Genomic DNA, 461,373 nt, shown 5'->3' with positions numbered 1-461,373 from the left:
TCAGCAGCGCAGTCAGCGAACCCAGCATCAGCAGGGTCATGATCAGCACCGAGGACGGTGCGCTTCTGGCTGCCAGGGCTCCACCGGCCAGATTGCCTGCCACCGCCGCCAGACCGAAGGCGAACAGCAATGCACCCAGGGCCTGCCCCTGGATATGCGCGAACTCCTGCACGAAGGGCGCGAGGTAGGTGTAAGCCGCGAAGTGCCCGACATAGATCAACAGTGCAGCGGCAAACATGCGGCGAATGCGTTGCTCGCCAGCCAGCGACAGCATCTGACTAATGCCGGCAGAGCGCTCGCCCGGCAGCGCCGGTAAAAACATTGCAATCAACAGCCCTACCGCAACCGTGACCACTGCCGCCGTTTCAAATGCGGCTCGCCAGCCGAACGCTTCACCGATCAACGTGCCAGCCGGAATCCCGGCAACAGTTCCGATCGAGACGCCCGCCAGCACATACGCGGTGGCCTTTACGCCCTCCTTGCCGGGCCTCAAGCGAGGACCGAGCGAACCGGCAATCGTCCAGAAACCTCCCAGTGCGAAGCCAAGCAGGACCCTGCCGGCCAGGGTCAGCCAGAAGTGCGTCGACAGCGCCACGATCAGGTTGGACGCCAGCAATATCGACAGCAGCCCCAGCAACAGGCGCTTGCGATCTACATGACTGAACAGGGCAATACAGGAAGGTGCTGAAATGGCCGCGAGGATGCCGGGCACAGCCATCATCAAGCCCGCTTGGCTGATGCTGGTTCCCAGGTCACGAGCAATATCGGGCAACAGCCCGACAGGGAGAAATTCAGTGGTGACGGTAGCGAATGACCCAAGCGATACGCTACCAACGGCCCACCATGAAGCGGGTTTTGTTTCTACGTGTCCAGCGGTTTCAAAACGACTCACAGCGGTTCCAGAATTCGGGAATGTCAGCAACTGACCCGTCGGGCCAGCGCATGGATGCGGGTAACCCTAACGGGTAAAGCCTTGACGAAGCCACCTTGCGAGCGAAATTCCGTATCAACGACACGCGATAATTTCTGCGAAGACTGGCTGTCAGGCCGATGCTCTGCGTCGAGGTTGCATGGGTGACGCAGAGCGTCACGAACGGCATTCCCACGCGGAGCATGGGAACGATCACTGACTGAATATCGTGCCGACGCTCTGCGTCGGCACGCAGTTCTTGACGCTCCGCGTCGAGGCTTCTTGCCTGGCGCGGAGTGTCAAAGGCATTCCCATGCGATGCATGGGAATGATCACACAGGCAGTCGTGACCTACTTGTTGCGGGTCACTCTCCAGACGGTGTTGGCCAGGTCGTCGGCGATGATGAGTGCGCCTTTCGGATCAACTGTCACGCCCACTGGCCGGCCGCGAGTCTTGCCGTCAGCTCCGCGGAAACCGGTTGCGAAGTCCACAGGCTCGCCGGCAGGACGTCCATTGCTGAACGGCACGAAGATCACCTTGTAACCCACCGGGTTATCGCGGTTCCAGCTGCCATGCTCGCCAACGAAGACGCCGTCAGCGAACTTGTCGCCCATGGCCGGGATCGAGAACGACACGCCCAGTGCGGCGACGTGCGAACCCAGGCTGTAATCCGGCTTGATCGCCGCAGCGACCTTGGCCGGGTTCTGTGGCTGGGCCCGCGTGTCTACGTTCTGGCCCCAATAGCTATAAGGCCAGCCATAGAACGCGCCCTCCTTCACCGAGGTCAGGTAATCCGGAACCAGATCAGGGCCCAGCTCGTCACGCTCGTTGACCACCGTCCACAACTGCCCGGTGCCCGGTTGAATCGCCAATGCCGTCGGGTTGCGCAGACCGGTCGCATAAGGCTTGTGCGCACCAGTGGCGGCGTCGATCTGCCAGACCATTGCCCGATCGATCTCGACCTCCATGCCGCGCTCGGTCACGTTGCTGTTCGAGCCGATACCGACATACAGGTAGCGGCCATCAGGGCTTGCCGTCAGCGACTTGGTCCAGTGGTGGTTGATCGCCGCAGGCAAATCGGTGACCTTGGTCGGCTCACCGCTGGCCTTGGTCTGTCCTTCCTGATAATCGAAGCTGACCAGCGCATCCTGGTTGGCCACGTACAGCTTGCCGTTCGCGAAGGCCAGCCCATAGGGCGCATTCAGGTTCTCGGCAAAGACCGTTTTCAGCTCATACTTGCCGTCGCCGTCCGCGTCCCGCAACAGTGTCAGACGATTACCACTCTTGACCTTGGTGTTGCCCTGGGCCTTGATGACGCTGGCAATCACGTCTTTGGGTTTGAGCTTGGCAGCGCTGCCGCCGCGCCCTTCGGCAACGATGATGTCGCCATTGGGCAAAACGATGGACTGACGTGGAATATTCAGATCACTGGCAATCGCCGTGATACTGAAACCTTCAGGCACGGCAGGCTTCTGATCGCCCCAAGCCGTCGGTTCGGCAATCTTCATGCTCGGCAACAGGCCGCGTTGCGGGTCCGGCAACTTCGGGTCCGGTCCGCGCGCCTGAGTGCTGTCGGCTTCACCACCGCAGGCGCTCAGCAGCAGCGCCATGCTCAATGCAGTCAATGCGTGGATATTTCTCATTCTGCACCTCCGGAACGCAGGCTGGTGAGCCCGGTCCACGTCGCAACGCAGGCCAGAACAGTAACAATGACCGACAGGATCAAGCCAGACGGCATGACCGCCCAGGCGTCTTTCGCATGCTCGAAGGCATTGACCAGACCCAGCACCCAGGTAACCAGCAACAACAGGAAGTACACCACGGGACGACCGGCCTTGTGATCCGCACGCACTAGATTGACCAGTGCGAACAGCAACGCCAGCCCGCAGAACAGCAAGCCTCCGGCAATCAACCAGGCGGCAAAGTTGCTCCACTGAATCTGAAAGGTCTGGTAGTAGGCGATGTCGCTCAGCAATCCGCCAAGAAACAGAGGCACGGTTCCGGCGAGCAGGGTCGCGTGTAGCGGGCCCGGCGTATATCGGTAGTCGGGATGGGTGGTTACGGTCATGACGGCTCCTTTTCGTTCGGCGACCCTGGATCAATGCTCAGTGCGAATGCACTCGCCTGTCGGGGTCGCGCTGAATGCGCATAGAAAAGGATCATTCTGGCGAAGCGATAGTTCAGCACTTTTCATTTCGAAATATTTTGAAAGCGTTACTGGCTCGCCGATGGCTTGTTTCGACGACAGCGTTCAGAGCAGTAGCGCACCTCATCCCAGCAGCGTGCCCACTTCTTGCGCCAGGTAAACGGCAACCCGCAGACCACACAGGTTTTGACCGGCAGCTCAGTCTTTTTCAAAGCGCCTCTCCAGCATCGAGCCTGGCCAGCAACGCCTCGCCCCGCTCCCGCAACGCCTGCTGTTTGGGTTCAGCCATGCGATCAAGGTTCTTGTAAATAATGCCCATACGCTGATTGCGCCGCAAAAGATCGCCATGGCGCATCAGAAAGTGCCAGTAGAGCGCGTTGAACGGGCAGGCATCGTCAGTCGTGCTTTCAGTGACCTTGTAAGCGCAGCCACGGCAATAGTCAGACATGCGCTTGATGTACTGGCCGCTTGCGCAATAGGGCTTGGAACCCAGATAGCCACCATCGGCGTGCATGACCATGCCCAGCGTATTGGGCAGCTCGACCCAGTCGAAAGCGTCCATGTAAATCGCCAGATACCACTCGCAGATCTGGCTCGGCACGATACCGGCAAGCAGCGCAAAGTTGCCGGTCACCATCAGGCGCTGAATATGATGGGCATAGGCATGCTTGAGGCTCTGGCCGATCGCCTGACTCATGCAGTTCATCTTCGTTTCGCCGGTCCAGTAAAACTCCGGCAGCGGCCTGCTGTTACCGAACAGGTTGCCATCGGCATACTCGGGCATTTTCAGCCAGTAAACGCCACGCACATATTCCCGCCAGCCGATCAATTGGCGAATGAAACCTTCGGCGGCATTCAGCGCCACCCTGCCCGACCAGTACGCGGACTCAACGTCACTGCAGATCTGGCGCAGATCCAGCAGGCCGATGTTCAGCGCAGCGCTGATCCGCGCGTGAAACAGAAACGGCTCATCAGTGGCCATTGCGTCCTGATAATCGCCGAAACCCGCCAGCCCGAAATCGAGAAAGTAGTCCCACAGCGCCTGAGCATCGACATGCGTCACCGGGTAATCGAAATCATCCAGCGAACCGTAATGACTGGCAAAACGTTCAGCTACCAGTGTCAGCACGTCGCGAGTGATCCCGTCTGCCGAGAAGCGCATCGGGTAAGGCGCAGCGACGCCCTTGGGCAGCGCCTTGCGGTTTTCCGCATCAAAATTCCAGGCACCGCCAACCGGTGTGCCATCGCCGTTCAACAGCAGCCTGCTCTTGCGCCGCATCTCCCGATAGAAGAACTCCATGCGCAACTGCTTTTTACCCTGCGTCCACGACGAAAATTCTTCGCGGGAACAGAGAAAGCGCGTATCGGCATGCCATTGAATCGGCAACCCGCTGTCCTTGATCGACTGCTCCAGCCGCCAGTCACCGCACTCGGTGACGTGCAGCTCTTTGGCTTGCAGCAGGGCCTGCCAGCGCCGCAACTCACCCGGCACCGACCCGGTGTTCTGCGGGTCATCAAGCATGACGTACTGCACCCGAATGCCGCGCTCGCGCAGCGCCTCGGCAAAATGACGCATGGCGCTGAAGATCAGCACGATTTTCTGCGGATGATGCGGCACATGGCTTGCCTCCTCCATCACCTCGACCAACAGGACCGTATCGCGCTCTGGGTTCAGGTCTTTCAGGGACGCCAGGTCGAAAGACAGTTGATCACCGAGGACGAGGTGGAGATGGGGGGATTCGGTCAATGGAAAAGGCTCCGCATGGCGTCTGCAAGAATCTGAAAAGCTGTGGCGTCAGACGATTGACCTGTACCTCAGGGCCAGCTATCCAATACTCCGAAGCCGCAAAACTTGTACCAATGTAATTTCATGTACAAGATTTTCATAGCGTTTTTCGATGAGTTACCTGTCATGGTTGTTGCAGGTCTTGACTGGTCCGCGCAAAGCCAATTGTCAGAGATGAGAACACGTGTCAGCGCCATCGCTTTTAAAAGTGCATAAATCTTCTTGTGAATTGACCAGCGCCCTTGTTAGCCATCCCACATTATTAACTGCCGCATCAGGAGTGGCATCGTTGATGACATATCCCTGCAATTTCAAAGTGTAAGCCCGGCAAGAAATGTATAAACTCCTCAATCTCTATCTATACAGCACTCTCAACCGGCAAGAGGCGCTGACTCTATAACGGAGCAACAATGTTAAAGGATCTAACGGCGCTGTTTGCGCCACAAAACCGTCGTTTGATCAAGCTGACGACCGTTGCCCGTGACGAACAGGAACTCCTGCTGGAAAGTTTTTCCGGCACTGAAAGCCTGTCCGAGCTGTTCAGTTTCGAGTTGTCGATGATCAGCCGCGATGCCAGCCTGGAGCTCAAATCGCAGATCGGCCAGCCTGCACAACTGGCAATAGAACTCGCCACCGGCGAATCGCGCTTCATCAATGGCTATATCAGCACCTTCAGCCTGGAAGGCAGCGACGGCGGCCTGGCCCGCTACAGCGCCACGCTAAGCCCATGGCTGTGGATGCTCTCGCGACGCGTCGACTCGCGCATATTTCAGGAACAGACCATCGAAGCCGTTATCCGAACGGTATTTGCGGCCTACGGCGCATTGCCCGACTTCGAGTTTCAACTCAGCCAGCCACTCAAGACGCACAGTTACATCACCCAGTACCGTGAAAGCGATCTGACCTTTGTATTGAGGTTGCTGGAACACGAAGGCCTGTTCTTCTATTTCGATCACAATCAGGAAAAGCACACGCTGATCATTCTTGATCACTCGCGTGACCTCTCGCCCCTGCCGCAACAGCCAAGCATTCGTTATCACAGCGCATCCGTTACCGAGACAGCGGACTCGATTACCGAATGGCGCAGCCATCGACGTCTGCAATCGGGGCGCATGTCCATTCAGACATTCGACTACAAGCAGCCTCGTAATCAGCTGCCTGTCGGCATGCCGAGCCTCAATGAGCAGGGCAATGTCGACGCGTATGAAGTGTATGACGTGCTCGATCACTACAGCCATGGCACCTTCAAAGACGGTGAACGCCTGGTGCGTCAGCGCCTGGAAGCCATTGAAGTACAGGGCAAGACATTCACCGGCAACAGTACCTGCCGCGCCATGTACCCTGGCCACACCTTTGAGCTGACCCAGCATTTTGATCATGACCGCGGCTCTGCTGAAGATCGCAGTTTTCTGCTGATAACGGTCAAGCATGAGGGCAGCAATAATTACCTGTCGGACGAAAGCGCGGGCTACAAAAACGAGTTTGTGTGCATTCGCCACAAGATCCCCTATCGTCATCCGATCACCGTTGCGCGCCCGAGCATTAACGGCCCGCTGAGCGCCATCGTGGTCGGGCCGGAAGGTGAGGAAGTGTTCACTGACGAGCTGGCGCGGATACAGGTCAGGTTCCATTGGCAGCGTGGCGACAGCCTGCCGCAAGGCACCACCTGGTTAAGGGTGGCGATGCCCAGTGCTGGCAGCGGCTTCGGCCATCAGTTCATGCCACGCATCGGCCAGGAAGTGCTGGTGACATTTCTGGCAGGCGATATCGACCGGCCTCTGGTGACGTCGGTGCTCTACAACAACATTAATCTGCCGCCACGCTTCAGCAAGGCCTCGGGGCTGCCGGGCAACCGCACGCTGTCGGGGATCCGCACCCAGGAACATAAAGGCAGCGGCTTCAACGAATTGCTGTTCGATGACACGCCAGGCTCACTGCGCGCGCGCATGGGCACAACCCATCAGGCCACAGCCCTCAACCTGGGCAAACTGACCGACCCGCGTACTGACGGCACCGCCCAGCCGCGCGGCAACGGTGCAGAACTGCGCACCGATGCCGCCATCGCCCTGCGTGCCGCGCAGGGCATGTTACTCACCACCTATGCGCGTACCGACGCAAAAGGCTCGCAACTGGATCGCGAAGAGCTGCTCAAACTGCTGGCCGAGTGCGGCGAGTTGTTCAAATCCCTCGGCGAAACCGCTGCCGCGCGCGGCGGTCAGGCCGTGGATGTTCAAGGCATCGACGCCTTGCGTCAGTCGCTGAATCAATGGCCCGCGCCGGACAGCAACGGCCTGGGCGACCCGGTACTGGCCATGACCGCAGCAGCAGGTATTGCCAGCGCCACGCCGCGCTCGCAGGTTCACTATGCCGGTGAACATCACGACACCACCGCGCAGAACAACCTGCAATTGACCAGCGGCGCGGCCATGCACCTGCAAGCGGGCAAAGGGCTGTCAGCCTTCGCCCAGGACGCTGGCATCAGCGCCATCGCCAACCGCGGCAAAGTGCTGGTGCAGGCCCAGGAAGACGACATCGCCCTCAATGCCCAGAAAAACCTGCATGTCTCGGCCGTCGAAGGCGAAGTGGTCATCACCGCGCCGACCATTCGCCTGGTCGCCGATGACGGCAGTTACATCAAGATTGGCGGCGGCGTCGAGATCGGCTCGCAAGGCAAAGTCACCGTGCACGCCAGCGAACACGACTGGATCGGCCCCAAGACCGACAGCGCATCGATCCCCTCATTCGGCCGCGACCCCGCCGCCCAGCAGGTCACCTTCCACTACCCCGGCCACAGCGAACAAAGCCCGCGGGCAGCAGCGGACCACTCGTATGAAATCAAACTGGAAGATGGCAGCCTGGTGAAAGGAATGACGAACGCAGACGGACTGACAGAGCGCGTGCAACGCGAAATGATGCATCAGGCGCAAGTATCGGCACTACGCAGCGGCACACCGAAAGGAGGTGCCCAATGAACGGCGCCGATGAATACGCCGTTGCCCAAGGCAACACACGCCTGATCCCCAACCTAAATACCACCAGCAAAATGGAAGTTCCCGCCGACTTGCCCGGCGTAGTGATCTTTCTGCATGGTGTGAATGACCCGGGGGCTTCTTATGAGTCGGTGGAGACCGGGTTGTGTCAGGGGGTGAATGAGCGGCTGGATCGGCCGGATCTGGTGGCTGGGCGGTATGGGGCCAAGTACAAGGCAGCTGAAAAAACAGCGCCTGAAAAACGGAGCAGTGACCAGAAGGTAATAATCGATGATTCTGACACTTATCTTTATCGGCGCGACACCACTGACCCTAAAACCCACAGCCTTCTCATCCCTTTTTACTGGGGCTATCGAGCAGCACCTGAGGATATAAAACGCGATGATGCGGGCGACCCGCTCAGAATGCGCAATCAGTTTCAAGACATCAACGGCAACCGTCTGGATCGTCATTTTGCCAAGGGCGGTGGTTTTTTCGCCAACGCGACAAACAATTTACAAGAAATGTATGGAGAAGGCTTCGAGCCAAACTTCAAAACTCATTCAGTAGAATTCTTGAGTGCGGATAACTCTTTATACTTTGGAAAAGCGCCTTCAAGGCACTACTTTGTGCTGGCAGCGCATCGTTTGGCGATGCTGGTCCGCGAGATTCGCCGCCTATCGCCCGATGAAACCATCACCATCATGGGCCATAGCCAAGGCACGCTTATAACGTTATTGGCGCAAGCCTTGTTGGTCGATGAAGGCCAGCGTTGCGCGGACACTGTGATCATGGTTGACTCACCCTACAGTGTGCTGCCAGACGTAACACCCAAAGACCATGACACCCTCTCAACGCTGATCAATATCGTCAGCGCGGTTACAAAAAACCCTCACACACAGCCGCCATTGTCAGACCTGAGAAACCCCGCTACCTATGCAGGCAGAAGTGGGCCTAAATGGTCGCCCGCTCAAGGTACCCGAAAGAATAAGCTTGGTAACTTGACCGTCTTCCCCGAACGAGATAATCGCGGCAAAGTGTATCTCTACTTCTGTCCTGATGACACCACCGTGGCGCTGGACGATGTGCAGGGCATCGGCACGTATGGCGTACCTGACGCTTTGCCGGATGGGCGAATGGCTATGATGATCCTGCAGGCAAGACGCTTTTATCAGCGGATGTGGACAAAACGCCATCGCGACGGAGAGCCGGTTTTGGTAGGCAAGACACCTCAGCCCGAGTTTCTGCGTGCGGAAGGCGAGAGCCGTTACCCAGGCGGTTCTTTCTTTGTCGGGCTTGTCTCTCAGGCACCCGTATCAGAAGGGCAAGAACGCCTGATCAATGCAGAGGCATTGAATCCCCCTCACGAACCGCAGATGTTTGGCGGCGAAGCAATCAAAGGGACACCCACGACCGCTGGCAGAGATAGGCCTGACGATGTCGGGAAAAGCGTTGCACTCGGCAAAGACGCGGCCACGTTTCTCTGGATACAGATGCCTGGTGAGTATGACCCGTACAAGATTGATAAGGAGCAAGCTCTGGCACGTTATAACAGCCTGTCCAATGACCCCGAAGAACATACCAGATCGGTACGCATCTCCAACAATCGTCGAAGCTTTCAGCGAGAAGAAACACCGTTCGAAGTCCGTAAACGTATGGAACATGACAACAGTACATGGGGAGACAACTCCTATCACTCCGGTTTGCTACGGAGTCCGGAGAATCACCGTTGGGTTACTGCAATGGACATCGCGATTGGCCAATGCAAAAGCCTGGACGACCCCGCAATGTGTGAATTGCTGGTGGCTATTGGGGACTGGCGAATGGATGCAAAAAAATTTCTCAATTCAACCGAGTCCCCAGCGTGGGGGCGTCTCAGTCCACGTGCCCAGGCATTGGTAAAGGCCAGTCATCAGTACTATCAAAAAGGTATATTTCCACCCTATGGAGTGGTCCCTCTGTCCCCACCGGCCTTGGTCAAGAATGTCTTGAATAAAGGGGCAAAGCAGTGACGGACACCAAACAAAAATCTTCACTTCGCCCATCACTAAGACCCTACCTCTGGACGATCGGACTAACGCTGGTGCTGTGGCTCGGCTTTGTCATCATTGTTTATTTGAAAGCACAGGAAACCGACGTGGAACTTCGTGATATACATTCAGTGTTACGCTGGAGTATTACAGGGATTTTGGCTGCTGCACTATTGGCGTACAGCGGGCATTGGTGGGGCAACGCGGTCGCTCATGAAAAAGCTGAACTGGCCGCTTATAAATCCGAAGTGATCACTCAGAATGCAGAACAGGAGGCTGCTCGACAGCGAACCTATTCACTGGAGATAAGAGGTGCCGGAATTGGCATCTATGAAGATCATCAGTCTGAAATCTGGGATTTCATAAAAAAGAAAAACAATAATTTTGTCTCTATCTTTTCACGGGACCCCAAGGATTATGACCCCTCACTCGACGCTAAAGAGATCAGCGCAGATATAAAATTACAAGTCGCTTTCAAACATTCAGCGTCTGAATCCGTAGCCTATTGGCCGATTCCAGTCTTCGCGCTTGGCCCACCTAATCCATATGAAAAACCCTACAGAGCCGCAAACCTGATCAACGCCGGTCGCAATGCTGCTACTCTCGGCGTCACGCTATTCCTATGGCAGGACGATGAGAGCACGAGCAATGCTCAAGCCATGATTGAGCGACTTTTCAAGTTCTTCAACGATAATCCGCAGGTCCCACAAGCATTGATCGCAAGTCAGGACGGCGACGTCACACGAAACATTTATCGTAAACGTGGTACCCCCGGCCTGCCCAAAAATGCTCAGGTCGTACCGACCGTGTTCGAAAGCATGACAGGCCTACTTGTCACCCGTTCGGATCGTGTAGACCGGTATATTCGTCCTTATGCGATAAGCGAAAAAGAAGACAATCAAAACAAAAATACCGATCTGGGCAAACTTTGGGCTTTTTATTGGAGCCGTGATAAAGCATTTTCAGACTGGTACGAAAGCGCGGAGAGCGCCAAGGGGATTGAAAGCCCCTACGCTCCAGGCACCATGTCCACCGCCTACTGGCAAGCCCAGCTCCCTACCCTCTGGAAAACCATCAGCAATCGCGGCCCTGGCAACTTCGAGCCCTCCCCGTGGCTGCCCATCCGCTGGGGTCAGCATCAGGTCAAGGAGTTCGACGCTGCGCCGGTACTCGGCTATTTGCACCGCCCGATCAAGGCGCCCATGCAGGATGAAAACGGCAAGCGCTTGAAACCTGCTTTACAAGCCAAAGCCTTGCAAGCCGCATGGGTGCAGGCGCTGGACACGCTGCCCGACGGTCAGAAACCTGTACGGGTGTTCTACGACAGCACCAACAACCCGGAAGCGGAAATCGCCCTGAACAACGCCCTGCACGACCTGAACAAGGACGGCCACGGTCTTGAGTTGGGTAATGTCGAAGAGGGTTACGACATCGGTCGTCGTCTGGGCAATACCGGGGTTAGTGGTGCGCTGGTCGAGATCAATCTGGCAACCATCGCCAGCTACAAGGATGGTGGCGTCAGTGCGGTGGTCTACGCAGGCACCGATGGCAGCCTGACCGTACAAATGGTCCGCCCGCCCGATGAAGCCCGCAAAGTGAAGAACACTCAGAACCGCGGCGCAGACCCGTTTACCTTCGGCTCGCCAACCGGCGGGGCACCCGCAGAGTGAGTTATCCCGTCTGCCTGGGCGACGCCACCAGCAGTGGTGGCCGAGTGGTGTCCTGCCAATTGGCAGGCACCCACACACTCAACGGCAAGCCACCGGCCGTGCTGGGCGACAAAGCCACCTGCCCGCTTCATGCGGGTGAGTTCGCCTTTATCGAAGGCCACCCCACCCGAAAACTGAACGGTATCCCGGTGGTCCTGCACGGCCATCGACTGGCGTGCGGTTGCCAGGGCGTGGCCAGCCATGCCATGAATGTGCGAGTGGTCTAGGGATTTTATTTGCAATCAGGCCATGCAACGAGGGCACAGTAAAACGATATTGAATTTCGTGATTTTAAAGAGGTGGGTACAACCATGCTCTAAACGCAAAATCTGACCATCGCGCCTGTGCCCTATTCGTCTATGGGGTTTGAGAAAATCGGGAGTCGAGCCAGCTAGCGTGAACACAGGGCTATGAACTCCCCGACTAGATCGTCGGGCAGTTGATGATCCTCCTTGAAGCCTTAAGCAGCAGTAAATCACCGAGAAAAAGTAATCGTTCAGATCGCTCAGTACCGCCGAAAACTCATACTGCATACAACCTTCAGGAGGATGTTAAGCCCAGCGATCAAGATAGTCGAAGCTGCCCAATAGCCTGGAATTCGTGCCGCGCCCCGCCTGTTATGGCCTCATCAAATACCCCGCCAGCCCCTCCACCCGTTCAAGCCACCGCAAAACACTCGGGTACGCCCCCAACTCCACACCGCCTTCCGGTGCCAGCACCACATACGGATAAACCGCACACTCGGCAATCGTAGGTCGCCCCATTGCCAGCCAGTCATGCTGTGCAAGATGTTTGTCGAGCAGCCCCAACACAACAGAAGATTTCTGCAGGGCCTCGGCCTTGTTCAGCGCAGCGCCGAATTTCTGCACCAGCCGCGCCGCGCAAAGGCTGTGCTGGATTTCGTTGCCAGCGAACGAAAGCCATTGGGCGATTTCGGCCTGTCCCTGAGGGTGAGCGGGCCACCACGCCAGACCGCCATATTCGCCAGCGAGGTAAATCAGAATGGCCTGCGAGTCACGCAGGACGACCGGACCATCCTGTAGAACCGGCAATTCGCCCAGTGGATTCAGGTCGGACAGTGGTGGCTTTTTATGCTCGCCGTTCAGAAAATCCACGGCGACCACGTCAAGCTCGATATGGGCCAGGGCAGCGAACAGGCGTACTTTGTAGCAGTTGCCGGAGGCTTGCAGATCGTACAGTTTCATTGTGTGTCTCCATCGACGAGTTGATTGAATTCCAGAACGTTGCCATCAGGGTCGCGGATGAACAGTGCGATTCGTCGCGGGCCGATGGGGTGCGGCCCTTCAGTGACGACAATTCCCTGCGCGCCCAGCCAGCGCTCGAGTGCCTGCAGGTCATCGACGATAAACGCCGGGTGCGTCATGCCCGGCAGTTTCAGTGGGTCATCCAGCAACACGTTGTGAGCACGGGGCACGCGAACGCCATTGAAGATCAGGTTGATGCGCACGCCGTCCGGGCTGAGCATCTCGTTGGCTTCGTAACGTGGAAAACGCGCACTCTCGACAAAACCAAGCGCCTGGTAGAAAGCCAGTGCGCGGTTTTGGTCGCTGACGCGAATACCGATGTGGTCGTATGCGAGAATCCGGGCGGGGTTGGGTTGCAGGCTCATGAGGTTGAAACTCCGATTGGAAGCAGTTTCGCCAGTGTCGGCCACGGCAGTGGTTTCACCTATGCTGCGGACCTGACAAGACCTATGCACTAATCGCACAAATCAGAAGGTGGCAATGGACAGGCTCAAGGCAATGGCCAATTTCGTGCGGATCGTCGACAGCGGCAGTCTGAGTTCGGCGGCGGATGTCACCGGGCAATCGGTCGCGTCGCTAGTCCGCTCGCTGGCCGCTCTGGAAAGTCATCTGGGCGTACGCTTGTTGAACCGCAGCACGCGGCGCATGGCCCTGACCGATGAGGGCGAGGAGTATCTGCGCTGGACCCGGCGCATGCTCGCGGACTTCGATGACATGGAACAGCGCCTTGATGGCCGCGACGGCATCGTGCGGGGCCTGCTTCGGGTGACGGCACCTGTCGAGTTCGGGCAGCGTTATATCGCTCCGCTGGTAAACGCCTTTCTCAGCGAGTATCAGGACATCAACGTCGAGCTGAACCTCAATGACCAGATCGTGCCTTTGCTCGACGAGCGCCTTGATCTGGCGTTGCGCATCGGCCATCTCCCGGACTCGGCGATGGTCGCGCGCAGGATCGGGGCGACCCGGCTGGTGACCTGTGCAAGCCCGGGCTACCTGCGCACCGCCGCGCTTCTGGACACGCCGAAATCACTGCCTGAGCACGCGTGTATCACGCTGGCTTCGCACGGCCGGCAGTGGTACTTCCGGCATCAGGGTAAAGAGTTGATACAGGACATTACCCCCAGACTGGTCTGTAATCAGGTCCGCGCCGCCAGCCTGGCCTGCGTACAGGGTCTGGGCGTGACCCGGCTGATGCATTATCAGGTTGCAGATGAACTGGCTGACGGTCGCCTGATCAGGGTACTCAATGACTTCGAAACGGCAGATCTGCCGATTCAACTGGTTTATCCGCACGCCTTGCAGCTCTCACCCCGGGTCAAGGCATTCGTCGAATGGGCGATGCCACAGCTGGAAAAATGTCTGCCTGATCCCTCTCTTCAAGATCGATAGCACTGCCAAAAACTCAACTGATGCTCGCGCAGACGCGCACCTGAGCTCGCCGTGCAAATGTGAAAATTTTGTTAACTATTTGTTCGCAGTGTCTTTTTCTGACAGAAACAACCTGCCACAATAATGAGAACAGTTATCAACATTATTATCATCCAGCCACGGACGGCTTCAGGGAGTGTCGGGTTCATGCCGGGCCAGCAATCACAAAGCCGTTTTCTTTTTACCCCTGCCCTGCTGACAATGGGCATCTGGATCGCAACTTCTCAGGCTGCCTACGGCACTGAAACGCAGGCCACCGAAACGTCATCGACGACGACAATGGAGCTGGGCGCGACGCAAATCAGCAGCGATCAACTTGGCTCTACCACCGAAGACAGTCAGTCCTACACCACGGGCCCGATGCAGACGGCGACCAAATTGCCGCTTACCATTCGTGAAACCCCGCAGGCGGTGACCGTCGTCACTCGTCAGCGCATGGACGACCAGGCCATGACCAGCATCAACGACGTGGTGAAATACACCCCAGGTCTGTTTTTGGACCAGTCCAGCGGACCGGGCCGGCAAACCTATACCTCTCGCGGTTTCGACATCGACAACATCATGTACGACGGCCTGCCCGCCTCGTACTCGGGCTACACGGCAGGCGTTCAGCCCAACCTGGCCATGTTCGATCATGTCGAGGTGATCAGAGGCGCTACAGGCCTGGCTACAGGGTCTGGCAACCCTTCAGCAGCGATCAATATGGTGCGCAAACGCCCTACCGCCATTCCACAAGTCACCCTCACCGGCACGGTCGGAAGCTGGGACGACTACCGCGGCGTATTCGATGCCTCCGGACCACTGAATGACAGCCGCACGGTACGCGGCCGGATAGTCGGTTCCTACCAGGATGCCAACAGTTTCCGCGACAAGGAAAAAAGTGATCACAGCGTTTTCTACGGGGTGGTCGAGGCCGATCTGAACGATGCCACGACCGCCACTCTGGGCTTGTCTCGTCAGGAAGATCAGACCAATTACTTCTGGGGCGGCCTGCCACTCGGCACTGACGGCCATCACCTGAACCTGCCGCGTTCGACCTATTCCGGCTCGGATTGGGAAAACAAGAAAATCCGCATAGACACCGTGTTCGGTGAGCTGGAGCACCGTTTCGACAACGACTGGAAACTGCGCGTAGCAGGCTCGAGCTCGGCGCTGGACGGTCTGTTTTCAGGCACTTACCTGTCGCGCTACAACGGCCCGCTGGAAACGACGGCCTATCAGTCCAAGCCTGAGGAGCAGCAGACTGCGTTCGATGTCTACGCCAGCGGACCGGTCGAAGCGTTTGGGCGCACCCATGAAGTGGTGGTCGGGACCAGCAGGCGCGTGTACGACAAGACCAGCAAGGAGTACAGCCCTTATGACACAGGACTGCCGATTGGCGCGCCGAAGCCGGACTTCGTCCGCGATGGCAAGACGCATAGCATCGCCACCCAGGATGCGGTCTACCTCACTACACGTCTGAGCCTGGCCGACCCGCTGACCCTGATCCTCGGCGGGCGTCTGGACTGGTACAACTACGATGATCGCTCTGGTGATGAAGACTACAAGGTCACCCGCAACCTGACGCGCTACGCGGGGCTGATCTACAAGCTCGATGAACACCATTCCCTGTACACCAGCTACACCGATGTCTTCCAGCCACAGAGCGCGCAAAGCTTGTCTGGCAAGGTGCTAGACCCCGTCGTGGGCGAAAACTATGAAGTCGGCATCAAGGGCGAATATTTCAACGGCGCCCTCAATGCCAGCCTGGCAGTGTTCCGGATCGACCAGAAAAACCTCAAGACCGAGTCACCGACCCAGGCGGGCTGCGCGGTCCTGACCTGTTACGACGCAGCCGGTCTGGTACGCAGTCAGGGCATCGAGATGGAACTGCAAGGCGCGCTGACCGAGAACTGGCAAGTCGGCGCAGGCTACACCTATGCCCGCACCCACTATCTCAAGGACACCGATCCGACGAACAAGAACCAGCAATTCAACACCGACACACCGGAGCACCTGTTCAAGGTATCGACCGTCTACCGCCTGCAAGGCGCACTGGAAAAGATGCGCGTCGGCGGCAACGTCTACTGGCAGAGCCGCATGTACAACGACATCGCGCTCACCGATGGAAGCTATCGCCTGGAACAAGGCAGCTACGCCGTCGCAGACTTGATGGCGGGGTATCAGGTGAGCAAGAACCTCGACTTGCAACTGAACGCCAACAACATCTTTGACCGCACCTACTACACGGCGATTGGCGCAAGCTCGGTATGGGGCTCCACCGACGTCTACGGCAACCCACGCAGCTATGCGTTGACGGCCAAGTACAGCTTCTGAACCTGGGCCACTCCGCTACCGGGCATGCTTGGTAGCGGAGTGATTACCGGCGGATTAGGCAACACCTACACCCCAAACGCCTTCGCCATACCGCCCACCCCTTTGGCAGTCAGCTTCAGTGCTCTGGAGTCCAGATGGCGGCTTACCCAGCCGCGCGTGAGCATCAGCTCCAGCAGCGCCGCCCCCAGAGCGCCACCGATGTGCGGGGCGCGTTCGCTCCAGTCCAGACAGGCGTAGGCCAGACGTCTGCGTTGCTGACGTACTGCGTCCACGTCGATGCCCAGCGCGTTCAGTGATTCGACACCCCGTTCACTGATCACATAGTCCTTGCCCTGCTCATTTAACCAGCCGGCCTTCAGTAAGGCGTCGTGCAACTTGACGGCGACTTCACCGGCGCAGTGGTCGTAACAGGTTCGAGCCTGTCTCAAGGCAGAAGGCGTGTTGGGTTTGAAGGGCGCAGCGCTGTGCTGAGTCAGTAACAGCAAGGACTCCAGCGCTTGCGCCACCTGCGCATTGGCCAGTCGATAGTAACGATGCCGGCCCTGCACGAGCATTTCCACCAGCCCCTGCTCACGCAAACGCGCGAAATGCCCGCTGGCACTCGATGCGCCTATATCGGCCAGCGCCGCCAGCTCGGTCGCGGTTCGTGCGTGCCCGTCCAGTAGCGCACAAAGCATTTTGGATCGTGCAGGGTCAGCAATGGCACCCGCCACTGCCGCCAGCGAGAGGTCTGCCGCTTCAACATCCATAGTTCAGCCATCCCTGAAGTGTTCTGGTAGGCGGCCATCATACTGCTGCCAAACCACTTGAAGGGATTCACCCATGTATCAATCGAGTTTTTTTGGCAGAAAAGTCGTCGCAGCTACATTTCTGATGGCTGTGTTTGGCTGGGGCATCGGCTTTTACGGTCCACCGATATTCATGTATGCCGTCATTCAGAGAACCGGCTGGTCGACCGCGCTGTGCTCGGCTGCGGTCACGGTGCATTTTCTTGCAGGTACGTTAGTCGTGGTCAACCTGCCTGCGTTATACAAGAGGTATGGCCTCCCATGGATTACGGTTTCAGGGGCGGTAACCCTTGCTGTCGGCGTGTTCAGCTGGTCGATCGCCAATCAGCCCTGGCAATTGTTCATCGCCGCGGCGCTGAGCGGGTTCGGTTGGGTAACCATGGGCGCGGCGGCGGTCAACGCTACCATCTCGCCATGGTTTGTCAGCAAGCGCCCTGGCGCATTGGCGATGGCCTATAACGGCGCGAGCATCGGCGGTGTAGTCTTTTCATCGGGCTGGGTGTACCTGATCGACCGGTTCGGGTTCAGCCTCGCTGCGGTCGTGGTGGGTGTACTTTCAACAGGCGTGATTGCGCTCCTCGCTTTCGGTGTGTTCCGGTTCAGGCCTGAACATCTGGGTCAGCACCCCGATGACATTCGCCAGACAGCCACTGACCTGCCTCCATTCCACGAAACTGCGCCCTTAACGTTACGGAGTAACCGACCATTTCTTACGCTGGCGGCGGCCATGTCGCTCGGGCTGTTTGCGCAGATCGGCCTGATCAGCCAATTATTCCTGCTGCTGATTGATCACGTCACACAGCAGACCGCAGGTATGGCCATGGGTGTCGCTACCTGCAGCGCTATCTTCGGCAGATTTCTGTCCAGCAGGCTATTAGCGCCAGGCACCTGTCGACGCCACGTCGCCTGCCTGAGTTACGCCTGCCAGTGCCTGGGCTGTGTGGTGCTGATGTTTATAGGCACAAGCCCTGCCCTGTTATGTGCCGGCATGATTCTTTTCGGTGTGGGTATCGGCAATGCGACATCACTGCCTCCGCTAATTGCCCAAGCGGAATTTCCCAGGCATCAGGTTGCGCGCGTGGTGACGTTGATCGTCGCCATCGCTCAAGGCTGCTACGCCTTTGCGCCAGCACTCTTCGGTGGTGTCCGGACTTTATTCAACGGGCCTTACAGCGACCTGATAGCGCTGGCACTTGCTGCCAGTATTCAGGCGGCAGCGATACTTGTCCTCATCAGCACTCGGCCACATGGAAAACCGTAGCCAATGCCTAAAACAGAGTGACCACTCTGCTTTTAAAAAAGAATAATAATTTCTGTAAAATAATAAAAACCACTAATTTATTGCCATAAAAATGAATTTTGCGGAATTAAAGCAAAGCTAAATCCGCATAGTTGATACCTGAATTTACAAACAATCAACTATATAAAATTGCATTCGTGTATTTTACCGTTCAGCAATTTTCTGCTTGTCACGCACGTCTTGAAGAACCTGTCGGCCGCCCCGGCTGCCGACTTGCCTGTCTGCCTGTTTCATATTTCTATTTGGAGACTCTCCCGATGGCCAGCCCCCTGCTGCCTGTTGTTACCACGTTGCTGATATCCCTTTCCACCTTGGCCGTGTCTGCCGCTGACCGGCAGAACCCGCTGCCATCAACCTCGAGCGAGCGGCGTGCAGAAGTCGACGACCAGCGCGAACACATCACAGGTGCCGACCTTGCCGTGCAGAAAACACCTGGTGGAGCACAAACGGTTGTGGATGCCCCGATTGATACCGCAGACGCCCCTGGCAGCGATGCAGACCACTGATTTCCCCGCTGACACACAAACGATCAATCAATGAATGACGTAAGGAATAACTCCGTGTCCATGATCAAACAAGGCCTGGGCCTGAGCCTGTTGGCGCTCGGTATCGCCCAGGCAGGCAGCGTGTTCGCTGTGACGCCGATGACAGGCAACGAAGTCGAAGCGCGCGTAGGCGCAATGCTCGACAACATGACGCAATCGGAAAAAATCAATTTCTCGCGCGTTGACGACGGCCGGATGATTCCGAAGCTGGACAAGTTCAACCTGCAGGGTACGGTCGCCTATGATTCGGCGATGGGCGTGCTGGTCGGCGGCAAGACGTTCGGTGCGCAGTACCCTTCCCCGTCAGCACTCGCAGCCACTTGGAGCATCAACCGGGCCAAGGAATTCGGTCTGGCGATCGGCTACGAAACCCGCATAGCAGGTGGACAGCAAATGCTCTCGCCAGCCATCAACCTGTACCGTACGCCTTTCAACGGGCGAGCGGCTGAGTACATGAGCGGCGAAGACCCGTTTCTCGGTGCCGTACTGGCGCCTGCGGTGACCAACGGCATTCAGGTTCAGGGCGTCCAGGCGGCCGCCAAGCACTACCTGATGAACGAGCAGGAAGCGAACCGTCATTATCTGGATGTGAAGATTGACGAGCGAGCGATGCAAGAGCTGTATCTGCCTGGCTTCGAGTCACTGGTCAAGAACGCCAATATCGCCTCGATCATGTGCGGCTACAACAAGATCAACGGCGAATATGCGTGTGAAAACCACCACCTCATCACCGACATCCTGAAAGGCCAATGGGGTTTTCAAGGTAACGTCATGAGCGATTTCAACTCGGTTCAGGACGCCTTCAAGGGTGCGTGGGCGGGTACCGATATCGACATGCCCAGCGGACTCCAGTTTACTGAAGCCAAACTGCTGCCTTATGTCTGGAATGGTCAACTGCATCAGAACGTGATTGATGACAAGGTGCGCAGAAACCTGAGAGCACTGGTCAGCTATGGTTTTGATAAGGGAATCAACAAGGCGCAGCCACTGGAGCATCGTGAGTACGGGCAACTGGCCGCACTGAACGTGGCCAGAGAGTCGATAGTTCTGCTGCGCAACCAGCCGGTAGACGGAAACAAACCTCTACTGCCACTGCCCAGAAACGCAAAGATAGCCGTCATCGGTGATCTGGCCATGCAGCCGCCGACCGCGCCGTTTGGTACGGCTTATTCGGCACCCGCAAGCTATGTCACTGAACTGAGCGGGCTCAAGCAACTGGCGTCGAACACATCCAACGTGGAATACCTTTCACAGATGAGCCTGAACCCGAAGTCGTCGGTCTGGTATCAGCCCGCTAAAGACCAACAGGCCATCAGCAATACCGGTGTAAAAGCCGAGTATTACGCCAATACCTCGCTGTCCGGCGACCCGGTTGCAACCCGCGTCGAACCCGGCATCAATCTGGACTGGATTACCAACACCAACCAGACCGATAACGGCACCAGCACAGTCAACGGCTATACCCCGTCAGCAGGCTCGTTCTCGGCGCGTTTCACCGGCAAGATCAAACCGACGATCAGCGGCCCTCAGGTGTTCAAGGTACGGGCGGACGGTGCCTATAAACTCTGGATCAATGACGAGCTGGTGCTTGAGGATGAGGGCTCGCAAGTCTCGTTCGACCTGATTCCAGTGGTGCCGCGCACTGTCAAAACGGCCAGTCTCAAGGCCGGTACCGAGTACAACGTGCGCCTGGAATATCGCCGGCTTAAAGGCAACTTCACTCCGGTGCTGGGCGGCATGAACGGTGTGCAGATGAGCTGGGCATCGTTGCGTCCACCGAAGAACCTGGGAGATTACGACGCTGTCGTGGTAGCCGCCGGCAATAACTTCGAATACGAGGGTGAGTCGCTTGATCGGCCGTTCGAACTGCCGCAATTCCAGTCCGAGTTGATCAGCTTCATTCAGAAAGCCAACCCCAAAACCATCGTCGTACTGCATGGTGGCGGTGGTATGGATATGCAGCCCTGGGCTGACAAGGTAGCTGCATCTCTGCACGCATGGTATCCGGGGCAACAGGGTGGTCAGGCACTGGCCGAAATTCTGTATGGCAAGGTCAACCCGTCGGGCAAGCTTCCGATCACCCTGGACAAGAAGGCGCAGGACAACCCCAGCTATGCTTCTTACTCGAACCCGGTGCCGTACTATTTCAGCAGCGCCAACCCTCCAGTTGAAATGACCTACAGCGAAGGCCTGTACCTGGGCTATCGCGGTTACGACAAGAAGCACACCAAACCGCTCTATCCATTCGGTTTCGGGCTTTCCTATACCACGTACGAGTACAGTGATCTGAAACTGTCGAGCAACGTATTGGCTCCGGGCGCGACCATTCAGGCCTCTTTCAAGGTCACCAATACTGGCGACAAGGCAGGTTTTGAAGTTGCTCAGCTTTATGTGCAGCCATCCAGGCCTCAGGTTGATCGCCCGGAGAAAGAGTTGAAGGGCTTTACCAAGGTTTACCTGAAGCCAGGCGAAAGCAAAACCGTCACGATTGCACTGGACTCGCGTTCTTTCGCTTATTACTCACCCGATTCGGTGAGCTGGAACGTCGACCCTGGCAAGTTCAAGGTCCTGGTGGGCAAGGACTCGGAAAACCTGGCACTCGACCGCACGGTAGTAGCGCTTTATCCGGAGCAACTGACCACACGAGATTCAAACCCCCTTCCAGTCCCCCTGCGCAAGGCAGTACAAGTCAAGGCAGAGCAGGCCTACTAAGCAACAGCCATTCTGAGCGACAGTATCCCTGAGTAGCGGTAATCGGTGGTCGATGCGACCACCGATTACTCTCATGCGATTGATCGTTGATCATCGCCCTGCCAGTTCCTGCGCCAGTCGTTCGAGAAACCTGGCAAATGCGCTGTCTATCTGCACGTCTGCTGGCGATCGAAGCCACTGAATCTGCATGCCATCCATCATCGCAGCTATCTCGAGGCTGATTTGCCTGACATCAACGTCCTGGCGAATTTCACCTGCCTGAGCCAGCACATTCAGATGCGTCTGAAGATGACTGTGCACAATCTGGAAACGCTCACTGAACCAGCGGTGTGCAGGGTGCGTGACCGATAGACTTTCAGTGTTGATGATCATCAGCGCCTGGCTGACGGAGGCGTCTTCGATGCTGAAACTCATGACCTGCTTCAGAAAGGCCATGAACCCCTCCAGCGAAGCGACTTGCCCGGCGTCATGCAACCTGGCAGCAACGTACTGATCCCGATGTTCAAGAACAGCTTGCAACAACACCAGCTTGGTCGGGAAATGATGCAGCAATCCGACCTGAGAGAGACCTGCAACCTTGGCAATGTTAGACAACGAGGCCCCCGCATAGCCATCCCGGGCGAAGATGGTCATGGCTGCCTGAATGATCTCTGCCTTGCGCACCTCCCCTTTGGGAAGACGTCGCTTCACCGCAGGTTGCTTGACTGTGGCGGGTGTATCAGAACTGTTTGAATTCACGGACATACGAAGGGCACTGTTCGCACAACGAAAGGATAAATCGTAGCATGCGACCGGAAGAAACCCGGAAAAAAGGCCTGGGCACCGATATTGACGCCCTTTAAAGAAACCCGCACGCATGCCGATGCATACCGAAGCCCGACTGTATGTCGATAGCCATAGAGAGACATACCCAAAGTACGGCACCTGACACCCGGACGCTAGGGGCACTCGCAAGCGTCGACCTCGACAGTGAGATTGCAGTGCGAAAAGCAGCCACGGGCAGCTGCCCGACCATGCAGACAATTAACGTGTGAGCCGGAGGCGCTCTGAAATACCTGACAAGAGAAGAGCTGGAAGCACAGGTCGTGCACCTGCGCGCAGCACTTGAAGAAGCCGGTATCGACGCCGGGCCGGAAAACGGCGCAGCAGCACTGCCCAGCCGGGAGGCGCGCAAGCGTGCGGCTTTTGACAGCGCGCTGGACTTTGCCATGATCCTCACGGATCCAGACGGCATCATTACCGACTGGAATCCGGGTGCAGAACAGGTGTTAGGCTGGTCCGCTGCACAAATGGTCGGGCAGGATGCGGAGTGTTTCTTCACGCCGGAGGACCGCGCCTGCGGCCGGATCGAACATGAAATGCAACTCGCTCTGAGCGTCGGCCGAGCGTCGGACGAACGCTGGCACCTGCGCAAGGATGGTCAGCTGTTCTGGGCGTCTGGCGAAATGATGCCGCTGTATGACGAGGAAAATACTCACCTTGGCTTCGTCAAGATCCTGCGCGACCGCACCCGGGAGCATCTGGTGGCACGCGCAACCGAAGAAGCCCAGGAACGTTACCGGTTGGCCGCCAAGGCTACCAATGACGCAATATGGGATTGGGATTTTACCGCCAACCACGTGCTCTGGAATGACGCACTGGAACAGGCATACGGCCACCCCCTGGCGACACTGGACACCTCCGGTAACTGGTGGATAGCCCAGATCCATCCCGATGACCAGACACGCATTTACCACTCTATCCATGCATTGATTGACGGCAGCGGCACTGCCTGGACCGATGAATACCGTTTTCGCCGATTCGATGGTACTTATGCCAATGTTCTGGACCGTGGTCATGTGATACGCAACAACGAGGGCAAAGCCGTACGCATGATCGGCGCGATGCTCGACATGTCACAGATGCAACAGGCAGAAAACGCGCTGCGCCAGAGCGAAGAGCGCTCCAGAGCCATGCTGGAGACCATCGAAGCAGCGTTCGCCATCATTCAGGTCAAGTTCGATGCAGACGACAGCCCGGTAGACTACCGGTTCATCGAGGTCAATCCTGCCTTTGAACGTCAGGCCGGTGTCGATTTGCGTGGCAAGTGGGTGACCGAGTTTGCTCCAGACCTGGAGCGTTTCTGGTTTGAGGCTTATGGCCATGTCGCCAAAACCGGCGAACCTGCCAATTTCGAGAATTACGCCAAGGCGTTCGAGCGCTGGTTTGAAGTCAGAGCGGTGCGTGTCGGTGAACCGGCTGATCGACAGATTGCAGTCATCTTCAGTGACGTGACGGAAAGACGCAACGCCGAGGAGCGATTGCGCACCAGCGAAGCCGTCGCACGCGCGAACGTCGACCGCGTTCAGCTCGCCCTCGCCGCGGGTGCGATTATCGGTACCTGGCATTGGGACTTGACGGCCGACCGCTTTACCGTCGACGAAGCCTTCGCCAAGGCGTTTGGTCTTGACCCCGCTCTGGGCTTCGATGGTTTGAGTCTGGAACAGGTCATTGCCACTGTTCATCCCGAAGACAAGCAAGGCTTGATCGATGCGATCAACGCGGTCATCACCAGTGGGCGTGTTTATGCCCACCAGTATCGGGTCCGCCGTGCCGACGGCCTCTACTACTGGATCGAGGCGAACGGCCGCGTCGACCGTGCCGATGACGGCACTCCACTGAGCTTCCCGGGCGTGCTCATCAACGTCGATGAACGACGTGCTGTGGCGGCCGAGCGCGACCGGGCCACTGCAGCCCTGCGCTCGCTCAACGACACGCTTGAACAGCGCGTGGCAGCACGCACTGCGGAACTGATGCAGGCTGAAGAAAAGCTGCGTCAGTCGCAGAAAATGGAAGCTGTCGGGCAACTGACTGGCGGTCTCGCCCATGATTTCAACAACCTGCTGGCAGGCATTTCCGGTGCTCTGGAACTGATGAGTACCCGTATTGCGCAAGGGCGCTGGAACGATGTAGACAAATACATCGTCACCGCACAGGGCGCCGCCAAGCGCGCAGCGGCCTTGACCCACAGGCTGCTGGCCTTCTCTCGACGTCAGACGCTGGACCCGCAGCCGACCGACGTTAACAGGCTGATGAAAGGCATGACGGACCTGATCCAGCGTACGGTCGGCCCCAGCATCGTGGTCGAAACCATCGGGGCCATGGGGCTATGGGCAACGCTGGTCGATGCAAGCCAGCTGGAGAACGCGCTGCTGAATCTGTGTATCAACGCCCGCGACGCGATGCCGGACGGCGGCCGCATCACGATCGAGGCCAGCAACCAGTGGATAGAGGGTGAGGTGGCGCAGGGTCACGATATGCCTGAGGGTCACTATCTGTCGCTGTGCGTGACCGACACCGGCACAGGCATGACGCCCGATGTCATCGCCAAGGCATTCGACCCCTTCTTCACCACCAAGCCCATTGGTCAGGGCACCGGTCTTGGTCTGTCGATGATTTACGGGTTCGCCAACCAGTCCGGCGGCCGGGTGCGCATTCAGTCGCAGGTGGGCAAGGGAACATCGATATCCCTTTATCTGCCGCGTTACGACGGTAAGGCGACCAGAGACGAGAGCGATGTGCACCAGGCGCCGTTCGAAGTCACCCAGTCTGGAGAGACCATTCTGATCGTGGACGACGAACCGACGGTACGCATGTTGCTTACCGATGCGCTCGGCGATCTGGGTTATACCCTGATCGAGGCGGCCGACAGCCTGGCCGGCCTCAAACTGCTGCGCTCGGACGTGCATATCGATCTGCTCATCACCGACGTAGGATTGCCCGGTGGCATGAACGGGCGACAAATGGCCGACGCCGGACGCGAAGTACGTCCGCATCTGAAAACCCTGTTCATCACCGGTTATGCAGAAAACGCAGCCATTGGTGACGAGCAACTCGGACCCGGCATGCGGGTATTGACCAAGCCGTTTGCGATTGATGCTCTGGCTGCCCGAGTCCAGGAATTGATGAGTGCCTGATGCAACCGGCTCGTTGCAATCGTGCTTCGGGCCTTCGACATTGAGCGCTGCGCAAACCCGGTGCTAACATGCGCGACCGCCATGCAGGCAAGGGAATAACCGGGTCATGAGCAGTATCCGCGAGCGCAACAAAGAACTCATCCTGCGCGCTGCCAGCGAGGAATTCGCCGACAAGGGCTTCGCCGCCAGCAAGACCAGCGATATCGCGGCCAAGGCCGGTGTTCCCAAACCCAACGTCTATTACTACTTCAAATCCAAGGAAAACCTCTATCGCGAGGTGCTGGAAAGCATCATCGAGCCCATCCTGCAAGCGTCGACGCCGTTCAATCCTCAAGGTGTACCGGCCGATGTACTGAGCAGCTATATCCGCTCGAAGATCCAGATTTCCCGTGACCTGCCCTTTGCCTCGAAAGTGTTCGCCAGCGAGATCATGCACGGTGCCCCGCACCTTACGTCAGAGCAGATCGAACAGCTCAATGGGCAGGCGCGGCACAATATCGAATGCATTCAGGCCTGGATCGACAGCGGGCAGATCGCCCCGCTCGACCCCCATCACCTGATGTTCACCATCTGGGCCGCGACCCAGACCTACGCAGATTTCGACTGGCAGATCGCAACCGTCACCGGCAAGGCGAAACTGGAAGACGCCGATTACGAGGCCGCGACCCGGACCATTCTCAGGCTGGTGCTCAAGGGTTGCGAGCCGGATTGCTGAACCCCACCCTGCTTTCCTGCAGACGCAAAAAACCCGCCGAAGCGGGTGGTTTTGCAACATGACCATTCCGACATCCTGTCAGTAGCCTCCTGGCAATGGTCGATCTTCCCTGATCGCTGCGGCGTTCCTTCGCTGCAGCTGTTGAATTGGATCCTACATTCACTGAGGGTCCGTCGATAGAGCCAATCGCGTCTGTTGCTGTAAGCCTTTCGCCATAGCGATGTACGCCGTTAAAAAGTGTGACCGGCCGCTCATGTTTGGTCAGGATGCGCCGAGATGCTTAAAAAGCTCTGAATCGCGCGTTGCGCGGATCGGAGTCATCAGAAGAAAAAAAATAATGCATGGGATGCCAATCATGAGTATGCGCAGTTTGTCCATCAGTCGCCGTCTGTGGCTGATTCTTGTCGTTTCAGTGCTGATGCTCTTCGTCCTGTCGGCGACGCTGCTCAGGCAGCTGCATAACGACCTGTATCAGGCCAAGGCCGAGAAAACCATGCATGTGGTGCAGACTGCCAGCGGCATCCTCTCGTTTTATCAGGGGCTTGAAGCTGCAGGCGGCATGACACGCGAGGCTGCGCAACAGCAGGCCTTGAAAGAGATAAAGAGCCTGCGTTACAGCCAGAGCGACTACTTCTGGATCAATGACCTGCGCCCGGTGATGATCATGCACCCCACCAACCCCAAACTTGAAGGCCAGGACATATCGACCATCAAGGACCCGGACGGCTTTGCGGTGTTCAACGAAATGGTCACGCTGGTCAAAGCCCAGGGTGCCGGGATGGTGAATTACCGCTGGCCCAAGCCCGGTGCCAGCGAGCCGGTGAAAAAAACTTCTTACGTGCAGCTTTTTCAGCCCTGGGGCTGGATTCTGGGGTCGGGCGTATACGTCGATGACGTAGCGGCAGAGTTCAAGACACAGCTGTGGAACGCCGGGATGTTCATCGCCGGCATCGTGCTGGTCATGGTCCTGCTACTGGTCATGATTGTGCGCAGTATCGTGCGGCCGCTGAGAGCGGCGGTCGGTGCAATGGCCAACATCGCCAGTGGCGAAAGTGACCTGACCCGCACGCTGGAAACCCACGGCAAGGATGAAATCACCGAGCTGGGCGTGCACTTCAACGCCTTTGTCGCCAAGCTGCGCAATGTCGTCGGCCAGTTGCAGAATTCGGCCGTGGCGCTGGGCCAGGCCTCGACGGATCTGGGCAGCAATGCCGAGCAGGCGCAGAAACGCAGCGAGCAGCAGTCCCAACAAATGGACCTGGTTGCCACCGCGGTCAACGAAGTGACCTATGGCGTACAGGACGTGGCCAAGAACGCCGAGCATGCCGCCAACGAAATGCGTGATGCCGAGTCACAGGCACAGCAGGGTCAGGTCAACATCGATAACAGCCTGCGCCAGATCGGGCACCTGTCCGCCACCATCGGTCAGGCCGTTGAAGTAATGCAGAGTCTGGCCGGCGAGAGCACGCAGATCGGCAGCGTACTGGAAGTCATCAGTTCGATTGCCGAGCAGACCAACCTGCTGGCACTGAACGCCGCCATCGAAGCGGCACGCGCAGGTGAACAGGGTCGTGGCTTTGCCGTGGTGGCTGACGAGGTACGTCTGCTGGCCCAGCGCACCCAGAAGTCGACCGCAGAAATCCAGGCCATGATCGAACGCCTGCAAAAGCATTCCGACGCGGCAGTCAAGGTAATCGGCGACAGCAGCCGTTCCTCGCAACTGACCATCGAGCAGGCCAATCAGGCAGGCCAGAGCCTGACGTCCATCAGTCAGGCACTACGCAACCTCAACAGCCTGAACACCTCCATTGCCAGCGCGACTCTGCAGCAGACGCATGTGGTGGACGACATCAACCAGAACGTGACCCAGGCCGCGCAACTGTCCCAAAGCACCGCACTGGCCGCTGAACAATCGACTTCGGCCAGCCTGCACCTGCGCGACTTGAGCGAAGAACTGAACGGGCTGCTGAAGCAGTTCCGGGTTTAAATCTGCATTGCGATGGGGTGCACGGAACCTAGTGCGCCTCTTGTTGCCTGACACCTGCTTAATCAATCGCTCATTTAGCTGCTTATTTATTGCAGGGGGTCACATGCGCACACTGGAATTGGCAGGCAGAACTGTACCAGTGCTGGGTCAGGGCACCTGGCACATGGGTGAAAAAGGGCACCTGCGCTCGGCAGAAATTGCTGGCCTTTGCCTGGGTATCGAACAGGGCCTGACCCTGATTGACACCGCCGAGATGTACGCCGACGGCGCTGCCGAAGAGATCGTCGGGCAAGCCATCGCCGGGCAACGCGACAAGGTATTCGTGGTCAGCAAGGTCTATCCGCACAATGCCAGCCGTAGCGGCATCCCGGCTGCATGCGAAGCAAGCCTGCGCCGGATGAACACCGACTACATCGACCTTTATCTGCTGCACTGGCCGGGTCAGTACCCACTGACCGAAACCGTCGAAGCCTTCGAACGCCTGCAGGAATCCGGAAAAATCGGCGCCTGGGGCGTTTCCAACTTTGATGTCCCGGACATGATCGAGCTGAACAACCCGCGTTGCGCGACCAACCAGGTGTTGTACAACCCGGAACAACGCGGCATCGAGTTCGACCTGATGCTGTGGAGCGCAGACCGCCACTTACCGATGATGGCGTACTGCCCGATTGGCCAGGCCGGCGATCTGCTTTACCACCCTGCCCTGCACGAAATCGCCAAACGCCATGAAGCAACACCGGCGCAGATTTCCCTGGCGTGGGTGCTGCGTCAGGACAACATGATCGCCATTCCCAAGGCGACCAACCCGGAGCATATCCGTCTGAATATCGCTGCCGAGCAGATTCGCCTCACCGAGCGCGACCTGGCCGACATTGATCTGGCCTGGCCAGCGCCGACTCGCAAAGTACCGCTGGCAATGGTCTGACCGGTGTCGATGCAGTAGCAGCTGTCGATTGACTGAACGGCCGCCAATGCGGCCGTCTCTTCATGTGACAGATGACACACCCGGCAACAAGCTGTCACAAATATGAAATAACGCCTTGTCATCATGCGGCCTTCGCCTCCCTGCCCGGGCCAGGCCGCACGTGGACAGCCATGAACCACAGTATTGCTCACCACCATCAGGACTCCGACCTTTTCGGTCTGCTCTACGGCTTCCGTTTTCGCCACGCTGAAAGTGGCCAGGAGATCGGTTCGGCCGCCGCGCTGGATTACCTGCAAAACCCTCCCGAAGAGAACGACTTCATCTGGCTGCACCTGAACCTGTCGCACGCAGCCTGCGAGCGCTGGATGAAAACCCATCTGGACCTTCCGGAAGAGTTTTTCGAGGCCCTGCACGAGGGTTCGCGTTCTACCCGAATCGAGCACGTCGACGCCACGTTGCTGGCAGTAGTCAACGATGTGGTGTTCGATTTCAACAGGCTCTCGACCGACATCTCGACCTTGTGGGTCTGCGCCCGCCAGCGCTTGCTGATCACCGCCCGGCTGCAGCCACTGCGTTCGGTAGACAAGTTGCGCTCGGCGGTCAAACGCGGCGAACAGTTTGATTCACCGCTGGAACTGCTCGCGCACCTGCTGAGCGATCAGGGCGAAGTGCTGACCCAGTTTCTGCGCAAGACCAGCGTCAACGTCGACCGCATTGAGGACCAGTTGCTTTCGCAGCGACTGAGCAACAATCGCTCCGAACTCGGCGCCATGCGCCGGGTGCTGGTGCGGCTACAACGTCTGCTGGCGCTGGAACCGGGTTCGTTGATGCGGTTGTTGCACAAGCCTCCGCAATGGCTGCGCGAGCAGGATGTCCAGGCGCTACGTCAGTCCATCGAAGAGTCCTCGCTGGTGATCAACGACCTCACGGCACTGGGCGAGCGCATCAAACTGTTGCAGGAAGAGATTGCCGCCAACCTCAACGAACAGAGCAGCAGAACCCTGTTTACCCTGACCGTGGTAACGGTTCTGGCATTGCCGATCAACATTGTCGCGGGCTTTTTCGGCATGAACGTGGGGGGTGTGCCACTGGCGTCCGACCCTGAAGGCTTCTGGATTCTGGTGGCACTGGTCGCGACGTTTACGCTGGTCGCGGGACGCTGGGCGTTTCGCAAGCGTGGCGATTATTGACCCGGCCTGCCGGTTGTCAGAAATCTGGCGCAAAAGGCCACTGATTACTCGCATGTCGCATCTCTGTCACATTTTGCAATGACCATGTCAATATTCTTTCAATCAGGATTGCGAACATGGCTATAAACGCACTTTCTCCCGATGCGACGGGCCGGGCGGGCCTGTCGGCAACTCACTTCGGGCGCAAACCGGGTCGACTGACCATGGTCATCTTCTTCGCGATACTCATCGCCGGCCTGCTTTTCACTGGCTACAGCCTCAAGCAGGATGTCGACGACATGGGCACGGTGGTCACCACCTGGACCCCGTTCGTGCTGCTGGGCGTGGCGTTGCTGATTGCACTGGGGTTCGAATTCGTCAACGGTTTCCATGACACCGCCAACGCGGTCGCCACCGTGATCTATACCCATTCCCTGCCACCCGGCTTTGCGGTGGTCTGGTCAGGGTTCTTCAACTTTCTCGGCGTGATGCTCTCCAGTGGTGCGGTGGCGTTCGGCATCATCGCGCTGCTGCCAGTGGAACTGATTCTGCAAACCGGCTCATCGGCAGGCTTTGCGATGATCTTCGCGCTGTTGATCGCGGCGATCATCTGGAACCTCGGCACCTGGTGGCTGGGTCTGCCGGCGTCCTCGTCACACACGCTGATCGGCTCGATCATCGGGGTCGGTATCGCCAACGCCCTGATGCACGGACGAGACGGCACCAGTGGCGTGGACTGGTCTCAGGCGACCAAAATAGGCTACTCGCTGTTGCTGTCGCCGCTGGTGGGTTTCGGCTGTGCCGCCTTGCTGTTGCTGGCCATGCGCATGTTCATCAAGAACCGCGCGCTGTACAAGGCACCAGAAGGCAATGCGCCGCCACCGCTGTGGATTCGCGCCATGCTGATCGTGACCTGCACCGGCGTATCATTTGCTCATGGCTCCAACGACGGGCAGAAAGGCATGGGGCTGATCATGCTGATTCTGGTCGGTACGCTGCCGATGGCCTATGCGCTCAACCGCACTATGCCGGCCGATCAGGCCACTCAGTTCGGCGCGGTGGCAGAGGTCACCCAACAGGCACTGATGCGCAGTGTTCCCCTGCCTGCCCCGGCTGACTCGCGCCAGACCCTGTCGGATTATCTGGTCAGCAAACAGGCAGGTCCCGACCTGATCCCTGCGCTGGCGGTCATGACCGGCAAGATCGGCAATCAGGTCGCCAGCTACGGCTCGCTCTCGAAGGTGCCTGCGGAAGCGGTGACCAACGTTCGAAACGACATGTACCTGACCTCGGAAACCATCCGGGTGATGGATAAGAACAAGGTAGGCAATTTCGACGCCGATACGCAGACCAAGCTCGATGCGTTCAAAGGGCAGATCGACAGCGCGACGCGTTTTATTCCGACCTGGGTCAAGATTGTGGTCGCTATTGCTCTGGGGCTGGGCACGATGGTCGGCTGGAAGCGCATCGTCGTGACCGTAGGTGAGCGCATAGGCAAGACGCACATGACCTACGCACAAGGCGCGTCGGCAGAAGTCGTGGCGATGTTCACCATCGGCGCGGCGGACATGTACGGGCTGCCAGTTTCGACCACCCACGTGCTGTCATCCGGGGTCGCGGGGTCGATGGTCGCCAACGGTTCAGGTCTGCAAATGCGCACCTTGCGCAATCTGGCCACCGCCTGGGTGTTGACCCTGCCGGCTGCCATCCTGCTTTCGGGTTCGCTGTACTGGGTGTTCAGTAAGCTGTTCTGATGCCTGTTGCGTTTGGCCCCCCTTTGACTATGCCGACGCTCCGCGTCGGCACGCCTTTCGTGACGCTCCGCGTCAAACAGCGGTTCTGTGACATCAGGTGGATTAGAGTTCGGCTCACGTCACCTTTGCTATCCCAGACGCCGCTCGTTCCTCACGCTCCGCGTGGGAATGCAGTTCGTGACGCTCCGCGTCACAAAGCGGTTCTGTGGTTTCAGGTAGATTAGGGTTCGACTCAGGTGACCTTTTCGCCCCTCGGCGACCTACTTTGATGGGGCCAAAGCAGGCAAATCCCCTCGCTCCTGTTTCCGGCCCGACTTCGTCGGGCTCCTTCGCCCTGTCACTGATCCGGGGGTCGCCGCAACGGACCATCCATGGTCCGGTGCGGCTAGCCTGGCGTCCTGCCAGGCTACCACCGGATCAGCGCCAGGACTCAGCCGTCACTTACGTCGCACTCTGCGTCGTCTGTGCCATCGCGGTTGAAAAGCACTGCGTTGGCAGCTGCTGCGAGTAAGGCATGATGTTGTTTCGCATCAGAGGTGGATGACGCAGAGCGTCATGAACTGCATGCCGACGCGGAGCGTCGGCATGATAGTCAACGTGCATCGGATCGAATCCTGCCCGCGTCCAGCATCATCGATCATCCAGAGGTTCAGCGCACCGCCGGATCAGGCGGCACGTCTCCGTCCGCGCTGGTGTCGATACTCACCACCACCGACATTCCCGGCCGTAAATGCTCCAGCATTGGCTGATCGGCATCGACCACGATGCGCACCGGGATGCGCTGGGAAATCTTCACGAAGTTGCCGGTCGCGTTATCGGCGGGCAGCAGACTGAATTCAGAACCTGCGGCAGGCGAAATGCGTTGTACGTGGCCGTGCATCTGGTGGCCGTCCAGCGCATCAACGGTAAAGCTCACCGGCTGGCCAAGGCGCACATGGGCCATCTGGGTCTCTTTCATGTTGGCCACGATCCAGCGCTGCTCGGGTACCAGCGCCATCAATTGTGCGCCCGAGTTGACGTAGGCACCAAGGCGCACGCCGATCTGCCCCAACTGCCCGTCACGCGGGGCGACAATGCGAGTGTTGTCCAGGTCGATGCGCGCCAGCTCGATGGCTGCCTGCGCATTGGCCACTGAAGCTTCCAGCGAGCCGCGGTTTACGATCACCGTTTGCAGGTCCTCGCGGGCGATCTGCAATACCGCCTTGGCTTCAGCAACCGCAGCGTTTGCCTGCGCATCGGCAGCACGGGTCACATCAAGCTCGCTTTTCGATACCGAGCCATCGGTCACCAGTGCCTGATTGCGACGCAGATCGGCAGCGCTCTTGCGGCTCTGGGCGATGCTGTTCTGCAGTTCAGCCTGGCGCTGGCCAATGGTCGCTTCGGCACTGCGTCGCTGTTGCAGGTTATTGGCCAGCGAGGCTTTCTGTACCGCCAGTTGCGCAATAGCCTGATCCAGGCGCTGGCGATAAATACGGTCATCCAGGCGCACCAGCAAGTCGCCGGCCTTGACGAACTGGAAGTCCTGAACCGGCACTTCGTACACATACCCGCTCAACTGCGGCCCGATCAGCGTGGTCTGGCCCTTTACCTGGGCGTTCTCGGTGCTCTCTATCGGGCTGGCAAACGGCGGCAGTTGCCAGGCATACAGCACAACCATTACCCCGATCAGCGCGACGGCAGCGAAGATCACCGAAGACACGACTCGCTTGCGGGCCGAGCGCGGCTTGCTGGTCACCGGGGACGTCAACGGTGCCGGTGGCGGCGCGCTGCGGGTTGTTTCTGTATCTGAGGTCGTGGATTCGTTCATGAAGATTTAACGCCGGAATTGGATACGGAGGGCGAAGCGGCAGGTGCTACAGGCGCCAGCGCCAAAGGTTGAGTGGTCATTTTTAGCCACAGGACCCGGGCTGAAATCCAGATCATGGTCAGCACGGCAATCAGGGCGATCAGCATGAACACATCGTTATAGGCCAGCACGTTGGCTTCTCGGGTCGCAGCCGTAGCCATTGCGCGCATGCCTTGAGTGTTGCGCAGCGACGGGTCGGCAATAACCGAACTGTAACTGGCGCTGTAGCTCTGCAATCGCGCCTGAACCAGCGGGTCAATCAGGGTCAGGTGTTCAACGATATGACTGGAGTGAAACTTCTCGCGCACGATCTGGAAAGTGCCCAGTGCAGCAGACCCGATCAGGCCGCCAATGTTTTGTGTGATCCCGAACAACACCGAAAAACTCACCATGTTGCGCGGGTTGGCCAGTACCCCGCTGATCCCCAGCACCAGCGTCGGACCGAGAAAAAACGTACCGCCGAACGCCAGCAGGAATTGACTGAGGTACATGTTCGACTGACGGGTCAGATTGGTCGAATGGCTGTCCATCCAGGCACCGACGGCCATCATCGCCAGAGAAATCAGCAACGGCTTGATCAGGTGCGCGGGGTTGATGGTCAGCGCACTGACCGCCAACCCGGCGACACTGCCCAGCAACATCACCATATACAGCGTGTGCAGTTGCTGACTGCCCATGTTCAGCGCCTGAAGAAAACCTACCGCGCCCACCGACTGCTCGGACAGCACCACGCGAAACAGGATAACGGCCAGCCCGAGACGCAGAATAGCCCCGCTGCCGAGCCAACGCGTGATCAGCAACGGATTGCTGCGATTATGCTCAATGGCCAGTCCGGCGCAGATCAGCATAATGGAGGCTGCCGACGCCAGCCCTATCCACTGCGCTTCCAGCCACCATTCGATACGCCCCAGTGAGAGAACCGCACAGAGCAGCGCAAAACCGCCGGCCAGCAGGCCGAAGGTCAGAAAATCCAGTTTTTCGAACGCCTTGAAACGATCACCCGGTGGCAGCTTGAGCAGCAGTACGCAACCCAGCGAGAGTAGCGCCATACCCAGTTCAAACAGGTACAAACCGCGCCACTGGGCGATCTGCAACAAGTCTTCTGACACCAGCCGGGCCAGCGGCGTCGCCAGCTGGGCAGTGCCAAGCCCGAGCACCAGCGCCTTGAGCCGCCACTTCTGCGGAAACGCCTGAATCATGTAGTACAGCCCAAGGGTACTGAGCGCAGCACCGACCATGCCGTGCGCCGCACGCACGGCGATGGCCGAGTCAATATCGTTGACGAACAGGTGCGCCAGCGTCACCAGCGCATAAAGCACCAGAAACAGTTCGGTGAACGCGCGCAAACCGAACTGCTGACGAAACTTCACCAGCAGCAGATTCATTGACACATTGGTCATGATGTACGCAGCGGGCAACCAGGCGATGTCTTGCGACGTCGCACCCAGCGCACCCTGCAAATACGGCAGGTTGGCAACCACCAGCGCGTTACCGAGCCCGCCAGTCAGCGCGACGATCACCCCCACCAGCGCAAATGCCCAGCGCCGCGCATCGGAATGCAGCGGCGTCGAAGGCGAGCCGGGCATGGTCGGACGCTCATGGGCGGCCCACTCGCGCGGGGCATATTTATCGGTCATAAAGAACGGTCATGGAGGCTTTCATGGGTGCACCCGAGGAATTCCCTTTTGTGACACTAATGACAGTCATAATACTCATCAGCCAGGCAATGATTCACCTCAGCCAGCCCGGCGCAGTAAAGCTCAGTCCCCCGCAAACGCTCTAAATAGTGGCTTTGTAAAACTTCAGGCTATGCTTAAACGCAGTTTTGCTTTGCACATTTGCGCTGCTAGGATCTTCTGCGACGCTCCAACAAGACTCGAACAAGAAGAAAGCGCAACCGAACAAGGAGTTCAGAATGAGTTCACAGGTTTCATCGGCCCGCCCGGTTCGACAACCCACCAGCCGGGATTCGATCGTTGTCGAGGTGCGTAACCACATGGGTCACCTGACCCTCAATCGCCCGGAAGGCCTGAACGCAATCGATCTGGACATGGTCCGCACACTTCGCCAGCAGCTTGATCTCTGGGCTGACGACCCGTCTGTTCATGCCGTGGTTCTGCGCGGCGCAGGTAGCAAGGCATTCTGCGCAGGCGGCGATATCCGTTCACTGTACGAAAGCCATCAGAACGGCCAGGACCTGCACTACACGTTCTTTGCCGAAGAGTATGAGCTGGACCTGACCATTCACCGTTACCGCAAACCGATACTGGCCCTGATGGACGGTCTGGTGCTGGGCGGCGGCATGGGCCTGGTCCAGGGCGCAGACCTGCGCGTGGTGACCGAACGCAGCCGGCTGGGCATGCCGGAAGTCGCCATTGGCTACTTTCCGGATGTCGGCGGCAGTTATTTCCTGTCGCGTCTTCCTGGCGAGCTGGGCACCTGGCTGGGCGTGACCGGGTCACAGATCGGCGCTGCCGATGCCTTGTACTGCGGTCTTGCCAACTGGTCGATGAACAGCGAACTGCTGCCGCGCCTCGACCATATGCTCGACCACCTGAAATGGAAATCGACGCCACTCAAGGACCTGCAGGGTGCCCTCGCCAAGCTGGCGACCCAACGCCTGCCCTACCCGCCTCTGGAAACCCTGCGCCCGGCCATTGATCATTTTTTTGGTTTGCCGGATATCCCCAGCATGCTCGAGCAGTTGCAAGAGGTGGTCATCGGCGACACTCGTGAGTGGGCGCTGGATACCGTCGACCGCATGAAGCGTCACTCGCCGCTGGCGATGGCCGTGACCCTGGAAATGCTCCGGCGTGGCCGTCACTTGCCACTACAGGACTGCTTTGCCATGGAACTGCACCTGGACCGCCAATGGTTCGAGCGCGGCGACCTGATTGAGGGCATACGCGCCCTGATAATCGATAAAGACAAGAAGCCGCAATGGAAACACGCCAGCGCGCAGGACGTCAGCAGCGCGCATGTACAGAGTTTCTTCAGCGGTGTGGAGAATTAAGTCGTGCACGACCTTGAATTGACCGAAGAACAGGTAATGATTCGCGACATGGCGCGCGACTTTGCCCGCAACGAAATCGCCCCGCACGCCCAGGCCTGGGAAAAGGCTGGCTGGATCGATGATGCGCTGGTCGCCAAACTTGGCGAGCTGGGCCTTTTAGGCATGGTAGTGCCGGAGCAATGGGGCGGCACCTACATCGACTATGTCGCCTATGCATTGGCGGTTGAAGAAATCTCCGCCGCCGACGCAGCTACCGGCACGCTGATGAGCGTACACAGCTCAGTCGGCTGCGGGCCGGTGCTCAATTACGGGACTGATGAGCAGAAACACACCTGGCTGGAAAAGCTCGCCACCGGTCGGGCGATAGGCTGCTTTTGCCTGACCGAACCGCATGCGGGCTCCGAAGCCCATAACCTGCGCACTCGTGCCGAGTTGCAAGGTGATGAGTGGGTCATCAATGGTGCCAAACAGTTCGTCAGCAACGGCAAACGCGCACAACTGGCCATTGTGTTTGCCGTGACCGACCCGCAGCTTGGTAAAAAGGGCCTGTCAGCGTTTCTGGTACCCACCGAAAACTCCGGTTTCGTGGTTGACCGTAGCGAACACAAGATGGGCATCAGGGCGTCCGACACCTGCGCCGTCACGCTTAACAATTGCCGTATCCCGGCGGCCAATCTGCTGGGTGAGCGCGGCAAGGGGCTGTCCATTGCCCTCTCCAATCTGGAAGGTGGCCGTATCGGCATCGCGGCGCAGGCGCTGGGCATCGCCCGCGCCGCGTTTGAGGCCGCGCTGGCCTATGCGCGTGAACGCGTGCAGTTCGACAAGCCGATCATCGAGCACCAGAGCATCGCCAACCTGTTGGCCGATATGCACACCCGCATCAATGCCTCGCGGCTGTTGATTCTGCATGCCGCGCGCCTGCGCAGCGCCGGGCAGCCGTGCCTGTCCGAAGCCTCGCAAGCCAAGCTGTTCGCTTCGGAAATGGCCGAATGGGTGTGCTCCAAAGCCATCCAGATTCATGGTGGCTATGGCTACCTGGAGGATTACCCTGTCGAGCGTTTCTACCGGGACGCGCGAATCACCCAGATTTACGAAGGCTCCAGTGAGATCCAGCGCCTGCTGATTGCCCGCGAACTGCGTCATTATCTGGTCTGATAAACGCGATTGCCCCGGCGATGCCTGTCGCCGGGGCATGCTGTCAGCGCGGCATGAATCGCTCCCGCCCAAGCAGTGTCACCAGCAACGCGACCGAGTCGGCGTTTTTAAGCGTGATGTCGATACGCTTGCGAACATCGTCGTAAAACACGTCTCGAGCCTCATCTAGGGTCTTCTTACCCGCTATCCGCAGAATCGTCTGCTTACCATTACCGTCCGTTCGCCTCAAGTCGCGCCACGCGTCTTCATCCAGCTGCCTGAACAGTTTGTCGCGGTCAGTGTGGTAGGACAGGGTCTTCTGCTGTTGATAGGTCAGCTCGTTTCTGATGCGCAGTCGATACTCCGATGCATCATCCAGTAAATCAACAAACGGCGCCTGAGATTCGAGATAGGCAATGTCGTCAGTCTTGAGCACCAGGTGAGATAACTCATGAATCAGGATCGTGGCGCGATAATGCGGACCATGCTTGAATTCACCCGAGCGAATGACGTTGAGCTTGAAACGGTAGGTAGGCAAACGAAAGAACTGCTCAGTCAGAAAAACCCGCCTTAATGGGTCAGCTTCGAAGATAAACGCACTGGCGGACTCGTTGCCCACCCGGTTAATGCCGACCACGTAACGCTTGGAGTCGATAGGCGACATCGAAGGGCTCATCAACTCCTCGTAAATCTTGGTAACGGCCTTTTTGGTGACTTTATACACATGCTCATCCGGGACCTTCTGAGCAAAAAAATCAGCCAGTATCTTTTCCGTCCGTGGATCTGCCTTTCCGTCCGGCAATCGCCTGGTCAGGTTGGCCAGACAGTTTTCCAGATAGTGCTGAGCCTGAGCATATGCATCTTCGATGGCCTGGGCCATTTCTCGATAGGAATGTCGAATCTCGGACATACCTCGAGCATTGATGACTATGAGGTCGTCAACCAGATCATCAATGACGCTGCCTTCAATACGGGTAAGCGCACCACCGCCACCTCTTAGCCCGCCCTGAATATCGAGTTTCCATTGCTGATCGGCATCAAGACTGACCGAGGGGCCAATCTTCTTGCCCGCAATAATGAACCAACCGTCCTCATCGGCCTGCAATTCATAGGTCTTACCACCAATGGCTGCATACTTTCTACCGGTGGCCGGATCGCGGTAGACACTTAACAGCTCATCCCTTTGCAGCGTGTACAAGGCGATGTCATGAGCTTCGAATTCGCGCAGACGGTCTCGTATCTGCTGCGTCAGTGAGCTATTGCTCCAGGAAAACCCGGACTCATCGGGCTCATCTTCCAGTTGCAAAAGCGTGTCGGACAGAGCAGCGTCGTCTGGTAACGTGCTGGTCTCGTCAACCGCACGTGATGTGAATGCCGAAGAGTTCTGACCGGAAGAGATCATTACGCTCAAGGCAGCCATGAACTCCGACAGGGCCTTGCCCCAGTGCTGCCCCCCGGCCGAGATGACCGACAGATTCAATAGCGCCTGCCCCTGGATGATACCAACCAATGCACCCAGACGCCCCGGCATCAGTGCCATGACTTGCTCGGCCCCCAGAGCGAACAGGTACCGGGAAGCAGCGCGGCGCTGTTCGGCATTAGTGACGCTGTGCTGTTGCACTTGTAACTTCAGCGTATCCAGAGCGCCCTCGAACATCAGCAGCAGACAGTTACCGTTATAGGGATCGATTTGCACGGTCACCGGTGCAGGAGTATCAAAGGGCACGTCAAAAGAGGATTCTGCACTGAAAGGTAGATGCGGCTCCACGAAGCCACCTTTGTCATAGACTTTGCGCAAATGGGGATCAACACGATCCAGAATGTACGCTTGAAGATAGGTAGAGGTATGGATGTCCCTCAACAGCGCAGCCTGGTCCGGGTACTCCTTGAAAACAAATTCGTCGTGCAGTGGCGCGTAAAGCACCCACGGTCCCGATTGGCTTTCATGCGGCCCCATCAGATACGTATTGAGTACGAGGGTCGGCTCCCAGCCTTCCTTGGCAGGGAGCAACTGCAGGGGGCTGAACACCATCTTGCCGCCGTTGACAGGAAGGCGTGCAATGGCATCGGGCATATTAAGAACGTTTTCGATAACCGTATAAGCTTGCTCGGACAACTCATTCTTGAGCCTGAGGGCAAACGCTCGCAGTATATCCAGCGAAGGGATCTGATCGACGAACAGTTTGCGTCGCTTGAGGTAATCAGGAGCAGTCGCGGCAAGGATCGGGTCGAGCATGCTCCGGTAACCCGCAGCGATGTCCAGCGACCTCACCAGATCACGAACGTAAGCCGGAGTGAGCGACGCGTGCAGTGGCTTATCGTCCGCTGATGAGAGAAGGATGACCCCGTCCTGCCTGGACAGGAAACGGTCGATGGCGTATTGCACAAGGGTTTCGCTGACTGATTGTGTGGCCGCCGGTATCGACTGGGGTGTCTGCCCCGGTGCGGCCGGGACGGGAATGTAATGCGCCATTGTCACCCGGACGCTTTCAGGGTCAGGGCGAGGCTCGGTGAAATCGGTGTTGAACCTGCTTTTCAGGCGCTCGCAGGAGTAGTCATAGAGACTGGGTATATCAAACAAAAAATCTTTCTGGCCGACACAGGTCACATAGAACCGCTGCAGGGCATTCACCAGCGTAATCTGATCAGTCCCCGACGCTTCGCTGACCCATGAAGGGACGATGGCTTTGTAGATGATGAACTGGATGGCAACGCCCAGATAGCCAAGAGCCTGGCGATTTCGGTCATCGCGCTCTCCTGCACCCAGCAGGTTGACGAAAAGTTCTGACGGTACCCGCCAGGTCACGGCCTGCTGATAAAGATACGCCACAGTGCTTCGCTGACGTTCCACCTCGCCACGTTGTAACGTTTCGATGAAATGCTCTTCAATGCGTTGCAGTTTTACCTTGAGATCCAGCGTGCCAGTCTGGGTACGATGATCAAGCAGCCTCTGCCTGTCCGGCTCGGCAAGAACCCCCGACAAGTGCGAAACCAGTTCGAAACCTGTCAACCGCGCAGCAACATAGTCTTTCAGTGCCTGCAGGGTTTCGAAACTTACAAGTCCCTTGCTCAGTACCCACAGAGCGGGCGAGCTGTGAGCAAGCCTGTTATTGATCACGAATGCGTTGGGCACCTGGATTGCAGGTGATTCAGGATCGAACTGAACAGAAACGGTGAACGCATCGACCCGTGACTCACCCAGAGCCTCCCTGAGAGCAGGCAGTGGCCGGTCCAGTAATTGCTGAACGCTCTCGATGACCGACTCGGGAAGCAAACCTGTACGCTTTTCAACAAGCAATTCCAGGCGCAGTGCATACTCGCGGACCAGGCCGGATATCAAACCGGGGCGCTCGCTGCTATCCAGCTGACGAACCGTACGTGAATAGAATTGGCTGATTTGCTCTTCGAAACGGCGAGCAAACTCCTCCTGTACACAGACCAGTATTTGTTCGAGCAATGCCAACGGCAGACGTTGCAACGGCCGATTCAGAACCGGAGTTATCAGCCCTGCCACCACCACGCTGTCTGACAGGGGGTCCTGCGTGTAGCCGCAAACGCGGTCAAGCGCCAAAGAAAGCAGCCGCACAGGCACCGCATCCACGGCAGCCGGCAAGATCCAAAGGGCCCGGGCATCCAGAGGTGGTCCTCCAATTACAGCCAGATAACGGTTCAGCGCGTGGCGCATGCAGCCCTCTACACCGGCATGCAGAACATCAACGCGCTCAAGCAACACATCAAGCTTCTTCAGTTTGCCAATCCAGTTGTAAGAAGGCTCGGAAACAGTCTCCGGATGCTCCCCCACGCAAGCCTGGATCGAGGCTCCCCAGGTTTGGCCAAAGGGCAGCACTTCCGGACGCCAGCGCCCTGAGTCGTGGAGGTTTGATAGCCGGCCATCCAGAAGTCCGCGAATGTCCAGTGCATCATCAACCCGAACCGGATTTTTTTCGTATTGGATCGGTGGCAGGCCCAGGACATAACGCAGATTGCGCTTTTGCAGAGCGATCACAGAGTCAGCGAATTCACTGAAAAACACGTTGGCGAACGCATCCTGATACGACTCGACCTTACCCTTCTCTTTAATGGCAAGGTGATCGTTCAAGGATGAATAAAACAGCAGCTCGGCACGTGAGGGGTCGCTCAGTACGTGCGCTATTGCACGAGCCGGATCATCAAAGCGCAAGAAGCCCGACAGCGAGAAGTAGAGAAACGCACTCGACGGCTGTTCTGCGGGAAAATCAATCAGGAACACGCCCACCAGCTTGACAGGCTCCTGTCCCCCAACGGTGACTGACAGCCGTTGAACGCGTATCGACTGTGCATTCCCAGGTTGCGAGGGTAACAGGCTGAGCAAACAGCGATACTCTGCCTCAGTCATCGTGCCATGTGCCCGGCTCGATAAAAGATGCTGAAGAAAGCACTCAGCGAGCGCATGACCAATAAAGTCTCTTACTGTACGGCCGTCCTGTCGTTTTGACATCCAATAGTCAGACAGCAATTGCTCGTATGCATCGCGGACTCCCGAAACCACGTCAGCCAGCGCCAGCTCGAAAAGCTCGCTCTGCGCTTGCGGCAAGACAAGGCCCCGCGCATCCAGAAATTGCCGTATCAGACCCGTCGGAAGAACGTTCAGGGAAAATGCCTGCACAGCAGCATCAGCCAGATACTGAGTGCCCACTACCGATGACACCACCGGATTGGCTCCGGGGTCAGTGCCCAGAATCTGCACCACCTGACTGAAAACGTCGACGCTGTCTGCGACGCCTCTCTGCACTAACGCCGTCTGCAAGGCCTTGCCTGCCGCAGCTCGCAGGTCCGGCAGCTCCTGCAACTGGACCAACAGGCGTTCCAGATGCCCGGCCTGCTGGCGCATGATCGCCAGCGTACGCGCTTCGAAGAGCGAGCCCTCGACACGCTCTGCCTCGATAGTCGATATATCGCTGACGTCGCCAAACCGCTGCTGCAAGGCAATTAGCAGCGAAGTGCGGCTCTCGAATCGCTCAACCCCGAAGGTCAGGGTACTCAAAAAGACTGGCGCGACACCTGGCGTGGGGTCGCTGATTAACAAGGCACCCGCAAGTTCGGCGTTATCGGGCGAATTGTCGCCTATGATCAGCCGATCAGCTCTTGGACGGGGTGCATCGCTGTTGGGCTCGACACTTACTCCGACCAATAATTGCAGCCACTTGCCATCTTCACTGCTGATGCGTGAGCTGCCGACTGCGTCATGAATGTCCTGTGTGAATCGGCTGCGCAGAGAGTCGCTGAAAAAATAGGGAAGTACTGTTGGCATGTGCTGTTTCCTTTGAATAGCCCTCATCGCTCACTGCGCCGGGGCACGTGGCAGAGGAAAAGGAAACAGCTTATTGAGGTAGCACGACGCGCCTGCGTTACATAAAGCAATGGGTCCGCAGGCGCACGTCGCTCACATCAATTAACGGAAGGCTGGACGTTCTTTTCAACCCATGCAGCGAAGGCGTTGATGAACTTCTCCAGAAATGGCCGTGTCTTGTCGGACAGTGCGCCCGCTTCATCGAAAAAGCTTCCAGCGCCACCCAGGTATGCCTCAGGCTGCTGAAGGCACAGCACGTCCAGAAATACCAGAGACTGGCGCAGGTGGTGGTTGGCACCAAAGCCACCGACAGCACCCGGAGAAGCGCTTATGACCGCGCCGGGTTTGCCGCTGAAAGCGCTTTTGCCGTAAGGACGCGAGCCCACATCAATGGCATTTTTCAGGGCACCAGGCACCGAACGGTTGTATTCCGGTGTTACAAAAAGCACGCCGTCGGCAGCGCCCAACTGGTCGCGAAATGCACTGTAGGCTGGCGGCGGAGAAGCGCCATCAATGTCTTCGTTATACAGAGGCAAATCGCCAATTTCGACGATATTCAGTTTAAGGCTGGCAGGTGCCAGCTCCGCGAGGGCAAGCGCAATTTTTCGGTTGATGGAGTCTTTTCGCAGACTGCCGACCAATACGGCAATGGTATGAACCTGGCTCATGAAAATATCCGTCATCTGATTAATAGGGAAGATCAGGTATACAACAACAGCCGCCTTTAGACGACCATTGCCCTGGTCAATTCCCCGACGCGCCACAACCGCCCGGATTATTTTTTTCCTGCCGGCAAACTCACCTATAGATCAGTGGTCTACTAGCCTCGATGGATTCGTAAACCAGCAGTTATATTCAGTTTCAGAGGTTACAGAGCAAATGGCTTCAGTTCTCGTCGGACAATTTCATGCCAGAGATGCCGAAGGTCGCGTCTACCCGGTCCATGAATTCCAGGAATCGCAGCCGGGTGAGGTGCAGGGCGGGCAGCCGGTAATCACTTACAGACTGGCAATTGGTGACCGGGTCAAGCATCTGGGTGGTGAAGACTTTCAACTGGTGCAATCGGGCGTGAAAATCACCCGTACAACGCCGTAATACAAACAGAACTCCCGCTCGAGCTACCGCTGCCAGCGGGAAGTTGCTAGTCAGAAAAGATCAGATACCAGAAAATTGCCGTTTCACGTGTGTTGGGATCTATGCCTCGATAGCGCATATGATCCACCCCGCCTACCACGTATCCACAACGCTCATACAACCTGCAGGCACCCAGGTTATTGTTCTGGGTTTCCAGAACGATGCCGGGCAGATTGCGCTTGCGGCTCCAGAATTGAGCGACATCGAGCAATGAGCGCGCGACCCCATGACGACGCGCCGACTCGTCTACCGCCAATTCATCGATGTAGGCGAACCCGCTCCAGTGAGTGCTCATCACGATATGGCCAACCGGGCGGTCATCCAGCCAGGCTACCATCACCGAACTCGTGGCGGCATCGCGATGATCGGCAAACTCCTGAGAATCGATACCATAATTCTTGCTGTACGGCTCGACCAGCTCAACCTGCCATGAATCAACGCTTTCGCCGATACGCGGTTGGGCATAGCCAAGCACTGTAAACGTGAATTCGCTATTGAGAATGTAGTCCTCGAAGCATTCGTCTGCGATCCGAATGCTCAAGGCAGGGTTTGCCACGTTCATGTCACCACTCGCTGGTTGCTGTCAGGAGGACGTCTGCGCTGCGGCTTCCAGCATTTGTACCCACAAAGCAGGTGCACCGGATGCCTTGGCAATGGTGCTCATACGGACCTCATGCTCGGCCAGTTCACTTTCCGAAGCACGAATGATGCGGCAAGGTTTGCGATCGGCAGGCAAACGGCGGATTTCGCTGCCTCGGTTGCCAGAGCCTTCACCGGAGCCGTTGCCGTCAGAGGCATTACCAGCCAGCGACAGGCTGGTCTGCCCGCCGGTCATCGCCAGGTAGACGTCGGCCAGAATTTCAGAGTCGAGCAGTGCGCCGTGCAGCTCGCGGCCCGAGTTGTCGACGCCGTAGCGCTTGCACAGGGCATCCAGACTGTTGCGCTGCCCCGGATGGCGCTCGCGGGCCATCATCAGGGTGTCGAGGATCGAACAGTGCTGGGTGATATCAGCCCTGTCCTGCGAACCCATCAAGGCAAATTCGTTGTTGATGAAGCCAACATCGAACGCTGCGTTGTGAATGATCAGTTGCGCGCCTTTGATGAATTCGAAAAATTCATCGGCGACTTCGGCAAACCGGGGCTTGCCGACCAGAAATTCGTTGGTGATACCGTGAACACCAATCGCGCCTTCGTCACTTTCGCGATCAGGTTGCAGGTACACGTGAAAATGCCGACCGGTCAGGCGCCGGCCAATCAACTCGACACAACCGATCTCGATGATCCGGTGACCATCTGTCACCGGCATACCGGTGGTTTCGGTATCGAGAACGATCGATCTGTTATCCAGGTTTTGCAATGCCATTGACTGTCGCCTCATCTACAGGCCGCGATTCTAACACGCCATGGAAGCTGCGAGCCTGTCGGATCCATCCGCAATTGAAAGGGATAAACGTCAGCGGGCGCTGCCGGGATACAACGGATTCGGCGATTTTACCCGGAACTCGCACACCTCACGAGTTGCACCATGAGTTGCGATAAAGGCAACAGAGTTCCGAGTTTGCGATGATTGCTGACGCGTCTGTCGCGTGTCCATACTCGACCCATCGGCAACAGGAGATCGATATGAGCCCTCTTTGGCAGCGCCTTCGCGATCAAGCCCGGCAACTGACCGAGCGCAACCCGGTACTCGGCGATTACGCGACAAGCCACCTGCTGGCCTATTCGACTTTCGAGGATGCGCTCGCTGCGAACCTTGCCCGACAGATGCAGGCCCAAGCGAGTAACGTGGCGCTGGAAGACTGGTTCAAGGCGATCATAAAGGCCAGGCCGTCCATCGCTCAGGCAGCAGCTGCCGATATCAACCATCTGGAAACAGTCAATCCTGCCTGCCCGGATCACCTCACGGCCTTTCTGACCTTCCGTGGCATACAGGCCGTTCAGGCATACCGCATCGCCCATGCACTGTGGGCTGAGGGCGATGAGCAAAGCGCGGTGCTAGTACAGCACTGGGCGGCCAACACCTGGAACATCGATATTCACCCGGCGGCACGCCTCGGCAAATCCTTGTTTGTCGACCACGGCATCGGCCTTGTCATCGGGGAAACCGCAGTAGTCGAAGATGAAGTGAGCCTTTGGCACGGTGTCACGCTGGGCAGCACTCTCAACGAAGCAGGCGACCGACACCCGAAAATCCGCAGAGGCGCACTGATTTGCGCCGGAGCAACCGTTCTGGGGAACATCGAAGTAGGGGCCAATGCCATTGTGGCGGCCAACTCGGTCGTACTCAAAGCCGTGGCGGCTGAAACGGTCGTCGCCGGCACACCGGCAAAGGTGGTGGGTAATGCCCCTGCTTTTCTGGCGACCTTTACGACAAAATCCAAAGGCTAATCAGGAGCTATTACCATGACAGCCGTTGCTCAATTTGCGCAGGGTATCGATCATCCTCTTGTCACCGTGCGCAATCATGCCGAGGCTCTGGAGCTGTATCGCAGAATCGGCTTCGCACCTTCGCCGGTCAGCTACCACCCTTGGGGAACCGTCACCTCGTTGATGATGTTTCCCAGTAACTTCATCGAATTAATCGGCGTCGAAGATGCTTCGAAATTCGGCACCCACTCGGTAAACGGTTTCTGCTTCGGACGTCAGCTGGGTCAATTCCTCGACCGCGGCGAAGAAGGCGTTTCGCTGGTGGCGCTGCACAGTAAAGATGCCGACGATGACCACGCGCGTATGGCGGCTGCAGGGCTTGAAAGCCAGGGCCGTATTGATTTTCGCCGAAAAATGACGCTTCCCGATGGTCGCGACGATGAAGCTGTTGTTTCGTTGGCGCTCTTCATCGACCCGGAACTCCCGGACGCCTCCAATTTTATCTGCCATCAGCATCGTCCTGAACTGATCTGGGTGCGCGGCTGGCAGAACCACCCCAATGGCGCAGACGGGATTCTGGCAATCACTTATCTGGCAGACCCCAAACGGCTTGAACCCCGCTGGCGAGCTATCTACGGCAATGCGGTGACATACAACGGTGCCGCCCTGGAGCCTGGAGGCTGATACCCGATGCGGCTTATTGCGAGCGATTGACGCCGCTACAGCTGCCCTGGAATTTCCGGGCGTCGAACTACCTGCAATTACCAGGGAGCGCCCCCATGCGATTTCCATCCGGCTGCGCACTACGAGCCTCATCGATCTGCGCGCAATACTGGCGCGTAATGACGTGGCTCATCATGAAATACGGGGTCATGAAATACCGGACCGCGTCCTCGTGGCGCCGCACGCGGCAGGCAATGTCATCCTCGATTTCGTACAGAGTGTTTGACTGAACGTCGACTGACGAATATCAGCTTTTTATGCCACGCACTTCGTCAACACCACGGTTGGCGAGCTGGTCGGCACGCTCGTTGCCGGGATGGCCGATATGGCCTCGTACCCACTGCCATTTCACGTTATGCCGGCTGACCTGTTCATCGAGCAGCTGCCACAGATCGGCATTTTTGACCGGTTCCTTGGCCGCGGTTTTCCAGCCGCGTTTCTTCCAGTTGACCATCCACTCGGTAATGCCTTTCATCACGTACTGAGAGTCGGTCACCAGCGTCACTTCGCAGGGTCGCTTGAGCTCTTCGAGCCCGCGAATGGCACCCGTCAGCTCCATGCGGTTGTTGGTGGTGTTGGCCTCGCCACCCCACAGCTCTTTTTCGACACCCTTGCACACCAGCAGGGCACCCCACCCGCCCGGGCCAGGATTGCCCTTGCAGGCACCGTCGGTGAAGAGTTCAACGCTATCGCTCATTACGACCTTTCCAGAATGATGGGCTTCATGTGCAGCAGGGCATTGCTCAGGAATGATCCTGAGTGTTGCGACTGACCTTGGCCATCGGCATGGGAATCAGCTTGCCGATAGGGTCGCGGCGTACCTGACGTACAGGCCTCAGGCCTACCACCAGTTTACGCGCCACCAGAAGGTAGAAGCCGCCACCGGGGCTCTGACGTCCTTCGCCGAGGCTTTCGAGCCCAGCAAGGCGTGACTGCCATGCCGCTGAAGCAAGGGGCGGACGATAGCATCCGAAGCGCCGTTTCTCCAGCGCGAAGCCCAGCAGGTTCAGCCAGTCGGCGACCCGCGAGGATGAGATGCAGCGCGCCTTGCGCAGCGCATCCCGAGCGAACACGTGACGCATGCCCCAGGCGCTCCAGGGGTTGATGCCGATAATCAGCAAGTGCCCGCCCGGCCGAACACTGCTGGCCGCTTCACGCAGCAGCCCGTGGGGCGACAGACAGAAATCCAGACCGTGCTGCAGTACCACGACATCCGCCGCGTGCTCGCTCAATGGCCAGGCCTGCTCTTCGCAGACAATCTCGACGCCCGGCAATGGTGCTCCGAGCCGCACATTGCGTTGCACCTGCGGGGCAACCGGCGGCGCTTGCGCCGACGGGCCGTAATGCACCAGGTAGCCGCCGAAATACCGCCCCAGCTCTTCGTCGAGAATGCGCCGTTCCTCTTCGAGCAGAAGCTGCCCCAGCGGCCCGGAAAGCCATTCACGGGCAGCGCGGATCAATGCAAGCCACTCAGGATCAGCCTGAGCGAACGCTTCATCGGTCATGAGTTCTCCTCCAGAGGTGCTCGCGTACAGCGGCAACAGACTCTAAGATGCACCATTGTCCGCCGCTATGCGAACTGCGCCATGATACAGATCCACGCCCTTCCTGCTTTCAATGACAACTACATATGGTTGTTACAAGACCTTTCGAGCCAGCAATGCGCTGTGGTCGATCCTGGCGACGCGAAACCGGTGCTGGGCTGGCTGGCGGAGCATCCGGACTACCGGTTGACCGATATTCTCATCACCCACCACCACAATGATCATGTCGGCGGCGTGGCGGAACTCAAGCAGGCGACCCGGGCACGCGTACTCGGCCCTGCGGCAGAGACTATTCCGGCACGCGATATCGCACTGGTCGACCATGACCGACTGACAGTGCTCGGCCTCGAGTTTGTGGTGCATGCAGTTCCCGGCCACACGCTCGGTCATATCGCCTTCTACCATGAAGACGCTACAACGCCCTTGCTGTTCAGCGGCGACACGCTGTTCGCAGCAGGCTGTGGACGTCTGTTCGAGGGTACGCCAGAGCAGATGCATGACTCCCTCGAGCGTCTGGCCAAACTGCCGGACAGCACGCTGATTTATTGCGCCCACGAATACACGCTGAGTAATCTGCGCTTCGCCCAGGCCGTCGAGCCCGATAATCAGGATATTGCCCAACGCCTCGCCGAAGTCACCCGCTGGCGTAATGAAAATCGCATCAGCCTTCCTTCAAACCTGGCTCTGGAAAAACGCACCAACCCGTTCCTGCGAACCCGGGAAACATCTGTTAAAGAAAAAGCGGACGAACGGAGCGGCGGGCAAAACACCTCGCAGAGTGCGGTCTTTGCCAGCTTGAGGGCATGGAAAGATAAGTTCTGACCCGACCATAAAACCGCAATAAAATTCTGAAAGGTTGACCGACGGCAGGCTGCTTCCTAGAATCGCCCGACATTTTCGTCTGGATGTACCCCCCGAACAATGTCGTCATCTATCAGCAAGCCTTCACATTCGGACGCATTGACTCGGTTGGCTCAGGCCATGGCTGTCACCGCGAGTGCGCTTCTGGCCGGTTGCCAGAGCACTGCCAGCGTCGACCCGGTCAGCAGCCATCGCACGCCTAATCTGGCCGCCGGCATCAAGCAAAAACCGATTTTCCTGTCTCACAAGCCCGTCACTCCCCTCTCCCCGCCACAAGATGTGTGGGAGCGCATGCGTCAGGGCTTTCAACTGCAACAAGGCAACGATCAAAACCCCCGTATCGACCAGCAGCGCCTGTGGTTCGCCAACAACCCTTCCTTTCTGGAAAACGCTGGCGAGCGTGGCAGCCTGTACATGCATTACATCGTCGAGCGTCTTGAAGAACGCAACATGCCGCTGGAGCTGGCTCTGCTCCCTGTCATCGAAAGCGCCTACAACCCGATGGCCGTTTCACGCAGCCAGGCTGTAGGTCTATGGCAGTTCATCCCCTCGACCGGGCGTTATTTCAATCTGCGTCAGACCAGCTTTTACGACGGACGTCGTGATATCCAGGCCTCGACTGTTGCCGCACTGGATTACCTGACCCGCCTGCATGACATGTTCAACGGCGACTGGTTGCTGGCCCTGGCGGCCTACAACGCAGGCGAAGGCACAGTGAGCCGTGCCATCGAGCGCAATGACAAGCTCAACCTGCCGACCGACTACTGGAACCTGCCACTTCCGCAGGAAACACGGGACTATGTGCCCAAGCTGCTGGCCTTGTCCCAGGTAGTACTGTCGCCGGAAGCCTATGGCGTCAACCTCAATCCGATCGCCAACCAGCCCTATTTCGAAGTCGTCGAACTCAACAAGCGCGTCGATCTGTCCAAAGTGGCCAGCGCTGCCGATATTGACGAAGATGAGCTTATCCAGCTCAACCCTGCCTACAAGAAGCGCCTGACGGTCGATGGGCCTCAGCATCTGCTGGTGCCAACGTCCAAGGCGCAACTGCTGACTGCCAGCCTGCTGACCATGAAACAGGAAGAGCTGGTCGCCTGGCAGCCTTACCGCGTACGCAAGGGCGATACTCTGGAAAGCCTGGCGAGTCGCTATCAGGTCACGGTCAGCTCGCTCAAGGGCAATAACAAGCTGTCCGGCAACCGCCTGAAGGTCGGTCAATCACTGAGCATACCGGTCAAGCCGGGCATGCAGAATTCACAGCCCGTGTTCGAAGCGTTGGCCAGCAACGACAAGCCGTCACGTACCCGAAGTTACAAGGTGCGCAGCGGTGACAACCTGACCACCATCGCGCAAGCCAACAAGGTGGATGTCGAAGACCTGCAACGCTGGAACAAGCTGACCGGCAAGAAGCTCAAGGTCGGCCAGACGCTGGTCATGCAGGACACCAGCAAATCCAGCAGTAAAACGGTCGCCAGCGCCAAAGACGGCGAAAAGAAATCCATGCAGTACAAGATCCAGAAAGGCGACTCGATGTACCTGGTCGCCAAGCGCTTTAACGTCGAGATGCAACATCTCAAGCGCTGGAATCCACGTAGCGGGCAGGCCCTCAAACCCGGTCAGACCCTGACCGTTTACCTGCCGCACTGATGATCGCGGCCACTTGCCCTTCGATAACCTTGGGGCGGGTGGCCGATGCAGCCCCGGCGGCGCAGTCACCTGCAGTCTTTTTCCAGCTGGAACAAGCTGTTACTGTTAGCGACCCGAAAGCCCAAGTCGCCCGGATCGTGATACGTCCCTTCCTGCTAACCATCAGCCTGGCCTTGAGCTTCTGCGCCAACGCAGCCATCACAGAAAGTCATGGCTATGCGCAGTTTGGTGTTCTCAAGTACCCGGCCAGCTTTACTCATTTCGACTGGGTCAATCCCGAGGCGCCGAAAGGTGGCACCTTGAGAATGATGGCGTTTGGTACGTTCGACACGCTGAACCCTTACACATTCAAGGGCAGCAGCCCGGTCTCGACCGGAAACTTCCTGCAATACGGCGTCAATGAACTGAACGAGCCGTTGATGGTGGGCACAGGGCAGTACGACCCGTCCGGCGATGAACCGACCTCCAGCTACGGGCTGATCGCCCAGTCCGTGGAATACAGCGAGGACCGCAGCTGGGTGGTGTTCAACCTGCGCCCACAGGCGCGCTTTCACGATGGCAAGCCCATCACCGCCTACGACGTGGCGTTTTCCTACCGAACGCTGCTCAAGGACGGTCATCCTCAATACCGCACCGCCTTGCAGGAAGTGCAGCGCGTCGACATTCTCAATCGTCATCGCATCCGGTTTGTCTTCAAGCGCTCTGGCAATCCGTTGCTGATTCTGCGTCTTGGGGAACTGCCAGTGCTGCCCCAGCATTACTGGAAGAACAGAGACTTCAAGGCGACTACCTTCGAACCGCCGCTGGGCAGTGGCCCCTACCGCATCACCCGCGTGCAGCCCGGACGTCAGCTGGTGTTCGAGCGGGTCAAGGATTACTGGGGCAAGGACCTGCCGGTCAACCGCGGCAAATACAATTTCGACCGGGTGGAAGTCGAGTTCTACCGCGACAGCGATGTGGCGTTCGAAGCATTCAAGGCGGGCGAATTCGATATCTACATCGAGCATCAGGCCAAGAACTGGGCCAATGGCTATAACTTCCCGGCAGTGGCAAACGGTCAGGTAATCAAGGCGCAGATTCCGCACCGCATACCGACCCAGACCCAGGGCCTGTTCATGAACACGAGGCGCGCGGCCTTCGCCGATATCCGCGTACGCGAAGCACTGGGGCTGCTGTTCAATTTCGAATGGACCAACCGCACACTGTTCAGCGACGCTTATGAGCGTTCGACCAGCTATTACCCCAACAGCGAGTTTTCAGCGACGGGCCTGCCGAGCGGGGCTGAATGGTTATTGCTGGCGCCTTATCGCGATCAGTTGCCCGCCAGTCTGTTTACCCAGCCATTTGCCCCATCGAAAACCGATGGCGGCGGCATCCCGCGCGACACTCTGCGCAAGGCCTTGAAACTGCTTGCCGATGCTGGCTGGACGCTGTCGGACAAGGGCTTGCTCAACGCCGACAAGCAACCGCTGCGCTTCGAGATCCTGCTGGTCAACCCCAACCTCGAACGCATCCTGCAGCCCTACATTGAAGACCTGCGACGCCTGGGTATCGATGCAGGGCTGCGCACCGTCGATCGCGCCCAGTACAAACAACGCCTGGACCGTTTCGACTTCGACATGATTCTCATGACCCTGCAACAGACGCTGAGCCCTGGTCTTGAGCAGTGGCAATATTTTCATTCAAGCCAGGCCGCGATCAACGGCAGCAAGAACTACGCCGGCATTGCCAACCCGGTGGTCGACGCCCTGCTGAACAAACTGCTCGGCGCGCAAACCCGCGATGAACAGGTCGCGGCTGCGCGAGCGCTGGACCGCGTGCTGCTGGCTCAGCACTACAGCATTCCCAACTGGTATCTGAACAATCATCGGCTTGCCTATCGCAACCGATTCGCCATGGTCACCACCCCGCCCTACACCCTGGGGCTGCGTGCGTGGTGGCTCAAGACTCTGGAGAAGCCCCGATGAACCCATTGCATTCCCTGCGCGCGCAAGCGGCCGGCCTGCTGTTGGCCAGCCTCGCCTGCACGGTACAGGCTGCGCCTCAGCATGGCGTGACGCTGTACGACGAGCCGCCCAAGTACCCGGCCGACTTCAAGCACTTCGACTACGTGAACCCGGATGCGCCCAAGGGTGGCACGTTCCGCCAGGCAGGCTTCGGCGGTTTCGACAGCCTCAACCCGTTCATCAACAAGGGCGTGCCGGCAGATGACATCGGCCTGATCTACGACACCCTGGCCCGTGCAAGCCTGGATGAACCGTTCAGTGAGTACGGGCTGGTTGCCGGTAAAATCGAGAAAGCCCCGGACAACAGCTGGGTACGCTTCTACCTGCGCCCGGAAGCGCGCTTTCATGACGGCCACCCGATGCGTGCAGAAGACGTGGAGTTCAGCTTCAAGACACTGATGGAGCACGGGTCGCCCATGTACAAGGGTTACTACGCCGACGTCGATCAGGTGGTCGTCGAAGACCCGCTGCGTGTGCTGTTCAAATTCAAGCACAAGGGCAATCGGGAGATGCCGCTGATTCTTGGCCAGTTACCCGTGCTGCCCAAACATTTCTGGGCAGATCGCGACTTCAGCAAGGGCAACCTGGACTTCCCGCTGGGCAGCGGGCCGTACAAGGTCGCCGATGTAAAAGCCGGGCGCTCGGTGCGCTATGAACGGGTCAAGGATTACTGGGCCAAGGACCTGCCGATCAATAAGGGCTTCTACAACTTCGATGTGCTGACCACCGACTACTATCGCGACAACACCGTCGCGCTGGAAGCGGGCAAAGCCGGGCAGTTCGATTATTGGGTGGAAACCAGCGCCAAGAACTGGGCAACTGCATATGACACGCCAGCAGTCCGGGATGGCAGGCTGATCAAGGAAGAGCTGCCCAATGGCAATCCGACGGGCATGCAGGGTTTTGTCTTCAACCTGCGCAAGCCGGTGTTTCAAGACGTCAGGGTCCGTGAGGCGCTGACTCTGCTGCTGGACTTCGAGTGGACCAACAAACAGCTGTTCAACGGCTCGTACAGCCGCACCAAAAGCTATTTCGACAACTCGGAAATGGCCGCCAGCGGTCTGCCGTCTGCCGAAGAACTGAAAATCCTTGAACCGTTGCGCGGCAAGATCCCGGATAGAGTGTTCACCGAACCCTTCACGCTGCCGGTAACCGATGGCAGTGGCATGATTCGTCCACAGCAACGCCGGGCCTTCCAGCTGTTGCAGGAAGCGGGCTGGAAGATCGTCGACGACAAGATGGTCGATGCACAGGGCAACCCGGTGAAGCTGGAGTTTCTGATCGCCCAGACCGAGTTCGAGCGCATTCTGTTGCCTTACAAACGTAACCTGAGTGACCTGGGCATCGAGCTGGTGATTCGCCGCGCCGACGTGTCGCAATACATCAACCGCCTGCGCTCGCGGGACTACGACATGATCGTCACTGGCTATCCGCAGTCCAGCTCACCCGGTAACGAGCAGCGCGTGTATTTCGACTCATCCAGCGCCGACAACCCGGGCAGCCGCAACTTCATGGGCCTCAAGGACCCGGCGGTAGACACGCTGGTCAACGGGCTGATCAACGCCGACTCCCGGGAAAGCCTGATCACTTATACCAAAGCGCTGGACCGCGTATTACTGTGGGGTTTTTACGTTGTACCCAACTGGCACATCAAAACCTGGCGGGTGGCTTACTGGAATCACATCGACCATCCCAAGGCCAAGGCGCTTTCCGATATCGGCCTGATGACCTGGTGGGCGAAGCCGAATGTCAAACCCGCCACCGCGACCCCGTCAGCCACTGATCAGGCCAAGCCTGCGAACGCGGAGCAATAACATGCTGGCTTATATTCTGCGACGGCTACTGCTGATCATCCCTACCCTGCTCGGCATTCTGATCATCAACTTCGTCATCATTCAGGCCGCACCCGGTGGACCGGTCGAGCAGATGATCGCCAAGATCGAAGGCTTCGATGGCGCTACCAGCCGAATTGCGGGTGGCGGTGCCGAGGTCTCGGTGGCGGGCTCCAACTACCGTGGCGCGCAGGGCCTGGACCCGGCACTGATCAAAGAAATCGAACGCATGTACGGATTCGATAAATCGGCACCGGAACGCCTGTGGATCATGATCAAGAACTACGCCACGCTGGATTTCGGCGACAGCTTCTTTCGCGATGCCAAGGTGATCGACCTGATCGTCGAGAAGATGCCGGTCTCCATCTCTCTGGGGTTATGGAGCACGCTGATCATGTACCTGGTGTCGATCCCGCTTGGGATCGCCAAAGCCACTCGCCACGGCAGCCAGTTCGACGTGTGGACCAGCTCGGCGATCATCGTCGGCTACGCCATCCCGGCGTTTCTGTTCGCGATTCTGCTGATCGTGGTGTTTGCCGGTGGCAGCTACTTCAACTGGTTCCCGCTGCGCGGGCTGACTTCGAACAACTATGACGAACTGAGCACCCTGGGCAAGGTCTTCGACTACTTCTGGCATCTGGTGCTGCCGGTCACCGCGCTGGTGATCGGCAACTTCGCCACCATGACCCTGCTGACCAAGAACAGCTTTCTCGACGAAATCAGCAAGCAATATGTCACCACCGCCAAAGCCAAGGGCCTGAGCAACCACAAGGTGCTCTACGGCCATGTGTTTCGCAACGCGATGCTGCTAGTGATCGCCGGCTTCCCGTCGGCGTTCATCGGTATCTTCTTCACCGGCTCGCTGCTGGTGGAAGTGATCTTTTCGCTGGACGGCCTGGGCCTGATGAGTTTTGAAGCCGCTATCAACCGCGACTACCCGGTGGTGTTCGGCACCCTGTTCATCTTCACCCTGCTGGGGTTGGTGGTGAAGCTGATCGGCGACATCACCTACACCCTGGTAGACCCGCGCATCGACTTCGAAAGCAGGAAGCATTGATATGAAGCTGTCTCCTCTCAATCGCCGTCGCTTCGAACGCTTCAAAGCCAACCGGCGCGGCTGGTGGTCACTGTGGCTGTTCCTCATCCTGTTCGGCCTGAGCCTGGGCGCCGAACTGATCGCCAACGATAAACCGCTCGCCGTGCGCTACGACGGTCACTGGTACTTCCCGGTGCTGGAGCGTTACCCGGAGACCACCTTCGGCGGCGAATTCCCGCTGGAAGCCAATTACAAGAGCCCGTACATCAAGGAATTGCTCGCGGCGAAGGATGGCTGGACCCTGTGGGCGCCCATCCCGTTCAGTTACCAGAGCATCAACTACGACCTGAAAGTCCCCGCCCCTGCGCCACCGTCCCGGGAAAACCTGCTGGGCACCGACGATCAGGGCCGTGATGTGTTGGCACGAGTGATCTACGGCTTCAGGATTTCCGTGCTGTTCGCCCTGACCCTGACCATCCTCAGCTCGATCATCGGCGTCATCGCAGGTGCCCTGCAGGGTTTCTATGGCGGCTGGGTCGACCTGCTGGGCCAGCGTTTTCTGGAGGTGTGGTCGGGCCTGCCCGTGCTGTATCTATTGATCATTCTCGCCAGCTTCGTGCAACCCAACTTCTGGTGGCTGCTGGGCATCATGCTGCTGTTCTCCTGGATGAATCTGGTGGACGTAGTGCGTGCCGAGTTCCTGCGTGGCCGGAATCTGGAATATGTAAGAGCCGCGCGAGCGCTGGGCATGGAGAACGGCGCGATCATGTTCCGCCATATCCTGCCCAACGCCATGGTATCGACCATGACCTTCATGCCGTTCATCCTCACCGGGGCCATCGGCACCTTGACTGCACTGGACTTCCTGGGCTTCGGCCTGCCCGCCGGGTCGCCTTCGCTGGGCGAACTGGTGGCGCAGGGCAAATCCAACCTGCAGGCACCCTGGCTGGGCATCAGCGCGTTCGCTGTGCTGGCCATCATGCTGAGCCTGCTGGTGTTCATCGGCGAATCCGCCCGCGATGCTTTCGACCCAAGGAAATAAGATGAGCAATGACAATCTGATCGAAATCCGCGATCTGGCGGTCGAGTTCGTGACGGGCGACTCACGGCAACGGGTGGTCGAGAACATCAGCTTTGACATCCGTCGGGGTGAAACCCTCGCACTGGTCGGCGAAAGCGGCTCGGGCAAATCAGTTACAGCACACTCGATCCTGCGCCTGCTGCCCTACCCCATTGCCAGTCATCCGAGCGGCACTGTCCGCTACGCCGGTGAAGACCTGCTGAAGGTGGAAGAGAAAAAACTGCGCTCGATCCGTGGCAACCGTATCGCCATGATCTTCCAGGAACCGATGACCTCGCTGAACCCGCTGCACTCGGTCGAAAAACAAATCAACGAGGTACTTGGCCTGCATAAGGGTCTGAGCGGCAAGGACGCCACCAAACGCACGCTGGGGCTTCTTGAGCTGGTAGGCATCCCAGAGCCACACAAACGTCTCAAAGCCTTGCCACATGAGCTGTCAGGCGGCCAGCGCCAGCGTGTGATGATAGCGATGGCACTGGCCAACGAGCCGGAGCTGCTGATTGCCGACGAACCGACCACTGCACTGGATGTCACGGTACAGCTGAAAATTCTTGAATTGCTCAAGCAATTGCAGGCTCGCCTGGGCATGGCGTTGCTGCTTATCAGCCACGATTTGAACGTGGTCAGGCAAATAGCCAACCGAGTATGTGTCATGCAGCGCGGTTGCATCGTCGAACAGGCATCGTGCGAAGAATTGTTCCGTTCGCCGCAACATCCTTACACCAAAGTGTTGCTCAGCGCAGAGCCCAGCGGCGGTCCTTCGACCAACCCGGCCGGCGCCCCGCTGCTTGAAGTCGAGGACCTGAAAGTCTGGTTCCCGATCAAAAAGGGCCTGCTCAAGCGCACGGTCGACCACGTCAAGGCGGTGGACGGCATACGCTTCAGCCTGCCGCAAGGGCAAACACTGGGCATCGTGGGTGAAAGCGGGTCGGGCAAATCGACGCTGGGGCTGGCGATTCTTCGGCTGATCGGCAGCCAGGGCACCATACGTTTCAAGGGCAACGCGCTAGAATCTCTGTCGCAACAGCAGATCCGTCCGCTGCGCAGGCAGATGCAGGTGGTGTTCCAGGACCCGTTTGGCAGTTTGAGCCCGCGTATGTCAGTGGGTGAAATCGTTGGCGAAGGCTTGCGAATCCATGGCATGGGCACGGCCGCCGAGCAACAGACGGCGATCATCGAAGCACTCAGGGAGGTTGGCCTGGATCCGGATACCCGGCACCGCTACCCTCACGAGTTCTCCGGTGGCCAACGGCAGAGGATCGCCATTGCACGTGCGCTGGTATTGAAACCGGCGCTTATCTTGCTGGACGAGCCGACATCAGCCCTCGACCGGACCGTACAGCGTCAGGTCGTCGAGCTGCTTCGCTCGCTGCAAGCCAAGTACAATCTGACGTATTTGTTCATCAGCCATGACCTGGCTGTCGTCAAAGCGCTGAGCCACCAGTTGATGGTGGTCAAGCAAGGCCAAGTGGTCGAACAGGGTGCAGCGCAGGACATCTTCGCCGCACCGCAACATCCTTATACACAGCAGCTGCTGGAAGCCGCCTTTTTGGCACCGGTAGCTGTCGATTAACCTGAAGAGGAACAACACATGGGTTTTCTCGCCGGTAAGCGCGTCCTGATCGTCGGTGTCGCCAGTAAACTGTCCATCGCATCCGGCATTGCTGCCGCCATGCATCGTGAAGGTGCAGAGCTTGCTTTCACCTACCAGAACGACAAGCTCAAGGGCCGTGTCGAAGAGTTCGCCGCAGGCTGGGGCTCAGGTCCTGAGCTGTGCTTCCCTTGCGATGTGGCCAGCGACGAAGAGATCACCAAGGTCTTTGAAGAGCTGAGTAAGAAGTGGGACGGCCTGGACGTGATCGTTCACTCGGTCGGCTTTGCTCCGGGTGACCAGCTCGACGGCGACTTCACCGACGCTACTACTCGCGAAGGTTTCCGCATCGCTCACGACATCAGCGCCTACAGCTTCGTGGCCCTGGCCAAGGCTGGTCGCGAAATGATGAAGGGCCGCAATGGCAGCCTGCTGACCCTGTCGTACCTGGGCGCAGAGCGCACCATGCCCAACTACAACGTCATGGGCATGGCCAAGGCCAGCCTGGAAGCCGGCGTTCGTTACCTGGCCGGCAGCCTCGGCCCGGAAGGTACTCGCGTCAATGCTGTATCGGCCGGCCCGATCCGCACACTGGCGGCTTCGGGTATCAAGAACTTCCGCAAAATGCTGGCTGCCAACGAGGCGCAGACTCCTTTGCGCCGCAACGTGACCATCGACGAAGTCGGCAATGCCGGTGCGTTCCTGTGCTCTGACCTGGCGTCGGGCATCAGTGGTGAGATCATGTACGTCGACGGCGGTTTCAACACCACCGCGATGGGCAGCATGGAAGAGTAAGACGGCAAGCGCCGCTCCTCGCGAGCGGCATTTTTCCGGCAGGCAACTTTCTTGCACTCAAAAAGAAGGCCGCTCAGTGAGCGGCCTTCTTTTTTGTGCGGGTTTCGAGCTTAGAACTTCTCGATCTTCGCCTTGCTTTCCAGCTGTGCACGGTACGCAGCGAAATCCTGCTGACCCGCACGCGACGCGAGGAAGCGACGGTATTGCGCCTTTTCCGCGTCAGTCGGCGCAGCAGCCTGATTCACGCCATTGAGGCGCACAATCACGAAGCTGCCATCGGCTGCAGTAATGCTGGCGAATTCCGGCTTGCCCTTGCCATCAGGCTTGGGCATGCGGAACAGCGTCTGCAGTACTTGAGGATCAACGCCTTCCTGACTGCGAGTGACTGCTTCCATCGATTTCCAGTCACGTCCATCCTGCTTCGCAGCCAGCGGGATCTTGCCATCACGCAGCCCGGCCAGCAGAGCCTCGCCCTTGGCCTTGGCAGCGGCCGTGGCGTGCTCCTTGACCAGTTGAGTGCGAATCGAGCTGGCAACGCTCTCAAGCGGCAACTGCTGAGGTTGCAGATGCTCTTTGGAGCGCACCACCACGACGGTCTCCGGATCCAGCTCCAGCGTGTTGCTGTTGGAGCCTTCTTCCAGCACTTCCGGGCTGAACGCAGCCTGGATAACCGCACGGTTGGCTGTAATACCCTCACCGCCTTCACGACCGAATGGCGCAGTGGTCTGAACCTTCAGGCCCAGGTCCTGTGCCGGTTGAGACAGATCGGACGATTCAAACGCAGAATCTTCCAGCTGCTTGGTCACTTCGACAAATTTCTGCTCGACCAGCTGCGATTTCAAATCCGTGGTCAGTTTGTCTTTCAGACTGGCGAAGGTCGGCACCGATGGAGCCTCGACGCCCAGCAACTTGATCAGGTGCCAGCCGAAGTCGGTACGCACAGGCTGCGATACCTGGTCCTTGTTCAAGGCATACAATGTGTCTTCGAACGCAGGGTCATAGACACCCTTGCCTGCGTAACCAAGATCACCTCCCTTGCTGGACGAACCAGGGTCCTGCGAATATTCCTTGGCCAGCGCCGCAAAATCTTCACCCTTGGCCAGACGCTGTTGAATTTCTTCAATCTTCGCCTTGGCCTGCTCGTCGTTCAGTTTGTCGTTGACCTCGATCAGGATGTGCGCAGCACGACGCTGTTCGGACAGATTGGCGATTTCCTTCTGATAAGCCGCCTGCAAGTCCTCATCCTTGACCTGCACCTTGTCGAAGAAAGACGACTTCTTCAATTCGATGTAATCAAGCACAACCTGCTCAGGGCTCATGAACTCCTTGGCATGCTGGTCGTAGTGAGCCTTGACTTCGTCGTCCGTCACTTTGACCGCCGTGGTATCGGCGGGCAGGATCAGCGACGCGAAATCACGGGTCTGCTTTTCCAGACGGGCAAAAGCGTCAACCTGTGCATCGGTTACGAAAGCACTGCCGGCAACCCCCGCACGCACCTGACCGATGAGCATTTCCTGGCCAAGCATCTGGCGGAACTGCAGACGGCTGTAACCCAGCTGGCGAATGACCTGATCGAAACGGTCAGCACTGAACTTGCCATCGACCTGAAACTCAGGCGTCTGCAAAAGCTGCTGATCCAGTGCCGCGTCGGAAAACGAGAATTTCGCATCCGTTGCACCTTGCAGCAGCAGCTTGCGGTCGATCAGGCCTTTGAGGGCTGATTCACGCAACAGCTTTTCATCCAGCATCGCAGGATCGAAATCCTTGCCCAACTGCTGCGCGAGCTGCTGAGCCAACTGACGCCGCTGCATGTCGACGGCCTGGCTCAACTCATTCTGAGAGATGTCCTCGCCGTTCACTTCAGCCGCGTTCTGCTTATTGCTGGTAGCGGTAAACAACGCCTCGATGCCGGTGAAGGCCATCAAAGCGATGATGATTCCGATAATTGTCTTGGCAATCCAGCCTTGTGAATTGTCCCTGATGTTCTGCAGCATTGCGTCCCCCAAAACGGTTGAACTGACTAACCAACCGCGGAGCGTGGGTAGAAAGCGGATAGAAGAAAGGCGCATCCGAGGATGCGCCTTCTCGTAACTGACGGAGCGGTAGGGCTCGAACCCCTCGGTGTTGCAACCGAATGCACCACCGCTCCGCTACTGGATCAGGACAGACCCGACCCAGCGGGCAAAGGCATCGAGAGGCTTAGTTGACAGCTTCTTTGAGGGCTTTACCAGCTTTGAAACCTGGTTTTTTAGCAGCAGCGATTTCCAGCGTCTTACCAGTCTGAGGGTTGCGACCGATGCGAGCAGGACGATCAGTCACGGAGAACGTACCAAAGCCAACCAAAACAACCGAGTCGCCAGCCTTCAGAGCGCCAGTGACGGATTCGATCACTGCGTCCAGCGCACGGCCAGCAGCAGCTTTCGGGATATCAGCAGATGCAGCGATAGCATCAATCAGTTCCGACTTGTTCACTCTAAGTCCCCTTATCTCTATATTGAGTATGTTTCTAAGTTTTAGGTGTTAAGCAAAACGAGCGCTGGAAGGCTTGCTGGTGCTTGCTTTGAAGAGCCGCTTTATAACAAGGGCTCTAAAAAGCTGTCAAGGAAGCCTACCCAGTCTTAATGCGTGCTAATTCTGTCCTTAGAGTCAGACTCGCGTTTTTCTTCCTTTGCGACCAGATCTGTAGCCACGTCCGGCAACGGCTCCGGCGCGTATTGCAGCGCAATTTGCAGGACTTCGTCAATCCATTTAACGGGCTTGATTTGCAGATCCTGCTTGATATTGTCAGGAATCTCCTTCAAATCACGCACGTTTTCTTCCGGAATGATCACCGTCTTGATTCCGCCGCGATGCGCAGCCAGAAGTTTTTCCTTCAGACCACCAATCGCCAGCACCTGCCCGCGCAAGGTAATCTCGCCCGTCATTGCCACATCGGCACGTACCGGGATCTGTGTAAGCGCTGATACCAGAGCAGTACACATGCCTACGCCAGCGCTTGGTCCATCCTTGGGCGTCGCGCCTTCCGGCATGTGGATATGCGTGTCGTGTTTCTCGTGGAAATCGGCTGGAATGCCCAGACTACGGGCACGACTGCGCACCACGGTCTGCGCGGCTGTAATGGATTCGACCATGACATCACCCAGCGAACCGGTCTTGATCAACTGGCCCTTGCCCGATACAACCGCAGCCTCGATGGTCAGCAATTCACCGCCCACCTGAGTCCACGCCAGGCCTGTGACCTGACCGATCTGATCCTGTTGCTCGGCCAGTCCGTAGCGGAATTTGCGCACACCCAGGAAGTGTTCGAGCATCTCGGCAGTAACCTGCACGGAGAAGCGTTTTTCCATGGCGTGTTCTTTGACCGCCTTGCGGCAAACCTTGGCAATCTGGCGCTCTAGACCGCGTACGCCCGCTTCACGGGTGTAGTAGCGAATGATGTCGCGGATTGCTTCCTCGTCGAACTGGATCTCGCCTTTCTTCAAGCCATTGGCCTGAATCTGCTTGGGCGAGAGGTATTTGACGGCGATGTTGATCTTTTCGTCTTCGGTGTAACCCGGCAGGCGAATGACTTCCATCCGGTCCAGCAAGGCTGGCGGAATATTCATCGAGTTCGACGTGCACAGGAACATTACGTCGGAAAGATCGTAGTCGACTTCGAGGTAGTGATCATTGAAGTTATGGTTCTGCTCGGGGTCCAGGACCTCAAGCAATGCCGACGCCGGATCGCCGCGCATGTCACTGCCCATCTTGTCGATTTCATCAAGCAGGAACAGCGGGTTGCGGACGCCCACCTTTGTCATCTTTTGTATCAATCTTCCTGGCATCGAACCGATGTAAGTCCGGCGATGACCACGAATTTCAGCCTCGTCACGCACGCCACCGAGTGCCATACGCACGAATTTACGATTGGTTGCGTTGGCGATGGACTCGGCCAGGGAAGTTTTACCCACACCCGGTGGACCTACCAGACACAGCACAGGGCCACGAATCTTCTTCACGCGCTTTTGCACGGCGAGGTATTCGAGAATGCGTTCCTTGACCTCATCCAGACCATAATGGTCGGCATCGAGGATCGCTTCAGCGCGCGCAAGGTCCAGGCGCACCTTGCTCTGGGCCTTCCACGGCACCTGAACCAGCCAGTCGATGTAGGAGCGCACCACAGTCGCCTCGGCCGACATCGGCGACATCTGCTTGAGCTTGTTCAGCTCGGCAGTCGCCTTGGTCAGAGCGTCCTTGGGCAGCCCGGCAGCGTCGATGCGCTTTTTCAGCTCTTCAATTTCGTTATGGCCTTCGTCGCCATCGCCCAGTTCTTTCTGAATGGCCTTCATCTGCTCATTCAGGTAGTACTCGCGCTGGCTGCGCTCCATTTGTTTTTTCACACGACCGCGAATGCGCTTTTCAACCTGCAGCAGGTCGATTTCAGCATCCAGCAAGGCCAGCACGTGCTCGACACGGGCCGACAGGTCGATAATCTCGAGAATTTCCTGCTTCTGCTCGATCTTGAGCGCCATGTGCGCTGCCATGGTGTCAACCAGGCGACCGGGCTCATCGATGCTGTTGAGCGACGAGAGGACTTCTGCGGGGACTTTCTTGCCAAGCTGCACATACTGCTCGAACTGAGCCAGCAGGCTGCGCACAAATACTTCGGATTCGCGATCCGGGGCATCGACTTCGTCGATCAACGCGACGTCGGCGCGGTAATGGCCATCGACTTCGATGAAACGCTCTACCGAACCACGCTGCTCACCTTCGACCAGCACCTTGACGGTGCCATCAGGCAGCTTGAGCAACTGCAATACGGTGGCAATAGTGCCGACGTTGTACAACGCCTTTTCATCAGGATCGTCGTCAGCCGGGTTTCTTTGCGCGAGCAGCAGAATCTGCTTGTCGCCCGTCATTGCCGCTTCAAGGGCTTCGATAGACTTCTCGCGCCCCACGAACAGCGGGATAACCATGTGCGGATAAACCACGACATCACGCAATGGCAAGAGAGGCAATTCAATAGTGGTCTTCATGATTTCGCCTCTACGGCGGCCAATTGGCCGGGACAGATGGAATTAGCTTGAAGCCAAGATGGGGGTAGCGTCCAAAAAAAACAAGCTCTAGAGCCACGACCCGCCAAGATCAATTTCTTCATACAAAACGAATGAACGGCTGAAAAATGCAAAAGGGGGCCAAAAAGGCCCCCTTCCGTATTACTTCACACGCCCATACACCTGCGTGTGTTACGCGTCAGGGGCAACCTTGGCAGGCGGCTCACTGTTTTCGTAGATCAGCAGCGGCTTGGACGTACCATCGATAACGCTCTCATCGATCACCACCTTGCTCACGTCACTTTGCGACGGAATTTCGTACATGGTGTCGAGCAGCACGCCTTCGAGGATGGAACGCAAGCCACGGGCACCGGTCTTGCGCTCCAGCGCGCGACGGGCAACCGACTTCAACGCGTCGGTGCGGAACTCGAGGTCCACGCCTTCCATCTCGAACAGCTTGGCATACTGCTTGGTCAGCGCATTCTTCGGCTCGGTGAGGATCTGTATCAAAGCAGCCTCATCCAGCTCGTCCAGCGTTGCAAGCACTGGCAGACGGCCCACGAACTCGGGGATCAGACCGAACTTGACCAGATCGTCAGGCTCGACTTCACGCAGGGACTCGCCAACCTTCTTGCCCTCCTCCTTGCTGCGAACCTCGGCGTTGAAGCCGATGCCGCCACGGGTGGAACGGTTCTGAATGACCTTTTCCAGGCCCGAGAAGGCACCACCGCAGATAAAGAGGATGTTGCGTGTGTCCACTTGCAGGAATTCCTGCTGCGGATGCTTGCGACCACCTTGCGGAGGAACGGAAGCCACGGTGCCCTCGATCAGCTTCAGCAAGGCTTGCTGCACGCCTTCGCCGGAAACGTCACGAGTGATCGAAGGGTTGTCGGATTTGCGCGAAATCTTGTCGATTTCATCGATGTAGACAATGCCCATCTGGGCCTTCTCGACATCGTAATCACATTTCTGCAACAGCTTCTGGATAATGTTTTCAACGTCCTCACCCACATAACCGGCTTCGGTCAGGGTGGTGGCGTCAGCGATGGTGAACGGCACATTGAGCAGACGGGCCAGTGTTTCGGCCAGCAGCGTCTTGCCGGAGCCCGTAGGGCCGATCAGCAGGATGTTGCTCTTGCCCAGTTCAACGTCGTCGTTCTTTTTGTCGCGCTGGTTCAGACGCTTGTAGTGGTTGTACACCGCTACTGCGAGGACCTTTTTGGCACGTTCCTGACCGATTACATACTGGTCAAGGATGCCACTGATTTCTTTAGGCGAAGGCAATTTATGCGCGCTGCTTTCGGCCTGTGCTTCCTGCACCTCCTCGCGGATGATGTCGTTGCACAGGTCGACGCACTCGTCGCAGATAAAGACCGAGGGGCCGGCAATCAATTTGCGCACTTCATGCTGGCTTTTGCCACAGAAGGAGCAATAGAGCAATTTGCCGTTGTCCTCGCCGTTGCGGGTGTCAGTCATTCGATCGATCCAATCCGGTAGGCTTGCAACACAAGATGAAGGCTATTGCGGGCTTTTTCAAGTCCGCAGGCGGTCGGTTGTGCCGACCCCCTACATTTTGAGCCGCTTAGGCAGGCATTTGACGCTTGTTGATCACGGAGTCGATCAGGCCGTATTCAGCCGCACGCTCTGCGCTCATGAAGTTGTCACGCTCGGTGTCGCGCTCGATGGTTTCGAGGCTCTGGCCGGTGTGATGCGCCAGCAGCGAGTTGAGACGATGACGAATGTGCAGGATTTCCTTGGCATGGATGTCGATATCCGACGCCTGACCCTGGAAACCGCCCAGCGGCTGGTGAATCATCATCCGCGAGTTGGGCAGGCAATGACGCTTGCCTTCTGCACCACCGGCCAGCAGGAATGCACCCATGCTGCAAGCCTGACCGATACAGATAGTCGAAACGTCCGGCTTGATGAACTGCATGGTGTCGTAGATCGACATGCCTGCTGTCACCGAACCGCCCGGCGAGTTGATGTAGAGATGGATATCCTTGTCCGGGTTTTCCGCTTCAAGGAAGAGCAGTTGTGCCGCGATAAGGTTGGCCATGTAGTCCTCTACCGGACCAACCATAAAGATGACTCGCTCCTTGAGAAGGCGCGAATAGATGTCATAGGCGCGTTCGCCACGGGCGGACTGCTCGATAACCATCGGGACCAGGCCGCCAGCGGCCTGGATGTCAGAGTTCTGCTGAATATAAGAATTGCGGGACATGTCCTGCATTCACTCCCAAATAGTCGAGTCTTGAATACGCACAAGCCAGCGCGAAGGCTGGCTTGTGGGTGTTTTCGCACGAAAAGAGAAATCAGTCGGCTTTTGGAGCTTCCACCGGCTTGACAGCTTCTTCGTAGGAGACCGATTTGTCGGTCACGCTAGCTTTCTGCAAAACAGTATCTACAACTTGCTCTTCAAGCACAACAGAACGTACCTCGTTCATTTGCTGCTCGTTCTTGTAGTACCAGGCAACAACCTGCTCAGGCTCCTGATAGGCGGATGCCATTTCCTGAATCATTTCACGTACGCGAGCATCATCAGGCTTGAGGTCGAACTGCTTGACGACCTCGGCAACGATCAGACCCAGCTCGACGCGACGCTTGGCCTGCTCTTCGAACAGCTCAGCCGGCAACTGGTCTGGCTTGATGTTGCCGCCGAACTGTTGAACAGCCTGGACGCGCAGACGGTTGACTTCGTTTTCCAGCAGCGCTTTAGGCACTTCGATCGGGTTGGCAGCCAGCAGACCGTCCATGACCTGATTCTTGACCTTGGACTTGATCGCCTGACGCAGCTCGCGCTCCATGTTCTTGCGAACCTCGGTGCGGAAGCCTTCGATACCGGTTTCCTTGATACCGAACTGCTTGAAGAACTCTTCGTTCAGCTCAGGCAGCTTTGGCTCGGAAACGGTATTGACGGTCACGGTGAACTCGGCAGCCTTGCCGGCCAGCTCAAGGTTCTGATAGTCCTCGGGGAAGGTCACGTTCAGAACGCGCTCTTCGCCAGCCTTGGCGCCAACCAGACCGTCTTCGAAACCAGGAATCATGCGACCCGAACCCAGCACCAGCTGGGTAGCCGTGGCAGAACCGCCAGCGAACACTTCGCCGTCGACCTTGCCCACGAAATCGATGTTCAGCTGGTCTTCGTTCTGGGCAGCACGGTCGGCCACTTCAAAACGAACGTTCTGCTTGCGCAGCACTTCCAGCATGTTGTCCAGATCGCTGTCCGCCACGTCGGCAGACAGGCGCTCTACGGCGATGGTGTCGAAACCGGCAACGGTGAATTCCGGGAATACTTCGAAAGTAGCCACGTATTCCAGGTCTTTGCCTTTTTCGAAAGATTTCGGCTCTACAGCAGGAGCACCGGCCGGGTTCAGCTTCTGCTCAACCACAGCCTCGTAGAAAGTAGCCTGAATCAGATCGCCCAGTGCTTCCTGACGTGCGCCGTCTTCATAACGCTGACGGATCACGCTCATAGGCACCTTGCCTGGGCGGAAGCCCGGGATCTTGGCTTTACGTGCGGTCTGCTGCAGACGCTTGTTGACTTCAGTCTCGATGCGTTCGGCAGGCACGCCAATGGTCATGCGGCGCTCAAGAGCGGAAGTATTTTCAACAGAAACTTGCATGGATATTCCTCGTTGCACAGACGTTAGCCGGCCGTTTCCGACCCCAGAATCAAGGGCATGCATTCTAGTGGGTCAAACTCAAGAAGTCACCCTACTGAAAAAGGGCGGGTTAACAAGAAGGAATCGGACTACAGCCGGAGGAGAAAGGAAAACACCTCGCATCACTCGCGACGTGTCTGGCACGGCCCCTATATAAGGAAACCTCTGCGCCGGACGATGACCGAATCCATCTACATAGCACGCCCCACTCGACCGGCGGCAGTATGGCCGCCGGACCCGCGAGGCGATGGAACGAATACGCCAAAACAAAAAAAGCCGCACTAGGCGGCTTTCTTTTTGTAGCTTTTGCAACCGAAGCGTTAGCACTCGACTACAGTTATCCTGGTGCGGACGGAGAGACTCGAACTCTCACACCTTGCGGCGCTGGAACCTAAATCCAGTGTGTCTACCAATTCCACCACATCCGCATTTCAGACTTTTAAAGCAAAGGCGCCAGACTATGAATCTGGCGCCCTTCTTAATATGGGGTGGACGATGGGGTTCGAACCCACGACCGCAGGAGTCACAATCCTGTGCTCTACCAACTGAGCTACGCCCACCATATTGCGCGTGACGATACAACTTACTTGCTGTGCCAAAGCTGCCTTGAATGGCGCACCCGGCAGGACTCGAACCTGCGACCATCCGCTTAGAAGGCGGATGCTCTATCCAGCTGAGCTACGGGCACTTATATAATTTGTATTCTTGCGAGAACAAACTAAAAGGCTTTCAATCACACCGAGCTGATTTGCAACTCTGCCTGACCTAATCAACCAGTGCTAGCTTAACCAGTGCTGGGCTCTGCCCGGCAAGTGCGACGAATCTTATAGACGGCCCCTGGGGTCGTCAACCTTTTTTTGAAAAAAATTCAGCTAGATAAAGGAGTTAGCGGAATATCCACAGCATGCGCCTTTGCCCTCGCGCCATGTCATGCGAGAATGCGCGCTCATTTTATTTCCTCTCGATGGTTAATCACGCGTCATGACTGCAAAACTAATCGACGGCAAGGCGATCGCCGCCAGCCTGCGCCAGCAGATCGCCAAACGTGTCGCCGAACGTAGCCAGCAAGGTCTGCGCACGCCGGGCCTTGCGGTGATTCTGGTCGGCAGCGACCCTGCCTCTCAGGTCTATGTCTCTCACAAGCGCAAGGACTGCGAGGAAGTCGGCTTTATCTCCCAGGCCTACGACTTGCCCGCTGAGACCACTCAGACCGCACTGACCGATCTGATCGACCGCCTCAACGAGGATGCCGCTGTCGACGGCATCCTGCTGCAACTGCCCTTGCCTGCGCACCTCGATGCTTCGCTGCTGCTGGAGCGCATTCGCCCGGACAAGGACGTGGACGGTTTCCATCCTTATAACGTTGGGCGTCTGGCCCAGCGCATTCCCCTGCTGCGACCGTGCACACCCAAAGGGATCATTACCCTGCTGGAAAGCACCGGAGTCGATCTGTACGGTCTGGATGCTGTGGTGGTTGGCGCGTCGAACATTGTCGGCCGCCCCATGGCCATGGAATTGCTGCTGGCGGGCTGCACGGTCACCGTGACCCACCGTTTCACCAAGGATCTGGCAGGCCATGTAGGTCGTGCCGATCTGGTGGTGGTTGCCGCCGGCAAGCCAGGCCTTGTCAAAGGCGAATGGATCAAGCCAGGTGCCATCGTCATCGATGTCGGCATCAATCGCCAGGAAGACGGCAAGCTGGTAGGCGACGTGGTTTACGAGACCGCCCTGCCCCGCGCCGGCTGGATCACTCCGGTTCCGGGCGGCGTTGGCCCCATGACCCGCGCCTGCCTGCTGGAAAACACGCTGTACGCCGCAGAAACCCTGCACGGCTGATCAGCCTGCAGCAATAAAAAACGGCACCTTCAAGGTGCCGTTTTTTTTACCTCGACAAAACCTTACTTCTTGCCAGCCTCCCAGCTTTTCAGCAGGTCAGCGTAGGCGATGGTTTCACCCTTGGGTTTCTCGTTGGCCAGTTTGCGCTGTGGCGCGAGGAACTTGCCGTTGCTCTCTTCGGCCTTCTTGTACCAGGCTTCCGCAGTGGTTTCCGGATTCATCTTCGGCGCACACTTGCTGGCTTCCTGAACCTTGGAACGTTCGATGCGCGTCATGATGGCATCCTGGTCCTTGGCCAGACCGTTGAGGGCATCCTGCGCAGTCTTCTCGCCAGTGACCGCCTCGGCCACATGGCTCCACCACAGTTGTGCCAGCTTCGGATAGTCAGGCACGTTGGTGCCGGTAGGCGACCATTGAACGCGGGCCGGGCTGCGATAGAACTCCACCAGACCTCCCAGCTTGGGTGCCAGAGCGGTCATCTCCTTGGAATTGATGTCCGACTCGCGAATCGGCGTCAGACCGACAATGGTTTTCTTCAGCGAAACACTTTTCGAGGTCACGAACTGCGCATACAGCCAGGCCGCCAGGCGCTTCTTCTCGTCGGAAGACTTCAAGAAGGTCCATGAGCCCACGTCCTGGTAACCGAGCTTCATGCCTTCTTTCCAGTACGGCCCTTTGGGTGACGGGGCCATGCGCCATTTCGGCGTGCCATCGGCGTTCATGACCGACAGGCCCGGCTTGGTCATGTCGGCAGTAAAGGCGGTGTACCAGAAGATCTGTTGCGCGACGTTACCCTGCGACGGAACCGGACCGGACTCCGAAAAGGTCATACCCGCAGCTTCAGGCGGTGCGTAGGCTTTCAGCCAGTCGATGTATTTCTGAGTCGCGAACACCGCTGCCGGCCCGTTGGTGTCGCCACCGCGGGTAATGCTGGAGCCGACCGGGTGGCAATCCTCGACGCGGATGCCCCACTCGTCCACAGGCAGACCGTTAGGCAAGCCCTTGTCGCCGCTGCCAGCCATGGAGAACCAGGCATCGGTGAAGCGCCAGCCCAGCGACGGGTCCTTCTTGCCGTAATCCATGTGCCCGAAGACTTTCTTGCCGTCGATCTCCTTGACGTCTTCGCTGAAGAATTTGGCAATGTCTTCGTAGGCAGACCAGTTGACCGGGACGCCCAGCTCATAGCCGTACTTGTCCTTGAACTTCTTTTTCAGGTCGGGACGTTCGAACCAGTCGGCACGGAACCAGTACAGGTTGGCGAATTGCTGATCAGGCAGCTGGTAAAGCTTGCCGTCCGGCGCGGTGGTGAACGAGGTGCCGATGAAGTCTTTCAGGTCCAGAGTCGGCGAGGTGACCTTGCTGCCTTCCGGACTGGCCATCAGGTCGGTCAGCGACAGTGCCTTGCCGTAGCGGAAGTGTGTCCCGATCAGGTCCGAGTCGTTGACCCAGCCGTCGTAAATACTTTTGTCCGACTGCATGGCGGTTTGCAGTTTTTCGATCACATCACCCTCTTGCAGCAGGTCATGGGTGACTTTGATACCAGTGATTTCAGTGAAGGCCTTGGCCAGGGTTTTCGATTCGTACTCGTGGGTGGTCAGGGTTTCCGACACCACCTTGATGTCCATGCCACGGAACGGCTCGGCGGCCTTGATGAACCACTCCAGCTCTTTCAACTGTTCTGCATCGGAAAGCGTACTCGGCTTGAATTCACTGGCCGCCCACTTCTTCGCCGCATCTTCGTACTGATCTGCCCACGCCGAAACACTCAACCCGCTGAGCATCATCATGGTCGCCAGCGTCACGCTATGTTGCAGCTTGTTTTTCTTATTGAACATAGTCATCTCCAATGTTGCTTTTATGTAGTCCCGCTTTTCGAATATCGCCGACCGGATCACCCCGGCAATCGCGCCCGGCCGCCCTCTAACCCCAACGCATCACCACCAACAGCCACACCAGGGAGGCCCCTGAAGCGATCCAGACACTCCAGTCGGTCGCGCCTATCACCAGCAAATGCAGGTAAGCGCTACCCAGAAGCCCAATGAACAAACGGTCGCCACGCGTGGTGGCAATCGGCAGAAAACCACGGCGCTCGATACTTGCCGAGCGCAACTCCCATACGGTCATCCCCGCCAGAAGCAATGCGATGCTGATGAAAAAGGCCGCAGTGGGCAGTGTCCAGGACATCCACTCCATTTTTTCGACTCCTCAGACACGACCAAGAGCAAAGCCCTTGACCACATGGTTGCGAACGAACCAGATCACCAGCATACCCGGCAGGATAGTCAACACCCCCGCCGCCGCCAGCACTCCCCAATCGATACCCGACGCCGAGACCGTGCGAGTCATTACCGCAGCAATCGGTTTGGCATTGACCGATGTCAGGGTGCGCGCCAGCAGGAGCTCGACCCAGGAGAACATGAAGCAGAAAAACGCGGTAACACCGATACCCGAGCCAATCAGCGGAATGAAAATCTTCACGAAAAACTTCGGAAAGCTATAACCGTCGATGTAGGCCGTTTCATCGATTTCCTTGGGAACGCCGGACATGAAGCCCTCCAGAATCCATACCGCCAGCGGAACGTTGAACAAGCAATGCGCCAGTGCAACGGCGATGTGCGTGTCAAACAGGCCAATGGACGAGTAGAGCTGGAAAAACGGCAGCAGGAACACGGCCGGTGGTGCCATGCGATTGGTCAGCAGCCAGAAGAACAGGTGCTTGTCGCCGAGAAAACGATAGCGAGAGAACGCGTAGGCTGCCGGAAGCGCAACGCTCAGCGATATCACGGTATTGAGGCACACGTAGTACAGCGAGTTCAGATAACCGCTGTACCAGCTTTCGTCGGTGAAAATCACCTTGTAGTTGGCCAGGGTAAAGTCCTGCGGCCACAGGGTCAGGCCACCGAGGATCTCGGTATTGGTCTTGAACGACATGTTGATCAGCCAGTAGATCGGCACCAGCAGAAACAACAGGTAAATCCACAGCGGTATGATTTTGCGCAGACTCATGACCAGCCCCTCAATTCTTTTCGCTGTGAGTCATGGCGGTGTAGAACACCCATGACACCAACAGAATGATCAGGAAATACACCAGCGAGAACGCCGCCGCAGGCCCCAGGTCGAACTGCCCGAGCGCCATGGTGGTCAGGGTCTGACTGAGGAAAGTAGTGGAGTTGCCAGGACCGCCACCGGTGAGCACGAACGGCTCGGTGTAGATCATGAAGCTGTCCATGAAGCGCAGCATCACCGCGATCAATAGCACGCTTTTCATCTTCGGCAGCTGGATATGCCGGAAGATGGCCCAGCCGGAGGCACGATCAATCCGCGCCGCCTGATAGTAGACATCCGGGATGGCTCGCAGCCCTGAATAGCACAGCAAAGCCACCAGCGAAGTCCAGTGCCAGACGTCGATGACCAGCACTGTCACCCAGGCATCCGAAGCATTGGCGGCGTAGTTGTAGTTGATGCCAAGCACGTTGTTCAACGTGTAACCCAGCAAGCCGATATCGCCACGGCCGAAGATCTGCCAAATGGTACCGACCACGTTCCACGGAATCAGCAACGGAATGGTCATCACAATCAGGCACAGCGAAGACCAGCGGCCTTTGGTGGGCATGGTCAGGGCAATCGCGATACCCAGCGGGATCTCGATCAGCAGCACGCAACCCGAGTAAATGAACTGGCGCAGCAGCGAATCGTGCAGGCGCGGGTCCTGCAAGACCTGCCGGAACCAGTCAGTACCAACAAAATAGCGGCTGGACTGGTCGAAGATGTCCTGCACCGAGTAGTTGACCACAGTCATCATCGGGATAATCGCGCTGAATGCCACCAGCAAAAACACCGGCATCACCAGCCACCAGGCTTTGTTGTTTTGCACTTTACGCATGGGACACCTCACTGGCCGGGCCGGCTTCAAGCAGGTAATCGTCGGCATAGAGCATCAGCCATTGCCCTGGAAAGCTGATCCAGGCCTGACCGTGCGGCACCGGTTTGTCTTCCTGCAAACGAACCTTGAGCAGTTGCCCGGCCAGTTTCAGGGTAATGATCTTGTAGGTGCCAAGGTCTTCCACATAGGTCACGTCAGCGCACATCGCATCGTCGTAAGGCCCGTCCCAGACATGCACGAACTCTGGACGAATGCCCACTTTCAGGCTTTTCCACGGTGTACTGGCAAGCTTTTGCTGCAACGACTCAGGCAGCGGCAGATGAATGTCGGCAAAACCGACACCGCCCGGTTGAGGCGTAACGTCAATCAGGTTCATGCCAGGGCTGCCGATGAAATAGCCGACAAAGGTGTGCGAAGGCTTTTCAAACAGCTCCCGCGGCGTGCCGAACTGCACAATCTGTCCGCCATACATCACGGCGATCTTGTCGGCGAAAGTCGACGCCTCCAGTTGATCGTGGGTGACGTAAACCATGGTGATATTGAACTGCTCGTGGATCTGCTTGAGCTTGCGCCGCAGCTTCCACTTCAGGTGCGGGTCAATCACGGTCAGCGGTTCGTCGAAGAGGATCGCCGACACGTCATCGCGCACCAGCCCGCGACCCATGGAGACTTTCTGCTTTTCGTCCGCGCTGAGGTTGCGCGCTTTCTTTTTCAGCAGCGGCTGCAGGTCCAGGACATCGGCAATTTCATTGACCTTGATGAGAATCCGCGCCTCGTCCAGGCCCTGATTGCGCAACGGAAAGGCCAGGTTATCGAACACGGTCATGGTGTCGTAGATCACTGGAAACTGGAAAACCTGAGCGATGTTGCGACGCTCCGGGGGCAGTTCGTTGACCACTTTCGAGTCGAACAGCACTTGCCCTTGAGAGGGACTGAGCAGCCCTGAAATAATATTGAGCAACGTTGACTTGCCGCAGCCGGACGGCCCGAGCAGCGCGTAAGCCCCGCCCTGCTCCCAGATGTGGCTCATCTCGCGAATTGCATAATCGTCAGGACCAGGCTTTGCGCTGTAACTGTGCGCCAGGTTCTGCAAGCGGATCTCGGCCATCAGGCAACCCTCGCCATGCGCAGGCCCGGCGCCTGAATCAGGCCGCCCTGCTGATCGAATACAAATAATTTGTGAGTCGGGATGTACACCCGAATCGATGCGTCAACGTCGTAGGCATGCACGCCCGGCAGGTGCAAAACCAGTGAAAACAGCTCGTTGCGCACATGCAGAAAGGTTTCCGAGCCGCTGATTTCTGCCAGCTCGACGGTGACCGCCAGCTCCAGATCATCATCGTTGGAAGGCACAAGGCTCAAATGGCTGGGGCGCACACCAAAGCGGTACTCACCATCCCCGACGGCCCGCAGGTCGACGTTGAGCGGGAAATGCACAAAGTTGGCGAAGCTGACCTCATTACCGTCTATTCGACCCGGCATCAGGTTGATCGGCGGTTCAGAGAACAACTCGGCCGCCAATACCGTGCTCGGCCGGTGATAGACCTCGGGAGTCTTGCCGCTCTGCACCACCCGCCCTTCATGCAGAATGGTGGTGGTGCCACCCAGCGCCAGCGCTTCATTGGGCTCGGTAGTGGCATAGATTGCGATGGTATGGCGGGCTGCAAACAGCTCGCGCATTTCCTGACGCAGCTCTTCACGCAGCTTGTAATCGAGGTTGACCAGCGGTTCATCGAAGAGGATCAGTTCGGCGTCCTTGACCAGCGCTCTGGCCATAGCGGTGCGCTGCTGCTGCCCACCGGACAGTTCGAGGGGATGGCGTTGCAGGAATTTTTCGATGCGCAACATCTTCGCGGTTTCCTGCACCCGGCTGTGGATCACATCTTTGGACAGACCGGCCTGACGCAGCGGCGAGGCAATGTTTTCAAACACCGTCATGCTTGGGTAATTGATGAACTGCTGATAAACCATCGAGACGTTGCGCAGACGAACCGGTCGATTTGTAACATCGACCCCGTTCATCAGCACCCGCCCGCTGTCCGGCTTGTCCAGCCCGGCCATCAGGCGCATCAGGCTGGTTTTGCCGGACAGGGTTCGCCCCAGCAGAACGTTGAAAGATCCTGGCTCAAAGCTCAGGGAAGCGTCGTCGATCCAGACCTGACCATCGACCGCGCGACTGACGTGCTCCAGCGTGAGAGACATGGCGTGCCCTTTGTTGTTTTTTTCTTAAGGGTGAATGCGTGACTGTTTGCAGATAGCGACATTCGTGCCAGTTCGGCCAGATTGCTTGCGAGCCGCGAAACAGAGCCTTCCCCCGTATTCAGGGGGCGAAAGCCCTTTCACAGCTGAACAATAATGAACAGTAAACACTGAACACTTGAACAAAATGAACATTGACTTTGAACAAAACTGAACGACACTGGACGGACGTTGCGGGCAAGGATGGTCACGCCGACGGGACCTAAAAACAAAAACAACACGTCATATTCGCAGGCATCCTCATGTCTCAATCCAGCGCTTCGCTCGTTCACGACATCATCATTCAGGATTCATGGAGGCGCTGCCGGGATTTCGGTCTCAGCCATCAGACGCGTCCTTCATTCGGCCAACTGCCGGGCGCTGAGGTTTCCAGGCTGCTGGAGCGCCATCACGGGCTGGTGCAGACCACCCATCAGGAAGTCCTGCCGGTTTACGAAAACATTCTGAGCAACTCCAATTGCCTGATTCTGCTGGCCGACCCTCAAGGCCAGTTGCTCAAATCCTGGGGCGCGCAACGCTTCGTCGAGTCTTCCCAGGCACAAGGCTTCATGGCTGGTGCCAGCTGGAGCGAACGGGGCACCGGCACCAATGCCATCGGCACAGCACTGGCCTGTGAGCAGGCCATTCACATTGAACCGGACGAGCATTTCCTCAAGGCCAATCGCTTCATGACCGGTTCGGCTTCACCGATCTTCGATGCTGATCGACGCATCATTGCCGTGCTGGATGTGTCCAGTGACAGTTTCCTGCCCCCCTCGCATACGCTGGGTATGGTCAAAATGATGAGCCAGTCGGTGGAAAACCGACTGATCCTCGATCAGTTCCGCGACTCGCACTATCAGTTGATTTTCAATACGGGCCTGAACAATCTCGACAGCCAATGGGCAGGCCTGCTGATTTTTGATGAAAGCGGCCAGATCCTTTGCGCCAATCGACGCGCTGACAATTTATTGGGGACGCCGCCGTCCGGTGCCAGTATCGAAACGCTGTTCAAGTGCCCTATCCTGCAACTGCTCAGCGAGACAGAAGCGCGGCCGTTTGCACTGCACGCGTTTGGCAACAATCGCTTTCAATGTCTGCTCAAGCGTCCGACCCGCAAGCCGCTGAAGCTGCACAGCGTCCAGCCGGTTCAGGCACCTGTCGCGCCGCGGAGCCTGGACCTGGATGCGATCAGCCTGGGTGACGCAAAAATCGAGAAAGCCGTGAGTCAGGCGCAGCGGCTGCTGGAAAAAGACATTCCGCTGCTGATCCACGGGGAAACCGGGGTCGGTAAGGAAGTGTTTGTCAAAGCGCTGCATCAAGCCAGTAGCCGCGCCACTCAGCCGCTGATCGCTGTCAACTGCGCGGCGATCCCGGCCGAACTGGTCGAGGCCGAGCTATTTGGCTATGAAAGGGGGGCGTTCACCGGTGCCAGTCAAAAAGGCAGCATTGGCCTGATTCGCAAAGCCGACAAAGGCACGCTGTTTCTGGATGAAGTCGGTGACATGCCCCTGCCGGTACAGGCGCGGTTGCTGCGTGTGCTGCAAGAACGCTGCGTTCAGCCGTTGGGCAGCAGTGAATTATATCCGGTAGACATACGCCTGATTTCAGCCACCAATCGCAGCCTGCGCGATCAGGTTCAGACGGGGCGATTTCGCCAGGACCTTTATTACCGGATCAGCGGCTTGAGCATCGAACTCCCGGCACTGCGCGAGCGCACCGACAAACATGCACTCATCCAGCGTATCTGGGAGCGACATCGCGACGCTCATCAACGGGCGGGTTTTTCCAGAGAAGTGCTCGAACTATTCGAACATCACCCGTGGCCGGGCAACATTCGTCAGCTCAACAGCGTGATTCAGGTGGCGCTGGCTTTGGCAGATGAACAGCCGATCAGTACCGAGCACTTGCCGGAGGATTTTCTGCTGGATATGGGCATGGATGAGGACTGCCGAGAGCTGGTGAAGGCTCAGGAATCCACCGTGCGGCTTCACACGACAGAAGACCTGAGCCAACTGTTTCAAGCGGCTGGCGGAAATATTTCACAGCTGGCAAAACGCCTGGGCGTAAGCCGCAACACGCTGTACAAGCGGTTGCGGGAACAGCGGATTGTCTAGTTTTTGGCTTTCGGCAGACCGTACATCGAGGATCGGACGCGGAGCGTCCAGAACAGCATGCCCACGCGGAGCATGGGCACGATAGTCTTCCGGGTCATTATCGTTCACATGCTCCGCGTCACTAGCCGCCTTGCTTGATCAGTCCGCAAGGCGCCAGGTCGTGCCGCCCTTGCCGTCTTCCAGCAGTACGCCCATGGCGGTGATCTGGTCGCGAATCCGATCGGATTCGGCCCAGTCCTTCGCCGCGCGTGCAGCCAGACGTGCCTGAATCAGCGCTTCCACTTGCGCTGCATCGACCCGCCCTTCCGCGCCAGCGCGCAAAAAGTCGTCGGCTTCCAGTTGCAGGACACCCAGCACGCTGGCCAGTTGCTTCAAGCGCGCCGCCAGACCCGCCGCTGCGGCGACATCAGATTCACGCAGACGATTGATCTCACGGACCATCTCGAACAGTACAGCACACGCTTCCGGCGTACCGAAGTCGTCGTTCATGGCGGTGCTGAAACGCTCGACGAACGCTTCCCCACCCGCAGGCTCGGCGAGCGGCAGGCCCTTGAGCGCGTGATAGAAACGCTCCAGTGCCGCCTTCGACTCACGCAGGCTGTCTTCGGAATAGTTGATCGCGCTGCGGTAGTGGCTCGACACCAGCAGGTAACGCACCACTTCCGGATGGTATTTCTCCAGCACGTCACGAATGGTGAAGAAGTTGTTCAAGGACTTGGACATCTTCTCGCCATTGATGCGGATCATGCCGCAGTGCAACCAGGCGTTGGCGTAGGTCTTGCCAGTGGCCGCCTCGCTCTGGGCGATTTCGTTTTCATGGTGCGGAAACTCCAGATCGCTGCCGCCACCATGAATATCGAAGGTGTCACCCAGGCAGCAGGTCGACATGACCGAGCATTCGATGTGCCAGCCCGGACGCCCTGCGCCCCACGGCGACTCCCAGCTCGGCTCGCCGGGCTTGACGCCTTTCCAGAGCACGAAGTCCAGCGGGTCTTCCTTGGACTCGTCCACTTCGATCCGCGCACCAATGCGCAGGTCTTCGATCTTCTTGCGCGACAGCTTGCCGTAGCCCTGAAACTTGCCGACACGGTAATACACGTCGCCGTTACCCGGCGCGTAGGCATAGCCCTTGTCGATCAGGGTCTGGATCATGGCGTGCATGCCAGCGATGTGATCGGTGGCACGCGGCTCCATGTCCGGCTTGAGGATGTTGAGGCGCGCCTCGTCCTCGTGCATGGCGTCGATCATGCGCGCAGTCAGCGCGTCGAAAGCCTCACCGTTGTCACGTGCACGATTGATGATCTTGTCGTCAATGTCGGTGATGTTGCGCACATAAGTCAGCTCGTAACCGCTGAAGCGCAACCAGCGCGTCACCAGATCGAACGCCACCATGCTGCGGCCATGGCCCAGGTGGCAGTAGTCGTACACGGTCATCCCGCAGACGTACATGCGCACCTTGTTGCCATCCAGCGGCTTGAAAACTTCTTTGCTCTTGGTGAGCGTGTTGTAAATAGAAAGCACTATCTGCCCCTCGGACATCTCAGGTCCAGGAATCCCGCAACGTGACCGTGCGGTTGAAGACTGGTTGACCGGGTTTCGAGTCCTTGATGTCCGCGCAGAAATAACCTTCGCGTTCGAACTGGAAACGGTCTTCCGGTTGCGCGTGTCCCAATGATGGTTCAGCACGACAACCGGTCAGCACTTGCAGGGAATCGGGGTTGATATTGTCCAGAAAGCTCGCGCCGTCTTCGGCTTTTTCCGGGTTGGCGGAGCGGAACAGGCGGTCATACAGACGCACTTCGCATTCAACGCTCTCGGCCGCTGGCACCCAGTGCACAACGCCCTTGACCTTGCGGCCTTCAGGGTTCTTGCCCAGGGTGTCCGGATCGTAGGAGCAACGCAGTTCGACGATGTTGCCCTCTGCGTCCTTGATCGCTTCGTCGGCGCGAATCACATAGCTGCCACGCAAACGTACTTCACCATTGGGTTCAAGACGTTTGTAGCCTTTTGGCGGCTCTTCCATGTAATCGTCGCGATCGATGTAAATCTCCCGCGAAAACGGCAGCTCGCGCATGCCCAGGTCTTCTTTCGGATGGCGCGGCAGTTCCAGCTTCTCGACCTGACCTTCCGGGTAGTTGGTGATGACCACTTTCAGGGGGCGCAGCACACACATGGCGCGCGGCGCGCTGTGGTCCAGGTCGTCGCGAATGCTGAATTCGAGCATACCGAAATCGACCACCCCGTCAGAGCGGTTGGTGCCGACCATTTCGCAGAAATTGCGAATCGATTTCGGCGTGTAGCCACGACGACGAAAACCGGACAGCGTCGACATGCGCGGGTCATCCCAGCCACTGACGTGTTTCTCGTCAACCAGTTGCTTGAGCTTGCGCTTGCTGGTGATGGTGTAGTTCAGGTTCAGGCGCGAGAACTCATACTGACGCGGTTTGCACGGCACCGGCAGGTTGTCGAGGAACCAGTCGTACAGCGGACGATGGCTTTCGAACTCCAGGGTGCAGATCGAGTGGGTGATGCCTTCAAGGGCATCCGACTGACCGTGGGTGAAGTCATAGATCGGGTAGATGCACCACTTGTCGCCGGTCTGATGGTGATGCGCATGACGAATGCGGTAGATGATCGGGTCACGCAGGTTCATGTTCGGCGAGGCCATGTCGATTTTGGCACGCAGTACACGAGCGCCATCTTCGAATTCACCAGCCTTCATACGCGCGAACAGGTCGAGGTTGTCCTCGACGCTGCGCTCACGGAACGGACTGTTCTTGCCCGGCTCGGTCAGGGTGCCGCGGTATTCGCGCGCCTGCTCGGGGGTCAGATCGTCAACGTAAGCCTTGCCTTCCTTGATCAGCTCGACCGCCCAGTCGTGCAACTGGTCGAAATACTGCGAGGCGTAGCGCACTTCGCCCGCCCACTCGAAGCCCAGCCACTTGACGTCGCTCATGATGGCGTCGATGTATTCCTGGTCTTCCTTGGCCGGGTTGGTGTCATCGAAACGCAGGTGCGTATCGCCACCGAACTCCTTGGCCAGACCGAAGTTCACGCAGATCGACTTGGCGTGACCGATGTGCAGGTAACCGTTGGGCTCTGGCGGAAAGCGCGTGATGATTTTACTGTGCTTGCCCGAGTCCAGGTCTGCCTGCACGATTGGACGCAGGAAATTGGTCGGTACGGCTGGGCCTGCCTTGGAATGGGCAGCGGGTTCTGGAGTGGGCTTGCTCATAGGATCCTTGGACATACGTGCGCGGCCAGGGTAGGCCGACTAAATCAAAGCGCTTATCATAGCCGAAGCTGTCAAGTCCCTGACAACAGAGTGCACATTTGAGGGCATAAAAGCTGCAAAAGCGCTGAAAAATGTAACCTCGTCCGTAAACTGCGCGTCAGGGTCATAATGTGCCCATTCATGCATGACTATAGAGCGACTTTCCACATGTCCAAAGTAAAGCTGACCACCAACCACGGCGACATCGTTCTGCAACTGAACGCAGAAAAGGCGCCACTGACTGTAGCCAACTTCATCGAATACGTTAACGCTGGCCACTACGAAAACACGGTTTTCCACCGTGTAATCGGTAACTTCATGGTTCAGGGTGGCGGTTTCGAGCCTGGCATGAAAGAAAAGAAAGACAAGCGCCCAAGCATCCAGAACGAAGCCGACAACGGTCTGCCGAACAAGAAGTACAGCGTCGCCATGGCCCGCACCATGGAGCCGCATTCGGCCTCTGCGCAGTTCTTCATCAACGTGGCTGACAACGCCTTCCTGAACCACAGCGCCAAGACCGTTCAGGGCTGGGGTTACGCTGTATTCGGTGAAGTGATCGAAGGCACTGATGTCGTCGACAAGATCAAGGGCGTTGCGACTACCAGCAAAGCCGGTCATCAGGACGTGCCTGCAGAAGACGTGATCATCGAGAAAGCAGAGATCGTTGAGTGATACTGCTGATCTCCGATCTACACCTTGAACAGGAGCGCCCGGACATTACCCGGGCGTTTCTGGATCTGCTCGCGGGCCGCGCCCGCGAAGCCGAGGCGCTGTATATCCTCGGGGATTTCTTTGAAGTCTGGATCGGTGACGACGCCATGTCACCGTTTCAGCTTTCAATCTGCAAGGCCCTGCGCGCATTGAGTGACAGCGGCACACGAATTTTTCTGATGCACGGCAACCGCGACTTCATGATCGGCAAGGGTTTCTGCAAGGCAGCGGGTTGCACCCTGTTGAGCGATCCGAGCGTCGTGCAGTTGAACGGTGAGCGCGTGCTGTTGATGCATGGCGATAGCCTGTGCACCCGCGATGAAGGTTATATCCGGATGCGCCGTTATCTGCGCCATCCGCTGACGCTTTTCATTCTGCGCCATTTGCCGCTGGGCACCCGGCACAAGCTGGCGCGCAAGTTACGCAATGAAAGCCGTGCGCAAACCCGTATGAAGGCCAATGATATTGTCGATGTGACGCCAGACGAGGTGCCGCGGATCATGCAGCAGTTCGACGTGCGTACTCTGGTCCACGGCCACACTCATCGCCCCGCGATTCATAAGTTGCAGATTGGCGATCAGGCAGCCAGACGCATTGTGCTGGGCGACTGGGATCGTCAGGGCTGGGTGTTGCAGGTGGATGAGCAGGGTTTCAGTCTGAGCTCATTCGACTTTGTGCCCGAGACGACTGCGCTGTTGAATTGATGGCGCGGGAACGCGGCTGAGAGCACAGCGGTTCTGCGATGTCAGGTGGATTGGGGTTCGACTCAGGTCACCTTTTTCGCCCCTCGGAGAGTTACTTTGAGGGGCCATAGTAACCAAAGCCCCTCGCCCCTGTTTCCGGCCCGACTTCGTCGGATTCCTTCGCCCTGTCACTAAGGTCGCACTCTGCGTCGCCAGTGCCATCGCGGATGAAAAGCACTGCGTTAGCAGCTGCTACTTATATGGCATACCGATCTTGAAGCTCAGGCAATCGACCGCATCACCGGCTCATCGCCTGTAACAGGCACATCATGCAACGATATTTTCGAGGTTTCCGGCAAGGACAGGCCGCCAGCCATCGCCAATACGGCTACGGCGATGAGGTAGAACGCTGGCGACAGGTTGCTGCCCGTGACACCGATGAGCCAGGTCGCCACCAGCGGCGCGGTGCCGCCGAACAGGGTGTAGGCCATGTTGTAGGTGATTGCCGAGGCGGTATAGCGGGTGCGGGTCGGGAAGGTTTCCGATAACAGCGCTGCCGTCACTACACCGCACAGCACTGCGCCCACAGCAAGCAGCATGACCCCGACGATCGAGGCAATGAACGAGCCGGAGCTGGCCATCAGGAATGACGGAAACACCACGACCATCAGCAGAGTACAGGCGGTTGCCATAGTGACCCGACGGCCAACCCGATCCGAATAGGCACCGGCCAGCGGACAGAGAGCAGCCGCAAAGGCCAGTGCGATCAACGACACCAGCAACGCCGTCGCCCTCCTCAACCCGCCCGCCACTTGCAGGTAGGTCGCAAAGTAAGTGGTGAACATATAGAACGACAGCGCCGTTAACGACACGAACGCTCCAAGACAACACATGGCTACTGCATGATGGCGCAAGGTGTCCTTGAGTGGCGAGTGAGCCACGGCGTGCTCTTGCGTGACAGCCTGAAATGCCGGGGTTTCGTCGAGCTTCCAGCGCAGGTACAAACCGACAAGCCCCAATGGCGCTGCAATCAGAAACGGCAGGCGCCAGCCCCAACTACTCATGGCCTCGGTCGACAGTGACGACTCCAGCGCGTAAGCCACCACTGCTGCGGCAGCAAAGGCGGAAAACGTCGACACCGGCACGAAGCTGCCGTACCAGGCCCGCTGCGTGCGCGGCGCGTGCTCCATGAGGTAGGCGCAGGCCCCGGCATACTCGCCACCGGCCGAGAAACCCTGCGCACAGCGAATCACAGTCAGCAGAATCGGTGCCATCACGCCAATCGCCGCATACGTCGGTAACAAACCGATCAGCGTGGTCGCGCCTGCCATCAACAGGATGGTCATCGCCAGGGTCTTCTTGCGCCCGATGCGGTCACCCAGCATGCCAAAGAAAATCCCGCCCAATGGCCGGAATGCGAAGGCCACGGCAAACACGGCGAAGGTTTTCAACAACGCGGCGCTGCTGTCACCGCTGGGGAAAAATTGCAGCGCGATGGTGGTTGCCAGAAAGCCGTACACGGCGAAATCGAACCATTCGACGAAGTTGCCGATGGCCGCTGCGACGATGACCTTTTTCAGCGTGGCAGGATCGACTTGCTCTACGGCGGTAGTTGTCATGGCTGACCTCGGCGTATTGATCTGGAATGGACCAATTATCGAGACAGCGACCCGGATGCCTCACTCCAGAAGTGTCATCCACGTAGTCATGGCCGACGTCTCGCCACCGATCTGCGCAGAATTCATGCCAAGCGCTCTGCGACAAGGCTTACAGGCCCATCGCGCGCCGCCCCTGCAGGCCACCGGTATGGACGAGGACCAGACGGCTGCCTGACTTGAACCGACCGGCCAGCACCTCATCGTGCAGGGCCAGCAAAGCCTTGCCGGTGTACAAGGGCTCCAGAGGTACGCCGCTATGCGCCTCGCTGCTGGCGATGAAGTCGAGCAGCGCGGCATCGGTTCTGGCGAAACCGCCCCGGCTGGCCTCCAGCAGAACACAGGCATCGGGCAGGTTCGGCGAGGCGTTCACCTGCGACCCTGCGGCTTCTTTCAACACAGCCATGATGTTTTGAGCAACGCCATGATCATCCGGCACCGCCATCGCGCCATATACCGGATGGGCGCCGGCCTCGGCCAACAGCAAACCGGCAAGCGTTGTGCCGGTGCCGACTGCCAGCCACCAGCCGTGATAATCGTCCCAGCCAAGGTGCCCGAGCTGGCTATCGACCATCTCCCGCAACCTTGCGCAGCCCAGCGCACCGGCAAGCCCGCCACCGCCTTCGGCAATCGGATACAGCTCAGGATATTGCGCCTGCCAGGGCAGCCAGAAATCTGCAGCATGTCGTGCTCGATAACCCGCATAGCCCAGCCAGTGCAATTGCATGCCAAAAGCTTGCAGGTCCAGTACCGTCGGCGTCTGCTGGGCGTGACCACGCAACAGGCCCACCGTCGGGAAACCGAAGCGCTTGCCCGCTGCCGCCAGCGCATGGAGATGATTGGAGTGTGCGCCGCCCAGGCTGATCAATCCCTCTGCACCCGCATCGACAGCCTGGGTCAGGTGTTCGCTGAGCTTGAACCATTTGTTGCCGCTGATCAGCGAGTCAATAAGGTCCAGGCGCAGGATTGCCGCCTCCACCCCGGCATCTTGCAGCCAGGGCAGGTTCAAGCGTTGCAGCGCAGCAGTGGGCTGCCAGTCAAGGGCGTCAACAATCATCCGCGCAGTTTACAGACAAGCTGAATCAGAGCGCAGCGGCCAGACGCGAACCTTGATCGATAGCGCGTTTGGCATCCAGCTCGGCGGCAACGTCTGCACCGCCGATCAGATGCACGCTTTGCCCGGCGGAGACCAGATCGTCATACAGCTCGCGTAGCGGGTCCTGCCCGGCGCAAATCACAATGTTATCTACCGCCAGCAGCTTTTCCTCGCCGTCTTCACCAATACGAATATGCAAACCGGCATCGTCGATTTTCAGGTACTGGACACTGTTTAGCATCTGCACCTGCTTGTTTTTCAGCCCGGTGCGGTGAATCCAGCCGGTGGTCTTGCCCAGGCCGTCGCCCACCTTGGAGCTCTTGCGTTGCAGCAGGTACACCTGGCGTGCCGGGGCGTGCACATCAGGTTTGATCCCGGCCACGCCGCCGCGCGCTTCAAGCATGGTATCGATGCCCCACTCTTTCCAGAACGCCTCACGATCCAGGCTGGTGGCCACGCCCTGGTGTACGAGAAATTCCGACACATCGAAACCGATACCGCCTGCGCCGATCACTGCCACGCTGCGCCCGACCGGCTTGCGCTGCAAAATGACATCCAGATAGCTGAGCACTTTTTGGTTATCGATACCTGGGATGGCAGGAGTGCGCGGTGCGATGCCGGTTGCCAGAATCACCTCGTCAAAGCCGGCCCCTAGCAAGTCTTCGGCTTTTATGCGAGTGCCGAGGCGCAACTGCACGCCGGTTTCTTCCACCTTGTTGCGGAAGTAACGCAGCGTCTCGGAGAACTCTTCCTTGCCCGGCACGCGCTTGGCGATATTGAACTGGCCGCCGATTTCGCTGGCCGAATCGAACAACGTCACCTCATGTCCGCGCTGGGCAGCAACGGTTGCAGCAGCCAGACCGGCAGGACCGGCACCCACCACGGCAATTTTCTTCACCTGCCGGGTGGGCAGGTAGTTGAGTTCAGTCTCGTGACAGGCGCGCGGATTGACAAGGCAACTGGTGAGCTTGCCGCCGAAGGTGTGGTCAAGGCAGGCCTGATTACAGCCGATGCAGGTGTTGATCCGTTCGGCGTGCCCCGCCGCAGCCTTGTTGACGAATTCCGGGTCGGCCAGAAAAGGACGCGCCATCGAGACCATGTCGGCGTCGCCTTCGCTGAGGATGCGCTCGGCAACTTCCGGGGTATTGATCCGGTTGGTGGTGATCAGCGGCACCTTCACCGAACCACGCAGTTTGGCAGTAACCTTGCTGAACGCTGCGCGCGGCACCTTGGTGGCGATGGTTGGAATACGTGCCTCATGCCAGCCGATCCCGGTGTTGATCAGCGTCGCACCCGCCTGTTCGACCGCCTTGGCCAACTGGACGATCTCTTCCCAGGTGCTACCGCCCTCCACAAGGTCCAGCATCGACAGGCGAAAGATAATGATGAAATCCGCCCCGACCGCCTCACGCACCCGCGTAACGATCTCGACCGCCAGGCGCATACGGTTTTCATAGCTGCCGCCCCAGCGATCGGTGCGGTGGTTGGTATGGGCGGCGAGGAATTGATTGATGAAATAGCCTTCCGAACCCATGATTTCGACACCGTCATACCCGGCACTGCGGGCCAGCGTGGAACAGGTCACGAAATCAGCGATCTGCTTTTCGATGCCCTCTTCGTCCAGCTCACGCGGCGTGAACGGATTGATCGGTGCCTGGATAGCACTCGGCGCAACCTGCTTGCGGCTATAAGCGTAGCGACCGGCATGCAGGATCTGCAGGCAGATCTTGCCGCCAGCCTCGTGGACCGCACAGGTAACGATGCGATGCTGCTCCGCCTCTTCGGCATTGGTGAGTTTTGCCGCACCGTCGTAGACGCCACCCTCTTCGTTGGGCGCGATCCCGCCGGTCACCATCAACCCGACCCCGCCGCGTGCCCGCTCGGCAAAATAAGCCGCCATGCGCTCGAAACCACCCGGCCGCTCTTCAAGACCAGTGTGCATCGAGCCCATCAAGGTCCGGTTGCGCAAGGTTGTGAAGCCCAGGTCCAGCGGGGCCAGCAGGTGCGGGTAATGAGCAGCAGTCATGGCGAAGCTCCATCGAGTCAATCACGGGAAAACAAGGACCTCTGCGGGTCCTCTCATGGGCAACAGTAAAGACGCATCCAGCGCCACACTCAATGACCGAAAGTGACAAGTTATTGATCCAAACGCGCAGCGGCACTTGGCAAGCGCCTGACGTCGTCCTACCCTAGTCGACAATTCCCTGATGGCAGCCAGCCGGCCTTTTTATGCGCAAACTCTTCGCCATCTGCCTGATCCTGCTGAGCATAGCCAGCCTTGTCAGTTACGCAGTCTGGACCGGACAACGTCCGGCGGGCCACTACCTGTCCGATCTGCGCATTCGCCTGGCAATCAATGAAGGCGAGCCCAGTGAACGCGGAAACCTGCTGGGCATCGAGCCGGAGCTGTTCCCCACGGACTATCAGAACACTGACCGACTGCACCGCAAGCTGGCCGCCTATCTGCAACAGGCCCGCGATTACGGGCTGATCAACCACAGAACGGTGGTAGTACTCCCCGAGCATATCGGCACCTGGCTGTTCGCCAGTGGCGAGAAGGATGAGCTTTATCAAGCCGCAACGGTCGATGAAGCGATGGACTGGCTGTCCTGGAGCAATCCGCTGCAATTCATCATGGCGATGCTCAGTGCCGAAGGCCGAGACCGTGTAGATGACGCCCATCTGCGCCTCAAGGCAAGATCGATGGCACGTGACTACCAGGCACTGTTCGGCGGCCTGGCCAAAGAGTTCGGTGTAACACTGGTGGCAGGCTCGATTGTGCTGCCGGAACCGAGTGTCGAAAACGGTCAGTTGAAAGTCGGTAAAGGTGCCCTGTACAACAGCAGCCTGACATTCGGCAGCGATGGCCAGCCGCTCGGCCAGCCTCAGCGTCAGCTGTACCCGGACCGTTTTCAGAAACGCTACGTGCACACGACGAGCGACGCCCCATTGAATGTGCTCGACACGCCCGCAGGGCGTCTGGCGGTGCTGATCGGCGGCGACAGTTGGTACGCGGACAATTACGCACGCTTGAATCAGAGCGGCGCGCAGCTGATTGCGGTGCCTGCTTTTGTGATCGGCAAGGCCACCTGGTCCGAACCGTGGCGCAAGCCCCGGCACTCAGACATCGATATGGCAGCCGACAATCCAAGCGAGGGCGAAGCCTGGCATCGCCTGACCCTGATCAGCCGTCCTGCACAAAGCAGTGCACAGGCAGGGGTCAGCGTGTTCATGCGCGGGCAGTTCTGGAATCAGGGCGTTTCCGGGCAAAGTTTTGCCAGCCACGCAGGTCAGACAATAGCCGAACCGTCGTCTGACAATGGCCCCGCTGGCGGTGCCCGTCTGATCAACCTCTGGCTTTGACGATGTCGACCTTGACCCTGCGCCTTGGTGATCTGTCGGTGGGCTACATCCAGAGTCTGGCCGGTGCGGTCACTCGCTTGGGCAAGAATCCTGATCTGCTGCTCGAGCAGTACGGTCTGGACCCCGCCCGCCTGAGTCAGGCGGGTGCGCGACTGTCGATCCCGCGCTATATGCGCCTGGGACATGCTGCCATACAGCTTACCGGCCAGCCCGGGTTCGGCTTGTACATGGGCCAGCTCAGTCGTTTCGCGCATGCAGGTCTGGCGGGCGTGACCGCCGCGCAGGCCCCCACAGTGCGCGAGGCCGCCCGCACACTGATCCGTTTCGAGCCATTGTATGCGTCCAACTATCGAGGTCAGTCGAGCTTTCACGAGGATGCGCAAGGCGCCTGGATGCGCTTCTATTCAATCAGCCCCTATAACGCGTACAACCGCTTTGTTGTGGACTCGATCTTGGCGGGCTGGCTTGCTCAGCTCTCGACACTGGCGGGCACTGGGCTGCGTGCACAACGCGTCGAGATCGAATTCGAAGCGCCTGACTACGCCGCGCAATACGCCAGCCTGAGCGACAGCCCGGTGATATTTGCCGCCGCCACCAATCAATTGCGCCTGGATCAGAACTGCCTTGCATTACGCAACCCGGACCACTGCCCGAGTACCTGGCGGCATCTGCTGCAATTATGCGAAGCCGAGCTGGAGCAACAGACCCGTACCCGCAGCTTGCGTGAACGCATCATTCAACTGCTTGGGCCGCTATTGAACGGCGGCAGGGAACCGGATCTGGAAGAAGTGGCGGCAAGGCTCAAGCTGCCGACCTGGACACTACGACGCAAGCTGGCCGAGGAAGGCACATGCTTTCGCGCCGTGCTCAATGACACGCGGCGTGATCTGGCGATGACTTATATTCGCGACACTGAACTGGCGTTCGGGGAGATCGCCTACCTGCTGGGGTTCGCTTCTGCCGAAGCCTTTCAACGCGCCTTCAAACGCTGGAACGGACAGACTCCGGGAGAGTTCCGCCGCAGCCAGCGCCAAAGCGCATGAAGCCGTTCATAGCTCGGTCGCGTCGTCGGCAGGCTCTACCGGGTCCAGCTCCGATGCACGGTATTCAAGCAGTTCTTCCTGGTATTCGTCCATTTCTTCGCCCTCTTGGCTGATTGAGTATGGGTGATAATTAAAGCTGAAATAACTGACCGCAAGATCAACATTAAAGTGCCAATGTGAAATAAAAATGTTGATCCCTATCAAACAGACGAAAAAGATCGTCGCCGATTCAGCACGTGTCGCTATACGCTGCCAGCCAGGCACTATTGACTTGCAGGCCCGTGTCGACCTAACCTCAGGGCCATGAACCTCATCAAGCAAAACCTCGGCCAGATTATTATTACCGTCATTCCAGTCATGGCGGGTTAGCCGACGTTTGCAAAAACCCGCCCTGGAGGCGGGTTTCTTCTGTCTCCTGGGCAACATTATTGAACCAGGAGTCAGACATGATCGTTATCCCTCGCTCTATCGCCCTTCGTGCTTCACTGAACCTGATTATCGCTCTGCCATCTGTTGCGGCGCTGCGCATGTATGAGGGATCAACGCGATGAGCCAAGGCCAGCACGATCTGCTCAACCATTACGCCCGCAAGATCCTCACCTCCCGCGTTTATGACGTGGCTATCGAAACCCCGCTGCACGGCGCCCGCCAGCTGTCAGAGCGGCTGGGCAATCAGGTGCTGCTAAAACGCGAAGACCTGCAGCCGGTGTTCTCCTTCAAGATTCGCGGTGCGTACAACAAGCTGGCGCAATTGACCGCAGAAGAGGCCGCACGCGGCGTGGTCACGGCCTCGGCGGGTAATCACGCGCAGGGCCTGGCGCTGGCCGCGCGTGAACTGGGCATTCTGGCGACCATCGTCATGCCGCGCACCACCCCGGAAATCAAGGTCGAAGGCGTGCGCTCGCGGGGCGCCACGGTGGTGTTGCACGGCGATTCATTCCCGGAAGCGCTGGCCTACTCGCTGAAGCTGGTCGACGAACAGGGCTTCGTCTACATCCACCCGTATGACGACCCCGACACCATCGCCGGGCAAGGCACCGTGGCGATGGAGATTCTTCGCCAGCAGCCGGGGCAACTGGACGCTATCTTCGTACCGGTCGGTGGCGGCGGTCTGATCGCGGGTATCGCTGCGTACGTGAAATACCTGCGCCCGGAGATCAAGGTCATCGGTGTAGAGCCGGACGACTCCAACTGCCTGCAAGCGGCGATGGCCGCCGGGGAGCGCGTGGTGCTGAGCCAGGTCGGGCTGTTTGCCGATGGCGTGGCGGTCGCGCAGATCGGCCATCACACCTTTGAAGTGTGCCGCCATTATGTCGATGAAGTGATCACCGTCAGCACCGATGAAATATGTGCGGCGATCAAGGACATCTACGACGACACCCGTTCGATCACCGAGCCCTCCGGCGCGCTGGGCGTGGCCGGGATCAAGAAATACGTCGAGCAGCGCGGCGTCAGCGGCCAGACGCTGGTGGCGATTGATTCAGGGGCCAACGTCAACTTCGACCGTTTGCGTCACGTGGCAGAGCGCGCCGAGCTGGGCGAAGGCCGTGAAGCAATCATCGCCGTGACCATTCCCGAGCAGCCGGGCAGCTTCAAGGCATTCTGCGAAGCCATCGGCAAGCGCCAGATCACTGAATTCAACTACCGCTACCACACCGATCGCGAGGCGCACATCTTCGTCGGCGTGCAGACCCATCCCGAGAACGACCCGCGCAGCGCGCTGATCGCCAGCCTGACCGGGCAGGGTTTTCCGGTGCTGGACCTGACCGACAACGAACTGGCCAAACTGCACATCCGCCACATGGTCGGCGGGCATGCCGAACGCGTCGACGACGAGGTGGTGCTGCGTTTCGAATTCCCGGAACGACCGGGCGCGCTGTTCAACTTCCTCAACCGCCTGGGCGGACGCTGGACCATCTCGATGTTCCACTACCGCAACCACGGCGCAGCAGACGGCCGTGTGGTCGCTGGTCTGGTGGTGCCGGAGGAAGAGCGGCATCTGGTGGGCGCAGCGCTGGACGAGATTGGTTACCCGTATTGGGACGAGAGCGAGAACCCGGCGTACCGCTTGTTTCTGGGCTGAGGACGTAGATACCCCTCGTTCCTCATGCGGACCGGCATAGCTACGCGGAGCATGGGCGCGATAGAGGTTCTCTGGACACCTTGATTATCGTCCCCACGCTCTGCGTGGGGATGCAGTTCTGGACGCTCTGCGTCCGCCGTGCATGATCACGACAGCCGTTATTGAGCGGGCTCAGCCTCGGCTGGCTTGGCGCTGTCTGCTGGCTCGGCTGCCGGTGTGTCGACCGTTTCCGCCTTGAACGATGCAGGCTCGGCTGGCGCTGGCAATGGTTCGCTTGCCGCAGGCGGCGTGGCTGATTCGGCAGCGGGTTCGGCCTTGGCGGGCGACTCCGTTGCTGCTGGAGCCAGTTTGGCGGGTTCGGCCGCCTTGGCAGGCTCGGGTGCGGCAGGGGCTACATCAGGAACACCCAGATCTGCCTTGGGCTTCTCGACAATATGCGCAGCCTTTTTCACTTCCGGTGGCAGGAAGTTTTCCACCAGACCGAAAAAGCGCTCGTAGAACTTCGCCGATGACACGGTTTCACTGGCCACCTTGACCATCGAGTCATCAGTGGAGCCTATCGGCATCGAGACGGAACCCAGCACTCCGACCCCGAGGCTGGCCGAGTTGTTGGTCTTCTTCAGCGCATAGCGGTCCTGCAGAGCGTTGGCGAACATGGTGGAACTGCCGTCCTTCGCATCAGCGGCGCACACCAGATTGAAGCTGATTTCAATATGCGCATCGCCGGTCTGTTGAAAGCTCTTGCGACCGGCAATCATCTTCGGATCGCTGCTGGTGATGATATAGCCCTGGCTCAACAAGGCACGCCGCCCCGCTTCGCAATAAGCCAGGTCGGTGGCGGGATAACTACGGGAGAAGGTCCCGGCGTCATCGAAATGTTCGTGGTCATAAACCGCCTGCTTCGGCGATGAACAACCAGCTGCCATCAACACGGCAGAGATCCAGAATGCGGTACGAACGTTCAGTAGCTTAAACATCGAAAATCCTGAGGAAGGAAAAGACTGCCAGCAAGACTGCGAACTGGGAAATGGCGGTAAGTCTGCAACAAGGCCGACGCTGGATCAACGTACAGATCAAAAGGATTTGGATACAACACGTGTTCAGGCCAACCACCCTACTCGCCTACGGACAAAACGCAGACAACAAAAAAGCGACCCTAGGGTCGCTTTCGTGTTTGCTTCAAGGAGTTCAAGGGCCTTGAAGCGGTGTATGGCGCAGCGGACGGGACTCGAACCCGCGACCCCCGGCGTGACAGGCCGGTATTCTAACCGACTGAACTACCGCTGCGTATCGCTGTAAACCTGTTTGAAACAAACCTTAGGTAGTTTGCTTCCTGTACTCGTGACTGAAAGACCCTTGGGTTTTTCAATCGCAGACCCGGCGAACCCGATCTGTACAAATATGGCGCAGCGGACGGGACTCGAACCCGCGACCCCCGGCGTGACAGGCCGGTATTCTAACCGACTGAACTACCGCTGCGCATTGTGGACTTGCGTCCTTTTGATACTTTGAAAGCCCTCGTACTTCAGCTTTCAAACTCAACGATGGTGGGTGATGACGGGATCGAACCGCCGACCCGCTGCTTGTAAGGCAGCTGCTCTCCCAGCTGAGCTAATCACCCTTTGCTTCGTTGAGGCCGCGAAATTTACGCACCTAACGAACCTAAGTCAATAGCCTGATTGAAGTTTTTTAAAAAACAGGCTCAATCGCAAAACCGCTACCACACATCAAAAGCACAACAAAGAGTCAATGTTGGCAGACTGCACGAAACTATTCGGCGTAGACCATCTTGCGCGTCATGCCGCCGTCGACCACAAATTCCTGCCCGGTCACAAAACCGGCGTTTCTGGACAACAACCACGCAACCATCGCGGCCACATCTTCTACCGTCCCTACCCTGCCGGCAGGATGCTGGGCGTGATCGGTCTCGGACAACGGCTCGGCCTTGCGCAACGAGGGGTCGCGCGCATCAATCCAGCCGGGACTGACGGCGTTGACACGTATCTCCGGCCCCAGACTGATTGCCAGCGCGTGCGTCAGCGCCATCAGGCCGCCCTTGCTGGCCGCATAAGCTTCGGTATCGGCCTCGGACTGGCGGGAGCGAGTAGAGGTAAGGTTGACGATGCTGCCACAGTGCGCACGCAGGTAAGGCGCGCAATGCTTGGCGAGCAGCATCGGGCCACCAAGATTGACAGCCAGTACCCGATTCCAGTGCGACAGCTCAAGGCTTTCCAGCGTAGTGTTGTGAGGGTCGGCGATCGCTGCGTTGCACACCAGCGCATCGAGACGGCCAAACTGCCTGAGCACCTCGGCCACACCTGCCGCAACCTGCTCTTCACTGGCAACATCCATGGCAATGAACAGGGCATTTTCACCCAGCGCACCGGCCACTTTCGAACCACGCGCACGATCCAGATCGGTCAACACGACTTGCCAGCCTTCGGCAATCAGCCAAGCCGCGATGCCAAGCCCGATGCCGCGCGCGGCACCCGTCACCAGTGCGACACGGCCGTTGTGGGTGCTGGCAAATTTCAACGCCCACTCTTCGCCCGTCTCGCCACTGTTTTTGTTACCGGCCTTGTCGCTCACAACGCCGCCAGACCACGAGCCAGGTCGGCTTGCAGGTCAGCCACATCTTCCAGGCCCACAGCAACCCGTATCAGACTGTCGCGAATACCCGCTGCCTCACGCTCTTGAGGCGCCAAACGACCATGAGACGTGGTGCTCGGGTGGGTAATCGTGGTTTTGCTGTCGCCCAGGTTGGCTGTAATCGAGATCAGCCGCGTGGCATCGATGAAGCGCCATGCGCCATCCTTGCCACCCTTGACTTCGAAACTCACCACCGCGCCAAAACCCTTTTGCTGACGCTGCGCCAGTTCATGCTGCGGATGGCTCTTGAGCCCGGCGTAATGGACCTTTTCAATACCGTCCTGCTGCTCGAGCCACTCGGCCAGCGCCAGGGCATTGGCACAATGGGCGCGCATCCGCAGGTTCAGGGTTTCCAGCCCCTTGAGGAAGATCCACGCGTTGAACGGGCTGAGCGTCGGCCCGGCGGTACGCAGGAAACCGACCACTTCCTTCATCTGCTCGCTGCGGCCGGCAACCACGCCGCCCATGCAGCGACCCTGGCCGTCGATAAACTTGGTAGCCGAATGCACGACGATATCAGCACCCAGCAACAGCGGCTGCTGCAAGGCCGGCGTACAGAAACAGTTGTCGACGATCAGCATCGTACCTTTGGCGTGAGCGATTTCAGCCAATGCAGCGATGTCCACCAGCTCGGCCAATGGATTGGACGGCGACTCGACAAACAGCATTTTGGTGTTGGGCTTGATCGCCGCGTCCCAGCCGCTCAGCTCTGCAAGCGGAACGTAATCCACCTCGATGCCAAAGCGTTTGAAGTACTTGTCGAACAGGCTGATGGTCGAGCCGAAGACGCTGCGCGACACCAGCACATGGTCACCGGCACTGCACAGGCTCATCACGACCGCCAGGGTCGCCGCCATGCCGGTGGCCGTAGCGACGGCCTGTTCGGCGCCTTCCAGCGCGGCAATGCGCTCTTCAAAAGAGCGCACGGTCGGGTTGGTATAGCGCGAGTAGACGTTGCCGGGCACCTCGCCAGCGAAACGCGCGGCCGCATCGGCAGCCGTGCGAAAGACGTAGCTGGAGGTAAAGAACATGGGATCGCCATGCTCACCTTCCGGGGTGCGGTGTTGCCCGGCACGTACGGCAAGGGTATCGAAACCCACACCTTCAAGGTCGCTGTCCAACCGACCTGCATCCCATTCCTGAGTCATGCCGCCCACTCCTTGTCCAATTTAGTTGTTGTACAGATCGATGATCGCGCTCACGGCCTGAGTCTTGATCTTGGAGGCGTCGTTACGCGCGCTCTCGATCCTGTTCAGATAATGCTCGTCGATGTCACCGGTCACGTACTTGCCATCGAAAACCGAGCAGTCGAAGTTGTCGATCTTGATCTTCTTGCTGCCACTGACCGCTTCGATCAGGTCATTCAGATCCTGATAAACCAGCCAGTCGGCACCGATAAGGTCGGCAACGTCCTGAGTGGAACGGTTGTGGGCGATCAGCTCGTGAGCACTCGGCATGTCGATGCCGTAGACGTTGGGGTAGCGCACGGCCGGGGCCGCCGAACAGAAGTAGACATTCTTGGCACCGGCTTCACGGGCCATCTGGATGATCTGTTTGCAGGTCGTGCCACGCACGATGGAGTCATCCACCAGCATCACGTTCTTGCCGCGGAACTCCAGCTCGATTGCGTTGAGCTTCTGACGCACGGATTTCTTGCGTGCTGCCTGGCCCGGCATGATGAAGGTCCGGCCGATGTAGCGGTTCTTGACGAAACCTTCGCGGAACTTGACGCCCAGATGGTTGGCCAGCTCCAGCGCAGCGGTACGGCTGGTGTCCGGAATCGGGATGACCACATCGATATCGTGATCCGGACGCTCGCGCAGGATCTTGTCGGCCAGCTTCTCGCCCATGCGCAAACGCGCCTTGTAGACCGAAATGCCGTCGATGATCGAGTCAGGACGTGCCAGATAAACGTGTTCGAAGATGCACGGTGCATATTTGGGGTTGGCCGCACACTGACGGGTATGCAGCTTGCCGTCTTCAGTGATGTAGACCGCTTCGCCCGGAGCCAGGTCGCGAATCAGGGTAAAGCCGAGCACGTCCAGCGACACGCTTTCCGACGCGATCATGTATTCGACGCCTTCGTCGGTATGACGCTGGCCAAACACGATAGGACGAATGGCGTCCGGGTCACGGAAGCCGACAATGCCGTAGCCGGTGATCATTGCCACGACCGCATAGCCGCCACGGCAGCGATTGTGCACGTCGGTCACTGCGGCGAAGATATCCTCTTCGGTCGGCTGCAACTTGCCACGCACGGCCAGCTCATGGGCGAAAACGTTGAGCAGCACTTCCGAATCGGAATTGGTGTTCACATGGCGCAGGTCGGATTCGTAAATCTCCTTGGCCAGTTGTTCGACGTTGGTGAGGTTGCCGTTGTGCGCCAACGTGATGCCATAAGGCGAGTTGACGTAGAACGGCTGGGCCTCTGCAGACGTCGAGCTGCCCGCCGTTGGATAGCGCACATGACCAATGCCCATATGCCCGACCAGGCGCTGCATATGGCGTTGATGAAACACATCACGCACCAATCCGTTGTCCTTGCGCAGGAATAACCGGCCATCGTGGCTGGTTACGATACCGGCAGCGTCCTGGCCGCGGTGCTGGAGGACGGTAAGCGCGTCATACAGCGCCTGATTGACGTTCGACTTGCCGACGATACCGACGATGCCACACATGCGACACAACCCCTACTTAGTGGAACTGGATTTACCGAGCACATCCTGCGGCATTGTAGACGGCAGGATCTGTTCCTTGAACGGCAGATCAGCGGGTACGCTGATGCCGCTGGCGAGCCACTTGCTGGACATCCCTAGAATCAGGTTTTTCGACCAGTCAGCGACCATGAGAAATTGCGGCACCAGCCTGGACTGCTGCCACCATTGATCCTGTTGCACCGGCCCCAGGCTCAACAGCCCTACCGCCACAACGACAAGCAGGCCTCCGCGCGCTGCGCCGAAGACCATGCCGAGAAAACGATCGGTCCCGGAAAGCCCGGTGACGCGAATCAGCTCGCCTATCAGAAAGTTGACCATGGCGCCTACCAGCAAGGTGGCGACAAAAAGAATGGTGCAGCTCGCAATCACGCGGGCCGAGGGTGTTTCTATGTAATTGACCAGATACTGCGACAGCCCTGCGCCGAACATCCAGGCAACAACGCCTGCAATGATCCACGTCGTCAACGACAGTGCTTCTTTTACGAAGCCGCGCTTCAGACTGATCAGGGCGGAGATGGCGACAATTCCCAGAATTGCCCAGTCAACCGGAGTAAATGGCACGTTGCAGCCTGCAGACGGATAAGGCGGCGCATTTTAGCAGAGCGCCCGCCTGCCGGTAAGCAGCGATTACCGGCGCGAGGCATTTTCCTTTGATGCAAGGGCACAAGGTGCCGAACGGTCAGCCCCGCTCAGGCTGAAAGCGCACCACAATGCCTTTGAGCTTTTGCTGTTTGTCGAGCTGATCACGCAGACGATCAGCTTCGGCACGCTCGATAAGCGGGCCGACAAATACCCGATTAACGCCATCGGCAGTGCGAATGTAGGCATTGTAACCCTGAGTTCGCAGGGTCTTTTGCAGGTTGTCGGCGTTGGCACGGTTGGACATGCTTGCCAGTTGAACCGACCAACTGATCGACAGCCCGTTGGCATCGACGCCAGCAGGTGCTGCTGGCTTGGCGGGTGCCGCCGGGGCTGCCGCAGGCGCAGGTGCAGGTGCCGGCTTGGCAGCAGGCTTCGGCGCCGGGGCGCTGGCAACCGGGGGTGCAGCCGGAGTGCTTGGGGCAGGCGCGATCGGCATGGACGGCGGCTGGCTGCTGCTCATGTCATCGTCGTTGGGCACAGGCTCCTGAGGCAGGGCCTGAGGCTCCGGAACAGGCACCGGGTCGACACGGATCTGCGAAGCAGCAGGTGCCTGGGGTGCGGACGGTGCATCGACCCGCACCTGACGCGTTTCATCTTCACGTGTGAAGAGCATGGGCAAGAAGATCACCGCCACAGCAATCAGTACCAGTGCGCCAACCATTCGCTGCTTGAATACGTTATCCAGCAAAGCCATTTGCAGCGTCCTCATCGGTGTACCGGGCCAACCATTCCAGGGCCTCGGCAACACAGTAAAATGATCCGAACAGCAGAATCTCGTCATCGGGCGTGGCGTGCGCGCACTGAGCTTCCAGCGCCAACGCAACACTCTGATAGGACGTCACGCAGGCGCCAAGGTTCTGCAAGGCCGAATGCAACTCTTCTGCGGGTCGGCTGCGCGAGGTAGGAAGCGGTGCAACGGCCCACTCATCGATGACCGGGACCAGATGCGCGACTACACCTTCAAGGTCCTTGTCACTCAACAGGCCGAATACGGCGCGACGCTTGCCGGCAACCGGTTGGCGCGCGAGGCATTGCTCCAGAAATTGCGCCGCATGGGGGTTGTGACCCACATCCAGAAGCAGATTGAGCCGCTTGCCTTGCCAGCTGACAGTTCTGCGATCAAGACGACCGGCGAGCCGGGTCTGCGCCAGAACCTGCCCTGCTGCATCCGTTTGCAGCGGGTACCCCAGCAAGGCAAACGCCTGAAGTGCCAACGCTGCGTTCTGCATAGGCAGGTCCAGCAGTGGCAGACCGCGCAGTTCGACCTGTTCGCCGTGAGCAACACCACGCCAGTCCCAACTGTCCTTGCCTATCGAGAGGTCGAAATCACGACCACGCATCAGCAGCGGGCAACCCAACTCACGAGCCTTGGCCAGCAGCGGCTCGGGTGGTTCCGGATCGCCGCACAACGCTGGGCAACCGGCACGAAAGATTCCGGCCTTTTCGAAGGCGACCGACTCACGGGTGTTACCCAGGTACTCGGCGTGATCAACACCGATACTGGTGACCAGCGCGAAATCCGCATCAACAAGATTTACCGCATCCAGGCGACCACCCAGACCGACCTCCAGAACGACCGCATCCAGCCGGGCCTGTTCGAACAGCCAGAATGCCGCCAGCGTGCCCATTTCGAAATAAGTCAGGGTTACATCACCACGCGCCGCTTCAACCGCCGCGAACGCATCGCATAACTCCAGGTCGGTTGCCTCGACACCCTGCACTTTCACCCGCTCGTTATAGCGAATCAAATGTGGGGAGCTGTAGACACCGACTTTCAAGCCCTGAGCCTGCAACAAGGCAGCGACAAAGGCACAGGTTGACCCCTTGCCGTTGGTGCCCGTCACCGTGATCACCCTGGGGGCCGGACGCGTCAGCCCCAACTGCAGCGCTACCTGCCGGGAACGATCCAGCCCCATGTCGATGGCAGATGGATGCAGTTGTTCCAGGTAAGCGAGCCAGTCGCTCAGGGATGTAGAGGTCATATCGTGGTCGGTGCCGGTGGAACGACGATAGGCTCGATGACCGGCGCTACAAAACGAGGCGTCGGCAGGTTCATCATCTGCGCCAGCAGGTTGCCCAGACGCGGACGAAGCTCGCTACGCGAGATGATCATGTCGATAGCACCGTGATCAAGCAGGAATTCGCTACGCTGGAAGCCCTCAGGCAGCTTCTCGCGAACGGTTTGCTCGATAACACGAGGACCGGCGAAACCGATCAGCGCCTTGGGCTCGGCAACGATGACATCCCCCAGCATGGCCAGACTGGCGGAAACGCCGCCGTAGACCGGGTCGGTCAACACCGAGATAAAGGGCAGGCCTTCTTCACGAAGACGTGCCAGAACGGCCGAGGTCTTGGCCATCTGCATCAGCGAGATCAGTGCTTCCTGCATGCGTGCACCGCCGGAAGCGGCGAAGCAGATCATCGGGCAACGATTTTCCAGGGCGTAGTTGGCGGCGCGCACGAAACGCTCGCCGACAATGGCACCCATAGAACCGCCCATGAACGAGAACTCGAACGCTGAAGCCACCACCGGCATGCCCAGCAACGTGCCGCTCATGGAAATCAGCGCATCCATTTCACCGGTCTGTTTCTGCGCAGCGGTCAGGCGGTCCTTGTATTTCTTGCCGTCACGGAATTTCAGACGGTCGACCGGCTCAAGATCGGCACCCAGCTCTTCGCGGCCTTCGACATCCAGAAAAATGTTCAGGCGGGCACGCGCGCCGATACGCATGTGGTGGTTGCACTTGGGGCAGACGTCCAGGGTCTTTTCCAGCTCAGGGCGATACAGCACCGCCTCACAGGACGGGCATTTGTGCCAGAGGCCTTCGGGAACCGAGCTCTTCTTGACCTCGGAACGCATGATCGATGGGATCAGTTTGTCTACCAACCAGTTGCTCATGCTTTATATCTCCAGTACCGGTGTGGCTCGAACGACTGACAAATCAAACGCCAGTCGCATGCCCTCAGATAAATTCGTATATGGACGACGATGAAAGGATAGCGATCGACCCAAGGCCGGACCTGCACACCCCTCACCCCGATTTTTCACAACGACGGCGTTGCACCCTGGCACCACCGCTTACTTGATTCGACCCGCATGCCTTGTGGCAGGGACAGGCTTATGGACGGCGGCCGACCGGCAACCGTCACATCAGGTGCCATGCACTGCACTCATGAACGCAAGGATCTTTTCCCGATCCTTGATGCCCTTGCTCTTTTCGACACCGCCGCTGACATCCACGGCGTAGGGCCGGACCTGGGCAATGGCCTGTGCCACATTCGCCGACGTCAGCCCGCCCGCCAGAATGACCGGTTTATCCAGATCGTCCGGAATCAGCGCCCAATCAAAGGTTTCCCCGGTACCGCCAGGAACACCCTCTACATAGGTATCGAGCAGCACGCCTCGCGCATTGCGATAGGTACGGCAAACCTGAGCGATGTCATCCCCCGCCTTGACCCGCAAAGCCTTGATGTAGGGACGATGATAACCGTCGCACTCCTCCGGCGTTTCATCGCCATGAAACTGCAGCATGTCCAGCGCAACCGCATCCAGCGTCTCGTTGAGTTCGCAGCGGCTGGCGTTGACGAACAGGCCGACAGTGGTGATGAACGGCGGCAACGCGGCGATGATGGCGCGAGCCTGCAACACCGTTACCGCACGCGGGCTTTTCGGGTAGAACACCAGGCCAATTGCATCGGCTCCTGCCTCGGCTGCAGCCAGAGCATCCTCTATGCGGGTAATCCCGCAGATCTTGCTGCGAACGGCTGACATGTAGTGAGTAACCTCAGACCTTTCGGAAAGTCCCGGATGTTAGCAAATGCTGCTCGGGTCGTCAGCCGTCCAGTTCTGCAAAGCCCGTAAGAAAATGCGGACCTACAAAACGCTCGGGCAGCGGAAATTCATCACGGTACTCGACCTGCACGAGGTACAGACCATAAGGATGAGCCGTCACACCACCGGTACGCCGAACCCGGCTTTCCAGCACATCCCGCGCCCACTCGACCGGACGTTCGCCAGTGCCGATGGTCATCAGAACACCGGCGATGTTGCGCACCATATGATGCAGGAAGGCATTGGCGCGCACGTCGATCACGATCATCTTGCCGTGACGCGTCACGCGCAGGTGGTGCAACTGTTTGACTGGCGACTTGGCCTGACACTGGCCGGCGCGAAAAGCGCTGAAGTCGTGAGTACCGACCAGATACTCGGCTGCCAGTGCCATCCGCTCTACATCCAGCGGGCGGTGATTCCAGGTGATTTCCTGATTCAGGTGCGCCGGGCGAATCTGATCGTTATAGATCACGTAGCGATAACGACGGGCAATGGCCTTGAAGCGGGCATGAAACGTCGCGGGCATGACCCGGGCCCAGGTTACGCTGACGTCATGGGGCAGATTGATATTTGCGCCCATGACCCAGGCCTTCATGGTGCGCTCGGCCTGCGTATCGAAATGCACCACTTGCCCGCAGGCATGCACGCCGGCATCTGTGCGGCCGGCACACATCAGTGATACCGGTGATGCAGCCACTTTTGACAAAGCGTCTTCAAGAGTTTCCTGCACGGTCAGCACACCGGATGCCTGACGTTGCCAGCCGCAATAGCGCGAGCCCTTGTATTCAACGCCCAGCGCGATTCGGGAAAAGCCCTCGGCAGCCATTTCGGCTGCCGGGTTGTCTATGTTCGCCAAAGTGGTACAGCCTGTCGGTTCGCGAAAAGTCGGTCATTATACGGTCGCAAGAAAAACACGCTACCAAGCCGCACAATTGAAATGCAAACGGCCGCATAAGCGGCCGTTTGCAGGTTGCCTTAGTGGGATCAGGCCAGCCGCGAAAGCATCTCCCGCGCTTCGCTTTTCTGTCCGTCATCGCCCTCGGTGACCACTTCGTCAAGAATATCCCGGGCACCGTCTGCATCGCCCATGTCGATATAGGCCCGCGCCAGATCAAGCTTGGTCGCGGCTTCGTCAGTGCCGGCCATGAAGTCGAAGTCCGGTTCGTCATCCAGTGCCGCGGCATCTTCGGCCGTGAACCTTGGTTCATCGAGCGGCGGATGCTCGAGATTCTGCGAAAGCCGGTCCAGCTCGGCATTGACGTCGTCGATTTCGGTCGCGAATGCCTGACTGGCCTGATCGGTTTCAATCTCGTCCGCCAGCGAAAGATCAAAGTCTTCCGGAAGCTCGAGATCATCACTGACAGGCGGCACAGACGGCGTTTCACCCAGATCAAGCGGGTCACTGCCAAGGCCGAGCAGGAAGTCATCTTCGTTCTTGAGCGCAGGATCTTCCTCCGACAGGTCCAGATCGAAGTCGGCAAGGTCTTCCGGCGTTGTCGCTGCACGGGCCTCTTCCTGTTGCTGCATGATCGACTCGAAGCTCAGCTCCTCGTCATCCGCTGCTGCCGACACCTTCGGCTCATCCAGCATCAGGTCGTCAAGCTCGTTCACAGTGGTGACTTCAGGCGTGGGCGCTTCTTCGAACTCGTCCAGGCTCAAGTCAAAATCGTGATCGAACGGGTCCGCCTCTTCGGCAGGTTCAGCGGCCAGCGGCGTAACCACTTCAGGTTCGGGCTCGGGATCTGCTGTTACAGCGATTTCAGGCTCAGGCTCAACCTCTTGCTCTGCCGAATCATCGGCCAACAGCTCTTCAACATACTTGGCGTCAAGCTCTGCAACCAGCGCAGCAGCACTGGCAGCTGCTGCCGCCGCGGCCACTGCCGGAGCAGCCGACGCAGTGGCAGATTCAGAAACCGCTGGCGCAGCAACAGGCGCTACCGGTTTCAGGGTCGAGTTAAGTTCTTCCTGCTGCTCGACCTCAGCTTCACGCTTTCCCGCTGCCACCAGTTTGCGTTCGTGGGCTGCGTAGGCTTTGTTGTTACCCTGCTCGGCGTAGATTTCCATCAGCTTGAGGCGAATATCATCGCGCTTCGGATCTTCCTTCACCGCTTCCTCAAGCAGTTCGACAGCCTGATTCATGCGCCCGTAAGCAATATGAATCTCGGCCTGAAGCAACGGATCGGCAGGACGCTCGCGAGCCGCGGTGGCAGCGGCGGCGCCAGCAGCCCCCATGCGAACATTCGGTGGTGGCACGTCCAGGCCGTCGAAGCTGGCTGGCGGTGCATTCATGTCCATGTCTGAAACAAAATCCGACTCCTCAGCCAGAGCACGCGCCATGCGCTTGTGCTTCTCCGCTTCGGCCTTCGCAGCGCGACGACGCGCCAGGAACAACAGCAACAAGGCCAGAATCAACAATGCAGCACCGCCGATCAGGCCAAGCAGTACCGGATTGTTGAGGATCTTCTGCAGCGCGTCTTCATCTTCGGCTGCAGCCACCGGCTCCACAGCCAGCGGCTGATCGGTTGCCGGAGTCGCAACCTCGGCGGCACCTGCCGGCAATGCATCTTCAGGAGCAATCTCGCCAGCCGGTTTGACCGGAGCACCATTGGCATCGACCAGCGAAGCAGGCACTGCCGCATTGGCAGGTGTGGTTGCTTGCGGGGTGGCAGCAGCCGGAGGCACAGTTGCACCGGCGGCCTGCATTTTGGCCAACTGACCGTTTTTCAGCTCAATCAGTCGCTGTAGCTTGTCGAGCTGGCTTTGCAGGTCGTTCATGCGGCTTTTCAGCTCGGCATTATCACGACGCGTGGTGTCCAGCGCTTCCTGAGCCACCGCCAGCTTGTTGCCAAGATCACTGTCGCCCGCTGCACCTTTTGCCGCAGGCTTGCCGCTTGCCGAAACCAGGCTCAGGTTGTCGGAGGTATCGACCTTTGAAGGAGCAGCGCCAGCGCGATCACGGCGGGTGGCATCGACCTGGCGCGTGCCGGCAGGCAGGCGACGGCCTTCACGCCAGGCGCTGTACTGCCGGGAAACTTCTGCAACTGCCTGCGGTTGTGGCAACGCGGTGGTTTGCTGCGGAGTCGGAAGGCGCAGCACCTGCCCTTTCTTCAAGCGGTTGATGTTGCCACCGATGAACGCTTCCGGATTCAACGCCTGAATGGCCAGCATGGTTTGCTGGACAGTGCCGCCAGTACGTACCTTCGCGGCAATTTCCCACAAGGTATCGTTATTGGCGGTGACATATTGTGCCTGTTTGTCCGCGGCGGGCGGCGGCAATGCTGGCGCACTGGCGGCAGGTGCTGGAGCCTCGGGTGCCGCAGACTCTGCCGACGGCGCTACCGTCGCCAGTTGCGCGGGTGCGGCAGGAGCAGCAGCTGGTGCCGGGGCAGCGGCCGCAGCGGCGGCCTCTGGAGAAAACTTCGGAGGATCGAGCAGAAGGCTGTATTCACGCAGCAACCGGCCATTTGGCCAGAGCACCTGAACCAGGAACTTCACATAAGGCTCGCGCACCGGCTTGCTGGAAGTAATGCGCAGGACACTTTTACCGCTGGCGTTGATAACCGGGGTAAAAGTGAGATCGTTGAGAAATGCCTGACGGGTAACACCCGCCTGAGCGAAGTCGGCAGTGGTCGCCAGGCTCGGCACAACTTGCGTTGCGTTAAGCCCCTGCGCCTCGGTCAACTCGATTTCCGCTACCAAGGGCTGATTCAGGGTCGACTTGACCGACAATTCCCCGAGCCCCAGCGCCTGCGCCATACCCGATGACAGCGCTGAAGCCGCAGCGATTGCTAATACCAGTTTACGAACCTGAACCATAGCCCATCCCTTGTTTAAAGATTCCCCGAGATCCGGGGAGGTAGTCCTGCATTTGGGTGTAAGGCGTATCGCCGCTAAAACAATTATTCAAATTGTTGCCAAGTATCTTTTACACATAGTCTTTTATCAACAATTCGCCAACCTGCACAGCATTCAGCGCAGCACCTTTTCGCACATTATCTGATGTCAGCCACAGATTGAGCTGCTCGGGATCGTCGGTTCCCGCCCGAACGCGTCCCACATAAACCACGTCCTGCCCCACAGCATCACCCACCGGCGTAGGGTAATCACCCGCATCGACCAGTTCGATTCCGGCGGCAGAATCGAGTGCCGCATTGATCGCCGCAACATCGACCGAACCTGCGGTGCGCAGCGTTACGGTAAAGCTGTCGCCAAAGAACACCGGCACTTGAATGCAGGTGGCAGAGACTTTGAGCGATGGCAGCGTCAGCAGTTCGCGTAATTCATCAACCAGACGCCGTTCCAGCGGCAAATGCCCCGACTCGTCAGGCGTACCCACCTGGGCCAGTACGTTGAACGCCATCTGACGATCAAAAAAGCGGGTTTCCAGCGGACGGACATTCAACAGCTCGGTAGTCTGACGCGCCAGCTCGCTGACACCTTCGCGCCCGAGTGCTGAGACCGCGAGACAGGCCGTGACTGTCACGGACTGGATATCGATCAACCCGCGCAACGGCGCCAGAGCCAGTGCGACTGCAGTGGCAGAGGCGCTCGGGCTGGCCACCAGCGAGGCGACCGCGCCGCTGTGCAAAAGCGTAGCATTTATTTCCGGCACGATATTAGGTGCCTGCGAGGAAGGAAATGCACCGGACAAGTCAACGACCGAGCACCCCGCCGCCACGGCCTTTTCGGCGTAACTGCGGCTTACCGCCGAGCCGGCGGCGAAGAACGCCAGGCGCACCTTGCTGAAGTCGAACTCATCGACTTCCCGTACGCGCACATTCTTGCCCCGAAACGGCACCGAGTGACCCGCAGACTCGATACTTGCCAGCAGGTGCAGATTGCCGACCGGGAAGTTGCGCTCCTCCAGCACCTGGACAACGGTTTCGCCGACAGTACCGGTTGCGCCGACTACGGCGATATCAAAGGACTGGCTCATGCAAAAACCTCAGGGAAATCAGGGAGCGGCACTTTAACTGTCGCACTGGCGGCAGGCAATTCAAGCCGGCAAATAGCCGTGTTTTTCAAGGTTCGAGACCCACCTGAAAAAACACGCCGTGACTCCAGACACCCAGCCAGCGCTGTCCGTCGATCTCGCGGGAAACCGCCAGCTCGACCAGTTGATAGAAAACATTGCGGTGAATCAGCGCCTCAAGATTGCTCCGCACATGGATATAAGGCGCTGGCTCCTGAGTATCAGGGTCTGTCACAACCCGCAAAGGGTGCTCCGGCCCCGCTTCAGTCTGATCCTCGACATTGGTCAGGAAGCGCAGCACCTGCCCCTCGCCCTCTCCCAGCACCTCAAGGGTGACGGCGACAAAAGGCGCGTCATCGACCTTGATGCCGACTTTCTCGACAGGGGTGATCAGAAAATAGTCATCGCCGTCGCGACGCATGATGGTCGAGAACAACCTGACCATCGGTTTGCGGCCGATCGGCGTGCCCAGGTAATACCATGTCCCGTCTCGGGCGATACGCATGTCGATATCGCCACAGAAATCCGGATTCCACAAATGAACAGGCGGCAACCCCTTGGTTTTGGGGATCTGCGCAAACAGATCACCCGCCTTGTTTGAATCGGTCACTCCACTCTCCTGACGCTGGCCTAACGTTCGACGCCCAATAAGGTACGAGCGTAGTCCTCAAGAGGCGGACCCAGCAAATCTTCGGGGCTTTTGTCGTAAAGCGTCAGCAATCCGCCACGGCTGCGAATACGCGCGCTGTCGATAAGATAACGGGTGCTGGTTTCGATCAGCATCAGTTGAATGACACCGCTGTCGACACCCAGACGGTCCACGGCTTCCTGATCGGCCCACTGATCGCCGGTACCGATGCGATCATCGGCCTTGGCGAAACGGGTGTAGAGCAAATAGTGTGCACCTGCACTGCGCGCCTCGATCATGGCCTCATCCAGGCCCATTGGCCCACGGGCACGGCGGACCATCGGGAAGTACTCGATGAACCCCTTGAAGGCCTCTTCAGCCACCACATTGGGCCGTGGGTAGGCATTGCCTGGCGGCACGAAGGCACCTTGCGCGATGTAAATGAACGAGTCGGGCTGCACACGCCAGTTGGCAGTACGGCGAGTGTCACTGTGATCGAGCAGACCCGCATCGCTGAATTGCTCGCGAACCCCCTCGCCCATGTCACTGACTTTCATGCAGCCACTCAACGCCAGAAGCGCGAGCAGCATAACCAGGCTACGCATTATCCCCTCCCAAATGCCGGTGACGGAAAACCGGCGAATGGTCGTCGGATGCAGCTTCCGCGCCATCTCTGGCACAGCAGGCACCAAAGCCTTGAAGCAGATGCTCAAGACCTGGCCGGAGCGTTATTCCGTAGCAGGGTCAGGCTTGGGCTCGGCGATGACGTCGGCATCGCGCTTGCGCTTGTTGCCCATACGCACGCCGATGTCCATGAGGAAGTGAAAGAAGCCTTCCTGATCTTCCAGCACATTGCTCCAGAACGGCGAGTGGTACAGCGCAACGGCGCCATGCACCAGCGCCCAGGCGGCACAGTAGTGGTAGTAAGGCGGGACATCTTCAAGCTTGCCTTCGGTGATGCGGCCTTTGATCAGCAGCGTCAGGTGTTCGAAGTTGGAGGCGCGGATCTTGTGCAGCTCTTCGACCAGCTCGGGCACCTGATTGCCCTTGACCACTTTTTCCTCCAGGCGGTCGAACAGACGATAGCGCTGAGGATCACGCATACGGAATTCGAAGTAGGCACGTGAGAGCGCCTCCTTGTCCTTGTCGACATCAGCGGAGTGCAGCAGCTCGTTCAGGTCCCGCTCATAGTCGAGCATCAAGCGCAGGTAGATTTCTGCCTTGGACTTGAAGTGCTTGTAGATGGTGCCTTTGCCAATGCCGACGGCGTCCGCGATCATCTCGACGGTGACGCTGTCTTCGCCCTGCTCCAGGAACAGCTTTAGCGCGGTGTCGAGAATTTCCTGCTCACGGCGGCGAAATTCACGGACCTTACGAGGTTCTTTCTGCATAGAGAGGTCTGTCAGGATCGAAATCGAAGCCGGGTATTATGCCCAATCGGCGCTAAATTGCACGGATCATCCTTACTTGTCGACCTCTATGAACGAAACCGGCGAAAAATTCGAAGTCTGGCGTCCGCTTCGCAAACCGGATACACGACGGCATGCTACGACGCAGGCAGTACCGGAGATGCAGCGACAAACTCCAGGTAACCCGTGATCACTACATACAACGTGAAATAGGCAAAAATCAGCGCCGAGGCAATGTAGGACCAGCGCAACATCCGCTCCCCCATGAAGCGCCCTCCCTGATGTGCCAGCGCGCACAGCGAGATAGACCAGACCACGCCCGCCGCGACGAACCCGACAAGAAAGGTCGAGGCACTGGCAAGATCAGAGCCCTGTCGAGCAATCAGCGCACCGCCGACTGCAGCAAACCAGAGAATGGCGCTGGGTGATGACATCGCCAGAAAAATTCCGTGCAGGAACAACGCCACGCTGGATTTTTCCGATTGAACATCCTGATTATCGAGACCGGTGCTGACCGCGGTGGCGCTCATGACCATCCTGAAGCAGAACCAGGCTAACACCGCCGTACCGCCGAGCCAGAGCACGTAGCGTACGGCTTCATATTGCAGCAACACCGCCATGCCGAGCATGGCCAGGACCGCATAGGCCAGATCGCCGACACAGGTTCCCAACCCAAGCCACAGCCCCTTGGAAAAGCCGCGCTGCATGGACAGCGTAATCATGGCTATGTTTGCCAGGCCAATATCCAGGCATAACGACAGACTCAGTAGAAAACCGTTGGAAAACTCCACTCGAACACTCCGACCAGGCACTGAAAAACCTCGGCATGCCTGACCTGCTGGCGTACACGGGCAAATTTGATGCGATGGCCTTGTATCCCGTCCGGCAAAAAGTGCTCATCAAGGACTCAAGAATCGCTTTAGTATTCCAAAACTGTTTAAAAAACGATCGCAAGGCACTGGACGGTACGCCATGCTGGGCAATACTTAAGCCACTGACGGGTCATCATTCCCCAAATGACTCGCCAGTAAAGGTGCCTAAGGACTAGCGTGCCTTTGTTTTACTCCTAATGGTCTTAACCCGGCTTCACCCCCCCAGAATCCGGGTTTTTTTTGCCCGCGATTTGCCGCCGGTCGACCTGCACGCCACTCAGCGTTGAACATGCGCCAGCGGGAACAGGCGAGCGAAGTTAGCGGTGGTCTGCTCGGCGAAATGCTCGTAGGACTCGCCCCGTAGCATCGCCAGAAACTCGGCAACTTCGCGTACGTACTGCGGCAGATTCGGTTTGCCCCGATAAGGGATAGGCGCAAGGTACGGGGAATCGGTCTCGACCAGCAGCCGGTCAGCGGGGACTTGCCTTGCGACATCCCGCAGGGCGTCGGCGTTGCGAAAGGTCACGATGCCGGACAGCGAGATGTAGTACCCCATATCCAGCGCCGCCCTGGCCATCTCCCAGTCTTCGGTGAAGCAATGCAGAACGCCCGCCTGAGGCAGCGCCGCATCACGCAGAAGGCTCAATGTATCGGCGCGCGCGCCACGGGTATGGATGATCACCGGCTTGCCAGTGACACTGGCTGCCTCCAGGTGCAACCGAAAAGAAGCCTGCTGCAGCTCGGCAGCTTCGGGTTCGTAGTAATAGTCCAGACCGGTTTCACCTATCGCCACCACTCGCGGGTGATCCAGCTCCTTGAGCAACCAGTCCAGAGGCGGCATCTCACCGGGCTTCACGTCCAGCGGATGAATGCCTACCGAGCAGTCGACATCGGCGTAGCGCTCGGCCAGCGCCTTAACCGCGCCCGCGTTGTCGGCGCTGACACCGATGCAGAGAAAATGCCCGACTCCCCTGCCACGGGCGGCTTCAAGGGCTGCATCCAGCGAGCCGTCGTGCTGGGCAAGGTCAAGGCGATCAAGGTGACAATGGGAATCTACAAGCATGGGTTAAAACACAACTACATCGTATGGGTTGGACGATCGGACTTCAGAGCACCGACCAGATGAGTTTCGATCAGATTGCGCGCGGTATTGTCGCCATCATTGAATTGCACGCCGACACCGGCAGTCCGGTTGCCCTGCGCACCTTTTGGCGTAATCCAGGCGACGCGGCCAGCCACCGGAACCTTCTCCGGTTCGTCCATCAGATTGAGCAGCATGAACACTTCATCACCCAGCTTGTAGCTTTTGCTGGTGGGGATGAACAGCCCGCCGTTTCTGATGAATGGCATGTAGGCAGCGTAAAGCACGGATTTGTCCTTGATGGTCAGGGACAGAATGCCATTACGTGGACCTGTGTTCAGCGGCAGACTCATGACAACACCTCAACGGTTCCGGATAACGCAGAGTCTACGCCTGTCCCGGCAGGCCTGCCCACTGCACCAGCAATGCTTCAAGCAGCAAGACCCGGTTTAGATTGGCCTTGGACATGACTTTTTGCCTCTGTGCCAGAATCCAGTCCTGGATCTCCAGCACTTTTGCGCGAGAAGACTTCTGCGCCAGGTATTGAACGACCTTGCGCATGTCGCCCAGACCAAGGCCTTCCTCGTCCTGCGTCATCTGATAGCGCAGGATCAGGTGCGACCAGTCACAGAACCAGTCGAACAACAATAACAACGGGATATCCTTCCAGCCTTCGGCCAGTTGGGTAGCCGATTGCTGTTGCTTGAGTAGCTTCTTGACACCATCCACCACCAGCGCGCGTTGTTCGCGAACGCCTTGCGTTTGGAGTGCCACAGCAGCCAGCGGCGACCCCGCTGCCAGCGTCAGTAATTCGAACCGTTCTTCCTGCGTGCAATCAGGCAGGGCATCGCCCAGCCAGTCCAGGCTCATCTGTTCGCTGGGCAATGGGCAGGCTTGCTGCACACAGCGACTCTTGACCGTTGGCAGCAAGCGGCTGGGTTGATGGCTGACCAGCAACAGAACGGTATTGCCCGAAGGCTCCTCCAGACTCTTCAACAAGGCATTGGCAGCGTTGATGTTCATCGCTTCCACCGGCTCGACAAGCACCACCTTGCGACCGCCCATCTGGGCGGTCTGCACCACAAAGCTCACCAGGTCACGGACCTGATCAACCTTGATCGGCTTATCTGCTTCTTCCGGCTCCAGCACATAGTTGTCCGGATGACTGCCTGCCGCCAGCAGCAGGCAGGATTTGCAATGCCCGCAGGCCTCAAGCGCTTCGGGAGCCTTGCACAGCAGGCTGGCCATCAGGCGCTCGGCCAGTGCCCGCTTGCCGATACCGGCCGGACCGTGCAGCAGATAGGCATGAGCGTGCTGAGCACGACCGGCCATCTGCTGCCAGAGTGATGCCTGCCAGGGGTAGGCTTCAGCCACGTCGCAGCTCCAGCAACTGGGGCAGCAATGCATCAAGGGAAGCCTGAACGTCGGCCAGCGGCTGGGCCGCGTCCACCAGAAGATACCGAGCAGGATCAGCCTTCGCCCGCTGCAGATAAGTCGAGCGCACCGCGTCGAAGAAAGCCCGACCTTCCTGCTCGAAGCGATCCAGTCGGCCACGTGCTGCGGCGCGTGACAGACCGATTTCCACCGGCAGGTCAAACACCAGCGTCAGATCAGGCCGCAGATCGCCTTGAACAAATTCTTCCAGCACGGCAATACGCTGCTGAGACAGGCCGCGGCCCCCACCTTGATACGCGTAGGTTGCGTCGGTAAAGCGATCACAGAGCACCACCTCGCCACGCGCCAGAGCCGGGCGAATGACCTCGGCCAAATGCTGTGCACGCGCAGCAAACACCAGCAGCAGTTCGGTGTCGGCGCTCATGGCCTCGTCGCTGGGCGCCAGCAGCAGTTCGGTGTCGGCGCTCATGGCCTCGTCGCTGGGCGCCAGCAGCAGCTCGCGAATGCGCTCGGCCAGCGGAGTGCCGCCCGGCTCGCGGGTCAGCAATACCTGAACGCCCTGCGCGCGAAGCTGCGCCGCCAAGTATTCGCGATTGGTACTTTTGCCAGCACCTTCCGGGCCTTCAAGGGTGATAAACAAGCCAGTCACAGGTAATCCTTATTGTTTCCATCATTGCGCATTCGGCTCGGGCTGCGGGGCATCCGGTGCAGTCGCGGGCTCGGGCTCTGAAGAGGGAGAATCAGTTGATGGTGCCGGTGCAGCAGGTGCCGGGCTGGAGCGATAATCTGCGCGGCGCTTGAGCTGATAGTCACGCACCGCTGCGTTATGGGCATCCAGATCGTCCGAGAACACATGGCTGCCGTCCCCCTTGGCTACGAAATACAGGCTGCTGCCCGCTACCGGGTTGAGCGCGGCATGAATCGCCTCGCGCCCCACCAGCGAAATTGGTGTCGGCGGCATACCGGCTATCACGTAGGTATTGTAAGGCGTGGGCTCCTTGAGATTGGCCCGGGTCAACTTGCCGTTGTAGCGCTCGCCCATGCCATAGATCACGGTCGGATCAGTCTGCAACTGCATGCCCAGCTTCAAGCGACGCACGAACACACCCGCAATCTGGCCGCGCTCCTGAGGTACGCCGGTTTCCTTCTCGACCAGCGACGCCATGATCAGGGCCTGATAAGGATTGGAATACGGAGCCTCAGACGACCTGGCGTTCCATTCTTCATCCAGCACTTCTTCCAGACGACTGTAAGCCTGCCTGAGCAATTCAGCATCGGTCATGCCGCGCACATAGCGATAGGTGTCAGGAAAGAAACGCCCTTCAGGGAATACATCGGGATGGCCGATTTTTGCCATCAGCTCGCCGTCGGACAAGCCAGCCAGCGTCTGATCGAGCTTGGCCTGTTTGGCCAGCGCAGCCCGCACCTGACGGAAATTCCAGCCCTCGACCAGGGTCAGGCTGTATTGCACGACCTCCTTGCGCTTCCAGACGTCGAACAGCCCCTTGACGTTCATGCCCGGCACCATGCGGTATTCGCCGCTGTGCAGAGCCTGTCCGGAGAGATTGAAACGCCAGTAAAGGCGCAACCAGAAAGCGTCCTTGATCACTCCATCGGCCTGCAGTCGATTAAGTACGCCAGTCGGCGTTGAACCGGCCGGAACATCCAGCAGTTGCTCCTGAGCCACTTCGAGCGGCTGGTTCAGCGCCTGATATTGCTGCCAGAACGCAAAGCCGAGCAGAAGGCCTGCCAGAACGACAGCTGTTTCCAGCAACACCAATATTTTTCGGATCACAAATCAGATATCCAGAAGGGTGCGAGCAATACCTTGCAGTTTACGGGTGAGCGGCCCGACCGGCCAGCTCAAGACAGTAAAGCCGCGAACCGGCCAGACGCCGTAGACGCTATTGCATAGAAACACTTCGTCCGCCGATTCAAGGTCGGACAGGTGCAAATCACGGATATCGACAACCAGACCCAGGTTTCGTGCCTGATCCAGCAACTCGGCACGCATCACTCCAGCAACCCCGCAGCGGCTCAGATCGGCAGTCAGCAGGCGTCCCTGACTGACCAGAAACAGATTGCTGTAAACACCCTCGATCAATCGCCCAGAGGTATCGCGCATCAAGCCTTCGGCATGCTCGCTATCGCTCCATTCCGAGCGAGCCAGTACCTGCTCCAGACGATTGAGGTGCTTGAGTCCAGCCAGAAGCGGCTGTTCCGCCAGACGCGTCTGGCAGGCAAACAGGCGCACGCCCTGCTCGGCATGTGCACCGGGGTAGGCCGGTGCAGGACTGCCTTGCAGGATTCGGCGAGGTTGGGTATCGGGGGCCGGCGCATAGCCGCGCTGGCTATCGCCACGGGTGAGTATCAGCTTCATGACCCCGTCGCCGAGCTCAGCGGCGAAGCGGGTCATTTCTGCGCGAACCAGTGCATGATCGACTGCAATCGACAGGCGCTGACACCCGCTTTCAACACGCTGCAGGTGGCGCTCCAGGAGCAATGGCTGCCCGGCCCTCACCGCGATGGTTTCAAACAACCCATCGCCGTAGGCCAGCCCGCGATCCTTGAGGGGCAAGGCGTCTGCGGGGCAGCCATCGACCCAGCTTGGCATTACTCGGCGAACCGACGGAATACCAGCGAGCCATTGGTGCCACCGAAACCGAAGGAGTTCGACAGAACAACATCGATCGGCATGCGGCGCGCTTCGTGAGGCACGAAGTCCAGATCGCAGCCTTCGCTTGGCTCATCCAGGTTGATGGTCGGCGGAGCCACCTGATCAACCATTGCCAGCACGCTGAAGATCGCCTCGACAGCACCGGCGGCGCCCAGCAGGTGGCCGGTCATCGACTTGGTCGAACTGACAGCCAGCTTGTAGGCGTGATCACCAAACACCGACTTGATCGCAGAGGCCTCGGCCAGATCGCCCGCAGGCGTCGACGTACCGTGTGCGTTGATGTACTGCACCTGATCGGCATTGACCTTCGCATCACGCAACGCATTGACGATGCAGCGTGCAGCACCGGCACCGTCATCAGGTGGCGAGGTCATGTGATAAGCATCGCCGCTCATGCCAAACCCGACCAGTTCAGCGTAGATGGTCGCGCCGCGTGCTTTGGCGTGTTCAAGCTCTTCAAGCACCATCGCACCGGCACCGTCAGACAGGACGAAACCATCACGGCCTTTGTCCCAGGGACGGCTGGCACGCGTCGGGTCGTCGTTGCGAGTCGACAGCGCACGTGCGGCACCGAAACCACCCAGCCCCAGGCCACAGGCAGCCATTTCAGCACCACCGGCAATCATCACGTCCGCTTCGTCATAGGCGATGTTACGCGCCGCCATGCCGATGCAGTGGGTTGCCGTGGTGCAAGCCGTCGCAATGGAATAGTTAGGCCCCTGTGCACCCAGATGGATAGACAGGAAACCGGAAATCATGTTGATGATCGAGCCCGGCACGAAAAACGGTGAAATCCGTCCTGGGCCTTGCTCGTGCAGCAGACGACTGCTGTTTTCGATGTTGGTCAGACCACCGATACCCGAACCCATAGCGACGCCGATGCGCTCACGGTTTGCATCAGTGACTTCGAGGCCTGCATTACGCACCGCCTGAAAGCTGGCCGCGAGGCCATACTGAATGAAGAGATCGAGCCGGCGCGCTTCTTTGGGCGCGAGGTATTCTTCGACGTTGAAACCCTTGACCGAACCGCCGAAACGGGTGGTGAAGGCTGACAAGTCCGTGTGCTCGATAAGGCCAATGCCACTGCGGCCCGCCAGAATGCCCTGCCAACTGCTGGGCACGTCATTGCCCAGTGGCGAAAGCATGCCCATCCCGGTGACCACGACGCGTCTACGCGACACAGGACTCTCCTTCTCTCTTGTTTACGGAACAATCATTTACGAACAATCACAGCGTTTTCTAAAGAAAAAACCGCACGCCGGTTAAAGCAGTGCGGTTTTCCCGTGACAGCAGTCAGCGATTACAAATCTTAAGCCTGGTGGCTAGTGACGTAGTCGATTGCTGCTTGAACGGTAGTGATCTTTTCCGCTTCTTCGTCAGGGATTTCGGTCTCGAATTCCTCTTCCAGAGCCATTACCAGCTCGACAGTGTCCAGGGAGTCAGCGCCCAGGTCTTCAACGAAAGAAGCAGTGTTGACAACCTCTTCTGATTTGACGCCAAGTTGCTCTGCAACGATTTTCTTGACGCGCTCTTCGATGGTGCTCATACCTAGTTTTAACTCCTAGTGGAAATGTTCAGGCATCTGGCCAGTGGGTAAGTGTATAGAAGAGGTTTTGCGAATTTCAAGCTTAACGCTCTCCCCTTATGCCCAACCGTACCTTTGCCCACGCATAGATTGCAGCTTTATAACGGATTTTAGACAGCTCGTATGACATTTTTTTGAAACAGGTGGTCACATTAGCTCATGTACATGCCGCCGTTAACAGGGATTGTGGCCCCGGTAACGTACCCTGCGCCTTCGGAGGCAAGAAAAGCGACTACATGCGCAATCTCTTCGGCCTGCCCCAGGCGGCCCAGGGGTATCTGGGTAATCAGTGACTCACGCTGAGCCTCAGGCAGCTCACGCGTCATATCGGTGTCGATGAAACCAGGCGCAACCGAGTTCACGGTTACTGCCCGCGAGCCCACTTCACGGGCCAGAGCCCTGCTGAAACCTTCCAGCCCGGCCTTCGCGGAAGCATAGTTTACTTGACCGGCGTTGCCCATGGCACCCACAACCGAACCAATGCTGATAATACGGCCCCAACGCGCTTTGGTCATGCCGCGCAAAACACCCTTGGAAAGGCGGAAAAGGCTATTCAGATTGGTGTTGACGACGTCATACCATTCGTCATCTTTCATGCGCATCATCAGATTATCACGGGTGATGCCGGCATTATTGACCAGAATCAACGGTGCACCGACGCGCTCCTGAATGGTCGACAGGACCGAATTCACAGACTCGGCATCGCAGACATCGAGCATCAGGCCAAAGCCTTCGATGCCGTTTTCCTTGAACGTCGCACTGATGCGCTCGGCGCCGGACTCAGAGGTCGCGGTGCCCACAACGACAGCACCATTGCGACCCAATTCCAGGGCGATGGCTTGACCAATACCGCGACTCGCACCGGTTACCAGTGCAACTTTACCTTGAAGGCTCATACAGGCTTCTCCTAATCAGGCCAGTGCCGCGCGCGCGGCGGCAAAGGCGTCCGGGGTATCAAGGTTGTAAGTAATCACGCCTTCGGCGCAACGCTTGTTCAGACCGGCCAGGACTTTACCCGGCCCACACTCCACAAGCTGGGTCGCACCACGGCTCGCCAGGCATTGAATGGATTCAACCCAGCGAACCGGCTTGTACAGCTGTTCCAGCAAGTCACGCTTGAGCGTCACCAGGTCACTGACTGCGCTGGCACTGACGTTCTGTACCAATGCGATTTCAGGCGCCTGCCATTCAATGGCTTCAACAGCCTCGGCGAAACGCTCGGCGGCCGGACGCATCAGTTCGCAGTGCGACGGCACGCTGACCGGCAACGGCAATGCGCGCTTGGCACCCCGCGCCTTGCACAGCTCCATGGCGCGCTTGACGGCCTCGGCGGAACCGGCGATCACCACCTGGCCCGGCGAGTTGAAATTAACCGCACTGACAACTTCGCCCTGTGCTGCTTCGGCACAGGCAGCGATAACGTCGGCATCATCAAGACCCAGAATGGCGGCCATGCCGCCTTGACCGGCCGGCACCGCTTCCTGCATCAACTGACCGCGACGCTCAACGAGCTTCACCGCATCAGCCAGACTCAGGCTTTGCGCAGCTACCAGCGCACTGTATTCACCCAGACTGTGACCTGCGACGAACGCGGGAACGGCGCCGCCCTCGGCCAGCCACACATGCCACAAGGCTACGGAAGCGGTCAGAATGGCAGGCTGGGTCTTGTCGGTCTGATTGAGCAGCTCGGCAGGACCGTTCTGGGTCAACGCCCACAGGTCATAGCCAAGGGCTTCGGAAGCCTGCTCGAAAGTGTCGAGAATCAACGGATGTTGCGCGCCTTGCTCGGCGAGCATGCCGAGAGATTGCGATCCTTGACCCGGAAAGACGAATGCGAGGGATGCAGACATTTGACAAGCCTCTGAATTGTTGTCGCCAAAATGGGCGTCCGGACAGGCCGAACGCGGGTATTCAAATTTACATGACTGATCGGTTGGATGACTGACCAGTCTGATGCGTCACATTTTCAGGCTCGGCCGTTCTCAAGCAGCAATTCAAGCCGCCCCTTCAGGCGCTGCGGCAGGTTTTCACGGGATTCAACGATCGCTCGCTGAATCGCACTCTGGAACCCTGAAACACTGGCCGAACCGTGGCTTTTAACCACAACCCCCTGCAACCCGAGCAGGCTCGCGCCATTATGACGGGCAGGTGCCAGATCAGTCTGCAGTCGCCTGAGCAACGGCAACGCCAGCGCTCCGACCGCCCTGCTCAGCAGGTTGCGGTTGAACAGCGTATCGATTCTGGCGGCAATCATGGTCGCCAGCCCCTCGCTCGACTTGAGCAATACATTGCCGACAAAGCCATCACACACCACGACGTCAGCCTCACCCCGGTACAAGCCATCGCCTTCGATGTAGCCAATGTAGTTGAGCCCCTGAGCTGCCTGCAAAAGACCGGCGGCAAGCTTGACCTGCTGATTGCCCTTGATGTCTTCCGTGCCCACGTTAAGCAAGGCAACCCTGGGTTTTGTGACGCCCAGGGTCTCGGCAAGAACAGAGCCCATTACCGCAAACTGATAAAGCGCCTCGGCGCTGCAATCGACGTTCGCACCCAGGTCGAGCAACTGGCAATGGCCAGACCGGGTGGGAATGGCTGCGATCATCGCGGGACGGTCGATACCGGGCAAGGTCTTGAGCACAAACCGCGAAAGCGCCATCAACGCACCGGTATTACCAGCGCTGACACATGCCTGGGCCTGCCCGCTCGCAACAAGCTCAAGCGCAACGCGCATGGACGAGTCAGGCTTGCCACGCAGGGCCTGGGACGGGCGCTCGTCCATTGCAATGGCTTCATTGGCGTTTACGACACGCAGGCGCGAGCGATCCACAGCACCATGACGGGCAATGAGTTCTTCAATCAGGGAGGCTTGGCCGACGAGGACCAGATGAAGCGAGGGCGTAGCTGTCAGGCACGCGAGGCTTGCCTGAACAATGTTGCGGGGACCGAAGTCCCCGCCCATTGCGTCGATCGCGATGATCGGAGCGGACAAGAAATTACTCGTCAGCGCCCTTGTCGATCACTTTACGACCACGGTATACGCCTTCTGGCGATACGTGGTGACGCAGGTGAATTTCACCAGTGGTCTTTTCTACCGACAGAGTGCTTGCCTCAAGAGCGTCGTGCGAACGACGCATGTCACGGGCAGAGCGGGATTTTTTGTTCTGCTGAACAGCCATAATTGATTAACTCCTAAACGTTTGGGTCACGCTTTAACTGCGCCAATACACTGAACGGGTTGGACCGCGTTACCTCGTCCACGCTCGGTTCGGGCTCATCGAGACCCGCCGGTTGCTGGCATTCTTCAGGATGATGAGCAGGCACAATGGGCAAGGCGAGCAATAGCTCCTCCTCGATCAATGCCAGCAGATCCAAAGGATCTTCGCCCAGTTCCAGCACGTCATAACCTTTCGGTAACGACTGGGTATTCGCACCCTCCTTCACCACGGCGTAACTGCATTCGCTGTGGATCGGCAGGGTCACCAGCTCAAGACAACGCTGGCAAACCATCTTGACCGGGACGTCTATCGAACTGTGTATAACCACAGAACGGCGTTCGTCACGCTCAAAAACGAATTTCGCCTGCACCGTACCGACAGTATCGGCAAGCGGGTCGCAGAGTCTCTTCAAATCGCCCAGCAGCACTTCACCCTGAAGGGTAGTGCCGCGATCAGACAATTTGCGCGGGTCAACGTGAGATGGAATCGGGTCATTCAACATAGGCGCAGCATTCTAGGGATGCCCCCTTGGCATGTCAAAGGAAATTCAGGCCTGTTCGTCACTCCGGCCACTCTTTAGAATCGACGCTCAGCCTACGGAGATCCGCATGCCATCCCTGCTCCTTGCCTCCAGCTCTTCATACCGGCGCGAACTGCTCACTCGTCTGCGCCTGCCATTCACCTGCAAGTCCCCGGACATTGATGAAAGTCACCGACCGGACGAGACCGCACACGACCTCGTTCGGCGCCTTGCCTTAGAGAAAGCCGAGGCGCTGGCGGGCGAATATCCGGCCCACCTGATCATTGGCTCCGACCAGGTCGCCGTCCTGAACGGACAGATACTCGGCAAGCCCCACACCTTCGAGCGTGCACTTGAGCAACTGACGGCTGCCAGTGGCACCAGCGTGACCTTTCTGACCGGACTGGCCCTGCTTAATAGCTCGACAGGCAAGTACCAGGTCGATTGCGTACCCTTTACCGTGCACATGCGCGAACTCGATCAAGCCAGCATCGAACGCTATCTGCATGCAGAGCAACCTTATGACTGCGCCGGCAGCTTCAAGGCTGAAGGGTTGGGGGTCAGCCTGTTTCGCAGCACCGAAGGCAGCGACGCGACCAGCCTGATCGGCCTGCCACTGATACGCCTTGTGGACATGCTAATAAAGGAAGGGATCAGCGTACCCTGACGCTCAGACAAAGAACCCGGCCATTGGCCGGGTTCTTTGTTTCTACATCAAGCCGTCAGCGCAGGCTTGGACCGTTGAAGCCGACCAGCATGGCAATGCGCTCAGCGATACTGGTGCCCAGCTTTTTCGAAAAGCGATCAAAAGGCGACTCTTCGACGGTGTATTCAACGATATCCTTTTCCTTGATCACATCCCGCGCGACATAACTAGCGCTGCCCAGACCGTCCACCAGACCGAGCGCAACGGCCTGCTCACCGGTCCAGATCAGCCCCGAAAACAGCTCGGGATGATCCTTGTCCTTCAGACGATCGCCACGACCCTGCTTGACGCTGGCAATGAACTGACGATGCGTTGTGTCCAGCACACCTTGCCAGAACTGCGTCTCATCGGCCTTCTGCGGCTGGAACGGGTCAAGAAATGCCTTGTGCTCGCCCGACGTGTAGGTACGACGATCAACGCCGAGCTTGTCCATGGCACCGACAAACCCGAACCCGGCCGCCGTCACACCGATCGAACCCACCAGACTGGCCTTGTCGGCGTAGATCTGGTCGGCAGCGCTGGCGATGTAATAAGCACCCGAAGCACCCAGGTCGGTAATGACCGCATAAACCTTGATGTCCGGCTTTGCAGCACGCAGACGACGGATTTCGTCATAGACATAGCCCGACTGCACAGGACTGCCGCCCGGGCTGTTGATACGCAGAATCACGCCCTTGGTTTTCTCATCCTCGAACGCCTTCTGCAGCGCCGTGACGATATTCTCGGCACTGGCCGACTCCTTGTCGGCAATCACCCCCTGCACATCAATCAGCGCAGTGTGGCTGGAGCGGCGCGATGTACCACCTTCGAAATCCAGCATCGGAACAACCACTGCAACGAACAGAAACGCGAACGTCAGCAGCTTGAAGAAGATCCCCCAGCGACGCGCACGACGCTGCTCCTGAACGCTGGCCAGCAGCGTCTTTTCAAGAAGTTTCCAGCTTTTTGCTTCTTCCTTGCCATTGACGCCCTCGTCCGCACTTTGCGAGACGGGTGCCTTCCATTCGTCAGACATGTTCCAATCACTCCAACCCTAAAACTAGACGCCGCGCCCATTCAACCAGGTGCGCAGCTCGGAAAAATGCTCAATAGCCAATCGTGGCTGAAACTGGCGCAACGACTCCAGCGACTGAGCGCCATAACCCACCGCAACCGAATCCATACCTGCGTTGCGGGCCATCAGCAGATCGAATGACGCATCGCCAATCATCAACGAACGCTGCGGCGCAACATCACAATGCGCCATGATCTCGTTCAACATCAGCGGGTCCGGCTTGCTGGCGGTTTCGTCGGCAGCCCGGGTGGCATCGAAGTAATCGCCCCAGCCATTGGCTTGTAGCACCCGATCCAGCCCACGGCGCGCCTTGCCGGTAGCGACCGCCAGACGATAGCCGTCCTCGCGAAACGCCTGCATCGACTCCAAAACGCCCTCGAACAGCGGCGAAGGCACGTTATCCATTGCCATATAGCTGTCAGCATAGCGCTGCCGAAAGTCGATCACCTGATTGTCACTGATCTGCGGATAAAGGGTTCGAATCGCCTCGGGCAGACCCAGACCGATAATGCCCTTGATCGCCGGATCGTCACGAACCTCAAGATCAGTCTCGATAGCCGCGGTACGCATGGCCAGAACAATTCGCCCCACAGAGTCGGCCAGCGTGCCGTCCCAGTCAAAAATCAACAGATCGTAATCACGGCGCACTCAAACGCTCCACTGTCTTGGCCCACATTTCATCCACAGGCGCCTGCACATTCAGTTTGCTGCCATCGGGCATCGGCACCGTCAGCATGTAGGCGTGCAGAAACAGACGCTTGCCGCCCAGATCGCGAATTTCGCGACTGAAATTCTCGTCACCGTATTTGGTATCACCTGCAATGGCGTGCCCCGCATGCAGCGTGTGCACGCGGATCTGGTGCGTGCGCCCGGTCACCGGCTTGGCTTCGACCATGGTGGCAAAGTCACCGAAACGACGCAGCACCTTGAAAATCGTCAGGGCCTCCTTACCCTCTTCATTGACCTCGACCATGCGCTCGCCGGAACGCAGATTGCTTTTCATCAGTGGCGCACGCACCTGCTTTTGAGCCGTTGCCCAGTTACCGCGGACCAGCGCCATGTAGCGCTTGTCGACACCGTCACCGCGCAAGGCTTCGTGCAGGTGGCGCAGCATGCTGCGTTTCTTGGCAATCATCAGCAGGCCCGATGTATCGCGGTCCAGGCGGTGCACAAGTTCAAGCTCCTTGGCATCCGGACGCAACTGACGGAATGCTTCGATTACCCCGAAGCTCAGGCCGCTGCCGCCATGCACAGCGATACCCGCAGGCTTGTTGAGCACGATCAGCGCCTTGTCTTCGTAGACAATCGCAGCCTCGAGGCGCTGCAGCAGAGCCTGCGCAACCGGCACCGGCTCGTCGCGCTCAGGCACGCGTACAGGAGGAATGCGCACGATATCGCCTGCCTGCAACTTATACTCCGGCTTGATCCGCCCCTTGTTCACACGCACTTCGCCTTTGCGCAAAATGCGGTAAATCAAGGTTTTGGGCACACCCTTGAGATAAGTGATCAGAAAATTATCGATGCGTTGACCGGCAAGTTCCGGGGCAACCTCAACCAGCTGGACGCCGGGGGTTGGAGGGGCAATATTCGTCATGTCGCAAATGATAACAATTTTTTATGGATTTGAAGCACTTAATGATTGCTGCTATAGTCGCGAACGCCGCCAAAAGCGGCCGGACAGCGGACCAACGGTTGACAACCGGCCCTGACCAACGCAATTCACAAGGACGGGAGGCCGTCCTACGCAGTGTTCGGTGACAACGGAGCACGCTGAAAACGTAACGAGCGCAGGTGACATGAGGCCGGAAACACGCCTGACAGCAGAGCAGACAGCTCGCGGCCAGTGCGGACAGTTCATGGCCAGTTCACAAAGTGCAGTCGCTTTCAGACGCTACGAGCGAATGCTTCGGGAACAACGCCTCAAGCCATGATGCGCGACCTTCCCTATCGAAGATCGCGGTAAATGCCAACCCGCTGCGGATTCTGCGCGCGGCAGCACCCGAATTATCAGGGATACGTGTAGGGTGGAGACGCACAACCATCGGACTGTGTAGCACAAGGCTTGTTCTAGACGCTTCATCTCGTCCGCTACCGATGGTCGATTCCTCCTCCTGACAAAGCTTTTGCTGAAAAGGGTGTCTTATGCCACCACAGCAAGCAGGAAACGTCGTCGCGACCCTCCGCCCCCTCTGGGCGAGGACCTCGCTAGACACTGGAGTGTCCAACCACTCCTGACGTGCCCTGACACCGACCGTGAGAAGTCGTGTGTGCCGAACGCCGTTTCCGGCAGCCCGGAAACCGACGGTACTACATGAAAAGAATGCTGATTAACGCAACTCAACCCGAAGAGTTGCGTGTTGCACTGGTAGACGGCCAGCGCCTCTACGACCTGGACATCGAGTCAGGTGCACGCGAGCAGAAGAAGGCCAACATCTATAAAGGCCGAATCACTCGCATCGAACCCAGCCTTGAGGCTGCCTTTGTCGATTTCGGCTCTGAGCGCCACGGCTTTCTGCCCCTCAAGGAAATCTCCCGCGAGTACTTCAAGAAAGCCCCTGAAGGCCGCGTCAACATCAAGGACGTCCTGAGCGAAGGCCAGGAAGTCATCGTTCAGGTCGAGAAAGAAGAGCGTGGCAACAAGGGCGCAGCCCTGACCACCTTCATCAGCCTTGCAGGCCGTTATCTGGTCCTGATGCCGAACAACCCTCGCGCCGGTGGCATCTCGCGCCGTATCGAAGGCGAAGAGCGCAACGAACTGCGTGAAGCCCTCAACGGCCTGATCGCTCCAGCCGACATGGGTCTGATCGTTCGTACTGCCGGCCTGGGCCGCAGCAGCGAAGAAATGCAGTGGGACCTCGATTACCTGCTGCAACTGTGGACCGCCATCAAGGAAGCGTCCCTGGACCGTTCGGCCCCTTTCCTGATCTATCAGGAAAGCAACGTCATCATCCGCGCCATCCGTGACTACCTGCGTCAGGATATCGGCGAAGTCCTGATCGACAGCGTCGAAGCCCAGGAAGAAGCCCTGACCTTCATCCGCCAGGTGATGCCGCAGTACGCCAGCAAGATCAAACTGTACGAAGACAGCGTTCCACTGTTCAACCGCTTCCAGATCGAAAGCCAGATCGAAACCGCCTTCCAGCGCGTGGTCGAACTGCCTTCCGGCGGCTCCATCGTCATCGATCCGACCGAAGCCCTGGTGTCCATCGACATCAACTCGGCGCGCGCCACCAAAGGCAGCGACATCGAAGAAACCGCCCTGCAGACCAACCTTGAAGCGGCTGAGGAAATCGCCCGTCAATTGCGTCTGCGCGACATCGGCGGCCTGATCGTCATCGACTTCATCGACATGACACCGGCCAAGAACCAGCGCGCCGTGGAAGAAAAAGTCCGCGAAAGCCTGGAAGCCGACCGCGCCCGCGTGCAGATCGGTCGCATTTCACGCTTCGGCCTACTGGAAATGTCCCGTCAGCGCCTGCGTCCATCGCTGGGCGAAAGCAGCGGCATCGTCTGCCCTCGCTGCAACGGCACCGGCATCATCCGTGATGTTGAATCGCTGTCGCTGGCCATCCTGCGCCTGATCGAAGAAGAAGCCCTGAAAGACCGCACTGCCGAAGTGCGCGCTCAGGTGCCGATTCCGGTCGCGGCTTTCCTGCTCAACGAAAAACGCAATTCGATCACCAAGATCGAGCTGCGCACCCGTGCGCGCATCATCATCCTGCCGAACGACCAGCTGGAAACCCCGCACTTCGAAGTTCAGCGTCTGCGTGATGACAGCCCGGAAGCACACAACAGCCAGACCAGCTACGAAATCGCCGCGGCTGCAGCCGAAGTGGAAGAAATCGCCCCGCTGGCTGCCGCAACCCGCACTCTTGTTCGCCAGGAAGCAGCCGTCAAGACTGCACCTGCTCGTGCCAATGCGCCGGTTCCGGTAGAAGCCGTTGCGCCTGCCCCAACGCCTGCACCGGTCGCTCACGAGCCAAGCCTGTTCAAGGGCCTGGTGAAATCCCTGGTCAGCCTGTTTGCGACCAAGGAAGAGCCTGCCGCTCCGGTAGTGGTTGAAAAACCTGCTGCCGAACAGCGTCCGGCCCGTAACGAGGAACGCCGCAACGGTCGCCAACAGAGCCGTGGCCGCAACAACCGTCGTGACGAAGAGCGTAAGCCTCGTGAAGAACGCGCCCCCCGTGAAGAACGTGCCGAACGCGCGCCGCGCGAAGAGCGCGCCCCACGTGAGGAGCGTGCACCTCGTGAAGAACGCGCACCTCGTGAAGAGCGTACCGTTCGCGAACCGCGTGAAGCCCGCGAGGATTCAGCACCACGTGAAGAGCGTCCAGCCCGTACTTCCCGCGAGCGCAAGCCTCGTGAAGCACGCGAAGATCGTCCGGTCCGCGAACTGCGCGAGCCTCTGGATGCAGCCCCTGCCGTAAACCTTGCTCGTGAAGAGCGTCCTGAACGCGCACCACGCGAAGAACGCCAGCCGCGCGCGCCTCGCGAAGAACGTCAACCACGCGCCGAACAGGCCGCGGCTGCCGTGAGCGAAGAGGAAGTGCTGCTCAACGAAGAGCAGATCAATGACGAGAACCAGGAAGGCAACGACGGTAGCGAAGGCGACCGCCCTCGCCGCCGCTCCCGCGGTCAGCGTCGTCGCAGCAACCGTCGTGAGCGTCAACGTGATGCCAATGGCAACGTGATCGAAGGCTCTGAAGAAAACGGTTCCGAAGAAAACGGCTCGGCAGAAAATACTGAACAAGGCAGCAGCGCCACCGATCTGTCGGCTGGTCTGGGATTCACCGCAGCAGCTGCGGCTGGCGGCGTGATCAGCGCCACAGCAGAAGCCGATGCACACCAGCAGGCCGAGCGAGCCAACAGCACTGTAGACGCTCCAGCCGTAGAGCCTGCACAGCAAGCGCCTGTTGCCGAAGCCAATACTGCCAAGGCACCGGAAGCTGACGCACCGGCAATTGAAGCATCCACTCCAGAAACTCCGGCAGCAGCAGAACCGGTCGTTGAAGTGCCTGCTGTTGAAGCGCCGGTTGCAGACGATGCGCCAGTCGCCAAACCGGCTCCAGAAGTGGAGGTTCAGCCTGCTGCGGTCGAAGCACCTGCCATTGCTGCGCAGACTGAGCTGTTCGAAGCGCCGCATGCCGAGCGCGTCGTGCCGTTCACACCAACGCCAGAGCCAGCGCCACAAGCGCCTGTCGAAGCAGCGGCTCATGAAGAAGTGCCAGCCACTGAATCGTCCGAACTGCCAACGCCTGCTGCTACTGCTGCCGAGCCTGTCGTCGTGAAGGAGGAGCCTGCTCCTTACGTCGCGCCCAAGGCCGTCGAAGAAGCAGCGCCTGCACCTGCAGAGCAACAACCTGTGATCGTGGAAACACCGGTCGCACCGGTCAGCAGCACCGGCCGTGCACCGAACGATCCTCGTGAAGTTCGTCGTCGCAAGCGTGAAGAAGAAGCACGCCGTCAGCAGGAAGCCGCTGCGGCCAGCACTCCAGTCATCGCCGAAGCAGCACCTGTTGCCGCTGAAGCAGAATCGGTCCAGCCTTCTCAGGCTATCGAGGAAAAGACTGAAGAAGCGGCGACTGAGCAACCAGCAGTCAAACCGCAACATGAAGCCGATAAAGAAAACGAGCCTAAACCACTCGTTTAACTCCGGCCCATGAAAAAGCCCCGCCTGTGCAGACAGGCGGGGCTTTTTCATGTCCGCTGATTGAGGACTGCACTGTGTTCATCTTCAATACACAGCGCTTGATCTAATCCCTTCGCGAGCAAGCGAAGCGTCGCCCGGCTCGCTCCCACAAGAGACCATCCCCAGGCTGTCAGTAGAGGTTCGGCTCCATCTCCAGCTCAACGCCAAAACGCTCGACGATGTCACTCTGGATGCGGCGCGCCAGGCTCAATAGCTGCAAGCCACTGGCCTGCCCGTAATTGACCAGTACCAGTGACTGGAGCTTATGCACGCCAGCGTCGCCGTCACGATAGCCCTTCCAGCCAGCCTGTTCGATCAACCACCCCGCTGCCAGCTTCACCCGGCCATCGGCCTGCGGATAGCCCACGACGCCCGGATGCCCGCTTTTAAGCGTTGCGTACAGTTCAGCAGAAACCACCGGGTTCTTGAAAAAGCTGCCCGCATTGCCAAGTACCGCCGGATCAGGCAGCTTTTCACTGCGAATGGCGCAGATTGCCCGACTGACATCAAAAGGCGTCGGTTTATCGATACCCAACTCGTCGAGACGCTGACGAACCGGACCATATTCAAGGTGCAGATTGGCTACGCGGCTGAGCTTGAAGCGTACCCGCAGGATCAACCAGCGTGCCACCTGGTGCTTGAATACGCTGTCGCGGTAGCCGAACGCACAGTCCTCCAGCGAAAACTCGCGCAATTCACCCGTTTCACGATCCAGCGCAGTCAGGCTATGGAACACATCCTTGATCTCGACGCCATAAGCACCGATGTTCTGCATGGGTGCCGCCCCAACGGTGCCTGGAATCAGACTGAGGTTTTCCAGCCCCGCCAACCCCAGCTCCAGACAGGACTGCACGAACGGATGCCAGGACTCGCCAGCCTCTGCCTCGACAATCGACTCGAGACAGTCCTCATGTACGATGCGAATGCCGCGGCTGGCCATGCGCAGCACCAATGACTGCACATCACCGCTAAGCAGCAGGTTACTGCCACCACCGATGACCAGCAGCGGTACATCGTGCTCGGCCGAATACGCCAGGGCTTCGCGAACATCGTCATCGCTGTGCGCTTCGGCAAACAACCGGGCCTGAACATCCACGCCAAAGGTGTTGAAAGGTTTGAGGGAAATCGCGGATTGCACCTGCAAGGTCATGCCCCTGCCTTCCCGAGCCACTGGATAAACCGCATCAACCCTCCAGCAAGCGCCTTACGCGCTCAAGGTCTTCAGGTGTATCGACACCACCGGGTGGTGCTTCAAGCGCGTCGGCAACGTGAATTCGCACGCCATTCCACAACGCACGCAGCTGCTCCAGGCTTTCGGTGTTTTCCAGCCAGCACGGCCCCCAACTGACGAAGTCATGAAGGAAGCCCGCACGATAGGCGTAGATACCGATATGACGACGATAAGGCACGCCAGCAGGCAACTCGTCTCTGCTTGCGGCCAATGCGTCACGTGCCCACGGCAAGGGCGCCCGGCTGAACGTCAGCGCCAGGCCGTTGATGTCTGTTGCGACCTTGACGATGTTGGGGTTGAACAACGCCGCTACGTCGTCGATAGGCTCGGCCAGCGTAGACATGCCGGCTTCGGGGTGAGCCGCCAGATTGGACGCCACCTGATCGATCACCGCAGGCGGGATCATCGGCTCGTCGCCTTGCACATTGACCACAATCGCATCAGCAGCCAGCCCCAATTTCGCCGCCACCTCGGCCAGACGATCGGTGCCGGAATTGTGATCCTCGCGGGTCAGCAGCACTTCTGCACCAAAAGCCTGACAAGCCTCGACGATGCGCGCATCGTCGGTGGCAATCACCACACGCTCGGCGCTGCTTTTGCACGCCTGCTCCCAGACAAGCTGGACCATGGGCTTGCCAGCAATGGTTTTCAGTGGCTTGCCGGGGAAGCGGCTGGAGCCATAACGCGCAGGAATGACCACGGTGAACGCTGCTGTCATTTTTCCAGCCGCTCATCGGTGCTCAAGGTGCGCGCTTCGCTTTCGAGCATCACCGGGATGCCGTCGCGAACCGGGTAGGCAAGGCCTGCCCCTTTGCTGATCAGCTCGGTCTTGTCGGCGCTGAGCTTCAATGGTCCCTTGCAGACAGGGCAAGCGAGGATATCGAGTAGTTTGGTGTCCATAGGAGATCCTGAAGCAATCATGGAGAGAGACGTAGCAGTTGCTCATCGAACCAGTCGACAAAAGCATTGGACGGTACTGCATCCACTGCCAGATACCACCAGTCATCGGCTGCAAAGGCACGACATTTCACCGCATCCTTCTCGGTCATGACCAAGGGTAATGAAGGCGTGAATGTCAGCGCCTGGGCACTGTAGACCGCATGGTCGGCGAACGCGTGAGCCACCGGCCGCCAGTGTAATCCTTCGAGGGTATTGAAGAAACGTTGAGGATTGCCGATTCCGGCGACCGCATGCAGCGCCTGCCCGGCCGGGAAATAATCCACCGGCTGGCGTTCGTCACTGCGCAGATTGATCAGGGCTGACGGTTTGAGCATAAAGGCGTAGCCATCGTCTCGATCAGCCGTCGCGCCGTTGTAAAGCAAGGCGTCGACACTGCCTAGCCGCTCAACCGGCTCGCGCAGTGGCCCGGCAGGCAGACAACGACGATTGCCCAGCCCGCGGGCGGCATCGATCAGCACCAGCTCCAGATCGCGGGCCAGACGATAATGTTGCAAGCCATCGTCAGAAAGAATCAGATCCAGAGGCTCGGCAGCGAGCAAGGCCTGCACGGCGCGACTGCGATCCGGATCGATCATCAGCGGCACGCCACTGCGTTTGACGATGAGCAAAGGCTCGTCGCCCGCCTCGCTGGCACTCTGGTCGGCCTTGACGCGCCACGGCAGGCTGGGAGGTTTGGCACCGTAACCGCGACTGACCACACCAACGCGCAGGCCACGACGACGGCAGTGCTCGATCATCCATAGGATCAGTGGCGTCTTGCCAGTGCCGCCGATGGTGATATTACCCACCACAATAACCGGCACCGGAGCGCGGTAGATGCTGCCCTCACCCGCCAGAAAGCGCGCGCGTTTGCCATCGACGACACGCCGATAAAGGCATTCGAGCGGACGCAAAAGCGCCAGCGCAGGGTGGCCCTTGTACCAGGCATCAAGCAAACGGTCGGTAAATGCCATCAGTTAGCCGGCGTGGCCTCGACAGTGGTCATGCGCAAATGGCTGAAACCCAGTTTACCCGCCGCATCCATGGCCGTAATCACCGATTGGTGCGGGGTCTTGCCGTCGGCACTGATCGACAACGGCAGGCTGGTATCGCCCGCCGACTCGCGTTGCAGCGCTTCGATCAGGGTTGCCAGATCGTTCTTGGGCAACAGTTGGTTGTTCAGCGAGAAGATCCCGTCGGCGTTGATGGCGATGTCCAGATGCTTAGCGCTGGCGTCCACCTCCGGCGTACCGGTGACCGCCTGTGGCAGATCCACCCGCAGCTGGGTTTCACGGGTGAACGTGGTCGTCACGATGAAAAACAGCAGCAGGATGAACACCACATCAATCAGAGAGACCAGATTGATGTCGATGTTTTCCCGGGGTCTGCGACGGCGAAATTTCACTTCTTCTTGCCCCCGCCCGCTCTGGCCAGCGACTTGAGATCGATTTTGGCGTCGATCAGATCGACATCGCGGTCGCCCTGCACCACTTCAACCAGACGAATGGCCTGCTGCTCCATGCCGACCACCAGCTCATCGACGCGACTTTGCAGAAAGCGATGAAAGAAGATTGCCGGAATAGCCACGATAAGGCCCGACGCGGTACAGATCAGCGCCTTGGAGATACCACCGGCGAGCACACCGGCATTGGCCGTGGCCCCCGAACTGTTGAACGAGCCGAAAATATCGATCATGCCCAGCACCGTACCCAGCAAGCCAAGCAGCGGTGCCATGGCGGCAATCGAACCCAGCGCGCTCAGGTAGCGCTCCAGTTCATGGATAACCCGGGCGGCGGCTTCTTCGATGCATTCCTTCATGATCTCGCGACCGTGCCTGGAATTGGCCAGACCTGCGGCGAGAATTTCACCCAGAGGCGAGTCGGCGCGCAGTTGCTTGAGCTTTTCGCCGTCGAGCTTCTTTTCCTGAATCCACTGCCAGACCTGTCCGAGCAGATGCGGCGGCGTGATACGGCTGGCACGCAGCGTCCACAGACGCTCGATGATAATGCCGGCAGCGGCGATGGAGCTCAAAATAATCGGCAGCATCATCCAGCCGCCAGATTTGACCAGTTCCCACACAGTGATCACTCCCTCGAAAAATTGGCGCCACTCTATCATAGGGTCGCCAAGTGCCGAACGCCGAGATCGATATCCCTTCACTCAGTCACGCCAGAAACGCCGTTGCGCGCGCTCTGCCTGCGGCGTGCCGAACGTACCCAGACGCAGACTGACAGCGCCCAGCTCAGCGCTGTCATAACTGGCCATACCCAGCCATCGATAACGCGCCATGACCAACGGATGCGGGTGGCCGAAGGCGTTGTTACGGCCACGGGAGATCAGCACGCCAACCGCTCCGACGGCCTGAAGAAATACTTTGGATGACGAGGTCCGGCTGCCGTGATGCGGGGACTGCAACCAATGGGCACGAAGGTCGAAACCGCTGGCGATTGCCGCACGTTCCGCGTCGACGTCGATATCACCCGTCAGCAGCAGACGCTCGCCCCCGGCGTCGACACTCAACATGCAGGATGCGGGATTGCCATCAGGCCCCTGCTCCCAGCGCCAGGTGGAGAACACCACCCCATCCCACTCCCAGCGCGCATCGCTCTCACACAAGCGCGCGTCGAGTTGCGGCGCGAGCCTGGCCAGCTCACCGCCCAGTACACGGTCAACCGGAAATGCCTGATGAACCGCCGCTGCGCCCCCGGCATGATCGGAGTCGGCGTGACTGATCAACATCAGGTCCAGATGACGCACACCGGCCTTGCGCATGGCGGGCACGACCACGCGCTGACCGATATCGAACTCGCCGAAACGTGGACCTGCGTCGTACAAGAGCGTGTGATTTCGAGTGCGCAGGAGAATGGCCAGGCCCTGCCCCACGTCCAACTGCAATACTTCTACCTGGCCTGCAGGCACTGAGTCGAGCGGCGGAAAAACGCACAACAACAGCAATGGCCAACCCAGCGGACGCATCGGCACGCCTTTGGGCAGTAATAAAATGAAGGCCCCGAGCAGACTAAGCAGCCACGCCCAGCCCGGCATTGCACTGGGCAACCAGGCGGGCAAGACCGCGGCAACCCAGCCGAGAAACATAAACAGCCACTCCAGCGCTCCTCCGGCCAGCCAGAGCAAGCCTTCGCCCACAACAGGGACCGGCAGCAGCAGTGTTCCAAGCAACGCAGGCGGCAGGACGATCAAGCTGACCCAAGGCACAGCCAGCAAATTGGCAAACGGCCCGCTGAGGCTGATCGGCAGGTTCAGCGCCAGCAGAACAGGCAGCAAGCCAATTGCGATCAGCCACTGCGCACGCGTCCAGCTTTGCCACCAATTCCAGGCACCGAGACGTCCACTGAAAATCAGCACCAGAATGCCAACCGCCGCGAAAGACAGCCAGAACCCCGGCTGCAGTGTCACCAGCGGCTCGAAAATCAGCACCGCGTTGAATGACAGTAACAACGGCCAGACAACGCCCAGGTGCCGAAAGCGCAAACGCCACAGCAGCACCATCGCGACCATCACACAGGCACGCCGTACCGGCACCTCGAAACCGGCCAGCAGCCCGTAACCCAGCGCAGCGATGAACGCCAGCGCACAGGCACAAGGCAGCCAGGGTAAAGCCCGTGGCCACAGCCCCCAGCGTGCAAGGCCTGCGACCAGCGCGTAAATCACCCCGGCCAGCAAACCGATATGCTGGCCGGAAATCACCAGCAGATGCACCGTGCCGGTGTCCTGCAGCACCTGCCAATCGGTGCTCGACAACCCGGAGCCATCGCCCAGCACCAGCGCCGCCAAGCCGCCCTCTCTGCCCTGCGCATCGACCGCCAGCAAGCGCTGACGAATAAGGTCGCGCCACGCCCCGCGCGCAGGTGTCAGCAGTTGACCATCCACCACCGTACCGGTGGCACCGATGCGCTGCGCCAACAGCCAGGCTTCGTAATCAAAAGCATCAGGATTGACCAGCCCGGCCGGCCGCTTGAGTTTGACCGCCATGCGCCAGCGCTCACCGCTGTTGACCTGCGGACCGCCGTACCACGCCACCCGGATGCGTGCAGGCAATATGGCCCTGCGCGACCTTGCCCCTTCCAGTTCGAAACGCACCACGCCCTCGGCGACACTGGGCAAACCGACTACCTTGCCTTGCAGCCAAAGCGTCTGACCGTCCAGACGATGAACCAGACGGTCATTCAACGCCCACTGCGCAGAAACACACGCCCAAGTAAAACCGAGCAGGAACAGCGCCAGTGGATAGGTACGAAGCGGTAGCAGCATCAACGCCAGTATCGGCATCAGCAGCAACAGCCAGGTCGGCGGCAAAGCAGGCAGAAAGCGTAAGGCCACAAGCCCCGACGCGAGCGCGATCATCCCTGTGCGCATGGTGATTCCTTGAAGCGGAAAGCTTCAAGGATCAGCGCAATATCGAAATGTCGGAAGTGATGGTGTGTTGCAAAACCTGAACAGCCGTTCTCGGCAGACAGGCGACCCGCCAGGCTGGCGGGTCGCAAAGCATGTGTTACTGACGCATACCGCGCCCGCTCACCAGCAACCGTGCGCAGCCGAAGTACAGCACAAACGTTGCCACGATCATGAACGCCAGGGCGATGCTGATCTTGATGTCGGAGACGCCCAGAATGCCGTAGCGGAAGGCGTTGACCATGTGCAGGACCGGGTTGGCCAGCGACACGGTCTGCCAGAACGGCGGCAACAGGTTGATCGAATAGAACACGCCGCCCAGGTAAGTCAGCGGGGTCAGGACGAAGGTCGGGATGATCGAGATATCGTCGAAGTTGCGCGCGAACACTGCGTTGATGAAGCCCAGCAGCGAGAAGATGGTGGCGGTCAACACCACCACCAGAATGGTCACGCCCAAGTGGTGCACTTGCAGGTCGGTGAAAAACATCGACAGCATGGTGACGATGAAACCGACCATCAGACCACGCAACACACCGCCCAGGGTGTAACCGACCAGAATGGTGTGCGGGGAAACCGGCGAGACCATCAGTTCTTCGATGGAGTGCTGAAACTTGGCACCAAAGAAGCTGGATACCACGTTGCCGTAGGAGTTGGTGATCACCGACATCATGATCAGCCCCGGCACGATGTACTGCATGTAGGTAAAGCCGCCCATGTCGCCAATCTGGCGGCCGATCAGGTTACCGAAGATCACGAAGTACAGAACCATGGTGATCGCAGGCGGCAGCAGGGTCTGCGGCCAGATCCGCATGAAGCGATGGACCTCGCGGTAAACGATGGTCTTCAGGGCAATCAGGTTGGGGCGCAACTCGCCGCTCTGCACAGTCATAGCGCCACCTTCGCAAGGTTTTTTTCCACCAGGGACACAAACAACTCCTCAAGGCGATTGGATTTATTGCGCAGGCTCAAGACTTCGATGTTCTGGAAAGCGAGCTGGCTAAACAGCGCGGTGATGCCGACATTCTTGTCGACCTGAACTTCCAGGGTGTGGCTGTCGAGCAAACGGCAAGGGAAACCGGGCAGCTGCGGCGCGGTCTGCCAGGACGCCTTCAGATCCAGCACGAAGGTTTCGACAGTCAGGGTGCTGAGCAATTGCTTCATGCCGGTGTTCTGCACGATCACCCCGTGGTCGATAATGCCGATGTTGCGGCACAGCTGCTCGGCCTCTTCCAGGTAGTGCGTGGTGAGGATGATGGTGATGCCTTTTTGATTCAGTTCGGTCAGGAACGTCCACATCGAACGGCGCAACTCGATGTCCACACCAGCAGTGGGCTCATCGAGGATCAGCAGACGCGGCTCATGAATCAGCGCACGGGCGATCATCAAGCGCCGCTTCATGCCGCCTGACAGCGACCGTGAAGGCACGTCGCGCTTGTCCCACAGGCCCAGTTGAGTCAGGTACTGCTCGGCGCGCTCCTTGGCGATCTTTGCCGGGATGCCGTAGTAACCCGCCTGGGTGACGACGATGTCGAAGGTCTTCTCGAACTGGTTGAAGTTGAACTCCTGCGGCACCACGCCAATGGAACGCTTGAGCGCAGCGGGCTCGCGATCCAGATCGTGACCGAAGATGTTCACCGTTCCGCTGGTCTTGTTGACCAGCGTCGAGATGATACCGATGGTGGTGGACTTGCCTGCGCCATTAGGGCCAAGCAAAGCGAAGAAATCACCCTCGGCCACGTCCAGATCAATGCCACTCAAGGCCTGGAAACCGTTGCCGTAGGTTTTGGTTAGCTGCCGAATGGACAGAGCGGAAGACATATCGGAAAGAGTACTCATCAGGAAAAAGGAATGAAGCTGACCGGGAACACACGCCTGTCATGACGACCCAGGCGTGCAATGGTGCTCGGCTGGGTCATTCAAGTACAGACACATCTGTTAATAGTAAATATCAAGAGCCGGACATGAGCCCGATCAACTGTTTTAAATGCTCAGACTGCATGCTCAGGTCAGCGGACTCATGACGGCCTTGCGATACGCCGGACGCGTCTTGAGGCGTTCATACCAGGCTTGGAGGTGGGGCAGCGGCGGACGTTCAATCGGCATTTCGAACCAGCCGTAAGCGAAGCACCCCAGGGGAATGTCGCCCATGCCAAAAGCTTCGCCGGACAGGTAAGGCTGGCGAGACAGGGCCTCATCGGCGACCAGCAGCAGACTGTGCAGGGTCTTGATGCCTTGCTCGATGGCCGGCCAGTCCTGTTTCTCGGGCGGGGTGCGTACCACGCCCCAGAGTACCGGGCTGAACGGGGCCGCGATGGTCGAGGAGGTCCAGTCCATCCACTTGTCTGCGTTGGCGCGAGCCTGAAGGTCAGCGGGGTATAAGTCCGAGTCCGGGGCATGGCGGGCGGCCAGATAGCGTACGATCGCGTTCGACTCCCAAAGCACGAAATCGCCGTCTTCAATCATGGGAATCCGGCCATTGGGGTTTTTCGCGCGGTAAGCTGCTTCATTGACCAGCCCGAATGCCCCACCGGCGTCCTGCGTCTCGTAGGGCACGCCCACTTCTTCGGCAATCCAGAGTGCCTTGCGCACATTGCTGGAATTCTTCCGTCCCCATATCTTGAGCATTGCGTTCCCCTCGCAGTCGCTGATAAATAAAGGCTCACAGTCTACCCCGAAGCGGCGGCAACTTCCTCGTCAACCAGGGGTCACTATCGATGTCGCCTCACCACTGCCCGGCGACCAGTTCTTGATCGCTGCCACGGCGGCGGTCATCACGGAGGAATACCTATGCTGTTGTTGTGGATTGTAGTGCTGGTCGTCGGCATTGCCTGGCTGGCCCATCGGCGTACCGCCCCGCTCCCGGCGCTTGGCGTGGTAGCCGTCTACCTGCTGGCCATGGGCATTTTCAGCCACGCGCCAGGATGGCTGCTGACTGTTTTCTGGGTGCTGTGGCTGGCAGTGTTCGTACCTGTTGTGCTGCCCGACCTGCGCCGCAAGCACTTCACTGCGCCCATGTTCAGCTGGTTTCAGAAAGTGCTGCCGCCCATGTCGGAAACCGAGCGCGATGCGATTGACGCCGGTACCGTCTGGTGGGATGGCGAGCTGTTCAGCGGTCGCCCGGACTGGGACAAGCTGCTGGCCTATCCAAAAGTCCAGCTCACCGAAGAAGAACAGGCCTTTATCGACGGGCCGACCGAAGAACTCTGCGCGATGGTCAGCGACTGGGAAATCGGTCAGGCCATGGACCTGCCGCCTGAAGCCTGGGCGCACATGAAAGAGCACGGGTTCTTTGCCCTGATCATTCCGAAAGAATTCGGTGGCAAGGGCTTCTCGGCCTACGCCCACTCTCAGGTGGCCATGAAACTGGCCACCCGCAGCGGCGACCTGGCCTCCACCGTGATGGTGCCCAACTCCCTCGGCCCTGCTGAATTGCTGCTGCATTACGGCACCGACGAACAGCGCAACCATTACCTGCCACGTCTGGCACGTGGCGAAGATATCCCCTGCTTCGCGCTGACGGGTCCATTGGCAGGTTCCGATGCGGGCGCGATGCCCGACACCGGGATTATCTGCAAAGGTCAGTGGCAAGGCGAAGAAGTCATCGGCCTGCGCCTGACCTGGGAAAAGCGCTACATCACCCTTGGCCCGGTCGCCACCCTGCTCGGCCTGGCCTTCAAGGCTTACGACCCTGAGCACCTGCTAGGCGAAGAGGAAGACCTAGGCATCAGCCTGGCATTGATTCCGACCGACACACCAGGCGTTGAAATCGGACGGCGCCACTTGCCGCTGGGCGCGGCGTTCATGAACGGCCCGAATTCGGGCAAGGACGTCTTTGTCCCTTTGAGCTACCTGATCGGTGGCCAGCCAATGCTTGGCAAAGGCTGGATGATGCTGATGAACTGCCTGTCGGTGGGACGTTCGATTTCGCTGCCCGCGGTCGGCACCGGCGCTGCCAAGTACACCAGCCTGGTCACCGGCCAGTACGCCAAGGTGCGCGAGCAATTCAATGTGCCGCTGTCGGCGTTCGAAGGTATTCAGGAAGCGCTGGCGCGCATCGGCGGCAACGCCTGGTTGATGGACAGCGCGCGCATGCTGACCGCCAATGCGGTCGATCTGGGAGAAAAACCCTCGGTGCTCTCCGCGATCCTCAAATACCACCTGACCGAGCGTGGCCGCGAATGTATCGGTCACGCCATGGATGTGCATGGCGGCAAGGGCATCATCATGGGCCCGAACAACTACCTGGGCCGCAACTGGCAAGGCGCGCCGATTTTCATCACCGTTGAAGGGGCGAATATCCTTTCACGTAACCTGATGATCTTCGGCCAGGGTGCCATTCGCTGCCATCCATTCGTGCTCAAGGAAATGGCCTTGGCCGGTCGCGAAGACAAGCAGCAGGCGCTGCTCGAGTTTGACGCGCTCCTGCTCAAGCACATCGGTTTTGCGGTGAGCAACGCCGCCAGCACCCTGATTCTTAATCTGGGCTTTGGCCATTTTGAAAGAGCACCGGGCAACAGCCTGAGCCAAGGCTACTTCCGCGCGTTGAACCGTCAGGCAGCAGCTTTCGCGATGTTGGCGGACTTGAGCATGATGCTGCTGGGCGGCGAGTTGAAACGCCGCGAACGCCTGTCGGCGCGTCTGGGGGATGTGCTCAGTCATATGTATCTGGCTTCGGCGGCACTCAAGCGCTACCACGATCTTGGCTCGCCAGATCACATGAGCCCGCTGTTTCGCTGGGCCATGGAAGAAAGTCTGGGCCATTCGGAACGTGCCATGGACGAAATCCTCGGCAACTTCCCTAACCGTGTGCTGGGTGGGCTGTTGCGTGCAGTGGTGTTCCCGTTCGGTCGTCGCCACAAGGGCCCTTCGGACAAGCTGGACGCCGAAGTTGCACAGGTACTGGGCCGCGCCAAGGGCGATCCGACACTGGAAGAGTTGCTCGCAGGCTGCTATCGCCCGCAATCGGCAGAAGATCCGGTCGGCGCGCTGCAACATGCCATCGACTTGCTGACTACTGCATATCCGCTGCACAAGAAGCTGCAAGTGGCGCTCAAGAGTGGTCAGATCAAACCGGCCGCAGGCGAGCATGCCATCGACGCTGCGTTGCGCATCGGTGTATTGCAGGCAGAAGAGGCACAGACACTGCGTACAGCCGAAGCCGCCCGTCGCAAGGTGATCGACGTGGATGATTTCGACAAGGAAGAACTGACCCAGGCAGCGGGCAAGATTCGCTGACGTTCAAGGTCACACCACACAGCAGGCGCGTAGAGCTTTATACTCTCGCGCCTGTTTTTGCATTTGAGGATTACCCGATGGCCGACGCCACTCTCGATCACCAACTTGGCCTGCTGGCACACCTGCGCAGCATTCTGGTCGCGCTGGGCGAGGCCGAGCAGGTTCCGGAAGAAAGCCACGCGCTGTTCATGGAGCGCTTCGACGAACTGGTCGAGCAACTGCCGCAGGACCCGATAGAAAGCCAGTACCTGGGCCAGGACATCCTGTGTCAGGTCATCCAGCGCTACCCGCAAATCGCCCACCTGGTGCCTCGCGACCTGCTGTGGTTTTTTGCCGGTGACTGCCTGCATTTCATGCCGGATGATGAAATCGAGCTGTATCAGGCGCTGGAAGAGCGCCGTTACGAAGCCGAGCAGAACGATGAACCATTTGACTGGAACCAGGAAAAGCAACTGCTGGCCATGTCGACACAGGGCAGCAAACACTGATCACCCAGTGCTCTCAAGCCTGGCCCGGAGGCTATTCCGGGCAGGTTGCCTGTTACTCACGCCAATACGTATCAGCAGGCAACACATCGACAAATACGATCATTCCGTTCCGGGATTCGAATCAGTTTATCGAATAGACAGGCATACCATGACACTCCCTGGCGCCTGAAAAGGCCACCTGATAAGGAGTGCTCTCTTTCCATGACTCAATTTCGTAAAGTCCTGTCGATTCAGGCAGGCCAACCTGCCTCTGACGGCGCGGGAGTCAAACTGACACGCGTTTTCGGCGGACGGGGCGTGGAACAATTCGATCCATTCCTGATGCTGGACGAGTTCGGGTCGGACGTGCCTGATGACTATATCGCGGGCTTTCCACCTCATCCGCACCGTGGCTTCGAAACCGTGACCTACATGCTTGAAGGCCGCATGCGTCACGAAGACCATATGGGCAATGTGGGCCTGCTGCAGGGCGGCGGCGTACAGTGGATGACCGCCGCACGCGGGATCATTCACAGCGAAATGCCTGAACAGGAAGAAGGCACCATGCGAGGTTTTCAGCTATGGCTGAACCTGCCGGGCAAGAACAAGCTGAACGACGCCAGTTATCAGGACATCCAGCCGGAAAACGTTCCTCGCCTGACCACTGCAGCCGGTGTGCAGGTAGTGGTATTGGCCGGGCATTTCGACGATGGCCAGGTTCAACAGGCCGGTGCGGTACAGCGCCCGGATACCGAGCCCTTGTACTTTGACTTCGACATGCCTGCCGGCAGTCGTATCAGCCCGCGCATGCCCGAAGGGCATCTTGCATTGCTGTACGTTTACGAAGGCAGTATCGAAATAGAAGGCAGCGCACAGTCAGTGAGCAAGCGCCATCTTGCGCGCCTGTCTGACACCGGTGATTTGCAGATCAGCAGCACCAAGGGTGCACGCGTCTTGTTGATTGCCGGCAAGCCCTTGCGCGAGCCGATCGTGCAGTACGGGCCGTTCGTGATGAACACCCGCGAAGAGATTGACCAGGCGCTGCGTGATTTCCGGGAAGATCGTCTGACGGCGTGACAGGCTAAAGCCGCCGGCAGATATTCTCACGCAGGTAATCAAAAAACCGTGCACTTCGCTTGAAGTGCACGGTTTCCTGACCACGGCTTGGTAACAGAGAGACAGGCGCGACTCAGACCAGCACAGGGTCCTGCTTGTCTGGGTCGATCTTGTAGCGTTCGATGGCCTGAGCAACGACCTTACGCTCGACCTTGCCGTCATCGGCCAGCGCCTTGAGCGCAGCAACTGCCACGAAGTAACGGTCTACCTCAAAGAAATGACGCAGCGATTCACGGGTATCGGACTGACCAAAACCATCCGTACCCAGCGCCACGAAACGACGCAAAGGTACGAATGGACGGATCTGGTCAGCGAAGATCTTCATGTAATCCGTTGCTACTACGACCGGCCCTTCCCTGTCGGCGAGACAGCTTTCAACGTAGCTCAGGCGCGGCTCCTGCTCAGGGTGCAGCAGGTTCCAGCGCTCGACGTCCTGGCCTTCACGGCGCAGCTCGGTGAGGCTGGTAACACTCCAGACTTCACTGCTCACACCAAAGTCGTCCTCCAGCAATCTGGCGGCCGCGATGACTTCGAGAAGGATCGACCCGCAGCCCATCAATTGCACGTGTTTGCCGGAGTTGACCGACGCACTGGCCTGCAATGGGTACATCCCTTTGATAATGCCGGCTTCGGCGCCCTCGGGCAGATCAGGGTGCGGGTAGTTCTCGTTGAGCAAGGTGATGTAGTAATAAATGTCCTCATTTTCGGCAAACATGCGGCGCATGCCGTCCTGAATGATCACCGCCAGTTCGAAGGCAAACGTCGGGTCGTAAGATACACAGCACGGTATCGTCGACGACATCACGTGGCTGTGCCCGTCATCATGCTGCAGGCCTTCGCCCATCAGCGTGGTCCGGCCTGAGGTGGCCCCCAGCAGAAAGCCCCTGGCCCTGGCATCACCCGCCGCCCAGGCCAGATCGCCCACACGCTGGAAACCGAACATCGAATAGAAGATATAGAACGGCACGGTCATCACGCCATGGTTGGCGTAGGACGTACTGGCTGCAATCCATGAGGAAATGGCGCCGGACTCGTTCAGCCCTTCCTGCATGATCTGCCCGTCGGTGCTTTCCTTGTAGTAGCTCAGTTGCCCTGCATCCTGTGGCGTGTACAACTGACCGACATGGGAATGGATGCCGATCTGGCGGAACAGGTTCTCCATACCAAAGGTTCGCGACTCGTCCGGCACAATCGGCACAATCAACTTGCCGATGTTCGGGTCCTTGAGCAGCGTCGAAAGGATGCGCACAAAGGCCATGGTCGTCGATATACCGCGATCACCGGTGCTTTTCAGCTGGGTATCCAGCACCGAAAGCGGCGGAACCTGCAAGGTGGCCGCGTCACTGAAACGCGCCGGAATGTAACCGCCCAACTGAGCCCGGCGGGCCTTGAGGTACAGCGCTTCGGTACTGCCCTCGGCGGGTTTCAGATAAGGCATGTCGCCCAGTTGATCATCGGTGATGTCCAGAGAGAAACGGTCGCGGAAGGCCTTGATTGCCTCTGCCCCGAGTTTCTTCAACTGGTGATTGATGTTCTGCCCCTCGCCCGCCTCGCCCATGCCGAAACCTTTGACCGTCTTGGCCAGAATCACGGTCGGCCCGCCCTTGTGACGCATTGCGGCAGCGTAGGCGTTGTAGACTTTTTCCGGATCGTGCCCGCCCCGCGAGAGCTTCCAGATATCGTCGTCGCTCATGTCGCTGACCAGCTCCAGCAACTCCGGGTACTTGCCGAAGAAATGCTCACGCACGTAGGCGCCGTTCTGGGATTTGTAGTTCTGGTACTCGCCGTCCACGCATTCCATCATGCGCTGACGCAGCAGCCCGCTCTTGTCCTTCTCCAGCAGCGCATCCCAGCCACTGCCCCAGATGACCTTGATTACGTTCCAGCCAGCGGCGCGATACAGGCTTTCGAATTCCTGAATGACCTTGCTGTTGCCACGCACCGGGCCGTCGAGACGCTGCAGGTTGCAGTTGACCACGAAGATAATGTTGTCGAGCTTCTCGCGCCCGGCCAGCGCAATGGCCGCCTGAGACTCGGGCTGGTCCATTTCGCCATCGCCGAGAAATGCCCAGACCTTGCGGCCCTGATGCTCCTTGAGCCCGCGATTTTCCAGGTAACGCATGAAGCGCGCCTGATACGCCGCCGTAATTGGCCCAAGCCCCATGGAGACCGTAGGGAACTGCCAGAAGTCCGGCATCAGACGCGGATGTGGATAGGACGAAATGCCATCGCGATCCGTTTCGCGACGGAAGTTGTCCAGTTGCTCTTCGCTCAGGCGACCTTCCAGGTACGCCCTGCCGTAAATGCCCGGAGAAGAATGGCCCTGAATGTAAACCAGATCGCCAGCGAACTGCTCGGTACGGCCACGGAAGAAGTGATCAAACCCCACGTCATAGAGCACGGCGGCAGACGCGTAGGAGGCGATATGGCCGCCCACACCGGAATGCTTGCCGGCACGCAGTACCATCGCCAGGGCGTTCCAGCGGATGAACGCGTTGATACGCTTTTCAACCTGAAGGTCACCCGGATAAGGCTGCTGACGGTCGCTGGGAATAGTGTTGACGTAGGGCGTCGTGACCCGACCATAGAAATCGCCGTGTTGAGCGACATCGAAGTCCAGCAACTGATCGATCAGGTAGTGCGCGCGCGGGCGCCCTTCACTGTTGAGTACCGACTCAATCGATTCGAGCCATTCGCGGGTTTCTTGCGGATCCTCGTCAAGAAACCGGGGTTGCTGTGCCATCGTCGTCTCCTACTGTGATGCGGCAGTGGACGCCGGACAGGCGTCTGCCTTGAAAAATCTGATTGCAATTGCAATCACATGCCGGAATTTATCCCGTGCTCGGTTACTATTGCAACCCTCAAGAATTTCAGACAAAGGTGATTCATGTCGTCAGCCGAACCGGATACGTGGTTCAGATTCGTCAGGGCGCACCGCTGTCTTATTCGCGAGATCGAACGACGTCTGGCGGCGGCCGAGCTGCCCCCATACGCTTGGTATGACGCGCTCTGGGGTGTGGAAAGCGGGCCTCAGGGCATGCGCCGCATGCATGAACTGGCCGATGTCATGGCCATCGAACGCTACAACCTGACCCGCCTCATCGACCGCCTTGAAAGCGAAGGGCTGGTGGAGCGCCACAGGTCCGACAGCGACGGCCGAGGCGCTGTGGCAGCGATCACCGACAAGGGCCGGGCACTGCGCAAACAGATGTGGCAGATCTACGAAACGGCGGTTGACGAGCTGTTTCTGGCGCAATTCGACGCCCCGCAGCGCCGCGTGTTTGCTGATGCGCTGGAGCGTGCCGCACTGGCAGCCCGACAAAGTGGCAGTAAAAGCTGACATCAGACCAGCCGATAGCGTTGCAGGGCGAGTTTCAGCGGCTCGTAACTCAGTTGCCCGCCCTCCGCAAGCGCGGTCAGGGCCTGAACGACAATCCACTCGGGGCTGATTGCAGGCTTACCTTGCGGCGCAGCGGAATCGGCTCCCAAGGCAACAAACCGTCCGGGGACATGTTCACGCAGTTGCTCGGCCACGGCCTGCGGATAACCGGTAACCGCCACCACGGCGTCGTGCCCTTCGCCGAGGCAATCACGCAGGTGCCAGGACCGAGGGGTCTTCAAGGGATGGAAACGATTCCAGCGTCGGCCAGAGCCGGCATCGCGCGCCAGTCGGGTATAGCTGGGGCAGCTCCAGATTTCGCAATCGACATTCCAGTGCTCCTTGAGCAAGCTGGCCGCCTGACGGACCGAACGCAGGGCCAGGCCCGCGCCCAGCAGGCGCACACGACGGCCGTCATTGCCGGAAACGGCATCGCCAACCCGATACATACCTTGCACAGCCGCCGCAGCCTGCGTCTCGCTCAATGCACTGACCTGATCATTGGATTCGTCATGCAACGCCATGTAATAGAAACCGGCCCGGCCCTCAACATACAGGCTGTGCAAGGCGTGCAGCGTGATAGCCCGAGCCTCCGCGGCATCCGCAGGGTCATAAGGCTGACACTTGCGGTTTGAAAGGAGCCACAAAGGCAGCCACGGATGAGCGCCCTTGGGCCAGCGAGATGGCAGCGTCTCGATGTCGTTGCAGAAAATTCCACGTTGGGATGACTCCGATGCCAGCGCGCTCAGTTCGGCCGAGGTTTCGCTGCTGATCATGTAGATCAGAGGCAATTCGACCTTGCCGGCCTGAGCAGCAAATCGCAAAGGCCAGGCGCTGGCGAGCACGCCCTCCTGCTCGCAGACCATGTGCTTGCTGGCTCGCACTACCGATATGCGCCGCGAGGTAGACGGGTCTCGCGTCAGGCGCTCAACGATGTCGGCCATTGCAAACAGGGGTGAACAGCACCCGCGCAGTGCAAGCCCCGCAGCCGCTTGAATCTTTTCCATGCAAGCTAGCGCTGCGACCCGGGTTTGCGGCGCCAACTGGTGGCCATTTGCGCTGTTCATCTCTACTCCTTGCTGTCGGACAAGCGTCCTTGCACCATAATGGAACGAAGAATATGATTGCAATCGCAACAAAATCATAATTGGTGTGCGTGATCACAGTGCAGGGCCCAACGCCCGAACACGCGTGCACTCGCATGCGAATGCTTCGACGAGAGCACTTTTTTACAGCCTAAACCTGTGTTCAAAATCAAAAGACACAGGTAGTCCATGTTTTCATGTACTACTTAAATTACAAATGAGGATAATGAGTACAGCCAGGCCGAGAACAAAACAATAAACAAGGTATTACATGGAGGTTCGTACCGTGAAAGCCCAACTTGACTGCCCACCGTTGAAGATAAACGGGGCCCCCGCCCCGCTCCGTCAACTGATCGAAGACTTTGAAAACGATCTGCACCACATTGGCGATTTCACTTATGCCTACTTTTCCACGCCCAAGACGCGTAATGTCAAACCCGTCATTTTGTCCAATTACCCTGACTCCTGGCTGAAATCTTATGTAGCCTCAAACTATCACCTCATTGACCCTATCATCAAACATGCCTGGCATAGCATTACGCCATTCTTCTGGAGAGAGGCCCGCAATGCCGCTCAAGGCGTCGAGACCGACGATTTCCTGAAACGATCGGCCAAATATCAACTGTCCTCGGGGGCCACTTTCACCCTGCACGATGCCAGCGGGCTTTTTGCCGCACTGAGTCTTTGCAATGCCCGGCAGCAGAATGATTTCGATCAGCGAATCCGCGAAAAGGCCGCCGATATCCAGATGAGTCTCATCCGCTTCCATGACCGTTTGATCAAGACCCGAGCGCCCCATGAACTCTTTCCGCAGCCCACCCAGTGCAAGTTGTCCACCCGCGAAACAGGTGTGTTGAAATGGGTGGCCATGGGCAAGTCGTACAGCGAAATCGCTGAAATATTTTCCATCTCGGAACGCACCGTGAAGTTTCACATGTCCAACGTCTCCAGCAAGCTCGAAGTGCGCACTGCCAAGCAGGCAGTCTACAAAGCCATCAACATGGGCATGGTCTGACTCAGGCAGCGCTGTGCATGCAGGCTGGCGGTGCGGGGTCTGACACGCCAAGCGCTATCGGCCAACGCAGCAGGTCATCCGTTACAGGCTGTCTGAGGGCAATATTCCCGAGCAGCCGCTGATGGTTGTCGGCCGTCACCGGCATCTCCAGCAGCAGCACTGTCTCGCCTGGCGATGCTTCACCGGTCGACAGCACATGGTGCTCCCATCCGGACTTGCGCACGATCCGCGCCATTGCCTTGCTGACCACCGTGATGATCGATTGCAAACCGGACAACGCAGCATGGTTGTGCATGGAGAACAGCAGCATTTCGGTCAGTGGTGCGTGCAGAATACCCAACGAGCGTGCCCGAGCCGTGTCGACAAAGAACCGGCTCGACTCAGCCATGGCAGCATTTTTGGGCGCAGGGCAGTCAAAAAAACTGCGGAATGGGCCTTCCAGCATGTAGGGATCACAGGTGTTGATCAGCCTTAGTCCGGCCAGCGGAACCCCGTTCCAGCTTCCGACAAGGTAAGTGGTATTGGCATTGTCGTATTCATCAAATTCAAATGCATGACTCACACGAACTTTCCACTCAAGCCGATCTGAAAAAATCTTCTTGCGCATGGAATATAGCGTTTCCAGCAACGTAACGGGCATCGTCGTGTAACTGGCTAGCTGAAACTCAAACCCGCTCGACATATAAACTCCACCTTGCACAACCAGCGTGAAGCATCGCGTATTTCAAACTGTAAATCTACTGTACCTAAGAACAGGTCAATACCTTGAAATATAACATTCTGTTATTTGCACTTAGGTACAGTGTTATTTCAGCCAAAAATAAGGAAATCTGCTTCGGCGTTCTGGATATCCAGGACGGCCGCACCCCAAACAATAATGACTCCATAGGGATAATGGTATGAACAGTCTATATGCCGGTATCGACACCTTGAACGCGGTTCCTGTTCTGGACGATATTACCCAACACGAAATCTCTGCCCTCAAAACCCGTTTCAACCTGGCCGATGCGCACACTCATCAGGATCAGAGCGACACTCAGCGCATGATCGTCGCCAGCCTGCCCGAGCTATGGTATCAGGCGCAGAACCAGACCCAATACCAGAGTGAGCAGGCCTTCATTCATGCCTTTTTCACTTTCCATGGCCAGCACCATGCGCTGAAACGCCACGACGAAATCTATCTCGTCTACGCAGCGTCCATCGCCATGCACATTACCGCGACCTACCTGCGCAAACAGAACATGAGTGTCGGGCTGATCGAGCCTTGCTTCGACAACCTGCACGATCTCTTGAAACACATGGAAGTGCCCATGTCGGCACTTGATGAAAGCCTGTTCACCTCATCGACCGAGGTGTACGCAAACTTGCAGAAAGCGGCCATCGGGCTGGATGCGATCTTTCTGGTCGACCCCAATAACCCGACCGGTTCCAGCCTGTTTGCCGACGGACCGGATACGTTCGTCGAAGTGGCCAGATACTGCCGCGATTACAACAAACTGCTGATACTCGATTTCTGTTTCGCCTCGTTCTTCAAGGCGACCGGTCGGGAACGCGTGGACGCCTACGCGATTCTCGACGACATCGGCACGCAATACCTGGTCATGGAAGACACTGGCAAGACCTGGCCGCTACAAGACACCAAATGCGCCACCCTCATGGCCAGCCAGGACATCAACGCCGATATCTACAGCATCGTCACCAGCGTCCTTTTGAACGTCTCGCCGTTCATCCTCAATGTAGTGACCCGCTACATTGAGGACAGCAACGACGATGACTTCAACTCCGTGCGTTCGGTGCTGGACGTCAACCGCCGCATGGCCCGGGCGGGTCTTGAGGGCAGGGTTTTGCAGTATGTGGAACCGATGATCGACACCAGCGTGGCATGGTTCGAGATTCTGCCCGCAGGCATTAACGCCGATGAGTTGCAGGCTTATCTGCTGCAATGGGACGTGTACGTGCTGCCGGGCAAATATTTCTACTGGAGCCAGCCCGAAAAAGGCCAGCGTTACATACGTCTGGCACTGGCACGCAAACCGGACGAATTCGCGGCGGCGGTTCAGGTCATCGCCAAGGCACTGGAGAACTTCCATGTCTGACTTCGACCTGCCAATGATCGACGCAACAGTGTTCATGGGCATGCACCACGCCGATCCCGGTGTGCGTGACAAATCCCTGGGCTTCTTTTCCCGGTTCTACGAAAGCAGTGTGCAGATGAATTTCGCCCAGATAGGCATTTGCGACGCCATTATCTGGAAGAAAAGCCGTGCCTTGCAGGACGTGTACTACCCGTTCATGGATGTACTTCACACCGACATGGCCATCCAGCGCCAGGGCTGCAGCGACTACATACTCCAGCGCGCCGCGACGGACACGCTGCTAAAAAGCCTGCCCGTCGAAAAGAAACTGCTGGCGGCGCAGGTACTGGAGCAGGAAATCCCGTTTTATACCCACGATCCGGAGCTGCTGCGCCTGCACGTCCTGCAGCCTTTCCTGCAGCCGTTCGAAAGCCCCGTCAGACAGCCTGCGTTCCCGGAGATGTTGCAACGTCTCTATGACCAGTCGAGTGCCATGGTGATCCGCAACGAGGACTTTGAACATGTCTGGTAAAACCATTCTGGTGCCGCTGGTAACGCCTCTGAACGAACAGGCGCAGGTCTGCGAAACCAGTCTTGAACGTCTTTTGAGCAGCCTCGCAGCCCACGTCGACGGCTACATTCCATGCCTGACCTCCGGAGAAGGCTGGCGGCTGTCGCGCCAGCAGTGGCTACAGATGCTGGAGCTGACCCTACGCCACGCAGGCGACAAGCTGGTCATCGCCGGGATTGAGCGCAGTTCGACGCAGGAGGTACTGGACTTTGCCCTGATGGCTCAGGATGCCGGCGCGCAAGCGGTGATGTTCACCTCGCCGTTTACACCCGGTATCAGTCAGCAGGTGATCATCGACCATTACCAGACCATTCATGACGCGACCCGTCTGGATATCTTCATGTACAACGAGGCCGCCCTGTCAGGCAACGAAAAGACCTTCGCCACCCTCGAGGCCATCGCGCAGTTACCCAGAGTGATTGGCCTCAAGGACTCACCGTCCATGTCCCGCTCGCAGGATCAGGTGGATGCCATTCGGCAACAGGGCGTCGACTACTTTATCGGCTGGGAAATGCAGCTGGCTGGCGAACTGGAGTCCGACGGCAACGTGGTGTCCCTCGCCAACCTGGAACCGCTGCTCTGTCGGCAAGCGGCTGACCGCCAACAGCCAGCGCTCAGTCAGGAAATCGCGACGCTCAATGAACGGTATCTGCTGAGTGCGTCCGACTGGTACGCCCAGGTCAAGCGCGAGCTTAAAGCCCGTGGCGTGATCAACAGCGACCGGGTTATGACCGAGGAGGCTGCTTAATGGAAAACATGCAAAAGCAACTGTTTCTGGCCAATCGTGCGCTTATCGAAAAGCTCGTGCCTATCCCACAGGAGCTTCTGACATTCGAGCAGCGCTGGATCGACGACGCCATCGAACGCAGCATGACTGCGGATGTTCCAGGTGATCTCGCCGGTCTGCGCAGGATGCTGGCCGAACTGGTCGAACTGGAGAGCAGCGAAGTACCGCCCAGCGCGCACTATGTCGGCAGCGACATGACGCTCGACGAGTTCCGGATTCTGGTTCAGGAGTTTGCGCTGGATGGTCTGACCGAAGCGCAGGTTTTCTATCATCTGATGCCCAGGCTCAGCCTGCCCGCGCAAATGCCCATGCTGCGCATGATGATCGACGAGTTCGGCTCGGGAAACCTCAAGCGCTCGCATACCACGCTGTATCAGGACCTGCTGCGCGAACTGAACATGCCGCTGGACCTGCAATTCTACGTGGAGGCCAACTCCAGTGCCGGTTTCACCTTTCCCAACATGTTCTGCTGGCTGGCCATGCGCGCGGATGACCCATCATGGTTTGCCGGGGTCATTACCTACTTCGAGACCGTGGTACCGTTCTTTTTCGAGTGTTACACCCAACTCTGCGAGCGCTTGCAGATCCAGGCTCATACCTACTACTCAGAACACGTTCATATCGACGTTTTCCATGCCATCGAGGGGCAGCGCCTGCTCAAGGCCATGGACGTCAGCGGTGATCTGGACCCGGTGAAAGCGTGGCGCGGCATCTGCATGGGGCGCGAGATCACCAACCTGGCATTCGACCTGGCCGTAGAGAAAGCTCGTCGACTCAAGCACTTCAACAAGGAGGCCAACCTTGAACGAGCCTGCTGAGTTTCGTCGTCCCGACACGTTCACCGTGCATATCGGCCAGGAGCAATACCTGGTACCGAGTAGTTGCCCACATCGTGAGGGCTGGCTGGAGCATGGCGTGGTCAACGAGAAACGCCGGTCCATTACCTGCCCCCTGCACTTCTCGGTGTTCAGCCTCGAAACCGGAGAGCAATTGAGCGGCCCGCCTTGTGGCAACCTGCAGGTTCGGCGACTGAGGTAGAAGCGCGTCCCACGGCAGGATTGGCTCCTGCCGTGGAGGCGTCATGTGAGGCGCAGGAACCTTTTCAGTTCCGCACCCTGGGCAATCGCATCGTGTCGGCCCAATTCGATCAGTTCGCTGCAATAACCCGATTCAAACAACAGATAGCTCAGGACACTGGCGCCACTGCTTTTGGTCGCGCCCGGCCCGCGCAGGAACGTGCGCAATGCGGGCGGAAGTTCACGGCGGTGCCGGGCAGCGATTTCGTCCAGCGGGCGGCTTGGGGAAATCACCAGAACTTCCACCGGCTCCATACCCGGCTGCCTGATCTGATCGCAAGGCAGCAACGCGCTGGCCATGTTCAAGCGCTCCAGCAACTCGATATCGCTTTCCAGATTATCGATGAACGTGCTGTTGAGCATATGGCCGCTGATCTGCGCCAGACTTGGCTGTATGCCGATTGGCGCACGCGGTGCCGGCCTTTCGGCTTTCAGCCCGCGCGGATTGCCGCTCACGCCTACGACCAGAACACGATTGGCACCCAGGTGCAGCGCCGGACTGATCGGCGCCGACTGACGCACGGCACCGTCACCAAAGTATTCCTGATCCAGCATCACTGGGGCGAACAGCAAGGGAATGGCTGAACTGGCCAGCAAGTGATCCACGGTCAGTTGAGTCGGACGGCCGATACGCCGATGGCGCAGCCAGGGCTCGATGGTGCCGCGGCCTTGATAGAACGTGACTGCCTGCCCTGATTCATAGCCAAAAGCTGTTACCGCCACGGCGCGCAAGTGATGGGCATCAATGGCGGCTTCGATTCCGGACAGGTCCAGCCGCTCGTTGAGCAGTTCACGCAGAGGCGAGCTGTTGAGCAAGGCAACCGGGATATTTCGCCCGAAGCCCATCAGGCTGCGGCCGAAAAAACGGCTGGCCTGATGAATCACACCAGACCAGTCGCTGCGCAGCACCTGATGGCTGCGGAACGACTGCCAAAACTCGGTCAACTGGTGAATGGCAATGCGAAAGTGCAGCGCGCCGCTGGCCAGTTTCACCGCGTTGATCGCCCCGGCCGACGTACCGACAATGACCGGAAAGGGATTGGGAGAACCAGGCGGCAGCAAGTCGGCAATGCCTGCAAGTACGCCAACCTGATACGCAGCACGCGCACCGCCACCTGACAAAATAAGCCCGGTCACGGGCTCGACTTCGGTTACAGCCTGGGTCACTACTGCGGTATCTGGCATCTACAACTGGCCTCGATGGTCAACGACGCTTTTTTATCTACGTTTGTTATATAGCTTCGGTTCGCCAGCCGGTCGACTCTTGAAGCGCCGATGCGCCCAAAGATACTGTTCCGGGCATTCAGTGATAGCACTTTCTACCCATTGATTGATACGCAAGCAATCGGCTTCGTCGCTTTCACCCGGAAAATCCTGCAGCGGTGGGTGAATCACCAGCCTGTAACCGCTGCCGTCAGCCAGACGCTGCTGAGTGAACGGCACCACTTGAGCACGGCCCAGACGCGCAAATTTGCTGGTAGCGGTCACGGTCGCGGCCTGAATGCCGAACAGCGGCACAAAGATGCTCTGTTTAGCGCCATAGTCCTGATCCGGTGCATACCAGATGGCCCGGCCGGCACGCAGCAACTTGAGCATGCCGCGCACGTCATCGCGCTCGACAGCCAGCGAATCAAGGTTGTGCCGCTCGCGTCCGCGACGCTGGACGAAATCGAACAGTGGGCTCTTGTGTTCGCGGTACATGCCGTCGATGGTGTGTTGCTGGCCCAGCAGTGCCGCACCGATCTCCAGCGTGGTGAAGTGCAGCGCCATCAGAATCACGCCCTCGCCTTTCTCCTGAGCATTCTGCAGGTGCTCGAGCCCTTCGATATGGGCAAGTCTGGCCAGACGTTTTTTCGACCACCACCAGCTCATGGCCATCTCGAAGAAGGCGATCCCGGTGGAGGCGAAGTTTTCCTTGAGCAGACGCTTGCGCTCGGCGGCGGACAAATGAGGAAAACACAGCTCAAGATTGCGTGACGCGATATTTTTTCGATCAGTGGCCACTCGGTACATGACCGCACCCAATGCCCGACCGATGGCCAGCAGGGCGCGAAACGGCAACTGGACAACCAGCCATAAAAGCCCCAGCCCCAGCCACAACGGCCAGAAACGGGGGTGAAGGAAACTGGCTTTAAAGCGCGGGCGATCCATTTGGGCTTCCGTCAGAACAAAGGCCGCGCATTCTACAACGGTTCTACCTGCTTGCGGCTCGCGGGCGTTCTCGCTATAAGTCTCGGCACTTTTAGCGACAAGCTGTTGTGTATATCAACCATGAGCCAGATTGAATCGCAAAACCCGGAACCTGTATTTCAGCTCAAGGGCAGCATGCTCGCCATCACTGTGATGGAGCTGGCCCGGACCAACCTTGAAGCGCTCGACAGGCAACTGGCGGCGAAAGTGGCACAAGCCCCCAACTTCTTCAGCAATACGCCGTTGATCCTGGCTCTGGACAAACTCGCTCCGAACGAAGGCCCGGTGGATCTCCCCGGGCTGGTGCGTATCTGTCGCCAGCACGGTCTGCGCACCCTGGCGATCCGTGCCAACCGCATCGAAGACATCGCTGCAGCCATTGCCGTTGATCTTCCGGTGCTGCCGCCGTCCGGCGCACGTGAGCGCGTAATCGACCCGATTGAAGTCGAAGCGCCGAAAAAGATCCCGGAAAAACCACCCGAACCGCTCATCAAGCCGACCCGCGTGATAACCGCTCCGGTGCGCGGCGGTCAGCAGATTTATGCCCAGGGCGGCGATCTGGTTGTGGTTGCGCCGGTCAGTCCCGGTGCGGAACTTCTGGCCGATGGAAACATCCATGTGTACGGCCCAATGCGCGGCAGGGCACTGGCGGGAATAAAAGGCGACACGAAAGCACGAATCTTCTGTCAGCAGTTGAGTGCAGAGCTGATTTCGATTGCCGGGCAATACAAGGTTTCCGAGGACTTGCGCAGGGACCCTCTGTGGGGCTCGCCGGTCCAGGTCAGCCTGTCAGGTGATGTGTTGAACATCATTCGTCTTTAACGGATACTGCCGCAATTTTCAAAGTATCTCTGATTCGTCGCGAAACCGTCGTGAAGGCGGCAGGAAGTTCTGACAAGCACTGCTTTTCAGCGGGTATATGAGTTGAAAGTAATAGCTTAACGCTACCTTTCCGGAATCAGACCCCAGAATTGACACAATGCTTCGACGGGCGCGGCGCCAGGAGATGCTCTTCAGGGACTTAATGTCCTTTTCCTCTAGGGGTGATACACCTTGGCCAAGATTCTCGTTGTTACATCCGGCAAGGGTGGTGTGGGCAAGACCACCACCAGCGCCGCTATCGGTACCGGTCTCGCATTGCGTGGTCACAAGACAGTCATCGTCGACTTCGACGTCGGCCTGCGTAACCTCGACCTGATCATGGGTTGCGAGCGCCGTGTCGTGTATGACTTCGTCAACGTGGTCAATGGCGAAGCCAACCTGCAACAGGCGCTGATCAAGGACAAGAAGATCGAAGGCCTGTTCGTGCTGGCTGCCAGCCAGACCCGTGACAAGGAAGCACTGACCAAGGAGGGCGTTGAAAAAGTCCTCATGGAGCTGAAGGAATCGTTCGAATACATCGTCTGCGATTCGCCCGCCGGTATCGAGACCGGTGCTCACCTGGCCATGTATTTCGCCGATGAAGCGATCGTCGTGACCAACCCCGAAGTATCCTCTGTGCGTGACTCCGACCGTATGCTGGGCCTGCTGGCCAGCAAGTCACGTCGTGCCGAACGCGGCGAAGATCCGATCAAGGAGCACCTGCTGCTCACTCGCTACAACCCTGAGCGTGTCAGCAAGGGCGAAATGCTCGGTGTGGAAGACGTCAAGGAAATCCTTGCTGTTACCCTGCTCGGCGTGATCCCCGAATCCCAGGCTGTCCTGAAAGCCTCCAACCAGGGCGTACCGGTCATTCTCGATGACCAGAGCGACGCTGGCCAGGCCTACAGCGATGCCGTTGACCGCCTGCTGGGCAAAGACCGGGAACATCGCTTCCTGGATGTGCAGAAGAAAGGATTCTTTGAACGTCTGTTCGGGGGTAATTAATGAATATTTTTGACTTCTTTCGTGACCGCAAAAAAGAAAGCACGGCCTCGGTAGCGAAAGAGCGTCTGCAGATCATCGTTGCGCACGAACGCGGCCAGCGCAGTACCCCGGACTACCTTCCTGCACTGCAGAAAGAGCTGGTGGAAGTGATCCGTAAATACGTCAATATCGAGTCCGATCAAGTTCAGGTTGCGCTGGAAAGCCAGGGCAGCTGCTCGATTCTGGAACTCAATATCACCCTGCCAGATCGCTGATCAGGCAGTCGCTTGCGGCGGTATCGGCGCACTTCTCAGGAAGCTGCGCCCTTACCGCCGTTGGCGTTTCTAGCGTTTCGAGGCCGTTGCATGCCGTTGTCGAACATCCGCATCATTTATCAGGACGCAGCCGTTCTGGTAATCGATAAGCCTACCCTGCTGCTTTCCGTCCCCGGCCGCGCCGATGACAACAAGGATTGCCTGATTACCCGCCTGCAGGAAAACGGCTTCCCCGAAGCCCGCATCGTCCATCGTCTGGACTGGGAAACGTCGGGCATCATCCTGCTGGCCCGCGATGCCGACACGCACCGCGAGCTGTCGCGTCAGTTTCATGATCGCGAAACCGAAAAAGCCTACACCGCACTGTGCTGGGGCCAGCCGTCGCTGGACAGCGGCAGTATCGACCTGCCGCTACGCTACGACCCGCCTACCAAGCCCCGGCATGTGGTGGATCACGAGGGTGGCAAACACGCGCTGACATTCTGGAAAGTCGTCGAACGTCACGACACCTACTGTCGGGTCGAACTTACCCCTATTACCGGCCGCTCGCACCAACTGCGGGTGCACATGCTGTCGATCGGTCATCCGCTGCTGGGCGATGGTCTGTATGCCCATCCCGAAGCGCTGGCGGCGTACCCGCGCCTGTGCCTGCATGCCAGCATGCTGAGCTTTACCCATCCGGGCACCGGCGAGCGATTGACCTTCGAGTGCCCCGCGCCGTTCTGATCTGAATGACACGCTGGCTATCGTGCAGATGCTCCGCGTCATACAGCTGCTCTGACTATGACTATCGCTCCCTCGCTCCGCGTGGTAATGCCTTTCGTGACGCTCCGCGTCACACAGCGGTTCTGCGACTTCAGGTGAATTTAGGGTCGACTCAGGTCACCTTTTCGCCCCTCGGCGAGTTACTTTGATGGGGCCAAAGTAACCAAAGCCCCCCGCTCCTGTTTCCGGCCCGACTTCGTCGGGTTCCTTCGCCCTGTCACTGATCCGGGGGTCGCCGGATCAGCGCCAGGACTCAGCCGTCACTAACGTCGCACTCTGCGTCGTCAGTGCCACCGCGGTTGAAAAGCGTTTCTGTGGCAGCGGCAACGACTGAGCCAATGGGGTAAACTCGCGCCATTGCTGTCTGGAGCTATTTATGCGCGCAGAGTTGAACAACGGCCTCATCGATTTTCTGAAGGCTTCTCCCACCCCGTTCCACGCCACCGCCACCCTCGTGCAACACTTCGAAGCTGCGGGTTTTCAGCGGCTGGATGAACGTGATACCTGGGCAATAGAAACTGGAGGTCGTTACTTCGTCACCCGTAATGACTCCTCTATCGTCGCCTTCCGCATGGGCCGTCAGTCGCCACTCACCGGCGGGATTCGCATGGTTGGCGCACACACGGACAGCCCGTGCCTGCGGGTCAAACCGCAACCGGAACTGCAACGCCAGGGCTTCTGGCAACTGGGCGTCGAAGTCTACGGCGGCGCGCTGCTGGCACCGTGGTTTGACCGTGATCTGTCGCTGGCAGGTCGCGTCACCTTCCGCCGCGATGGCAAGGTTGAAAGTCAGTTGATCGACTTCAAGCTGCCGATTGCCGTGATCCCCAACCTGGCCATCCACTTGAACCGCACCGCCAATGAAGGCTGGGCGATCAATGCGCAAAACGAACTGCCGCCGATCCTCGCGCAAGTGGCTGGCGACGAACGCGCGGACTTCCGTGCGCTTCTGACTGATCAACTGGCCCGCGAACACGGGCTGAATGCGGACGTGGTGCTCGATTACGAGCTGAGTTTCTATGACACACAGAGTGCCGCCGTTGTCGGCCTCAATGGGGACTTCCTGGCAGGCGCACGCCTGGACAACCTGCTGTCGTGTTATGCCGGGATGCAAGCGCTGCTGAACAGCGAAAGTGACGAAACCGCTCTGCTGGTGTGCACCGATCATGAAGAAGTCGGTTCGTCGTCGACCTGTGGCGCAGACGGCGCAATGCTTGAACAGATCGTCCAGCGCCTGCTACCGAGCAGCGAAGACTATGTACGAACCATTCAGAAATCGCTGCTGATATCGGCTGACAACGCCCACGGCATACACCCCAACTACGCCGAAAAACATGACGCCAATCATGGTCCCAAGCTCAACGCCGGGCCGGTGATCAAGGTCAACAGCAACCAGCGCTACGCCACCAACAGTGAAACAGCCGGTTTCTTCCGCCACCTGTGCATGGCTGAAGAAGTACCGGTGCAGAGTTTCGTGGTGCGCAGCGACATGGCCTGCGGCTCGACTATCGGGCCAATCACCGCCAGCCATTTGGGTATCCGCACGGTAGACATCGGCCTGCCAACGTTCGCCATGCATTCGATTCGCGAACTGGCCGGCAGTCATGACTTGGCGCATCTGGTCAAAGTACTGAGCGCGTTCTATGCCAGCCACGAGCTGCCATAACATCTGCAATGATTGATCCTCGTGGGAGCGGCGTGCTGCTCCCGCGTAACAGTCCTGACGCCCGGTAAAACACCCTGATTGAAAAAAATAAAGTTTTGCGGCTTACCCATAAAAAACAACGCAGGCTTTATCGGTTTTATCCTCGGCACCTTTGGGCAGTACACCGTTGATTCGTTTATAAAGGGACTTCATGTCCCGAACCGCACCGACGTACCCTGTCGATGATTTAGTACGAATAACCCGGCTCCGTGACTCAGGTGTCGTCCTCGTCGGTTTTATTGACGATATCGTCATCGTCATTCACGTAATACGGAATGTCGGCTTCAACACCGTTCTCTCCCGTCCTGGCCACCAGTTGTCTGTACCGCTTGCCGTCCCAGAGTCTGAAAACAAGCGTGGAGTCTTCTCCTGCCGATAACGTGGAACCTTCACTGCCAATGAGTTTGCTACGAGCGCCTGCTGTCAACACACTGTTCTTTCCGGCGGTCAATCTGCTTTGGTCTCCCGCCATCAACGTGCAGTCGTGCCCGCCGGTCAACTTGCTTCTGTCGCCAGCGGTGAGGTAACTGTTGTTACCGGCCAGTAGTTTGCTGCGGTCCCCCGCGGTCTGATTACTGTCTGCACCGGCAATCAACCTGCTGCGATCACCCGCCAGTTGTACACTGCCCGCACCGGCAATCAGCGTGCTGCGAAAGCCTGCTGTCTGCGAGCTGCCCTTGCCGGCGATCAGCATGCTTTTATTTCCGGCCACCTGAATACTTTCATGGCCCGCAATCAACGAACTGCCATAACTTGCGATCTGGTTACTGCCGTAGCCCGCAGTCAATGTGCTGCGAATGCCTGATGTGAGACTGCTGCCATAACCGGCAATCAACACACTACGAAGCCCGGCGATCAGCGTACTGCCGTAACCTGCCGTCAGAAAACTTCGGATTCCGCTGGTCAGGGAACTGCCATAACCAGCGATCAATGAGCTGTCCTGCCCGGCTGTTGCCGTACTGCCATACCCCGCCGTCAGTGAACTTCCATGCTCGGCAGTCTGGGTACTGCCATAACCTGCCGTGAGCGTACTTTTATAGCCTGCCGTCTGCGTACTGCCATAGCCCGCGATCAGCGAACTCTCATAGCCGGCGGTAGAGGTACTTCCGTAGCCGGTGGTCAGCGAGCTTTTTTCCTGCGCGGTTTGCGTACTGCCATAACCGGCTGTCAACGTGCTCTCGTAACCTGCCGTCTGCGTGCTGCCGTAACCGGCGATCAGCGAGCTTGCATAACCTGCGGTGGAAGTGCTTCCGTAACCTGTAACCAGGTCACTGCGTTCCTGCGCCGTTTGCGTACTGCCATAACCCGCAGTCAACGTGCTCTCGTAACCTGCCGTCTGCGTACTGCCGTAACCCGCGATCAGCGAACTTCCATAGCCCGCAGTGGAAGTACTTCCGTAGCCGGTGGTCAGCGAGCTGCTGTCCTGTGCGGTTTGCGTACTTCCATAACCGGCTGTCAACGTGCTCTCGTAGCCTGCCGTCTGCGTACTGCCATAGCCAGCAATCAGGGAGCTTGAGTAACCCGCAGTCGACGTGCTTCCGTAGCCTGTCACCAGGTCACTGCGTTCCTGTGCCGTCTGGGTACTGCCATACCCGGCAGTCAATATGCTTTTGAAGCTGGCCGTTTGGGTGCTTCCATAGCCGGCGATAAGCGAACTGTTTGATCCTGCCGTTGAGGTGCTGCCATAACCTGCGACCAGGTCACTGTATTCTCTGGCCGTCTGAGTACTCCCATAACCGGCGGTCAGCATGCTTCTGTAACTCGCGGTCTGGGTGCTGCCATACCCTGCGATCAGCGAACTGCCCGAACCTGCGGTTCCCGTACTGCCATAGCCCGCAATCAGGTCACTACCGTCCCTGGCCGTTTGAGTACTGCCATAACCAGCGGTCAGGATACTTTTGTGGCCCGCAGTCTGCGTACTTCCATAACCCGCAATGATGAAACTCTCGTGACCCGCGGTACCTGTACTTCCATAGCCTGCGGTGAGGTTACTGGCAGCCCCGGCCGTTTGCGTACTGCCATAGCCCGATGTGAGTACGCTGCCCTGCTGTGCGGTCTGGGTACTGCCATAACCTGCCGTGAGCGAGCTTTCACTGCCCGAGGTTTGCGTGCTGCCATATCCGGCGATCAGCGAGCTGTCAGCGCCAGCTGTTCCAGTACTGCCATATCCGGCGGTCAGGGTGCTGCCTTCACGGGCAGTCTGGGTACTGCCATAGCCTGCGGTGAGCGAACTTTCGCTGCCTGACGTCTGCGTGCTGCCATATCCGGCGATCAACGAACTGTCGGCACCTGCCGTGCCAGTGCTACCGTAGCCCGCCGTCAGGTTGCTGCCTTCCTGGGCCGTCTGCGTACTGCCGTAACCCGCTGTCAGCGCACTGTCACTTCCCGAGGTCTGCGTGCTGCCGTATCCCGCGATCAGAGAGCTGTCGACACCTGCTGTACCCGTGCTGCCGTACCCCGCCGTCAGGTTGCTGCCCTCCTGGGCCGTCTGCGTACTGCCGTAACCCGCCGTGAGCGAGCTGTCACTGCCCGAGGTTTGCGTGCTGCCGTAACCGGCGATCAGCGAGCTGCTGGACCCTGCCGTGCCGGTGCTGCCGTACCCTGCGGTGAGATTGCTGCCTTCCTGAGCCGTTTGCGTGCTGCCGTAGCCTGCGGTCAGGGCGCTGTCACTTCCCGAGGTTTGCGTGCTGCCGTATCCCGCGATCAGAGAGCTGTCGACACCTGCTGTACCCGTGCTGCCGTACCCCGCCGTCAGATTGCTGCCCTCCTGGGCCGTCTGCGTACTGCCGTAGCCCGCGGTCAGCGAACTGTCGCCTCCCGAGGTTTGTGTACTGCCATAACCGGCGATCAACGAGCTGTCCGAGCCTGCGGTGCCGGTGCTGCCATACCCAGCGGTGAGATTGCTGCCTTCCTGCGCCGTTTGCGTGCTGCCGTAACCCGCCGTGAGCGAGCTGTCTTCTCCGGAAGTCTGGGTACTGCCGTAGCCGGCGATCAGCGAGCTGTCCGAACCTGCCGTGCCGGTGCTGCCATACCCGGCGGTGAGATTGCTGCCTTCCTGAGCCGTTTGCGTGCTGCCGTAACCCGCTGTGAGTGAGCTGTCCCCGCCCGAAGTCTGAGTACTGCCGTAACCGGCGATCAGCGAACTATCCGAGCCTGCCGTGCCGGTGCTGCCGTACCCTGCCGTCAGGTTGCTGCCTTCGCGGGCGGTCTGGGTGCTGCCGTAACCCGCTGTCAGCGCGCTGTCCCCACCGGCGGTCTGGGTGCTTCCATAGCCAGCGACCAGCGAGCTGTCGGAGCCGGCGGTGCCTGTACTTCCATAACCGGCAATTAGATCACTGTGGTTGCCAGCGGTCTCGTTACTGCCATAACCGGCAATCAGACGACTGTGATTGTCGCCACTCAACGTGCTGCCGTAAGTGGCGGTCTGCAAATTCTGCGGCGTCGTCACCGGTAGGGTGTTTACTGGGGGGGCAGCCGCGCTGACCAACGCGACATCGAACACTTCATGACGGGCCTGTTCGGCCACCGGTAACGTGACACTTGCTGCCGCAGGCATGGGCGTGGGTATGGCCGTAGGCGTTAACGTTGACGTTGACGCAGGGTCGGCCTGACGTGCCGAAATGAAGTGTGACGCGCTGATCCTGTCGCCGACATGAACCACCTCGGCCCGCGGAAACTTGACCATTCCCGGCTCTTCCAGACTGATGATGTCTGCAACGGCGACTTCACAGACAATCCATCGAGCATCGGCATGCACGCTTAGAAAAGCGCTGGTTCCAGCGCCCCACAGTAAACCGACCAGACCATTCTCATGCCGCCTGGTTGACTGCCAGTATCTGGATTCCACCGCGCCGGACGCGGGCCATATAAGGCCGCAGTGATCGGCCATGTTATTTGCACAGGTACGCAGTACCAACGCCTTGTCGAGATTCATTACAGCATCCTCATAGATCCTTTAAATAAAAGCAGCCGTACTTATCAAGCATTGCTTTATAGGACAACTGCCATGTCAGCCTTAATCCAAACGTGGAACGATCGTGCAAATAATACCAACTAACCAGTGCATATCTTTCCACACAAAAAACCTACCACACCCCATTAACAAACATTAATTAATATTAAGATTTTTCTTAAATTCGCTGAAAACCAGAATAATTACTCTGGAAAATTTCATCAAAAAAACCAACTAATTTAACGCCGCTCCGCCACCAGCAATAGAATAACGCTCATTAATTTTTTTTGTTAATCAAACGCATGCATTATACAAAACCTATTAAACAGGCTGTAAATTGCACACATTCTTATCAAAGAAATGAGTATTTATTTATAGAAAACAGCAAACTAACGGTGGTACAGACCGCGCTTGGGAAGTGGGTTTGCCACACCGGCATTCAGTCGCCGTGCACCTCTGCGCGCACATGAATAGCATCATGACGCCAGTATTCGAGGTCACAGTCGATCAACCGATCTTTCCAATCATAATTGACACGTGCAATGCGCAGGCCCGGGCTACCCAGTGAAACCTTCAGTGCAGCGGCTGCTTCGCTGTGCAGCGCCGTGGGGACCATGTCGAAGCGCACCCGACCGTAATGAATGTCATAGCGGCGGGCGTAGAGTTCACTGAGCGATTCGTTCAGGTCGTGTTCGAGAATGCCGGGGAACAACTCCGGTCTCAGGTAGTGCTCGACATACAGCACCAGACGCTGATCGATCCGTCGCGCGCGACAGATCTGGATCACGCTCGACAGCGCCGGCAGTTCCAGCATTTCGCAGATCATCGCTGAAGCAGGTTGCAGGCGTGCAGACAGAAGCCGGGTGTGCGGCACCCTTCCCTGGGCACAGACCATTGCGTGGAAATGGCTGCGCCTGATCAGGTCATAGGCCAGTCGTGGCGGGGAAATGAACCAGCCGCGACGCTCTTCACGGTAAATAAGCCCTTGCGCCTCCAGTTGCACGAGAGCCTCACGCAACGTGATACGGGTGGTAGCAAACACCTCGCTAAGCTTGCGCTCCGCAGGCAGCTTGCTGCCATGCGGCAACAAGCCATGTTCGATCTGCTCTTGCAGAGCACTGCAAATCGTTGTTACCGCCCGTGGCACATCTTCGCGCATTCCGGTATCCGTCTGGACTAGACCAGCTCTGTTGCGGGGCACACCTCAGTGCAACCGACGCCGTTAACTCCGTTGCTTCAAGCCTAGGCCGGGCACATGACCATTCTGTGACATGACAAAACACGATCCATGCCAACTGCTCTGAAAAAAGGTCTTTAACCGTTGAAAAGCAAGCATGTTCCCATGGTCTACGCTTAGCGCCAGGCACTGCCGAACCACGTTAAAAACAGATTCTGCCACTGAACACGACACGAAAATGTCATGCAAAAAGCCTAACTTGGCTCAGGTATTGCTGATCTAGACCAAACAATCCGCAACGAACACTTCTTGCAAGAAGTGCACTAGGAGCTCCGAATGAAACATCTTCTGTTGGCATCACTCCTCGGTTCAGCCATGGCAATGAGTTCGCTGGCCATGGCTGCGGACACGGACCTTAAAACGCTGGAGGCTGCGGCCAAGGCTGAAGGCGCGGTCAATAGTCTCGGCATGCCGGATGACTGGGCTAACTGGGGTGGCATCTGGAAAGACCTGGAAACCAAATACGGCCTCAAGCACATGGACACCGACATGAGTTCGGCCCAGGAGATCGCCAAATTCGATGCGGAGAAGGACAACGCCAGCGGTGACATCGGCGACGTGGGTGCCGCGTTCGGTCCTATCGCCGTTGCCAAAGGCGTGACCCAGCCTTACAAGCCAACCACTTGGGATCAGATTCCGGAATGGGCCAAGGACAAGGACGGCCATTGGGCGCTGGCCTACACCGGCACCATCGCCTTTATCGTCAACAAGAACCTGTTGCACGGCTCTGAAATACCAAAAAGCTGGGCCGACCTTAAAACAGGTAAATACAAGGTTTCCATTGGTGATGTGAGCACTGCTGCGCAAGCAACCAATGGCGTACTGGCCGCAGCCATTGCCATGAAAGGCGACGAAAGCAACATCGAGCCAGGCCTGGCACTGTTCACCGACCTGGCCAAGCAGAAGCGCCTGTCGCTGGCCAACCCGACCATTCAAACCATCGAAAAAGGCGAAATCGAAGTCGGCGTGGTCTGGGACTTTAACGGTCTCAACTACAAAGCCAAGATGGCCAAACCGGATGACTACGTGGTGCTGATCCCTTCGGACGGCTCGGTAGTTTCCGGCTACACCACCATCATCAACAAATACGCCAAGCACCCGAACGCTGCCAAACTGGCGCGTGAATACACCTTCAGCGATGCCGGTCAGATCAACCTGGCCAAAGGCAATGCGCGTCCGATTCGCATCGAACACATCAAGCTGCCAGACGACGTGAAAGCCCAGTTGCTGCCGCATGAACAATACCTCAATGCCAAGCCGATCAAAGACGCAGCTGCCTGGGAGAAAACCTCCAAAGCGCTGCCTCAGAAGTGGAACGAACAGGTCATCATCGAGATGAACTGATTCTCTCCTGCGGCTCAGGGATGAAGTCGTGTACATCGGGCGAGCCAGACTCGCCCGTTCTTTCAAAGCGAGTCGCCCATGAAACACAACGTCATCCTGATCGTGCTCGATGGCCTCAACTACGACGTGGCCCGCCACGCAATGGGCCATCTTCAAGCCTGGCATGATGCTGGCCGCGCCGCGCTCTACAAGCTGGAATGCGCGCTACCCGCCCTCTCCCGCCCCCTGTACGAATGCATATTGACCGGGGTCGCACCTATCGACAGCGGCATCGTGCACAACAACGTTTCACGCCTGTCTAACCAGCGCAGCGTCTTTCACTACGCTCGCGATGCCGGGCTGACCACTGCTGCGGCGGCCTATCACTGGTTCAGCGAGCTGTATAACCGCACGCCGTTCGACACGGCACGCGATCGTCATACCGAGGCAACGGAACTACCCATTCAGCACGGGCTGTTCTACTGGGCCGATCACTACCCGGACTCGCACCTGTTCGCCGACGCGGAAAGCCTGCGCCTTAAACATGCACCGAACTTTCTGCTGATTCACCCCATGAACATCGACGACGCCGGGCACAAGCACGGCCTCGACACTGCGCAATACCGCAACACCGCACGCAATGCCGACATCATTCTGGCTGACTACCTGCAACGCTGGCTGGACGCAGGCTATCAAGTGCTGGTGACCGCCGACCACGGCATGAACAACGACCGCTCGCACAACGGCCTGCTGCCGGAAGAACGCGAAGTGCCGCTGTTCGTGCTGGGTGATGCGTTCAGCCTGAATGTCGACGCTGCACCGCGCCAGATCGATCTGTGCGGCACCATCTGCGAGCTGCTCGGCGTACATCACGACAAACCGGTCTGCCGGGAGATTCTCAATTGACCCGATTTTCCCGAGGCAAGTGGCTGGGGCTATTGTGCCTGGTGCCCTTTGCCGTGTTCTTCATTGTGTTTCAGATTGCGCCGCTGCTCTGGGTGGCGATCCACAGCCTGCAAAGCGACGCCGGTTGGGGCTGGGAAAATTTCACCAAAGCGTTCAGCTCGAAGTTCTATCGGCAGGCGATCCAGTACAGCCTGGAGATCAGCTTCTGGTCGAGCCTGTTCGGCATCATCATCTCCGTACTGGGTGCCTATTCACTGCGCAAGGTAGACTCGCGGCTGCGGGATTTCGTCAATTCGTTCGCCAACATGACCAGCAACTTTGCCGGCGTTCCATTGGCGTTCGCGTTCATCATTCTGTTGGGTTTCAACGGCGCATTGACCCTGATCCTCAAGCAGACCGGGATCATCGATGACTTCAACCTGTACTCCAAAACCGGGTTGATCATCCTCTACACCTACTTCCAGATTCCGCTTGGCGTGCTGCTGCTCTACCCGGCATTTGATGCTGTACGCGAGGACTGGAACGAGTCGGCGGCACTATTGGGTGCCAGCGGTTATCAATTCTGGCGCTATATCGGCCTGCCGGTCCTGACCCCTGCGCTGCTCGGTACGTTCGTGATTCTGCTGGCCAACGCGCTGGGCGCGTATGCCACGGTGTACGCCCTGACCACCGGCAATTTCAACGTGCTGCCGATCCGCATTGCCGCGATGGTGGCAGGCGATATCACTCTGGACCCGAACATGGCCAGCGCTCTGGCGATGATTCTGGTCGGCCTCATGACTCTGGTCACAGTCGTCCATCAGTGGCTGTTGAAGAGGAGCTACCATGTCGCGCGCTGAACGAAGGCCCGCGGGCATTTACCACAAAACCGTGGTTTACCTGCTGTTCCTGATCCTGTTGCTGCCGCTGGCCGGGACCTTTCTGTACTCGATTTCCACCAGTTGGTCGGCGACCATTCTGCCCAGTGGCCTGACCTTCAAGTGGTACGTGGCGCTGTGGAGCGATCCGCGTTTTCTGGCGGCGTTCGGCCAGTCACTACTGGTATGCGTCGGCGCGTTGATACTCTCGGTGGTGCTGATTCTGCCGCTGCTGTTTGTCGTCCATTACTACTTCCCGCGCCTCGACGGGCTGATGAACATCCTGATCCTGCTGCCGTTCGCCGTGCCTCCCGTGGTCTCGTCGGTCGGCCTGCTGCAGCTGTATGGCTCAGGCCCCATGGCGATGGTCGGCACGCCGTGGATTCTGATCGGCTGTTACTTCACAGTCGCCCTGCCCTTCATGTACCGCGCCATCACCAACAACCTGCAGGCCATCAACCTCACGGACCTGATGGACGCCGCCCAATTGCTCGGCGCCAGCACCTGGCAAGCAGCGTTCATGGTCGTGCTGCCTAACCTGCGCAAGGGCTTGATGATTGCCCTGCTGCTGTCGTTCTCGTTCCTTTTCGGCGAATTTGTGTTCGCCAACCTGCTGGTCGGCACCCGCTATGAAACCCTGCAGGTCTACCTGAACAACATGCGCAACAGCAGCGGTCACTTCAACAGCGCGCTGGTGATTTCCTATTTCCTCTTCGTGCTGGTGCTGACCTGGGCCGCCAATCGACTGAACAAGGACAAAGACTGAAATGAGTTTTGTCAGCATTGAAAACCTGCAGAAAAGCTATGCCAGCACGTCAGTGTTCAGCGACATCAACTGCAGTATCACGAAAGGCGAGTTTGTCACCTTGCTCGGCCCATCCGGCTGCGGCAAGTCCACGTTATTGCGCTGCATTGCCGGGCTGACACCGGTCAATAGCGGGCGCATCCTGCTTGATGGCACTGACCTGGTGCCGCTCACACCACAAAAACGCAACATCGGCATGGTGTTCCAGAGCTACGCGCTGTTTCCCAACATGACCGTCGAGCAAAACGTCGCGTTTGGCCTGCGAATTCAGAAAGTCAGTGCGGCCGACAGCGAAAAGCGCGTTGCCGATATTCTGCGCATGGTCGAGCTGCACGACTTTGCCACGCGTTATCCGCATCAGTTATCCGGCGGGCAATGCCAGCGCGTGGCTCTGGCGCGCTCGCTGGTCACTCGCCCACGCCTGCTGTTGCTTGATGAGCCGCTGTCGGCACTGGATGCGCGAATTCGCAAAAACCTGCGTGAGCAGATTCGCGCCATTCAGCGCGAGCTGGGCCTTACCACGATCTTCGTGACCCACGATCAGGAGGAGGCGCTGACCATGTCCGACCGCATCTTCCTGATGAACGAAGGCCGGATCGTGCAGAGTGGTGACGCAGAAACCCTTTACACCGCTCCGGTTGACGTGTTCGCTGCGGGCTTCATCGGCAACTACAACCTGCTGGAAGCCGAAGACGCCACACGTCTGATGCAACGCCCGATCACCAGCCGCATTGCGATTCGCCCTGAATCGATCCAATTGAGCCTGACCGGCGAACTGGAAGGCGAAGTACGCAGTCACAGTCTGCTCGGCAACGTCATCCGCTACCGGATACAGGCCCGCGGCGTGGAACTGGTGGTCGACGTACTGAACCGCAGCGCCGACGACCTGCACCCGGATGGAAGGCGTGTAACACTGAACATCGAACCGTCGGCGCTCTGTGCTCTGAACTGACCGTGCTCTGAACTGAATTTGTTCTGCACGGATAACGCCACACGCTTGCCGATCAAGACGCCAGGCGTGAAGCTGACAGCTGATTCAACAGACTTTTAGGAGAAACGCACATGCCCTTGGCAATTTTTGACCTGGACGAGACCCTGATCGGTGGCGACTGTGCCACGCTCTGGAGCGAGCAGATGGGTCGCCTGGGCTGGGTCGACTCAACCTCGTTCATGCAGCGCAACGACGAACTGATGGCCGCCTACAGCGCAGGCGAGCTGGCGATGGAAGATTACATGGCGTTCAGCCTTGAACCCATGGCGGGTCGTACGCCTGAAGAAATCGATCACCTGGTCGGCCCGTGGGTCGAGGATGTGATCGAGCCGATTATCTACAGCGACGCTTGCAAATGTATTGCTCAGCATCGCGCCAAAGGCGACCGGATTCTGGTGATCTCGGCGTCAGGTGTGCACTTGGTAAAACCCATCGCAGAACGATTGGGGATCGACGAAGTGCTGGGCATCGAACTGGACGTGCAACATGGCGTGTACAGCGGTGCCACGGTCGGCGTGCTGACCTATCGGGAAGGCAAGATCACGCGCCTGATGGAGTGGCTGGACGCCGAAGGGGAAAACCTTGAGGGGGCGAGCTTCTACTCGGATTCGCGCAATGACCTGCCGCTGCTGCTCAAGGTTGACCACCCTAACGTGGTCAACCCCGATGCCGTGTTACTGGAACACGCGCAGAAAGCAGGCTGGCCGGTGCACGACTGGAGCTGAGCCCAGAGGCACCGACGGGTCAGACCAGGCTTTCGTCGATGACCAGCACGATCTTGCCGGACACCGTGTTGGTCGCCAGCTCTTCGAACGCAGCGTCGGCATCCTTGATCGCAAAGGATTTTGCCAGTTGCGGCTTGAGGCGGCCTTCAGTGAACAGCGGCCAGACGTGCTGGCCCAGGTCGCTGAGCAGGTCGGCCTTGAATGTGTCATCGCGACTGCGCAAGGTCGAACCCATCAGCTGGATACGTTTGCCCAGCACGTGCGCCAGATCCACCTGCGCCTCGCGCCCGCTCATGATACCGATCAGCACCCAGCGACCGTCCAGAGCCAGCAGTTTCACGTTGAGTTCGGCGTAGCTTGCGCCCACCGGGTCGAGGATGACGTTGAACGGTGCAAAATCGTTCAGGCCTTCAAGACTTTCGCTACGTACTACGCCCCCCTGTGCTCCCAGTTCGACGCAATAGGCCAGACGCTCGGTCGAACCGACGCTGACCCAGACCGGGTTGCCGAACGCTTTGCAAAGCTGAATACCGGCTGAACCAACCCCACTTGCGCCTGCGTGCAACAACACCTTTTCACCCGGCTTGAGGCCTGCCAGCTGAAACAGGTTGAGCCACGCGGTGGCATACACCTCAGGGATGGCGGCGGCCTCATGCAGCGACAGCCCCTCCGGGACCGGTAATACATGTCGCCCGTCGACCACCACTTCTTCGGCCATCGCCCCGCCCGCCAACAGCGCGCAGACGCGGTCTCCGACGACCCAGGACGTACCCGGACCGACTTCGGCGATCACGCCCGAGCACTCCAGACCCAGCGTCTGAGTGACGCCGGGCGGCGGCGGATACTTGCCTTCGCGCTGTAACAGATCGGCACGATTCAAACCTGCCGCAGCCACTTTGATACGTACCTGCCCCACATCGAGGGCCGGACTCGGCTCCTCGACCCATTCCACATGTCCTTCAACGCCTTGCAATGCCTTCACGGTGCCTCCATAGTGAGTCCAGACTGAGCCCGTGGCTGTTTTGCCCGGGCTTTTGCATTATGCGGCCGGGTCCAAAGGAACCGGCGACCTCAAAGACGGCCTAATATGCGTTATCAATTGTCCTCGCGTCGAATCAGCATGAAGCAATTATTCCCCAGCACTGCCCTCGCACTGTTTGTCGGCCTTAGCGTTTTGCCGATGTCAGCCAGTACCTTTGCCGCCAACAGCTGGGATAATCTTCAGCCGGACCGCGACGAAGTGATTGCCAGCCTCAACGTGGTTGAGCTGCTCAAACGACATCACTACAGCAAGCCGCCCCTGGACGACAAGCGTTCGGCGATTATTTACCAGAGCTACATCAAGCAACTGGACCCCTCGCGCAGCTATTTCATGGCCAGCGACATTGCCGAATTCGACAAATGGCAGTTCCAGTTCGACGACTTCCTCAAAAGTGGCGACCTGAATCCGGGGTTCACTATCTACAAGCGCTACCTGGACCGCATCAAGGCGCGTCTGGACTTCGCGCTGGCTGAATTGAGCAAGGGCGTCGACAAGCTCGACTTCAACACCAAGGAAACCCTGCTGGTGGACCGCAAGGACGCCGCATGGCCCAAGGACACTGCCGAACTCGACGAGCTGTGGCGCAAGCGCATCAAGGATGAAGTCCTGCGCCTGAAGATCGCAGGCAAGGACCCGGCGAAGATCCAGGAAACCCTGACCAAGCGTTACAAGAATCAGCAGGCCCGTCTGAACCAGACTCGCGCCGAAGATATCTTCCAGGCCTACATCAACACCTTCGCCATGTCTTACGACCCGCACACCAACTACCTGTCACCTGACAGCGCGGAAAACTTCGACATCAACATGAGCCTGTCGCTGGAAGGCATCGGCGCTGTGTTGCAGAGCGATAACGACAACGTGAAAATCGTGCGTCTGGTCCCGGCAGGCCCGGCGGCCAAGACCAAGCAGGTCGCGCCGGCCGACAAGATCGTGGCCGTTGCCCAGGGCGACAAGGAAATGGTCGACGTGATCGGCTGGCGTCTGGATGAAGTCGTCAAGCTGATCCGCGGTCCGAAAGGTTCCGTGGTCCGTCTGGAGATCATCCCGGCCAGCAATGCGCCGAATGACCAGACCAGCAAAATTGTCGCCATCACCCGTGAAGCGGTGAAGCTCGAAGAACAGGCGGCCAAGAAGTCGATCCTGCACCTCAAACAGGATGGCAAGGACTACAAACTCGGGGTCATCGACATCCCTGCGTTCTATCTGGACTTCAAGGCCTATCGTGCTGGCGATCCGGAATACAAGAGCACCACCCGTGACGTGAAGAAACTGCTTACCGAGCTGCAGGCCGAGAAGGTCGATGGCGTGGTACTGGATCTGCGTAACAATGGTGGCGGTTCGTTGCAGGAAGCGACCGAGCTGACCAGTCTGTTCATCGACAAAGGCCCGACCGTGCTGGTGCGCAACGCCGACGGCAAGGTCGATGTGCTGGAAGACGAAGCCAAAGGCGCGTTCTACAAAGGCCCTATGGCCTTGCTGGTCAACCGTCTGTCCGCTTCGGCGTCGGAGATTTTCGCTGGCGCGATGCAGGATTATCACCGCGCACTGGTGATCGGTGGCCAGACCTTCGGTAAAGGCACCGTGCAGACCATTCAGCCGCTCAATCATGGCGAACTGAAGCTGACCCTGGCCAAGTTCTACCGGGTTTCCGGTCAGAGCACCCAGCATCAGGGTGTAGTGCCGGACATCACTTACCCGTCGCTGATCGATACCAAGGAAATCGGCGAGAGCGCCCTGCCCGAGGCCATGCCATGGGACAGCATCAAACCGGCGATCAAACCTGCCATCGATCCGTTCAAGCCCTTCCTGGCCCAACTGCAGGCGCGACATGAAGCGCGTTCGGCGAAAGACGCCGAGTTCGTGTTCATTGAAGACCGCCTGGCGCTGGCCAAGAAGCTGATGAACGAAAAAACGGTCAGCCTCAATGAAGCCGACCGTCGTGCCGAGCATGCGTCCATCGAAAGCAAGCAGCTCGCGCTGGAAAACACCCGCCGCAAGGCCAAGGGTGAAGAGCCGCTGAAGGAGTTGAAGAAAGAAGACGAAGACGCGCTGCCAGTGGAAGACGAGAAAACCAAACCCGAGGACGATGCCTACCTGGCAGAGACCGGGCGTATTCTGATCGACTATCTGGGGCTAAGCGCCGCTGTGGCAAAAAAATAAGGCAGACTCATTGATGGCCATTTAGCTTCAACGTCATCAAACAGTCATGAAGCTGTCGTGAAATACGGGGCTGAACGCGCAAGCGCTCAGCCCTTTTTATTCTCTTCGAGACGACCATGACCCTAACCGAACAGTTGAGCACACTGAGTTCAATTCTGGCTCGTGGTGATTTGCACAGCTTGTTCCAGCCCATCGTTTCGCTATCGGAACGTCGAATTCTGGGTTATGAAGCCTTGACCCGCGGACCGTCCAACAGCGCGTTGCATTCGCCCCTGAACCTGTTTGCCATCGCTCGACAGGCAGGCCGCCTGAGTGAGCTGGAACTGAGTTGCCGTGACAGCGCCTGCCGGCGTTTCAGTCAGCAGAAGTTGCCGGGCAAGCTGTTTCTCAACGTCTCTCCCGAATCGCTGCTCGAAACGTCTCATCCTCCGGGGCGGACGCTGGAAATGCTGCGCCGATACCACATCGCGCCGAAGGACGTGGTCATCGAACTGACCGAGCAGATGCCTACCGACGACTTCGACCTGCTGTACAACGCGCTGCACCACTACCGCGACATGGGCTTCTCCATCGCGCTGGATGACCTGGGTGCTGGTTATTCAAGCCTGCGACTCTGGTCGGAGCTGCGTCCGGACTACGTGAAAATCGATCGGCACTTCATCGACGGAATTCATCAGGATGCGGTGAAGCGCGAATTCGTTGGCTCCATGCTGCAGATGGCCAAGGCTTCCAGAGCGACCGTGATTGCCGAAGGCATCGAATTACCCGAAGAGCTGGCAACGCTGAAGGACATGGGCGTAAACCTGGTTCAAGGCTATCTGCTTGCGCGCCCGCAAGAGCGCCCGCCGCGCGACACCCGCGCCATGCTGCCCAAGGCAGAGACCACCAGCGTGTCGCTGAACGAAGAAGCGGCAGACCTTTCTGCCCTGCTCAACCCGCAACCATCAGTCAGCCAGTCCACGCCCACCGCTGAAGTACTGGAAGCGTTTCGCAGGCAGGCCAATCTCAACTCGCTGGCCGTGCTGGACGACGAGGCCAGGCCCTGCGGCATCGTCCATCGGCACTCATTGTCCGAGGCACTGCTCAAGCCCTTCGGCACCGAACTGTTTGCCCGCAAGCCGATCAGCCGTCTGATGAGCGATGACTTTCTGGCCGTGGAAGTCAGCCAGTCACTGCAACAGGTCAGCCGACTGTTGACCAGCCGCGCCCGGCAGCGCATCGAAGAGGATTTCATCATCACCTCCAACGGTACCTATCTGGGCCTCGGACGGGTGATCGATGTTCTGAAATTGATTACCGAGATGAAAATCCAGCAGGCACGTTACGCCAACCCGCTGACCCTGCTGCCCGGCAATGTTCCGATCCAGCAATGCCTGACGCGTCTGCTGCAACAGGGCCGCGAATCGGTGATCTGCTATGTGGACATTGACAGCTTCAAGCCTTTCAACGACATCTACGGCTACGCCCGTGGTGATGAAGTGCTGCTGTGTCTCGCGCAGTGCCTGAACGACCGTATCGACCCGAGCAGGGACTTTGTCGGACACATCGGCGGGGATGATTTTCTGATGGTGCTGGGCGTCGAGGATTGGGAGCGGCGCCTGAAAACCCTGCTGGATGATTTCCAGAATCAATGCCGACGTTTCTACCGCGCGGAACATCTGGAAGCCGGTTGCTTCGTCGCCCTCAACCGACAGGGACAACGCCAGGAATTCCCGTTGTTATCACTGTCGATCGGCGTGGTGCACCTGCATGAAGAAAGCTGCACGTTGGTCGATGCCAGCCAACTGGCCGACCTCGCTTCACAGGCCAAGCACTTCGCCAAGGATGTCGCCGGCGCAAGCATTCACGTCATAGATTCAACGCGGCTGGATTTGTTGATGCAGGCGTGAGGGCCGGTGCCATTCCCCTACTGCGCTTCAACTTCCGGATAACTGTATTCAAACACCCGAACCACTTCCGAGGCATGCCATGAGGCTGCCGCGACGCCGTCCGACGGTCCGGAGAAACGGCCCAGGCGTTCAGCACACTCGAAAAAACCAGGACGCGGCAGGCGGCTTGCGCCCTGGCTGATGACCAGCGAACTGCGCAAGGGCTGTTCAGCGCGGGCATCCATGGCGGCGAGGTGCTCAAGAGCCGCCGTCAGGGTCTGCATGGCCGGACTGGGCAGTTGCAGGCGTTCCACCAGCGCGCGATAGGTCAGCAGATGCCGTTGGCGACGGGCCAGATCGAGCTCATTGAGCAGCCCGTCCCAATGCTGACGACTGATGCGCACGCTCACGACTCACCTCGCCAGCCCGGCACCCCAAGCTCCCACGCCAGGCTGCGCTTGATGGCGCCGTCCGGCTCACGAGTACCGTTCTCGATCAATTCCAGATAGGACGGGCTGATCCCGACGGTACGCGCCAGGCTCGCCGCTTCAAGGCCCTTGGCCTCGCGCAGTGCACGCAACTCATCGAACCCGGGAAGCTCACCGGCGGTAGTGCCGGAAGTCGATACAGCCGGCTCGCTGGAAGGTTTGCCGGCCAGTCCGGCAGCCTTCAGCAGCGCTTGATACTGCGCCCAGGGCAGCACTGCATATTCCGGCTCACCGTCACGGGATATCACTTGAAGATCCATAGAGTCACCTTGTACTACACGACCGCACACTGATCAGGCTTGATTCATAGGCTGGCATCTTAACAGCGTAACGCTACGGCTTGTGTTCCATCCGTGAGACTTACACCTTACCCCGCTCTTTCTCCAACAGCGCCTGAGTCTTGGGCAACTGCTCGACCACGATGAGCTTCTCGGGCGGTTGCTGCTCACGCCATGCGCGAAAAGCATCCAGTTCGTCGCTCAAGTGCTTGGTGACCCAGGCCAGCACTGCGATGTCATCGAACATTCCCAGGCCTGGAATCCAGTCAGGAATAGCGTCCAGCGGGCTGAGGAAATACATCAGGCCCGCGACAATGGACAAAATGGCTTTGGGGCTGATGCTTCGGTACTCACCGCGCCAGTAAGCCAGGCACAGGGCCTGGAGCAAACGCAGATCGTCCTTGAGCTTGCCCAGACGATTACCTTCACTGTTGCCCTTGCGCGCGACCGCAAACAACAACCCTGGCAGTCGCCCCGCTGCCAGCAGACGCCGGGCTCCGGGCAGATAACGGATAAAATTCCACGGTGCTTTCATACCCACTCCCGTTCAGCAAAATGTCTTTCGATAAAAGCAGATCCGGCGAACCTGCCTGGCCGGAGCTACAAGGTTATCCACAATAATTGTGGATAACCTTGTGAACAGTGGCTTTTTTCATGCCTGAACTCCCCGTTATCGGGGGGCCACAGTCAAATCGGGCGTTTTTTACTCACAAAAAAGCTACAAAGGTGTGAAACCGGTACCTTGCTCAAGCGAGTGCCGTTACCTTGCCGGACTGTCGGACAATGCTACTGCGCGCGTCCATGATAGTGGGACTGCCCGAATGGCCAAGCGTTCGGGAAATAAGCCGGACACAAAAACGCCCTGTCGAGACAGGGCGTTTTCTGTAGCCAGGTAGTGCGTTACTTCTTGGCCGGAGCCGAAGCGGCAGGAGCTGCCTCTTCTTCTTCGTCGGCATCAGCACCAGCAGTCGGTGCCGCTGCAGGGTCCTTGATACCCAACAGTTCAAGATCGAACACAAGTACCGAGTTGGCCGGGATAGCCGGGCTCGGGCTCTGCGCGCCGTACGCCAGATCACTAGGGATGAAGAGTTTGATCTTCTCGCCTACGTGCATCAGTTGCAGACCTTCGACCCAACCCGGAATAACGCCGCCTACAGGCAGGTCAATCGGGCTGCCGCGTTCAACGGAACTGTCGAAGACCTTGCCGTCAATCAGTTTGCCTTCGTAGTGAACAGTCACAACATCGGTAGGCTTGGGCTGAGCGCCATCCGCTTTCTTGATGATTTGATACTGCAAGCCGGAAGCAGTGGTGACCACGCCGTCCTTCTTGCCGTTCTCTTCGAGGAATTTCTTGCCGGCGGCCGAAGCCTCTTCGCTCATCTTGGCCAGACGCTCCTCGGAGCGCTTCTGCAGGGCTGAGAAGGCTTCAACCAGCTCTTCGTCTTTGAGTTTCTGATCTTTCTTGCCGACTGCGTCTTCGATACCCAGGGCTACAGCCTTGGAATCCAGATCATCCATACCTTCCTGAGCCAGGCTTTTGCCCATGTTCAGACCGATGCCATAAGACGCTTTTTGTGCCGGAGTTTTCAGCTCTACGGTGCTGGCTTGCTTGTCACAACCTGCGAGTACCAGACCGACCAGGGCAATCGCCGCTGCCAACCGATGCTGTTTCATGCTAATTCCTTGTTCATGCGCCAAAAGGGCAAACGAGTAAAGCCGCGAGCTTATCAGGCCGCCGCGATCAATGGCTACCGGCATGAGAGGGAGAAAACGCCGATAAGTTCAGGTATCCAAAGGTTTTCCCGGCGCGGCACTGGATTGTTCAGTTGCAGTTCAGTTTGCGATTCGCATGGGAAACGCGCGGGTTTGCAGCGAAGGGCTCAAGGCACGGGCCTGACCACCCCTGCATGAGGCCAGCGCTCACTGGTCTGCAGCACGCGCAGTTGCCCGGCTCGTGCCACTCTGCGAACAAAGTCCTGCATATTGATCGTACCTGCGGCGAGTTGCGCCTGGATGGACTCAGCCCCCGAGTACACGCGCGACACACTTCGCAAAAGCTGAAGCTCCTCGTCGGACCGGCTGGGTGTGTACGCGAGCAGTGCACCATCGGCTGCCGAGAAATAAACTGCCGACATCTCGAAGCCATAACGAATTGGCGAGCCTTTGGGTCGCTGTGCAGGCTTGTACCGATAACTGAACATGCGATGCAGATCGTCCGGGTCGAAGAAATCGCTCACTACTTCACGTCCGCCCTCGGCTACGAGGTTGGCAGACGAAAAATACATGCCGTCAACACGATAGCCATCAGGTAACGCGGGCCGGTAGTACGCATCGGGGTGAAACGCCGAACAGGGCGCGTAGACCGGGGCACCATCCTCAAGGATCGGCTCGGCGATCCGGTAGGCGCGCGTTACCGGGTTGAACAGTAGAAAACCGATGATCTGCGAATGAATGCGAGTGCCAATCTGGCCGTGCGCGTAACGTGCAGCCTCATCCGCACGGGTAAACGGCGCGCTGAGGCTCAGAGGCCTTGGTGGCCACTGCACGGCACAGCTTGCAGGCGGTGTTACAGGAGGCCTGCGAGTGGCGGTTTCGTCCGGATAAGGGTGCCAGTCAGTCGACACTTTCCCGACCCGCCCCCACAGACGACTGGGCACTATCACTTCCAGGTTCCCGGCACCTGCCAGCAACCGGACCACATCACTGGGCAGCATGGTGAGGTTCTGCAGCGCCTTGTGGATCTGACTGAGTTCACTCAGGTGCGGCATCTTTGGTGGTCCGGCAACACGCGCAAACAGTGTGTCTTCAGCGGCAGAACGGGACAAAGTGTATTTGATCAGCGAGCCGTCAGGCCCGGAAAGATAGGTCGCCGGGCAAATATCCTGATCATCGATCACTGCATAGATGTCGCCCGCCGAAAAGCTGTTCGGATAAGTAACCTTTTCACGCTCCGGCCATTCTTCAAGCCCGGCCTGAAGTGACGGGTGAGAATGGTAAATCGCATAGTCGTCATACCCTTGCGGGTAGAGCACATACCCCTCCTCATCGTTGCGCGGAAAGACTTCGTTGGGGTCAAAGCTGAACCGGCTGCCGTTCATGGGTTCGGTCGCGACGTACTTGCCATCCTTGGGAACCAGAATAAAGCCGCCGTATTCACGGTCACGCCGATTGCCGATTCGCTCATGGGCATAGCGCGCCGCATCATCTGGATGATCGAAAGGCACGCTGAACGCTGGCATGCCGGGATGGTGGTCAATGGACCGTTTTTCAATTCTTTTTCTGGGGTGCATCCGGGGCTCCTTGAAAGCCTGACTGATTGAGTCATTAGCGTAAGGAAACCAAGTGCCGCGGGTGACATAGATGAATATGACAAAAGCTAGACCGGGCGGCGCCCGGCAACATGAAACTAAAGATAATTTTTAACCGTTACCGGATGTGATTCGATCCGCTGCGTGGGCGAATCTGCCCAGCCCCTGTTTCGATCACCGCGACTGGCGATCAGGGCTTATGCAGTTTGTCGTGCTCAGGAACGTTTTATGCAATCGAACAATCGTTTTCGCCTGATGCGCTCGACGGCTTGCCAGTTGGCAGGCCTTGCAGCCATCACCGCAGCAGTCATGTTGCCGATCAGCACCGCCTATGCCACCAAGAAGCCACCTATTGTTGTAACCGAGGGCATCAAGGCATACAGGCTGTGCACAGGCCCCGACAATCTGTCACACGTCATCGAAGGCTCGATTGATCAAAAGGCAATGACCGATGTCAGCGCCCTGCACTTCAAGGAAACCCCGGCGCACTCGCAATACAACTGGCACGCCGCGCCAGAAGAGCAATACGTGATCACCCTTTCAGGCACGCTCGAGTTTTCCACCACCGGCGGAGAGAATTTCATACTGCGCCCAGGGGAAATATTGTTGGCACAGGACACTACCGGCCCAGGCCATCGCTGGAAACTGATCGACGACCAGCCGTGGCGACGCGCTTACGTCATTACCAAACCAGGAGACAAGGCTGCATTCATACCGAAGGAAGGGGCTGCTTCGAAGGGCTGCTGACGCCCGCAGCTCAATGCGGGTCTTGCAGCGGGACAACCCGATCCAGACTGGCAAAACGCTCCACCAGAAAATCGATCAGACAACGCACCCTGGCGGACAGATGCAACTGCTGCGGATAGACCGCGTAGACGTCCGCCCGAGTGGGTGTCTGGTCTTCAAGTACCAGACGCAAACGGCCACTGCGTACGTACCGGGCAATGTCCCATTCGGCGCGCAGCAAAATGCCGAACCCTTCCAGCGCCCAGTTCAGCGCGACCTCACCGTCGTTGCAGCCCAATGCGCCATGTACCTTGATGTTCTGCGTACGCCCCCCGTTGCTGAAGCTCCACACCCCGTAGGGTGTTTCGTTCTGACGCAGAAAAATACAATTGTGCTGCTGCAGTTCCGCCAGACGTGTCGGCGTACCGTGCTTTTCCAGGTACAGCGGTGATGCGCAGAGCAGACGTCGATTGGACGCGATCTTGCGCGCATGAAAGGCCGCATCCGGAAGACTGCCGAAACGAATGCCCAGATCAAAACCATGGGTGGCCAGATCCAGTGGGTGATCACTGATTTCCAGCTGGATCTGCACCTCGGGGTAACGGGCAAAAAAAGCCGCCAGTGCCGGGCCTATATGACGGCGACCGAAACCCAGTGAAGCGTTGACCCTGATTAGCCCTTTGGGGCTGGCAGAACTGCTGGTGATCAACTGCTCGACTTCATCAATCTGGGTCAGAATCCGCGCCGCATGGCTGAAATACAACTCGCCCTCGGCAGTCAGACTCATGGACCGCGTGGTGCGATTCACCAGGCGTGTGCCCAGCCGCGCTTCCAGAAGACTCAAGCGCTTGCTGATGGCAGGCGGCGTCACGCCCAGTTCGCGGGCTGTCGCGGCAAGGCTGCCCTGCTGAGCCAACAGATGGAAAAACGACAGGTCCTGTGTCTGGTTCATTAGTAACTCAAAGTTAATTATGTAGTGATTTCGAGTAACTCATACGTTCCGGCTCACTACATATACTCCGTCCACCCCCTGTCGAACAGAGCGTTCGCAGGCATAACAAAAAGCATCGGACAGTGGAGTGGACCATGAACAGTTACAACATTGCAGCAGTACCCGGCGACGGCATTGGCGTGGAAGTGATCGCCGCAGGTGTTGAAGTCCTGCAGGCGCTGTCGACAAAATCCGGCTTCGGCCTGACCTTCAAGCACTTTGACTGGAATTCGGATAACTACCTGAAGAACGGCCACTACATTCCTGAAGGCGGTCTGGCCGAACTCAAGACCTTCGATGCCATTTTCTTCGGCGCAGTGGGCGCCTTGAATGTACCCGACCATATTTCCCTGTGGGGTTTGCGCCTGCCGATCTGCCAGGGCTTTGACCAATACGCCAACGTACGTCCAGCGCGCGTTCTGCCCGGCGTAAAGAGCCCGCTGCACAACGGCCACGAGATCGACTGGGTCGTCGTTCGCGAAAACTCCGAGGGTGAGTACTCCGGCAATGGCGGGCGCGTGCACCGTGGCTTGCCGGAAGAAGTCGCAACCGAGGTTTCGGTGTTCACACGGGCCGGTGTAGAGCGCATTCATCGCTTCGCTTTCGAACTGGCGCGCACTCGCCCGCGCAAGCACCTGACCATGGTCACCAAGTCCAACGCGCAGCGCCATGGCATGGTGTTGTGGGACGAGATTTTCTACGAAGTGGCCAAGGACTTCCCGGACGTCAGGATCGACAAGGAGCTGGTCGATGCCGTGACCACGCGCATGGTGCTCAAACCATCATCGCTGGATGTCATCGTCGCCACCAACCTGCACGCCGACATCCTTTCCGATCTGGCTGCCGCCCTGTCCGGCAGCCTGGGCATCGCCCCTACCGCCAACCTCAACCCAGGCCGCAACTTCCCGTCGATGTTCGAACCGATTCACGGTTCGGCCTTCGATATAACCGGCAAAGGCGTCGCCAACCCGATTGCAACGTTCTGGACCGCTGCGATGATGCTTGAGCATCTGGGGGAATCGGCAGCGGCCAAGACCCTGATGTCGGCCATCGAGGCGGTTACCGAAAGCGGTCTGCATACCCCGGACCTCGGCGGCACAGCCACCACCCGGCAGGTCACCGACGCGGTACTGCAACTGATCAACCGCTGAGGCGCGTTCGCCAGATCAACGTCGTATCGAGGTACAACGCTACGGAGACCGGCCTGCCGAGTCTCCGGGCATTTCCTGACAACAATAAAAACTCAGGACCCGGTCATGAAAAGCATTCTAGGCAAACTGTACGTACAGGTTTTACTCGCGGTCATTCTTGGCGCCATCGTTGGCGTTGTGGCACCGGAAACCGGCGCAGCGCTCAAACCCATCGGCGACGCATTCATCAAGCTGATCAAGATGCTGCTCGCACCAGTGATTTTCCTGACAGTGGTGTCAGGCATCGCGCGCATGGAAAACATGAAGGAGCTGGGGCGCGTCGGGTTTCGGGCACTGGTCTATTTTGAAGTGGTGTCGACCCTGGCGCTGGTCATTGGTCTGGTCGTGGTGGATGTGTTCAAACCCGGTGCAGGGATGAACATCGACGTAGCAACGCTGGATTCTTCCAGCCTGAGCACCTACACCAGCGCGGCGAAGCATTCGTCGTTCATGGACTTTCTGATGGGCATCATCCCCGACACCATCATCGACGCGTTCGCCAAGGGCAATATTCTGCAAATCCTGCTGTTCTCGATCCTGCTCGGGATCGCTCTGGCGCAGGTAGGCCCGCGTGCCAAACCTTTTGTCGATGCGCTGGACAGCCTGATGCAGGGCATGTTCAGAATCGTCAACATGGTCATGCGCCTCGCACCGCTCGGCGCATTCGGCGCAATTGCCTTCACCATCGGCAAATATGGTTTCGGTTCGCTGTTTTCCCTGGGCAAACTGATGGCCTGCGTCTACCTGACCTGCGCAGTGTTCGTGGTCTTCGTGCTCGGGCCGATATGCCGCTACAGCGGTTTCAGCCTCTGGAAATTCCTGCGTTTCATCAAGGAAGAACTGTTCACGGTGCTGGGCACCAGTTCATCTGAATCAGTGCTGCCACAGATGATCTCGAAAATGGAGAAAGCCGGCGTATCAAAACCGGTTGCAGGAATGATCATTCCATCCGGCCTGACCTTCAACCCGGACGGACAGGCGATCTACTATACGATTGCCGCGATCTTCATCGCCCAGGCGACCAATACGCCACTGACCCTGACCGACCAGTTGATCGTGCTGGTGGTGCTGATGTTCACCTCCAAGGGTTCGGCGGGTGTCACGGGTTCAGGCTTCATCATTCTCGCCGCGACCCTCGCGTCCTTGGGCACCATACCGGTCGCGGGCATGGTGCTGTTACTGGGCGTGGACCGTTTCATGTCCGAAGCGCGGGCGATCACCAATACCATCGGCAACGGCGTCGGCACCATGGCCATCGCCAAATGGGTCGGCGCACTGGACAGCGAGAAGATGCATCGGGCGCTGAATGGCGAGGACGAGCCGACACAAGCCGAGCCTTCACCCCTGCCGAAAACCGGTCAGGTCAGACCTGCCGCTATCACGGAAGGGGTCAGTCCGTCGCCGACCTGAATCAGGCCAATTCGGAAATTTCGATCAGGTTCAGATCAGGATCGCGCACATACACAGAACGAATCGGCCCGGTGGCACCGGTACGCTCTACCGGACCTTCAACGATAGGCCAGTCCTGCTCTTGCAGGTGCGCGATGACCTGATCCAGCGGGATGCTGGCAATGAAACACAGGTCCAGCGCACCTGGCACAGGCAGATGGGCCTTGGGCTCGAACTCTTTGCCACGCTCATGGACATTGATTTTCTGATTGCCGAAGCGAAACGCCAGTCGGCCCTGGCGAAAGCGCTCTGGGGCCATACCCATCACACGTACGTAAAAGTCCTTGCAGGCGTCAACATCAGCAGTGGTCAATACAAGATGGTCCAGATGATCAATCACGGGATCAGCTCCGTTTGGAATAGAGTTTTGTTTACGGCAAAGGCCGCATTTCGGATCAGATGATGCCAAGCCGACGCCATTCAGCGCGAGTGGCTGCGTCTATACCGTGTGCTTCGAGAACGGCATCGGTGTGCTGACCCAGGGTCGGCGCAGGCGCTCTTACCTGGCCCGGCGTGTCTAGAAGTTTAGGCACGATCCCCGGGAGAGTGACGGGCGTGCCGTCATCCAGCGCGCTCTGCAACAACATGTCACGCGCCTGATAATGCGGGTCGCTGGCGATATCGGCAGCGTCGTAGATCTTGCCTGCCGGGATACGCGCCTCGTTGAGTGCAGCAAGAACTTCGTCCATCGAGCGCTCGGCGGTCCAGGTCGAAATGGCAGCATCAATGCGTGCCACATGCCTGACTCGCCCGTCGTTGTGCTCAAGCTCGGGGTCATTGGCCAGATCCAGGCGACCGATCTTTTCCATCAACCGACGGTAGATACTGTCGCCATTGCCTGCGATTAGCGCGTACTTGCCATCATTGCAGCGGTAGGCGTTGGTCGGTGCGATGCCTGGCATGCTGCTGCCTGCTGGCTCACGGACAGTATTGAATACCGAATACTCGGGAATCAGGCTTTCCATCACGTTGAACACTGACTCGTACAACGCGACATCTATCTGCTGACCGTCACCGCCATTCTGTTCGCGGTGCCGAAGCGCAAGCAGAATGCCGATAACGCCGTGCAGCGCCGACAGCGAGTCGCCGATCGACACACCGACACGCACCGGCGTACGCCCTGGCTCGCCCGACAAATGACGCAAACCGCCCATCGCCTCGCCTATTACGCCAAAACCCGGCCTGTCACGGTACGGGCCGGTCTGCCCATAGCCGGAGACGCGCAGCATGATCAGTTTCGGATTGAGGGCATGCAGCTCTTCCCAACTGAGCCCCCAACCCTCAAGCGTACCGGGGCGGAAATTCTCGACCAGCACATCGGCATCACGAATCAGCTGGCGGGCCATTTCCTGCGCCTGAGGCTGGCGCAGATCGAGGGTCACTGACTGCTTGTTGCGCGACTGCACCGCCCACCATACGGAGGTACCGTTGTGCAGCAAACGCCATTTGCGCAGAGGATCACCGGTCAGCGGCGGCTCGACCTTGATGACCTCGGCACCGAACTCGGCAAGGATCTTCGCCGCAAAAGGTCCGGCAATAAGCTGGCCCAGCTCCACCACCTTGATGCCCTGAAGAGGTAAATTCATGACACGTCCGTTCTTGTTGGGAATGGATAGATGATCTGCGCAAATGCGATGGATGGAAAGCCGCAGGTGTTTAACGAGGTTCTGCCCTCAAGCAAGCCCCGCACCCGGCGAGGCTCATTCAATCAGTTGCTGCACGCCAGCTGAAAGCTCATGGAAGCATCGCCCGAGGCACCGTCCTTGCCGACCATGAGACCTAACACATTGACTTCTTTTGTGGTGGCAGCCCCACCCAACTTGACGTGACCGTAGAACAGCCGTTCATAGTCACTGGTATCAATAGAAGATGCCGAGCAGAAACCAGGCGAGTGTTTGAAGTGGCCCTCATTGAAAATCACTTTATACGTTGCGAAATAGTCGTTCTTACTACTGTAACTTACGGACTTAATCCACGGAGACGACTGAGTAACGACAGTGCCGTGCTGATCGATAGTCGCGGTGTGCAGCGCAGGCAAGGCCAACGCGCTGACGGAGGCTGCCATGACAGAGGCAGCCATGAGCAGTTTAATACCAGTGTTCATATAATTTCCTTATTTAAATATAGAGCATTCAACCGCCTTGACAGGGCGACCTTACAGAATCAGATATAAGACAGTCGGTCAGCACACTGAAGTGCTCTAACCGACAAAACCAGCTAATACCAGCGAAGATGAGAAATCAAGGACCTGATCGCGTTAAATAAAGAGCGAGCCAGAAACTTCAATAAATAAGGAAATAACTTACATTGGCAAAGAGGAAGTCTTACCTGATGATGCGTGGAAGCACACGACATTGCATCACATGAAAACAGCGCTCCTCTGCAAAAATCAACCAGACCGTGCCATTAGAAACCAAGCGTCAAGGGTATTGAACTGCGATGGCTGCACTGAATATTGTTTTCACAACGCGCATCAAAATGGACTGCTGACCCTGGCCAACGTGGCCGATGCAGATGGCCCGCACATGGTCGAAAGCCTGGGCGGAAATAGCTTGGTCGTATGGTTACCAGGATGGCTCGGTAGCTGCCTGTCACACCCCGATGAATGAACGAGGACTTCATCGTTTCAGGAAAGCAGAAAGCAGAAAGCCCGCACAAGGCGGGCTTTCTGTTTGCTTCAAGGAGTTCAAGGGCCTTGAAGCTGAATATGGCGCAGCGGACGGGACTCGAACCCGCGACCCCCGGCGTGACAGGCCGGTATTCTAACCGACTGAACTACCGCTGCGCGTAACACTAAAAGCGAGTTTGGTGGGTGATGACGGGATCGAACCGCCGACCCGCTGCTTGTAAGGCAGCTGCTCTCCCAGCTGAGCTAATCACCCTTCACTCTCGGTGTGGCGCGCATTCTACGGAGCGACCTGCACTCTGGCAAGCACTTTTTTAAATAATTTTTATAATCCTTCCAAAGGCTTACAAACGCTCTGTGCAGGGTTGGCCGCAGCCGCCGAGGAGCGAATAATGCCCGCCTTTGTATAGAAAGAGAGACTCACCTCATGTGGTTCAAAAACCTGCTTGTCTATCGCCTGACCCAGGACGTGCCTTTCGATGCCGAAGCGCTGGAGACAGCACTGGCAACCAAACCGGCTCGTGCCTGCGCCAGCCAGGAGGTGGCCACCTATGGTTTCGTCGCTCCTTTCGGCAAGGGCGAGGACGCTCCATTGGTACACGTCAGCCAGGACTTCCTGCTGATTGCTGCACGCAAGGAAGAACGCATTCTGCCAGGCAGCGTTGTACGCGACGCGCTCAAGGAAAAAGTCGACGAGATCGAAGCCGAGCAGATGCGCAAGGTCTACAAGAAGGAACGCGATCAACTCAAGGATGAAATCATCCAGGCCTTTTTGCCGCGTGCGTTTATCCGCCGCTCCGCGACCTTCGCTGCCATCGCGCCAAAGCAGGGCCTGATTCTGGTCAACGCCTCCAGCCCGAAACGCGCCGAAGACCTGCTGTCGACCCTGCGTGAAGTGATCGGCTCGTTGCCGGTACGTCCGCTGACCGTCAAGGTTTCGCCAAGTGCGACCATGACCGACTGGGTCAAGACCCAGAAAGCGGCCGACAACTTCTTCGTGCTTGACGAATGCGAACTGCGCGACACCCACGAAGATGGCGGCATCGTACGTTGCAAGCGTCAGGACCTGACCAGCGACGAAATTCAGCTGCACTTGAACACCGGCAAGGTCGTTACCCAGCTGTCGCTGGCCTGGCAGGACAAGCTGTCGTTCGTGCTGGACGACAAACTGGTAGTCAAGCGCCTGAAGTTCGAAGACCTGCTGCAGGATCAGGCGGAACAGGACGGTAGCGATGAAGCACTGGGCCAGCTCGACGCCAGCTTCACACTGATGATGCTGACGTTCGGCGAGTTCCTGCCGGAGCTGTTCGACGCGCTGGGCGGCGAGGAAATCCCGCAGGGGATCTGATCACCGCCCGTCGCTGCCTGCAACACCGCGCCGTCCTGTGAGACGGCGCGTTCATTTCACACAGGTTTTTTTACAGGAGGGAACACGCCATGCGCGCGTTGGCAGCCTTGAGTCGGTTTGTCGGTAATACCTTTGCTTATTGGGTGCTGCTGTTCGCCATCCTGGCGTTTCTGTTCCCGCAGGCTTTTATCGGTCTGAAAAGCTGGATCGTACCGCTGCTGGGTCTGGTCATGTTCGGCATGGGTCTTACCTTGAAGCTGGAAGACTTCTCTGAGGTGGCGCGCAACCCGTGGCGCGTTGCGCTGGGTGTGGTCGCGCACTTTGTGATCATGCCCGGCGTGGCCTGGTTGCTGTGTCAGGTGTTTCAACTGCCGCCGGAAATCGCCGTGGGTGTGATTCTGGTCGGCTGCTGCCCGAGCGGTACGTCCTCCAACGTCATGGCCTGGCTGGCCAAAGGTGATCTGGCGCTGGCGGTGGCAATCGCAGCGGTGACCACCCTGCTCGCACCGCTGCTGACCCCGACGCTGATCTGGTTACTGGCGTCGGCGTGGCTGCCGGTGTCCTTCCTCGATATGTTCTGGTCGATCCTGCAACTGGTCATGCTGCCGATCGTGCTCGGTGTGGTTGCACAGCGTCTGCTGGGTGCGCGGGTCAGCTATGCCGTGGACGTGCTGCCTCTGGTCTCGGTGGTGAGCATCGTGATGATTGTCTGCGCCGTAGTCGCCGCCAGCCAGGCGAAAATCGCCGAATCGGGCTTGTTGATCATGGCCGTGGTGATCCTGCACAACACTTTCGGCTTTTTGCTGGGTTATTTCACCGGCAAGGCCTTCAAGCTGCCCTTGCCGCAACGCAAGTCACTGGCGCTGGAAGTCGGCATGCAGAACTCAGGGCTTGGCGCCGCATTGGCCAGCGCTCACTTTTCGCCACTGGCGGCGGTGCCAAGCGCGCTGTTCAGCGTCTGGCACAACATTTCCGGGGCGTTGCTATCGACGTATTTCAGGAAGATGCCGGAGGAAGAAACCAAGCCCGGCCTTTGATCCGCGGCGGCACCTGAAGGTGACGCAGAGCATCACTAAATGCATGCCTACGAGCATTGGCACGATAGTCATATCTTACCAATGCAGCGCGGAGCGCTTATTGCACCTTCCCTCTCAGCGCCTTCACCTCTTCGCGCACATCCACCGGCGTTGCAACATCTGCTGCAATGGGCGAACCGGCGACCAGCACCACGCGAGACCAGAGGCGACGGAACAGAGTCTTGCTCGGGTCACGGCTGAAAAAGCTGCCCCACAAGCCTTGTAGTGCGAGCGGAATGACCGGCACTGGCGTTTCCTGGATGATGCGGCTCATGCCGCTCTTGAAGCCGCTGATCTCGCCGTCGGTGGTCAGCTTGCCTTCCGGGAAGATACACACAAGCTCGCCTTCCGCGAGGTACTGAGCGATGCGCTTGAACGATTGCTCGTAGATATCCATGTCCTCGTTGCGCCCGGCAATCGGGATGGTCCCGGCCGTGCGGAAGATAAAGTTGAGGACCGGCAACTGGTAGATCTTGTAGTACATAACAAATCGGATCGGCCGCCGCACGGCACCGGCAATCAGCAACGCATCGACAAAGGACACATGGTTGCAGACCAGCAGCGCTGCGCCCTCATCTGGTATCCGGTTCAAATCGCGATGCTCGACGCGGTACATGGAATGGCCCAGCAGCCAGATCATGAAGCGCATGGTGAACTCGGGGACGATTTTGAAGATGTAGATATTGACGGCGATGTTCATCAGCGACACCGCCAGAAACAGCTGCGGAATCGACAGTTTGGCGAAGCTCAGCAGCAGGATCGAGACAATCGCCGAAACCACCATGAACAGCGCGTTGAGGATGTTGTTGGCAGCAATGACCCGTGAGCGCTCTTTCACCGGTGTTCGCGATTGGATCAGGGCGTACAACGGCACGATATAGAAGCCGCCGAACACGCCGATGCCCAGGATATCGAACAACACCAGCCAGCCCTGCCCGTAGGAAAGGACCGCCAGCCAGTCGTTGGCCTGCACGTTCTGCGGGAAACCACCGGAATGCCACCACAGCAACAGACCGAAAATCGTCAGCCCCATCGAGCCAAACGGCACCAGCCCGATCTCGACCTTATGCCCGGATAACCGCTCGCAAAGCAGCGACCCCAGCGCGATGCCAATGGAGAACACGGTCAGGATCAGCGTGACGACCGTTTCGTCGCCGTACATCCACTCTTTGGCGTAAGCGGGGATCTGCGTCAGGTAGATAGCACCGACAAACCAGAACCACGAGTTGCCGACAATCGAGCGCGAGACTGCGGGCGTCTGTCCAAGCCCCATGCGCAGGGTCGCCCATGACTGGGTGAAAATATTCCAGTTGAGTTTCATCTCGGGCGAGGCGGCAGTCGCGCGCGGAATACCGAAGCTGGCAACGAACCCCAGGCAGGCGACCAGCACGATAGCGGCCGCAACAACCCAGGCATAGTGCGCAGAAGACATCATCACGCCAGCACTGATGGTGCCGGCCAGAATCGCCAGAAAGGTGCCCATCTCGACCAGCGCGTTGCCACCGACCAGTTCGCTCTCGCGCAGGTGCTGGGGCAGGATCGAATATTTGACCGGCCCGAACAGCGCTGAATGCGTGCCCATGGCGAACAGCGCCGCCAGCATCAATTCAAGGTGATCGAACAGAAAGCCCGCAGCCCCGACCGCCATGATGACGATCTCGCCGAACTTGATAATGCGGATCAGCGTGTCCTTGGGGTACTTCTCGCCGAACTGCCCGGCCAGCGCCGAGAACAGGAAGAACGGCAGGATGAACAGCAAGGCACACAGATTGACGTAGATCGAACGATCCCCGTCGATGCTCAGCTTATAGAGGATAGCGAGGATCAATGACTGCTTGAAAATATTGTCATTGAACGCCCCGAGGGACTGCGTGATGAAAAACGGCAGGAAACGGCGTTTCCCGAGCAAGCTGAATTGTGACTGTTGGCTCATCGTCCGTGGTCCTGAGAGGCTGGGGTGAACTGACGTAGCCGCCAATCCGAGGCACATTGAAGACGTAACGCTACCGAATGTCGATAGGACATTTCTTTTTACAAAACACCCCGCACCTTTTTTCATCGTTACTAGCGTTTGCGTAACAGCTGCGACACCCCGCCACGCTCGACCTTGGTCGACAAAGACGAAGCGCGGCCATCGTGCGAGACTGCGCGCTATCGATACGGTGTGGAATTTCATATGTCGCTGTCCAGCGGGCTGATTGCGGCCGTTGCCTTGTCCTATATGGCCATCATGTTTGCTATCGCCTTTTACGGCGACCGCTACAGCGCATCGCTGCGCCCGACCATGCGCGCCTGGGTCTACAGCCTGTCGCTGGCAGTGTATTGCACCAGTTGGACGTTTTTCGGCGCGGTGGGTCAGGCGGCCGAACAGCTGTGGTCTTTCCTGCCGATTTATCTGGGGCCTATCGTGCTGATGGTGCTGGCGCCTTGGGTGCTGCAGAAGATGGTGCTGATCAGCAAGCAGGAAAACATCACCTCAATTGCCGACTTCATCGCAGCACGCTACGGCAAGTCCCAGTCACTGGCGGTCATGGTCGCGCTGATCTGTCTGATCGGCATGCTGCCGTATATCGCGCTGCAACTGAAAGGTATCGTGCTGGGCGTGAATATCCTGATTGGTGCTGTGGCTGATTCCACCGGCACCCGCGCTCAGGACACCGCGCTGGTGGTGTCGCTGATTCTGGCGTTGTTCACCATCGTCTTCGGCGCACGCAATCTGGATGTGACTGAACACCATCGCGGTATGGTGCTGGCTATTGCTTTCGAAGCGCTGGTCAAGCTGTTCGCGTTCATGGCAGTCGGCGTGTTTGTCACGTTCGGCCTGTACGACGGATTCGACGACCTGTTCAATCAGGCCAAACTTGCGCCACGCCTCGAGGAATACTGGCAAGACACGATCAACTGGCCGTCGATGTTCGTGCAGACCGGTGTGGCGATGATGGCGATTGTCTGCCTGCCGCGACAGTTTCACGTCACGGTGGTCGAAAACATCGAGCCTCAGGACCTGAATCTCGCCAAATGGGTGTTCCCGGCCTATCTGGCACTGGCTGCATTGTTCGTCGTGCCGATTGCGCTGGCCGGACAAATGCTGCTGCCCGCGTCCATGCTGCCCGACTCGTTCGTGATCAGTCTGCCACTGGCGCACGCTCACCCGTCACTCGCCCTGCTGGCCTTCATCGGCGGCGCATCGGCGGCAACCGGTATGGTGATCGTCGCCTGCGTGGCGCTGTCGACGATGATATCCAACGACATGCTGCTGCCCTGGCTGTTAAGGCGCAAAAACACCGAGCGGCCGTTCGAAGCGTTTCGTCACTGGATGCTCTCGGTAAGGCGCATCAGCATTGTGATGATTCTCCTGCTGGCCTATGTCAGCTACCGGATGCTGGGCTCAACGGCCAGCCTGGCGACTATCGGGCAGATTGCCTTCGCCGCGATCACCCAGTTGGCACCGGCCATGTTCGGTGCGCTGTACTGGAAGCAGGCTAACCGGCGTGGTGTCTTTGCAGGCCTGGCGGCGGGTATCTTCATCTGGTTCTACACCCTGGTGCTGCCGGTCGCGGCGCATGGCATGGGCTGGTCGCTGAGCAATTTCCCGCTACTGTCCTGGCTGCACAGCAACCCGTTCGACCTGCCGATCTCGCCGATGACTCAGGGCGTGGTGCTGTCGATGGCCGGCAACTGCACGCTGTTCGCCTGGGTGTCGATGTTGTCGAGAACCCGAGTGGCGGAGCACTGGCAGGCAGGTCGTTTCATTGGTCAGGAAACCCAGGGACGCGACTTCAGCCGACCGCTGCTTGCCGTCCAGATAGAAGACCTGCTCAGCCTCTCGGCGCGTTTTGTCGGTGAAGACCGGGCACGTCAGAGCTTCATTCGCTTCGCCTACAGACAAGGCAAGGGTTTCAACCCCAGTCTGAATGCCGATGGAGAGTGGATCGCGCATACCGAGCGGCTGCTGGCTGGCGTGCTCGGCACTTCCTCGACCCGCGCCGTGGTCAAGGCCGCTATCGAAGGGCGCGATATGCAGCTGGAAGACGTCGTACGCATCGCCGACGAAGCGTCCGAAGTCTTGCAGTTCAACCGCGCGCTGTTGCAGGGTGCCATCGAAAACATTACCCAGGGCATCAGTGTGGTGGATCAGTCCTTGAGGCTGGTGGCCTGGAATCGCCGCTACCTCGAACTGTTCAATTACCCCGAAGGCCTGATTGGCGTCGGCCGGCCGATTGCCGACATCATTCGCTACAACGCCGAACGTGGGCTGTGCGGGCCGGGTGAGGCCGAAGTGCATGTAGCGCGACGCCTGCACTGGATGCGTCAGGGCCGTGCGCACACCTCGGAGCGGCTGTTCCCCAACGGGCAGGTGATCGAGCTGATCGGCAATCCGATGCCCGGCGGCGGTTTCGTCATGAGTTTCACCGACATCACCGCGTTTCGTGCCGCCGAACAGGCCCTCAAAGGCGTCAATGAAAGCCTTGAGCAGCGTGTCGCCGCACGTACCCATGAGTTGTCGCAGCTCAATCAGGCGCTGACCGAGGCCAAGGGCACCGCCGAAGCCGCCAACGAATCGAAAACCCGCTTTCTGGCCGCCGTCAGCCATGACCTGATGCAGCCGCTGAATGCTGCAAGGCTGTTTTCTGCTGCGCTGTCGCATCAGCAGGACGGAATTTCCAGCGACGCCCAGCAATTGGTCCAGCATCTGGACAGCTCGTTGCGTTCTGCCGAAGACCTGATCAGCGACCTGCTGGACATCTCGCGCCTGGAAAACGGCAAGATCACCCCGGACCGCCAACCATTCCCGCTCAACGCGCTGTTTGACACCCTGGGCGCCGAATTCAAAGCGCTGGCCCAGGAGCAAGGTCTGGATTTTCGTGTCAGAGGCACTTCACTGCGCGTCGACAGCGACATCAAGCTATTGCGCCGGGTCCTGCAAAACTTCCTGACCAATGCTTTCCGCTATGCCAAAGGCCCTATTCTGCTGGGTGTCAGGCGTTACGGCGACAGCCTGAGCCTTGAGGTCTGGGACCGCGGGCCGGGCATCCCCGAAGACAAGCGCCAGGTGATCTTCGAAGAATTCAAACGCCTCGACAGCCACAAGACTCACGCAGCGAAGGGGCTGGGCCTGGGGCTGGCTATTGCCGATGGTTTGTGTCGCATTCTCGAGCACCCTTTGCAGGTGCGTTCGTGGCTTGGCAAAGGCAGCGTTTTCAGCGTGCGGGTGCCACTGGCAGCAGCCCCCGCGACAATGCCCGACACGCTGCCGGATGTCAGCCGACCCGCGCTGAACGGCACGCAGGTGCTGTGTGTCGACAATGAAGACAGCATCCTGATCGGCATGAACAGCCTGCTGTCACGCTGGGGTTGTCAGGTGTGGACCGCTCGCAGTCGTCAGGAATGCGAAGCACTGCTGAACAATGGCGTCAGGCCGCAGATTGCGTTGGTGGATTACCATCTGGATGAGGGCGAGACCGGCACTGAGCTGATGGCCTGGCTAAGAACACGCCTGGGGCAACCAGTGCCGGGCGTGCTGATCAGCGCCGATGGTCGTCCGGAGTTGATCGCTCAGGTGCACGCAGCAGGACTCGATTACCTGCCAAAACCGGTCAAGCCTGCAGCGCTGCGAGCGCTGCTGAGCCGGCATGTGAATCTGGACTGAGAAAGGGCTGACGGTTGTTCGCCGTGACCGCGGACAACCGGATCAAAGCTGTTGCTTAACCAAACAACCAGTAGCCCAGCAATGTCAGCACCACCACCGCCAGCACAGGCCGCAAAACGCGGTAAGCCTTGGGGTTGGCGCGCTTGAACTGCTTGACCTTGCCACTGAAGCCGTCGCTGAAGCGCTTGCTGAACGCATACGCCTGATTGATCCCGCCGACCCGCTCGTCGTCCAGATTCTGCGGCGCGGTTGCGCGGCCCAGAAACGCACTGACGCTGCGGTTCACACGCGTCATGAAGCGGTTGGTCAGCGGACGCTCGACGTCACAGAACAGAATCACCCGGGTCTGCGGCGTTTCATTCTTGACCCAGTGCACGTAGGTCTCGTCGAACATCACGTCCTGGCCGTCACGCCAGGCATATTCCTTGCCATCGACAAAGATCCGGCAGTCATCGGAGTTCGGCGTGGACAGCCCCAGATGATAACGCAGGGAACCGGCGAACGGATCGCGGTGCGGATTGAGGTGGCTGCCGCCCGGCAACAGCGCGAACATCGCGCCTTTGACGTTGGGAATGCTGTTGACCAGCTCAACGGTCTTCGGGCACAGCGCTTCGGCAGATGGCAGTGCCTTGTCATACCATTTCAGATAAAAACGCTTCCAGCCCTTCTTGAAGAACGAGCCGAAACCGGCGTCGTTATTCTTCTCGGCCGCACGAATGTAGCCTTCATCGAACAGGTGCATGGCTTCGTCGCGAATGGTTTCCCAGTTGTCCTTGAGGATATCCAGCTCAGGGAATTTGCTGCGGTCCAGATACGGTTCGGACGGCACACGGGAAAACAGGTACATCAGTGCGTTGTAAGGCGCGAACAATGCCGAATGGTTGACGAACTGCCGCAACAGGGGCAGCCGGGCCCGACCGCGCAAATGAACGTACAGCGTGCTGCCCAGAAACAGCATCAGGATCGATGCCTTGGCAACAAATGAAAGGGTCATGAAGCTCTCCTTGAAGCGGGCAGATAACGCCAAACGTCACGCGGGCAGTACTGATGCATGATTCTGAATGAAAGACCGCAAACACCGGAGGGACAGAGATAATCGTCCGGTGACGCGTAAGCTGGCCATCATAAACCCTTGCGTTGCCCGCATGAAGTGCACACTTGCGAAGATGTGTTACTGGGAAAGCTCCTGATCGGTAAACAGATCGCTGAACAGCATGCTGGACAGGTAACGTTCGCCAGAGTCAGGCAGGATCACCACGATAGTCTTGCCCTGCATCTCCGGTTTTTCAGCCAGACGGACGGCTGCCGCCATGGCTGCTCCGCACGAGATACCGCAAAGGATGCCCTCTTCCTGCATCAAGCGCCGCGCCATGGTCTTGGATTCTTCATCGGTGACACGCTCTACGCGGTCCACAATCGACAGATCGAGGTTTTTCGGAATGAAACCGGCACCGATGCCTTGAATCTTGTGCGGGCTGGGTTTGATCTCTTCACCGGCCATCGCCTGGGTGATAATCGGCGAACCGTCTGGCTCGACCGCAACCGACAGGATCGGCTTGCCTGCGGTGTGCTTGATATAGCGGGAAATACCGGTGATAGTCCCGCCAGTCCCGACGCCTGCCACCAGTACGTCGATAGCGCCGTCGGTGTCCGCCCAGATTTCAGGGCCGGTGGTCTTTTCATGGATGGCCGGGTTGGCCGGGTTCTCGAACTGTGCGGGCATGAAGTATTTTTCCGGATCGCCCGCCAGCAGCTCTTCTGCCTTGGCAATCGCGCCTTTCATCCCCTTTGCCGGTTCAGTCAACACCAGTTCGGCACCCAGCGCCTTGAGTACCTTGCGACGTTCTATGCTCATGGAAGCGGGCATGGTGAGCATCAATTTGTAACCACGGGCGGCGGCAACGAATGCCAGGCCAATCCCGGTATTGCCCGAGGTCGGTTCGACGATGGTCATGCCGGGCTTGAGTTTGCCGCTGCTTTCAGCGTCCCAGATCATGTTGGCGCCGATACGGCACTTGACGGAGTAGCCCGGATTACGCCCCTCGATCTTGGCCAGAATCGTGACACCGCGTGGCGCAATACGATTGATCTGCACCAGCGGCGTATTACCGATGGAATGGGCGTTATCAGCGTAGATACGGCTCATGAAAGTGTCCTTGTGCACATCGGTTAAAGACCCAAAGCCTATGCCGCCAGCCCTGGGGCGTCCAGTCTGACCGAACGGATGACCGCGTGCGTAGTCAATCCCTCATTGAAACAGGAGACTCATGTCATGAAACGTCGCTACAGCTGGCCGCTATGGACCCTGGCCGCTCTGGTAGTTCTGCTGATCGCGATCAATATCGCCTTGCCCTATCTGGTGCGCGACTATCTGAACGACAAACTGGCCGACATGGGCGACTACCGAGGTGAGATCACCGACGTAGACCTCGCGCTGTGGCGAGGGGCTTACCGGATCAAGGGACTGAAGATCGTAAAGACCGATGGCAAGGTCCCGGTGCCCTTTTTCGACGCACCGATGATCGAACTGGCTGTCAGCTGGCATTCACTCTGGTATGACCATGCAGTGGTCGCGAAAGCCCTCTTCACCGGACCGCAGATCAACTTCGTGGACGGCGGCAGCAAGCAGAACTCGCAGACCGGTCAGGGCACCGACTGGCGTACCCAGATGGACAAGCTGCTGCCCATCACCCTCAACGAATTGCGCATCGATAACGGGCGCATCACGTTCAATAACTTCAACTCCACGCCCAAAGTAAAAATCGAGGCGGATCAGGTCAATGCCAGCATCTATAACCTGACCAACGTGGTCGACGTGGAAGGCAACCGCGATGCCGAGTTCAAGGGCAAGGCACGCCTGCTGGACCATGCCGATCTGGAAAGCACCGCCAGATTCGATCCGTTCAGCAACTTTGAAGATTTCGACTTCAAACTGCGCGCCACCGGCATTCAGCTTAAGAAGCTCAACGACTTTTCGTCGGCGTATGGCAAGTTCGACTTTAACGCCGGTGACGGCGATCTTGTGATTGAAGCGCAAGCGGATAAAGGGCAGCTCAGCGGCTACATAAAGCCCCTGCTACGCAACGTGGACGTGTTCAACTGGCATCAGGACGTCGAGAACAAGGACAAGGGCGTTTTCCGCTCGATCTGGGAAGCGCTGGTCGGCACCAGCGAAACCGTGTTGAAAAACCAGCGGGAAAACCAGTTCGCCACCCGTGTCGACCTGAGCGGCAGCGTCCATCAGCAGGACATCAGCGGCTTCCAGGCGTTTCTGCAGATCCTGCGCAACGCCTTCGTACAGGCATTTAATGCGCGGTATGAGAGCAGCAAGGGGTCTTAGTGGTTTTTTTTATCCACGGAATAAACGCCCCGCTCCTCGGCGGCATGTGCCTGTTGCTGCAATGCATCCCAGCCCAGGCAAGCCAGCGCAAGGGTACGTGGCGTAGCTTCGCGAGAGTTGCTGTAGCGAGTGATACTGCGAGGGCTGACACCCAACGCCTGTGCGGCCTTAGCCAAGGGCAAACCCGTGCGGGCACGCCACCCGATGAAAATACGCGTGTTTTCGTCGGTGGCAGCTTGAGCCTGAGCGTCGAGATACAGGGTATCCGCACCGATCTGGATATCCAGTTCCGGCCATTCAACCGTCCAGCCATCATCGCCCACTTGGGCGTGGGCGAAAGCTTCAGCAGCAATCAAGGGTCGTAACCCCGGAAAAGCCTGCACATCAGCGCTCATGTCGAGGACGAATTGTTGATCGTCGATGAATGTCAGGGCCAGCCGGTATCCGGACTGCGCCTGAACATCCTTGAGCCGGGGTCGTTTCATGGATGCCATCGTTTCCACTCCTCCATCAGTTCGTCGCGGTGAATTCGTATCCATTCGAGAGCTTCCTTAAGCACAACAGTCGGGGCATGTCCGCGCATGGGCTCTACGAGCTCAAGGCAAATCAGTACATCCAGACCACCACCGGTCAGATGCACATGCGGCGGCAGGTGGTCTTTTTCCCTCAACTGAATCCTGTATTTATCCCTGAATCTGTATTTAGTCGACATGAAGTGTATGGTATAGCCAAATTAGCCATACAAAAAGCAGCGTTACAATTTCGACCCGGTCACTGCGTGACGCCCCATTCAAGAACTGAATGAGGCGTCTGCGTTCACAGCCGTCCGGCAGCCACGTTATAGTTCCGGCATTGCTTGCCCCTGTTACGGTGTGCGCGCTGACAGGCTGCGCCTACCCACGTGAAAAGGATTGATCATGAAGTTCGAAGGCACCCCGGCATACGTCGCCACTGACGATCTCAAGCTGGCGGTCAACGCGGCAATCACGCTGGAGCGTCCGCTGTTGGTCAAGGGCGAGCCCGGCACCGGCAAGACCATGCTGGCCGAGCAACTGGCCGAGTCCTTTGGCGCGAAGCTGATCACCTGGCATATCAAGTCCACTACCAAGGCGCATCAGGGCCTCTACGAATACGATGCCGTCAGCCGTCTGCGTGACTCTCAATTGGGCGTGGACAAAGTCCACGACGTACGTAACTACCTGAAAAAGGGCAAGCTCTGGGAAGCCTTCGAGTCCGATGAGCGGGTCATTTTGCTGATCGACGAGATCGACAAGGCCGACATCGAGTTCCCCAACGACCTGTTGCAGGAACTCGACAAGATGGAGTTCTACGTCTACGAAATCGATGAAACGATCAAGGCCAAAAAGCGCCCGATCATCATCATTACCTCCAACAACGAAAAGGAATTGCCGGACGCCTTCCTGCGTCGCTGCTTCTTCCACTACATCGCCTTCCCGGACCGTGCCACCCTGCAACGCATCGTCGACGTGCATTACCCGGACATCAAGAAAGACCTGGTGAGCGAAGCGCTGGACGTGTTTTTCGACGTGCGCAAAGTGCCGGGCCTGAAGAAGAAGCCCTCCACGTCCGAACTGGTGGACTGGCTGAAGCTGCTGATGGCCGACAACATCGGTGAAGCCGTACTGCGTGAGCGCGACCCGACCAAGGCTATCCCGCCGCTGGCCGGGGCGCTGGTCAAGAATGAACAGGATGTGCATTTGCTTGAGCGTCTGGCGTTCATGAGCCGCCGCGGCAACCGTTGAGCGCCTCCATCAACCCCGTTACGTAAAAGGGCGACAGCCATGCTGCTCAACCTGTTCAACGAAATGCGCGCGGCCAAAGTGCCGGTGTCTCTGCGTGAACTGCTGGACCTGATCAATGCGCTGAAACAGCGGGTTATCTTTGCCGATATCGATGAGTTCTACTTTCTTGCGCGCACGATTCTGGTCAAGGACGAGCGCCATTTCGACAAATTCGACCGGGCCTTCGGTGCGTATTTCAAAGGTTTGGAAAATCTTGACGATCATTTGCAGGCATTGATCCCCGAAGACTGGCTGCGCAAAGAGTTCGAGCGCTCGCTGAGTGACGAGGAACGCGCGCAAATTCAGTCCCTCGGCGGCCTCGACAAGCTGATCGAGGAATTCAAGAAGCGTCTGGAAGAGCAGAAGGAGCGTCATGCCGGTGGCAACAAATGGATCGGCACAGGCGGCACCAGCCCTTTCGGCTCGGGGGGCTATAACCCTGAAGGCATTCGTGTCGGCGACGCAGGGGAACGCAAGGGCAAGGCAGTCAAGGTCTGGGATCAGCGCGAATATAAAAACCTGGACGATCAGGTCGAACTGGGTACGCGCAATATCAAGGTGGCCCTGCGCCGTCTGCGCAAGTTTGCCCGCCAGGGCGCTGCGGATGAACTGGACATCGACGGCACCATTGATCACACAGCTCGCGATGCGGGCCTGCTGAACATTCAAATGCGTCCGGAACGGCGCAACACCATCAAGTTATTGCTGCTGTTCGACATCGGTGGCTCGATGGATTCACACATCAAGGTCTGTGAAGAGCTGTTCTCGGCCTGCAAGACCGAGTTCAAGCATATGGAATATTTCTACTTCCATAATTTCATCTACGAATCGGTGTGGAAGAACAACCTGCGCCGCGGTTCGGAGCGAACCGCCACGCAAGACCTGCTGCACAAGTACGGCGCAGACTACAAAGTGATTTTCATCGGCGACGCTTCGATGGCACCGTATGAAATCACCCAGCCCGGTGGCAGCGTCGAACACTGGAATGAAGAAGCAGGCTATGTATGGATGCAGCGCTTCATGGCCAAATTCAAGAAGATCATCTGGATCAATCCCTACCCCAAGGATGCCTGGGACTACACCACGTCCACGCATATCGTGCGCGACCTGATTGAAGGGCAAATGTACCCGCTAACCCTGCGCGGTCTGGAGGAAGGCATGCGTCATCTGGCGAAATAAGCATGACGGGCGCGTGCTGACTCTACGCAACGCCCGTTGTCGTTATTACCGTATCCAGCAATCAGCGCCAGTCCCGCTCAAGTTGCGGCTTGCGTCGTCCACCGTGGATCACCCAGCCGAGTAACAGCCCGACGCTTTCCACCACAAGAGCCAGCAGCAATGCACTGATGATGCCCCAGGCAATGACTTCGGGGGCCAGCAGGACTTGCCACGTATAACCGTTGAACGTTTCCCGTCGAATATCCGCATCGGCAGACGTGACGACGAACAGGGCTTTGGAATACCACGGCCCCTGGAGTCCGAGCCACTGACGCTCAAGGATATGGGTACGGCTCATCAACGTATCGATGTTGTCCGCATCGGCTCGGAAAACCGGGTCTTCGCTGCTGCGATAGTGTTGGATCAGCGCTTGTATATCGCCCTTGAAGAACTGCTGCGCAGTAGCGGTGTAGCCCTTGACGGCCTGTTGCGCCTCGATCAGATGCGCTTCGACACGCTTGCTGTAATCACTGATGAATCCGGGGATCTGTACCCCGAACAGCAGGCCTGTGGTGAACAGGACCAATCGCAGATAACTTCGCAGCATCAATATCCCTCTTCTTTTTTATCCAGTATGCCGGTGGAGGCGCTGTTACTGCACTGCTGTCTCGACCGAGCCTTGCGCCACGCACTCACCCTTGCGCCACAGGCTCCACTGGCCCGGTTCATAGCGGTTCCAGTTTTCGTTCTCGGTCAAGGGTTCGGTCGCGATGACCGTGACCACGTCGTGCGGCGTCGTTTCAGCCTGAAAATCGACAATCACGTCGACATCTTTCAACCTTGCCGGGCCGAACGGCGCGCGCCGGGTGATCTGGACCAGTTTGGTACTGCAAAAGCAAAACAGCCAGTCGCCATCGCTCAACAGGCAGTTAAACACGCCTTTACTACGGTATTCAGTGCAGGCCTGGATCAGCGAAGGCAGTAATTGCTCGACCTCAACCGGCTCGGGAAAGGCTTCGCGAACGCGATTGAGCAGGTCGCAGAATGCAGCTTCGCTGTCGGTATCGCCCACCGGCCTGTAAAAGGTGGCACCGGGGGTGAAATCGGCCAGCTGGCCATTGTGCGCAAAGCACCAGTTGCGGCCCCAGAGTTCACGCACGAAAGGATGTGTGTTGGACAGACAGACCTTGCCGACGTTGGCCTGACGAATATGGCCAATTACCACTTCGCTTTTGATCGGATAGCGCTGCACCAGTTGCGCAACTTCAGATTCACTGCTGGCTGCGGGGTCCTGGAACAAGCGCAGGCCGCGACCTTCGTAGAAGGCAATGCCCCAGCCATCGCGATGCGGACCAGTACGCCCGCCACGCTGCATCAGCCCGGTAAAGCTGAAGACTATGTCGGTCGGGACATTGGCGCTCATGCCCAGTAGTTCACACATGCTCAGGTTCTCGCTTCAAGACGTTTTGCAGCAGGTCATGCGCCGACAATGACGGCGCATGCCAACGAAGCGGGATCTACAACCGCGGTTCGACTCGCGCAGCCCTGGTCGGAGGAAGCGGCGCAGCGGATTTGCGAGGGTAATGATCGTCCTCGGCAAACGGTTCGTCAGCGGGGTCTGTGTCGGCAGGCTGAGCGGCGGGCCGGGGCTGGCGAGCCTTGCGGCTGCGCTCGATCGGCCAGCGGATAAGCACGAACAGCGCGTACGTAGCGAAGGCGAACATGCCATACATGGCCAGATCCGAGACAGCGGTCCAGACATTGCTGCCGACCTTGAACATCAGGTCGAGCGCGGTGATCGCCACGGCTGGCGCCATCGCATCCTTGGCAGGGTCGACCATGGTCGGCGTAAACAGCAGCACCGCGACTGCTACCAGCAACGGTTCCTTGAGATAACGCCACATCCAGCGGGTCATCAGGAACCATACCAGCAGGCAACCCAACGCGGCGAAGGCGTAGACGCTCCAGGCGATCAGATAGTCGTTTTCGGTCATGACGTCCGTGGTAAGGCAGGTAAAGAGGCGCTTATGATAACGGCTTTTGCCTGACGCGGCTTGCCTCGCTTCAGTAATCGGTTCAGCGTGTACCGAATTTCCATGATTGATGCCTAAACAGAGAGCCCAGCATGTCCTTCTCGAATGCAACCTCCAGCGCCCCGATTGCTCGCAAGGCCGACGGTTCCGATCCCTATGCCTGGCTACAGAACCGCGACACTGACGAGGTGCTCGACTACCTCAAAGCGGAAAACGCCTGGCAGGAGCAGCAACTGGCAGAGCAGACCGGGTTGCGCGAAAACCTGTTTCAGGAGATCAAGGGCCGTATCCTTGAAACCGATCTGTCACTGCCCTCCCCTTGGGGGCCGTACCTTTATTACACGCGCACCACACAAGGCGATGAATACGCCCGTCACTATCGCTGCCCGCGCCCGGCCGACGACTCCAATACCGTGGACGAAAGCCGTGAAGAACTGTTGCTGGACCCGAACGCCATGGCCGATGGCGGCTTCTTTTCGCTGGGCGCGTTCAGCATCAGCCCCGACCATCAGCGCCTGGCCTACAGCCTGGACACCAGTGGCGACGAGGTTTACCAGCTTTACGTCAAGGAGCTGAGCACCGGCCAGATCAGCAGCCTGCCGTTTGAGGACTGCGACGGAAGCATGACCTGGGCCAACGACAGCCAGACCCTGTTTTTCGGTGAGCTGGACGAGACCCATCGCCCCGGCAGGCTGCATCGCCACACATTGGGCAATGCATCGGCAGAGCTGGTGTTCGATGAGCCGGACGGTCGATTCTTCCTGCACTGCTTCCGTAGCAGTTCCGAACGCCAACTGATCATTCTGCTCAACAGCAAAACTACCAGCGAAGCCTGGGTGCTGGACGCCGATCATCCGCAGCAGGCCTTCACCTGCCTCGCGCCGCGCAGCGAAGGGCACGAGTATTACCCGGATCACGGCCTGCTCGATGGTGTGTGGAGCTGGTTCATCCGCAGCAATCAGAGCGGCATCAACTTCGCGCTGTATCACGCAGCGGAACACGCCAGTGGCGCCCCGGTTCGCGAAGACTGGCAGACCCTGGTTGCGCACGATGACAAGGTCATGCTCGAAGGCGTGAGCCTCAACACCAAGGCGATCAGTCTGAGCCTGCGCGAAGGCGGCTTGCCGATCATCGAAGTACGCCCGCAGGATCTGCCTGCCTATCGCGTGCAGTTGCCCGACGCCGCGTACAGCCTGTATGTGCAGGACACCCTGGAGTTCGACAGCGACAGAATTCGCCTGCGCTATCAGTCGTTGAACCGTCCGGCACAGGTGCGTCAGCTGACCCTGGCCAGCGGCGAGCAGGTAGTGCTCAAGGAAACGCCGGTGCTGGGCACTTTCAACGCCGACGCCTACGTCAGCCAGCGTTTGTGGGCCACCGCCAGTGATGGCACTCAGGTGCCGATCAGCCTGGTGGTCAAGCGCGAACTGGCCGGCAAGGCGACCCCGCTGTATTTGTACGGCTACGGTGCTTACGGCGAAAGCCTCGACCCGTGGTTTTCCCACGCGCGCCTTAGCCTGCTCGACCGTGGCGTGGCGTTTGCCATCGCCCATGTACGCGGCGGTGGCGAGCTGGGCGAGGCCTGGTACCGCAATGGCAAGCAGGAACATAAACAGAACACCTTCGGCGACTTCATTGCCTGCGCCGAACATCTTGTTGCTCAGGGCCTGACCAGCGCCGAACAGCTTGTGATCAGCGGCGGCAGCGCCGGTGGCCTGCTGATCGGTGCCGTGCTCAATCAGCGACCCGAGCTGTTCAAGGCAGCAATTGCCGAAGTGCCGTTCGTCGATGTGCTGAACACCATGCTCGATCCGGACCTGCCGTTGACCGTCACCGAATACGACGAATGGGGCAACCCGCAGGAGCCTGAGGTCTATGAGCGCATCAAGTCCTACGCGCCTTATGAGAACGTCAGCGCTCAGGCGTACCCGGCCATGCTGGTCATCGCCGGTTACAACGACAGCCGTGTGCAGTATTGGGAAGCCGCCAAATGGGTCGCGAAGTTACGCGCCCGCAAAACCGACGATAATCTGCTGCTGCTCAAGACCGAACTGGGTGCCGGACACGGCGGCATGAGCGGTCGCTATCAAGGGTTGCGTGACGTGGCGCTGGAGTACGCGTTTATCTTCAAGGTATTGCAGATCGCCGAATGAACTTGGCGTGAAACACCTGTCTTACTAGCATCGGGGGGCACGGAGCTGCCCCCTTCGTATCAGGATTGAAAGACCGAACCATGTCAGAACCATTGTCCAACCTGAACAACGCCATACGCGACATGCTGCTGGACTGCGGCCTGTTCGACACACTGCTGCCCGGCGACTTCGTGACCGTAGCCGGGTATTTCAGCATTACCGACATCGAAAAAGGCGAGACCATCTTTGCCGAGGGCGATGCAGGGACGTTCATGTGCATCATTCATCAAGGCACCGTGTCCGTGCAGAAACTTGCTGCAGACGGCCAACAGGTCGAGATTGCCGTTCTGCGTCGCGGGCGGGCATTCGGAGAAATGGCTGTACTGGATGGCGAACGTCGCTCGGCCAGCTGTATCGCGGCCACCCAATGCCAGTTATTGAACCTGGGACGCGACTCTCTGGACAAGATGCTCGACGAGGCGCCGAAAATCGCCGCCAAGATCATTCGCGCCCTGGCCATCTCATTGTCCAGGCGCCTGCGCATGGTCGACGGCCAATTACTGTCTCAGCAGGTGTGAGTTTGCCCATCTGGCGCTAAACTTGCCGATATTCCGCTTTCAATGCGCACACGCACAGGTGACACCATGAGCACGGCCAATCCTCCTTCCCATACTGCCAAGCTGGACCGCATTCTGGCCGACGCCCAGCGCGACCGCGAGATGGGCTACCGCGACAAGGCGTTGCGCATGTACCCGCACGTCTGCGGCCGTTGCGCCCGCGAGTTCGCTGGCAAACGCCTCAGCGAACTGACCGTGCACCACCGCGACCACAACCATGACAACAACCCGCAGGACGGTTCCAACTGGGAGCTGCTGTGCCTGTATTGCCACGACAACGAGCACTCGCGCTACACCGATCAGCAGTACTTCGCCGATGGCTCTCTGGGCAGTCCGAAAACCGCCAAGGCGACCCACAACCCGTTCGCTGCACTGGCCGGACTGATGAAAAAGGACGAGTGACCTCGGTACCTTTAACGCCCCGCGCTCCCCCGCCCTACCCGCACTTCTCCTGGCCTGCGGCCACCCGACCGACCGGATATTTCGCCATGCCCACCCGAACCTCAAGACGAACCTTTGTGAAAGGGCTGGCCGCCAGTGGCCTGCTCGGCGGCCTCGGGCTATGGCGCAGTCCGGCGTGGGCGGTGACCAATCCGGGTCAGCCCAACGGGTTGTCCGGCACTGAGTTCGATCTGTATATCGGCGAAACCCAGGTCAACATCACCGGCAGCGCCAGGACCGCGCAGACCATCAACGGCGGCATTCCTGGCCCGCTGCTGCGCTGGCGCGAAGGCGACACCGTGACCCTGAGGGTCAAGAACCGGCTCGACGAAACCACGTCCATCCACTGGCACGGCATTATCCTGCCGGCCAACATGGACGGCGTGCCAGGGTTGAGCTTTGACGGCATCGCGCCGGATGGCCTGTATGTCTACCGCTTCAAGGTCAGGCAGAACGGCACCTACTGGTATCACAGCCACTCCGGCTTCCAGGAACAGTCGGGGGTCTACGGGCCACTGGTGATCGACGCCAAAAAGCCAGAGCCATTCAAATACGACCGCGAACACGTAATCATGCTCAGCGACTGGACCGACGAAGAGCCGCTTCAACTGATGAAAACGCTCAAGAAGCAGTCCGATTATTACAACAATAACAAGCGTACTGTCGGCGACTTCATCAACGACGTCGGTGAGAAAGGCTGGAGCGAGACCGCTGGTGATCGCTGGATGTGGGCGAAAATGGGGATGGAGCCGACTGACCTGGCGGATGTCAGCGGCGCGACCTACACCTACCTGATGAACGGCCAGGCCCCGGACATGAACTGGACCGGCCTGTTCAAGCCTGGCGAGCGGATTCGACTGCGCTTGATCAACGGCTCGGCCATGACGTATTTCGACGTGCGTATCCCGGGCCTGAAAATGACCGTAGTCGCCAGCGATGGCTTGCACGTCAAGCCAGTAACGGTCGATGAATTGCGCATCGCAGTGGCAGAAACCTTCGACGTGATCGTCGAGCCTGCCGAAGGAGCCTACACGCTGTTCGCCCAGTCGATGGACCGCACCGGCTACGCCCGCGGCACCCTGGCCAGCAGGCCCGGCTTGCATGCCGTGGTCCCGCCTCTGGATCCACGCCCATTGCTGAGCATGGATGATGTGGGCATGGCGGGAATGGATCATGGCAGCATGAACCACGGCGCAGCCCCGGCGATGGACGACATGTCAGGCATGGACCATAGCAAGATGGGCCATGACTCGATGCCCGGCATGGACCACAGCAAGATGCCGATGAAAGAAACACCTGCCATGCAGTCACACCCGGACAGCGAACAAAACAATCCGCTGGTCGACATGCAGGCCATGAGCACCTCGCCCAAACTCGACGATCCGGGCATCGGCCTCAGGAACAACGGGCGCAGAGTCCTGACTTACGCAGACCTGCGCAGCACCTTCGAAGACCCCGATGGCCGTGAGCCCAGCCGCACGATCGAGCTGCACCTGACCGGGCACATGGAAAAATTCGCCTGGTCGTTCGACGGTGTGAAATTCTCGGACGCCAAACCGCTCATGCTCAAGTACGGCGAGCGAGTGCGTATCGTGCTGGTCAACGACACGATGATGACTCACCCCATACATCTGCACGGCATGTGGAGCGATCTGGAAGACGAAAACGGTCAGTTCATGGTGCGCAAACACACCATCGACATGCCTCCGGGTTCACGCCGCAGCTATCGCGTCACAGCTGACGCACTGGGCCGTTGGGCTTATCACTGTCACATGCTGTACCACATGGAAATGGGCATGTTCCGCGAAGTGCGGGTGGAAGAATGAGGATTTTACCGGTGAATGGATTGCGCAACTCGTCCTGCCTGCCAACCCTGCTGCTGACGGCAGGCCTGGCCATAACACCTTGGGCAACCACGCTGGCTGCGGGAATGGAAGGCATGGAAGGCATGGATCATGGCAGCCACTCGATGCCTATGGACGCCAGCGAGCACAGTGCCGCCCCCACGCAGAGCCGGACACCAATCCCGCCTGTCACCGACGCCGACCGGGCTGCGGTGTACACCAGCCATAGCGGGCATCAGGTCCACGACAGCGCCATCAACAGTTACTTTCTGGCCGACAAGCTGGAATGGCAGGACGCAAACGACGGCAGCGCGCTGGCCTGGGACCTGTCCGGCTGGATTGGCGGTGATGTCGACCGCTTGCTGTTTCGTTCAGAGGGCGAGCGCAGCAACGGCAAGACCGAGGAGGCGGAAGTCCAGGCGTTATGGGGTCATGCCGTCAGCTCATCGTGGGACGTAGTCGCCGGGGCACGCCAGGACTTCAAACCTGGCGCGCCACAAACCTGGGCGGCTTTCGGCCTGCAAGGGCAGGCGATTTCGGATCTTGATATCGAAGCCACGGCATTTATCGGTGAAGCCGGGCAGACCGCTGCGCGCCTGGAAGCCGACTACGACCTGTTGCTGACCAACAATCTTATTCTTCAGCCCACTGCCGAGCTGAATTTCTACGGCAAGAACGACCCGCAACGCGGCAATGGCTCGGGCCTGTCGACCAGTGAGTTCGGCCTTCGGCTGCGCTATGAAATCACCCCGCAATTCGCTCCTTACGTGGGTGTAACCTGGGATCGGTCCTACGGCAATACTGCCGATTACGCACGCGAAGACGGTGAGGACGTTGCCGACGCGCGGCTGGTCGTCGGTTTACGCATGTGGTTCTGAGCGTCGGAATTGAAAATGGCATTGCTCTGAAGCTGCCGTATAATCCGCGGTTTTCTTCAGAGCACCCTCCCCGTGGCCAATAAACGGTACGCCTGCATCGGTCTTTACAACCCCAAGTCCCCGGAAAATGTCGGCTCCGTCATGCGAGCGGCCGGCTGCTACGGCGTGGCGTCGGTGTTCTATACCGGTAAACGCTATGAGCGTGCGCGGGACTTCATCACCGACACCAAGAAAATCCATCAGGACATCCCGCTGATCGGCATCGAAGACCTCAAGAGCATTCTGCCGCTGGGTTGTATTCCGGTGGCCGTCGAACTGGTGGACGGTGCCCGTGCCCTGCCTGAATACACGCACCCTGACCGCGCGTTGTATATCTTCGGTCCGGAAGACGGCTCGCTCGATCAGGACATTCGCGACTGGTGTGAAGACGTGGTCTATATACCGACCGAGGGCTGCATGAATCTGGCCGCAACCGTCAACGTCGTGCTCTACGACCGCATGGCCAAAGGCATCAATACCCGCTCGGGGCCACAGTTCGGTCGCGAGAAAATCGATCCGGCCAGCGACCGCTGACGGAAAAGCATTGAACCTGTGTCGCGGGCGAACAGTCAGTTTCTCTGAACCGGGTTACTACCTACTTCCTGCGAATTACCGCCTCATGGAGAGCCATCATGCGCGACACCCCGATTATCGAACGCATCGACACACCTGAACTGCTGCAGCGCAACCCTGATCAGAACGTCCACGGCTGGGAGCGCATTGGCTCACTGGCTGGCGGTGTACTGATGATGGGCAAAGGTGTCCGTCGTGGCGGCTTTCTGGGCCTGATCCAACTGGCCATCGGCGGCGCAGTGCTGGCTCGTGGCATCAGCGGTCACTGCTCGGCCAAAAGCCTGGTGGAAAAAGGTCGCAGCGACCTGCACAGCGCCCGCTCGACCATCGAACGTGCCGGTGCCCAGTTGAACAACCTGAAAGACGACGCCGAAAACGCGGTGAAAAACGCTGCCGTCAAAGGCGTGGAAGCGCTGACCGAGCCAAAGCCGGTCGTGTAAACGCTCAACCTGCGCGAAAGATCAGGTAATCCTCCCAGTCGTCTTCGGCCACACTGTTCTCGCTGAGCATGCGGCCGGACTGGGAGATACGCTCGTGATGCACAGCCGTGCGATCACCACACACCAAATGATGCCAGAGCGGCAAATCCTTGCCCTCGCTGACCAGCCGGTAGCCGCAGGTCGGCGGTAGCCATTTGAATTCATCTGCCTGGCCAGGCGTCAGCTGAATACAGTCAGGCACCGACGCACGACGATTGGCGTAGTCGGAGCACTGGCAGGTCTTCAGGTCCAGCAGCTTGCAGGCGATCCGCGTGTAATAAACGCTGTTGTCTTCTTCGTCTTCCAGCTTCTGCAGGCAGCACAAGCCACAGCCATCGCACAACGATTCCCACTCTTCGGTGCTGAGCTGGTCAAGGGTCTTGCGAATCCAGAAGGGTTCAACTTTAGCGGCCATGGTTCGGACAACGGTATCGAAAATGAAAAGGCCGTCAGTCTAGAGGTACAAAGGGTGCGGGCCAAGCACTTGCGACTGCCGGTAGCCGGGACTTGTCAGCGACAGGGCAAAACAGTAGCGTTAACGGGTTTTCCAGTGCGCTCAAGCGATGCCTGCCGACCACGGCCCATCAAGCCACGCTCGTTTTCTACCTTCGCTATCAAGGACTTTCATGAGCACGAACCCTCGCATCGCCGATCACCCTATCGACCCGCAATTCACCGAACGCTGGTCGCCACGCGCGTTCAGCGGCGAAAGCATCGATCAGGAAACCCTGCTGAGCTTTTTCGAAGCCGCACGCTGGGCACCCTCAGCCTACAACACGCAGCCTTGGCGTTTTCTGTATGCACGTCGCGACACGCCTAACTGGGAGCGTTATCTGGGCCTGCTCAACGAGTTCAACCGCAACTGGGCGCAACATGCAGCAGCATTGGTGATCATCGTCTCCAAGACCACCTTCGTCGCACCAGGGGCAACCGAAGAAAGCCCGGCCTTGTGGCACACCTTCGATACCGGCTCGGCCTGGGGTTATCTTGCGCTGCAAGCGAGCCTGAGCGGCTGGCACACCCACGGCATGGCGGGCTTCGATCAGGACCTGACCCGCAAGGAGCTGAACATTCCCGAAGATTACGCACTGCACGCCGCGGTGGCCATTGGCAAGATCGGTGACAAGTCGACACTGCCGGAATACCTGCAAGGCCGCGAAGCACCTAGCCCGCGCAAGCCGCTGGCAGAACTGGCCGCTGAAGGTGATTTTTCGCTGTAACTGACTGTTCTCTGCAATCAATGCCAACGAGCCGACGCCTGAAATGTCGGCTCGTTTGGAACCGCTTCAATAACCTCGCGAAAAATCGACCTCTCCACGCAGTGCTTCTCCAGCCTGAAACGCCTTGAGGTTTTCAACGAAAAGCTCGGTCATGGCCACCGGCGATGTCGGGGCCGAACTATGACCGGTCAACAGCAGACCATAGGCCGTCCAGAATGGATGGCGCTGCGGCAAAGGCTCCTGACGGCACACGTCAATGACCGCACCGGCCAGATGGCCTTCCTTCAACGCCTCGACCAGATCTGCGTCCACAACCGCTACACCGCGCCCGACGTTGATGAACAACGCCGTTGGCTTGAAGCTGGCGAACAGCTTCGCGTCGTACAGGTCGTGTGTCTCAGGTGTATTGGGCAGCAGGTTGATGACGTAATCCATCTCGCCAAGCAGCCGCGTCATGTCTGACAGCGCTGTCACCTCGATGAACGGCGCCTGAGTGCGCGCACTGGAGGCCACGCCGTAGACCTGCACACCGAACGGCAAAAGAAACTCGGCGACACGCTGGCCGATATCACCGGCGCCCACGATCAGTACCTTGCGACCAGACAGGCTCTGGCCAGTACGATTGTCCCACTTGCGCTCGACCTGACTCATCAAACGCGCCAGCACCTCACGCTCGTGGCCGAGCATGTAGGTCAAAACAAATTCAGCCATGACCTGACCGAAAATCCCGACTGCACGCGTCAGGCGATATTCGCGCGACAGGCTGTCGGCCAGCAGTGGCGTGATGCCTGCCCAGGTGGATTGCAGCCACTGAGGCTTGTGCCCTTGACGCAGCAGGTTGGCCATCAGGTCCGGCTGTCCCAGCCAGACCGGGCAATCGCTGGCCATTCGCGACAGCTCGGCAGAGTCGCCCGTGCTGAAGACTTCCAGGTCAGGCGCAGCCTTGCGCAACAATTGGGTGTAAACGTGATAATCGTGCTCGGCAATCAGAACGCGCATGTTTCAAAAACCTTAAAAACAGGACAGGCAGCCCACGGCGATGTGGACTGCTTTACAACGTGAGCAACTATTACATCGGATCGTTGCGGCGCAGCAGCTCTTCCGGCAAATGCTCGATGTAGTCATCTTCGGCAGGGGGCATCTGCAGGTGATAACCCTGGCTGTCGAGATTCTCCAGCACAACATTGATGTCCTCGCGCGACAGCGCACGCTCGGGGCTCAGGACCAGGTCGAATGCATGAACAGGCTTGCCAAACGCGACCAGCAGTTCAGGCGGCACGCGTTTGAGGACATCGCTTTTCAAGACGTAAAGGTACATCTCGTTTCTTTTCGGGCTGCGATAAATCGAGCAGATACGCTTCAAGACTGTTCTCCGGGGGTGGCCAGGCTGTCCAGCAGCGCCTGCCCCATCAACTCGCGACGCCAGCCACGCAGCGAGTCGGGCAATTGGTAAGGACCGTCGGGGTAGCCGCTCTTGAGCAGCGCTTCGAGGGTCTTCTTGCGCAGCATCAACTCTGGAGCCATGTCCAGCTGCTCGGCGTATTGCTGACCGATTGCACGCAGACGCTTGATCGACCCGGCTGCATCAATGGGCAGTGGCTCAGGCAATGCAGGCGGCCACTCTTCTGGTGGAAGCGTGCCTGCGGTCTTTATCAGCTCAAGCAGAAACTCGCCGTCATGGCGAACGGTGCGCGGGTGCATGTCTTCGATACGCCCCAGTGCAGCGAGGTTGTCCGGCTGCGTCTTGGCCAATGGCCACAGCGAGTGCTCGCGCACAATACGGTTGCGCGGCAGGTTGCGGGCGCGCGCCTCGCGCTCACGCCAGGCACACAACTCACGCAGCACCGCCAACTGGGCACGGGACAGTTTCCAGGCCAGTTTGGCCTCACGGTACACCTCGTACGGGTCAACTTCGCGGCGCAGGTTGGCGACCAGTTCGGCACCGTCATCCAGCAGCCAGGCGTATTTGTCATCGGACAAACGCGGGCGCAGGATGGCGAACAGTTCGGCAAGGTGCACTGCATCTTCAGCGGCATAGCTGATCTGCGTTTCCGACAGCGGACGTTGCAGCCAGTCAGAACGGGTTTCGCCCTTGGGCAGGTCGATGTTGAGGACCTCCTGCACCAGACGCGAATAGCCCATGGAAAAACCGAGGTTCAGGTAAGCGGCTGCCAACTGGGTATCAAACAACGGCACCGGCAGGCTGCCAGTCAGACGCAGCAAAACTTCGAGGTCCTCGCTGCACGCGTGCACTACCTTGATGACGTCGGGGTTTTCGAGCAGCGCAGACAGCGGCTGCCAGTCGTTGATCAGCAAAGGATCAATAAGCCAGGCGCTTTGCCCGTCGCCAATCTGCAGCAACGCTGCTATCGGATAAAAAGTATCGACCCGCATAAACTCGGTGTCGAGCGCGACAAAAGGCAGCAACTGCCATTCTGCGCAATGCCGGGCGAGGCTGTCGTCGTCGCGAATCCAGTGAATATCGATGGCCACACGGCTCTCCCTTCAACAATGGCGCGCAGTATATATCGTGATGGGAGATTATCGCGCGTCTGTCGTCCGGGTCTGGCGTATCTTCACGCAAATGACAGACAGGAGGGGCTGTTGCCTGGCAAAAGGGCCAAGGATGATCGCCTCCACGCAGGCGTGGAAACGATCTCTATCCTGAGCAAGCACACATTTTACTGCTTGTCGGCGGCGGCCAGCTCAGTGCGGCACCCGGCAAACATATCCAGGCTTGGGTTGTAGACCTGGGTGTCGACTTTCAACAAGCCGAGCATTGAATGAAAGAGATTGTCCTGGCTCAACGGCGCATTACGCTGTTTGGCCAGGCACTCCGGGCTGACCGCAAAGGACTTCTGGTAGGTATCGGACAACCAGATAAGCATCGGTACATGCTTTTGCTGATCAGGAGCCAGCACATACGGTGTGCCGTGCAAGAACAAGTTGTACTCGCCAAGCGACTCGCCATGGTCCGACAGGTACACCATGGCAGTGTCGACCTTGTTTTGATTGCTGCGCAACAGATCAATCAACGTGGCCAGTACGTGATCGGTATACAACAGTGTGTTGTCGTAGGCATTGACGATGCTGTCCCGGCTGCAATTGTTCAAGGCATTGCTTTCACACACCGGCGTAAACTTTTCAAACTCTTTAGGGTAACGCTTGAAGTATTCAGGGCCATGGCTGCCCATCTGGTGCAGGACCAGAACAGTGTCCTTGTCGAGGCTATCGATAAACCCCTGCAGGTTTTGCAACAGTATCTCGTCGCGGCATTCGTGGCTGTTGCACAGCAGCGGGTCCTTGAGATTACTGACATCCTGGAAGGTCACTCGATCACAGGTCCCTTTGCAGCCCGCCTGATTATCACGCCATACCACTTCTATACCGGCACGTTTCAGGACATCCAGCAAACCTTCCTGATTACGGGCCTTGGTTGCGTTGTAGTTCTTGCGACCCATGTTGGAGAACATGCACGGCACCGACACTGCGGTTTCGGTGCCACACGAGTAAACATCGGTAAACGCCACCAACCCGCTCTCCTTGTTGAGGTTGGGCGTGGTATCGCGGCCATAGCCAAGAATCCCGAAGTTTTCGGCACGGGCACTTTCGCCCACCACCAGTACGGTCAACGACTTGCGGGCATGCGTGGCCCAGTCAGCCGACCGTTTGGCGTCCTCGCCAATCTTGACGAACGGGCGCTGTGCGGAGATCACCTGCTCGCTCAGGTAGCCAATCGAGGCACCGATGTAATTGCTTGGCACGACCATCAGGCGCAATTCGTGATGGTTGCGGAACAACGAGGACAAGCCTTGATAATTCGCCAGCGCAACGCCGCCTATTGCCACGCAACAGACCACACCTACCACCAGCTTGCTGAACAGTTCCAGGTGCCAGCGACGGTAGCTGATCGGCAGTTTCCACAGAATCAGCGAAGGCAGTACACCCAACAGAACGATATACAACGCCAGTTTAAAAGACAGTAGCCCCTGCACTTCCGTCACGTTGGTTTCGGCGAAGTTTCGGAACATCCCGGCGTCAATCATGACACCGTACTCGGTCATGAAATACACCACCCCGGCGCTGATCATAAACAGAGCGATCACCACGGGTTTAAACACACGACGAAATGCCAACAGCGTCAGAACGATATTGAATACGCAGAAAATCATCAGCCCGAACGCAAAGCGCATGGCCAGGCCTTTGGCATCGGAGCTGGTAATCGCGAAAAGATGCTGCCACAGATTTATATTGAAACCCAGTAACAGAAAGGCACTGGCAAGTAAGGTAACAACCTCTGGACGAACAGTTCTGGGTGTCGGCATCGTGGTCTGCTTATCGAATTAATATGCATCGGGCATTCAGGAGCCAGGTAACTCCCCGATGGCGCGCACTCTAGGCAGCGCTTCATCAATTTTATGTGAAAACGGTGAGAGGATCGGGTGAATGAAGCTTATTTCACCGTGAAGCAATACCCGCCCATGAACGTGCACTTACCCCGCCAACAAAGCGTCTGCGCAAGCAAGCTCGCGCAGACGCTGTCACTCTAGAAACGCTCGATCAGACCGAGCGACGGCGATAGGCACGATAGCCCGGCAACCAGAAATTACGTTCGATGGTTTCAAGCAGTGCCTCTTCGGAGGTTTCCAGTGCCAAGCCTTCAGCCTGGGCCTCTTTGGCAACAGCCAGGGCAATTTTACGGCTCACCTGCTGGATCTCCTTGAGCGGCGGCAACACCGCATCGCCCTGCCCCGTGACCATCGGCGAACACTCGGCCAGCGCATTGGATGCCGCCATCAGCATACGGTCGGTGATGCGCGACGCCTTGCAAGCCACCACGCCGAGGCCGATGCCCGGAAAGATATAGGAGTTGTTGCACTGAGCGATGTGCACGGTGCGACCGTTGATCTCCACCGGCGCGAACGGACTGCCGGTAGCAACCAGCGCATTGCCATCCGTCCAGCGCAGGATTTCTTCCGGCGTGGCTTCTACCTTGGAAGTCGGATTGGATAGCGGCATTACCAGTGGTTTGGCGCAATGTTTGTGCAGTTCGCGAATCACTTGCTCGGTGAACAGACCACGCTGCCCGGACACGCCGATCAACACCGTGGCCCCGGCGTTCGTCACCACGTCGAGCAACTGCGGGAAGGCTTCTGTGCCAGCAGTCCAGCCAGACACATCGGCGGTCTTCTGCGCCAGACGCTTCTGGAAATCGAGCAGGTTGTCCATACCCTCGGTCAGCAGGCCGAAGCGATCAACCATGAAGATTCGTTTGCGCGCTTCGCTTTCACTCAGGCCTTCAATTCGCATCGCTGCGATGATGTGCTCGGCGATCCCGCAGCCCGCCGAACCGGCACCGACAAACACCACCTTCTGCTGGCCGAGGGTTTCATTCTTGGCCTTGCAGGCCGCCAGCAACGTACCCACGGCAACCGACGCGGTGCCCTGGATGTCATCGTTGAAGCAGCACAGCTCGTCCCGATACTTTTCGAGCAGCGGCATGGCGTTGGACTGGGCAAAATCTTCAAACTGCAACAGCACGTCCGGCCAGCGACGCTGCACCGCGTCGATGAACAGCGCGATGAAGTCCTCGTATTCCTTGCCCGATACCCGCTCGTGACGCCAGCCCATGTACATCGGGTCATCCAGCAGCTCACGGTTGTTGGTGCCGACATCCAGCACGATCGGCAGCGTGTACGCCGGACTGATCCCGCCACAGGCGGTGTACAGCGACAGTTTGCCAATCGGAATGCCCATGCCGCCGATGCCCTGGTCGCCCAGACCGAGAATTCGCTCGCTGTCGGTCACGACAATGATTTTGATCCGGTCCTTGGTGGCGCTACGCAGAATGTCATCGATGCGGTCGCGCTCGGGATAGGAAATGAACAGGCCACGGTGCGTGCGGTAGATCTTGGAGAATTCCTGACACGCCTGACCCACCGTCGGGGTGTAAATGATCGGCAGCATCTCGTCCAGATGAGAGTCCAACAGGCGGAAAAACAGGGTTTCGTTGTTGTCCTGGATCGAACGCAGGTAGATATGCTTGTCCAGATCGCTCGCGCACTGCTTGTACTGGCTGTAGACCCGGGTGACTTGCTCTTCGATGGTCTCTACGTTCTGCGGCAGCAACCCGATCAGATTGAATTCGACCCGCTCTTGCGGGGTGAAGGCACTGCCTTTGTTCAGCAGGGGCATTTCCAGCAGTGCGGGTCCTGCGTAGGAAATGTACAAAGGTCGCGAAGTTTTGGTCATTTTCTCTAATCGCCTTTTTCGTCTACTCATTAATTCTTTACGTCGACCGGGGCGGGCAGCCTGGCTCGTTTCTTGTTATTTTTTCTTGTAGCCAGTTCTCTATCAGGCCATGCCGAAAACCATTCGGCGTGTAAGGTCAGGGCGAACATATTACCCGGCTAAAGGCCCATTGCGACATTTTGTCGCGCAAAGAATGGCTAAGTGACGCTACTACCGGCGCAGCTTTCCAGACCAGCGGGTGCACATAGCACGCTGGAGACCATCATCAGAATGGATGAGAACGCCCCGACGAAAGCCGGGGCCTGAAAAGGTCAGGACACGCCTGGTTTTTCAGCGATGAGCCCGATGGTGAAGCCGTCCACCGCCGAGATCCTGCCGCGCCACAGCACACCTGCGTCGCAAATCGGATTACCGTCAGTGGAATAGGTCCGGCAATCCTTCAAGTGAATGAAATGGAATGCTGGCGTGTCTTCGGAAGACTCTCCCGGCTTGAAGGACAGAATCATTTCTTTCATCGTCGCGTCAGTGCCATTGGCAAACGAACTGAACGGCGCCGAAATATCGTCTGCCAACTGCTCAAAATAGGTGTCGTGAGAAATCAGATGCCCGGAAACCAGATTCCCGCCCACCGACAGCGTCACGCCCAGCTCCACCTTGGTGTTTGCGACAAACTTGACCAGCCATTGCAGCAACCAGTCGATCTGCTTGCCCTGCCACTTGAACTGGGCAATCACGTCATCATGGCTCTGACTGGGAGAGGGTTGCGACTTTTGTACCTGATCTACGTCCGACATCTGATAGCTCCTCGCCTCACAAAACGTTGAACCCAAGGTATAGATCAGAAAGGGCTAAAGGGGAAACCGGGAGGAGTGAATAGTTTGGGGTTGGTGATGGGGGCTTGATCGTTCTGACTTTGTTCAGCCGTTAGGGGTGGCTGTCGATTTTCCAAAAATGAATAGCAACTCGGCGAAAAGCAGACAAATCTGTTGCATGATCAAGGTATCAAGTATACGTTCCAAGCCTCTGTATACATTGTTTACAACCACCATCCGTGGAGGCCGATATGGCATCGCCTGTTTTGTCATTCCGTGTTGAAGAAGGCTTGGTCGAAATGCTTGACCAGCTAGCGCTTGCCACGGACCGTGATCGTCAGTACCACCTGAAACGTGCTTTGTCTCGCTATGTCGAAGCAGAAGCCTGGCACCTGAAAGCCATTGACGAAGGCTTGGCCGACATTGATGCAGGAAAGACGATCAATCTGGAAACGGTTAAAGCCAAGTGGGTAGCACGTGCCGCAAATCGAGTTAAGTGAAAAAGCCGATAGCGATCTTGAAGCGATTCATGAGCATTATGCTGGGCTGATGGGCCATCAGAGAGCTGACGAAGTCGTAGCCACTATTCTTGAGTCCATTGAGCAGCTCGCAACGTTTACAGGGATGGGACGCCCTTCCCAAGCCCCTGACGTGCGCGAGCTGGTACTTACTCGCTACCCCTTTTTAGTGAGTTATGTGGTTCGCAGCCAGGTCGTATTCATCGTCCGCGTGCTGCACGAGCGGAACGAGCGCCTGAACACTCCAAAAATCCTGGACCAATTCAGCTAGTTCTGACCGGCCAGTTATCGTCGACTGCGGAAAAAGGGAGTCGGAGAAGGGGCAAATCGGGGAAAGGGAGAGGTAGTACAGCCCAAAAACAAAAAACCCCGTGAATCAAAGATTCACAGGGCTTTTCAAATAATGGCGGAGAGATAGGGATTCGAACCCTAGGTACCGGTGAAGGTACAACGGATTTCGAATCCGTCCCATTCGGCCACTCTGGCATCTCTCCAACGGCGCGCATCATAACAGCATCAACGCAGAAGGCGAAGCCCTTCTGCTGTTTTTTTTCGTGCTATCAAGCGCTTGCGTGTTTTTTCCGCTTACAGCGGCACGCCCAGACGGTTTGCGACTTCTTCGTAAGCTTCGATAACGTCGCCCAGACCCTGACGGAAGCGGTCCTTGTCCATTTTCTTGCGGGTATCCTTGTCCCAGAGGCGGCAGCCGTCCGGGCTGAATTCGTCGCCGAGGACGATTTCGCCGTGGAATACGCCGAATTCGAGCTTGAAGTCGACCAGCAGCAGGCCAGCGTCGTCGAACAGTTTGGTCAGGACTTCATTGACCTTGATCGACAGCTCTTTCATGCGAACCAGTTGTTCCGCAGTGCCCCAGCCGAATGCCACAACGTGGGATTCGTTGATGAACGGGTCGCCCTTGGCGTCGTCCTTGAGAAACAGTTCGAAGGTGTACGGATTGAGCTTGGTGCCCTCTTCGATGCCCAGGCGCTTGACCAGGCTGCCAGCGGCGTAGTTACGCACGACGCATTCGACCGGGATCATGTCCAGCTTCTTGACCAGGCACTCGTTGTCGCCCAGCAGCTTGTCGAATTGGGTCGGAATACCCGCTTCTTCAAGCTTCTGCATGATGAAGGCGTTGAACTTGTTGTTCACCATGCCTTTACGGTCCAGTTGTTCGATGCGCTTGCCGTCGAACGCCGAAGTGTCGTTACGGAACAGCAGGATCAAGCGGTCAGCGTCGTCGGTCTTGTAAACCGATTTGGCTTTGCCGCGGTAGAGTTCTTCACGTTTTTCCATGATGGGCTCCGCTTGCTAAGTAGTTGGGCTAGGCGATATGTCGCCAGTCGAGCCCTGAATCTTGATCGGCCAGTTGCAGCCAGTCCGGGTCGCACCCAAGGGTGTCGACAAAACATTGCCGGGCCAGATGCGGCAGGTTGTTCTTGCTGCTCAGATGCGCCAGCACCAGGTGCTGAAGGTCCTGCCATCCCAGCTCGCTCACCAGGCTGGCGGCCTGATGATTGTTCAAATGACCTGTTTCACAGCCAACGCGCTGCTTGAGAAAGACCGGATACTGGCCTCGGGCAAGCATGTCGCGACAGTGATTGGCCTCGATCATCAAGGCATCCAGGCCTTGATAACGCTGCAATACGTTGGAGCAGTAAGAGCCCAGGTCGGTCAGCAGACCGAAGCGGCGCTTGCCGTCATTGAAGACAAACTGCGTCGGTTCAAGCGCATCATGGACGACAGACACCACATCGATGCCCAGTGCGCCCACCTGCAAGCTCTCCCCGCCCGCCAGCAAACCGGCAACTTCAACCGGTTTGCGCATACCGCGCAAGGTGCCGCTGCTGAGGTAGACCGGCACATTGTAGCGCCGCGACAGCAAACCCACGCCATGCACATGATCGGCATGTTCGTGGGTTACCAGAATAGCGCTCAGCTGGCTTGCAGCGACGCCCAGACGAGCCAGGCGCCGCTCGGTTTCCCGCAGGGAGAAACCGCAATCGACCAGTACGTACGTATCGTTGCTTGCGACCAGCGTGCCGTTGCCACGACTGCCGCTGCCGAGAACCGCGAAACGCACTTAACCCAGGTTGTCTTGAATAACGCTCAACACCCGACGCGCGATATCCGCAGGCGCAACGGTGTTGATGTTCTTCTCGACGGTCACTTGAACGTTGTCACCCACCTTGCTCAGGCGAACCTGATAACGCTCGGCACGGGCATCGATCTCTTCCTTGCTCGACTTGCTGCCAAACAGGCGACCGAAGAAACCAGGCTCGTTTTCAGGCGTTTTGGCCTTTTCGGCCAAGTTGATGTAGTACAGACCCAGGCTGCGGTTGATGTCCTCGACGCGCCAGTCACCCTGATCCAGCGCGCGGCCGACACTCGACCACGCACGGTCGAGATCGGCACCGAGGTTCAATACCGGGTTGCCGCTACCGTCTTCGCTCAAGGCAACACGGCTCGGGGTGTCATAGTCACGCGCTGCCAGCAGGGAAATCGAACCGCCCTTTTCAGCGTTGCGGCCCATGCTGGCCAGCAGGTCGTCGGTCAGCGCGGCATCAAGGCCGAGATTGGTGGTACGGGTCGGGAACGCCACATCGGCCGTGCTGCCGGCAGGACGCTCGACGCTGACCACGTAGACTTCACTGGTATTGCGCTGCACGCCCGGCTCGATGCGAACACGTACACGGGTTTCCGAGTCGGCCGAGACGCCTGCAGCGCTCAGACGCTTGGCCACCGAAGCGGACAGCTCATCGAGGCGCTGCCACGAGGAGCTGAATTCGCCCGTCTGTGGACGCTCTTCGGCGATACGGAAACCGTTGTCTTCGAAATACTGGTGGGCCACCGGCCAGACTTCGGCCGGCTGACGCTGAGCCAGGATCCAGTGAGCATCACCACTCTTCTGCAGGCTGAAGTCGCTCGACTCGGAAGTCGTGCCCAGCGGCTGAGGACGCGGCACGGTGTACTCGCCGTCTTTCTGAGTGCTGTCAGCCACATTGCGCGGGATCGGCAGCAACGGGTCCAGGCGCTTGACGCCGGACACATCGGCAGGCACCTGCATGGGTGGGGTCTGGGTGGCCTGGAGGTAATCGCTACCGCGATCACGGAAGTAACCATCTTCGCCCCAGAGCCAACCGCAACCGCTGGTGCTGGAGATAATAAGAGCAAGTGCGGAAAGTCCGGCCAATCGCTTCATTGCGTGATACTTCCTCAATTAAACCAGGACGCCGGACTGGCGCAGGGCCTGACGCAGCGGTTCGTGACAGGCTTCGCTGAGCCAGGTAAGCGGCAGACGGATACCGGCTGGCATCTTACCCATTTCATGCAAGGCCCACTTCACGGGGATAGGGTTGGATTCGATAAACAGGGTGTTGTTGAGCGGCATGAGCTTTTCGTGAATCGCCCGCGCCGTCTCGGCATCGCCACGCATGGCCGCTTCGCACAGATCGCTCATGAGGCGCGGTGCAACGTTGGCAGTGACGGAAATATTGCCCTTGCCGCCCAGCAGCATCAATTCGACTGCCGTAGCGTCGTCACCGGAGTACACCAGAAAATCACTGCTGACGCTGGCCAGAATGTCCTTGGCGCGCTGCAGGTTGCCGGTGGCTTCCTTGATGCCGATGATGTTTTTTACCGCAGACAGACGCGCAACAGTCTCTGGCAGCATGTCGCAGGCCGTACGGCCCGGCACGTTGTAGAGGATCTGCGGGATGTCTACGGCATTGGCGATGTGGCTGAAATGCTGAAACAGGCCTTCTTGCGTCGGCTTGTTGTAATAAGGCGTTACCAGCAGGCACGCATCGGCGCCAGCGGTCTTGGCGTTGGTGGTCAGCTCGACGGCTTCGCGCGTCGAGTTGGCGCCTGTACCGGCGATGACCGGAATACGTCCTGCAACCTGGGCAACCACACGGCGGATGACCTCGATGTGTTCGCTCACATCCAGCGTCGCCGATTCACCGGTGGTGCCGACGGCAACAATGGCGTTGGTGCCCTCTTGCAAGTGGAAGTCAACCAGTTTGCTCAGGCTGTCCCAGTCCAGACGACCTTGTGCATCCATTGGTGTGACCAGTGCCACCATACTGCCCGCAATCATGCAACCGCTCCTGCCGGAAAAAGAGAGCCGTAATGGTACTGGCGCTATCAGCCTTGTACAAGCGAAGTACCGCGCTCTGAGCATTCCCCTGAGCGATGGTTTTCGCTACCCTTCGTCCTTTGATCGGTACTGGTCACCTGCGCACCTCGCTCAATCGGTCGAATTTGTCGCCAGAAGCCCTGCCCCAGTGCACTCCAGCCCCGTCATGGTACTTCCATGCAAGGCAGGCGCTCCGGGACCCGGGAAGGTATCTCGCGCCATCGATTGTCGAAACAGCCCCGCAAGTCCGAAAAAGTACCGACCGCTCATCGTCTAGGAATGCTGCATGTCGTCCACCCCCACAGTTCGCGAACAATTCCTTGTCATCAGTGCCCTTGGCGCCAACCCCATGGAGCTGACCAACGTCCTGTGCCGCGCCAGCCATGAAAACCGCTGCTCGGTCGTCACCTCGCGCCTCACTCGCCACGGTGAGTGCAGTGCGCTTATTCTTCAGGTGTCAGGCAGCTGGGACGCTCTGGCGCGCCTTGAAACCGGCCTGTCGAGCCTCTCCAAGAAGCATGCGTTCACCACCAGCGTGGTGCGCAGCGCTACCCTGGAGAATCGCCCGGAAGCCCTGCCCTACGTGGCTTACGTCAGCTCGGCGTACCGCCCGGACATCATCAATGAGCTGTGCCAGTTCTTCATTGACCATAACGTCGAGCTGGAAAATCTGATCTGTGACACGTATCAGGCTCCGCAGACCGGTGGCACCATGCTTAATGCCACGTTCACGGTGACACTGCCTGCAGGCACACAGATCAGCTGGCTGCGCGATCAATTCCTCGATTTCGCCGATGCGCTGAATCTCGACGCACTGATCGAACCCTGGCGCCCACAAGCCCCAATGTAAGGAGTTCCCATGACCGTCACAGTAGATCAACCGGTTCCCGACTTTCAGGCACCCGCGACCAGCGGACAGACCGTAGAGCTGTCTGCGCTCAAGGGTCAGCAGGTCGTGATTTATTTTTACCCGAAAGACAACACGCCCGGCTGCACCACGCAGGGTCAGGACTTTCGTGACCATATCGCGCAGTTTCAGGCGGCCAATACGGTTGTGCTCGGTGTTTCCCGAGACAGCCTGAAGACCCATGAAAACTTCAAGGCCAAGCAGTCTTTCCCGTTCGAGCTGATTTCGGACAAGGACGAAGCCGTCTGCCAGCTGTTCGATGTCATCAAGCTCAAAAAGCTGTACGGCAAGGAATACCTGGGCGTTGACCGCAGCACCTTTTTGATCGACAAGGAAGGCGTACTGCGTCAGGAATGGCGCGGCGTTAAAGTGCCGGGCCATGTGGCTGAAGTACTGGCGCAGGCCGAGGCCCTGAACAAAGGCTGATCTGCCGCTGAGCGTTGCGGCACGCAAGGTGCCGCAGCGATCCAGCCTTGCTGCTTAAAGCAGCGGTGCCACAGTGGGCTCATTACGCGGCCAGGCATCGAGCACGGCCTTGAACAGCGTGGCCAGCGGAATCGCAAAGAAGATCCCCCAGAACCCCCACAGCCCGCCAAACAGCAGTACGGCGCAGATGATTGCAACCGGGTGCAGATTGACAGCTTCGGAAAACAGCAACGGCACCAGAACGTTGCCATCCAGCGCCTGGATGATGCCGTGGGCAATCATCAGATAGATGAACTGATCACCCCAGCCCCACTGGAACAGTCCGATCAACGCCACCGGCACTGTGACCACTACCGCGCCGACATAAGGCACGACCACCGATATACCCACCAGCATCGCCAGCAACGCTGCGTAGTTGAGCCCGAGTGCGGCGAAAGCGATGTAGGTCACGCCACCACAGATGAAAATCTCGATGACCTTGCCGCGAATATAATTGGCAATCTGCCGCTTCATCTCCTCCGCCACCCGGTTGATCAATGCACGCTCGCGAGGCAGATAGCCGCGTGCCCAGCGGCCGATCATGTGCCGGTCCTTGAGGAAGAAGAACACCAGAATCGGCACCAGCACCAGGTAGATCATCAGGTTGACCAGCAATGGCAGGCTGGAGATCGAGAAGGTCAGCGCCAATTGACCGAGCTTGCCCACTTCACCACGGGCGACTTCGATCGCCAGCAACACTTGCTCGTCGGAAACCAAATGCGGGTAGCGTTCGGGCAGCAACAGCAGCACCGACTGCCACTTGGCAAGCATGCCCGGTGCCTCATTGAACAGCGTGATCAACTGGTGCCAGAGCAGCGGTACCAGCACCAGCAGGAACAGCAGCAGTACACCAATGAACAGCGTGAATACCAGGCCGACTGCGGCCATTTCCGGCATGCGCAGGCGCTCCAGAACGCTGACCAGCCCGTGCATCAGGAAGGCCAGCACCAGCCCCGCAATGACCGGCGCGAGCATTCCGCCCAGGGTCAGGACAAGGGTAAACGCCAGAAACAGCAAGACCGCCAGTACCACCGCCTCCTCATCGGAGAAGTAGCGTTGCACCCAATTGCGAAGCACATTGAACATCAAACATCCTTTTCAAAAAAAACGGCGGTGGCGGTTCAAGCCTTGCGTAGCCAGTAAAGATAAGTGCCGGCGTCGACCTCTTCATGCAGCAACTCATGCCCGGAAAGTCTGGCAAAGGTTCGAAAATCCCGCTGTGACCCGGCGTCAGTCGCGATCACCTTCAGCACCGCGCCGCTGGCCAGACGATTGAGCTCCATCTTGGCTTTCAGCAGAGGCAATGGACAGTTGAGACCACTGGCATCCAGCTCGGCGTCACACACCTCGGGGCGCACTACAGCGTCAGACATCGTTTCTCTCCAGGCGGACACATCGAATTACAAACCATGTCCGAAAAGGCATGGCGGATAAGGCGGCAAGAATACCTCACTCTGGTCAGCACGCCATTGAGCCAGCTACAGTACAGGTTCTTCTGACCAGAGCTTCGTGCATGAATTTTTTGCGTCCTACACTGCTCACCCTCGCTTGCCTGTTCGCTACACACGGCATGGCGGATGACCTGCCTTCACTTGGCGACGCCAGCTCCTCGATTGTCTCCCCCGAACAGGAACACCGTTTGGGTCGAGCATGGCTGGGGTTGCTGCGTGGCCAGGTCGCGCAACTGTCAGACCCGCAACTCAAGGACTACGTCGAGACCTCGGTGTATCGCCTTGCCGAGACCAGCCAGGTTCAGGACCGGCGCCTTGAATTCATCCTGATCAACAGCCCGCAACTCAACGCCTTTGCCGCACCCGGCGGAATCATCGGTGTCAACGGTGGCCTGTTCCTCAATGCCCAGACCGAGGGCGAATACGCGTCTGTACTGGCCCACGAACTGGCTCACTTGTCGCAACGCCACTTCGCCAGAGGCATGGAGGCCCAGCAACGCATGCAGGTGCCGGTAATGGCCGCGATGCTGGCGGGTATTGTCATGGCTGCCGCAGGTGCCGGTGATGCCGGTATCGCAACCATCGCCGGCTCACAGGCGGCTGCAATCCAGGAGCAACGTCGCTTTTCGCGCCAGAACGAGCAGGAGGCCGACCGTATCGGCATTCTCAATCTGGAGAAGGCTGGTTATGACCCGCGCAACATGCCGACCATGTTCGAGCGCCTCATGCGCCAATATCGATTCGACGCCAGACCTCCGGAGTTTCTGCTGACTCACCCGGTCAGCGAATCGCGGATCGCCGACACACGCAACCGTGCCGAACAGGCCAAACCGGGCGGTAAGGAAGACAGCGTGCTGTATCAACTGATGCGCGCCCGCGTTGCGTTGATATACGAAGAAACACCAGGTATCGCCGCCAAGCGCTTTCGTGCGCAGCTGGTTGAAAACCCGAAATCCGATCCAGCTCGCTATGGTCTGGCCATCGCACAGATCAAGGGTGGGCAACTGAACGAAGCCAGAGAAACCCTCAAGCCATTAATCGAAAAAGCGCCAAACGACATCACCTATAATCTGACGCAGATCGACCTGGACATCACCAATAACCGCTTGGCCGATGCCCAGCAACGGGTCGATCGCATGCTGACGCTGTACCCTGGCAGCTACCCGCTCAATGATGTGCGTATTGACGTGCTGCTCAAGCAGAACCGCACCGCCGAAGCCGAAAAAAGCCTTGAAGCGCTGCTCAAGACCCGGCCGGATGATCCGGACATCTGGTACGTCGTAGCGGAAACCCGTGGCCTGAATGGCAACACCATCGGCCTGCATCAGGCGCGTGCCGAATATTTCGCACTGGTCGGCGATTTCCGTCAGGCAATCCAGCAGCTGGACTTTGCCAAACGCCGCGCGGCCAACAACTTTCAGCTAGCGTCACGCATCGATGCACGGCAAAAGGATCTGATTGAACAAGAGCGGATGGTCAAGGACATGATGAACTGATGTCCGAATGAAAAAGCCCGACGCAAGAGCGTCGGGCTTTTTCATTACGCCTGTCAGGCATTGCCCGCTTGTCGCAAGCGCGCCGCCTGAGTGAAGTCCAGCATGCGCTGCAACGGGCGTACGGCGTTGGGGATCAGCGCCGGGTCAACGAATATCTCGTTGCTACCCTCGCGCAGGCACTGCAAGGTGCGCTCAAGCGTATTCATCGCCATCCACGGGCAATGTGCACAGCTTCGGCATGCAGCGCCGTTACCGGCCGTAGGCGCCTCGATGAAGATCTTGTCCGGGCACAACTGCTGCATCTTGTAAAAGATGCCCCGGTCGGTGGCCACGATGAACGTCTTGTTGGGCAAGCGCTGCGCGGCGGCAATCATCTGACTGGTGGAGCCGACCACATCAGCCAGCTCGATCACTGCTTCCGGCGATTCCGGGTGAACCAGAATCGCAGCCTCGGGATACAAGGCTTTCATGTCTTCAAGCTGCTTGGATTTGAATTCTTCGTGGACAATGCAGGCACCGTCCCACAACAACATATCGGCACCGGTTTCACGCTGGATGTAGCGGCCCAGATGCTTGTCTGGAGCCCAGATGATTTTCTCACCGTTGTCCATCAGGCTTTCGACGATCTCCAGCGCGCAGCCTGAGGTCACTACCCAGTCCGCACGGGCTTTGACCGCTGCCGAGGTGTTGGCATAAACCACCACGGTACGCTCCGGGTGCTGATCGCAGAATGCGGAAAACTCATCGACCGGGCACCCTACGTCAAGCGAACAGGTGGCTTCGAGCGTCGGCATGAACACGCGTTTTTCCGGGTTGAGAATCTTCGCGGTTTCGCCCATGAAACGCACACCCGCAACCAATACAGTGCTGGCAGCGTGGTTATTGCTGAAGCGGGCCATTTCCAGAGAGTCGGCCACGCAACCGCCGGTCTCCTCGGCCAGGGCCTGAATGACCGGGTCGCAATAATAGTGGGCGACCAGTACGGCGTCCTGCTTCTTGAGCTCGGCAGCGATGTCGGCTCGGTAACGCGCCTGCTCTGCAGGGCTCAATGCCTTGGGCTGCTTCGCATCGAGATGAGCCTGCACCAGGAAACGTTCGGAGATCTGTGTCATGTTTGCGGGACCTGAAGGCGCTAGAGCGCGAAAGGCAAGTTTACACCCGAAATACAGGCAATAAAAAAGCCGGAAACCCTTATCAACCAAGGCCCTCCAGCTTTACGCATACATCGCCTGACAAAGGCTGCGCCATGTGCAATCAAGCATATGGCTGATATTCAGTGAATATCGGCCCGACTTCTGAAGGCGCGCCGATTCTAACGCCAAAAAACCGATTTACCAGAAGTTTCTGGATTGGCTACCGCCGATGAGAACCGTTCTTGAAACCGTCTACGGATGCACTAATCGCGGAACATGACAAAGAAATAATTTGTAGCGCCTTTCTATTTGACACATCTCTAAAATATCTTGGCCGACCCAACATGGTTACTCACTATCACAGGTCTCATAGATGCCAGGTCCCCTACAATTCGCCATCAACACTTTTCGGCAGACCTCCTGGATGGCCGCTTCCGTGGCCATGTCACTGACTTTCACCCTGCCCGCGCAGGCGGCCAGCGAGGCAGCCGTGGTGACACCATGGGGCACCATAAGCGAGCCACCCAGCCCACCAGTCTGCAAGCAACTTCAAGCGCACCTGACTCCCAGAGACGGTTCGCTGGACAGCGCTGACACTTCGGCGCTCGACTCCAGGCCTGACCAGGAGAATATCCAGAGTGCAATCAATGGGTGTGCTGCCGGACAAGCCGTACAGCTTGTCAAAGGTGAAGGCGACAACTCGGCATTCCTCAGCGGGCCTCTGCAATTGAAATCCGGCGTCACGCTCTGGATAGACGAAGGCGTAACGCTGTTTGCGTCACGTAACCCCAAGGACTACGACAACGGCAAAGGCACTTGCGGCGTCACTACAATTGCCAATCAGGATGCCTGCAGCTCACTGATTTCGGCCAAAAACACCCACTCCAGCGGCGTCATAGGCAAAGGCGTTATCGATGGTCGCGGCGGCAGCCTGCTTACCGCCGGGGCGAATGCCAATCTGCGCAGCTGGTGGGACCTTGTTTACCAGAAGACCTTGTCCAACGTTTATCAACAAAAGCCGCGCCTTATACAGGTCAGTGGCGGAACGGACTTCGTTATCCAGGGGCTGACGCTGCAAAACGCTCCGGACTTCAACATTGTGACTGACGGCGTGACCGGGGTGACTGTCTGGGGGATCAAGATTCTGAATCCAAGCCGGGTCTACAGTGTAGAAGGCTACCACTGCCCGAGCGGCTCGACGCCCGACCAGAAGACCCCAGGGACCTGCTTTACCCCGGAAACCGTGAAGAACACCGATGGCTTCGACCCCGGTCAATCGAACAAAGTATTGCTGGCCTACTCCTACATCAGCACAGGTGATGACAACGTAGCGATAAAGTCCAGCCGGATCTCCGGGAGCCGGGACCTGATGTTCGCGCACAATCATTTTTATTATGGCCACGGCCTGTCCATCGGCAGTGAAACCAACGGCGGCGTACACAATGTCAGCGTTGTGGATTTGGCGGCAGATGGCGGAGACAGCCAGGACGGCATCGGGCTAAGAATAAAGACGAGCGCCAAGAACGGTGGAAAGGTAGACGGTATCCGTTACGAAAATGTATGCATGCGCAACGTCAAATTCCCGCTGGTGTTCGACACCAACTACGGCAGTGCCAGCGGAACCTCGTACCCCGATCTCAGCGACATCACAGTGAAGGGCTTCCACTACCTGAACAGTCCGCGATTCGGTGGCGGCAAGATGACCTTCGCCGGTTACAGTGACAATGGCCATAAACGGCCGATTCTGATCACGCTGGATAACGTTGTCTTTGACGGTACTCAACCAACCTTCACAGCGCTTACCGCCACCCACTTCACAATTGGCCCAGGGCCGGTAAGCTTCTTCAACAAACTGGTGCCTTCGATAAAAGACGACGTCACGGTGTCCGGCAGTCCAGGTGACGGCGCGCCGGTCGATTGCACGGCAGCGTTTTTACCGATGAAATCAGTGGTGCCTTGGGCTCCGTTTTAGCGGGCGCTTGTTGTCGGACAGCGCTGCGGGGAGTTTGGAGTTCCCCGCAGATGTCTGTTTGGTTGTGGATATCCTCACGGGAATAATAAAACACCATGAGCATATGAATGCTGGAAAGCTGAAATCAGCCACTGAACAGGCTGCTGGCGACTTCGGTCGGGACGATGGTGACGTCGCGGCTGGCCTGGATGGTCATGTCGCGGCCGCTTTCCAGCACGCTGCCTTTGTTGATGACGTCGCGGCCTGCCGAAATGCTCATGTCGTTGGCGGCTTCGATGCGCGCGGCACTGTCGGCGAACTCGTTATGTCGCTGACCGCGCGCGCTGTTGTCCATCGAGGTGATGCTGCGTTCGTTGATCACGTCGCCATTGATCGCGGTCAGTGAGACATCGCGGCCTTTGATGATGCCGCCAGCGGTGTTGATCAGGTCATTGCCCGCGAGCAGATCGAGCCGGTTGCCGGCTTCTATCAGACCGGTGTTGATCAGGTTGTTACCTGCGACCGCCGAGAGATTGTTGGCGGCGTGCAAGGTACCGACGTTGTCGAGGTTCTGGCCTGCGATCAGTGAGACGTCGTTACCCGCAATCAATGCCCCGGGCGGACCAAGGCGATTGTCGGCCTGAGCCAGATACAACACCGGCACCAGCACTTTCTCGCCATTCACTTCATGCTCTTCGAGCCAGACGATGTCGTGGGTCAGTGCAGCGACCTGTTGTAAACTCGGCGATTCAACTGCTGATTGCTGACGAGAGCGGCTACAAGGCTTAGTTAAAGGCTCTCCAAATAATAAAGGTTTATTTATGGAAAGAATATTTTGTAATGGAGCTAGCCACACCAGCATGAAGCCTAGAACTAAAAACTTTATTTCAGCATACCCAAAAGTTCTGGACTAGCAAAAAATTAGACCGAAAAAATACAAAATTTATTTAGAATAAATATAATATAACTAGAGCATAAAACCAAACAGAATCAACTAGGCATTACAAGAAAAAATTACAACACATCTCAATCTAACGCAAACCAATCTTACAAAAAGAATACAACTCAAATAAATCCCATCAAGATCATACAAATAGAAAAGCAGGCGAACCAAAAAATAATTCCTCAAAGCTTAATCCACATTTATAGGAGTCGCTCTCGCATCATAGCTCCACCAAAATCAGCTTAACACGTCTCACTTAGTTACAAAATCCTAAGAACTAACAACCCAACCTATCGCCTTTAACCGCCTCATTATCTTTCGCCCAACCGAACTCACTCGGAGCTGTGCATTTAAAATCACACAAAGTTTTATTTTTTTTCCTCAAAAGTGAAGCTACGAACCCAGAATCAAACTCCATAAGAAATTCAAGTGCGTCAACTATTTTCCAACGATGGATTTCAGGGTAATCAATCATTAATGAAACACAACTTTCAATGAGAGGCAAGTATTCAAAAAAACCTTCACACCTAACAAAGCTACAAATATCAACTATTTCAAACGGCGCGCTGGCCGCTAGACTTATTATTTTCGACAAAACAGAATAAATCTGTACTCTCGCCACTTCCCTTTCGCCCCTATCTGCCATATTAGCATAGTACATAATGATGGCCATACCGACATGACGAAAAGTATCATCATATCCGTGGAGTCTATGAACATAAATTTTTTCTATTGTACCAATCTCTTTCTCGACAATTCCTTCCAATACTTTTAATCCTTCAAAAACACCCCAACTGGTTAGTAGCTTTGCCGCTAAGAATCGCACAACTTTTTCATCTGACGTGTGAAGCAACCCGATCACGGATTCCATTCTTCCCTGCGGAATATCCTCCAAATCCAAATCACCTGCATCAGCAGCATAATCAGCACCTTCCGGAATATCATTAAGCAACATGCTCGTTTTCCGATCCATAAAGACACCTATTCATCTAAATATCAAAAAAGTTCTGTAACGCACCTAACCTTATATAGTTGCTGGTGAATTCTAGCCATATATCCTAAACACTCCCGACATCAGAACTGCTACTTTCAAATCCACCCAGAAATTTTCTCTGCACACACTTTAGGTCCGGATCATTAAAAGCAATTGTCAGCAGAGTTTAACATGCCGGTCTTATCACATTAAAAGCAAAAATTTTTTCAACAACGCTTTTTTCTCACAGATAGGAGAACTTTAATAGATCATTATCTATCCTCGCCAATTAAAATATTGCTTTTCCCGCAAAGCTCGCTATTTACCAACAGGCATACTTGCCCAGATTTTTTAACCAAACTGATTGGCTTACGTAAATCGCCACCATTGATTGAGATCTCAACAAACATATCCTGATTTTCGAAAGTCCGAAGTTCTGCTATCAATTCCTTAATGGTTTTCCCACGAGTGACCCATGATGGCTCTAGTTTACTATTTTTCATCTCAATCTCCGATACGTTTTAAATTAACATCAAAAGTTCCCTCACGGGTATCTCTACTACCAAGAGCTTTGACGGAGCTAGCCATTTTCCAAGCGCCACCATTGTGCCCGTCGAGATCTCTCGTGATAAAGTCGTTACCCCGTTTAAAAACTGCCTGGCCGTCATGGACGGTCTCGTTGATCTTCCTAAAACCCATTGCTTCAGCTGCTTGTTTAGCTTCTTTCGTCGTTTTATAAACAGGCTCAACAGTAGCTCGCAATGGCTTTACGCCAGCCATGCCAGCACGCGACCCGCCCAGCACCGCCATCCCTGCTGCAGCCATCAGGTCGGTAAGCAGAGTAGCACGCTCTTTTACATCTGTTATTGATCTCCCCTTCTGAGCATCGAGCCAGCTCGTGTCTTTGACCCACTGATCAAGCCCGGCCGTTTCCTCAGGTGTCAGCCATCCTTCCTTCACGTTTTTGGCGTAAGCCATCTGCTTATCAGAAACGAATAGCGCGCCCCAACCATCCACGCCTTGTGACGGAACAGCAACCGCCCCGGGATTGCCTGTAAGCAAACCAGCCATATCGTAAGAAACGCTGTGCTTCAAGAAGTTAAGCAAGTCTTTGGCGACAGGCTCTGTGAGCGAGACCGCGCTTCTCTGAATGTCCTCGACGCAGGATCGGCTTGTGCAAGCATTGATAGCCATTGAGCGTTCGCTCGATAGCTTCTCGTAGTCAGCAATGATTGAGCGGATGTTCTGCTCCGAGCAACCTTGCGAAGCCCGACAGCCTTGCAGCTCATCAAGCAACCGCTGGGCCGAAGGGTGGTCAAGATTGTTGTACTGCGTACTATTAGCCGTCACCGCCGCTGCTGCCGATGCGTCTCCTCCCGTTGCGGCAGCAGTCAGAGCACCGATCAACTGCGAGGCAGTCATCAGTTTGCTGACACCTGCCTGATAGGCTTGAGAATCTCTGTCAACGCCTTTTGGCAGAAGTCTCTCCGCCAGATAATCGACAACCATTTCATTCGCGCCAGCGGCCAAGGCACCCGTTCGGAAATCGCCGCCCATGGCCTCGGACATCAACCCGCCAAGCACGGCATGCATGCCAACTTTGGTGAGTTTGCCCTCATCGAACAGAGTGAAATCACCGATCTTGCGTGCGGCAATGGCGCCACCCATAGCGATTCCCGTACTGACGATCGAAGAGCCAAGATTATCCTTGAAGCTTCCGCCCATGATCGCGGTCTTGATCACCGATTCGGTGATCACCTTAGTCGCAACGGTCTGAAAACTCGCAAGGTCCAAGCCCAGATTTTTCGGGTTGATGGTCGGTACGAAACCTGCCATGACTCCCGCCATGGCGTATCCCTTGATGGCGTTGGAAGACGTCACGTCTTTGAAAACAGCGCCAAGATCACCCTTGTTGTTGATCGTGCTCGTCACCGCCGTAGTCGCAACGCTGGTTGCTACAGCGCCGCCAATACCAGCGCTTAAACCAAAGCCTGCTGGGCCCATCACCGCCGCCATCAGGATGGCGACAACAATCTGCGCAGCAGGCCCAAGGCCCGAGTTGTCGTACTTGAAGCTTTCATGGATTTCCTTGACCTGACGCCAGTCGATGTCACCTCGTTTCTCGGCATCCTTGATCCAGGCCAGTTGCGGATCGGCCTTGACCATTGCGTCGATGCTCTGGCTCACGCTTTGCTGATCGACCTGTTTCACATCAATGCGCAGACCGTTGACGGCCTGAATGGCAACTTCGCCTTTGGCCACCAGTTCGCTCTGGCGAAAGGTCTCGTCAGTTGTCCCTTTGCCTTTTGTCGAGAACCACGCTGCACTGCTTTTGTTCTTGGTGTGGCTTTCGTCGTGGAGGTCTTTCACGCCCTCGAAATCGATTGCGCCGCCACTGTTGATCAACAAATCATTGCCACTGTTCAGTTTGGCAACCTGATACCGCTGGTCGCCGCCACTTGCCAGCGTCAGGTTACCGCCTGTAGTGATTTCACTGCTGATATTGCGCGTGTCGGTCACTTCATCGCGCTTGAAGTTTTTCGCCCCAAAACTCCCCTTCTTCTTTTTGTCATACAGCGAATAATCACTGTCCTGCGCGGCCAGAATGTCCAGATTCTCACCGGCAACCAGATACGCCTCTTTACCGGCCGTAATACGGCTAGAAATCACGGCGAGGTTCTGTCCAGCCTGCAAGGCGACGCTGCCCCCGGCATCAAGATCGGAGGAAACCTGGCTGACGTGGTCTTCCTGACGGGTCAGTTTCTTGCTTTTGGACAGGGAGTGCTCTTCGTCCGCCGCAGAGCCGATGGTGAGGTTTTCGGTCGCCGCCATGGCGATGTCGCGTTTGGCGTCGATCTGGCTGGCGATGACGGAGATGTCGCGTCCGGCCTGAACGGTCAGGTCGCGTCCGGAACTGGCGGTGGAGCCCAGTTGGGTGATGTCGCTGCTGTTGTGTTTGCTGTCCGAGAACAGGCTGTTGGTGACTTCGGTCGGGGCGATGGTGACGTCACGTCCGGCCTGGATGCTCATGTCACGACCGCTTTCCAGCACGCTACCTTTGTTGATGACGTCGCGGCCTGCCGAAATGCTCATGTCGTTGGCAGCTTCGATGCGCGCGGCGCTGTCGGCGAACTCGTTGTGGCGCTGACCGCGTGCACTGTTGTCCATCGAGGTGACGCTGCGTTCGTTGATCACGTCGCCGTTGATCGCGGTCAGTGAAACATCGCGACCTTTGATGATGCCGCCAGCGGTGTTGATCAGGTCATTGCCCGCGAGCAGATCGAGCCGGTTGCCGGCTTCTATCAGGCCAGCGTTGACCAGATTGTTACCGGCAACCGCTGACAGGTTATTGGCCGCATGCAAGGTGCCAACGTTGTCGAGGTTTTGCCCAGCGATCAGTGAGACATCGTTACCGGCAATCAATGCGCCGGTCGGGCCAAGGCGATTGTCGGCCTGGGCCAGGTACAGCACCGGCACCAGCACTTTCTCGCCATTCACTTCGTGCTCTTCGAGCCAGACGATGTCGTGGGTCAGCGCTGCGACCTGTTGTGAACTCAGCGATACGCCGACAGCCAGGTTCAGTTGCTGTTTGCTGGCGATGGCGTTGTTCATCAGGTACTTGAACTGCGCCTCGTTGGAGGTCTGTCCATCGATGAAGGCCTGACCAGTGCGGGCCACGACTGCCTGCTGAACGAGGCGCTGTTCATACAAGCCGTCGCCCAAGCGCTTGGCGCTGACTTCCGGGTCGTAGCCCAGACCGGCCAACAGGTAGTCCGAGCTCATGAACTGCTTGAGTTCGGTGAGGACCGGGTTGGTTTCGATCAGGTATTTTTGCGGTTTGGAAACGAACGAACTGCTGGGCAGGCCCTGCACTCGGGTAACGGTTTGTGCTGCGGCAGCAGCGACCGGGCTACTAACCGTTGCAGTTACCGGGCGGCCCTGAGCATCGCTTACAACCTGACCGGCACTGTTGATACGCGTGCCCTGCACCATGCCGGCATTCTGGACCGCCGAACTACTGGATCCTGTGGCGGTTATAACCGGCAGACCCGTCGAACCTGCATTTTGCACAGGCAGCAAAGCACCACTTCCCTGATTGCCCGTCGCTATACCGGTGACGCTGTCGACGCTGGTTACACCTGTGGAATCAGACGTATGGCCTGGTAGTACAAATCCGCCAATAGGCGAGGCACTTGGCGCGCTGGCGTCGAAGGAGGATGCGTTGGCGCTCACACCAGCACCTTGTCGTATCACCGAAGCAAGCTGGCGGGTGGCGTTGGATATCTGGCCTACCGAGCCGATCTGGATGGTGCTTGCCTGCGCATCGGAAACGGTATGCTCGCGTTGCGCGACGGATACGGCCGCGCCGCCCATGGTCCAGCTTTGTGGCAGGCCGACGGGTTGGGCGACAGCGGCTGCGGTGCCGGTCTGGCCGCTCAGACGGAACAGTCCGTTCTGGCCGGTGGGCAGACTGAAACCTGGCAGGCTTAAAGGGTTAACTTGTTGCTGGGCCAGGTCGGGGGGGAGCTGGGCGTTAATTAACACTACCGTAGGTGAAGCACTTCCGCTGAGTTGCGTTACGCCTAAGCGGGCGGCACCTGTACCTAACGTAATACCTTCACGAACCACACTATTACTTAAATCCTGGGTAGCATTTATGCGAACAGTACCGCCTGCCTGCACTACCGCATTCTCAGAACTTGACGCATCATTTGCAACTACAACATTTTCAAAAAAACTAGCATTTTTCACTACATCAGGTGCTTCAGTTCTAACCCCATTACTATACGTCGGCAATGGAGGAGAAAAGGCATGCTCTCCGGTTTCAGAGGGAACCCAGATCCAGCCGAATGTAGTTACGTGGCTCGATTCCCGACCATTTCCGCTTGTTGCCTGAATAAACTCTGTCCCATCAGCAGTCCATAAATGTAAATTTGCCCTAGAAAACTTCCCACCTACATAATTATCAGAGCTCTCATAGCTTGGGTCATTAGCGGCATTATACGCCAGCACGCTGTACCAAAAAGGTAAACCATCACCAGCAGCAAATGAGCGGCGTATTGTATAATTGCCAGCTGTAGCGCCTTTATTGGTAAACTTCTGCACACCAATAGATAAATCTCTTACAGCATTAAGTGTTGACGCATTATTGACAAACTCACGCCCCACCCCCGTCAGATTACGCCCTGCGGTTATAGTTGATGACGAAGAATTCTTTGTAATTTTGGACGAATAGTTCTCGACCCAAACCATATGACTAGACTCAGCTTTCATGCGATAGGAAGAGCACGAATAGCATTGAACGCCAATAGCACCTGAAACCAAGCCTCCTACAGCCTCAAACACATCCTTACGGTTTTCAAGATAATCAGCGGCAAGTGATAAGTCCCCACCGCTCTCTATAGTCGCAGACACATTATTTATCGAAGAGCTCCAGCCATTATTATCATCACGAGCAATACTGAGATTGCCCAAGCTGTAAACATCTGCAAAGCGATTGGTAAAGTTACCAACGCGCAAGGCCATATCACCGCCACTGAACAACAATCCATTCTGATTACTCAATGAATCGGCATTGATTCGCAGATTACCGGTGCTGCCCAATGTACCTTGGTTAATCAATGAAAATGCATTGACTGTAAGATCGCCCATTGACGTCAGACGTCCAAGGTTGGTTAGGCTTGAACTGCTGGTAACTGTTCCACGTGAGCCTGCGGTGATTGCGGTAGCAGCATTTAGATCAATCTGCGCAGCGCTGAGCCCAAGAGTACCTACGCTGCTCATGCGACCACTACCGCGATAGCTGCCCAGATTGACGCTTACATCTCCATCACTCGCAATCAACCCATCATTCGTCCAGTTACCGCCACTCCCACTGAACGAATTCGACGCCAGCAATTGCCCGCCCGCCGTCTGATTCAAGGTTCCGACATTCACCGTCAATCGCCCGGCCTGAATCACGCTGCTGTTAGTCCAGTTGTCAGCCGTCAGCGTCAAACCACCGCGAGTAACAATGCTGCCGCCAGCATTGGTGACGTTGGCCGTAGAAATATTAAACGTGCCATTACCCGTATGCAGCAGCGAACCGCCGCCATTGAGGAAGTTGCCAGCGTTGAGAGTCAGGTCGCTGTTGGCGCTTTCCAGGGTGCCGTTGCGGTTGTCGAACAGGTTGCCGATCTGGAAGTTTGTGGTGCCGCCACCGCCCAGCGCACGCAGTTGTCCGGTCTGGTTGTCCAGACTGGCAGCGGTCACGGCCAGGGTGCTGTCGCTTTCGATGATGCCGAGGCGGTTGTTCAGTGCGCCGCTCAGGTTCAGCTCGACCTGGCCACCGGCGATCTGGCCGTCGTTGTCGCCACTGTTGTCGAAGTTGCCACCGTTGACCCGCACCAGGCCTTTGGCGTACAGGCCGCCGTTGCGGTTGTCGAAGCCGGGGGTAGTAATCAGCGCTTCGCCGGTGCGTGCGGAGACTCGCCCGCCGTAGTTGTCGAAGCCGCCCAGCGCGGTCAGGTTGAGGCGTTGCGCCTGGATGACACCGCCCTGGCGATTGGCGTCATAGCCATTTTTCAGCACGCCGGCCAGTTTCGCGGTGAACAGACCTTGCAGGCTGGACAGTACTCCGCCCTGACTGTAGAGGTTGGCACCGGTCAGGTTCAGGTCGCCGCCCTGGGCGATGATCCGGCCGTTCTGGTTGTCGACGGTATCAGCGACATCGACAACCAGTGCGCCGACGCTCTGGACCGCGCCACGAACGTTGGAGAGGCTCGCTGCATTCAAATGCGCATCGGCGTTCTGGCTATAGATCAAGCCATCAGCATCGTTGAGGACACTGCCACCCGCGACGACTTTCAGTGTGTTGTTGGCAGCAACGGTGCCACGGTTGCGGTTATCCAGTTGCCCGGATGTGTTGAGGGTCATCAGGCTCTGGCTGATCAGTTGCCCGGCCTGGTTGTTGATCGCCGCGCTGCGCCGCAACAGCAGGTTACCGCCGCTGGCCAGCTTGCCGCTGGTGTTGGTCAGGCTGCCCAGCAGGTCGAGTGTCATATCGGCCTTGCTGCTCAGGTTACCGGCGCTGTTGTCGAGGCTGCTGCCTTCGAAGCTGAAACCCTGCTGGGCCGTCAGGTTACCGGCCGCGTTGTTCAGGGCATTGGCTTTGATGGTCAGCCCGGCACCACCGTCGATCAGGCCGTTCTGGCTGTTGTTCAGCAGGCCCGCGACGGTCAGGGTCTGACCGGTTCCGCTGGAGAGGATGCCGCCGCTGTTGTCGAGGCTGTCAGCGGTTACGCTCAGTGTGTTCTGGCTGACCAACGCACCGTTGCCGCCGTTGAGCAATTCACCGGTCAGGGTTGTCACAAGGTTGCCGTTGCGGCTGGACAAGGTGCCGTTGGTACGGTTATCGAGGCGGTTGCCGGAAACGTTCAGGCCCTGCCAGCCGGATATCAGACCGTTCTGGTTGAGCAGGTTGGTCGCGTTGACTGTCAGCACGTTGCTGCTGATCAGCTTGCCGCTACTGTTATTGAGGGTGCGGCCATCGAACCTGAAACTCTGTGCGCTGGAGACCTCGCCAGACTGGTTATTCAGGTCGCGAATGCGGTTAAGGGTCAGCGAACCGTCTGCCGTGATCAAACCGCCGAGGTTGTTGAGGTCGTTGCCTTGCATGTCGATGGACAACCCGGCGTCGCCCATCACGCGTCCGCCGTTGAGCGACAGTGCATTGAGTACCAGGGTCATGTCACGCGTGGCCGACACTTCGCCGCCGTTGCCGGCATCCAGACTGCCCGCCGTCAGGTTCAGGGTGCCGGTGCTGTTGATCAGGCCTTTGGCGGTGTTGTTGATCGATGTAGCGTCGAGGATCAGGCTGGTGCCGCCCAGCACCTGGCCGTTCTGGTTATCGAGGCTGGCTTTGCCCACCTTGAGCGCCTGAGCAGCGTTGATCAGGCCTTTGTCACGGTTGGTGAGCAGACCGGTAACCGTCAGGTCCAGGTTGTTGCGGCTGGTCAGCGTGCCGCCTGTGTTATCGAGGGTATTGGCGGTGGCATCGACACCGGCTGCGGCGATCATGCCTTTGACGTTGGTCAGCGCACGGGCGATGCGCAGGGTCAGCAATTGGTTGCTGAGCAGTTTGCCGCCGCTGTTATCCAGTTGTTGAGCGTTGACGGTAAACGCCTGAGCGCTGGAGATTTCGCCGTTCTGGTTCAGAACCTCGTTGACGTTTTTCAGCAGCAGTGCGCCCGGCGCGTTGATCAAACCGCCCTGATTGTCCAGCTGGCCGTTGTTCAGGTCCAGGCTCAAGGACGTATTGCTGAACAGGGTACCGCCCTGCTGGCTCAGGCGGCTGACACTCGCGGTCAGTGCCTGGCTGCTGCCGATGCTGCCACCATCACTGTTGGTCAGTTGTGCGCTCGTCAGGTCCAGACGATCACTGCTGCTGACGCGACCGTTATGGCTGTTGTCGAAATTCCCGGTCTTGAGGGTCAGCAGGCCTTTGCCGCTGATATTACCTTTCTGGCTGTTGTCGAGGCTGGCACTTTTCAGGTCCAGCGCACCATCAGTCAACAGTTTGCCGCCCTGGTTGCTGATTGCTCCGGTGCTGTCGAGGGTCAGTTTTCCAGCGCTGGAGACGCTGCCTGCGGTATTGGTCAGACTGCTGGTCTTTACCGTCAGGACATCTTCGTTGCTGATCAGGCCTTGAGTGTTATCGAGTGCTGCAGACAGGTCGATACCCAAGGCTTTGAGGGCACTGAGCGCACCACCGGTGTTGTCCAGGGTGCTACCGACCAGCGTCAAGCCGCCTTGGCTGGAGAGCAGACCGTTCGTTCGGTTGGTGATCTGCGCAACGTTCAGATTCAAGGCTTTCTGCGCCAGCACCTGACCGCTGTCGCTGTTGTTCAGTTGCTGGCCGGTCAGGGTTATCTCATCCTGACTGGACAGTTCACCGCTACGGTTATCGATGTCGGTGACATTGATATCGAGGGCTTGGGTTGCGCCGATGAAACCGTTCTGACGGTTGTCCAGCGCGTCGCCGCGCAAGGTCAATGTGCCCTGGGCAAGCATCTGACCGCCCAGTTGCCGAAGGCTGCCGATCTGTGCGTTGAGGTTCTGTTTGCTGGCGATCTGGCCGAGGCCGTTGTCTGCTGTCGCGGCACTCAGCGTCACATCGCCGTCGCCAATCAGCGTGCCCTTGACGTTGGTCAGGGCGGTATTGACCGTCAGGTCCAGAGCTGCGCGGCTGCTGATCAAGCCTTCGGTGTTGTCCAGGCTGTCGCTACGAGTGTTCAACGCAGCGGCGGAAATCGTACCTTTGATGTTGCTCAGGGCCTTGTTCACGATCAGCGTCAGAGCCTGACTGCTGAGCAGTTTGCCGCCACTGTTATCGAGACTGTCGACGTTCAGGGTAAAGGCCTTTGCGCTGGAGATTTCGCCGTTCTGGTTGGCCACGCCGTTGAGATTCTTCAGCAGCAACACGCCGGGGGCGTTGATCAAACCGCCCTGGTTGTTCAACTGGCCGTTGTTCAGGTCGAGGCTCAGCGAGGTGTTGCTGAACAGCTCACCACCCTGCTGGTCGAGGCTGGTGACGTTGGCCGTCAATGCCAGCGCACTGGCAATACGTCCGGCGCTCTGGTTGATGACTTTACCGGCCGTCAACTGCAGGGTATCGCTGCTGGTCAGGCGACCACCCTGGCTGTTGTCGAACGTGCCGGTGGTGACCTGCGTGGCGCCCTTGCCAGCCAGTTTGCCCGCCTGACTGTTGTCCAGGCTGGCGCTGGTCAGCGTCAGCGTTGCGTCGGTGGTAACGGAGCCCGCCTGATTGTTCAAAGCCCCGGTGGTGGTGACGCTCAAGGCATCGGCACTGGAGAGGCTGCCCGAAGCGTTTTGCAGGGAAGCAGCGCTGACCGTCATGGCTGACTCACTGCTGAGCAGGCCGCCCGTGTTGTCCAGCGCGCCAGAAAGGCTGATGTTCAGGTCCTTCTGGCTCGCCAGCGTACCGCCTGCGTTATCCAGGCGGGTACCGTCGAGACGCAGGGTGTTGCCGAACAACAGGCCTTTATTCAGGTTGATCACGCGCGCCACGGTCAGCCCAAGTGCAGTGCCTGCCAGGACCTTGCCGCCGTTGCTGTTGTCGAGCGTCTGACCAATGATGTCCACACCGATCTGGCTGGACAGTTCACCGGCCTTGTTGTCGATATCGGTAACATCGATTTTCAGCGCTTTTGTGGAGCCCACCAGGCCGCCTGCCTGGTTGTCGAGGGTTTTGCCGGTCAGGGTCAGATTGCCCTGCGCAACAAGTTCGCCACCCTGCTGGGTCAGATTGGCGATATTGGCGACCATGTCGGCCTGACTGGCGATACGACCACTGCCGTTGAGAGCGCTGTCGACCTGCAACTGCATCAGGCCAGCGGCGTTGAGCAGACCGTTCTGGTTATCCAGATGCGTGCCGACCAGTTCAAGACCGGCATTGCTGTTGATCAGGCCCTTTTGACCGGCGCTCAGGCCGGTCTGGCTATTGTCGAGGGCATCGACGAACAGCTGCAGGCCTTTCTCGGCACGAATCGACCCGCCACGGTTGTCCACGCTGTCGCTATGCACGATCAGCAGGTTTTGCGCGGCAATACGGCCACCACGGTTATCCAGCGTCTTGCTCGACAGGTCCATCAAGCCCTTGGCTTGCAGGCTGCCACCCGCGCGATTGTCCAGCGCGCCGGTCAGTTTCAGAGTCAGTTGGCCATCTGTGACCAGTGCACCGGACTGGCGGTTGTCCAGACTCGCAGCACCGATGTCGATACCCTGCCCTGCGCCCAGCGTTCCGGCCTGATTGTCGATGGTTTCAGTGATCACCAGTTTCAGGAACCGGTCAGCCATGACCTGGCCAGCGGCATTATCGAGGCTCAACGCATTCAGGGTCGTGTTACCGGCGCTGGTCAGCTCGCCGCTGCGGCTCGACAGCTGGCCAGTGACGTTTACCAGCAGGTCGGCATCGCTGCTCAGGCTGCCACTGTTGTTATTCAGCTCATTGGCCGTCAGATCGATGCCGTTGCCAGACACCAGACCGCGCAGGTTGGTCAGCAACTGGTCGACACGCACGATCAGCGCTTTGTCGCTGAGCACCGAGCCTGCGGTGTTGTCCAGCGACGTCGCAGCCAGGGTAAAGCCGTTGGCGCTGGAAATTTCACCGCTGCGGTTGCTGACTGCATTGAGATTTTTCAGCAGCAACTGGCCCGGCGCGGTAATCAGACCGCCGTCGTTGTTCAGCACGCCATTGCTTAAATCGAGACTGACGTCACTGTTGCTGTACAGACGGCCATCGTTGGTCTGATTCAGACCGGTGACCACGGCCGTCAGGGCCATGGCGCTGGCAATGCGCCCGGCGTCACTGTTATTGACCAGCCCGGCATCGAGCTGAAGGGTTCCGGTACTGGTCAGGCGGCCGCCTTGCTGGTTGTCGAACGTACCGGTGGTGAGTGTCAGACCATTGCTGGCGATACGCCCGTTCTGGCTGTTGTCGAGACTGCCACTGGTGAGCACCAGCGTTGAATCGCCGAGAATCTGCCCGCCGCGGTTCACCACGGCACCATCGACCGTCAGGGACGAGGCCCCGGAGCTGGTGATACTACCGGCAGTATTGCCCAGAGAGGCGGCGCTCAACACCAGCGTGCCATCGCTGCGCAATGTCCCTTGATCGTTGTTGAGGACGCCGGTGACTTTCAGACCCAGCCTGTTTTTGGCGTAGACGCTGCCACCGCCCGTGTTGATCAGTTGCCCGACGTTCAACTGCACGCTCTGCTGGCCGGAAACGGCACCAGCGCTCTGGTTGTTCAGGCTGTCGGCATTGAGCAGCAACGCACCATTGGCCAGTAAACGGCCCTTGCCACTGTTATCGAACTGGCCGACGGTTGCGGTCAGCTCTCCAAGGCTGGAGAGCTCCGCGTTGCGGTTGTCCAGCGTCGCGGCACTCAGCTCGACACCGGTGGCGAAAATCAGGCCGCGCAGGTTGGTCAGCAACTGGGCGACACGCACGATCAAGGCTTTGTCGCTGATCACCGAACCTTCGGTGTTATCCAGCGTGGTCGCGGCCAGCGTGAAGCCATTGGCACTGGAGATTTCACCGCTCTGGTTGTTGACCACGTTCAGGTTTTTCAGCAGCAACTGGCCCGGCGCGTTGATCAGGCCGCCCTGGTTAGTCAGCAGGCCGTTGCTCAGGTCGAGGCTGACATCGCTGTTGCCATACAGACGACCGTCGTTGGTCTGATTCAGGCCGGTGACCACAGCGGTCAGCGCCATGGCGCTGGCAATGCGACCGGCATCGCTGTTGTTGACCAGCCCGGCATTCAGCTGGAGTGCGCCGGTACTGGTCAGGCGACCGTCCTGATGGTTATCGAAGGTACCGGTGGTGAGTGCCAGACCGTTACCGGTAATACGCCCGCTCTGGCTGTTATCCAGGCTGCCACTGGAAAACGTCAGGCCTGCATCGCTGATGATCTGCCCGCCCTGATTGACGACGGCAGCATCGACTTTCAACGTGGCAGCACCGGCGCTGGTGACCCGACCGCCGGTGTTGGCCAGAGAAGTTGCTTTCAGGTCCAGCGTGCCGTCACTGCTCAGTACGCCCTGATCGTTATTCAATGCACCGGTCAGCGTCAGACCCAGTGTGTTTTTCGCATAAACACTGCCAGCGCCGGAGTTGTTCAGCTGTCCCAGATTCAGCTGAACGCCCTGCTGTCCGGAAACCACGCCGTTCTGGTTATTCAGGTTATCGGCTGTCAGCAGCATTGTGCCGTTGGCCAGCAGACGCCCTTTCGCGCTGTTGTCGAACTGGCCGATGTTGGCAGTCAGGGTGCTCAGACTAGAAATTTCCGCACTGCGATTGTCCAGCGTTGCTGCACTCAGATTGACGCCATTGGCGGAAATCTTGCCGCGCAGGTTGGTCAGCAACTGATCGATGCGCACAACGAGAGCGTTGTCGCTGAGCAGCGAGCCGTCCGTGTTATCCAGCGAGTTGGCTGCCAGTGTAAAACCGTTGGCACTGGATATCTCACCGCCTTGGTTGTTGACCACGCTCAGGTTTTTCAGCAGCAACTGGCCCGGCGCATTGATCAGACCGCCCTGGTTAGTCAGCAGGCCGTTGCTCAGGTCGAGGCTGACATCACCGTTGCCGTACAATCGGCCATCGTTGGTCTGGTCCAGGCCGGTGACCACAGCGGTCAGCGCCATGGCGCTGGCAATACGACCGGCGTCGCTGTTGTTGACAAGCCCGGCATTCAGCTGGAGTGCGCCGGTACTGGTCAGGCGACCGTCCTGATGGTTATCGAAGGTACCGGTGGTGAGTGCCAGACCATTACCGGCAATACGCCCGCTCTGGCTGTTATCGAGACTGGCGCTGGTCAGCGTCAGGGTTGAATCGCTTAGGATCTGCCCGCCGCGGTTGACCACCGCACCGCTTGTGCTGACTGACGCCGTGCTGGCACTGGTGATGCTGCCAGTGTTGTTGCTCAGAGACGCCGCACGTACATCTAGGGTGCCGTCGCTGCGCAGTGTGCCCTGGTCATTGTTCAACGCGCCGCTGACGGCCAGGTTCAGACTGTTTTTGCCGTAAACGCTGCCGGTGCCGGTATTGGTCAGTTGCCCCAGATTCAGCTGTACGCCTTGCTGTCCGGCGACCGAGCCGTTCTGGTTGTTCAGGTGGTCAGAGGTCAGTTGCAGCGCGCCGTTGGCCAGCAGACGGCCTTTTTCGCGGTTGTCGAACTGGCTGACGGTCGAGGTCAGGCTGCCGAGACTGGAGATTTCCGCGCTGCGGTTGTCCACGCTTGCCGCGTTGAGTAGCAGATCGCCATTGGCGCTGATAAGCCCCAGCTGGTTGAGCAACGGCCCGGAAATACGAGCGGACAAAGCGCTGCTGCTGAACAGCTTGCCTTGCTGGCTGTTGTCCAGCGAAGCGGCGGTGATGATCATCGTGCCATTGCTGCTGATCAGCCCGCTCTGGCTGTTGAGCACCTGAGACGCGTTGATATCGACAGTGCCGCCCTGGCTCAAAATTCGGCCTGACTGACGATTGTCGACAGCTGTGGCCACGATGCGTGTGCTGGACTGCCCGTTCAGTGTGGCACCCTGGTTGTTCAGGGTCTGGGTAATGGTGGCCTGCAAGGCGCGACTGGCGGTGATGCTGCCGCTGTTGGTCAACCCGTTGGCAGACAGCGTTACATCACCCGAACCATTGCGGCTGTTGTCGGCATTGACGCCCGCCTCGATCACCGCCGAGTTGTTGAGCTGTCCGCCTGCGGAAAGGCTCAGCGCATCGCGTGCGGCAACGTTCTGCCGGGTAGTGAGATCGCCCGCGGTACTCATGGTCAATGACGACCCCGCATAGACCGGGCCGTTGACTTCGGCACTGCTGGCCCTGGCCGTGACAGCGCCGCTTGCCGCGGTCTGCGTCATGCTCAAATGGCCGTTGGCATCAATCTGGATATCGCCGCCACTGGCCGCCAGATCGCCAGCCAGCCTGACGCCCACACCCGCCTCGGTGCCCACCAGACGGATCGCGCCGGCATACATACCGCCCAGCGCCGAGCTGTCGACGGCCAGTTCCGGTTTGGCACTGCCGTCGTCAGGCAGGGCTGTGGGATTGAGGGTCTGCGCATCGACATCGTTACGACCGGCAATGATGTTGAGGCGCTTGGCGTGCAGCTCGGCATTGATCTTCGCGCTGCGCGTGATGATGTCGAACTGGTCGACGTTGTCTGCGTTCAGCCCCACGCCATCGATGGATATGCTGCCGCCCTGCACATTGAAACGCTGCAACTGCCCGTTGGCATCCAGCACCGGTTTACCGGTGGTCAGCGTGACCTGCGGGGTATTGATGAAACCGCAGCCGTTGCAACTGATGCCATACGGGTTGGCGACAATGACCCGCGCCGCCTGCCCGGCCACTTCCGTGTAGCCCCTGAGCTGGCTGGCGTTGGCCCCGACTACTTCGTTAAGAATGGTGGTAGCGGCCGTGCCGCGCAGGTTGGAGTTGCCAACGATGATGCCGCCCAGTTGGGTGCTCTGGGTCTGGCTCGTGGAGTTGTTGAGGATGACGCCCTGACTGTCGACGTTGTACTGCTGGAACTGGTTGTGCGACAGGCCGGTGGCATTGGGCGTGGCAATGTTGACGATAGGCACGCCATTGCCCGCCTGGCTCAGGCTGGTATTCGGCCCACTGACCACGATGCCTTCGGCCTGAACCAGCAGCGGCTGCCAGAACAGGGCATTGGCCAGAATCAGCGCGAGGCCGCGTTTGGGCATTCCCCAAAAGGACTGGCGCTCGATCAGCAAGGCAGAAGGCTGGCGAGCAAGCAGAGCCAGTTGGTGAACGTCCATGTAAACGACCTCAGAGCGGGAAGTTGAAAGCGGTCTGACTAAAGAAAGAAATCCATACGAAAATAGATCGGCGCTTCGCGCTCGGTCACATCAGGACGTTGCTGGGAGCACGCGAAGGTCATTTTCAAGATCTTTCAAGCAGGGCATATCACCCAGCGCAGTAGCCACAAGCAGAGAAATGGCCATGACGGCAACCGAAAGCATTGCAGTTCCGAGCTACTGAAATACACAGCACATCCCAGAAGTGGCAGATCGACATCAAAAAGGCAGGCAATACTAGAACGCCACCATTATGGCGTCAAATATTTGTATCGACCATGTATCCGGTTTATTGAACTTTATTTAAACCTGGATTTATCTGAGAGAACCGGCACTTGCCTTAACGCTATAGGCCGTCTTTGCCACTGTTGAAGCTGGCGTAAACACCAATACCTCACAGCCGATGGCGGTCCCGACTTCTCCACAAGCATCTTTTACGGAGGTGCTTTCAGTGGAGCTGCCTTCTACGCGGCCTTGATATTAAGGCCGCAGCAGGGATGGCAGTCATCTGCCACCGTCGGCACGGATCCGTGAGTGCGGAATTAACGGGATAAGGGTGTTGGCACCAACTGGCATGGATGCCTCTTCGCTGAGCGCACCTTTATTCGCCCAGGATTGCGGCGAGCCATAGCCGACAAAATGCTGGTGTGACTGGAGATCAGATGAATTGAAACAAAATTGTCGAGGGGACGCCTTGGAAAGGCTTTCCACCCTCCTTACAGATCACAGCACCAATCGAGCACAGGACGCTCAAAGCAGCAATCCAGGCACCACAATCTGCAATGCAAAAAAAAATCTGGAAATCCGCATTTTCATGGGCCTTCCAGATTTTCGAAATGGTGGGTCGTGTGGGATTCGAACCTACGACCAATTGGTTAAAAGCCAACTGCTCTACCAACTGAGCTAACGACCCTCTGTTGTGTGGCGCGTATATTACTGATTTTTATCAGTAATTCAACACCTTTTTCAAAAAACTTTAAAAATAACGTGTCGGGTCTGCCATACCTGCGGCTGTGAAGCCCTCGGCGCGCAGGCGACAGCTGTCGCATTTGCCACAGGCTCGGCCCTGGTCATCAGCCTGATAGCAGGAAACCGTCAGTGAGTAATCGACCCCCAAAGCAGCGCCTGCCTTGACGATGTCCGACTTGCTCAGGTTCTGCAGCGGCGCTCTGATTGTGAACCCCTGCCCTTCCACACCAGCCTTGGTCGCGAGATTGGCCATGCGCTCGAACGACTCGACAAACTCGGGACGGCAGTCGGGATAGCCCGAATAGTCCACGGCATTGACGCCGATGAAGATATCCCGTGCACCCAGCACCTCTGCCCAGCCCAGCGCCAGCGACAGGAACACCGTGTTGCGTGCCGGTACGTAGGTCACCGGAATGCCCTCAGAGGGCGACTCGGGCACGGCGATGGAGCTATCGGTCAATGCCGAGCCGCCAATGCCGTTGAGGTTCAGGCCAATGACCTTGTGCTCGACTGCACCCAGATCGCGGGCAACGCGCGCTGCCGCATCCAGTTCGGCGCGATGACGCTGGCCGTAGTCGAAGCTCATGGTGTAGCAGGCGTAGCCTTCTGCGCGGGCCATGGCGACCACGGTTGCGGAATCCAGGCCACCGGACAGGAGGATCACGGCTCTTTTTTCGGTATTGGTCAATTCACTCATGTCAGCGCCCCGGCTCGTCATCCCAAAGAATTTTATGCAACTGCATCTGCAAGCGTACCGGTAGATTGTCGGCAACGATCCAGTCCGCCAGATCACGGCCTTTAAGCTCGTGGTGACTGGCCGAGAACAGGACCTCGCCCGCACGACGTTCAAGACCGTACTGAATCAGCTTGGAGACAGCCCAGTCGTAATCCTCGCGCGAGCAAATCACGAATTTGACCTGGTCGTTGCCCGTCAGCAGCTCGATGTTCTCGTAACGGTTACGCGAGACTTCCCTTGACCCGGGAGTCTTGAGGTCTACAACGCGACTTACACGAGGATCGACTGCCGAGATATCCAGCGCGCCGCTGGTCTCCAGTGACACCTCATAGCCCGCATCGCAAAGACGCTTGAGCAACGGGATGGCATTAGGCTGAGCGAGCGGCTCACCGCCGGTCACACAGACATAGCGAGGACGATAGGCCGCCACTTGCCCAACGATGTCATCCAGCGTCTGGATAGTCCCACCGCTGAATGCGTAGGCGCTGTCACAATACTGGCAGCGCAATGGGCAACCGGTCAGGCGGACAAATACGGTAGGCAGGCCAGCCGTACGGGTTTCACCCTGCAAGGAGTGAAAGATTTCGGTGATGCGTAATGTCTCTTGCATATCAGCCACGGGCGTAACAGCTAAACAGGCCGTCCGCCTCCGTCAGGCACTTCAAAGGACCCTGCAATCGCAGAATCCGGAAAAGCGTAGGGTGTACCGGAATTTCGGGTGCGAGATTCTAACGAAAAAAGCCGCGACTAGCGCGGCTTTCTTGATCAGCGGGTCAGAACATCAAAGACGCTGAAGATCTCGTTGCGCCAATTGTGCAGCTGAGGTGCCAGGATACTGGGCGACCACCTGCTGCAATATGCCTTTTACCTTGTCGGTATGACCGAGACGACGCTCGACGTCGGCCAGCTTGTACAGGGAGTCAGGCACCTTGGCATGCTTCGGATACTGCTGACTGACCTTGGCGAACGCCTGACCTGCACCCTGAAGGTCGCCTTTGGCCAGATTCACTTCACCCAGCCAGTATTGGGCATTGCCCGCGTACGAGCTGTTCGGGTATTTGCGCAGGAAAGCGGTAAAGGCCTGACTGGCCTTGTCGAAGTCCTTTGCCTTGATCAAATCGAAGGCCGCTTCGTAATAAAGCTTTTCCTTCGCCGGGTCAGGAGGCTCGGTGCCTGCTGCCGGTGCCTGCTGAGCCGCTGAAGCCGAAGGCGTCCCACTAGCGTCGATAGCGCCACCAGCAGGTTGAGAATTATTGGTAGCCGGAGCGGCTGCGCCACTTGCGCCACTGGCTATGCGTTGATCGAGTTCCTGATAACGCTCCAGAGCTTCCTGCTTCATGCGCTGGATATCATTCTGCTGGACCTCGACAACACCGCGCAAACGCGCGATTTCGTCCTGCATTTGCTGCAATTGCATGAACAGCTGACCTTGTGCCGAGGCAGGGGCCGTAACCCCTCCCCCGGCATAGGCGCCGGACGTGCCATAACCCGCTGGCGGATAACTGCTGCTGCCAGAGCCAGAATTGTTATCGACCACAGGTGCCGCACCCAACGCTGAAAGCGGAAGGGCGAGGGCCAAAACGGTTAGAGCACGTCGGCACGTTCGCATGTCAAATTACTTACGCAGTTCGACGCGACGGTTTTGAGCCCAGGACTGCTCGTCGTTGCCGGTAGCAACTGGACGCTCTTCGCCGTAGGAAACCAGTTCCAGCTGAGCTGGGGAAACGCCTTGCAGAACCAGGTAGCGTTGAACGGCTTTCGCACGACGCTCGCCCAGTGCCATGTTGTACTCGCGAGTACCACGTTCGTCGGTGTTGCCTTCCAGAACAACGCGAGCGCCGTTAGCTTTCAGGTCTTTTGCGTGCACGTCCAGGGAGCGCATGGCTTCTGGCTTCAGGTCCGAACTGTCGTATTCGAAGTAGAAGGTAGTGATTGCGCGCAGAGCAGCTTCTTCGCTCAGGGAGCCGTCAACTGCACCAGTGTTGGCGCCGTAACCAGCGTTAGGGTCAACAGCACCGCCTGCACCGGCATTGTCGCCGCCTTTGGAAGAGCAACCTACAGCTACAGCCATGGCCAGAGCCAGCGCAGCAAATTTACCAAACTTCAGCATTTCCATCTTGAAACTCCTAATGAACCCCAGTGTGTTAAGCAAATCGTGTAGCGCCGCGTCAGTTCAGGTAAGGGGACCAGGAAGGTTCTCTGACTTCGCCTTGAGCGGTAGGAAGCGGGAGCCTTACGCGTCCATTAATGGACACGAGCATCAAGACTCCCCGGCCCTGCTGGCGGGTGGCGTAGATTACCATGGTGCCGTTGGGCGCAACAGTAGGCGACTCATCAAGGTTGCTATCTGTGAGGATTTTTACGCTACCGCGGGCCAAATCCTGCACTGCCACCTTGAAATTAGTGAAGCCGTCCTGCCGGTGAATCATTACCAGCGTCTTTTCATCCGCTGACAATTTCGGGTTGGCGTTGTAATTACCCACGAACGTTACACGTTCGGCACCGCCGCCATTAATGTTTGTCTTGTAGATCTGTGGCTTGCCGCCACGGTCCGACGTGAAGTATAGCGTAGACCCGTCCTTTCCGAAGAAAGGTTCAGTATCAATCGAAGAATCATTGGTAACGCGGCTCAATTGGCGCGAAGCCAGATTGATCACGTAGATCTCCGGGTTACCATCCTTGGACAGAACGAATGCCAGCTTGCTGCCATCCGGCGACCATGCAGGCGCGCCATTCAGGCCTTCAAAATTGGTGATCTGCTCACGGCGACCGGTATCGATGTGCTGAACAAAAATGCGCGGGCGCTTCTGTTCGAACGATACATAGGCAATACGCTTGCCGTCCGGCGCAAACCGTGGCGACAGGATTGGCTCACGCGATTGCAGCAGGGTTACTGCGCGAGCACCGTCGTAATCCGAACGCTGCAGGGTGTAACGCGTGTTGTTCTCGGAGAAACGTTCAGCGGTCACGTAGAGCATGCGGGTAGAAAACGCACCCTTGATACCGGTGAGCTTCTCGAACGACTGGTCGGCAATGTAATGCGCCATGTCCCGCAGTTGATCGTTGGTACCCGACACGTTACCGGTCAAAACCTGTTGCTCGGTGGCCACGTTGAACAGCGCGTACTGGATCTGCAAACGTCCGCCAGCAGGCGTGATGTTGCCGACCATGACGTACTGGGCACCCAGCGCTTTCCAGTCACGGAAAATGACTTCGCTGGCCTGGGTCGGCAAGCTGATCATGTTCTGCTTCGGGATCGGCGCGTAGTAGCCGGAATTGCGCAGATCGTTGCTGACGATTTCCGCCATGTCTTCCGGCAGTACGTTACCGCCCTGCCATCCGAATGGCACAACAGCAATCGGTGCTGCACGGTCACTGCCGCTGGTGACCAGAATGTTCTTTTCTTCTGCCGACACCATTGCGGATGCGAAACAGAGAACGACCAGCAGTCCTCGAAAAAGGTTGATCACAAGGCTAGATCTCCAGGTGTGAATGTCATCTTGAATGAACGATAGGGAGCGAAGTCAGCCGGCTTCAGACCCTGCATTTCTGTCAAACGTCCAATGTTCTTCACCGCAGCAACCGCAGAGCTGTCGAACGGCCCGTCACCACTGGACTTGGCAATCGATACTGAAGCAATCGTACCGTCCGGCAACATGCCGATCTGCAACGTTACCGACATGTTGTTACGTGCCGATGGTGGACGACTCCAGCCTTCGGACGCCCTGACACGAATCAGGTCATCGAAACTGCCAGCCGTTTCATCGCCCCGCTCGTCAGCCAAAGCCTGTTGCCGTTCCGGTTTATCGGACAGCAAATCGGCCAGTGCCTGCGCCTTCTTGTCTTCAGCGGATTTGCGAGCTGCTTCCTGCGCCTTCTTGGCGGAATCTGCAGCGGCTTTTTTCTTCGCGTCCTCGGCAGCCTTTTTCTTGGCGTCTTCTGCGGCCTTTTTCTTGGCCTCATCAGCAGCCTGTTTCTTGGCTTCCTCGGCAGCAGCTTTCTTGGCGTCTTCTTCGGCTTTTTTCTTCGCCTCTTCTTCGGCCTTTTTCTTGGCTATATCAGCCTGCTGCTTCTCTTCAAGCTTTTGGGCGTCGGCAACCTTCTTGGCTTCATCGGCTTTCTTGGCATCGTCAGCCTTTTTGGCCTCCTCTGCTTTCTGTTCGGCCTTTTTGGCTTCGTCGGCGGCTTTCTGCTCTTCGGCTTTTTGAGCCGACTCTTCTTTCTTTTGTTCCGCAGCTTTTACAGCTTCCTGTTTGAGCTGCTCGATCTTTTTCTGCTCCAGCTGTTCGACTTCAGTTTGTCGCGCAGCGGTTTTCTTCGCCTCACCGGCAATCTTCTGGTTGGTCTGGGTAGTGGCCTGGCTCTTGGACTTGAGCTGATAGAGCGTTGCCTGAACGATAGGCTTGGCTTCGGGCAAGTCCGGAGTCATGGCAAAACTGACGAACAGCATGCCGAAAATCAGAATATGCAATGCCACGGCCCAGACACTGGGCCAGAAGTAGCTTTCCGAGGCGGACGGCTCTCGAATCGGCTGCATCAGGGTGCCTCGGTAATCAAGCCAACATTCCCGACCCCAGCCTTCTGCAGCCCGCCCATCGTGCCCATGACCGAGCCGTAATCGACGGTCTTGTCACCACGAATGAAAACCTGCGTCTGCTTGCCTGCGTCACGCCCGGCAGCGACGATCTTGGTCACTGCGGCAGTCAGCTGCGGCAGGGTCATTGCCTTGTCCATCTGTTTGTCGGTATCGACTTCGCTGCCAAGGTTCCAGTAATAGGTCTTGTCAGCCTTGATCGAAATGGTCAGGACCTGATTGTTGTTGTCTTGCGGCAAAGCCTCGCTGGAGACCTTGGGCAAGTCGACTTTCACGCCCTGGTTGATCATGGGAGCCGTCACCATGAAAATCACGAGCAACACCAGCATCACGTCGATGTAGGGCACTACGTTCATTTCGGCGACCGGCTTGCGTTTTCTGCGACGATCTCGAGCGATTAAAGCCATGGGGAATTACCTGCTCACTCTTCGCTGGTGTGCACTTTACGGTGCAGGATGGCCTGGAACTCGTCAGCGAACGTGTAGTAACGGCTGATCAAGGTCTCACTGCGCGCGGCGAAACGGTTGTAGGCAATAACGGCCGGGATGGCTGCGAACAGGCCGATGGCCGTTGCAATCAGTGCCTCGGCAATACCCGGTGCCACGGTGGCCAGCGTTGCCTGCTGGGCAGTTGCCAGACCGCGGAAGGAGTTCATGATCCCCCAGACAGTACCGAACAGACCGACGTAAGGGCTGGTGGAACCCACGGTCGCCAGATATGGCAGACCTGCTTCGAGCTTTTCTTCCTCGCGGGAAATAGCCACACGCATGGCGCGCGCCACACCTTCCATGACCGCATCGGGATCGACACCGGACTGCTGACGCAGGCGGGAGAATTCCTTGAAACCGGCACGAAAGATCTGCTCTACGCCAGAGTCCGGATCGGGATTGCTGCCCGCCTGACGGTACAGTTTGGACAGATCGATACCCGACCAGAAACGCTCTTCAAAGCTGTCCAGTGCACGACGACCTGCGCGCAGCATATTGCTGCGCTGAAAAATCACGATCCACGAAGTGACCGAAGCAGCCACCAGAATCAGCATTACCAACTGAACAACAATGCTGGCATTGCTGACCAAACTCCACATGGAGGAATGGTCGACGACGTTAGCTTCCACGCTTTATCTCCTGCTCTGAATGTATGCCCGCGCCGCCCTGGTCGGCAAAGGCCGCTCGCAGAGCTTCGGGAATGGCCCGGGGTTTAAAACTATCGGCGCGTACACACGCCACCAGGAACTGCCCTTCACAGAGCAGCGTTGCATCCGACGCCCGCCTGATCTGCTGTTGAAAGCGCAGGCTGACACGGTTCAATTCGGTTACTTCTGCACTGACAAGCAACTCGTCATCCAGCCGCGCGGGCTTGTGATAACGCGCGTCACTGGAGTGCACGACAAATAAAAGGTTTTCCTGCGCCAGTTCGGATTGGGCAAAGCCCAATTCCCGCAGCCGCTCGGTACGAGCCCGCTCCATGAATTTCAGATAATTGACGTAGTAGACGATGCCGCCAGCATCGGTGTCCTCGTAATAAACGCGACAGCGATGTGCGAACGACTGAACCCCGTTTTGCGCGCGCATACTCTAGAGCTTACTCCTCAGGTTGCCAATCGGGTCAGGCAACTGTTTTTCAACGTTTTGCCACTTATTACCGGTATCGGCGGCAGGACTGGCAATGTGACCACGCCGACCGCAAATAAATTGCAAAGCATTGCTATAAATCCGCCGGATCATCGACCACATCGTCCGCCACCGGCATCTCCCCCATCCTGGAGGGGATATTCAGCCCGAAATGCAGATACGCATGACGGGTGACCACACGTCCGCGCGGCGTGCGCATGATATAGCCTTGCTGGATCAAATAGGGCTCGAGCACGTCCTCGATTGTGTGACGCTCCTCGCTGATGGCCGCCGCCAGGCTATCGACACCGACAGGCCCGCCATCGAACTTCTCGATCATGGTCAGCAGCAGACGCCGGTCCTGATGATCGAAGCCATGCTCGTCGACGTCCAGCAGGTTCAGGGCCTTGTCGGCGGTCTGCCGGGTGATCTGCCCATTGCCGCGCACCTCGGCGAAATCCCGTACCCGACGCAACAAACGGTTGGCGATCCGTGGCGTACCACGGGCGCGCCTGGCGATCTCGAAAGCGCCTTGCGGCTCGATGACCAGCCCCAGAATACCCGCCGAGCGCGATACGATCGTCGACAGGTCGGCAATATTATAAAACTCGAGTCGCTGAACGATACCGAAACGATCACGTAACGGATTGGTCAGCATGCCCGCGCGCGTAGTCGCACCGACCAGCGTGAACGGTGGCAGATCAAGTTTGATAGAGCGCGCGGCGGGCCCTTCACCGATCATGATGTCGAGCTGGAAATCTTCCATTGCCGGATACAGCACTTCTTCGACAATCGGCGACAAACGATGGATCTCATCGATGAACAACACATCGTTGGGTTCAAGGTTGGTCAGGATTGCGGCCAGATCACCGGGCCGCTCAAGCACCGGCCCGGAGGTACTCTTGATCGAGACACCCATTTCCTGAGCGATAATATTGGCCAGCGTGGTCTTGCCCAGACCGGGCGGCCCAAAGATCAATGTGTGATCCAGCGCCTCATTGCGGCCACGGGCAGCCTGGATGAACAGTTCCATCTGCTCGCGTACGGTCGGCTGGCCGATGTAGTCCGCAAGGCTCAGTGGCCGAATCGCACGGTCCATCTGTTCATCACGATCACGGCCGCCAGCGGCGGTTATCAGACGGTCGGCGTCTATCACTTAACCCATCCCCTTCAACGCACGGCGAATCAGATCCGCACTGCTCAAATCTTTTTCCTTGATGGCGGAGACAGCCTTGCTCGCCTCCTGCGGTTTGTAACCCAGTGAAATAAGCGCGCTGACTGCATCGGATTCGGCCGATGCCACAGGCTCGGCCTGATTCGGACCATTGGAAACCAGCGTAAAGGTGCCTGGCAAGGATTCCCAGGCCTTGAACCGATCCTTGAGCTCGACCAGCAGACGCTCGGCGGTTTTCTTGCCTACACCGGGAATACGAGTCAGCGCCGATGTGTCCTGCGCCTGAACGCAACGCACCAGCTCATCAACTTCCAGGCCGGACATCAACGCCAGCGCCAGCTTGGGGCCGACCCCGTTCAGCCGGATCAATTCACGAAACAGCTCGCGCTCGCGTTTTTCATAGAAGCCATACAGCAGATGCGCGTCCTCGCGGACCACCAGATGGGTGTGCAATGTCACTGTTTCGCCGACATGCGGCAACCGATACAGCGTCGTCATCGGCACTTCCAGCTCATAGCCGACACCATTGACATCCAACACCAGATGCGGAGGCTGTTTTTCGGCGAGAGAGCCGCGTAAACGTCCAATCACGTTTCAGATCCTTTCGTGTTGCCTGTCGCTTGCGCGAAGAAGAAATTGAACACAGTCATCGTAAAGACACAGGTCCTCGTGATTCAGTCACAGACGCAAACGGCCGCCGCGGCTGCGCGCGGTACTCAACCCGTGAGGAATCAGGCTGGAGCGCGTGTGCGCATGACACAGCGCGATAGCCAGGGCGTCGGAGGCGTCAATCTGAGGCTTCTGGGTCAGTTTGAGCAAATGCATGACCATCATCATCACCTGCTCTTTATTGGCACCGCCAGTCCCTGCCACTGCCTGCTTGACCTGAGTGGCAGTGTACTCGGCAATTTCCAGCGCCTCCTCGGCACCCGCCACAATGGCCGCGCCCCTGGCCTGCCCCAGCTTCAGGGCTGAATCGGCATTGCGCGCCATGAAAACCTTTTCGATGCCCATCGTCACCGGCCCGTAGGTCTTGATGACCTCCCGCACCCCGCGATAGACGATCTGCAAACGCTCGTGCAATTCACCACTCCCGGTACGAATGCACCCGGAAGCGACGTAGACACAACCACGCCCGGTGTCACGTACCACGCCATAGCCGGTAATTCGCGAACCGGGGTCGATACCAAGAATAAGAGTCATAACGCCTGCAGCTTGAGAAGGTGACGCAAAACAATAGGTGCAGCATAAAGGCAGAAGCCGGAGGCCGATAGCTGCGTGATGCTCACAGCTTCGCTCCCCCGGCTTCTGACTCGGTGTTACCTGTCGGCGATCAGCCCAGTTGCTCCATGACGTCGTCCGGAATTTCCGCGTTTGAATAGACGTTCTGCACGTCATCCAGGTCTTCAAGCATGTCGATCAGCTTGAGGACCTTCTCGGCGGTCTCCAGATCAAGCACTGCACTGGTTGTCGGCAACATGACGATTTCTGCGTCGGAAGCCTTGAAACCTGCGGCCTCAAGAGCGTTACGCACGGCATAGAACCCGGAGAACGACGTAAACACATCGATCGAGCCATCGTCGTTGGTCACGACATCATCGGCGTCAGCTTCCATGGCAGCCTCGATCAGGGCATCCTCATCGACGCCGGCAGCAAAGGAAATCTGACCCTTGCGATCGAACAGGTAAGCCACAGAGCCGTCAGTACCGAGGTTGCCGCCACACTTGGTGAACGCATGACGAACGGCAGCGGCGGTACGATTGCGGTTGTCAGTCATGGTTTCGACCATGATTGCCACACCGCCCGGGCCGTAGCCCTCGTAACCCAGCTCCTCGACATCATCACCGTCGGATGCGCCCACGCCTCGCGCAACCGCACGATCAATGGTGTCACGGGTCATGTTTGCACCAAGCGCCTTGTCCAGCGCCAGACGCAGACGCGGGTTGGAACCAGGATCGCCGCCGCCCTGACGCGCAGCAACGGTCAGCTCACGAATCCACTTGGTGAAAATCTTGCCTTTCTTGGCATCCTGACGCTCTTTGCGGTGCTTGATGTTCGCCCACTTAGAATGACCTGCCATTTTTCGCTCCAGATTCTTTTTGAAACACCTTCACCTTTCGCCCTGAACAACGAGGCAAAAAGCTTCACTCAATAAGGGCAGATACAGGGCGTATCGACGATACGCCCTGCCCGGCATCACTCGGCCTTTGGCTGCTCGCGCAGACGGATATGCAGCTCGCGCAACGCTTTGGCATCGACAACGCCAGGCGCCTGGGTCATGACGTCGGCGGCGCTCTGGGTTTTCGGGAACGCAATCACTTCACGAATCGATTGCGCGCCGGTCATCAGCATCACCAGACGGTCCAGACCAAACGCCAGACCACCGTGCGGCGGAGCGCCGTATTTCAAGGCGTCGAGCAGGAAGCCGAACTTCTCCTGCTGCTCGTCTTCGGCGATACCCAGCAGACGGAAGACCGCCTGTTGCATTTCCTTGCGGTGGATACGAATCGAACCGCCGCCCAGCTCGGTACCGTTAAGCACCATGTCGTAGGCACGCGACAGCGCCGTCGCCGGATTGGCTTCCAGCTCTTCGGGCGTGCACTTGGGTGCCGTGAAGGGATGGTGCAATGCGGTGAAGCTGCCGTCGTCGTTTTCTTCGAACATCGGGAAGTCGACGACCCACATCGGTGCCCACTCGCACGTGTGCAGCTTGAGGTCGTTACCGATCTTGATGCGCAGCGCGCCAAGAGCTTCGCTGACGATCTTGAACTTGTCCGCGCCGAAGAAAACGATATCGCCATCGACCGCACCCACGCGATCAAGGATGACGTTCAGGTTGTCTTCCGGGATGAACTTGACGATCGGCGACTGCAAGCCTTCCGGCCCCTTCGCGCGCTCGTTGACCTTGATGTAGGCCAGGCCCTTGGCACCATAGATGCTGACGAATTTGGTGTAGTCGTCGATCTGGCTGCGCGCCATGCTGGCAGCGCCCGGCACACGCAGTGCGGCAACACGCCCTTTGGGGTCGTTGGCCGGACCGCTGAACACCTTGAACTCGACGCCGGTGAGCTGATCGGCAACATCCACCAGTTCCAGCGGGTTACGCAGGTCTGGCTTGTCGGAGCCGTAGCGGCGCATGGCTTCTTCGAAGGTCATGTGCGGGAAATCACCGAACTCCAGGTCCAGGACTTCCTTGAACAGCTGACGAACCATCTTCTCGGTCAGACCGATGATGTCCTCTTCATTGAGGAAACTGGTCTCGATGTCGATCTGAGTGAATTCCGGCTGACGGTCGGCACGCAGGTCTTCGTCGCGGAAGCACTTGGCGATCTGATAGTAGCGGTCAAAGCCAGCCACCATCAGCAATTGCTTGAACAACTGAGGCGACTGCGGCAGGGCGAAAAAGCTGCCCGGGTGTGTGCGACTTGGAACCAGATAGTCGCGAGCACCTTCCGGTGTGGCGCGGGTCAGGATCGGCGTCTCGACGTCGAGAAAGCCGTTGTCATCCAGATAGCGGCGGATGCTGGTGGTGATGCGCGAACGCAGACGCAGCTTCTCGGCCATTTCCGGACGGCGCAGGTCGATAAAGCGATAACGCAGGCGTGTTTCTTCGCCGACGTCGGAGTATTCATTCAGTGGGAATGGCGGAGTCTCGGACTCATTCAGCACTTCGAGTTCGTAACCCAGAACCTCGATGGCACCCGAAGCCATGTTCGCGTTCACGGCACCTGCCGGACGAGCACGAACCTTGCCCACGACCTTGACCACGTACTCGCTACGCACGCGGTCAGCGGCGGCGAAGCTGTCGGCACGATCAGGGTCGAACACGACTTGAGCCATGCCTTCACGGTCGCGGATATCGAGGAAGATAACGCCTCCGTGGTCACGACGACGGTGGACCCATCCGCAAAGGGTAATTTCCTGGCCTTCCAGACTCTCGTTCAGTTGGCCGCAATAATGGCTGCGCATCATGATGGTGTTTTCACTTCTCGTAATTCGAATTCGGTGGCGCTTTCGCTCCTGGCTTGCGCTCAGTGGTACACGGCACCGGCACAAGACTAAAGCCAGCCCTGGCCCACGCAGAGTCACGCCCGCTAGCAAGACGGAGGATTATATAGAGTTAATTGGCACCGTGCAGCCGAACGAACCTATCACGGCCGGATAAGTTCGTGACCGCCCCCAGCACAGTCGCGCTACGGGGGAAACGCAGGCACGCCGAAGCGGGCCTGCAGGAATGAGGATAAAGACCACTCTAGACGTGGGCATTTTCCACGCGATCGTGCTTCAACAGATGCGCAACACAGACAACGCGAATCAGACCGCTGAAATTCTTTACGCCACCATGACGTAAGTGAACCTCTCGATCAATGTAGGACAATACCGCGTTAACAGAACACTCATTGGAACTTGCAATGCCTGACAGAATGTTCCAGTACACGTTCTCCAGTCGCAGGCAAGTAGCCAGACCATTGAGCCGAACGGATTTGGAATGAGGCTGCGCCAGCGTCATGTTGAAATCCTCGACAAAGGGGTCATGGCGTATTTCCACCTCCCGCTGTAACAACTTAAGCTCTCGCTCAGCATTTCGTAACATCATAACGACCACCTTCGAATCATAAACTTTAAACATTGAAAGAAATATTCAAAAACAAATAAATGCCCCGATGTATAAAACATGATTCGAGATTTTATATCCAGCCGCTCTAATACTTTATCACTGTAGGAGATGGCTACAGGAATCAGCGGAATATCGTATAACCCTGAAGGGATAATGAAGAAGTGCTAGGGAGATAGCTGGATGATAGGCGTGATAACAGGCGACAACCAAGCCTTCATCTGCCCGAACACTCCGGCAGCGGGGGCCAAAAAGGCAAGGGGCAGGCACCGCCTGCAAGGCAACACATGAAGAACAGGCGAGTGGCGCTGAGCGTCACTCGCCCAGGTCTTTATTTCGACTCGAGCATCGAGCGCAACATCCAGGCAGTTTTCTCATGAACCTGCATACGCTGCGTCAGCAGGTCAGCTGTCGGCTCATCGCTGACCTTGTCGAGAAGAGGAAAGATACTACGCGCAGTACGGACAACGGCCTCTTGACCCTGGACCAGACTTTTGATCATATCTTCAGCACTTGGCACGCCCTCTTCTTCTTTGATGGAAGACAGGCGAGCATACGTCGAATAAGTGCCAGGAGCAGGGAAGCCCAACGCACGAATACGCTCGGCAATAGAGTCAACCGCCAGTGCCAGTTCGTTATACTGCTCTTCAAACATCAAATGCAGCGTGCGAAACATCGGCCCGCTGACATTCCAGTGAAAGTTGTGAGTCTTGAGGTAAAGCACGTAAGTATCCGACAGCAGATGCGACAGACCGTCCACGATCGATTTGCGATCCTCTTCACTGATACCAATATCGATTGCCATGTTTCATGCCCTTTTAGTGAGGATTGAAAAGCAGTAAAGACCACTACTCTATCAAGAGAACCCGAATGGCGCAGCTTTCCGTTGGGTCGATGCCACAAGCCGGCAACGATTCATGGACATACCTGGGTGCTTTGTGACGCATCACAACAGGCGCCACGGACAGAAAATCCCTGCGCACCCTCAATGCTCATTAGCAAAACCAGCCTGAACGCTCTGCTTCAACCCCTGTAGCGGCACAGGCTATCCAGGCAGGGCAAGCAGGAGAGCCGTTATTGATTGCTGATTTGAGTAGCATCAGGCTTTGCTGTTAAATACACGTCGTGTCGCCAACGAGTTGCCATTCAGCGTTGGCGCATAGGCTGGCCCTGCGCCCGTGCATCACGCCTCATCTTGTTCAGAAGCGTACCGGGCGTTACCAGCTATTTCTTGTAATCCTTCTTGCATGTGAGCTTTTTAAAATGTTGAAAATCGTCCATCTGGTAACGGGAGCAGCAGCCCTGTTGCTCTCTTTCATACCTAGCCTGCGTAGTGAAGCGGTCTCTCTCTACCTGCAAAACCCTGACGCCATCTGCCTGGCATTCCTCGGGCTGCTTAACCTGATACTCGCTCCGGTAATCCCTTACTGGAATCGAGGCCCACGTCATAATCTGCAAAATCTGGTCAGTGCCCTGCTTGTCATTGCAGTAATCGTACAAACGCTGACCTTGCTTGTTCCTCTGCCCGGCATCGCAGGCCAACCGGCAATTCTGGTTAGCCTGAGCATTGCCATCGTGGCCGTCGCCTTGCACCTGGGCGTCAGCTTTTACAGGTCTTACACTCCATCCTCCGCACCTCAAAGCCACGACATGGGAAATCGTGATACTGGCACCGTAAAGTGGTTCAACACCTCCAAGGGCTTCGGCTTTATCTCCCGGGATTCCGGCGACGATATTTTTGTGCATTTTCGTGCCATTCGCGGTGAAGGCCATCGCGTACTGGTCGAAGGCCAACGCGTCGAGTTTTCCGTGATGAACCGCGACAAAGGCCTGCAGGCCGAAGACGTTATTGCAGCCCTGCCCCGCCGCTGATTTTTTTCGGGCAACAAAAAACCGCGACCTTCCAAAGGAAGTCGCGGTTTTTTTATGGCAACAGATCAATAGTGAGGTGGCGGCGCTTCTTCCTCGAAGGTATCGAACTGACTGCCCATCTCCTCCTGACGCTTGATCATTGCTGCCATCTGCTGCTGCAGATGATCAAACTCGCGCCGCTGCTTTACCAGCACATCATTGAGTGCCTGAATTGTATCGTCCTGAAAGGCCATGCGGCTTTCCAGCTCCATGACTCGCTCTTCAAGGCTCATGACTGCTCCTCCTCAAATCGAAAATCATTCGTCAATACCGGCCTGAGCTGCCGGCAGATTGCCGAGAACTGCTCGTCGGTGTAAGCGACTGCAGCATGCTTGCCCCAGACGGGCGCAGGCCAGGCCGCATCGTCACGATTGCGCACAATTACGTGCATGTGCAACTGACTGACCACATTACCCAGGGCAGCAATGTTGATTTTATCCGCATCGAACAGCTCTTTCAGCACCTTGGCCAGAACACTGGTCTCCTGCCATAGCTGCAACTGATCTGCAGCGCTCAACTGAAACACCTCAGTGATATCAGCCCGACGCGGTACCAGAATGAACCACGGGTAATGACTGTCATTGGAGAGCAGTAACCGGCACAGCGGAAAGTCGCCAATGGGCAAGGTGTCTTGTTGAAGACGAGAATCCAGAACGAACACGATAAAAAACTCCTGACTGCCAGGTGAATGTACCTGCCCTGTCGGTAACAGGGTGCTGCGAGGTCCGCAGGATACTAGGGTTCGCACGGCGCTTCACCTGCCCGCCGCCATGCGCACCAGAATGAGTCCGGCATAACGTTGACCGCACCGATTTGACGCTCGCTAATGTCACACAACCGCCAACCATGAATTCATGCATTGAAACGCCGCCTGACAATTGCCTGCTTCAGGTACATGAAAATGAAACAACCCTGGCCTCACCATGGTGACCAACCAGAGCATTGCTCCAGGTTCAGGCGAGCCGGGTACGCACTGCACCAAAATCACACACTGCTGTTGCGACAACAACACAGCGCATTCGTTTTCTACTCAAAGGGAGCTGATTCGGGTAACGCTTTTGCGAGAAAGAACCGCCCCAAACCATGACACGTAAAATCCATCGATATTTTTACAAAATTGAAATATTCATAAAAATCATATGGATAAATCAAAAAAGCGATGCTGATTCTGATTTTTCACAAAATTTTTTCATTTTCGGAAATTTTGTGCACGCTTGTTGCTTTATGACCCATATGATCACGTCCCCCCGGCGGAAAACGAGGGTGACAGCATCAAGGGAAACAAGGCTCGCGGCCTTGGGGACGTGTTTGGCAGACCGCGTATTGATCCATTCGATCAAGCACAGATGCCACTACGGGCTAGCCTGGCGCCATGTCGTAAAGAATCTGAAAGGATAGAGCTGTACCTATAGCAACCAGCGTCAGCGTGATATAGATTCCGCCGACCAAAAATAGAAAGAGCCGCCCAGATAAAAAAACAGGTGGACGGCAAAAATCTTCTAAAAACCAAAGGAGCAATCACGATGAGAGTGATGAAGTGGAGCGCAATCGCACTGGCCGTTACGGCAGCCAGCACCCAACTGGCAACAGCGGCACCTTTCGTCAGCGATCAGGCTGATGCCAAGGGCTTTGTGGAAGGCAGCACGCTTGACCTGAAGTTGCGCAATTACTATTACAACCGCGACAAGAAAGATCGCGCTCGGGATGATCGCGACTGGACCCAGGGTATCTGGGCCAACTTCAGCACCGGCTACACTCAAGGCACCATCGGTGTCGGTGTTGAGGCATTCGGCTACGCTGGCCTGAAACTGTGGGGTCCGGATAAGTACTCAGGTTCAGGCAACCTTGCGACCCGCGCTGACGGGGCTGATCGAGACAACAAAGACACATTTGGCAAGATAGGCGGCGCTGTCAAATTCCGCATCTCCAAAACCGAGCTGAAAGTCGGTGACATGCAACCTACCAGCCCGGTATTCGCTGTAGGTGGTTCGCGTCTTCTGCCTCAAACTGCGAGCGGTCTGAGCCTGCAGAGCAGCGAGATCGCAGGCCTTGATCTGGAAGCAGGTCACTTCTACTCCGGCACAGCCCAAGATACTACGAGCCATGACGGTACGATCTGGGCTACTTATGCGAACGGCAATGGCCTGCGCGCTTCAAATGCCGACTTCCTGGGCGGCAAATATGCAGTGACCGACAGCCTCGGAGTTGCCTTCTACGCATCCAGACTTGAGGACATATGGGATCAGTACTACGGTAATGTGAATTACGTTTTGCCTCTGAGCAATGATCAGTCTCTGGCCTTTGACGTAAACCTTTACCGCACACTCGATGAAGGTAGCGCTGAAGCAGGCTCGATCAATAACACTACCTATTCCGCCTCAGCTGCCTATTCCTTTCTGGCAGCGCACACGGTTACTGTCGCATTTCAGAAGGTCGATGGTGACACCCCGTTCGACTACATCGGTATCGGCAGCAAGAACCGTGGCGGCGACTCGATTTTCCTCGCCAACTCGGTTCAGTATTCTGACTTCAACGGTCCGGGCGAGAAATCCTGGCAAGTTCGTTATGATCTGAACATGACTCCCTACGGCGTGCCTGGCCTAAGCTTCATGACGCGCTACATCAATGGTGACGACATCGACGGCACCAAGGTAGATAGTTCCAGCAAGTATGCTGGTCTTTATGGCGCCGATGGCAAACACCACGAAACCAACCTTGAAGCTAAATATGTTGTACAGAATGGCCCGGCGAAAGACCTGTCCTTCCGTATGCGTCAAGCTTGGCACCGCAGCAATGTTGATCAGCCAGATGGCGACGTCAACGAGTTCCGCCTGATTGTCGACTACCCGATCTCGATCCTGTAATCGCAGCTCAGCACTCGTTAATAGAAGAAGCCCGGCTCATGCCGGGCTTTTTCATTTGGCTCTGAAAGAACTCCCCTACCCTCTGCAAGCCTGCCCCGCCCTGTACGCGACCGGAACACCGCCGTACAATGCCAGGTCATATCCAGTCTCAGCAACCGACAACGGCCAACCATGCGCACCAGTCAATTTTTGCTCGCCACACAGAAAGAAACCCCTTCCGATGCGGTCGTGGTCAGCCATCAGCTGATGCTGCGCGCTGGCATGATCCGCAAGCTGGCATCCGGTCTTTACACCTGGCTGCCCATGGGCCTGCGCGTGCTGCGCAAGGTCGAAGCGATTGTTCGTGAAGAAATGGACGCCGCTGGCGCACTCGAAATTCTGATGCCCGGCATTCAGCCTGCAGAACTCTGGCAGGAATCCGGTCGCTGGGAACAATACGGCCCGGAGCTGATGCGCCTGGTCGACCGCCACAACCGTGAGTTCTGCCTGGGCCCGACCCACGAAGAAGTCATCACCGATCTGGCACGCAATGAGCTCAACAGCTATAAACAGCTGCCGATCAACATGTACCAGATCCAGACCAAATTCCGTGATGAGATTCGTCCACGCTTCGGCCTGATGCGCGGACGCGAATTCGTCATGAAAGACGCCTACTCGTTCCACGCTGACCACGCCTCGCTGCAGGTCACCTACGACCGCATGCACCTGGCATACAGCAACATCTTCACCCGCCTGGGCCTCAAATTCCGCCCGGTCGAAGCTGACAACGGCTCGATTGGCGGCGCAGGCTCGCACGAGTTCCATGTGCTGGCCGAATCCGGCGAAGACGATATCGTGTTCAGCGATGGCTCCGATTACGCAGCCAACATCGAAAAAGCCGAAGCAGTACCTCGTGAGAAAGCTCGTCCGGCCGCTACTGAAGAATTGCGTCTGATCGATACTCCAAACGCCAAGACCATCGCCCAACTGGTCGAAGGTTTTGATTTGCCGATCGAGAAAACCGTCAAGACGCTGGTGGTGCATGCTGCCGAAGAAGGCAAGCTGATTGCCCTGATCATCCGTGGCGATCACGAGCTCAACGAAATCAAGGCCAGCCAGCTTGAACAGGTTGCCAGCCCGTTGGTGATGGCATCCGAAGCCGAACTGCGTGATGCCATCGGTGCAGGCGCAGGCTCGCTGGGTCCGTTGAATCTGCCGCTGCCGTGCATCATCGACCGCTCGGTCGAGCTGATGAGCGACTTCAGCGTCGGCGCCAATATCGATGACAAGCACTATTTCGGCGTCAACTGGGAACGCGACCTGCCGGTTCCGACCGTCGCAGACCTGCGTAATGTTGTTGCGGGCGACCCAAGCCCGGACGGCAAGGGCACGCTGGAAATCAAGCGCGGCATCGAAGTGGGCCACATCTTCCAGCTCGGCACCAAGTACAGCGAAGCGATGAAGTGCCAGGTGCTGGGGGAAAACGGCAAGCCGGTCAATCTGGCGATGGGTTGCTACGGCATCGGCGTTTCCCGCGTGGTTGCCGCCGCCATCGAACAGAACAGCGACGAAAACGGCATTATCTGGAACGACACTTTGGCGCCTTTCCAGATCGCCTTGATCCCTCTGCGCTACGAAACAGACGCGGTTCGTGAAGCGACAGACAAACTGTACGCCGAGCTGACTGCCGCCGGCTTCGAGGTATTGCTCGATGACCGCGACAAGAAAACCAGCCCCGGCATCAAGTTCGCTGACATGGAACTGATCGGTATTCCGCATCGCATCGTAGTCAGCGACCGTGGTCTGGCCGAAGGCAATCTGGAATACAAGAGCCGTACCGAGTCGCAACCGCAAGCCATTGCAGTCGCGGATGTGCTGTCGTTCATCCAGGGCAAAGTGAACCGCTGAGTCAAAAGGCGCACCTGTTTTCTCAACAGGTGCGCCGCTCGTCACTCGCCCAATCCGCATCAGAGATCCCATGCTCAAACGAAGCACCTTAAGCCTCGGCAGCGCCGTCCTTTGCGGCTCGTTTCTCGTCGGCGGCTGTGCCAATCAGCTATCACAACGCAGTGAGCACGAGGAGCGCGTCGAACGCAAACTGCTCGAACACACACTGCAAGTCGATATCGGTGAGCCCAAAACGCTGGAGTTACCGCAACGCCGCGTGCGGATTCACGAGCACAAATCGTTCGAAGTCACCGATTTTGAAGTCACCCGCCACTATGACCGCTATACGCCTTACCAGCCCTGGCGGGAGATCTACGAGATCCCGCTCGGCGCGGTCGCTGTTGTAGCAGGCGTCGGGGCGAATGTGGTCAACGTGTTTGCACTGGGCAATTTGCCGGAAAGCATGACCCGGGACTGGATTCACTACGGTGTGGCAGGTCTGAACCCGTTCATGAACGCCCCCTCTCACGGGCGCGCCCAGCAGAATCTGGCGAGCATTGACGAAGTCCAGAAAGACAAACGGATCGAGAACTCCACGCTGCCGTGGAATGAACGCCCGGTGATGGTCAAGGCCGGTAACGAAACTCATGAAATGAGCACCGACCGCAACGGCATTCTGCGCCTGAACCTGCTGGACAGTCCTTTTGCCGAACAGGACCTGAGCCGTATCACGCGCATTTATATCAACGTCGAAGACGACCAGGACACCGCTCACGCGAACGCCAGCTTGCCGATCAGCCACTCTCTGCGCGGCAAGCTGCTGGAAGCCCACGCACTGATATACGACGATCTGGAAGATGACGAGGTCAGCCAATGGGTGCATCGCGTCAAACGCCTTTCTGACCTGGGGCTGGAAGAAGAAGCCAGCGAGCTCGAACAGAGCCTGATTGAACTGACACGCAACGATCCGCAGTTGCAGGGTGAATTTCTCAAATCACTCGCCAGAGATGCTGGCCGTCTGGTCGCCGTTCCCGCCCAGAGCCAGTAATGTGAAAGGCTGCGGCTGTAACCGCAGCCGATCATTTCATTATTGCGAGAACAACTCCAATTGTTCATGAGCTGCGCGCAGGTCGTGCAGACGCACACCTATACCCAGAAGCCGAACCGGCTTGGCACCCCGGGCAAACGCCTGCGCCAGCAACTGCTCGTAACTGCCCAGATCCCTTCCGGCTCCGGACTGCTCCAGAGTCGTCTGGGTGAAGTCGTGAAACTTCACTTTGACGAAGGGCTTGCCGGGCCGGTACTGCCCTTCCATTCTCGCCATCCGGTTACCGAGGGTTTCCAGCAGCGCGGGCAGCTTTTCCAGGCAGGCAGCCAGATCAGGCAGATCCGTGTCGTAGGTATTTTCTACGCTGACTGACTGACGCCGACTGTCGTTCTGCACCGGACGGTCATCTATTCCGTGCGCCAGACTCCAGAGACGCTCACCAAAGCTGCCGAACTCACGGACCAGCGCAAGCTTGCTGCGGCTTCGCAGGTCGGCACAGTCGACAATGCCCAGCCGCCCCAGCTTGTCTGCAGTGACTTTCCCGACGCCGTGGAGTTTGGTAACGGGCAAAGAGGCGACGAAATCCTCGACCTGATCCGGAGTAATGACGAACAAACCGTTGGGCTTTTTCCAGTCGCTGGCGATCTTGGCCAGAAATTTGTTCGGCGCGACGCCAGCCGAAACGGTGATATGCAGCTGATTCGAGACCCGGCGCCGGATGTCCTGGGCGATGCGCGTGGCGCTGCCCGAAAAGTGCCCGGCATCCGATACGTCGAGGAACGCCTCATCCAGCGACAAGGGCTCTATAAGGTCGGTGTAATCCCGGAATATCGTATGGATTTCCCGTGACGCCTCCTTATAGGCCTCCATGCGCGGCTTGACGATGGTCAAGTCCGGGCAGAGCTTGAGCGCATGCCGGGATGACATGGCTGAACGCACCCCATACGCGCGCGCCTCATAATTACAGGTCGCAATCACCCCGCGCCGCTCTGCAGAGCCGCCCACCGCCAGCGGCTTGCCAGCGAGTTCGGGCTCGTCACGCATTTCAATGGCTGCATAAAAGCAGTCACAGTCGATATGGATGATTTTGCGCTGCGTCATGACCTGATGGGATTTTGCAATCAATGGCTGAGCAGTATCTCATTCGTACCGGCAAGTAACATCCAGTGATGCGAAAGGTCGCCGTGAAAAGCAGTGAAAAGTCCCTGACGCGTGGTCGAAAAAACTGCGGAGCCCCGCCATACAGGCGTCAGAGCCGAAAAAACTCATAAGCGGCGGCGCTAACCAATTGAAGAAAAAGCACTTTTTTAAAACTAACCATTGACACCCCGCCATCTCTCTGTAGAATGCCGCCACACAGACGCGGGATGGAGCAGTCTGGTAGCTCGTCGGGCTCATAACCCGAAGGTCGTCGGTTCAAATCCGGCTCCCGCAACCAAACATCAAAAGAGGCTACTCGAAAGAGTGGCCTTTTTTGTGCCTGCGTTAAAAGTACCTTCTCATGCCCTGCCACTGACACTCCTTCATTGCAGCCTGATCAGCGCTTTCACATTGCGGCGCAAAAAAGGCAGCATCATTGGCACAGGTGCACAATCTGCTACTCATTTGCCCGCTTTCAAGATTAAGGGTTGACACTTCAGCGTTCGGCTGTAGAATGCCGCCACACAGACGCGGGATGGAGCAGTCTGGTAGCTCGTCGGGCTCATAACCCGAAGGTCGTCGGTTCAAATCCGGCTCCCGCAACCAAACATCAAGAAAGGCTACTCGAAAGAGTGGCCTTTTTTGTTTCCGGTGAAAAAACATTTCAGGCGACCGCTAACTGCCTGAGAAAAAAGACTATTTTCCAAGCCCTTTGAAACCCTATCATCACATCTGTAACGTAATGCTTTCATTGACGACAGTTTTTGCATGCGCTGCCGATAGGTGTTACTAAGCTGAATCACGACTGAACCTCGGCTGAACAGCATCGCCTGGCCGGATTCGCTATTCGCTCGTTAGACGTTGACGCGCTAACATCCTGAAATATTTTCTGCGTAGGGATTGGTAACTTGGCTGCATACCTCCATCCTGTCGCGCACGATCCAAGGAGTGATTGATGCGCGACAACATGTCCGATTCCAATGAAACCGTTGATGCAGAGCAACCCGGCAGCCCACCACGCCAGAACTGGCGGGAGCTGCTAAGCAAATACCGGCAGCCTATCGGGCTGGCGGTGATGCTGCTGTTGTTCAGCCTGGCCCTTATTGCCTGCCGCCACATGCTGGTCGAGATGGACTGGTATGCGCTGCACGACTCACTGTTCGCAGTGCCCCTGCCCGCTCTGGGCGGTGCGCTGCTCGCGGCAATCGTCGGCTATATCATCCTGATGGGCTATGAACTGTCCGCCAGTCGCTATGCCAATGTCGATCTGCCCATCAAGACGCTGCTTCTCGGCGGCTTCACCTCGTTTGCAATCGGCAATGCGGTCGGCCTGTCGATGCTGTCCGGTGGCTCGGTACGCTACAGGCTTTATTCACGCCATGGCGTAGGCGCAATCGAAATTGCCCGCATGACCGTGTTTGCCAGTCTGTCACTGGGCTGTGCGTTACCGCCGCTGGCGGCACTGGCCACGCTCAGCAACCTGTCCGGCGCGTCACTGGCGCTCAAGCTTCCAGTAGACGTACTGGCCGTCGTTGCCACGGCGGTACTGGTGGGCAGCCTGCTGCTGGCGGTCTTCGTCTACCGTCGCCGCCTGCCGGAACAGGACATCCCGCACAATATTCTGGTTCGTCTCGGTCGTCGTACCTTGCGCCTTCCAGACTTGAAGCTGACGCTGATCCAGCTGGTGATTACCGCGCTGGACGTCGCTGCTGCGGCGATGGTGTTGTACCTGCTGCTGCCGCACGCGCCGCCTCTCGGTGCGTTCATCCTTATTTATCTGCTGGCGCTCGCTGCTGGCGTACTCAGCCACGTGCCTGGCGGCGTCGGCGTGTTCGAGGCCATTCTGCTCGCAGCCTTTGCCAACGAACTGGGTGCCGCCCCGCTCGCCGCTGCGCTGCTACTTTACCGCTTGATCTACGTGATCCTGCCGCTGCTGCTGGCCTGCCTTACCCTGCTGTTTACCGAAGCCCAGCGCCTGCTGCCGACCAAGCAAGCCATGCGCGTTGCCTCGGGGCTGGCGGCACCGATTCTGGCCCTACTGGTTTTCTTGTCGGGGGTGGTGCTGCTCTTCTCTGGTGCCACCCCTGAAATCGATACCCGACTGGAAAACGTCGGCTTCATGATCCCGCATCGGCTGATCGACGCGTCGCACTTCGGGGCCAGTCTGGTGGGCGTGCTGTGCCTGCTGCTCGCTCAGGGCCTGCGCCGTCGACTGTCGGCGGCCTGGATGCTGACCTCTATCCTGCTGTTGGTGGGCGCAGTGCTGTCGATACTCAAGGGCTTCGACTGGGAAGAAGCCAGCATGCTGCTGTTGACCGCCTGCCTGCTGCTGACCTTCCGCCGTTCGTTCTACCGTCCAAGCCGCCTGCTGGAGCTGCCGTTCTCGCCGGTCTACCTGATTGCCAGCATTTGTGTGGTCGGTGCCTCGATCTGGCTGTTGCTGTTCGCCTATCAGGACGTGCCCTACAGTCATCAGTTGTGGTGGCAGTTCACACTGGATGCAGATGCCCCGCGCGGCCTGCGTTCGGCACTAGGCAGCGCAGTGCTGCTGGTGGTGGTTTCGCTGACCTGGTTGCTGCGTACTGCCAGACCAGTCATCAAACTGCCCGACGCGGCAGATCTGGACAAGGCAGCCGAGATCCTCAAAGCATCCAAACAGCCGGATGGCGGCCTGGTGCTGACCGGCGATAAGGCGATCCTGTTCCATCCGGCCGGTAATGCATTCCTGATGTACTCGCATCGCGGCCGCAGTCTGGTTGCGCTTTACGATCCGATTGGCCCGACCCAGCAGCGTGCCGAGCTGATCTGGCAGTTCCGCGACCTGTGCGACGTGCACCATGCGCGCCCGGTGTTCTACCAGGTACGTGCAGAAAACCTGCCGTTCTACATGGACATCGGCCTCACCGCCATCAAGCTGGGTGAAGAGGCGCGCGTCGACCTGCGGCGCTTCGATATCGACGCCAAGGGCAAGGAAATGAAGGACCTGCGTTACACCTGGAACCGAGGTGGCCGCGATGGTCTTTCGCTGGAAATCTACGAACCGGGCCAGGCGCCTATCGATGAGCTGAAAGTGATTTCCGACGCTTGGCTGACGGGCAAGAATGTCCGTGAAAAAGGCTTCTCCCTAGGCCGCTTCAGCACCGAGTACCTGAAGTACTTCCGCATTGCCATCGTGCACTTCCAGGGCAAGCCGGTCGCGTTCTCCAACCTGCTGGAAACCACCAGCCCGGAACTGGCCAGCCTGGACCTGATGCGCTCTCACCCGGACGCCCCCAAGCTGACCATGGAATTCATGATGGTCGGACTGATTCTGCATTATAAAGCCCAGGGCTATGCGCGATTCAGCCTGGGAATGGTGCCCTTGTCGGGTCTGCAGCCACGACGTGGCGCGCCGATCACTCAGCGCCTGGGTTCGATGATCTTTCGTCGTGGCGAACAACTGTACAACTTCCAGGGGCTGCGCCGCTTCAAGGACAAGTTCCAGCCCGATTGGGAACCTCGTTATATGGCCGTGCCTGCCGGACTTGATCCGCTCGTGGCACTGGCTGACACCGCCGCCCTGATTGCGGGCGGCCTGACTGGATTGGTGAAACGCTGATGATTCGACGCTCCTGGCGCCTTTTGCTTGCAGCTCTGGTAATTGTTCTTTTAGTCGTAGCACTGGGAATATGGATCTGGAACCGCCCCGCCCCGCCCGCATCGCTGGAACACTTGAACCTTGACGGTGGCGCGCCGCTGACCAGCGTGACACCGGCCACCAGCATCAAGACCCGCATTGCGCTGGCCGTCACCGCCGAAGAAATGCTCTCCGACAAGCAGTTGCTGGCGATCAGCAAGGACGCTTCGGCACGCATCATTCAGGTGGTACTGCCCAAGGACGACTGCGTCCTGCAACAGAAAACCTTTCAGGAAGCCCTGGCGAAGCTCGACGGCCCTGCAAAGGTTGTTGGAGGCATAGGCCCTGGTGCGACCCTGGCGTGGCGCTGGCTGGCCGAACAGACCGACGACAAGGCGCAGGCCATTTCCGTCGGGTTTGCGCTTGAGCATGTTTCGAATCCGCCGCCTGTTCTGGAGGAAGACGAGAAACCGCCGCAGATCTGCGACGTGCCGCTGCCGCAAAAAGCTCCGCACGGGCACTGGCTGGCCGCCTGGAACGACGCCCCGGATGATCCGAGCGCAGCGTTCGTGCGTGACCAGAGCAACGCCGACACCAGCATCAGCGACTACGACATTCCGCTGCCTCAGGTGCTCAACACTGAACTGCGTCACCTGCTGCTCGGCGAGAACGACAGTGGCGGCCTCGGTATCCCGACCGTCGAAGTCCCGGCCAGCCAGCCTTCCGATACCGTGACGCTGTTCATGTCCGGTGACGGCGGCTGGCGCGACCTGGACAAGGTCGTGGCAGGCGACATGGCCAAGATGGGCTATCCGGTGGTGGGCATCGACGTGTTGCGCTACTACTGGGAACACAAGACACCGGAGCAGACCGCTGTCGATCTCACCGACCTGATGAACCACTACCGTCAGAAATGGGGCACCAAGCGCTTCATCCTGGCTGGATACTCGTTCGGCGCGGACGTGATGCCCGCGATCTACAATCGCCTGGCTGCGGATGATCAGAATCGGGTCGACGCGATCATTCTGCTGGCCTTCGCCCGTACTGGCAGCTTCGAGATTCACGTCGACGGCTGGCTCGGCAATGCAGGTAAGGAAGCCACTACCGGACAGGAAATGGCCAAGCTGCCAGCCGCCAAGGTGTTCTGTGTTTATGGTGTCGAAGAGAAGAAAGACAGCGGTTGCACCGACACTACCGCAGTCGGCGAAGCCGTTCAGTTGCCTGGAGGTCACCACTTCGATGAAGACTATCCGGCACTGGCCAAACGCCTGATCGACGCCATCAACAAGCGTCAGGGCAAGGCTACCGCTCAGTAAGCGCCGCCAGATAGAAGTCTGAACGGCATAAAAAATCCCGGCACCGTGAGGTCGCCGGGATTTTTTTATCCACGCTGCCGGCCTTGCCGGCGAACGCTTACATCTCTACTTGCGTACCCAGCTCGATCACCCGGTTGAACGGCAGCTTGAAGAAGCGCAGGTTACCGTTGGCATTCTTGAGCATGAACGCGAACAGCGCCTCACGCCAGCGCGCCATGCCATCCATCTTCGACGGGATCACCGTTTCGCGGCTGAGGAAGTAAGTGGTGCGCATCGGACTGAAATCCAGCTCCGGCAGATCACACAAGGCCAGCGCAGCAGGCACATCGGGCTCATCGATGAAACCGAAGTGCAGAATCACCCGGTAAAAACCCTCGCCATAGGACTCCACTTCAACGCGCTGCGCGGCAGGCACACGCGGTGAGTCCTCATACACCACCGTCAGCAGCACCACTTGCTCGTGCAGCACCTGGTTGTGCAGCATGTTATGCAGTAGCGCATGAGGCACGGCATCCGAACGTGCGGTCAGGAACACCGCCGTGCCCTGCACGCGATGCGGCGGCTGAACGCGAATGCTGCCGATGAAGATCGGCAACGGCAGCCCGCCCTCGTCAATCCGCTCGGCCAGCAGCTGTTTACCGCGCTTCCAGGTGGTCATGAGGATGAACAACACCGCACCTGCCAGCACCGGGAAGGCACCGCCCTGGAAAATCTTCGGTACGTTGGCCGCAAAGAACAGGCCATCCACCAGCAGCAGGCAGATCAGCAACGGAACAGCCAGCAACGGCGGCCATTTCCAGAGCATCAGCATCACCGTCGACACCAGAATGGTGGTGCAGAGCATGGTCCCGGTCACTGCCACGCCGTACGCAGATGCGAGCGCGCCAGACGATTCGAAGCCGATTACCAGCAGAATGACACCCGCCATCAGCGCCCAGTTGACGGCACCGATGTAGATCTGACCTTGCGCATCACTGGAGGTGTGCTGGATGTGCATGCGCGGAATGTAGCCCAGCTGGATCGCCTGCAGCGTCATCGAGAACGCGCCGGAGATTACCGCCTGCGAGGCAATGATGGTCGCCATCGTCGACAGGCCGATCAGTGGCAGCAACGCCCAGCCCGGCGCCAGCAAGTAGAACGGGTTACGAACCGTTTCGGGATTGCCCAGCACCAGCGCACCCTGACCGAAATAGTTGAGCAGCAACGCAGGCAGCACGAGAATGAACCAGGCACGTGAAATCGGCTTGCGACCGAAGTGGCCCATGTCGGCATAAAGTGCCTCGGCACCGGTCAGGGCCAGCACCACAGCACCAAGAATGGCAACGCCAATACCCGGATGGATGATGAAGAAGTTCACACCCCAGGCCGGATTGACCGCTTTGAGCACTTCCGGCGACTGCATGATGCCGTAAACGCCCAGCGCACCCAGCACCAGAAACCAGGTCACCATCACCGGGCCGAACAGCACGCCGATGCGTGCCGTGCCGTGCCGCTGAATCAGAAACAGCCCCACCAGCACGATCAGCGCCATGGGCACGATCCAGTGATCGAGGCCATCGAAGGCCAGTTCCAGCCCTTCCATCGCCGACAATACCGAGACTGCCGGGGTAATCATGCTGTCGCCATAGAACAGCGCAGCACCGAACAACCCGAACACCACCATCATCATTTGCAGTTTGGGGTGTTTGGCCGATGCTCGACGCGCCAGCGCCATCAACGCCATGATGCCGCCCTCGCCCTGGTTGTCAGCACGCAGAACAAACGCCATGTACTTGAAAGAAACGACCCAGATCAGCGACCAGAAGATCAGTGACAACACCCCGAGTATGGCGTCATGCGTGACTTCCACGCCGTAACCGCCCTGAAACACTTCCTTGAGGGTGTACAGCGGGCTGGTGCCGATATCGCCGTAAACCACCCCCACTGCCGCGATCAGCAACCCGATAGGCCTGGCAGTGCCTGCGGCCTCCCCATGACTGTTTGTTTGACTCATCCACTACTCCCGGAAACCAGACATGAGGTTCAACACTGAGAACATCACAACGCGTAACAATTCAGATTCAGCCAGACATTGACATGCCTCGGCGCGATGGCGCGAAGCATAACGCAGCACTCGATGTAATTCTTGGTGAAACGCAAACGGCGAGAATGATCAAGCCTACGCGCCCCGCCTTTCAGGCAGTTTCCGGGGGAGATATTTCTCATTGAACGACGCAAATACCGGCCGGTCATTACTTAAGCCTGCCGCCTGAAAGGTCATCAAGAACCGCATCGACGTCCGGGTACCCTGATCCCTCTGACCGAGATGCCCTGATGACTACAAAAAATCTGACTGTTCAGCCGTTACGCTTCCAGCCCTCATTTGAAGTCGTCCCCGACGATGAGCCGCAAACCAGCAAAGAGCTGGTGGAAGCCATGCATTCCATTCTTGAAACCACGTTGCAAGACACCGGGCACGCCATTCGCAGTGTGCATGCCAAGGCACACGGGTTACTGCATGGGCAGATTCAGGTATATGACGACCTGCCCGAGCCGCTGGCCCAAGGCGCGTTTGCGAAACCTGGAAATTTCCCGCTCTTCATGCGGTTCTCAACCAACCCGGGGGATATTCTTGACGACAAGGTCTCTACGCCCAGGGGGCTGGCGATCAAACTTGTGGGCATCGAGGGCACGCGCCTGCCCGGTAGCGCAGACGCATCGACCCAGGATTTTGTCATGCAGAACGCCAAGGCCTTCACTGCCAGGGACCCCAAGGCTTTTTTGAAAACCTTGAAGTTATTGGCCAAAACAACTGACAAAGCGCCGGGCATGAAAAAGGCGCTGTCTGCCGTCCTTCGCGGTATCGAGTCCACTATCGAGTCTGCCGGCGGCGAGAGCGGCACGCTGAGAAGTCTCGGCGGGCACCCGATGACTCATATTCTCGGCGAGACGTTCTACACCGTCGTACCTTTTCTGTACGGGCCCTACTACGCCAAGCTGAGCGTAGTCCCCATTTCCGCAGAGTTGATGGCGCTGACCGACAAGGCTGTGGACCTGAAAGACAAGCCGGATGGCCTGCGTGAGGCAGTCAAAGCGTTTTTCCTCGAAAACGATGCCAGCTGGGAGGTTCGTATCCAGCTGGCCACGGACCTGGAGAAGATGCCGGTAGAGGATGCGTCGGCGATCTGGCCGGAAGACCTCAGCCCCTACGTTGCAGTCGCTCGAATCGATGTTCCCCGCCAATCCTCGTGGTCCGAGCAAAGCATTCAGGAAATCGACGAAGGCATGTCATTCAGCCCTTGGCATGGTCTTGCAGCGCACCGTCCGCTGGGCGGAGTGATGCGAGTGCGCAAACCTGCCTACGAACACTCGGCGGGCTTTCGCAGTCAGCACAATGGGTGCCCGATGCACGAGCCGCGCGGCTGACAGGTCAATCGGCCCGGGGCTAGACCCCTTATAGCGATGGCTCCCGTTTCATCAGTGCGAATCTGCTGAAACGGGACAACCTCCAGGCAAATACGACTCCAACTCGCGGCCGAGAGCGTAGCCTAATACGTCCTGCACATCCTGAAGGTCTCAACCAATGCGCCTCCCTCCCGGACCTGCCAATTGCGCAGACAAAGCATGCAGGCTCGCTCAACAGCCAAGCGCTCTTTGAGCATAAATCCTCCCCTCGCCTGACATACGTCGCAATTCTCATCCAAACGCTGGTCATCGCGCCCGCTCACCGCTAGAATTGCGCACTTTTTGATCAGAGGCGCAGCAAGCGCCCAGTCAGCACCTGCGCTTCGCGTTCGGGTGCCCTTCACGCCGAGGTTTGCCATGTCCACCGTCACCACGCCGTCCGCCCCAAAGGTCGGATTCGTTTCACTGGGTTGCCCGAAGGCACTCGTTGATTCCGAACGCATCCTGACCCAGCTGCGCATGGAAGGTTACGAAGTCGTTGCGACCTACGAGGACGCCGACGTGGTGGTGGTCAACACCTGTGGCTTCATCGATACGGCCAAGGCCGAGTCGCTGGAAGTGATCGGCGAAGCGATCAAGGAAAACGGCAAGGTCATCGTGACCGGCTGCATGGGCGTTGACGCAAACGTCATTCGCGATGTGCATCCAAGCGTATTGTCGGTGACCGGCCCGCAGCAGTACGAACAAGTGGTCAACGCAGTGCACGATGTCGTGCCGCCCCGTAAGGACCACAATCCGCTGATCGACCTGGTGCCGCCACAAGGCGTCAAGCTGACCCCGCGCCACTACGCGTATCTGAAGATTTCCGAAGGCTGCAACCATAGCTGCAGTTTCTGCATCATCCCGTCTATGCGCGGCAAGCTGGTCAGCCGTCCGGTTGGCGATGTACTCGATGAGGCCAAGCGTCTGGTCAAATCCGGTGTGAAGGAGCTGCTGGTCATCTCCCAGGACACCAGCGCCTATGGCGTGGACGTCAAATACCGCACCGGGTTCTGGGACGGCCAGCCGGTCAAGACCCGCATGACCGAGCTGTGTCAGGCGCTGGGTTCGATGGGCGTCTGGGTTCGCTTGCATTACGTTTACCCGTACCCGCACGTCGACGAACTGATTCCGCTGATGGCAGCCGGCAAGATCCTGCCGTACCTGGACATCCCGTTCCAACACGCCAGCCCGAAGATCCTCAAGCTGATGAAGCGGCCAGCCTTTGAAGACAAGACACTGGCACGCATCAAGAACTGGCGCGAGCAGTGTCCTGATCTGATTATCCGCTCGACCTTCATCGTCGGCTTTCCCGGTGAAACCGAAGAAGACTTCCAGTACTTGCTGGACTGGCTGACCGAAGCCCAACTGGATCGCGTCGGCTGCTTCCAGTATTCGCCGGTTGAAGGTGCTCCTGCCAATCTGCTGGATGCGGCCATCGTGCCAGATGACGTCAAGCAGGACCGCTGGGATCGCTTCATGGCTCATCAACAGGCAATCAGCGCTGCGCGCCTGCAAATGAAGATCGGCAAGGAAATCGAAGTACTGATCGACGAAGTCGATGATCGTGGCGCCGTAGGCCGCTGCTTCTTCGATGCTCCGGAAATCGACGGCAACGTGTTCATCGGTCTGGAAGAGGGCAGCACCGTTCAGCCCGGCGACAAGATCATGTGCCGCGTGACCGATGCTGACGAATACGACCTGTGGGCCGAGATGCTGTAAGCACAGCCCCTTGCAGCAATCGAAAGCCCTGCCCTTGAACCGGCAGGGCTTTTTCGTCTCTGGCCGTTGTCTATGCAAGACTGGCCGAAAGGAGAACGCGAGATGCGGTTATATACCCCGGACACCAACGATTACCCGGAGATGAGCGAGGTGTGGGAGCGCTCGGTTCGCGCCACCCATGACTTTCTACCGGACTCCTACATCATCAGGCTCAAGGGGTTGCTGACACAGTATCTGGACAGCGTGACGCTGTTCTGCACCCGGGACGAGCAGCTCAAGATCACGGGCTTCGCGGGCGTGAACAAAAACCGACTGGATATTCTGTTCATCGACCCGAACCATCGCGGTAAAAAGCTGGGCACGCAGCTGCTGACCCACGCAATCGAGCACTTCGACATCCGTGAACTGGACGTCAACGAGCAGAACACTCAGGCACTGGGGTTTTACCTCAGGCATGGTTTCGAAGTTTTCAGCCGTTCTGAAGTCGACGGTTTGGGTCAGCCCTATCCGATGCTCAGAATGCGCCTGCCCCGTCGTAACTGACATCGATTACAGCGCAAATGCAATGTTGCCGCGATTAACCAGCGTGAGGCGGTTACAATGGCGCCTTTCTCATCAGTAAACGGCTTTTCTTCATGACAGACCCCATTCGCCTTTCCAAACGCCTTATCGAGCTGGTCGGTTGCTCCCGCCGGGAGGCCGAACTGTTTATCGAGGGTGGCTGGGTTACTGTGGACGGCGTGGTCATCGAAGAGCCGCACTTCAAGGTCAGCACCCAGAAAGTCGAGCTCAGCCCGGATGCCAAGGCAGACTCCCCTGAACCGGTCACGATCATTCTGCACAAACCCGCCTCGGCAAGCGCCGAAGAGGCTTTGCAGATGATCACGCCGGGCACGCTCTCGGTCGAGCACAGCTACAGCAAGCGTCCGCTCAAGGGCCACTTCATGCGCCTTGAGGCGATTTCAAGCCTGCAGGCCAATGCCAGCGGCTTGATGGTGTTCAGCCAGGACTGGAAAATCCTGCGCAAGCTCACCGATGACCGCAGCAAGATCGAGCAGGAATACGTGGTGGAAATCTCGGGCGAAATGGTTGCTCATGGCCTGAACCGGCTGAATCACGGCCTGACCTACAAAGGCAAGGAACTGCCCGCCGTAAAGGCCAGCTGGCAGAACGAGAACCGCCTGCGCTTTGCAATGAAAAACCCGCAGCCTGGCATCATTGCCCTGCTGTGTGAAGCCGTTGGCCTGAAGATCGTCGCCATTCGTCGCATCCGTATCGGCGGCGTGTCCATGGGCAAACTGCCCGAAGGCCAGTGGCGCTACATGACGACCAAGGAAAAGTTTTAACTCCCTCGGCACCCGACCTTATTACCGCGCGCATGACCATCGTCACGCGCCGCCATGCGACTTATCAGGAAACACGCCTCATGATGAACAACGACGTACTGCGCAGCGTGCGCTACATGCTCGATATCAGCGACAGCAAGGTTGTCGAAATCATCGGTCTGACCGGTTTTGAAGTGTCCAAAAGCGATGTCATCGCTTTCATGAAGAAAGAGGAAGAAGAGGGCTATCTGGATTGCAGCGATGAAATCATGGCGCATTTTCTCGATGGCCTGGTCTACTTCAAGCGTGGTAAGGACGAAAGCCGTCCGCCGCAGCCGATTGATCTGCCGATTACCAACAACATTGTTCTTAAGAAACTGCGCGTGGCCTTCGAACTGAAAGAAGACGATATGCATGCCATCCTGAAATCCGCGGAATTTCCGGTTTCCAAGCCAGAGCTGAGCGCACTGTTCCGCAAGGTCGGACACACCAACTACCGCGCCTGTGGCGATCAACTGCTACGCAATTTCCTCAAGGGTCTGACCCTGCGCGTGCGTGGCTGAACCGGTCGGCACCATGAGTTACAACGTCTCCCCTGTCGGCTTCGTACGCTCCTGTTTCAAGGAGAAATTCGCCATCCCCCGCCAGCCACAGCTGGCCCCGGCAGCACGTGGAGTGCTGGAGCTGGTAGCGCCTTTCGATCAGGGTGAGGCTGTTCAAGGGCTGGAACAGGTCAGTCATGTCTGGTTGCTGTTTCTGTTCCATATGGCGCTGGAAGACAAGCCGCGCCTGAAGGTACGCCCTCCGCGTCTGGGCGGCAACCAGTCGATGGGGGTATTTGCCACCCGCGCAACGCATCGCCCCAATGGCATCGGCCAGTCGGTGGTCAGGCTGGACAAAGTCGAAGCCGGTCGCCTGTGGCTGTCCGGCATCGACCTGCTGGATGGCACACCAGTGCTGGACATCAAGCCATACGTGCCCTACGCCGATGCCATCGCCGGGGCGACCAACCAGATCGCCAGTGCTGCGCCTGCCCTGATACCGGTGCAGTGGCAGGACGCCGCCCTGCTGCAGGCTCGTGAACACGCACTACGCCTGAGTGAGCCACTGGTCGAACTGATCGAGCAGTGCCTGGCGCAGGACCCGCGCCCGGCCTACCAGCTACCGACGCCGGAACGCCGCTACGGCGCTCAGTTCTGGGATCTGGACGTACGCTGGCACTACCCGCAGGCCGGGGTGATTTGCGTGCTTGAAGTCCTGCTGGCCTGAAGGGATGCCAACGACAAATCCCGGGCAATAAAAACCCGCCTGATCCCTTCAGGGACGAGGCGGGTTTTGTAAGGCCGACTTACTTCTCGACGAATGCACGCTCGATCAGATAGTCACCAGGCTCACGCATGCGTGGCGAAACGGTCAGACCAAAGCTGTTGAGCACTTCGCTGGTCTCGTCGAGCATGCTCGGGCTACCGCACAACATGGCGCGGTCGTCCTGCGGGTTGATCGGTGGCAGGCCGATGTCGCTGAACAGCTTGCCGCTGCGCATCAGATCGGTCAGGCGACCTTCGTTCTCGAACGGCTCGCGGGTGACAGTCGGGTAGTAGATCAGCTTGTCACGCAGCGCTTCACCGAAGAACTCGTTCTGTGGCAGATGCTCGGTGATGAATTCGCGATAGGCGACTTCGTTCACGTAACGCACGCCGTGGCACAAGATGACTTTCTCGAAACGCTCGTAGGTTTCGGGGTCCTGAATCACGCTCATGAACGGCGCCAGGCCAGTACCCGTGCTCAACAGGTAAAGATGTTTGCCCGGCTTGAGGTCGTCCAGCACCAGCGTACCCGTAGGCTTCTTGCTGATGATGATTTCATCGCCTTCCTTGAGGTGCTGCAACTGCGAGGTCAACGGACCGTCCGGCACCTTGATGCTGAAGAATTCCAGATGCTCTTCCCAGTTCGGGCTGGCAATCGAGTAGGCGCGCATGAGCGGACGACCGTTTGGCTGCTGCAGACCGATCATGACGAACTGACCGTTCTCGAAACGCAAACCAGGGTCGCGGGTGCACTTGAAACTGAAGAGGGTGTCGTTCCAATGGTGGACGCTGAGGACACGCTCGTGGTTCATGTTGCTCATGTACGTGAAGACTCCTGAAAAAATAGTGCGCGCAGAAGCACTGCGCTATTGCGCGACATTCTAGTGGCAGACACAATATCTGTTAAATGAATTATCAAGATATAGGTTATCGGTTATATAGATATGCGATTTACTCTTCGTCAGCTCCAAGTGTTCGTTGCCGTCGCCCGGCAGGAAAGCGTCTCCAAAGCAGCCGTGCTGCTTTCGCTTTCGCAGTCGGCTGCCAGCACCTCCATCACCGAGCTGGAGCGCCAATCGAGCTGCCAGCTGTTCGACCGCGCCGGCAAGCGGCTAAGCCTTAACGCCACGGGCAGGCAATTACTGCCGCAGGCCGTCGCTCTGCTGGATCAGGCAAAGGAAATCGAAGACCTGTTGAATGGTAAATCAGGCTTTGGCTCGCTGGCAGTCGGGGCCACACTGACGATTGGCAATTATCTGGCGACCCTGCTGATCGGCGGCTACATGCAGCGTCACCCGGAAAGCCAGGTCAAGCTGCACGTCCAGAACACCGCGCATATCGTGCAACAGGTCGCCCACTACGAGATTGATCTGGGCTTGATCGAAGGCGATTGCAGCCATCCGGACATCGAAGTGCAGTCCTGGGTCGAAGACGAACTTGTGGTGTTCTGTGCTCCACAGCATCCACTGGCCAAACGCGCCCATGTAACGCTGGAAGAACTCACCCATGAAGCCTGGATCCTGCGAGAACAAGGTTCAGGCACGCGTTTGACGTTCGATCAGGCCATGCGTCACCACCGCAACGGGCTGAATGTCCGACTGGAGCTGGAACACACCGAAGCCATCAAGCGGGCAGTTGAATCCGGATTGGGCATTGGCTGCATTTCCAGACTGGCGCTACGCGATTCGTTTCGTCGCGGCAATCTGGTGGAACTGGCCACCCCGGAGCTGGATCTGGCGCGTCAGTTCTATTTCATCTGGCACAAACAGAAATATCAGACGTCAGCCATGCGCGAATTCCTCGAACTGTGCCGCGCGTTCACCGCCGGGGTGAAGCGCAGCGACGAGATCGTGCTGCCAAGCCTGTATTGAACAAGCCTAACCCAGCAGCACGATGCCCCACACCAGAGCGATCATGCTCAGGGCGATGAACTGGGCAGCGCTGCCCATGTCCTTGGCGTTCTTGGACAACGGGTGCAGGTCCAGAGAGATCCGGTCGATGGCAGCCTCTACAGCAGAGTTGAGCAGCTCTACAATCAGGGCCAGCAGGCAGACGGCAATCAGCAAGGCATGCTCGGCCTTGCTGACGTGCAGGAAAAACGACAGCGGGACCAACACCACGTTAAGCAGTACCAGCTGGCGGAAAGCGGCTTCGCCTTTGAAAGCGGCTGACAGGCCGTCCAGAGAATAGCCTGCGGCATTGAGGATACGTTTTAGACCGGTTTGGCCTTTGAAGGGCGACATAGAGAGGCTGCTGTGTAAAAAAGATGAGGAAAGCTAAGGCACTAAAGGTCAAAAAAGCGTGAATGCTCGCAACCTGAACGCCGTTAACTGGACGAGATGGACTCAAGCTGTTGTAACAACAACGCTGCCTGGGTTCGCGTGCGTACGCCGAGCTTGCGAAAAATCGCCGTGACGTGCGCTTTGATAGTGGCTTCGGAGACGCTGAGTTCGGAGGCAATCTGCTTGTTCAGCAGCCCCTCACAGACCATAGTCAATACTCGAAACTGCTGCGGCGTGAGACTGGCGAGACCGGCGCTTGCAGCCTTCGCTTCATCCGAAACACTGATCACTTCATTGACCTGTGGCGGCCACCAGACGTCGCCATCGAGCACGGTGCGCACCGCCTGCTGAATGACTTCAAGGGAGCTGGATTTGGGAATGAACCCGCTGGCACCAAACTCTCTGGAACGCACCACAATCGACGCTTCTTCCTGAGCCGAAACCATCACCACCGGTATCTGCGGATATTGGCCGCGCAACAGGACCAGCCCGGAGAAGCCATAAGCCCCCGGCATGTTCAGGTCCAGCAGAACCAGATCCCAATCAGCCTTCTCTCCCAGACGGGATTCAAGCTGGGCAATGCTTTCTGCCTCGACGAGCCGCGCTTCAGGCCCCAGGCCAATGCTCAGCGCCTGATGCAGCGCACTGCGAAACAGGGGATGATCATCAGCGATCAGGATGTCGTAGGTCATGTAGTGATCCTGTTTTTATAGTGAGGGCCGACAGAATCGGCCACCCAGCAAGACTGGCGAACGCGCATAACGACAACCCGAAAAGAGCGTCGGTGCCACGCCAGACAAGATGAATCGGCTTCCAGGCGGCGCCAAGCATGCCCAGCAAGACCATGACGGTCAAGCGCGAAGCGTCTTTGCCCGGGCACATGGATGGCAATTAGCCTATACAGGGCAGATCCGCAACACAGCGTAATAGAAAGCCTTCAAATGAAAGCCTTCAAATGAGTGTGGGCCGCGTCGTCGGGGTCAATCGGCTTGAGGTACTTGGCGCCCAGATAATGAGCGCTGAACACGTCCAGATAAGCATCCAGTACGCCACTGGCGCAGGTGTCCCCGGCCAGTTCCAGACAAAGCGCGGCGACTTCGGCAGTACAGAAGTGATCGTCGCGCCTTGAGCGGCGCAAACGGTAACGCGAGATCTGCTCGGGCTCCAGCGTCAACACCGGAAACCTTTCCAGATATGGGCTTTTGCGGAACATCTTGCGCGCTTCGGTCCAGGTAGCATCCAGCAGAATGAACAGCGGACGCTTGCCATCCATGCGCGACACCTTATTTACCACACGCTCCTCGGCAACGAATTCACCAGGAAAGACGATGTAGGGCTGCCACTGCGGATCGTCCAGCAAGGCGAGCAATTGCTCGTCGACATCTATTCGCGACCAGCCGAAGGCATGGGTGTCCTTGATGACATCGGCGATCAGCCAGCCGGTGTTGGTCGGCTTCAAAGGCTCGGTGTCGTACATCAGCAGGCACATGCCTGACTCGGCATTCACGGCAGGTCGCCACGCGCACAGGCAATAACTGGAGATAACCCGGCAATCCGGACAGCGCGGCGCGCGCGAGCCGCGAGCAATAAAGGGCTTGGTACTGCGGGCCAGACGCTCGTCGCGCAGACGGGAAACGGCATGACTCATTACAGGACACGCCTGCGGGGGAAATACATCGACACCACAAAAACTCGGCAGGATTAAAGTACGCGCAGTTTATCAGAGCACCGGCACTTCAACCCGCTTTCGGTCCTCAGGCTGTTCCCGCGTCATAGAGACCGCGTTGAAACGGGTACAGCCCCTAGGCCCGATGAAGACTCCTGCTCTATACTGCTGCGCCATTGCAACCCGCGTTATCGGCGGGCTGCCCGGAACGCACTTTGAAGTCGCTGGTCCAACGGCCAGCCACTTAATCAGGAGAGTTTAATGCTGCGCCTTATCGTACCCACCCTTACGCTTTTGCTCGTTGCTCCGCTATGCGCCCAGGCGGCGTCGAAACAGGAGTTCGAACTCAGCAAGATGCTGGAAAAAGTCGCTAAGGAAAGCAGTGTCGGCACGCCAAGGGCGATCAACGAAGACATCCTCGATCAGGGCTATACCGTCAGTGGCAACGAACTGATCAACCACTTGAGCGTACGCGAAGGCCAGGCCCAGCAAATGCGCGCCAACCCGGACGTGATGCGCAACCAGTTGGGCAACAGCGTTTGCCACAACAACGGTTTCCGCCAGTTGATGACCAAGGGAGCCGTCCTCAAATATCAGTTCACCGAGTACAAGACCAACCGCCCGGTTGCGACCCAGACCTTTCAGGCGTCGGATTGCACTGTAAAGCCGAAAAAGTAAGTACCCTCGGCACTTGGCACCCTCCCCGCGCGCCTGCCAATCAGGCGCGTCAGTTCAGCAACGCTCAAGACATCGTGCAACGAATCCGCCCTGGCAATGATCAGGGAATGGGTAGCCTTTCTCTGCAAACCGGGACATCATCGATTCAACACGCCCCACCGGGCCATTGATTCTGCAGGAGGATAAATCCCGAATGCCGTATGTACCTGACGATCTTCTATCCCGACACTTTCAAAGCAACGGGCTCGACCTGACCAGCAAAATTGAAGAGCACATCAACGAGGTCGCTCCCGGCACCAGAAACCTGCCGCTGTACCGCGACATGATGCTCACGGTGCTACGCATGGCCCAGGACGACCGCAATCGCTGGGACGTCAAGATAACGCTGCAAACCCTGCGCGAACTGGACAAAGCCTTTCGGGTGCTCGAACGCTTCAAGGGCCGCCGCAAAGTCACCGTATTCGGTTCTGCTCGCACCCCTCAGGAGCACCCCCTTTACGCACAGGCCAGAGAGCTGGGCGAAAAGCTTGCCCGCTCGGACATGATGGTCATCACCGGCGCAGGTGGTGGCATCATGGCCGCAGCCCACGCAGGTGCAGGTCTGAAACACAGCCTGGGGTTCAACATTACCCTGCCCTTTGAGCAGCACGCCAACCCCACGGTGGAGGGCACGGAAAACCTGCTGCCCTTCCACTTCTTCTTCACCCGCAAGTTGTTCTTCGTCAAGGAAGCCGACGCGCTGGTGCTGTGCCCGGGCGGCTTTGGAACTCTGGATGAAGCCCTGGAAGTGCTGACGTTGATACAAACCGGCAAAAGCCCGTTAGTACCTGTCGTATTGCTGGACACACCTGGCGGGAGTTTCTGGCAAGGTGCACTGGACTTCATCAAAAACCAGTTGCAGGACAATCACTACATTCTGCCAGCCGACATGAAACTGATGAGGCTGGTCTACAGCGCCGATGAAGCGGTGGAAGAGATCAACCGGTTTTATGCCAACTTCCACTCCAGCCGCTGGCTGAAGAACAAGTTCGTGATCCGTATGCGCCACGCGCTCAGCGCGAAGGCTCTGGAGCACATGCAGGAAGCTTTCGCCGATCTGTGTATCAATGAAAACTTCCATCAGCACAGCTATCAGGGCGAGGAGCACGATGAAGTTCAATTCAGCCACCTGACACGACTTGCGTTTACCTTCACAGGACGCAATCAGGGCAGGCTTCGTGAATTGGTGGACTACATCAATCAACAGGAAAACTGGGAGGATGCCTCAGCGACAAGAGATGGCGCGCACGATCAGGCGCCACAGAAAACGCTCTGAGACCTCAGTCATCGCCGCCACGGCCGCTTAACAAGCGGCCGATCATATCCAGCGGATAGCCGCGATAACTCAGAAACCGTCCCTGCCTGGCCCGCTCACGAGCATCAACAGGCAAAGCACCGGCAAACTTGCGTTGCCAGAGCTCGTGAAGCTTCTCCTGCCAATCCACACCACATTCCCTGAGCGCCTGTTCAATGTCGGCCCGCTGCAAACCACGCTGATTCAGTTCTTCCCGAATACGAACAGGGCCATAGCCCGAGCGTGCCCGGTAAGAAACGAAGCTTTCAAGGTAACGGGATTCGGAGAGCAGGCCTTCCTCGACCAGACGGTCAAGGGCAGCGTCGATGAGCTCGGGGGGAGCGCCGCGCTGACGCAGTTTACGCGTCAGCTCGACCCGACCGTGCTCGCGACGTGCGAGCAGGTCCATTGCAGTACGCCTTACGGCGACAGGTGTATCAAGTACGACAGGCATGACTATCAGATATCAGCGTCTGCTTCGGCCATATCATCAGCAACGGCAGCTTCGCGGGAACCGACAGCTTTGGTGTCGACGCCAGGGGTGAGCAACTTGTCGCGAATCTGCTTCTCGAGCGCTTTGCAGATTTCCGGATTGTCTGCCAGGAATTTGGCCGAGTTGGCTTTACCCTGACCGATCTTGCTGCCCTGGTAGCTGTACCAGGCACCGGACTTCTCGACAAAACCATGCAGCACGGCCAGATCAACGATTTCGCCGTTCAGGTAGATACCCTTGCCGTAAAGAATCTGGAACTCGGCCTGACGGAATGGCGGAGCCACCTTGTTCTTAACGACCTTGACGCGGGTTTCGCTGCCGACAACCTCGTCGCCTTCTTTCACTGCGCCTGTACGACGGATATCCAGACGTACCGAAGCGTAGAACTTCAGGGCGTTACCACCGGTAGTGGTTTCCGGGCTGCCGAACATCACGCCGATCTTCATGCGGATCTGGTTGATGAAGATCACCAGGCAATTGGCGTTCTTGATGTTACCGGTGATCTTGCGCAGCGCCTGAGACATCAGACGCGCCTGCAGACCCACGTGCATGTCGCCCATTTCGCCTTCGATCTCTGCCTTTGGTACCAGCGCAGCAACGGAGTCGACAACGATGACGTCGATGGCGTTGGAACGTACCAGCATGTCGGTGATTTCAAGCGCCTGCTCACCGGTGTCCGGCTGCGAAACCAGCAGGTCGTCGACATTGACGCCTAGTTTGCCGGCGTATTCCGGATCAAGCGCGTGCTCGGCGTCGACAAATGCACAGGTAGCACCCATTTTCTGGGCCTGCGCGATGACCGACAACGTCAGCGTGGTTTTACCGGAAGACTCTGGACCGTAGATTTCCACGATCCGGCCTTTCGGCAGACCGCCGATGCCGAGTGCGATATCCAGACCCAGCGAGCCGGTGGAGATGGCAGGAATAGCCTGGCGATCATGGTCGCCCATGCGCATCACGGCACCTTTACCGAACTGACGCTCGATCTGACCCAAGGCCGCAGCCAAGGCTTTCTTCTTGTTGTCGTCCATTGAAGTCCTCACGTAATCAAATTCAATTAGGGCCTTGATGGCCACAACACCTGTATAAGTAGACAGTATTATTCCACAGCGATGAGCGCGCGCCTACCCCTGTTTTGGCATTTCTCCGCGCGCAAGCTGTATCAGCCCCTGTAGAGCGGCTTCGACCGTCTGTCGACGGACCTGATCCCGGTCGCCATCGAACTGGCGACGCTGTGCGACAAGCGCGTCATCCTTGCCCCAACACAGCCATACAGTACCGACCGGTTTATCCGGCGAACCACCGCCAGGCCCTGCAACACCACTGACCGCGACAGCGAATCGCGCGCCGCTTTCACGCTGCGCACCTCGCACCATGGCTTCGACAACAGGCTGACTGACCGCCCCGACATCTGCGAACAACGCCTCCGGTACGCCCAATTGTCGGGTCTTCTGGGCATTCGAGTAAGTCACATAGCCAGCCTCGAACCATGCCGAGCTACCGGCGATGCGCGTGATCGCTTCGGCGATTCCGCCTCCTGTGCAGGATTCGGCGGTGGTCACTTGAGCGTTCATTGCGCCGAGAAGCCTTCCAAGCGTATTGGCCAGCCCGGTTATCTCGTCCACGGTGTCCTCATTCATGCTGGAAGCCTGTAAAAGTGATTGCTGAGACAAGGCAGCCGCCTTGAAGCGGGTCTGCCATTGCCGGCTTATCGCGCATCTTTCCTGCGTTCGGGCTTTTTGACCGTTTCAACCGTGGTTTCTCTCGGCCTTTTTCTGGCTTCTTCCAACGGGATGAAGCGACCGTTGACGGAATCCCTTGCTCGTTTATTTTTCATATAAAAGTCCTTTTTTATAGCGTGCCGTCCGGTTATCGAGTGGCAGCGATGAAAGTCTATACGTCAAATCGAGGTTCATGGCTGTCAGGAAACGCCTGGTCACCAATAAGCGGAAGGTACGCTGTAACTGCACCGCCTGATTGAGCGTGATAACCTTGCGACCATCGCACATACCCGGCAGACGCCCCTCGATTCAAGGAGGGACCACCCGTCATGCCTCAAGGTTGCCTCACTCCTCTCAAGAACTTGCCTAAGCCACTGATGAACAAAGCAATTTCCGACCTCTCTTCACATACCCCCATGATGCAGCAGTACTGGAAACTCAAAAACCAGCACCTGGATCAACTGATGTTTTATCGCATGGGCGATTTCTACGAGATCTTCTACGAAGATGCGAAGAAAGCCGCCAAGTTGCTGGACATCACCCTGACCGCGCGCGGTCAGTCGGCAGGCCAGAGCATCCCCATGTGCGGGATTCCGTACCACGCCGCCGAAGGCTATCTGGCCAAACTGGTGAAGCTGGGCGAATCGGTGGTGATCTGCGAGCAGATCGGCGACCCCGCGACCAGCAAGGGCCCGGTGGATCGTCAGGTAGTCCGCATCATTACGCCTGGGACCATCAGCGACGAGGCCTTGCTCGATGAGCGCAGGGATAACCTGATTGCCGCCGTACTGGGTGACGAACGCCTGTTCGGCCTTGCCGTGCTGGACATCACCAGCGGCAACTTCAGTGTGCTGGAGATCAAGGGCTGGGAGAACCTGCTGGCCGAGCTTGAACGCATCAACCCGGTCGAGCTGTTGATTCCGGACGACTGGCCGCAAGGTCTGCCTGCCGAAAAACGCCGTGGTGCCCGACGTCGTGCACCGTGGGATTTCGAGCGCGACTCAGCCCACAAAAGTCTGTGTCAGCAGTTTTCAACCCAGGACCTGAAGGGTTTTGGCTGCGAAAACCTGACACTCGCCATCGGCGCTGCTGGCTGCCTGCTCAGCTACGCCAAGGAAACCCAGCGCACCGCCCTGCCCCACTTGCGCAGCCTGCGCCACGAACGCCTCGACGACACGGTAATCCTCGATGCCGCCAGTCGGCGCAACCTGGAGCTGGACACCAACCTGTCCGGTGGCCGCGACAATACGCTGCAATCGGTCATGGACCGTTGCCAGACGGCAATGGGAACGCGGCTGCTGACCCGCTGGCTGAACCGGCCGTTGCGCGACCTGACAATTCTTCAGGCACGCCAGACGTCCATTACCTGTTTTCTGGAGCGCTACCGCTTCGAGAACCTGCAACCGCAGCTCAAGGAAATCGGCGATATCGAGCGGATTCTGGCGCGTATCGGCCTGCGTAATGCGCGACCACGAGACCTTGCGCGTCTGCGCGACGCCCTGAGCGCCCTGCCCGAACTGCAGCAGGCGATGAACGACCTGGAGGCGCCGCATCTGCAGCAACTTGCGCAGACTGCCAGCACCTATCCGGAACTCGCCGATCTGCTGCAGCGCGCAATCATCGACAATCCGCCTGCTGTGATCCGCGACGGCGGTGTTCTGAAAACCGGCTACGACGCTGAGCTGGATGATCTGCAATCGCTGAGTGAAAACGCCGGTCAGTTCCTGATCGATCTGGAGGCCCGCGAAAAGGCCCGTACCGGTCTTGCCAACCTGAAAGTCGGTTACAACCGCGTGCACGGCTACTTCATCGAGCTGCCGAGCAAACAGGCCGAGCAGGCCCCGGCTGATTACATACGCCGCCAGACCCTCAAGGGCGCCGAGCGCTTTATCACGCCCGAGCTCAAGGAATTCGAAGACAAGGCGTTGTCGGCGAAAAGTCGTGCACTGGCTCGGGAAAAGATGCTCTACGAAGCGCTGCTTGAAGACCTGATCGGCCATCTAGCGCCGCTGCAGGACACGGCAGCTGCATTGGCCGAACTGGACGTACTCAGCAACCTCGCAGAACGCGCGCTGAATCTGGACCTCAACTGCCCAAGATTCGTTGCCGAACCCTGCATGCGCATCGAGCAGGGCCGTCACCCGGTCGTAGAACAGGTACTAAGCACTCCGTTTGTCGCCAACGACCTGGCGCTGGACGACAGCACCCGCATGCTGGTCATCACAGGCCCGAACATGGGCGGTAAATCGACCTATATGCGTCAGACGGCGCTGATCGTACTGCTGGCGCATATCGGCAGTTTCGTGCCCGCTGCCAGCTGCGAACTGTCGTTGGTCGACCGGATCTTCACCCGTATCGGCTCCAGCGACGACCTGGCCGGCGGGCGCTCGACGTTCATGGTGGAAATGAGCGAAACGGCAAACATCCTGCACAACGCAACCGACAAAAGCCTGGTGCTGATGGACGAAGTCGGACGCGGTACCAGCACCTTCGACGGCCTTTCTCTGGCTTGGGCAGCGGCGGAATGTCTGGCGCAACTGCGTGCCTATACACTGTTCGCGACGCACTATTTCGAGCTGACAGTGCTGCCGGAAAGCGAACCGCTGGTGACCAACGTGCACCTGAATGCTACCGAGCATAACGAGCGGATCGTCTTTCTGCACCGCGTACTGCCAGGACCAGCCAGCCAGAGCTACGGCCTGGCCGTGGCCCAGCTTGCGGGCGTTCCGGGCAAAGTCATTACACGCGCCAAAGAGCATCTGCAGCGCCTGGAAACCACCAGCCTGCCGCACGAACAGCCTAAAGCCAAGCCCGGCAAACCCGCGGTCCCGCAGCAGAGCGATATGTTTGCAAGCCTGCCTCATCCGGTGCTCGACGAACTGTCCAAGATCAAAGTCGACGATATGACTCCGCGGCAGGCGCTGGATTTGCTATACACATTGCAAACTCGCCTGTGACGCGAAGCGTTACATACTGTTAGAATCCCGCGCGGTTTGGGACGCTCTCGGCTTTTAGCCTGGCCGAGGCGTTTTTCGAGCCGCGTGAAAATGCAGCGAACCACTGGTAGGTAGCAGGCGACGCAGTCCCACTGCCTCAAGGCCACCCACCAAAAGCACGTATTTTCATAGGGCCGGGAAACCTCCCGAACCTGGCAACCCTGTCTGGAAGGGCTCTGCCACAGCAGCCGCCTGAGGAGAAAATTAGAAATGACCTTCGTCGTCACCGACAACTGCATCAAGTGCAAGTACACCGACTGCGTAGAAGTCTGTCCGGTGGACTGCTTTTACGAAGGCCCGAATTTCCTGGTGATCCACCCGGACGAGTGCATCGACTGCGCGCTCTGCGAGCCTGAGTGCCCTGCCGTGGCCATTTACTCGGAAGACGAGATTCCTGCTGGCATGGAAAACTTCATCGAGCTCAACGCTGAGCTTGCCGAGGTCTGGCCCAACATCACCGAAAAGAAAGACGCGATGCCGGATGCGGCAGAGTGGGATGGCAAAACCGGCAAGATCGCTGATCTGGAACGCTAGATTCCAGACAGACAAAAGGCCCTCGAGAGGGCCTTTTTTGTTGAATCTGTGCGGTTTTCTGCAGATAAAAAAAGGGGCGGTATGACCCGCCCACATTTTATCCCTGATCCCTGTATTCCGTTGTCATCATCCTGATGAATCGCATCCCGCGATGTCCTTGACCGTCATCCTTGATGGCCTGTGCCTGTCCGTTGGTACAGCTTCGATATTAGAGATTTAAACCCGCAGAGCAACACCTCAAACGCTCCAGGATATTTCCATGTCAATCACCTTAAAAACATAATCTCTATTTAAAACAACGTGTTAAATCCGTAAACACAGCTGTTTGGCGACAAGCCTCACTGTTGTTACCTGAATGACTTACAGCAACCGTACGCAATGACTTACAGGCTTTGAAAGCTGAAAGGCCAAGCAGGCGCATTGACCTACGACATTCAAATGACGAAAGACATATAAAAAGGCCGATATACACACTCTGTGTTATATCGGCCCTGGATTGACATTACGAGGGGGTGGTTACTGGAAGAGAGACTCGCTGGACAAGCCGTTTTTTTCAAGGATCTCACGCAGGCGCTTGAGCCCTTCAACCTGAATCTGCCTGACCCGCTCACGCGTCAGACCGATCTCAAGCCCTACATCTTCAAGTGTGCTGCTTTCATGCCCGCGCAAGCCAAAGCGACGGATGACAACCTCCCGTTGCTTCTCGGTCAACTCGGACAACCATTGATCGATGCTCTGGGACAGATCATCGTCCTGCAGCAGCTCACAGGGGTCGGTCGGACGATCGTCGGTCAAGGTGTCGAGCAGCGTCTTGTCCGAATCAGGCCCCAGCGAGACGTCCACCGACGAGACACGCTCGTTGAGACCGAGCATGCGCTTGACCTCACCTACCGGTTTTTCCAGCAGATTGGCGATTTCTTCGGGAGAAGGTTCATGATCCAGCTTCTGGGTCAGCTCTCGGGCCGCGCGCAGATAAACATTAAGCTCCTTGACGACGTGAATCGGCAGCCGGATGGTCCGGGTCTGATTCATGATCGCGCGTTCGATGGTCTGGCGAATCCACCAGGTGGCGTAGGTGGAAAAACGAAAGCCGCGTTCAGGGTCGAATTTTTCAACCGCCCGAATCAACCCCAGGTTGCCCTCCTCGATCAGGTCAAGCAATGACAGCCCACGATTGACATAACGTCTGGCAATTTTAACTACCAGACGCAGATTGCTTTCAATCATGCGTTTGCGCCCGGCCGGGTCTCCACTTTGCGACAAACGCGCAAAATGAACTTCTTCTTCCGGGGATAGTAGAGGAGAAAAACCGATTTCATTGAGGTACAGCTGGGTAGCATCAAGCGCCCGCGTGTAGTCAATGTACTTGTGTTGTTTGAGCGATGTTGAATGCTTGACCTTGGCGCGTCCGGAGGCAGCGGGTGGCTGCTTCTCGTTTGACGCTTCCTTCAGGACAATGCCGGCTTCCATAAGGAGCACTTCATCATCGATGTCAAACTCCGGCGCTTCGTTGCCAAGAGCCATTGTTTTAGTCCTTTGGTGAGTTCGACCTCAAGCTCCAGCATCGCCTGATTCCATGGCAACACTTGAGCCTGTTCCTAATACGCCTGGAACAGGCTGGCAACTATCAACGACGTGGCAAAAATCCCAATGGATCTACAGGTTTCCCTTGGCGGCGAATCTCAAAATGCAGCTTCACCCGGTCAGTTCCTGTTGACCCCATTTCGGCAATCGTTTGCCCTGCCTTGACCTGTTGACCTTCCCGTACCAAAAGCCTGCGATTATGACCGTAGGCACTGACGTAGGTATCGCTGTGTTTGATGATGATCAATTCGCCGTAGCCCCGTAATCCACTTCCGGCGTAAACAACTGAACCATCAGACGCTGCCAAAACAGGCTGTCCCAAATCACCAGCGATATCAATTCCTTTATTCAAACTGCCGTTTGAGGAAAATTTTCCTATCAAAATGCCACTTGAAGGCCAGGTCCAACCCGTCGGAGACTTGCCGGCCGGGCCTGTCCCGGTGGTCGCAGAAGGAGGTATCACCACAGGTACAACCGCAACAGGCTTGGAAATAACCGTAGTTTTGACCGAACCGGAACTGCTGGTGCTGGTTGATGTAGACGTCACCGGGCGTCCTGCACCGGAGGTAGAAGCTACGTCCTGCGTTGAAGACGAGCGCCCGTCAAAGCGAATTGTCTGACCTGGCTTGATGGTAAACGGCTCGGGGATCTGATTGCGGGCAGCCAGCGCTTTCCAGTCCCAGCCGTAACGAAATGCAATGGAAAAAAGCGTGTCACCGCGCCTTACCACGTATTGGCCGGTAGTTACCGTCGGACGCTGGGCAACGGCATTGCCGTTGCGATCAACGACACGAACCCCGCCTGAAGGCGTGCTGGAGCAGCCGACCAAAAGGACACTGAGAGCAATGCCAATCACCAGACGCTGATAACTTCTTGAAGACCTGAGCTGCTGAATGACTGTGAGACTCACCCGCCACTCCCTTTACTGGTGACTGAATTCAAAAAAGATGCCTATTGTGCCGTAATAGCGATGGGCAACCAGTGATTAACCGTTGAAAAACGTTGTTATGTATCAATCAGCTGCATGAAATGATGCCATCAGGCCATTCAACATTCCGGGCCGCGCGCTGTAGACCGATGACTGACGCCAGAATTCACTGTTTACCGCAGACAATCTTCACGCGATCGGTCCGTTGAGCAGTGGCACAAAGCGCACAGCTCCCAGTACGTGCCGGGAAAAACCGTTTTCTTCACGGATGATCAGCATCAATTGCTGAACCTCTCCCGAACCCACCGGTATGACCAGCCGGCCTCCAGGTGCCAGTTGATCAAGCAGCGCCTGCGGTACATCGGTTGCCACTGCCGTGACGATGATGCCGTTATACGGCGCCAGGGCAGGCCAGCCTTCCCAGCCGTCACCCCAGCGGAAAACCACGTTGCGCAGATTGAGCTCGACCAGACGCTCCTTGGCGCGGTCCTGAAGGACTTTGATACGCTCGACCGAAAATACACGCTCCACCAGCTGTGCCAGCACCGCGGTCTGATAGCCCGACCCCGTACCGATCTCCATAACCTTGTCCAGCGGACCGGCTGCCAATAGCAGCTCGCTCATCCGCGCGACCATGTAAGGCTGGGAAATCGTCTGGTTGTGGCCAATGGGCAGCGCTGTGTCTTCATAGGCACGATGCGCCAGCGCTTCATCGACAAACAGATGCCGTGGCGTCTTGCGAATGACGTCCAATACCCGCTGGTTGGAAATGCCCTCTTCACAGAGTCGCTGAATCAGACGCTCGCGGGTACGCTGCGATGTCATTCCGATCCCTCGACGCAATAAATCATCCTGCTCGCGTGACATCAACGAAGTCCCTCCAGCCAGGTGTTCAGGCTGCTGAATCCGTCCTGATAGGTTCTATCCAGCTGCAACGGCGTGATCGATACATAGCCTTGTACGACCGCATGAAAGTCGGTCCCGGCGCCGCCGTCCTCGACATCACCGGCAGCAGCGATCCAGTAACCAGCGCGGCCACGCGGGTCGACGACCTTGATCGGCGCCGCAGCGCGGGCACGATGCCCCAATCGGGTCAGTTGAATGCCGCGGATGTGCTCGAGCGGCAGGTTGGGAATATTCACGTTCAATACCGTGCGGGGTGGCAGGTCGAGTTGCTCATGGGCCTCGACCAGCAAGCGCGCGTAATGCGCCGCCGTCGCCAGATTATCCGGCTGACGTGACAGAAACGAAAAGGCAAACGACGGGCGCTGCAGAAAACGCCCTTCAAGCGCTGCAGCGACCGTTCCGGAATACAGTACATCGTCGCCCAGATTGGCACCCAGGTTGATACCTGAAACCACCATGTCCGGTTGATGCTCCAACAACCCATGAATCCCCAGATGCACGCAGTCGGTCGGCGTACCATTGAGACTGATGAAGCCATTGGCCAGTGCATGTGGGTGCAAGGGCCGGTCGAGTGTCAGGGAACTGCTGGCACCGCTTTTGTCCTGATCAGGGGCGATCACTACGCACTCGGCATAGTCCGCCAGCGCCGCATGGAGCGCGACAAGACCGGGCGCGTTCACCCCGTCATCATTTGATATCAGAATACGCATGGGCTGTCCGTCTGCCCAACCGGCACCAGATCAATGAGTTCGCGCACTAAAACGGTGGCGAAGCATCCGGGCGGAAGGACGAATTCCAGTTGCAGAATGTCAGACTCGGGATAATGCCACGTCAGCCGCCCAATGGGCAGTCGCAGGATGCGTCGTTCGTGCTCCATGCCCGCTCTGACCAGCCAGTCACGCAACGCAGACTCATCATTGGCGATGGCATTTTCCAGTTCTGCCGTCGCGCCACCGGCTGGCGAAGGGCCTTCACCCCACTGCGGCCCGGTAGGGTGCAGATCGAGAATCGCCAGCCGAGGATCGCTGCACTCATCAACGCCCGCCGGAAAAAAGCTGCGGCTGTCGGTGAAAGCCAGCAAATCCCCTACCTGAGCCTTTTCCCAGCTGCCATCGGCAACGCGGGCTGCCAGTACTCGATTGAACAGATAGCTGCGCGCCGTGGATAACAGTCGCGAACGCACCGCACGTTGCTCAGGCAGCGCTTTGCGGGCAGCGTAATCGCGTGCTTCGCCAAGATTTCCGCCCTGATAACCGAAACGCTGCGCGCCGAAATAATTGGGGATGCCCTGCCGGGCAATGGTTTCAAGACGCTGATTCAAAGCGTCCGTGTCGGCATCCAGTTGCGTAAGCCGCAACGTAAAGCCATTCGCAGCGTGAGCACCGCGTTGCAGCTTGCGCTTATGTCGAGTGCTTTTGAGAATCTGCAGCGTATCGTCCTGCGCGGCCGACAGATCAGGATCGGCTTTGCCCGGCAGTTGAATGCTGAACCACTGGCGGGTCAGTGCCTGGCGGTCCTTGAGACCGGCATAGCTGACCGTACGCAACTGCACCCCCGCGGCCCGGGCCAGCCGACGTGCCGCCTCTTCGGTATTCAGGCCGCGTTTTTCGACCCACAGCCATAAATGCTCGCCATCGCCTGAAAGCGGAATGTCCAGCACCTCGTCGACCTGAAAGTCTTCGGCAGTCGCCTTGAGGGCTGCACGACCCAGTGCATCGCCGTAGGCCCTGGGGCCAAGCAGTTCAAGTTCATTCATGCGCGCAGCAACAACGCAACGGCATGCACCGCGATGCCTTCTTCGCGCCCGGTAAAGCCGAGTTTTTCTGTCGTTGTCGCTTTCACGTTCACCTGATCCAGCTCAACCTGCAGATCTTCAGCGATCAAGGCACGCATGGCATCGATATGCGGCGCCATTTTTGGTGCCTGGGCAACGATGGTGGCGTCGACATTACCGACTTTCCAGCCTTTGCCGTGGATCTGCTTGAGGACATGACGCAGCAGCACGCGGCTGTCGGCACCCTTGAATTGCGGATCGGTGTCAGGAAAGTGCTTGCCGATATCGCCCAGTGCCGCGGCCCCCAAAAGCGCATCGCTCAGGGCATGCAGCAGGACATCGCCATCGGAATGGGCCAGCAGGCCGAACCCGTGTGCAATCCGCACGCCGCCCAAGGTAATGAAGTCGCCTTCAGCGAAACGGTGCACATCATAGCCATGGCCAATACGCATAAAAAAACGCCCTGAAAAAAGTCAGGGCGTGATTCTACCTGCTTTGGCGCTCGTTAGCTGTTCAAGGCTTCAGCGTGATGCCTTAGATGCTCTTCGATGAAGCTGGCGATGAAGAAATAGCTGTGGTCATAACCTGGCTGCATCCGCAAGGTCAGCGGATAGTTAGCAGCCTTGGCGGCCTGAACCAGAACTTCAGGCTTGAGCTGATTGACCAGAAAATCATCACGATCACCCTGATCCACCAGCGTCGGCAGCTTTTCGGAAGCCTGCGCAATCAGAACGCTGGCATCCCACTCGCGCCAGCGGGAACGGTCTTCACCCAGATAACGGGAAAATGCCTTTTGCCCCCAGGGGGAATCGATCGGGTTACTGATCGGCGAAAACGCCGATACCGAGCGATAGCGGCCAGGATTGCGCAGTGCGCAGACCAGCGCCCCATGCCCGCCCATCGAGTGCCCGCTGATACTGCGTGCCTCTGACGCCGGGAAGTGCTCTTCGATAAGGGCTGGCAGCTCCCTGACGACGTAATCATGCATCTGGTAATGCCGCGCATAAGGCTGTTCGGTGGCGTTGAGATAGAAGCCCGCCCCTTGACCGAAATCCCAGGCGCCGTCAGGGTCGTCAGCTACGTCGGCACCGCGTGGACTGGTGTCAGGTGCCACGATGATAATGCCCAGCTCGGCCGCAAGCCGGTGAGCGGCGGCTTTCTGCATGAAGTTCTCGTCGGTGCAGGTCAGGCCGGAAAGCCAGTACAACACGGGCAGCTTGCCGCCCTGCTCTGCCTGCGGCGGCAGATAGACTGCAAACACCATGTCACAACCCAGTACTTGAGAGTGGTGTTTGTAACGCTTGTGCCAGCCGCCGAAGCTTTTCTGGCAGGAAATATTTTCCAAAGGCATGTCGCTTCCTCCAGTTGCAAGCGGCAAGCTACAAGCATGTAACAAATCTTCGTGCTTGCCGCTTGCCGCCGCTCCTCAAAAATGAATGACGGTGCGGATGCTTTTGCCTTCATGCATCAGGTCGAACGCCTTGTTGATGTCTTCCAGGCCCATGGTATGGGTAATGAACGTATCCAGCGGAATTTCGCCGGTCTGCGCCATGTCGACATAGCTTGGCAGTTCGGTGCGGCCACGCACGCCACCAAATGCCGAACCGCGCCAGACGCGTCCTGTCACCAGTTGGAACGGACGGGTAGAGATTTCCTGACCGGCACCGGCCACGCCGATGATGACCGACTCGCCCCAGCCCTTGTGGCAGGATTCCAGCGCTGCACGCATGAGCTGTACATTGCCGATGCACTCAAAGGAGAAATCCACCCCGCCATCAGTCATGTCAACTATGACTTCCTGAATAGGACGGTCGAAATCTTTCGGATTGACGCAATCAGTCGCGCCCAACTGTTTGGCGATCTCGAACTTGGCCGGGTTGATATCGATGGCGATGATTCGAGACGCTTTGGCTTTGACCGCGCCGATCAGTGCTGAGAGGCCGATACCGCCCAGACCGAAGATCGCCACGGTATCGCCAGGCTTGACCTTGGCAGTGTTGAGCACCGCACCGATACCGGTGGTGACACCACAACCCAGCAGGCAGACTTTTTCCAGCGGTGCCTGTTTGTCGATTTTGGCCACCGAGATTTCCGGTAGTACGGTGTATTCGGAGAAGGTCGAAGTGCCCATGTAGTGGAAAATCGGCTCGCCCTTGTAGGAAAAGCGCGTGGTGCCATCCGGCATCAGGCCTTTACCCTGAGTGGCACGAATCGCCTGACACAGGTTGGTCTTGCCCGAGCGGCAGAATTTGCACTGACGGCATTCCGGGGTATACAGCGGAATGACGTGGTCGCCGACCGCGACAGAGGTGACACCTTCGCCAATGGCTTCGACAATCGCACCGCCTTCGTGGCCGAGGATCGACGGAAAAATCCCCTCGGGATCGGCACCGGAAAGTGTGTAGGCATCGGTATGGCAGACGCCGGAGGCCACTACTTTGAGCAGCACTTCTCCCGCCTTGGGCATGGCGACATCGACTTCAACGATCTCCAATGGCTTTTTGGCTTCAAAAGCGACAGCAGCGCGCGACTTGATCATCAAACTTCTCCGACGGGTAAAAACAAGGTTTGCAGTGTAGTACAGTGCCAATTGGCGAGTAATACGGCTAAAAGCAAAACATTAATGCTGTACAGGGATAATCGATGCACATCAATCGCTGGGAAGGTCTGGACGAATTCGTTGCGGTCGCTGAATGCGGCCAGTTCACAGCGGCTGCACAAAGGCTTGGGGTTTCCTCGTCACATATCAGCCGCCAGATCGTGCGCCTTGAAGAACGACTGCAAACCCGTTTGCTTTATCGCAGCACGCGCAAGGTCGCGCTGACAGAGGCTGGTCAAACGTTTTTACATCACTGCCAACGTTTGCAGGACGGCCGCGAAGAAGCACTGCGCGCTGTAGGCGATCTGGCCAGCGAGCCGAAAGGGTTGCTGCGCATGACCTGCGCTGTGGCTTATGGCGAGCGCTTCATCACGCCCCTGGTGACACGCTTCATGGACCTGTATCCGCACTTGCGGGTCGACATTGAGCTGAGCAATGAAACGCTCGATCTGGTGCATGAAGGGATGGATCTGGCGATTCGCCTTGGCCGGCTACAGGATTCGCGCATGGTTGCAACCCGCCTCGCGCCACGGCAAATGTATCTGTGTGCTGCGCCTTCCTACATTGAACGCTACGGGCGACCTCACAGCCTGTCGGAACTGAATCGCCACAACTGTCTGGTCGGGGGCAGCGATACCTGGCAGCTTCAGCAGAATGGCCGCGAGTTTTCTCAGAGAGTGCAAGGCAACTGGCGCTGCAACAGCGGTCAGGCGGTTCTGGATGCCGCGCTACATGGGGTTGGCCTGTGTCAGTTGCCAGACTATTACGTGCAGAAACACCTCAATGACGGAACGCTGGTTTCATTGCTGGAAGCCCATCAACCGCCCAATACTGCCGTTTGGGCGCTCTATCCGCAGCAAAGGCACCTGTCGCCCAAGGTACGCAAGCTGGTGGACTACCTTAAGGAAGGATTGGCGATGCGTGATGAGTACCGCCAGTAGCTAACGGCCGAACTCAGTGCGGCGTTGACGCAACCATTCAAGATCCTCGGGGCGAGTGACCTTGATGTTATCGGACCGACCTTCGACCAATCGCGGCGACTGCCCTGCCCACTCGATCGCCGATGCCTCATCGGTGATGTTCACGTTCGACACCAGGCTGTCCGCCAGGGCGCGATGCAGGGCCCCAAGACGAAACATCTGCGGCGTGAATGCTTGCCAGATCAGGCTCCGGTCGACGGTTTCAAGCACGCGACCATTGCTGTCGGCACGCTTGAGGGTATCGCGGGCCGGTACAGCCAGCAGGCCGCCAACCGGGTCGTCAGCCAGCTCGCCGAGCAGATTATCCAGATCACTGCGCGCCAGATTAGGACGCGCAGCGTCATGCACCAGCACCCAGTCATTGTCACTCGCGCCCTGCGCATGCAGGTACAGAAGCGCATTGAGCACCGAGCCTGAGCGCTCGCTGCCGCCATCCACCCGCTGAATGCGAGTGTCTTTAGCGCAGGGCAATGCAGCCCAGTAAGGGTCGTCCACAGCCAGACTGATCACCAGTCCCTTGAGCCGGGGGTGATCGAGAAAGCAAAGCAGGCTGTGTTCAAGAATTGTCAGGCCGCCCAGTTGCAAATATTGCTTGGGACGGTCAGCTGCCATGCGAGCACCAATGCCCGCTGCAGGTATCACTGCCCAGAAGGCAGGAAGAAAGTCTTTCATTGCACCAACTTGATTATTGCGCGAGCTGGTAAAGGGTTTCGCCGTCCTTGACCATGCCCAATTCATGTCGGGCACGCTCTTCGACGGTTTCCAGACCCTTTTTCAACTCCATGACCTCGGCATCAAGCACGCGGTTGCGCTCCAGCAGCACCTCATTCTCAGCGTGCTGGTCGGCAATCTGCTGAGTCAGGCTGGCCACTTGCGCAAGGCTTCCGTTACCGACCCAAAGGCGGTACTGCAAGCCAGCCAGCAACAGGAGCAGGACGAGGAACAACCAGTTAGGACTGCGCATTGAAATATCAGGTACCCAGTAAAAAAGACAGCAGAGCCAACGTGAACAACAAACGACTGAGGGCATTGAGCCTGACATAAGCCAGGCTCAATCACTCCAGATTACTGCGGAGCGTCAGCATCGGAGCTGCACAGGCAAGTCAGGTGACTCGAATCTGTACAGCACTCTGCGTCTTTTTACCATCTATGGCTCAACCGCGAAACTCGGCACGACCACGATACGCGGCCTTGGAGCCCAATTGCTCCTCGATGCGCAGCAGTTGGTTGTACTTGGAAACGCGGTCGGAGCGGCACAGCGAACCGGTTTTGATCTGACCGGCAGACGTGCCCACAGCCAGGTCGGCAATGGTCGAATCTTCGGTTTCGCCGGAACGGTGAGAGATGATCGCAGTGTAACCGGCAGCTTTGGCCATCTGAATGGCTTCCAGCGTTTCAGTCAGGGAGCCGATCTGGTTGAACTTGATCAGAATCGAGTTGGCAATCTTCTTGTCGATGCCTTCTTTCAGGATCTTGGTGTTGGTCACGAACAGGTCGTCACCGACCAGTTGGACTTTCTCGCCGATCTTGTCGGTGAGAACTTTCCAGCCATCCCAATCAGACTCGTCCAGACCGTCTTCAATGGAAATGATCGGATGCTTGCGCGTCAGCTCGGCAAGGTATTCGGCAAACTCGGCGGAGCTGTACTCGCCCTCTTCGCTGAGTTTGTACTTGCCGTTCTTGTAGAACTCGCTCGCCGCGCAGTCCAGCGCCAGGGTCACGTCGGTGCCCAGCGTGTAACCCGCATTGGCGACGGCTTCGGCAATAGCGTCGAGCGCGTCTTTGTTGGACGCAAGGTTGGGGGCGAAACCGCCTTCGTCACCGACAGCGGTGTTCAGGCCACGCGCCTTGAGCACTGCCTTGAGGTGATGGAAAATCTCGGTACCCCAGCGCAGGCCTTCAGCGAAGGTTTTGGCGCCGACAGGCTGGATCATGAATTCCTGGATGTCGATGTTGTTATCGGCATGCTCGCCACCGTTGATGATGTTCATCATCGGCACCGGCATGGAGTACACGCCCGGTGTGCCATTGAGGTTGGCGATGTGCGCGTACAGCGGCAGATCCTGATCCTGAGCCGCCGCCTTGGCAGCTGCCAGGGAGACCGCAAGAATTGCGTTTGCACCCAGGCTTGCCTTGTTCTCGGTGCCGTCCAGCTTGATCATCGCGTGATCCAGAGCCTTCTGGTCAACCGGGTCCTTGCCCAGAAGCAGGTCACGGATAGGGCCGTTGATGTTGGCTACAGCCTTCAGAACGCCCTTGCCCATGTAACGGCTCTTGTCGCCATCACGCAGCTCCAGCGCTTCGCGCGAGCCGGTTGAAGCACCAGACGGCGCGCAAGCGCTGCCAACGATGCCGTTATCGAGGACCACATCTGCTTCCACAGTGGGATTGCCACGGGAGTCGAGAACTTCACGACCTTTGATGTCGACGATTTTTGCCATTGTTGTAAACACTCCAAGATTGACGAAAACGACGCAGCTGGGAAAACAATGCTCGCAGTCAGACGCAGAAAAAGGCAGGTCTGAATGCGACAACCCCGTCACGAATGACGGGGAACGGCACTTTACCGGAGAACCCTGTTCAAGCGGTCTCTACGATCGGAAAACTTTTGACAAGTTCATCCAGTGACTTGAGCTGGGCCAGGAACGGCTCCAGCTTGTCCAGACGCAAGGCACACGGACCGTCGCATTTGGCGTTGTCAGGGTCCGGATGCGCTTCAAGGAACAGGCCGGCCAGATTCTGGCTGATGCCGGCCTTGGCCAGATCCAGGACCTGAGCGCGGCGGCCACCGGCAGAATCGGAGCGACCACCCGGCATCTGCAGGGCGTGTGTCACATCGAACAGGATCGGGTATTCGAACTGCTTCATGACGCCGAAGCCGAGCATGTCCACCACCAGATTGTTGTAACCGAAGCTGGAACCCCGCTCGCACAGAATCAACTGATCATTACCCGCCTCTTCGCACTTGGTCAGGATGTGTTTCATTTCCTGAGGTGCGAGAAACTGGGCTTTCTTGATGTTAATGACTGCTCCGGTCTTCGCCATCGCAACGACCAGATCGGTCTGACGCGACAGGAAGGCCGGCAACTGGATGATGTCGCACACTTCAGCAACCACGGCCGCCTGATGAGGCTCGTGCACGTCGGTGATCAGCGGCACGTTGAAGGTGCCCTTGATCTCTTCGAAAATGCGCATGCCCTCTTCAAGGCCCGGCCCGCGGTAGGAATTCACCGAAGAGCGGTTGGCCTTGTCGAAGCTGGCTTTGAACACGTAAGGGATACCGAGCTTTTCGGTCACCCTTACGTACTCTTCACAGACCTGCATGGCCATATCCCGGGACTCGAGTACGTTCATGCCGCCGAACAGCACCATTGGCTTGTCGTTGGCGATCTCGATCGAACCTACGCGAATTGTTTTCTGAGCCATGTGTGAAGTCCCTGTCAGGAGTTTTTCTGATGTTGAGCCAGTGCCGCCTTGACGAAACCGCTGAACAGCGGATGACCGTCACGGGGCGTGGAAGTGAATTCCGGGTGGAACTGGCAAGCGACGAACCATGGATGATCCGGTGCTTCGACCACTTCAACCAGCGCACCGTCGCCGGAGCGACCGGAAATCTTCAGGCCTGCCTCGATCAGTTGTGGCAGCAGGTTGTTGTTCACTTCATAGCGATGACGATGACGCTCGACAATCACGTCCTTGCGGTAGCAGTCGTGTACCAGCGAACCGGCTTCAAGCTGGCAATCCTGTGCCCCTAGACGCATGGTGCCGCCCAGATCGGAACTTTCGGTACGGGTTTCGACTGCACCGGTGGCATCTTCCCACTCGGTGATGAGACCCACCACGGCGTGCGCGCTGGTACGGTTGAACTCGGTGGAGTTGGCGTCTTTCCAGCCCAGCACGTTACGTGCGAACTCGATGACCGCCACTTGCATGCCCAGGCAGATGCCCAGATACGGCACCTTGTTTTCCCGTGCAAACTGGACGGCAGTGATCTTGCCCTCGACGCCGCGCAGGCCAAAGCCGCCTGGAACCAGAATCGCATCCACGCCTTCCAGCAGGCCGGTGCCCTGGTTTTCGATGTCTTCGGAATCGATATAACGCAGGTTCACCTTGGTACGGTTGGTGATACCGGCGTGGCTCATGGCTTCGATCAACGACTTGTAGGCGTCGAGCAACTCCATGTACTTGCCGACCATCGCGATGGTGACTTCGTGCTCGGGGTTGAGCTTGGCGTCGACGACCTTGTCCCACTCGGACAGATCGGCACCCTCACATTGCAGGCCGAAGCGCTCGACCACAAAATCGTCCAGGCCTTGCGAATGCAGGATGCCCGGGATCTTATAGATGGTGTCCGCGTCTTCAAGGGCGATAACCGCACGCTCTTCAACGTTGGTGAACTGAGCGATCTTGCGACGCGAGGACACGTCGATCGGGTGGTCGGAGCGGCAGACCAGTACATCAGGCTGCAGACCGATTGAGCGCAATTCTTTCACCGAATGCTGAGTCGGCTTGGTCTTGGTCTCGCCGGCAGTGGCTATGTAAGGCACCAGCGTCAGGTGCATCAGCATCGCGCGGCGTGCGCCGACTTCGAAACGCAACTGGCGGATGGCCTCGAGGAACGGCTGCGACTCGATGTCACCCACCGTACCGCCGATTTCGACCAGCGCCACGTCGGCATCGCCTGCACCCTTGATGATGCGGCGCTTGATTTCGTCGGTGATATGCGGAATGACCTGAATGGTCGCCCCCAGATAATCACCACGGCGCTCTTTGCGCAGGACGTGTTCGTACACACGGCCGGTGGTGAAGTTGTTGTTCTGGGTCATGGTGGTGCGGATGAACCGCTCGTAGTGACCAAGGTCCAGGTCGGTCTCGGCGCCGTCGTGAGTGACGAACACCTCACCGTGCTGGAACGGGCTCATGGTGCCTGGGTCCACGTTGATGTAGGGATCCAGTTTGAGCATGGTGACCTTGAGTCCCCGCGCCTCCAGGATGGCCGCCAATGAAGCCGAGGCAATGCCTTTCCCCAATGAAGAAACAACACCGCCCGTGACGAAGATGTAGCGCGTCATGAAAAACCCTAGAAGTCTGCGTTAAAGCGGTCAGAGCCGCCGGGGATAGCGAAGGAAGGCCGAAGCCCCCGATTACCGACAAAATTCACGGTGCACTCCCGAAACTGCTGCGTTGAAACCGACCGGCCGAAGCCAGTGTGGTGCGCGCTACATTTTAAGAATTACCCAGTAAACACTGGTTGGTAACCGGCAACTTGCGTTGTTTCAAAAGAACCAACAGAAGTTGTATCAAGAAGGGAGCGTAGTCTACCTGAAAGGGCCTTTCAGCTCAAACTTTGGTCGCTGGTCGGTACAACCCAGTGCAAACGCCAGCTTTCATTGGGCGAACCGTCCAGTCCAGGCAGGTTGGCGACGGCCAGCAGGTCATTATCGCAGTAAAGCAGCGGCAATCTGCCGCGCAGAAAAACCGGTACAGCCTGCTCATTTAGCAGCCGTTTTAGATCACGACTGCCGCGTCCGCCGAGGAGCATCAGCTCTCCTCCCTGCCGGTAGCGGATTTGCAGAGCGCCACACGGCGCATCACCTTCAAGGCTTACCCAGCCATTGCCCGGCAAGTGCAGCGGTGTACGGCAGTCGGGCCAGTCTGTTACCCGGTGACAGTCGCGTCCCCAGTCAACCGGCACCCACCAAAGGCAGCCCTGCGCCCTGTGCAGCTCGCCATCGGCAAGCCGCCACAGCGGACGGGCATCCTGCGCCGCGTCGCGCAATGCCTCCCAGCCAGCCCAGTGATCGGTGTCCGGCAGACGCGTCAGCGGCGCAAGCCAGTGGCGCAGTGCATTGCGCTGCCTTGCTGCGGACAGCGCGGCAAGCGGGCCCAACCTCAGCACCGGCAAGCCAAGCCAGGCAAATGGCGTCGTGGCCTGGGCACTGGCCAGATCCTGCACGGCAAGCTCGTCCAGCAATTGCTGTGCTTCGCCAAGGTGGCCCGCCGTACGCGCCAGACTGGCCGCCGCGTGAGGCCATCTGGAGGTCAGCAATGGCAGCACGTCACTGCGCAAGAAGTTGCGCGAGAATCGGGAGTCGTCGTTGCTCGGGTCTTCGACCCAATTCAGGCCGTGCTGATGCGCGTAGCCTTCAAGTTCGGCACGAGACACTGCCAGCAGCGGTCGCACCAGATGCCCACGCCCCAGAATTCGCCGATCGGGCATGGCAGCCAGACCGCGTACACCAGCGCCGCGCAGCAGGCGGAACAACAGGGTCTCGGCCTGATCGTCACGGTGCTGGCCGGTGAGCAATACATCCCCCTCAGCCAGCCTGCCAGTGAAAGCGGTGTAACGCGCCTGCCGGGCAGCCTGCTCGATGCTCGCACCAGGATCGACGCTTACCCGAACCAGCTCAAATGCCACACCCAGCGCCTGACAAACCTGCCGACAATGTTCAGGCCACGCATCGGCAGCGGCCTGCAGGCCGTGATGAACGTGAATGGCGTGTAAGACAGGCAAGGTTTCGCATTTGGCCAGTTCAGCCAGAAGATGCAACAGCACCGTGGAGTCCAGGCCACCGGAAAAGCCGATATGCCAGGTTGGCGCGTTGCGCCAGGGAGCCAAAGCCTGAAGGAGCCTGGCAGGAAGGTCATGACCGCTATATGTGGAGGTGGTCATTGGTGTTTCTCACCGGACTTCGCTTATTCACGCACTGATCGGTCCAGTGCTCAAGCCAGCCCTTTCGCGAACAAACGAAGCGTCGCGCGGTTCGCTCCCACGTCCTTTGGGCAGAAGCCCGCAAGACGTGGGAACAATCGAGGCGACGCAGCTTACAGACCGTAGCTCATCAAGCGGTCATAACGGCGGGCCAGCAGCTCATCGTTATCGAACGCCTTGAGCATTGCCAACTGGCTGCTCAGTTCTTCACGAATCAGCGCAGCGGCAGCAACCGGGTCGCGATGTGCACCGCCCAGTGGCTCGGCGATAACCTTGTCGACGATGCCCAGACCTTTCAGGCGATCAGCGGTGATACCCATCGCTTCAGCAGCATCCGGTGCCTTCTCGGCGGTTTTCCACAGAATCGACGCGCAGCCTTCCGGGGAAATCACCGCGTAAGTCGAGTACTGCAGCATGTTCAACTGATCACAGACGCCAATGGCCAGCGCACCACCGGAACCGCCTTCGCCGATAACGGTAGCGATGATCGGCGTCTTGAGACGGGCCATCACGCGCAGGTTCCAGGCAATCGCTTCGCTCTGGTTGCGCTCTTCAGCGTCGATACCAGGGTAGGCACCCGGTGTGTCGATGAAGGTCAGAATCGGCATCTTGAAGCGTTCGGCCATCTCCATCAGACGGCAAGCCTTGCGATAGCCCTCGGGACGCGGCATGCCGAAGTTGCGACGAACCTTCTCGCGCACTTCACGACCTTTCTGGTGGCCGATAACCATGACCGGCTGGCCGTCGAGACGGGCAATACCGCCGACGATTGCTGCGTCATCGGAGAAATGACGATCACCGTGCAGCTCATCGAACTCGGTAAAGATGTTTTCGATGTAGTCCAGCGTGTAGGGACGACGCGGATGGCGTGCCATGCGCGCGATCTGCCAGCTGGTCAGATTGCCGAAGATGCTTTCGGTAAGCGTCTTGCTCTTGTCTTGCAGCCGGGAGATCTCGTCGCCGATGTTCAGCGAGTTGTCGTTACCCACCAAGCGCAGTTCTTCGATTTTGGCCTGCAAGTCAGCGATAGGCTGTTCGAAATCAAGAAAATTCGGGTTCATAGGCATCCGTCTTGGGTCGACGGCCAAGAGGCCGGCCGGTTGATCCGTCTGCGCCGTTCCTGTTCGGAACCGGCGCGTTCAGGTCGAAATTAAAATTCAGGGTTGAGCGCAAGTCGAGCCTGCGGCGTTCAACGATACTGGAGAAAGACGTTCTCACGTCCGAACTGGTCACGCAGAGCTTGAATCAAGCTGTCAGCGGGATCAATCCGCCATGCTTCTCCCAATTGCAGCAATGCACGGGCGTCCTGCCCCGTGTAGTCCACTGTGATCGGGCAGGCACCGCGATGGCGCTTGCACAGATCACCCAACCAGCGCAGCCGGTCGCCCTTGAGTGCTTCGGCGCGTACCGTCACTCGCAGGCTCTCGGCCAGATTGGTGCGCGCATCTTCGATACTCATGACCCGCTTGGCACGCAATCGCAGCCCTCCGGAGAAGTCATCATTACTGACTTCGCCTTCGACCACCACCATAGCATCGGTCTGCAGCAGTGATTGAGCCGAATGAAACGCTTCGGCAAACAGTGATGCTTCAATGCGTGCAGAGCGATCGTCCAGGGTAATGAACCCCATCTTGTCGCCCTTCTTGTTCTTCATTACGCGCAAGGCAATGATCAGGCCGGCCACCGTCTGGGTGTCTCTGGCGGGCTTGAGGTCGATGATGCGCTGACGAGCGAAGCGGCGAATCTCGCCTTCATATTCATCGATCGGGTGACCGGTCAGGTACAGGCCCAGGGTTTCCTTTTCACCGCGCAGACGGTCCTTGAGGCTCAGCTCGCGGGTCTTGCGATGATTGGCGTAAACATCGGCATCCGCTTCAACGAACAGGCCGCCAAACAGGTCTGCGTGACCACTGTCGTGGCTGCGCGCGGTCTGCTCTGCCGCCTGAATCGCTTCTTCCAGCGCGGCAAGCAGCACCGAGCGGTTACGATCAATGTTGGCCTGATAGGCCTTGGGTTCCAGTTCGAAGTACGGCCCGAGACGATCCAGCGCACCGCTGCGAATCAGACCGTCCAGGGTTCGCTTGTTGACCCGCTTGAGATCGACGCGGGCGCAGAAATCGAACAGGTCCTTGAACGGCCCGTTCTGACGCGCATCGGTAATCGCCTCGACCGGCCCCTCGCCCACCCCTTTGATGGCACCAAGCCCGTAAAGAATGCGGCCATCATCGCTTACCGTGAATTTGAACTCCGATGTGTTCACGTCCGGCGCGTCGAGGCGCAGCTTCATCGTGCGCACTTCTTCGATCAAGGTCACGACCTTGTCGGTGTTGTGCATATCCGCCGACAATACCGCAGCCATGAACGGTGCCGGGTAGTGAGTCTTCAGCCAGGCGGTCTGATATGACACAAGTCCGTAGGCAGCCGAGTGGGATTTGTTGAAGCCGTAACCGGCGAATTTCTCCACCAGATCGAAAATGTTACCGGCCAGGTCCGGATCGATGTTGTTGGTCTTGCAACCCTCAATGAAACCGCCGCGCTGCTTGGCCATTTCCTCGGGCTTTTTCTTACCCATTGCGCGACGCAGCATGTCTGCACCGCCGAGGGTGTAACCGGCCATGACCTGCGCGATCTGCATCACCTGTTCCTGATACAGGATAATGCCGTAGGTCGGTGCCAGTACCGGCTTCAGTCCTTCGTACTGATAATCGACGTGCGGGTAGGACAGCTCGGCGCGACCGTGTTTACGGTTGATGAAGTCGTCAACCATGCCCGATTGCAGCGGGCCGGGGCGGAACAGCGCCACCAGTGCGATCAAGTCTTCCAGACAGTCGGGCTTGAGCTTTTTGATCAGCTCTTTCATGCCGCGCGACTCTAGCTGGAACACAGCCGTGGTTTCGGCGCGCTGCAGCAGCTGATAGGTCGGCATGTCGTCGAGCGGGATGAACGCGATGTCCAGCGGTTCTTCGTTGACCTTGGCGCGGTCGCGATTGATAGTCTTGAGCGCCCAGTCGATGATGGTCAGGGTGCGCAGACCGAGGAAGTCGAACTTCACCAGCCCCGCCGCCTCGACATCGTCCTTGTCGAACTGGGTTACCAGGCCGTCACCGGCCTCGTCGCAATAGATCGGCGAAAAGTCGGTCAGCTTGGTCGGGGCAATCACCACACCACCGGCGTGCTTACCGACGTTACGCACAATGCCTTCGAGCTTGAGCGCCATCTCCCAGATTTCCGCAGCTTCCTCATCCACCTTGAGGAAATCGCGAAGAATCTCTTCCTGCTCGTAGGCTTTTTCGAGGGTCATGCCGACTTCGAACGGGATCATCTTCGACAGACGATCCGCCAGTCCGTAAGACTTGCCCTGCACCCGCGCCACGTCACGCACCACCGCCTTGGCCGCCATGGAACCGAAGGTGATGATCTGGCTAACCGCATTGCGACCGTATTTCTCGGCCACGTATTCGATCACCCGATCACGGCCGTCCATGCAGAAGTCGACGTCGAAGTCAGGCATGGAAACCCGTTCCGGGTTCAGAAAGCGTTCGAACAGCAGATCGTATTCCAGCGGGTCGAGGTCGGTGATCTTCTGTACATAGGCAACCAGCGATCCGGCACCCGAACCACGACCCGGCCCCACCGGTACGCCATTGCTCTTGGCCCACTGGATGAAGTCCATCACGATCAGGAAGTAACCAGGGAAGCCCATCTGGATGATGATATCCAGCTCGAAATTCAGCCGGTCGACATACACCTGACGCTTGGCTTCGTAATCTTCGGTGGTGTCCTTGGGCAACAGGACGGCAAGACGCTCTTCGAGGCCATCGAACGAAACCTTGCGGAAATACTCATCGATGGTCATGCCATCGGGAATCGGGAAGTTGGGCAAAAAGTGAGTGCCCAGCTTGACGTCGATGTTGCAGCGCTTGGCGATCTCGACGGTGTTTTCCAGCGCCTCGGGCAGGTCGCTGAACAGCTCGGCCATTTCTTCCGGGCTTTTCAGGTATTGCTGATCGCTGTAGTTATGCGAACGACGCGGATCGTCCAGCGCCCGGCCTTCGCCAATACACACGCGAGTCTCGTGGGCTTCGAAATCAGTCTGCTTGATGAAACGCACATCGTTGGTCGCAACCAGCGGCGCACCGTGACGTTCGGCCAAGGCAACAGCGGCATGCAAGTGCTCTTCGTCATTGTTGCGATTGGTGCGCTGCACTTCGATATAGAAACGATCGGGAAATACCGCCATCCATTCGCGCAGCAGTTCGTCCGCCTCGCCGGGGTTGCCGCCGAGCAACGCCATGCCGATCTCGCCTTCCTTTGCAGCGGAAAGCGCAATCACGCCTTCACTGGCCTGCGCGACCCATTGGCGCTGGATGACGATCTGGCCGTTGCGCTGGCCTTCGATAAAACCACGGGAAATCAGTTCGGTCAGGTTCCGGTAGCCCTGGGCATTCATGGCCAACAGGCTGATGCGACTGAGCGCAGCGTCTTCATCCCTGCCCGCCAGCCACAAGTCGACACCACAGATCGGCTTGATACCAGAGCCTTGCGCGGCCTTGTAGAACTTGACCAGCGAACACATGTTGTTCTGGTCGGTCACCGCCACGGCAGGCATGTTCATGCCGGTCAGCGCCTTGATCAACGGTTTGACCCGGACCAGACCGTCAACCAGCGAGTATTCGGTGTGCAGGCGTAGATGAACGAAAGAAGCCGGCATGGTGATCCTATAAAACGCGAAAATACAAAAAACGAAGGGCAGGATTGTAACGGGCCCGGGATGAAACGTCAGTCCTGCAATAAACCGACTGGCAGCGGGATCGACCCGCCGATCATTATGGATGCTCGCGCTTCATGGGCTGCACGCACAGGTGCAAAGGAGCGTCGATGAATAGGCGTAGGCCCCAACCGGGCCAATGCCTCCAGGTGCACCGGGGTAGGATAACCCTTGTGCCCACCGATGCCATAACCCGGATAGATGAGTTCGAACGCTGCCATTTCCCGATCCCGGCTAACCTTGGCGAGAATCGATGCGGCCGCGATGGCAGGCACCTTGGAGTCGCCTTTTACAACCGGCGCAGAAGGCACTGACAACTGCGGGCAACGGTTGCCGTCGATGAGCGCCAGCTTCGGCGTGATACTCAACCCCTCGACGGCACGTTTCATGGCCAGCATCGTGGCGTGCAAAATATTCAATTCGTCGATTTCTTCAACTTCAGCCCGGGCAATGAACCAGCACAGGGCCTTCTCCTGAATTTCGACGTAGAGCTTTTCGCGCCGGGCTTCAGTCAGCTTCTTTGAGTCGTTGAGCCCGAGAATAGGCCGGGCAGGGTCGAGAATGACTGCCGCCGTCACAACCGCTCCGCACAGCGGGCCGCGGCCTACCTCATCAACACCTGCTACCAGATCCTCGACGAGTGTGAAATCCAGACCTGTTTGCATGATGGGCGACCTCACAGTGAAGACGACTGGCCGAGCAGGCTCAACACCGCATCAGCGGCCTGATTGGACGCATCTCGGCGCAAAATACGGTGAATGGCATCAAAGCCTGCGGTTTGCGCCTGACCGTCGTCGATCAGCGGCAGCAGCGTCCGGGCCAACGCTTCGGGGGTGGCGTCATCCTGCAGCAGTTCTGGCACCAGCAGGCGCTGGGCAAGCAGGTTAGGCAGCGACACGTAAGGGCTTTTGACCATCCGCTTGAGTATCCAGAAGGTCAGCGGCGCCAGACGGTAGGCCACCACCATCGGTCGCTTGTAAAGCAGGGCTTCCAGGGTCGCGGTGCCGGAGGCGATCAGTACCGCATCGCATGCGGCCAGCGCCACATGTGACTGACCGTCGAGCAGCGTGACTGGCAGATTGCGGCCTTGTAACAATTGCTCTATCTGAACCCGCCGCTGAGGGCTGGCGCAAGGCAGTACAAAACGCAGGCCAGGACGCTGCGCGAGAAGAAGCTCGGCAGCATCGAAAAACAACCCGCCCAGACGCCCTACTTCGCCGCCCCGGCTGCCCGGCATCAGCGCAACAACGGGCGCTTCCTGAGCAAAACCAAGCCCAGCGCGGGTCGCGGCGCGATCTGACTCCAAAGGGATGGTGTCTGCCAGCGGATGACCGACAAAGCGTACCGGTACGCCCTTCTCTTCATAGAAACGGGCTTCGAATGGCAACAATGTCAGCATCAGGTCACAGCCTTCACGAATCTTCAGCACACGCTTCTGACGCCAGGCCCAGACTGACGGGCTGACATAGTGCACGGTCTTGATCCCCGCGCGGCGTAGCTGAAGTTCGATATTGAGTGTGAAGTCGGGGGCATCGATGCCGATGAAGACGTCCGGCTTTTCCTTGATGAGGGTCTCTACCAGAAGCTTGCGCCGGGCCAGCAGCTCACGCAGCCTGCCTAGCACCTCGACCAGCCCCATCACCGACAGGCGCTCCATCGGGAAGTAGGACTGCATGCCCTCAGCCTCCATCAGCGGGCCACCCACGCCGATAAAACGGATATCGGGATGGCGCACCTTGAGGGCACGCATCAGGCCGGACCCGAGGATATCGCCGGATGCTTCACCAGCGACCAGAGCGATACATAATGGCTTGGTCATGATTAGCGAATGATACCGCGGGTCGACGTCTGGATAGACTGAAGGAATACGGCCACTTCAGGGAACTGCGCCGCCGGCTCAGCAAGGTCGGCCGCCGCCTGCGCGATGGTCAGCCCCTGACGATAGACCGTCTTGTAGGCTCTGCGCAGCGCATGAATGGCTTCTTCGGAAAAACCACGACGGCGCATGCCTTCGAAATTCATACTGCGCGCCTCGGCAGGGTTGCCAAACACCGTCACGAACGCCGGAACGTCCTTGCCAATGGCCGTACCCATGCCGGAAAAGCTGTGCGCACCGATGTGGCAGAACTGATGCACAAGGGTAAAACCGGACAGGATGGCCCAGTCATCGACATGAACGTGGCCTGCCAGTGCGGTGTTATTGACCAGAATCACGTGGTTGCCGATCACACTGTCATGGCCGATGTGCGCATAAGCCATGATCAGGTTGTGATCGCCGAGCGTGGTTTCAGCACGGTCCTGAACAGTCCCGCGGTGGATGGTCACGCCTTCACGGATCACGTTGTGATCGCCGATGACAAGACGGGTTTCCTCGCCCTTGTACTTCAGATCAGGCGTGTCTTCGCCCACCGATGAGAACTGGTAGATGCGATTGTGCTTGCCGATCCTGGTTGGTCCCTTGAGGACAACATGAGGACCGACGACTGTACCCTCGCCAATTTCCACACCGGCTCCGATGATCGACCAAGGGCCAACCTCCACGTTGTCGGCCAGAATGGCCGTCGGATCGATGATTGCGCGAGGGTCAATCAAACTCATAGTTTACGTTCCGCACAGATGATTTCGGCAGAGCATACCGCCTTGCCGTCAACTGTAGCCTTGCATTCGAATTTCCAGATCTGACGCTTGCTGCTCAGGAACTTCGCTTCAAGAACCAGCTGGTCGCCCGGCAGAACCGGTTGACGGAAACGCAGTTTGTCCGAGCCCACGAAATAATAGAGCGTACCGTCTGACGGCTTGGAGTCGAGCATCTTGAACGCAAGAATACCCGCAGCCTGTGCCATTGCCTCGATGATCAACACACCCGGCATGATGGGATGCTCAGGGAAGTGGCCGTTGAAAAAAGGCTCGTTGACGCTGACATTCTTGTAGGCGCGAATGTTCTTGTTCTCGATATCCAGCTCGGTCACGCGGTCCACCAGCAGGAACGGGTAACGATGAGGCAGATATTCGCGAATTTCTTTGATGTCCATCATTTCGAGGGGAAGCCTGTAGTAAAGATTAGGGGTGCGTCGCGACTGCGCAGCACCCCTCTACATCAAGGAGGCAGTTTATCGACTGTGCACGCTTGATATTAAAAAGGTATCAGCCATCAGATGAGCGATTATCGGAGCAGGTCACTGTCTCTACAGCCTTTTCGAGCTTTTGCAGACGCCGCGCCATGTCATCGATCTTGCGCAGACGGGCTGCGCTCTTGCGCCACTCGGCAGCGGGCTGCATTGCCGTACCCGACGAGTAGGAACCCGGCTCGGTAATGGAATGCGTCACCATCGTCATGCCGGTGATGAAAACACCATCACAGATTTCGATATGCCCCACCAGCCCTACACCGCCGGCCAGCATGCAGTGCTTGCCGATTATGGTGCTTCCGGAGATGCCGACACACGCAGCCATCGCTGTGTGATCGCCAACCTGTACGTTGTGGGCAATCTGAATCTGGTTATCCAGTTTCACGCCGTTGCCAATTCGCGTATCGGCCAAAGCACCGCGATCGATCGCCGTGTTGACGCCGATCTCGACGTCATCACCCAAGGTGACGCCACCGATTTGTGCAATTTTCTGCCAGACACCCTTCTCATTGGCAAAGCCGAAACCTTCACCGCCCAGCACCGCGCCCGACTGAATGACCACACGCTTGCCGATGCGCACATCGTGATAAAGCGTTACACGCGGTGCCAGCCAGCCACCTTCACCAATTTCGCAACGAGCACCGATGAAGCTGTGCGCACCAATGGTGACACCGGCTGCAATACGGGCACCGCTCTCGATAACTACGAAAGCGCCAATACTGGCGGCAGGATCAACCTGAGCATCGTCGGCAATCACTGCCGTCGGATGAACGCCCGCCACGCTTTTGGGCTTGGGGTCGAAAAAGTGCGAAATGCGCGCATAGGCCAGGTAAGGATCCGGGACCAATAGCGCATCTCCGGTGTAGCTGTCGGCATCTGCGGGCTTGAGCAGCACGGCAGCAGCCTGGGCATCAACCAGAAATTTACGGTATTGAGATTTTGCCAGGAAACTGATTTGACCAGGGCCGGCCTCTTGTAAAGCGGCCAGCCCGGTGATGTCCTTGTCCTTGTCGCCACGTAGCGTAGCGCCAAGGAACTCGGCCAATTGGCCGAGCTTGATGGTTATGCTCATGGTTACTTCAGCTGGTTCATGCGCTCGATGACCTGGCGAGTAACGTCGTATTGAGGCTTGACGTCAATCACTGCACCGCGCTCGAAGACCAGATCGAAACCACCTTTCTTGATGACTTCTTCAACAGCCTGATCCAGCTTTGGCTTCAACTGCTTGAGCATTTCACGGTCAGCAACTGCCTTGGCTTCGTTCAGTTCCTTGGACTGGAACTGGAAGTCCCGAGCCTTTTGCTTGAATTCAAGCTCCAGACGCTCGCGCTCAGGCTGAGCCATCTTGTCGCCGCCGCTGACCAGACGGTCCTGAATACCCTTGGCGCTGCTTTCCAGGCTTTTCAGCTTGGTCAGTTGCGGACCGAATTTTTTCTCGGCATCAACAGCGTATTTCTTGGCAGCGTCAGATTCCAGCAAGGCCATCTGATAGTTCAGTACAGCAATTTTCATGTCGGCAAATGCAGGGCTTGCAACCAGAACGGTTGCCAGCAGTACCAATTGAGTCAACTTACGCACAATACAACTCCTACAAAATTCGTTGCGTTATCAAAGATCAGACGCTTAGAAAGTCTGACCCAGGGAGAATTGGAAGACCTGTGTTTCTGCTTCGTCGTCCGGCTTCTTGATCGGCATCGCCAAGGCGAAGCTCAAAGGACCGAGCGCAGTGATCCAGGTGACACCGATACCCACAGAGCTGGCCATGCCGGAAAGGTCGATGTTGTTGCATTCGACGTTTTTACCACTGGCTGTCTTCCTGCTGGAATCGCAGTTTGTATCAAATACGTTGCCGACATCCCAGAACACGGAGGTGCGCAGGGAACGCTGGTCCTTGACGAATGGCAACGGGAACATGACTTCTACGCCACCCTGCACCAGGGCATTACCACCGAACGGCAGTGGATCCTGGTCCGGATCAGCCAACGTGCCGGGTTTTGAACCGTTACTCGGCGTACTACGCGGACCGAGCGTGCTGTCCTTGAAGCCACGAACCGAGTTGAAACCACCGGCATAGTAGTTCTCGTAGAACGGCAGACCCGAGGTCGAACCGTAGCCGTCACCGTAACCCAGCTCGGTGTGTAGACGCAGGGTGTAGTTATCGGTGATCGGGTGGAAGTACTGAGCACGGTAATCCAGCTTGAAGAACGACAGGTCGCTGCCCGGCAAGGTGGATTCAAACACCAGGCTTTGCGAGTGACCACGGGTCGCCAGTACGCCTTTGTTCAGAGTCGATTCAGACCAGCCAATCGAGCCCTTGAAGTTCAGGTACTTATCGCCTTCTTTTTCGACAAAGTCGAAGATCTCGTCAACGGTGTACTTGCCGGTCTTGATCTCATCCTGCTGCACGGTCAGGCCGTAGGTCAGGCGCGAGGTCTCGCTGATCGGGTAGCCGAGGTTGATACCGGCACCCAGGCTATCCACTGCGTAGCTTGCAACATCAACGTCAAGGTCATCGTAGTTGGTGGTGCGGTAGAACGCGTTGTAACCCAGGCTGACACCGTCCGGCGTGTAGTACGGATCGACGTAGCTGAAGTTGTAACGGCTCTGATATTCGCTGCGGGTCAGGCCGATGCTGACCTTGTTACCGGTACCGAGGAAGTTGTTCTGGCTGATCGAACCACCGAGGATCAGACCGGCGCTTTGCGCGAAGCCGACGCTGGCGGTGATCGAACCGGACGCCTGCTCTTCAACGGCGTAGTTCACATCGACCTGATCGTCGGTGCCTGGAACAGGTGGCGTCTCGACGTTGACTTCCTTGAAGAAGCCCAGACGGTCCAGACGGGTTTTCGACTGGTCAATCAGGTAGGTCGAAGCCCAGCCGCCTTCCATCTGACGCATTTCGCGACGCAGCACTTCGTCTTCCGACTTGGTGTTGCCGCGGTAGTTGATGCGGTTGACGTAGGCACGCTTGCCGGGATCGACCACGAAGGTGATGTCAACCGTGTGGTCTTCGTTGTTCGGGGTCGGCACGCCGTTGACGTTGGCGAAGGTGTAGCCTTCGTTACCCAGACGACGGGTGATCAGCTCGGACGTGGTGGTCATGACCTTACGCGAGAACACCTGACCCGGCTGTACCAGCAGCAGGGACTTGACCTGGTCTTCAGGAACCTTCAGGTCACCGCTGAGCTTGACCGACTTGACGCTGTATTTTTCGCCTTCGTTGATGTTGACCGTGATGTACACGTTCTTCTTGTCCGGCGTGATCGAGACCTGGGTCGAGGCGATATCCATGTTGATATAGCCGCGATCGAGGTAGTACGAACGCAGACGCTCAAGGTCACCCGACAGCTTTTCACGGGCGTACTTGTCATCATTCTTGAAGAACGACAGCCAGTTGCTGGTCTTGAGCTCGAACAGGTCGGTCAGGTCTTCGTCGGAGAAGACCGTGTTGCCCACCACGTTGATATGCTGAATGGAGGCGACGGTGCCTTCATTGATGTTGATTTTCAGGCCCACGCGGTTGCGCGGCTGTGGAACGACCTCGGCGTCAACCTCGGCAGAGTAACGGCCCTGGGCAACGTATTGGCGTTGCAGCTCGTTACGTACACCTTCAAGGGTTGCACGCTGGAAAATTTCACCCTCGGCCAGACCGGACTGTTTCAGCCCCTTCATCAGGTCTTCGGTGGAGATGGCCTTGTTGCCTTCGATTTCGATACTTGCAACCGAAGGACGCTCGACGACGTTGATGACGAGTACGTTGCCATCGCGACCCAGCTGGATATCTTGAAAGAAACCGGTTTTGAACAGCGAACGGGTAGCATCGACCAAACGACCATCGTCCGCCTGCTCGCCTACGTTCAGCGGCAACGCACCAAAGACACTGCCGGCGGATACCCGCTGGAGGCCGTTGACACGAATATCGGAGATGGTGAAGGACTCGGCGTGAACTTCAGCGATCATCAGTGCGGAAAGAACCGCAGTTAGCAGCAGACGTTTCATGAAGTCCTTTCTTATTCCAACTGGCAATAAACAAACTGCCGCAAAATGCGGCAGATTCGCAACTCGGCAAAGCGTTACAGTCGGCCCAGATCGTTGACCAGCGCGAGCAACATTACGCCCACCACCAGACTGATACCGATCTGCGCCCCCCAACCTTGAACCTTTTCCGAAAGGGGACGACCACGCGCCCACTCGATCAGATAAAACAGCAAATGCCCCCCGTCCAGGACGGGAATGGGCAGCAAATTCAGAACACCCAGGCTAATACTCAGATAAGCGAGGAAGTTCAGAAAATCTCCGATGCCCGACTGGGCCGAAGCGCCCGCCACTTTAGCAATGGTTATCGGTCCACTCAAGTTTTTTACCGAGAGCTCGCCGAACAACATTTTCTTCAGTGAGTCCAGGGTCAGCACACTCATGTTCCACGTGCGCTTTATCCCCTCGCCCATCGCGGCGAAAGGACCGTAGCTGACCTCGCGCAGCATTTCCGGTGGCCAATCGACAGCTTTGACGCCAGCCCCCAGATAACCCGCGGCCGCCTTGCCTTCGCCTTTCGCGGCGAGGGTTACAGGGACGTCCATTTGTACACCGTCACGCTCGATGCGCAGCGATACTTTTGCCTCAGGGCGCTCGCGCACCCGGTCAACAACCTGCTGCCACTCATTGAGCGGCTGACCGTCCATCGAAATCAGGCGATCTCCGGTTTTAAGCCCGGCACTCTGCGCCGGACCTTTCGGGTCGATCTCTGCCAGCACGGGCAACAAGGCCGGGCGCCACGGACGAATACCCAGCGACTTGATCGGATCAGGCTCTTCAGCCCCCCTGAGCCAGTCATTGAGTACCAGTTCACGAGACGTGTCGACCGTCGAACCCTGATCCCTGAGCTTCAAAGCGATGGTGCCGCTTTCACCCAGGCGGCGGACCAGTTGCAGATTCACCCCGGCCCAGCCCGACGTCGGCTCGCCATCGACTGCGACGATTTCCTGCCCGGCAGTCAGACCCGCCTGTTGAGCGATGCTTCCGGACTCGACGGCGCCGATAACCGGACGAACCTGTTCGCTGCCCATCATCGCCAGCACCCAGAAAAACGCGATGGCCAGCAGGAAATTGGCTGTCGGGCCTGCGATCACGATTGCGATACGCTGCCCGACGGTCTTGCGATTGAACGACTGGTCGGCAAGCTCGGGCGGGACATTGCCTTCGCGCTCGTCGAGCATTTTGACATAGCCACCCAGCGGAATTGCAGCGACCACATACTCGGTGCCCTGACGATCACTCCAACGCAGAAGAGGCGTGCCGAAGCCCACTGAAAAACGCAGCACCTTGACGCCACAACGCCTGGCCACCCAGAAGTGGCCGAATTCGTGGAAGGTCACCAGCACGCCCAACGCAATCAGGGTGCCGAGAATCATGTATAAAGCGCTCATCAGCCTTCTCCGGGTACCGACTGGTCGGCCAGTGTGTTAATCATCGCAGACTTCAAAAGCTGCCGTTGACGCACCACATCGACCCTTTCATTCAAATCCTGACGGGTCATCAGATCGCTATCGCCCGTTTCTTTCAAGCCATTGGCCCGCGAGCAAACGCGCTTTTGCATCCGCGGCAAACACCGCGTCGAGCCCTTCGACCGCAGTCACAGGCTCATGATTCAGAACCTCCTCGATAATACCGGCGATTTCCAGGTAACGGATACGCCCATCAAGGAATGCAGCGACGGCCACTTCATTGGCTGCGTTAAGCATGGCAGGCGCACTGCCTCCAGCCTCTGCCGCGTGACGCGCCAGCCGCAGGCAGGGGAAACGCTCCTCGTCGGGCTTCTGAAAATCAAGCTGGCCGATACGGAACAGATCCAGAGGCGCAACACCAGAGTCTACACGTGCAGGCCAGGCCAGTGCATTGGCGATGGGCGTACGCATGTCGGGATTGCCCAATTGAGCGAGTACAGAGCCATCAACATAATCGACCAGCGAGTGGATCACGCTCTGCGGATGGATGACCACCTCGACCTGATCCGGACGTGCGTCGAACAGCCAGCAGGCTTCGATCAGCTCAAGGCCCTTGTTCATCATGGTCGCCGAATCAACGGAAATCTTGCGACCCATCGACCAGACAGGATGCGCGCAGGCCTGTTCGGGCGTCACATTCTGCAACTGTTCGAGCGGGGTTTCGCGGAACGGTCCGCCCGAGGCCGTCAACATGATCCGCCGGACACCCACAGCACCAAGCCCGCGAGCAAAATCGCCGGGCAGGCACTGGAAAATCGCATTGTGCTCACTGTCGATGGGCAGCAGCACTGCGCCGCTCTGCCGAACAGCCTGCATAAACAGGTCACCGGACATGACCAGCGCTTCCTTGTTGGCCAGCAAGACCTTCTTGCCCGCCTCGACCGCAGCCAGGGTCGGGCGCAGACCGGCAGCGCCGACAATGGCGGCCATGACTGCGTCGACGCGCGGGTGCGCGGCTACTTCACACAGACCACCCTCGCCTACCAGTACCCGGGTGTCGAGCCCGGCCGCAGCGAGGTCGTCCTGCAATTTACGGGCGGCGACCTGATCGGGAACCACAGCGTATTGCGGGGTATGCCGGACGCACAGGGCCAGCAACTCATCGAGACGACTGAAGCCCGTAAGCGCGAATACCTGATAAAGAGAAGGATGACGTGCGACGACATCCAGAGTGCTCAGACCGATAGAGCCTGTGGCACCCAGAATGGTGATGTGTTGCGGCCCACTCACATGACACCCCAGTCAGCGGCCCAGAGCAGAACCGCAAATACCGGAATGGCCGCAGTAAGGCTGTCGATACGATCCAGCACGCCGCCGTGCCCAGGCAGCAGGTTGCTGCTGTCCTTGACCCCTGACTGGCGCTTGAACATGCTTTCAGTCAGGTCGCCAATTACGGAGATGAACACAATCACAGCAGCGCCAAGCAGCCCGGCGATGAACTGAGCAACGGTCCAGTCGCGAGAAACACCCACAGCGGCCGTAATGCCCAGACTGACTGCCAGACCGCCGTATACGCCTTCCCAACTCTTGCCCGGACTTACCTTGGGGGCCAGCTTGCGCTTGCCGAACGCCTTGCCGGAGAAATAGGCACCAATGTCGGCAGCCCATACCAGCACCATCACCGACAGAATCAGCCAGTTACCCAGCGGCCACTGCTTGATCAGCACCAACCCCTGCCAGGCAGGCAGCAAAATCAAAAGACCGATCACCAGCTTGCAGGCCGCGCTTGCCCAGTGGTTGCTGGAGTCCGGATAGGTAAGGACCAGAAAGGTCGCCACGCCCCACCAGATGACGGCTGCGACGAGCACCCAGGGCTCCAGCCCTGGCAGCAGATACATGAGGAATAGCAGAATTGCGACCACAGCCGCATAACCGATGCGCATCGACTGCGCAGCAAAACCTGCGAGCCGCGCCCATTCCCAGGAACCCAGCACGACAACCACCCCGATGAACAGGGCGAAGTACATGCCGGTCAGCAGGAAAAAACCGCACAAGGCGATCGGCAACAAAATGAGTGCCGTGATGATCCGTTGTTTCAGCATTAAGCCCGGGCCCCAGCCTCTACCTGTTCGCTGGTTTTACCGAAGCGACGTTGGCGAGAAGCGAAATCTGCCAGCGCGGCGCGCATGGCATCGTGTTTGAAGTCCGGCCAGAACAGGTCGGAGAAGTACAGCTCGGCATAGGCCAGCTGCCAAAGCAGGAAATTACTGATGCGGTGTTCGCCACCGGTGCGGATGCACAAGTCCGGCAACGGCAGATCGCCCGTTGCCAGACAGGTCTGCAGCAGCTCGGGAGTAATATCCTCCGGCTGCAGGTGCCCGGCCTGAACCTCGCGCGCCAGCCGCTGGGCAGCCTGTGCGATGTCCCACTGCCCACCGTAGTTGGCAGCGATCTGCAGCACGAAACGGCTGTTGCCGGATGTGCGCACTTCCGCCTCGCGCATTGCAGCCTGCAGCTCGGGATGAAAGCGCGAGCGATCGCCAATGATCCGCAGGCTGATGTCGTTCTCGTTCAGGCGCTTGGTTTCGCGGCGTAGCGCCGTGAAGAAAAGCTCCATCAGCGCACCAACCTCTTCGGCCGGGCGCTGCCAGTTTTCACTGGAGAACGCGAACAGTGTCAGCACCTCGACCTTGGCTTCGGCACACACCTCGATAACGGCACGCACAGCGTCGACGCCCGCCTTATGGCCAGCGACGCCTGGCAGCAGGCGCTTCTTGGCCCAGCGATTATTACCATCCATGATAATCGCGACATGGCGCGGTACCGAAGACGGCACGGCCGGTTTTATCTTTTCCATGAAAGCGTCCGAAACCTTAAACAGCCATCAGATCAGCTTCTTTCTGCTTGACCGCAACTTCGATTTCCGCAACGAACTTGTCGGTCAGCTTTTGCACGTCGTCAGCCGCACGACGCTCTTCGTCTTCGCTGATTTCCTTCTCCTTGACCAGATCTTTCAACTGGCTCAGGGCGTCACGACGAATGTTGCGTACAGCAACACGAGCGTCTTCAGCGGCATCGCGTGCCTGCTTGGTGAAGCCCTTGCGGGTTTCCTCGGTCAGGGCCGGCATGGAGATCAGCAACAGCTCACCCAGGTTAGTCGGGTTGAAGCCCAGACCGGAGCTCTGGATAGCCTTGTCGACAGCGGCAAGCATATTGCGCTCAAACGCTACGACCTGAAGGGTACGCGAGTCCTTGACGGTGACGTTGGCCACCTGGCTGAGCGGGGTATCGGCACCGTAGTAAGGAACCATGACACCACCGAGGATGCTCGGATGCGCTTTGCCGGTACGGATACGGGTGAACGCATGGGTCAGCGATTCCAGACTCTTCTGCATGCGGGTCTGAGCGTCTTTCTTGATTTCGTTGATCATTATTGTGCTTCCTCGATCAGGGTCCCTTCAGCGCCACCATGGACGATATTCAGAAGAGCACCCGGCTTGTTCATGTTGAAGACGCGCAATGGCATCTTGTGATCGCGACACAGGCAGATTGCGGTCAGATCCATCACACCCAGCTTGCGATCCAGCACTTCATCGTAGGTCAGATGATCGAACTTCTCGGCATTCGGGTCCTTGAACGGATCTGCAGTGTAGACACCATCCACCTTGGTGGCCTTGAGCACTACATCGGCGTCGATCTCGATCGCTCGCAGGCAGGCAGCCGAGTCGGTCGTAAAGAACGGATTACCAGTGCCGGCAGCAAAAATCACCACTTCCTTCGAGCTGAGATGGCGCATGGCCTTGCGGCGGTCGTAATGATCGGTCACGCCTACCATGGAAATGGCCGACATCACGATGGCGGTGATATTAGCGCGCTCCAGCGCATCGCGCATTGCCAGGGCGTTCATCACAGTGGCCAGCATGCCCATGTGATCGCCTGTCACCCGATCCATGCCCGCAGCACTCAAGGCCGCGCCACGAAACAGGTTGCCGCCGCCGATCACCAGACCGACCTGAACGCCGATACCGACCAGCTGGCCGACTTCCAGCGCCATACGGTCCAGCACCTTGGGGTCAATGCCGAACTCTTCCGAGCCCATGAGGGCCTCACCGCTGAGCTTGAGTAGAATGCGTTTATAGCGAGCCTGATAACCACTGCCCTGCTGAGCCATTGCGAATCTCTCCTGCGGCGTTTTCTGAAAAAAATCTGTGCCGGCTATTTCAAGCCTGCGCTTACTTTAGCTTGACGCTCTGCGAGCGTCGGGAGAATGCAGCCTTGTGAGCACAATCTCCAAGGAAAATTTCCTTTTCTCTTTCGACAAAGAGGCCGCACGCGTGAGCGGGCAGCCTCTTTGGGGCGACAGTTGAAAAACCGTCTTACTGCTTGGCAGCAGCCAGCTGTGCAGCCACTTCGTCAGCGAAGTTATCAACTGGCTTCTCGATGCCGTCGCCTACTTTGAAGTAGGTGAAGGAAACGATTTCAGCACCGGCTTTCTTGGCCAGATCACCGACCTTGACTTCCGGGTTCTTGACGAAGGCTTGCTCGACCAGGCTGGCTTCTGCCAGGAACTTGGTGATACGACCGCCAACCATTTTCTCAACGATGTCAGCCGGCTTGCCTTTGATCTTGTCTTCGTTCAGTTGCAGGAAGACATTCTTCTCGCGCTCGATCGCTTCGGCAGACACTTCCGAAGGGAACAGGAACTCGGGGTTGCTTGCCGCTACGTGCATGGCGATATCTTTGGCCAGCTCGACGTCGCCACCCTTGAGGGTAACAACTACGCCGATCTTGTTGCCGTGCAGGTAAGTACCTACAACATCACCTTCGATACGCTTCAGGCGACGGATGTTGACGTTTTCGCCAACCTTGCCGACCAGTACCAGACGCGCAGCTTCCTGAGCTTCGATCAACGGAGCGGCATCAGTCATCTTCTCAGCGAAGGCTTTTTCGACGCTTGCAGCAACGAAAGCCTTGAAGTCGTCTTGCAGGGCCAGGAAGTCGGTCTGCGAGTTGACTTCGATGATGACAGCGGCTTTACCGTCGTCCTTGATGGCGATAGCGCCTTCAGCAGCCACGTTACCTGCTTTCTTGGCGGCCTTGATGGCGCCGGAAGCACGCATATCGTCGATTGCTTTTTCGATGTCGCCGCCAGCCTTGGTCAAGGCCTTTTTGCAATCCATCATGCCTTCGCCGGTACGCTCGCGCAGTTCTTTGACCAACGCTGCAGTAATCTCTGCCATTTCAAAATCCTCTTGGATAGGTCTTCAACCATTCCACCCGGTTCGCCGGGCGTGCAATTCTTGAAAAATCAGGGTGGCAGCAACACATGACAGCAAGGTCATGGCTACAGACCGACAAATCATTTCCTAGGTGGCAAAAAGGGGGCTAAGCCCCCTTTTCGCGTACTGAGTAAACGCCAGGCGTTTGTACTCAGCCTTCTACAGCAGCTGCAGCTGGAGCTTCTTCGACGAATACGTCGGTGCCGCCAGCAACATTGTTACGGCCACGGATAACAGCGTCAGCCATCGAACCCATGTACAGCTGGATGGCGCGAATGGCGTCATCGTTGCCCGGGATGATGTAGTCAACGCCTTCCGGGCTGCTGTTGGTATCGACAACGCCGATAACCGGGATGCCCAGCTTGTTGGCTTCAGTGATCGCGATGCGCTCGTGATCAACGTCGATAACGAACAGTGCGTCTGGCAGACCGCCCATGTCCTTGATACCACCCAGGCTGCGATCCAGTTTTTCCAGATCACGGGTGCGCATCAGGGCTTCTTTCTTGGTCAGCTTGGCGAAAGTACCGTCTTCGGACTGTACTTCCAGCTCGCGCAGACGTTTGATCGACTGACGGATGGTCTTGAAGTTGGTCAGCATGCCACCCAACCAGCGATGGTCGACGTACGGCGAACCGCAACGTGCTGCTTCTTCAGCAACGATCTTGCCAGCGGAACGCTTGGTGCCGACGAACAGAATCTTGTTTTTGCCCGAAGCCAGGCGCTCAACGAAAGTCAGAGCTTCGTTGAACATAGGCAGGGTTTTTTCAAGGTTGATGATGTGAATCTTGTTACGCGCGCCGAAAATGTACTTACCCATTTTCGGGTTCCAGTAACGGGTTTGGTGACCGAAGTGCACACCGGCCTTCAGCATATCGCGCATATTGACTTGGGACATGATAGTTCCTTGATAAGTCGGGTTAGGCCTCCACGTATCCCAATGACCAACCAATGGCATCTGCCAAGGGCACCCAGGTCATCGTGTCGACACGTGTGTGGGTTTGTGCTTCAAGGGCGGACCTTGGAAAGCGGCGCATTTTATATCACAAAAGGGAAGAGAACGGAACTCCCATCAAGTTCTTGTTTTGCGGTGCTTTTAAAGCGGCATCCGTTGCCTATAGAAGGAAGCGATGATTACCCGGCACTGGCGGTCTGATAGAATTGCGCCTTTGCGCACCAACCGCGTGCCAGCCACGCCGAGAGATTCTGTATGACCATCACCCTCAAAACCCCGGAAGACATCGAAAAGATGCGCATCGCCGGTCGCCTGGCCGCCGATGTACTGGAAATGATAGCGCCTCACGTAAAGCCCGGTGTGACCACCGAAGAGCTGGACCGCCTCTGCCACGATTACATCGTCAACGAGCAACAGGCGATCCCTGCCCCGCTGAACTACAAAGGCTTCCCCAAGTCGATCTGCACCTCGATCAATCAGGTGGTCTGCCACGGCATCCCGAGCGACAAGAAGCTGAAGAACGGCGACTCGCTCAACATTGACGTTACCGTCATAAAGGACGGGTACCACGGAGACACCAGCAGAATGTTCCATGTCGGCACCGTTCCGGTATGGGCCGAGCGCCTGTCGAAAGTGACTCAGGAATGCCTGTACAAGGCCATCGAAATCGTCAAACCCGGCACTCGCCTGGGTGACATCGGCGCGGTTATTCAGAAACACGCTGAAAAGAACGGCTTCTCCGTTGTTCGGGAGTTCTGTGGTCACGGCATCGGCAAGGTGTTTCATGAGGAGCCGCAGGTCATGCACTTCGGCGAGGCCGGAACCGGTATCGAGCTGCAGGAAGGCATGACCTTCACCATCGAGCCGATGATCAACCAGGGACGCCCTGAAACCAAGATTCTTGGCGATGGCTGGACGGCGATCACCAAGGACCGCAAGCTCTCGGCGCAATGGGAGCACACGCTGCTGGTAACCGCCGACGGTTACGAAATCTTCACTTTACGCAGCGACGACACTATTGCACAAAAAGCCCCCTGACCGGAGGCTGCACGACTGAACACCCGACCCGACGTGAGGAATACTGCTCCATGCCGCAAGTAGATCCAGACTTGTTCGATCGTGGCCAGTTCCAGGCCGAACTGGCCTTGAAAGCCAGCCCCATCGCTGCGTTCAAGAAGGCTATCCGCAGGGCGAAAGACGTCCTCGATGATCGCTTCAAGTCGGGGCGCGACATTCGGCGACTGATCGAAGACCGGGCATGGTTTGTGGATAACATCCTGCAGAAGGCCTGGGATCAGTTCGAATGGAGCGAAGACGCCGATATCGCCCTGCTTGCAGTGGGCGGCTACGGGCGCGGCGAGCTGCACCCGTACTCTGACATTGATCTGCTGATCCTGCTGGACAGTGATGACCACGAAGTTTTTCGCGAACCTATCGAGCGGTTTCTGACGCTGCTCTGGGACATCGGCCTGGAGGTCGGGCAAAGCGTGCGCTCCGTCAATGAATGTGCGCAGGAAGGCCGTGCCGACCTGACTGTCATCACCAACCTGATGGAAAGCCGCACCATCGCCGGCCCCGAGCATCTGCGCCAGCGCATGCTGGAAGTCACCAGCACCGAGCACATGTGGCCTAGCAAGGAGTTCTTCCTTGCCAAGCACGCCGAACAGAAAAAGCGTCATCACAAGTACAACGATACCGAATACAACCTGGAACCCAACGTCAAGGGATCGCCCGGCGGCCTGCGCGACATTCAGACCATTCTGTGGGTTGCGCGACGCCAGTATGGCACGCTGAATCTGCACGCACTGGCAGGCGAAGGCTTCCTGCTGGGCAGCGAAAACGCCCTGCTCGCCTCCTCTCAGGAGTTTTTGTGGAAGGTGCGTTACGCGCTGCACATGCTGGCGGGACGCTCCGAGGACCGGCTTCTGTTCGATTATCAGGTCCGCATCGCAGGCTTGCTGGGCTATGAAGACAACGATGCAAAGCTGGCCATAGAGCGTTTCATGCAGAAGTATTACCGCGTGGTCATGAGCATCGCCGAACTCAGCGATCTGATCATCCAGCATTTCGAAGAAGTGATTCTTTCCGACGACAGCGGCACAGCACAGCCGATCAATTCGCGCTTCCAGCTGCACGACGGCTATATAGAAGCCACCAACCCGAACGTCTTCAAGCGCACCCCATTTGCCATGATCGAGATCTTCGTGCTCATGGCCCAGCATCCCGAGATAAAGGGCGTGCGCGCCGACACCATTCGTTTGCTGCGTGAACATCGGCACCTGATCAACGATGATTTCCGTAACGATATTCGTAACACCAGCCTGTTCATCGAGCTGTTCAAGTGCGAGATAGGCATTCATCGCAACCTGCGCCGAATGAACCGCTACGGCATTCTCGGGCTGTATCTGCCGGAATTCGGCCATATCGTCGGGCAGATGCAGCACGACCTGTTCCACATCTATACCGTCGATGCGCACACGCTGAATCTGATCAAGCACCTGCGCAAGCTGCAATACACCGAAGTCTCCGAAAAATTTCCGCTGGCCAGCAAAATCATGGCTCGCCTGCCAAAGCCGGAGCTGATCTACCTGGCCGGGCTGTACCACGACATTGGCAAGGGCCGCGGCGGCGATCACTCTGAGCTGGGCGCAATAGATGCACAGGCGTTCGGTACGCGCCATCATCTGCCCGACTGGGACACCCGCCTTATTGTCTGGCTGGTGAGCAACCATCTGGTCATGTCGACCACCGCACAGCGCAAGGACCTTTCAGATCCACAGGTCATCCACGATTTCGCCCAGTTCGTTGGCGACGAAGTGCATCTGGACTATCTGTATGTGCTGACCGTTGCCGACATCAACGCGACCAACCCGACCCTCTGGAATTCGTGGCGCGCCAGCCTGCTGCGCCAGTTGTACACCGAGACCAAGCGCGCCTTGCGCCGTGGCCTGGAAAACCCGGTTGATCGCGAGGAGCAGATCCGTCGCACCCAGACCGCAGCGCTGGACATCCTGGTACGTAACGGCACCGACCCTGACGATGTCGAGCAACTCTGGTCAGCGCTGGGAGACGATTATTTCCTGCGCCACACCGCTGGCGACGTCGCCTGGCACAGCGATGCCATCCTGCAGCAGCCAGCCGACGGCGGCCCGCTGGTGCTGATCAAGGAAACCACACAACGGGAATTCGAGGGCGGCACGCAAATATTCATTTACGCCCCGGACCAGCATGATTTCTTCGCTGTGACCGTGGCGGCGATGGACCAGTTGAACCTGAACATTCATGACGCGCGCATTATCACGTCCAGCAGCAAATTCACCCTCGACACCTATATCGTCCTCGACAACGAAGGTGGTTCGATCGGCGACAATCCGGAACGCGTTCAGGAAATCCGCAACGGCCTGACCGAAGCGCTGCGCAACCCGGATGATTACCCGACGATCATCAAGCGCCGCGTGCCTCGCCAGCTCAAGCATTTTGCTTTCGCACCGCAAGTCACCATTCACAATGACGCCCAGCGCCCGGTGACGGTACTTGAACTACTGGCACCTGACCGCCCCGGCCTGCTGGCGCGCATCGGCAAGATCTTCCTGGAGTTCGATCTGTCATTGCAGAATGCCAAGATTGCGACCCTGGGCGAACGCGTGGAAGACGTGTTCTTCATCACCGACGCGAACAATCATCCGCTGTCCGACCCACAGTTGTGCAGCCAGTTGCAGGACGCAATCGTCAAGCAACTGAGCGTCAACTCAGAGCCCGGCCATGACTTGCGGATCAGCATATGAGCACTCGGCCAAACGAATCGACTCAACGCAGCCCATTGAGGAACACCCCACATGAATAACGCGATGCAACTGCTTCAGCCTTACCCTTTCGAGAAGCTGCGCGCCTTGCTGGCCGGCGTAACGCCCAACCCGGAAAAGCGCCCTGTTGCATTGTCGATTGGTGAGCCTAAGCACCGCTCACCCGATTTCGTCGCCAAGACACTGGCAGACAACCTCGATCAGATGGCGGTTTACCCGACCACGCTGGGTATCCCGGCGCTGCGCGAAGCCATTGCCGGCTGGTGCAACCGTCGATTCGGCGTACCACAGGGCTGGATCGATCCGGCACGCAATGTATTGCCGGTCAATGGCACACGCGAAGCGCTGTTCGCCTTCACCCAGACAGTGGTCAATCGTAGCGATGACGGCCTGGTGATCAGCCCGAACCCGTTTTATCAGATCTATGAAGGCGCCGCCTTTCTGGCCGGAGCCCAGCCTCACTACCTGCCATGCCTGAGCGATAACGGTTTCAACCCCGATTTCGACGCAGTCAGCGCGGACACCTGGAAGCGCTGCCAGATCCTGTTCCTGTGCTCGCCGGGTAACCCGACCGGAGCACTGATTCCGGTTGAAACCCTGAAAAAACTCATCGCCCTGGCCGATGAACATGACTTTGTCATTGCTGCGGACGAATGCTACAGCGAGCTGTACTTTGATGAGCAGACCCCACCGCCTGGCTTGCTCAGCGCCTGCGTCGAGCTGGGTCGCCAGGATTTCAAGCGTTGCGTGGTGTTCCACAGCCTGTCCAAGCGTTCCAACCTGCCAGGCCTGCGTTCAGGTTTTGTGGCCGGTGATGCCGACGTTCTCAAGGCCTTCCTGCTGTATCGCACGTATCACGGCTGCGCCATGCCGGTACAGACTCAACTGGCCAGCATCGCTGCCTGGAATGACGAGGATCACGTACGCGCGAACCGGGACTTGTACCGTGAAAAATTCGATGCCGTGCTCGACATCCTCGCGCCAGTGCTCGACGTCCAGCGCCCGGACGGGGGTTTTTACCTATGGCCGAATGTCGGCACCGATGATGCTGCATTTTGCCGAGACCTGTTCATCGATCAGCATGTGACTGCAGTACCGGGTTCATACCTTTCCCGCGAAGTGGATGGCGTCAACCCGGGTGCCGGCCGGGTTCGCCTGGCGCTCGTGGCACCTTTGGCCGAGTGCGTCGAAGCCGCCGAACGTATCCGCGCATTCCTGAGCAAATAAAAAGCCAAGCTTCAGGAATACAGCCCCGCCGCCTGCGTTGTGCGGCGGGGTAATTAGTTACCACCTGCTACACCCTGCACAAACGTACCTTCAACCTTCATTTTTCAGGCTTCCTGAAAGGAAGCGAACTACGATGAAGGTCAACCCCATGTCCGCACCCACCACACAGGGCATAAAGCTGCCTGCATCCTGCGCCATGCGCAGTGCAACGAATCATCAAGCCTCGTACGAAACCGCCATTCGCGAAAACCCAGCCAACGCGGCAATCACTCCCACTTACGAATCAGAAACAGGCTATGACACCGAGGAGTCAACGCGCATGGCACGTCTTCTGGTGTCGTTCAGCAAATACTGGGCACGCGGTCGGACTCTGAAAATTCTTTTCCAGAAAGACCCTCCTGCCATTCTGACGACACCCATCGTCGACGCTGCGAAGAAGTGGCTGCCTCACATAAGTCTGAAATTCGAGTTTGTGACAGGCGGGGCCAGCGATATTCGAATCGGCTTCAACGAACATCTGAACTGGAGCGCCATAGGCACTGATGCCCTGTTGGCCGAGCAGAATGAAACCACCATGGAATTCAACGTCAAGGAGCTGTACACGGCAGAGCTGAAACCCATGCCAGACTTGACGCGTATCGTGCTCCATGAATTCGGGCACGCCTTGGGAGCAGTTCACGAGCACCAGCATCCTCAGGCAAACATCCCCTGGAACGAATCGCTTCTACGCCCCCTGCTTTTGCAATCCGGATTGACTGACGAAGAAATCAATACCAATTTTTTCGACAAGTACGAAGCTGCTGATTTCTACCATTCGGCTTACGACCGTGATTCTGTCATGCATTACGATATTCCCAACGGCCTGACCCTTGGCGACTTTGAAATTATCAACACAGGCAAGACGCTCAGCCCTGACGACATCGAAGTGATGGGCTCCATATACGGGGACCGGAAGAACTCAAAGTTTGAAACGCGGTGACAGGACATCGCAAAGAAAATACTGATCGTCAGGCAGTGACGCGCAAGCAGTGCCTGCAGGGCGCTGGCCGACAGCCCTGCGGAACTCGCCAGTAACCGGATTTGAGCCATCGCGCCACGTACTTCACCCCGTGTGGCGCGATGGCTTTACAGCGATACCGGTCACTGTCGTGTTCGCAATTTTTCCGCAACCCACCCGACCGCCCAGCTTACCGGGTCATGGGACTGCATGGGCAGCAACGGCTTTCCTTCACGGGCGGCCAGCCTGCCTTGCGTCTCAGCCTCACCATGAATCCAGATCGTACTTTGCTTGAACCCCTCGGCACGTTGACGTTCCCTGTAATAACGTTGCCGGACAAGCGCTTCTTGACGCTTTCTCTCTTGTTCAGACATAACGCACCCAGCCTTTAAATGGAAAGCAATAATTGCCCGCCCGGGCTTGCCACTCAAGCGTGGAAGGGTGAAGTTTTCTTAATGACAGTTAGGGTTATTATCTAGTTTTTGTTCAGTCTTTGTACCAGCGCTGTCACAACACGATGCGGTCTGACGTGGCATAATACCCGGCTAAATTGCGAGGAGAGAAAGTGGGGAGTATCGAGCAAGATCAGCCACCCCACCCCAAAACGATGACTTACACTCTATTTGGCATCAAAGCCTGCGACACCATGAAGAAGGCCCGCACCTGGCTCGACGATAATTCCGTGAGCTACGATTTTCATGACTACAAGACACAGGGCATCGACCGGGAACACCTCGCGCAGTGGTGCAATGAACACGGCTGGCAGGTCGTGCTGAACCGCGCAGGTACTACCTTTCGCAAGCTCGATGACGGACAAAAGGCCGATCTCGATCAAGCGAAAGCCATAGAACTGATGCTCGCGCAGCCGTCCATGATCAAGCGTCCGGTGCTTGATCTGGGCAATAAAACCCTGATCGGCTTCAAGCCCGACCTGTATGCAGCGGCTTTACAGTAAGCCAGAGCGCTACTGAAAGCCCCTTGATAAAGCCAAGAGGTATTTACATGTCCACTACCCTGTTCAGCCTGGCCTTCGGCGTCGGCACTCAAAATCGTCAAGGCTCATGGCTCGAAGTATTTTACGCTCAGCCGCTGATCAATCCTTCCGTAGAACTGGTCGCGGCCATCGCGCCTGTTCTGGGTTACACCAACGGCAATCAGGCAATCACCTTCAATGTCGACCTGGCATACAAGCTGGCCGAGGCGGTCAAATCCGTGGACGCGACCCAGGCCGCGCTGCTGACTCGTCTGGCGGAAAGCCAGAAGCCGCTGGTTGCCACCCTGCTGGCTGAAGACGCAACCCTGACGTCGACTCCAGAGGCTTACCTCAAGCTGCACCTGCTGTCGCATCGCCTGGTCAAGCCACACGGCCTGAACCTGGCAGGTATCTTCCCGTTGCTGCCAAACGTAGCCTGGACCAGCCAGGGCGCGGTCGACCTCGCCGAACTGGCCGAACGTCAGCTTGAAGCACGCCTTAAAGGCGAACTGCTGGAAGTGTTCTCGGTCGACAAATTCCCGAAAATGACCGACTACGTCGTACCGAGCGGCGTTCGTATCGCTGACAGTGCTCGCGTACGTCTGGGCGCTTACATCGGCGAAGGCACCACCGTCATGCACGAAGGCTTCGTCAACTTCAATGGCGGCACCGAAGGCCCGGGCATGATCGAAGGCCGCGTTTCTGCAGGCGTATTCGTCGGCAAGGGCTCTGATCTGGGTGGCGGCTGCTCGACCATGGGCACGTTGTCGGGTGGCGGCAACATCATCATCAAGGTTGGCGAAGGCTGCCTGATCGGTGCCAACGCCGGCATCGGCATCCCGCTGGGTGATCGCAATACCGTGGAATCGGGTCTGTATGTGACCGCCGGTACCAAGGTCGCGCTGCTCGATGAAAACAACGAACTGGTCAAGATCGTCAAGGCACGCGAGCTGGCAGGTCAGAACGACCTGTTGTTCCGTCGCAACTCGCAGACCGGCGCAGTGGAATGCAAAACCCACAAGTCGGCCATCGAGCTGAACGAAGCACTGCACGCTCACAACTGATGCTGTGTGCGGGTTCAAGGCTGCGGCCTTGACCCCGCCTCCACACGCTGGACGAACAATGCCCCTCATTTCTCCCTGGCGTGGCGACTTCCCCGCTATCGCCGCCCTGCAACGGCAAGGCCAGACCTATCTGGACAACGCCGCCACCACGCAAAAACCCCAGGCGCTGATCGATGCCCTGACTCATTACTACGTCAACGGTGCCGCCAACGTGCATCGTGCCCAGCATCTGCCGGGCGCACACGCCACCCAGGCGTTCGAAGCCAGCCGTGGCAAGGCCGCGCACTGGTTGAATGCCGGCGAGAGCGGACAAATCATCTTTACCCACGGGGCCACTTCTGCGCTCAACCTGCTGGCCTATGGGCTGGAACATAGTTTCACTGCGGGCGACGAGATCGCCATCAGCGCACTGGAACATCACGCCAACCTGCTGCCGTGGCAGCAACTGGCTCAGCGCCGCGGCCTGAAACTGGTGATACTGCCACTCGATCCCGATGGCGTGATCGACTGCCATGCTGCGGCCAGCCTGATCGGCCCTCGCACGCGTCTGCTCGCAGTCAGTCAGTTGTCCAACGTGCTCGGCACCTGGCAGCCGCTCGCCCGCCTTATCGCACTGGCGAAGGCGCAAGGTGCGCTCACGGTGGTGGACGGATCACAAGGTGTGGTGCATGGACGCCATGATGTACAAGCACTGGGCTGCGACTTTTATGTATTTTCCAGCCACAAGCTTTATGGCCCTGAAGGGCTTGGTGTGCTGTACGGACGCAACGACGCGCTACCGAGCCTGACGCACTGGCAGTTCGGCGGCGAGATGGTACTGACCGCCGATTATCAACACGCGAAATTTCGCCCGGCACCGCTGGGCTTTGAAGCGGGCACCCCGCCCATCGCCAGCGTGATCGGTTTGGGCGCTACACTGGCTTACCTGGAAAGCCTTGATCATCAGGCGGTCGCGGAACACGAAGCAAATCTGCACCGGCGCCTGCTTGAAGGCCTGCAAAGGCGTGAAGGTATTCAGGTATTAGGCTCTCCGGACCTGGCACTGGCCAGTTTCGTCGTGGACGGCATACACAACGCCGATCTGGCTCATCTGCTGACCGAACAGGGTATTGCCGTGCGCGCTGGTCGTCACTGCGCGATGCCACTGTTCGATACGCTCGGCCTGCCCAGCGCAATTCGTGTTTCGCTGGCGCTCTACAATGATTCAGATGACTTGCTGCGGTTTTTCAGCGCACTGGATCAGGCACTGGAGCTGCTTCGATGAGCCTTCCCGCATTGGCGCAGACCGCGCTCGACAGTTTTTCCCAGCCACAGAGCTGGGAACAGCGCGCACGCCTGCTCATGCAATGGGGGGATCGCCTCCCCTCGTTGAGCGACGAAGAAAAGACGGGCGACAATCTGGTACACGGCTGCGAAAGCAAGGTCTGGCTGACCGGCGAAGTCAGCGCAGGTGCCTGGCTGTTCCGGGCCAGCAGCGACGCCCGGCTGATTCGCGGTCTGGTGGCGCTGCTGCTGGCCCGCGTTAACGGTCTGTCGGCCCCGGAGCTGGAAGCCGTGGACTTGCCTGACTGGTTCAGTCAGTTAGGCCTTGGTCGCCAGCTCTCGCCGTCACGCAGCAACGGCCTGAATGCCGTACTGCAGCAGATGCGCCAGCTGACTCAAGCCTGATCGGGCGTTGCAACCGCTGGCTTGACCCGCTCCGAAGGCCGTCGCGCACCTGCAACCAGCTTGTCCACTGCACGCGTGGCGGCGACCATGCCGAACGTGGCAGTGACCATCATCACCGCGCCGAAGCCGCCTGCACAGTCGAGCTTTACGCCCTCACCGACGAACTTCTTTTCCAGGCAAATGCTGCCATCAGGCTTGGGGTAGCGAAGTTGCTCGCTGGAAAACACGCAAGGCACGCTGTAGTGGCGGTTCGGTGTGCGTGAAAAGCCATAGTCGCGACGCAAGGTGGAACGGACCTTGGAAGCCAGCGGGTCGTTGAACGTGCGGTTCAGGTCGGCGATCTGAATCAGGGTCGGATCGATCTGCCCACCGGCCCCACCGGTGGTAATCATCTGGATCTTGCGCCGTTTGCACCACGAAATCAGTGCTGCCTTGGCGTTGACGCTGTCGATACAGTCGATCACGAAATCCATGTCCGGGGTGATGCACTCAGCCATCGTATCGCGGGTCACGAAATCAGACACCGCATGCACGATGCAATCAGGATTGATCGCGCGAATCCGCTCGGCCATCACTTCGACCTTCTGGCGACCGACCGTGCTGTCCAGTGCATGCAATTGGCGGTTGCTGTTGCTGACACAGACGTCGTCCATGTCAAACAGCGAAATCTCGCCGACGCCACTGCGCGCCATGGCTTCGGCCGCCCACGAGCCCACGCCGCCGATACCGACCACCGCCACATGAGCCGCGCGCAGGCGCGCCAGCCCTTCAATGCCGTACAAACGGGCGATGCCAGCGAAACGTGGATCTTCTGCGCTCATGATCAATACCTCAAAAACCGGCGCGCATTATAGGGGGTTGTCGGGGGTTAAGGCACCCGGCTTGTCGCCCCGTCGAAATCAGGGCTGACGGGGCAAAAACTATCTCGGGCCTCTCATATAACCCTTTCGCTCCGCACAAAGCCTCTACAAACATATTTGTCCGAGCAGCGAGCAAATAAGAGACGAGACGTCAGGTCCGGGCCTGAGATTCTGGATAGCCATGCTGTTCGCACAATTAATCCCTTATCTGGCAGCCATCATTATTGCCGTCCTGTCTGCTCGCACGACCCGCCCTCCCCTGTCGACTGCTTGACCTATCCACAGCGCACAATAAACGACGGCCCCAGGTCGTCGTTTTGCTTTAAGATATCCGCCTTTTCGCGCCCAAAGTCTTGCTACCGGAGTTCTGTACATGACTGCCCCTACCGACCTGTCGCCCACCCTTCAACTTGCCTGCGATCTGATCCGCCGCCCGTCAGTGACGCCGGTCGATGCCGACTGTCAGGCAGTGATGATGCAACGCCTGGGCAATGCCGGCTTCAAGCTGGAGCCCATGCGTATCGAAGACGTCGATAACTTCTGGGCCACACACGGCACTACCGACGGCCCGGTACTGTGCTTCGCAGGTCATACGGACGTGGTCCCTACCGGCCCGGTTGAGAACTGGCAGAACGACCCGTTCGATGCGTTGATCGACGAGCACGGCATGCTCTGCGGACGCGGTGCAGCGGACATGAAAGGCAGCCTGGCAGCCATGCTCGTGGCCGCCGAGCGCTTTGTAGCCGATCACCCGAATCACAAGGGTTCGGTGGCATTCCTGATCACCAGTGACGAAGAAGGCCCGGCGCACCACGGCACCAAGGCTGTCGTCGAACGTCTGGCAGCGCGCAAGGAGCGTCTGGACTGGTGCATCGTCGGCGAACCTTCGAGCACCACGCTGGTGGGCGATGTGGTCAAGAACGGGCGTCGTGGCTCGCTGGGCGCCACCCTCACCGTGCGCGGCAAACAGGGCCATGTGGCTTACCCGCATCTGGCGAAGAACCCTATTCACCTAGCAATGCCGGCACTTGCCGAACTCGCCGCAGAGCACTGGGACCACGGTAACGATTTCTTCCCGCCGACCAGCTTCCAGATCTCCAACCTGAACGCCGGCACGGGTGCAACCAACGTCATCCCGGGCGATCTTGTAGCGGTTTTCAACTTCCGCTTTTCGACCGAGTCGACCGTCGAAGGCTTGCAGCAGCGTGTCGCCGCCATCCTCGACAAGCATGAGCTGGACTGGCATGTGAACTGGGCGCTGTCCGGCCTGCCGTTCCTGACCGAGCCGGGCGCATTGCTGGATGCCGTGTCGTCCAGCATCAAAAGCGTCACGGGCCGCGACACCAAAGCCTCGACCAGCGGCGGAACCTCCGACGGCCGATTCATCGCAACCCTGGGTACGCAAGTGGTTGAGCTGGGCCCGGTCAACGCGACGATTCACCAGGTCAACGAGCGGATTCTGGCCAGCGACCTCGATGTGCTGACCGAGATCTACTACCAGACCCTGGTCAAGTTGCTCGCCTGATGCTGACCTGCCCGATCTGCTCTGCGCCGCTCAGTACCGCCGACAACGGCGTGGTATGTCCGGCCAACCACCGCTTCGACCGTGCACGTCAGGGGTATCTGAACCTGTTGCCGGTGCAGCACAAGAACAGCCGCGACCCTGGCGACAATCAGGCCATGGTCGAGGCGCGACGCGACTTTCTCAACGCCGGGCACTACGCTCCGGTAGCCCGGCGTCTGGCTGAACTGGCCGCCGAGCGATCCCCCGCGCATTGGTTGGACATCGGCTGTGGCGAAGGTTATTACACCGCGCAGATTGCCGAAGCCTTGCCTCATGCCGATGGCTATGCGCTGGACATCTCCCGTGAAGCGGTCAAGCGCGCCTGCCGTCGTGACCCGACGCTGACCTGGATGGTCGCCAGCATGGCGCGTGTGCCACTTCCGGATGCCAGTTGCCAGTTTCTGGCCAGTGTGTTCAGCCCGCTGGACTGGCTTGAAGCCAAACGCTTGCTGACGCCAGGCGGCGGACTGATGAGGGTTGGTCCGACCAGCGAACATCTCATGGAGCTGCGTCAGCAGCTTTACGATGAGGTCCGCGATTATGCCGACGACAAGCACCTGTCTCTGGTGCCACCCGGCATGCAGCTGCAACACAGCGAAACCCTGCGCTATACGCTGAAGCTGATCGACGGCCAGTCCCGTGCCGATTTGCTGGCCATGACGCCTCACGGGTGGCGCGCCAGCGCCGAGCGCCGGACTGCCGTCATTGAGCAATCAGGACCTTTCAAGGTCACCGTTTCCATGCGCTACGATTATTTCGTGCTGCAATAAGCATTCAACAGAGGCACCCATGCGCCAACCCGATATCGAGATTTACCTGAAAGACGAAGACGTCGACCACAAGGCTATCGCCCAATGGCTGAGCGTCGCCCTGGGCCCGTGCAGCGACTGGAACCAGAAAGGCCAGACCTGGAAGTGCAAGGCCGGCAATGTGACCGTAACCTGGCTGCCCAGAGCAGTCGGCAAATGGAACAGTCTGCATCTGGACAGCGATCAGACCCCGTGGGAAGACGACATCGCCTGCGCCCGCGCCGCATTCAAGGCCTTGAACGTCGAAGTCCGTTGCGCCCCGGGCACCTGGGTTGAAGAAGAAAGCGACGAGACTGCCGACCGCTGGATACGCGTGAGTGCCGACGGCGAGGAAGAAATCACCTGGCGCACTTCGTAAGCCTTTCGCAGCGACGGTATCAGGATGTGCCGTCGCGGCTCTCAAAGGTGGCCGCTCAGTCTTTACTCTTCTACAGACACCAGGCTTTTTGCCGATCGCTTCGGGATACGTCACACTGACACCCATCTCGGGCAGTCGCCCGTCCCTTACTCAGCAGAAGCCGTATGACCCGTTCTCCGTTCCGTCGTCTTGTGTTCGGCACCCTGCGCCGATTGTTGTATCTCTGGGTGCGCTCGGAAACCATCAATCAGTCGTCTTTTACGCTCAACCTGGACCGTAGCCGTCCGGTGTTCTATGCCTTGCAGTCGCCGTCTATAAGCGATCTGGCGGTGATCGACACTGAATGTCGCAAGGCTGGCCTGCCTCGCCCCGTATTGTCGGTAGCGGTCGGCAACCTGATAGAGCCAGCTGCATTCTTTTACCTGACCCCGGCGCCTGACTGGCTTGGCCGCCAGGACAAACGCGGCGCACCGCCGACACTGGAACGTCTGGTCGCAGCCGTGAGCCAGAACCCCGGCGAAGATGCGCAGATCATCCCGGTCAGCGTGTTCTGGGGCCAGTCGCCAGACCGCGAGTCCAGCGCCTGGAAACTGTTGTTCGCCGACAGCTGGGCGGTAACCGGCCGGTTGCGCCGTCTGGTCAGCATCCTGATTCTGGGCCGCAAGACCCGTGTACAGTTTTCCGCGCCCATTCACATCCGCGAGCTGGTGGGTGAAAACAAAGGTTACGAACTGACCCTGCGCATGACCCAGCGTCTGCTGCGCGTGCACTTTCGCAACCTGAAAAGCGCGGTCATCGGCCCGGACGTTTCGCACCGGCGCACGGTGGTCAAAGGACTGCTGGACGAGCCGCTGGTCAAGCAGGCGATCATCGAAGAAGCCGAACGGGAGAACATCACCCAGGACAAGGCACGGGACCGGGCGCTGAGCTACGGCAACGAGATCGCCTCGGACTATACCTATTCCGTCATCCGCTTCATGGAAGTCGTCCTCAGCTGGTTCTGGAACAAGATTTACGACGGCATCAAAGTCAGCCACATCGAAGGCGTGCAGGAAGTGGCACCAGGGCATGAAGTCATTTACGTCCCTTGCCACCGCAGCCATATCGATTACCTGCTGCTGTCCTATCTGTTGTTTCGCAACGGGCTCACGCCGCCGCACATCGCTGCTGGCATCAACCTGAACATGCCGGTCGTCGGCAGCCTGCTGCGCCGTGGCGGGGCGTTTTTCATGCGCCGCACATTCAAGGGCAACCCGCTGTATACAGCGGTTTTCACCGAGTACCTGCACACGCTGTTCATCAAGGGTTTCCCGGTCGAATACTTTGTCGAAGGCGGTCGCTCGCGGACCGGGCGAATGTTGCAGCCCAAAACCGGCATGCTCGCCATCACCCTGCGCAGCTTCCTGCGCAACTCGCGGATGCCGATTGTGTTCGTTCCGGTGTACATCGGCTACGAGCGCGTGCTGGAAGGCCGTACTTATCTGGGCGAATTGCGCGGAGCGACCAAGAAGAAAGAGTCGATCTTCGACATTTTCAAAGTCATCGGTGCGCTGAAGCAGCGTTTCGGCCAGGTATCGGTGAACTTCGGCGCCCCCATCAAGCTGGCCGAATTCCTTGACGGCGAACAACCGGACTGGCGCGAACAGTCGCTGGCACCGCAATTTCGCCCGGAATGGCTGAGCGAAACCACTCATCGGCTGGGTGAGCGTGTGGCCCAGCACCTGAATGAAGCCGCCGCTGTCAACCCGATGAACCTGGTTGCTGTGGCCTTGCTGTCAACGCAAAGGCTGGCGCTGGACGATCAGGCCATGGAGCGTGTTCTCGACCTCTACCTGACGTTGCTGCGCGCCGTACCTTACTCACCACACACCACATTGCCGGAAGGCGACGGGCGCTCACTGATCGAGCACGTCAAAGGCATGGACCTGCTCGCCGAACAAAAAGATGCACTGGGCAAAATTCTGTACCTCAACGAACAGAATGCAGTCCTGATGACGTACTACCGCAACAACGTCTTGCACATCTTTGCCCTGCCCTCACTGCTGGCCAGCTTTTTCCAGAGCTCGTCGCGCATGAGCCGCGACCAGATTCTGCGCTACACACGTGCGCTGTATCCATTCCTGCAATCGGAACTGTTCATTCGCTGGCCGCTGAGCGAGCTGGATGAGGTGGTCGATCAATGGCTGGCTGCGTTCGTCGAGCAAGGCTTGCTGCGCTTCAAAAAGGACGTCTATGTGCGTCCGGAGCCCAGCTCCCGCGAGTTCGTGCTGCTGACCCTGTTGTCACGGGCCATCGCGCAGACCCTGCAGCGCTTCTACATGGCAATCGCCTTGTTACTCAACAGTGGACAGAACACATTGAGCGCCGAACAGCTGGAAGACCTGTGCACGGTCATGGCCCAGCGCCTGTCTATTCTGCATGGCCTTAATGCACCAGAGTTCTTCGACAAGAGTCTATTCAGGCACTTCATCCAGACCTTGCTGGACCTGGGCGTGCTGCGCAAGGACAGCGCCGGCAAGCTGAGCTATCACCCGATGCTGGGCGAACTGGCAGAAGGTGCGGCCAAGCGGGTGTTGCCGGCCGAAATCCGTCTGTCGATACGGCAAGTGGCGTTACACAGCAATGAAGAAGAGCAGGATGCGGGAAATGGTGAAGGGGTAGCGTAGGGCTTTTCCGCAATTAGCCGGGGATCTTTAGACACGTGTTTTATGCTCCCCGGCCGCTGCTAAGGTGTGGTTTGTACCCATGACTGGTACTCATCACACTCAATAAGAAATTGAAATGTCCAGCGACCCCCTGGTAAGTGAAGCCCGCGAAAAACAGATTACCCAGCAAGTGCCATTGCCGTTTGAACTGGGCTATGCCGCAGGACCAGAGCGGTCTGAAGATCAAGGTCATTCAAGTGAACGGTTGATTGTTCTTCGCTGCAAAGGCTTTCATCAACGGCGCGTTTTCAGCGCGCCGTTGATGTTTTTGTTGCTGCGCACCGCATCATTTCCATCGGCACTAAACAGCACTGTTTCCTTTCGGGCTTCGGGTGGATACCGCAAGTTCCTGATACGCTTGATCCCGTACCCACTTCTCACAAGGACGCTCTCATGCCTCGCTTTTCGTTCACCTTCGCTGGTCTATGCGCCGGTCTGCTGCTGTCGGCCAACGTCTTCGCCCTGTCGCTGAACGACCTCTCGCAATCGGATGCGACCGGTGGTCTCAAAGACGCGCTGACCCAAGGCGCACAGGTCGCGGTCAAACAGCTCGGAGTTCCCGGCGGTTTCAGCAAGAATGAAGCGGTGCGTATCGAGCTGCCAGGCAAACTCGGTCAGGTCGCGAAAAAAATGAAAATGCTTGGCATGGGTGCTCAGGTCGATCAGCTGGAAACCAGCATGAACCAGGCCGCCGAAGCTGCAGTGCCTCAGGCTCAGGCGTTGTTGGTAGACGCCGTGAAAAAGATGAGCGTGACCGACGCCAAGGCCATTTTAAGCGGCGGGAAGGACTCGGCAACCCAGTACCTCAACAGCACCAGCCGCGAACAGATCCGCGCCAAGTTCCTGCCTATCGTCAAGAAATCTACCGATCAAGTCGGTCTGGCACAGAAGTACAACGCATTCGCTGGCAAGGCGGCGGCACTTGGCGCGCTGGACAGCAAAAATGCCAACCTTGAAAGCTACGTGACCGAACAAGCGCTGAACGGGCTGTTCGAGATGATTGCAAAACAGGAAGAAAGTATTCGCGCCAACCCCGCGGCAGCCGCTACAGGCCTGGCGAAGAAGGTATTTGGCGCGCTTTGAGTGCAGGGTTAGCGCCTGTATTCACGGGCGCATCTGCGTTTGATTCGGGCTCAGGCCGTCGACGCTACAAGCGCTATGCACCGCTATCGTCTGTGACTGCCTTAGGCTTCAAGGCCTTCTTCGGGTAGATGTCGTAGCGGCTGGATTTTCCATCCAGCGCATAACCTGGCTTGGGCCCGTCAATGCATGGGGCCTTGCGCGGGCGTTTGACCACAACACGGTGAGTGGCAAGCGCAAGAGCCGCTTCCAGCAACGCAGGCGCATCCATGTCATCGCCGACCAGAGGCCGGAACAGGCGCATTTCCTTTTTGACCAGAGCGGTTTTTTCCCGATGCGGGAACATCGGGTCGAGGTAAATGACCTGCGGCGGCTCCGCTGTCCAGCCACGAATGATTTCAATGGAGTTGCCGGTCAACAGCTGCATCCGCGCAACGATCGAACCCACGTCACGATCATCGCGTCCGCGCGCCAGACCGTCTTCCAGCAGTGCAGCAATAATCGGCTGACGCTCGATCAGGCTCAGCTCGCAACCAAGACTCGCCAGCACGAACGCATCCTTGCCCAAACCTGCCGTAGCATCCAGCACGCTGGGACGAACGCCTGGCTGAATACCGACGGCCTTGGCAATCATTTGCCCGGTGCCACCGCCAAACAGACGACGATGTGCCACTGCACCCTCGACAAAATCAACTCGCACAGCGCCAGGCGCATCGTCGCCCAACTGCTGCAATTGCAGGCCATCGTCGGTTGATTGCAACGCAAAATCAGCTTCAGCGTCGTGCAACGGCAAGCCTAGACGCTGCGCCCAATGCTCCGCCTGCTCCTGCCCTGCGACCGCGAGCGCTTCGACCCGGATACGACTGCCTGTTTGCTGCTCAATCATTACGCCCACACACTCAAAAATTGTTAATGATCGGCAAAGTCTGCCGATAACCAAGTATCCGGCATTTTGCCAGACCCAAGGCCAGTACTGATCGCTATGTCAGAGATTGTTCAATCATCCATCGGCTATTTGTCGCACTCAGGCGACTATAGCGTTCGCAACAGCCGCACACTGGGTGGTGTGACGCAGCTGTGGTCGGATGCATTTGCCCGAGCGATGGCGGATCAGGTCAGCGAAAGCACTCCAGTGCCGGTGCACCCGACGGCCGTTGAAGTGGATGTTGAAACAGGCGAACCGGTCGCTGGCGCAAAAACCCTGAGCAAGATTGTCGAGCAACGGGCCTGCCCGGTCACCGACACCGAGGTCAAACCACCTGAGCCGCTGTTCCTGCCAATTGCGGAGTTCGACCTTGACTTGCTGCCGCCGCCTGCCGAGCCCTTCAGCATGGCTGAGCTGATCGAACAACAACGTCATCTGGAATTCGAGAGCCACTGGGTACGCCCTACAGTTCTGAACCCGTACAGCGACAGCGTCAACCCGGGCCCCGGCCCTCAACCACGCCCATTGCACCTGCCAATCGCCGAATTCGAATGGGAACTGGCCGACAAGCCTGCCCTGCCCCTGGATGAGCAGACCATTGCTGCCCAACAACGCCAGTTCGACTACGAGAACGGCTGGGCTCGCCCGCTGATCCTGCAGAACCTGCGGATGGCGGCATAAGCCCCAACGCTCTTGCCGGCAGCTTAAAGGCTCGCTACCTACACACCGACCAGCGCCCCATGTCGACGTGAAAATGATCACGATGCGCCGCGTTGTACTCAGGCCCGAGCACCGTACTGAAGTTTTTGCAGGCGCCGTCACGTAACAGCCTCAGAAAACGCCCCTTGTCCCCTTCGTCGTCCCAATCCTTGAGAACCCCGATGCGCTGACCGTCTGCGAGGCGAAAACCTGCCATATCCAGTGCATTGGCGGTCGCGTGCTGGCTGAGCCGAGCATTGGCGCGGTTGTAGATGTTGCGGCAGGCAAAGCTGCCCAAATGATCGATCCGCGCTACCCGCTGGCCGAAAACAGCCTGGGCGGCGGGTTGCAAGGTGTGAATATCAAACAGCGCATAGGCGACCGCCAACGGGCAACTGGCCAGGAAGCTGCTGCTCAGCGCCACGTCGCCGCCCTGAATGCGCAGGGTATTTTCCAGAGGGCAGCGAGCAGAAGGTTCACTGTCGGCCTGACGACTGAAACGCAGCCCGGACGTACTCAGCACCTGGTCGCACAGCGCAGGGTCGTTCTGCAGTCGTGACAGCTTGTAAGACGTCAGGAAGTTGGGCTCGGCCCGCACATCCAGCGGCGTCCAGGGGTTCCAGCGCGCAGGTACATCGACCCAGCCGCGCCAGACTGCGAACGCCCCCATTGCACAGATCAGCAGGAATACCAGAAGCACACGCATGCTCAGCCCATGCCCCAGACAACAGGGGTGAATTTGAAGAAGGGTTTGTAAATGGCAAGCAAACAGCGCAGTTGCGAATCCATTAGCGGGCTCTCCACAAGGTCGGGCTCTGTCAACCCACACCTGGAAGACCTCAGAGCAAGCCCAACTGTTCCACCTGAGGCCCGCGATCCAGCTCGAACAATGCCGGCAAGCCAGGCAATCGCGCCATTAGTTGCTGGTGAAAGCGCATGGCCTGCTCGGCAGCCTTGATGTTGTCAGGGGTGTGCAGGAAGACATAAGGCGTGCGCCCCTCTTCGATCCACACGGCGACCTTTTCCACCCACTGCACCAAAAACTGATCATTGGCCTTCAGGTCAGGACCGCCGATGAAACGGACCTGGGGAAACAGCGTCAGCGCAGCAGGACGAGGCGGCACCTTGGGCTTTTTCGATTGCGCGTGCAGGACTGCGGGATCGCTCGAGACACAGCTGAACAATGCCCGGGAGTCGAGACAGATGCGCTCGACGCCTCGATCCAGCAGCAGGCGATTGAGCATGCGCTCTTCATCACCCTTCATGAAAAACGCGATGTTGCGTACTTCTACGGCGAGCGGCACATTGAGTTCATCAAGAAAACCGGCCAGCTCGGCCAGACGCTGCGGTGTAAAGCTGGCGGGCAACTGCAGCCAGAACGGTGCGATCCGCCCACCCAGAGGCGCAAGCAGACGGATGAATTCCTCAGCTGCGCCCACCTGCTCACGAAGGTCGCCGTTATGACTGATGTCTTTATGGAATTTGGCGGTGAAACGAAAATCATCGGGCATCGTTTCTGCCCAGCGCTGCACTGTAGTGGCGGCGGGACGGGCGTAAAATGTGGTGTTGCCTTCGACAGCGTTGAATACCTGAGTGTAGAGATCCAGGAAATCATTCGGGCGGGCATCTTCGGGATACAGCGAATCGCGCCAGGCGTTTTCACTCCATGACGGACAACCTAGGTAGTAAGGCAGGCGAGACACGGTCAAACGTGAAGATCGAGCCCCGATACTTCAAGGTCCCAATCGACAAAGCTGGCGGTGGTCAGGTAGCTGGCCAGCGCGTGAGCGACACGAGAGCTCATGGAGCGCGGGAAAATGATGTCTTGTGGACGCGCAGGCACGTTGGCAGTGCTGCCAATCGGTGAATCACCCGCGTCGCGACGAGCCTGCGCCGGAGGCGGCGGCAACTCGGCATCAACTACGACTTCCTCGAAAGAACCTTCAACGGTCGAAGGCGTCTTCTGCGGCTTTCGCTTGATGGGGTAAGAGCGTGATGAGGTTCCGTCTATGCGCATCGATTATATACTCGGCGTCGATAGTGGCAATTTAGCGTTACTGCCTTGTAGTTCGCAAATTGCTTAACGATAACTAGACCACACATATTGCAAATTGTTTTCGCCAAATGAGATTAAAGACCATTCAGACGATAAACGGTAGATGGCGAATTGATATTTTTCCAGCTATAGACGGAATAGTATGACTTGGACAGGCACGACAGCAGAACACTGTGGCGTGCCTTGAAGCCAATCACATCAACGCGCTTTGGGCGTTGCAACCTTATCGCGCAGATAGACCGGCTGGGCGTCGTCTGCCGGCAGGGCTTCGCCACGCGCCCAGGCGAAGGACGCCAGCGTCAGCAAGTCCTGCGCATGGGGCAGCATGCCTGCGTCATGACCGGCCAGACTGACCGGGATGCGCTCGGCATAGCCCCAGCCAGTACCGGCTCCAAACCATTGTCCACTGGTGTGCGCAGGCAGTGTCGCCAACTCGGGCGCCATGACCGCCTCGTTGCCGAGCAGACGCATCTCCCCGGCTGTCTCGTGATAGCAACCCCAATACACCTCATCCATGCGCGCATCAATGGCCGATGCCACCTGGGACACGCCATGCTCACGAAAGGCACGCTGGGCCAGCACGGCAAGATTGGAAACAGGCAATACCGGGCGCTCCAGCGCGAACGCCAGGCCTTGCACGACACCAATGGCAATGCGCACGCCGGTGAAAGCGCCAGGGCCGCGCCCGAACGCGATGGCATCCAGCGCCGACATCGCAATGCCTGCCTCGGCCATCAGGCTTTTGATCATGGGCAGCAGCCGCTGGGCATGCAGGCGCGGGATCACCTCGTAGTGGCTCAGCACTTTGCCATCGTGCAGCAAAGCGACCGAGCAGGCTTCAGTGGCGGTGTCCAGGGCCAGCAAGGTGGTCATCGGTGTTTCCGTCATGGTCAGGGTGAAAAGTGCAGCAGTATAAATGACAAATGGCCCGCAAGCGGGCCATTTATTGTTCAGACTGAAAGTCTTACTTCAGGGCTTCCAGTACTTTTGCAGTGATCTCTTCAACCGAGCCGACGCCAGGAATATGGCTGCATTTGGGCTTGCCATCCTTCGCTTCCAGCTTGCTGTAGAACTCGACCAGCGGCTTGGTCTGGGCATGGTAGACCGACAGGCGATGGCGCACGGTCTCTTCGACGTCGTCCTTGCGCTGCAGCAGCGGTTCGCCAGTCACATCATCGATACCCTCGACTTTCGGCGGGTTGAAGATGGTGTGATAGATGCGACCAGAGCCTTCGTGAACCCGGCGGCCCGACATGCGCTTGACGATTTCTTCGTCATCAACGGCGATTTCCAGCACGTGGTCGATTTCCAGACCTGCTTTCAACAGGGCTTCGGCCTGAGGAATGGTGCGCGGGAAGCCGTCGAACAGAACGCCGTTCGCACAATCCGGCTGGGCCAGACGATCCTTGATCAGACCAATGATCAGGTCATCGGAAACCAGACCACCCGAGTCCATGACGCTCTTGGCCTTCAGGCCAAGCTCGGTTTCAGCCTTGACTGCAGCGCGCAGCATGTCGCCTGTCGAAACCTGCGGGATGCCGAACTTTTCAGTGATGAATTTTGCCTGAGTACCTTTACCGGCCCCGGGAGCTCCTAGCAGAATCACGCGCATCGTCATGCTCCTCAAAATTTTTATAGTGAAATCAACGGATTCGCCTCGGGGGCCAATCTAAAAATAATCAGGCCAACAGGCCGAAAGGCTGATCAAGATACACAGCCGACCGAGGCCGCACAAGCCGCCAAAAGTCGCATTAACCGCGTGCGCACCGGCTTGCGCGCCCCGATTGTCGAGCGGCGTGATCTGTATCAACGTTTCCGGCAGGCCAGCCCGCAAACCCGGCATTGCCAATGCCGGGCCAAAACGGCCCGGCAATTAAAGTAATGCGCGTGTTCAACCAGTGTTACGCAGACCGGCAGCGATCCCGGCTACAGACACCAGCAGCGCCAGTTCCAGAGGGCTGTCCAGACTGGCTTCGCGACTGCGGGAGCGGGACAACAGCTCGGCCTGGAGCAAATGCAACGGGTCGAGATAGGTGTTGCGCAGACTGATGAATTCCAGCGTTTCAGGGCTATGCGCCAGCAGTTGCTTCTGCCCGGTCAGCCCCAGAACCACATTGCACGCCTGCGACAATAGGTCGCGTAAATGTGCGCCTAAATGTTGCAGCTCAGCACTGACCAGACGCTCGTCATAGAGTCGGGCAATGTCCGAATCGGCTTTGGCGAGGACCATTTCCAGCATGTCGATGCGGGTTCTGAAGAACGGCCATTGTTCGCGCATCTGCGCCAGCACCGTACCCTCGCCGCGCTCCAGAGCCTTGCTCAGCGCAGCTTCCCAACCCAGCCAGGCGGGCAACATAAGACGCGTCTGCGTCCAGGCGAAGATCCACGGAATGGCGCGCAGGCTTTCCACGCCACCTTCGCGGCGCTTGGCCGGGCGACTGCCGAGTGGCAGGCGCCCCAGTTCCTGCTCGGGCGTTGCCTGACGGAAATACTCGACGAACTCAGGGTTCTCGCGCACTACCGCGCGATAGGCACTGACCCCGTCAGCGGCCATCTGGTCCATCATTGTCCGCCACGCCGGTTGCGGAGGCGGTGGCGGCAGCAGGGTCGCCTCCAGCACCGCTGCCAGATAGAGATTGAGGTTCTGTTCGGCGATGTCCGGCAGGCCGAATTTGAAACGAATCATTTCCCCTTGCTCGGTGGTCCGGAAGCGCCCGGCTACCGAACCTGGCGGCTGCGACAGAATCGCCGCATGCGCGGGACCGCCACCACGACCAACCGTACCGCCGCGACCGTGGAACAGCAGCAGTTCGACCTGCTGCTCGCGACAGATCTCCACCAGCTTTTCCTGCGCGCGGTACTGGGCCCAGGCCGCCGCCGTAGTGCCCGCGTCCTTGGCCGAGTCGGAATAACCGATCATGACTTCCTGCGGGCCGTGCAGACGCGAGCGATAGCCCGGCAAGCCGAGCAGCGTCTCGATCACCGGCCCGGCGTTATCGAGGTCAGCCAGGGTCTCGAACAACGGCACCACACGCATCGGCCGTTGCAGCCCGGATTCCTTGAGCAGCAACTGCACGGCCAGCACGTCGGATGCCGAACCTGCCATCGAAATGACGTAAGAGCCCAGCGAAGCTGCCGGAGCTGCTGCCACTACCCTGCAGGTTGCCAGCACTTCTGCGGTGTCGGCTGCCGGTTTGAAGTAGCTTGGCAGCAACGGTCTGCGGTTGTTCAGTTCGCGCAACAGAAAGTCGATGCGGGTCTGCTCGTCCCACTCCTCGTAGCGACCCAACCCCAGATAATCGGTAATTTCAGTCATCGCGGCACAGTGGCGACTGGAGTCCTGGCGGACATCCAGACGCACCAGAAACAGGCCGAACGTGACGGCACGGCGCAGGCAATCCAGAAGCGGCCCGTCGGCAATCACGCCCATGCCGCACTCATGCAGCGACTGGAAGCACAGCAGCAGCGGGTCCAGCAGCTCGCGGTTGTCTCGCAGCACCGCTTCAGGCGCAGGCAAGGCCTCGCTCAATGAGGCATTGGCCCAATTGCGCGTCGCGCGCAGGCGCTCACGCAGACGCTTGAGTTCTGCCCGATAAGGCTCGGCACTGTCACCGACGCTGGCCCGCAAGGCGTCGCTGGCCTGCTGCATCGACAGCTCTGCGGCCAGGTTATCCACATCACGCAAATAAAGGTCAGCCGCCATCCAGCGCGCCAGCAACAACACTTCACGGGTAACCGCGGCCGTGACATTCGGGTTGCCGTCACGGTCTCCGCCCATCCACGAGGCAAAGCGGATCGGCGCGGACTCCAGAGGCAAATGCAGGCCGGTGGCTGCGTGCAATGCATGGTCAGCCTTGCGCAGGTAATTCGGAATGGCGTGCCATAGGGAGTGCTCGATAACCGCAAAACCCCATTTGGCCTCATCAACCGGCGTGGGCCGGATACGCCGGATCTCTTCGGTATGCCACGCCTCGGCGATCAGACGCTGCAAGCGCGAGGTAATCTGTGCGCGCTCGGTGCTGTTGAGGTCACGATGATCGAGCGCGGCCAACTGCGCAGCAATCGCGTCGTATTTCTGAATGAGCGTGCGGCGTGCCACTTCGGTGGGGTGAGCTGTCAGCACCAGCTCGATTTCCAGCTTGCTCAGCTGACGCGCCAGAGCTTCAGGCGTGTGACCTTCCGTTTTCAGGCGGTCAAGCAGCTCGGGCAGCACCCGCGACTCAAACGGCAGAGGCTGGGTATCGTCACGACGATGCATGAGCTGATACTGCTCGGCAATATTGGCCAGGTTGAGAAACTGATTGAAAGCGCGGGCCACAGGCAGAAGTTCGTCATCACCCAGCCCGTCGACACTGGCGCTGAGTTGCTCGGCACCTTCTGCAGAACCGCGCCTGCCCGCCTTGGCGCCCTTGCGAATACGTTCGATCTTGTCGAGGAATTCAGCGCCTCGTTGCTCACGAATCGTGTTACCCAACAGCTCACCCAGCAGGTGAACGTCTTCGCGCAGACGCGCATCGATATCGGCCATCGTTCCTCTCCCGGTTTTTGTCTGGGCTCAGTTGCGTACCCGCAAAACAGCGCGGGCGTACGTGAATTCAAATCCGCATGCCAACAGTGCACCAAAAGCCTGCGATTGGACAAATGGTTCAACAAAAAGCCGCACCTCAGTGCCTGATTAATTCTGCATCGACGTCCGTTCACATGTCGACCAACATGCTGACCGCTTTCTGAAGCCCCCTGAAAATTCCTGACCACGCAGTAGATATTTATCTGAACTATTCAAAAACCGCGCAGGTCGGAGCCTTTAACCATTACAGGAAAGCCCGAAAGGCAGCAGGCGGTTGTACGACCTCATGCCCGGACTTGATGCAACAACTGTCATGGATAACCACGTTCGGAGTCAGACAATGGAGTTGATCACCATGAACACCTTAACTGCCAAAACCAAGTTCAAAGGCCTGCGCGGTCTCAAGCTGGCTGCGCTGGCGCTCGGTAGCACCTTTATCCTCGCCGGTTGCGCAGGTAACCCGCCATCCGAGCAATATGCAGTTTCGCAATCGGCCGTCAACAGCGCTGTCAGCGCCGGCGGTACCGAATTCGCAGCGGTGGAAATGAAGTCGGCTCAGGACAAGCTCAAAGAAGCTGATCTGGCCATGCAGGATCACAAGTACGACGAAGCTCGCCGTCTGGCTGAACAAGCCGAGTGGGACGCTCGTGTAGCAGAACGCAAATCTCAGGCCGCCAAGGCTGCCAAGGCTGTGCAGGATGCTCGTCAGGGCGTCAACGAACTCCGTGAAGAAGGCCTGCGTCAGGTGCAGTGATTGCCCTGAACCCTTTCTGTTTTCATGAATTCGTAACTGATTAAAGGACGACAATATTATGCGTAAACAATTGATGATCCCTGCTCTGCTGGCCATGAGTGTTGCCCTGGCAGCCTGTGCAACCAAGCCAAACCCTAATCTGGAACAGGCTCGCAGCAACTTCACCGCGCTGCAGACCAACCCGGAAGCCACTAAAGTCGCGGCGCTTGAAACCAAGGACGCCAGTGAATGGCTGGCCAAGGCAGAACAGGCTTTCCGTAACGATGATGACGTCAAGAAAGTTGACCAACTGTCTTACCTGACCAACCAGCGCGTAGAACTGGCCAAGCAGACCATTGCCCTGCGCACCTCCGAAGCGGCTCTGCAGAACGCTTCTGCTGACCGCGCCAAGGCACGCCTGGAAGCTCGTGATGCTCAGATCGCTGCGCTGAAAAACAGCCTGAACGCCAAGCAGACCGAACGCGGTACGCTGGTAACGTTCGGTGACGTGCTGTTCGACTACAACAAGGCCGATCTGAAGCCGACCGCTCAAGGCGACATCGGCAAGCTGGCTGCTTTCCTTCAGGAAAACCCTGATCGCAAAGTGATCGTTGAAGGCTACACCGACAGCACAGGTTCTGCTTCCTACAACCAGTCGCTGTCCGAGCGCCGCGCCAATTCGGTTCGCATGGCACTGGTACGCATGGGCGTAGATCCAGCGCGCGTTGTGACCATGGGCTACGGCAAGGAATATCCGGTTGCTGACAACACCAGCAACTCGGGCCGTGCCATGAACCGTCGTGTGGAAGTTACTATCTCCAACGACAACCAGCCTGTTGCACCGCGCTCGTCGATGAAATAAGCGACTGAGCCGCTGCACTCAAGCCCCGCCTGCGCATACAGGCGGGGCTTTTTAATGCCGAAAATTATCGCCGTCTTTATTGCTGTGGCGTCTGCTGGCCGACGCACCGCACCGCTTGCCTGTGGTCATCAATCAAAACGCCTGACAAATCCTTTCGCGACGTGTCGAACAGCACCAGCACGCCATCAACGCATTGCGCCACCTCGTCCGCTGGCGTCGCGGCGATCTTGTAGTCCTCGCCAGGCACGGTCTTGAGCAGGGTGAACTCACTGAGCAATAGCGCATCTTCAGGCTTCGCAAAATGCAGATAGCCGTAAAACCACAGGCAGCCGACGGTGCCGATGACTGCACCGACAGCGCTGAGGATCATGCCGTTGAGGTTACGCTCGCGACTCATGGCGCTGGCGGTGTAGCAGGTGTCGGATAGTTGGGCACTTGCGCAAGGCGACGCAGGCCGTTGAAATGCGTCGGGTCGTCCAGATAGCGCAGCATCACCTGACGCCAGAGAGGGTCGGCGAACGTCTGTACGTGCTCGCCACGGGTCAATTGCAATACCCGCGGTGGAGGCGCGGCCTTGTACAGCTCGATGCCATTGGCGAGCGGCACCAGTGTGTCGTCCATGCTGTGAAAGATCAGCATCGGTGTGCCGGCCAATCGTGGCAGGCCGTTGACGGCGCTGTCGGCCTCCGGGATCAGCCAGGACAAGGGCGTCTTCAACGGCCAGGTCAGCCACGACTTGCTCAGCGAGTTTCGCGCGACGCTGCGGTAGCTGGCCGGCACGCTGTCCAGCACTAACGCCTTGAGCCGCGAGCGCTCCTGCGGGTGTTCTGACAGGTAATGCACCGCCAGTGCTCCACCAATGCTTTGCCCCAGAACCACAAGGGGTTTGCCTTGCACTTGCGGTGCAGTGTTCAACCAGTCGAAAGCGGCCTGAACATCCTGATAGACCGCCGGCAGGCTCGGCTCGCCCTGCGACTCGCCATAACCACGGTAATCCACCATCAGCACCTGATAACCCTGCTCGGGCAACCACCAGACGCCACCAAGATGCCAGGACAGGTTGCCGCCGTTGCCATGCAGATGCAGCACCGTACCCTTGACCGGTACACCCTCTTTCGCGGGCAGCCACCAGCCATGCAGGCGCGTACCATCGGCGGCGGTGAGGTTCACATCCTGATACTGCAGGCGCGCCTTGTCGGGTGTGAACGGAACACCTTGCTCGGGGTAGAACAGCATCGAACTGCAACCGGTGAGTGCGAGGAACAGGGTGAAGATGCCGAGCAGTTTCAAATGGGGTTTCCTTGCTGTTTTCATCGCCACATCACCGCCGTGCTGGCGCAGAGCAATGGCACGATAGTTACAAGATTATCGTTCCTCACGCTCCAGCGTGGGAATGCCGTTCTGGACGCTCTGCGTCCGATCCTGACTGTGCAGCGCGGCGCAGATTTGTGACGCGGAGCGTCACCCACTGCGTGCCAACGCGGAGCATTGGCACGATAGTCAGTTCGGCCTACAAAATATTCGAGTAGTCCGCTTCGATACGGTCCAGGCTCAGGTGGTTGAGGAAGTTGGAGAAGCACATCCAGGCCGATAGCGCGTTCATGTCACGGAACTGCTCAGGCAGGTATTTGGGTGCCACCACCAGCCCTTCATCCACCAGTTGGCGCAGGCTGCGCATGTCTTCCAGCGTGGTCTTGCCGCAGAACAGCAGCGGCACCTGTTCGAGCTTGCCCTTGCGCACGGCCAGCTGAATATAGTTGTAGACCATGATGAAGCCTTTCAGATAGGACAGGTCTTTAGTGAACGGCAAGCCGTTGGGCACCGAGCCGCGGAATACGCGACTGGCGTTGCCGTAGCTCTCCGACATGCCGAAGCCCTGCTCGCGGTAAAACTCGAACACCTGCAGAAAATCAGCACCCTGCTCGGCCATGTGAATGGCACGGGTACGATTGGTCAGCTTGCGCAAACGGCTGGGGTAGGAGGCGAAGGCGATGACTTCCATGAGAATCGCCAGGCCTTCCTGAGTGACCGTCGATGAGGGCGGACCTTTGGACAGGAACGTACAGATCGGCTGGTTTTGCCCGTTCAACGTGGTGCCGACGTGTACCAGCCCTTCGTGAACCTCCAGCGCCCGTACATCACGCTCATTGAACATCGCGTCGGTGCGGATCTTGATGTAGTCGGCACCCGCGGCCGCGTCGGCGACGATACCGTCGGACTCGAAAACCCGAATGGTCTCCTCGGCCTCACCGAACACACGATTCAAACGCGATTGCAGCAGCGAAACAGCGTCCTTGGCCGTGAGCGTTTTCGGCTCGTCCTTGAGATCACCACGCCCGGCGATGTTGTTCAGGTAATCCGAGAGCATCAGGCCCAGATCGGCCAGCGTCGGGTCACCGGCGTGAAAGGCATCGGACGCAGCGCCATACAGCTCCTGCGAGATCAGCCCGAAGTCAGGCGTGCCACGCGCTTCGAGCATACGCACCACCATGCGGTACTCACGGCACATGCGGCGCATGATCTGCCCGACCGGGTTGAACTGCCCCAGTTGACGCGTGACATCCCGCTCGATGTTCTGAAACTCTTGTTTCAAGGCAACCGAATCGAAGCCCAGCGGGCGGTTTTCGTAATAGGCACGGTCCACGGCAGGAAGCGCCTTGCCCTTGGCGGCCAGAAAGTCCTTGCGGACTGTCTCATCCCATTTAACTGCATCCAGAATGCGGATCGGCGTCTGTGCAACGACGATCCGATCCGATAACGCACGAATAGTCTGTTGATACTCGTCCACCGGTACTCCTTGGCTGGCTGTTTCGCTACTGCTCGGCGGCATGAGAACACGCCACCGCTGGAAAATATCGAAATTGGCAGGGTCGTCAAGCCGTCTGAACCGCCGACCCAGAGCACGTCGAACGAAGTATAGTCACCCTCGAACCGGCTGCGGCGTCCCCAGAACCAGACGCATCTGCCGGGTCAGAATACAGAGCATTTCTTCGTCCGCCTGACGCTGTGGGCCGTGCAGCAGGCCTTGATACTCAATGCGCCGGATAAGCCCCGTCAACACCTGAGCGTCCTGATAGGGCTGCAACGAACCAATCACCTGAAAGAACTGACAACTGCCCTGCAACAGAATTTCCTGATGGGCCATCACCAGAGGGGTCAGACGCGGGTTGATCAGCGCTTCGTGGTAGAACGCCTGTTCGGCAATCAGGTAGTCGCGCCGGGTCAGCAATTGATGCCGGATATGCTCCATCACCATACGCGCAATATCGTCAGCCAGCCGAAATCGATCGGTCGGGCTGCCCGAACTACGGCTCATCATCTCACGCAGAATACCTTCAGTGTTCTGCCAAAGCCGCGCCAGGTAATCGGCACTGCGCTGTACATACTGGGCGAAGGCATCGGTCAGCAGGTCATCGATGTCCTTGAAGTAATAGGTGGTTGCCGACAACGGTACGCTGGCCTCAGCGGCCACTGCGCGATGACGTACAGCGCGCACGCCGTCGCGTACCACGATACGCATGGCCGCATCGAGAATGACCTGCCTGCGTTGTTCACTGCCTTCGCGGGCCGCCTTGCGGCCTTGATACTTGACACTTTTGGCCACCGCGCTCGCTACTCCGGCGGCCCCTTCTCTGGCAATCGTCACAACAGCTTCCTTTTTAAATCGTCCTGAAAAACACCTAAAAAAAAGCCGCCCATTGAAGGCGGCTGTTTTTTCATTGATTACGCTTGCGGGCGCATGTGCGGAAACAGAATGACGTCGCGGATCGAAGGCGAGTCGGTGAGCAGCATCACCAACCGGTCAATACCGATCCCCTCGCCTGCCGTCGGCGGCATGCCGTACTCCAGCGCACGGACGAAGTCGGCGTCGTAGTGCATGGCTTCGTCGTCACCGGCATCCTTGTCGGCCACCTGAGCCTGGAAGCGTTCGGCCTGATCTTCGGCGTCGTTGAGCTCGGAGTAGGCATTGGCGATTTCACGGCCGCCGATGAACAACTCGAAACGGTCGGTTACGCTCGGATTTTCGTCGTTGCGACGAGCCAGCGGAGAGACTTCGAACGGGTACTGAGTGATGAAGTGCGGCTGTTCCAGCTTGTGCTCGACCAGCTCTTCGAAAATCATCACCTGCAATTTGCCCAGGCCTTCGAAGCCGAGCACCTTGGCACCGGCCTTTTTGGCAATGGCACGTGCCTTGTCGACGTCCTGCAGATCGGCAGCGGTCAGATCCGGGTTGTACTTGAGGATCGAGTCGAACACCGACAGGCGCACAAACGGTTCGCCGAAGTGGAACACCTTGTCGCCGTAAGGCACGTCGGTGGTGCCCAGAACCAGTTGAGCCAGTTCACGGAACAGCTCCTCGGTCAGGTCCATGTTGTCTTCGTAATCAGCGTAGGCCTGGTAGAACTCGAGCATGGTGAACTCGGGGTTGTGCCGGGTCGAAACGCCCTCGTTACGGAAGTTGCGGTTGATCTCGAAGACTTTCTCGAAACCACCGACCACCAGACGCTTGAGGTACAGCTCCGGCGCAATGCGCAGGAACATTTCCATGTCCAGCGCGTTGTGGTGGGTTTCGAACGGCTTGGCTGCCGCACCGCCGGGAATGGTCTGCAGCATCGGCGTTTCGACTTCAAGGAAGTCGCGCTTCATCAGGAAGCTGCGAATGTGAGCGATAACCTGCGAGCGCACACGGAAGGTCTCGCGCACGTCTTCGTTGACGATCAGGTCGACGTAACGCTGGCGATAGCGCTGCTCGGTGTCGGTCAGGCCATGGTGCTTGTCGGGCAGCGGACGCAGCGACTTGGTCAGCAGGCGAACGGTGGTCATCTCGACGTACAGGTCGCCCTTGCCGGAGCGTGCCAGGGTGCCTTCGGCAGCAATAATATCGCCCAGGTCCCAGGTTTTCACTTCAGCCAGGGTTTCTTCAGGCAGGGTCTTGCGGTTGACATAGACCTGGATGCGCCCGGTCATGTCCTGGATCACCATGAACGAGCCACGGTTGAGCATGATGCGACCGGCTACCTTGACCGGAATCGCTGCCTCTGCCAGTTCTTCCTTGGTCTTGTCGACGTACTGTTTCTGCAGGTCGTTGCAGTAGCTGTCGCGGCGGAAGTCGTTGGGGAAGGCCTGACCCTTGGCACGGCCTGCAGCAAGCTTTTCCTTGCGCAGGGCGATCAGGGTGTTTTCTTCCTGTTGCAGGGCTTGCGGGTCGAGTTGTTGGTCGCTCATGTCTTTAAATATTCCATCACAGGTTCGCCCTCGTCTTGCGACGAGGGGCTTGAGGTGTCGGCTGACGGTTTACAGCCCTTGCTTGAGGCTCGCGATCAGGTATTCGTCGATATCGCCATCAAGCACCTTGTCGCAGTCGCTGCGTTCGATGTTGGTCCGCAGGTCCTTGATACGCGAGGCGTCCAGTACATAGGAGCGAATCTGATGACCCCAGCCGATATCGGACTTGGTGTCTTCGAGCGCCTGGGACGCTGCGTTGCGCTTCTGCACTTCCTGCTCATACAAACGGGCCCGCAGCATTTTCATGGCGGTGTCCTTGTTCGCATGCTGGGAACGTTCGTTCTGGCAACTGACCACGGTGTTGGTCGGGACGTGGGTGATACGTACCGCAGAGTCTGTGGTGTTTACGTGCTGACCACCGGCACCGGAGGAGCGGTAGGTATCGATGCGCAGGTCCGACGGGTTGATGTCGATTTCGATGTTGTCATCGATTTCCGGCGAAACGAACACGGCCGAGAACGAGGTGTGGCGACGGTTGCCGGAATCGAACGGGCTCTTGCGCACCAGACGGTGAACGCCGATCTCGGTACGCAGCCAGCCAAAGGCGTATTCGCCCTTGATGTGCACGGTAGCGCCCTTGATACCGGCGACTTCACCGGCAGACAGCTCCATGATGGTGGCGTCGAAACCGCGCTTGTCAGCCCAGCGCAGGTACATGCGCAACAGGATGTTGGCCCAGTCCTGCGCTTCGGTGCCGCCGGAACCGGCCTGGATGTCCAGGTAGGCGTTGTTGGGGTCCATCTCGCCACTGAACATGCGACGGAATTCGAGCTTTTCCAGCGATTCGCGCAGGCGCTCGACTTCGGCAGCGACGTCATCGACGGCGGCCTGGTCTTCTTCTTCGGCAGACATCAGCAACAGGTCTTTGGCATCGGCCAGACCCGAGGACATTTCGTCCAGGGTTTCTACGATCTGCGCCAGCAGGGAGCGCTCGCGCCCCAGTTCCTGAGCGTAGGCCGGGTTGTTCCAGACGTTTGGATCTTCGAGCTCGCGGTTGACTTCGGTCAGACGATCATGTTTGTGATCGTAGTCAAAGATACCCCCGAATGGTTTCGGAGCGCTCGGACAAATCCTTGATGCTGTTTAGGATCGGGTTGATTTCCATGGTAGGCAGCACTCGCAGGCGAAATTTTCAAAGCCGACGAGTATACCCCAGGCAAGGCCACGAAAGCAGCCCGTCGAGCAGGCGTTGTGAGGCCTATTTTACCGGCCACTGGCGGCGTCAGCCTGCCGCGACCTGATTGCGTCCGTTGTTCTTGGCCTGATAAAGCCCCTTGTCGGCATCCAGAATCAGCTGGCGGCTGTGCATCCCGACCTGCGGCGTCAGGGTAGCGACACCAATACTCACGGTAAGGCTGGAACCAGGCGTTGGAGCGATATGCGGGATATTCATGCCTGACACGCTCTGACGCAGTTTTTCAGCCAGCAGACGCGCCCCGCCTGGAGAAGTATTGGGCAGGACCATGGCAAACTCCTCGCCGCCGTAGCGCGCGGGCAAGTCCGACGGGCGACTGCAACTGTTGCGGATGGCTTTCGCCACCTGACGCAGGGCCTCGTCGCCCTCCAGGTGCCCGAAATTGTCGTTGTAAGCCTTGAAGTAGTCGACATCGATCATCAGCAGCGACAACTGCGCCTGATCGCGAGTGGCACGCCGCCACTCCAGCTCCAGGTACTCATCGAAATGGCGGCGGTTGGACAGTCCCGTCAGGCCATCGGAGTTCATCAGGCGTTGCAGCACCAGATTGGTGTCAAGCAACTGCTGCTGGCTGACTCGCAGGGCACGATAGGCCTCGTCACGCTGCAGCAGTGTCATATAGGAGCGCGAGTGGTAGCGAATGCGCGCCACCAGCTCGATGTTGTCCGGCAGTTTGACCAGATAATCGTTGGCCCCGGCCGAGAACGCGGCACTCTTGATCAGCGGGTCTTCCTTGGTGGACAACACGATGATCGGGATATCGCGGGTCAACGGGTTGCTGCGGTACTCGCGAACCAGCGTCAGACCGTCCAGGCCCGGCATGACCAGATCCTGAAGAATCACGGTCGGCTTGATCCGCACAGCCTGGGCAATTGCCTGATGCGGGTCGGCGCAAAAGTGGAAGTCGATCGATTCGTGGCCAGACAGTCCACGCCGGACAGCCTCGCCAATCATGGCCTGATCATCAACCAGAAGCACCATGGCGGTGTTCTCATCCGGGGTCTTGATCTCATCCGTCTGCAGGTCATGCATAGTGTTTCTCCTGATCGCCGACCACAGGTGAATGCACCTGAACGGTCATTGAGTAAATACCTCGACCAAGCGAGGGGCAATGGCGGGCAGCGGACGGATCTCAACAGCAGCATCAATGGCTGCGGCCGCTTTGGGCATCCCATACACAGCAGAACTGGCCTGATCCTGGGCGATGGTCAGAAACCCTCGCTCCCGCATTGCCTTGAGTCCCTGCGCACCATCGCGCCCCATGCCGGTCAGTAGAACGCCGACTGCCTCACCACTCCAATAACGGGTTACGCTCTCGAAAAACACATCGATCGAGGGCCTGTAGACTTCATTCACTGGCTCTGCGGTATACGCCAGCGTACCGTCCTTGAGCAAACGAATATGATGATTGGTTCCGGCCAGCAGCACCACCCCGGGCTGCGGCGTTTCGCCTTCCTTTGCCAACCGCACGGGCAAGCCGGAAGCGGAAGTCAGCCACTCTGCCATACCGGCTGCAAATACCTGATCAACATGCTGCACCAGGACGATCGCTGCCGGAAAGCTCACCGGAAGCCCCTTGAGGAGGATCTCCAGCGCCGCGGGCCCGCCCGCCGAGGAGCCGATTGCAACGAGCCTGTCGCGCCTAGCTGGCTCCGATCTCGGCGCAGCCACCACGCGCTCTCGGCCGACACGCTGACCGATCAGCCAGTCGATATTGAGTATCTTGCGCAGCAGGGGCGCCGCCGCCTCTTTGGGGTTGGGACCGCCGATGGCAGGCGTATCCACCACATCCAGCGCACCGTGCCCCATCGCTTCGAATACGCGGCGCATGTTCTGCTCGCGGTCGACGGTCACGATGACGATAGCGCAGGGTGTTTCGGCCATGATCCGGCGGGTGGCCTCTACGCCATCCATCACCGGCATGATCAGGTCCATCAGGATGAGGTCCGGGGTCTGCTCAACGCAGCGCTGCACCGCATCGGCACCATTGGACGCCACCCATATGATCTGGTGCGCGGGCTCGAAGGCCAGCGCGCGGCGCAGGGCTTCGATAGCCATGGGCATGTCGTTGACTATGGCAATCTTCACCCTTGCGCGTCTCCTATCAATTCGACAACAGCGTCGAGCAAGGCATCATCGTGGAAACTGGCTTTGGCCAGATAGTAATCCGCTCCGGCGTCCAGGCCGCGGCGTCGGTCTTCTTCACGATCCTTGTAGGAAACAACCATGACCGGTAATGACTGCAAACGGGTATCACGGCGCAGCAACGTCACCAGTTCTATACCGTCCATGCGCGGCATATCGATGTCGGTGATGAGCAGGTCGAAGTCCCCGGCACGCAGGGCATTCCAGCCGTCCATCCCATCCACGGCGACCGACACTTCGTAACCGCGACCGACCAGCAGCTTGCGTTCCAGCTCGCGAACAGTCAAAGAGTCATCGACCACGAGAACCCGCTTGCGCGACACATGGTCGACCTGACGGTTGCGCCGGTCAATACGCTCCAGGCGTCCGGTATTCAGGAGCTTCTCCACCGAGCGCAGCATGTCTTCTACATCAACGATCAACACTACAGAACCGTCATCAAGCAAGGCCCCTGCCGAAACATCCTGAACCTTGCCCAGCCGCGCATCAAGCGGCATCACCACCAGCGTACGCTCACCGATGAAGCGTTCGACGGCTACGCCATAAACTGCATCACGCTCGCGAATAACCACAACCTTGAGCGCTTCGCCGGCATTCTGGGCGGGCGGCCGATTCAATAACTGACTGGCCGAGACCAGACCGACATGGCGCTCTTCATCCCAGAAGTGCTGACGCCCTTCCAGTTGCAAAATATCATCCGGCTGCAAGTCGCGCATGCGCTCGATATGGGCCAGAGGGAAGGCATAGGCTTCTCCGCCCACTTCCACCACCAGGCTGCGCACTACTGAAAGCGTCAGCGGCATTTCAATCCTGAAACGACTGCCCTCGCCCGTCCACTGCTGCAGCTCGACACTGCCGTGCATCTGGCGAACCATATGCTGCACAGCATCAAGCCCGACACCACGACCGGAAATCTGCGTGACCTTGTCGCGCATGCTGAAACCCGGCAGAAACAGAAAACTCAGCAGTTCCTCCTCGCTCAACTGCGCGGCGGTTTCTGCTGGCGAAAGCTTGCGCTCAACAATGCTCTGGCGCAAACGCTCCAGGTCTACACCGCCACCGTCGTCACTCAACTCGACCACCAGCAAACCGGCCTGATGCGAAGCCTGTAGACGAATCAGGCCCTCAGGATCCTTGCCCGACGCCGCGCGTTTCTCTGGCGATTCGATACCGTGGTCCACAGCATTGCGCAACAGATGGGTCAACGGCGCATCAAGCTTTTCCAGTACATCGCGGTCGACCTGGGTCTTCTCCCCTTCGATCTGCAAGCGGACCTGTTTGCCCAGCTCACGCCCCAGATCTCGGACCATGCGCGCCTGACCGTTCAGCACATCAGCGAAGGGCCGCATGCGGCAGGCCAGTGCGGTGTCATACAGCAGCTGCGCGCGCTGCGCCGACTGCCAGCCAAACTCATCCAGCTCTGCGGTTTGCTGGACCAGCACCTGTTGCGCCTGGGACAACAGGTTGCGTGCATCTTCCAGGGCTTTTTGCACATCAGCCGGGGGGCCTTCTTCGCCAAAGCTCGCACCCAACACTTCAAGCGCGCGGTCGCTGCTGCTTTGCAAGCGTTTGAGGCGCTGCATACCGGCCAGCAGCGGCTTGAGTCGCTGGGTCTCGACCAGCGATTTGCTGGACATGTCCAGCAGCCCGTTCAAACGCTCGGCAGTGACCCGCAATACACGCTCGCCGCCTTCGGCCACTCGACGTTCACGCAAGGGGGTAAAAGGTGCTTCCGGTTCCGGCGCCGACGTGGCTGCGGGCCTGGATGGCGGACGCGACTCTGCTGGCAGCGGATCAGGTGCAGGGTTGATTATTGGCTCAGCCCCTTGGGCTGAAGACTCAAGCTGCTGCATCGCGCTGGCCAGCAATGCGTCCGAAGCAGGGTCAGGCAGCGGCGTATTGACCGTGCGCGCTGCGCCAGCACCGGACGCCAGCAGCGCGTTGAGCCTTTCAACATAACTGTCGATATCGGGCTGACCGACGCTGTTACCGCCTGGCGTAGCGATACGCATCAACAGGTCAGTGCCGGACAGCAGCGCATCGATGTGCTCGGCCTGCAGCAATAGACGGCCTTCCTGGGCGCTGACCAGACAGTCTTCCATCACATGCGCAACGCTCACCCCGAAATCGACGCCGACAATGCGCGCCGCGCCCTTGAGCGAATGTGCCGCCCGCATGCAGGCTTCCAGTTGATCCGCCTGGGTCGGGTTACGCTCAAGTGCCAGCAGGCCCGCACTCAATACCTGAGTCTGCGCATCGGCTTCCAGCGTGAACAGTTCAAACAGTGAGGCGTCACGCATTTGATCTGGCGTCATGTAAGGCTCCGGTGCACCGCCGACAACAACTCTTCTTCGTCCAGCCAACGCAGGCTGCGGCCCTTCCATTGCAAAACGCCGCGAGTGAAACGGGCGTTGGCATGAGTACCGGACGCAGAAGCGGCGTCCAGCTCACGCTCGTCAATGGCGTGAATGCCGTCTACCTCGTCCACCGGCACCACGACCGGACCGCCTTCAGCGGCAACGATCAACATGCGTGGCACCACCCGTGCCGACTGGGTACTCGCTGCATTGCTGTCGAGCCCTAGCAACTCGACCAGCGATATGCACGCTACCAGAGCACCCCGTACATTGGCGACACCCAGCATCGCACGCGAGCGCTGGTGCGGCAGCGAATGGATGGTCTGGTTGGGGGCGACCTCCGAGAGGCAGCGGGAGGCCAGCCCCAGCCATTCTTCACCAAGACGGAATACCAGAATGGAGCGGGTCTTGATGTCGCGCAGCAACACAGAGCCCTGAAACTGTTCATGCGACTCCTGGGCCAGCGCGTAGCGGTCCAGCAGACGGGTGGCCGCCGCGGAATAAACCGCGCAGTTGCGGCAGTGGATGTGCTCTTCAAGCAACGGGCAGGAACGATCACCGTGAATACCGATACGGTTCCAGCAGTCATCGATATCCAGGGCTTGGTCATGGGTAAGACTGGAAAAACCGGACACACCCGTCATCAATGGTTTCCTTGTTTATTCGCGCCACGTGCAGCGCGGTCCTGCAAGCGCCGGGCCCCGGTACTGTCACCCTGGGCGGCCAGCAACGCCGCCAGTTGGGCCAGCGATTCGGAATGCTGCGGTTGCAGGTACAACGCCTTGCGATAGAAACCCTGAGCCTGCGCCACGCTACCTTCTACTTCGCTGAGCAGGCCCAGCCAGTAAAACACCTGTGCAACCGGCTCATGCTGTTGCAGATAGCGTTCGCAGGCAGCCCGCGCCTCGACACTTTTGCCTTCGTTGGCCAGGCCGGCAATCCTGTCGAGCAGCGCCGAAACCTCGCTATTGCCAGTGACAGCAACCGGCTTGACGATGGGCGCAAATGCTGCGGACGTTCGTGTGGCAGGTCGTGGCGCAGGCGCTCTGGCAGGTGCATCAGGGACCGGGCGCGGTGCAACCGGCGCGGCTACCGGCGCCGGAGTGCGAGCCTGGACTGGAGCCGGAGCCGGAGCCGGAGCCGTCGGTTCGACTGGCGCATGCCGGAAGGCAAATGATTGCGCAATACCGATCGAACGCATGCCAATACCTGCCAGCAGGTTGCCCTCCGCCGGCCCGATGAACAGCAGGCCGTCTTCCCGGGTCAGCTGCTTGAGGACCTTGAACACATGTTGCTGGGTCTGCCGATCAAAATAGATCACCAGGTTGCGGCAGAAAACGATGTCATACGCGACCTGCGAAGCCAGTTTCGGATCGAGCAGGTTGCCAGCCTGAAAACTCACACAAGCGCGCACACTGTCGGCGATTTCAAACCCGTCAGCGACCGGGTTGAAATACCGCTCGCGAAAACCGGTGTCGCTGCCCCGGAACGAGTTCTTGCCATAGATGCCGTGCTCGGCCTTGGCAATCGAAACAGGGCTGATATCAATGGCATCGACCTTGAACTGCCTGGCATCGACCCCCGCATCGAATAACGCCATGGCAATCGAATAGGGTTCCTCGCCGGTCGAGCATGGCAGGCTGAGAATGCGCAACGGGCGCACACCGGCAAGGCTGGCTATACGTTCACGGGCCAGCATGCCCAGTGTGACGAAAGATTCCGGGTAGCGAAAAAACCAGGTTTCAGGAACGATCACCGCCTCGATCAGCGCCTGCTGTTCTTGAGGAGACGACACCAGAAGGTGCCAGTACGCATCACTGTCGGGGCAATGGGCGGCCGTCGCACGCTGACGCAAGGCACGCTCGATGATCGCCTCGCCGACCGAGGTCACATCCAGCCCGATGCGCTCCTTGAGGAAGCTGAAGAAGCGTGAATCGTCGACCTTCATGGCGCGTCCTCAAGCAATTCGAGGTCGATTGGCGGCACCGGGTACAACAAATCTCGAACCGGCTCGCTCAACAGCTCCTGAACGTGAATCCATTGCAGCAGCCCCTGCTCATCCTCGCGAACCGGCCCCAGGTAAGGTGACAGGCGATTGTCCAGCCCATACGCCTTGAACTGTGACACCGGGCAACGCAGCGTTTCGGTGGCCTGCTCCAGAATCAGCCCGAGCAACTGCGCCGGGTGCGCGTCGTCGTGCCGATAATGCACCAGAACCATGCGTGTGCTGGTGCGCAAGCGCGCTGACTGACCCGAGTTCAGCGCACTGATGTCAATCACCGGCACGATCTCGCCGCGATGGGCAAAGATCCCCGCCACCCAGTGCGGAGCCTGGGCAATTGCCTTGAGTTTCACCCGAGGCAGGATTTCAGCAATCTCTGTCGCGTCCAGCGCATAGCGGTCTTCGCCGATGCAAAACAGCAGAAAGAGTTTGCTGGTGGTCAGTGGCGTGCCGTTGCGCCTCGGCGATTGATCCGTCATTGGAGTGTTCAGACCTTGAATCGCGAAACGCCACCGCGCAGCCCGACCGCGACCTGACTCAGCTCGTCGATGGCGAAACTGGCTTGACGCAGAGACTCGACGGTCTGGCTGCTGGCATCCGCCAGTTGCACCAGTGCCTGATTGATCTGTTCGGCACCGGTAGCCTGAGCCTGCATACCTTCATTGACCATCAACACACGGGGCGCCAACGCCTGTACTTGCTGAATGATCTGCGACAACTGCTCGCCGACCTGAGTGACCTCGAACATGCCACGGCGCACTTCTTCGGAAAACTTGTCCATGCCCATAACGCCTGCGGAAACCGCCGACTGGATTTCCCGCACCATTTGCTCAATGTCATAGGTGGCGACAGCAGTCTGGTCGGCGAGGCGGCGCACTTCGGTGGCGACCACCGCGAAACCACGGCCGTACTCACCCGCCTTCTCGGCCTCGATGGCTGCGTTAAGCGACAGCAGGTTGGTCTGGTCGGCCACCTTGACGATGGTAACGACGACCTGATTGATGTTACCGGCTTTCTCGTTGAGGATGGCCAGCTTGGCGTTGACCAGGTTGGCAGCGCCCATCACCTGATGCATGGTGTCTTCCATGCGTGCCAGCCCCTGCTGGCCGGAACCGGCGAGAATCGACGCCTGATCTGCTGCCGAGGTGACTTCGGTCATGGTTCGCACCAGGTCGCGCGAGGTGGCAGCAATTTCCCGCGAGGTCGCGCCGATCTCGGTGGTGGTTGCCGCGGTCTCGGTAGCGGTGGCCTGCTGCTGGCGGGAAGTCGCAGCGATTTCAGTGACAGAGGTCGTTACCTGCACCGAAGAACGCTGGGCCTGCGCAACCAGCGCGGTCAGCTCGGTCATCATGTCGTTGAAGCCGGTTTCGACCGCATTGAACTCGTCCTTGCGGGACAGGTTCAGGCGGGTGCTCAGATCTCCTGTACGCATAATGTCCAGAATCCGCACGATCAGTTGCATCGGAGCCATGATCGAACGCATCAGCAGCAGCCCACAGGCCGCTGCAGCCAGCACTGCCACCAGCAACGACAGGATCATGCTGACCTTGGCAGCCAGCACGGCATTGACGATATTGGCAGTGGCCTGATCAGCCAGCTGCTTGTTGGCGACAATCAGGTCGTTGAGCTGCTTGCGGCCCGTGAGCCAGACCGGGTTGACCTCGCCATAGAACTCGGCGCGCGCACCGGCGTAATCGCCGCGGTCATACTTGGCGTGAACATCGGCAAGCATGCGCGAATAGGCTTCGCGGCGTTTTTCGAAAAGCGCAAAACTGTCTCTGTCCGCGTCATCGAAGATGGACTTCTTGTAGCCGTCCATCTGCGCCTGCAGGTTTTCGTCAAACCCCTGAAACTGGTCCCTTTCCTGCTTGGTCAGCGCACGCCCCTGCCCTTCGGCAATCAGCTCCAGGGTGCGGATGTAACTTTCGCCCCATGCGCTGCGCACCAGCGTGCTGTAGTAGACACCGGGTAACGCATCAAGACGGACATCTTCCTCGCTGGACTCGATGGACAACAGTCGTGAATAAGATACAACGACCATCAACAGCATGATTGCGATGATGACGGCGAAACTCGCCAGAATCCGTTGGCGCAAGGTCCAGTTCTTCACAGTCAGCCCTCAAGAGTTCAACGACGGCATCGGGCCGTGTTCAAGAAGCGGACCGACGAGCGGTCCAAGCGGCGTGAGTATAGCCCAGCCGTCAACGGGTACACGGGGAATGAAAACCAAATCATGGCACCTGCTCATTAACCCGCTTTCCTGCCTTCTTGTCGGCACTTGTCACCACTACTTGAGCACAAGGTCTCAGGAACCTGTGCAGGCTATAAATAGTTAGCACTTGCTGTCCCGACCTCAAACGTAAGCTTTGTCGCCTGCTCACTCACGACAAGGCACTTCAATGCTGGATCAAACTTCGCCGGGCAAGGCATCTACCGCCCCGCATGTGCAACTTATAAAAGATAAAACACCCCGATGGCTGCTTGACGCAGAATCGGCAACCCATGCGGCTCTGCGCAAAACCTCCGGACGCCCCTTGCAATGGCTGACGAGCGCGCGCGCATCCAGTCCGGAGCAAGTCGATAAACTTCAGCAGCTCTATGCCGAACATCGCCAGAATGAACAAAAGGTTCGTCCGACGCTTGATCGCCTCTCGACACTGGAAGACTTTGCGCTCCCTCTTCTGACGGCGGCGATCAAGGACCGCTTCGGGCTGGACGTGGACGTCGCCCGAACCTTGCTGTTTCACGCCAGCCGGGCCAGGGTCGACCAGTCGTTCCTGGCGGCATCCCGAGACCCCATCACTCAAGCCAACATTGCCTTGAGGGCCGCCTGTCAGAGCCTGCTAAAGGCTGCACTGCAGAATTTCGAAACGTGGGAAACCGCGCCTGGCGCGATGGATTCGGACTCGGGCATAGAGGCTCAGGTGTTTTCCGCCTTTGAAATCATCGGTCAACAGATCGCCGGCCAGTCCTTGCCGATATCTGCAACCGGGTTCGCAGCAATGTGCCGCGAGCTGGACCTGGGCGGTAAATACCAGACCCACCTGGAGTCCGTCTTCAATGCACCTTCAACACCCGAAGAAACAGCGGACGCTGCGGCATCCAGGCTGCGCAAGGACTTCCTGAAACTTCAGTCATCGTCCATCCGGCTTCAACTGCAGATTGCCTCCCTGCAGAAACTGGTCAGCCTGCCATTGCAGGGCGCGTTACTGGATATTCTCGAAGGCAAGCAAAACGTCCGGCTTGATAACAGGCCGGTCACCTGCAGCGTGCTGTGCCTTGGGGATGTCGAACTTGACGGCCCGTTCGTTATTGGCAAAGACCGCGACATGGCAACTCAGGCAGAAAAAATTGTCGTCTACATTCCGGACGATCCGGTTGCGCCATTGAAGGAATACGACTCGGTCGAGGCGTTTATAAACTCGCTGCGCGACCGGATGTTCATCGATGGGTATCTGAATTTTTTCATGCGCTTCATGCCGGCGCGCCATCGAAGTGCCTTGTTTGAAAAGCTGTCCGAGCGTCTGCACCCCAAAGTCAAGAAAGGGGGGTTCTTCGAGCGCCAGTGGCTGGAACGTGAAGCTGACCGAAACGCCCGGCTGGACCTGAGAGAAATCCCGCTGCAAGGTCTCTTGCCGGAGGCCCTGTACGATCGCAAACGGGCAGCGTTGAAGGACAATGCGCTGTTTCATGGCGTGCCAACAGCGGCGCAGGACCAGAAAACCTTCGACGAGCGTGTGCAGTACTTCAAGGACAAAGCCTTCGACGTCTTGAACATTGCCGTTTTTGTCGTTCCGGTATTGGGCGAAGTGATGATGGCCGTCACCGCCATTCAGCTGGCCCATGAGGTTTATGAAGGTATGGAGAGCTGGGCCAAAGACGAGAGACAGCAGGCGTTCGCATACCTTTTCGATGTGGTGGAGAACATTGCCCTGATGTCGGCCCTTGGCGCTGCGATGACGGGAGCAGCAGGCATCCCGGCGATACAAGTGCCCGAGTTCGTAAACGGACTCAAACCCGTGGAATTACCGGGTGGAATGACTCGCCTCTGGAAGCCTGACCTGGCACCCTTTGCCCATGACGTCGTGCTGCCAAAGGGTCTGCATCCCGACGCTACAGGCCTGTACACCTGGCAAGACAAGCAATGGTTGCCACTTGAAGGGCGAACGTACTCGGTCAGACCTGAGCCGACCGGCGATGGTTATCTGATAGAGCACCCAGCCAACCCGCACGGCTATCAACCCGCCCTGCGCCACAACGGCGCGGGAGCATGGCTGCATGAACTTGATCGCCCGCTGGAGATGGAAGGTCTGACACTGTTTCGACGGTTGGGGTATTCCAGCGAAGCGTTTTCCGACAGCGCAGCCAGACGCATCCTGAAGGTCAGCAATACGCCTGAATCCGTGATGCGCCAGGCACTGGCTGATCAGCGCCGCCCACCGGCCTTGCTCGAAGACACAGCGCGCCGTTTCAGGCTGGATCAGGAAATTGATCGTTTCATAGCTCAGATGGAAGCCAACGATGCAGACGCAGCAGCGCCCCTCCAACTTGAACTGCTGAGCCATGACCCTGGCTGGCCGAACAATCGCGCTCTGGTGCTGGTGGATGCCCAAGGCAACACGCTCCAACGGTTCGTTGCGGCGCAGCAGTCTGGCGCTGCTGCCCCCCTCGACATGCATATTCGTGCCGATCAGCCAGATGCCCTGCGCCAGGTCCTGGAAAAACTGAACAATATCGAAATCCGGACTCTGCTCAACGAAGAGTTCGGTGCGGGTCAGCCGGGCACCGCACTGCGGCTGATCGCTTTACGCGCGCAATTGGTGGCGCGTGCCCGGATAACCAGAGCCTGGTTGTTCGAATCACATTACCGCGCCCTGAAAGTCACCGATACGGACGGCGCGCAAACCCTCCAGCAGGCGTTTGCCGGCCTGCCGCCGCTGGTCGTCGAGGAATTGGCCAGCCACGCCTCGCCAGCCGAGCGGATACAACTCGCTACAGAGCGCCGCGTACCGTTACGCATGGCCGAAGAAGCCAGTGCCTATTTGCAGCAAGTACGGCTGGCACGGGCCTATGAGGGCCTTTACCTGACCTCGGTAGCCAGCGCAGATACCGATTGCCTCGCCCTGCACAGCCTTGAAGCCCTTGCGCAATGGCCTTCAAACGTCAGGCTGGAGGTGCACAATCGCTTCTTTGGCGGCCAACTGCTCGACAGCATCGGGGCCCAGGAGGCTCCTGTTCGCAAGGTGCTGATCAAAGATGGCAATCGTTATGAGACCCGTGACGCTGACGATCAGCACCTGCACGGGCTGGACGATATGTATTCATCCGTACTTCACGCCCTGCCCGATGCCGAGCGCAGCCAATTGGGTTTTGCCCATACCGGCCAGGGGCAGGCGCTGGAGGCTCTGATTCAGGAAACCCCTCTGCCTCGCCAGGCTCTCGCGCCACTGCTGAAAATGCAGGCGCTCAAACCCGGCTCCAAATCCCCCATGCGTCTGGCCGATGGGCGCCTTGGGTATCCCTTGAGCGGTAACGGCAGAACCGACTGGCATATGACCGATGAAAGTCTGCTGGACAAGATCCGTTTGCTCGAGCTGGAAGACGCGTTCCCCGAAGACATTCTCAGCCGCCTGCGCCACACCGGCCGGGATAATCGGGCTATCGATGAACGACTCAACAGTTTGCTGGGCGAACAAATGACGCTGCGGGCAAGTCTTGACGCCTGGACCTCTGAGGTCGTGGCAATGCCCTCCATGAGTCAGGCGCATATCGATAGCCGGACGCGTATCAGTGAGGCGATCTGGAACCATTGGCGCATCAATAACCTGCCTGAAATCGGGCGAACGCTTGAGCCACTGTATCTGCAGCAGGTATCCCTGACTGACTTCCCACGACACCTGCCAGATTTTGTCTACGCGCGGGTGGGCGGACTCTATCTGGAGAATATTTCGATCGAACCCCGAGTGCGCCCGGGCGCGGAGCTTTCAACACCGATAGCCACGGATCTACCCAGACAGTTGACCAACAGCTTCGAACTTGGACACTTTCTGCAACGCTTCCCCCACACGCGCTCACTCATTCTGGTCGGCGAACCCGGCGCCGGTGCGGATCCGGAGATATCGGCCTTCCTCAACCTGCCCCAGCAGGTGTCCAGTGTGCTGCCGCAACTTACTGAACTGGGACTGATAAACCAGAACATTTTTCTGGATCAGGCGCAGATGGAGCACTTGCGCGATATGCCTGATCTCAGGTCGCTGAACCTCAGCGGCAACCGGCTGGTCAGCTTGCTGCCCATGGACCTTGGCTGGCTGCATCTTGACCGGTTGATACTGGAACGAGTCGGCATGCACCGCTGGCCTTCCTGGCTGACGGACATAATCCCGAACAATATTCGTGAGCTGTCGGTGGCTCATAACAACCTGACCGAACTGCCGGACTGGATCCTCGACAATCCCCTCAACCCCGAGCATCAGACCCTGATCGATTTGCGCGGCAACAGCCTGTCCAGGCATACGGTGATGCACGCACGCATCAATGAGGCTGTACCCGACTGTTCGTTTCGCTTCCTCATGGACACGCCGCTCGCCGTGCAAGCCGCTATAAACATGCAATTGCGCGAAGGTGCCGAGTTATCTGCCACCCTTGATCAGTGGACACACGCCTCAAGTTCGCTGGCCATCACGAGTGAACGGACCATCGAAGCCCGCCGCGAGATCGGCAGGATACTGACTGATCACTGGCGAGCGTTCAGCCTGGGGCAAATCCACCGTCCACTGCGCCTGGAAAACCTTTCGCTGGTCGACTTTCCCCGCCAGCTGCCGGAGTTCTTCTATCGTCAGATACGCTATCTGCGCCTGAGCAGAGTCACGGCTACGGGATCTGATCTGGACCAGTTGCTGCGCCGTATGACTGATCTGAACTCACTGGAAATGAACGGGTATGTCGCACCGCTGCTGCAACTGCCTCCGGCGCTGCTTGAACTTCGATCACTTCGTTCGCTATTGCTGATTGACCAGGGAATGGTGATCGAGCAAAAGCACATCGATTTCTTCAGCCGTATTCCGACGCTTGCAAGGCTGGAACTGGATGGCAACCGGATGGGTGCGATCAGCGATCTGTCTGCCCTTAGCAATACCGCGCTCAACTGGCTATCACTCAATAACGTCGGATTAACCGAATGGCCGACCTGGGTGAATGACATGATTCCAGCACATCTGGGGACGCTCCTGCTGGAGGGCAATCTGATTACTGACTTGCCGGAGCATATTCTGGCCAATCCCGGCAGCGAATCTTCGCACACGGAAATAAGCTTGCTGAACAACCCGCTTTCCGAAGACAGCATGCGTCGAGCACACTTTTCAGAAAGCTATGGACGCTCTTTCACCTTTGACATGGACCTGCCACCCGAACTCGCAGCGATGGACTGGACGGAGCAGCATGATTCGGACTCATCGATATCAGACTACGAGTCAGAAGACAGTCGGGCATCGACTCCAGAGCCAGTGACTGCCGAACCCTGGCTGGACGACAGCAGCCCGCTCATCGCCGCGCGGCGTGCGCTCTGGGAGCAACTGGAGATCAGCGACCACAACCGAAGGCTAATGGACCTGATCGGTTCGCTGCGCCACAGTGCCGACTATCGCAATACGGCCAACCGGGCAGCACTGCAGGAGCGCGTCTGGCGAGTACTCGGCGCGGTGAGTCAGGACCCTCAACTGGGAATGACCCTGAGTGCTATCGCCGAAGAACCACTCAGGCTGTTCCGTGACAACAACACCTGCCCGGACGGCATCCTGCTGGAGTTCAACCAGATGGAGGTGATGGTGTTCATTCGTCAGTCACTGCACGATGTTGTGCCGGAGCAGCGAGGTGCATTGCTGTACAGGCTGACAACCCGGCTTTATCGCCTGTCCGAACTGGATGCTGCTGCCCGAGAGCAGACCGGGAGCCGCGATGAAGCTGAAGTCCGCCTGGCGTATCGCATACACTGGGCAAGCGCGCTGGACCTGCCCGTACCACCGGAAGGCATGTTGTATCAGGCCCACGCCGCCATCAGGCCGGGTGAGTTCGATACAGCCCTGCTTCGCGTGCAGTCCGGAGAACAAGGCGAACCATTCCTGCGCTTCGCCCAGCAGCAGGATTACTGGATCAACTATCTGCGCGAAACCCATGCTGGACGGTTCGATGCACTCGAACGTATTTACAGGACTGACCTGACCCGACTCACCGACGAATTCGAACAGCGCAACATCAGTCTGGACAATCCGGAATACGAAAAACGCATTCGGGAATTTGAAGCCAGCTTCAAGGAACAGCAAACAATGCTGATAAGGGAGCTGACCAACGCCGAGGGGCTGGAGCATCATTGATGGCATGGGCCGCCTGACACACAGTGCGCCAGGCGGCCCGGCAGCGGACGTGGCAGCTTACTCGGCGCCCCGCACCTGTGCTTCCAGTTCGGCCTTGAGACCGGGCTCCAGTTTCAACTGGCGCGCCAGCTCATCGAGATAGGCGCGCTCCATGAAATGCTCTTCATCCACCAGCATGACACTGGCGATATACATTTCCGCCGCCATTTCAGGCGTGGTCGCGGCGCGAGCCACTTCTGCCGGGTCCAGCGGTTTGTTCAACTCGCCCTGAAGCCATTGCTGAAGCGCCTGATCGCTGTTCAATTTGCTGAACTCCCCCTCGATCAGTTCACGCTCACGCTCATCCACATGACCATCGGCTTTTGCAGCGGCAACCAGTGCACGCAGGATGGCCTGGCTGTGCTGCTCGGCTTCAGCCTCGGGCAAGCGATCAATGGTTTGCGGCTCACGCTGACCGACGAGGCCCTGACTGGACTGCCAGTTGTTATAGGCCTTATAGGCCAGTACGCCCAATGCCGCCAAGCCTCCGTAAGTCAGCACCTTACCGCCCATACCGCGCGAGCGTTTGCCGCGCAGAAGGCTCATGGCACCTGCAGCCAGTGCACCGCCACCGGCGCCGGACAGCAGACCGCCAAGACCGCTCTGGGAGGTCCCTTGGCCTTTGCCGCCGCCGAGCAGGCTGCCCAGACCATTGATCAATGAATCGCTGCCCGAAGACTGCTTGCCGGATTTGCCGTTAGCCTTGTCCTGCAACATGCTTTGCCCGGATTTGAGCAACTGATCGAGTAAGCCACGCGTATTCACAGAAAGCCTCCTACAAGGTTTGTCAGATGAGTCATTGACCAACAAGTTGACAGGAAGTCACTGACTCAAGATTACCGGTGTGCTTCCGGATGTTACGATTCCCGACCAGCCCCATTCATCCAGTCATTCCCGATATCAGCGAAACACGTGCAACGCGCGGCTCTGATAAGGGGTCAATAGTGGAGCAGCCGGTACGAAAAGCAGTTAAAAAGACTGCTCGTCCAGATTGATCAACCTTAAGTACACCCATATGAACGCAAGACGCATACCGTCAGGAGCTTGCCTGAAGTGATATCGCCCACTGGTTTCCCGACAGCTAACGGCACGGCTGCCGGGATTATCCGATCAAAGGACTGGAGCCAGACACCACTCGGACCCATCGAGCGTTGGCCGGTATCGCTGAAAAACACCCTGAATCTGATTCTGAACTCGCCGGAATCGATGTATCTGCTCTGGGGACCGGAGCTGGTGTTTTTCCACAATGATGCTTATACCCCCATCCTCGGCCCGCGTAAGGATAACGCCATTGGCGCGCTTATTCCGGACCTCTGGGCTGATGTGTGGGATCAGGTCGCGCCACTGGTCATTGATGCATACGCCGGCAAGCCCTGCCATTACAAGGACATGCCGCTGAGCATGGCGCGCTATGGAGAGGTGGAGCAGACATGGTGGTCATTCTCCTTCTCGCCGGTGATCGACGAGCAAGGGATGATCGTTGGCATGTTTTGCATCACCAACGAAACCACCGAGCATGTCCTCAGTCAGCAAGCGTTGCAGGACAGTGAGCGCAAACGCCTGAAACTGATCGACGATCTGGTAAATCTGGAACGACGGCAGACCGCCAGGCTGGCGCAGCGGACCCTGGAGCTGGATACATTCTGGGAGATTTCCCCGGACCCGCTGGCGATACTCGATTTCAACGGCATTTTCCTGCGGGTGAACCCGGCCTGGACAGTGCTGTTGGGCCGCACTGAACAAGAGCTTCTGGGCAGTTCGATCATGAGCCTGCTGCATCCAGATGATGTCCGTAATACCGAGGATGCCCTGCAACACGCCATCAATCATGTTTTGCCGCTGTTCGAGAATCGCTACCTGCATGTGGACGGGACCTATCACTGGTTCGGCTGGACCGCTGCGCCAGGCAATGGAATCATTTTTGCGCTGGGCAAGCACCTGACCCATGAGAAAGATCGCATCGAAGCATTGCGTATTGCCGAAGAAGCACTGATTCAGGCCCAGAAAATGGAAGCGGTCGGGCAGTTGACCGGCGGTTTGGCACATGACTTCAACAACCTGCTGATGGGCGTGACCGGCAACATGGAGTTGCTCCTGTCGAGGATCAGACAGGAGCGCTTCACGGAGCTGGATCGCTATATCAATGCAGCACTGGAAGGCTCAAGACGCGCAGCCTCCCTGACGCACCGCCTGCTGGCATTCTCGCGCCGTCAGACACTGGCCCCCAAGGCGACGGATATCGACCTTTTGGTGGCGGGCATGGATGAACTGATCCGGCGTACCGTGGGCCCTGCCATCGATATGCAGGTCATTGCGTCACGAGGGCTGTGGTCGACTCTGGTGGACCCGCATCAGTTGGAAAACTCGCTGCTCAATTTATGTATCAACGCCAAGGACGCCATGCCTGACGGCGGACAGCTGCTGATTCAGACTGGCAACCGTCATCTTAATGCAGCAGCAGCGGCGAGGTATCAGTTGCCCGCAGGTCGTTACGTGGAGTTATGCGTCAGCGATACAGGCACGGGCATGGACAAAGATGTCATGGCACGGGCCTTCGATCCGTTCTTCACCACCAAACCGTTAGGCATGGGGACGGGCCTCGGGCTGTCGATGATTTACGGCTTTGCACGGCAGTCCGGAGGCGGCGTCAACATCACCTCAAACGTCGGAGAAGGCTCGAAAGTCTGCATCCTGCTGCCGATGCATGAAGGTGAGCCTGAAGCGGTGGCACTTGAAGACAACCCTCTACAAGTGCCCGCACCTGGCATCAGCGATGAAACCATTCTGGTCGTTGATGACGAGCCCGCTGTGCGTCTGCTGATTGCCGAGTTGCTTGAAGACCTTGGCTATACCATTTTGCAGGCCGAGCGAGGCGCCGATGCTCTGACCATTCTGCAGTCAAAAGCGGCCATCGACCTGTTGATTACCGATGTCGGTCTGCCCGGCGGCATGAACGGTCGCCAGGTCGCAGACGCCGCCCGGGATGTTCGGCCCGACCTGAAAATACTGTTTGTGACCGGCTACGCTGAAAACGCGGCGCTGGCCCACGATACGCTGGAACCTGGCATGCATGTACTGCCCAAGCCTTTTGCCATTGCCGAACTGATCGGACGCGTCACCGAACTGCTGGAAGGCGAATAAAAATGAGCGCCCTGCGGCGCCCACTTATTTGCTGCTTCCTTCCGTAAACCGAACGGGCATCAATCCCGCAGATCAGACTCATGAATCGGCTGATCCCGATGTGTGGCGCGTTGGTACTGTGCAGGCCAGGTCGCCAGACGCCCGCCCAGGTCTTCATCGGCACGCAGCGGCCAGTACGGATCACGCAGCAGCTCACGCGCAAGCAGGATGATATCGGCCTGCCCGGTGCGCAGAATATGCTCTGCCTGGGCCGGATCAGTGATCATTCCTACCGTCCCTGTAGCGATTTCGGACTCTTTGCGAACCCGTTCGGCAAAACGCGTCTGATAGCCTGGGCCAACCGGAATTTCCGCGTTGGCTGACGTGCCGCCCGACGACACATCGATAAGGTCGGTACCCAGCGCCTTCAGACGGCGCGCCAACTCTACCGTTTCATCGGCGTTCCAGCCGTCTTCCACCCAGTCGGTGGCGGACACGCGAACGAACAACGGCAGCTCTTCAGGCCACACTGCGCGCACCGCTTCGGTGACTTGCAGCGTCAGGCGAATGCGGTTCTCGAATGAACCACCATATTGGTCGGTGCGCTGGTTGCTCAATGGCGACAGGAACTGGTGCAGCAGATAGCCGTGGGCAGCGTGAACTTCTACCACCTTGAAGCCCGCGGTCAGGGCGCGCCGTGCGGAATCGACAAACGCCTTGATCAGCTCCTGAATCTGCGTTTCGCTCAGTTGCACAGGCGCCGTGTGCTGCGGATCAAAAGCAATTGCCGAAGGCCCGACCGGAGTCCAGCCACCTTCATTGAGGGAAATGCTGCCGTGCTTGCCAAGCCACGGGCGCCAGGTGCTGGCCTTGCGACCTGCGTGCGCCAGCTGGATGCCAGCCACCGCACCCTGAGCATTGATAAAGCGGGTAATGCGTTGCAGCGGCTCGATCTGTTCGTCGCTCCACAGCCCCAGGTCTTCGGGGGTTATGCGGCCGTCCGGCGTCACCGCCATCGCTTCAGTGATGACCAGGCCGGCGCCGCCAACCGCTCGGCTTCCCAGATGAACCAGATGCCAGTCGTTGGCCAGGCCGTCGACACTGGAATACTGGCACATCGGCGAGACTGCAATACGGTTGCGAAGGGTCAATTGACGCAGGGTGTAGGGTTCAAGCAGCAGGCTCATGGCAACCTCTCGTAATGAAAATTCAGGTGTCCAGGCACCGTTCATTCAATGAACAGGTTTTGCAGACAGTCTGTTGTCGACAACCCGATAGCGAGAGGGGTTCCTGCTGATTGTCAGCGTGGCGCGATGTGCACCACCATCAACTGCACGGTTTCGTTGCCACGAAACTCGTTGAGGTCAAGTTTGTAGGCCAGTTCGACCCAGCGAATGTTGGGGTTGGGCCAGATGTCACGGTCGACGCCGAACGCAATGCCATCGAGCTTGACGCTGCCGCACTCGGTCTTGAGCACCATTTTCAAATGACGCTCGCCCACCACCCGTTGTTCAACCAGTTGAAACACGCCATGGAACAACGGCTCGGGGAAGTGCTGCCCCCAGGGACCGGCATTGCGCAGTGCGCGGGCCAGTTCCAGATGAAACTCCTCGACGGCCAGCGAACCGTCAGACAGCAGACGTCCGGTCAGGTCCTGCTCGTCGAGCTGACGACGCACTTCCAGGTCGAACGCTTCGGCAAACGCCGGGAAATTCTCTTCGGGCAGCGAGAGACCTGCCGCCATGGCGTGCCCGCCGAACTTGCTGATCAGATGTGGATGACTGGCCGCCACAGCGTCCAGCGCATCGCGAATGTGAAACCCCGGCACCGAGCGAGCCGAGCCTTTGAGCACGCCCTCCCCGGCACTGGCGAATGCGATGGTGGGTCGGTGGTAGCGCTCCTTGAGGCGCGAGGCCAGGATACCGATGACACCCTGATGCCATTCGGCATCGAACAGGCACAGGCCGAACGGCATGGACTCCAGCGGCAGGTCCTTGAGCTGCGCGAGCGCTTCGCGCTGCATGCCTTGCTCGATGGATTTGCGATCCTGGTTCAATTCGTCCAGTTGCACGGCCATTTCTCGCGCCAGTGTCGGGTCGTCGCAGAGCAGGCACTCAATGCCCAGGCTCATGTCGTCCAGGCGCCCCGCCGCGTTCAAGCGTGGTCCGAGAATGAACCCCAGGTCAGTGGAGGTGATGCGCGAAGGTTCACGTCGTGCGACTTCCAGAATGGCGCGCAGCCCCGGACGGGCACGCCCGGCACGGATACGCATCAGGCCCTGATGGACCAGAATGCGGTTGTTGGCGTCCAGCGGCACGACATCGGCCACGCTGCCCAGCGCGACCAGGTCCAGAAGCTCACCCAGATTGGGCTGGGCACGCTGGTTGCTCTCGAACCAGCCGGTGTCACGCAAACGCGCACGCAAGGCCATCAACACATAGAAAATAACCCCGACACCGGCCAGCGATTTGCTGGGAAAGGTACAGCCTGGCTGGTTGGGGTTGACGATGGCGTCTGCCGCCGGAAGCTCGTGACCCGGCAAATGGTGATCGGTGACCAGTACCTGCAAGCCTGCCGCCTTGGCAGCGGCCACGCCTTCGACGCTCGAAATGCCGTTATCCACAGTGATCAATAACTGAGGTTCGCGCTGCAACGCGACTTCGACGATTTCCGGCGTCAGGCCATAACCGTACTCAAAACGGTTAGGCACCAGATAATCGACGTGTGCCGCGCCCAGCAGGCGCAGCCCCAGAACACCCACAGTGCTGGCAGTCGCGCCATCGGCATCGAAATCACCGACAATCAGCATGCGCTGGCCTTCGCGCAGCGCCGTTACCAGCAGGTCTACCGCAGCATCGATACCCTTGAGTTGCTGATAAGGGATCAACCGCGCCAGGCTTTTGTCCAGCTCGGCCTCGCAGGCCACGCCCCTTGCGGCATAAAGACGAGTGAGCAAGGGCGGCAGGTCGCCGAGAAACGGCAAGGTATCGGGCAATAGACGAGGTTCGATGCGCATGCGGGTCAGCTGATTCTCTTTGCAGTGTCGATGAATGTTTTTTCGATCGGAACCGGCGGCTGTCAGCCGCGTTCGCCCGCAAGCCATTGCAACTGGACTTCATGCTGGCCGCGGTCGTCGGTGACGAACACCGTTCCTTCACTGATCATCACATCCCACTTGATGACCCGCGGCATATCCTTGGCCAGCACTTCCAGCACGTCCTGCGGGACGGCGGCAATATTGACGTTTTTCAGGTTCTTGATCGCCGGGATGACCTTGCCTTCCCAAACACGCAAGCTGCCGTAGGCCAGCAGGCTGGTGCGTTCGGTGCGACGCGAGCACCAGGTCAGGCGGTCGGCATCCGGCTGCCCGACTTCGATCCAGTGCAAAACCCGATCATCCAGGCTTTTTTCCCACAGTGCGGGTTCGTCCACATCAGACAGGCCGCGACCGAACGACAATTGTTCGTTGTACCAGAAGGCATAGGCCAGCAGGCGCACGGTCATGCGTTCTTCGGTTTCCGAAGGATGGCGGGCAATGGTCTGTTTGACGCTCTCATACACTCCGCGATCGAGGTCGGTGAGGTTGAGTTCGAATTTGTAGGTCGTGGACGGCTGGGCCATGAACGGGCTTCTAGAGTCTGGAGGTAAGACCGCAAGTCTAACCGATGCCGGGCCTGTGAACGAACTTGCTCGCGCAGGGGATGTAATTGCTCCGACTTGCAGGCTATACAAAAATCGATAGCCTGAAACAAAATTCTGATACAGATTGGCTTTATAGACGATCTGCTCCGCGTACCTGGATCCCGGCAAGGGACTGCCGAAGCACTTGAATGTGACGCCACAGGCGCAGCGCCACTCAAAGAGCTGCCACCCTACTCCAGTTTGCTGAATCTTTTTCGAGGATGAAACCAGCGAATGTCCCTTCCTGCCTCGTACTGCACAACGGCTCGATTGATGCTCGCCCTGTCGCTGGCAGCCCTGTCATGCGCCAGCCAGGCAAGAGAGACACTGACCTGGCTGATGCGCGACATACCGCCTTCGACGATCTTTTCCGGGGTCATGCGCGGGCAAGGTGCCATTGATCAGCTCATGCCTTTGTTAACGGCACGAATGCCCGAATACGATCACGTGCTGATGCGCGTCAACCGTGCCAGGGGCCTACAGATGCTTAACGACGGCACGTCTCTGAGTTGTGATCCCACCATGCTGTGGACTGAGGAGCGAGCCAGAACCCTGCTTTTCTCCATACCGATCGGCGCCATATTCAGCAGCGGCCTCATTGTACGCAAGGAAGACATGTCGACGTTCGAGCCGTATGTCGAGGACGGAAAAATCGACTTCGCGGCGCTGATGGCCAGCCGGACGATCAAATTGGGCATAGTTGCCGAGCGCAGCTATGGAGAACTGATCGACCATACGCTGCAAGCTGTCGACGAAGAGGCGCTGGTGCTCCATTACGGTAACGATGCCACCGGCAGCCTTCTGCAAATGGAACGCCTGGGGCGCCTGCAAGCCTTTATCAGTTTCTGGCCGGAAGCGCGCTATCAGGCCATGCAACAAGGCATAAGGCCGGATGAACTGGCCTTCTTGCCGATCAAAGGCAACCCGGCCTATCAATTCGTCTATATCAGTTGCAGCGACTCACCTGAAGGCAAAAAAGCCCTCGCACAGATCAACCGCGAGATGCGTGTGTTGCGCGAAAGCAGCTTGATGGGCTTTTACGCGCAGTGGCTGGACCCCGAGCAACGGGCAAGCTACCTGGAAGACGTCAAGGCGCTGTTCGAGAAGAACTGACCACACAAAAGAAACCCCGGGCAGAGGGGGAGCCTGCTCGGGGTAAACATGACCATGATGGTCAGTACGCCAACCTTTGATCACCGGAGCACAATGATCAAACCTGACGTAATGGATAGGAGTGCGACGAGCGCGTCAGGTTCCGACATCGTTGACGCGAGTCAGATAACTGTTAAGCAACTGTTAAGCAAAAGACGGAGTGCCGACAAACGTTCGGCTGATTGCAGCATTGCGCATCGCGGCAATGACGCAGGGTTCGATTCGACCTTCGGCGACCATCAAATCCCGGCGCAGGCCGTCTACCACGTCGGTGAGCTGACGCTTGTCGCTCAGTTGATCAGCGCCGAATGTACGCTCGATCACACAGACGCCCGCTTTATCCTTAAGCGTCACCAGACGTTCGCCCCGAGTACCCGCCGGGCCAATACTGGCCTGATAAGGAGCCAGCGCTTCGCTTAGCAGTAAGCTGATATTTTCCATCCGGATCACCACTCAACAGTTTGAATGCAAAGGTGCTAACCAATGACCGTCGGCGACAGCAGAAAGTTCTTTCTATCGCCTGATCACAGCACCGGTCTGTCATTTCGAGCATGCCTGTTGAATGTGACAAGGAAAAAACCGGAGGCCGATGGCGACGGGAAGTGGGCTTGTAGGAAAACTCAACATAATTCCGCTACACGTCCTACAAGGTGCCTATGCTATTGATCACTGCGTTAAACAATCCCGTCGTCTGTAATACCAATAGCCTTTTTGATGGAGCCACATCTTGAGCGATTCCACTGATCGCCCGTTGCGCGTCATCGTGGCTGACGACCACCCTATTTTTCTCATCGGCCTGCGTGTCGTACTGGAACAGGACGATCTGGCTAGCGTCGTCGCCGAAGCCTGTAATCCGGACGAACTGTTACAGGTACTCGCGCGCCACACCTGCGATGTGCTGGTGACTGATTTCATGATGCCGGTCGAGTTGCAGAACGACGGCCTGCGCCTGTTGCAGCGTATCCACCGGGATTTTCCGGCATTGCCAGTGATCGTTGTAACGACACTGAGCAATGCCGGACTTTTCCAGTCCATGCTGGACCTTAACGTGCGCGGCCTGTTGAGCAAGGCCAGCCTTGCCGGAGAACTGCCTGCGGCCATCAGGGGCGTTCAGCGCGGTGAGTTTTTTGTCGCTGATTCCGTGCGCAGGGTGCTGAGGGAAGCCCGTCAGTACGGCCCTGACGCGCTGTCGCCAGCAGAAAAGCTGTCGCCAAGAGAGCTGGAGGTGTTACGCCTGCTCTCGGCGGGTCATACCGTCGGCCAGATCGCTGCGCAGCTCAATCGCAGCAAACAGACTGTCAGCGCACAGAAAGTCGCGGCCATGCGCAAGCTCGGTCTGGCCAACGACGCCGCGCTGTTCATTTACTTGCAGGAAAGCGGCATGTCCTGAGGCTGGCCGTCTGTCAGCATGGCCTGCAGATGAGACTCGCGCTCGACGGCCCAGCGCACGAACTCTGATGCGGGCATCGGACGCGCAATGAAATATCCCTGAATGGCCGGGTTGCCCAATGCCAGCAGGCTATGAAAGTCGTCAATCGTTTCGACCCCCTCCACCACTACCGACATGGACAACCTCTGCGCCATGAGCATGGCTCCAGCCACCACTGCAGACTTGCGCGCATCGTCGGCCATGCCACGCACAAATTCGGTCGGTATCTTCAACTCGCTGAAGGGCAACTGCAGGAGCCTGTCGATATTCGAAGCCCCCATGCCAAAGTCATCAATAGACAATTTGCAGCCCTGCATGCACAACCGCAGCAGGCCCTCCATCTGCCAGGTTTCCGGGCGGGCAGCGTCCTGTTCGAGAATCTCCAGGGTCAGTGCGGTTGCTGGCACGCCATGACGGGCCAGCGCCTGCATGATCTGCCCGGCGAAATCCGCCTGTTGCAGCACTTGTGGGTCGATATTGACCGCAACCGAGAGCACTTCGCCCTGCTCGCGCATGAACTGTGCAGAGAACAGCAGGGCCTGATCCAGCACACGCCAGGTCAACGCAACCGTCAGCGCCTCAGCTTCGATGGCTTCCATGAATCGTCCGGGAGCCAGCAAGCCATGCGTGGGGTGCTGCCAGCGGACCAGCGCCTCGACACCCAACAACTTGCCCTGCAGACTGACCTTGGGTTGAAAATAGGCAATCCACTGCTCGGCAACAGACGCAACGTCTATGGGCATATTGTCTTTTGGATCAAACAACTCCACGGCAGACAGTGCCCCGAACGCACGCTTTACCGGTGACTGTGGCGCACTCCCGGCACGGCCTGGCCCGTAGGCCTCAAGCAGGTCATGGAGTACAGCGGCCGAAGCAGGTTTTTGCACATACCCCAACACGTCCAAACCCTGGCTGAGCGCCAGCTGCGCAACACCTTCCAGCACGCAGGCAGCTGAACTGCTGACAATGATCAGCGCCCTCGCCAACCCGTTTTCGGCCATAAAGCGGATCAGCTCAAGGCCGTCGGGGCCGTCCATCTGCAGGTCACAGATAGCAATGTCGACAGGACCACGGCTTTGCAGGGAAAGCCTGGCAACCTCAACGCTCTCGGCAGCCAGCACATCGAAGACCTGATTGGCGTTGAGCATCTGGTGCAGAGCCATCAATTGGAACGGATGGTCTTCGAGAATCAGAACCTTGAGTGAGTGCACGGTCACGCCTACGGGAGTCAGAGCCAGCGGCTCAGGGGAACACTTACTGTAGCTCCTCCCGAACGCATGCCCCATAGGACATGTCCTAAACCCGGTAGCGATAACAGAATTTTTTACGCAAGTCTCAATCGCGAGCCGCCGCAATGTCGGGCACTGCCACCAATTGCAACTCGATATCAGCGCGCAGGCCGGTCATCGCAGCTTCCAGCGCCAGCCAGCGCTCAGGCACACTGGCCACACACTCAAGCCGCACACTTTCATCGAGCGCCGCGCACGCCTTGGCCAACGGTACTGCGTCAACCAGACTCGCCGCGCCCTTGAGCCGATGCAGGCAAGCGCTCAAGGTGTTCCAGTCATGTGCCAGCACCGCAGGCTCCAGCAAGGCGTGTTCATGCCTGAGATTCTTCCACAACTCGCCCAACAACCGTTGCATCTGTTGCGGGTTGGCCCGGGTCATGTTTTGCAGCGTGCTGATGTCGAACGTCGGCTCACGTACCCGATCCGCCAGCTCCTGGGCCAGACGCGCCAGGGAAAGCGGTTTGATCAGCAGACCGTCCATCCCCGCCTGCTCACACCGTGCAGCCTCGTCGCTCATTGCGTTAGCGGTACAGCCAATGACCGGGCAGCGCCGGCGCTGCTCTTTCTCTTCGATCTGTCGAATGGCTTCGGTCAATGCATAACCGCTGATACCCGGCATGTTGCAGTCGGTGATGACCGCATCGAACGGCTCTTCGCACCACCTCGACAGCGCAGCCTCGCCATCTTCGACAGCCACCACCTGATGGCCAAGAAACTCCAGCTGGCGGGTCAACACCAGCCGGTTGGCCGACATGTCATCGACCACCAACAAGCGAAGGCTGCGCGTATCCACAGGTGCATCCGGGACATCGCTGGAGGGCGAAACCGGCTCGCTTACCCTGACCAGCGGCAAATCGATGTTGACCAGCGTACCCTCGCCCGGCTCGCTGTAGAGGCTGATGTCGCCCTTCATCAACTCCACCAGTTGCCGGGTGATGCTCAGTCCCAGCCCGCTCCCGCCGTAATGTGCGGCAGTGTCATCGCTGGCCTGAGTGAAGGGCTGGAATATCTGCTGTTGACGCTCGGGATCGATACCTTCGCCACTGTCCTGGATACCGATGCGTACACGCGATGAGTCATCCAGCGCCGTCACACTCACGACGACCGCCCCTTGCCGAGTGAATTTCAGGGCGTTGCCCAAGACGTTATGCAACACCTGACGCAACCTCAGCGGGTCAAGCCAGTAATCGCCCTGAGCCTGTTCGGAGAATTCCAGCCGCAGTTCCAGGTCCTTTTCCCGGGCCTGCGCTGAAAAAAGCTCGATTACGCCCTCGAAAAGAGCCTGCAAGGATGTGACTGTCAATGACAACTGCATGCCGCCCGCTTCGATTCTGGCCAGATCAAGACTTTCGCCAATCAGTGCCACCAGCTCCGTAGCCGAGCGATGGGCGACCTGCAAGCCTTGCGACGGTGTATGCCCCTTGCGTAAAGCGTGTGCGCATTCCAGCTCCAGCAAACCGATGATTGCACCCATTGGGGTACGAATTTCATGACTCATGCTGGCCAGAAAGACACTCTTCGCCTCGTTGGCCTGAGCGGCCAGACGCATTGCTTCCTGGAGCTGCTGCTCAAGCTGCTTGCGCTCGGTGATATCGACCCAGCCGCCCAGCAACCCCTGCAACTGTCCGTCGGCGGCGAAGAAAGGCACCGTCCATTGCCAGACGTCCATGCGTCTTCCGGACAGTTCGATGGTGCGATCGGAAAAGACCGGCTGGTGATTTTCCAGCAAATTCAGGTAATCGGTATGCATCTGTTCGGCCAATGCATGCGGTATCAGGTTTACATCGGTAAGGCGTCGACCATTCATCTGCTCGAAACTGATGCCCAGGCTCTGCTCGTAGCTACGGTTGCAGGAAATCAGTCGCCCCTTGAGATCGCGTACATAAATCGGATTGGGGATACCATCGAACAAGGCGTGCTTGAAGGCCAGTTGGTCATTGAGCTGCCTTTCGGCCTTGAGACGCTGGCGAATCTGCACCTTGAGCCGACTGCTCCAGACCAGCGAGACCAGACCGGTGAGTAACGCCAGGGCCAGTATCCAGAATACCCACTGTGGTATACGCCCCCAGAGCGAAGGCTGAGGCAGTGCCGAGCCCAGCCACTTCAAACGGATCGAGCGCAACTCGGCCACCGGGAACTCCTCCAGCGCCTTATTCAGAATACCCAGCAGTTCGGGCTGGGTCTTGATCACCGAAAACCTGTCGGGTGACCATTGTCCATCGACACTGCGGGCGACCTTCAGTTGCCCGGCCGGGAACAGGTAGGCACCTACTTCATTCTGAATGGTCGCGTCGGCAACACCGCTTTCCACCAGGGCTCGGGCCTGGTCGTAGGTGTCCACCAGACGCAGCTGGATCAAGGGGTGCTCGCGCCTGATCAGGTCCTCGAGCGCATGCCGGGCAGGCAGTGCCAGCACTTTACCGGCCAGACTGTCGAGCGATACTCGGGATGAGCGCTCGGAGCGCACCACGAACATCCAGCTATTGCCTCCGAACGAATAGGTAAAGTCCAGAAACCGCCGACGCTCGGCATTTTCTGCAAGCGAGGTGTTCATCTCGGCAAGACCGACACGCAGCATTTCAATGCTCTGCTGCGTGGAAGGCACTTCCTGATGGACAAACTGCAACCCGGTCATGCGTGAGATACGGGACAGCACATCTGCGTTCAGCCCCACCCATTGGCCATTCTTGTCTTTGTAGATGTACGGCGGATGCTGTGTGGTGGCGATGGTCACGCTCGGGTGCTTGAGCAGCCAGCGCCGCTCGGCACCGGTAAGTCGAATGCGTTGCCCCTCCACATCAGCACCCAGCCCCATGGTCCAGCGGCCGAGCACTTCACGACCGATCGACGGTTCAATGCTGTCCAGCGCACGATTGATGAAGGTCAGCAAGCGCTGCTCATCGTCACGCACTGCAAAAGAAAACCCTACCGGAGGCAACCGGCTTTCGAACTTGATCTGCAATCCGAGATAAGGACGCAGGGCGGTGTAGGCCCGGACAATGACTTCGTTGCCGATAAAAGCGTCGACCTCGCCTTGGCTCAGGGCCTCCAGAGCACTGTAGAGGTTAGGCGCGATAATCAGCTCGCTATCAGGATAAACGCGGTGAGCGACGTCCGAGTCGGCATAGCCATCAAGCAGCACAACCTTCTTGCCGGCCAGGCTTGGCGGCGGGCTCAGATCGTTGCCACGACCGACGACAACAGATCGGTCAGGCATGTATTCGATTGAGAACGACAGTCCTTTCACGCCCCGCTCAAAGCCATTGGCGCTGGTCAGCAGGTCTATCTTGCCGTCGCGCAATGCCTCGATGGCCTCGTCACGCCTGGCAAACCCGGTCACCTGCACCGGAATGTTCAACTGGTCGCTGACCAACCCCAGATAGTCGGCACTGATGCCCTGATAACGGTTGCGGTCACTGGTGATATCAATCGGCTCGTAGTCGGCAATCGCAATACCGACCCGAAGCACCTTGCGTTGGTCGAGCCAGGCACGATCCTGATCTGCCAGGGCCAGATCCGCTGAAGCCACGAAAGGGGCTGTCAGGGTAAACGGCAAGCTTTGCGCCGCATCGACCGCCCCGACAAAAACCAGTGCCAACCACATGCATGCCATGCGCCATGCGCGGCCTCTCAATGTGCTGTCTGCCTCCCTGACTACGCTTTGCATGCTTGCCTGCTTCACTACAAATGACCCAACTCTATGGTTCGAAAACCAGCGAAGTTTGGCACGTAGAAACAGAAAGGCCCGCCAAGTGGCGGGCCTAAAGTTGTTACACGACGCTTCTGTCAGAGCGGTTTGCCGCGATTGCCATGCTGGCTGACAAACGCCTGTATGGCTTTCAGGTCATTTGGCAGCACAGTGCAGCGCTCGTCACGCTCGAACAAATCAGACAAATGTGCAGGTAGCTCAAGCGCTTTTCCTACACCAGCCTTCTCCACTGCCTCCGGAAACTTGACCGGATGCGCGGTACCCAGAATCACCATTGGCGTGTCCAGGCTGCGACGGCATTCGCGAGCAGCCTTCACCCCGATAGCGGTATGCGGATCAAGCAGTTCGCCGGTGCTGGCAAACACTTCAGCAATGGTCGTGCAGGTGTCCTCGTCGCTGACCGCCAGCGAATCGAACAGCTTGCGGGTTTCAGTCCAGCGCTCTTCTTCGACACTGAAACCGCCACCCTGCCTGAACGTGCTCATCAACTCGGCAATGGCAGAGCCGTTGCGACCGTGCATATCGAACAACAGGCGTTCGAAGTTCGACGACACCATGATGTCCATGGAAGGCGACAACGTCGCGTGCAGGGTTTCCTTGACGTACTGATTGCCGCTCATGAAGCGGTGCAGAATGTCGTTGCGGTTGGTGGCGACGATCAGTTGATTGACCGGCAGCCCCATGTTGCGTGCCAGGTAACCGGCAAAGATGTCGCCGAAGTTGCCGGTCGGAACCGAGAACGATACCGAACGTGCTGGCCCGCCCAACTGCAGCGATGCATGGAAGTAGTAGACGATCTGGGCCATGATTCGCGCCCAGTTGATCGAGTTGACGGCGACCAGACGCGTGCCTTTCAGGAAGCCCTGATCGGCGAAGCTGGCCTTGACCATTTCCTGGCAGTCGTCGAAGTTGCCTTCTACTGCAATGTTGTGGATGTTGTCGCCAAAGATGGTGGTCATCTGCCGGCGCTGGACATCCGATACCCGATTGTTCGGGTGCAGAATGAAGATGTCGACGTTGTCACAGCGACGGCAGCCTTCGATGGCTGCAGAGCCGGTGTCACCCGAGGTAGCGCCGATGATCACCACACGCTCGCCACGCTTGGCCAGCACGTAGTCCAGCAAGCGACCGAGCAATTGCAGCGCGAAGTCCTTGAACGCCAGGGTAGGACCGTGGAACAGCTCAAGTACCCACTCGTTGCCATTCAACTGACGCAACGGTGCCACTGCACTGTGGGCGAAGACACCGTAGGTCTCTTCAAGAATCTTCTTGAAATCGGCATCCGGGATGCTGCCAGCCACAAATGGGCGCATCACCCGAAAGGCAAGTTCGTGATACGGCAGACCGGCCCAGGAAGCGATCTCTTCCTGAGTGAAGCGTGGCAGGTTTTCCGGCACATACAGACCGCCGTCGCTGGCCAGACCAGTCAACAGCACGTCTTCGAAGTTCAGGGCCGGCGCCTGGCCGCGAGTACTGATATAGCGCATGGGATCAAACCTTTGGTTTGAGCTGAAAGCCTCAAGCCTCAAGCTCAAAACGACTGGCGTCTGACTTTGAGCTTGCAGCTGACGGCTCGCAGCTGATGTTAATTAAGATGTTCTACGCGAATACGAACCACCGGGCCAACCACGTCCTGAAGAGCTTCCAGGGCCTGAATGGCGTCATTGATGCGCTGCTCCACAACACGGTGCGTCAACAGGATCATCGGCACCAGGCCATCGTGCTCTTCGACTTCCTTTTGCATGATCGACTCTATGTTGATACCGCGCTCGGACAGGATGCTCGCCACCTGGGCCAGCACGCCCGGGTGATCCTTGGCCTGGATGCGCAGGTAGTAGGCGCTTTCACAGGCTTCGATCGGCAGAATCGGGTGCGCGGACAGCGAATCGGGCTGGAAGGCCAGATGCGGCACGCGGTTTTCCGGGTCGGAGGTCATTGCCCGCACCACGTCCACCAGATCGGCCACCACGGAGGAAGCCGTAGGCTCCATACCGGCACCGGCACCGTAGAACAGCGTCGAGCCGGACGCATCGCCATTGACCATCACCGCGTTCATCACGCCGTTGACGTTGGCAATAAGACGATCGGCCGGGATCAGCGTCGGGTGTACGCGAAGTTCGATACCCTGGGCCGTGCTGCGTGCAACGCCCAGGTGCTTGATGCGATAGCCCAGCGCCTCGGCGTAATTCACGTCGGCGGTGGTCAGTTTGGTGATGCCTTCGGTGTAGGCCTTGTCGAACTGCAGCGGGATGCCGAAGGCAATGGAGGCCAGAATGGTCAGCTTGTGCGCTGCATCGATACCCTCAACGTCGAAGGTCGGATCGGCCTCGGCATAACCCAGCGCCTGGGCTTCGGCCAGAACGTCCGGAAAGGTACGGCCCTTCTCGCGCATTTCGGTGAGGATGAAGTTGCCAGTGCCGTTGATAATGCCTGCAACCCAATTGATACGGTTTGCAGACAGCCCCTCACGGATGGCCTTGATGACCGGGATGCCGCCAGCGACAGCCGCCTCAAAGGCTACGATTACACCCTTTTCACGTGCCTTGGCGAAAATCTCGTTGCCGTGAACTGCGATCAGCGCCTTGTTGGCGGTCACTACGTGCTTGCCATGCTCGATGGCCTTGAGCACCAGATCACGGGCGATGGTGTAACCACCGATCAGTTCAACAACGATGTCGATTTCAGGGTTGGTCGCAACGGCAAACACATCACTGGTAGTAGGCGTACCGGCAATCTGGCAGTTGGGGTTTGGTGTACGAACCGCAATTTGCGCAACTTCGATTCCTCGCCCGGCACGGCGGGCGATCTCCTCGGCGTTACGCTGAAGTACGTTGAAGGTACCGCCACCGACAGTACCCAGCCCACATATGCCTACTTTGACCGGTTTCACTGATGAACTCCCCGAAAAACAGCCGATGCTTGATCAGCCGTGAAATCCGCCGCACGTTGCCATGCGGCTACAAATGTGAAGAGGCGCCAAAAGCACAGCCTCGTGTAGCGCATGCTTATATGAAGCATGCTGATGTGACAAAGCGTTATTTGGCGCCCATTGCCAGTTTGGCAACCTGAGCAGCAGGCTGATAGCCCGGAATCACCTGACCGTCGGCGAGGACAATCGCCGGGGTGCCGTTGACGCCGATCGACTGACCCAGCTCATATTGCTTGCTCACCGGATTGTCGCACTTGGCGGCCTTGATGTCCTTGCCGTCTACCATGCGGTCCATTGCGCTTTTGCGGTCCTTGGAACACCACACAGCCTGCAACTGCTCGTCACCCGGAGAACCCAGGCCCTGGCGCGGGAACGCCATGTAACGGACTTCAACGCCCATTTTGTTCAACTGCCCGACTTCTTCGTGCAGTTTGTGGCAATACGGGCAGGTAGTGTCGGTGAATACCGTGATGTGCGATTTGGTCTCGCCCACCGCCGGGTAGATCACCATTTCGGAAAGCGGAATGGCATTGATGGTCTTGGCAATGGCCAGTCGCTCGGTCTTCTCGGTCAGGTTGACCGGCTTGCCGTTCTGCACCTGAAACAGGTAGCCCTGAACCACGAACTGGCCGTCGGCGCTGGCGTAAAGCACGCGACCGCCCTTGAGCTTCACTTCATAAAGGCCATTGAGCGGGCTCGGCGAGATGCTCTCGACCGGCAACTGCAATTCCAGCGAATCGAGGGTCTTGCGGATGGCCTGATCAGGGGCAGCATCAGCCAGGGCAGACATACTGAATGTGCCGGCCAGCAGTAAAGCGGCGGCAGCGAAAATCTGGGGCAAACGCATGGAAACTCCTATGACGACGGGCAGACTGGCGGCGGTCGAAAAAAGGGGCGCCAGCCTTGATATGCGAAACCGGCAAAGCCTACCACATAAGGCTCGCGGGGCCGACTCGGAGCGACGTAAGAAGCTTCGCAAAATACGTCGTGAGTCAACCGCGTGGATGATGCTTGGCATGCAATTCCTGCAACCGCGCCCGTGCCACATGGGTGTAGATCTGGGTCGTCGAAAGATCGCTGTGCCCCAGCAACATCTGCACCACCCGCAAGTCAGCGCCGTGATTGAGCAGATGGGTGGCGAAGGCATGGCGCAGGGTGTGCGGTGACAGGGATTTGCCGATGCCCGCAACCGTCGCCTGATGCTTGATACGGTGCCAGAAGGTCTGCCGGGTCATCTGATCGCCGCGGGTGCTGGGGAACAGAACGTCACTGGGCTTCCCGCCCAACAACTCGTCGCGGGCACCGCGCAGGTAGCGCTCTACCCAGACAATGGCCTCCTCGCCCATGGGCACCAGCCGTTCCTTGCTGCCTTTGCCCATCACCCGCAGCACACCCTGGCGCAGGTTGACCTGCTCCAGTGTCAGGCTGATCAGTTCGGTCACCCGCAGACCGCAGGCATACAGCACTTCCAGCATGGCACGGTCACGCTCGCCGATGGCCTCACTCAGGTCGGGTGCTGCCAGCAGCGCTTCGACGTCGGCTTCGGAGAGTGACTTGGGCAATGGCTTGCCCAACTGAGGCATATCGATCTGCAGAGTTGGATCGAGCGTGATGAGCTTTTCACGCAGCAGGTAACGATAGAAGCCTCGGGCACCGGATAAAAAGCGCGCTGTAGAGCGCGGTTTGTAGGCATTTTCAACGCGCCACGCAAGATGATCGAGGATGACCTCGCGTCCGGCACTGGGCAGATCAACGTTGCGCTCCTGCAGCCAGCCGTTGAACAGCGCCAGGTCGCTGCGGTAGGAATCGCGGGTGTTATCGGACAGCCCCTTTTCAAGCCAGAGCGCATCCAGAAACCGGTCAATCAGCGGGTGGTCGATGGCAGCCATTTCAACTCAGTATGTGCGTGATACGCCGAAGACGAATTTTCAAACATCAGATAGCAAAAAGGCAGCCCGAAGGCTGCCTTTTTTATGCATCGAAAAACTGTATCAGGACAGTTTTTCCTTGATGCGCGCTGCTTTACCGGACAGGTCACGCAGGTAGTACAGTTTGGCCTTGCGAACGTCACCGCGACGTTTCACAGCCATGCTGTCGATTTGCGGGCTGTAAGTCTGGAAAGTACGCTCAACGCCAACACCGTTGGAGATTTTACGAACAGTGAAAGCACTGTTCACGCCACGGTTACGCTTGGCAATTACAACGCCTTCGAATGCTTGCAGACGAGCGCGGTCGCCTTCCTTCACTTTAACCTGAACGACGATGGTGTCGCCTGGTGCAAAGGTAGGGATCTCTTTGGTCATCTGCTCTGCTTCGAGGGCAAGAATGATTTTGTTAGTCATGCTGGTGCTCCTAAGGTAATCCGTATGGATCGACCATCGATACGTTAACTATCGTCCCGCTCGCGGATGTATTCCGCCAGCAGCTTCTTCTCTTCTCCAGAAAGCGAGCGGCTTTCCAGAAGATCAGCGCGTCGTTCATAGGTCCGCCCAAGGGACTGCTGTAAACGCCAACGCCGGATGTGCGCGTGATTGCCACTTAGCAACACGTCGGGAACACGCTGATCCGCATACACCTCAGGTCGGGTGTAGTGCGGGCAATCCAGCAGACCGTCCGTGAAGGAATCTTCCTCCGCGGAGTCCACATGCCCTAAAGCTCCAGGCAGCAGCCGCGTAACCGCGTCAATCAGGACCATAGCCGGCAGCTCGCCACCGGAAAGAACATAGTCACCAATCGACCACTCTTCATCGACATGAGCATCAATAAAACGCTCGTCAATGCCTTCATAACGACCGGCGATGAGGATAATCGCTTCCTCCTGCGCCAGTTCGCGTACCGCAGACTGATTCAGCTGGCGGCCTTGTGGCGACAGGTAAATAACCTTCGCCGCATCCCCTGCCGCTTGCCTGGCCTGAACCAGAGCATCTTCAAGGGGCTTGATCTTCATCACCATGCCCGGACCACCGCCAAATGGGCGATCATCCACAGTGTGATGGCGATCAGTGGTGTAATCCCGCGGATTCCAACAAGTCAGCTGCAACAGCCCTTGTTTCACCGCACGGCTGGTAATGCCGTATTCGCTGATGGCGGAAAACATCTCGGGAAACAGACTGATGACTTCTATGCGCAGGCTTGCCATGGCATTCAGAAGTCCGCGTCCCAATCCACCTTCATCTCGCCAGCAGCCATATCGATTGCCAACACGCATTGCTCCGTATAGGGCAACAGGCGTTCACGATCATCCAGGCTACCCGCGCAGGGCTTTACAACCATTACATCGTTCGAACCGGTTTCGAGCAGGTGATCGATTTTCCCGAGCAGTTGCCCGAGTTGGTCGATGACCTTGAGGCCTTCAAGCTGGTACCAGTAGTACTCGCCATCGTCCAGATCAGGGAACAGGTTACGCGGCACGCAGATTTCGTAACCGGAGAGAAGACGAGCTTCTTCACGATCATCGAGACCTTTGAGCTTTGCGACCAGAAACTTGCTTTGCAAGCGTCCGCTGACCAGCTCCACCTGTTTCTCAACGCTGCCTTCGCGCCGAAGCGTCCAGGTTTTGTAGTCCAACAGGTTTCCAATCGGATCAGTAAAGGAAAAGACCTTCACTTCGCCGCGAACGCCATGAACCGAGTAAATCTTGCCAATGACGATCAGATCGTCGGCAGATGCAGGCGTCGCGTTCATAAGACTCAGGCCGCGGCCTTGGTCTTGTTGTGCTCTTTGAGCAGCTGGGCAACGCGCTCGGAAGTTTGTGCACCAACGCTCAACCAGTAGTTGACGCGTTCTTCGTTAACGGACAGACGGATTTCCTGACCACGGGCAACCGGGTTGAAGAAACCAACCTGTTCCTTGTGGGAACCGTCACGAGCGTTGCGGCTGTCGGTTACGGTCAAGTGGTAAAACGGGCGCTTTTTGGAGCCGCCAAGGGCAAGACGGATGGTTAGCATTGAACATCGTTCCTGTAGTCGGTGCTGCAAATCTAAGATGCACAGCGGGCATAGGTGCCCGAAAGGCCGCATATTCTAAGGAATATCCCGACTTTTGCAAATGTCTTTTTCCGGCGCCTATCGGCATGCCTTCCAGATTTGCGAGGGAGCTGTCGGTATGACAGCAGGTAAAAGCCCGCATAACGCGGGCTGACCGGGGGTCGCCCCCCGTGTGGGACGCGTGCAAAGAGGCTTGCACGCGACGCAATTACATTTTTGGCATGCCGCCGCCAGGGAGCATTCCGCCCATGCCGCGCATCATTTTTGCCATTCCGCCCTTGGCGGAGAACTTCTTCATCATCTTCTGCATCTGTTTGTGCTGCTTGATCAGACGCCCGATGTCCTGCACCTGGGTACCCGAGCCCATTGCAATACGGCGCTTGCGCGAGCCGCTGATCAGGTCCGGGTCACGGCGTTCGCCAGGCGTCATCGAGTTGATGATGGCTTCCATCTGCTTGAACTGCTTCTCGGCCGCGCCCTGGGCATTGCCCATCTGCGCAAGATTGACGCCGCCGATGCTTGGCAGCTTGTCCATGAGGCCGCCAAGGCCGCCCATGTTTTTCATCTGCTGCAACTGATCGCGGAAGTCTTCGAGATCGAAGCCTTTGCCTTTCTTGAGCTTTTTCGCCAGCTTGTCGGCTTTATCCTTGTCGAGAGTCTGTTCAGCCTGCTCGATAAGGCTGAGCACATCGCCCATGCCAAGGATTCGCGACGCGATACGGTCAGGGTGGAAAGGCTCCAGCGCCTCGCTCTTCTCGCCCATACCGATGAACTTGATCGGCTTGCCGGTAATTGCACGCACCGACAGGGCCGCACCACCGCGTGCATCACCGTCGACCTTGGTGAGGATCACACCGGTCAGCGGCAGTGCATCGCCGAAGGCCTTGGCGGTGTTGGCCGCATCCTGACCGGTCATGGCATCGACCACGAACAGCGTTTCAGCTGGCTTGGTCGCAGCATGCAGCGCCTGGATCTCGCCCATCATCTCGACATCGACGTGCAGACGACCGGCGGTATCGACGATAACTACGTCAATAAACTTGAGCTTGGCTTCTTTAATGGCCGCCAAGGCGATGTCGACCGGCTTCTGGCTGATATCGGAGGCGAAGAACGTCACACCGATGTCGTTGGCCAGGGTTTCGAGCTGCTTGATGGCGGCAGGACGGTAGACGTCGACCGACACCACCATCACGGTTTTCTTCTTGCGCTCTTTAAGGAAGCGCGCCAGCTTGCCGGCGGTAGTGGTCTTGCCCGCACCCTGCAGGCCCGCCATGAGGATGACGGCAGGCGGCGTGACATTGAGCACCAGATCTTCGTTGGCAGCGCCCATCAGGCTTTCGAGTTCGGCCTGGACGATCTTCACGAACGCCTGGCCTGGTGTCAGGCTGCGCGACACCTCGGTGCCGACGGCGCGCTCCTTGACGTTGTTGACGAAGTCTTTGACCACCGGCAAGGCGACGTCGGCTTCAAGCAACGCCATACGCACTTCGCGCAAGGTATCTTTGATGTTGTCCTCGTTCAGCTTGGCCTTGCCAGTAACATGGCGCAGCGTCTGCGAGAGGCGGTCAGTCAGGTTTTCAAACATGCGCGATCCTTTCAGGCTCTCGTCGAACCCCGGTTGATGCGGCCCGGCCCGTAATGCAGAAATGGCGCTCGGCGAGCCTGCGGCTTGAGCAGGTCGCGGATTATAGCGAAGACTCCGCCGCACGGACACCACGCAGTCTGCTTCTGTGGTCTTTCGTGATTTGCCGGTTCTATGCCAAACTCAACGTCTTTTCAGGCCCGTCCATCAGGATCTATGTCCCCTTTGCCACCCAGCCTGCTTCCCAGCCTCGCCGCCGCCGTTCTGTACGCCGCTGCGACCGTCTATCAGAGCCTGCGCCTGAGCCAGGCCGTCAAGCCCGACAAGCGGCTGCTTTGCCTGCTCGGTACGCTGGCGGTGATCGCACACGCCACCGGTCTGTTTTCCCAACTGACGCATTCCGTCGGCCTGGGTCTGGACTTTTTCAACTCGGCCAGCCTTATCGCCGCGTCAGTGATCGTTGTGACCCTGATCGCCACGTCACGCATTCCGGTGGAAAACCTGCTGGTGCTGCTGTTCCCATTGGGAATGGTCACCGTGATGCTCGCCCAGTTCGCCCCCAGCGGCACCGTACAGCCGATCATGGAAGAACCCGGCATCCTGAGCCATATCCTGCTGTCGCTGCTGGCTTACGGGATGTTCACCATTGCCGTATTCCAGGCGTTGCTGTTGCTGTTGCAGGACTACCGGCTCAAGCACAAGCACCCTTCCGGACTGATCAAGAACTTCCCGCCGCTGCAAACCATGGAAAGCCTTTTGTTCGGCTTTCTCTGGGCTGGCTGGACACTGCTTTCACTGTCGCTGATTTCCGGCTGGCTGTTCGTTGAAAACCTGTTTGCCCAGCATCTGGTGCACAAGACCCTGCTGGCTTGCCTGGCCTGGGTCGTGTTCAGCGTACTGCTGTGGGGGCGCAATCGCCTTGGATGGCGAGGCCACAAAGCCATTCGCTGGACCCTGGGCGGCTTCTGCCTGCTGATGCTCGCCTACTTCGGCAGCAAGCTGGTACGCGAATTCATCCTGCACATCTGACGGGCCCTGATCATGGATAATCTGCCCCTTGGCCCACTGCTTGGCGTCCTCGCCCTCCTTATGCTCTGGGCTGGTCTGCTGACGTCAGTCGAAGCCGCGCACCATCAACTCAAGGCAATGCGCGCCGCCAGCCGCTCGGACAAGGCTGCGCCGCTTCCCGAGCTGGCGTTCAACCTGAACAGCCTGATCCTGGGCAATACGCTGATCAGGGTGTTGATCACCGTAATCGCAACACTGATTGCTGCCAATTACTGGCTCTACAACGGCCCGACCGTGGCATGGCTGGGCACCGTGAGCGTCATGCTGGTGTTCGCCGAATACATACCGCGCCGCCTGGCGAACCGTCACCCTGTCTCGACACTGCTACTGGGCAATGGCGTACTGCGCATTCCAATGAAGATCGTCTGGCCGCTGGCCTACGTATTCAATGTGCTCGCCAAAACGCTGCTGCGCCCGTTTCTGTCACGCCACGTGCAGCAACAGGAGCAGAACTTCGAAGACGATGTGCAGAAAGCCAACCGCCACGACGTTGTTCACGAGCATTATCCGCGCGCCAGCGTGCTGTCGGGCATCCGCGCACTGGACAGCATAACGGTCAATGACATCCTGATACCGCGCAACGAGGTGGATGGCGTCAACCTTGATGATCCGATGGAGCTGATCATCGAGCGCCTGATCATTTCACGTCACACACGCCTGCCGGTCTATCACAACGACATAAATCAGGTTCAGGGCGTCATCAATACACGCGACATCAGCCACCTGCTACCCAAAGGCACACTGACCAAAGAGCAGTTGCTCGCAGTCTGCTACGAGCCTTATTTCGTTCCGGAAAGCACTCCGTTGCAGTTGCAGCTGCTGAATTTCCACAAACAGCAGCGCCGCCTCGGCGTGGTGGTTGATGAGTACGGGGAAGTGCTGGGTATCGTCACCCTTGAAGACATTCTTGAAGAGATCGTCGGCGAGTTCGAAAGCGAGCAGCGGCTGGACAATCCCCACGTCAAGCAACAGGAAGACGGACGCCTTGAGGTGGAAGGTGCTGCGTCCATTCGCGAACTAAATAAAAGCCTTGGCTGGCACCTGCCTTCCGATGGTCCGAAAACCGTTAACGGGTTGGTTACCGAAGCACTGGAAACCATTCCAGACGCTCCGGTCTGCCTGAAAATAGGGCCTTACCGGCTGGAAATTCTCGAGACCGAAGACAATCGCGTCAAGCGCGTGGCCATGTGGCAGAACACCCTCGTTCGCACCTTCAAATAGATTTCTGCCTTCAAATAGATCCCGGCGACACCCTTGCCTCTCGCCCCATTCGGGTTACTCTGCTCGACGCTTTACCCACAATCACAATAATGAATGCTTGCCGGAGCACGGTCCTTGCCGCCCGGCGAGTCGACAGTCAGGGAATCTGCATGATCAGCACCCCGCTCTCTCGCGAAGATAATGCCGCGCCCGTAAAACCGGTGAATTCGGCGACCCGCATCGCCACAGCCAGCTTCATCGGCACAGCTATCGAGTTCTACGACTTTTACGTTTACGCCACTGCCGCTGCCCTGGTGATAGGTCCTGTGTTTTTTCCGCAGACCTCAGGCACGGCACAGATGCTGTCTTCATTTCTGACCTTCGGTATCGCGTTTCTCGCCCGCCCCCTCGGGTCGGCGCTGTTCGGTCATTTTGGCGACCGGATCGGGCGTAAATCGACCCTGGTGGCGTCGTTGCTGTTGATGGGTATCTGCACCACGCTGATCGGCATATTGCCTGGTTACGCGACTATTGGCGCGTGGGCACCGATCCTGCTGTGTGTCCTGCGCTTTGGTCAGGGGCTTGGCCTGGGTGGGGAATGGGGTGGCGCTGCGCTACTGGCGACCGAGAACGCCCCGAAAGGCAAGCGAGCCTGGTTCGGCATGTTTCCACAGCTGGGACCCTCGATCGGGTTTCTGGCCGCCAATGGCCTGTTTCTGGCACTGGCCATGACGCTCACCGATGAGCAATTCCGCTCGTGGGGCTGGCGAATCCCGTTTCTGCTCAGCGCCGTGCTGGTCATGGTCGGGCTGTACGTGCGCCTGAAGCTGGAGGAAACCCCGGTCTTCGCCAAGGCCATGGCCCATCACCAACGCGTCAGCCTGCCGATCGTGGAAACCTTCAGCCAGCACTGGCGGCCCATGCTGCTTGGGGCAGCGTCGATGGTCGTCTGTTATGCGCTGTTTTATATCTCGACGGTGTTTTCATTGAGTTACGGTGTGGCCACGCTGGGCTATACCCGTGAAACGTTTCTGGGGCTGCTGTGCTTTGCGGTGCTGTTCATGGCGGCTGCCACCCCATTGGCGGCACTGGCAAGCGACCGCTTCGGGCGCAAGCCGGTACTGATTGTTGGCGGTGTGCTGGCGATTCTGTCAGGTTTCACCATGGAACCACTGTTAACCCACGGCAGCACCTGGGCTGTGGCGTTGTTTCTGTGCATCGAGCTGTTTCTGATGGGCATTACGTTTGCCCCCATGGGCGCACTGCTGCCAGAACTGTTCCCGACACAGGTTCGCTACACAGGCGCATCGGCGGCGTACAACCTGGGCGGAATCGTCGGCGCTTCGGTTGCACCCTTCTTCGCCCAGAAACTGGTGGCGATGGGCGGCTTGAGCTGGGTGGGCGGGTATGTATCTGCAGCTGCGCTGATCAGCGTGCTGGCGGTGTTGAGCCTGAAGGAAACTCGGGATAGGGAGCTATAAGCCTCAAGCTGCAAGCAAGAGCACCACACTCCTGCTTGTAGCTTGCAGCTGCACCCTTACAACTTTACGTCTACCGCTTGCGATGCTCGGGTCGCTTTGGCCCGCGCGGCTTCGATGGACTCATCGCGAGCCAGGGCAACGCCCATGCGGCGTTGACCGTTGACTTCCGGTTTGCCGAACAGGCGCAACGCGGTGTCAGGCTCGGCCAGCGCCGCGCCGAGGTTAGCGAAAGCGGTCTGAGTGGACTGGCCTTCGACCAGAATCACTGCGGAAGCAGATGGCCCGAACTGGCGGATCAACGGGATCGGCAGGCCGAGAATCGCGCGAGCGTGCAGGGCAAACTGCGACAGGTCCTGAGAAATCAGGGTGACCAGACCGGTGTCGTGCGGGCGCGGCGAGACTTCGCTGAACCACACTTGATCGCCCTTGATGAACAGCTCGACGCCGAACATGCCACGACCACCCAATGCCTCGGTCACCGCCCTTGCAACACGCTCAGACTCTGCCAACGCTACCGGGCTCATGGCCTGCGGCTGCCAGGATTCCTGATAGTCGCCCTTCTCCTGGCGATGGCCAACCGGCGCGCAGAACGTGGTGCCACCGATGTGACGCACGGTCAGCAGGGTGATTTCGTAATCGAAGTCGATGAAACCTTCGACAATGACGCGGCCCTTGCCAGCGCGACCGCCTTCCTGCGCGTAATCCCAGGCTTTCTGCACGTCATCGGCGCTCTTGAGCAGGCTTTGCCCTTTGCCCGACGAACTCATGACCGGCTTGACCACGCACGGGAAACCGAGGTCTTCGACCGCCTTGCTGTAGTCCTCGAAGGTGTCGGCAAAGTGGTAAGGCGAAGTTGGCAGTTTCAGCTCTTCGGCCGCCAGACGACGAATGCCTTCACGGTTCATGGTCAACTGTGCCGCGCGCGCGGTCGGGATCACAGTGAAGCCTTCAGCCTCAAGCTCAACCAGAGTTGCAGTGGCGATGGCTTCGATTTCCGGAACGATGAAATCCGGCTTCTCGGCCTCGATGACTGCACGCAACGCGGCACCGTCGAGCATGTTGATCACATGGCTGCGATGAGCAACCTGCATCGCGGGCGCGTTCTCATAACGGTCAACAGCGATCACTTCAACGCCCAGGCGCTGCAGCTCGATCACGACTTCCTTGCCCAGTTCGCCGCTGCCGCAGAACAGTACGCGAGTCGCGGTGGGCGACAGTGGAGTTCCGATTTGAGTCATCTCAGGTCCTCGTGAAGCAGATATCGAGGGCTGCCTGCGTTATGCAAGCAACCGCTGTGGAGAAAGGCGCGCAATTTACCACGAAGCCCCGGCAAATTGGGGCTCAGCCCGGACAAGCATTGTTGCGCGCTCGCCAGGCCATGATCATCCAGACCAGGGTCACGCCGGCGAACTTCGATGCCAGTGCAGTGAGCACAACCGGTGCAGTCAGGGCGTCGATCATGCCGAAGAAGATAAAGGTATCCAGCGGAATACTGAGTGCCGAGCTGATCCATAACCGGTCACGCAACGGGCGTCTGGTGATACTGAACACCAGCCAGTCAATGCACTCGGAGACCGCGAACGCAGTGGCGCTGGCCAGGGCAATGGTCGGATCGCTGGTGACGTAGGAAAGCACCAGCGCCACCAGCATGGCGATGATCGCGCCATGACCAAAGCGAATCTGCACCATATCGCGCAGCACAAACACCAGCCCGCCCCAGGCAGACCAGATGATGTCCAGATGCGGCGCACTGGAGAAGGCGAAGTTGATCAGCACGACACTGCCGATGTAAGCGATGAGGAAAAGCATGGAGGGTTATACGCTTGGGGAAACGGATGGCAATGATAGCTCAACGAGCCTCAACTATCGTACGACGCAGAGCGTCGAGAACTGCATTCCCACGCTGGAGCGTGCGGAACGATCAACCCGACTATCGTGCGGCGCTCTGCGTCGCATGCCTTTCTGGACGCTCTGCGTCCTCTTGCGACGCAGAGCGTCAAGCACTGATCAGCCTGCCCCGCCCACCGTCCACATCAACCCGCTGGCCCTGGCGCGCTCGTCGCACAGCCCGAGCACAACACGGCGCTCGTCGTTGCTCATCCGGCTCCACCGGGTGATCTCGTTCACGGTTCGCTGGCAACCGGTGCATATATCCTGCTCATCGAGCGCACAAATGCTCACGCAGGGAGAACGGACCGGCTTTTCAATCGGGGTATCAGTGCTCATCACTCTTCCTGCACAACCAGGTCACGGGCGTAACGCTGGGCATTGTGTACGTAATGGGCGGCGCTGGCTTCCAGCATTTTCTTCTGCACGTCGGTGAGTTCGCGCACTACTTTGCCCGGTGACCCCATGACCAGCGACCCGTCGGGAATGACCTTGTTTTCTCCGATCAGCGAATTGGCGCCGATGATGCAGTATTTACCAATCTTCGCCCCATTGAGTATGACCGCATTGATACCGATCAGGCTGTAATCGTCAACACTACAACCATGCAACATCGCGTTATGCCCAATGGTCACGCTCTTGCCGATGCTCAGGGGCGAGCCCATGTCGGTGTGCATTACCGTACCATCCTGCACGTTACTGTTTTCACCGATATGGATCAGCTCATTGTCGCCACGCAACACCGCGTTGAACCACACACTTGCCCCGGCTTCCAGCCTGACATTGCCGATCAACACTGCATTGGGAGCAACCCAGCTCTGCGGGTCGGTCTGGACACGGGATTCCCCCAGGCGATATTTCATGCAGCTTCCTCAGGCGGGTCGTACTCATGGGTACGGATTGTTATGAACAGCACTTCTTGTGAGCAGCACTTTCTGTGGACAGCACTTCTGCTGCAGGCCACTCAGGTTCAAGTGGTCGAGCGCTCGGGCGGATGATGCAGACTGATTTTGGTGTCGTACAGCACATTGACCAGCTCGACGATCATGATCGCGGTAAGCCCCCAGATCTTGTACCCGCCGTAACGGTAACTGGGCACGTACCAACTGCGGCCTTCGTAATCAATGCGGTGCGTGTGCTCACGGGTGTCCTGACGGAAGAACTCCAGCGGTACGCTGAACACCGCCGCGATCTCGCCGTCATTGGGCTGGTATTCGACAAAGTCAGGTATGACACCGACATACGGCGTGACTTTAATGCCATGTTTGGAGATAAGCGGGCTTAACGGGCCGACTACTTCGACCAGCCCGGGAGGCAGGCCGATTTCTTCCTCGGCCTCGCGCAGGGCAGTAAAAATCAGGTCCGGGTCGCCTGGATCGCGTCGTCCCCCCGGAAAAGCCACTTCGCCACCATGCGTAGACAGGCCACTGGCACGCAGGGTCAGAATCAGCTCGGGTTGTTCACTGCGGGTGACAGGCACCAGAACAGCCGCCTCGGGGAATCGTCGATCCGAGTCGAGGGTTTCGGGCGTATGATTGACTACACGGCGAAGTAGCTCATCCAGCATGGGAAATCTCGATTTGTTGCCTGTCTGGCATCATGCACCAAAGCGAGGTTGCGCCCAACCCCTTGCAAAGCAACTCCTGTCACACAGAGGGTTGCCGAGCCGCAGCACGACAGGCCAAGATAGCGACTGCGTTCACTATCGACTGACCCCATGAAATTTTGCAGCCAGTGCGGCAACCCCGTTATCCAGCGTATTCCCGAAGGCGACAGCCGATTGCGGTATGTCTGCGAGCATTGCCACACCATTCATTACCAGAATCCGAACATCGTGGCGGGCTGCCTGGTGACGCTGGGCGACAAGGTCCTGCTGTGCCGCAGGGCCATCGAACCGCGCCTGGGCTTCTGGACGTTACCGGCCGGTTTCATGGAGAACGGCGAAACCATCGAACAGGCCGCGCGGCGTGAAACCATCGAGGAAGCCTGCGCCACTCTGACCGACCTGCATCTATACACTTTGATCGACGTTCCGCATATCAATCAGGTGCATGTGTTCTATCGGGCAGAAATGGCTACTGACTCATTCGCCGCAGGAATCGAGAGTCTGGAAGTGCAGTTATTCGACGAAGCCGACATTCCGTGGTCGGACCTGGCTTTCATGACAGTCGGGCGTACCCTAGAATACTTCTTCGCGGATCGGCGTAGGCAGGTTTACCCGGTTCATACCAGCGCCCTTCCCCCGTCACGTCCGTTGCTGGACACCTGAAAGTCAGGGTCGCACACAATATCGGCGCTTTTTATAGAAAGAAGCATCTTCAGGGAAATCGTAATGCGCTGGTTGTTCGCCTTCTTTTGTATGTCATTCGTACCGCTTTCGCAGGCTGCGTTTACCCAGACCATCGTGCCCAAGGGCAGCGAACAGAAAATCATCAACAATAAAGTCATCAATACCGAGAGTATTGCCAGCAAACCGATCGACAAGGTGCTGGTACTCAAGTCGGTTCGCCAGTTGCAACTGATCAGCGGTGGCGAGGCCCTGAAGACCTATCGAATCTCTTTGGGCAAGAACCCCAAGGGCACCAAACTGCAGGAAGGCGACCAACGCACGCCGGAAGGTTTCTACTGGCTCGACTGGCGCAAGCCCAGCAATAACTACAACCTGTCGATGCACATTTCCTACCCGAACATTTCGGACTCGGCACGGGCACGTCGCGAAGGCGTGAAACCGGGCAGCATGATCATGATTCACGGTACGCCGGTGGATGAAGAGTATCCGGAGTGGTACTTCCACACGCTGGACTGGACCAACGGCTGCATCGCGCTGAAGAACAACGATATGCGGGAAATCTGGGATCTGGTGAAAGACGGGACGATGATCGAGATTCGGCCTTGAATAGGCGGCTTTGCGCATTCGCGAGCAAGCTAGCTCCCACGAGACGCTCTGAACGATAGTTATCGTCCCACGCGCCAGCATGGGGAAGCATTTCCGGACGCCCCGCGTCCAACTTCAGAACTCTGCCAGCCGCCATACTTCGTAAGCAGGCGTTTCGTAGGGATGGCTCTGCTTGAGAGCCACCACCACTTGCCGAATCAGATCATCAGCCACGACCAGCTCGACCTTCCATTCCTCCACTGATTCGACCACTCCACTCTGCCCGACAAATGGCTGACTGCCATCCAGCGGGCGGAACTGGCCCTGGCCGAGCACTTGCCATGAGCAGTGATCGTAAGCGCCGATTCGCCCTGCACCAGCAGCGAATACAGCGCTCTTGACCTCGTCCACATGGCTCGGCGGAACAAAGAAGGCGAGCTTGTACACGCGCCTTAGTTAACCCAGGCCCGCGCGTTGCGGAACATGCGCATCCAGGCAGCGTCCTCGTTCCAGTCCTCGGGACGCCACGAGTTCTGCACCGCGCGGAACACGCGTTCCGGGTGCGGCATCATGATCGTCACGCGACCGTCCAGGGTGGTCATGCCGCCGATACCGCGCGGCGAGCCGTTCGGGTTGGCCGGGTAGGTTTCAGTGACCTTGCCGTGGTTATCGACGAAGCGCAGTGCCACAGTACCGGACACGTCCGCCTCAAGCAGCGCGTCGTCATTGCGGAACTCTGCGTGACCTTCACCGTGAGCGATGGCGATTGGCATGCGCGAACCGGCCATGCCTTGCAGGAAGATCGACGCCGACTCCTGAACCTGAACCATTGCCACGCGCGCTTCGAACTGCTCGGAGCGGTTACGCACGAAATGGGGCCAGAACTCGCTGCCCGGAATCAGCTCGTGCAGGTTGGACAGCATCTGGCAACCGTTGCACACACCCAGCGTGAAGCTGTCGGCACGCTCGAAGAAGCCCTGGAACGCATCGCGGGCGCGGCTATTGAACAGTGCCGACTTGGCCCAGCCTTCACCGGCGCCCAGCACGTCGCCATAGGAGAAGCCGCCACAGGCAACCATGCCCTTGAAGTCGTTCAAGTCGACACGACCGGCAAGGATGTCGCTCATGTGCACGTCAATCGCATTGAAGCCTGCGCGATCAAAGGCTGCCGCCATCTCGACCTGACCGTTGACACCCTGCTCGCGCAGCACGGCAACCTGAGGACGAACACCCGTCTTGATGTACGGCGCGGCGATATCTTCGTTGACGTCGAAGCCCAGCTTGACGGTCAGGCCCGGATTGTCCTCTTCCAGCAGCGCATCGAATTCCTGATCCGCGCATTCGGCGTTGTCACGCAGGCGCTGGATCTGATAGCTGGTCTCGGCCCACTGACGTTGCAGCAGGCGGCGCTGGCCACTGAAGACCGGCTCGCCGTGGAAACTGATCGAGACTTCGTCGTTGTTGATCGGCTGACCGATCACCGCAACGCAATCTTCCAGACCGGCCGCGCTGAATTGCGCCAGCACCAGCGGAGTCGCGTCCTGACGCACCTGAATGACCGCGCCCAGCTCTTCGTTGAACAGGATCGCGCTCAGCTCGGAAACGTTGTCGGCCAGACCGTCGAGGTGCAGGTTCAGGCCGCAGTGACCGGCAAAGGCCATTTCCAGCGTGCTGACCAGCAGACCACCGTCGGAACGGTCGTGATAGGACAGGATATGACCGTCTGAATTGAGGCCCTGAATCACGGCGAAGAAGGCTTTGAGGTCTTCAGCGTCATCGACGTCTGGTGCGACACGACCCAGTTTGCCGTGGGTCTGGGCGAGAATCGACGCGCCCATGCGGTTCTGGCCACGGCCCAGATCGATCAGGATCAGGTCAGTGATGCCTTTGTCCATGCGCAGCTCGGGCGTCAGGGTCTGACGAATGTCGACTACTGGCGCAAAGCCGGTCACGATCAGCGACAGCGGCGAAGTCACGCTCTTCTCAGAGCCTTCGTCGCTCCAGCGGGTTTTCATGGACATCGAGTCCTTGCCCACCGGAATGGTAATACCCAGCTCCGGACACAGCTCCATGCCCACCGCTTTCACGGTGTCATAAAGACGCGCGTCTTCTCCAGGGTGGCCGGCCGCCGACATCCAGTTGGCCGACAGCTTGATGTCAGAAAGCTTTTCAATACGCGAGGCCGCGATGTTGGTCAGCGTCTCGCCAATCGCCATGCGGCCCGAAGCCGGAGCATCCAGAAGAGCCAGCGGCGTGCGCTCGCCCATCGCCATGGCTTCACCGGTGTTGACGTCGAAGCTGGTCGCAGTCACGGCGCAGTCAGCCACAGGCACCTGCCACGGGCCGACCATCTGATCGCGAGCGACCAGACCGGTAATGCTGCGGTCACCAATGGTGATCAGGAAGCTTTTGCTGGCGACTGCCGGGTGACGCAATACGCGTTGCACGCTTTCTTCGATATCCAGCGTGCTCGGATCGAAATCATCGCCGATCTCGGCTTCACGCTCGACCGAACGGTGCATGCGCGGCGCCTTGCCCAGCAGCACTTCCAGCGGCATGTCCACCGGGCTGTTGCCGAAATGGCTGTCGGTCACGGTCAGTTGCGGCTCGGCAGTGGCTTCACCGACAACCGCAAACGGGCAGCGCTCGCGCTCGCAGATAGCCTTGAAGCGCTCGAAATCTTCGACGCCGACGGCCAGCACGTAACGCTCCTGGGATTCGTTGCTCCAGATTTCCAGCGGGGCCATGCCCGGCTCGTCGTTGGGCACGTTGCGCAGTTCGAAACGTCCACCGCGATCGCCATCGTTGACCAGTTCGGGGAAGGCGTTGGACAGACCACCGGCACCGACGTCATGGATGAAGCTGATCGGGTTACGGTCGCCCAGCTGCCAGCAGCGGTCGATCACTTCCTGACAGCGACGCTCCATCTCTGGGTTTTCACGCTGAACCGAAGCGAAATCCAGATCGGCAGAACTTGTACCGGTCGCCATCGAGGACGCCGCGCCGCCGCCCAGGCCGATCAGCATTGCCGGGCCACCCAGCACGATCAGCTTGGAACCCACGGTGATTTCGCCCTTCTGGACGTGATCTTCGCGGATGTTGCCCATACCGCCGGCCAGCATGATCGGCTTGTGATAACCACGAACTTCGTCGCCATGTGGCGTGGCAATCGACTGCTCAAAGGTACGGAAGTAGCCGGTCAGCGCCGGACGGCCGAACTCGTTGTTGAACGCCGCGCCACCCAGCGGGCCTTCGATCATGATGTCCAGCGCGGTGACGATGCGCTCGGGCTTGCCGTATGGCACTTCCCAAGGCTGCACGAAACCGGGAATCTGCAGGTTGGACACGGTAAAACCGGTCAGCCCGGCCTTGGGCTTGGCACCGCGACCGGTTGCACCTTCGTCGCGAATCTCGCCGCCGGAACCGGTCGCTGCACCAGGAAACGGCGCAATGGCGGTCGGGTGGTTGTGAGTTTCGACCTTCATCAGAATATGCACCGGCTCCTGCACCGCGCCGTACTGACGGGTTTCCGGGTCCGGGAAGAAACGGCCGGCAACGTTGCCGACGATCACCGAAGCGTTGTCCTTGTACGCGGACAGCACGCCTTCGCTGTGCATCTGATAGGTGTTCTTGATCATGCCGAACAGGCTTTTTTCCTGGCTCTGGCCGTCGATATCCCAACTGGCGTTGAAGATCTTGTGACGGCAGTGCTCGGAGTTTGCCTGGGCAAACATCATCAGCTCGATGTCGTGCGGGTTGCGCCCGAGACCGTTGAAGCTGGTGATCAGGTAATCGATTTCATCTTCAGCGAGGGCCAGACCCAGTTCGACGTTGGCTTTTTCCAGCGCCGCACGGCCGCCACCCAGAATGTCCACCGCGGTCAGCGGCTTGGGCTGGGCGTGGCTGAACAGGCTGGCGGCTTGCTCGTGATCGCCCAACACCAGTTGCGTCATGCGGTCGTGCAGGCTGTCGGCGATTGCCTGAGCCTGGGCCTCACTGAACTGGCCTTCTACATAGAAGGCAATCCCGCGCTCGATACGCTGGATTTTCGTCAGGCCGCAATTGCGGGCGATGTCGCTGGCCTTGCTCGACCAGGGTGAAATGGTGCCAAAACGCGGCAACACCAGAAACAGACGGCCGCTCGGCTCTTGAACCGGCACGCTGGGGCCGTATTTCAGGAGACGATCGAGAACCTGCTGTTCTTCGCTGGTCAGAACGTCGTTGACGTCCGCGAAGTGGGCGAATTCGGCGTACAAGCCACTGACAGCTGAAACTTTTTGTTTCAGTTGTTCTAGTAATTTGCTGTGGCGGAAGGCAGAAAGGGCAGGAGCACCGCGCAGGATCAACATCTTCGGGACAGCCTCGAGAAGGGGGTGTGCTTTGAGGCCGCACATTCTAGCCTAAAGCGGGCCTTTGATCACCCAAAACGGCGGCATCGGGTGCGCCCGAATGTCGCTCCGCGCAAAAAAAGTCTGAAAATGCCTGTAAAACCCCCTCGCCTATCAGACGCAGGCTTCACTGTCGAGATATGGCGCCCGGTGCGCTTTGCGTATACTGCACCGATGTTCTTCAGACCAGATTTCCGCCCACGCTGCGCCAAGTGGCTCATCGCAACCGGACTCTTCCTGATGCTCGGCGCCTGTGTGGAGAAACCCACCACACTGGAGCGAGTCAAGGAGGACGGCGTACTGCGGGTGATCACCCGTAACAGCCCGGCGACTTACTTTCAGGATCGCAACGGCGAAACCGGCTTCGAATACGAGCTGGTCAAGCGTTTCGCCGACGATCTGGGCGTCGAACTGAAGATCGAAACAGCCGACAATCTGGACGATCTGTTCGACCAGATGAACAAGCCGGGCGGCCCGGTCCTGGGTGCCGCGGGCCTGATCGAGACGCCAAAGCGCAAACAACAGGCGCGATTCTCGCACTCTTATCTGGAAGTGACCCCTCAGGTTGTCTACCGCAACGGCCAGTCGCGCCCCACCGACCCGGGCGACCTGGTGGGCAAACGTATCGTGGTCCTGAAAGGTAGCGCGCATGCCGAGCAGCTTGCGGCACTCAAGGCGCAGAATCCCGGCCTTGAATACGAAGAGTCGGACGCGGTCGAGGTCGTCGATCTCCTGCGCATGGTCGATGAAGGCCAGATCGACCTGACGCTGGTCGACTCCAACGAGTTGGCGATGAACCAGGTGTACTTTCCCAACGTGCGTGTAGCCTTCGACCTGGGCGAAGCCCGCGAACAACGCTGGGTGGTTGCACCGGGCGAAGACAACAGCCTGCTTAATGAAATCAATGCGTACCTCGACAGGGTCGAGAAGAACGGCACACTGCAACGCCTGAAAGACCGTTACTACGGCCACGTTGACGTACTCGGCTACGTTGGCGCCTATACCTTTGCCCAGCATTTGCAGGAACGCCTGCCCAAATACGAGAAACACTTCCAGACATCGGCCAAGAAAGAACAGGTCGACTGGAGATTGCTGGCCGCCATCGGCTATCAGGAATCAATGTGGCAACCGGCCGTTACCTCGAAAACCGGTGTACGCGGCCTGATGATGCTGACCCAGAACACCGCTCAGGCGATGGGCGTGACCAACAGGCTCGACGCGCGACAAAGCATTCAGGGCGGGGCAAAGTATTTTGCCTACGTAAAGGATCAGTTGGACGACTCGATTAAAGAGCCAGATCGCACTTGGCTAGCTCTCGCGTCCTACAACATTGGCAGCGGTCACCTCGAAGATGCGCGCAAATTGGCCCAGAACGAGGGGCTGAATCCTGATAAATGGCTCGACGTGAAGAAAATGCTGCCGCGTCTGGCACAGAAAAAGTGGTATAGCAAAACGCGTTACGGCTATGCCCGAGGCGGCGAGCCGGTACATTTCGTTGCCAACATTCGTCGCTATTACGACATTCTGACTTGGGTCACGCAGCCTCAGCTCGAGGGCAGCCAAGTCGCCGATGGCAACCTGCATGTTCCCGGCGTCGACAAGACCCAACCGCCTGCGCCGCCTGCACCTCCTTCAGGCAGCAGCCAGGACAAGCCTGCGCTCTAAACGCCGCTCTGGCTTTTATCTGCATCCTTGGCCACCCGGCGCATTCTGAAAAACTCGCTCAGCATTGCCCCGCATTCAGCGCCCAATACCCCGCCCTCAAACAGCACGCGGTGATTGAGAAAGCCCTGACTGAAAAACTGCCCCTGGCTTTGAACGATGCCCGCCTTGGGCTCAAGCGCGCCGTAGACCACGCGAGCCACCCGCGAATGCACGATCAACCCGGCGCACATGCTGCATGGTTCCAGCGTCACGTAAAGCGTACTGCCCGGCAGACGATAATTATCCAGCGCCCTGGCGGCATCACGAATAGCGACCATTTCGGCATGCGCACTGGGGTCGCTCGCGCTGATCGGGCAATTGTAACCACGACCGATGATCTCGCCGTTCTGCACCACGACTGCACCGACCGGCACTTCGCCCAGCAATGCGCCTTGCGCGGCGAGCGCCAGTGCCTCGCGCATGAAGTCCTGATCCTTGCTGCGGTCGATGATTTGCGGCTGACGCATCACGACACCTCGATGGCGGCCATGAGACCAGTTTCCATGTGATCGATCACATGGCAGTGGAACATCCACACACCGGGGTTATCCGCCACCAGCGCAATCCGCGCCCGCTCGTTGCGGCCCAGCAAGAACGTGTCGGTAAAGTACGGGATGATCTTGCGCCGATTGGACGCGATCACCTTGAAACTCATGCCGTGCAAGTGAATCGGGTGTTGATACTGAGTCATGTTCTTCAATTCAAAGATGTAGCTCTTGCCCAACTTCAATTTGGCGATAGGCCGGTCGGCGCAAGTCTTGTCGGTAATGTCCCACGCTTCGCCGTTGATCTGCCACAAGCTGGGCGGCTTGCCGTTGTCGGTGTTGACCGACATCGAGCCCACCCACTCGAAGTTGAAATTGATCTTCTCGGCGTTATCCATATCCGGCTCGGCCACCGGGTTGGCAGGCAGCTCGGGTGGCCATTGGCCGGGCGCGTCGTTATTGGCGACCGAGCGAAATGTCCCCAGACGCACCGGGCCGTTACGCAATGAAATTTCCTCACCCGCAGGCGGTGCCTTGATCGCCAGACAGATGCGCATGCCCGGCCCCAGCCAGTACTCGTCACCAAACGGTCGCGGCGTGACCGGGTTGCCATCCAGCGCATAAATCTGCGCCTCGGCGTCTGGCAGGTTGAGGCGGTAGGTGACGGTATTGTCGAGGTTGAGCAAGCGCACACGAGTAATCTGCCCAGCAGGCAATTCAATGACCGCCTGCGGAACACCATTCAATGTCGAGAGCCGCCCTGCCGTACCTTCACGCGCCGCCTCACGCAGCACGCTGAACTCGGTAAACGCGCCAACTTCATCCACATGCCAGCTTTTCAGGCTGACCGTGCGCTCATGGGCGAAACCGGTGGGCTCACGCTCTTCAACGATCAGCGGCCCGACCAGCCCACGGCCCAGCTCTTCACTGCTGCTGACGTGCGGGTGATACCAATAGCTACCGGCATCCGGCACCCGGAATTTGTAATCGAAATATTCACCCGGCTTCACTGGCAACTGTGAAACGTACGGCACGCCATCCATCTCCAGCGGCAAGCGGATACCATGCCAGTGAATGGTCGTCTCGACCGGCAGCTGGTTGATGAAGCGCAAGCGCAACCACTCGCCCTGCCGCACCCGCAGCTCGGTGCCCGGTGCAGAACCGCCAAACGCCCAGGCAGGTGTCTTGTGGCCAGAGACCAACTCTATATCCAGTGGCGCGGCGATCAGCACAAAGTCCGAACCCGCTTGCGACTCACGACGCCCCATCCAGTAACGCGAAGCACCGCCCGCGCCAAGGCCGACTACAGCAAGACCGGCGATGCCTGTAAGGATTTGACGACGGGTAAAGGACATGAACGGCGGGACCTCGAAAACGACGACTGAGCGCATCTGCGAGCAAATGCGAGGGGCGAATACGATACACCTGCATTTGCGTAAAGATAAGGGTGGATACCACGAACTGAAGTTGAGGCGTAAAAAAGCCGGGCAAGACAGTGACGCCCGCTCCGGCTTTTTGCATTAATCAACCGCGCTACGACTGACTAACCCGCTCAAGCCATTCGATATACGCAGGCTCTGCATCAAGCGGTACATTGGCGCGGTAATCCTGTAACTCTGCCTGCATGCCAAACCCTTTCCATATCAGCGGTGCGAGGCGCGATGCCGGGCTGTTCGCCCGCTCCAGCTCGCTCAGCACTTGCAGGCTTCGTTGCTTGTGCTCGGCCACTGTATCCGACTTGTAATCGAAAGCCTTCCCCAACCCGGAGATGTACATCAGTTTTGCGGTTTCTATCTCAGGCCACTGGAGCGCCATGTTAAGCGGCCATTCGAGCATGGCGCGCTCACCCCACATCGACGACTTGGGTAAATGGTCGTTCGCAAGCAACGTCAGCATGAATGATTGGCCCAACTGGGTCAGATACACCGGCAAGACCTCAGCGTCAGGCTGCCGGTAAAACACATCCAGTGGCTGCTCACGCTTGAGTCCGATGCCGGCCAGCAAGCGCTGTTGAAGATCAAGTACCAGCGCGCCAAGTTCCGCCTTGCCTGCACTGCCGTTTTCAACGGTTTGCCGGGTGCGGGTCGTGCAATTCCATAGGCTCAGTGAAATCCGCCACTGGGCATGATCGCCCTCACCCGAACAACCCACCTCGCCCGTCACGAAATACTTCGTCGTTGGCGGGACGATATCGAACAGTGTGTTGCCGTCGACCTCAACCCCCGATACAACCGGCCCCGCACCCTCCGCGACCTGGACATAACAATTGGCTGCATAGTCATTCCAGTAGTGAACCGACTCAGCCATGTAAAGAGGGATGGCACGCGTATAGCGCCCGACATCATCCTCGCGCTGCGATTCGGCGGGCTCTGCTTTCTCCATGATTTTGGACAAGGCGAAGAAACCAATTTCTGGCGCACCTTCCGGTTTTTGCGCGAAGAGCCAGTCAGCATTGCGCAAACCGTAGTGCCAAACCGGCTTGGTCAACGCCATGGTATTGATCGCCACGCTGGCAGGATCAATCGGAATGCCTTTGTCTTCCTGCCTGCGCACATCCTCGAAAGCGTGCGCAAACTGGTCAAGGTGACTTTTGATTGGCGCAAAGCCGAGGGCATACAAACGCGTAAGCAAGGCCTCGCCTTCATCCACCCTGCCCAGTTCCTGATAGGCACGCAGCAAGTTGAGACCTGCCGTCGAATCATGTTTGTGCTCATCATAAGCAGGCCCGACAAGCTCGACGATCAGCGGGATGTGGCCATTGTTGCCCAAGTCACCCGATATCATCTGCAGCGCGCTTCGGTCGAACTGGCCACCTGCCAACACTTCTTCATACAGCACGCGCGCCTGCGCGATGTTGCGCTGTTGCAGGTAATGCCGCGCCATCCACAACTGCGCACGCCAACTGCCCGGCAACGCCGCTACTGTGTGAAGAGCAGCGAGATAGGCCGCCTCGCCGCCCCGCTCCTGCTGGATGCTCAGCCACCACATCACACCATTCTCTTGATTCGGGTCGGCTTCAACCGCCTGCCATAGCGTTGCCTCTGCAACTGATTGCTCACCACGCTCGGCAAACACTTTGGCCAGATTGGTCAGAATGATTCCCGACACACCGACTTTCGCCATCCCGGCCCGCAGGGTGGCTTCAGCAGCATCAAGCTGAGCGTTGTGCATCAGCACGATACCGTTCACCACATGACTGCGCTCGGGATTAGCGTCGATCTCGACCAGTCGTTCGGCTGCTGGCATTAGGTCAGTCGCAAATCCATCGTTCAGGCCCGAAACAATGAGATTGTAGAGCTCGTCAGCATCGCCCCACTGCTGCTTCAGATTGGGCAGGAACACCTTCTCGCGCCACTCGGCCCGAGTGATCTTTATCTCGCGTCCGTAACTGTCGTAGGCAGTGATCAACTCGCCGTCGTGGGCTTCTGGCGACGTCGTATCAGCAGGCGCGTTATCTGTTGAAGCTTGAGATTTCTTGCCGCTGAGAGCGGACAGAATGCGTTTGAACATGAGTGGAGTCGCCGCGGTTTCGAGTGAGTGGGTAGAGCACGATGAATTGCGGAAACTTCAAGCAAGGATTGTTGGCACCCGTGCTTTTTGCTCCAGGCACTCAATCGTCAGTAAATAAAGCCGAGCGTTGCTGAGTGCTCCTGTCAGGCAGACTTCGCCTGCTCTTGCTGGAACATGATGACCAGAAACTCAGAAGGTCTGACGGTCGCCACAAGAACGGAAACGCGCAAGTAGCCATTGAGCACATCATCGGCCGTCATGGTACTGCCCAGCCCGACGTTGACCTGAAAGGCATCCGCAGGCGACGAGCCCTGCAAACCACCTGACCTCCAGACCCCCATCAGGAAACTGGTGATCATGCTTTTAACCGCCAACCAGGTGTCGGACGTATTCGGGCTAAAGATGTATTGGCGTGCGGCCAGCTTGACCGACTGTTCAAGGAAGGTCATGGTCCTGCGCACGGATACGTAACGCCATTCCTGGCTGTTGCCATCCAACGTGCGAGCCCCCCAGATCAAAATGCCCTGGCCGTTGAAAAAACGAATGGCGTTAACCGATTTTCCGGAAACGGCATCAATGTTGAGCGTTTCCTGCTGTGAGTCCGACAGACGAATCGGCAGGCTGGCAGCCCCGACGATGCCGACGTTTGCAGGCGCACCCCACACCCCGTTGGTATTGTCGTTGACGGTATAGACTCCCGCGATAGCGCCGCTTGGAGGCAACGTGTTAGCGCTCGACAACACATGCGTGACAATCTGGCTGTAGAGCGGACTGGCGACAAGCAGCGCGGCCTGCAACTGACTGTTTGTCATCGGGTCGGCTGGTGGCTTCTGGATCATCTCAAGCAGGGCGGCGACCGCAGCATTGGGTGCCGATGGCGGATTCAGCAAAGGAGCCAGTTGGGTCGTATCACCGCCAAACAGATTGGTGAAGTCGATGTCCGGCTGCTGCATGATCGTGGTGCCGATAAACGGCTAGTAGCTGGCGCCGTACGCGAGCCCGGTGTTGCCTGTGCTGTCGCGGAAGGTCTGGATGTCCTGGGTATAAAGGATAGGGTCGGGGTTGGCACCGCCAATGACGTCGAATATGCACATCGCAGTGCCCATTTCCTGTGCCTGCAACAACATACCCTGCATCAATGTGCCATTGTCGGCCACAGACAACAGCGTTGCCTCGGGGCAGATATACATTGTCGGCTCCAGCTCATTTTTGAGCAGGGCCAGCCCGCGCTGCAGATCAGCCAGTTGGACGTTGGGATTGATTACCGGAGCAGCCGGGTCGGTCGCAGGTTTTTTGCTGGGCGGGCCATAGGGACCGACCGCCACGATGTAAGCATCACCACCGCCATTCAGATAGAAGAGGCGTATGCTGTTGTAGAGGTAGTAGATCGTACTCGGGTCTGGAAGGATGGAATAATACTGATTGTTCAGCGTCAGGTATTCGCCGGATGTCGGCAGCTCCTTCTGTTGAACCAGGTAATACTCCGGACTGTACTGCCTGGCAGAATCAGCAGGCGGCGGCAGGTTGTCCAGCATGAAAAAGGCCTGGAACTCCATGAACGAAGAGATCTTCTGAGGCTTGTTGTAATACGACTCGCCCTGGTAATCCGCTCTCGGTGTGTAGCCGATAAAAGCAGGCACTGCAGTGGCTATTGGCACCACCGAGTTGGCAAAGCCGTTAACTTCATTGATGTACACACCTGGCGTTGGATAGTTGGAAGCCATTGCTCGTCCTTGATGGAGTTGAAAATTAACGGATCTCAGCCTTGCAGGTATCACACGTAAACGTACATGGCGCACACCGCGCGGGGCGATCGCAGATCGCCGGGCTTGATCAGGTAAACCGGCCTCGGTGTCAGCAGACCTTACTAAAATACGCTCAGCAGGTTGTCCTGTTGAGAGGGCTACCAACCTGTAAGCCAGAACCCTGGCGTGGCGTTTGCCTGATTTTTACGAGCGCGCGTGTGCGTCAATGTTATTGTTTTGCTCGCAAAATGCGGATAAAGCAACCCCGGAGTATGATTTTTGGGCTGCTCGTGGCGAGCTTTATAGTTTGCCCTTGCAGGATGCCCTTTTATCAACGCTTGCCGGGCAATCTAAAACCGAATTCTACTCTACAACAGACCAGCAAAGGTCTTCACTGAGTCCGGCGCAGCCCGAGGTTCGGACATAGCCACCGCAGCAGCTTGAAAAGCGAGCGAGGCCCGAATTGATGCGTCCACGCTTGATCGCAGCGGTAACGACGTCAGCAGCCACAATGCCTGCCTCGACCGCAGCACCTGCACCGGCCTGTACCGGCCCTCACCGCACCTGCCAATCCATCTTTCGACTCTCCTGCTGCGATCAGCACATGACTAATGAACGGTAAAGTCCAGAGTTTTTTTACCCAATCCCCCTGCTAACGCATGAACATTATCCTTGTTTGAATCGTCAGCCCGAACATGTGAATCATTGGCTTTAGAAACTTAAAAACCTGCCGACAAGCTGGCTAACCTAAATGCGTTAACATCAGGAGATGTTTATGGAGCAGGAAACCGTTACGCAAATGGCTTTGACCGTAGCTTTGGCTGTTTCAGGGATAGCATTTATTTATTTAGTGCTTTGCTGGGCTCTTGTATGGAAGTCAAAGCTCGCTCCTATGCGAATAGGTGAGATTGGTTGGAAACGAGTAGACTACATTTGGATAATAATAGGATCCCTTGCATTACTTATACACATTTTGCAAACAGAAGCCAATATTAAAATAGCCGAACGCGACATGGAGGAGTCCTTTGGGAGATTAGCAATTCAATCTTTAAACATCGCGGCAACGAATCTGAGTGACCCTGACATTTGCGTGCCTTCCACTGCACCTGCTCGTAAAAACCTAGCCAAAGAAGACATTGCGGAGTTAGACGCAGCTTGCGAGGTATTTACGAAGATTCGACCACTCTCTCGGACCGGGACTGAGCCAGACGTCAAGCTCATCATCTATTTAACAAAGCATACAACGGCGCCTAATTACTCAAACCATACTCTATCCGAGCGTGTGAAAAGCCTTTATCACAGCTGGGCGAATTACTTGCAGCAACTCGACTTAATTAGCCAGACAGGCGGTCAAGTTTTAACTTACGAGAATACTATTAGCACCTCCGAGTATATTGCTTCTTTTCTTCTAGCCTGTGCAATTGCACTGAGATTAGCTAAGGTTACCGGAGAAATCAGACTAAAGACTCACCCTATCGAAAGTAGTAAGAAGCCGCCCGTCGACAATAAGGATCCGGATAGCGCTCCGAGCGAATTAAAAACTTCTGCGAGAGAGCTACGCCTTTCAGCACAAGAATTAAAACTCTCCGCCACGAACCTAACTAAAGCAGCTGATCAACTAAAGAACCCAAGCAAATTCGACACACTGCAGACCAGGCTTGCTAACATTGAAAAATTAATACCTTATGTTTATTGGATGCTAGCAGGGTCAGCTTGTATCAGCGTAGCCATTGCATTGCTCCTACAACGCGTCCTGACTGGCGCCTAGGATAATTTTAATGCTTGGCACCGATGGTGCTTAGTTGGTTCTCTACCATAGCGACAAACAAAGCTTCCAGATTTTACCACCTCCAAAAAAAAGCCCGCAATTACGCGGGCTCCAGAGCATTTCTTGCTAGATAATGCCGGACGCAGGGTCACTCCCACTCAATAGTAGCCGGCGGCTTGCTCGACACATCATAAGTCACCCGCGAAATCCCTTCGATCTCGTTGATGATCCGGCCACTCACCGTCTCCAGCAGCTCATAAGGCAGGTGCGCCCAGCGAGCGGTCATGAAGTCGATGGTTTCGACAGCGCGCAGGGCGACGACCCAGGCGTAGCGGCGGCCGTCACCGACGACGCCAACCGATTTGACCGGCTGGAATACCACGAACGCTTGGCTGACCTTGTGGTACCAGTCGGCCTTGCGCAGTTCTTCGATGAAGATGTGGTCGGCACGACGCAGTAGGTCGGCGTATTCCTTCTTCACTTCGCCGAGGATGCGCACACCCAGGCCTGGGCCTGGGAATGGGTGGCGGTAGACCATGTCGTACGGCAGGCCGAGTTCGAGGCCCAGGCGGCGGACTTCGTCCTTGAACAGCTCGCGCAGTGGCTCGACCAGCTTGAGGTTCATTTCTTCCGGCAGGCCGCCCACGTTGTGGTGCGACTTGATGACGTGGGCCTTGCCGCTTTTCGCGCCAGCCGACTCGATCACGTCGGGGTAGATGGTGCCTTGCGCCAGGTACTTGATGTTGTCCAGCTTGCAGGACTCGGCATCGAACACGTCGATGAAGGTGCGGCCGATGATCTTGCGCTTCTTCTCTGGATCGCTCTCGCCTTCCAGGTTGTTCAGGAACTGCTCTTCAGCGTTGGCGCGGATCACCTTGACGCCCATGTTCTCGGCGAACATGGCCATCACTTGCTCGCCTTCATGCAGACGCAGCAGGCCGTTGTCGACGAATACGCAGGTCAGCTGATCGCCGATGGCCTTGTGCAGCAACGCGGCAACGACAGACGAGTCAACGCCGCCGGACAGGCCCAGCAATACATTGTCAGTACCAACCTGAGCGCGAACCTGAGCGATAGCGTCTTCAGCAATCTTCGAAGGGGTCCACAGCGCTTCACAGCCGCAGATGTCGAGGATGAAGCGCGACAGGATGCGACCACCCTGCTTGGTGTGGGTCACTTCCGGGTGGAACTGCACGCCGTAGTAACCGCGAGCGTCGTCAGCCATACCGGCAATCGGGCAGCTCGGGGTGCTGGCCAGAATGTGGAAGTCTTCCGGCAGTTTGGTGACCTTGTCACCGTGGCTCATCCATACGTCGAGGCCAAACAGGCCGTCGGCGTCGATATGGTCTTCGATACCATCGAGCAGACGGCTTTTGCCGACTACGTCAACGCGAGCGTAGCCGAACTCGCGCAGCTCGGAACCAGCAACCTTGCCGCCCAACTGCTCGGCCATGGTCTGCATGCCGTAGCAGATACCAAAAACCGGCACACCCAGGTCAAATACCGCTTGCGGGCAGCGTGGGCTGTTGGCTTCGTGTACGGACTCGGGGCCGCCGGCGAGGATCACGCCTTTTGGAGCGAATTCGCGAATCGCTTCGTCGTCCATGTCAAACGGATGCAGCTCGCAATACACGCCGATTTCACGCACGCGGCGGGCGATCAGCTGGGTGTACTGGGAACCGAAGTCGAGGATCAGGATACGGTGGGCGTGAATGTCGAGGGCCATGACTCATTCTCGTCAAAAAACAGAAACGACACGGGGCTGCGTCAACAGCCCCGGCTATAAAAAGTGTTGGCCTGCATCGCGGCGCACACCACGATGCAGTCCGGATCAACCAACGCGATAGTTCGGCGCTTCCTTGGTGATCTGCACGTCATGGACGTGGGATTCTGCCATGCCTGCGCCGGTAATGCGCACAAACTCGGGCTTGGTGCGCATCTGCTCGATGTCGGCACTGCCGGTGTAACCCATGGAGGAGCGCAGGCCGCCCATCAACTGATGGATGATGGCCGACAACGGACCTTTATAGGCCACACGGCCTTCGATACCTTCAGGCACCAGTTTCTCGGCACCTGCGGACGAATCCTGGAAGTAGCGATCGGACGAGCCTTGCGCCTGGGACATTGCACCCAGCGAACCCATGCCGCGATAGGCCTTGTAGGAACGACCCTGGAACAGTTCGATCTCGCCTGGCGCTTCTTCAGTACCGGCGAACATCGAGCCCATCATCACGCAGGAGGCGCCAGCCACGATAGCCTTGGACAGGTCACCGGAGAAGCGGATACCGCCGTCGGCGATCATCGGCACGCCAGTGCCTTCAAGGGCAGCGGAGACGTTGGCGATGGCGCTGATCTGCGGCACGCCGACACCGGCAACGATACGCGTGGTGCAGATGGAGCCAGGGCCGATACCGACCTTGACTGCATCGGCGCCTGCGGCAACCAGTGCCTTGGCTGCTTCGCCGGTGGCGATGTTGCCGCCGATGACCTGCACCTGAGGGAAGTTTTCCTTCACCCAGCGAACGCGGTCGATCACGCCTTTGGAATGGCCGTGAGCGGTGTCGACCACAACAACGTCAACGCCAGCAGCAACCAGCGCAGTGACGCGCTCGCCAGTGTCCTTGCCGGTGCCGACAGCAGCGCCGACGCGCAGGCGAGCCTGATCGTCCTTACTGGCCAGCGGGTAAGCCTTGGCTTTTTCGATGTCCTTGACGGTCATCATGCCCTTGAGCGCGAAATTGGCATCCACGATCAGGACTTTTTCCAGACGGTGTTTGTGCAGCAGCTCACGCACTTCGTTCTTGTCGGCGCCTTCACGCACGGTGACCAGACGCTCTTTGGGCGTCATCACTTCGCGGACAGGAACATCAAGACGGTTTTCGAAGCGTACGTCGCGGGACGTCACGATGCCGACCAGGTCGCCATTGTGCAGCACCGGTACGCCGGAAATGTTGTGCATGCGGGTGAGTTCGAACAGATCACGAACAGTGGCATCGGCTTCGATCGTGATCGGGTCCTTGACGACACCGGCCTCGAACTTCTTGACCTTGCGCACTTCGGCAGCTTGCTGCTCGATGGTCATGTTCTTGTGGATGATACCGATACCGCCTTCCTGGGCCATGGCAATTGCCAGACGGGCCTCGGTGACTGTATCCATTGCAGCAGAGACCAAAGGTATATTCAGCTCGATGCCACGGGTCAAACGGGTTTTCAGACTGACTTCGTTGGGAAGTACCTCGGAATAACCGGGCACAAGGAGAATGTCGTCGAATGTAAGGGCTTCTTGACTGATACGCAGCATCGCGGGGGCTCCCGGGCGGGAAATTGGAAGCGCGCCATTATACCTATAGACCCCGGTCGGCTCAATGTAAACCTCAGCCTATTATCAAAGCTGTTTATAGACGCACATTAACGCAGGAGACCGGGCGATCCAGACGTTCGGCGAAGTCATCCAGAAAGGTCTGGGTGAACGACGCATCCAGCCAGTTATTGAAGATGAAACCCAGGTTGGAAAACCCGCAGGCGTCCAGAAACAAAAAGCCGTTGATGTCATCTTCATGGCGGCATTCGGGGCAGGTGAAATTATCGGTGTGACCGGGCATCCAGTCTTCCAGGCTGTCGAACAGCGCCTCCCCCACTTCGCGACGACACTCCGGGCAACCGGCCTCTTCGGCAAAGTCGTTCAGCGGAGTATAGATGCAGCGCTTGGTGACGATTTCCAGACCATTGACTGTTTGCCCGAAAGGCAATGCATCGGGGTGCTTTACTACCCTTCTCGCTCCGGGTGCCACGGCGTAGGCCATCTTGTTATAGGTGCGCCCGCATGTCGTCAGCTCCGACTCGACTACATCGAGCTTGACCAGCCAGCGCAGAATCAGCCGCGCCCTGGCCTCGTGCCCGGGAAAGGTGGAAATTTGCGGGACGATAATGCTTTGGGTGTTCATAACGGAGCGTCGCTTAAAGCTGTTCGAGGCCGCAGCTTAATAGGCTGATGATTCTGGTCAAGGTGAAATCCTGATCGAAGTGTCGATACGGACCCGTGCGCCAGACCGGCATTGCCATTATGATGCCCGACATGATCAAAGACCCTTTCGCAAGACTCGGCCTCGACCGGGAAGTCCTTACTGTCAGCCAGCTCAACGGCCGTGCGCGGGTGTTGCTGGAGGACGTGTTCAGCAGTATCTGGGTCGAAGGCGAGATATCCAATCTCTCGCGTCCGGCTTCGGGGCACGTGTACTTCACGCTCAAGGACTCTGGCGCACAGGTGCGTTGCGCGCTGTTCCGGCAGAGCGCGGCGCGTGTGCGTCAGGCGCTCAAGGACGGCTTGCAGGTCAAGGTGCGCGGCAAGGTCTCGCTGTTTGAAGGCCGAGGCGACTATCAGTTGATTCTCGACACGGTGGAACCTGCCGGTGATGGTGCGTTGCGCCTGGCATTCGATGCGTTGAAAGCCAAGCTCAGTGACGAAGGCCTGTTCAGCGCCGAGCGCAAGGTTGCCTTGCCGTTGCATCCGCAACGTATCGGCATCATCAGCTCGCCGACCGGTGCGGTAATCCGCGACATCATTAGTGTGTTCCGCCGCCGCGCACCGCGGGTCGAGCTGACCTTGATTCCCACAGCCGTTCAGGGTCGCGAGGCGATCAATCAGATTGTCCGCGCGCTTAAGCTGGCCGACAGCAGGGGCTTCGATGCGCTGATTCTTGCCCGTGGCGGCGGCTCGCTGGAAGACCTGTGGTGCTTCAACGAAGAAGCCGTCGCCCGCGCCATCGACGCGTGCGTGACGCCGATTGTCAGTGCTGTTGGACATGAAACCGATGTTTCCATCAGCGATTTCGTGGCCGACGTACGAGCGCCGACGCCCTCCGCTGCCGCCGAACTGCTCGCTCCGGACTCCAGTGACCTGCATCGACGCGTCGACAGCCTGCACCGCCGACTGGTGAGCCGTATGCAGGATCGACTGATGCGCGAGCGCTTGCGTCTTGAGGGCATTTCACGGCGTCTGCGTCATCCTGGCGAGCGCTTGCGTCAGCAGTCGCAACGGCTGGATGACCTGGACATGCGCCTGCGCCGCGCTTTCGAACAGAACATGCACCAACGTCAGGTGCGTCTGGCGCACATGCAGAGCCGTCTCGCTGCACAGCATCCAGGCCGGACTCTGGCCTTTTTGCGTCAGCGTCTGGATGCCCTGGCCGAGCGCCTGCCGAGAGCCATTCGTGAACAGATCAAAGCGCGCAAGCTGCAATTGCAAAGTCAGGTACAGACCCTCAACGTGGTCAGCCCGCTTGCCACGCTGGGGCGCGGCTACAGCATTCTGCTCGACGAGCGAGGTCATGCGATCCGTAACGCTGCACAGACGCAAACGGGCCAACGGCTCACCGCCAGGCTCGGCGAAGGCGAACTGCAAGTGCGCGTCGAAGACAATCACCTCACGCCTGTGACCCTTTCCCTTCTGGACTGACTGCCTGATGCTACGTTTTATTGCCCCGCTGTTCGCCCTGCTGCTCTGCCTTCCCGCTCACGCCGACAGTTTCATCACTCGCGCACTCGACAAGCCGGTACCCGGCGGTGTGGCGGTTATCGATCTGGGCACCGGCGCTCAGGCTCCGACCGCCACCTATCAAGGCAAACCAGTGCTGGTGGTCAAGGAACAGGGCACGCGCTGGCTGGCCATCGTCGGCATCCCGTTGACGGTCAAACCCGGCACTCAACAAGTGACCTCGGGCGGGCGCACGCTGAACTTCACGGTTGGAAGCAAGAAATACCCGGAACAGCACATCACGCTCAAGAACAAACGTCAGGTGAACCCAAACCCTGAAGACAACAAGCGTATCGAGGGCGAACTGGCTGAACAGCTACGCGCCTACCGCAGCTTCAGCCCCGGAACGCCGAGCAACCTGATTCTGGACAAGCCAGTCAACGGACCGCTATCGAGCAGGTTCGGCGTGCGCCGGTTCTTCAACGGCGAAGAGCGCAACCCGCACTCAGGGCTGGATTTCGCTGTACCGGCCGGCACGCCGATCAAATCTCCGGCTGCGGGCAAGGTCATCCTGACCGGTAATTACTTTTTCAATGGCAACACTGTATTCGTTGACCACGGCCAAGGCTTCATCAGCATGTTTTGCCACATGTCAAAAATCGACGTGAAAGTCGGTGATCTGGTCCCTCGTGGCGGCGTGGTCGGCAAGGTCGGTGCTACCGGTCGCGCAACCGGCCCGCACATGCACTGGAACGTCAGCCTCAACGATGCGCGCGTGGACCCGGCGATCTTCATCGGCGCTTTTCAGCCGTAAGCCTGTTGGTGAGTGAGCTTTACGGCGCTCGCTCACACAAGCCCTCACTTGCGCACATCGCTTTCGGCCAACAACAACCAGCAAATAAACGCTCAGAAACCGCTATAAAAAATCGATAAAAGCGTATTTTCGAGAATTTATCCTAATCTTTTTCAAGTGCTTGCCATCATCCATGCCAATGGTTACGGTTGGCCTCATGAAAACCTCTCAAACCCTTATTCTGTTGCGCCAACATCGGTGCCTCAGCCTGGTCAGCGCCCGACTGCCTGGCTAGCATGCTGTGCCTCGTCCCTGTGTTCGCAATTCCCTGTGCTATCTATCCAGAACGGCAGGCCGCCCACCCCCGGCCCCGTGAATACAAAAGGATTTCCTGATGACCATGCTCAAAGACCCATCGAAGAAGTACCGCGCATTCCCGACCATCGATCTGCCTGACCGCACCTGGCCTTCGAAGACCATCGATGCAGCGCCGATCTGGTGCAGTTCCGACCTGCGCGACGGCAACCAGTCGCTGATCGAACCCATGGACGCGGCCAAGAAACTGCGCTTCTGGAAAACCCTGGTCAGTGTTGGCGTCAAGGAAATCGAGGCATCCTTTCCATCGGCTTCGCAGACTGACTTCGACTTCGTGCGTACCCTGATCGAAGACGGCCATATCCCGGATGACACCACCATCCAGGTACTGACCCAGGCTCGCGAAGACCTGATCGCTCGCACCTTCGAATCGCTGCGTGGCGCGAAAAAGGCCATCGTCCACCTGTATAACGCGACCAGCCCGTCGTTCCGCCGCATCGTCTTCAATCAGGACAAGGCCGGGGTGAAAGAAATCGCGGTCAATGCGGCCAAGCTGTTCGTCAAATACGCTGCACAACAGCCTGAAACACAGTGGACCTTCGAGTACTCACCGGAAACCTTCAGCGCGACCGAGCTGGAATTTGCCAAGGAAGTCTGCGATGCCGTGATCGAGGTGTGGAACCCGACGCCCGAGAACAAGGTGATCCTCAACCTCCCGGCTACCGTGGAAGTGGCGACACCCAACATCTATGCCGACCAGATCGAGTGGTTTGGTCGCAACATCACCCGCCGCGACAGCGTGCTGATCAGCCTGCACACTCATAACGACCGTGGTACAGGCGTCGCTGCTACCGAGCTGGGCCTGATGGCCGGTGCGGATCGCGTCGAAGGTTGCCTGTTCGGTAACGGCGAGCGGACCGGCAACGTCGATCTGGTCACCGTGGCCCTGAACCTTTACACCCAGGGCATCGACCCGGAGCTGGACTTCTCGGATATCGACGGTGTGCGCAAGGTCGTCGAAGAGTGCAACCAGATCCCGGTGCACCCACGTCACCCGTACGTTGGTGACCTTGTCCATACAGCGTTCTCCGGTTCGCACCAGGATGCGATTCGCAAGGGTTTCACCCAGCAGAAGGACGGCGAGTTGTGGGAAGTGCCTTACCTGCCGATTGACCCGGCCGACATTGGCCGTAGCTACGAGGCGGTGATTCGCGTCAACAGCCAGTCAGGCAAAGGCGGCATCACTTACCTGCTGGAACAGGAATATGGCATTTCCCTGCCACGCCGCATGCAGATCGAGTTCAGCCAGGTGGTTCAGGGTGAAACCGATCGTCTGGGCCTGGAGATGTCCGCTCAGCAGATTCATTCGCTGCTGCGCCGTGAATACCTGCAAGCCAACACACCTTACGCGCTGATCAGCCACAAGTTGCAGGAAGAGAACGGCAACAGTGCGGTCGATGCCGAAGTGCATGTGGACGGTGAAACCCAGCATTGGCGCGGCAAGGGCAAAGGCGCTCTGGAAGCGCTGGTCGCCGGTCTGCCAGTTGCTGTGGAGATCATGGACTACAACGAGCACGCCATTGGCTCGGGCACCACGGCCAAGGCCGCTGCCTACATCGAACTGCGCGTGAATGGCGAGCGTGCCGTGCATGGCGTGGGTATTGATGAAAACATTACCACCGCCAGTTTCCGCGCACTGTTCAGCGCACTGAACCGCTCGCTGAGCCAGACCCAGGCCAAGGCAGCCTGATTCGATAGCCGGATGACGGACGCAGGTCCGTCATCCGCATCGCCCTCTTCCCTCGCCGCCTCACACTGCACCAGCCTCTTGCATTCCGCGCATGACCCTGCCTGTTTCGGCATAATCTTTTTCATTTATGCTGTGGTAGCATGCTGCCCTTACTCCAGAGCGCGCCCAATCCAACAGCAATTCATATGCTGACGATGCCTGCTCGGACTTACCTGCCAGCTGCACCTTTCCTATAAAACCAAGACGACTATTGCATTGATTTCCGGACGAAAAGAATGCTCGGGCAGACCCACCGTGCATTGAAATTACCATCGGCCTCGGTACGCTGAGCTGATCCAATCACATTTGGAGCGATTATGCCCAAGGCTTCCCATCAAGATTTGCGCCGCAGTTTCCGTGCGCTCACCTCGTCGAATTCATGCTTTCACACCGCCTCGGTATTCGACCCCATGTCAGCGCGAATCGCAGCGGATCTGGGCTTTGAAGTAGGCATCCTCGGCGGTTCTGTCGCATCGCTGCAAGTACTGGCAGCACCTGACTTCGCACTGATCACCCTGAGCGAGTTCGTTGAACAGGCCACGCGCATCGGCCGCGTTGCGCAACTGCCGGTTATCGCGGACGCAGACCATGGTTATGGCAATGCCCTTAACGTAATGCGTACCGTTGTTGAACTGGAACGCGCCGGCATCTCGGCGTTGACGATTGAAGATACCCTGCTGCCTGCGCAGTTCGGACGCAAATCCACTGACCTGATTTCCACGGCCGAAGGTGTTGGCAAGATCCGCGCAGCACTGGAGGCACGTGTCGACCCGGAGATGTCAATTTTCGCTCGCACCAACGCGGCGATCATCCCGGTTCAGGAAGCCATCAGTCGGGTTCAGCAGTATCAGGCTGCCGGGGCTGACGGCATTACCATTGTCGGCATTCGTGACTTTGATCACCTGGCGCAGATATCCGAAGGCGTGACCGTACCGCTGATGCTGGTGACTTACGGCAACCCTGAGCTGCACGACAATGCGCGTCTTGCCGAGATGGGCGTGCGAGTCTGCGTACATGGCCACGCCGCGTACTTTGCCGCGATCAAAGCTACCTACGACTGCTTGCGCGAACAACGCCAGATTCTGGGCAGCGAGTCGAACATGAGCGCTACCGAATTGACCCACACGTATACGCAGCCTGAAGACTACGTAGAGTGGGCACGCAAGTTCATGAATGTGAACGAGTAAGGGCTCTGAATACTGTGACGCTATGCGTCACAGATCTGCGCCAAACCGCACACTCAAAATCGGACGCAGAGCGTCCAGAACTGCATGCGACGCAGAGCGTCGCACGATAGTTGAGGTCATCGTTCCGCACGCTCCAGCGTGGGAACGCAGTTCTCGACGCTCTGCGTCGCAAGAGGCCGCAGAGCGCCCAGAACTGCATGCGACGCAGAGCGTCGCACGATAGTTGAGGTTATCGTTCCACACGCTCCAGCGTGGGAACGAAGTTCTCGACGCTCTGCGTCGCAAGAGGCCGCAGAGCGCCCAGAACTGCATACGATGCAGAGCGTCGCACGATAGTTGAGGTTATCGTTCCGCACGCTCCAGCGTGGGAATGCCGTTCATGACGCTCTGCGTCATAAATCCACGCCGCACCGCACATTCAGGATCGGACGCAGAGCGTCCAGAACTGCATGCCGGCGCCGAGCATCGGCACGATAGTCCAGATCATCATCCGCGTCAGGACATCAGGCAGTGGTATTCACGCCACCTTCAGTCTCCAGCTGCAACAACGATGCCTGCAAGGTCTGCAGGTTAGCGCTGGTGGACGCAATCTGGCCCTGAATCGCCATGGCTTTCTGGGCCTTTTCTTCCGCTGTGCCATTACCGCTTTGGGCGGCAGCCAGCTGCGCCTGCTGTTGAGCCAGTTGCTTCTGGGCGTCCTTGATCTGCTGCTTTATCTGTTCGATCGTCTGATTAAGAGCCGATTTGCTGGAGCCACCAACGCTGCCCCCATCACCCGCTGCACCAGCCTTGCCACCTTCGGTGGAGGCCTGGTCAGAGGTCTTCTCGGTTTCAGTCGTGGTAGTTGCAGACTTGATTGCCTCTGCGTCGGTAGATTTAACCGCTAGGGTCAACGGGCTTGAATAGCTGTTCAATGTGGACGTATTGATGGTAATCATGGCGGTCTCCTAGGTGTCTGCACACGCTATCGGCCGACTCGTAACATTCTGAAGTAATTTTATTGAATATTAAAAGAGTCAGCGTCCAGCCCGGCCGGAAAGCGTGTGCGATAGGCTTGCAAGTCTGCCGCGCTTAACGTCGCCCTGAACACTCCATCCGCTTCGCCTGCGCCCAACAGGCTCTCGCCTTGAAAATCCAGAACCTGACTGTCACCGGTGTACGCGAAGCCCTTCCCGTCCGACCCCACCCGATTGACCGCGGCAACGTAGCACAGGTTTTCAATGGCCCTGGCGGGCAGCAGGCGATTCCAGTGCAGACGTCGCGCGCCTGGCCAGTTGGCGGTGTACAACAACAGGTCGGTACTCTCGGCATCACGGCTCCAGACCGGGAAGCGCAGGTCGTAACAAATCAGTGGGCGAATACGCCACCCATTGAGCTCGAACATCACCTGACGCTCGCCCGGCGTGTAGTGTTCGTGTTCACCCGCCATACGAAACAAGTGACGCTTGTCGTAATGCAGCAACTCACCATCCGGTCGCGCCCACAGCAGGCGGTTGCGATAACTGCCATCGGCGGCGCGAATGATGACGCTGCCGGTCACCACCGCATTGATCCGCTTAGCCTGCGCCAACAGCCAGGTCGATGTAGGCCCCGCTTCAGGCTCAGCCAGGGCCTCGGACTCCATCGAGAACCCGGTAGTGAACATTTCAGGCAGGATCACCAGATCAGCGCCATGCGCCTGGCCCAGCAAGTGTTCGAAATGCTCCAGGTTGGCCTCGCGATCATGCCATGCCAGAGTCGTTTGAATCAGCGCAAGGTTCAGGTTTGGCAGTTCGCTTATATCGCGCATAGTTTCTCCGCCGCCTGACGCAACGTGTCCTCTTGCTTGGCGAAGCACAGGCGAATCAGACGCTGGCCTGCTGGAGGGCTCTGGTAGAACACAGAAATCGGAATGCTCGCCACACCGTGTTCACGGGTCATCCACAGCGCCATGTCGACGTCATTCAGGTCAGGCCGTATCTGCGAGTAATCGACCAACTGGAAATAAGTACCGCCAACAGGCTGGAAGCTGAAACGCGATTCAGCCAGATGGCCGCAGAAGAAATCCCGCTTGGCCTGGTAGAAACCTGGCAGCTCGTCGACATGCTCCGGGTGCTCGGCCATGAAATCGGCCAGCGCGTACTGCAATGGCGTCACGCCACAGAAACTCACGTACTGATGCACCTTGCGCAACTCGGATGTCAGCGCGGCTGGCGCGACCACGTAGCCGGTTTTCCAGCCGGTAACGTGATAAGTCTTGCCGAAGGAGCTGACCACGAACGCGCGCTGGTACAGTGCTTCGTGATCAAGCACGCTGACATGGCGCGCGCCATCGAACACAAGATGTTCGTAGACTTCATCGCTGAGCAGGTAGATATCACGATCGGCGATCAGCGCAGCCAGTCGATCAAGCTCGGCGCGACTGATCAGGGCACCGCTGGGGTTGTGCGGGCTGTTGATGATAATCATGCGTGTACGCGGGCTCAGTGCATCGCTGAGCTTTTGCCAGTCGATGGAGAAGTCATCCAGCCCCAGTTGCACATGGACGCAGCGCCCACCGGCCAGCTCGACAGCGGGCTCGTAGCTGTCATAGCAAGGGTCGAAAATAATCACTTCGTCGCCAGCGCGAATAACGCTATGGATCGCGCAGAAAATCGCCTGCGTGGCACCCGGTGTGATGGTGATCTCGCTGTCCGGATTGACCGTACGGCCATAGCTGCGGGCGATCTTTGCCGCGATCTGCTGACGAAGTGCCGGCAGCCCGGTCATCGGTGAGTATTGGTTATGACCTTGAGTGACATGCCGACAGACCGCATCGCGCAGCGCCTGCGGCCCATCAAAATCGGGAAAACCCTGGGACAGGTTGATAGCGCCGGTTTCGGCGGCCAGCTGTGACATGACGGTAAAGATAGTGGTGCCCACGTTGGGCAACTTGCTGTCGATCATGGAACCCTTTCCCTGCAATCTCCCGGCACCGGGTGGCACGGGTCAGGCAGGATAGCCCATTAAACAGGCACAAAAAAAGGCGCCGAAGCGCCTTTTTCCAGATGCCGACTCAGCGCTTGTCGCGGCGCTTCTTATCGGCTTTCTTGTGGTGCGACATCATCCGGCGCTTCTTGTTGACCTGACGGTCGGTCAGCGTGTTCTTGTTACCTTCGTACGGGTTCTCGCCACCCTTGAACTCGATGCGGATCGGCGTACCGACCAGCTTGAGCACGCGGCGATAGGTGTTTTCCAGGTACCGGACATAGGACTTCGGTACTTTTTCGACCTGGTTGCCGTGGATCACGATCAGCGGCGGGTTGGCGCCGCCCAAGTGAGCGTAACGCAACTTGATACGGCGGCTGCCGACCATAGGTGGCGCGTGCTCACTGACCGCATCTTCCAGAATCTGGGTCAGACGGCTGGTTGGCCAGCGCGTTACGGCAGACTTGAACGAGTTCTGTACCGACTGATACAGGTTGCCCACGCCCGTGCCGTGCATCGCAGAGATGAAATGGATGTCTGCGAAGTCGACGAAGAACAACCGGCGTTCCAGTTCGATCTTCACGAAATCACGTTCACCCGGCGTCATGCCATCCCACTTGTTCAGCGCGATAACCAGAGCACGACCCGCTTCAAGTGCGAAGCCCAGCAGGTTCAGGTCGTGGTCGACCACACCTTCGCGGGCGTCCATGACAAAGATCACCACGTTGGCGTCCTTGATGGCCTGCAGCGTTTTGACCACCGAGAACTTTTCAACTTCCTCGTGGATCTTGCCGCGCTTACGCACACCGGCAGTGTCGATCAGCGTGTACTTCTCTTCATTACGCTCGAAGGGAATGTAGATACTGTCGCGCGTGGTGCCTGGCTCGTCATAGACGATAACCCGGTCTTCACCCAGCATACGGTTGACCAGCGTCGACTTGCCGACATTGGGACGCCCGATGATGGCGATCTTGATGCCGTCTTTTTCGCTCGGACCAGGAATGCGCTTGGCTTCCTGACCTTCGGCAACTTCCTCGACCTCCTCGCCCTCTTCCAGCTCGTCTTCGTCCTTGGGGAACTCCCGCAGGGCGATTTCGAGCATCTGCGAGATGCCACGACCATGGGCACCAGCCACCGGAATGGCGTCGCCCAGACCCATCGGGCTGAACTCGGCACGTGCCAGGTTTTCGTCGATGTTGTCGATCTTGTTGGCAACCACGTAGGAACGCTTGTTACGTTTGCGCAGGTGCTCACCAATCATCTGATCAGCAGCGGTATAGCCTGCACGGGCGTCCACCAGAAACAGCACCACATCGGCTTCTTCAATGGCCAGCAGCGACTGCTCGGCCATCTTTTCGTCCATGCCATGCTCGTCACCGGAGATACCGCCGGTGTCGATCAGAATATAGGAGCGCCCTTGCCACTTCGCCTCTCCGTATTGGCGATCACGGGTAAGACCGGACAGATCACCGACAATAGCGTCGCGAGTCCTGGTCAGGCGGTTGAACATGGTGGACTTGCCGACGTTCGGTCGACCCACCAGGGCGATTACGGGAACCATGCGGCTCTCCACTTCGTTATTTCAGAAAATACAAAAGCCGCTGCAGGGCAGCGGCCGGAGTTCGGGGCGATGCCACAAAGGCACCGCAGCCTTGCCGAAGCAAGGGCACCCGAGGCCATTGGCCCCGGGCATGGACACTTATTGCTTGATGGTCAGGGCTTCCAGTTTGCCGCTGTTGCCATACACGTAAATCATGTCCCCAACCACCAGCGGACGAGCACGCAGGCCGTCGCTGTCGATACGTTCGCGACCGACAAAACGACCGTCCACCTGGCTCAACAGGTGCAGGTAGCCTTCCATGTCACCGACCGCTACATAGCTGGAATACACTTCCGGCGCGCCGAGCTGGCGGCGAGCCAGTGATTCGTTGCTCCACAGTGCAGAGGACGAACGCTCGTCGATACCTTCGACAGTGCCGGAGGCCAGGGTTGCGTAAACGCTGCCAAAGCCCTGGGCAACGCCCGAGTAGCTCGAAGCATCACGCTGCCAGAGCACACGACCGCTTTCCAGGTCCAGACCGGCGACGCGACCCTGATAGGTAGCGACGTACAGTGTACCGCCGGACAGCAACAGGCCGCCGTCGATATCCACGACACGATCCAGTTCCGAGCGACCTTGCGGGATGGCAACACGCTGCTCCCAGACAGGCACGCCATTGGTAATGTCCAGCGCGACGACCTTACCGGTCGACAGACCCGCCACGGCGAGACGATTGGTTGCAAGTGGAGCACCGGTACCACGCAGGGTCAGCACCGCTGGGGTGCTTTCGTAAATCCAGAGCTGGGAACCTGTGGAGGCATCGAAGCCGACAATACGGTCATCCTGAGTCTGAACCACTACCACAGAACCGTTGGTGGCAGGCGGAGCCAGCACTTCGCTGGTCACGCGAGCGCGCCACTTTTCCTCACCGGAGGTGGCGTCCATGGCAATGACTTCACCCTTGAGGGTACCGATCATCACCAGGCCATAGCCCACGCCGACTGCACCGGAAACCGGCAGATCGAGATCTTTCTTCCAGATCACATCACCGGTCAGACGATCCAGCGATACGACTTCGCCAGTGACGTCAGCCGCATAGATGCGGTCGCCATCGATGGCTGGCACGAGCATGTTGTACGTCTTGCCCTGACCGTCGCCGACGGAACGGCTCCATTGCTTGTGCAGAACCACTTCTTCTTTGAAGTCGGTCAGCTCGGCCGGAGGCAATTCCTTTTTGCTGTTGCTGCTGCAACCCGCGGCCAGAATGGCCAGAGCCAGCAATGCTGCATGTTTCCAACGAATCACGTCACGCATCCCCTTTCGCCAGATCGTCGAGCTTCATTTGCAGGCCACCCACTGCTGCGTCTTCGGACAGAGCGGATTTGGCCTTTTGGTATGCAGCATATGCCTCGTCGGTACGACCCAGCTGTACCAGCAGGTCACCCTTGAGTTCTTCACGACTGGCGAGGAAAGCCTTGTCGGCATCGCCGTCGAGCAGCTTCAGCGCGTCATCGGTCTTGTTCTGCGCAGCCAGCACGCGTGCCAGACGCTGACGGGCAATCTCGCCCAGCGTGTCATTGGCAGGCTTGTCGGCCACGGTTTTCAGCTCGGCTGCAGCATCGTCCAGCTTGCCGGCATCGACCGCCACCTTGGCGACGAACAGGCTACCGAACTGTGCATAGGTAGTGCCACCGAATTCGCTTTTCAGTTTGCCGGATATCTCGGCGACACGTGCGGTGTCTGCCTGGCCACTGGGCGTCAGCGCGGTTTCCAGCAATTGCTGATAAAGCATCGAGGCGCCTTGCGACTGGCTGGCCTGATACCTGTGCCAGAACTGCCAACCCAAGACCACGACCAACGCAAGCAGACCACCGGTCAACAGGGGTTTGCCGTTACGCTGCCACCAGTCCTTCATTACCGCCAGCTCTTCATCTTCGGTACCCGACACCCCAATACTCCTATTCGCTAAACGGCTGTTAAATCAGCTTCAACCCTGCACAACGCAGGAGGCCAGGTGCTCTGACAGAGCGTCCCAGGCAATATTTTGTTGTTCACCCTGACCGCGCAGGGGTTTGACGCCAATGACCTTTGCCGCCAGTTCTTCTTCACCGAGAATCAGCGCATACAGCGCACCGCTCTTGTCGGCTTTCTTGAACTGGCTTTTGAAGCTGCCGGCACCGGCGTTGACCTGCAAACGCAGGCTCGGCAACTGATCGCGCACCTGTTCGGTGAGAGCCAGCGCAGCCAGCTCAGCTGCTTCGCCAAAGGCGCACAGGTAAACATCGACCTGACGGGCAATTTCTTCCGGGACCTGCCCGAGGGTTTCAAGCAACAGAACCAGACGCTCGATACCCATCGCGAAACCAACCCCGGTCGTCGGCTTGCCGCCCATCTGCTCGACCAGACCGTCATAACGACCGCCTGCACAGACCGTACCCTGAGCACCCAATTGGTCGGTAACCCACTCGAAAACGGTCTTGCTGTAATAATCCAGCCCGCGAACCAGCTTCGGGTTGATGACATAAGGAATGCCGGCTGCGTCCAGACGGGCCTTCAGGCCTTCGAAGTGAACGCGAGATTCGTCATCCAGATAATCTGCCAGCTTTGGCGCATCGACCAGCACAGCCTGGGTTTCAGGGTGTTTGGTGTCCAGCACGCGCAGCGGATTGGTTTTCAGACGGCGCTGGCTGTCTTCGTCGAGTTGATCAAGACGTGCCGAGAGAAACTCGACCAGCGCATCACGATAACGCGCACGCGCTTCGCTGGTACCCAGGCTGTTCAGTTCAAGCTTGACCGCATTACGAATGCCCAGCAGGCCCCACAGGCGCCAGGTCATGACGATCAGCTCGGCATCGATGTCCGGACCGTCAAGATTGAAGACCTCGACACCAATCTGGTGAAACTGGCGATAACGGCCTTTCTGTGGACGCTCGTGACGAAACATCGGCCCGATGTACCACAGTTTCTGAACCTGACCGCCGCCGGTGATGCCGTGCTCCAGGACAGCACGCACACAGGCCGCAGTGCCTTCCGGACGCAGGGTCAGGGAGTCGCCGTTGCGATCGGCGAAGGTGTACATTTCCTTCTCGACGATATCGGTCACTTCACCAATGGAGCGCTTGAACAGCTCGGTGAATTCGACGATAGGCATACGAATCTGCCGGTAACCGTAGTTATCCAGCAGACGTGAAACAGTGCCTTCAAAGTGGCGCCACAGCGGCGTCTGCTCGGGCAGGATGTCGTTCATGCCACGAATGGCTTGTAGAGACTTACTCACAGAAAATCCTTAGCAATCCTGGTTAGCCGCGCACGATGACAGATGCGTCGGCTTCGGCCTTTTCAGCCGCTTTCTCGCGAATCAAGCGTTCAAGCTCGTCCACGAGATTGTCGTTGGTCAGTTTCTGCGCAGGCTTGCCGTCGATGTAAATCAGGTTCGGCGTACCGCCAGTCAGGCCGATATGCGCCTCCTTGGCCTCGCCCGGACCGTTGACTACACAACCGATCACTGCGACATCAAGTGGCACCAGCAAATCTTCAAGGCGACCTTCAAGCTCGTTCATGGTCTTGACCACATCGAAGTTCTGCCGCGAGCAGCTCGGGCAGGCGATGAAGTTGATACCACGGGAACGAAGGCGCAACGATTTGAGGATGTCGTACCCGACTTTCACTTCCTCGACCGGGTCAGCCGCCAGCGAGATGCGGATAGTATCGCCAATTCCTTCGGCAAGCAGCATCCCGAGACCGACAGCCGATTTCACCGTACCCGAACGCAAGCCACCGGCTTCGGTAATACCCAGGTGCAGCGGCTGAACAATCTCCTTGGCCAGCAGGCGATAGGCAGCGACGGCCATGAACACATCGGAAGCCTTGACGCTGACCTTGAAGTCCGGAAAGTTCAGGCGCTCCAGGTGCTCGACATGGCGCAACGCAGACTCCACCAACGCCTCTGGCGTCGGCTCGCCGTACTTCTTCTGCAGGTCTTTTTCCAGCGACCCGGCGTTGACGCCGATGCGGATCGGAATACCGCGATCACGCGCAGCATCGACCACGGCCCGCACACGATCTTCACGACCGATATTGCCCGGATTGATACGCAGGCAGTCGACGCCCAGTTCAGCCACACGCAATGCGATGCGATAGTCGAAGTGGATGTCTGCGACCAATGGCACTTTGACCAGTTGCTTGATGCGACCAAAGGCTTCGGCAGCGTCCATGTCCGGTACGGAAACACGCACGATGTCGACACCGGCCGCTTCCAGACGGTTGATCTGGGCGACGGTGGCAGCAACATCGTTGGTATCGCTGTTGGTCATGCTCTGCACGGCAATCGGCGCATCACCGCCGACCGGTACCGAACCGACCCATATTTTTCGGGATTCGCGACGCTTGATTGGAGATTCGCCGTGCATGACTTATTGCCCTAGCTTCAGGCGAGCAGTTTCGCCGCTGGTAAAAGGTGCCACGTCTACAGGCTGACCGTTGTAGCTGACCTGCGCGCCGCGCGCGTAGCCCAGACGCAGGGTCAACGGCGGCTTGCCGCTGACGTCCAGGCTGTCGCCCTTGCGCTTGAGGCCGCTGACCAGCACCTTGCCGTTTCCGTCAGTAACCTGGGTCCAGCAATCGGCGACGAACTGCACAGTAACCTGACCGGCCCCGGCCATGACTGGCGCTGGCTGCTCAGCTGGTGCAGTCGGCATCGACGGTACGGTCGGCGCAGCAACAGGCGCTTGTGGAGCATTTGCAGGCGGCGTAGTGGCGGCCGGTGTCTGTGTCTGCGCAGGCGCATGACTCGCAACACCTGCGGCCGGAGCAGCAGGCGCCGCGCTCGGCGATTCACTGGCAGGCGCGCCGGTGTTCAATGGCAGCGAAGTCTGTCCGGCAGCAGGCGTTTCAGCCACTGCTGGCTCTTCCGGCTCGTCCAGCGGGTGAATCTGAGTGGTGCCGTCGGCGCTTTCGACTTCGACGTGCTCCATGTTCAGCCCGGACTGATCCCTGCCGCGCAAGGACGCCTGATCCTGCCACCAGAAGAAACCGCCACCGACCAGAAGCACCAGCAACAACAGGCTGACGATACGCAGGATGTTGTGCGACAGCCTGACCGGTTCTTCGATACGGCCCAGTGCGTGGACGGAACTGCCCTTGCCATCGGTGCCGGTGAACTGGTCGAACTGTTCAACCAGCGCCGCCTGATCAAGGTCAAGCAGTTTGGCGTAGGCGCGTACATACCCCCGGGCAAACGTATGCCCAGGCAGTTTTTCAAAATGACCGTTCTCCAGATTGCTCAGGGAGGTCACGGTGAGGTTCAGTCTCAAAGCCACATCTGGCAGCGACCAGCTCCTGCTCTCGCGGATCTGGCGCAGGGTTTCTCCAGGGTTCACGCGGGTGGTTGCTACAACTTCGGGATGCGCCGCTTTCATCATTGCTCCGACAGGTATTGCTGATATTCCGGCGTACCGGGATAGAGTCTTTTCAACAGCAGACCAAAACTGGCCGCCTTGTTACGATCATCATAGATCTTCGCCAAGCGTGTACCGAGCAATAGACTACGTGCATTTTGCTCGCTGAGTTGGCTAAAACGGTCGTAATAATCACGCGCCGGCACATATTGCTTGTCTTCGTAGGACATCTGCGCCATTTCCAGCAGCGACCTTGGCAACTGACGGTCCAGGCGCAACGCCTTGGTAAAATGCTCACGGGCCTGATCGCGGTTACCCAGCTTCAGCGAAGTCATGCCCAGGCTCTCAAAGACCCGCGACCGCTCAGGATACAGGTTGTCGGCAGCGGCCTGTTCAAAACGCTCGTAGGCTTCCTTGTAACGCTTTTGTTCAAACAGAAAACTGCCGTAATTATTGACGATGCGTGTTTCGTTGTTACTGGAGGCCAGCGCCTTGCGAAAGTACTGCTCTGCAAGCTCCGGCTCCATCTCGGTCTGGAACACCAACGCCAGCGCGGCATTGGCCTGCGCGTCGGAACTGTCCAGTTCGAGCGCCTTTTTCAGTGGAACCTTGGCGCGCTCGGTCTGCCCCTGCTGAAAGTAACCCAGCCCGAGCTGCACGTACGCTCTGCGCGCTTCCTCACGCCCCTGCGCCGTTGTCAGCGGGTTGACGTTGCCGGTGGATACGCACGCCGTCAGCAGCATGAAAACACATAGCAGCAGCGAGGCACGCACAGACATGGAGTCTCTCTCGATCAGGTTGGCAGTCAGGTTCGAGTCGCCGCAACCGGGGCCGTCTCGGTCTCGGCGCTCAACTCACGCACAGCAATGTAGCGTTCACTACGGCGCGTACGGTCCATCACCTGCCCGACCAACTGGCCGCATGCAGCATCAATGTCTTCACCGCGCGTGGTGCGCACAGTGACGTTATAACCAGCCTGATGCAACAGGTCCTGAAAACGACGGATCGCATTATTGCTGGGACGCTCGTAACCGGAGTGCGGAAACGGGTTGAACGGGATCAGGTTGATCTTGCAAGGCGTGTCCTTGAGCAGCTCGATCATCTCGACGGCGTGTTCAACCTTGTCGTTGATGTCCTTGAGCATGGTGTACTCGATGGTGAGCACACGCTTTTCGCCCAGACTGGACATGTAACGGCGGCAGGAATCAAGGAGCATTTGCAGCGGGTATTTCTTGTTGATCGGCACCAACTGGTTACGCAGCGCATCGTTCGGTGCGTGCAGCGACAAGGCCAGGGAAACGTCGATATGCTTGGAAAGCTCATCGATCATCGGTACCACGCCGGAGGTGGACAACGTCACCCGGCGCTTTGAAATGCCATACCCCAGGTCATCCATCATCAGATGCATGGCGGCAATGACATTGTCGAAGTTCAGCAGCGGCTCACCCATGCCCATCATCACCACGTTGGTGATGGCACGGTCGACGGTCGCCGGTACGCTGCCAAAGGATTTGTTGGCAATCCACACCTGACCGATGACTTCGGCGGCGGTGAGGTTGCTGTTGAAGCCTTGCTTGCCGGTGGAGCAGAAACTGCAATCCAGGGCACAGCCCGCCTGGGACGAAACACACAAGGTGCCCCGCTTGCCCTGCGGGATATAGACGGTCTCGACGCAGCTGCCGGACTCTACGCGCACGACCCATTTACGGGTACCGTCGCTGGAGATGTCCTCGCTGACCACTTCAGGACCGCGAACCTCGGCACACGCCTTGAGCTTTTCGCGCAGGGCCTTGCTGACGTTCGTCATTGCGTCGAAATCATCGACGCCGAAGTGGTGAATCCACTTCATGACCTGACCGGCACGGAAGCGCTTCTCCCCGATAGAGTCGAAGAATTTCTCCATTTCCTGTTGAGTAAGCCCCAGCAGGTTGGTTTTACCAGTCGATGCAATCATGAATTCACCCTTCACTCGTCAGTCAAAAATGACTTAGCGAGCGGTTACTTCGGTAGCTGCGAAGAAGTACGAGATTTCGCGAGCTGCGGCGGCTTCGGAATCGGAGCCGTGAACAGCGTTGGCGTCGATGGAATCAGCGAAATCAGCACGGATGGTGCCGGCAGCAGCTTCTTTAGGGTTGGTAGCGCCCATCAGCTCGCGGTTCAGAGCGATAGCGTTTTCGCCTTCCAGAACCTGAACGACAACCGGACCGGAGATCATGAAAGCAACCAGGTCGCCGAAGAAACCGCGAGCGCTGTGCTCAGCGTAGAAACCTTCAGCTTCGGCCTTGGACAGTTGCTTCAGCTTGGAAGCGACAACGCGCAGACCGGCTTTTTCGAAACGAGTGGTGATCTCGCCGATTACGTTCTTGGCAACGGCGTCAGGCTTGATGATGGAGAAAGTACGTTGAACAGCCATGGTGAAACTCCAGAAGCAGTGATTGAAGCGAAAAATTAAACCCGCGAATTATACGCGGGTTCTGGTGTATTGCCTAACTGCGTACGTTACTGAACGTCAATCCAGCTCTTCGATCCATAACCCCTGGATCGCCTCGAGAACCTTTTCCCCGCTGCGCGCAGGATCGTCATCGAATTCAGGCAGGGCAATCACAAGATCGCGCAGCCTGGGGAAACTCACCGCAAGCGGATTGATATCCGTATGGCGTTCGGCCAGCAGGATGGCAATTTCCCGCACATCGACCCATTTGAGACTCATGAGCAATCCTTGAATCAGTGTGGCGCTTCAGCAGCGTGGTTGAGCGAATACTTGGGTATTTCTACGGTCAGGTCTTCAGTGCCGACAATTGCCTGACAGGATAGACGCGATTGCGCTTCCAGGCCCCAGGCTTTGTCGAGCATGTCTTCTTCCAGCTCGTCTGCTTCATTGAGCGAATTGAAGCCTTCGCGAATGACGCAGTGACAGGTGGTGCAGGCACACACACCACCACAGGCGCTTTCAATCTCGATGTGGTGCTCGTGGGCAATATCGAGAATAGACGTGCCCGGCTCCACTTCTACAACCAGCCCGTCCGGGCAATGCTCGGCGTGGGGCAGAAAAATCACCTGCGGCATCAGTTATTCCTCAATATCATTCAAGTTGCGCCCGGCCAGTGCGGCTCTTACCGTCGAATCAAGGCGTCGGGCAGCAAATGCGTCGGTCACCTGCGACAGACGCTTGGTCTGCTGCTCGATGGCATAACCATCGGTGCCTTGCATCAATTCACGTAATTCGTCCATCTGCAGGTTGATGACCAGACGCTCTTCTTCGTCGAGAAGACGCTCACCATCAGCCTCAAGGGCACCTTGAACCGCTTCGAGCAAGCGCTCGGCGTCGACCTGGTGCTCACGCAGCACACGAGCGACCTTGTCGTCGCCGGCATACTCGAAGGAGTCCTTGAGCATGCGAGTCACTTCGTCATCGGTCAGCCCGTAGGAAGGCTTGACCTGAATGCTCGACTCGATACCCGAGCCCATTTCACGCGCCGAAACGCTGAGCAGACCGTCAGCATCGACCTGGAAGGTGACACGAATCTTTGCCGCACCCGCGACCATCGGCGGGATGCCACGCAGTTCGAAGCGCGCCAGCGAACGACAGTCGCTGATCAATTCGCGCTCGCCCTGCAGGACATGAATCTTCATGGCCGTCTGGCCATCCTTGTACGTGGTGAATTCCTGACCACGCGCCACAGGGATGGTGGTGTTGCGCGGAATGACCTTCTCCATCAGACCGCCCATGGTTTCCAGCCCCAGCGAGAGCGGAATGACATCGAGGAGCAGCAGTTCGCCACCGTCACGCTTGTTGCCGGCCAGAGTATCGGCCTGGATCGCAGCCCCGATGGCCACCACCTGATCCGGGTCGATCTCGGTCAACGGCTGACGACCGAACAGCTCGGCCACCGCTTCGCGTACGCGTGGAACTCGGGTTGAACCGCCGACCATGACCACCGCTTCGACTTCTTCAAGCTCGATACCGGTGTCACGCACCGCACGACGACAGGCCTTGAGACTGCGCGCGACCATAGGCTCGATCAGTGCATTGAGCGCCTCGCGGGTCAGCGTGCCACGCCACTCACCGTAGGCGACCTCGACAGACTCGGCGTCAGTCAGCGCTTCCTTGGCCGAGCAGGCAGCCTGCAGCAGGCTGCGTTGCGCGGAAGGGTCGATATCGGCCGACAGACCGGCATCAGTGACAATCCAGTTGGCTATCGCATGATCGAAGTCATCGCCACCCAGAGCAGTATCGCCGCCAGTGGCCAGTACTTCAAACACACCGCCGGTCAGGCGCAGGATCGAGATATCGAAAGTCCCGCCACCCAGATCATAGATGGCAACCACACCTTCGGCTTTCTGATCCAGGCCATAGGCGACCGCCGCCGCCGTGGGCTCATTGAGCAGGCGCAGTACGTTGAGGCCCGCCAGTCTGGCAGCGTCCTTGGTCGCCTGACGCTGAGCGTCATCGAAGTAAGCAGGAACGGTGATCACCGCGCCTACCAGCTCGCCACCCAACGAGGCTTCTGCGCGCTGGCGCAGGACCTTGAGAATGTCGGCAGACACTTCAACCGGGCTTTTCGGCCCCTGCACGGTGTCGATGAACGGCATGTGCGACTCGCCGCCAACAAAGCGATAAGGCAGTTGCTCGCCCAATTGCTTGACGTCAGTCAGCCCGCGACCCATTAGGCGCTTGACCGACAGAACGGTGTTGAACGGGTCCTGGGAAGCAGCGACTTTCGCTGACTGCCCCACTTCGACACGATCAGCGTGATAGCGCACGGCGGACGGCAGAATGACCTGCCCTTCTGCATCGGCCAGCGGCTCGGACAGGCCGCTGCGCACTGCAGCAACCAGAGAATTGGTAGTACCCAGGTCGATACCCACAGCCAGGCGACGCTGGTGCGGTTGAGGACTCAGGCCGGGTTCGGCGATCTGCAGTAAAGCCATGCTGTTCAGAATAATCACTGGCGCGCGACCGAAGCCGCGCGGGGTTAATCGTCGAGGCGCTCTTCTAGCTGGCGCACTTCGTGAGAGAGCTTGTCGAGAAACTGCATGCGCCGCATCAGCTTTTCAGCGTGATCGCGTTGTGCAGCATCGTTCCAACAGGCAGCGAAGCTCTGGTTCAGCTCGTCCTGAGCGACCTTGAGCTGGCGCTTGAAGGTCGCAACGCCAGCGAGATCAGCTTCTTCCTGCAAGTCCTCGAGGTCTTCGCGCAATTGCATCTGCTGCAGAAGGAACTCGGGATCGTGCACGGTGACCTCAAGCGGCACCTCGTTGCCATTCATTGCCAGCAGGTAACGCGCCCTTTTCGGCGGGCTTTTCAGGGTCTGATAGGCCTCGTTGAGACTGGCCGAGCGCTCCAGCGCCACACGCTGCTCACGCTCGGGGGCATCCGCAAAGCGATCCGGATGCACGTTACGCGCAAGCTCACGGTAGCGCGTGGCCAGCTGGTCAAGATCAAGCTGAAACTCGGGCTTGAGGTCGAACAGGGCGAAGTGACAGGGAGTACCCACAATAAAAAGCCTCAGACGTTGAAGCTTTCGCCACAGCCGCACTCACCGCGCGAGTTAGGGTTGTTGAACTTGAAGCCTTCGTTCAACCCTTCGCGCACGAAGTCGAGCTCGGTGCCATCCAGATAGACCAGGCTTTTCGGGTCAATGATCACCTTGACGCCGTGCATTTCAAACACAGTGTCTTCGCCGGCCGCCTCATCGACGAACTCGAGCACATAGGCAAGACCTGAACAACCTGTGGTGCGAACACCCAGACGAACGCCATCACCCTTGCCGCGCCCCTCAAGGGAACGTCGTACGTGGTTAGCGGCAGCTTCTGTCATGCTGATAGCCATCGGAACTCCTTAGCCTGTTGCATTAGCCTGTTGCAGTTGACTCTGTTGCAAGCGTCTATTGAAAAGCCTGCTTGCTTACAGCAGACCTTTCTTCTGCTTGTAATCGCGAACGGCCGCCTTGATGGCGTCTTCAGCGAGTACCGAGCAGTGAATCTTCACTGGCGGCAGCGCCAGCTCTTCAGCCAGCTGAGTGTTCTTGATGGTCTCTGCTTCATCCAGAGTCTTGCCCTTCATCCACTCGGTCGCCAGCGAGCTGGAGGCAATGGCCGAACCGCAGCCGTAAGTCTTGAACTTGGCGTCTTCGATAACGCCCTGTTCGTTAACCTTGATCTGCAGACGCATTACGTCGCCGCACGCTGGAGCGCCGACCATGCCGGTGCCGACATCAGGATCTTCCGCGTTCATCTTGCCGACGTTACGTGGGTTCTCGTAGTGGTCGATGACCTTTTCGCTGTAAGCCATGATTCTATTCCTCTCACATCAGGGAGCCGCTCTGCAGGTCACGCGCAATTGCACATGACCTGTGTTGGAGGCGACTTTAAATTAGTGCGCCGCCCACTCGATCTTGGAGATGTCGACGCCGTCTTTGAACATGTCCCACAGCGGCGAAAGTGTGCGCAGCCGGGTGACAGCCTCGCAAACCTTCTGCGCGGCGTAATCGATTTCTTCTTCCGTGCTGAAACGGCCGAAGGTGAAACGAATCGAGCTATGCGCCAGCTCATCGTTACGACCCAGGGCACGCAGCACGTACGAAGGCTCAAGCGAGGCCGAGGTACAGGCCGAACCGGACGATACCGCCAGGTCCTTGAGCGCCATGATCAGCGACTCGCCTTCGACATAGTTGAAGCTCAGGTTCAGGTTGTGCGGTACGCGGGCAGTCAGGCTGCCGTTGACGTACAGCTCTTCCAGATTTTCGACCTGCTTGAAGAAACGATCACTGAGTGCCTTGATGCGCACGTTTTCAGCAGCCATTTCTTCCTTGGCAATGCGGAATGCTTCGCCCATACCGACGATCTGGTGGGTCGCCAGGGTACCGGAACGCATGCCACGCTCGTGACCGCCGCCGTGCATGGTCGCTTCAAGGCGAACACGCGGCTTGCGGCTGACGTAGAGCGCGCCGATGCCCTTAGGACCATAGGTCTTGTGCGCCGAGAACGACATGAGGTCAACCTTGAGGCTGGCCAGATCGATTTCAACCTTGCCGGTCGACTGCGCGCCGTCAACGTGGAACAGCACGCCACGCGAACGGGTCAGTTCACCGATCGCAGCGATGTCGTTGATAGTGCCGATCTCATTGTTCACATGCATGACCGAAACCAGGATGGTGTCGTCGCGCAGTGCCGCTTCAATCATGGCAGGCGTGATCAGACCGTCTTCACCTGGCTCGATGTAGGTGACTTCGAAACCTTCGCGTTCCAGCTGGCGAGTAGTGTCGAGGACAGCCTTGTGTTCGACCTTTGACGTGATCAGGTGTTTGCCTTTGCTGGCGTAGAAATGCGCAACACCCTTGATAGCCAGGTTGTTGGATTCGGTGGCACCCGAGGTCCAGACGATTTCGCGCGGGTCGGCGCTGACCAGATCAGCGACCTGACGACGGGCGTTCTCGACCGCTTCTTCGGCTTTCCAGCCAAAAACGTGGGAGCGCGAGGCCGGATTGCCGAAGTTTCCTTCGACGGTCAGGCATTCGATCATTTTCTGCGCGACACGCGGATCGACCGGGGTCGTCGCGGAGTAGTCGAGGTAAATTGGCAATTTCATTGAAGCTCTCCTATCAGGCAGGCGCACCGCTCATTCATCTGCGTTCATTCGACGGCGGACGTTTCGATCTTACCCAGTTGCGACATGTGGTTATGACCACGGCGCATATCCTGGCGCTGAGCGACTTCTTGTACCTCACGGCGAGTGACAAGATCCGCCAAGCTGATACCGCTTAGAAATTCGTGAATCTGCTGGCTCAGGTCGCACCACAAGTGGTGGGTCAGGCAGGTATCGCCAGCGTGGCAATCGCCCAGACCCTGACAGCGTGTGGCGTCGACCGATTCATTGACCGCGTCGACAACCTGAGCCACCTGGATGCCTTTCATGTCGCGCGACAGCTGGTAACCACCACCCGGGCCACGAACACTGGAAACCAGATTGCCGCGACGCAGCTTGGCGAACAGCTGCTCGAGGTAGGACAGGGAAATGCCCTGCCGCTCGGAGATGTCGGCCAGAGACACTGGCCCGTTCTGCGCGTGCAACGCCAGGTCAAGCATGGCTGTTACAGCGTATCGGCCTTTAGTAGTCAGTCGCATGGCGTATACCGCAGAGGTTCGGAATGAGAGCGAGTATGCTATTCCCGAGTAAAAGAGTCAACTATTAGACCAAGTAAAACAGTCGGGATTAGCGAAAAGTGCGGGCTGCATCATAGCAAAGGTGCGACGTAATGGCACGCGTCACACCGCCGTGCCACCTAGCCAACCTTGTCTTCGTGACGATCCTTGACGCAGTCGAATACTTCATCACGCAGCTCGGGAAGGTCTTTGGCGCAGTAATCGCTGCCCAGCCTGCCGAGTGCATCGCACATACCCTCAAGGCGACCGTCGACCGCCTGCAAATGGTCAAGCAACTGGCCAATGGCGCGAGCGATAGGGTCCGGCATGTCGGCGCTGACGCCATATGCGTCGAAACCGAGCTTTTCAGCCATGACCTTGCGCCGGGCTTCGGTTTCATCGTCGGACTTGACGATGATGCGCCCTGGAATGCCCACGGCCGTTGCCCCCGCAGGCACCGCCTTCGTCACCACTGCGTTGGAACCAATCTTGGCGCCGGCACCCACCGTGAACGGCCCGAGCACCTTGGCGCCCGCCCCCACCACGACGCCGTCTTCCAGCGTCGGGTGACGCTTGCCGGCATTCCAGCTGGTACCGCCCAGGGTCACGCCCTGGTAAAGCGTCACGTCATTGCCGATCTCGGCGGTTTCGCCGATCACGATGCCCATGCCGTGGTCGATGAAAAAACGGCGACCGATGCGAGCCCCCGGGTGGATCTCGATACCGGTCATCCAGCGACCGAAGTTGGAGACCAGCCGCGCGAGCCACTTCCAGCCGTTGCGCCACAGAATGTGCGCAAAGCGGTGCAACCATATGGCATGCATGCCCGGATAGCAGGTCAGCACCTCAAAGGCATTGCGCGCAGCAGGGTCGCGATGGAATACGCTTTGAATGTCTTCTCGCAGACGCTTGAACATTACTGATCCTTCCGCTTGTAGGGCTCACCGCGTGCGGCCTTCTGAGTTTCGGTGAGCACACCGCGCAGGATACTCAGCTCGGATCGCTCGACCTCGCTACGCCCGTACAGCCTGCGCAGTCGTGCCATCAGATGACGCGGCTTTTCCGGATCAAGGAAACCGATGGCCACAAGCGTGGCTTCGAGGTGCGTGTAAAAGCCTTCCATCTCATCCATCGTCGCCAGCTCGGCATTATGCGCCGAGACCGCTCTGGGCGTTTCGCCCTGCTCTGACTGTGCCGAAGCGGCCAGCCAGGCCATGCGCACTTCGTAGCTGAGCACCTGTACAGCCGCAGCAAGGTTCAGCGAGCTGAACCCGGGGTCCGACGGGATGTGCACATGGAAGTGGCAACGCTGCAGCTCTTCATTGGTCAGCCCTGCGTGCTCGCGGCCGAAGACCAGCGCCACTTCCGCGCCCTCTCCGGCCTGCTCGATGACTTTCTCACCGGACGCGCGCGGATCGAGTAGCGGCCACGGCAGACTGCGATCACGCGCGCTGGTGCCGAGCACCAGACGACAGCCGACCAACGCGTCTTCAAGGGTAGCGACAACCTGCGCACCTTCAAGAATATCGGTGGCACCTGACGCACGCGCATCGGCATCAGGCGAAGGAAAGATGCGCGGATCGACCAGCACCAGACGCGAAAGCCCCATGTTTTTCATGGCGCGAGCGGCCCCGCCGATATTTCCGGGATGGGTAGTGCCGACCAGGACAACACGAATGTTCTGCAACAAAGCGAACGCTCACTGACGCGAATTAGGGGGGCAAATCTTACAGAAACGGTTCGACTAACGCTATGAAGCTGTGCGGGCCGGAAGATCGGAACTGACCGCTTGTGACATGAAAAAATCCACCCGAACCCGACAACCGTGACAACGCAAGGCTGGAAATAATTCGAATCAGCCCATAGAATGCCCGGCTCTCTTTAACAACCTTAGGTGAATTGTCCATGCAGCCCATGCTGAATATCGCGCTGCGCGCCGCCCGCAGCGCCAGCGAATTGATTTTCCGCTCCATCGAGCGCTTGGATACCATCAAGGTTGACGAAAAAGAAGCCAAAGACTACGTCACAGAGATCGACCGCGCCGCCGAACAGAGCATCATTACCGCTCTGCGCAAGGCCTACCCGACTCACGGCATCCTTGGCGAAGAAAGCGGCCTGCACGAAGGCAGCGGCGAAGGCACCGACTACCTGTGGATCATCGACCCGCTGGACGGCACTACCAACTTCGTTCGCGGCATCCCGCACTTTGCTGTCAGCATCGCCTGCAAATATCGCGGTCGCCTTGAGCACGCTGTTGTTCTGGACCCGGTCCGCCAGGAAGAATTCACCGCCAGCCGTGGTCGCGGCGCTGCCCTGAACGGTCGCCGTCTGCGCGTCAGCCAGCGCAAGAGCCTGGAAGGCGCACTGCTCGGCACCGGCTTCCCGTTCCGTGACAACCAGATGGACAACATCGAGAACTACCTGGGCATGTTCCGCAGCCTGGTAGGCCAGACCGCCGGCATCCGCCGCGCAGGCGCTGCAAGCCTCGACCTGGCTTATGTCGCTGCCGGTCGCTTCGATGCGTTCTGGGAGTCGGGCCTGTCCGAATGGGACATGGCAGCGGGCGCTCTGTTGATTCAGGAAGCAGGCGGTCTGGTCAGCGATTTCACCGGTGGTCACGACTTCCTCGAGAAAGGCCACATCGTTGCGGGCAACACCAAATGCTTCAAGGCCGTGCTGACCGCAATCGCACCGCACCTGCCGCCTTCGCTCAAACGCTAAGCTGCAGACATAAAAAAACCGGCGAAAGCCGGTTTTTTTATGTCTTCTGAAGCTCAGCGGCTGGCGTTACTGCGCCTGACCCAATATCAGCTGACCGTTCTTGTCGACCGGAATCTGGCTACCCGGATCACGCTCCATACGAACCTGACCCACTTTCTCGTTCAACTTGTATTTGACGTTGTAGCCCACAACCTTGTCGCTCACATCGTTGACCGTCGTGCAGCGGTTCTGCGTAGTGGTGTAGGTATCACGCTCCTGCATGCCTTCCTGAACCTTGTTGCCCGCATAACCACCACCTACCGCACCCGCAACTGTAGCGATCTTCTTGCCGTTACCGCCACCGATCTGGTTACCCAGCAAGCCACCGGCAACCGCGCCAATAACGCTACCGACGATCTGATGCTGGTCCTTGACCGGCGCCTGACGGGTAACGGTTACGTCCTTGCAAACTTCACGGGGGGTTTTGATCTGCTGGTTGATCGGCTCTACTGCCAATACATCCGCATACTCAGGACCACCCTTGACCAAGCTATAGGTGGCAACGGCGCCGCCAGCAGTCACGACAGCAGCACCTAACACAGCACCAACAAGCATAGACTTGTTCACTTGAACCTCCTGACCAATCGAAACGCAGCATGACTGCGCAATGCCTAGCCTTGGAGCATAAAAAAAGGCGCGAGTTCAGCACTCGCGCCTTTTTTATGATGGCCGGATCTACGGGAGATCGTCGGCCTTCTCGACGACCACTGGAGGAATCAGATCCTCGGTGGTCAGGTTCAGCCAGATCAGCACCACGTTGGCGATGTAGATGGACGAGTAGGTACCCGCCAGTACGCCGATGAACAACGCGATGGAGAAGCCTTCCAGGCTGTCACCGCCAAACACCCACAATGCCACGATCGCCAACAGGGTCGAAACCGAGGTGGCAATGGTGCGCAGCAGTGTCTGCGTGGTGGAGATGTTGATGTTCTCGATCAGAGAAGCCTTGCGCAGCAGGCGGAAGTTTTCACGTACCCGGTCGAAGACCACGATGGTGTCGTTCAGCGAGTAACCGATGATCGCCAGCACCGCCGCCAGCACCGTCAGGTCGAAGGTGATCTGGAAGAACGACAGGATACCCATCGTCACCACCACGTCGTGGATCAGCGAGACGATCGCCCCGACTGCGAATTTCCACTGGAAGCGGAATGCCAGGTAAATCAGAACACCGCCCAGCGCCATCAGCATGCCGAGGCCGCCCTGATCGCGCAGCTCTTCACCCACTTGCGGGCCGACGAACTCGACACGCTTGACCACTGCCGGGTTATCGGCACCGGCCTTGCGCAGCGCCTCGGCAACCTGAGCGCCCAGTTGCGGATCCTCACCCGGCATGCGCACCAGCAAGTCAGTGGTGGCACCGAAGCTCTGTACAACGGCTTCGTGATAGCCCGCTGAAACCAGCTCCTGGCGAACCTTGCCCAGATCGGCTGGACGCTCGTAGGTCAGCTCGATGAGCGTACCGCCGGTGAAGTCCAGACCAAAGTTGAGCCCTTTATGGAACCAGCTGAACAGCGCCAGTGCGGTAAGGAGCATCGTGATGGCGAACGCAACATTGCGAACGCCCATGAAGTTGATGGTACGTAACATGGCAGCCCCTTAAATCCACAACTTCTTGAAGTCACGACCGCCGTAGATCAGGTTGACCATAGCGCGGGTCACCATGATGGCCGTGAACATCGAGGTAAAGATCCCGAGCGACATGGTCACCGCAAACCCTTTGACCGGGCCGGTGCCCATCGCAAAGAGAATGCCGCCGACCAGCAGCGTCGTCAGGTTGGCGTCGAGGATCGCCGTGTAGGCACGATCGAAACCTTCGTTGATAGCACGCTGGACCGTCATGCCGTTGGCGATCTCTTCACGAATACGCGAGAAGATCAGCACGTTGGCATCCACCGCCATACCCATGGTCAACACGATACCGGCGATACCTGGCAGGGTCAGTGTTGCACCCAGCAAGGACATCAGCGCCAGCAGCATGACCATGTTAAAGGCCAGTGCGACGGTCGCGATCAGACCGAAGAAGCGGTAGATCGCCATGATGAACAGCGAGACGAACAGCATGCCCCACAGGGAAGCATCGATACCCTTGGTGATGTTGTCGGCACCCAGGCTCGGGCCAATGGTGCGTTCTTCAGCGAAGTACATCGGTGCCGCCAGACCACCAGCACGCAACAGCAGCGCCAGTTCGGAAGATTCACCCTGACCGTTCAGACCGGTAATCCGGAACTGACTGCCCAGCGGCGACTGAATGGTCGCCAGACTGATGATTTTCTTTTCTTCCTTGAAGGTCTGCACCGGCACGTCTTTTTCGACGCCGTTGACCATCTGTTTGGTGTAGGTGGTGGTCGGACGCTGCTCGATGAAGATCACCGCCATGCTGCGACCCACATTGCTGCGGGTTGCGCGGCTCATCAGCTCGCCACCGTGGCCATCAAGATTGATGTTCACCTGTGGACGGCCATGCTCGTCGAAGCTGGCCTTGGCGTCAGTCACCTGATCGCCAGTGATGATCAGACCACGCTCCACCGCCGCTGCCGGACGACCGCCTTCGCGGAATTCGAACATTTCGGTGGTGCCTTTCGAATCATCCGGGCCTGCGCCCAGACGGAATTCGAGGTTGGCGGTCTTGCCCAGAATACGCTTGGCTTCGGCAGTGTCCTGCACACCCGGCAGCTCGACCACGATGCGGTTGGCACCCTGGCGCTGAACGAGCGGCTCGGCAACGCCCAGCTCGTTGACACGATTACGCACGGTAGTCAGGTTCTGCTTGATCGAGTATTCGCGAATCTCGGCCAGCTTGGCCGGCGTCAACGCCATGCGCAGTACGGGAATGCCGTTCAGCTCGGCAGGCGTGATTTCGAAATCGGTGAAGGTCTTGCGCACCAGTGCACGAGCCTGCTCGCGCTCTGCGTCATCGGTAAAGCCCAGCTGAATCACATTGCCCAGTTGCGGCAGGCTGCGATAACGCACCTTTTCCTTGCGCAACAGGGATTTGACTTCGCCTTCATAAACCTTCAGACGAGCATCGATCGCCTTGTCCATGTCGACTTCCAGCAGGAAGTGCACACCACCGGACAGGTCGAGACCGAGCTTCATCGGGCTTGCACCCAGGTGACGCAACCAGGTCGGCGTGGTACGCGCCAGGTTCAGCGCAACGACATAGTCGTCACCCAACGCCTTGCGCACGACATCCTTGGCTGGCAACTGGTCTTCCTGCTTGCTCAGACGCAACAAACCGCCCTTGCCATTCTCGGCCAGAGAAGAAGCCTTGACCGAGATGCCGGCATCGGCAAGCGCCTTGGCTGCACGATCCACGTCTGCCTGATTGACTTGCAGTGCAGTGCTTGCACCGCTGATCTGGATGGCAGAATCATCAGGGTAGAGATTGGGTGCGGAATAAATAAAACCGACCACCAGCACCGCCAGGATCAGTATGTATTTCCACAGAGGGTATTTGTTCAGCATCACGCCGCCCGCTTAAAACGCGGGGCGCCTTGCGCGCCCCGTCGATGGGTAAAAAGTTACTGCTCAGATCGCTTTCAGGGTGCCTTTTGGCAGAGTGGCCGCGATGGCGCCCTTCTGGATTTTCAGCTCAACGGTGTCAGACACTTCGATCACTACGAAGTCGTCGGTCACTTTGTTGATCTTGCCCGCGATGCCGCCGCTGGTCACAACTTCATCGCCTTTCTGCAGGTTGCCCAGCAGGTTTTTCTGCTCTTTGGCGCGCTTGGCCTGTGGACGCCAGATCATCAGATAGAAGATGACCAGGAAGCCGACCAGAAAAATCCACTCGAAACCACTGCCCGCAGGACCGGCAGCCGGTGCAGCAGCATCCGCAAAAGCGGGAGAGATGAAAAAGCTCATTTGTCGCTCCAGTTACATAATTAGTATAAAAAGCAGGAAAAACTCGTTCTGTTTCAACCCAGAGGCGGCGTTGGAAGGCCGCGTTTGGCATAGAAGGCATCGACGAAGGCGGCCAATGTACCCTGTTGAATAGCCTCGCGCAAACCAGCCATAAGCAGCTGGTAGTGGCGCAAATTGTGGATCGTATTCAGCATGCTCCCCAGCATTTCTCCGCACTTGTCCAGGTGATGCAGATAAGCGCGCGAGAAGTTCTTGCAGGTGTAGCAATCGCAGGTCGGATCCAGCGGCGAATTGTCGTGGCGATGGAACGCGTTACGGATTTTCAATACACCGGTATCGGTGAACAGATGGCCGTTGCGGGCGTTGCGGGTCGGCATCACGCAGTCGAACATGTCGACGCCACGGCGCACACCTTCGACCAGATCTTCCGGCTTGCCTACACCCATCAGGTAACGAGGTTTGTCTGCTGGCATAAGGCCCGGCAGATAGTCCAGCACCTTGATCATCTCGTGCTTGGGCTCGCCTACCGACAGGCCGCCAATCGCCAGACCGTCAAAGCCGATCTCATCCAGACCTTCCAGCGAACGCTTGCGCAGGTTCTCGTGCATGCCACCCTGAACAATGCCGAACAGCGCAGCAGTGTTTTCGCCATGCGCAACCTTGGAGCGCTTGGCCCAACGCAACGACAGCTCCATGGAGACACGCGCCACATCTTCGTCAGCCGGGTAAGGCGTACATTCGTCGAAGATCATCACGACGTCCGAGCCCAGATCACGCTGGACCTGCATCGACTCTTCCGGCCCCATGAACACCTTGGCACCATCGACCGGCGAAGCGAACGTCACGCCCTCTTCCTTGATCTTGCGCATGGCGCCCAGGCTGAACACCTGAAAGCCGCCGGAGTCGGTCAGAATCGGCCCCTTCCACTGCATGAAATCGTGCAGGTCACCGTGACCCTTGATGACTTCGGTGCCGGGACGCAGCCACAGGTGAAACGTGTTGCCCAGAATCATCTGCGCACCAGTGGCCTCGATATCACGCGGCAGCATGCCCTTGACCGTGCCATAGGTGCCCACCGGCATGAACGCCGGGGTCTCGACCACACCACGCGGGAAAGTCAGGCGACCGCGACGGGCCTTGCCGTCGGTGGCCAGCAATTCGAAAGACATACGACAGGTGCGACTCATGCGTGATCCTCTGGTGCCGATTCCTGTGGGGCCGTCGGCGCGGGATTGCGGGTGATGAACATCGCATCACCGTAACTGAAGAAGCGGTAGCCGTGCTCGATGGCCGCAGCATAAGCCGCCATCGTCTCGGGATAACCGGCGAACGCCGAAACCAGCATCAACAGCGTGGATTCAGGCAAATGGAAATTGGTCACCAAGGCATCGACCACATGAAATGGCCGCCCCGGATAGATGAAGATGTCGGTGTCGCCGCTGAACGGTTTCAGTTCGCCATCACGCGCGGCACTCTCCAGCGAGCGGACGCTGGTGGTCCCGACGGCAATCACCCGCCCGCCTCGCGCACGGCATGCGGCCACGGCGTCGACCACGTCCTGGCCAACTTCCAGCCACTCGCTGTGCATGTGGTGATCTTCGATCTGCTCGACGCGCACCGGCTGGAACGTACCCGCGCCGACGTGCAGCGTGACGAACGCAGTCTCGACGCCCTTGGCGGCGATCGCCTCCAGCAGCGGCTGATCGAAATGCAGGCCGGCAGTCGGTGCAGCCACAGCACCCGCACGCTGCGCGTATACGGTCTGATAGCGCTCGCGGTCCGCGCCTTCATCCGGGCGGTCTATATAAGGAGGCAACGGCATATGGCCGACACGCTCCAGCAACGGCAGCACCTCTTCGACAAAGCGCAGTTCAAACAGCGCATCGTGCCGCGCCACCATCTCGGCCTCGCCACCGCCATCGATCAGAATCGACGAGCCAGGCTTGGGCGACTTGCTGGAACGCACATGCGCCAGCACACGATGGCTGTCCAGCACGCGCTCGACCAGAATCTCCAGCTTGCCGCCGGACGTCTTCTGCCCGAACAGCCGCGCGGGAATCACACGGGTATTGTTGAACACCATCAAGTCGCCCGGGCGCAAATGCTCAAGCAAATCAGTGAATTGACGATGTGCCAGCGCGCCAGTCGGCCCATCGAGGGTCAACAGACGACTACTGCGACGCTCGGCCAGTGGATGGCGAGCAATCAGGGAATCGGGGAGTTCGAAGGTAAAGTCAGCGACGCGCATGATCGGGTTCGTTTAGCAGGGCCGGGAAGTTTATCCGGTTTGGCGGCATTAGTAAAAAACCTGCGTAAATCCCTGTTGACCAACGGAAAACTCATCCTTATACTTCGCCGCCATTGAGCCCTGATGGCGGAATTGGTAGACGCGGCGGATTCAAAATCCGTTTTCGAAAGAAGTGGGAGTTCGATTCTCCCTCGGGGCACCACCATTGAAAAAAGACCTTGAAATTCAAGGTCTTTTTTTTCGTCTGCTGAAAAGTGGTCTGATTCAATCCTAGCTCTGGCACCACCCTTCTTGGATAGGATGCTAAACGTTCAGAACGGCGTTCCTGCACGGAACATTCGTCGTTCGATGAATAGTGGCAGAAGACCTCAAAACGCCGCCGCCCCCCTCACTTGAACCTCTCGAACCGCCAGCACTGACGAGGCGTTTGCCTGACGTTTCGATACGCGCGTGGAACCCTATCGGGCAAATTTGCCACCCACCCGGCAACTCCACAGTGGCGAACCGATTATGAGTAGCCTTTTCTACAAAACCTTGCTTGATGACTTTTCACGATCCATGGAGATGCACGCCTTGGTGTTTGACGATAAGGGTGCGTGCAACTTGATCATTGACAAGGCATTTGCTCTGACGCTGTTGCGCGATGACACGCATCAACGTTTGTTGCTGATCGGCCTGCTTGAACCGCACGAGGATCTGCCCTTGCAGCGCCTGTTGGCTGGCGCTCTCAACCCACTTGTGAATGCCGGCCCCGGCATTGGCTGGGATGATCAAAGCGGCCTGTATCACGCCTACCAGAGCATCCCGCGGGAAAAAGTCAGCGTGGAGATGCTGAAGCTCGAAATTGCAGGATTGGTCGAATGGATGAGGTGTTGGCGAGAAGCTCGCACGTGACCGCGTTTTTCAATCTTCCGACGTGTTTCAACTACTCATGCTTAGAGTAAGGAGCTACTAGTGAATCCTATCCATGCACGCTTCTCCAGCGTAGAAGCGCTCAGACAATCAAACGTTGATATTCAGGCAATCAAATCCGAGGGTCAGCTAGAAGTCAACGGCAAGCGTTACCAGATTCGTGCGGCCGCTGACGGCTCGATCGCGGTACTCAGACCCGATCAGCAGTCTAAAGCAGACAAGTTCTTCAAAGGCGCAGCGAATCTTATTGGCGGACAAAGTCAGCGTGCTCAAATAGCTCAAGTTCTCAATGAGAAAGCGGCAGCGGTTCCACGTCTGGACAGAATGTTGGGCAGACGCTTCGATCTGGAGAAGGGCGGAAGTAGCGCTGTGACCGGCGCAATCAAGGCTGCCGACAGCCGCGCGTCATCAAAACAGACATTTGCCGGCTTCCAACAGTGGGCTGAAAAAGCTGAAGCACTCGGACGCGATACAGAAATCGGTATTTACATGATCTACAAGAGGGACACGCCCGACACAACACCTATGAATGCGGTAGAGCAAGAAGATTACCTACAAACGCTACAGGCTCTCGATAGCAAGAAAAACCTTATCATACGCCCGCAGGTCCATGACGATCGGCAGGTAGAAGAGCTTGATCTGCGCCGATACATCGCTGAAGAAGGAAATGCCAGAACCGGCTTTTTTAGAATGGTCCCTAAAGACCGGCGCCCAACAGAGGCAAACTCGGGCCGACTTACCATCGGTGTAGAACCTAGATATGGAGCACAACTGGCCCGCGCAATGGCAACCATGATCGACAAAGACAAAGCCGTGACACAAGGTAAAGTCGTCGGCCCGGCAAAATATGGTCAGCAAACTGACTCTGCCATTCTTTACATAAATGGCGATCTTGCAAAAGCAGTCAAACTGGGCGAAAAGCTGAAAAAACTGAGCGGTATCCCTGCTGAAGGATTCGTCGAACATACACCTTTAAGCATGCAGTCGACCGGTCGCGGTCTTTCTTATGCCGAGTCGGTTGAAGGGCAGTCCAGCAGCCACGGACAGGCGAGGACACACGTTATCATGGATGCCTTTAACGGCCAGGGCCCAATGGAAGACAGGCTAAAGACGGCGTTGGCAGCAAGAGGCTATGACCCGGAAAATCCGGCGCTCAGGGCCCGGAACTGAAATCGGGGCTTAAATAGCCCACGCACTCACTACCTTGGTTGTCAGCATGCAAAAGCCCGCTTACTGCGGGCTTTTGCATTATTTACGGGTCGTTGCCTGATGGGTGCGAACGCGACACTGTATAAACCTGTCAACTGGCCGCATATCGGCAACGTGCTCCTCTACCTCGGTATCAAAACGCCGATATTTTCTTGGCAAGCTAGAAAACCCGAGGATTGAAGACAGGCGAAATAACATCAGTACCTGATACGCAGCATAATAAGAAGAGGCTTGAAAAAGTGTTCAAACCTCTTCTCTGTTATCAATGCGCCTTGGCAATCCCGAACTGGTCCAGCACCGGGTCAACGTTATGATCGAACGCCTTCTGCGCCTTGTGCTTCTTGACCGCATCAATGATCGCGGAGATACCAAAACCCAATGCCATGGCGCCGTCGATGGCCCAGCCGATAACCGGGATTGCAGCACCCAGTGCCGCGCCCGCAGCAAGCCCGGTGGCTTCGCCGGCGACCAGGCCGACGGCGCGGCCGATCATCTGCCCGCCCAGACGCCCGAGACCGGCGGAGGCCTCGCGGCCCATCATCTTCGCCCCGGCGTCGACCCCTCCCTTGATCGCCTCGGCGCCCAGCTTCGTGCTGTCGTAAATGGCCTGCGTCGCGCCAAGCTTGTCGCCGTTGGCGAGCATGGT

The 461,373-nt window shown here is 58.2% G+C and carries 389 protein-coding genes, 13 tRNA genes and 5 pseudogenes (2 of these 407 cut by a window edge); 138 read left to right on the top strand and 269 right to left on the bottom strand.

Annotated features, from left to right (window positions below):
• The 5 genes from KP808_RS08170 to KP808_RS08150 form a co-directional block, all read right to left on the bottom strand.
• Window positions 1–892, bottom strand: the 5' portion of a protein-coding gene (locus KP808_RS08170) for an MFS transporter (protein ID WP_230018038.1). Its footprint begins 308 nt before the window's first position; only the first 892 of its 1,200 coding nucleotides appear in the window; the start codon lies at window positions 890–892; the stop codon falls past the left edge of the window.
• A 369-nt stretch (window positions 893–1,261) separates the two neighbouring features.
• Entirely contained in the window at window positions 1,262–2,554 is a 1,293-nt protein-coding gene (locus tag KP808_RS08165) for a PQQ-dependent sugar dehydrogenase (RefSeq protein ID WP_003368608.1), read from the bottom strand.
• Window positions 2,551–2,979, bottom strand: a complete 429-nt coding sequence (locus tag KP808_RS08160; RefSeq protein WP_058401950.1) for a DUF2231 domain-containing protein — start codon at window positions 2,977–2,979, stop codon at window positions 2,551–2,553. Before KP808_RS08160 ends, KP808_RS08165 begins: the two co-directional genes overlap by 4 nt.
• Window positions 2,980–3,125: 146 nt before the next feature.
• Window positions 3,126–3,269, bottom strand: coding sequence for a DUF2256 domain-containing protein (locus KP808_RS08155; RefSeq protein WP_080394996.1), 144 nt, complete (start codon window positions 3,267–3,269; stop codon window positions 3,126–3,128).
• Entirely contained in the window at window positions 3,266–4,804 is a 1,539-nt protein-coding gene (locus KP808_RS08150) for a cryptochrome/photolyase family protein (RefSeq protein ID WP_407692669.1), read from the bottom strand. The genes KP808_RS08155 and KP808_RS08150 overlap by 4 nt, the downstream gene beginning before the upstream one ends.
• Before the next feature lie 449 nt (window positions 4,805–5,253).
• Here KP808_RS08150 and KP808_RS08145 point away from each other — a divergent pair, with 449 nt between their 5' ends.
• From KP808_RS08145 to KP808_RS08130, 4 genes are read left to right on the top strand one after another with little or no spacing between them, the layout of a single operon-like run.
• Window positions 5,254–7,815: a type VI secretion system Vgr family protein gene (locus tag KP808_RS08145; RefSeq protein ID WP_230018036.1), complete on the top strand. Its 2,562-nt coding sequence runs from the start codon at window positions 5,254–5,256 to the stop codon at window positions 7,813–7,815.
• Window positions 7,812–9,824 carry a T6SS effector phospholipase Tle3 domain-containing protein gene (locus KP808_RS08140; RefSeq protein ID WP_230018034.1) on the top strand — a complete coding sequence of 671 codons (2,013 nt, stop codon included), beginning with the start codon at window positions 7,812–7,814 and terminating at the stop codon, window positions 9,822–9,824. Before KP808_RS08145 ends, KP808_RS08140 begins: the two co-directional genes overlap by 4 nt.
• A complete protein-coding gene (locus KP808_RS08135; RefSeq protein ID WP_230018032.1) occupies window positions 9,821–11,512 on the top strand; it encodes a type VI lipase adapter Tla3 domain-containing protein in 1,692 nt (563 codons plus the stop codon). Before KP808_RS08140 ends, KP808_RS08135 begins: the two co-directional genes overlap by 4 nt.
• Window positions 11,509–11,778, top strand: a complete 270-nt coding sequence (locus tag KP808_RS08130; RefSeq protein WP_003424462.1) for a PAAR domain-containing protein — start codon at window positions 11,509–11,511, stop codon at window positions 11,776–11,778. Before KP808_RS08135 ends, KP808_RS08130 begins: the two co-directional genes overlap by 4 nt.
• A gap of 390 nt (window positions 11,779–12,168) precedes the next feature.
• Here the strand turns inward: KP808_RS08130 and KP808_RS08125 are convergent, their stop codons facing one another.
• Entirely contained in the window at window positions 12,169–12,756 is a 588-nt protein-coding gene (locus KP808_RS08125) for a glutathione S-transferase (RefSeq protein ID WP_058408462.1), read from the bottom strand.
• Complete coding sequence (locus KP808_RS08120; RefSeq protein ID WP_122258247.1) at window positions 12,753–13,181, bottom strand: VOC family protein; 429 nt, start codon at window positions 13,179–13,181, stop codon at window positions 12,753–12,755. Before KP808_RS08120 ends, KP808_RS08125 begins: the two co-directional genes overlap by 4 nt.
• Before the next feature lie 115 nt (window positions 13,182–13,296).
• Here KP808_RS08120 and KP808_RS08115 point away from each other — a divergent pair, with 115 nt between their 5' ends.
• On the top strand, window positions 13,297–14,205 hold the full coding sequence (locus tag KP808_RS08115) for a LysR family transcriptional regulator (protein WP_230018031.1): 909 nt from the start codon (window positions 13,297–13,299) through the stop codon (window positions 14,203–14,205).
• Window positions 14,206–14,391: 186 nt separating this feature from the next.
• The gene (locus tag KP808_RS08110; protein WP_230018029.1) at window positions 14,392–16,560 is read left to right on the top strand and encodes a TonB-dependent siderophore receptor; all 2,169 of its coding nucleotides are present in this window, start codon (window positions 14,392–14,394) and stop codon (window positions 16,558–16,560) included.
• Window positions 16,561–16,625: 65 nt separating this feature from the next.
• Here KP808_RS08110 and KP808_RS08105 read toward each other — a convergent pair whose 3' ends face one another.
• Window positions 16,626–17,309 (bottom strand): ArsR/SmtB family transcription factor, encoded by a 684-nt coding sequence (locus KP808_RS08105; protein WP_230018028.1) that lies wholly within the window; start codon window positions 17,307–17,309, stop codon window positions 16,626–16,628.
• A 73-nt stretch (window positions 17,310–17,382) separates the two neighbouring features.
• Between KP808_RS08105 and KP808_RS08100 the strand changes: the two genes are divergently transcribed.
• From KP808_RS08100 to KP808_RS08090, 3 genes are all read left to right on the top strand, one after another.
• Window positions 17,383–18,609 (top strand): MFS transporter, encoded by a 1,227-nt coding sequence (locus KP808_RS08100; RefSeq protein ID WP_230018026.1) that lies wholly within the window; start codon window positions 17,383–17,385, stop codon window positions 18,607–18,609.
• Window positions 18,610–18,905: 296 nt separating this feature from the next.
• Window positions 18,906–19,154 (top strand): hypothetical protein, encoded by a 249-nt coding sequence (locus tag KP808_RS08095; protein ID WP_230018025.1) that lies wholly within the window; start codon window positions 18,906–18,908, stop codon window positions 19,152–19,154.
• A gap of 60 nt (window positions 19,155–19,214) precedes the next feature.
• Window positions 19,215–21,905 carry a beta-glucosidase gene (locus tag KP808_RS08090; protein ID WP_230018828.1) on the top strand — a complete coding sequence of 897 codons (2,691 nt, stop codon included), beginning with the start codon at window positions 19,215–19,217 and terminating at the stop codon, window positions 21,903–21,905.
• Between the two features lie 90 nt (window positions 21,906–21,995).
• Here KP808_RS08090 and KP808_RS08085 read toward each other — a convergent pair whose 3' ends face one another.
• Window positions 21,996–22,649: a TetR/AcrR family transcriptional regulator gene (locus KP808_RS08085; RefSeq protein ID WP_230018023.1), complete on the bottom strand. Its 654-nt coding sequence runs from the start codon at window positions 22,647–22,649 to the stop codon at window positions 21,996–21,998.
• A 341-nt stretch (window positions 22,650–22,990) separates the two neighbouring features.
• Here KP808_RS08085 and KP808_RS08080 point away from each other — a divergent pair, with 341 nt between their 5' ends.
• The 6 genes from KP808_RS08080 (at window position 22,991) to KP808_RS08055 (ending at window position 32,411) form a co-directional block, all read left to right on the top strand.
• Complete coding sequence (locus tag KP808_RS08080) at window positions 22,991–25,861, top strand: PAS domain-containing hybrid sensor histidine kinase/response regulator (protein WP_230018021.1); 2,871 nt, start codon at window positions 22,991–22,993, stop codon at window positions 25,859–25,861.
• 106 nt (window positions 25,862–25,967) lie between these two features.
• The gene (locus tag KP808_RS08075) at window positions 25,968–26,576 is read left to right on the top strand and encodes a TetR/AcrR family transcriptional regulator (protein ID WP_058401939.1); all 609 of its coding nucleotides are present in this window, start codon (window positions 25,968–25,970) and stop codon (window positions 26,574–26,576) included.
• A 355-nt stretch (window positions 26,577–26,931) separates the two neighbouring features.
• A complete protein-coding gene (locus KP808_RS08070) occupies window positions 26,932–28,563 on the top strand; it encodes a methyl-accepting chemotaxis protein (RefSeq protein ID WP_326839556.1) in 1,632 nt (543 codons plus the stop codon).
• Between the two features lie 103 nt (window positions 28,564–28,666).
• Entirely contained in the window at window positions 28,667–29,488 is an 822-nt protein-coding gene (locus tag KP808_RS08065) for an aldo/keto reductase (RefSeq protein ID WP_230018014.1), read from the top strand.
• A 170-nt stretch (window positions 29,489–29,658) separates the two neighbouring features.
• Window positions 29,659–30,678 carry a transporter gene (locus KP808_RS08060; RefSeq protein WP_002552763.1) on the top strand — a complete coding sequence of 340 codons (1,020 nt, stop codon included), beginning with the start codon at window positions 29,659–29,661 and terminating at the stop codon, window positions 30,676–30,678.
• Between the two features lie 116 nt (window positions 30,679–30,794).
• Window positions 30,795–32,411 carry an inorganic phosphate transporter gene (locus tag KP808_RS08055; protein WP_058401937.1) on the top strand — a complete coding sequence of 539 codons (1,617 nt, stop codon included), beginning with the start codon at window positions 30,795–30,797 and terminating at the stop codon, window positions 32,409–32,411.
• Between the two features lie 649 nt (window positions 32,412–33,060).
• Here the strand turns inward: KP808_RS08055 and KP808_RS08050 are convergent.
• Together KP808_RS08050 and KP808_RS08045 are read right to left on the bottom strand one after the other, a co-directional pair.
• On the bottom strand, window positions 33,061–34,218 hold the full coding sequence (locus KP808_RS08050) for an HlyD family secretion protein (protein ID WP_230018013.1): 1,158 nt from the start codon (window positions 34,216–34,218) through the stop codon (window positions 33,061–33,063).
• Window positions 34,215–35,894 (bottom strand): MFS transporter, encoded by a 1,680-nt coding sequence (locus KP808_RS08045; RefSeq protein WP_230018011.1) that lies wholly within the window; start codon window positions 35,892–35,894, stop codon window positions 34,215–34,217. Before KP808_RS08045 ends, KP808_RS08050 begins: the two co-directional genes overlap by 4 nt.
• Window positions 35,895–36,172: 278 nt before the next feature.
• Here KP808_RS08045 and KP808_RS08040 point away from each other — a divergent pair, with 278 nt between their 5' ends.
• Window positions 36,173–37,270 carry an enoyl-CoA hydratase/isomerase family protein gene (locus KP808_RS08040; RefSeq protein WP_219171158.1) on the top strand — a complete coding sequence of 366 codons (1,098 nt, stop codon included), beginning with the start codon at window positions 36,173–36,175 and terminating at the stop codon, window positions 37,268–37,270.
• 3 nt (window positions 37,271–37,273) lie between these two features.
• Window positions 37,274–38,425 carry an acyl-CoA dehydrogenase family protein gene (locus KP808_RS08035; RefSeq protein WP_230018009.1) on the top strand — a complete coding sequence of 384 codons (1,152 nt, stop codon included), beginning with the start codon at window positions 37,274–37,276 and terminating at the stop codon, window positions 38,423–38,425.
• Window positions 38,426–38,468: 43 nt separating this feature from the next.
• Here the strand turns inward: KP808_RS08035 and KP808_RS08030 are convergent, their stop codons facing one another.
• On the bottom strand, window positions 38,469–43,694 hold the full coding sequence (locus KP808_RS08030; RefSeq protein WP_230018007.1) for a M35 family metallopeptidase: 5,226 nt from the start codon (window positions 43,692–43,694) through the stop codon (window positions 38,469–38,471).
• Between the two features lie 137 nt (window positions 43,695–43,831).
• Window positions 43,832–44,401 (bottom strand): NADPH-dependent FMN reductase, encoded by a 570-nt coding sequence (locus KP808_RS08025; protein WP_004660698.1) that lies wholly within the window; start codon window positions 44,399–44,401, stop codon window positions 43,832–43,834.
• Window positions 44,402–44,612: 211 nt separating this feature from the next.
• On the opposite strand from KP808_RS08025, the gene KP808_RS08020 reads away from it, so the two are divergent.
• Complete coding sequence (locus tag KP808_RS08020) at window positions 44,613–44,828, top strand: hypothetical protein (RefSeq protein WP_002552753.1); 216 nt, start codon at window positions 44,613–44,615, stop codon at window positions 44,826–44,828.
• Between the two features lie 46 nt (window positions 44,829–44,874).
• On the opposite strand, the gene KP808_RS08015 is transcribed toward KP808_RS08020, so the two are convergent.
• Together KP808_RS08015 and dnaQ are read right to left on the bottom strand one after the other, a co-directional pair.
• Window positions 44,875–45,429: a GNAT family N-acetyltransferase gene (locus KP808_RS08015; protein WP_004664371.1), complete on the bottom strand. Its 555-nt coding sequence runs from the start codon at window positions 45,427–45,429 to the stop codon at window positions 44,875–44,877.
• Between the two features lie 21 nt (window positions 45,430–45,450).
• Entirely contained in the window at window positions 45,451–46,230 is a 780-nt protein-coding gene (gene dnaQ / locus KP808_RS08010; protein WP_002552751.1) for a DNA polymerase III subunit epsilon, read from the bottom strand.
• A gap of 260 nt (window positions 46,231–46,490) precedes the next feature.
• On the opposite strand from dnaQ, the gene epsC reads away from it, so the two are divergent.
• The gene (epsC, locus tag KP808_RS08005; RefSeq protein ID WP_230018005.1) at window positions 46,491–47,255 is read left to right on the top strand and encodes a serine O-acetyltransferase EpsC; all 765 of its coding nucleotides are present in this window, start codon (window positions 46,491–46,493) and stop codon (window positions 47,253–47,255) included.
• A gap of 15 nt (window positions 47,256–47,270) precedes the next feature.
• A pseudogene (locus tag KP808_RS08000) lies at window positions 47,271–48,183 on the top strand (VOC family protein).
• Window positions 48,184–48,204: 21 nt separating this feature from the next.
• On the opposite strand, the gene rnhA reads toward KP808_RS08000, so the two are convergent.
• Together rnhA and KP808_RS07990 are read right to left on the bottom strand one after the other, a co-directional pair.
• Window positions 48,205–48,654, bottom strand: coding sequence for a ribonuclease HI (gene rnhA, locus KP808_RS07995; protein WP_002552748.1), 450 nt, complete (start codon window positions 48,652–48,654; stop codon window positions 48,205–48,207).
• A gap of 46 nt (window positions 48,655–48,700) precedes the next feature.
• Window positions 48,701–49,462, bottom strand: a complete 762-nt coding sequence (locus tag KP808_RS07990) for a methyltransferase domain-containing protein (RefSeq protein ID WP_005733148.1) — start codon at window positions 49,460–49,462, stop codon at window positions 48,701–48,703.
• An 81-nt stretch (window positions 49,463–49,543) separates the two neighbouring features.
• On the opposite strand from KP808_RS07990, the gene gloB reads away from it, so the two are divergent.
• The 8 genes from gloB to fabI all read left to right on the top strand — a co-directional run bounded on the left by gloB (window position 49,544) and on the right by fabI (window position 60,350).
• Window positions 49,544–50,323, top strand: a complete 780-nt coding sequence (gloB, locus tag KP808_RS07985; RefSeq protein ID WP_230018003.1) for a hydroxyacylglutathione hydrolase — start codon at window positions 49,544–49,546, stop codon at window positions 50,321–50,323.
• A 99-nt stretch (window positions 50,324–50,422) separates the two neighbouring features.
• Entirely contained in the window at window positions 50,423–52,009 is a 1,587-nt protein-coding gene (locus tag KP808_RS07980) for a lytic transglycosylase domain-containing protein (protein ID WP_230018001.1), read from the top strand.
• A 137-nt stretch (window positions 52,010–52,146) separates the two neighbouring features.
• Complete coding sequence (locus KP808_RS07975; protein ID WP_029241053.1) at window positions 52,147–53,976, top strand: extracellular solute-binding protein; 1,830 nt, start codon at window positions 52,147–52,149, stop codon at window positions 53,974–53,976.
• Complete coding sequence (locus tag KP808_RS07970; RefSeq protein ID WP_230017999.1) at window positions 53,973–55,829, top strand: extracellular solute-binding protein; 1,857 nt, start codon at window positions 53,973–53,975, stop codon at window positions 55,827–55,829. Before KP808_RS07975 ends, KP808_RS07970 begins: the two co-directional genes overlap by 4 nt.
• 1 nt (window position 55,830) lies before the next feature.
• On the top strand, window positions 55,831–56,904 hold the full coding sequence (locus KP808_RS07965; protein WP_002552742.1) for a microcin C ABC transporter permease YejB: 1,074 nt from the start codon (window positions 55,831–55,833) through the stop codon (window positions 56,902–56,904).
• A gap of 1 nt (window position 56,905) precedes the next feature.
• The gene (locus tag KP808_RS07960; RefSeq protein WP_002552741.1) at window positions 56,906–57,925 is read left to right on the top strand and encodes an ABC transporter permease; all 1,020 of its coding nucleotides are present in this window, start codon (window positions 56,906–56,908) and stop codon (window positions 57,923–57,925) included.
• A gap of 1 nt (window position 57,926) precedes the next feature.
• Window positions 57,927–59,537: an ABC transporter ATP-binding protein gene (locus KP808_RS07955; protein WP_230017997.1), complete on the top strand. Its 1,611-nt coding sequence runs from the start codon at window positions 57,927–57,929 to the stop codon at window positions 59,535–59,537.
• A gap of 18 nt (window positions 59,538–59,555) precedes the next feature.
• A complete protein-coding gene (gene fabI, locus KP808_RS07950; RefSeq protein ID WP_004660733.1) occupies window positions 59,556–60,350 on the top strand; it encodes an enoyl-ACP reductase FabI in 795 nt (264 codons plus the stop codon).
• Window positions 60,351–60,460: 110 nt separating this feature from the next.
• Here fabI and KP808_RS07945 read toward each other — a convergent pair whose 3' ends face one another.
• The 9 genes from KP808_RS07945 to KP808_RS07905 form a co-directional block, all read right to left on the bottom strand.
• Window positions 60,461–62,344, bottom strand: a complete 1,884-nt coding sequence (locus KP808_RS07945) for a SurA N-terminal domain-containing protein (RefSeq protein ID WP_230017995.1) — start codon at window positions 62,342–62,344, stop codon at window positions 60,461–60,463.
• Window positions 62,345–62,549: 205 nt separating this feature from the next.
• Entirely contained in the window at window positions 62,550–62,822 is a 273-nt protein-coding gene (locus KP808_RS07940) for an HU family DNA-binding protein (RefSeq protein WP_002552737.1), read from the bottom strand.
• A 146-nt stretch (window positions 62,823–62,968) separates the two neighbouring features.
• The gene (lon, locus tag KP808_RS07935; protein WP_002552736.1) at window positions 62,969–65,365 is read right to left on the bottom strand and encodes an endopeptidase La; all 2,397 of its coding nucleotides are present in this window, start codon (window positions 65,363–65,365) and stop codon (window positions 62,969–62,971) included.
• A 210-nt stretch (window positions 65,366–65,575) separates the two neighbouring features.
• The gene (gene clpX / locus KP808_RS07930) at window positions 65,576–66,859 is read right to left on the bottom strand and encodes an ATP-dependent Clp protease ATP-binding subunit ClpX (RefSeq protein ID WP_002552735.1); all 1,284 of its coding nucleotides are present in this window, start codon (window positions 66,857–66,859) and stop codon (window positions 65,576–65,578) included.
• A 106-nt stretch (window positions 66,860–66,965) separates the two neighbouring features.
• Window positions 66,966–67,607, bottom strand: a complete 642-nt coding sequence (gene clpP / locus KP808_RS07925; RefSeq protein ID WP_002552734.1) for an ATP-dependent Clp endopeptidase proteolytic subunit ClpP — start codon at window positions 67,605–67,607, stop codon at window positions 66,966–66,968.
• Window positions 67,608–67,698: 91 nt separating this feature from the next.
• Window positions 67,699–69,009, bottom strand: a complete 1,311-nt coding sequence (gene tig, locus KP808_RS07920) for a trigger factor (RefSeq protein ID WP_002552733.1) — start codon at window positions 69,007–69,009, stop codon at window positions 67,699–67,701.
• A 382-nt stretch (window positions 69,010–69,391) separates the two neighbouring features.
• Window positions 69,392–69,476: transfer RNA gene (locus KP808_RS07915), tRNA-Leu, on the bottom strand.
• A gap of 56 nt (window positions 69,477–69,532) precedes the next feature.
• Window positions 69,533–69,608, bottom strand: a tRNA-His gene (locus tag KP808_RS07910).
• Between the two features lie 51 nt (window positions 69,609–69,659).
• Window positions 69,660–69,736, bottom strand: a tRNA-Arg gene (locus tag KP808_RS07905).
• Window positions 69,737–70,029: 293 nt separating this feature from the next.
• On the opposite strand from KP808_RS07905, the gene folD reads away from it, so the two are divergent.
• Window positions 70,030–70,884 carry a bifunctional methylenetetrahydrofolate dehydrogenase/methenyltetrahydrofolate cyclohydrolase FolD gene (gene folD / locus KP808_RS07900; RefSeq protein WP_230017993.1) on the top strand — a complete coding sequence of 285 codons (855 nt, stop codon included), beginning with the start codon at window positions 70,030–70,032 and terminating at the stop codon, window positions 70,882–70,884.
• Between the two features lie 62 nt (window positions 70,885–70,946).
• Here folD and KP808_RS07895 read toward each other — a convergent pair whose 3' ends face one another.
• The 6 genes from KP808_RS07895 to KP808_RS07870 form a co-directional block, all read right to left on the bottom strand.
• Window positions 70,947–72,719, bottom strand: a complete 1,773-nt coding sequence (locus KP808_RS07895) for an ABC transporter substrate-binding protein (RefSeq protein ID WP_230017991.1) — start codon at window positions 72,717–72,719, stop codon at window positions 70,947–70,949.
• A gap of 85 nt (window positions 72,720–72,804) precedes the next feature.
• The gene (locus KP808_RS07890) at window positions 72,805–73,077 is read right to left on the bottom strand and encodes a DUF2160 domain-containing protein (RefSeq protein WP_002552730.1); all 273 of its coding nucleotides are present in this window, start codon (window positions 73,075–73,077) and stop codon (window positions 72,805–72,807) included.
• 12 nt (window positions 73,078–73,089) lie between these two features.
• Window positions 73,090–73,890 (bottom strand): carbohydrate ABC transporter permease, encoded by an 801-nt coding sequence (locus KP808_RS07885; RefSeq protein WP_003315280.1) that lies wholly within the window; start codon window positions 73,888–73,890, stop codon window positions 73,090–73,092.
• 10 nt (window positions 73,891–73,900) lie between these two features.
• On the bottom strand, window positions 73,901–74,767 hold the full coding sequence (locus KP808_RS07880; protein WP_002552729.1) for a carbohydrate ABC transporter permease: 867 nt from the start codon (window positions 74,765–74,767) through the stop codon (window positions 73,901–73,903).
• Window positions 74,760–75,875 (bottom strand): ABC transporter ATP-binding protein, encoded by a 1,116-nt coding sequence (locus KP808_RS07875; protein ID WP_005733169.1) that lies wholly within the window; start codon window positions 75,873–75,875, stop codon window positions 74,760–74,762. The genes KP808_RS07880 and KP808_RS07875 overlap by 8 nt, the downstream gene beginning before the upstream one ends.
• Window positions 75,875–76,969 (bottom strand): ABC transporter ATP-binding protein, encoded by a 1,095-nt coding sequence (locus tag KP808_RS07870; RefSeq protein WP_002552727.1) that lies wholly within the window; start codon window positions 76,967–76,969, stop codon window positions 75,875–75,877. The genes KP808_RS07875 and KP808_RS07870 overlap by 1 nt, the downstream gene beginning before the upstream one ends.
• A gap of 299 nt (window positions 76,970–77,268) precedes the next feature.
• On the opposite strand from KP808_RS07870, the gene KP808_RS07865 reads away from it, so the two are divergent.
• Window positions 77,269–79,122: a sigma-54-dependent Fis family transcriptional regulator gene (locus KP808_RS07865; protein WP_122258263.1), complete on the top strand. Its 1,854-nt coding sequence runs from the start codon at window positions 77,269–77,271 to the stop codon at window positions 79,120–79,122.
• A 138-nt stretch (window positions 79,123–79,260) separates the two neighbouring features.
• Here KP808_RS07865 and cysS read toward each other — a convergent pair whose 3' ends face one another.
• Entirely contained in the window at window positions 79,261–80,643 is a 1,383-nt protein-coding gene (gene cysS, locus KP808_RS07860) for a cysteine--tRNA ligase (protein WP_230018826.1), read from the bottom strand.
• Between the two features lie 19 nt (window positions 80,644–80,662).
• Window positions 80,663–82,357, bottom strand: coding sequence for a glutamine--tRNA ligase/YqeY domain fusion protein (locus KP808_RS07855; RefSeq protein WP_230017988.1), 1,695 nt, complete (start codon window positions 82,355–82,357; stop codon window positions 80,663–80,665).
• A gap of 207 nt (window positions 82,358–82,564) precedes the next feature.
• On the opposite strand from KP808_RS07855, the gene KP808_RS07850 reads away from it, so the two are divergent.
• Window positions 82,565–83,068 carry a peptidylprolyl isomerase gene (locus KP808_RS07850; protein WP_004661308.1) on the top strand — a complete coding sequence of 168 codons (504 nt, stop codon included), beginning with the start codon at window positions 82,565–82,567 and terminating at the stop codon, window positions 83,066–83,068.
• A complete protein-coding gene (gene lpxH, locus KP808_RS07845) occupies window positions 83,065–83,811 on the top strand; it encodes a UDP-2,3-diacylglucosamine diphosphatase (RefSeq protein WP_122258266.1) in 747 nt (248 codons plus the stop codon). The genes KP808_RS07850 and lpxH overlap by 4 nt, the downstream gene beginning before the upstream one ends.
• 260 nt (window positions 83,812–84,071) lie before the next feature.
• Here the strand turns inward: lpxH and KP808_RS07840 are convergent, their stop codons facing one another.
• The 3 genes from KP808_RS07840 to KP808_RS07830 all read right to left on the bottom strand — a co-directional run bounded on the left by KP808_RS07840 (window position 84,072) and on the right by KP808_RS07830 (window position 88,567).
• Entirely contained in the window at window positions 84,072–85,409 is a 1,338-nt protein-coding gene (locus KP808_RS07840; protein ID WP_230017987.1) for an MFS transporter, read from the bottom strand.
• Window positions 85,410–85,557: 148 nt separating this feature from the next.
• The gene (locus KP808_RS07835; RefSeq protein WP_230017985.1) at window positions 85,558–86,502 is read right to left on the bottom strand and encodes a 1-aminocyclopropane-1-carboxylate deaminase/D-cysteine desulfhydrase; all 945 of its coding nucleotides are present in this window, start codon (window positions 86,500–86,502) and stop codon (window positions 85,558–85,560) included.
• 25 nt (window positions 86,503–86,527) lie between these two features.
• Complete coding sequence (locus KP808_RS07830; RefSeq protein WP_230017983.1) at window positions 86,528–88,567, bottom strand: NADPH-dependent 2,4-dienoyl-CoA reductase; 2,040 nt, start codon at window positions 88,565–88,567, stop codon at window positions 86,528–86,530.
• Window positions 88,568–88,770: 203 nt separating this feature from the next.
• Here KP808_RS07830 and KP808_RS07825 point away from each other — a divergent pair, with 203 nt between their 5' ends.
• Both KP808_RS07825 and KP808_RS07820 read left to right on the top strand, forming a co-directional pair.
• Window positions 88,771–89,904, top strand: coding sequence for a nitrilase-related carbon-nitrogen hydrolase (locus tag KP808_RS07825; protein WP_230017981.1), 1,134 nt, complete (start codon window positions 88,771–88,773; stop codon window positions 89,902–89,904).
• A gap of 2 nt (window positions 89,905–89,906) precedes the next feature.
• Window positions 89,907–90,947: an AraC family transcriptional regulator gene (locus KP808_RS07820; protein WP_230017979.1), complete on the top strand. Its 1,041-nt coding sequence runs from the start codon at window positions 89,907–89,909 to the stop codon at window positions 90,945–90,947.
• Between the two features lie 6 nt (window positions 90,948–90,953).
• On the opposite strand, the gene KP808_RS07815 is transcribed toward KP808_RS07820, so the two are convergent.
• A complete protein-coding gene (locus tag KP808_RS07815; RefSeq protein WP_230017977.1) occupies window positions 90,954–91,373 on the bottom strand; it encodes a hypothetical protein in 420 nt (139 codons plus the stop codon).
• A gap of 121 nt (window positions 91,374–91,494) precedes the next feature.
• Here KP808_RS07815 and ilvA point away from each other — a divergent pair, with 121 nt between their 5' ends.
• Entirely contained in the window at window positions 91,495–93,030 is a 1,536-nt protein-coding gene (gene ilvA / locus KP808_RS07810; RefSeq protein WP_407692668.1) for a threonine ammonia-lyase, biosynthetic, read from the top strand.
• A 158-nt stretch (window positions 93,031–93,188) separates the two neighbouring features.
• Here ilvA and KP808_RS07805 read toward each other — a convergent pair whose 3' ends face one another.
• From KP808_RS07805 to KP808_RS07650, 32 genes are all read right to left on the bottom strand, one after another.
• Complete coding sequence (locus KP808_RS07805) at window positions 93,189–94,007, bottom strand: DUF2242 domain-containing protein (protein ID WP_230017975.1); 819 nt, start codon at window positions 94,005–94,007, stop codon at window positions 93,189–93,191.
• A 233-nt stretch (window positions 94,008–94,240) separates the two neighbouring features.
• Window positions 94,241–94,317, bottom strand: a tRNA-Asp gene (locus KP808_RS07800).
• Between the two features lie 115 nt (window positions 94,318–94,432).
• Window positions 94,433–94,509, bottom strand: a tRNA-Asp gene (locus tag KP808_RS07795).
• 66 nt (window positions 94,510–94,575) lie between these two features.
• Window positions 94,576–94,651 (bottom strand) — tRNA-Val (locus KP808_RS07790).
• A gap of 149 nt (window positions 94,652–94,800) precedes the next feature.
• The gene (locus tag KP808_RS07785) at window positions 94,801–95,565 is read right to left on the bottom strand and encodes an SDR family oxidoreductase (RefSeq protein ID WP_162234736.1); all 765 of its coding nucleotides are present in this window, start codon (window positions 95,563–95,565) and stop codon (window positions 94,801–94,803) included.
• A gap of 50 nt (window positions 95,566–95,615) precedes the next feature.
• Window positions 95,616–96,827 (bottom strand): O-succinylhomoserine sulfhydrylase, encoded by a 1,212-nt coding sequence (locus KP808_RS07780; RefSeq protein WP_122258270.1) that lies wholly within the window; start codon window positions 96,825–96,827, stop codon window positions 95,616–95,618.
• 21 nt (window positions 96,828–96,848) lie between these two features.
• Complete coding sequence (gene purF / locus KP808_RS07775; RefSeq protein WP_004657889.1) at window positions 96,849–98,357, bottom strand: amidophosphoribosyltransferase; 1,509 nt, start codon at window positions 98,355–98,357, stop codon at window positions 96,849–96,851.
• A 12-nt stretch (window positions 98,358–98,369) separates the two neighbouring features.
• Window positions 98,370–98,957, bottom strand: coding sequence for a CvpA family protein (locus KP808_RS07770; protein WP_002552712.1), 588 nt, complete (start codon window positions 98,955–98,957; stop codon window positions 98,370–98,372).
• A gap of 118 nt (window positions 98,958–99,075) precedes the next feature.
• Window positions 99,076–99,732 carry an SPOR domain-containing protein gene (locus KP808_RS07765; protein ID WP_058408930.1) on the bottom strand — a complete coding sequence of 219 codons (657 nt, stop codon included), beginning with the start codon at window positions 99,730–99,732 and terminating at the stop codon, window positions 99,076–99,078.
• A complete protein-coding gene (folC, locus tag KP808_RS07760) occupies window positions 99,716–101,020 on the bottom strand; it encodes a bifunctional tetrahydrofolate synthase/dihydrofolate synthase (RefSeq protein WP_230017973.1) in 1,305 nt (434 codons plus the stop codon). Before folC ends, KP808_RS07765 begins: the two co-directional genes overlap by 17 nt.
• Window positions 101,017–101,937 carry an acetyl-CoA carboxylase, carboxyltransferase subunit beta gene (gene accD / locus KP808_RS07755; protein ID WP_122258272.1) on the bottom strand — a complete coding sequence of 307 codons (921 nt, stop codon included), beginning with the start codon at window positions 101,935–101,937 and terminating at the stop codon, window positions 101,017–101,019. Before accD ends, folC begins: the two co-directional genes overlap by 4 nt.
• A 252-nt stretch (window positions 101,938–102,189) precedes the next feature.
• On the bottom strand, window positions 102,190–102,810 hold the full coding sequence (locus KP808_RS07750; RefSeq protein ID WP_058401685.1) for a phosphoribosylanthranilate isomerase: 621 nt from the start codon (window positions 102,808–102,810) through the stop codon (window positions 102,190–102,192).
• Window positions 102,811–102,871: 61 nt separating this feature from the next.
• On the bottom strand, window positions 102,872–103,696 hold the full coding sequence (truA, locus tag KP808_RS07745) for a tRNA pseudouridine(38-40) synthase TruA (RefSeq protein ID WP_011168144.1): 825 nt from the start codon (window positions 103,694–103,696) through the stop codon (window positions 102,872–102,874).
• A 158-nt stretch (window positions 103,697–103,854) separates the two neighbouring features.
• Window positions 103,855–106,686 carry a FimV/HubP family polar landmark protein gene (locus KP808_RS07740; protein ID WP_230017971.1) on the bottom strand — a complete coding sequence of 944 codons (2,832 nt, stop codon included), beginning with the start codon at window positions 106,684–106,686 and terminating at the stop codon, window positions 103,855–103,857.
• Between the two features lie 109 nt (window positions 106,687–106,795).
• Window positions 106,796–107,806 (bottom strand): aspartate-semialdehyde dehydrogenase, encoded by a 1,011-nt coding sequence (locus KP808_RS07735; RefSeq protein WP_230017969.1) that lies wholly within the window; start codon window positions 107,804–107,806, stop codon window positions 106,796–106,798.
• A gap of 85 nt (window positions 107,807–107,891) precedes the next feature.
• Window positions 107,892–108,452: a DUF1285 domain-containing protein gene (locus tag KP808_RS07730; RefSeq protein WP_230017967.1), complete on the bottom strand. Its 561-nt coding sequence runs from the start codon at window positions 108,450–108,452 to the stop codon at window positions 107,892–107,894.
• A 20-nt stretch (window positions 108,453–108,472) separates the two neighbouring features.
• Window positions 108,473–109,075: a DUF4823 domain-containing protein gene (locus KP808_RS07725; RefSeq protein ID WP_002552702.1), complete on the bottom strand. Its 603-nt coding sequence runs from the start codon at window positions 109,073–109,075 to the stop codon at window positions 108,473–108,475.
• 123 nt (window positions 109,076–109,198) lie between these two features.
• Window positions 109,199–109,861 (bottom strand): TetR/AcrR family transcriptional regulator, encoded by a 663-nt coding sequence (locus KP808_RS07720; RefSeq protein WP_004657874.1) that lies wholly within the window; start codon window positions 109,859–109,861, stop codon window positions 109,199–109,201.
• Window positions 109,862–110,016: 155 nt separating this feature from the next.
• Window positions 110,017–110,670, bottom strand: coding sequence for a LysE family translocator (locus tag KP808_RS07715; RefSeq protein WP_230017966.1), 654 nt, complete (start codon window positions 110,668–110,670; stop codon window positions 110,017–110,019).
• Between the two features lie 358 nt (window positions 110,671–111,028).
• Window positions 111,029–111,814, bottom strand: coding sequence for a TatD family hydrolase (locus KP808_RS07710; protein WP_058408934.1), 786 nt, complete (start codon window positions 111,812–111,814; stop codon window positions 111,029–111,031).
• A gap of 14 nt (window positions 111,815–111,828) precedes the next feature.
• Window positions 111,829–112,185, bottom strand: coding sequence for a PilZ domain-containing protein (locus KP808_RS07705; RefSeq protein WP_002552698.1), 357 nt, complete (start codon window positions 112,183–112,185; stop codon window positions 111,829–111,831).
• Window positions 112,186–112,219: 34 nt separating this feature from the next.
• A complete protein-coding gene (locus tag KP808_RS07700; protein ID WP_058401682.1) occupies window positions 112,220–113,206 on the bottom strand; it encodes a DNA polymerase III subunit delta' in 987 nt (328 codons plus the stop codon).
• Window positions 113,199–113,876 (bottom strand): dTMP kinase, encoded by a 678-nt coding sequence (tmk, locus tag KP808_RS07695; RefSeq protein WP_230017963.1) that lies wholly within the window; start codon window positions 113,874–113,876, stop codon window positions 113,199–113,201. The genes KP808_RS07700 and tmk overlap by 8 nt, the downstream gene beginning before the upstream one ends.
• A gap of 21 nt (window positions 113,877–113,897) precedes the next feature.
• On the bottom strand, window positions 113,898–115,022 hold the full coding sequence (gene mltG, locus KP808_RS07690) for an endolytic transglycosylase MltG (RefSeq protein WP_230017955.1): 1,125 nt from the start codon (window positions 115,020–115,022) through the stop codon (window positions 113,898–113,900).
• Window positions 115,023–115,025: 3 nt separating this feature from the next.
• Window positions 115,026–115,841, bottom strand: a complete 816-nt coding sequence (gene pabC, locus KP808_RS07685) for an aminodeoxychorismate lyase (protein WP_058401679.1) — start codon at window positions 115,839–115,841, stop codon at window positions 115,026–115,028.
• On the bottom strand, window positions 115,841–117,085 hold the full coding sequence (fabF, locus tag KP808_RS07680) for a beta-ketoacyl-ACP synthase II (protein ID WP_002552693.1): 1,245 nt from the start codon (window positions 117,083–117,085) through the stop codon (window positions 115,841–115,843). The genes pabC and fabF overlap by 1 nt, the downstream gene beginning before the upstream one ends.
• A gap of 128 nt (window positions 117,086–117,213) precedes the next feature.
• Window positions 117,214–117,450, bottom strand: coding sequence for an acyl carrier protein (gene acpP / locus KP808_RS07675; RefSeq protein ID WP_002552692.1), 237 nt, complete (start codon window positions 117,448–117,450; stop codon window positions 117,214–117,216).
• Between the two features lie 191 nt (window positions 117,451–117,641).
• Window positions 117,642–118,385, bottom strand: a complete 744-nt coding sequence (fabG, locus tag KP808_RS07670) for a 3-oxoacyl-ACP reductase FabG (protein WP_003318510.1) — start codon at window positions 118,383–118,385, stop codon at window positions 117,642–117,644.
• Between the two features lie 15 nt (window positions 118,386–118,400).
• A complete protein-coding gene (gene fabD, locus KP808_RS07665; RefSeq protein WP_058401678.1) occupies window positions 118,401–119,339 on the bottom strand; it encodes an ACP S-malonyltransferase in 939 nt (312 codons plus the stop codon).
• Window positions 119,340–119,455: 116 nt separating this feature from the next.
• Window positions 119,456–120,478 carry a phosphate acyltransferase PlsX gene (gene plsX, locus KP808_RS07660; RefSeq protein WP_058408936.1) on the bottom strand — a complete coding sequence of 341 codons (1,023 nt, stop codon included), beginning with the start codon at window positions 120,476–120,478 and terminating at the stop codon, window positions 119,456–119,458.
• A gap of 4 nt (window positions 120,479–120,482) precedes the next feature.
• The gene (gene rpmF / locus KP808_RS07655; protein WP_002552688.1) at window positions 120,483–120,665 is read right to left on the bottom strand and encodes a 50S ribosomal protein L32; all 183 of its coding nucleotides are present in this window, start codon (window positions 120,663–120,665) and stop codon (window positions 120,483–120,485) included.
• Between the two features lie 13 nt (window positions 120,666–120,678).
• Entirely contained in the window at window positions 120,679–121,206 is a 528-nt protein-coding gene (locus KP808_RS07650; RefSeq protein ID WP_002552687.1) for a YceD family protein, read from the bottom strand.
• Window positions 121,207–121,312: 106 nt separating this feature from the next.
• On the opposite strand from KP808_RS07650, the gene KP808_RS07645 reads away from it, so the two are divergent.
• Complete coding sequence (locus KP808_RS07645; RefSeq protein ID WP_058401676.1) at window positions 121,313–121,891, top strand: Maf family protein; 579 nt, start codon at window positions 121,313–121,315, stop codon at window positions 121,889–121,891.
• Between the two features lie 55 nt (window positions 121,892–121,946).
• On the opposite strand, the gene sppA is transcribed toward KP808_RS07645, so the two are convergent.
• Genes sppA through rluC form a run of 3 tightly spaced genes read right to left on the bottom strand, consistent with a single transcriptional unit; the run spans window position 121,947 to window position 124,578 of the window.
• Window positions 121,947–122,945 (bottom strand): signal peptide peptidase SppA, encoded by a 999-nt coding sequence (gene sppA, locus KP808_RS07640; RefSeq protein WP_002552685.1) that lies wholly within the window; start codon window positions 122,943–122,945, stop codon window positions 121,947–121,949.
• 24 nt (window positions 122,946–122,969) lie between these two features.
• Window positions 122,970–123,632: an HAD-IA family hydrolase gene (locus KP808_RS07635; protein ID WP_057405089.1), complete on the bottom strand. Its 663-nt coding sequence runs from the start codon at window positions 123,630–123,632 to the stop codon at window positions 122,970–122,972.
• Window positions 123,622–124,578 carry a 23S rRNA pseudouridine(955/2504/2580) synthase RluC gene (rluC, locus tag KP808_RS07630; RefSeq protein ID WP_002552683.1) on the bottom strand — a complete coding sequence of 319 codons (957 nt, stop codon included), beginning with the start codon at window positions 124,576–124,578 and terminating at the stop codon, window positions 123,622–123,624. The genes KP808_RS07635 and rluC overlap by 11 nt, the downstream gene beginning before the upstream one ends.
• Window positions 124,579–125,295: 717 nt before the next feature.
• Here rluC and rne point away from each other — a divergent pair.
• The gene (rne, locus tag KP808_RS07625) at window positions 125,296–128,634 is read left to right on the top strand and encodes a ribonuclease E (protein ID WP_456107278.1); all 3,339 of its coding nucleotides are present in this window, start codon (window positions 125,296–125,298) and stop codon (window positions 128,632–128,634) included.
• 169 nt (window positions 128,635–128,803) lie between these two features.
• Here the strand turns inward: rne and murB are convergent, their stop codons facing one another.
• From murB to KP808_RS07575, 10 genes are all read right to left on the bottom strand, one after another.
• The gene (gene murB / locus KP808_RS07620; RefSeq protein ID WP_230017951.1) at window positions 128,804–129,823 is read right to left on the bottom strand and encodes a UDP-N-acetylmuramate dehydrogenase; all 1,020 of its coding nucleotides are present in this window, start codon (window positions 129,821–129,823) and stop codon (window positions 128,804–128,806) included.
• A 34-nt stretch (window positions 129,824–129,857) separates the two neighbouring features.
• Window positions 129,858–130,622 carry a 3-deoxy-manno-octulosonate cytidylyltransferase gene (kdsB, locus tag KP808_RS07615; protein WP_230017949.1) on the bottom strand — a complete coding sequence of 255 codons (765 nt, stop codon included), beginning with the start codon at window positions 130,620–130,622 and terminating at the stop codon, window positions 129,858–129,860.
• Window positions 130,619–130,804, bottom strand: a complete 186-nt coding sequence (locus KP808_RS07610; RefSeq protein WP_002552679.1) for a Trm112 family protein — start codon at window positions 130,802–130,804, stop codon at window positions 130,619–130,621. The genes kdsB and KP808_RS07610 overlap by 4 nt, the downstream gene beginning before the upstream one ends.
• Before the next feature lie 17 nt (window positions 130,805–130,821).
• The gene (gene lpxK, locus KP808_RS07605) at window positions 130,822–131,817 is read right to left on the bottom strand and encodes a tetraacyldisaccharide 4'-kinase (protein ID WP_230017947.1); all 996 of its coding nucleotides are present in this window, start codon (window positions 131,815–131,817) and stop codon (window positions 130,822–130,824) included.
• A complete protein-coding gene (locus KP808_RS07600) occupies window positions 131,817–132,248 on the bottom strand; it encodes an ExbD/TolR family protein (RefSeq protein ID WP_002552677.1) in 432 nt (143 codons plus the stop codon). Before KP808_RS07600 ends, lpxK begins: the two co-directional genes overlap by 1 nt.
• Complete coding sequence (locus KP808_RS07595) at window positions 132,245–132,922, bottom strand: MotA/TolQ/ExbB proton channel family protein (protein ID WP_002552676.1); 678 nt, start codon at window positions 132,920–132,922, stop codon at window positions 132,245–132,247. The genes KP808_RS07600 and KP808_RS07595 overlap by 4 nt, the downstream gene beginning before the upstream one ends.
• A gap of 81 nt (window positions 132,923–133,003) precedes the next feature.
• Window positions 133,004–135,220, bottom strand: coding sequence for a DNA internalization-related competence protein ComEC/Rec2 (locus tag KP808_RS07590; RefSeq protein WP_230017945.1), 2,217 nt, complete (start codon window positions 135,218–135,220; stop codon window positions 133,004–133,006).
• A 136-nt stretch (window positions 135,221–135,356) separates the two neighbouring features.
• Complete coding sequence (locus tag KP808_RS07585) at window positions 135,357–136,145, bottom strand: ABC transporter permease (protein WP_058401669.1); 789 nt, start codon at window positions 136,143–136,145, stop codon at window positions 135,357–135,359.
• Window positions 136,142–137,074 carry an ABC transporter ATP-binding protein gene (locus KP808_RS07580; protein WP_002552672.1) on the bottom strand — a complete coding sequence of 311 codons (933 nt, stop codon included), beginning with the start codon at window positions 137,072–137,074 and terminating at the stop codon, window positions 136,142–136,144. The genes KP808_RS07585 and KP808_RS07580 overlap by 4 nt, the downstream gene beginning before the upstream one ends.
• Window positions 137,075–137,257: 183 nt before the next feature.
• Window positions 137,258–137,881, bottom strand: coding sequence for a glutathione S-transferase (locus tag KP808_RS07575; protein ID WP_058401668.1), 624 nt, complete (start codon window positions 137,879–137,881; stop codon window positions 137,258–137,260).
• A 162-nt stretch (window positions 137,882–138,043) separates the two neighbouring features.
• On the opposite strand from KP808_RS07575, the gene KP808_RS07570 reads away from it, so the two are divergent.
• From KP808_RS07570 to KP808_RS07560, 3 genes are all read left to right on the top strand, one after another.
• The gene (locus tag KP808_RS07570; RefSeq protein ID WP_058401667.1) at window positions 138,044–140,491 is read left to right on the top strand and encodes an acyl-CoA dehydrogenase; all 2,448 of its coding nucleotides are present in this window, start codon (window positions 138,044–138,046) and stop codon (window positions 140,489–140,491) included.
• 77 nt (window positions 140,492–140,568) lie between these two features.
• On the top strand, window positions 140,569–140,979 hold the full coding sequence (locus tag KP808_RS07565; protein ID WP_004657828.1) for a PA2817 family protein: 411 nt from the start codon (window positions 140,569–140,571) through the stop codon (window positions 140,977–140,979).
• 201 nt (window positions 140,980–141,180) lie between these two features.
• Complete coding sequence (locus KP808_RS07560) at window positions 141,181–142,035, top strand: pirin family protein (RefSeq protein ID WP_058401666.1); 855 nt, start codon at window positions 141,181–141,183, stop codon at window positions 142,033–142,035.
• Between the two features lie 112 nt (window positions 142,036–142,147).
• On the opposite strand, the gene aceE is transcribed toward KP808_RS07560, so the two are convergent.
• A complete protein-coding gene (gene aceE, locus KP808_RS07555) occupies window positions 142,148–144,817 on the bottom strand; it encodes a pyruvate dehydrogenase (acetyl-transferring), homodimeric type (protein ID WP_058401665.1) in 2,670 nt (889 codons plus the stop codon).
• Window positions 144,818–144,961: 144 nt separating this feature from the next.
• Here aceE and KP808_RS07550 point away from each other — a divergent pair, with 144 nt between their 5' ends.
• Complete coding sequence (locus KP808_RS07550) at window positions 144,962–145,414, top strand: MarR family winged helix-turn-helix transcriptional regulator (protein WP_054098552.1); 453 nt, start codon at window positions 144,962–144,964, stop codon at window positions 145,412–145,414.
• 2 nt (window positions 145,415–145,416) lie between these two features.
• Here KP808_RS07550 and KP808_RS07545 read toward each other — a convergent pair whose 3' ends face one another.
• The gene (locus tag KP808_RS07545) at window positions 145,417–146,520 is read right to left on the bottom strand and encodes a transketolase-like TK C-terminal-containing protein (protein WP_230017943.1); all 1,104 of its coding nucleotides are present in this window, start codon (window positions 146,518–146,520) and stop codon (window positions 145,417–145,419) included.
• Between the two features lie 289 nt (window positions 146,521–146,809).
• On the opposite strand from KP808_RS07545, the gene KP808_RS07540 reads away from it, so the two are divergent.
• Window positions 146,810–147,553, top strand: a complete 744-nt coding sequence (locus KP808_RS07540; RefSeq protein ID WP_057422269.1) for a helix-turn-helix transcriptional regulator — start codon at window positions 146,810–146,812, stop codon at window positions 147,551–147,553.
• 1 nt (window position 147,554) lies between these two features.
• On the opposite strand, the gene KP808_RS07535 is transcribed toward KP808_RS07540, so the two are convergent.
• Entirely contained in the window at window positions 147,555–148,235 is a 681-nt protein-coding gene (locus KP808_RS07535; RefSeq protein WP_058408944.1) for an acyl-homoserine-lactone synthase, read from the bottom strand.
• Between the two features lie 217 nt (window positions 148,236–148,452).
• Between KP808_RS07535 and KP808_RS07530 the strand changes: the two genes are divergently transcribed.
• Genes KP808_RS07530 through KP808_RS07510 form a run of 5 tightly spaced genes read left to right on the top strand, consistent with a single transcriptional unit; the run spans window position 148,453 to window position 152,024 of the window.
• Entirely contained in the window at window positions 148,453–149,649 is a 1,197-nt protein-coding gene (locus KP808_RS07530) for an aminotransferase class I/II-fold pyridoxal phosphate-dependent enzyme (protein ID WP_230017940.1), read from the top strand.
• The gene (locus KP808_RS07525) at window positions 149,642–150,160 is read left to right on the top strand and encodes a DUF6190 family protein (protein WP_230017933.1); all 519 of its coding nucleotides are present in this window, start codon (window positions 149,642–149,644) and stop codon (window positions 150,158–150,160) included. The genes KP808_RS07530 and KP808_RS07525 overlap by 8 nt, the downstream gene beginning before the upstream one ends.
• Window positions 150,150–150,947: a dihydrodipicolinate synthase family protein gene (locus tag KP808_RS07520; RefSeq protein ID WP_058401659.1), complete on the top strand. Its 798-nt coding sequence runs from the start codon at window positions 150,150–150,152 to the stop codon at window positions 150,945–150,947. The genes KP808_RS07525 and KP808_RS07520 overlap by 11 nt, the downstream gene beginning before the upstream one ends.
• Entirely contained in the window at window positions 150,947–151,804 is an 858-nt protein-coding gene (locus KP808_RS07515) for an iron-containing redox enzyme family protein (RefSeq protein WP_058401658.1), read from the top strand. Before KP808_RS07520 ends, KP808_RS07515 begins: the two co-directional genes overlap by 1 nt.
• On the top strand, window positions 151,788–152,024 hold the full coding sequence (locus tag KP808_RS07510; protein WP_002552658.1) for a Rieske (2Fe-2S) protein: 237 nt from the start codon (window positions 151,788–151,790) through the stop codon (window positions 152,022–152,024). The genes KP808_RS07515 and KP808_RS07510 overlap by 17 nt, the downstream gene beginning before the upstream one ends.
• Before the next feature lie 41 nt (window positions 152,025–152,065).
• On the opposite strand, the gene KP808_RS07505 is transcribed toward KP808_RS07510, so the two are convergent.
• Window positions 152,066–153,247, bottom strand: a complete 1,182-nt coding sequence (locus tag KP808_RS07505; protein WP_058401657.1) for a patatin-like phospholipase family protein — start codon at window positions 153,245–153,247, stop codon at window positions 152,066–152,068.
• Window positions 153,248–153,280: 33 nt separating this feature from the next.
• Window positions 153,281–154,213, bottom strand: a complete 933-nt coding sequence (locus KP808_RS07500; protein ID WP_002552656.1) for a lipid A biosynthesis lauroyl acyltransferase — start codon at window positions 154,211–154,213, stop codon at window positions 153,281–153,283.
• A 120-nt stretch (window positions 154,214–154,333) separates the two neighbouring features.
• Between KP808_RS07500 and minC the strand changes: the two genes are divergently transcribed.
• The 5 genes from minC to KP808_RS07475 all read left to right on the top strand — a co-directional run bounded on the left by minC (window position 154,334) and on the right by KP808_RS07475 (window position 158,803).
• A complete protein-coding gene (minC, locus tag KP808_RS07495; RefSeq protein WP_002552655.1) occupies window positions 154,334–155,074 on the top strand; it encodes a septum site-determining protein MinC in 741 nt (246 codons plus the stop codon).
• A 231-nt stretch (window positions 155,075–155,305) separates the two neighbouring features.
• Window positions 155,306–156,118 carry a septum site-determining protein MinD gene (gene minD, locus KP808_RS07490; protein ID WP_054984611.1) on the top strand — a complete coding sequence of 271 codons (813 nt, stop codon included), beginning with the start codon at window positions 155,306–155,308 and terminating at the stop codon, window positions 156,116–156,118.
• Window positions 156,118–156,372 carry a cell division topological specificity factor MinE gene (gene minE / locus KP808_RS07485; RefSeq protein WP_002552653.1) on the top strand — a complete coding sequence of 85 codons (255 nt, stop codon included), beginning with the start codon at window positions 156,118–156,120 and terminating at the stop codon, window positions 156,370–156,372. The genes minD and minE overlap by 1 nt, the downstream gene beginning before the upstream one ends.
• A 90-nt stretch (window positions 156,373–156,462) precedes the next feature.
• Window positions 156,463–157,098, top strand: a complete 636-nt coding sequence (locus KP808_RS07480; RefSeq protein ID WP_004657795.1) for an RluA family pseudouridine synthase — start codon at window positions 156,463–156,465, stop codon at window positions 157,096–157,098.
• Between the two features lie 415 nt (window positions 157,099–157,513).
• The gene (locus KP808_RS07475; protein WP_002552650.1) at window positions 157,514–158,803 is read left to right on the top strand and encodes a M18 family aminopeptidase; all 1,290 of its coding nucleotides are present in this window, start codon (window positions 157,514–157,516) and stop codon (window positions 158,801–158,803) included.
• Between the two features lie 253 nt (window positions 158,804–159,056).
• On the opposite strand, the gene KP808_RS07470 is transcribed toward KP808_RS07475, so the two are convergent.
• Window positions 159,057–162,776 carry a beta strand repeat-containing protein gene (locus tag KP808_RS07470; RefSeq protein WP_230017931.1) on the bottom strand — a complete coding sequence of 1,240 codons (3,720 nt, stop codon included), beginning with the start codon at window positions 162,774–162,776 and terminating at the stop codon, window positions 159,057–159,059.
• A gap of 457 nt (window positions 162,777–163,233) precedes the next feature.
• Complete coding sequence (locus KP808_RS07465) at window positions 163,234–163,953, bottom strand: UTRA domain-containing protein (protein ID WP_058399784.1); 720 nt, start codon at window positions 163,951–163,953, stop codon at window positions 163,234–163,236.
• A gap of 354 nt (window positions 163,954–164,307) precedes the next feature.
• Here KP808_RS07465 and KP808_RS07460 point away from each other — a divergent pair, with 354 nt between their 5' ends.
• From KP808_RS07460 to KP808_RS07435, 6 genes are all read left to right on the top strand, one after another.
• On the top strand, window positions 164,308–165,375 hold the full coding sequence (locus tag KP808_RS07460) for an ABC transporter substrate-binding protein (protein ID WP_230017929.1): 1,068 nt from the start codon (window positions 164,308–164,310) through the stop codon (window positions 165,373–165,375).
• A gap of 78 nt (window positions 165,376–165,453) precedes the next feature.
• Window positions 165,454–166,260 (top strand): alkaline phosphatase family protein, encoded by an 807-nt coding sequence (locus KP808_RS07455; protein ID WP_058408878.1) that lies wholly within the window; start codon window positions 165,454–165,456, stop codon window positions 166,258–166,260.
• Window positions 166,257–167,099, top strand: coding sequence for an ABC transporter permease (locus KP808_RS07450; protein WP_005782780.1), 843 nt, complete (start codon window positions 166,257–166,259; stop codon window positions 167,097–167,099). Before KP808_RS07455 ends, KP808_RS07450 begins: the two co-directional genes overlap by 4 nt.
• Complete coding sequence (locus tag KP808_RS07445) at window positions 167,086–167,883, top strand: ABC transporter permease (RefSeq protein WP_002552644.1); 798 nt, start codon at window positions 167,086–167,088, stop codon at window positions 167,881–167,883. Before KP808_RS07450 ends, KP808_RS07445 begins: the two co-directional genes overlap by 14 nt.
• A 1-nt stretch (window position 167,884) precedes the next feature.
• Window positions 167,885–168,874 carry an ABC transporter ATP-binding protein gene (locus tag KP808_RS07440; protein WP_002552643.1) on the top strand — a complete coding sequence of 330 codons (990 nt, stop codon included), beginning with the start codon at window positions 167,885–167,887 and terminating at the stop codon, window positions 168,872–168,874.
• A 110-nt stretch (window positions 168,875–168,984) separates the two neighbouring features.
• Complete coding sequence (locus KP808_RS07435) at window positions 168,985–169,638, top strand: HAD family hydrolase (protein WP_002552642.1); 654 nt, start codon at window positions 168,985–168,987, stop codon at window positions 169,636–169,638.
• 19 nt (window positions 169,639–169,657) lie between these two features.
• On the opposite strand, the gene KP808_RS07430 is transcribed toward KP808_RS07435, so the two are convergent.
• The gene (locus KP808_RS07430; RefSeq protein ID WP_005732900.1) at window positions 169,658–170,620 is read right to left on the bottom strand and encodes an NAD(P)H-quinone oxidoreductase; all 963 of its coding nucleotides are present in this window, start codon (window positions 170,618–170,620) and stop codon (window positions 169,658–169,660) included.
• Between the two features lie 138 nt (window positions 170,621–170,758).
• Here KP808_RS07430 and KP808_RS07425 point away from each other — a divergent pair, with 138 nt between their 5' ends.
• Together KP808_RS07425 and KP808_RS07420 are read left to right on the top strand one after the other, a co-directional pair.
• On the top strand, window positions 170,759–172,840 hold the full coding sequence (locus KP808_RS07425; RefSeq protein ID WP_004657761.1) for a carboxy terminal-processing peptidase: 2,082 nt from the start codon (window positions 170,759–170,761) through the stop codon (window positions 172,838–172,840).
• A 116-nt stretch (window positions 172,841–172,956) separates the two neighbouring features.
• Entirely contained in the window at window positions 172,957–174,729 is a 1,773-nt protein-coding gene (locus KP808_RS07420) for a bifunctional diguanylate cyclase/phosphodiesterase (protein WP_058399779.1), read from the top strand.
• A gap of 17 nt (window positions 174,730–174,746) precedes the next feature.
• Here the strand turns inward: KP808_RS07420 and KP808_RS07415 are convergent, their stop codons facing one another.
• From KP808_RS07415 to KP808_RS07395, 5 genes are all read right to left on the bottom strand, one after another.
• Window positions 174,747–175,118: a hypothetical protein gene (locus KP808_RS07415; RefSeq protein WP_003430937.1), complete on the bottom strand. Its 372-nt coding sequence runs from the start codon at window positions 175,116–175,118 to the stop codon at window positions 174,747–174,749.
• Window positions 175,115–175,456, bottom strand: a complete 342-nt coding sequence (locus KP808_RS07410) for a helix-turn-helix domain-containing protein (protein ID WP_003368334.1) — start codon at window positions 175,454–175,456, stop codon at window positions 175,115–175,117. Before KP808_RS07410 ends, KP808_RS07415 begins: the two co-directional genes overlap by 4 nt.
• Window positions 175,457–175,556: 100 nt before the next feature.
• On the bottom strand, window positions 175,557–176,009 hold the full coding sequence (locus KP808_RS07405) for a YkvA family protein (protein WP_002552636.1): 453 nt from the start codon (window positions 176,007–176,009) through the stop codon (window positions 175,557–175,559).
• 365 nt (window positions 176,010–176,374) lie between these two features.
• Window positions 176,375–177,148 carry an FKBP-type peptidyl-prolyl cis-trans isomerase gene (locus KP808_RS07400; protein ID WP_002552635.1) on the bottom strand — a complete coding sequence of 258 codons (774 nt, stop codon included), beginning with the start codon at window positions 177,146–177,148 and terminating at the stop codon, window positions 176,375–176,377.
• Window positions 177,149–177,354: 206 nt separating this feature from the next.
• Window positions 177,355–178,764: a DUF4329 domain-containing protein gene (locus KP808_RS07395; protein ID WP_230017927.1), complete on the bottom strand. Its 1,410-nt coding sequence runs from the start codon at window positions 178,762–178,764 to the stop codon at window positions 177,355–177,357.
• A gap of 246 nt (window positions 178,765–179,010) precedes the next feature.
• Between KP808_RS07395 and KP808_RS07390 the strand changes: the two genes are divergently transcribed.
• Window positions 179,011–179,529 (top strand): cupin domain-containing protein, encoded by a 519-nt coding sequence (locus tag KP808_RS07390; protein ID WP_058399777.1) that lies wholly within the window; start codon window positions 179,011–179,013, stop codon window positions 179,527–179,529.
• A 10-nt stretch (window positions 179,530–179,539) separates the two neighbouring features.
• Here KP808_RS07390 and KP808_RS07385 read toward each other — a convergent pair whose 3' ends face one another.
• The gene (locus KP808_RS07385; RefSeq protein ID WP_044321058.1) at window positions 179,540–180,460 is read right to left on the bottom strand and encodes a LysR family transcriptional regulator; all 921 of its coding nucleotides are present in this window, start codon (window positions 180,458–180,460) and stop codon (window positions 179,540–179,542) included.
• 134 nt (window positions 180,461–180,594) lie between these two features.
• Between KP808_RS07385 and KP808_RS07380 the strand changes: the two genes are divergently transcribed.
• Window positions 180,595–181,650 (top strand): tartrate dehydrogenase, encoded by a 1,056-nt coding sequence (locus tag KP808_RS07380; RefSeq protein WP_122258288.1) that lies wholly within the window; start codon window positions 180,595–180,597, stop codon window positions 181,648–181,650.
• A gap of 105 nt (window positions 181,651–181,755) precedes the next feature.
• Window positions 181,756–183,099, top strand: a complete 1,344-nt coding sequence (locus KP808_RS07375; RefSeq protein WP_230017926.1) for a dicarboxylate/amino acid:cation symporter — start codon at window positions 181,756–181,758, stop codon at window positions 183,097–183,099.
• A gap of 1 nt (window position 183,100) precedes the next feature.
• Here the strand turns inward: KP808_RS07375 and KP808_RS07370 are convergent, their stop codons facing one another.
• From KP808_RS07370 to KP808_RS07350, 5 genes are all read right to left on the bottom strand, one after another.
• Window positions 183,101–183,478, bottom strand: a complete 378-nt coding sequence (locus KP808_RS07370) for a VOC family protein (RefSeq protein ID WP_058408885.1) — start codon at window positions 183,476–183,478, stop codon at window positions 183,101–183,103.
• 55 nt (window positions 183,479–183,533) lie between these two features.
• Window positions 183,534–184,724 carry a CaiB/BaiF CoA transferase family protein gene (locus tag KP808_RS07365; protein ID WP_122258290.1) on the bottom strand — a complete coding sequence of 397 codons (1,191 nt, stop codon included), beginning with the start codon at window positions 184,722–184,724 and terminating at the stop codon, window positions 183,534–183,536.
• Window positions 184,725–184,846: 122 nt separating this feature from the next.
• Entirely contained in the window at window positions 184,847–185,242 is a 396-nt protein-coding gene (locus KP808_RS07360; RefSeq protein WP_122281476.1) for a hypothetical protein, read from the bottom strand.
• Window positions 185,243–185,846: 604 nt separating this feature from the next.
• Window positions 185,847–185,923: transfer RNA gene (locus tag KP808_RS07355), tRNA-Asp, on the bottom strand.
• Between the two features lie 21 nt (window positions 185,924–185,944).
• A tRNA-Val gene (locus KP808_RS07350) sits at window positions 185,945–186,020 on the bottom strand.
• A gap of 171 nt (window positions 186,021–186,191) precedes the next feature.
• On the opposite strand from KP808_RS07350, the gene rdgC reads away from it, so the two are divergent.
• Window positions 186,192–187,112, top strand: a complete 921-nt coding sequence (rdgC, locus tag KP808_RS07345; RefSeq protein ID WP_230017924.1) for a recombination-associated protein RdgC — start codon at window positions 186,192–186,194, stop codon at window positions 187,110–187,112.
• A gap of 89 nt (window positions 187,113–187,201) precedes the next feature.
• On the top strand, window positions 187,202–188,149 hold the full coding sequence (locus tag KP808_RS07340; RefSeq protein ID WP_230017922.1) for a bile acid:sodium symporter family protein: 948 nt from the start codon (window positions 187,202–187,204) through the stop codon (window positions 188,147–188,149).
• A gap of 97 nt (window positions 188,150–188,246) precedes the next feature.
• Here the strand turns inward: KP808_RS07340 and KP808_RS07335 are convergent, their stop codons facing one another.
• Window positions 188,247–190,121, bottom strand: a complete 1,875-nt coding sequence (locus tag KP808_RS07335; protein WP_058399771.1) for an MFS transporter — start codon at window positions 190,119–190,121, stop codon at window positions 188,247–188,249.
• Window positions 190,122–190,364: 243 nt separating this feature from the next.
• Here KP808_RS07335 and KP808_RS07330 point away from each other — a divergent pair, with 243 nt between their 5' ends.
• Window positions 190,365–193,838 carry a hybrid sensor histidine kinase/response regulator gene (locus KP808_RS07330; protein ID WP_230017921.1) on the top strand — a complete coding sequence of 1,158 codons (3,474 nt, stop codon included), beginning with the start codon at window positions 190,365–190,367 and terminating at the stop codon, window positions 193,836–193,838.
• A 55-nt stretch (window positions 193,839–193,893) separates the two neighbouring features.
• Here KP808_RS07330 and KP808_RS07325 read toward each other — a convergent pair whose 3' ends face one another.
• Together KP808_RS07325 and cysK are read right to left on the bottom strand one after the other, a co-directional pair.
• Window positions 193,894–194,832, bottom strand: a complete 939-nt coding sequence (locus tag KP808_RS07325; protein ID WP_004657737.1) for an aspartyl/asparaginyl beta-hydroxylase domain-containing protein — start codon at window positions 194,830–194,832, stop codon at window positions 193,894–193,896.
• A gap of 177 nt (window positions 194,833–195,009) precedes the next feature.
• A complete protein-coding gene (cysK, locus tag KP808_RS07320) occupies window positions 195,010–195,984 on the bottom strand; it encodes a cysteine synthase A (RefSeq protein WP_230017919.1) in 975 nt (324 codons plus the stop codon).
• A 126-nt stretch (window positions 195,985–196,110) separates the two neighbouring features.
• Between cysK and KP808_RS07315 the strand changes: the two genes are divergently transcribed.
• Window positions 196,111–197,178 carry a DUF748 domain-containing protein gene (locus KP808_RS07315; protein WP_230017917.1) on the top strand — a complete coding sequence of 356 codons (1,068 nt, stop codon included), beginning with the start codon at window positions 196,111–196,113 and terminating at the stop codon, window positions 197,176–197,178.
• On the opposite strand, the gene KP808_RS07310 is transcribed toward KP808_RS07315, so the two are convergent.
• Both KP808_RS07310 and KP808_RS07305 read right to left on the bottom strand, forming a co-directional pair.
• Window positions 197,175–197,663 (bottom strand): DUF2442 domain-containing protein, encoded by a 489-nt coding sequence (locus KP808_RS07310; protein ID WP_004657733.1) that lies wholly within the window; start codon window positions 197,661–197,663, stop codon window positions 197,175–197,177. The genes KP808_RS07315 and KP808_RS07310 overlap by 4 nt on opposite strands.
• Complete coding sequence (locus KP808_RS07305; protein WP_044317730.1) at window positions 197,660–197,890, bottom strand: DUF4160 domain-containing protein; 231 nt, start codon at window positions 197,888–197,890, stop codon at window positions 197,660–197,662. Before KP808_RS07305 ends, KP808_RS07310 begins: the two co-directional genes overlap by 4 nt.
• 205 nt (window positions 197,891–198,095) lie before the next feature.
• Here KP808_RS07305 and KP808_RS07300 point away from each other — a divergent pair, with 205 nt between their 5' ends.
• Both KP808_RS07300 and KP808_RS07295 read left to right on the top strand, forming a co-directional pair.
• Entirely contained in the window at window positions 198,096–198,941 is an 846-nt protein-coding gene (locus tag KP808_RS07300; protein WP_002552618.1) for an AAA family ATPase, read from the top strand.
• A gap of 39 nt (window positions 198,942–198,980) precedes the next feature.
• Window positions 198,981–200,159, top strand: coding sequence for a vWA domain-containing protein (locus KP808_RS07295; RefSeq protein ID WP_230017916.1), 1,179 nt, complete (start codon window positions 198,981–198,983; stop codon window positions 200,157–200,159).
• Between the two features lie 61 nt (window positions 200,160–200,220).
• Here the strand turns inward: KP808_RS07295 and KP808_RS07290 are convergent, their stop codons facing one another.
• From KP808_RS07290 to KP808_RS07280, 3 genes are all read right to left on the bottom strand, one after another.
• Window positions 200,221–200,745, bottom strand: a complete 525-nt coding sequence (locus tag KP808_RS07290) for a DUF2937 family protein (protein WP_002552616.1) — start codon at window positions 200,743–200,745, stop codon at window positions 200,221–200,223.
• A gap of 45 nt (window positions 200,746–200,790) precedes the next feature.
• Window positions 200,791–201,579, bottom strand: coding sequence for a class II glutamine amidotransferase (locus KP808_RS07285; protein WP_057402080.1), 789 nt, complete (start codon window positions 201,577–201,579; stop codon window positions 200,791–200,793).
• A 76-nt stretch (window positions 201,580–201,655) separates the two neighbouring features.
• Window positions 201,656–202,132: an MFS transporter gene (locus tag KP808_RS07280; RefSeq protein WP_230017915.1), complete on the bottom strand. Its 477-nt coding sequence runs from the start codon at window positions 202,130–202,132 to the stop codon at window positions 201,656–201,658.
• A 131-nt stretch (window positions 202,133–202,263) separates the two neighbouring features.
• Between KP808_RS07280 and KP808_RS07275 the strand changes: the two genes are divergently transcribed.
• The 7 genes from KP808_RS07275 (at window position 202,264) to KP808_RS07245 (ending at window position 209,135) form a co-directional block, all read left to right on the top strand.
• On the top strand, window positions 202,264–204,324 hold the full coding sequence (locus KP808_RS07275) for a S9 family peptidase (protein ID WP_230017913.1): 2,061 nt from the start codon (window positions 202,264–202,266) through the stop codon (window positions 204,322–204,324).
• Between the two features lie 80 nt (window positions 204,325–204,404).
• Window positions 204,405–204,881 (top strand): cyclic nucleotide-binding domain-containing protein, encoded by a 477-nt coding sequence (locus KP808_RS07270; protein WP_002552612.1) that lies wholly within the window; start codon window positions 204,405–204,407, stop codon window positions 204,879–204,881.
• Window positions 204,882–204,947: 66 nt separating this feature from the next.
• Complete coding sequence (locus KP808_RS07265) at window positions 204,948–205,322, top strand: YajD family HNH nuclease (protein ID WP_003317410.1); 375 nt, start codon at window positions 204,948–204,950, stop codon at window positions 205,320–205,322.
• Window positions 205,323–205,408: 86 nt separating this feature from the next.
• Window positions 205,409–207,187 carry a copper resistance system multicopper oxidase gene (locus tag KP808_RS07260; protein WP_230017912.1) on the top strand — a complete coding sequence of 593 codons (1,779 nt, stop codon included), beginning with the start codon at window positions 205,409–205,411 and terminating at the stop codon, window positions 207,185–207,187.
• Window positions 207,188–207,198: 11 nt separating this feature from the next.
• Window positions 207,199–208,083 carry a copper resistance protein B gene (locus KP808_RS07255; RefSeq protein ID WP_230017909.1) on the top strand — a complete coding sequence of 295 codons (885 nt, stop codon included), beginning with the start codon at window positions 207,199–207,201 and terminating at the stop codon, window positions 208,081–208,083.
• A gap of 72 nt (window positions 208,084–208,155) precedes the next feature.
• The gene (locus tag KP808_RS07250; protein WP_002552608.1) at window positions 208,156–208,656 is read left to right on the top strand and encodes an RNA methyltransferase; all 501 of its coding nucleotides are present in this window, start codon (window positions 208,156–208,158) and stop codon (window positions 208,654–208,656) included.
• 98 nt (window positions 208,657–208,754) lie between these two features.
• Window positions 208,755–209,135 carry a YgaP family membrane protein gene (locus KP808_RS07245; RefSeq protein WP_054078587.1) on the top strand — a complete coding sequence of 127 codons (381 nt, stop codon included), beginning with the start codon at window positions 208,755–208,757 and terminating at the stop codon, window positions 209,133–209,135.
• Between the two features lie 4 nt (window positions 209,136–209,139).
• Here the strand turns inward: KP808_RS07245 and KP808_RS07240 are convergent, their stop codons facing one another.
• Window positions 209,140–209,589 (bottom strand): YcgN family cysteine cluster protein, encoded by a 450-nt coding sequence (locus tag KP808_RS07240; RefSeq protein WP_058399761.1) that lies wholly within the window; start codon window positions 209,587–209,589, stop codon window positions 209,140–209,142.
• A 211-nt stretch (window positions 209,590–209,800) separates the two neighbouring features.
• Here KP808_RS07240 and KP808_RS07235 point away from each other — a divergent pair, with 211 nt between their 5' ends.
• Window positions 209,801–210,394 (top strand): nitroreductase family protein, encoded by a 594-nt coding sequence (locus tag KP808_RS07235; RefSeq protein ID WP_004657710.1) that lies wholly within the window; start codon window positions 209,801–209,803, stop codon window positions 210,392–210,394.
• Between the two features lie 66 nt (window positions 210,395–210,460).
• On the opposite strand, the gene KP808_RS07230 is transcribed toward KP808_RS07235, so the two are convergent.
• The 6 genes from KP808_RS07230 to gvpU all read right to left on the bottom strand — a co-directional run bounded on the left by KP808_RS07230 (window position 210,461) and on the right by gvpU (window position 217,440).
• Window positions 210,461–211,393 carry a D-2-hydroxyacid dehydrogenase gene (locus KP808_RS07230; RefSeq protein WP_004664280.1) on the bottom strand — a complete coding sequence of 311 codons (933 nt, stop codon included), beginning with the start codon at window positions 211,391–211,393 and terminating at the stop codon, window positions 210,461–210,463.
• Window positions 211,394–211,463: 70 nt separating this feature from the next.
• Window positions 211,464–211,757, bottom strand: coding sequence for a YcgL domain-containing protein (locus KP808_RS07225; RefSeq protein WP_003407219.1), 294 nt, complete (start codon window positions 211,755–211,757; stop codon window positions 211,464–211,466).
• Complete coding sequence (rnd, locus tag KP808_RS07220; RefSeq protein ID WP_044323710.1) at window positions 211,754–212,887, bottom strand: ribonuclease D; 1,134 nt, start codon at window positions 212,885–212,887, stop codon at window positions 211,754–211,756. The genes KP808_RS07225 and rnd overlap by 4 nt, the downstream gene beginning before the upstream one ends.
• A gap of 188 nt (window positions 212,888–213,075) precedes the next feature.
• Entirely contained in the window at window positions 213,076–214,719 is a 1,644-nt protein-coding gene (locus KP808_RS07215; RefSeq protein ID WP_058399758.1) for a phosphoethanolamine transferase, read from the bottom strand.
• A gap of 235 nt (window positions 214,720–214,954) precedes the next feature.
• Window positions 214,955–216,646: an NAD-dependent malic enzyme gene (locus KP808_RS07210; RefSeq protein WP_230017908.1), complete on the bottom strand. Its 1,692-nt coding sequence runs from the start codon at window positions 216,644–216,646 to the stop codon at window positions 214,955–214,957.
• A gap of 311 nt (window positions 216,647–216,957) precedes the next feature.
• Window positions 216,958–217,440, bottom strand: coding sequence for a gas vesicle accessory protein GvpU (gene gvpU / locus KP808_RS07205; protein WP_002552597.1), 483 nt, complete (start codon window positions 217,438–217,440; stop codon window positions 216,958–216,960).
• 269 nt (window positions 217,441–217,709) lie between these two features.
• On the opposite strand from gvpU, the gene KP808_RS07200 reads away from it, so the two are divergent.
• Together KP808_RS07200 and KP808_RS07195 are read left to right on the top strand one after the other, a co-directional pair.
• Window positions 217,710–217,958: a CopG family ribbon-helix-helix protein gene (locus tag KP808_RS07200; RefSeq protein WP_002552596.1), complete on the top strand. Its 249-nt coding sequence runs from the start codon at window positions 217,710–217,712 to the stop codon at window positions 217,956–217,958.
• On the top strand, window positions 217,936–218,247 hold the full coding sequence (locus KP808_RS07195; RefSeq protein ID WP_058408898.1) for a type II toxin-antitoxin system RelE/ParE family toxin: 312 nt from the start codon (window positions 217,936–217,938) through the stop codon (window positions 218,245–218,247). Before KP808_RS07200 ends, KP808_RS07195 begins: the two co-directional genes overlap by 23 nt.
• A gap of 133 nt (window positions 218,248–218,380) precedes the next feature.
• On the opposite strand, the gene KP808_RS07190 is transcribed toward KP808_RS07195, so the two are convergent.
• From KP808_RS07190 to dapA, 5 genes are all read right to left on the bottom strand, one after another.
• Window positions 218,381–218,470, bottom strand: a tRNA-Ser gene (locus KP808_RS07190).
• A gap of 91 nt (window positions 218,471–218,561) precedes the next feature.
• Window positions 218,562–219,272: a phosphoribosylaminoimidazolesuccinocarboxamide synthase gene (purC, locus tag KP808_RS07185; RefSeq protein WP_005740975.1), complete on the bottom strand. Its 711-nt coding sequence runs from the start codon at window positions 219,270–219,272 to the stop codon at window positions 218,562–218,564.
• Window positions 219,273–219,300: 28 nt separating this feature from the next.
• A complete protein-coding gene (locus KP808_RS07180; RefSeq protein WP_230017901.1) occupies window positions 219,301–220,059 on the bottom strand; it encodes an MBL fold metallo-hydrolase in 759 nt (252 codons plus the stop codon).
• Window positions 220,060–221,178, bottom strand: coding sequence for an outer membrane protein assembly factor BamC (gene bamC, locus KP808_RS07175; RefSeq protein WP_058399689.1), 1,119 nt, complete (start codon window positions 221,176–221,178; stop codon window positions 220,060–220,062).
• An 18-nt stretch (window positions 221,179–221,196) separates the two neighbouring features.
• A complete protein-coding gene (gene dapA, locus KP808_RS07170) occupies window positions 221,197–222,075 on the bottom strand; it encodes a 4-hydroxy-tetrahydrodipicolinate synthase (protein ID WP_005782838.1) in 879 nt (292 codons plus the stop codon).
• Between the two features lie 325 nt (window positions 222,076–222,400).
• Between dapA and KP808_RS07165 the strand changes: the two genes are divergently transcribed.
• Entirely contained in the window at window positions 222,401–222,964 is a 564-nt protein-coding gene (locus tag KP808_RS07165) for a glycine cleavage system protein R (protein ID WP_003317383.1), read from the top strand.
• Between the two features lie 9 nt (window positions 222,965–222,973).
• Window positions 222,974–223,447, top strand: a complete 474-nt coding sequence (locus tag KP808_RS07160; RefSeq protein ID WP_002552589.1) for a peroxiredoxin — start codon at window positions 222,974–222,976, stop codon at window positions 223,445–223,447.
• A 54-nt stretch (window positions 223,448–223,501) separates the two neighbouring features.
• Here the strand turns inward: KP808_RS07160 and KP808_RS07155 are convergent, their stop codons facing one another.
• Window positions 223,502–224,572: an AI-2E family transporter gene (locus tag KP808_RS07155; RefSeq protein ID WP_058399687.1), complete on the bottom strand. Its 1,071-nt coding sequence runs from the start codon at window positions 224,570–224,572 to the stop codon at window positions 223,502–223,504.
• 35 nt (window positions 224,573–224,607) lie between these two features.
• Window positions 224,608–224,859 (bottom strand): sulfurtransferase TusA family protein, encoded by a 252-nt coding sequence (locus KP808_RS07150; protein ID WP_002552587.1) that lies wholly within the window; start codon window positions 224,857–224,859, stop codon window positions 224,608–224,610.
• 140 nt (window positions 224,860–224,999) lie between these two features.
• Here KP808_RS07150 and KP808_RS07145 point away from each other — a divergent pair, with 140 nt between their 5' ends.
• Window positions 225,000–226,433, top strand: a complete 1,434-nt coding sequence (locus tag KP808_RS07145) for a M48 family metalloprotease (RefSeq protein WP_058399686.1) — start codon at window positions 225,000–225,002, stop codon at window positions 226,431–226,433.
• A 53-nt stretch (window positions 226,434–226,486) separates the two neighbouring features.
• Here KP808_RS07145 and nadA read toward each other — a convergent pair whose 3' ends face one another.
• Window positions 226,487–227,545, bottom strand: coding sequence for a quinolinate synthase NadA (gene nadA, locus KP808_RS07140; protein WP_002552585.1), 1,059 nt, complete (start codon window positions 227,543–227,545; stop codon window positions 226,487–226,489).
• A gap of 394 nt (window positions 227,546–227,939) precedes the next feature.
• Here nadA and KP808_RS07135 point away from each other — a divergent pair, with 394 nt between their 5' ends.
• Window positions 227,940–229,538: a glycoside hydrolase family 28 protein gene (locus KP808_RS07135; protein ID WP_230017899.1), complete on the top strand. Its 1,599-nt coding sequence runs from the start codon at window positions 227,940–227,942 to the stop codon at window positions 229,536–229,538.
• A 163-nt stretch (window positions 229,539–229,701) separates the two neighbouring features.
• Here KP808_RS07135 and KP808_RS07130 read toward each other — a convergent pair.
• The 21 genes and pseudogenes from KP808_RS07130 to KP808_RS07030 all read right to left on the bottom strand — a co-directional run.
• A pseudogene (locus KP808_RS07130) lies at window positions 229,702–230,265 on the bottom strand (hemagglutinin repeat-containing protein); the annotation flags it as partial.
• A gap of 472 nt (window positions 230,266–230,737) precedes the next feature.
• Complete coding sequence (locus KP808_RS07125; RefSeq protein ID WP_230017890.1) at window positions 230,738–231,433, bottom strand: hypothetical protein; 696 nt, start codon at window positions 231,431–231,433, stop codon at window positions 230,738–230,740.
• A gap of 272 nt (window positions 231,434–231,705) precedes the next feature.
• Window positions 231,706–231,936: a hypothetical protein gene (locus tag KP808_RS07120; RefSeq protein WP_230017888.1), complete on the bottom strand. Its 231-nt coding sequence runs from the start codon at window positions 231,934–231,936 to the stop codon at window positions 231,706–231,708.
• Window position 231,937: 1 nt separating this feature from the next.
• A complete protein-coding gene (locus tag KP808_RS07115; protein ID WP_230017887.1) occupies window positions 231,938–246,784 on the bottom strand; it encodes a two-partner secretion domain-containing protein in 14,847 nt (4,948 codons plus the stop codon).
• Between the two features lie 876 nt (window positions 246,785–247,660).
• A tRNA-Lys gene (locus KP808_RS07110) sits at window positions 247,661–247,736 on the bottom strand.
• Window positions 247,737–247,799: 63 nt separating this feature from the next.
• Complete coding sequence (queC, locus tag KP808_RS07105; protein ID WP_057402404.1) at window positions 247,800–248,489, bottom strand: 7-cyano-7-deazaguanine synthase QueC; 690 nt, start codon at window positions 248,487–248,489, stop codon at window positions 247,800–247,802.
• Window position 248,490: 1 nt separating this feature from the next.
• Window positions 248,491–249,138: a 7-carboxy-7-deazaguanine synthase QueE gene (queE, locus tag KP808_RS07100; protein WP_230017885.1), complete on the bottom strand. Its 648-nt coding sequence runs from the start codon at window positions 249,136–249,138 to the stop codon at window positions 248,491–248,493.
• Between the two features lie 171 nt (window positions 249,139–249,309).
• Window positions 249,310–250,137 (bottom strand): tol-pal system protein YbgF, encoded by an 828-nt coding sequence (ybgF, locus tag KP808_RS07095; protein ID WP_080394846.1) that lies wholly within the window; start codon window positions 250,135–250,137, stop codon window positions 249,310–249,312.
• 6 nt (window positions 250,138–250,143) lie between these two features.
• Window positions 250,144–250,644, bottom strand: coding sequence for a peptidoglycan-associated lipoprotein Pal (pal, locus tag KP808_RS07090; protein ID WP_002554651.1), 501 nt, complete (start codon window positions 250,642–250,644; stop codon window positions 250,144–250,146).
• A 52-nt stretch (window positions 250,645–250,696) separates the two neighbouring features.
• Entirely contained in the window at window positions 250,697–251,947 is a 1,251-nt protein-coding gene (tolB, locus tag KP808_RS07085) for a Tol-Pal system beta propeller repeat protein TolB (RefSeq protein ID WP_216597196.1), read from the bottom strand.
• 47 nt (window positions 251,948–251,994) lie between these two features.
• Window positions 251,995–253,065 carry a cell envelope integrity protein TolA gene (gene tolA / locus KP808_RS07080; protein ID WP_230017882.1) on the bottom strand — a complete coding sequence of 357 codons (1,071 nt, stop codon included), beginning with the start codon at window positions 253,063–253,065 and terminating at the stop codon, window positions 251,995–251,997.
• The gene (tolR, locus tag KP808_RS07075) at window positions 253,065–253,529 is read right to left on the bottom strand and encodes a protein TolR (RefSeq protein WP_002554654.1); all 465 of its coding nucleotides are present in this window, start codon (window positions 253,527–253,529) and stop codon (window positions 253,065–253,067) included. Before tolR ends, tolA begins: the two co-directional genes overlap by 1 nt.
• Window positions 253,530–253,543: 14 nt before the next feature.
• Entirely contained in the window at window positions 253,544–254,239 is a 696-nt protein-coding gene (gene tolQ / locus KP808_RS07070; RefSeq protein WP_002554655.1) for a protein TolQ, read from the bottom strand.
• On the bottom strand, window positions 254,229–254,696 hold the full coding sequence (ybgC, locus tag KP808_RS07065) for a tol-pal system-associated acyl-CoA thioesterase (RefSeq protein ID WP_005733346.1): 468 nt from the start codon (window positions 254,694–254,696) through the stop codon (window positions 254,229–254,231). The genes tolQ and ybgC overlap by 11 nt, the downstream gene beginning before the upstream one ends.
• Window positions 254,697–254,829: 133 nt before the next feature.
• The gene (gene ruvB, locus KP808_RS07060) at window positions 254,830–255,891 is read right to left on the bottom strand and encodes a Holliday junction branch migration DNA helicase RuvB (RefSeq protein WP_002554657.1); all 1,062 of its coding nucleotides are present in this window, start codon (window positions 255,889–255,891) and stop codon (window positions 254,830–254,832) included.
• Entirely contained in the window at window positions 255,892–256,500 is a 609-nt protein-coding gene (ruvA, locus tag KP808_RS07055) for a Holliday junction branch migration protein RuvA (RefSeq protein WP_004657901.1), read from the bottom strand. It lies immediately after the preceding gene.
• Window positions 256,501–256,587: 87 nt separating this feature from the next.
• A complete protein-coding gene (gene ruvC / locus KP808_RS07050; RefSeq protein WP_004657902.1) occupies window positions 256,588–257,112 on the bottom strand; it encodes a crossover junction endodeoxyribonuclease RuvC in 525 nt (174 codons plus the stop codon).
• Window positions 257,113–257,242: 130 nt separating this feature from the next.
• Window positions 257,243–257,989 carry a YebC/PmpR family DNA-binding transcriptional regulator gene (locus KP808_RS07045; protein ID WP_004657903.1) on the bottom strand — a complete coding sequence of 249 codons (747 nt, stop codon included), beginning with the start codon at window positions 257,987–257,989 and terminating at the stop codon, window positions 257,243–257,245.
• 116 nt (window positions 257,990–258,105) lie between these two features.
• Window positions 258,106–259,881, bottom strand: coding sequence for an aspartate--tRNA ligase (gene aspS / locus KP808_RS07040; protein WP_002554661.1), 1,776 nt, complete (start codon window positions 259,879–259,881; stop codon window positions 258,106–258,108).
• 280 nt (window positions 259,882–260,161) lie between these two features.
• Window positions 260,162–260,506 (bottom strand): ribbon-helix-helix domain-containing protein, encoded by a 345-nt coding sequence (locus KP808_RS07035; protein WP_122280194.1) that lies wholly within the window; start codon window positions 260,504–260,506, stop codon window positions 260,162–260,164.
• Window positions 260,507–260,855: 349 nt separating this feature from the next.
• Window positions 260,856–261,329: a Dps family protein gene (locus KP808_RS07030; RefSeq protein WP_003314356.1), complete on the bottom strand. Its 474-nt coding sequence runs from the start codon at window positions 261,327–261,329 to the stop codon at window positions 260,856–260,858.
• A 458-nt stretch (window positions 261,330–261,787) separates the two neighbouring features.
• On the opposite strand from KP808_RS07030, the gene KP808_RS25940 reads away from it, so the two are divergent.
• Window positions 261,788–262,396: a cold-shock protein gene (locus KP808_RS25940; protein WP_057402409.1), complete on the top strand. Its 609-nt coding sequence runs from the start codon at window positions 261,788–261,790 to the stop codon at window positions 262,394–262,396.
• 65 nt (window positions 262,397–262,461) lie between these two features.
• Here the strand turns inward: KP808_RS25940 and KP808_RS07020 are convergent, their stop codons facing one another.
• Together KP808_RS07020 and KP808_RS07015 are read right to left on the bottom strand one after the other, a co-directional pair.
• Window positions 262,462–262,668, bottom strand: coding sequence for a SlyX family protein (locus tag KP808_RS07020; RefSeq protein ID WP_002554665.1), 207 nt, complete (start codon window positions 262,666–262,668; stop codon window positions 262,462–262,464).
• Window positions 262,665–263,096, bottom strand: a complete 432-nt coding sequence (locus KP808_RS07015; protein WP_004657909.1) for an HIT family protein — start codon at window positions 263,094–263,096, stop codon at window positions 262,665–262,667. The genes KP808_RS07020 and KP808_RS07015 overlap by 4 nt, the downstream gene beginning before the upstream one ends.
• An 862-nt stretch (window positions 263,097–263,958) precedes the next feature.
• Here KP808_RS07015 and KP808_RS07010 point away from each other — a divergent pair.
• From KP808_RS07010 to KP808_RS07000, 3 genes are all read left to right on the top strand, one after another.
• Window positions 263,959–265,299, top strand: coding sequence for an OprD family porin (locus KP808_RS07010; protein WP_230017874.1), 1,341 nt, complete (start codon window positions 263,959–263,961; stop codon window positions 265,297–265,299).
• Between the two features lie 171 nt (window positions 265,300–265,470).
• Entirely contained in the window at window positions 265,471–267,186 is a 1,716-nt protein-coding gene (locus KP808_RS07005) for a proline--tRNA ligase (RefSeq protein WP_002554668.1), read from the top strand.
• A gap of 70 nt (window positions 267,187–267,256) precedes the next feature.
• Window positions 267,257–268,213, top strand: coding sequence for a hypothetical protein (locus KP808_RS07000; RefSeq protein ID WP_230017872.1), 957 nt, complete (start codon window positions 267,257–267,259; stop codon window positions 268,211–268,213).
• Between the two features lie 39 nt (window positions 268,214–268,252).
• On the opposite strand, the gene dinB is transcribed toward KP808_RS07000, so the two are convergent.
• Window positions 268,253–269,314: a DNA polymerase IV gene (dinB, locus tag KP808_RS06995; protein WP_005746536.1), complete on the bottom strand. Its 1,062-nt coding sequence runs from the start codon at window positions 269,312–269,314 to the stop codon at window positions 268,253–268,255.
• 260 nt (window positions 269,315–269,574) lie between these two features.
• Here dinB and KP808_RS06990 point away from each other — a divergent pair.
• From KP808_RS06990 to KP808_RS06975, 4 genes and pseudogenes are all read left to right on the top strand, one after another.
• Window positions 269,575–269,651 (top strand) — tRNA-Met (locus KP808_RS06990).
• Between the two features lie 231 nt (window positions 269,652–269,882).
• A tRNA-Met gene (locus KP808_RS06985) sits at window positions 269,883–269,959 on the top strand.
• Between the two features lie 374 nt (window positions 269,960–270,333).
• Window positions 270,334–272,951: pseudogene (gene mprF, locus KP808_RS06980) on the top strand (bifunctional lysylphosphatidylglycerol flippase/synthetase MprF).
• Complete coding sequence (locus tag KP808_RS06975; protein ID WP_058407338.1) at window positions 272,951–274,285, top strand: virulence factor family protein; 1,335 nt, start codon at window positions 272,951–272,953, stop codon at window positions 274,283–274,285. The pseudogene mprF and the gene KP808_RS06975 overlap by 1 nt, the downstream one beginning before the upstream one ends.
• Window positions 274,286–274,382: 97 nt before the next feature.
• Here KP808_RS06975 and KP808_RS06970 read toward each other — a convergent pair whose 3' ends face one another.
• Complete coding sequence (locus tag KP808_RS06970) at window positions 274,383–276,278, bottom strand: potassium transporter Kup (RefSeq protein WP_057411578.1); 1,896 nt, start codon at window positions 276,276–276,278, stop codon at window positions 274,383–274,385.
• 320 nt (window positions 276,279–276,598) lie between these two features.
• On the opposite strand from KP808_RS06970, the gene KP808_RS06965 reads away from it, so the two are divergent.
• The 6 genes from KP808_RS06965 to tsaA all read left to right on the top strand — a co-directional run bounded on the left by KP808_RS06965 (window position 276,599) and on the right by tsaA (window position 282,024).
• Window positions 276,599–277,690 (top strand): catalase family protein, encoded by a 1,092-nt coding sequence (locus KP808_RS06965; protein WP_230017870.1) that lies wholly within the window; start codon window positions 276,599–276,601, stop codon window positions 277,688–277,690.
• Between the two features lie 396 nt (window positions 277,691–278,086).
• A complete protein-coding gene (gene rimO / locus KP808_RS06960; protein WP_002554675.1) occupies window positions 278,087–279,430 on the top strand; it encodes a 30S ribosomal protein S12 methylthiotransferase RimO in 1,344 nt (447 codons plus the stop codon).
• 102 nt (window positions 279,431–279,532) lie between these two features.
• On the top strand, window positions 279,533–279,973 hold the full coding sequence (locus KP808_RS06955) for a GNAT family N-acetyltransferase (protein ID WP_230017868.1): 441 nt from the start codon (window positions 279,533–279,535) through the stop codon (window positions 279,971–279,973).
• 92 nt (window positions 279,974–280,065) lie between these two features.
• Window positions 280,066–280,776 (top strand): rRNA pseudouridine synthase, encoded by a 711-nt coding sequence (locus KP808_RS06950; protein WP_058399669.1) that lies wholly within the window; start codon window positions 280,066–280,068, stop codon window positions 280,774–280,776.
• A gap of 80 nt (window positions 280,777–280,856) precedes the next feature.
• Entirely contained in the window at window positions 280,857–281,318 is a 462-nt protein-coding gene (locus tag KP808_RS06945) for a YehS family protein (protein WP_002554678.1), read from the top strand.
• A gap of 13 nt (window positions 281,319–281,331) precedes the next feature.
• Window positions 281,332–282,024 (top strand): tRNA (N6-threonylcarbamoyladenosine(37)-N6)-methyltransferase TrmO, encoded by a 693-nt coding sequence (gene tsaA, locus KP808_RS06940; RefSeq protein WP_058399795.1) that lies wholly within the window; start codon window positions 281,332–281,334, stop codon window positions 282,022–282,024.
• Window positions 282,025–282,103: 79 nt separating this feature from the next.
• Here tsaA and fpr read toward each other — a convergent pair whose 3' ends face one another.
• Complete coding sequence (gene fpr / locus KP808_RS06935) at window positions 282,104–282,883, bottom strand: ferredoxin-NADP reductase (RefSeq protein ID WP_002554680.1); 780 nt, start codon at window positions 282,881–282,883, stop codon at window positions 282,104–282,106.
• A gap of 123 nt (window positions 282,884–283,006) precedes the next feature.
• Here fpr and KP808_RS06930 point away from each other — a divergent pair, with 123 nt between their 5' ends.
• On the top strand, window positions 283,007–283,933 hold the full coding sequence (locus KP808_RS06930; RefSeq protein ID WP_002554681.1) for a LysR family transcriptional regulator: 927 nt from the start codon (window positions 283,007–283,009) through the stop codon (window positions 283,931–283,933).
• 6 nt (window positions 283,934–283,939) lie between these two features.
• Here KP808_RS06930 and KP808_RS06925 read toward each other — a convergent pair whose 3' ends face one another.
• From KP808_RS06925 to KP808_RS06915, 3 genes are all read right to left on the bottom strand, one after another.
• Window positions 283,940–284,305, bottom strand: a complete 366-nt coding sequence (locus KP808_RS06925) for a diacylglycerol kinase (RefSeq protein ID WP_058399668.1) — start codon at window positions 284,303–284,305, stop codon at window positions 283,940–283,942.
• Window positions 284,306–284,388: 83 nt separating this feature from the next.
• Window positions 284,389–285,036 (bottom strand): response regulator transcription factor ErdR, encoded by a 648-nt coding sequence (gene erdR, locus KP808_RS06920; RefSeq protein ID WP_046270723.1) that lies wholly within the window; start codon window positions 285,034–285,036, stop codon window positions 284,389–284,391.
• 245 nt (window positions 285,037–285,281) lie between these two features.
• Entirely contained in the window at window positions 285,282–285,992 is a 711-nt protein-coding gene (locus KP808_RS06915; protein ID WP_058399667.1) for a tRNA-uridine aminocarboxypropyltransferase, read from the bottom strand.
• A gap of 279 nt (window positions 285,993–286,271) precedes the next feature.
• Here KP808_RS06915 and KP808_RS06910 point away from each other — a divergent pair, with 279 nt between their 5' ends.
• Both KP808_RS06910 and KP808_RS06905 read left to right on the top strand, forming a co-directional pair.
• A complete protein-coding gene (locus tag KP808_RS06910; RefSeq protein ID WP_002554685.1) occupies window positions 286,272–286,688 on the top strand; it encodes a quorum-sensing-regulated virulence factor family protein in 417 nt (138 codons plus the stop codon).
• Window positions 286,689–286,881: 193 nt separating this feature from the next.
• On the top strand, window positions 286,882–288,003 hold the full coding sequence (locus KP808_RS06905; protein ID WP_058407342.1) for an LOG family protein: 1,122 nt from the start codon (window positions 286,882–286,884) through the stop codon (window positions 288,001–288,003).
• 4 nt (window positions 288,004–288,007) lie between these two features.
• Here KP808_RS06905 and recX read toward each other — a convergent pair whose 3' ends face one another.
• The 3 genes from recX to KP808_RS06890 all read right to left on the bottom strand — a co-directional run bounded on the left by recX (window position 288,008) and on the right by KP808_RS06890 (window position 290,139).
• Window positions 288,008–288,475, bottom strand: a complete 468-nt coding sequence (recX, locus tag KP808_RS06900) for a recombination regulator RecX (protein WP_005743450.1) — start codon at window positions 288,473–288,475, stop codon at window positions 288,008–288,010.
• Window positions 288,476–288,480: 5 nt separating this feature from the next.
• On the bottom strand, window positions 288,481–289,545 hold the full coding sequence (gene recA, locus KP808_RS06895) for a recombinase RecA (RefSeq protein WP_004657925.1): 1,065 nt from the start codon (window positions 289,543–289,545) through the stop codon (window positions 288,481–288,483).
• A gap of 93 nt (window positions 289,546–289,638) precedes the next feature.
• A complete protein-coding gene (locus KP808_RS06890; protein ID WP_080394858.1) occupies window positions 289,639–290,139 on the bottom strand; it encodes a CinA family protein in 501 nt (166 codons plus the stop codon).
• A gap of 485 nt (window positions 290,140–290,624) precedes the next feature.
• Here KP808_RS06890 and mutS point away from each other — a divergent pair, with 485 nt between their 5' ends.
• The gene (mutS, locus tag KP808_RS06885; protein ID WP_230018824.1) at window positions 290,625–293,192 is read left to right on the top strand and encodes a DNA mismatch repair protein MutS; all 2,568 of its coding nucleotides are present in this window, start codon (window positions 290,625–290,627) and stop codon (window positions 293,190–293,192) included.
• Between the two features lie 249 nt (window positions 293,193–293,441).
• Entirely contained in the window at window positions 293,442–293,765 is a 324-nt protein-coding gene (gene fdxA / locus KP808_RS06880; protein ID WP_002554692.1) for a ferredoxin FdxA, read from the top strand.
• Window positions 293,766–294,281: 516 nt separating this feature from the next.
• On the opposite strand, the gene rpoS is transcribed toward fdxA, so the two are convergent.
• From rpoS to KP808_RS06840, 8 genes are all read right to left on the bottom strand, one after another.
• On the bottom strand, window positions 294,282–295,289 hold the full coding sequence (gene rpoS / locus KP808_RS06875) for an RNA polymerase sigma factor RpoS (protein WP_005733320.1): 1,008 nt from the start codon (window positions 295,287–295,289) through the stop codon (window positions 294,282–294,284).
• Between the two features lie 103 nt (window positions 295,290–295,392).
• The gene (locus KP808_RS06870) at window positions 295,393–296,259 is read right to left on the bottom strand and encodes a peptidoglycan DD-metalloendopeptidase family protein (protein WP_002554701.1); all 867 of its coding nucleotides are present in this window, start codon (window positions 296,257–296,259) and stop codon (window positions 295,393–295,395) included.
• Between the two features lie 207 nt (window positions 296,260–296,466).
• Complete coding sequence (locus KP808_RS06865) at window positions 296,467–297,102, bottom strand: protein-L-isoaspartate(D-aspartate) O-methyltransferase (RefSeq protein ID WP_002554702.1); 636 nt, start codon at window positions 297,100–297,102, stop codon at window positions 296,467–296,469.
• A 41-nt stretch (window positions 297,103–297,143) separates the two neighbouring features.
• Window positions 297,144–297,893 (bottom strand): 5'/3'-nucleotidase SurE, encoded by a 750-nt coding sequence (surE, locus tag KP808_RS06860; protein WP_058399663.1) that lies wholly within the window; start codon window positions 297,891–297,893, stop codon window positions 297,144–297,146.
• A complete protein-coding gene (truD, locus tag KP808_RS06855) occupies window positions 297,881–298,939 on the bottom strand; it encodes a tRNA pseudouridine(13) synthase TruD (protein ID WP_058399662.1) in 1,059 nt (352 codons plus the stop codon). The genes surE and truD overlap by 13 nt, the downstream gene beginning before the upstream one ends.
• A complete protein-coding gene (ispF, locus tag KP808_RS06850) occupies window positions 298,936–299,409 on the bottom strand; it encodes a 2-C-methyl-D-erythritol 2,4-cyclodiphosphate synthase (RefSeq protein WP_002554705.1) in 474 nt (157 codons plus the stop codon). Before ispF ends, truD begins: the two co-directional genes overlap by 4 nt.
• A gap of 53 nt (window positions 299,410–299,462) precedes the next feature.
• Window positions 299,463–300,308: an S-formylglutathione hydrolase gene (fghA, locus tag KP808_RS06845; protein WP_058407346.1), complete on the bottom strand. Its 846-nt coding sequence runs from the start codon at window positions 300,306–300,308 to the stop codon at window positions 299,463–299,465.
• Between the two features lie 75 nt (window positions 300,309–300,383).
• Entirely contained in the window at window positions 300,384–301,496 is a 1,113-nt protein-coding gene (locus KP808_RS06840; RefSeq protein ID WP_002554707.1) for an S-(hydroxymethyl)glutathione dehydrogenase/class III alcohol dehydrogenase, read from the bottom strand.
• A 110-nt stretch (window positions 301,497–301,606) separates the two neighbouring features.
• On the opposite strand from KP808_RS06840, the gene KP808_RS06835 reads away from it, so the two are divergent.
• The gene (locus KP808_RS06835; protein ID WP_170947352.1) at window positions 301,607–302,497 is read left to right on the top strand and encodes a LysR family transcriptional regulator; all 891 of its coding nucleotides are present in this window, start codon (window positions 301,607–301,609) and stop codon (window positions 302,495–302,497) included.
• Here the strand turns inward: KP808_RS06835 and ispD are convergent, their stop codons facing one another.
• The 23 genes from ispD to rpsB form a co-directional block, all read right to left on the bottom strand.
• Entirely contained in the window at window positions 302,498–303,208 is a 711-nt protein-coding gene (ispD, locus tag KP808_RS06830) for a 2-C-methyl-D-erythritol 4-phosphate cytidylyltransferase (protein ID WP_230017865.1), read from the bottom strand.
• Window positions 303,209–303,221: 13 nt separating this feature from the next.
• Window positions 303,222–303,500: a cell division protein FtsB gene (gene ftsB / locus KP808_RS06825; protein WP_002554710.1), complete on the bottom strand. Its 279-nt coding sequence runs from the start codon at window positions 303,498–303,500 to the stop codon at window positions 303,222–303,224.
• A 190-nt stretch (window positions 303,501–303,690) separates the two neighbouring features.
• Window positions 303,691–304,977, bottom strand: a complete 1,287-nt coding sequence (gene eno / locus KP808_RS06820; RefSeq protein ID WP_057421376.1) for a phosphopyruvate hydratase — start codon at window positions 304,975–304,977, stop codon at window positions 303,691–303,693.
• Window positions 304,978–305,116: 139 nt separating this feature from the next.
• Window positions 305,117–305,962 (bottom strand): 3-deoxy-8-phosphooctulonate synthase, encoded by an 846-nt coding sequence (kdsA, locus tag KP808_RS06815; protein WP_230017864.1) that lies wholly within the window; start codon window positions 305,960–305,962, stop codon window positions 305,117–305,119.
• A 14-nt stretch (window positions 305,963–305,976) separates the two neighbouring features.
• Window positions 305,977–307,608: a CTP synthase gene (locus KP808_RS06810; RefSeq protein ID WP_002554712.1), complete on the bottom strand. Its 1,632-nt coding sequence runs from the start codon at window positions 307,606–307,608 to the stop codon at window positions 305,977–305,979.
• A 263-nt stretch (window positions 307,609–307,871) separates the two neighbouring features.
• Entirely contained in the window at window positions 307,872–309,209 is a 1,338-nt protein-coding gene (gene tilS / locus KP808_RS06805; RefSeq protein WP_230017862.1) for a tRNA lysidine(34) synthetase TilS, read from the bottom strand.
• 152 nt (window positions 309,210–309,361) lie between these two features.
• Window positions 309,362–310,309 carry an acetyl-CoA carboxylase carboxyl transferase subunit alpha gene (gene accA / locus KP808_RS06800; protein WP_058407350.1) on the bottom strand — a complete coding sequence of 316 codons (948 nt, stop codon included), beginning with the start codon at window positions 310,307–310,309 and terminating at the stop codon, window positions 309,362–309,364.
• Between the two features lie 128 nt (window positions 310,310–310,437).
• Entirely contained in the window at window positions 310,438–313,959 is a 3,522-nt protein-coding gene (gene dnaE, locus KP808_RS06795) for a DNA polymerase III subunit alpha (RefSeq protein ID WP_002554715.1), read from the bottom strand.
• Between the two features lie 68 nt (window positions 313,960–314,027).
• Window positions 314,028–314,681 (bottom strand): ribonuclease HII, encoded by a 654-nt coding sequence (gene rnhB, locus KP808_RS06790; protein ID WP_058399658.1) that lies wholly within the window; start codon window positions 314,679–314,681, stop codon window positions 314,028–314,030.
• 11 nt (window positions 314,682–314,692) lie between these two features.
• A complete protein-coding gene (lpxB, locus tag KP808_RS06785) occupies window positions 314,693–315,835 on the bottom strand; it encodes a lipid-A-disaccharide synthase (RefSeq protein ID WP_058399657.1) in 1,143 nt (380 codons plus the stop codon).
• Window positions 315,836–315,837: 2 nt separating this feature from the next.
• Complete coding sequence (gene lpxA, locus KP808_RS06780) at window positions 315,838–316,614, bottom strand: acyl-ACP--UDP-N-acetylglucosamine O-acyltransferase (RefSeq protein ID WP_002554718.1); 777 nt, start codon at window positions 316,612–316,614, stop codon at window positions 315,838–315,840.
• On the bottom strand, window positions 316,611–317,051 hold the full coding sequence (gene fabZ, locus KP808_RS06775; RefSeq protein WP_002554719.1) for a 3-hydroxyacyl-ACP dehydratase FabZ: 441 nt from the start codon (window positions 317,049–317,051) through the stop codon (window positions 316,611–316,613). The genes lpxA and fabZ overlap by 4 nt, the downstream gene beginning before the upstream one ends.
• 109 nt (window positions 317,052–317,160) lie before the next feature.
• Window positions 317,161–318,216, bottom strand: coding sequence for a UDP-3-O-(3-hydroxymyristoyl)glucosamine N-acyltransferase (gene lpxD / locus KP808_RS06770; RefSeq protein WP_058399656.1), 1,056 nt, complete (start codon window positions 318,214–318,216; stop codon window positions 317,161–317,163).
• A 2-nt stretch (window positions 318,217–318,218) separates the two neighbouring features.
• Window positions 318,219–318,722, bottom strand: a complete 504-nt coding sequence (locus tag KP808_RS06765) for an OmpH family outer membrane protein (protein ID WP_002554721.1) — start codon at window positions 318,720–318,722, stop codon at window positions 318,219–318,221.
• A gap of 45 nt (window positions 318,723–318,767) precedes the next feature.
• On the bottom strand, window positions 318,768–321,143 hold the full coding sequence (bamA, locus tag KP808_RS06760; protein WP_032616028.1) for an outer membrane protein assembly factor BamA: 2,376 nt from the start codon (window positions 321,141–321,143) through the stop codon (window positions 318,768–318,770).
• 74 nt (window positions 321,144–321,217) lie between these two features.
• A complete protein-coding gene (gene rseP, locus KP808_RS06755; protein ID WP_011169295.1) occupies window positions 321,218–322,570 on the bottom strand; it encodes a sigma E protease regulator RseP in 1,353 nt (450 codons plus the stop codon).
• Window positions 322,571–322,687: 117 nt separating this feature from the next.
• Entirely contained in the window at window positions 322,688–323,878 is a 1,191-nt protein-coding gene (gene ispC / locus KP808_RS06750) for a 1-deoxy-D-xylulose-5-phosphate reductoisomerase (RefSeq protein ID WP_057402177.1), read from the bottom strand.
• Window positions 323,875–324,690, bottom strand: coding sequence for a phosphatidate cytidylyltransferase (locus KP808_RS06745; RefSeq protein ID WP_058399654.1), 816 nt, complete (start codon window positions 324,688–324,690; stop codon window positions 323,875–323,877). The genes ispC and KP808_RS06745 overlap by 4 nt, the downstream gene beginning before the upstream one ends.
• Window positions 324,690–325,445: a polyprenyl diphosphate synthase gene (gene uppS, locus KP808_RS06740; RefSeq protein WP_002554726.1), complete on the bottom strand. Its 756-nt coding sequence runs from the start codon at window positions 325,443–325,445 to the stop codon at window positions 324,690–324,692. Before uppS ends, KP808_RS06745 begins: the two co-directional genes overlap by 1 nt.
• A 16-nt stretch (window positions 325,446–325,461) precedes the next feature.
• Entirely contained in the window at window positions 325,462–326,019 is a 558-nt protein-coding gene (frr, locus tag KP808_RS06735; RefSeq protein ID WP_004657953.1) for a ribosome recycling factor, read from the bottom strand.
• Window positions 326,019–326,759 (bottom strand): UMP kinase, encoded by a 741-nt coding sequence (gene pyrH, locus KP808_RS06730; RefSeq protein ID WP_003364856.1) that lies wholly within the window; start codon window positions 326,757–326,759, stop codon window positions 326,019–326,021. Before pyrH ends, frr begins: the two co-directional genes overlap by 1 nt.
• 205 nt (window positions 326,760–326,964) lie before the next feature.
• A complete protein-coding gene (gene tsf / locus KP808_RS06725; RefSeq protein ID WP_005743432.1) occupies window positions 326,965–327,828 on the bottom strand; it encodes a translation elongation factor Ts in 864 nt (287 codons plus the stop codon).
• Between the two features lie 190 nt (window positions 327,829–328,018).
• Entirely contained in the window at window positions 328,019–328,762 is a 744-nt protein-coding gene (rpsB, locus tag KP808_RS06720) for a 30S ribosomal protein S2 (RefSeq protein ID WP_002554730.1), read from the bottom strand.
• A 312-nt stretch (window positions 328,763–329,074) separates the two neighbouring features.
• Here rpsB and map point away from each other — a divergent pair, with 312 nt between their 5' ends.
• The 4 genes from map to KP808_RS06700 all read left to right on the top strand — a co-directional run bounded on the left by map (window position 329,075) and on the right by KP808_RS06700 (window position 334,828).
• The gene (gene map, locus KP808_RS06715) at window positions 329,075–329,857 is read left to right on the top strand and encodes a type I methionyl aminopeptidase (RefSeq protein ID WP_002554731.1); all 783 of its coding nucleotides are present in this window, start codon (window positions 329,075–329,077) and stop codon (window positions 329,855–329,857) included.
• Between the two features lie 50 nt (window positions 329,858–329,907).
• Complete coding sequence (locus KP808_RS06710; RefSeq protein ID WP_058399653.1) at window positions 329,908–332,604, top strand: [protein-PII] uridylyltransferase; 2,697 nt, start codon at window positions 329,908–329,910, stop codon at window positions 332,602–332,604.
• Between the two features lie 51 nt (window positions 332,605–332,655).
• Entirely contained in the window at window positions 332,656–333,849 is a 1,194-nt protein-coding gene (gene dapC / locus KP808_RS06705) for a succinyldiaminopimelate transaminase (protein ID WP_058399652.1), read from the top strand.
• Window positions 333,850–333,982: 133 nt separating this feature from the next.
• On the top strand, window positions 333,983–334,828 hold the full coding sequence (locus KP808_RS06700; RefSeq protein WP_058399651.1) for a matrixin family metalloprotease: 846 nt from the start codon (window positions 333,983–333,985) through the stop codon (window positions 334,826–334,828).
• Window positions 334,829–334,989: 161 nt separating this feature from the next.
• On the opposite strand, the gene KP808_RS06695 is transcribed toward KP808_RS06700, so the two are convergent.
• Complete coding sequence (locus KP808_RS06695) at window positions 334,990–335,220, bottom strand: hypothetical protein (RefSeq protein ID WP_058399650.1); 231 nt, start codon at window positions 335,218–335,220, stop codon at window positions 334,990–334,992.
• Window positions 335,221–335,453: 233 nt separating this feature from the next.
• Between KP808_RS06695 and KP808_RS06690 the strand changes: the two genes are divergently transcribed.
• Genes KP808_RS06690 through KP808_RS06675 form a run of 4 tightly spaced genes read left to right on the top strand, consistent with a single transcriptional unit; the run spans window position 335,454 to window position 338,551 of the window.
• The gene (locus KP808_RS06690) at window positions 335,454–335,801 is read left to right on the top strand and encodes an ArsC family reductase (RefSeq protein ID WP_002554735.1); all 348 of its coding nucleotides are present in this window, start codon (window positions 335,454–335,456) and stop codon (window positions 335,799–335,801) included.
• A 47-nt stretch (window positions 335,802–335,848) separates the two neighbouring features.
• Window positions 335,849–336,883, top strand: coding sequence for a 2,3,4,5-tetrahydropyridine-2,6-dicarboxylate N-succinyltransferase (gene dapD, locus KP808_RS06685; RefSeq protein ID WP_002554736.1), 1,035 nt, complete (start codon window positions 335,849–335,851; stop codon window positions 336,881–336,883).
• A 58-nt stretch (window positions 336,884–336,941) separates the two neighbouring features.
• Window positions 336,942–338,147 (top strand): aminotransferase class V-fold PLP-dependent enzyme, encoded by a 1,206-nt coding sequence (locus tag KP808_RS06680; protein ID WP_057421386.1) that lies wholly within the window; start codon window positions 336,942–336,944, stop codon window positions 338,145–338,147.
• Entirely contained in the window at window positions 338,144–338,551 is a 408-nt protein-coding gene (locus KP808_RS06675; protein WP_122259213.1) for a SufE family protein, read from the top strand. Before KP808_RS06680 ends, KP808_RS06675 begins: the two co-directional genes overlap by 4 nt.
• Here KP808_RS06675 and tcdA read toward each other — a convergent pair.
• Window positions 338,542–339,372 (bottom strand): tRNA cyclic N6-threonylcarbamoyladenosine(37) synthase TcdA, encoded by an 831-nt coding sequence (gene tcdA / locus KP808_RS06670; RefSeq protein WP_122259214.1) that lies wholly within the window; start codon window positions 339,370–339,372, stop codon window positions 338,542–338,544. The genes KP808_RS06675 and tcdA overlap by 10 nt on opposite strands.
• A gap of 412 nt (window positions 339,373–339,784) precedes the next feature.
• On the opposite strand from tcdA, the gene dapE reads away from it, so the two are divergent.
• From dapE to KP808_RS06645, 5 genes are all read left to right on the top strand, one after another.
• Window positions 339,785–340,936, top strand: a complete 1,152-nt coding sequence (gene dapE, locus KP808_RS06665) for a succinyl-diaminopimelate desuccinylase (RefSeq protein ID WP_058399647.1) — start codon at window positions 339,785–339,787, stop codon at window positions 340,934–340,936.
• Entirely contained in the window at window positions 340,936–341,745 is an 810-nt protein-coding gene (locus tag KP808_RS06660; protein ID WP_122259215.1) for a putative RNA methyltransferase, read from the top strand. The genes dapE and KP808_RS06660 overlap by 1 nt, the downstream gene beginning before the upstream one ends.
• A 19-nt stretch (window positions 341,746–341,764) precedes the next feature.
• Window positions 341,765–342,142 (top strand): hypothetical protein, encoded by a 378-nt coding sequence (locus KP808_RS06655; RefSeq protein ID WP_058407359.1) that lies wholly within the window; start codon window positions 341,765–341,767, stop codon window positions 342,140–342,142.
• A 164-nt stretch (window positions 342,143–342,306) separates the two neighbouring features.
• Window positions 342,307–344,808 (top strand): glycerol-3-phosphate 1-O-acyltransferase PlsB, encoded by a 2,502-nt coding sequence (plsB, locus tag KP808_RS06650; RefSeq protein ID WP_230017859.1) that lies wholly within the window; start codon window positions 342,307–342,309, stop codon window positions 344,806–344,808.
• 432 nt (window positions 344,809–345,240) lie between these two features.
• Window positions 345,241–345,930, top strand: coding sequence for a DUF4197 domain-containing protein (locus tag KP808_RS06645; RefSeq protein ID WP_230017857.1), 690 nt, complete (start codon window positions 345,241–345,243; stop codon window positions 345,928–345,930).
• Between the two features lie 73 nt (window positions 345,931–346,003).
• Here the strand turns inward: KP808_RS06645 and KP808_RS06640 are convergent, their stop codons facing one another.
• Complete coding sequence (locus KP808_RS06640) at window positions 346,004–346,813, bottom strand: class I SAM-dependent methyltransferase (RefSeq protein ID WP_230017855.1); 810 nt, start codon at window positions 346,811–346,813, stop codon at window positions 346,004–346,006.
• A gap of 96 nt (window positions 346,814–346,909) precedes the next feature.
• Here KP808_RS06640 and KP808_RS06635 point away from each other — a divergent pair, with 96 nt between their 5' ends.
• Window positions 346,910–347,533, top strand: coding sequence for an energy transducer TonB (locus KP808_RS06635; RefSeq protein WP_122259217.1), 624 nt, complete (start codon window positions 346,910–346,912; stop codon window positions 347,531–347,533).
• 34 nt (window positions 347,534–347,567) lie between these two features.
• Here KP808_RS06635 and KP808_RS06630 read toward each other — a convergent pair whose 3' ends face one another.
• From KP808_RS06630 to ppc, 6 genes are all read right to left on the bottom strand, one after another.
• The gene (locus KP808_RS06630; protein WP_122280200.1) at window positions 347,568–348,257 is read right to left on the bottom strand and encodes an extensin-like domain-containing protein; all 690 of its coding nucleotides are present in this window, start codon (window positions 348,255–348,257) and stop codon (window positions 347,568–347,570) included.
• 133 nt (window positions 348,258–348,390) lie between these two features.
• Window positions 348,391–349,254, bottom strand: coding sequence for a DUF72 domain-containing protein (locus KP808_RS06625; RefSeq protein ID WP_122280201.1), 864 nt, complete (start codon window positions 349,252–349,254; stop codon window positions 348,391–348,393).
• A 2-nt stretch (window positions 349,255–349,256) separates the two neighbouring features.
• Window positions 349,257–349,568, bottom strand: a complete 312-nt coding sequence (locus KP808_RS06620; RefSeq protein WP_002554750.1) for a hypothetical protein — start codon at window positions 349,566–349,568, stop codon at window positions 349,257–349,259.
• Between the two features lie 237 nt (window positions 349,569–349,805).
• Window positions 349,806–350,480: a tRNA (adenosine(37)-N6)-threonylcarbamoyltransferase complex dimerization subunit type 1 TsaB gene (tsaB, locus tag KP808_RS06615; RefSeq protein WP_058399639.1), complete on the bottom strand. Its 675-nt coding sequence runs from the start codon at window positions 350,478–350,480 to the stop codon at window positions 349,806–349,808.
• Window positions 350,481–350,571: 91 nt separating this feature from the next.
• The gene (adk, locus tag KP808_RS06610) at window positions 350,572–351,219 is read right to left on the bottom strand and encodes an adenylate kinase (protein ID WP_002554752.1); all 648 of its coding nucleotides are present in this window, start codon (window positions 351,217–351,219) and stop codon (window positions 350,572–350,574) included.
• A gap of 279 nt (window positions 351,220–351,498) precedes the next feature.
• On the bottom strand, window positions 351,499–354,135 hold the full coding sequence (ppc, locus tag KP808_RS06605) for a phosphoenolpyruvate carboxylase (protein WP_230017840.1): 2,637 nt from the start codon (window positions 354,133–354,135) through the stop codon (window positions 351,499–351,501).
• A 379-nt stretch (window positions 354,136–354,514) separates the two neighbouring features.
• Between ppc and KP808_RS06600 the strand changes: the two genes are divergently transcribed.
• Window positions 354,515–354,928, top strand: coding sequence for a DUF4398 domain-containing protein (locus tag KP808_RS06600; protein ID WP_004657980.1), 414 nt, complete (start codon window positions 354,515–354,517; stop codon window positions 354,926–354,928).
• Window positions 354,929–354,986: 58 nt separating this feature from the next.
• Complete coding sequence (locus tag KP808_RS06595; RefSeq protein ID WP_002554755.1) at window positions 354,987–355,769, top strand: OmpA family protein; 783 nt, start codon at window positions 354,987–354,989, stop codon at window positions 355,767–355,769.
• Window positions 355,770–355,845: 76 nt separating this feature from the next.
• Here KP808_RS06595 and KP808_RS06590 read toward each other — a convergent pair whose 3' ends face one another.
• The 13 genes from KP808_RS06590 to KP808_RS06530 all read right to left on the bottom strand — a co-directional run bounded on the left by KP808_RS06590 (window position 355,846) and on the right by KP808_RS06530 (window position 370,864).
• Entirely contained in the window at window positions 355,846–356,166 is a 321-nt protein-coding gene (locus tag KP808_RS06590) for a hypothetical protein (RefSeq protein ID WP_230017833.1), read from the bottom strand.
• Entirely contained in the window at window positions 356,163–357,059 is an 897-nt protein-coding gene (locus tag KP808_RS06585; RefSeq protein WP_058399636.1) for an alpha/beta hydrolase, read from the bottom strand. The genes KP808_RS06590 and KP808_RS06585 overlap by 4 nt, the downstream gene beginning before the upstream one ends.
• 220 nt (window positions 357,060–357,279) lie before the next feature.
• Window positions 357,280–358,599, bottom strand: a complete 1,320-nt coding sequence (locus KP808_RS06580) for a flavohemoglobin expression-modulating QEGLA motif protein (protein ID WP_193601230.1) — start codon at window positions 358,597–358,599, stop codon at window positions 357,280–357,282.
• A 90-nt stretch (window positions 358,600–358,689) separates the two neighbouring features.
• Entirely contained in the window at window positions 358,690–359,415 is a 726-nt protein-coding gene (locus KP808_RS06575; RefSeq protein WP_005778392.1) for a TetR/AcrR family transcriptional regulator, read from the bottom strand.
• 77 nt (window positions 359,416–359,492) lie between these two features.
• Complete coding sequence (gene lysS, locus KP808_RS06570; RefSeq protein WP_005732488.1) at window positions 359,493–360,995, bottom strand: lysine--tRNA ligase; 1,503 nt, start codon at window positions 360,993–360,995, stop codon at window positions 359,493–359,495.
• A 69-nt stretch (window positions 360,996–361,064) separates the two neighbouring features.
• Window positions 361,065–362,160 (bottom strand): peptide chain release factor 2 gene (gene prfB, locus KP808_RS06565; protein ID WP_122259221.1). Its coding sequence is split into 2 segments (ribosomal slippage): window positions 361,065–362,087 and window positions 362,089–362,160, totalling 1,095 coding nucleotides; the frame shifts between segments, so codons are not numbered across the junction.
• Between the two features lie 117 nt (window positions 362,161–362,277).
• Window positions 362,278–363,282 (bottom strand): response regulator, encoded by a 1,005-nt coding sequence (locus KP808_RS06560; protein WP_058399634.1) that lies wholly within the window; start codon window positions 363,280–363,282, stop codon window positions 362,278–362,280.
• 45 nt (window positions 363,283–363,327) lie between these two features.
• The gene (cheB, locus tag KP808_RS06555) at window positions 363,328–364,338 is read right to left on the bottom strand and encodes a chemotaxis response regulator protein-glutamate methylesterase (RefSeq protein WP_122259222.1); all 1,011 of its coding nucleotides are present in this window, start codon (window positions 364,336–364,338) and stop codon (window positions 363,328–363,330) included.
• A complete protein-coding gene (locus tag KP808_RS06550) occupies window positions 364,335–366,710 on the bottom strand; it encodes a hybrid sensor histidine kinase/response regulator (protein ID WP_058407364.1) in 2,376 nt (791 codons plus the stop codon). Before KP808_RS06550 ends, cheB begins: the two co-directional genes overlap by 4 nt.
• Window positions 366,707–367,396 carry a chemotaxis protein CheW gene (locus KP808_RS06545; protein ID WP_058399631.1) on the bottom strand — a complete coding sequence of 230 codons (690 nt, stop codon included), beginning with the start codon at window positions 367,394–367,396 and terminating at the stop codon, window positions 366,707–366,709. The genes KP808_RS06550 and KP808_RS06545 overlap by 4 nt, the downstream gene beginning before the upstream one ends.
• Window positions 367,396–368,700, bottom strand: a complete 1,305-nt coding sequence (locus KP808_RS06540) for a CheR family methyltransferase (protein ID WP_122280207.1) — start codon at window positions 368,698–368,700, stop codon at window positions 367,396–367,398. Before KP808_RS06540 ends, KP808_RS06545 begins: the two co-directional genes overlap by 1 nt.
• Window positions 368,697–369,233: a chemotaxis protein CheW gene (locus KP808_RS06535; RefSeq protein WP_058399630.1), complete on the bottom strand. Its 537-nt coding sequence runs from the start codon at window positions 369,231–369,233 to the stop codon at window positions 368,697–368,699. Before KP808_RS06535 ends, KP808_RS06540 begins: the two co-directional genes overlap by 4 nt.
• An 8-nt stretch (window positions 369,234–369,241) precedes the next feature.
• On the bottom strand, window positions 369,242–370,864 hold the full coding sequence (locus KP808_RS06530; protein ID WP_058399629.1) for a methyl-accepting chemotaxis protein: 1,623 nt from the start codon (window positions 370,862–370,864) through the stop codon (window positions 369,242–369,244).
• 289 nt (window positions 370,865–371,153) lie between these two features.
• Here KP808_RS06530 and KP808_RS06525 point away from each other — a divergent pair, with 289 nt between their 5' ends.
• Complete coding sequence (locus tag KP808_RS06525) at window positions 371,154–377,123, top strand: NEL domain-containing protein (RefSeq protein ID WP_230017831.1); 5,970 nt, start codon at window positions 371,154–371,156, stop codon at window positions 377,121–377,123.
• Between the two features lie 57 nt (window positions 377,124–377,180).
• Here the strand turns inward: KP808_RS06525 and KP808_RS06520 are convergent, their stop codons facing one another.
• The gene (locus KP808_RS06520; protein ID WP_057403261.1) at window positions 377,181–377,927 is read right to left on the bottom strand and encodes a tellurite resistance TerB family protein; all 747 of its coding nucleotides are present in this window, start codon (window positions 377,925–377,927) and stop codon (window positions 377,181–377,183) included.
• Window positions 377,928–378,215: 288 nt separating this feature from the next.
• Here KP808_RS06520 and KP808_RS06515 point away from each other — a divergent pair, with 288 nt between their 5' ends.
• A complete protein-coding gene (locus KP808_RS06515) occupies window positions 378,216–380,303 on the top strand; it encodes a hybrid sensor histidine kinase/response regulator (protein WP_058399627.1) in 2,088 nt (695 codons plus the stop codon).
• Between the two features lie 59 nt (window positions 380,304–380,362).
• Here KP808_RS06515 and KP808_RS06510 read toward each other — a convergent pair whose 3' ends face one another.
• The 3 genes from KP808_RS06510 to KP808_RS06500 all read right to left on the bottom strand — a co-directional run bounded on the left by KP808_RS06510 (window position 380,363) and on the right by KP808_RS06500 (window position 383,903).
• Window positions 380,363–381,469 carry an NADH:flavin oxidoreductase/NADH oxidase gene (locus KP808_RS06510; RefSeq protein ID WP_122280209.1) on the bottom strand — a complete coding sequence of 369 codons (1,107 nt, stop codon included), beginning with the start codon at window positions 381,467–381,469 and terminating at the stop codon, window positions 380,363–380,365.
• A gap of 113 nt (window positions 381,470–381,582) precedes the next feature.
• Window positions 381,583–383,298, bottom strand: a complete 1,716-nt coding sequence (gene recJ, locus KP808_RS06505; RefSeq protein WP_004666049.1) for a single-stranded-DNA-specific exonuclease RecJ — start codon at window positions 383,296–383,298, stop codon at window positions 381,583–381,585.
• Between the two features lie 62 nt (window positions 383,299–383,360).
• Window positions 383,361–383,903 (bottom strand): YaeQ family protein, encoded by a 543-nt coding sequence (locus KP808_RS06500; protein ID WP_002554774.1) that lies wholly within the window; start codon window positions 383,901–383,903, stop codon window positions 383,361–383,363.
• A gap of 333 nt (window positions 383,904–384,236) precedes the next feature.
• On the opposite strand from KP808_RS06500, the gene KP808_RS06495 reads away from it, so the two are divergent.
• Window positions 384,237–385,076 (top strand): TIGR02285 family protein, encoded by an 840-nt coding sequence (locus tag KP808_RS06495; protein WP_058399625.1) that lies wholly within the window; start codon window positions 384,237–384,239, stop codon window positions 385,074–385,076.
• Between the two features lie 183 nt (window positions 385,077–385,259).
• Here the strand turns inward: KP808_RS06495 and KP808_RS06490 are convergent, their stop codons facing one another.
• Window positions 385,260–385,556 carry a DUF3509 domain-containing protein gene (locus KP808_RS06490; RefSeq protein WP_005743386.1) on the bottom strand — a complete coding sequence of 99 codons (297 nt, stop codon included), beginning with the start codon at window positions 385,554–385,556 and terminating at the stop codon, window positions 385,260–385,262.
• A gap of 286 nt (window positions 385,557–385,842) precedes the next feature.
• Here KP808_RS06490 and KP808_RS06485 point away from each other — a divergent pair, with 286 nt between their 5' ends.
• Window positions 385,843–386,505, top strand: coding sequence for a response regulator transcription factor (locus KP808_RS06485; RefSeq protein WP_058399624.1), 663 nt, complete (start codon window positions 385,843–385,845; stop codon window positions 386,503–386,505).
• Here KP808_RS06485 and KP808_RS06480 read toward each other — a convergent pair.
• From KP808_RS06480 to ffh, 11 genes are all read right to left on the bottom strand, one after another.
• On the bottom strand, window positions 386,478–387,755 hold the full coding sequence (locus KP808_RS06480; RefSeq protein WP_080394859.1) for an EAL domain-containing response regulator: 1,278 nt from the start codon (window positions 387,753–387,755) through the stop codon (window positions 386,478–386,480). The two genes, KP808_RS06485 and KP808_RS06480, sit on opposite strands and share 28 nt — an antisense overlap.
• Before the next feature lie 124 nt (window positions 387,756–387,879).
• Window positions 387,880–391,437, bottom strand: coding sequence for an ATP-binding protein (locus KP808_RS06475; RefSeq protein WP_230017824.1), 3,558 nt, complete (start codon window positions 391,435–391,437; stop codon window positions 387,880–387,882).
• 182 nt (window positions 391,438–391,619) lie between these two features.
• Complete coding sequence (thrC, locus tag KP808_RS06470; protein ID WP_002552528.1) at window positions 391,620–393,029, bottom strand: threonine synthase; 1,410 nt, start codon at window positions 393,027–393,029, stop codon at window positions 391,620–391,622.
• A gap of 98 nt (window positions 393,030–393,127) precedes the next feature.
• A complete protein-coding gene (locus KP808_RS06465; RefSeq protein WP_002552527.1) occupies window positions 393,128–394,432 on the bottom strand; it encodes a homoserine dehydrogenase in 1,305 nt (434 codons plus the stop codon).
• A gap of 145 nt (window positions 394,433–394,577) precedes the next feature.
• The gene (gene dsbC, locus KP808_RS06460; RefSeq protein WP_002552526.1) at window positions 394,578–395,318 is read right to left on the bottom strand and encodes a bifunctional protein-disulfide isomerase/oxidoreductase DsbC; all 741 of its coding nucleotides are present in this window, start codon (window positions 395,316–395,318) and stop codon (window positions 394,578–394,580) included.
• 145 nt (window positions 395,319–395,463) lie between these two features.
• Complete coding sequence (gene xerD / locus KP808_RS06455) at window positions 395,464–396,360, bottom strand: site-specific tyrosine recombinase XerD (RefSeq protein WP_122280210.1); 897 nt, start codon at window positions 396,358–396,360, stop codon at window positions 395,464–395,466.
• A 102-nt stretch (window positions 396,361–396,462) separates the two neighbouring features.
• Window positions 396,463–396,813 (bottom strand): 50S ribosomal protein L19, encoded by a 351-nt coding sequence (gene rplS / locus KP808_RS06450; protein ID WP_002552524.1) that lies wholly within the window; start codon window positions 396,811–396,813, stop codon window positions 396,463–396,465.
• 44 nt (window positions 396,814–396,857) lie between these two features.
• Complete coding sequence (trmD, locus tag KP808_RS06445; RefSeq protein WP_002552523.1) at window positions 396,858–397,610, bottom strand: tRNA (guanosine(37)-N1)-methyltransferase TrmD; 753 nt, start codon at window positions 397,608–397,610, stop codon at window positions 396,858–396,860.
• 5 nt (window positions 397,611–397,615) lie between these two features.
• Window positions 397,616–398,155, bottom strand: a complete 540-nt coding sequence (gene rimM / locus KP808_RS06440) for a ribosome maturation factor RimM (RefSeq protein ID WP_002552522.1) — start codon at window positions 398,153–398,155, stop codon at window positions 397,616–397,618.
• 5 nt (window positions 398,156–398,160) lie between these two features.
• Window positions 398,161–398,418, bottom strand: a complete 258-nt coding sequence (gene rpsP, locus KP808_RS06435; RefSeq protein ID WP_002552521.1) for a 30S ribosomal protein S16 — start codon at window positions 398,416–398,418, stop codon at window positions 398,161–398,163.
• A 247-nt stretch (window positions 398,419–398,665) separates the two neighbouring features.
• Complete coding sequence (gene ffh, locus KP808_RS06430) at window positions 398,666–400,042, bottom strand: signal recognition particle protein (protein WP_002552520.1); 1,377 nt, start codon at window positions 400,040–400,042, stop codon at window positions 398,666–398,668.
• Window positions 400,043–400,255: 213 nt separating this feature from the next.
• Here ffh and KP808_RS06425 point away from each other — a divergent pair, with 213 nt between their 5' ends.
• The 3 genes from KP808_RS06425 (at window position 400,256) to KP808_RS06415 (ending at window position 403,788) form a co-directional block, all read left to right on the top strand.
• Complete coding sequence (locus KP808_RS06425) at window positions 400,256–401,068, top strand: cytochrome C assembly family protein (protein ID WP_058407374.1); 813 nt, start codon at window positions 400,256–400,258, stop codon at window positions 401,066–401,068.
• Window positions 401,069–401,080: 12 nt separating this feature from the next.
• Window positions 401,081–402,328 carry a CNNM domain-containing protein gene (locus KP808_RS06420; protein ID WP_058407375.1) on the top strand — a complete coding sequence of 416 codons (1,248 nt, stop codon included), beginning with the start codon at window positions 401,081–401,083 and terminating at the stop codon, window positions 402,326–402,328.
• Between the two features lie 149 nt (window positions 402,329–402,477).
• The gene (locus tag KP808_RS06415; RefSeq protein ID WP_058407376.1) at window positions 402,478–403,788 is read left to right on the top strand and encodes an MFS transporter; all 1,311 of its coding nucleotides are present in this window, start codon (window positions 402,478–402,480) and stop codon (window positions 403,786–403,788) included.
• 56 nt (window positions 403,789–403,844) lie between these two features.
• Here KP808_RS06415 and purT read toward each other — a convergent pair whose 3' ends face one another.
• The 5 genes from purT to KP808_RS06390 form a co-directional block, all read right to left on the bottom strand.
• Entirely contained in the window at window positions 403,845–405,026 is a 1,182-nt protein-coding gene (gene purT, locus KP808_RS06410) for a formate-dependent phosphoribosylglycinamide formyltransferase (RefSeq protein ID WP_058407377.1), read from the bottom strand.
• 103 nt (window positions 405,027–405,129) lie between these two features.
• A complete protein-coding gene (locus KP808_RS06405; protein ID WP_004666056.1) occupies window positions 405,130–405,597 on the bottom strand; it encodes a preQ0 transporter in 468 nt (155 codons plus the stop codon).
• 198 nt (window positions 405,598–405,795) lie between these two features.
• The gene (locus KP808_RS06400; RefSeq protein ID WP_122259228.1) at window positions 405,796–406,014 is read right to left on the bottom strand and encodes a DUF1289 domain-containing protein; all 219 of its coding nucleotides are present in this window, start codon (window positions 406,012–406,014) and stop codon (window positions 405,796–405,798) included.
• On the bottom strand, window positions 406,014–406,538 hold the full coding sequence (locus KP808_RS06395) for a gamma carbonic anhydrase family protein (RefSeq protein WP_002552513.1): 525 nt from the start codon (window positions 406,536–406,538) through the stop codon (window positions 406,014–406,016). Before KP808_RS06395 ends, KP808_RS06400 begins: the two co-directional genes overlap by 1 nt.
• 107 nt (window positions 406,539–406,645) lie before the next feature.
• The gene (locus KP808_RS06390) at window positions 406,646–407,242 is read right to left on the bottom strand and encodes a CoA pyrophosphatase (protein WP_044323865.1); all 597 of its coding nucleotides are present in this window, start codon (window positions 407,240–407,242) and stop codon (window positions 406,646–406,648) included.
• A gap of 150 nt (window positions 407,243–407,392) precedes the next feature.
• Here KP808_RS06390 and KP808_RS06385 point away from each other — a divergent pair, with 150 nt between their 5' ends.
• Together KP808_RS06385 and KP808_RS06380 are read left to right on the top strand one after the other, a co-directional pair.
• Entirely contained in the window at window positions 407,393–407,944 is a 552-nt protein-coding gene (locus tag KP808_RS06385) for an NUDIX hydrolase (protein WP_058399620.1), read from the top strand.
• Between the two features lie 204 nt (window positions 407,945–408,148).
• Window positions 408,149–408,571 (top strand): annotated as a pseudogene (locus KP808_RS06380) (L,D-transpeptidase family protein); the annotation flags it as partial.
• Between the two features lie 114 nt (window positions 408,572–408,685).
• Here the strand turns inward: KP808_RS06380 and KP808_RS06375 are convergent.
• Together KP808_RS06375 and purL are read right to left on the bottom strand one after the other, a co-directional pair.
• Window positions 408,686–408,997 carry a Nif3-like dinuclear metal center hexameric protein gene (locus KP808_RS06375; protein WP_058399619.1) on the bottom strand — a complete coding sequence of 104 codons (312 nt, stop codon included), beginning with the start codon at window positions 408,995–408,997 and terminating at the stop codon, window positions 408,686–408,688.
• 5 nt (window positions 408,998–409,002) lie between these two features.
• Window positions 409,003–412,899: a phosphoribosylformylglycinamidine synthase gene (gene purL / locus KP808_RS06370; protein WP_230017822.1), complete on the bottom strand. Its 3,897-nt coding sequence runs from the start codon at window positions 412,897–412,899 to the stop codon at window positions 409,003–409,005.
• Window positions 412,900–413,112: 213 nt separating this feature from the next.
• Here purL and mltF point away from each other — a divergent pair, with 213 nt between their 5' ends.
• Window positions 413,113–414,603: a membrane-bound lytic murein transglycosylase MltF gene (gene mltF / locus KP808_RS06365; RefSeq protein WP_122280213.1), complete on the top strand. Its 1,491-nt coding sequence runs from the start codon at window positions 413,113–413,115 to the stop codon at window positions 414,601–414,603.
• Here the strand turns inward: mltF and tadA are convergent.
• The 4 genes and pseudogenes from tadA to KP808_RS06345 all read right to left on the bottom strand — a co-directional run bounded on the left by tadA (window position 414,600) and on the right by KP808_RS06345 (window position 420,361).
• Complete coding sequence (gene tadA / locus KP808_RS06360; RefSeq protein WP_122280214.1) at window positions 414,600–415,109, bottom strand: tRNA adenosine(34) deaminase TadA; 510 nt, start codon at window positions 415,107–415,109, stop codon at window positions 414,600–414,602. The two genes, mltF and tadA, sit on opposite strands and share 4 nt — an antisense overlap.
• Complete coding sequence (locus tag KP808_RS06355) at window positions 415,109–416,482, bottom strand: multicopper oxidase family protein (RefSeq protein WP_230017821.1); 1,374 nt, start codon at window positions 416,480–416,482, stop codon at window positions 415,109–415,111. Before KP808_RS06355 ends, tadA begins: the two co-directional genes overlap by 1 nt.
• Before the next feature lie 178 nt (window positions 416,483–416,660).
• A complete protein-coding gene (locus KP808_RS06350) occupies window positions 416,661–418,637 on the bottom strand; it encodes a tetratricopeptide repeat protein (protein WP_230017819.1) in 1,977 nt (658 codons plus the stop codon).
• A 143-nt stretch (window positions 418,638–418,780) separates the two neighbouring features.
• Window positions 418,781–420,361, bottom strand: a pseudogene (locus tag KP808_RS06345) (phage tail sheath family protein).
• A 796-nt stretch (window positions 420,362–421,157) separates the two neighbouring features.
• Here KP808_RS06345 and KP808_RS06340 point away from each other — a divergent pair.
• Window positions 421,158–422,150, top strand: coding sequence for a hypothetical protein (locus KP808_RS06340; RefSeq protein ID WP_058399615.1), 993 nt, complete (start codon window positions 421,158–421,160; stop codon window positions 422,148–422,150).
• Between the two features lie 148 nt (window positions 422,151–422,298).
• Here the strand turns inward: KP808_RS06340 and guaA are convergent, their stop codons facing one another.
• From guaA to KP808_RS06325, 3 genes are all read right to left on the bottom strand, one after another.
• Window positions 422,299–423,876, bottom strand: a complete 1,578-nt coding sequence (gene guaA / locus KP808_RS06335; RefSeq protein ID WP_004656303.1) for a glutamine-hydrolyzing GMP synthase — start codon at window positions 423,874–423,876, stop codon at window positions 422,299–422,301.
• Between the two features lie 105 nt (window positions 423,877–423,981).
• Window positions 423,982–425,451: an IMP dehydrogenase gene (gene guaB / locus KP808_RS06330; RefSeq protein ID WP_004666065.1), complete on the bottom strand. Its 1,470-nt coding sequence runs from the start codon at window positions 425,449–425,451 to the stop codon at window positions 423,982–423,984.
• Window positions 425,452–425,545: 94 nt separating this feature from the next.
• Window positions 425,546–426,094: a sugar ABC transporter ATPase gene (locus KP808_RS06325; RefSeq protein ID WP_230017818.1), complete on the bottom strand. Its 549-nt coding sequence runs from the start codon at window positions 426,092–426,094 to the stop codon at window positions 425,546–425,548.
• A 131-nt stretch (window positions 426,095–426,225) separates the two neighbouring features.
• Between KP808_RS06325 and xseA the strand changes: the two genes are divergently transcribed.
• From xseA to KP808_RS06305, 4 genes are all read left to right on the top strand, one after another.
• A complete protein-coding gene (gene xseA / locus KP808_RS06320; RefSeq protein WP_162492688.1) occupies window positions 426,226–427,605 on the top strand; it encodes an exodeoxyribonuclease VII large subunit in 1,380 nt (459 codons plus the stop codon).
• 7 nt (window positions 427,606–427,612) lie between these two features.
• A complete protein-coding gene (locus KP808_RS06315) occupies window positions 427,613–428,437 on the top strand; it encodes a M23 family metallopeptidase (protein ID WP_122259234.1) in 825 nt (274 codons plus the stop codon).
• A 373-nt stretch (window positions 428,438–428,810) separates the two neighbouring features.
• Window positions 428,811–430,481, top strand: a complete 1,671-nt coding sequence (leuA, locus tag KP808_RS06310) for a 2-isopropylmalate synthase (RefSeq protein ID WP_004667426.1) — start codon at window positions 428,811–428,813, stop codon at window positions 430,479–430,481.
• A gap of 356 nt (window positions 430,482–430,837) precedes the next feature.
• Window positions 430,838–431,707: an isocitrate lyase/PEP mutase family protein gene (locus KP808_RS06305; RefSeq protein ID WP_002552494.1), complete on the top strand. Its 870-nt coding sequence runs from the start codon at window positions 430,838–430,840 to the stop codon at window positions 431,705–431,707.
• Between the two features lie 503 nt (window positions 431,708–432,210).
• Here the strand turns inward: KP808_RS06305 and KP808_RS06300 are convergent.
• From KP808_RS06300 to trmJ, 22 genes are all read right to left on the bottom strand, one after another.
• Window positions 432,211–432,645, bottom strand: a complete 435-nt coding sequence (locus KP808_RS06300) for a hypothetical protein (RefSeq protein WP_058399612.1) — start codon at window positions 432,643–432,645, stop codon at window positions 432,211–432,213.
• A 59-nt stretch (window positions 432,646–432,704) separates the two neighbouring features.
• The gene (locus KP808_RS06295) at window positions 432,705–433,496 is read right to left on the bottom strand and encodes an amidohydrolase (protein WP_044323877.1); all 792 of its coding nucleotides are present in this window, start codon (window positions 433,494–433,496) and stop codon (window positions 432,705–432,707) included.
• On the bottom strand, window positions 433,484–434,632 hold the full coding sequence (locus KP808_RS06290; protein ID WP_230017816.1) for a pyridoxal phosphate-dependent aminotransferase: 1,149 nt from the start codon (window positions 434,630–434,632) through the stop codon (window positions 433,484–433,486). Before KP808_RS06290 ends, KP808_RS06295 begins: the two co-directional genes overlap by 13 nt.
• Window positions 434,633–434,741: 109 nt before the next feature.
• Window positions 434,742–436,214, bottom strand: coding sequence for a ribosome biogenesis GTPase Der (gene der, locus KP808_RS06285; RefSeq protein ID WP_004666071.1), 1,473 nt, complete (start codon window positions 436,212–436,214; stop codon window positions 434,742–434,744).
• Between the two features lie 138 nt (window positions 436,215–436,352).
• Entirely contained in the window at window positions 436,353–437,507 is a 1,155-nt protein-coding gene (gene bamB, locus KP808_RS06280; protein ID WP_003409122.1) for an outer membrane protein assembly factor BamB, read from the bottom strand.
• Window positions 437,500–438,141: a YfgM family protein gene (locus KP808_RS06275; protein WP_002552488.1), complete on the bottom strand. Its 642-nt coding sequence runs from the start codon at window positions 438,139–438,141 to the stop codon at window positions 437,500–437,502. The genes bamB and KP808_RS06275 overlap by 8 nt, the downstream gene beginning before the upstream one ends.
• A 39-nt stretch (window positions 438,142–438,180) precedes the next feature.
• Window positions 438,181–439,470, bottom strand: coding sequence for a histidine--tRNA ligase (gene hisS / locus KP808_RS06270; protein ID WP_058399610.1), 1,290 nt, complete (start codon window positions 439,468–439,470; stop codon window positions 438,181–438,183).
• Between the two features lie 22 nt (window positions 439,471–439,492).
• Complete coding sequence (gene ispG / locus KP808_RS06265; protein WP_230017814.1) at window positions 439,493–440,602, bottom strand: flavodoxin-dependent (E)-4-hydroxy-3-methylbut-2-enyl-diphosphate synthase; 1,110 nt, start codon at window positions 440,600–440,602, stop codon at window positions 439,493–439,495.
• A 3-nt stretch (window positions 440,603–440,605) separates the two neighbouring features.
• A complete protein-coding gene (locus KP808_RS06260) occupies window positions 440,606–441,610 on the bottom strand; it encodes a RodZ domain-containing protein (protein ID WP_230017812.1) in 1,005 nt (334 codons plus the stop codon).
• Entirely contained in the window at window positions 441,610–442,368 is a 759-nt protein-coding gene (gene pilW / locus KP808_RS06255; protein ID WP_058399608.1) for a type IV pilus biogenesis/stability protein PilW, read from the bottom strand. Before pilW ends, KP808_RS06260 begins: the two co-directional genes overlap by 1 nt.
• A 26-nt stretch (window positions 442,369–442,394) precedes the next feature.
• Window positions 442,395–443,543, bottom strand: coding sequence for a 23S rRNA (adenine(2503)-C(2))-methyltransferase RlmN (gene rlmN / locus KP808_RS06250; RefSeq protein WP_058399607.1), 1,149 nt, complete (start codon window positions 443,541–443,543; stop codon window positions 442,395–442,397).
• Between the two features lie 33 nt (window positions 443,544–443,576).
• Window positions 443,577–444,002, bottom strand: coding sequence for a nucleoside-diphosphate kinase (gene ndk / locus KP808_RS06245; RefSeq protein WP_002552482.1), 426 nt, complete (start codon window positions 444,000–444,002; stop codon window positions 443,577–443,579).
• 96 nt (window positions 444,003–444,098) lie between these two features.
• Window positions 444,099–444,299, bottom strand: a complete 201-nt coding sequence (gene iscX, locus KP808_RS06240; protein ID WP_057402251.1) for a Fe-S cluster assembly protein IscX — start codon at window positions 444,297–444,299, stop codon at window positions 444,099–444,101.
• A gap of 14 nt (window positions 444,300–444,313) precedes the next feature.
• Window positions 444,314–444,655: an ISC system 2Fe-2S type ferredoxin gene (fdx, locus tag KP808_RS06235; protein WP_057402252.1), complete on the bottom strand. Its 342-nt coding sequence runs from the start codon at window positions 444,653–444,655 to the stop codon at window positions 444,314–444,316.
• 3 nt (window positions 444,656–444,658) lie between these two features.
• Window positions 444,659–446,521, bottom strand: a complete 1,863-nt coding sequence (hscA, locus tag KP808_RS06230; RefSeq protein WP_230017810.1) for a Fe-S protein assembly chaperone HscA — start codon at window positions 446,519–446,521, stop codon at window positions 444,659–444,661.
• Window positions 446,522–446,565: 44 nt separating this feature from the next.
• A complete protein-coding gene (gene hscB / locus KP808_RS06225) occupies window positions 446,566–447,087 on the bottom strand; it encodes a co-chaperone HscB (protein ID WP_058399606.1) in 522 nt (173 codons plus the stop codon).
• An 11-nt stretch (window positions 447,088–447,098) separates the two neighbouring features.
• Window positions 447,099–447,422, bottom strand: a complete 324-nt coding sequence (iscA, locus tag KP808_RS06220; protein ID WP_002552477.1) for an iron-sulfur cluster assembly protein IscA — start codon at window positions 447,420–447,422, stop codon at window positions 447,099–447,101.
• 75 nt (window positions 447,423–447,497) lie between these two features.
• Window positions 447,498–447,884, bottom strand: coding sequence for a Fe-S cluster assembly scaffold IscU (gene iscU / locus KP808_RS06215; RefSeq protein WP_002552476.1), 387 nt, complete (start codon window positions 447,882–447,884; stop codon window positions 447,498–447,500).
• An 81-nt stretch (window positions 447,885–447,965) separates the two neighbouring features.
• Window positions 447,966–449,180: an IscS subfamily cysteine desulfurase gene (locus KP808_RS06210; RefSeq protein ID WP_058399605.1), complete on the bottom strand. Its 1,215-nt coding sequence runs from the start codon at window positions 449,178–449,180 to the stop codon at window positions 447,966–447,968.
• A 44-nt stretch (window positions 449,181–449,224) separates the two neighbouring features.
• Window positions 449,225–449,716, bottom strand: coding sequence for a Fe-S cluster assembly transcriptional regulator IscR (iscR, locus tag KP808_RS06205; RefSeq protein WP_002552474.1), 492 nt, complete (start codon window positions 449,714–449,716; stop codon window positions 449,225–449,227).
• Window positions 449,717–449,874: 158 nt separating this feature from the next.
• Window positions 449,875–450,651 (bottom strand): serine O-acetyltransferase, encoded by a 777-nt coding sequence (gene cysE, locus KP808_RS06200; protein WP_004656256.1) that lies wholly within the window; start codon window positions 450,649–450,651, stop codon window positions 449,875–449,877.
• A complete protein-coding gene (gene trmJ / locus KP808_RS06195) occupies window positions 450,651–451,424 on the bottom strand; it encodes a tRNA (cytosine(32)/uridine(32)-2'-O)-methyltransferase TrmJ (RefSeq protein WP_058399604.1) in 774 nt (257 codons plus the stop codon). The genes cysE and trmJ overlap by 1 nt, the downstream gene beginning before the upstream one ends.
• Before the next feature lie 215 nt (window positions 451,425–451,639).
• On the opposite strand from trmJ, the gene suhB reads away from it, so the two are divergent.
• Complete coding sequence (suhB, locus tag KP808_RS06190) at window positions 451,640–452,455, top strand: type III secretion system regulator SuhB (RefSeq protein WP_002552472.1); 816 nt, start codon at window positions 451,640–451,642, stop codon at window positions 452,453–452,455.
• A gap of 66 nt (window positions 452,456–452,521) precedes the next feature.
• Here suhB and KP808_RS06185 read toward each other — a convergent pair whose 3' ends face one another.
• The 6 genes from KP808_RS06185 to queA form a co-directional block, all read right to left on the bottom strand.
• Window positions 452,522–453,061, bottom strand: coding sequence for a glycine zipper 2TM domain-containing protein (locus tag KP808_RS06185; RefSeq protein ID WP_002552471.1), 540 nt, complete (start codon window positions 453,059–453,061; stop codon window positions 452,522–452,524).
• Window positions 453,062–453,169: 108 nt separating this feature from the next.
• Entirely contained in the window at window positions 453,170–454,081 is a 912-nt protein-coding gene (gene secF / locus KP808_RS06180; protein ID WP_122259239.1) for a protein translocase subunit SecF, read from the bottom strand.
• Window positions 454,082–454,090: 9 nt separating this feature from the next.
• Window positions 454,091–455,959 carry a protein translocase subunit SecD gene (secD, locus tag KP808_RS06175; protein ID WP_058399602.1) on the bottom strand — a complete coding sequence of 623 codons (1,869 nt, stop codon included), beginning with the start codon at window positions 455,957–455,959 and terminating at the stop codon, window positions 454,091–454,093.
• A gap of 63 nt (window positions 455,960–456,022) precedes the next feature.
• A complete protein-coding gene (gene yajC / locus KP808_RS06170) occupies window positions 456,023–456,358 on the bottom strand; it encodes a preprotein translocase subunit YajC (protein ID WP_002552468.1) in 336 nt (111 codons plus the stop codon).
• Between the two features lie 53 nt (window positions 456,359–456,411).
• Window positions 456,412–457,527: a tRNA guanosine(34) transglycosylase Tgt gene (tgt, locus tag KP808_RS06165; protein WP_004656249.1), complete on the bottom strand. Its 1,116-nt coding sequence runs from the start codon at window positions 457,525–457,527 to the stop codon at window positions 456,412–456,414.
• A gap of 14 nt (window positions 457,528–457,541) precedes the next feature.
• Entirely contained in the window at window positions 457,542–458,606 is a 1,065-nt protein-coding gene (queA, locus tag KP808_RS06160) for a tRNA preQ1(34) S-adenosylmethionine ribosyltransferase-isomerase QueA (protein ID WP_230017808.1), read from the bottom strand.
• A gap of 117 nt (window positions 458,607–458,723) precedes the next feature.
• On the opposite strand from queA, the gene KP808_RS06155 reads away from it, so the two are divergent.
• The 3 genes from KP808_RS06155 to KP808_RS06145 all read left to right on the top strand — a co-directional run bounded on the left by KP808_RS06155 (window position 458,724) and on the right by KP808_RS06145 (window position 460,688).
• Window positions 458,724–458,808 (top strand) — tRNA-Leu (locus KP808_RS06155).
• A 308-nt stretch (window positions 458,809–459,116) separates the two neighbouring features.
• Window positions 459,117–459,500 carry a type III secretion system chaperone gene (locus KP808_RS06150; RefSeq protein WP_122280226.1) on the top strand — a complete coding sequence of 128 codons (384 nt, stop codon included), beginning with the start codon at window positions 459,117–459,119 and terminating at the stop codon, window positions 459,498–459,500.
• 60 nt (window positions 459,501–459,560) lie between these two features.
• Window positions 459,561–460,688 carry a T3SS effector HopA1 family protein gene (locus KP808_RS06145; RefSeq protein WP_230017800.1) on the top strand — a complete coding sequence of 376 codons (1,128 nt, stop codon included), beginning with the start codon at window positions 459,561–459,563 and terminating at the stop codon, window positions 460,686–460,688.
• A gap of 301 nt (window positions 460,689–460,989) precedes the next feature.
• Here the strand turns inward: KP808_RS06145 and KP808_RS06140 are convergent, their stop codons facing one another.
• Window positions 460,990–461,373, bottom strand: partial view of a type III effector HrpK domain-containing protein gene (locus KP808_RS06140; protein ID WP_230017798.1) — the end only. It continues 1,923 nt past the right edge of the window; the window shows 384 of its 2,307 coding nt (coding positions 1,924–2,307); its start codon lies beyond the right edge, outside the window — the gene reads right to left on this strand; the stop codon is at window positions 460,990–460,992.

Origin of the sequence: Pseudomonas savastanoi, assembly GCF_020917325.1 — a bacterium.
Taxonomy (GTDB): domain Bacteria; phylum Pseudomonadota; class Gammaproteobacteria; order Pseudomonadales; family Pseudomonadaceae; genus Aquipseudomonas; species Aquipseudomonas amygdali.
Note: the sequence above shows the minus strand (reverse complement) of the source record. Positions and strands in the feature narration are given on the sequence as shown.

What these genes read in the sequence shown, in the direction of transcription:
- tsaA (WP_058399795.1), top strand. Translation starts at nt 281,332, where the DNA reads ATGAGTTACAACGTCTCCCCTGTCGGCTTCGTACGCTCCTGTTTCAAG.
- minE (WP_002552653.1), top strand. Translation starts at nt 156,118, where the DNA reads ATGAATATTTTTGACTTCTTTCGTGACCGCAAAAAAGAAAGCACGGCC.
- KP808_RS06630 (WP_122280200.1), bottom strand. Translation starts at nt 348,257, where the DNA reads ATGCGTGTGCTTCTGGTATTCCTGCTGATCTGTGCAATGGGGGCGTTC.
- KP808_RS07390 (WP_058399777.1), top strand. Translation starts at nt 179,011, where the DNA reads ATGCAATCGAACAATCGTTTTCGCCTGATGCGCTCGACGGCTTGCCAG.
- KP808_RS07590 (WP_230017945.1), bottom strand. Translation starts at nt 135,220, where the DNA reads ATGCGCACAGGGATGATCGCGCTCGCGTCGGGGCTTGTGGCCTTACGC.
- ispD (WP_230017865.1), bottom strand. Translation starts at nt 303,208, where the DNA reads ATGAAAGACTTTCTTCCTGCCTTCTGGGCAGTGATACCTGCAGCGGGC.
- der (WP_004666071.1), bottom strand. Translation starts at nt 436,214, where the DNA reads ATGGTTCCCGTAATCGCCCTGGTGGGTCGACCGAACGTCGGCAAGTCC.
- KP808_RS06295 (WP_044323877.1), bottom strand. Translation starts at nt 433,496, where the DNA reads ATGCGCGATATAAGCGAACTGCCAAACCTGAACCTTGCGCTGATTCAA.
- fabI (WP_004660733.1), top strand. Translation starts at nt 59,556, where the DNA reads ATGGGTTTTCTCGCCGGTAAGCGCGTCCTGATCGTCGGTGTCGCCAGT.
- KP808_RS06595 (WP_002554755.1), top strand. Translation starts at nt 354,987, where the DNA reads ATGCGTAAACAATTGATGATCCCTGCTCTGCTGGCCATGAGTGTTGCC.
- KP808_RS07765 (WP_058408930.1), bottom strand. Translation starts at nt 99,732, where the DNA reads ATGGCTTTGCTGGATAACGTATTCAAGCAGCGAATGGTTGGCGCACTG.
- tsaB (WP_058399639.1), bottom strand. Translation starts at nt 350,480, where the DNA reads ATGACCACCTTGCTGGCCCTGGACACCGCCACTGAAGCCTGCTCGGTC.
- iscR (WP_002552474.1), bottom strand. Translation starts at nt 449,716, where the DNA reads ATGCGACTGACTACTAAAGGCCGATACGCTGTAACAGCCATGCTTGAC.
- clpX (WP_002552735.1), bottom strand. Translation starts at nt 66,859, where the DNA reads ATGACTGACACCCGCAACGGCGAGGACAACGGCAAATTGCTCTATTGC.
- KP808_RS07275 (WP_230017913.1), top strand. Translation starts at nt 202,264, where the DNA reads ATGTCCTTCTCGAATGCAACCTCCAGCGCCCCGATTGCTCGCAAGGCC.
- sppA (WP_002552685.1), bottom strand. Translation starts at nt 122,945, where the DNA reads ATGTCTGACGAATGGAAGGCACCCGTCTCGCAAAGTGCGGACGAGGGC.
- frr (WP_004657953.1), bottom strand. Translation starts at nt 326,019, where the DNA reads ATGATCAACGAAATCAAGAAAGACGCTCAGACCCGCATGCAGAAGAGT.
- KP808_RS08140 (WP_230018034.1), top strand. Translation starts at nt 7,812, where the DNA reads ATGAACGGCGCCGATGAATACGCCGTTGCCCAAGGCAACACACGCCTG.
- ybgF (WP_080394846.1), bottom strand. Translation starts at nt 250,137, where the DNA reads ATGCGAACGTGCCGACGTGCTCTAACCGTTTTGGCCCTCGCCCTTCCG.
- KP808_RS06500 (WP_002554774.1), bottom strand. Translation starts at nt 383,903, where the DNA reads ATGGCCCAGCCGTCCACGACCTACAAATTCGAACTCAACCTCACCGAC.
- KP808_RS06510 (WP_122280209.1), bottom strand. Translation starts at nt 381,469, where the DNA reads ATGAGCCTGCTGCTTGAACCCTACACCCTGCGTCAATTGACCCTTCGC.
- rimM (WP_002552522.1), bottom strand. Translation starts at nt 398,155, where the DNA reads ATGAACGCGACGCCTGCATCTGCCGACGATCTGATCGTCATTGGCAAG.
- lon (WP_002552736.1), bottom strand. Translation starts at nt 65,365, where the DNA reads ATGAAGACCACTATTGAATTGCCTCTCTTGCCATTGCGTGATGTCGTG.
- tig (WP_002552733.1), bottom strand. Translation starts at nt 69,009, where the DNA reads ATGCAAGTTTCTGTTGAAAATACTTCCGCTCTTGAGCGCCGCATGACC.
- KP808_RS06340 (WP_058399615.1), top strand. Translation starts at nt 421,158, where the DNA reads ATGGAGCAGGAAACCGTTACGCAAATGGCTTTGACCGTAGCTTTGGCT.
- xseA (WP_162492688.1), top strand. Translation starts at nt 426,226, where the DNA reads ATGATCAAAGACCCTTTCGCAAGACTCGGCCTCGACCGGGAAGTCCTT.
- KP808_RS07440 (WP_002552643.1), top strand. Translation starts at nt 167,885, where the DNA reads ATGAGTTTTGTCAGCATTGAAAACCTGCAGAAAAGCTATGCCAGCACG.
- KP808_RS06690 (WP_002554735.1), top strand. Translation starts at nt 335,454, where the DNA reads ATGACTTACACTCTATTTGGCATCAAAGCCTGCGACACCATGAAGAAG.
- KP808_RS06580 (WP_193601230.1), bottom strand. Translation starts at nt 358,599, where the DNA reads ATGCCGCCGAGCAGTAGCGAAACAGCCAGCCAAGGAGTACCGGTGGAC.
- KP808_RS07460 (WP_230017929.1), top strand. Translation starts at nt 164,308, where the DNA reads ATGAAACATCTTCTGTTGGCATCACTCCTCGGTTCAGCCATGGCAATG.
- KP808_RS06660 (WP_122259215.1), top strand. Translation starts at nt 340,936, where the DNA reads ATGCTGACCTGCCCGATCTGCTCTGCGCCGCTCAGTACCGCCGACAAC.
- KP808_RS07435 (WP_002552642.1), top strand. Translation starts at nt 168,985, where the DNA reads ATGCCCTTGGCAATTTTTGACCTGGACGAGACCCTGATCGGTGGCGAC.
- KP808_RS07455 (WP_058408878.1), top strand. Translation starts at nt 165,454, where the DNA reads ATGAAACACAACGTCATCCTGATCGTGCTCGATGGCCTCAACTACGAC.
- KP808_RS06680 (WP_057421386.1), top strand. Translation starts at nt 336,942, where the DNA reads ATGCCCCTCATTTCTCCCTGGCGTGGCGACTTCCCCGCTATCGCCGCC.
- KP808_RS07215 (WP_058399758.1), bottom strand. Translation starts at nt 214,719, where the DNA reads ATGCCGACACCCAGAACTGTTCGTCCAGAGGTTGTTACCTTACTTGCC.
- KP808_RS07295 (WP_230017916.1), top strand. Translation starts at nt 198,981, where the DNA reads ATGCTGCTCAACCTGTTCAACGAAATGCGCGCGGCCAAAGTGCCGGTG.
- KP808_RS08055 (WP_058401937.1), top strand. Translation starts at nt 30,795, where the DNA reads ATGGCTATAAACGCACTTTCTCCCGATGCGACGGGCCGGGCGGGCCTG.
- KP808_RS08085 (WP_230018023.1), bottom strand. Translation starts at nt 22,649, where the DNA reads ATGTCCGTGAATTCAAACAGTTCTGATACACCCGCCACAGTCAAGCAA.
- rpsB (WP_002554730.1), bottom strand. Translation starts at nt 328,762, where the DNA reads ATGTCCCAAGTCAATATGCGCGATATGCTGAAGGCCGGTGTGCACTTC.
- rseP (WP_011169295.1), bottom strand. Translation starts at nt 322,570, where the DNA reads ATGAGCGCTTTATACATGATTCTCGGCACCCTGATTGCGTTGGGCGTG.
- KP808_RS08050 (WP_230018013.1), bottom strand. Translation starts at nt 34,218, where the DNA reads ATGAACGAATCCACGACCTCAGATACAGAAACAACCCGCAGCGCGCCG.
- cysK (WP_230017919.1), bottom strand. Translation starts at nt 195,984, where the DNA reads ATGAGCCGTATCTACGCTGATAACGCCCATTCCATCGGTAATACGCCG.
- KP808_RS07465 (WP_058399784.1), bottom strand. Translation starts at nt 163,953, where the DNA reads ATGCGCGAAGATGTGCCACGGGCGGTAACAACGATTTGCAGTGCTCTG.
- KP808_RS07005 (WP_002554668.1), top strand. Translation starts at nt 265,471, where the DNA reads ATGCGCACCAGTCAATTTTTGCTCGCCACACAGAAAGAAACCCCTTCC.
- KP808_RS07780 (WP_122258270.1), bottom strand. Translation starts at nt 96,827, where the DNA reads ATGACTCAGGAATGGGATGCAGGTCGGTTGGACAGCGACCTTGAAGGT.
- ybgC (WP_005733346.1), bottom strand. Translation starts at nt 254,696, where the DNA reads ATGCGCGCGCAAAACGGGGTTCAGTCGTTCGCACATCGCTGTCGCGTT.
- KP808_RS06325 (WP_230017818.1), bottom strand. Translation starts at nt 426,094, where the DNA reads ATGAACACCCAAAGCATTATCGTCCCGCAAATTTCCACCTTTCCCGGG.
- KP808_RS07850 (WP_004661308.1), top strand. Translation starts at nt 82,565, where the DNA reads ATGTCCAAAGTAAAGCTGACCACCAACCACGGCGACATCGTTCTGCAA.
- bamA (WP_032616028.1), bottom strand. Translation starts at nt 321,143, where the DNA reads ATGAAACGTCTGCTGCTAACTGCGGTTCTTTCCGCACTGATGATCGCT.
- KP808_RS06400 (WP_122259228.1), bottom strand. Translation starts at nt 406,014, where the DNA reads ATGAGCACTGATACCCCGATTGAAAAGCCGGTCCGTTCTCCCTGCGTG.
- KP808_RS08020 (WP_002552753.1), top strand. Translation starts at nt 44,613, where the DNA reads ATGGCTTCAGTTCTCGTCGGACAATTTCATGCCAGAGATGCCGAAGGT.
- nadA (WP_002552585.1), bottom strand. Translation starts at nt 227,545, where the DNA reads ATGACACAGATCTCCGAACGTTTCCTGGTGCAGGCTCATCTCGATGCG.
- KP808_RS07720 (WP_004657874.1), bottom strand. Translation starts at nt 109,861, where the DNA reads ATGCAGAAAGAACCTCGTAAGGTCCGTGAATTTCGCCGCCGTGAGCAG.
- KP808_RS07335 (WP_058399771.1), bottom strand. Translation starts at nt 190,121, where the DNA reads ATGAGCCAACAGTCACAATTCAGCTTGCTCGGGAAACGCCGTTTCCTG.
- KP808_RS06640 (WP_230017855.1), bottom strand. Translation starts at nt 346,813, where the DNA reads ATGATTGAGCAGCAAACAGGCAGTCGTATCCGGGTCGAAGCGCTCGCG.
- rplS (WP_002552524.1), bottom strand. Translation starts at nt 396,813, where the DNA reads ATGACTAACAAAATCATTCTTGCCCTCGAAGCAGAGCAGATGACCAAA.
- plsB (WP_230017859.1), top strand. Translation starts at nt 342,307, where the DNA reads ATGACCCGTTCTCCGTTCCGTCGTCTTGTGTTCGGCACCCTGCGCCGA.
- KP808_RS07330 (WP_230017921.1), top strand. Translation starts at nt 190,365, where the DNA reads ATGTCGCTGTCCAGCGGGCTGATTGCGGCCGTTGCCTTGTCCTATATG.
- pyrH (WP_003364856.1), bottom strand. Translation starts at nt 326,759, where the DNA reads ATGGCTCAGCAGGGCAGTGGTTATCAGGCTCGCTATAAACGCATTCTA.
- tolR (WP_002554654.1), bottom strand. Translation starts at nt 253,529, where the DNA reads ATGGCTTTAATCGCTCGAGATCGTCGCAGAAAACGCAAGCCGGTCGCC.
- KP808_RS07970 (WP_230017999.1), top strand. Translation starts at nt 53,973, where the DNA reads ATGAACCCATTGCATTCCCTGCGCGCGCAAGCGGCCGGCCTGCTGTTG.
- gloB (WP_230018003.1), top strand. Translation starts at nt 49,544, where the DNA reads ATGATACAGATCCACGCCCTTCCTGCTTTCAATGACAACTACATATGG.
- KP808_RS07480 (WP_004657795.1), top strand. Translation starts at nt 156,463, where the DNA reads ATGCCGTTGTCGAACATCCGCATCATTTATCAGGACGCAGCCGTTCTG.
- dapD (WP_002554736.1), top strand. Translation starts at nt 335,849, where the DNA reads ATGTCCACTACCCTGTTCAGCCTGGCCTTCGGCGTCGGCACTCAAAAT.
- truA (WP_011168144.1), bottom strand. Translation starts at nt 103,696, where the DNA reads ATGGCTGCCGAGGGCTTTTCCCGAATCGCGCTGGGCGTTGAATACAAG.
- KP808_RS06675 (WP_122259213.1), top strand. Translation starts at nt 338,144, where the DNA reads ATGAGCCTTCCCGCATTGGCGCAGACCGCGCTCGACAGTTTTTCCCAG.
- KP808_RS06865 (WP_002554702.1), bottom strand. Translation starts at nt 297,102, where the DNA reads ATGACATCGCAGCGTACCCGCGAGCGTCTGATTCAGCGACTCTGTGAA.
- KP808_RS06545 (WP_058399631.1), bottom strand. Translation starts at nt 367,396, where the DNA reads ATGACGGGTGTGTCCGGTTTTTCCAGTCTTACCCATGACCAAGCCCTG.
- folC (WP_230017973.1), bottom strand. Translation starts at nt 101,020, where the DNA reads ATGACCTCTACATCCCTGAGCGACTGGCTCGCTTACCTGGAACAACTG.
- KP808_RS06490 (WP_005743386.1), bottom strand. Translation starts at nt 385,556, where the DNA reads ATGGAAAATATCAGCTTACTGCTAAGCGAAGCGCTGGCTCCTTATCAG.
- KP808_RS06905 (WP_058407342.1), top strand. Translation starts at nt 286,882, where the DNA reads ATGCCGTATGTACCTGACGATCTTCTATCCCGACACTTTCAAAGCAAC.
- KP808_RS07820 (WP_230017979.1), top strand. Translation starts at nt 89,907, where the DNA reads ATGTCGACCTTGACCCTGCGCCTTGGTGATCTGTCGGTGGGCTACATC.
- KP808_RS07135 (WP_230017899.1), top strand. Translation starts at nt 227,940, where the DNA reads ATGCCAGGTCCCCTACAATTCGCCATCAACACTTTTCGGCAGACCTCC.
- erdR (WP_046270723.1), bottom strand. Translation starts at nt 285,036, where the DNA reads ATGACCTACGACATCCTGATCGCTGATGATCATCCCCTGTTTCGCAGT.
- truD (WP_058399662.1), bottom strand. Translation starts at nt 298,939, where the DNA reads ATGAATGAACTTGAACTGCTTGGCCCCAGGGCCTACGGCGATGCACTG.
- KP808_RS07710 (WP_058408934.1), bottom strand. Translation starts at nt 111,814, where the DNA reads ATGCTTGTAGATTCCCATTGTCACCTTGATCGCCTTGACCTTGCCCAG.
- KP808_RS07340 (WP_230017922.1), top strand. Translation starts at nt 187,202, where the DNA reads ATGCGCGCGTTGGCAGCCTTGAGTCGGTTTGTCGGTAATACCTTTGCT.
- fpr (WP_002554680.1), bottom strand. Translation starts at nt 282,883, where the DNA reads ATGAGCAACATGAACCACGAGCGTGTCCTCAGCGTCCACCATTGGAAC.
- KP808_RS08075 (WP_058401939.1), top strand. Translation starts at nt 25,968, where the DNA reads ATGAGCAGTATCCGCGAGCGCAACAAAGAACTCATCCTGCGCGCTGCC.
- KP808_RS07535 (WP_058408944.1), bottom strand. Translation starts at nt 148,235, where the DNA reads ATGTCGAGCGGGTTTGAGTTTCAGCTAGCCAGTTACACGACGATGCCC.
- suhB (WP_002552472.1), top strand. Translation starts at nt 451,640, where the DNA reads ATGCAGCCCATGCTGAATATCGCGCTGCGCGCCGCCCGCAGCGCCAGC.
- KP808_RS07045 (WP_004657903.1), bottom strand. Translation starts at nt 257,989, where the DNA reads ATGGCAGGTCATTCTAAGTGGGCGAACATCAAGCACCGCAAAGAGCGT.
- KP808_RS06540 (WP_122280207.1), bottom strand. Translation starts at nt 368,700, where the DNA reads ATGAAGGTCGACGATTCACGCTTCTTCAGCTTCCTCAAGGAGCGCATC.
- KP808_RS07445 (WP_002552644.1), top strand. Translation starts at nt 167,086, where the DNA reads ATGTCGCGCGCTGAACGAAGGCCCGCGGGCATTTACCACAAAACCGTG.
- KP808_RS08125 (WP_058408462.1), bottom strand. Translation starts at nt 12,756, where the DNA reads ATGAAACTGTACGATCTGCAAGCCTCCGGCAACTGCTACAAAGTACGC.
- KP808_RS08045 (WP_230018011.1), bottom strand. Translation starts at nt 35,894, where the DNA reads ATGACCGATAAATATGCCCCGCGCGAGTGGGCCGCCCATGAGCGTCCG.
- KP808_RS06260 (WP_230017812.1), bottom strand. Translation starts at nt 441,610, where the DNA reads ATGAAAGCGGCGCATCCCGAAGTTGTAGCAACCACCCGCGTGAACCCT.
- KP808_RS07200 (WP_002552596.1), top strand. Translation starts at nt 217,710, where the DNA reads ATGGCATCGCCTGTTTTGTCATTCCGTGTTGAAGAAGGCTTGGTCGAA.
- KP808_RS07815 (WP_230017977.1), bottom strand. Translation starts at nt 91,373, where the DNA reads ATGTTGCCCAGGAGACAGAAGAAACCCGCCTCCAGGGCGGGTTTTTGC.
- lpxA (WP_002554718.1), bottom strand. Translation starts at nt 316,614, where the DNA reads ATGAGTTTGATTGACCCTCGCGCAATCATCGATCCGACGGCCATTCTG.
- KP808_RS07955 (WP_230017997.1), top strand. Translation starts at nt 57,927, where the DNA reads ATGAGCAATGACAATCTGATCGAAATCCGCGATCTGGCGGTCGAGTTC.
- fdx (WP_057402252.1), bottom strand. Translation starts at nt 444,655, where the DNA reads ATGCCGCAGGTGATTTTTCTGCCCCACGCCGAGCATTGCCCGGACGGG.
- dinB (WP_005746536.1), bottom strand. Translation starts at nt 269,314, where the DNA reads ATGACGCAGCGCAAAATCATCCATATCGACTGTGACTGCTTTTATGCA.
- KP808_RS07505 (WP_058401657.1), bottom strand. Translation starts at nt 153,247, where the DNA reads ATGCCAGATACCGCAGTAGTGACCCAGGCTGTAACCGAAGTCGAGCCC.
- KP808_RS07280 (WP_230017915.1), bottom strand. Translation starts at nt 202,132, where the DNA reads ATGACCGAAAACGACTATCTGATCGCCTGGAGCGTCTACGCCTTCGCC.
- KP808_RS06390 (WP_044323865.1), bottom strand. Translation starts at nt 407,242, where the DNA reads ATGCTGGATGAGCTACTTCGCCGTGTAGTCAATCATACGCCCGAAACC.
- rpmF (WP_002552688.1), bottom strand. Translation starts at nt 120,665, where the DNA reads ATGGCTGTTCAGCAGAACAAAAAATCCCGCTCTGCCCGTGACATGCGT.
- KP808_RS06475 (WP_230017824.1), bottom strand. Translation starts at nt 391,437, where the DNA reads ATGTGGTTGGCACTGGTTTTTGTCGGGGCGGTCGATGCGGCGCAAAGC.
- KP808_RS06655 (WP_058407359.1), top strand. Translation starts at nt 341,765, where the DNA reads ATGCGCCAACCCGATATCGAGATTTACCTGAAAGACGAAGACGTCGAC.
- KP808_RS06695 (WP_058399650.1), bottom strand. Translation starts at nt 335,220, where the DNA reads ATGTCTGAACAAGAGAGAAAGCGTCAAGAAGCGCTTGTCCGGCAACGT.
- KP808_RS06930 (WP_002554681.1), top strand. Translation starts at nt 283,007, where the DNA reads ATGCGATTTACTCTTCGTCAGCTCCAAGTGTTCGTTGCCGTCGCCCGG.
- KP808_RS07260 (WP_230017912.1), top strand. Translation starts at nt 205,409, where the DNA reads ATGCCCACCCGAACCTCAAGACGAACCTTTGTGAAAGGGCTGGCCGCC.
- KP808_RS25940 (WP_057402409.1), top strand. Translation starts at nt 261,788, where the DNA reads ATGTTGAAAATCGTCCATCTGGTAACGGGAGCAGCAGCCCTGTTGCTC.
- KP808_RS08145 (WP_230018036.1), top strand. Translation starts at nt 5,254, where the DNA reads ATGTTAAAGGATCTAACGGCGCTGTTTGCGCCACAAAACCGTCGTTTG.
- kdsB (WP_230017949.1), bottom strand. Translation starts at nt 130,622, where the DNA reads ATGACAGCAGCGTTCACCGTGGTCATTCCTGCGCGTTATGGCTCCAGC.
- KP808_RS08090 (WP_230018828.1), top strand. Translation starts at nt 19,215, where the DNA reads ATGATCAAACAAGGCCTGGGCCTGAGCCTGTTGGCGCTCGGTATCGCC.
- guaA (WP_004656303.1), bottom strand. Translation starts at nt 423,876, where the DNA reads ATGGCCCTCGACATTCACGCCCACCGTATCCTGATCCTCGACTTCGGT.
- uppS (WP_002554726.1), bottom strand. Translation starts at nt 325,445, where the DNA reads ATGGAAAAGATAAAACCGGCCGTGCCGTCTTCGGTACCGCGCCATGTC.
- KP808_RS07425 (WP_004657761.1), top strand. Translation starts at nt 170,759, where the DNA reads ATGAAGCAATTATTCCCCAGCACTGCCCTCGCACTGTTTGTCGGCCTT.
- KP808_RS07585 (WP_058401669.1), bottom strand. Translation starts at nt 136,145, where the DNA reads ATGACTGTGCAGAGCGGCGAGTTGCGCCCCAACCTGATTGCCCTGAAG.
- queA (WP_230017808.1), bottom strand. Translation starts at nt 458,606, where the DNA reads ATGCGCGTCGCTGACTTTACCTTCGAACTCCCCGATTCCCTGATTGCT.
- KP808_RS06945 (WP_002554678.1), top strand. Translation starts at nt 280,857, where the DNA reads ATGATGAACAACGACGTACTGCGCAGCGTGCGCTACATGCTCGATATC.
- KP808_RS06910 (WP_002554685.1), top strand. Translation starts at nt 286,272, where the DNA reads ATGCTGCGCCTTATCGTACCCACCCTTACGCTTTTGCTCGTTGCTCCG.
- dapC (WP_058399652.1), top strand. Translation starts at nt 332,656, where the DNA reads ATGAATAACGCGATGCAACTGCTTCAGCCTTACCCTTTCGAGAAGCTG.
- purT (WP_058407377.1), bottom strand. Translation starts at nt 405,026, where the DNA reads ATGACTCAAATCGGAACTCCACTGTCGCCCACCGCGACTCGCGTACTG.
- fabG (WP_003318510.1), bottom strand. Translation starts at nt 118,385, where the DNA reads ATGAGCCTTCAAGGTAAAGTTGCACTGGTAACCGGTGCGAGTCGCGGT.
- KP808_RS06965 (WP_230017870.1), top strand. Translation starts at nt 276,599, where the DNA reads ATGACTACAAAAAATCTGACTGTTCAGCCGTTACGCTTCCAGCCCTCA.
- bamB (WP_003409122.1), bottom strand. Translation starts at nt 437,507, where the DNA reads ATGCGTGACGTGATTCGTTGGAAACATGCAGCATTGCTGGCTCTGGCC.
- KP808_RS07570 (WP_058401667.1), top strand. Translation starts at nt 138,044, where the DNA reads ATGCTGTTGTTGTGGATTGTAGTGCTGGTCGTCGGCATTGCCTGGCTG.
- KP808_RS07230 (WP_004664280.1), bottom strand. Translation starts at nt 211,393, where the DNA reads ATGCGCGTTCTGATTGCCGAGCACGATTATCACGTTTACACCCAATTG.
- tolA (WP_230017882.1), bottom strand. Translation starts at nt 253,065, where the DNA reads ATGCAGCCGATTCGAGAGCCGTCCGCCTCGGAAAGCTACTTCTGGCCC.
- KP808_RS07385 (WP_044321058.1), bottom strand. Translation starts at nt 180,460, where the DNA reads ATGAACCAGACACAGGACCTGTCGTTTTTCCATCTGTTGGCTCAGCAG.
- secD (WP_058399602.1), bottom strand. Translation starts at nt 455,959, where the DNA reads ATGCTGAACAAATACCCTCTGTGGAAATACATACTGATCCTGGCGGTG.
- KP808_RS06620 (WP_002554750.1), bottom strand. Translation starts at nt 349,568, where the DNA reads ATGCGCATAGACGGAACCTCATCACGCTCTTACCCCATCAAGCGAAAG.
- KP808_RS06385 (WP_058399620.1), top strand. Translation starts at nt 407,393, where the DNA reads ATGAAATTTTGCAGCCAGTGCGGCAACCCCGTTATCCAGCGTATTCCC.
- murB (WP_230017951.1), bottom strand. Translation starts at nt 129,823, where the DNA reads ATGACCTTGCAGGTGCAATCCGCGATTTCCCTCAAACCTTTCAACACC.
- KP808_RS07115 (WP_230017887.1), bottom strand. Translation starts at nt 246,784, where the DNA reads ATGGACGTTCACCAACTGGCTCTGCTTGCTCGCCAGCCTTCTGCCTTG.
- dnaE (WP_002554715.1), bottom strand. Translation starts at nt 313,959, where the DNA reads ATGCCGGCTTCTTTCGTTCATCTACGCCTGCACACCGAATACTCGCTG.
- KP808_RS08040 (WP_219171158.1), top strand. Translation starts at nt 36,173, where the DNA reads ATGAGTTCACAGGTTTCATCGGCCCGCCCGGTTCGACAACCCACCAGC.
- KP808_RS07880 (WP_002552729.1), bottom strand. Translation starts at nt 74,767, where the DNA reads ATGCGTAAAGTGCAAAACAACAAAGCCTGGTGGCTGGTGATGCCGGTG.
- KP808_RS08110 (WP_230018029.1), top strand. Translation starts at nt 14,392, where the DNA reads ATGCCGGGCCAGCAATCACAAAGCCGTTTTCTTTTTACCCCTGCCCTG.
- rimO (WP_002554675.1), top strand. Translation starts at nt 278,087, where the DNA reads ATGTCCACCGTCACCACGCCGTCCGCCCCAAAGGTCGGATTCGTTTCA.
- KP808_RS07240 (WP_058399761.1), bottom strand. Translation starts at nt 209,589, where the DNA reads ATGGCCGCTAAAGTTGAACCCTTCTGGATTCGCAAGACCCTTGACCAG.
- KP808_RS07145 (WP_058399686.1), top strand. Translation starts at nt 225,000, where the DNA reads ATGAATTTTTTGCGTCCTACACTGCTCACCCTCGCTTGCCTGTTCGCT.
- KP808_RS06395 (WP_002552513.1), bottom strand. Translation starts at nt 406,538, where the DNA reads ATGAAATATCGCCTGGGGGAATCCCGTGTCCAGACCGACCCGCAGAGC.
- KP808_RS07740 (WP_230017971.1), bottom strand. Translation starts at nt 106,686, where the DNA reads ATGGTTCAGGTTCGTAAACTGGTATTAGCAATCGCTGCGGCTTCAGCG.
- KP808_RS07325 (WP_004657737.1), bottom strand. Translation starts at nt 194,832, where the DNA reads ATGACCCTTTCATTTGTTGCCAAGGCATCGATCCTGATGCTGTTTCTG.
- rlmN (WP_058399607.1), bottom strand. Translation starts at nt 443,543, where the DNA reads ATGATTGCATCGACTGGTAAAACCAACCTGCTGGGGCTTACTCAACAG.
- KP808_RS06950 (WP_058399669.1), top strand. Translation starts at nt 280,066, where the DNA reads ATGACAGACCCCATTCGCCTTTCCAAACGCCTTATCGAGCTGGTCGGT.
- KP808_RS07475 (WP_002552650.1), top strand. Translation starts at nt 157,514, where the DNA reads ATGCGCGCAGAGTTGAACAACGGCCTCATCGATTTTCTGAAGGCTTCT.
- KP808_RS08065 (WP_230018014.1), top strand. Translation starts at nt 28,667, where the DNA reads ATGCGCACACTGGAATTGGCAGGCAGAACTGTACCAGTGCTGGGTCAG.
- KP808_RS08070 (WP_326839556.1), top strand. Translation starts at nt 26,932, where the DNA reads ATGAGTATGCGCAGTTTGTCCATCAGTCGCCGTCTGTGGCTGATTCTT.
- purC (WP_005740975.1), bottom strand. Translation starts at nt 219,272, where the DNA reads ATGGAAAAACGTGAAGAACTCTACCGCGGCAAAGCCAAATCGGTTTAC.
- KP808_RS06425 (WP_058407374.1), top strand. Translation starts at nt 400,256, where the DNA reads ATGTCCCCTTTGCCACCCAGCCTGCTTCCCAGCCTCGCCGCCGCCGTT.
- KP808_RS07725 (WP_002552702.1), bottom strand. Translation starts at nt 109,075, where the DNA reads ATGCGTAGCCTGGTTATGCTGCTCGCGCTTCTGGCGTTGAGTGGCTGC.
- pabC (WP_058401679.1), bottom strand. Translation starts at nt 115,841, where the DNA reads ATGCCAAGCTGGGTCGATGGCTGCCCCGCAGACGCCTTGCCCCTCAAG.
- KP808_RS07165 (WP_003317383.1), top strand. Translation starts at nt 222,401, where the DNA reads ATGTCGTCCACCCCCACAGTTCGCGAACAATTCCTTGTCATCAGTGCC.
- KP808_RS07980 (WP_230018001.1), top strand. Translation starts at nt 50,423, where the DNA reads ATGTCGTCATCTATCAGCAAGCCTTCACATTCGGACGCATTGACTCGG.
- secF (WP_122259239.1), bottom strand. Translation starts at nt 454,081, where the DNA reads ATGTTACGTACCATCAACTTCATGGGCGTTCGCAATGTTGCGTTCGCC.
- acpP (WP_002552692.1), bottom strand. Translation starts at nt 117,450, where the DNA reads ATGAGCACCATCGAAGAGCGCGTCAAGAAAATCGTTGCAGAGCAACTT.
- queC (WP_057402404.1), bottom strand. Translation starts at nt 248,489, where the DNA reads ATGAGTGAATTGACCAATACCGAAAAAAGAGCCGTGATCCTCCTGTCC.
- tolB (WP_216597196.1), bottom strand. Translation starts at nt 251,947, where the DNA reads ATGGTGTCGGCAGAAGAAAAGAACATTCTGGTCACCAGCGGCAGTGAC.
- KP808_RS07000 (WP_230017872.1), top strand. Translation starts at nt 267,257, where the DNA reads ATGCTCAAACGAAGCACCTTAAGCCTCGGCAGCGCCGTCCTTTGCGGC.
- yajC (WP_002552468.1), bottom strand. Translation starts at nt 456,358, where the DNA reads ATGAGCTTTTTCATCTCTCCCGCTTTTGCGGATGCTGCTGCACCGGCT.
- rluC (WP_002552683.1), bottom strand. Translation starts at nt 124,578, where the DNA reads ATGACGAATATTGCCCCTCCAACCCCCGGCGTCCAGCTGGTTGAGGTT.
- purF (WP_004657889.1), bottom strand. Translation starts at nt 98,357, where the DNA reads ATGTGTGGCATCGTCGGTATCGTCGGCAAGTCGAACGTCAATCAGGCG.
- KP808_RS07890 (WP_002552730.1), bottom strand. Translation starts at nt 73,077, where the DNA reads ATGGAGTGGATGTCCTGGACACTGCCCACTGCGGCCTTTTTCATCAGC.
- KP808_RS07030 (WP_003314356.1), bottom strand. Translation starts at nt 261,329, where the DNA reads ATGGCAATCGATATTGGTATCAGTGAAGAGGATCGCAAATCGATCGTG.
- KP808_RS07575 (WP_058401668.1), bottom strand. Translation starts at nt 137,881, where the DNA reads ATGCTCAAGATATGGGGACGGAAGAATTCCAGCAATGTGCGCAAGGCA.
- KP808_RS07310 (WP_004657733.1), bottom strand. Translation starts at nt 197,663, where the DNA reads ATGAAACGACCCCGGCTCAAGGATGTTCAGGCGCAGTCCGGATACCGG.
- guaB (WP_004666065.1), bottom strand. Translation starts at nt 425,451, where the DNA reads ATGCTGCGTATCAGTCAAGAAGCCCTTACATTCGACGACATTCTCCTT.
- KP808_RS07500 (WP_002552656.1), bottom strand. Translation starts at nt 154,213, where the DNA reads ATGGATCGCCCGCGCTTTAAAGCCAGTTTCCTTCACCCCCGTTTCTGG.
- KP808_RS07420 (WP_058399779.1), top strand. Translation starts at nt 172,957, where the DNA reads ATGACCCTAACCGAACAGTTGAGCACACTGAGTTCAATTCTGGCTCGT.
- KP808_RS06535 (WP_058399630.1), bottom strand. Translation starts at nt 369,233, where the DNA reads ATGACGGATCAATCGCCGAGGCGCAACGGCACGCCACTGACCACCAGC.
- KP808_RS06525 (WP_230017831.1), top strand. Translation starts at nt 371,154, where the DNA reads ATGCTGGATCAAACTTCGCCGGGCAAGGCATCTACCGCCCCGCATGTG.
- KP808_RS07865 (WP_122258263.1), top strand. Translation starts at nt 77,269, where the DNA reads ATGTCTCAATCCAGCGCTTCGCTCGTTCACGACATCATCATTCAGGAT.
- KP808_RS06415 (WP_058407376.1), top strand. Translation starts at nt 402,478, where the DNA reads ATGATCAGCACCCCGCTCTCTCGCGAAGATAATGCCGCGCCCGTAAAA.
- rne (WP_456107278.1), top strand. Translation starts at nt 125,296, where the DNA reads ATGAAAAGAATGCTGATTAACGCAACTCAACCCGAAGAGTTGCGTGTT.
- KP808_RS07805 (WP_230017975.1), bottom strand. Translation starts at nt 94,007, where the DNA reads ATGTTTAAGCTACTGAACGTTCGTACCGCATTCTGGATCTCTGCCGTG.
- lpxK (WP_230017947.1), bottom strand. Translation starts at nt 131,817, where the DNA reads ATGGCATTTACCGACCGTTTGCTTGATGCCTGGTACAAGGGCCACCCT.
- KP808_RS07895 (WP_230017991.1), bottom strand. Translation starts at nt 72,719, where the DNA reads ATGTTCAATAAGAAAAACAAGCTGCAACATAGCGTGACGCTGGCGACC.
- KP808_RS07540 (WP_057422269.1), top strand. Translation starts at nt 146,810, where the DNA reads ATGGAGGTTCGTACCGTGAAAGCCCAACTTGACTGCCCACCGTTGAAG.
- KP808_RS06645 (WP_230017857.1), top strand. Translation starts at nt 345,241, where the DNA reads ATGCCTCGCTTTTCGTTCACCTTCGCTGGTCTATGCGCCGGTCTGCTG.
- KP808_RS08120 (WP_122258247.1), bottom strand. Translation starts at nt 13,181, where the DNA reads ATGAGCCTGCAACCCAACCCCGCCCGGATTCTCGCATACGACCACATC.
- KP808_RS07305 (WP_044317730.1), bottom strand. Translation starts at nt 197,890, where the DNA reads ATGTCGACTAAATACAGATTCAGGGATAAATACAGGATTCAGTTGAGG.
- recJ (WP_004666049.1), bottom strand. Translation starts at nt 383,298, where the DNA reads ATGCGCATCGAACCTCGTCTATTGCCCGATACCTTGCCGTTTCTCGGC.
- tadA (WP_122280214.1), bottom strand. Translation starts at nt 415,109, where the DNA reads ATGCGTCAGCCGCAAATCATCGACCGCAGCAAGGATCAGGACTTCATG.
- KP808_RS07410 (WP_003368334.1), bottom strand. Translation starts at nt 175,456, where the DNA reads ATGGATCTTCAAGTGATATCCCGTGACGGTGAGCCGGAATATGCAGTG.
- rpoS (WP_005733320.1), bottom strand. Translation starts at nt 295,289, where the DNA reads ATGGCTCTTGGCAACGAAGCGCCGGAGTTTGACATCGATGATGAAGTG.
- KP808_RS06315 (WP_122259234.1), top strand. Translation starts at nt 427,613, where the DNA reads ATGCTACGTTTTATTGCCCCGCTGTTCGCCCTGCTGCTCTGCCTTCCC.
- KP808_RS07120 (WP_230017888.1), bottom strand. Translation starts at nt 231,936, where the DNA reads ATGAAAAATAGTAAACTAGAGCCATCATGGGTCACTCGTGGGAAAACC.
- KP808_RS07885 (WP_003315280.1), bottom strand. Translation starts at nt 73,890, where the DNA reads ATGAGTCTGCGCAAAATCATACCGCTGTGGATTTACCTGTTGTTTCTG.
- KP808_RS07405 (WP_002552636.1), bottom strand. Translation starts at nt 176,009, where the DNA reads ATGAAAGCACCGTGGAATTTTATCCGTTATCTGCCCGGAGCCCGGCGT.
- KP808_RS06210 (WP_058399605.1), bottom strand. Translation starts at nt 449,180, where the DNA reads ATGAAATTGCCAATTTACCTCGACTACTCCGCGACGACCCCGGTCGAT.
- gvpU (WP_002552597.1), bottom strand. Translation starts at nt 217,440, where the DNA reads ATGTCGGACGTAGATCAGGTACAAAAGTCGCAACCCTCTCCCAGTCAG.
- tgt (WP_004656249.1), bottom strand. Translation starts at nt 457,527, where the DNA reads ATGTCTTTCGAATTGCTGGCCACCGACGGCAAGGCCCGTCGCGGTCGC.
- KP808_RS07580 (WP_002552672.1), bottom strand. Translation starts at nt 137,074, where the DNA reads ATGTCTTCCGCTCTGTCCATTCGGCAGCTAACCAAAACCTACGGCAAC.
- KP808_RS07650 (WP_002552687.1), bottom strand. Translation starts at nt 121,206, where the DNA reads ATGTTGAATGACCCGATTCCATCTCACGTTGACCCGCGCAAATTGTCT.
- surE (WP_058399663.1), bottom strand. Translation starts at nt 297,893, where the DNA reads ATGCGTATTCTGATATCAAATGATGACGGGGTGAACGCGCCCGGTCTT.
- KP808_RS07735 (WP_230017969.1), bottom strand. Translation starts at nt 107,806, where the DNA reads ATGAGCCAGTCCTTTGATATCGCCGTAGTCGGCGCAACCGGTACTGTC.
- clpP (WP_002552734.1), bottom strand. Translation starts at nt 67,607, where the DNA reads ATGTCCCGCAATTCTTATATTCAGCAGAACTCTGACATCCAGGCCGCT.
- KP808_RS08025 (WP_004660698.1), bottom strand. Translation starts at nt 44,401, where the DNA reads ATGAGCCAGGTTCATACCATTGCCGTATTGGTCGGCAGTCTGCGAAAA.
- KP808_RS06150 (WP_122280226.1), top strand. Translation starts at nt 459,117, where the DNA reads ATGAGTAGCCTTTTCTACAAAACCTTGCTTGATGACTTTTCACGATCC.
- iscU (WP_002552476.1), bottom strand. Translation starts at nt 447,884, where the DNA reads ATGGCTTACAGCGAAAAGGTCATCGACCACTACGAGAACCCACGTAAC.
- KP808_RS07960 (WP_002552741.1), top strand. Translation starts at nt 56,906, where the DNA reads ATGAAGCTGTCTCCTCTCAATCGCCGTCGCTTCGAACGCTTCAAAGCC.
- accD (WP_122258272.1), bottom strand. Translation starts at nt 101,937, where the DNA reads ATGAGCAACTGGTTGGTAGACAAACTGATCCCATCGATCATGCGTTCC.
- xerD (WP_122280210.1), bottom strand. Translation starts at nt 396,360, where the DNA reads ATGGCTGCCATCGACCACCCGCTGATTGACCGGTTTCTGGATGCGCTC.
- KP808_RS06955 (WP_230017868.1), top strand. Translation starts at nt 279,533, where the DNA reads ATGCGGTTATATACCCCGGACACCAACGATTACCCGGAGATGAGCGAG.
- KP808_RS07825 (WP_230017981.1), top strand. Translation starts at nt 88,771, where the DNA reads ATGCGCAAACTCTTCGCCATCTGCCTGATCCTGCTGAGCATAGCCAGC.
- KP808_RS06635 (WP_122259217.1), top strand. Translation starts at nt 346,910, where the DNA reads ATGTCAGAGATTGTTCAATCATCCATCGGCTATTTGTCGCACTCAGGC.
- ispG (WP_230017814.1), bottom strand. Translation starts at nt 440,602, where the DNA reads ATGCACGGCGAATCTCCAATCAAGCGTCGCGAATCCCGAAAAATATGG.
- KP808_RS07125 (WP_230017890.1), bottom strand. Translation starts at nt 231,433, where the DNA reads ATGGATCGGAAAACGAGCATGTTGCTTAATGATATTCCGGAAGGTGCT.
- fdxA (WP_002554692.1), top strand. Translation starts at nt 293,442, where the DNA reads ATGACCTTCGTCGTCACCGACAACTGCATCAAGTGCAAGTACACCGAC.
- hscA (WP_230017810.1), bottom strand. Translation starts at nt 446,521, where the DNA reads ATGGCTTTACTGCAGATCGCCGAACCCGGCCTGAGTCCTCAACCGCAC.
- KP808_RS06600 (WP_004657980.1), top strand. Translation starts at nt 354,515, where the DNA reads ATGGAGTTGATCACCATGAACACCTTAACTGCCAAAACCAAGTTCAAA.
- KP808_RS06925 (WP_058399668.1), bottom strand. Translation starts at nt 284,305, where the DNA reads ATGTCGCCCTTCAAAGGCCAAACCGGTCTAAAACGTATCCTCAATGCC.
- KP808_RS08105 (WP_230018028.1), bottom strand. Translation starts at nt 17,309, where the DNA reads ATGGATGTTGAAGCGGCAGACCTCTCGCTGGCGGCAGTGGCGGGTGCC.
- KP808_RS07645 (WP_058401676.1), top strand. Translation starts at nt 121,313, where the DNA reads ATGCCATCCCTGCTCCTTGCCTCCAGCTCTTCATACCGGCGCGAACTG.
- KP808_RS06560 (WP_058399634.1), bottom strand. Translation starts at nt 363,282, where the DNA reads ATGCATGACCTGCAGACGGATGAGATCAAGACCCCGGATGAGAACACC.
- minC (WP_002552655.1), top strand. Translation starts at nt 154,334, where the DNA reads ATGAGCCAGATTGAATCGCAAAACCCGGAACCTGTATTTCAGCTCAAG.
- queE (WP_230017885.1), bottom strand. Translation starts at nt 249,138, where the DNA reads ATGCAAGAGACATTACGCATCACCGAAATCTTTCACTCCTTGCAGGGT.
- ruvC (WP_004657902.1), bottom strand. Translation starts at nt 257,112, where the DNA reads ATGACTCTTATTCTTGGTATCGACCCCGGTTCGCGAATTACCGGCTAT.
- KP808_RS07155 (WP_058399687.1), bottom strand. Translation starts at nt 224,572, where the DNA reads ATGTTCAATGTGCTTCGCAATTGGGTGCAACGCTACTTCTCCGATGAG.
- KP808_RS07020 (WP_002554665.1), bottom strand. Translation starts at nt 262,668, where the DNA reads ATGAGCCTTGAAGAGCGAGTCATGGAGCTGGAAAGCCGCATGGCCTTT.
- KP808_RS07965 (WP_002552742.1), top strand. Translation starts at nt 55,831, where the DNA reads ATGCTGGCTTATATTCTGCGACGGCTACTGCTGATCATCCCTACCCTG.
- KP808_RS07360 (WP_122281476.1), bottom strand. Translation starts at nt 185,242, where the DNA reads ATGAACACTGGTATTAAACTGCTCATGGCTGCCTCTGTCATGGCAGCC.
- KP808_RS07290 (WP_002552616.1), bottom strand. Translation starts at nt 200,745, where the DNA reads ATGCTGCGAAGTTATCTGCGATTGGTCCTGTTCACCACAGGCCTGCTG.
- dapA (WP_005782838.1), bottom strand. Translation starts at nt 222,075, where the DNA reads ATGATTGCGGGCAGTATGGTGGCACTGGTCACACCAATGGATGCACAA.
- map (WP_002554731.1), top strand. Translation starts at nt 329,075, where the DNA reads ATGACCATCACCCTCAAAACCCCGGAAGACATCGAAAAGATGCGCATC.
- iscA (WP_002552477.1), bottom strand. Translation starts at nt 447,422, where the DNA reads ATGGCTATCAGCATGACAGAAGCTGCCGCTAACCACGTACGACGTTCC.
- KP808_RS06420 (WP_058407375.1), top strand. Translation starts at nt 401,081, where the DNA reads ATGGATAATCTGCCCCTTGGCCCACTGCTTGGCGTCCTCGCCCTCCTT.
- ilvA (WP_407692668.1), top strand. Translation starts at nt 91,495, where the DNA reads ATGAGCCAAGGCCAGCACGATCTGCTCAACCATTACGCCCGCAAGATC.
- KP808_RS07610 (WP_002552679.1), bottom strand. Translation starts at nt 130,804, where the DNA reads ATGGACACCAAACTACTCGATATCCTCGCTTGCCCTGTCTGCAAGGGA.
- lpxD (WP_058399656.1), bottom strand. Translation starts at nt 318,216, where the DNA reads ATGAGCATAACCATCAAGCTCGGCCAATTGGCCGAGTTCCTTGGCGCT.
- KP808_RS08030 (WP_230018007.1), bottom strand. Translation starts at nt 43,694, where the DNA reads ATGCCAACAGTACTTCCCTATTTTTTCAGCGACTCTCTGCGCAGCCGA.
- KP808_RS07150 (WP_002552587.1), bottom strand. Translation starts at nt 224,859, where the DNA reads ATGTCTGACGCTGTAGTGCGCCCCGAGGTGTGTGACGCCGAGCTGGAT.
- KP808_RS06700 (WP_058399651.1), top strand. Translation starts at nt 333,983, where the DNA reads ATGAAGGTCAACCCCATGTCCGCACCCACCACACAGGGCATAAAGCTG.
- KP808_RS07380 (WP_122258288.1), top strand. Translation starts at nt 180,595, where the DNA reads ATGAACAGTTACAACATTGCAGCAGTACCCGGCGACGGCATTGGCGTG.
- KP808_RS06355 (WP_230017821.1), bottom strand. Translation starts at nt 416,482, where the DNA reads ATGTCCTTTACCCGTCGTCAAATCCTTACAGGCATCGCCGGTCTTGCT.
- KP808_RS07525 (WP_230017933.1), top strand. Translation starts at nt 149,642, where the DNA reads ATGTCTGACTTCGACCTGCCAATGATCGACGCAACAGTGTTCATGGGC.
- pal (WP_002554651.1), bottom strand. Translation starts at nt 250,644, where the DNA reads ATGGAAATGCTGAAGTTTGGTAAATTTGCTGCGCTGGCTCTGGCCATG.
- KP808_RS06590 (WP_230017833.1), bottom strand. Translation starts at nt 356,166, where the DNA reads ATGAGTCGCGAGCGTAACCTCAACGGCATGATCCTCAGCGCTGTCGGT.
- KP808_RS07750 (WP_058401685.1), bottom strand. Translation starts at nt 102,810, where the DNA reads ATGTCAGCCGTTCGCAGCAAGATCTGCGGGATTACCCGCATAGAGGAT.
- fghA (WP_058407346.1), bottom strand. Translation starts at nt 300,308, where the DNA reads ATGCCTTTGGAAAATATTTCCTGCCAGAAAAGCTTCGGCGGCTGGCAC.
- KP808_RS07835 (WP_230017985.1), bottom strand. Translation starts at nt 86,502, where the DNA reads ATGATTGTTGACGCCCTTGACTGGCAGCCCACTGCTGCGCTGCAACGC.
- eno (WP_057421376.1), bottom strand. Translation starts at nt 304,977, where the DNA reads ATGGCAAAAATCGTCGACATCAAAGGTCGTGAAGTTCTCGACTCCCGT.
- KP808_RS07550 (WP_054098552.1), top strand. Translation starts at nt 144,962, where the DNA reads ATGTCGTCAGCCGAACCGGATACGTGGTTCAGATTCGTCAGGGCGCAC.
- aspS (WP_002554661.1), bottom strand. Translation starts at nt 259,881, where the DNA reads ATGATGCGCAGCCATTATTGCGGCCAACTGAACGAGAGTCTGGAAGGC.
- KP808_RS07265 (WP_003317410.1), top strand. Translation starts at nt 204,948, where the DNA reads ATGAGCACGGCCAATCCTCCTTCCCATACTGCCAAGCTGGACCGCATT.
- KP808_RS06840 (WP_002554707.1), bottom strand. Translation starts at nt 301,496, where the DNA reads ATGATCAAGTCGCGCGCTGCTGTCGCTTTTGAAGCCAAAAAGCCATTG.
- KP808_RS07235 (WP_004657710.1), top strand. Translation starts at nt 209,801, where the DNA reads ATGAGCACGAACCCTCGCATCGCCGATCACCCTATCGACCCGCAATTC.
- dnaQ (WP_002552751.1), bottom strand. Translation starts at nt 46,230, where the DNA reads ATGGCATTGCAAAACCTGGATAACAGATCGATCGTTCTCGATACCGAA.
- KP808_RS07565 (WP_004657828.1), top strand. Translation starts at nt 140,569, where the DNA reads ATGGCCGACGCCACTCTCGATCACCAACTTGGCCTGCTGGCACACCTG.
- tcdA (WP_122259214.1), bottom strand. Translation starts at nt 339,372, where the DNA reads ATGAGCGCAGAAGATCCACGTTTCGCTGGCATCGCCCGTTTGTACGGC.
- KP808_RS07990 (WP_005733148.1), bottom strand. Translation starts at nt 49,462, where the DNA reads ATGACCGATGAAGCGTTCGCTCAGGCTGATCCTGAGTGGCTTGCATTG.
- rnhB (WP_058399658.1), bottom strand. Translation starts at nt 314,681, where the DNA reads ATGCAAACAGGTCTGGATTTCACACTCGTCGAGGATCTGGTAGCAGGT.
- KP808_RS07395 (WP_230017927.1), bottom strand. Translation starts at nt 178,764, where the DNA reads ATGCACCCCAGAAAAAGAATTGAAAAACGGTCCATTGACCACCATCCC.
- ffh (WP_002552520.1), bottom strand. Translation starts at nt 400,042, where the DNA reads ATGTTTGAAAACCTGACTGACCGCCTCTCGCAGACGCTGCGCCATGTT.
- KP808_RS07210 (WP_230017908.1), bottom strand. Translation starts at nt 216,646, where the DNA reads ATGACCAAAACTTCGCGACCTTTGTACATTTCCTACGCAGGACCCGCA.
- mltF (WP_122280213.1), top strand. Translation starts at nt 413,113, where the DNA reads ATGTTCTTCAGACCAGATTTCCGCCCACGCTGCGCCAAGTGGCTCATC.
- ftsB (WP_002554710.1), bottom strand. Translation starts at nt 303,500, where the DNA reads ATGCGCAGTCCTAACTGGTTGTTCCTCGTCCTGCTCCTGTTGCTGGCT.
- KP808_RS07840 (WP_230017987.1), bottom strand. Translation starts at nt 85,409, where the DNA reads ATGACAACTACCGCCGTAGAGCAAGTCGATCCTGCCACGCTGAAAAAG.
- KP808_RS07870 (WP_002552727.1), bottom strand. Translation starts at nt 76,969, where the DNA reads ATGTCTCTCACGCTGGAGCACGTCAGTCGCGCGGTCGATGGTCAGGTC.
- KP808_RS07245 (WP_054078587.1), top strand. Translation starts at nt 208,755, where the DNA reads ATGCGCGACACCCCGATTATCGAACGCATCGACACACCTGAACTGCTG.
- KP808_RS08060 (WP_002552763.1), top strand. Translation starts at nt 29,659, where the DNA reads ATGAACCACAGTATTGCTCACCACCATCAGGACTCCGACCTTTTCGGT.
- KP808_RS07160 (WP_002552589.1), top strand. Translation starts at nt 222,974, where the DNA reads ATGACCGTCACAGTAGATCAACCGGTTCCCGACTTTCAGGCACCCGCG.
- folD (WP_230017993.1), top strand. Translation starts at nt 70,030, where the DNA reads ATGACTGCAAAACTAATCGACGGCAAGGCGATCGCCGCCAGCCTGCGC.
- purL (WP_230017822.1), bottom strand. Translation starts at nt 412,899, where the DNA reads ATGTTGATCCTGCGCGGTGCTCCTGCCCTTTCTGCCTTCCGCCACAGC.
- iscX (WP_057402251.1), bottom strand. Translation starts at nt 444,299, where the DNA reads ATGAGTCTCAAATGGGTCGATGTGCGGGAAATTGCCATCCTGCTGGCC.
- KP808_RS07945 (WP_230017995.1), bottom strand. Translation starts at nt 62,344, where the DNA reads ATGCTGCAGAACATCAGGGACAATTCACAAGGCTGGATTGCCAAGACA.
- accA (WP_058407350.1), bottom strand. Translation starts at nt 310,309, where the DNA reads ATGAACCCGAATTTTCTTGATTTCGAACAGCCTATCGCTGACTTGCAG.
- KP808_RS07400 (WP_002552635.1), bottom strand. Translation starts at nt 177,148, where the DNA reads ATGAAACAGCATCGGTTGGCAGCGGCGATTGCCCTGGTCGGTCTGGTA.
- fabD (WP_058401678.1), bottom strand. Translation starts at nt 119,339, where the DNA reads ATGTCTGCATCCCTCGCATTCGTCTTTCCGGGTCAAGGATCGCAATCT.
- KP808_RS06405 (WP_004666056.1), bottom strand. Translation starts at nt 405,597, where the DNA reads ATGCTTTTCCTCATCGCTTACATCGGCAGTGTCGTGCTGATCAACTTC.
- kdsA (WP_230017864.1), bottom strand. Translation starts at nt 305,962, where the DNA reads ATGGCTCAGAAAACAATTCGCGTAGGTTCGATCGAGATCGCCAACGAC.
- KP808_RS07375 (WP_230017926.1), top strand. Translation starts at nt 181,756, where the DNA reads ATGAAAAGCATTCTAGGCAAACTGTACGTACAGGTTTTACTCGCGGTC.
- KP808_RS07365 (WP_122258290.1), bottom strand. Translation starts at nt 184,724, where the DNA reads ATGAATTTACCTCTTCAGGGCATCAAGGTGGTGGAGCTGGGCCAGCTT.
- recX (WP_005743450.1), bottom strand. Translation starts at nt 288,475, where the DNA reads ATGCCTGTCGTACTTGATACACCTGTCGCCGTAAGGCGTACTGCAATG.
- KP808_RS08165 (WP_003368608.1), bottom strand. Translation starts at nt 2,554, where the DNA reads ATGAGAAATATCCACGCATTGACTGCATTGAGCATGGCGCTGCTGCTG.
- KP808_RS07285 (WP_057402080.1), bottom strand. Translation starts at nt 201,579, where the DNA reads ATGTGTGAACTACTGGGCATGAGCGCCAATGTCCCGACCGACATAGTC.
- trmD (WP_002552523.1), bottom strand. Translation starts at nt 397,610, where the DNA reads ATGGCAAGCCTGCGCATAGAAGTCATCAGTCTGTTTCCCGAGATGTTT.
- KP808_RS07515 (WP_058401658.1), top strand. Translation starts at nt 150,947, where the DNA reads ATGGAAAACATGCAAAAGCAACTGTTTCTGGCCAATCGTGCGCTTATC.
- epsC (WP_230018005.1), top strand. Translation starts at nt 46,491, where the DNA reads ATGAGCCCTCTTTGGCAGCGCCTTCGCGATCAAGCCCGGCAACTGACC.
- aceE (WP_058401665.1), bottom strand. Translation starts at nt 144,817, where the DNA reads ATGGCACAGCAACCCCGGTTTCTTGACGAGGATCCGCAAGAAACCCGC.
- KP808_RS06970 (WP_057411578.1), bottom strand. Translation starts at nt 276,278, where the DNA reads ATGAGTCAAACAAACAGTCATGGGGAGGCCGCAGGCACTGCCAGGCCT.
- KP808_RS07855 (WP_230017988.1), bottom strand. Translation starts at nt 82,357, where the DNA reads ATGAGCAAGCCCACTCCAGAACCCGCTGCCCATTCCAAGGCAGGCCCA.
- KP808_RS07560 (WP_058401666.1), top strand. Translation starts at nt 141,181, where the DNA reads ATGACTCAATTTCGTAAAGTCCTGTCGATTCAGGCAGGCCAACCTGCC.
- pilW (WP_058399608.1), bottom strand. Translation starts at nt 442,368, where the DNA reads ATGTCTGTGCGTGCCTCGCTGCTGCTATGTGTTTTCATGCTGCTGACG.
- KP808_RS06710 (WP_058399653.1), top strand. Translation starts at nt 329,908, where the DNA reads ATGCCGCAAGTAGATCCAGACTTGTTCGATCGTGGCCAGTTCCAGGCC.
- KP808_RS06550 (WP_058407364.1), bottom strand. Translation starts at nt 366,710, where the DNA reads ATGACGCCAGATCAAATGCGTGACGCCTCACTGTTTGAACTGTTCACG.
- adk (WP_002554752.1), bottom strand. Translation starts at nt 351,219, where the DNA reads ATGCGCGTGATTCTGCTAGGAGCTCCCGGGGCCGGTAAAGGTACTCAG.
- KP808_RS08160 (WP_058401950.1), bottom strand. Translation starts at nt 2,979, where the DNA reads ATGACCGTAACCACCCATCCCGACTACCGATATACGCCGGGCCCGCTA.
- KP808_RS07470 (WP_230017931.1), bottom strand. Translation starts at nt 162,776, where the DNA reads ATGAATCTCGACAAGGCGTTGGTACTGCGTACCTGTGCAAATAACATG.
- KP808_RS07530 (WP_230017940.1), top strand. Translation starts at nt 148,453, where the DNA reads ATGAACAGTCTATATGCCGGTATCGACACCTTGAACGCGGTTCCTGTT.
- KP808_RS07300 (WP_002552618.1), top strand. Translation starts at nt 198,096, where the DNA reads ATGAAGTTCGAAGGCACCCCGGCATACGTCGCCACTGACGATCTCAAG.
- KP808_RS06305 (WP_002552494.1), top strand. Translation starts at nt 430,838, where the DNA reads ATGCCCAAGGCTTCCCATCAAGATTTGCGCCGCAGTTTCCGTGCGCTC.
- lysS (WP_005732488.1), bottom strand. Translation starts at nt 360,995, where the DNA reads ATGAGCGACCAACAACTCGACCCGCAAGCCCTGCAACAGGAAGAAAAC.
- KP808_RS07010 (WP_230017874.1), top strand. Translation starts at nt 263,959, where the DNA reads ATGAGAGTGATGAAGTGGAGCGCAATCGCACTGGCCGTTACGGCAGCC.
- KP808_RS06300 (WP_058399612.1), bottom strand. Translation starts at nt 432,645, where the DNA reads ATGATTACCATCAATACGTCCACATTGAACAGCTATTCAAGCCCGTTG.
- cysE (WP_004656256.1), bottom strand. Translation starts at nt 450,651, where the DNA reads ATGTTCAAGCGTCTGCGAGAAGACATTCAAAGCGTATTCCATCGCGAC.
- bamC (WP_058399689.1), bottom strand. Translation starts at nt 221,178, where the DNA reads ATGAAGCGATTGGCCGGACTTTCCGCACTTGCTCTTATTATCTCCAGC.
- rpsP (WP_002552521.1), bottom strand. Translation starts at nt 398,418, where the DNA reads ATGCTAACCATCCGTCTTGCCCTTGGCGGCTCCAAAAAGCGCCCGTTT.
- KP808_RS07520 (WP_058401659.1), top strand. Translation starts at nt 150,150, where the DNA reads ATGTCTGGTAAAACCATTCTGGTGCCGCTGGTAACGCCTCTGAACGAA.
- KP808_RS06810 (WP_002554712.1), bottom strand. Translation starts at nt 307,608, where the DNA reads ATGACGCGCTACATCTTCGTCACGGGCGGTGTTGTTTCTTCATTGGGG.
- KP808_RS07270 (WP_002552612.1), top strand. Translation starts at nt 204,405, where the DNA reads ATGTCAGAACCATTGTCCAACCTGAACAACGCCATACGCGACATGCTG.
- ispF (WP_002554705.1), bottom strand. Translation starts at nt 299,409, where the DNA reads ATGCGTATTGGCCATGGCTATGATGTGCACCGTTTCGCTGAAGGCGAC.
- rdgC (WP_230017924.1), top strand. Translation starts at nt 186,192, where the DNA reads ATGTGGTTCAAAAACCTGCTTGTCTATCGCCTGACCCAGGACGTGCCT.
- KP808_RS07705 (WP_002552698.1), bottom strand. Translation starts at nt 112,185, where the DNA reads ATGAGTCTGCCGCTGAACACAGGTCCACGTAATGGCATTCTGTCCCTG.
- KP808_RS07035 (WP_122280194.1), bottom strand. Translation starts at nt 260,506, where the DNA reads ATGATGTTACGAAATGCTGAGCGAGAGCTTAAGTTGTTACAGCGGGAG.
- KP808_RS06495 (WP_058399625.1), top strand. Translation starts at nt 384,237, where the DNA reads ATGCTCGCCCTGTCGCTGGCAGCCCTGTCATGCGCCAGCCAGGCAAGA.
- rnhA (WP_002552748.1), bottom strand. Translation starts at nt 48,654, where the DNA reads ATGAGCGATAGCGTTGAACTCTTCACCGACGGTGCCTGCAAGGGCAAT.
- KP808_RS06745 (WP_058399654.1), bottom strand. Translation starts at nt 324,690, where the DNA reads ATGCTGAAACAACGGATCATCACGGCACTCATTTTGTTGCCGATCGCC.
- thrC (WP_002552528.1), bottom strand. Translation starts at nt 393,029, where the DNA reads ATGCGCTATATCAGTACTCGCGGCCAGGCGCCGGCCCTGAACTTCGAA.
- ppc (WP_230017840.1), bottom strand. Translation starts at nt 354,135, where the DNA reads ATGGCCGATATCGATGCGCGTCTGCGCGAAGACGTTCACCTGCTGGGT.
- tsf (WP_005743432.1), bottom strand. Translation starts at nt 327,828, where the DNA reads ATGGCAGAGATTACTGCAGCGTTGGTCAAAGAACTGCGCGAGCGTACC.
- KP808_RS08100 (WP_230018026.1), top strand. Translation starts at nt 17,383, where the DNA reads ATGTATCAATCGAGTTTTTTTGGCAGAAAAGTCGTCGCAGCTACATTT.
- recA (WP_004657925.1), bottom strand. Translation starts at nt 289,545, where the DNA reads ATGGACGACAACAAGAAGAAAGCCTTGGCTGCGGCCTTGGGTCAGATC.
- KP808_RS06290 (WP_230017816.1), bottom strand. Translation starts at nt 434,632, where the DNA reads ATGATCGACAGCAAGTTGCCCAACGTGGGCACCACTATCTTTACCGTC.
- KP808_RS07545 (WP_230017943.1), bottom strand. Translation starts at nt 146,520, where the DNA reads ATGAACAGCGCAAATGGCCACCAGTTGGCGCCGCAAACCCGGGTCGCA.
- KP808_RS08095 (WP_230018025.1), top strand. Translation starts at nt 18,906, where the DNA reads ATGGCCAGCCCCCTGCTGCCTGTTGTTACCACGTTGCTGATATCCCTT.
- ndk (WP_002552482.1), bottom strand. Translation starts at nt 444,002, where the DNA reads ATGGCTGTTCAACGTACTTTCTCCATCATCAAGCCTGACGCCGTTGCC.
- KP808_RS06975 (WP_058407338.1), top strand. Translation starts at nt 272,951, where the DNA reads ATGATTCGACGCTCCTGGCGCCTTTTGCTTGCAGCTCTGGTAATTGTT.
- KP808_RS06350 (WP_230017819.1), bottom strand. Translation starts at nt 418,637, where the DNA reads ATGTTCAAACGCATTCTGTCCGCTCTCAGCGGCAAGAAATCTCAAGCT.
- dsbC (WP_002552526.1), bottom strand. Translation starts at nt 395,318, where the DNA reads ATGCGTTTGCCCCAGATTTTCGCTGCCGCCGCTTTACTGCTGGCCGGC.
- KP808_RS08115 (WP_230018031.1), top strand. Translation starts at nt 13,297, where the DNA reads ATGGACAGGCTCAAGGCAATGGCCAATTTCGTGCGGATCGTCGACAGC.
- leuA (WP_004667426.1), top strand. Translation starts at nt 428,811, where the DNA reads ATGACCATGCTCAAAGACCCATCGAAGAAGTACCGCGCATTCCCGACC.
- KP808_RS07315 (WP_230017917.1), top strand. Translation starts at nt 196,111, where the DNA reads ATGAAACGTCGCTACAGCTGGCCGCTATGGACCCTGGCCGCTCTGGTA.
- dapE (WP_058399647.1), top strand. Translation starts at nt 339,785, where the DNA reads ATGACTGCCCCTACCGACCTGTCGCCCACCCTTCAACTTGCCTGCGAT.
- KP808_RS08015 (WP_004664371.1), bottom strand. Translation starts at nt 45,429, where the DNA reads ATGAACGTGGCAAACCCTGCCTTGAGCATTCGGATCGCAGACGAATGC.
- KP808_RS06915 (WP_058399667.1), bottom strand. Translation starts at nt 285,992, where the DNA reads ATGAGTCATGCCGTTTCCCGTCTGCGCGACGAGCGTCTGGCCCGCAGT.
- lpxB (WP_058399657.1), bottom strand. Translation starts at nt 315,835, where the DNA reads ATGACCAAGCCATTATGTATCGCTCTGGTCGCTGGTGAAGCATCCGGC.
- KP808_RS07875 (WP_005733169.1), bottom strand. Translation starts at nt 75,875, where the DNA reads ATGGCCGAGATCCGCTTGCAGAACCTGGCGCACAGTTACAGCGCAAAG.
- fabZ (WP_002554719.1), bottom strand. Translation starts at nt 317,051, where the DNA reads ATGATGGACATCAAAGAAATTCGCGAATATCTGCCTCATCGTTACCCG.
- KP808_RS07830 (WP_230017983.1), bottom strand. Translation starts at nt 88,567, where the DNA reads ATGACTGCTGCTCATTACCCGCACCTGCTGGCCCCGCTGGACCTGGGC.
- tilS (WP_230017862.1), bottom strand. Translation starts at nt 309,209, where the DNA reads ATGACCACCTCCACATATAGCGGTCATGACCTTCCTGCCAGGCTCCTT.